Origin of the sequence: Streptomyces sp. NBC_01341, assembly GCF_035946055.1 — a bacterium.
GTDB lineage: Bacteria > Actinomycetota > Actinomycetes > Streptomycetales > Streptomycetaceae > Streptomyces.
Genome location: NZ_CP108364.1, coordinates 5,662,096 through 6,113,386, shown reverse-complemented (window position 1 = coordinate 6,113,386; position 451,291 = coordinate 5,662,096). Strand labels below are relative to the sequence as shown.

At 71.3% G+C, this 451,291-nt stretch carries 417 protein-coding genes, 8 tRNA genes, 3 rRNA genes, 4 pseudogenes and 1 riboswitch (2 of these 433 running past the window's edge); of the genes and pseudogenes, 159 read left to right on the top strand and 273 right to left on the bottom strand.

The window, feature by feature from the left end; translation table 11 throughout:
• From thrS to OG206_RS26995, 3 genes are all read right to left on the bottom strand, one after another.
• Nucleotides 1–1,773, bottom strand: partial view of a threonine--tRNA ligase gene (thrS, locus tag OG206_RS27005; protein WP_327120522.1) — the 5' portion only. Its footprint begins 204 nt before the window's first position; 1,773 of the gene's 1,977 nt are visible here — the first part of the coding sequence; it begins with the start codon at nucleotides 1,771–1,773; the stop codon falls past the left edge of the window.
• A 98-nt stretch (nucleotides 1,774–1,871) separates the two neighbouring features.
• A complete protein-coding gene (locus OG206_RS27000; protein WP_327120520.1) occupies nucleotides 1,872–3,164 on the bottom strand; it encodes a hypothetical protein in 1,293 nt (430 codons plus the stop codon).
• The gene (locus OG206_RS26995; RefSeq protein WP_327120518.1) at nucleotides 3,164–3,763 is read right to left on the bottom strand and encodes a DUF4365 domain-containing protein; all 600 of its coding nucleotides are present in this window, start codon (nucleotides 3,761–3,763) and stop codon (nucleotides 3,164–3,166) included. The genes OG206_RS27000 and OG206_RS26995 overlap by 1 nt, the downstream gene beginning before the upstream one ends.
• Nucleotides 3,764–3,957: 194 nt before the next feature.
• On the opposite strand from OG206_RS26995, the gene OG206_RS26990 reads away from it, so the two are divergent.
• On the top strand, nucleotides 3,958–4,683 hold the full coding sequence (locus OG206_RS26990) for a 3'-5' exonuclease (RefSeq protein WP_327120516.1): 726 nt from the start codon (nucleotides 3,958–3,960) through the stop codon (nucleotides 4,681–4,683).
• Nucleotides 4,684–4,743: 60 nt separating this feature from the next.
• On the opposite strand, the gene OG206_RS26985 is transcribed toward OG206_RS26990, so the two are convergent.
• A tRNA-Val gene (locus OG206_RS26985) sits at nucleotides 4,744–4,815 on the bottom strand.
• Between the two features lie 115 nt (nucleotides 4,816–4,930).
• On the opposite strand from OG206_RS26985, the gene OG206_RS26980 reads away from it, so the two are divergent.
• Nucleotides 4,931–7,336: an SCO7613 C-terminal domain-containing membrane protein gene (locus OG206_RS26980; RefSeq protein ID WP_327120515.1), complete on the top strand. Its 2,406-nt coding sequence runs from the start codon at nucleotides 4,931–4,933 to the stop codon at nucleotides 7,334–7,336.
• Between the two features lie 138 nt (nucleotides 7,337–7,474).
• On the opposite strand, the gene OG206_RS26975 is transcribed toward OG206_RS26980, so the two are convergent.
• Both OG206_RS26975 and OG206_RS26970 read right to left on the bottom strand, forming a co-directional pair.
• Nucleotides 7,475–7,546: transfer RNA gene (locus tag OG206_RS26975), tRNA-Val, on the bottom strand.
• Between the two features lie 54 nt (nucleotides 7,547–7,600).
• Nucleotides 7,601–8,056, bottom strand: coding sequence for a TIGR02611 family protein (locus OG206_RS26970; protein WP_327120513.1), 456 nt, complete (start codon nucleotides 8,054–8,056; stop codon nucleotides 7,601–7,603).
• Nucleotides 8,057–8,246: 190 nt separating this feature from the next.
• Between OG206_RS26970 and OG206_RS26965 the strand changes: the two genes are divergently transcribed.
• Together OG206_RS26965 and OG206_RS26960 are read left to right on the top strand one after the other, a co-directional pair.
• Complete coding sequence (locus tag OG206_RS26965) at nucleotides 8,247–8,660, top strand: SsgA family sporulation/cell division regulator (protein WP_003959770.1); 414 nt, start codon at nucleotides 8,247–8,249, stop codon at nucleotides 8,658–8,660.
• 308 nt (nucleotides 8,661–8,968) lie between these two features.
• Nucleotides 8,969–9,526 carry a CGNR zinc finger domain-containing protein gene (locus OG206_RS26960; protein ID WP_327120511.1) on the top strand — a complete coding sequence of 186 codons (558 nt, stop codon included), beginning with the start codon at nucleotides 8,969–8,971 and terminating at the stop codon, nucleotides 9,524–9,526.
• Nucleotides 9,527–9,600: 74 nt separating this feature from the next.
• On the opposite strand, the gene OG206_RS26955 is transcribed toward OG206_RS26960, so the two are convergent.
• From OG206_RS26955 to OG206_RS26945, 3 genes are all read right to left on the bottom strand, one after another.
• Complete coding sequence (locus OG206_RS26955) at nucleotides 9,601–9,756, bottom strand: hypothetical protein (protein WP_327120509.1); 156 nt, start codon at nucleotides 9,754–9,756, stop codon at nucleotides 9,601–9,603.
• 170 nt (nucleotides 9,757–9,926) lie between these two features.
• Complete coding sequence (locus OG206_RS26950; protein ID WP_327120507.1) at nucleotides 9,927–10,946, bottom strand: LacI family DNA-binding transcriptional regulator; 1,020 nt, start codon at nucleotides 10,944–10,946, stop codon at nucleotides 9,927–9,929.
• A 330-nt stretch (nucleotides 10,947–11,276) separates the two neighbouring features.
• Complete coding sequence (locus OG206_RS26945; RefSeq protein ID WP_327120505.1) at nucleotides 11,277–11,735, bottom strand: hypothetical protein; 459 nt, start codon at nucleotides 11,733–11,735, stop codon at nucleotides 11,277–11,279.
• A 154-nt stretch (nucleotides 11,736–11,889) separates the two neighbouring features.
• Here OG206_RS26945 and OG206_RS26940 point away from each other — a divergent pair, with 154 nt between their 5' ends.
• On the top strand, nucleotides 11,890–12,405 hold the full coding sequence (locus OG206_RS26940; RefSeq protein WP_327120503.1) for a DsbA family protein: 516 nt from the start codon (nucleotides 11,890–11,892) through the stop codon (nucleotides 12,403–12,405).
• Between the two features lie 18 nt (nucleotides 12,406–12,423).
• Here OG206_RS26940 and OG206_RS26935 read toward each other — a convergent pair whose 3' ends face one another.
• The 3 genes from OG206_RS26935 to OG206_RS26925 form a co-directional block, all read right to left on the bottom strand.
• Nucleotides 12,424–13,260, bottom strand: coding sequence for a GNAT family N-acetyltransferase (locus OG206_RS26935; RefSeq protein WP_327120501.1), 837 nt, complete (start codon nucleotides 13,258–13,260; stop codon nucleotides 12,424–12,426).
• 94 nt (nucleotides 13,261–13,354) lie between these two features.
• The gene (locus tag OG206_RS26930) at nucleotides 13,355–14,176 is read right to left on the bottom strand and encodes an aminotransferase class IV (RefSeq protein WP_327120499.1); all 822 of its coding nucleotides are present in this window, start codon (nucleotides 14,174–14,176) and stop codon (nucleotides 13,355–13,357) included.
• A complete protein-coding gene (locus tag OG206_RS26925) occupies nucleotides 14,173–15,225 on the bottom strand; it encodes a chorismate-binding protein (RefSeq protein ID WP_327120498.1) in 1,053 nt (350 codons plus the stop codon). Before OG206_RS26925 ends, OG206_RS26930 begins: the two co-directional genes overlap by 4 nt.
• Nucleotides 15,226–15,371: 146 nt before the next feature.
• Between OG206_RS26925 and OG206_RS26920 the strand changes: the two genes are divergently transcribed.
• The 5 genes from OG206_RS26920 to OG206_RS26900 all read left to right on the top strand — a co-directional run bounded on the left by OG206_RS26920 (nucleotide 15,372) and on the right by OG206_RS26900 (nucleotide 15,814).
• Nucleotides 15,372–15,444, top strand: a tRNA-Gly gene (locus tag OG206_RS26920).
• A 37-nt stretch (nucleotides 15,445–15,481) separates the two neighbouring features.
• Nucleotides 15,482–15,555, top strand: a tRNA-Cys gene (locus OG206_RS26915).
• 1 nt (nucleotide 15,556) lies between these two features.
• Nucleotides 15,557–15,628 (top strand) — tRNA-Val (locus OG206_RS26910).
• Nucleotides 15,629–15,647: 19 nt separating this feature from the next.
• Nucleotides 15,648–15,719, top strand: a tRNA-Val gene (locus tag OG206_RS26905).
• Nucleotides 15,720–15,742: 23 nt separating this feature from the next.
• A tRNA-Val gene (locus OG206_RS26900) sits at nucleotides 15,743–15,814 on the top strand.
• 55 nt (nucleotides 15,815–15,869) lie between these two features.
• Here OG206_RS26900 and OG206_RS32640 read toward each other — a convergent pair.
• From OG206_RS32640 to OG206_RS26875, 6 genes are all read right to left on the bottom strand, one after another.
• Nucleotides 15,870–15,986, bottom strand: a complete 117-nt coding sequence (locus tag OG206_RS32640) for an MFS transporter small subunit (RefSeq protein WP_442805904.1) — start codon at nucleotides 15,984–15,986, stop codon at nucleotides 15,870–15,872.
• Nucleotides 15,967–17,316, bottom strand: a complete 1,350-nt coding sequence (locus tag OG206_RS26895) for an L-lactate MFS transporter (protein WP_327120496.1) — start codon at nucleotides 17,314–17,316, stop codon at nucleotides 15,967–15,969. The genes OG206_RS32640 and OG206_RS26895 overlap by 20 nt, the downstream gene beginning before the upstream one ends.
• Nucleotides 17,317–17,609: 293 nt before the next feature.
• Complete coding sequence (locus OG206_RS26890; RefSeq protein ID WP_327120494.1) at nucleotides 17,610–17,891, bottom strand: TFIIB-type zinc ribbon-containing protein; 282 nt, start codon at nucleotides 17,889–17,891, stop codon at nucleotides 17,610–17,612.
• A 63-nt stretch (nucleotides 17,892–17,954) separates the two neighbouring features.
• Nucleotides 17,955–18,917 carry a phosphotransferase family protein gene (locus tag OG206_RS26885; RefSeq protein ID WP_327120492.1) on the bottom strand — a complete coding sequence of 321 codons (963 nt, stop codon included), beginning with the start codon at nucleotides 18,915–18,917 and terminating at the stop codon, nucleotides 17,955–17,957.
• Between the two features lie 208 nt (nucleotides 18,918–19,125).
• Entirely contained in the window at nucleotides 19,126–19,332 is a 207-nt protein-coding gene (locus OG206_RS26880; RefSeq protein ID WP_327120490.1) for a hypothetical protein, read from the bottom strand.
• Nucleotides 19,333–19,568: 236 nt separating this feature from the next.
• On the bottom strand, nucleotides 19,569–19,826 hold the full coding sequence (locus OG206_RS26875; protein WP_327120488.1) for a hypothetical protein: 258 nt from the start codon (nucleotides 19,824–19,826) through the stop codon (nucleotides 19,569–19,571).
• A 206-nt stretch (nucleotides 19,827–20,032) separates the two neighbouring features.
• On the opposite strand from OG206_RS26875, the gene OG206_RS26870 reads away from it, so the two are divergent.
• The gene (locus OG206_RS26870) at nucleotides 20,033–21,346 is read left to right on the top strand and encodes a serine/threonine-protein kinase (protein WP_327120486.1); all 1,314 of its coding nucleotides are present in this window, start codon (nucleotides 20,033–20,035) and stop codon (nucleotides 21,344–21,346) included.
• Between the two features lie 20 nt (nucleotides 21,347–21,366).
• On the opposite strand, the gene OG206_RS26865 is transcribed toward OG206_RS26870, so the two are convergent.
• The 8 genes from OG206_RS26865 to OG206_RS26830 form a co-directional block, all read right to left on the bottom strand.
• Entirely contained in the window at nucleotides 21,367–22,191 is an 825-nt protein-coding gene (locus OG206_RS26865; protein ID WP_327120484.1) for a TrmH family RNA methyltransferase, read from the bottom strand.
• A gap of 61 nt (nucleotides 22,192–22,252) precedes the next feature.
• Nucleotides 22,253–23,506, bottom strand: a complete 1,254-nt coding sequence (gene cobA, locus OG206_RS26860; protein ID WP_327120482.1) for a uroporphyrinogen-III C-methyltransferase — start codon at nucleotides 23,504–23,506, stop codon at nucleotides 22,253–22,255.
• 373 nt (nucleotides 23,507–23,879) lie between these two features.
• On the bottom strand, nucleotides 23,880–27,137 hold the full coding sequence (gene cobT, locus OG206_RS26855) for a nicotinate-nucleotide--dimethylbenzimidazole phosphoribosyltransferase (protein WP_327120480.1): 3,258 nt from the start codon (nucleotides 27,135–27,137) through the stop codon (nucleotides 23,880–23,882).
• Between the two features lie 331 nt (nucleotides 27,138–27,468).
• Nucleotides 27,469–28,692 (bottom strand): precorrin-6y C5,15-methyltransferase (decarboxylating) subunit CbiE, encoded by a 1,224-nt coding sequence (gene cbiE / locus OG206_RS26850; protein WP_327120478.1) that lies wholly within the window; start codon nucleotides 28,690–28,692, stop codon nucleotides 27,469–27,471.
• 121 nt (nucleotides 28,693–28,813) lie between these two features.
• Complete coding sequence (locus tag OG206_RS26845; RefSeq protein WP_327120476.1) at nucleotides 28,814–29,491, bottom strand: GNAT family N-acetyltransferase; 678 nt, start codon at nucleotides 29,489–29,491, stop codon at nucleotides 28,814–28,816.
• Between the two features lie 101 nt (nucleotides 29,492–29,592).
• Nucleotides 29,593–30,459, bottom strand: coding sequence for a MetQ/NlpA family ABC transporter substrate-binding protein (locus tag OG206_RS26840; RefSeq protein WP_327120474.1), 867 nt, complete (start codon nucleotides 30,457–30,459; stop codon nucleotides 29,593–29,595).
• A 73-nt stretch (nucleotides 30,460–30,532) separates the two neighbouring features.
• Nucleotides 30,533–31,204 (bottom strand): methionine ABC transporter permease, encoded by a 672-nt coding sequence (locus OG206_RS26835; protein WP_327120472.1) that lies wholly within the window; start codon nucleotides 31,202–31,204, stop codon nucleotides 30,533–30,535.
• Nucleotides 31,201–32,262 (bottom strand): methionine ABC transporter ATP-binding protein, encoded by a 1,062-nt coding sequence (locus OG206_RS26830; protein ID WP_327120470.1) that lies wholly within the window; start codon nucleotides 32,260–32,262, stop codon nucleotides 31,201–31,203. The genes OG206_RS26835 and OG206_RS26830 overlap by 4 nt, the downstream gene beginning before the upstream one ends.
• 559 nt (nucleotides 32,263–32,821) lie before the next feature.
• On the opposite strand from OG206_RS26830, the gene OG206_RS26825 reads away from it, so the two are divergent.
• Nucleotides 32,822–33,181, top strand: a complete 360-nt coding sequence (locus OG206_RS26825; protein WP_327120468.1) for a hypothetical protein — start codon at nucleotides 32,822–32,824, stop codon at nucleotides 33,179–33,181.
• A gap of 2 nt (nucleotides 33,182–33,183) precedes the next feature.
• Nucleotides 33,184–33,630 carry a hypothetical protein gene (locus tag OG206_RS26820; protein WP_327120466.1) on the top strand — a complete coding sequence of 149 codons (447 nt, stop codon included), beginning with the start codon at nucleotides 33,184–33,186 and terminating at the stop codon, nucleotides 33,628–33,630.
• 22 nt (nucleotides 33,631–33,652) lie between these two features.
• Here the strand turns inward: OG206_RS26820 and OG206_RS26815 are convergent, their stop codons facing one another.
• From OG206_RS26815 to OG206_RS26805, 3 genes are all read right to left on the bottom strand, one after another.
• Nucleotides 33,653–34,156, bottom strand: coding sequence for a GNAT family N-acetyltransferase (locus tag OG206_RS26815; protein ID WP_327120464.1), 504 nt, complete (start codon nucleotides 34,154–34,156; stop codon nucleotides 33,653–33,655).
• A gap of 37 nt (nucleotides 34,157–34,193) precedes the next feature.
• The gene (locus OG206_RS26810; RefSeq protein WP_327120462.1) at nucleotides 34,194–34,805 is read right to left on the bottom strand and encodes a sigma-70 family RNA polymerase sigma factor; all 612 of its coding nucleotides are present in this window, start codon (nucleotides 34,803–34,805) and stop codon (nucleotides 34,194–34,196) included.
• A 108-nt stretch (nucleotides 34,806–34,913) separates the two neighbouring features.
• Nucleotides 34,914–36,077: a glycerophosphodiester phosphodiesterase gene (locus OG206_RS26805; RefSeq protein WP_327120460.1), complete on the bottom strand. Its 1,164-nt coding sequence runs from the start codon at nucleotides 36,075–36,077 to the stop codon at nucleotides 34,914–34,916.
• A 231-nt stretch (nucleotides 36,078–36,308) separates the two neighbouring features.
• Here OG206_RS26805 and OG206_RS26800 point away from each other — a divergent pair, with 231 nt between their 5' ends.
• Complete coding sequence (locus OG206_RS26800; RefSeq protein WP_327120458.1) at nucleotides 36,309–36,980, top strand: lysophospholipid acyltransferase family protein; 672 nt, start codon at nucleotides 36,309–36,311, stop codon at nucleotides 36,978–36,980.
• A gap of 49 nt (nucleotides 36,981–37,029) precedes the next feature.
• Here the strand turns inward: OG206_RS26800 and OG206_RS26795 are convergent, their stop codons facing one another.
• On the bottom strand, nucleotides 37,030–38,577 hold the full coding sequence (locus OG206_RS26795; RefSeq protein ID WP_327120456.1) for an MFS transporter: 1,548 nt from the start codon (nucleotides 38,575–38,577) through the stop codon (nucleotides 37,030–37,032).
• Nucleotides 38,574–39,125 carry a TetR/AcrR family transcriptional regulator gene (locus tag OG206_RS26790; protein WP_327120454.1) on the bottom strand — a complete coding sequence of 184 codons (552 nt, stop codon included), beginning with the start codon at nucleotides 39,123–39,125 and terminating at the stop codon, nucleotides 38,574–38,576. The genes OG206_RS26795 and OG206_RS26790 overlap by 4 nt, the downstream gene beginning before the upstream one ends.
• 82 nt (nucleotides 39,126–39,207) lie before the next feature.
• On the opposite strand from OG206_RS26790, the gene OG206_RS26785 reads away from it, so the two are divergent.
• The gene (locus OG206_RS26785) at nucleotides 39,208–39,717 is read left to right on the top strand and encodes a hypothetical protein (protein ID WP_327120452.1); all 510 of its coding nucleotides are present in this window, start codon (nucleotides 39,208–39,210) and stop codon (nucleotides 39,715–39,717) included.
• A 60-nt stretch (nucleotides 39,718–39,777) separates the two neighbouring features.
• Here OG206_RS26785 and OG206_RS26780 read toward each other — a convergent pair whose 3' ends face one another.
• Both OG206_RS26780 and argH read right to left on the bottom strand, forming a co-directional pair.
• The gene (locus OG206_RS26780; RefSeq protein WP_327120450.1) at nucleotides 39,778–40,749 is read right to left on the bottom strand and encodes an aldo/keto reductase; all 972 of its coding nucleotides are present in this window, start codon (nucleotides 40,747–40,749) and stop codon (nucleotides 39,778–39,780) included.
• Between the two features lie 63 nt (nucleotides 40,750–40,812).
• Nucleotides 40,813–42,246, bottom strand: a complete 1,434-nt coding sequence (argH, locus tag OG206_RS26775; protein WP_327120448.1) for an argininosuccinate lyase — start codon at nucleotides 42,244–42,246, stop codon at nucleotides 40,813–40,815.
• 232 nt (nucleotides 42,247–42,478) lie between these two features.
• Here argH and OG206_RS26770 point away from each other — a divergent pair, with 232 nt between their 5' ends.
• The 3 genes from OG206_RS26770 (at nucleotide 42,479) to OG206_RS26760 (ending at nucleotide 45,289) form a co-directional block, all read left to right on the top strand.
• Nucleotides 42,479–43,882, top strand: coding sequence for a hypothetical protein (locus tag OG206_RS26770; RefSeq protein ID WP_327120446.1), 1,404 nt, complete (start codon nucleotides 42,479–42,481; stop codon nucleotides 43,880–43,882).
• A 41-nt stretch (nucleotides 43,883–43,923) separates the two neighbouring features.
• Nucleotides 43,924–44,523, top strand: coding sequence for a pyridoxamine 5'-phosphate oxidase family protein (locus OG206_RS26765; RefSeq protein WP_327120444.1), 600 nt, complete (start codon nucleotides 43,924–43,926; stop codon nucleotides 44,521–44,523).
• Between the two features lie 64 nt (nucleotides 44,524–44,587).
• A complete protein-coding gene (locus OG206_RS26760; RefSeq protein ID WP_327120442.1) occupies nucleotides 44,588–45,289 on the top strand; it encodes a L,D-transpeptidase family protein in 702 nt (233 codons plus the stop codon).
• Nucleotides 45,290–45,296: 7 nt separating this feature from the next.
• Here the strand turns inward: OG206_RS26760 and OG206_RS26755 are convergent, their stop codons facing one another.
• The 5 genes from OG206_RS26755 to argC are packed head-to-tail and all read right to left on the bottom strand — an operon-like array spanning nucleotide 45,297 to nucleotide 50,139.
• Nucleotides 45,297–45,833 carry an arginine repressor gene (locus tag OG206_RS26755; RefSeq protein ID WP_327120440.1) on the bottom strand — a complete coding sequence of 179 codons (537 nt, stop codon included), beginning with the start codon at nucleotides 45,831–45,833 and terminating at the stop codon, nucleotides 45,297–45,299.
• A 10-nt stretch (nucleotides 45,834–45,843) separates the two neighbouring features.
• Nucleotides 45,844–47,040 (bottom strand): acetylornithine transaminase, encoded by a 1,197-nt coding sequence (locus OG206_RS26750; protein WP_327120438.1) that lies wholly within the window; start codon nucleotides 47,038–47,040, stop codon nucleotides 45,844–45,846.
• A complete protein-coding gene (gene argB / locus OG206_RS26745) occupies nucleotides 47,037–47,963 on the bottom strand; it encodes an acetylglutamate kinase (RefSeq protein ID WP_327120436.1) in 927 nt (308 codons plus the stop codon). Before argB ends, OG206_RS26750 begins: the two co-directional genes overlap by 4 nt.
• Complete coding sequence (argJ, locus tag OG206_RS26740) at nucleotides 47,960–49,114, bottom strand: bifunctional glutamate N-acetyltransferase/amino-acid acetyltransferase ArgJ (protein WP_327120434.1); 1,155 nt, start codon at nucleotides 49,112–49,114, stop codon at nucleotides 47,960–47,962. Before argJ ends, argB begins: the two co-directional genes overlap by 4 nt.
• Nucleotides 49,111–50,139: an N-acetyl-gamma-glutamyl-phosphate reductase gene (gene argC, locus OG206_RS26735; protein WP_327120432.1), complete on the bottom strand. Its 1,029-nt coding sequence runs from the start codon at nucleotides 50,137–50,139 to the stop codon at nucleotides 49,111–49,113. Before argC ends, argJ begins: the two co-directional genes overlap by 4 nt.
• A 227-nt stretch (nucleotides 50,140–50,366) precedes the next feature.
• Here argC and OG206_RS26730 point away from each other — a divergent pair, with 227 nt between their 5' ends.
• A complete protein-coding gene (locus tag OG206_RS26730) occupies nucleotides 50,367–50,888 on the top strand; it encodes an ATP-binding protein (RefSeq protein WP_327120430.1) in 522 nt (173 codons plus the stop codon).
• A gap of 311 nt (nucleotides 50,889–51,199) precedes the next feature.
• Here the strand turns inward: OG206_RS26730 and OG206_RS26725 are convergent, their stop codons facing one another.
• On the bottom strand, nucleotides 51,200–51,781 hold the full coding sequence (locus tag OG206_RS26725; protein ID WP_327120428.1) for a DinB family protein: 582 nt from the start codon (nucleotides 51,779–51,781) through the stop codon (nucleotides 51,200–51,202).
• Nucleotides 51,782–52,154: 373 nt separating this feature from the next.
• On the opposite strand from OG206_RS26725, the gene OG206_RS26720 reads away from it, so the two are divergent.
• A complete protein-coding gene (locus tag OG206_RS26720; protein WP_327120426.1) occupies nucleotides 52,155–52,787 on the top strand; it encodes an SRPBCC domain-containing protein in 633 nt (210 codons plus the stop codon).
• 287 nt (nucleotides 52,788–53,074) lie between these two features.
• Here the strand turns inward: OG206_RS26720 and OG206_RS26715 are convergent, their stop codons facing one another.
• Entirely contained in the window at nucleotides 53,075–53,473 is a 399-nt protein-coding gene (locus OG206_RS26715; RefSeq protein ID WP_327120424.1) for a DUF5997 family protein, read from the bottom strand.
• 57 nt (nucleotides 53,474–53,530) lie between these two features.
• Here OG206_RS26715 and OG206_RS26710 point away from each other — a divergent pair, with 57 nt between their 5' ends.
• The gene (locus tag OG206_RS26710; RefSeq protein WP_327120422.1) at nucleotides 53,531–54,304 is read left to right on the top strand and encodes a LysR family substrate-binding domain-containing protein; all 774 of its coding nucleotides are present in this window, start codon (nucleotides 53,531–53,533) and stop codon (nucleotides 54,302–54,304) included.
• A gap of 22 nt (nucleotides 54,305–54,326) precedes the next feature.
• Here the strand turns inward: OG206_RS26710 and OG206_RS26705 are convergent, their stop codons facing one another.
• From OG206_RS26705 to OG206_RS26690, 4 genes are all read right to left on the bottom strand, one after another.
• Complete coding sequence (locus OG206_RS26705; protein ID WP_327120420.1) at nucleotides 54,327–55,490, bottom strand: serine hydrolase domain-containing protein; 1,164 nt, start codon at nucleotides 55,488–55,490, stop codon at nucleotides 54,327–54,329.
• A 152-nt stretch (nucleotides 55,491–55,642) separates the two neighbouring features.
• A complete protein-coding gene (locus tag OG206_RS26700; protein ID WP_327120418.1) occupies nucleotides 55,643–56,218 on the bottom strand; it encodes a histidine phosphatase family protein in 576 nt (191 codons plus the stop codon).
• A gap of 67 nt (nucleotides 56,219–56,285) precedes the next feature.
• On the bottom strand, nucleotides 56,286–56,723 hold the full coding sequence (locus OG206_RS26695) for a GNAT family N-acetyltransferase (protein ID WP_327120416.1): 438 nt from the start codon (nucleotides 56,721–56,723) through the stop codon (nucleotides 56,286–56,288).
• Between the two features lie 10 nt (nucleotides 56,724–56,733).
• Nucleotides 56,734–58,179 (bottom strand): aminotransferase-like domain-containing protein, encoded by a 1,446-nt coding sequence (locus tag OG206_RS26690; RefSeq protein WP_327120414.1) that lies wholly within the window; start codon nucleotides 58,177–58,179, stop codon nucleotides 56,734–56,736.
• Here OG206_RS26690 and OG206_RS26685 point away from each other — a divergent pair.
• Both OG206_RS26685 and OG206_RS26680 read left to right on the top strand, forming a co-directional pair.
• Nucleotides 58,178–59,173 carry a DMT family transporter gene (locus OG206_RS26685; protein ID WP_327120412.1) on the top strand — a complete coding sequence of 332 codons (996 nt, stop codon included), beginning with the start codon at nucleotides 58,178–58,180 and terminating at the stop codon, nucleotides 59,171–59,173. The genes OG206_RS26690 and OG206_RS26685 overlap by 2 nt on opposite strands.
• A gap of 42 nt (nucleotides 59,174–59,215) precedes the next feature.
• A complete protein-coding gene (locus OG206_RS26680; protein WP_327120410.1) occupies nucleotides 59,216–59,419 on the top strand; it encodes a DUF1918 domain-containing protein in 204 nt (67 codons plus the stop codon).
• Between the two features lie 103 nt (nucleotides 59,420–59,522).
• Here the strand turns inward: OG206_RS26680 and OG206_RS26675 are convergent, their stop codons facing one another.
• Nucleotides 59,523–60,773 carry a glycoside hydrolase family 10 protein gene (locus OG206_RS26675; protein WP_327120408.1) on the bottom strand — a complete coding sequence of 417 codons (1,251 nt, stop codon included), beginning with the start codon at nucleotides 60,771–60,773 and terminating at the stop codon, nucleotides 59,523–59,525.
• Nucleotides 60,774–60,970: 197 nt separating this feature from the next.
• Between OG206_RS26675 and OG206_RS26670 the strand changes: the two genes are divergently transcribed.
• The 3 genes from OG206_RS26670 (at nucleotide 60,971) to OG206_RS26660 (ending at nucleotide 65,301) form a co-directional block, all read left to right on the top strand.
• Nucleotides 60,971–61,828 (top strand): 3-hydroxybutyryl-CoA dehydrogenase, encoded by an 858-nt coding sequence (locus OG206_RS26670; RefSeq protein WP_327120406.1) that lies wholly within the window; start codon nucleotides 60,971–60,973, stop codon nucleotides 61,826–61,828.
• A gap of 972 nt (nucleotides 61,829–62,800) precedes the next feature.
• On the top strand, nucleotides 62,801–64,381 hold the full coding sequence (locus OG206_RS26665; RefSeq protein WP_327120404.1) for an ABC transporter substrate-binding protein: 1,581 nt from the start codon (nucleotides 62,801–62,803) through the stop codon (nucleotides 64,379–64,381).
• Nucleotides 64,382–64,539: 158 nt separating this feature from the next.
• Nucleotides 64,540–65,301 carry an isocitrate lyase/PEP mutase family protein gene (locus OG206_RS26660; protein ID WP_327120402.1) on the top strand — a complete coding sequence of 254 codons (762 nt, stop codon included), beginning with the start codon at nucleotides 64,540–64,542 and terminating at the stop codon, nucleotides 65,299–65,301.
• Between the two features lie 61 nt (nucleotides 65,302–65,362).
• On the opposite strand, the gene OG206_RS26655 is transcribed toward OG206_RS26660, so the two are convergent.
• From OG206_RS26655 to infC, 9 genes are all read right to left on the bottom strand, one after another.
• Nucleotides 65,363–65,893 (bottom strand): NUDIX domain-containing protein, encoded by a 531-nt coding sequence (locus OG206_RS26655; protein ID WP_327120400.1) that lies wholly within the window; start codon nucleotides 65,891–65,893, stop codon nucleotides 65,363–65,365.
• 87 nt (nucleotides 65,894–65,980) lie between these two features.
• A complete protein-coding gene (locus OG206_RS26650; protein ID WP_327120398.1) occupies nucleotides 65,981–67,321 on the bottom strand; it encodes a transcriptional regulator in 1,341 nt (446 codons plus the stop codon).
• Between the two features lie 356 nt (nucleotides 67,322–67,677).
• Nucleotides 67,678–70,188 (bottom strand): phenylalanine--tRNA ligase subunit beta, encoded by a 2,511-nt coding sequence (pheT, locus tag OG206_RS26645; protein ID WP_327120396.1) that lies wholly within the window; start codon nucleotides 70,186–70,188, stop codon nucleotides 67,678–67,680.
• Nucleotides 70,188–71,315 (bottom strand): phenylalanine--tRNA ligase subunit alpha, encoded by a 1,128-nt coding sequence (pheS, locus tag OG206_RS26640; RefSeq protein WP_327120394.1) that lies wholly within the window; start codon nucleotides 71,313–71,315, stop codon nucleotides 70,188–70,190. Before pheS ends, pheT begins: the two co-directional genes overlap by 1 nt.
• Nucleotides 71,316–71,459: 144 nt before the next feature.
• Nucleotides 71,460–72,623 carry a sensor histidine kinase gene (locus OG206_RS26635; protein ID WP_327120392.1) on the bottom strand — a complete coding sequence of 388 codons (1,164 nt, stop codon included), beginning with the start codon at nucleotides 72,621–72,623 and terminating at the stop codon, nucleotides 71,460–71,462.
• A gap of 144 nt (nucleotides 72,624–72,767) precedes the next feature.
• Nucleotides 72,768–73,607 (bottom strand): TrmH family RNA methyltransferase, encoded by an 840-nt coding sequence (locus OG206_RS26630; RefSeq protein WP_327120390.1) that lies wholly within the window; start codon nucleotides 73,605–73,607, stop codon nucleotides 72,768–72,770.
• A 162-nt stretch (nucleotides 73,608–73,769) separates the two neighbouring features.
• Nucleotides 73,770–74,153, bottom strand: a complete 384-nt coding sequence (gene rplT, locus OG206_RS26625) for a 50S ribosomal protein L20 (protein ID WP_007457565.1) — start codon at nucleotides 74,151–74,153, stop codon at nucleotides 73,770–73,772.
• 114 nt (nucleotides 74,154–74,267) lie between these two features.
• Nucleotides 74,268–74,462: a 50S ribosomal protein L35 gene (gene rpmI, locus OG206_RS26620; protein WP_099176763.1), complete on the bottom strand. Its 195-nt coding sequence runs from the start codon at nucleotides 74,460–74,462 to the stop codon at nucleotides 74,268–74,270.
• Between the two features lie 120 nt (nucleotides 74,463–74,582).
• Nucleotides 74,583–75,245 (bottom strand): translation initiation factor IF-3, encoded by a 663-nt coding sequence (gene infC, locus OG206_RS26615; RefSeq protein WP_327122418.1) that lies wholly within the window; start codon nucleotides 75,243–75,245, stop codon nucleotides 74,583–74,585.
• Between the two features lie 380 nt (nucleotides 75,246–75,625).
• On the opposite strand from infC, the gene OG206_RS26610 reads away from it, so the two are divergent.
• Entirely contained in the window at nucleotides 75,626–75,991 is a 366-nt protein-coding gene (locus tag OG206_RS26610; RefSeq protein WP_327120380.1) for a DUF1844 domain-containing protein, read from the top strand.
• A 123-nt stretch (nucleotides 75,992–76,114) separates the two neighbouring features.
• Here OG206_RS26610 and OG206_RS26605 read toward each other — a convergent pair whose 3' ends face one another.
• A complete protein-coding gene (locus tag OG206_RS26605) occupies nucleotides 76,115–76,864 on the bottom strand; it encodes an SseB family protein (protein ID WP_327120378.1) in 750 nt (249 codons plus the stop codon).
• 267 nt (nucleotides 76,865–77,131) lie between these two features.
• Here OG206_RS26605 and OG206_RS26600 point away from each other — a divergent pair, with 267 nt between their 5' ends.
• Nucleotides 77,132–77,845 carry a serine hydrolase gene (locus OG206_RS26600; protein WP_442805903.1) on the top strand — a complete coding sequence of 238 codons (714 nt, stop codon included), beginning with the start codon at nucleotides 77,132–77,134 and terminating at the stop codon, nucleotides 77,843–77,845.
• 118 nt (nucleotides 77,846–77,963) lie between these two features.
• Here OG206_RS26600 and mycP read toward each other — a convergent pair whose 3' ends face one another.
• Nucleotides 77,964–79,184: a type VII secretion-associated serine protease mycosin gene (gene mycP, locus OG206_RS26595; RefSeq protein ID WP_327120376.1), complete on the bottom strand. Its 1,221-nt coding sequence runs from the start codon at nucleotides 79,182–79,184 to the stop codon at nucleotides 77,964–77,966.
• On the bottom strand, nucleotides 79,181–80,044 hold the full coding sequence (locus OG206_RS26590; RefSeq protein ID WP_327122417.1) for a hypothetical protein: 864 nt from the start codon (nucleotides 80,042–80,044) through the stop codon (nucleotides 79,181–79,183). The genes mycP and OG206_RS26590 overlap by 4 nt, the downstream gene beginning before the upstream one ends.
• Before the next feature lie 414 nt (nucleotides 80,045–80,458).
• Here OG206_RS26590 and OG206_RS26585 point away from each other — a divergent pair, with 414 nt between their 5' ends.
• Nucleotides 80,459–81,661, top strand: a complete 1,203-nt coding sequence (locus OG206_RS26585; protein ID WP_327120374.1) for an amino acid deaminase/aldolase — start codon at nucleotides 80,459–80,461, stop codon at nucleotides 81,659–81,661.
• Between the two features lie 67 nt (nucleotides 81,662–81,728).
• Here the strand turns inward: OG206_RS26585 and OG206_RS26580 are convergent, their stop codons facing one another.
• From OG206_RS26580 to OG206_RS26570, 3 genes are read right to left on the bottom strand one after another with little or no spacing between them, the layout of a single operon-like run.
• Nucleotides 81,729–82,517, bottom strand: a complete 789-nt coding sequence (locus tag OG206_RS26580; RefSeq protein WP_327120372.1) for a 3-oxoacyl-ACP reductase — start codon at nucleotides 82,515–82,517, stop codon at nucleotides 81,729–81,731.
• A 6-nt stretch (nucleotides 82,518–82,523) separates the two neighbouring features.
• A complete protein-coding gene (locus tag OG206_RS26575; protein WP_327120370.1) occupies nucleotides 82,524–83,888 on the bottom strand; it encodes an aldehyde dehydrogenase family protein in 1,365 nt (454 codons plus the stop codon).
• Between the two features lie 8 nt (nucleotides 83,889–83,896).
• Nucleotides 83,897–85,258: a glutamine synthetase family protein gene (locus tag OG206_RS26570; protein WP_327120368.1), complete on the bottom strand. Its 1,362-nt coding sequence runs from the start codon at nucleotides 85,256–85,258 to the stop codon at nucleotides 83,897–83,899.
• A 74-nt stretch (nucleotides 85,259–85,332) separates the two neighbouring features.
• Here OG206_RS26570 and OG206_RS26565 point away from each other — a divergent pair, with 74 nt between their 5' ends.
• Together OG206_RS26565 and OG206_RS26560 are read left to right on the top strand one after the other, a co-directional pair.
• Nucleotides 85,333–86,070, top strand: a complete 738-nt coding sequence (locus OG206_RS26565; RefSeq protein WP_327120366.1) for a FadR/GntR family transcriptional regulator — start codon at nucleotides 85,333–85,335, stop codon at nucleotides 86,068–86,070.
• A 112-nt stretch (nucleotides 86,071–86,182) separates the two neighbouring features.
• Entirely contained in the window at nucleotides 86,183–86,911 is a 729-nt protein-coding gene (locus OG206_RS26560) for a gamma-glutamyl-gamma-aminobutyrate hydrolase family protein (protein ID WP_327120364.1), read from the top strand.
• Between the two features lie 53 nt (nucleotides 86,912–86,964).
• Here the strand turns inward: OG206_RS26560 and OG206_RS26555 are convergent, their stop codons facing one another.
• Nucleotides 86,965–87,849 (bottom strand): LysR family transcriptional regulator, encoded by an 885-nt coding sequence (locus OG206_RS26555; RefSeq protein WP_327122416.1) that lies wholly within the window; start codon nucleotides 87,847–87,849, stop codon nucleotides 86,965–86,967.
• Nucleotides 87,850–88,033: 184 nt separating this feature from the next.
• On the opposite strand from OG206_RS26555, the gene OG206_RS26550 reads away from it, so the two are divergent.
• Nucleotides 88,034–89,218 (top strand): TDT family transporter, encoded by a 1,185-nt coding sequence (locus OG206_RS26550; RefSeq protein WP_327120362.1) that lies wholly within the window; start codon nucleotides 88,034–88,036, stop codon nucleotides 89,216–89,218.
• Nucleotides 89,219–89,335: 117 nt separating this feature from the next.
• Here the strand turns inward: OG206_RS26550 and OG206_RS26540 are convergent, their stop codons facing one another.
• The 3 genes from OG206_RS26540 to OG206_RS26530 all read right to left on the bottom strand — a co-directional run bounded on the left by OG206_RS26540 (nucleotide 89,336) and on the right by OG206_RS26530 (nucleotide 93,808).
• Nucleotides 89,336–89,881: a helix-turn-helix domain-containing protein gene (locus OG206_RS26540; protein WP_327120360.1), complete on the bottom strand. Its 546-nt coding sequence runs from the start codon at nucleotides 89,879–89,881 to the stop codon at nucleotides 89,336–89,338.
• Between the two features lie 197 nt (nucleotides 89,882–90,078).
• Nucleotides 90,079–92,703 (bottom strand): ABC transporter permease/substrate binding protein, encoded by a 2,625-nt coding sequence (locus OG206_RS26535; protein ID WP_327120358.1) that lies wholly within the window; start codon nucleotides 92,701–92,703, stop codon nucleotides 90,079–90,081.
• Entirely contained in the window at nucleotides 92,696–93,808 is a 1,113-nt protein-coding gene (locus tag OG206_RS26530) for a quaternary amine ABC transporter ATP-binding protein (RefSeq protein ID WP_327120356.1), read from the bottom strand. Before OG206_RS26530 ends, OG206_RS26535 begins: the two co-directional genes overlap by 8 nt.
• 298 nt (nucleotides 93,809–94,106) lie before the next feature.
• On the opposite strand from OG206_RS26530, the gene OG206_RS26525 reads away from it, so the two are divergent.
• The 4 genes from OG206_RS26525 to OG206_RS26510 all read left to right on the top strand — a co-directional run bounded on the left by OG206_RS26525 (nucleotide 94,107) and on the right by OG206_RS26510 (nucleotide 97,506).
• The gene (locus OG206_RS26525; protein WP_327122415.1) at nucleotides 94,107–95,015 is read left to right on the top strand and encodes a 5'-3' exonuclease; all 909 of its coding nucleotides are present in this window, start codon (nucleotides 94,107–94,109) and stop codon (nucleotides 95,013–95,015) included.
• A 65-nt stretch (nucleotides 95,016–95,080) separates the two neighbouring features.
• Complete coding sequence (locus OG206_RS26520; RefSeq protein WP_327122414.1) at nucleotides 95,081–95,923, top strand: siderophore-interacting protein; 843 nt, start codon at nucleotides 95,081–95,083, stop codon at nucleotides 95,921–95,923.
• A 246-nt stretch (nucleotides 95,924–96,169) separates the two neighbouring features.
• Nucleotides 96,170–96,754, top strand: coding sequence for a sigma-70 family RNA polymerase sigma factor (locus OG206_RS26515; protein ID WP_327120354.1), 585 nt, complete (start codon nucleotides 96,170–96,172; stop codon nucleotides 96,752–96,754).
• Nucleotides 96,751–97,506, top strand: coding sequence for an anti-sigma factor (locus OG206_RS26510; RefSeq protein WP_327120352.1), 756 nt, complete (start codon nucleotides 96,751–96,753; stop codon nucleotides 97,504–97,506). The genes OG206_RS26515 and OG206_RS26510 overlap by 4 nt, the downstream gene beginning before the upstream one ends.
• Nucleotides 97,507–97,600: 94 nt before the next feature.
• Here the strand turns inward: OG206_RS26510 and OG206_RS26505 are convergent, their stop codons facing one another.
• Genes OG206_RS26505 through OG206_RS26485 form a run of 5 tightly spaced genes read right to left on the bottom strand, consistent with a single transcriptional unit; the run spans nucleotide 97,601 to nucleotide 103,104 of the window.
• Nucleotides 97,601–98,413, bottom strand: a complete 813-nt coding sequence (locus tag OG206_RS26505; protein ID WP_327120350.1) for a DUF1295 domain-containing protein — start codon at nucleotides 98,411–98,413, stop codon at nucleotides 97,601–97,603.
• A complete protein-coding gene (locus OG206_RS26500) occupies nucleotides 98,410–99,801 on the bottom strand; it encodes a cyclopropane-fatty-acyl-phospholipid synthase family protein (protein WP_327120348.1) in 1,392 nt (463 codons plus the stop codon). The genes OG206_RS26505 and OG206_RS26500 overlap by 4 nt, the downstream gene beginning before the upstream one ends.
• Nucleotides 99,798–101,060 (bottom strand): class I SAM-dependent methyltransferase, encoded by a 1,263-nt coding sequence (locus OG206_RS26495; protein WP_442805963.1) that lies wholly within the window; start codon nucleotides 101,058–101,060, stop codon nucleotides 99,798–99,800. Before OG206_RS26495 ends, OG206_RS26500 begins: the two co-directional genes overlap by 4 nt.
• A 50-nt stretch (nucleotides 101,061–101,110) precedes the next feature.
• On the bottom strand, nucleotides 101,111–101,836 hold the full coding sequence (locus tag OG206_RS26490) for a DUF1365 domain-containing protein (RefSeq protein ID WP_327120344.1): 726 nt from the start codon (nucleotides 101,834–101,836) through the stop codon (nucleotides 101,111–101,113).
• The gene (locus OG206_RS26485; protein ID WP_327120342.1) at nucleotides 101,833–103,104 is read right to left on the bottom strand and encodes an NAD(P)/FAD-dependent oxidoreductase; all 1,272 of its coding nucleotides are present in this window, start codon (nucleotides 103,102–103,104) and stop codon (nucleotides 101,833–101,835) included. Before OG206_RS26485 ends, OG206_RS26490 begins: the two co-directional genes overlap by 4 nt.
• 158 nt (nucleotides 103,105–103,262) lie before the next feature.
• On the opposite strand from OG206_RS26485, the gene OG206_RS26480 reads away from it, so the two are divergent.
• The 4 genes and pseudogenes from OG206_RS26480 to OG206_RS26465 all read left to right on the top strand — a co-directional run bounded on the left by OG206_RS26480 (nucleotide 103,263) and on the right by OG206_RS26465 (nucleotide 106,704).
• On the top strand, nucleotides 103,263–104,891 hold the full coding sequence (locus OG206_RS26480) for a molybdopterin-dependent oxidoreductase (RefSeq protein ID WP_442805902.1): 1,629 nt from the start codon (nucleotides 103,263–103,265) through the stop codon (nucleotides 104,889–104,891).
• Between the two features lie 71 nt (nucleotides 104,892–104,962).
• Complete coding sequence (locus OG206_RS26475) at nucleotides 104,963–105,601, top strand: fasciclin domain-containing protein (protein ID WP_327120341.1); 639 nt, start codon at nucleotides 104,963–104,965, stop codon at nucleotides 105,599–105,601.
• Between the two features lie 112 nt (nucleotides 105,602–105,713).
• Nucleotides 105,714–106,175, top strand: a pseudogene (locus OG206_RS26470) (ADP-ribosylglycohydrolase family protein).
• Between the two features lie 88 nt (nucleotides 106,176–106,263).
• Entirely contained in the window at nucleotides 106,264–106,704 is a 441-nt protein-coding gene (locus OG206_RS26465; protein ID WP_327120339.1) for an SPW repeat protein, read from the top strand.
• 95 nt (nucleotides 106,705–106,799) lie between these two features.
• Here the strand turns inward: OG206_RS26465 and OG206_RS26460 are convergent, their stop codons facing one another.
• The 12 genes from OG206_RS26460 to OG206_RS26405 form a co-directional block, all read right to left on the bottom strand.
• Nucleotides 106,800–109,628, bottom strand: coding sequence for a DEAD/DEAH box helicase (locus OG206_RS26460; protein ID WP_327120337.1), 2,829 nt, complete (start codon nucleotides 109,626–109,628; stop codon nucleotides 106,800–106,802).
• 49 nt (nucleotides 109,629–109,677) lie between these two features.
• Nucleotides 109,678–110,565 carry a diacylglycerol kinase gene (locus OG206_RS26455; RefSeq protein ID WP_327120335.1) on the bottom strand — a complete coding sequence of 296 codons (888 nt, stop codon included), beginning with the start codon at nucleotides 110,563–110,565 and terminating at the stop codon, nucleotides 109,678–109,680.
• An 18-nt stretch (nucleotides 110,566–110,583) separates the two neighbouring features.
• Nucleotides 110,584–111,549, bottom strand: a complete 966-nt coding sequence (gene tatC / locus OG206_RS26450) for a twin-arginine translocase subunit TatC (protein ID WP_327120333.1) — start codon at nucleotides 111,547–111,549, stop codon at nucleotides 110,584–110,586.
• Between the two features lie 49 nt (nucleotides 111,550–111,598).
• Nucleotides 111,599–111,871, bottom strand: coding sequence for a Sec-independent protein translocase subunit TatA (gene tatA, locus OG206_RS26445; RefSeq protein ID WP_327120331.1), 273 nt, complete (start codon nucleotides 111,869–111,871; stop codon nucleotides 111,599–111,601).
• A 213-nt stretch (nucleotides 111,872–112,084) separates the two neighbouring features.
• The gene (locus OG206_RS26440; RefSeq protein ID WP_327120329.1) at nucleotides 112,085–112,282 is read right to left on the bottom strand and encodes a hypothetical protein; all 198 of its coding nucleotides are present in this window, start codon (nucleotides 112,280–112,282) and stop codon (nucleotides 112,085–112,087) included.
• Nucleotides 112,283–112,330: 48 nt separating this feature from the next.
• Entirely contained in the window at nucleotides 112,331–112,606 is a 276-nt protein-coding gene (locus OG206_RS26435) for a hypothetical protein (protein WP_327120327.1), read from the bottom strand.
• Between the two features lie 37 nt (nucleotides 112,607–112,643).
• Nucleotides 112,644–113,600 carry a helix-turn-helix transcriptional regulator gene (locus tag OG206_RS26430; protein ID WP_327120325.1) on the bottom strand — a complete coding sequence of 319 codons (957 nt, stop codon included), beginning with the start codon at nucleotides 113,598–113,600 and terminating at the stop codon, nucleotides 112,644–112,646.
• Between the two features lie 13 nt (nucleotides 113,601–113,613).
• A complete protein-coding gene (locus OG206_RS26425) occupies nucleotides 113,614–114,567 on the bottom strand; it encodes a helix-turn-helix transcriptional regulator (protein WP_327120323.1) in 954 nt (317 codons plus the stop codon).
• Nucleotides 114,568–114,681: 114 nt separating this feature from the next.
• A complete protein-coding gene (locus tag OG206_RS26420) occupies nucleotides 114,682–115,053 on the bottom strand; it encodes an FKBP-type peptidyl-prolyl cis-trans isomerase (RefSeq protein WP_327120321.1) in 372 nt (123 codons plus the stop codon).
• A gap of 43 nt (nucleotides 115,054–115,096) precedes the next feature.
• Nucleotides 115,097–116,032, bottom strand: a complete 936-nt coding sequence (locus tag OG206_RS26415; protein WP_327120319.1) for an FKBP-type peptidyl-prolyl cis-trans isomerase — start codon at nucleotides 116,030–116,032, stop codon at nucleotides 115,097–115,099.
• Nucleotides 116,033–116,187: 155 nt separating this feature from the next.
• Nucleotides 116,188–117,549: a Pup--protein ligase gene (pafA, locus tag OG206_RS26410; RefSeq protein ID WP_327120317.1), complete on the bottom strand. Its 1,362-nt coding sequence runs from the start codon at nucleotides 117,547–117,549 to the stop codon at nucleotides 116,188–116,190.
• 9 nt (nucleotides 117,550–117,558) lie between these two features.
• Nucleotides 117,559–118,818, bottom strand: a complete 1,260-nt coding sequence (locus OG206_RS26405) for an MFS transporter (RefSeq protein WP_327120315.1) — start codon at nucleotides 118,816–118,818, stop codon at nucleotides 117,559–117,561.
• 130 nt (nucleotides 118,819–118,948) lie between these two features.
• Between OG206_RS26405 and OG206_RS26400 the strand changes: the two genes are divergently transcribed.
• Nucleotides 118,949–119,977 carry a LacI family DNA-binding transcriptional regulator gene (locus OG206_RS26400; RefSeq protein WP_327120313.1) on the top strand — a complete coding sequence of 343 codons (1,029 nt, stop codon included), beginning with the start codon at nucleotides 118,949–118,951 and terminating at the stop codon, nucleotides 119,975–119,977.
• A gap of 59 nt (nucleotides 119,978–120,036) precedes the next feature.
• Here the strand turns inward: OG206_RS26400 and prcA are convergent, their stop codons facing one another.
• From prcA to arc, 6 genes and pseudogenes are all read right to left on the bottom strand, one after another.
• Complete coding sequence (prcA, locus tag OG206_RS26395) at nucleotides 120,037–120,864, bottom strand: proteasome subunit alpha (protein WP_327120311.1); 828 nt, start codon at nucleotides 120,862–120,864, stop codon at nucleotides 120,037–120,039.
• Nucleotides 120,865–120,920: 56 nt separating this feature from the next.
• Complete coding sequence (prcB, locus tag OG206_RS26390) at nucleotides 120,921–121,766, bottom strand: proteasome subunit beta (RefSeq protein ID WP_327120309.1); 846 nt, start codon at nucleotides 121,764–121,766, stop codon at nucleotides 120,921–120,923.
• Nucleotides 121,718–121,897: pseudogene (locus OG206_RS26385) on the bottom strand (endonuclease domain-containing protein); the annotation flags it as partial. The gene prcB and the pseudogene OG206_RS26385, both read right to left, overlap by 49 nt.
• Before the next feature lie 115 nt (nucleotides 121,898–122,012).
• Entirely contained in the window at nucleotides 122,013–122,231 is a 219-nt protein-coding gene (locus OG206_RS26380; protein WP_327120307.1) for a ubiquitin-like protein Pup, read from the bottom strand.
• A gap of 120 nt (nucleotides 122,232–122,351) precedes the next feature.
• The gene (dop, locus tag OG206_RS26375; RefSeq protein WP_327120305.1) at nucleotides 122,352–123,863 is read right to left on the bottom strand and encodes a depupylase/deamidase Dop; all 1,512 of its coding nucleotides are present in this window, start codon (nucleotides 123,861–123,863) and stop codon (nucleotides 122,352–122,354) included.
• A gap of 226 nt (nucleotides 123,864–124,089) precedes the next feature.
• Complete coding sequence (gene arc / locus OG206_RS26370) at nucleotides 124,090–125,856, bottom strand: proteasome ATPase (protein WP_327120303.1); 1,767 nt, start codon at nucleotides 125,854–125,856, stop codon at nucleotides 124,090–124,092.
• 241 nt (nucleotides 125,857–126,097) lie between these two features.
• Here arc and OG206_RS26365 point away from each other — a divergent pair, with 241 nt between their 5' ends.
• The gene (locus OG206_RS26365; protein WP_327120301.1) at nucleotides 126,098–126,409 is read left to right on the top strand and encodes a ferredoxin; all 312 of its coding nucleotides are present in this window, start codon (nucleotides 126,098–126,100) and stop codon (nucleotides 126,407–126,409) included.
• A gap of 4 nt (nucleotides 126,410–126,413) precedes the next feature.
• Here the strand turns inward: OG206_RS26365 and OG206_RS26360 are convergent, their stop codons facing one another.
• The 3 genes from OG206_RS26360 to OG206_RS26350 all read right to left on the bottom strand — a co-directional run bounded on the left by OG206_RS26360 (nucleotide 126,414) and on the right by OG206_RS26350 (nucleotide 129,423).
• Nucleotides 126,414–127,010 (bottom strand): hypothetical protein, encoded by a 597-nt coding sequence (locus OG206_RS26360; RefSeq protein WP_327122412.1) that lies wholly within the window; start codon nucleotides 127,008–127,010, stop codon nucleotides 126,414–126,416.
• A gap of 210 nt (nucleotides 127,011–127,220) precedes the next feature.
• Complete coding sequence (locus OG206_RS26355; RefSeq protein WP_327120299.1) at nucleotides 127,221–128,129, bottom strand: tRNA (adenine-N1)-methyltransferase; 909 nt, start codon at nucleotides 128,127–128,129, stop codon at nucleotides 127,221–127,223.
• A gap of 43 nt (nucleotides 128,130–128,172) precedes the next feature.
• Nucleotides 128,173–129,423: a site-2 protease family protein gene (locus OG206_RS26350; protein WP_327122411.1), complete on the bottom strand. Its 1,251-nt coding sequence runs from the start codon at nucleotides 129,421–129,423 to the stop codon at nucleotides 128,173–128,175.
• A gap of 170 nt (nucleotides 129,424–129,593) precedes the next feature.
• Between OG206_RS26350 and OG206_RS26345 the strand changes: the two genes are divergently transcribed.
• Together OG206_RS26345 and OG206_RS26340 are read left to right on the top strand one after the other, a co-directional pair.
• Nucleotides 129,594–130,439 carry a RecB family exonuclease gene (locus OG206_RS26345; protein ID WP_327122410.1) on the top strand — a complete coding sequence of 282 codons (846 nt, stop codon included), beginning with the start codon at nucleotides 129,594–129,596 and terminating at the stop codon, nucleotides 130,437–130,439.
• 9 nt (nucleotides 130,440–130,448) lie between these two features.
• Nucleotides 130,449–131,120 carry a response regulator transcription factor gene (locus OG206_RS26340; RefSeq protein WP_327120297.1) on the top strand — a complete coding sequence of 224 codons (672 nt, stop codon included), beginning with the start codon at nucleotides 130,449–130,451 and terminating at the stop codon, nucleotides 131,118–131,120.
• Between the two features lie 72 nt (nucleotides 131,121–131,192).
• Here the strand turns inward: OG206_RS26340 and OG206_RS26335 are convergent, their stop codons facing one another.
• The 3 genes from OG206_RS26335 to metH form a co-directional block, all read right to left on the bottom strand.
• Nucleotides 131,193–132,785: an ABC transporter substrate-binding protein gene (locus OG206_RS26335; RefSeq protein WP_327120295.1), complete on the bottom strand. Its 1,593-nt coding sequence runs from the start codon at nucleotides 132,783–132,785 to the stop codon at nucleotides 131,193–131,195.
• 362 nt (nucleotides 132,786–133,147) lie between these two features.
• On the bottom strand, nucleotides 133,148–133,849 hold the full coding sequence (locus tag OG206_RS26330) for an HAD family hydrolase (protein ID WP_327120293.1): 702 nt from the start codon (nucleotides 133,847–133,849) through the stop codon (nucleotides 133,148–133,150).
• 176 nt (nucleotides 133,850–134,025) lie between these two features.
• A complete protein-coding gene (gene metH, locus OG206_RS26325; RefSeq protein ID WP_327120291.1) occupies nucleotides 134,026–137,538 on the bottom strand; it encodes a methionine synthase in 3,513 nt (1,170 codons plus the stop codon).
• A gap of 238 nt (nucleotides 137,539–137,776) precedes the next feature.
• Here metH and OG206_RS26320 point away from each other — a divergent pair, with 238 nt between their 5' ends.
• The 6 genes and pseudogenes from OG206_RS26320 to OG206_RS26295 all read left to right on the top strand — a co-directional run bounded on the left by OG206_RS26320 (nucleotide 137,777) and on the right by OG206_RS26295 (nucleotide 144,790).
• Nucleotides 137,777–138,541 (top strand): IclR family transcriptional regulator, encoded by a 765-nt coding sequence (locus OG206_RS26320; protein ID WP_327120289.1) that lies wholly within the window; start codon nucleotides 137,777–137,779, stop codon nucleotides 138,539–138,541.
• Nucleotides 138,542–138,804: 263 nt separating this feature from the next.
• Entirely contained in the window at nucleotides 138,805–139,596 is a 792-nt protein-coding gene (locus tag OG206_RS26315) for an MIP/aquaporin family protein (RefSeq protein WP_327120287.1), read from the top strand.
• Nucleotides 139,597–139,635: 39 nt separating this feature from the next.
• Nucleotides 139,636–141,165 carry a glycerol kinase GlpK gene (glpK, locus tag OG206_RS26310; protein ID WP_327120285.1) on the top strand — a complete coding sequence of 510 codons (1,530 nt, stop codon included), beginning with the start codon at nucleotides 139,636–139,638 and terminating at the stop codon, nucleotides 141,163–141,165.
• 13 nt (nucleotides 141,166–141,178) lie between these two features.
• Nucleotides 141,179–142,786, top strand: a complete 1,608-nt coding sequence (locus tag OG206_RS26305; protein WP_327120283.1) for a glycerol-3-phosphate dehydrogenase/oxidase — start codon at nucleotides 141,179–141,181, stop codon at nucleotides 142,784–142,786.
• 186 nt (nucleotides 142,787–142,972) lie between these two features.
• Nucleotides 142,973–143,530 (top strand): annotated as a pseudogene (locus OG206_RS26300) (LLM class flavin-dependent oxidoreductase); the annotation flags it as partial.
• 228 nt (nucleotides 143,531–143,758) lie between these two features.
• Nucleotides 143,759–144,790: a PAC2 family protein gene (locus OG206_RS26295; RefSeq protein ID WP_327120281.1), complete on the top strand. Its 1,032-nt coding sequence runs from the start codon at nucleotides 143,759–143,761 to the stop codon at nucleotides 144,788–144,790.
• Nucleotides 144,791–144,898: 108 nt separating this feature from the next.
• On the opposite strand, the gene mshC is transcribed toward OG206_RS26295, so the two are convergent.
• From mshC to OG206_RS26275, 4 genes are all read right to left on the bottom strand, one after another.
• Nucleotides 144,899–146,128 carry a cysteine--1-D-myo-inosityl 2-amino-2-deoxy-alpha-D-glucopyranoside ligase gene (gene mshC, locus OG206_RS26290; protein ID WP_327120279.1) on the bottom strand — a complete coding sequence of 410 codons (1,230 nt, stop codon included), beginning with the start codon at nucleotides 146,126–146,128 and terminating at the stop codon, nucleotides 144,899–144,901.
• 207 nt (nucleotides 146,129–146,335) lie between these two features.
• Nucleotides 146,336–147,196 carry an SCO1664 family protein gene (locus OG206_RS26285; RefSeq protein ID WP_327120277.1) on the bottom strand — a complete coding sequence of 287 codons (861 nt, stop codon included), beginning with the start codon at nucleotides 147,194–147,196 and terminating at the stop codon, nucleotides 146,336–146,338.
• Nucleotides 147,160–147,750: a DUF3090 domain-containing protein gene (locus OG206_RS26280; RefSeq protein WP_327120275.1), complete on the bottom strand. Its 591-nt coding sequence runs from the start codon at nucleotides 147,748–147,750 to the stop codon at nucleotides 147,160–147,162. The genes OG206_RS26285 and OG206_RS26280 overlap by 37 nt, the downstream gene beginning before the upstream one ends.
• A gap of 104 nt (nucleotides 147,751–147,854) precedes the next feature.
• Nucleotides 147,855–148,565: a histidine phosphatase family protein gene (locus tag OG206_RS26275; RefSeq protein WP_327120273.1), complete on the bottom strand. Its 711-nt coding sequence runs from the start codon at nucleotides 148,563–148,565 to the stop codon at nucleotides 147,855–147,857.
• Nucleotides 148,566–148,609: 44 nt separating this feature from the next.
• Here OG206_RS26275 and corA point away from each other — a divergent pair, with 44 nt between their 5' ends.
• Nucleotides 148,610–149,605 carry a magnesium/cobalt transporter CorA gene (gene corA / locus OG206_RS26270; protein ID WP_327120271.1) on the top strand — a complete coding sequence of 332 codons (996 nt, stop codon included), beginning with the start codon at nucleotides 148,610–148,612 and terminating at the stop codon, nucleotides 149,603–149,605.
• Nucleotides 149,606–149,619: 14 nt separating this feature from the next.
• On the opposite strand, the gene OG206_RS26265 is transcribed toward corA, so the two are convergent.
• Both OG206_RS26265 and OG206_RS26260 read right to left on the bottom strand, forming a co-directional pair.
• Entirely contained in the window at nucleotides 149,620–150,408 is a 789-nt protein-coding gene (locus tag OG206_RS26265; RefSeq protein ID WP_327120269.1) for a ferritin-like domain-containing protein, read from the bottom strand.
• Nucleotides 150,409–150,673: 265 nt separating this feature from the next.
• Nucleotides 150,674–151,726 carry an LLM class F420-dependent oxidoreductase gene (locus OG206_RS26260; RefSeq protein ID WP_327120267.1) on the bottom strand — a complete coding sequence of 351 codons (1,053 nt, stop codon included), beginning with the start codon at nucleotides 151,724–151,726 and terminating at the stop codon, nucleotides 150,674–150,676.
• Between the two features lie 143 nt (nucleotides 151,727–151,869).
• Here OG206_RS26260 and OG206_RS26255 point away from each other — a divergent pair, with 143 nt between their 5' ends.
• Entirely contained in the window at nucleotides 151,870–152,853 is a 984-nt protein-coding gene (locus OG206_RS26255) for an aldo/keto reductase (protein WP_327120265.1), read from the top strand.
• Nucleotides 152,850–155,177, top strand: a complete 2,328-nt coding sequence (locus tag OG206_RS26250; RefSeq protein WP_327120263.1) for an ATP-dependent RecD-like DNA helicase — start codon at nucleotides 152,850–152,852, stop codon at nucleotides 155,175–155,177. Before OG206_RS26255 ends, OG206_RS26250 begins: the two co-directional genes overlap by 4 nt.
• A gap of 119 nt (nucleotides 155,178–155,296) precedes the next feature.
• Here OG206_RS26250 and OG206_RS26245 read toward each other — a convergent pair whose 3' ends face one another.
• Nucleotides 155,297–155,959 carry a hypothetical protein gene (locus OG206_RS26245; RefSeq protein WP_327120261.1) on the bottom strand — a complete coding sequence of 221 codons (663 nt, stop codon included), beginning with the start codon at nucleotides 155,957–155,959 and terminating at the stop codon, nucleotides 155,297–155,299.
• A gap of 47 nt (nucleotides 155,960–156,006) precedes the next feature.
• Between OG206_RS26245 and OG206_RS26240 the strand changes: the two genes are divergently transcribed.
• A complete protein-coding gene (locus OG206_RS26240; protein ID WP_327120259.1) occupies nucleotides 156,007–156,195 on the top strand; it encodes a DUF5703 family protein in 189 nt (62 codons plus the stop codon).
• Nucleotides 156,196–156,253: 58 nt separating this feature from the next.
• Here the strand turns inward: OG206_RS26240 and OG206_RS26235 are convergent, their stop codons facing one another.
• From OG206_RS26235 to OG206_RS26225, 3 genes are all read right to left on the bottom strand, one after another.
• Complete coding sequence (locus tag OG206_RS26235; RefSeq protein WP_327120257.1) at nucleotides 156,254–157,018, bottom strand: chaplin; 765 nt, start codon at nucleotides 157,016–157,018, stop codon at nucleotides 156,254–156,256.
• A gap of 136 nt (nucleotides 157,019–157,154) precedes the next feature.
• Entirely contained in the window at nucleotides 157,155–157,388 is a 234-nt protein-coding gene (chpH, locus tag OG206_RS26230) for a chaplin ChpH (RefSeq protein ID WP_073751329.1), read from the bottom strand.
• A 146-nt stretch (nucleotides 157,389–157,534) separates the two neighbouring features.
• The gene (locus OG206_RS26225) at nucleotides 157,535–158,869 is read right to left on the bottom strand and encodes a M20/M25/M40 family metallo-hydrolase (RefSeq protein ID WP_327120253.1); all 1,335 of its coding nucleotides are present in this window, start codon (nucleotides 158,867–158,869) and stop codon (nucleotides 157,535–157,537) included.
• A gap of 182 nt (nucleotides 158,870–159,051) precedes the next feature.
• On the opposite strand from OG206_RS26225, the gene OG206_RS26220 reads away from it, so the two are divergent.
• Both OG206_RS26220 and OG206_RS26215 read left to right on the top strand, forming a co-directional pair.
• Nucleotides 159,052–159,139: transfer RNA gene (locus OG206_RS26220), tRNA-Leu, on the top strand.
• Between the two features lie 164 nt (nucleotides 159,140–159,303).
• Nucleotides 159,304–160,245, top strand: coding sequence for an RluA family pseudouridine synthase (locus OG206_RS26215; RefSeq protein ID WP_327120251.1), 942 nt, complete (start codon nucleotides 159,304–159,306; stop codon nucleotides 160,243–160,245).
• A gap of 8 nt (nucleotides 160,246–160,253) precedes the next feature.
• On the opposite strand, the gene OG206_RS26210 is transcribed toward OG206_RS26215, so the two are convergent.
• The 3 genes from OG206_RS26210 to OG206_RS26200 form a co-directional block, all read right to left on the bottom strand.
• Nucleotides 160,254–160,883 (bottom strand): MBL fold metallo-hydrolase, encoded by a 630-nt coding sequence (locus OG206_RS26210; RefSeq protein WP_327120249.1) that lies wholly within the window; start codon nucleotides 160,881–160,883, stop codon nucleotides 160,254–160,256.
• Nucleotides 160,883–161,968: an S-(hydroxymethyl)mycothiol dehydrogenase gene (locus tag OG206_RS26205; RefSeq protein ID WP_327120247.1), complete on the bottom strand. Its 1,086-nt coding sequence runs from the start codon at nucleotides 161,966–161,968 to the stop codon at nucleotides 160,883–160,885. Before OG206_RS26205 ends, OG206_RS26210 begins: the two co-directional genes overlap by 1 nt.
• Nucleotides 161,969–162,043: 75 nt before the next feature.
• Nucleotides 162,044–162,745: a FadR/GntR family transcriptional regulator gene (locus OG206_RS26200; RefSeq protein WP_327120245.1), complete on the bottom strand. Its 702-nt coding sequence runs from the start codon at nucleotides 162,743–162,745 to the stop codon at nucleotides 162,044–162,046.
• Between the two features lie 144 nt (nucleotides 162,746–162,889).
• On the opposite strand from OG206_RS26200, the gene OG206_RS26195 reads away from it, so the two are divergent.
• Nucleotides 162,890–163,399 (top strand): gluconokinase, encoded by a 510-nt coding sequence (locus OG206_RS26195; protein WP_327120243.1) that lies wholly within the window; start codon nucleotides 162,890–162,892, stop codon nucleotides 163,397–163,399.
• A gap of 11 nt (nucleotides 163,400–163,410) precedes the next feature.
• Nucleotides 163,411–164,808: a GntP family permease gene (locus OG206_RS26190; protein ID WP_327120241.1), complete on the top strand. Its 1,398-nt coding sequence runs from the start codon at nucleotides 163,411–163,413 to the stop codon at nucleotides 164,806–164,808.
• A gap of 5 nt (nucleotides 164,809–164,813) precedes the next feature.
• Here the strand turns inward: OG206_RS26190 and OG206_RS26185 are convergent, their stop codons facing one another.
• The 4 genes from OG206_RS26185 to OG206_RS26170 all read right to left on the bottom strand — a co-directional run bounded on the left by OG206_RS26185 (nucleotide 164,814) and on the right by OG206_RS26170 (nucleotide 168,841).
• Nucleotides 164,814–165,440 carry a cytochrome b/b6 domain-containing protein gene (locus OG206_RS26185; protein WP_327120239.1) on the bottom strand — a complete coding sequence of 209 codons (627 nt, stop codon included), beginning with the start codon at nucleotides 165,438–165,440 and terminating at the stop codon, nucleotides 164,814–164,816.
• The gene (locus OG206_RS26180) at nucleotides 165,421–166,191 is read right to left on the bottom strand and encodes a molybdopterin-dependent oxidoreductase (protein ID WP_442805901.1); all 771 of its coding nucleotides are present in this window, start codon (nucleotides 166,189–166,191) and stop codon (nucleotides 165,421–165,423) included. The genes OG206_RS26185 and OG206_RS26180 overlap by 20 nt, the downstream gene beginning before the upstream one ends.
• 77 nt (nucleotides 166,192–166,268) lie before the next feature.
• Complete coding sequence (locus OG206_RS26175) at nucleotides 166,269–167,843, bottom strand: APC family permease (protein ID WP_327120237.1); 1,575 nt, start codon at nucleotides 167,841–167,843, stop codon at nucleotides 166,269–166,271.
• 35 nt (nucleotides 167,844–167,878) lie between these two features.
• Entirely contained in the window at nucleotides 167,879–168,841 is a 963-nt protein-coding gene (locus OG206_RS26170; RefSeq protein WP_327120235.1) for a hypothetical protein, read from the bottom strand.
• A gap of 240 nt (nucleotides 168,842–169,081) precedes the next feature.
• Between OG206_RS26170 and OG206_RS26165 the strand changes: the two genes are divergently transcribed.
• Nucleotides 169,082–169,507 carry an ASCH domain-containing protein gene (locus OG206_RS26165; protein ID WP_327120233.1) on the top strand — a complete coding sequence of 142 codons (426 nt, stop codon included), beginning with the start codon at nucleotides 169,082–169,084 and terminating at the stop codon, nucleotides 169,505–169,507.
• Nucleotides 169,508–169,608: 101 nt separating this feature from the next.
• On the opposite strand, the gene OG206_RS26160 is transcribed toward OG206_RS26165, so the two are convergent.
• Nucleotides 169,609–171,264, bottom strand: coding sequence for an FAD-binding dehydrogenase (locus OG206_RS26160; RefSeq protein ID WP_327120231.1), 1,656 nt, complete (start codon nucleotides 171,262–171,264; stop codon nucleotides 169,609–169,611).
• A 149-nt stretch (nucleotides 171,265–171,413) separates the two neighbouring features.
• Between OG206_RS26160 and OG206_RS26155 the strand changes: the two genes are divergently transcribed.
• From OG206_RS26155 to OG206_RS26130, 6 genes are all read left to right on the top strand, one after another.
• Nucleotides 171,414–172,331 (top strand): DMT family transporter, encoded by a 918-nt coding sequence (locus OG206_RS26155; RefSeq protein ID WP_327120229.1) that lies wholly within the window; start codon nucleotides 171,414–171,416, stop codon nucleotides 172,329–172,331.
• Nucleotides 172,318–172,845 (top strand): NUDIX hydrolase, encoded by a 528-nt coding sequence (locus OG206_RS26150; protein ID WP_327120227.1) that lies wholly within the window; start codon nucleotides 172,318–172,320, stop codon nucleotides 172,843–172,845. Before OG206_RS26155 ends, OG206_RS26150 begins: the two co-directional genes overlap by 14 nt.
• Entirely contained in the window at nucleotides 172,842–173,237 is a 396-nt protein-coding gene (locus tag OG206_RS26145) for a YidH family protein (protein ID WP_327120225.1), read from the top strand. The genes OG206_RS26150 and OG206_RS26145 overlap by 4 nt, the downstream gene beginning before the upstream one ends.
• Nucleotides 173,234–173,545 carry a DUF202 domain-containing protein gene (locus tag OG206_RS26140; RefSeq protein ID WP_327120223.1) on the top strand — a complete coding sequence of 104 codons (312 nt, stop codon included), beginning with the start codon at nucleotides 173,234–173,236 and terminating at the stop codon, nucleotides 173,543–173,545. The genes OG206_RS26145 and OG206_RS26140 overlap by 4 nt, the downstream gene beginning before the upstream one ends.
• 178 nt (nucleotides 173,546–173,723) lie before the next feature.
• Nucleotides 173,724–174,746, top strand: a complete 1,023-nt coding sequence (locus OG206_RS26135) for a phosphotransferase family protein (RefSeq protein ID WP_327120221.1) — start codon at nucleotides 173,724–173,726, stop codon at nucleotides 174,744–174,746.
• 7 nt (nucleotides 174,747–174,753) lie between these two features.
• Complete coding sequence (locus tag OG206_RS26130; protein ID WP_327120219.1) at nucleotides 174,754–175,968, top strand: acyl-CoA dehydrogenase family protein; 1,215 nt, start codon at nucleotides 174,754–174,756, stop codon at nucleotides 175,966–175,968.
• 55 nt (nucleotides 175,969–176,023) lie between these two features.
• Here the strand turns inward: OG206_RS26130 and OG206_RS26125 are convergent, their stop codons facing one another.
• From OG206_RS26125 to OG206_RS26110, 4 genes are all read right to left on the bottom strand, one after another.
• Complete coding sequence (locus OG206_RS26125) at nucleotides 176,024–177,340, bottom strand: M28 family metallopeptidase (RefSeq protein ID WP_327120217.1); 1,317 nt, start codon at nucleotides 177,338–177,340, stop codon at nucleotides 176,024–176,026.
• A 462-nt stretch (nucleotides 177,341–177,802) separates the two neighbouring features.
• A complete protein-coding gene (locus OG206_RS26120; protein WP_327120215.1) occupies nucleotides 177,803–178,396 on the bottom strand; it encodes a TetR/AcrR family transcriptional regulator in 594 nt (197 codons plus the stop codon).
• Between the two features lie 39 nt (nucleotides 178,397–178,435).
• Nucleotides 178,436–180,103: an AMP-binding protein gene (locus OG206_RS26115; protein WP_327120213.1), complete on the bottom strand. Its 1,668-nt coding sequence runs from the start codon at nucleotides 180,101–180,103 to the stop codon at nucleotides 178,436–178,438.
• Nucleotides 180,100–180,864: an SDR family oxidoreductase gene (locus OG206_RS26110; protein WP_327120211.1), complete on the bottom strand. Its 765-nt coding sequence runs from the start codon at nucleotides 180,862–180,864 to the stop codon at nucleotides 180,100–180,102. Before OG206_RS26110 ends, OG206_RS26115 begins: the two co-directional genes overlap by 4 nt.
• Before the next feature lie 172 nt (nucleotides 180,865–181,036).
• On the opposite strand from OG206_RS26110, the gene OG206_RS26105 reads away from it, so the two are divergent.
• Nucleotides 181,037–182,305, top strand: coding sequence for an exo-beta-N-acetylmuramidase NamZ family protein (locus OG206_RS26105; RefSeq protein WP_327120209.1), 1,269 nt, complete (start codon nucleotides 181,037–181,039; stop codon nucleotides 182,303–182,305).
• A 70-nt stretch (nucleotides 182,306–182,375) separates the two neighbouring features.
• Here OG206_RS26105 and OG206_RS26100 read toward each other — a convergent pair whose 3' ends face one another.
• Complete coding sequence (locus OG206_RS26100; RefSeq protein WP_327120207.1) at nucleotides 182,376–184,985, bottom strand: N-acetylmuramoyl-L-alanine amidase; 2,610 nt, start codon at nucleotides 184,983–184,985, stop codon at nucleotides 182,376–182,378.
• Between the two features lie 187 nt (nucleotides 184,986–185,172).
• Nucleotides 185,173–188,001 carry a penicillin acylase family protein gene (locus tag OG206_RS26095; RefSeq protein WP_327120205.1) on the bottom strand — a complete coding sequence of 943 codons (2,829 nt, stop codon included), beginning with the start codon at nucleotides 187,999–188,001 and terminating at the stop codon, nucleotides 185,173–185,175.
• 221 nt (nucleotides 188,002–188,222) lie between these two features.
• On the opposite strand from OG206_RS26095, the gene OG206_RS26090 reads away from it, so the two are divergent.
• Nucleotides 188,223–188,837, top strand: a complete 615-nt coding sequence (locus tag OG206_RS26090; protein ID WP_327120203.1) for a hypothetical protein — start codon at nucleotides 188,223–188,225, stop codon at nucleotides 188,835–188,837.
• Nucleotides 188,838–188,933: 96 nt separating this feature from the next.
• Here the strand turns inward: OG206_RS26090 and soxR are convergent, their stop codons facing one another.
• The gene (soxR, locus tag OG206_RS26085; RefSeq protein ID WP_327120201.1) at nucleotides 188,934–189,407 is read right to left on the bottom strand and encodes a redox-sensitive transcriptional activator SoxR; all 474 of its coding nucleotides are present in this window, start codon (nucleotides 189,405–189,407) and stop codon (nucleotides 188,934–188,936) included.
• A 158-nt stretch (nucleotides 189,408–189,565) separates the two neighbouring features.
• On the opposite strand from soxR, the gene OG206_RS26080 reads away from it, so the two are divergent.
• Nucleotides 189,566–190,027: a MaoC family dehydratase gene (locus OG206_RS26080; protein ID WP_327120199.1), complete on the top strand. Its 462-nt coding sequence runs from the start codon at nucleotides 189,566–189,568 to the stop codon at nucleotides 190,025–190,027.
• Between the two features lie 37 nt (nucleotides 190,028–190,064).
• Here the strand turns inward: OG206_RS26080 and OG206_RS26075 are convergent, their stop codons facing one another.
• From OG206_RS26075 to OG206_RS26065, 3 genes are all read right to left on the bottom strand, one after another.
• Nucleotides 190,065–190,688 carry a TetR/AcrR family transcriptional regulator gene (locus tag OG206_RS26075; protein WP_327120197.1) on the bottom strand — a complete coding sequence of 208 codons (624 nt, stop codon included), beginning with the start codon at nucleotides 190,686–190,688 and terminating at the stop codon, nucleotides 190,065–190,067.
• Between the two features lie 83 nt (nucleotides 190,689–190,771).
• The gene (locus tag OG206_RS26070) at nucleotides 190,772–191,062 is read right to left on the bottom strand and encodes a YiaA/YiaB family inner membrane protein (protein ID WP_327120195.1); all 291 of its coding nucleotides are present in this window, start codon (nucleotides 191,060–191,062) and stop codon (nucleotides 190,772–190,774) included.
• Between the two features lie 109 nt (nucleotides 191,063–191,171).
• On the bottom strand, nucleotides 191,172–192,359 hold the full coding sequence (locus tag OG206_RS26065) for an acyl-CoA dehydrogenase family protein (protein WP_327120193.1): 1,188 nt from the start codon (nucleotides 192,357–192,359) through the stop codon (nucleotides 191,172–191,174).
• 65 nt (nucleotides 192,360–192,424) lie between these two features.
• Between OG206_RS26065 and OG206_RS26060 the strand changes: the two genes are divergently transcribed.
• Together OG206_RS26060 and OG206_RS26055 are read left to right on the top strand one after the other, a co-directional pair.
• Nucleotides 192,425–193,099, top strand: a complete 675-nt coding sequence (locus tag OG206_RS26060) for a TetR/AcrR family transcriptional regulator (protein WP_327120191.1) — start codon at nucleotides 192,425–192,427, stop codon at nucleotides 193,097–193,099.
• 204 nt (nucleotides 193,100–193,303) lie between these two features.
• Entirely contained in the window at nucleotides 193,304–194,317 is a 1,014-nt protein-coding gene (locus OG206_RS26055) for a DMT family transporter (protein WP_327120189.1), read from the top strand.
• Between the two features lie 145 nt (nucleotides 194,318–194,462).
• On the opposite strand, the gene OG206_RS26050 is transcribed toward OG206_RS26055, so the two are convergent.
• The 6 genes from OG206_RS26050 to OG206_RS26025 all read right to left on the bottom strand — a co-directional run bounded on the left by OG206_RS26050 (nucleotide 194,463) and on the right by OG206_RS26025 (nucleotide 202,959).
• Complete coding sequence (locus tag OG206_RS26050; RefSeq protein WP_327120187.1) at nucleotides 194,463–195,542, bottom strand: Zn-dependent alcohol dehydrogenase; 1,080 nt, start codon at nucleotides 195,540–195,542, stop codon at nucleotides 194,463–194,465.
• A 31-nt stretch (nucleotides 195,543–195,573) separates the two neighbouring features.
• The gene (locus OG206_RS26045; RefSeq protein WP_327120185.1) at nucleotides 195,574–196,968 is read right to left on the bottom strand and encodes an aldehyde dehydrogenase family protein; all 1,395 of its coding nucleotides are present in this window, start codon (nucleotides 196,966–196,968) and stop codon (nucleotides 195,574–195,576) included.
• 219 nt (nucleotides 196,969–197,187) lie between these two features.
• The gene (locus OG206_RS26040) at nucleotides 197,188–198,429 is read right to left on the bottom strand and encodes an MFS transporter (RefSeq protein WP_327120184.1); all 1,242 of its coding nucleotides are present in this window, start codon (nucleotides 198,427–198,429) and stop codon (nucleotides 197,188–197,190) included.
• The gene (locus OG206_RS26035) at nucleotides 198,429–199,865 is read right to left on the bottom strand and encodes a CitMHS family transporter (RefSeq protein ID WP_327120181.1); all 1,437 of its coding nucleotides are present in this window, start codon (nucleotides 199,863–199,865) and stop codon (nucleotides 198,429–198,431) included. The genes OG206_RS26040 and OG206_RS26035 overlap by 1 nt, the downstream gene beginning before the upstream one ends.
• 121 nt (nucleotides 199,866–199,986) lie before the next feature.
• Nucleotides 199,987–202,167 carry a molybdopterin oxidoreductase family protein gene (locus tag OG206_RS26030; RefSeq protein ID WP_327120179.1) on the bottom strand — a complete coding sequence of 727 codons (2,181 nt, stop codon included), beginning with the start codon at nucleotides 202,165–202,167 and terminating at the stop codon, nucleotides 199,987–199,989.
• A gap of 156 nt (nucleotides 202,168–202,323) precedes the next feature.
• Entirely contained in the window at nucleotides 202,324–202,959 is a 636-nt protein-coding gene (locus OG206_RS26025) for a TetR/AcrR family transcriptional regulator (RefSeq protein ID WP_327120177.1), read from the bottom strand.
• 116 nt (nucleotides 202,960–203,075) lie between these two features.
• On the opposite strand from OG206_RS26025, the gene hmgA reads away from it, so the two are divergent.
• From hmgA to OG206_RS26010, 3 genes are all read left to right on the top strand, one after another.
• Entirely contained in the window at nucleotides 203,076–204,395 is a 1,320-nt protein-coding gene (hmgA, locus tag OG206_RS26020) for a homogentisate 1,2-dioxygenase (protein ID WP_327120175.1), read from the top strand.
• A gap of 41 nt (nucleotides 204,396–204,436) precedes the next feature.
• The gene (locus OG206_RS26015) at nucleotides 204,437–205,213 is read left to right on the top strand and encodes a GntR family transcriptional regulator (RefSeq protein ID WP_327120173.1); all 777 of its coding nucleotides are present in this window, start codon (nucleotides 204,437–204,439) and stop codon (nucleotides 205,211–205,213) included.
• A gap of 67 nt (nucleotides 205,214–205,280) precedes the next feature.
• Nucleotides 205,281–206,510: a type ISP restriction/modification enzyme gene (locus tag OG206_RS26010; protein ID WP_327120171.1), complete on the top strand. Its 1,230-nt coding sequence runs from the start codon at nucleotides 205,281–205,283 to the stop codon at nucleotides 206,508–206,510.
• A 40-nt stretch (nucleotides 206,511–206,550) separates the two neighbouring features.
• On the opposite strand, the gene OG206_RS26005 is transcribed toward OG206_RS26010, so the two are convergent.
• The gene (locus OG206_RS26005) at nucleotides 206,551–207,261 is read right to left on the bottom strand and encodes a TetR/AcrR family transcriptional regulator (RefSeq protein WP_327120169.1); all 711 of its coding nucleotides are present in this window, start codon (nucleotides 207,259–207,261) and stop codon (nucleotides 206,551–206,553) included.
• A 63-nt stretch (nucleotides 207,262–207,324) separates the two neighbouring features.
• Between OG206_RS26005 and OG206_RS26000 the strand changes: the two genes are divergently transcribed.
• From OG206_RS26000 to OG206_RS25990, 3 genes are all read left to right on the top strand, one after another.
• Nucleotides 207,325–208,293: an ATP-binding cassette domain-containing protein gene (locus OG206_RS26000; RefSeq protein ID WP_327120167.1), complete on the top strand. Its 969-nt coding sequence runs from the start codon at nucleotides 207,325–207,327 to the stop codon at nucleotides 208,291–208,293.
• A gap of 71 nt (nucleotides 208,294–208,364) precedes the next feature.
• Entirely contained in the window at nucleotides 208,365–209,117 is a 753-nt protein-coding gene (locus OG206_RS25995; protein WP_327122408.1) for an ABC transporter permease, read from the top strand.
• A gap of 34 nt (nucleotides 209,118–209,151) precedes the next feature.
• Entirely contained in the window at nucleotides 209,152–210,384 is a 1,233-nt protein-coding gene (locus OG206_RS25990; protein WP_327120165.1) for a CaiB/BaiF CoA transferase family protein, read from the top strand.
• 10 nt (nucleotides 210,385–210,394) lie between these two features.
• Here the strand turns inward: OG206_RS25990 and OG206_RS25985 are convergent, their stop codons facing one another.
• Nucleotides 210,395–210,658: a hypothetical protein gene (locus tag OG206_RS25985; RefSeq protein ID WP_078598324.1), complete on the bottom strand. Its 264-nt coding sequence runs from the start codon at nucleotides 210,656–210,658 to the stop codon at nucleotides 210,395–210,397.
• Between the two features lie 362 nt (nucleotides 210,659–211,020).
• A complete protein-coding gene (locus tag OG206_RS25980; protein ID WP_327120161.1) occupies nucleotides 211,021–211,827 on the bottom strand; it encodes an SGNH/GDSL hydrolase family protein in 807 nt (268 codons plus the stop codon).
• Nucleotides 211,828–212,105: 278 nt separating this feature from the next.
• Between OG206_RS25980 and OG206_RS25975 the strand changes: the two genes are divergently transcribed.
• A complete protein-coding gene (locus OG206_RS25975) occupies nucleotides 212,106–213,200 on the top strand; it encodes a DUF5925 domain-containing protein (protein WP_442805900.1) in 1,095 nt (364 codons plus the stop codon).
• Nucleotides 213,201–213,335: 135 nt separating this feature from the next.
• Here OG206_RS25975 and OG206_RS25970 read toward each other — a convergent pair whose 3' ends face one another.
• Entirely contained in the window at nucleotides 213,336–213,710 is a 375-nt protein-coding gene (locus OG206_RS25970) for a GntR family transcriptional regulator (RefSeq protein ID WP_327120157.1), read from the bottom strand.
• Nucleotides 213,711–213,802: 92 nt separating this feature from the next.
• Between OG206_RS25970 and OG206_RS25965 the strand changes: the two genes are divergently transcribed.
• Nucleotides 213,803–214,723, top strand: a complete 921-nt coding sequence (locus tag OG206_RS25965; protein ID WP_327120155.1) for a GNAT family N-acetyltransferase — start codon at nucleotides 213,803–213,805, stop codon at nucleotides 214,721–214,723.
• Nucleotides 214,704–215,204 carry a DUF402 domain-containing protein gene (locus OG206_RS25960; protein ID WP_327120153.1) on the top strand — a complete coding sequence of 167 codons (501 nt, stop codon included), beginning with the start codon at nucleotides 214,704–214,706 and terminating at the stop codon, nucleotides 215,202–215,204. The genes OG206_RS25965 and OG206_RS25960 overlap by 20 nt, the downstream gene beginning before the upstream one ends.
• Nucleotides 215,205–215,273: 69 nt before the next feature.
• Here the strand turns inward: OG206_RS25960 and OG206_RS25955 are convergent, their stop codons facing one another.
• Nucleotides 215,274–216,752 carry a trifunctional class I SAM-dependent methyltransferase/NUDIX hydrolase/VOC family protein gene (locus OG206_RS25955; protein WP_327120151.1) on the bottom strand — a complete coding sequence of 493 codons (1,479 nt, stop codon included), beginning with the start codon at nucleotides 216,750–216,752 and terminating at the stop codon, nucleotides 215,274–215,276.
• A gap of 265 nt (nucleotides 216,753–217,017) precedes the next feature.
• Here OG206_RS25955 and OG206_RS25950 point away from each other — a divergent pair, with 265 nt between their 5' ends.
• Nucleotides 217,018–218,592 carry an alkaline phosphatase D family protein gene (locus OG206_RS25950; RefSeq protein WP_327120149.1) on the top strand — a complete coding sequence of 525 codons (1,575 nt, stop codon included), beginning with the start codon at nucleotides 217,018–217,020 and terminating at the stop codon, nucleotides 218,590–218,592.
• Nucleotides 218,593–218,859: 267 nt separating this feature from the next.
• A complete protein-coding gene (locus OG206_RS25945) occupies nucleotides 218,860–219,897 on the top strand; it encodes a lytic polysaccharide monooxygenase auxiliary activity family 9 protein (RefSeq protein WP_327120147.1) in 1,038 nt (345 codons plus the stop codon).
• Between the two features lie 50 nt (nucleotides 219,898–219,947).
• Here OG206_RS25945 and OG206_RS25940 read toward each other — a convergent pair whose 3' ends face one another.
• The 3 genes from OG206_RS25940 to OG206_RS25930 form a co-directional block, all read right to left on the bottom strand.
• Complete coding sequence (locus OG206_RS25940) at nucleotides 219,948–220,841, bottom strand: esterase/lipase family protein (RefSeq protein WP_327120145.1); 894 nt, start codon at nucleotides 220,839–220,841, stop codon at nucleotides 219,948–219,950.
• 166 nt (nucleotides 220,842–221,007) lie between these two features.
• Nucleotides 221,008–222,006, bottom strand: coding sequence for a DNA polymerase Y family protein (locus tag OG206_RS25935; protein WP_327120143.1), 999 nt, complete (start codon nucleotides 222,004–222,006; stop codon nucleotides 221,008–221,010).
• Nucleotides 222,003–225,464, bottom strand: coding sequence for a DNA polymerase III subunit alpha (locus OG206_RS25930; protein ID WP_327120141.1), 3,462 nt, complete (start codon nucleotides 225,462–225,464; stop codon nucleotides 222,003–222,005). Before OG206_RS25930 ends, OG206_RS25935 begins: the two co-directional genes overlap by 4 nt.
• 167 nt (nucleotides 225,465–225,631) lie before the next feature.
• Between OG206_RS25930 and OG206_RS25925 the strand changes: the two genes are divergently transcribed.
• The 5 genes from OG206_RS25925 (at nucleotide 225,632) to OG206_RS25905 (ending at nucleotide 231,516) form a co-directional block, all read left to right on the top strand.
• On the top strand, nucleotides 225,632–226,696 hold the full coding sequence (locus tag OG206_RS25925) for a DUF3533 domain-containing protein (RefSeq protein WP_327120139.1): 1,065 nt from the start codon (nucleotides 225,632–225,634) through the stop codon (nucleotides 226,694–226,696).
• A 151-nt stretch (nucleotides 226,697–226,847) separates the two neighbouring features.
• A complete protein-coding gene (locus OG206_RS25920) occupies nucleotides 226,848–228,251 on the top strand; it encodes a hypothetical protein (RefSeq protein ID WP_327120137.1) in 1,404 nt (467 codons plus the stop codon).
• A 96-nt stretch (nucleotides 228,252–228,347) separates the two neighbouring features.
• Nucleotides 228,348–229,628, top strand: a complete 1,281-nt coding sequence (locus tag OG206_RS25915; RefSeq protein WP_327120135.1) for an AAA family ATPase — start codon at nucleotides 228,348–228,350, stop codon at nucleotides 229,626–229,628.
• Nucleotides 229,625–230,863: a vWA domain-containing protein gene (locus OG206_RS25910; protein ID WP_327120133.1), complete on the top strand. Its 1,239-nt coding sequence runs from the start codon at nucleotides 229,625–229,627 to the stop codon at nucleotides 230,861–230,863. Before OG206_RS25915 ends, OG206_RS25910 begins: the two co-directional genes overlap by 4 nt.
• Before the next feature lie 155 nt (nucleotides 230,864–231,018).
• Complete coding sequence (locus OG206_RS25905; RefSeq protein WP_327120132.1) at nucleotides 231,019–231,516, top strand: phospholipase; 498 nt, start codon at nucleotides 231,019–231,021, stop codon at nucleotides 231,514–231,516.
• A gap of 36 nt (nucleotides 231,517–231,552) precedes the next feature.
• Here OG206_RS25905 and OG206_RS25900 read toward each other — a convergent pair whose 3' ends face one another.
• From OG206_RS25900 to OG206_RS25890, 3 genes are all read right to left on the bottom strand, one after another.
• Nucleotides 231,553–231,813, bottom strand: coding sequence for a hypothetical protein (locus OG206_RS25900; protein WP_327120130.1), 261 nt, complete (start codon nucleotides 231,811–231,813; stop codon nucleotides 231,553–231,555).
• Between the two features lie 129 nt (nucleotides 231,814–231,942).
• On the bottom strand, nucleotides 231,943–233,028 hold the full coding sequence (locus OG206_RS25895) for a S1 family peptidase (protein WP_442805899.1): 1,086 nt from the start codon (nucleotides 233,026–233,028) through the stop codon (nucleotides 231,943–231,945).
• Nucleotides 233,029–233,523: 495 nt separating this feature from the next.
• Nucleotides 233,524–234,237 (bottom strand): hypothetical protein, encoded by a 714-nt coding sequence (locus OG206_RS25890; RefSeq protein ID WP_327120126.1) that lies wholly within the window; start codon nucleotides 234,235–234,237, stop codon nucleotides 233,524–233,526.
• Nucleotides 234,238–234,487: 250 nt separating this feature from the next.
• Between OG206_RS25890 and OG206_RS25885 the strand changes: the two genes are divergently transcribed.
• A complete protein-coding gene (locus OG206_RS25885) occupies nucleotides 234,488–235,000 on the top strand; it encodes a DUF4231 domain-containing protein (protein ID WP_327120124.1) in 513 nt (170 codons plus the stop codon).
• 152 nt (nucleotides 235,001–235,152) lie between these two features.
• Here OG206_RS25885 and OG206_RS25880 read toward each other — a convergent pair whose 3' ends face one another.
• The 9 genes from OG206_RS25880 to OG206_RS25840 form a co-directional block, all read right to left on the bottom strand.
• Nucleotides 235,153–236,052, bottom strand: coding sequence for a S1 family peptidase (locus tag OG206_RS25880; protein WP_327120122.1), 900 nt, complete (start codon nucleotides 236,050–236,052; stop codon nucleotides 235,153–235,155).
• 323 nt (nucleotides 236,053–236,375) lie between these two features.
• A complete protein-coding gene (locus tag OG206_RS25875) occupies nucleotides 236,376–237,182 on the bottom strand; it encodes a DUF1684 domain-containing protein (protein ID WP_327120120.1) in 807 nt (268 codons plus the stop codon).
• 4 nt (nucleotides 237,183–237,186) lie between these two features.
• Nucleotides 237,187–238,476 carry an NtaA/DmoA family FMN-dependent monooxygenase gene (locus tag OG206_RS25870; protein WP_442805898.1) on the bottom strand — a complete coding sequence of 430 codons (1,290 nt, stop codon included), beginning with the start codon at nucleotides 238,474–238,476 and terminating at the stop codon, nucleotides 237,187–237,189.
• Complete coding sequence (locus tag OG206_RS25865; RefSeq protein ID WP_327120118.1) at nucleotides 238,473–239,549, bottom strand: LLM class flavin-dependent oxidoreductase; 1,077 nt, start codon at nucleotides 239,547–239,549, stop codon at nucleotides 238,473–238,475. The genes OG206_RS25870 and OG206_RS25865 overlap by 4 nt, the downstream gene beginning before the upstream one ends.
• An 81-nt stretch (nucleotides 239,550–239,630) precedes the next feature.
• Nucleotides 239,631–240,653, bottom strand: coding sequence for an ABC transporter substrate-binding protein (locus OG206_RS25860; RefSeq protein WP_442805897.1), 1,023 nt, complete (start codon nucleotides 240,651–240,653; stop codon nucleotides 239,631–239,633).
• Between the two features lie 3 nt (nucleotides 240,654–240,656).
• On the bottom strand, nucleotides 240,657–241,409 hold the full coding sequence (locus tag OG206_RS25855; RefSeq protein WP_327122406.1) for an amino acid ABC transporter ATP-binding protein: 753 nt from the start codon (nucleotides 241,407–241,409) through the stop codon (nucleotides 240,657–240,659).
• Nucleotides 241,410–241,441: 32 nt separating this feature from the next.
• Nucleotides 241,442–242,344: an amino acid ABC transporter permease gene (locus OG206_RS25850; RefSeq protein ID WP_327120114.1), complete on the bottom strand. Its 903-nt coding sequence runs from the start codon at nucleotides 242,342–242,344 to the stop codon at nucleotides 241,442–241,444.
• A 44-nt stretch (nucleotides 242,345–242,388) separates the two neighbouring features.
• Nucleotides 242,389–244,233, bottom strand: coding sequence for an FAD/NAD(P)-binding protein (locus tag OG206_RS25845; RefSeq protein ID WP_327120112.1), 1,845 nt, complete (start codon nucleotides 244,231–244,233; stop codon nucleotides 242,389–242,391).
• Entirely contained in the window at nucleotides 244,230–245,102 is an 873-nt protein-coding gene (locus OG206_RS25840; RefSeq protein WP_327120110.1) for an amino acid ABC transporter permease, read from the bottom strand. The genes OG206_RS25845 and OG206_RS25840 overlap by 4 nt, the downstream gene beginning before the upstream one ends.
• A 450-nt stretch (nucleotides 245,103–245,552) precedes the next feature.
• Here OG206_RS25840 and OG206_RS25835 point away from each other — a divergent pair, with 450 nt between their 5' ends.
• Nucleotides 245,553–246,491: an ABC transporter substrate-binding protein gene (locus OG206_RS25835; RefSeq protein WP_327120108.1), complete on the top strand. Its 939-nt coding sequence runs from the start codon at nucleotides 245,553–245,555 to the stop codon at nucleotides 246,489–246,491.
• 96 nt (nucleotides 246,492–246,587) lie between these two features.
• On the opposite strand, the gene OG206_RS25830 is transcribed toward OG206_RS25835, so the two are convergent.
• Nucleotides 246,588–247,790, bottom strand: a complete 1,203-nt coding sequence (locus tag OG206_RS25830) for a DUF5685 family protein (protein WP_327120106.1) — start codon at nucleotides 247,788–247,790, stop codon at nucleotides 246,588–246,590.
• Nucleotides 247,791–248,099: 309 nt separating this feature from the next.
• Between OG206_RS25830 and OG206_RS25825 the strand changes: the two genes are divergently transcribed.
• Entirely contained in the window at nucleotides 248,100–248,540 is a 441-nt protein-coding gene (locus tag OG206_RS25825; protein WP_327120104.1) for a cell division protein SepF, read from the top strand.
• Nucleotides 248,541–248,562: 22 nt separating this feature from the next.
• Here OG206_RS25825 and OG206_RS25820 read toward each other — a convergent pair whose 3' ends face one another.
• Together OG206_RS25820 and OG206_RS25815 are read right to left on the bottom strand one after the other, a co-directional pair.
• Nucleotides 248,563–249,783 (bottom strand): acyl-CoA dehydrogenase family protein, encoded by a 1,221-nt coding sequence (locus OG206_RS25820; protein ID WP_327120102.1) that lies wholly within the window; start codon nucleotides 249,781–249,783, stop codon nucleotides 248,563–248,565.
• 91 nt (nucleotides 249,784–249,874) lie between these two features.
• Nucleotides 249,875–251,596 (bottom strand): MFS transporter, encoded by a 1,722-nt coding sequence (locus OG206_RS25815; RefSeq protein ID WP_327120100.1) that lies wholly within the window; start codon nucleotides 251,594–251,596, stop codon nucleotides 249,875–249,877.
• A gap of 479 nt (nucleotides 251,597–252,075) precedes the next feature.
• Here OG206_RS25815 and OG206_RS25810 point away from each other — a divergent pair, with 479 nt between their 5' ends.
• Nucleotides 252,076–253,086, top strand: coding sequence for a phosphatase PAP2 family protein (locus OG206_RS25810; RefSeq protein WP_327120098.1), 1,011 nt, complete (start codon nucleotides 252,076–252,078; stop codon nucleotides 253,084–253,086).
• 96 nt (nucleotides 253,087–253,182) lie between these two features.
• On the opposite strand, the gene OG206_RS25805 is transcribed toward OG206_RS25810, so the two are convergent.
• Nucleotides 253,183–253,398, bottom strand: a complete 216-nt coding sequence (locus OG206_RS25805) for an I78 family peptidase inhibitor (protein WP_327120096.1) — start codon at nucleotides 253,396–253,398, stop codon at nucleotides 253,183–253,185.
• An 859-nt stretch (nucleotides 253,399–254,257) separates the two neighbouring features.
• Complete coding sequence (locus OG206_RS25800; protein ID WP_327120094.1) at nucleotides 254,258–255,052, bottom strand: MerR family transcriptional regulator; 795 nt, start codon at nucleotides 255,050–255,052, stop codon at nucleotides 254,258–254,260.
• Between the two features lie 78 nt (nucleotides 255,053–255,130).
• On the opposite strand from OG206_RS25800, the gene OG206_RS25795 reads away from it, so the two are divergent.
• Both OG206_RS25795 and OG206_RS25790 read left to right on the top strand, forming a co-directional pair.
• Entirely contained in the window at nucleotides 255,131–255,493 is a 363-nt protein-coding gene (locus tag OG206_RS25795) for a nuclear transport factor 2 family protein (RefSeq protein ID WP_327120093.1), read from the top strand.
• Nucleotides 255,494–255,530: 37 nt separating this feature from the next.
• Complete coding sequence (locus OG206_RS25790; protein WP_327122405.1) at nucleotides 255,531–256,319, top strand: SDR family oxidoreductase; 789 nt, start codon at nucleotides 255,531–255,533, stop codon at nucleotides 256,317–256,319.
• Nucleotides 256,320–256,691: 372 nt separating this feature from the next.
• Here OG206_RS25790 and OG206_RS25785 read toward each other — a convergent pair whose 3' ends face one another.
• Complete coding sequence (locus OG206_RS25785; protein WP_327120092.1) at nucleotides 256,692–257,972, bottom strand: glycosyltransferase family 4 protein; 1,281 nt, start codon at nucleotides 257,970–257,972, stop codon at nucleotides 256,692–256,694.
• A gap of 312 nt (nucleotides 257,973–258,284) precedes the next feature.
• On the opposite strand from OG206_RS25785, the gene OG206_RS25780 reads away from it, so the two are divergent.
• Both OG206_RS25780 and OG206_RS25775 read left to right on the top strand, forming a co-directional pair.
• On the top strand, nucleotides 258,285–259,067 hold the full coding sequence (locus OG206_RS25780) for a hypothetical protein (protein WP_327120090.1): 783 nt from the start codon (nucleotides 258,285–258,287) through the stop codon (nucleotides 259,065–259,067).
• A 137-nt stretch (nucleotides 259,068–259,204) separates the two neighbouring features.
• Nucleotides 259,205–259,510, top strand: coding sequence for a hypothetical protein (locus tag OG206_RS25775; RefSeq protein ID WP_327120088.1), 306 nt, complete (start codon nucleotides 259,205–259,207; stop codon nucleotides 259,508–259,510).
• Between the two features lie 88 nt (nucleotides 259,511–259,598).
• On the opposite strand, the gene der is transcribed toward OG206_RS25775, so the two are convergent.
• The 6 genes from der to OG206_RS25745 form a co-directional block, all read right to left on the bottom strand.
• A complete protein-coding gene (der, locus tag OG206_RS25770; protein WP_327120086.1) occupies nucleotides 259,599–261,068 on the bottom strand; it encodes a ribosome biogenesis GTPase Der in 1,470 nt (489 codons plus the stop codon).
• A gap of 63 nt (nucleotides 261,069–261,131) precedes the next feature.
• Nucleotides 261,132–261,791, bottom strand: coding sequence for a lysophospholipid acyltransferase family protein (locus OG206_RS25765; RefSeq protein ID WP_327120084.1), 660 nt, complete (start codon nucleotides 261,789–261,791; stop codon nucleotides 261,132–261,134).
• Complete coding sequence (gene cmk, locus OG206_RS25760) at nucleotides 261,788–262,504, bottom strand: (d)CMP kinase (protein WP_327120082.1); 717 nt, start codon at nucleotides 262,502–262,504, stop codon at nucleotides 261,788–261,790. The genes OG206_RS25765 and cmk overlap by 4 nt, the downstream gene beginning before the upstream one ends.
• A gap of 113 nt (nucleotides 262,505–262,617) precedes the next feature.
• Nucleotides 262,618–263,703 (bottom strand): prephenate dehydrogenase, encoded by a 1,086-nt coding sequence (locus tag OG206_RS25755; RefSeq protein WP_327120080.1) that lies wholly within the window; start codon nucleotides 263,701–263,703, stop codon nucleotides 262,618–262,620.
• Nucleotides 263,700–264,062 (bottom strand): chorismate mutase, encoded by a 363-nt coding sequence (aroH, locus tag OG206_RS25750; RefSeq protein WP_327120078.1) that lies wholly within the window; start codon nucleotides 264,060–264,062, stop codon nucleotides 263,700–263,702. The genes OG206_RS25755 and aroH overlap by 4 nt, the downstream gene beginning before the upstream one ends.
• Nucleotides 264,063–264,278: 216 nt before the next feature.
• Complete coding sequence (locus tag OG206_RS25745; protein ID WP_327120076.1) at nucleotides 264,279–264,437, bottom strand: hypothetical protein; 159 nt, start codon at nucleotides 264,435–264,437, stop codon at nucleotides 264,279–264,281.
• Between OG206_RS25745 and OG206_RS25740 the strand changes: the two genes are divergently transcribed.
• Together OG206_RS25740 and OG206_RS25735 are read left to right on the top strand one after the other, a co-directional pair.
• Entirely contained in the window at nucleotides 264,436–264,843 is a 408-nt protein-coding gene (locus OG206_RS25740; protein ID WP_327120074.1) for a Rieske (2Fe-2S) protein, read from the top strand. The two genes, OG206_RS25745 and OG206_RS25740, sit on opposite strands and share 2 nt — an antisense overlap.
• A gap of 19 nt (nucleotides 264,844–264,862) precedes the next feature.
• Complete coding sequence (locus tag OG206_RS25735; RefSeq protein WP_327120072.1) at nucleotides 264,863–265,570, top strand: nucleotidyltransferase domain-containing protein; 708 nt, start codon at nucleotides 264,863–264,865, stop codon at nucleotides 265,568–265,570.
• Here the strand turns inward: OG206_RS25735 and OG206_RS25730 are convergent.
• The 14 genes from OG206_RS25730 to OG206_RS25665 all read right to left on the bottom strand — a co-directional run bounded on the left by OG206_RS25730 (nucleotide 265,556) and on the right by OG206_RS25665 (nucleotide 281,084).
• Entirely contained in the window at nucleotides 265,556–266,395 is an 840-nt protein-coding gene (locus OG206_RS25730) for a nucleotidyltransferase domain-containing protein (RefSeq protein ID WP_327120070.1), read from the bottom strand. The two genes, OG206_RS25735 and OG206_RS25730, sit on opposite strands and share 15 nt — an antisense overlap.
• Before the next feature lie 3 nt (nucleotides 266,396–266,398).
• A complete protein-coding gene (locus tag OG206_RS25725) occupies nucleotides 266,399–267,421 on the bottom strand; it encodes an ADP-ribosylglycohydrolase family protein (RefSeq protein WP_327120068.1) in 1,023 nt (340 codons plus the stop codon).
• Complete coding sequence (locus OG206_RS25720) at nucleotides 267,418–268,161, bottom strand: NUDIX hydrolase (protein ID WP_327120066.1); 744 nt, start codon at nucleotides 268,159–268,161, stop codon at nucleotides 267,418–267,420. The genes OG206_RS25725 and OG206_RS25720 overlap by 4 nt, the downstream gene beginning before the upstream one ends.
• The gene (locus OG206_RS25715) at nucleotides 268,158–269,237 is read right to left on the bottom strand and encodes an AAA family ATPase (RefSeq protein ID WP_327120064.1); all 1,080 of its coding nucleotides are present in this window, start codon (nucleotides 269,235–269,237) and stop codon (nucleotides 268,158–268,160) included. The genes OG206_RS25720 and OG206_RS25715 overlap by 4 nt, the downstream gene beginning before the upstream one ends.
• Complete coding sequence (pnuC, locus tag OG206_RS25710; protein WP_327120062.1) at nucleotides 269,234–269,887, bottom strand: nicotinamide riboside transporter PnuC; 654 nt, start codon at nucleotides 269,885–269,887, stop codon at nucleotides 269,234–269,236. The genes OG206_RS25715 and pnuC overlap by 4 nt, the downstream gene beginning before the upstream one ends.
• A 128-nt stretch (nucleotides 269,888–270,015) precedes the next feature.
• The gene (locus OG206_RS25705; protein ID WP_327120059.1) at nucleotides 270,016–271,185 is read right to left on the bottom strand and encodes a pseudouridine synthase; all 1,170 of its coding nucleotides are present in this window, start codon (nucleotides 271,183–271,185) and stop codon (nucleotides 270,016–270,018) included.
• Entirely contained in the window at nucleotides 271,185–271,832 is a 648-nt protein-coding gene (scpB, locus tag OG206_RS25700) for an SMC-Scp complex subunit ScpB (protein WP_327120056.1), read from the bottom strand. Before scpB ends, OG206_RS25705 begins: the two co-directional genes overlap by 1 nt.
• On the bottom strand, nucleotides 271,829–273,019 hold the full coding sequence (locus OG206_RS25695; RefSeq protein ID WP_327120054.1) for a segregation and condensation protein A: 1,191 nt from the start codon (nucleotides 273,017–273,019) through the stop codon (nucleotides 271,829–271,831). The genes scpB and OG206_RS25695 overlap by 4 nt, the downstream gene beginning before the upstream one ends.
• Before the next feature lie 101 nt (nucleotides 273,020–273,120).
• Nucleotides 273,121–273,702 (bottom strand): hypothetical protein, encoded by a 582-nt coding sequence (locus OG206_RS25690; protein WP_327122404.1) that lies wholly within the window; start codon nucleotides 273,700–273,702, stop codon nucleotides 273,121–273,123.
• On the bottom strand, nucleotides 273,699–274,817 hold the full coding sequence (locus OG206_RS25685) for a ParA family protein (protein WP_327120052.1): 1,119 nt from the start codon (nucleotides 274,815–274,817) through the stop codon (nucleotides 273,699–273,701). Before OG206_RS25685 ends, OG206_RS25690 begins: the two co-directional genes overlap by 4 nt.
• A 359-nt stretch (nucleotides 274,818–275,176) precedes the next feature.
• A complete protein-coding gene (gene ald, locus OG206_RS25680) occupies nucleotides 275,177–276,292 on the bottom strand; it encodes an alanine dehydrogenase (protein ID WP_327122403.1) in 1,116 nt (371 codons plus the stop codon).
• Nucleotides 276,293–276,435: 143 nt separating this feature from the next.
• The gene (locus OG206_RS25675; RefSeq protein WP_327120050.1) at nucleotides 276,436–278,508 is read right to left on the bottom strand and encodes a tetratricopeptide repeat protein; all 2,073 of its coding nucleotides are present in this window, start codon (nucleotides 278,506–278,508) and stop codon (nucleotides 276,436–276,438) included.
• A 201-nt stretch (nucleotides 278,509–278,709) separates the two neighbouring features.
• Nucleotides 278,710–279,336, bottom strand: a complete 627-nt coding sequence (locus OG206_RS25670; RefSeq protein WP_327120049.1) for an NUDIX hydrolase — start codon at nucleotides 279,334–279,336, stop codon at nucleotides 278,710–278,712.
• 77 nt (nucleotides 279,337–279,413) lie between these two features.
• Nucleotides 279,414–281,084 carry a CTP synthase gene (locus tag OG206_RS25665; RefSeq protein WP_327120047.1) on the bottom strand — a complete coding sequence of 557 codons (1,671 nt, stop codon included), beginning with the start codon at nucleotides 281,082–281,084 and terminating at the stop codon, nucleotides 279,414–279,416.
• 438 nt (nucleotides 281,085–281,522) lie between these two features.
• Here OG206_RS25665 and OG206_RS25660 point away from each other — a divergent pair, with 438 nt between their 5' ends.
• From OG206_RS25660 to OG206_RS25650, 3 genes are all read left to right on the top strand, one after another.
• Nucleotides 281,523–283,325 (top strand): glycoside hydrolase family 15 protein, encoded by a 1,803-nt coding sequence (locus OG206_RS25660; RefSeq protein ID WP_327122402.1) that lies wholly within the window; start codon nucleotides 281,523–281,525, stop codon nucleotides 283,323–283,325.
• Between the two features lie 97 nt (nucleotides 283,326–283,422).
• On the top strand, nucleotides 283,423–284,820 hold the full coding sequence (locus OG206_RS25655; protein ID WP_327120044.1) for an FAD-binding oxidoreductase: 1,398 nt from the start codon (nucleotides 283,423–283,425) through the stop codon (nucleotides 284,818–284,820).
• A gap of 98 nt (nucleotides 284,821–284,918) precedes the next feature.
• Nucleotides 284,919–286,547, top strand: a complete 1,629-nt coding sequence (locus OG206_RS25650; RefSeq protein ID WP_327120042.1) for a PucR family transcriptional regulator — start codon at nucleotides 284,919–284,921, stop codon at nucleotides 286,545–286,547.
• A gap of 4 nt (nucleotides 286,548–286,551) precedes the next feature.
• Here the strand turns inward: OG206_RS25650 and OG206_RS25645 are convergent, their stop codons facing one another.
• The 5 genes from OG206_RS25645 to OG206_RS25625 form a co-directional block, all read right to left on the bottom strand.
• Entirely contained in the window at nucleotides 286,552–287,631 is a 1,080-nt protein-coding gene (locus OG206_RS25645) for a glycosyltransferase (protein ID WP_327120040.1), read from the bottom strand.
• Between the two features lie 172 nt (nucleotides 287,632–287,803).
• On the bottom strand, nucleotides 287,804–289,552 hold the full coding sequence (gene recN, locus OG206_RS25640) for a DNA repair protein RecN (protein ID WP_327120038.1): 1,749 nt from the start codon (nucleotides 289,550–289,552) through the stop codon (nucleotides 287,804–287,806).
• 83 nt (nucleotides 289,553–289,635) lie between these two features.
• The gene (locus OG206_RS25635; RefSeq protein WP_327120036.1) at nucleotides 289,636–290,559 is read right to left on the bottom strand and encodes an NAD kinase; all 924 of its coding nucleotides are present in this window, start codon (nucleotides 290,557–290,559) and stop codon (nucleotides 289,636–289,638) included.
• Entirely contained in the window at nucleotides 290,556–291,371 is an 816-nt protein-coding gene (locus tag OG206_RS25630) for a TlyA family RNA methyltransferase (protein ID WP_327120034.1), read from the bottom strand. Before OG206_RS25630 ends, OG206_RS25635 begins: the two co-directional genes overlap by 4 nt.
• A 7-nt stretch (nucleotides 291,372–291,378) precedes the next feature.
• Complete coding sequence (locus tag OG206_RS25625) at nucleotides 291,379–291,684, bottom strand: hypothetical protein (RefSeq protein WP_327120032.1); 306 nt, start codon at nucleotides 291,682–291,684, stop codon at nucleotides 291,379–291,381.
• A 42-nt stretch (nucleotides 291,685–291,726) separates the two neighbouring features.
• On the opposite strand from OG206_RS25625, the gene OG206_RS25620 reads away from it, so the two are divergent.
• Nucleotides 291,727–292,074 carry an SCP2 sterol-binding domain-containing protein gene (locus OG206_RS25620; RefSeq protein WP_327120030.1) on the top strand — a complete coding sequence of 116 codons (348 nt, stop codon included), beginning with the start codon at nucleotides 291,727–291,729 and terminating at the stop codon, nucleotides 292,072–292,074.
• A 30-nt stretch (nucleotides 292,075–292,104) separates the two neighbouring features.
• Here the strand turns inward: OG206_RS25620 and OG206_RS25615 are convergent, their stop codons facing one another.
• From OG206_RS25615 to OG206_RS25600, 4 genes are all read right to left on the bottom strand, one after another.
• Complete coding sequence (locus OG206_RS25615) at nucleotides 292,105–292,908, bottom strand: ABC transporter ATP-binding protein (RefSeq protein ID WP_327120028.1); 804 nt, start codon at nucleotides 292,906–292,908, stop codon at nucleotides 292,105–292,107.
• A gap of 56 nt (nucleotides 292,909–292,964) precedes the next feature.
• Nucleotides 292,965–294,023, bottom strand: a complete 1,059-nt coding sequence (locus OG206_RS25610; protein ID WP_327120026.1) for a FecCD family ABC transporter permease — start codon at nucleotides 294,021–294,023, stop codon at nucleotides 292,965–292,967.
• A complete protein-coding gene (locus OG206_RS25605) occupies nucleotides 294,020–295,036 on the bottom strand; it encodes a FecCD family ABC transporter permease (protein WP_327122401.1) in 1,017 nt (338 codons plus the stop codon). Before OG206_RS25605 ends, OG206_RS25610 begins: the two co-directional genes overlap by 4 nt.
• Nucleotides 295,037–295,150: 114 nt before the next feature.
• On the bottom strand, nucleotides 295,151–296,179 hold the full coding sequence (locus OG206_RS25600; RefSeq protein ID WP_327120024.1) for an HAD hydrolase-like protein: 1,029 nt from the start codon (nucleotides 296,177–296,179) through the stop codon (nucleotides 295,151–295,153).
• Between the two features lie 72 nt (nucleotides 296,180–296,251).
• Here OG206_RS25600 and OG206_RS25595 point away from each other — a divergent pair, with 72 nt between their 5' ends.
• The gene (locus OG206_RS25595) at nucleotides 296,252–297,532 is read left to right on the top strand and encodes a DUF1015 domain-containing protein (protein ID WP_327120022.1); all 1,281 of its coding nucleotides are present in this window, start codon (nucleotides 296,252–296,254) and stop codon (nucleotides 297,530–297,532) included.
• 107 nt (nucleotides 297,533–297,639) lie between these two features.
• Here OG206_RS25595 and OG206_RS25590 read toward each other — a convergent pair whose 3' ends face one another.
• The 5 genes from OG206_RS25590 to OG206_RS25565 all read right to left on the bottom strand — a co-directional run bounded on the left by OG206_RS25590 (nucleotide 297,640) and on the right by OG206_RS25565 (nucleotide 306,470).
• Nucleotides 297,640–298,416, bottom strand: coding sequence for a hypothetical protein (locus tag OG206_RS25590; protein WP_327122400.1), 777 nt, complete (start codon nucleotides 298,414–298,416; stop codon nucleotides 297,640–297,642).
• Between the two features lie 1,582 nt (nucleotides 298,417–299,998).
• A 5S ribosomal RNA gene (gene rrf, locus OG206_RS25580) occupies nucleotides 299,999–300,115 on the bottom strand.
• A gap of 132 nt (nucleotides 300,116–300,247) precedes the next feature.
• A 23S ribosomal RNA gene (locus tag OG206_RS25575) occupies nucleotides 300,248–303,373 on the bottom strand.
• Nucleotides 303,374–303,669: 296 nt separating this feature from the next.
• Nucleotides 303,670–305,195: ribosomal RNA gene (locus OG206_RS25570) — 16S ribosomal RNA — on the bottom strand.
• Together the 16S, 23S and 5S rRNA genes form the textbook arrangement of a ribosomal RNA operon.
• A gap of 663 nt (nucleotides 305,196–305,858) precedes the next feature.
• A complete protein-coding gene (locus OG206_RS25565; RefSeq protein WP_327120020.1) occupies nucleotides 305,859–306,470 on the bottom strand; it encodes a DNA-3-methyladenine glycosylase in 612 nt (203 codons plus the stop codon).
• Nucleotides 306,471–306,648: 178 nt separating this feature from the next.
• Here OG206_RS25565 and OG206_RS25560 point away from each other — a divergent pair, with 178 nt between their 5' ends.
• From OG206_RS25560 to OG206_RS25550, 3 genes are all read left to right on the top strand, one after another.
• Nucleotides 306,649–307,431: a sporulation protein gene (locus OG206_RS25560; protein ID WP_327120018.1), complete on the top strand. Its 783-nt coding sequence runs from the start codon at nucleotides 306,649–306,651 to the stop codon at nucleotides 307,429–307,431.
• A 56-nt stretch (nucleotides 307,432–307,487) separates the two neighbouring features.
• On the top strand, nucleotides 307,488–308,021 hold the full coding sequence (locus OG206_RS25555) for a YbhB/YbcL family Raf kinase inhibitor-like protein (RefSeq protein ID WP_327120016.1): 534 nt from the start codon (nucleotides 307,488–307,490) through the stop codon (nucleotides 308,019–308,021).
• Nucleotides 308,022–308,163: 142 nt separating this feature from the next.
• On the top strand, nucleotides 308,164–308,670 hold the full coding sequence (locus OG206_RS25550; RefSeq protein WP_327120014.1) for an HNH endonuclease: 507 nt from the start codon (nucleotides 308,164–308,166) through the stop codon (nucleotides 308,668–308,670).
• A 74-nt stretch (nucleotides 308,671–308,744) separates the two neighbouring features.
• Here OG206_RS25550 and OG206_RS25545 read toward each other — a convergent pair whose 3' ends face one another.
• The 4 genes from OG206_RS25545 to OG206_RS25530 form a co-directional block, all read right to left on the bottom strand.
• Nucleotides 308,745–309,512, bottom strand: a complete 768-nt coding sequence (locus tag OG206_RS25545) for a sulfite exporter TauE/SafE family protein (protein WP_442805896.1) — start codon at nucleotides 309,510–309,512, stop codon at nucleotides 308,745–308,747.
• Between the two features lie 84 nt (nucleotides 309,513–309,596).
• A complete protein-coding gene (locus OG206_RS25540; RefSeq protein ID WP_327120010.1) occupies nucleotides 309,597–310,538 on the bottom strand; it encodes an SPFH domain-containing protein in 942 nt (313 codons plus the stop codon).
• Nucleotides 310,539–310,666: 128 nt separating this feature from the next.
• Nucleotides 310,667–311,095 (bottom strand): NfeD family protein, encoded by a 429-nt coding sequence (locus OG206_RS25535; protein ID WP_327120008.1) that lies wholly within the window; start codon nucleotides 311,093–311,095, stop codon nucleotides 310,667–310,669.
• A 65-nt stretch (nucleotides 311,096–311,160) separates the two neighbouring features.
• Nucleotides 311,161–311,961: an ABC transporter ATP-binding protein gene (locus OG206_RS25530; protein ID WP_327120007.1), complete on the bottom strand. Its 801-nt coding sequence runs from the start codon at nucleotides 311,959–311,961 to the stop codon at nucleotides 311,161–311,163.
• A 120-nt stretch (nucleotides 311,962–312,081) separates the two neighbouring features.
• On the opposite strand from OG206_RS25530, the gene OG206_RS25525 reads away from it, so the two are divergent.
• Entirely contained in the window at nucleotides 312,082–312,861 is a 780-nt protein-coding gene (locus OG206_RS25525; RefSeq protein ID WP_327120005.1) for a hypothetical protein, read from the top strand.
• A gap of 62 nt (nucleotides 312,862–312,923) precedes the next feature.
• Here the strand turns inward: OG206_RS25525 and OG206_RS25520 are convergent, their stop codons facing one another.
• From OG206_RS25520 to OG206_RS25510, 3 genes are all read right to left on the bottom strand, one after another.
• A complete protein-coding gene (locus OG206_RS25520; protein ID WP_103516352.1) occupies nucleotides 312,924–313,181 on the bottom strand; it encodes a chaplin family protein in 258 nt (85 codons plus the stop codon).
• A 166-nt stretch (nucleotides 313,182–313,347) separates the two neighbouring features.
• Nucleotides 313,348–313,992, bottom strand: a complete 645-nt coding sequence (locus tag OG206_RS25515) for a response regulator transcription factor (RefSeq protein ID WP_327120001.1) — start codon at nucleotides 313,990–313,992, stop codon at nucleotides 313,348–313,350.
• The gene (locus tag OG206_RS25510) at nucleotides 313,985–315,130 is read right to left on the bottom strand and encodes a GAF domain-containing sensor histidine kinase (protein WP_327119999.1); all 1,146 of its coding nucleotides are present in this window, start codon (nucleotides 315,128–315,130) and stop codon (nucleotides 313,985–313,987) included. The genes OG206_RS25515 and OG206_RS25510 overlap by 8 nt, the downstream gene beginning before the upstream one ends.
• Nucleotides 315,131–315,311: 181 nt before the next feature.
• Here OG206_RS25510 and OG206_RS25505 point away from each other — a divergent pair, with 181 nt between their 5' ends.
• From OG206_RS25505 to OG206_RS25495, 3 genes are all read left to right on the top strand, one after another.
• Nucleotides 315,312–316,025: an SDR family NAD(P)-dependent oxidoreductase gene (locus OG206_RS25505; RefSeq protein ID WP_327122399.1), complete on the top strand. Its 714-nt coding sequence runs from the start codon at nucleotides 315,312–315,314 to the stop codon at nucleotides 316,023–316,025.
• Nucleotides 316,022–317,122 (top strand): S-adenosylmethionine:tRNA ribosyltransferase-isomerase, encoded by a 1,101-nt coding sequence (locus OG206_RS25500; RefSeq protein ID WP_327119997.1) that lies wholly within the window; start codon nucleotides 316,022–316,024, stop codon nucleotides 317,120–317,122. The genes OG206_RS25505 and OG206_RS25500 overlap by 4 nt, the downstream gene beginning before the upstream one ends.
• A 271-nt stretch (nucleotides 317,123–317,393) precedes the next feature.
• A complete protein-coding gene (locus OG206_RS25495; RefSeq protein WP_327119995.1) occupies nucleotides 317,394–318,149 on the top strand; it encodes a transglycosylase SLT domain-containing protein in 756 nt (251 codons plus the stop codon).
• A 155-nt stretch (nucleotides 318,150–318,304) separates the two neighbouring features.
• Here OG206_RS25495 and OG206_RS25490 read toward each other — a convergent pair whose 3' ends face one another.
• Nucleotides 318,305–320,836 (bottom strand): ABC transporter ATP-binding protein/permease, encoded by a 2,532-nt coding sequence (locus OG206_RS25490; protein ID WP_327119993.1) that lies wholly within the window; start codon nucleotides 320,834–320,836, stop codon nucleotides 318,305–318,307.
• Nucleotides 320,837–321,103: 267 nt separating this feature from the next.
• Between OG206_RS25490 and serB the strand changes: the two genes are divergently transcribed.
• Nucleotides 321,104–322,363: a phosphoserine phosphatase SerB gene (serB, locus tag OG206_RS25485; RefSeq protein WP_327119991.1), complete on the top strand. Its 1,260-nt coding sequence runs from the start codon at nucleotides 321,104–321,106 to the stop codon at nucleotides 322,361–322,363.
• A 90-nt stretch (nucleotides 322,364–322,453) separates the two neighbouring features.
• On the opposite strand, the gene OG206_RS25480 is transcribed toward serB, so the two are convergent.
• The 4 genes from OG206_RS25480 to OG206_RS25465 form a co-directional block, all read right to left on the bottom strand.
• Nucleotides 322,454–322,972 carry a SixA phosphatase family protein gene (locus OG206_RS25480; protein WP_327119989.1) on the bottom strand — a complete coding sequence of 173 codons (519 nt, stop codon included), beginning with the start codon at nucleotides 322,970–322,972 and terminating at the stop codon, nucleotides 322,454–322,456.
• Nucleotides 322,973–323,069: 97 nt separating this feature from the next.
• Nucleotides 323,070–323,276, bottom strand: coding sequence for a hypothetical protein (locus tag OG206_RS25475; RefSeq protein ID WP_327119987.1), 207 nt, complete (start codon nucleotides 323,274–323,276; stop codon nucleotides 323,070–323,072).
• A 138-nt stretch (nucleotides 323,277–323,414) separates the two neighbouring features.
• On the bottom strand, nucleotides 323,415–323,531 hold the full coding sequence (locus OG206_RS25470; protein WP_327119985.1) for an SGM_5486 family transporter-associated protein: 117 nt from the start codon (nucleotides 323,529–323,531) through the stop codon (nucleotides 323,415–323,417).
• Nucleotides 323,532–323,548: 17 nt separating this feature from the next.
• Entirely contained in the window at nucleotides 323,549–324,802 is a 1,254-nt protein-coding gene (locus tag OG206_RS25465) for a CynX/NimT family MFS transporter (protein ID WP_327119983.1), read from the bottom strand.
• Nucleotides 324,803–325,010: 208 nt separating this feature from the next.
• On the opposite strand from OG206_RS25465, the gene OG206_RS25460 reads away from it, so the two are divergent.
• Nucleotides 325,011–325,688 carry a FadR/GntR family transcriptional regulator gene (locus OG206_RS25460; protein WP_327119981.1) on the top strand — a complete coding sequence of 226 codons (678 nt, stop codon included), beginning with the start codon at nucleotides 325,011–325,013 and terminating at the stop codon, nucleotides 325,686–325,688.
• Between the two features lie 85 nt (nucleotides 325,689–325,773).
• On the opposite strand, the gene OG206_RS25455 is transcribed toward OG206_RS25460, so the two are convergent.
• From OG206_RS25455 to fabG, 3 genes are all read right to left on the bottom strand, one after another.
• On the bottom strand, nucleotides 325,774–326,154 hold the full coding sequence (locus OG206_RS25455) for a hypothetical protein (protein ID WP_327119979.1): 381 nt from the start codon (nucleotides 326,152–326,154) through the stop codon (nucleotides 325,774–325,776).
• A gap of 199 nt (nucleotides 326,155–326,353) precedes the next feature.
• Nucleotides 326,354–327,121, bottom strand: a complete 768-nt coding sequence (gene fabI / locus OG206_RS25450; RefSeq protein ID WP_327119977.1) for an enoyl-ACP reductase FabI — start codon at nucleotides 327,119–327,121, stop codon at nucleotides 326,354–326,356.
• Between the two features lie 5 nt (nucleotides 327,122–327,126).
• Nucleotides 327,127–327,846 (bottom strand): 3-oxoacyl-[acyl-carrier-protein] reductase, encoded by a 720-nt coding sequence (fabG, locus tag OG206_RS25445; protein WP_327119975.1) that lies wholly within the window; start codon nucleotides 327,844–327,846, stop codon nucleotides 327,127–327,129.
• Nucleotides 327,847–328,103: 257 nt separating this feature from the next.
• On the opposite strand from fabG, the gene OG206_RS25440 reads away from it, so the two are divergent.
• The 3 genes from OG206_RS25440 to tyrS all read left to right on the top strand — a co-directional run bounded on the left by OG206_RS25440 (nucleotide 328,104) and on the right by tyrS (nucleotide 332,503).
• Nucleotides 328,104–329,627 (top strand): TldD/PmbA family protein, encoded by a 1,524-nt coding sequence (locus tag OG206_RS25440; protein ID WP_327119973.1) that lies wholly within the window; start codon nucleotides 328,104–328,106, stop codon nucleotides 329,625–329,627.
• The gene (locus tag OG206_RS25435; protein ID WP_327119971.1) at nucleotides 329,624–331,018 is read left to right on the top strand and encodes a metallopeptidase TldD-related protein; all 1,395 of its coding nucleotides are present in this window, start codon (nucleotides 329,624–329,626) and stop codon (nucleotides 331,016–331,018) included. Before OG206_RS25440 ends, OG206_RS25435 begins: the two co-directional genes overlap by 4 nt.
• Nucleotides 331,019–331,234: 216 nt before the next feature.
• On the top strand, nucleotides 331,235–332,503 hold the full coding sequence (gene tyrS / locus OG206_RS25430) for a tyrosine--tRNA ligase (RefSeq protein ID WP_327119969.1): 1,269 nt from the start codon (nucleotides 331,235–331,237) through the stop codon (nucleotides 332,501–332,503).
• 68 nt (nucleotides 332,504–332,571) lie between these two features.
• On the opposite strand, the gene OG206_RS25425 is transcribed toward tyrS, so the two are convergent.
• The gene (locus tag OG206_RS25425) at nucleotides 332,572–332,856 is read right to left on the bottom strand and encodes a GlsB/YeaQ/YmgE family stress response membrane protein (protein WP_327119967.1); all 285 of its coding nucleotides are present in this window, start codon (nucleotides 332,854–332,856) and stop codon (nucleotides 332,572–332,574) included.
• A 212-nt stretch (nucleotides 332,857–333,068) separates the two neighbouring features.
• On the opposite strand from OG206_RS25425, the gene OG206_RS25420 reads away from it, so the two are divergent.
• Both OG206_RS25420 and OG206_RS25415 read left to right on the top strand, forming a co-directional pair.
• The gene (locus tag OG206_RS25420; RefSeq protein ID WP_327119965.1) at nucleotides 333,069–333,455 is read left to right on the top strand and encodes a DUF3099 domain-containing protein; all 387 of its coding nucleotides are present in this window, start codon (nucleotides 333,069–333,071) and stop codon (nucleotides 333,453–333,455) included.
• A 230-nt stretch (nucleotides 333,456–333,685) separates the two neighbouring features.
• A complete protein-coding gene (locus OG206_RS25415; protein ID WP_327119963.1) occupies nucleotides 333,686–333,934 on the top strand; it encodes a hypothetical protein in 249 nt (82 codons plus the stop codon).
• Here the strand turns inward: OG206_RS25415 and moaA are convergent.
• The 3 genes from moaA to OG206_RS25400 form a co-directional block, all read right to left on the bottom strand.
• Nucleotides 333,917–334,906, bottom strand: coding sequence for a GTP 3',8-cyclase MoaA (gene moaA / locus OG206_RS25410; protein ID WP_327119961.1), 990 nt, complete (start codon nucleotides 334,904–334,906; stop codon nucleotides 333,917–333,919). The genes OG206_RS25415 and moaA overlap by 18 nt on opposite strands.
• A 157-nt stretch (nucleotides 334,907–335,063) precedes the next feature.
• Nucleotides 335,064–336,701, bottom strand: coding sequence for a solute symporter family protein (locus OG206_RS25405; RefSeq protein WP_327119959.1), 1,638 nt, complete (start codon nucleotides 336,699–336,701; stop codon nucleotides 335,064–335,066).
• On the bottom strand, nucleotides 336,698–337,063 hold the full coding sequence (locus tag OG206_RS25400; protein ID WP_327119957.1) for a DUF485 domain-containing protein: 366 nt from the start codon (nucleotides 337,061–337,063) through the stop codon (nucleotides 336,698–336,700). Before OG206_RS25400 ends, OG206_RS25405 begins: the two co-directional genes overlap by 4 nt.
• 319 nt (nucleotides 337,064–337,382) lie before the next feature.
• On the opposite strand from OG206_RS25400, the gene OG206_RS25395 reads away from it, so the two are divergent.
• Entirely contained in the window at nucleotides 337,383–338,915 is a 1,533-nt protein-coding gene (locus OG206_RS25395; protein ID WP_327119955.1) for a S8 family peptidase, read from the top strand.
• A 78-nt stretch (nucleotides 338,916–338,993) separates the two neighbouring features.
• Here OG206_RS25395 and OG206_RS25390 read toward each other — a convergent pair whose 3' ends face one another.
• From OG206_RS25390 to OG206_RS25375, 4 genes are all read right to left on the bottom strand, one after another.
• Nucleotides 338,994–340,037 carry a zinc-dependent alcohol dehydrogenase family protein gene (locus tag OG206_RS25390; RefSeq protein ID WP_327119953.1) on the bottom strand — a complete coding sequence of 348 codons (1,044 nt, stop codon included), beginning with the start codon at nucleotides 340,035–340,037 and terminating at the stop codon, nucleotides 338,994–338,996.
• Between the two features lie 21 nt (nucleotides 340,038–340,058).
• A complete protein-coding gene (locus tag OG206_RS25385) occupies nucleotides 340,059–340,739 on the bottom strand; it encodes a lysoplasmalogenase (RefSeq protein WP_327119951.1) in 681 nt (226 codons plus the stop codon).
• Nucleotides 340,736–341,644 (bottom strand): sterol desaturase family protein, encoded by a 909-nt coding sequence (locus OG206_RS25380; protein ID WP_327119949.1) that lies wholly within the window; start codon nucleotides 341,642–341,644, stop codon nucleotides 340,736–340,738. Before OG206_RS25380 ends, OG206_RS25385 begins: the two co-directional genes overlap by 4 nt.
• Nucleotides 341,645–341,866: 222 nt before the next feature.
• A complete protein-coding gene (locus OG206_RS25375; RefSeq protein WP_327119948.1) occupies nucleotides 341,867–342,586 on the bottom strand; it encodes a VIT1/CCC1 transporter family protein in 720 nt (239 codons plus the stop codon).
• 141 nt (nucleotides 342,587–342,727) lie between these two features.
• On the opposite strand from OG206_RS25375, the gene OG206_RS25370 reads away from it, so the two are divergent.
• The 5 genes from OG206_RS25370 to OG206_RS25350 all read left to right on the top strand — a co-directional run bounded on the left by OG206_RS25370 (nucleotide 342,728) and on the right by OG206_RS25350 (nucleotide 347,519).
• Nucleotides 342,728–343,732, top strand: coding sequence for a DEDDh family exonuclease (locus OG206_RS25370; protein WP_327119946.1), 1,005 nt, complete (start codon nucleotides 342,728–342,730; stop codon nucleotides 343,730–343,732).
• Between the two features lie 63 nt (nucleotides 343,733–343,795).
• Nucleotides 343,796–344,029, top strand: coding sequence for a hypothetical protein (locus tag OG206_RS25365; RefSeq protein WP_073747930.1), 234 nt, complete (start codon nucleotides 343,796–343,798; stop codon nucleotides 344,027–344,029).
• A gap of 68 nt (nucleotides 344,030–344,097) precedes the next feature.
• Entirely contained in the window at nucleotides 344,098–344,892 is a 795-nt protein-coding gene (locus OG206_RS25360) for an SURF1 family cytochrome oxidase biogenesis protein (RefSeq protein ID WP_327119941.1), read from the top strand.
• A 73-nt stretch (nucleotides 344,893–344,965) separates the two neighbouring features.
• Complete coding sequence (locus tag OG206_RS25355; protein ID WP_327119939.1) at nucleotides 344,966–346,759, top strand: glycoside hydrolase family 15 protein; 1,794 nt, start codon at nucleotides 344,966–344,968, stop codon at nucleotides 346,757–346,759.
• A 4-nt stretch (nucleotides 346,760–346,763) separates the two neighbouring features.
• Nucleotides 346,764–347,519, top strand: a complete 756-nt coding sequence (locus OG206_RS25350) for an SDR family oxidoreductase (protein WP_327119937.1) — start codon at nucleotides 346,764–346,766, stop codon at nucleotides 347,517–347,519.
• Nucleotides 347,520–347,578: 59 nt separating this feature from the next.
• Here OG206_RS25350 and amaP read toward each other — a convergent pair whose 3' ends face one another.
• Genes amaP through OG206_RS25325 form a run of 5 tightly spaced genes read right to left on the bottom strand, consistent with a single transcriptional unit; the run spans nucleotide 347,579 to nucleotide 349,910 of the window.
• On the bottom strand, nucleotides 347,579–348,157 hold the full coding sequence (gene amaP, locus OG206_RS25345; RefSeq protein ID WP_327119936.1) for an alkaline shock response membrane anchor protein AmaP: 579 nt from the start codon (nucleotides 348,155–348,157) through the stop codon (nucleotides 347,579–347,581).
• Between the two features lie 6 nt (nucleotides 348,158–348,163).
• A complete protein-coding gene (locus OG206_RS25340; RefSeq protein ID WP_327119935.1) occupies nucleotides 348,164–348,850 on the bottom strand; it encodes a DUF6286 domain-containing protein in 687 nt (228 codons plus the stop codon).
• The gene (locus OG206_RS25335) at nucleotides 348,847–349,200 is read right to left on the bottom strand and encodes a hypothetical protein (RefSeq protein WP_327119933.1); all 354 of its coding nucleotides are present in this window, start codon (nucleotides 349,198–349,200) and stop codon (nucleotides 348,847–348,849) included. Before OG206_RS25335 ends, OG206_RS25340 begins: the two co-directional genes overlap by 4 nt.
• Complete coding sequence (locus OG206_RS25330) at nucleotides 349,197–349,388, bottom strand: hypothetical protein (protein WP_327119931.1); 192 nt, start codon at nucleotides 349,386–349,388, stop codon at nucleotides 349,197–349,199. The genes OG206_RS25335 and OG206_RS25330 overlap by 4 nt, the downstream gene beginning before the upstream one ends.
• A 30-nt stretch (nucleotides 349,389–349,418) precedes the next feature.
• Nucleotides 349,419–349,910 carry an Asp23/Gls24 family envelope stress response protein gene (locus OG206_RS25325; RefSeq protein ID WP_327119929.1) on the bottom strand — a complete coding sequence of 164 codons (492 nt, stop codon included), beginning with the start codon at nucleotides 349,908–349,910 and terminating at the stop codon, nucleotides 349,419–349,421.
• Between the two features lie 95 nt (nucleotides 349,911–350,005).
• Here OG206_RS25325 and OG206_RS25320 point away from each other — a divergent pair, with 95 nt between their 5' ends.
• Complete coding sequence (locus OG206_RS25320) at nucleotides 350,006–350,704, top strand: hypothetical protein (RefSeq protein ID WP_327119927.1); 699 nt, start codon at nucleotides 350,006–350,008, stop codon at nucleotides 350,702–350,704.
• Between the two features lie 49 nt (nucleotides 350,705–350,753).
• On the opposite strand, the gene OG206_RS25315 is transcribed toward OG206_RS25320, so the two are convergent.
• The 3 genes from OG206_RS25315 to OG206_RS25305 form a co-directional block, all read right to left on the bottom strand.
• On the bottom strand, nucleotides 350,754–351,545 hold the full coding sequence (locus tag OG206_RS25315; protein ID WP_327119925.1) for an enoyl-CoA hydratase/isomerase family protein: 792 nt from the start codon (nucleotides 351,543–351,545) through the stop codon (nucleotides 350,754–350,756).
• A 151-nt stretch (nucleotides 351,546–351,696) separates the two neighbouring features.
• Nucleotides 351,697–351,918, bottom strand: coding sequence for a helix-turn-helix domain-containing protein (locus OG206_RS25310; RefSeq protein WP_006123601.1), 222 nt, complete (start codon nucleotides 351,916–351,918; stop codon nucleotides 351,697–351,699).
• A gap of 358 nt (nucleotides 351,919–352,276) precedes the next feature.
• Nucleotides 352,277–353,875 (bottom strand): ABC-F family ATP-binding cassette domain-containing protein, encoded by a 1,599-nt coding sequence (locus tag OG206_RS25305; protein WP_327119923.1) that lies wholly within the window; start codon nucleotides 353,873–353,875, stop codon nucleotides 352,277–352,279.
• A 293-nt stretch (nucleotides 353,876–354,168) separates the two neighbouring features.
• Between OG206_RS25305 and OG206_RS25300 the strand changes: the two genes are divergently transcribed.
• Entirely contained in the window at nucleotides 354,169–354,579 is a 411-nt protein-coding gene (locus OG206_RS25300; RefSeq protein WP_327119921.1) for a VOC family protein, read from the top strand.
• A 28-nt stretch (nucleotides 354,580–354,607) separates the two neighbouring features.
• Here the strand turns inward: OG206_RS25300 and OG206_RS25295 are convergent, their stop codons facing one another.
• The 3 genes from OG206_RS25295 to OG206_RS25285 form a co-directional block, all read right to left on the bottom strand.
• Nucleotides 354,608–355,906: a hypothetical protein gene (locus tag OG206_RS25295; protein ID WP_327122398.1), complete on the bottom strand. Its 1,299-nt coding sequence runs from the start codon at nucleotides 355,904–355,906 to the stop codon at nucleotides 354,608–354,610.
• A gap of 185 nt (nucleotides 355,907–356,091) precedes the next feature.
• A complete protein-coding gene (locus tag OG206_RS25290; protein ID WP_327119919.1) occupies nucleotides 356,092–357,225 on the bottom strand; it encodes an alpha/beta hydrolase in 1,134 nt (377 codons plus the stop codon).
• 68 nt (nucleotides 357,226–357,293) lie between these two features.
• Nucleotides 357,294–357,953, bottom strand: coding sequence for a class II aldolase/adducin family protein (locus OG206_RS25285; RefSeq protein ID WP_327119917.1), 660 nt, complete (start codon nucleotides 357,951–357,953; stop codon nucleotides 357,294–357,296).
• A gap of 257 nt (nucleotides 357,954–358,210) precedes the next feature.
• On the opposite strand from OG206_RS25285, the gene OG206_RS25280 reads away from it, so the two are divergent.
• The 7 genes from OG206_RS25280 (at nucleotide 358,211) to OG206_RS25250 (ending at nucleotide 366,610) form a co-directional block, all read left to right on the top strand.
• Nucleotides 358,211–359,461, top strand: coding sequence for an inorganic phosphate transporter (locus OG206_RS25280; RefSeq protein ID WP_327119915.1), 1,251 nt, complete (start codon nucleotides 358,211–358,213; stop codon nucleotides 359,459–359,461).
• Between the two features lie 12 nt (nucleotides 359,462–359,473).
• Complete coding sequence (locus OG206_RS25275) at nucleotides 359,474–359,698, top strand: hypothetical protein (RefSeq protein ID WP_327119913.1); 225 nt, start codon at nucleotides 359,474–359,476, stop codon at nucleotides 359,696–359,698.
• A gap of 150 nt (nucleotides 359,699–359,848) precedes the next feature.
• Nucleotides 359,849–359,975, top strand: a riboswitch (cobalamin riboswitch).
• A gap of 129 nt (nucleotides 359,976–360,104) precedes the next feature.
• A complete protein-coding gene (locus OG206_RS25270; RefSeq protein WP_327119911.1) occupies nucleotides 360,105–361,049 on the top strand; it encodes a cobalamin biosynthesis protein in 945 nt (314 codons plus the stop codon).
• Complete coding sequence (locus OG206_RS25265; protein WP_327119909.1) at nucleotides 361,046–362,656, top strand: cobyric acid synthase; 1,611 nt, start codon at nucleotides 361,046–361,048, stop codon at nucleotides 362,654–362,656. Before OG206_RS25270 ends, OG206_RS25265 begins: the two co-directional genes overlap by 4 nt.
• On the top strand, nucleotides 362,653–364,662 hold the full coding sequence (locus OG206_RS25260; RefSeq protein ID WP_327119907.1) for a putative cobaltochelatase: 2,010 nt from the start codon (nucleotides 362,653–362,655) through the stop codon (nucleotides 364,660–364,662). The genes OG206_RS25265 and OG206_RS25260 overlap by 4 nt, the downstream gene beginning before the upstream one ends.
• Entirely contained in the window at nucleotides 364,662–365,270 is a 609-nt protein-coding gene (gene cobO, locus OG206_RS25255; RefSeq protein WP_030638901.1) for a cob(I)yrinic acid a,c-diamide adenosyltransferase, read from the top strand. The genes OG206_RS25260 and cobO overlap by 1 nt, the downstream gene beginning before the upstream one ends.
• Nucleotides 365,264–366,610: a cobyrinate a,c-diamide synthase gene (locus OG206_RS25250; protein ID WP_327119902.1), complete on the top strand. Its 1,347-nt coding sequence runs from the start codon at nucleotides 365,264–365,266 to the stop codon at nucleotides 366,608–366,610. Before cobO ends, OG206_RS25250 begins: the two co-directional genes overlap by 7 nt.
• Nucleotides 366,611–366,660: 50 nt before the next feature.
• Here the strand turns inward: OG206_RS25250 and OG206_RS25245 are convergent, their stop codons facing one another.
• Nucleotides 366,661–367,383 carry a ZIP family metal transporter gene (locus tag OG206_RS25245; protein ID WP_327119900.1) on the bottom strand — a complete coding sequence of 241 codons (723 nt, stop codon included), beginning with the start codon at nucleotides 367,381–367,383 and terminating at the stop codon, nucleotides 366,661–366,663.
• 80 nt (nucleotides 367,384–367,463) lie between these two features.
• On the opposite strand from OG206_RS25245, the gene cobC reads away from it, so the two are divergent.
• A complete protein-coding gene (gene cobC / locus OG206_RS25240) occupies nucleotides 367,464–368,975 on the top strand; it encodes an Rv2231c family pyridoxal phosphate-dependent protein CobC (protein ID WP_327119898.1) in 1,512 nt (503 codons plus the stop codon).
• 68 nt (nucleotides 368,976–369,043) lie between these two features.
• On the opposite strand, the gene OG206_RS25235 is transcribed toward cobC, so the two are convergent.
• Nucleotides 369,044–370,168 carry an SCO1860 family LAETG-anchored protein gene (locus OG206_RS25235; protein WP_327119896.1) on the bottom strand — a complete coding sequence of 375 codons (1,125 nt, stop codon included), beginning with the start codon at nucleotides 370,166–370,168 and terminating at the stop codon, nucleotides 369,044–369,046.
• A gap of 319 nt (nucleotides 370,169–370,487) precedes the next feature.
• Entirely contained in the window at nucleotides 370,488–371,588 is a 1,101-nt protein-coding gene (locus OG206_RS25230) for an amidohydrolase family protein (RefSeq protein ID WP_327119894.1), read from the bottom strand.
• A 103-nt stretch (nucleotides 371,589–371,691) separates the two neighbouring features.
• On the opposite strand from OG206_RS25230, the gene OG206_RS25225 reads away from it, so the two are divergent.
• The 6 genes from OG206_RS25225 to OG206_RS25200 all read left to right on the top strand — a co-directional run bounded on the left by OG206_RS25225 (nucleotide 371,692) and on the right by OG206_RS25200 (nucleotide 377,517).
• Nucleotides 371,692–372,795: a pyridoxal-phosphate-dependent aminotransferase family protein gene (locus OG206_RS25225; protein WP_327119892.1), complete on the top strand. Its 1,104-nt coding sequence runs from the start codon at nucleotides 371,692–371,694 to the stop codon at nucleotides 372,793–372,795.
• Nucleotides 372,796–373,200: 405 nt separating this feature from the next.
• Nucleotides 373,201–373,659, top strand: a complete 459-nt coding sequence (ectA, locus tag OG206_RS25220) for a diaminobutyrate acetyltransferase (RefSeq protein ID WP_442805962.1) — start codon at nucleotides 373,201–373,203, stop codon at nucleotides 373,657–373,659.
• 98 nt (nucleotides 373,660–373,757) lie between these two features.
• Nucleotides 373,758–375,023, top strand: a complete 1,266-nt coding sequence (gene ectB, locus OG206_RS25215) for a diaminobutyrate--2-oxoglutarate transaminase (protein ID WP_327119888.1) — start codon at nucleotides 373,758–373,760, stop codon at nucleotides 375,021–375,023.
• A gap of 63 nt (nucleotides 375,024–375,086) precedes the next feature.
• On the top strand, nucleotides 375,087–375,485 hold the full coding sequence (locus OG206_RS25210; protein ID WP_327119886.1) for an ectoine synthase: 399 nt from the start codon (nucleotides 375,087–375,089) through the stop codon (nucleotides 375,483–375,485).
• A 3-nt stretch (nucleotides 375,486–375,488) separates the two neighbouring features.
• Nucleotides 375,489–376,382 carry an ectoine hydroxylase gene (gene thpD, locus OG206_RS25205; RefSeq protein WP_327119884.1) on the top strand — a complete coding sequence of 298 codons (894 nt, stop codon included), beginning with the start codon at nucleotides 375,489–375,491 and terminating at the stop codon, nucleotides 376,380–376,382.
• Between the two features lie 127 nt (nucleotides 376,383–376,509).
• On the top strand, nucleotides 376,510–377,517 hold the full coding sequence (locus OG206_RS25200; protein WP_327119882.1) for a VOC family protein: 1,008 nt from the start codon (nucleotides 376,510–376,512) through the stop codon (nucleotides 377,515–377,517).
• 48 nt (nucleotides 377,518–377,565) lie between these two features.
• Here the strand turns inward: OG206_RS25200 and OG206_RS25195 are convergent, their stop codons facing one another.
• From OG206_RS25195 to OG206_RS25185, 3 genes are all read right to left on the bottom strand, one after another.
• Nucleotides 377,566–378,027 (bottom strand): GNAT family N-acetyltransferase, encoded by a 462-nt coding sequence (locus OG206_RS25195; protein WP_327122397.1) that lies wholly within the window; start codon nucleotides 378,025–378,027, stop codon nucleotides 377,566–377,568.
• A 254-nt stretch (nucleotides 378,028–378,281) separates the two neighbouring features.
• A complete protein-coding gene (locus tag OG206_RS25190) occupies nucleotides 378,282–379,343 on the bottom strand; it encodes an aminotransferase class V-fold PLP-dependent enzyme (protein WP_327119880.1) in 1,062 nt (353 codons plus the stop codon).
• Between the two features lie 69 nt (nucleotides 379,344–379,412).
• The gene (locus tag OG206_RS25185) at nucleotides 379,413–380,141 is read right to left on the bottom strand and encodes a DsbA family oxidoreductase (RefSeq protein WP_327119878.1); all 729 of its coding nucleotides are present in this window, start codon (nucleotides 380,139–380,141) and stop codon (nucleotides 379,413–379,415) included.
• Nucleotides 380,142–380,412: 271 nt separating this feature from the next.
• Between OG206_RS25185 and OG206_RS25180 the strand changes: the two genes are divergently transcribed.
• Nucleotides 380,413–381,777, top strand: coding sequence for a PP2C family protein-serine/threonine phosphatase (locus OG206_RS25180; protein WP_327119876.1), 1,365 nt, complete (start codon nucleotides 380,413–380,415; stop codon nucleotides 381,775–381,777).
• A gap of 12 nt (nucleotides 381,778–381,789) precedes the next feature.
• Here OG206_RS25180 and OG206_RS25175 read toward each other — a convergent pair whose 3' ends face one another.
• Nucleotides 381,790–382,224, bottom strand: a complete 435-nt coding sequence (locus tag OG206_RS25175) for an ATP-binding protein (RefSeq protein ID WP_442805895.1) — start codon at nucleotides 382,222–382,224, stop codon at nucleotides 381,790–381,792.
• Nucleotides 382,225–382,324: 100 nt separating this feature from the next.
• Between OG206_RS25175 and OG206_RS25170 the strand changes: the two genes are divergently transcribed.
• Nucleotides 382,325–383,185 (top strand): helix-turn-helix domain-containing protein, encoded by an 861-nt coding sequence (locus OG206_RS25170; protein WP_327119874.1) that lies wholly within the window; start codon nucleotides 382,325–382,327, stop codon nucleotides 383,183–383,185.
• A complete protein-coding gene (locus OG206_RS25165) occupies nucleotides 383,182–383,379 on the top strand; it encodes a DUF397 domain-containing protein (RefSeq protein WP_327119872.1) in 198 nt (65 codons plus the stop codon). Before OG206_RS25170 ends, OG206_RS25165 begins: the two co-directional genes overlap by 4 nt.
• Before the next feature lie 84 nt (nucleotides 383,380–383,463).
• Here OG206_RS25165 and OG206_RS25160 read toward each other — a convergent pair whose 3' ends face one another.
• Together OG206_RS25160 and OG206_RS25155 are read right to left on the bottom strand one after the other, a co-directional pair.
• Nucleotides 383,464–384,078: a DUF1349 domain-containing protein gene (locus OG206_RS25160; RefSeq protein WP_327119870.1), complete on the bottom strand. Its 615-nt coding sequence runs from the start codon at nucleotides 384,076–384,078 to the stop codon at nucleotides 383,464–383,466.
• Nucleotides 384,075–385,595: an aldehyde dehydrogenase (NADP(+)) gene (locus tag OG206_RS25155; RefSeq protein ID WP_327119868.1), complete on the bottom strand. Its 1,521-nt coding sequence runs from the start codon at nucleotides 385,593–385,595 to the stop codon at nucleotides 384,075–384,077. The genes OG206_RS25160 and OG206_RS25155 overlap by 4 nt, the downstream gene beginning before the upstream one ends.
• 168 nt (nucleotides 385,596–385,763) lie before the next feature.
• Between OG206_RS25155 and OG206_RS25150 the strand changes: the two genes are divergently transcribed.
• The 3 genes from OG206_RS25150 to OG206_RS25140 all read left to right on the top strand — a co-directional run bounded on the left by OG206_RS25150 (nucleotide 385,764) and on the right by OG206_RS25140 (nucleotide 388,563).
• Nucleotides 385,764–386,534, top strand: a complete 771-nt coding sequence (locus OG206_RS25150; protein WP_327119866.1) for an IclR family transcriptional regulator — start codon at nucleotides 385,764–385,766, stop codon at nucleotides 386,532–386,534.
• A gap of 4 nt (nucleotides 386,535–386,538) precedes the next feature.
• Complete coding sequence (locus OG206_RS25145; RefSeq protein WP_327119864.1) at nucleotides 386,539–387,012, top strand: GNAT family N-acetyltransferase; 474 nt, start codon at nucleotides 386,539–386,541, stop codon at nucleotides 387,010–387,012.
• Nucleotides 387,013–387,111: 99 nt separating this feature from the next.
• Nucleotides 387,112–388,563 (top strand): peptidoglycan D,D-transpeptidase FtsI family protein, encoded by a 1,452-nt coding sequence (locus tag OG206_RS25140; RefSeq protein ID WP_327119862.1) that lies wholly within the window; start codon nucleotides 387,112–387,114, stop codon nucleotides 388,561–388,563.
• 50 nt (nucleotides 388,564–388,613) lie between these two features.
• Here the strand turns inward: OG206_RS25140 and OG206_RS25135 are convergent.
• Nucleotides 388,614–390,104: pseudogene (locus tag OG206_RS25135) on the bottom strand (NCS2 family permease).
• Nucleotides 390,105–390,369: 265 nt separating this feature from the next.
• Here OG206_RS25135 and OG206_RS25130 point away from each other — a divergent pair.
• Nucleotides 390,370–390,924 (top strand): SigE family RNA polymerase sigma factor, encoded by a 555-nt coding sequence (locus OG206_RS25130; RefSeq protein ID WP_327119860.1) that lies wholly within the window; start codon nucleotides 390,370–390,372, stop codon nucleotides 390,922–390,924.
• Between the two features lie 16 nt (nucleotides 390,925–390,940).
• Here OG206_RS25130 and OG206_RS25125 read toward each other — a convergent pair whose 3' ends face one another.
• The 14 genes from OG206_RS25125 to OG206_RS25060 form a co-directional block, all read right to left on the bottom strand.
• A complete protein-coding gene (locus OG206_RS25125; RefSeq protein WP_327119858.1) occupies nucleotides 390,941–392,059 on the bottom strand; it encodes a dienelactone hydrolase family protein in 1,119 nt (372 codons plus the stop codon).
• A 120-nt stretch (nucleotides 392,060–392,179) separates the two neighbouring features.
• Nucleotides 392,180–393,526 carry a pectate lyase family protein gene (locus OG206_RS25120; protein WP_327119856.1) on the bottom strand — a complete coding sequence of 449 codons (1,347 nt, stop codon included), beginning with the start codon at nucleotides 393,524–393,526 and terminating at the stop codon, nucleotides 392,180–392,182.
• Between the two features lie 54 nt (nucleotides 393,527–393,580).
• Nucleotides 393,581–394,402 (bottom strand): rhamnogalacturonan acetylesterase, encoded by an 822-nt coding sequence (locus OG206_RS25115; protein ID WP_327119854.1) that lies wholly within the window; start codon nucleotides 394,400–394,402, stop codon nucleotides 393,581–393,583.
• Nucleotides 394,403–394,521: 119 nt separating this feature from the next.
• A complete protein-coding gene (locus tag OG206_RS25110; RefSeq protein WP_327119852.1) occupies nucleotides 394,522–395,856 on the bottom strand; it encodes an ABC transporter substrate-binding protein in 1,335 nt (444 codons plus the stop codon).
• A 282-nt stretch (nucleotides 395,857–396,138) separates the two neighbouring features.
• Entirely contained in the window at nucleotides 396,139–397,689 is a 1,551-nt protein-coding gene (locus OG206_RS25105) for a glycoside hydrolase family 43 protein (protein ID WP_327119850.1), read from the bottom strand.
• Nucleotides 397,686–398,513 carry a PmoA family protein gene (locus OG206_RS25100; protein WP_327119848.1) on the bottom strand — a complete coding sequence of 276 codons (828 nt, stop codon included), beginning with the start codon at nucleotides 398,511–398,513 and terminating at the stop codon, nucleotides 397,686–397,688. The genes OG206_RS25105 and OG206_RS25100 overlap by 4 nt, the downstream gene beginning before the upstream one ends.
• A complete protein-coding gene (locus tag OG206_RS25095) occupies nucleotides 398,510–399,682 on the bottom strand; it encodes a Gfo/Idh/MocA family protein (protein ID WP_327119846.1) in 1,173 nt (390 codons plus the stop codon). Before OG206_RS25095 ends, OG206_RS25100 begins: the two co-directional genes overlap by 4 nt.
• A gap of 43 nt (nucleotides 399,683–399,725) precedes the next feature.
• Nucleotides 399,726–400,643 (bottom strand): carbohydrate ABC transporter permease, encoded by a 918-nt coding sequence (locus tag OG206_RS25090; RefSeq protein ID WP_327119844.1) that lies wholly within the window; start codon nucleotides 400,641–400,643, stop codon nucleotides 399,726–399,728.
• A complete protein-coding gene (locus OG206_RS25085) occupies nucleotides 400,640–401,578 on the bottom strand; it encodes a carbohydrate ABC transporter permease (protein WP_327119842.1) in 939 nt (312 codons plus the stop codon). The genes OG206_RS25090 and OG206_RS25085 overlap by 4 nt, the downstream gene beginning before the upstream one ends.
• Nucleotides 401,579–401,698: 120 nt before the next feature.
• Nucleotides 401,699–403,444, bottom strand: a complete 1,746-nt coding sequence (araD, locus tag OG206_RS25080; RefSeq protein WP_327119840.1) for an L-arabinonate dehydratase — start codon at nucleotides 403,442–403,444, stop codon at nucleotides 401,699–401,701.
• Nucleotides 403,441–404,343 (bottom strand): dihydrodipicolinate synthase family protein, encoded by a 903-nt coding sequence (locus OG206_RS25075; protein ID WP_327122395.1) that lies wholly within the window; start codon nucleotides 404,341–404,343, stop codon nucleotides 403,441–403,443. Before OG206_RS25075 ends, araD begins: the two co-directional genes overlap by 4 nt.
• A gap of 50 nt (nucleotides 404,344–404,393) precedes the next feature.
• Complete coding sequence (locus tag OG206_RS25070) at nucleotides 404,394–405,050, bottom strand: GntR family transcriptional regulator (protein ID WP_327119838.1); 657 nt, start codon at nucleotides 405,048–405,050, stop codon at nucleotides 404,394–404,396.
• A gap of 169 nt (nucleotides 405,051–405,219) precedes the next feature.
• Nucleotides 405,220–406,398 carry a hypothetical protein gene (locus OG206_RS25065; protein ID WP_327119836.1) on the bottom strand — a complete coding sequence of 393 codons (1,179 nt, stop codon included), beginning with the start codon at nucleotides 406,396–406,398 and terminating at the stop codon, nucleotides 405,220–405,222.
• Nucleotides 406,395–407,354: a 5-dehydro-4-deoxyglucarate dehydratase gene (locus tag OG206_RS25060; RefSeq protein ID WP_327119834.1), complete on the bottom strand. Its 960-nt coding sequence runs from the start codon at nucleotides 407,352–407,354 to the stop codon at nucleotides 406,395–406,397. The genes OG206_RS25065 and OG206_RS25060 overlap by 4 nt, the downstream gene beginning before the upstream one ends.
• Nucleotides 407,355–407,685: 331 nt before the next feature.
• Here OG206_RS25060 and OG206_RS25055 point away from each other — a divergent pair, with 331 nt between their 5' ends.
• The 3 genes from OG206_RS25055 to OG206_RS25045 all read left to right on the top strand — a co-directional run bounded on the left by OG206_RS25055 (nucleotide 407,686) and on the right by OG206_RS25045 (nucleotide 410,096).
• The gene (locus OG206_RS25055) at nucleotides 407,686–408,495 is read left to right on the top strand and encodes an NAD-dependent epimerase/dehydratase family protein (protein WP_327119832.1); all 810 of its coding nucleotides are present in this window, start codon (nucleotides 407,686–407,688) and stop codon (nucleotides 408,493–408,495) included.
• A 91-nt stretch (nucleotides 408,496–408,586) separates the two neighbouring features.
• Nucleotides 408,587–408,820 (top strand): hypothetical protein, encoded by a 234-nt coding sequence (locus OG206_RS25050; protein ID WP_327119830.1) that lies wholly within the window; start codon nucleotides 408,587–408,589, stop codon nucleotides 408,818–408,820.
• A gap of 64 nt (nucleotides 408,821–408,884) precedes the next feature.
• Nucleotides 408,885–410,096, top strand: coding sequence for a TerD family protein (locus OG206_RS25045; protein ID WP_327119828.1), 1,212 nt, complete (start codon nucleotides 408,885–408,887; stop codon nucleotides 410,094–410,096).
• 132 nt (nucleotides 410,097–410,228) lie between these two features.
• Here the strand turns inward: OG206_RS25045 and OG206_RS25040 are convergent, their stop codons facing one another.
• The 4 genes from OG206_RS25040 to OG206_RS25025 all read right to left on the bottom strand — a co-directional run bounded on the left by OG206_RS25040 (nucleotide 410,229) and on the right by OG206_RS25025 (nucleotide 414,989).
• Complete coding sequence (locus OG206_RS25040; RefSeq protein WP_014156926.1) at nucleotides 410,229–410,459, bottom strand: hypothetical protein; 231 nt, start codon at nucleotides 410,457–410,459, stop codon at nucleotides 410,229–410,231.
• A 381-nt stretch (nucleotides 410,460–410,840) separates the two neighbouring features.
• Nucleotides 410,841–412,319 carry an alkaline phosphatase PhoX gene (locus tag OG206_RS25035; protein ID WP_327119822.1) on the bottom strand — a complete coding sequence of 493 codons (1,479 nt, stop codon included), beginning with the start codon at nucleotides 412,317–412,319 and terminating at the stop codon, nucleotides 410,841–410,843.
• Nucleotides 412,320–412,489: 170 nt separating this feature from the next.
• Nucleotides 412,490–413,956: a hypothetical protein gene (locus OG206_RS25030; RefSeq protein WP_327119820.1), complete on the bottom strand. Its 1,467-nt coding sequence runs from the start codon at nucleotides 413,954–413,956 to the stop codon at nucleotides 412,490–412,492.
• A 358-nt stretch (nucleotides 413,957–414,314) separates the two neighbouring features.
• A complete protein-coding gene (locus OG206_RS25025; RefSeq protein WP_327119818.1) occupies nucleotides 414,315–414,989 on the bottom strand; it encodes a DUF4232 domain-containing protein in 675 nt (224 codons plus the stop codon).
• Nucleotides 414,990–415,142: 153 nt separating this feature from the next.
• On the opposite strand from OG206_RS25025, the gene dapA reads away from it, so the two are divergent.
• On the top strand, nucleotides 415,143–416,030 hold the full coding sequence (dapA, locus tag OG206_RS25020) for a 4-hydroxy-tetrahydrodipicolinate synthase (protein WP_327119816.1): 888 nt from the start codon (nucleotides 415,143–415,145) through the stop codon (nucleotides 416,028–416,030).
• Here dapA and dapD read toward each other — a convergent pair.
• On the bottom strand, nucleotides 416,027–417,025 hold the full coding sequence (gene dapD / locus OG206_RS25015) for a 2,3,4,5-tetrahydropyridine-2,6-dicarboxylate N-succinyltransferase (protein WP_327119814.1): 999 nt from the start codon (nucleotides 417,023–417,025) through the stop codon (nucleotides 416,027–416,029). The genes dapA and dapD overlap by 4 nt on opposite strands.
• The gene (locus tag OG206_RS25010; protein ID WP_327119812.1) at nucleotides 417,022–418,248 is read right to left on the bottom strand and encodes an MFS transporter; all 1,227 of its coding nucleotides are present in this window, start codon (nucleotides 418,246–418,248) and stop codon (nucleotides 417,022–417,024) included. Before OG206_RS25010 ends, dapD begins: the two co-directional genes overlap by 4 nt.
• A gap of 86 nt (nucleotides 418,249–418,334) precedes the next feature.
• On the opposite strand from OG206_RS25010, the gene OG206_RS25005 reads away from it, so the two are divergent.
• Nucleotides 418,335–419,234 (top strand): winged helix-turn-helix transcriptional regulator, encoded by a 900-nt coding sequence (locus OG206_RS25005; protein ID WP_327119810.1) that lies wholly within the window; start codon nucleotides 418,335–418,337, stop codon nucleotides 419,232–419,234.
• On the opposite strand, the gene OG206_RS25000 is transcribed toward OG206_RS25005, so the two are convergent.
• Entirely contained in the window at nucleotides 419,220–419,771 is a 552-nt protein-coding gene (locus OG206_RS25000; protein WP_327119808.1) for a TetR/AcrR family transcriptional regulator, read from the bottom strand. The two genes, OG206_RS25005 and OG206_RS25000, sit on opposite strands and share 15 nt — an antisense overlap.
• On the bottom strand, nucleotides 419,771–420,091 hold the full coding sequence (locus OG206_RS24995; protein ID WP_327119806.1) for a DMT family transporter: 321 nt from the start codon (nucleotides 420,089–420,091) through the stop codon (nucleotides 419,771–419,773). The genes OG206_RS25000 and OG206_RS24995 overlap by 1 nt, the downstream gene beginning before the upstream one ends.
• Nucleotides 420,092–420,343: 252 nt before the next feature.
• Here OG206_RS24995 and OG206_RS24990 point away from each other — a divergent pair, with 252 nt between their 5' ends.
• A complete protein-coding gene (locus OG206_RS24990; protein WP_327119804.1) occupies nucleotides 420,344–421,405 on the top strand; it encodes a hypothetical protein in 1,062 nt (353 codons plus the stop codon).
• A 49-nt stretch (nucleotides 421,406–421,454) separates the two neighbouring features.
• Here the strand turns inward: OG206_RS24990 and OG206_RS24985 are convergent, their stop codons facing one another.
• The 10 genes from OG206_RS24985 to OG206_RS24940 form a co-directional block, all read right to left on the bottom strand.
• On the bottom strand, nucleotides 421,455–421,820 hold the full coding sequence (locus tag OG206_RS24985) for a VOC family protein (RefSeq protein WP_327119801.1): 366 nt from the start codon (nucleotides 421,818–421,820) through the stop codon (nucleotides 421,455–421,457).
• Between the two features lie 95 nt (nucleotides 421,821–421,915).
• Complete coding sequence (locus OG206_RS24980; protein WP_327119799.1) at nucleotides 421,916–423,310, bottom strand: hypothetical protein; 1,395 nt, start codon at nucleotides 423,308–423,310, stop codon at nucleotides 421,916–421,918.
• Between the two features lie 140 nt (nucleotides 423,311–423,450).
• Nucleotides 423,451–423,789 (bottom strand): metal-sulfur cluster assembly factor, encoded by a 339-nt coding sequence (locus tag OG206_RS24975; protein WP_093539690.1) that lies wholly within the window; start codon nucleotides 423,787–423,789, stop codon nucleotides 423,451–423,453.
• On the bottom strand, nucleotides 423,786–424,241 hold the full coding sequence (sufU, locus tag OG206_RS24970) for a Fe-S cluster assembly sulfur transfer protein SufU (protein WP_327119797.1): 456 nt from the start codon (nucleotides 424,239–424,241) through the stop codon (nucleotides 423,786–423,788). The genes OG206_RS24975 and sufU overlap by 4 nt, the downstream gene beginning before the upstream one ends.
• 26 nt (nucleotides 424,242–424,267) lie before the next feature.
• Complete coding sequence (locus OG206_RS24965) at nucleotides 424,268–425,536, bottom strand: cysteine desulfurase (protein WP_327119795.1); 1,269 nt, start codon at nucleotides 425,534–425,536, stop codon at nucleotides 424,268–424,270.
• Nucleotides 425,533–426,297 carry a Fe-S cluster assembly ATPase SufC gene (sufC, locus tag OG206_RS24960; protein ID WP_327119793.1) on the bottom strand — a complete coding sequence of 255 codons (765 nt, stop codon included), beginning with the start codon at nucleotides 426,295–426,297 and terminating at the stop codon, nucleotides 425,533–425,535. Before sufC ends, OG206_RS24965 begins: the two co-directional genes overlap by 4 nt.
• A 7-nt stretch (nucleotides 426,298–426,304) precedes the next feature.
• Nucleotides 426,305–426,622 (bottom strand): bifunctional 3-phenylpropionate/cinnamic acid dioxygenase ferredoxin subunit, encoded by a 318-nt coding sequence (locus OG206_RS24955; protein WP_014156911.1) that lies wholly within the window; start codon nucleotides 426,620–426,622, stop codon nucleotides 426,305–426,307.
• Between the two features lies 1 nt (nucleotide 426,623).
• A complete protein-coding gene (gene sufD, locus OG206_RS24950; RefSeq protein WP_327119776.1) occupies nucleotides 426,624–427,805 on the bottom strand; it encodes a Fe-S cluster assembly protein SufD in 1,182 nt (393 codons plus the stop codon).
• A gap of 67 nt (nucleotides 427,806–427,872) precedes the next feature.
• Nucleotides 427,873–429,294, bottom strand: coding sequence for a Fe-S cluster assembly protein SufB (gene sufB / locus OG206_RS24945; protein ID WP_327119774.1), 1,422 nt, complete (start codon nucleotides 429,292–429,294; stop codon nucleotides 427,873–427,875).
• Nucleotides 429,291–430,040: a helix-turn-helix transcriptional regulator gene (locus OG206_RS24940; RefSeq protein ID WP_327119772.1), complete on the bottom strand. Its 750-nt coding sequence runs from the start codon at nucleotides 430,038–430,040 to the stop codon at nucleotides 429,291–429,293. Before OG206_RS24940 ends, sufB begins: the two co-directional genes overlap by 4 nt.
• 234 nt (nucleotides 430,041–430,274) lie before the next feature.
• On the opposite strand from OG206_RS24940, the gene OG206_RS24935 reads away from it, so the two are divergent.
• The 3 genes from OG206_RS24935 to OG206_RS24925 all read left to right on the top strand — a co-directional run bounded on the left by OG206_RS24935 (nucleotide 430,275) and on the right by OG206_RS24925 (nucleotide 433,026).
• On the top strand, nucleotides 430,275–431,201 hold the full coding sequence (locus OG206_RS24935; protein WP_327119770.1) for an ABC transporter ATP-binding protein: 927 nt from the start codon (nucleotides 430,275–430,277) through the stop codon (nucleotides 431,199–431,201).
• Nucleotides 431,198–431,965: an ABC transporter permease gene (locus tag OG206_RS24930; RefSeq protein ID WP_327119768.1), complete on the top strand. Its 768-nt coding sequence runs from the start codon at nucleotides 431,198–431,200 to the stop codon at nucleotides 431,963–431,965. Before OG206_RS24935 ends, OG206_RS24930 begins: the two co-directional genes overlap by 4 nt.
• 80 nt (nucleotides 431,966–432,045) lie before the next feature.
• Nucleotides 432,046–433,026 (top strand): COX15/CtaA family protein, encoded by a 981-nt coding sequence (locus tag OG206_RS24925; protein ID WP_327119766.1) that lies wholly within the window; start codon nucleotides 432,046–432,048, stop codon nucleotides 433,024–433,026.
• Nucleotides 433,027–433,111: 85 nt separating this feature from the next.
• On the opposite strand, the gene OG206_RS24920 is transcribed toward OG206_RS24925, so the two are convergent.
• A complete protein-coding gene (locus OG206_RS24920) occupies nucleotides 433,112–433,477 on the bottom strand; it encodes a hypothetical protein (RefSeq protein WP_327119764.1) in 366 nt (121 codons plus the stop codon).
• Between the two features lie 95 nt (nucleotides 433,478–433,572).
• Complete coding sequence (locus OG206_RS24915) at nucleotides 433,573–434,526, bottom strand: heme o synthase (RefSeq protein ID WP_327119762.1); 954 nt, start codon at nucleotides 434,524–434,526, stop codon at nucleotides 433,573–433,575.
• Between the two features lie 286 nt (nucleotides 434,527–434,812).
• Between OG206_RS24915 and tkt the strand changes: the two genes are divergently transcribed.
• The 6 genes from tkt (at nucleotide 434,813) to OG206_RS24885 (ending at nucleotide 442,681) form a co-directional block, all read left to right on the top strand.
• Nucleotides 434,813–436,915: a transketolase gene (tkt, locus tag OG206_RS24910; RefSeq protein ID WP_327119760.1), complete on the top strand. Its 2,103-nt coding sequence runs from the start codon at nucleotides 434,813–434,815 to the stop codon at nucleotides 436,913–436,915.
• 34 nt (nucleotides 436,916–436,949) lie between these two features.
• Nucleotides 436,950–438,068: a transaldolase gene (gene tal / locus OG206_RS24905; protein ID WP_327119758.1), complete on the top strand. Its 1,119-nt coding sequence runs from the start codon at nucleotides 436,950–436,952 to the stop codon at nucleotides 438,066–438,068.
• A gap of 5 nt (nucleotides 438,069–438,073) precedes the next feature.
• Nucleotides 438,074–439,606 (top strand): glucose-6-phosphate dehydrogenase, encoded by a 1,533-nt coding sequence (zwf, locus tag OG206_RS24900; protein WP_327119756.1) that lies wholly within the window; start codon nucleotides 438,074–438,076, stop codon nucleotides 439,604–439,606.
• Nucleotides 439,603–440,634, top strand: coding sequence for a glucose-6-phosphate dehydrogenase assembly protein OpcA (opcA, locus tag OG206_RS24895; RefSeq protein WP_327119754.1), 1,032 nt, complete (start codon nucleotides 439,603–439,605; stop codon nucleotides 440,632–440,634). Before zwf ends, opcA begins: the two co-directional genes overlap by 4 nt.
• Nucleotides 440,631–441,413, top strand: coding sequence for a 6-phosphogluconolactonase (pgl, locus tag OG206_RS24890; RefSeq protein ID WP_327119752.1), 783 nt, complete (start codon nucleotides 440,631–440,633; stop codon nucleotides 441,411–441,413). The genes opcA and pgl overlap by 4 nt, the downstream gene beginning before the upstream one ends.
• A 215-nt stretch (nucleotides 441,414–441,628) precedes the next feature.
• Complete coding sequence (locus OG206_RS24885; protein WP_327119750.1) at nucleotides 441,629–442,681, top strand: aldo/keto reductase; 1,053 nt, start codon at nucleotides 441,629–441,631, stop codon at nucleotides 442,679–442,681.
• Nucleotides 442,682–442,942: 261 nt separating this feature from the next.
• On the opposite strand, the gene pgi is transcribed toward OG206_RS24885, so the two are convergent.
• From pgi to OG206_RS24845, 8 genes are all read right to left on the bottom strand, one after another.
• Nucleotides 442,943–444,595: a glucose-6-phosphate isomerase gene (gene pgi, locus OG206_RS24880; protein WP_327119748.1), complete on the bottom strand. Its 1,653-nt coding sequence runs from the start codon at nucleotides 444,593–444,595 to the stop codon at nucleotides 442,943–442,945.
• A gap of 155 nt (nucleotides 444,596–444,750) precedes the next feature.
• Nucleotides 444,751–445,086 (bottom strand): RNA polymerase-binding protein RbpA, encoded by a 336-nt coding sequence (locus OG206_RS24875; protein ID WP_078598194.1) that lies wholly within the window; start codon nucleotides 445,084–445,086, stop codon nucleotides 444,751–444,753.
• Between the two features lie 109 nt (nucleotides 445,087–445,195).
• Entirely contained in the window at nucleotides 445,196–445,432 is a 237-nt protein-coding gene (gene secG, locus OG206_RS24870; protein ID WP_327119744.1) for a preprotein translocase subunit SecG, read from the bottom strand.
• 138 nt (nucleotides 445,433–445,570) lie between these two features.
• Nucleotides 445,571–446,359, bottom strand: coding sequence for a triose-phosphate isomerase (gene tpiA, locus OG206_RS24865; RefSeq protein ID WP_327119742.1), 789 nt, complete (start codon nucleotides 446,357–446,359; stop codon nucleotides 445,571–445,573).
• Between the two features lie 6 nt (nucleotides 446,360–446,365).
• The gene (locus OG206_RS24860) at nucleotides 446,366–447,577 is read right to left on the bottom strand and encodes a phosphoglycerate kinase (RefSeq protein ID WP_327119740.1); all 1,212 of its coding nucleotides are present in this window, start codon (nucleotides 447,575–447,577) and stop codon (nucleotides 446,366–446,368) included.
• A gap of 111 nt (nucleotides 447,578–447,688) precedes the next feature.
• On the bottom strand, nucleotides 447,689–448,699 hold the full coding sequence (gene gap / locus OG206_RS24855) for a type I glyceraldehyde-3-phosphate dehydrogenase (RefSeq protein WP_104789935.1): 1,011 nt from the start codon (nucleotides 448,697–448,699) through the stop codon (nucleotides 447,689–447,691).
• A gap of 866 nt (nucleotides 448,700–449,565) precedes the next feature.
• Nucleotides 449,566–450,555, bottom strand: a complete 990-nt coding sequence (whiA, locus tag OG206_RS24850) for a DNA-binding protein WhiA (protein WP_327119736.1) — start codon at nucleotides 450,553–450,555, stop codon at nucleotides 449,566–449,568.
• Nucleotides 450,546–451,291 carry the 3' portion of a gluconeogenesis factor YvcK family protein gene (locus tag OG206_RS24845; RefSeq protein ID WP_327119734.1) on the bottom strand. It continues 289 nt past the right edge of the window, so only the last 746 of its 1,035 coding nucleotides appear in the window; the start codon falls outside the window, past its right edge; it ends in the stop codon at nucleotides 450,546–450,548. Before OG206_RS24845 ends, whiA begins: the two co-directional genes overlap by 10 nt.

The following is a 451,291-nucleotide window of genomic DNA, read 5'->3' as shown; positions in this document are numbered from 1 at the left end:
CACGTCCACCCGCAGCCCCTGCTTGCGCGCCTTCGCGGCGAACTCCTGCAGGTAGGGGATGTGGGCGTCACCGATCGGGATGCCGACGGCCTGGACCGGGGCGAGCCAGACCGGGAAGGCCCCGGCGTAGTGCTCCAGCAGCACCGCGAAGAAGCGCTCGATGGAACCGAACAGCGCACGGTGGATCATGACCGGGCGCTGCTTGGTGCCGTCCGGGCCGGTGTACTCCAGGTCGAAGCGCTCCGGCAGGTTGAAGTCGAGCTGCACGGTCGACATCTGCCAGGTCCGGCCGATGGCGTCCTTGCACTGCACCGAGATCTTCGGGCCGTAGAACGCGGCGCCGCCCGGGTCCGGGACCAGCGGGAGTCCCTGCTTCTCGGCGACCTGCCGCAGCGTCTCGGTGGCCTCCGCCCAGGTCTCGTCCGAGCCGACGTACTTCTCCGGGTCCTTGGTGGAGAGCTCCAGGTAGAAGTCGGTCAGGCCGTAGTCGCGCAGGAGGTTCAGGACGAAGGTGAGCGTCCGGTCCAGCTCCTCGGCCATCTGCTCACGGGTGCAGTAGATGTGCGCGTCGTCCTGGGTGAAACCGCGCGAGCGGGTCAGCCCGTGGACGACACCCGACTTCTCGTAGCGGTACACCGTGCCGAACTCGAACAGCCGCAGCGGGAGCTCACGGTAGGAGCGCCCGCGCGCGTCGAAGATCAGGTTGTGCATGGGGCAGTTCATCGGCTTGAGGTAGTAGTCCACCCCGTCGTCGAGCTGCATGGGCGGGTACATGCCGTCGGCGTACCAGTCCAGGTGGCCGGACTTCTCGAAGAGCTTGCCCTTGGTCGCGTGGGGGCTGTAGACGAACTCGTAGCCCTCCTCCTCGTGGCGGCGCCGCGAGTAGTCCTCCATGGCCCGGCGGATGACGCCGCCCTTGGGGTGGAAGACGGCGAGGCCGGGACCGATCTCGTCGGGGAAGGAGAAGAGGTCCAGCTCGTTGCCGAGCTTGCGGTGGTCGCGCTTGGCGGCCTCCTCCAGGAACTCCAGGTGCGCCTTGAGCTCGTCCTTGGTGGGCCAGGCGGTGCCGTAGATGCGCTGGAGCATGGGGTTCTTCTCGCTGCCGCGCCAGTACGCCGCCGCGTTCCGCATCAGCTTGAACGCCGGGATGAACCGGGTGGTCGGCAGGTGCGGACCACGGCACAGATCCTTCCAGCACAGCTCGCCGGTCTTCGCGTCGATGTTGTCGTAGATGGTCAGCTCGGCGCCGCCCACCTCGACGTCCGCGCCGTCGTCCGAGGACGCGGACCCCTTGATGCCGATGAGCTCCAGCTTGTACGGCTCGTCCGCGAGCTCCTCGCGGGCGGCCTCGTCGCTGACGACCCGGCGGGAGAACCGCTGCCCCCGCTTCTGGATCTCCTGCATCTTCTTCTCGATGGCCTTGAGGTCCTCGGGCGTGAACGGCTTCTCGACGTCGAAGTCGTAGTAGAAGCCGCCCTTGACCGGCGGGCCGATGCCCAGCTTGGCCTCGGGGTGCAGCTCCTGCACGGCCTGCGCCATCACGTGCGCGGTGGAGTGCCGAAGGATGTCGAGGCCGTCCTCGGAGGAGATCTCGACGGGCTCGACGACCTCGCCGTCCTTGAGCGCGTACGCCAGGTCCCGGAGTTCGCCGTCGACCCGTGCGGCGACGACGGTGCGCTGCCCGGGGAAGAGTTCGGCGGCCGTCGTGCCCGTCGTCACCACGTGCTCTTCCCGCTCGGAATCGCGTTGGATGATCACACGGACGTCTGACACCGGTCTCTCCTGACTGAGGGGGTACGCCGCTTTCCTCTGCGCGCGCAACAGCGATCGTACCGAGCCGGGGGCCCTCGACGCGAAAGGGATACCCGGGGCTACTCCTCGTCCGCCGAGCAGGCCTCCTCGAAGAAGTCGACATGTCCGTGGAGCGACTTCATGAGCCGGTCCCGCTCCGCTTCGTCCACGTGCACCGGCGCGACCTGCGAGGCACCCGTCAGACGGCGGAATCCGCCCCGGTTCTCGAGTCTGCCCTCCACCCGCAGCGGCAGTCCCACCAGGTGGGCGTGGCCCGCGATCCGGTAGGCCTCCTCGTCGAGTTCGATCCGTACGTGCGCGACCTCGGCTCCCGCGAGCACCCGCAGGCGCACGACCCCGGGCCCGCGTGGCCCCGGGCGCCGCAGCCGGACGACGGCTCCGGTGATGCGTACGGGAACGGCGGGCTCGTCGCGGAGGTAGCGGACGCCTGCCAGGCGGAGCGCGGGCAGGTCGCCGGGTGAGAACTCGACGGGCTCGGGGCTCGGGGGGCAGCCCGGCGGGGTCCCGGCGGCCGGCGACCAGGCCAGGGTGATCCCGGCACCCTCGGCCCCCCTGACCAGCGCCACGACCGCCTCGGTCAGCTCGCGGCTGACCCCGGCGGCCACACCCGCGTCGAAGGCCTCCATCCCGCCGGTGGCGCGCTGATAGTCGACCGCCTCCCGGGTGGCGTGCAGCGCCGCGTAGAGCTGTACGGCGACGTCCCGGCCCCGGGCGACGGGCACGAAGGCGGTGAGGCCGCGGCCTCCGGGGGCGGGCCCGACGAGGGTGCCGTCGAGCGCCGTCCGCGCCTTCCTGCGGTGGCGTGCGCCGTGGTAGCCGGCCCTGCCGCGCACGGCCAGGGCCCCGGCGAGCAGTATCTGCCGTGCGGCCGTGCACAGTTGGTCCGCGCCGGTCCAGTCCGCGGCGCCCGGGGTCCCTTCGGGCACGTCCCGCCACCAGCGGATCTCGTCACTGGGCACGGTGAGCGCGACGAGGATCTCCCGGGCCGACGGATCGGCGCTGCGGGTGAGGGCGGTGAGCGCTTCGGCGAGCAGGTCCACGCTGTCGGGGAAGCCGGTGGTGTCCGGGACGAGGAGACTCGTGCCGGAGGCCGCCGGGCCGGGCGGGGTCCAACGGCCGTAGCGTCCCTGAGCGCCTCCGCGCCGCCGCCACCCGTGCCGCAGCAGCAGGGCGCCGAGGACGGCGGGGTCGACCTGCCCGGGGTCGGGTCCGGGTCCGGGATCCGCTTCCGCGTACGGAACGGGGCCGGGCCCGTCCGCGTGCGAGCGGCTGTCCGGGTCGTCGGCGTACGGGTGCGTCCGCGTGCCCGCCGGGGGCGTTCCTCCGGTGGGCTCGTTCATCGACCGGTGCATCAGGGTCTCCCTCCCGCCCCGACCCGGGCCATGATCTCGCAGAGTGCGCGGTCGTCGAAGATCCGCGAGGTCGGGATGCGCACAGTGGTCCTGTACCGGCCCGTCACCGGGTGGCCGGCCAGATTCGTCCAGTAGCAGCAGTGGCGCAGGTCGAGCCGTTCGTGCCCGGCCCGCAGCCAGTCGTCCTGGCTGCGGGGGACGAGCATCACGACCAGGATCTTGTGCACCGACACGGGCGTGCGCGCGAGTTTCACCAGGTGTGCGTTGTCGAGGGTGAAGGAGAAGGCGGCGCCGGGCGGGTGCGGGGGGATCTGGTAGGTGCATTTGAGCTGCACCTTGACGGTCACTTCGTCGTCGACGGTGTGGTCGGGCGCGCCGTGGCTGACGTGCCAGTCGATGCCGTTGTCGGGGAAGGGCTGCGAGAGCGAGCAGCCCGCCGCGGCGGCCACGGCGTGGAGGTAGCCCACCTGGAGGGTCTCCATGCAGGCGGTGGTGGCGAGTGTGCCGCGCAGCGGTGGTGTGTTCCGTTGCGACGGCGGCTTTCCCCCGTGGTCCTCGGTGCGGGCGGGACTCCCTGGGTTCGGCTGCGCGAGCGCCATGGCTCCGTGCCTTCCGGGCTGTGCCGACCGGTTGCCCGGTCTCCGCTGACGGGCTGGTCAACTTCCTTGCCCGTCACTTGTGTTGTCACCGCAGGAGAGGTGCCGTAAACGGCGTATCAGGCATAGGGCGCGGGTATCACCGAATCGGGCGGAGTATTCCCGCCATCTGCCAAGCCGGTGCGAGGAGTTCGGGGATGATGCATTGGTTCGAGGGGCCGCTGGCGGCTTTTGACACCGAGACGACAGGCGTGGATGTCGAGGAGGACCGGATCGTCTCGGCCTCCCTGGTCGTCCAGGACGCGGCCGGCGGGCGGCTGCGCGTCACACGATGGCTGGTCAATCCGGGGATCCCGGTGCCGCCCGGCGCCACCGGGATCCACGGGCTGACCGACGACCATCTCCAGCGCAACGGCCGGTGGCCCGCACCGGTGGTCGAGGAGATAGCCAGGTCCCTGGCCGAGCAGTGCGCGACGGGCCGGCCGCTGGTCGTGATGAACGCGCCGTTCGATCTGACGCTGCTCGACCGGGAGCTGAGGCGTCACCGCGCCTCCTCGCTGGCCGCCTATCTGGGCAACGCGCCGCTGTGCGTGCTCGATCCGCGGGTGCTGGACAAGCATCTGGACCGCTACCGCAAGGGGCGCCGTACGCTGAAGGACCTCTGCGAGCTGTACGGGGTGACGCTCGACGGGGCGCACGACGCGGCCGCCGACGCGGCGGCGTCCCTGGAGCTGGTCCGCGCGGTGGGGCGGCGGTTCTCCACCCGGCTGGAGCGGCTGTCGGCCGCCGAGGTCCACTCGCTCCAGGCGGTGTGGCACGCGGCGCAGGCCCGGGGTCTGCAGGCGTGGTTCGAGAAGAGCGGTACGCCTGAGACGGTGGACCCGGCCTGGCCGCTGCGTCCGGCGCTGCCGGCCGCGGCCTGACCGGGCCCGGCACGCGAAAGCCGGTCCGTCGGTGATGCTGACGGACCGGCTCTTCCCGGGTGGGCGATACTGGTTTCGAACCAGTGACCTCTTCGGTGTGAACGAAGCGCTCTCCCACTGAGCTAATCGCCCGGGAACGGGTTGAACCATACAGGGCCCGGCACCCCGGGTTCAAACTCCTACTCAGTGGCGGAACTGAGTATCCGGACCCATGTGCGCGGGTGTGGCCACCGCCACACTCGCCTGCATGACACATGTGCCGCCACCCGCCGAGGAATTGGCCCTCCTCGATCACGAACTGGCCCGGCTGGACGCCCGCCGTCTGCAGCTGCTGAACCGCCGGGCCTGGCTGGTGAACGTGCTGCGCACGCCGGCCGGTCCGCCGGCCTTCCCGGCACCTGCCGCCCGGCCCGTTCCCCGGCCCTCCGCCCAGCCCGCCACACCCGCGCACGGTGTCCAGAACGTGCTGCTGGTCCTCGGTGGGCTGCTGCTGACCGTCGCGGCGATCGCGTTCACCCTGTTCAGCTGGGGCGAGATGGGGATCGCCGGCCGTTCGGCCGTGCTGGCGGCGGTGACCGCGGGAGCCTTGGTGGCGCCCGCTCTGCTGCTGGGCCGCCGGCTGCCCGCGACGGCGGAGTCGGTAGCCGCGCTCGCCCTCGTGCTGACGGCGCTGGACGCGTTCGCCCTGCACGCCGTGGCGGCGCCGGACACGGACGGGCTCGCCTTCGCGGCGGTCGCGTCCGCGGTGCTGGCCGCGGCGTGGACGGCGTACGGGCTCCTGCTCGGCCGCCTCCGGGTACCGCTCCCCTCGGCCGTGGCGGCCGGGCAGTTGCCGCTGGTGCTGACCGCGTGGGCGGCGGGGGCGTCCGCGACGGGCTTCGGCTGGGCGCTCGCGGTGACGGCGGCGGCGGACGTCGCGGTGGCCCTGTGGGGCCGGGGTACGGCGGTGCGGATCACCGCGAGCGTCGGCGCGTGGCTCACGGGACCGATCGCACTCGCGCTGGGCCTGGGGCTGTCCGTGACGTCCGACGGCGCCGTGGAGGCGGCGGGCGCGGGTGCGTTGCTGCTGGCCGGTGCGGCGGTCGCGCTGGTGGGGGCCTGGCGCGCACCGAGGGGCACGGCGGTGCCGGCAGGCGCCGTCGCAGGTCTGGCGGTGGTGGCCGCGGTCGGCGGCGTGCTGCGTACGCCGCTGCCGTGGGACTGGGCGGTGGTCGCGTACCTGGTGTGCGGTGCCGGTCCGGCGGTGGCTCTCCGGCTCCCGGTTCCGCGGCCGGTGCTCCGGGGTGTCCTGACGGCGTCGGCCGCGGTCGTGGCCGCCGCGGTGCTGTGGGCGTCGCCCGTGGTCGTCGCCGCGCTCCTGGGGCCGGTGTCCCTTCTCACGGACATCTGGACGGGGGCGCCGGACGGTTTCCGGGCCGCTCTCGGATTCCCGGCTCCCTGGCCTTCGTCTGCAGCGGTCCCGGTGGTGCTCGCCACGGCCGCGGTCCTGACGGCCGTGCTGCACGTCAGGTGGCCCGTGGCCCTCCCCAGGGGCGGCCGGCGGGCGGCGGGGGCCTCCGCATCGGTCCTGGGCTGGGCGTCGGTCCTGGCGCTGCTCGCGGTGACGGACATGCCGTACGGGGTGGCCGTGGTCGCCGAGCTGTCGCTGACCGCGTCGCTGCTGGCCCTCGCGGTGCGGCGGCGGGCGGATGTCCTCGCGGTGACCTGGCTCGTGTGCGCGCTGGTGGGTGCGGCAAGCACCGGACTGCTGGGCCTCGCGGCCGAACCCGCGACCTACGCGGTCTTCGGGAGCCTGACGGTGCTCCTCGCGGCGGGGGCGGCCAGGTCCCGGGTACCGGCCGTCCAGTCGCTGCTCGCCTGCGGTTCGGTGCTGACCGCGATCGCGGTGGCCGCCGCGGTGGGGGCCTCGCTGGGCTGGAGTGCCCCGCACACGGCCCCGATCCTGCTGGTGGTGACGGCGGTGACGGTGTTCCTCGGGGGAAGGCTGCGGCAGCCGGCGACGGGGGCGTCCGTGGAGGCGGCCGGTGCCTTCGGCGCGGTAGCGGCCGTCGGGCTCGCGCTGACGGAGCCGCCGGTCCTGGCGCTGATCCTCGGCCTGTGCGGGGTGCTGGCAGCCGCGACGGCGCTGCGGCCGGAGCGCCGGCCCGTGGCGGGGTACGTCGCGGCAGTCCTGTTCGTGTCCGCGGCGTGGGTGCGGCTGGCGGCGTCCGGGGTGTCGGACCCGGAGGCATACACCCTGCCGGTGTCGGTGGCGGCGTTCGCGGTGGGACACCTGCGCCGCCGCAGGGACCCTGCCGCCTCCTCCTGGGTGACCTACGGCCCCGCCCTGTCCATGACGTTGGTGCCGAGTCTCGTCGTGGCCTGGTCCGATCCGCACTGGCTGCGGCCCCTGCTGCTGGGGATCGCCGCGCTGGCGGTGACCCTGGCCGGGGCGCGCGGGCGGCTGCAGGCACCCCTGGTGCTGGGCGGTGCGGTGCTGGCCCTGGACGGGCTGCACGAGCTCGCGCCGCACGTGGTGCAGGTGTTCGACGCGCTCCCCCGCTGGGCGCCCCCGGCGCTCGCCGGGCTGCTGCTGCTCGCCGTGGGTGCGACGTACGAACAGCGGCTGCGCGACGCGCGCCGGGTCAGGGAGAGCTTCGGCCGGATGCGGTGACGGATGGGACGGCGGCGCGAGAGGGAGCTCTGCGGGCTCTCCCTCGCGCCGGGCGGACCCACCGCGAGCGGCCGTCGAACAAACGGAAAGACCGATGGCCCGGAAGCTCTCCTGAGCTTCCGGGCCATCGGTTCCGGGTGGGCGATACTGGGTTCGAACCAGTGACCTCTTCGGTGTGAACGAAGCGCTCTCCCACTGAGCTAATCGCCCCGGCGCACGGCAAACATTACCCCATGTCAGCGGTGCGCCCGGACCACTGCGCGGTCACTCCTCGATCTTCCACGGCATCACGATGCCGAACTTCCACACGTAGATCCCGACCAGCACGGCGATGATCACGAGCCCCACCGCGGTCAGGATGATGTTGCGCCTGCGCACCTTGGGGTCGAGGGCCCGCTGGGCAGCCTCGGTGACCTTGCGCCGGGTCCACCGCAGCACCAGCTGCGCCCACACGAACTCGGTCGCCCAGATCGCCATGCCGCCGAAGATCACCAGCCATCCGGGACCCGGCAGCGGCAGCATCACGATGCCCGCTCCGACCACAGCGAGGCCGACGACGAAGATCCCCACCTGCCAGCTCACGTGCAGCACCTTCGAGGCCCGGATGAACCCGGGCGCCCGCGACCCCAGCTCCCGCTCCGTCGTGTGCCCGTCCCCCGCAGCGGACTCGGCGACCACCGTCGCGGCGGCCGCTCCCCGCTCGTCACTCTCCGCGTTCATGGGCCCCAACCTACCGGACCCGCTTCCGTCACTGGAATGGACGCATGACTCAAAGTTACACACCGCTGTACGAGCGACCCGAAGCGACACAAATAGGTCAGAGGGGTTTACAACGCCACCGTAGGTGGCATGTCGATTTCGCCGACGTGCGAATCCCCGAGCGCACACTGAGCGAAAGGCCCTGGCGCTTATGAACACCACGGTCAGCTGCGAGCTGCACCTGCGCCTCGTTGTGTCGAGCGAGTCCTCACTGCCTGTACCCGCGGGCCTGCGGTATGACACGGCCGATCCCTATGCCGTGCACGCCACCTTCCACACCGGAGCGGAGGAGACGGTCGAGTGGGTTTTCGCCCGTGACCTCCTTGCCGAGGGGCTGCACCGGCCCACCGGCACCGGAGACGTCCGCGTCTGGCCATCTCGTAGTCACGGCCAAGGCGTCGTCTGCATCGCACTGAGCTCCCCGGAGGGCGAAGCCCTGCTGGAGGCCCCGGCGAGGGCCCTGGAGTCGTTCCTGAAGAGGACCGACGCCGCGGTTCCGCCCGGCACCGAGCATCGTCACTTCGACCTCGATACGGAGCTCTCACACATCCTGGCCGAGAGCTGAGCCAGGCCGAGAGCTGCGGGACGCCGTCCGACTCGGGGCGACGGCGTCGCGCGGACAACCGCATACGCCTCACACCGGCGCCGTCGCCGCGGAACCCACCGCGGCGGCGGCGCCGGTGCGGTGGGGGGCCCACGGACCGCCTCCAGGGCCACCAGCAGGCGCAGAGGGCCCCGGCGGAGCCCCTCGTGACGAGGAAAACCGTCCGCTCTCCCACGCAAGCCCACACCCGGCCCTGAAGCCTTCCTGTGAGCCAGTAGAGTCAGCCCGCATCGGTGGGCACCCGTCCGCCGGAGGCCAGGGAGCGAAGCGTGCTGATCCCACACGACACCCGGATCGCCCTCGAGACGGTGGTCGATCTGGTGAACACCGCACCGGAGGCCGGTGCCGGCGACGGGCTCGCCGACGTCCCCGCCCTCTACGGTTTCGCGCAACGGCACCACATCAGCGGCGTCGGGACCCTCGGCGACAAGGACCTGCGGGCCGTGCAGGACGTGCGGACCAGGTTCGCGGAGATATTCGCGGCGCCGGACGCCCGGACCGCTGCGGAGCTCGTCAACGGCCTGGTGGCCGCCGCGGGCACGACACCGCAGCTCACGAACCACGACGGCTACGACTGGCACGTCCACTACTTCGCACCGGACGCGTCGGTCTCGGACCATCTCGCGGCCGACTGCGGCATGGCGCTGGCCTTCATCGTCGTGGCGGGCGAGCAGGAACGGCTGCGCCGCTGCGAGGCGCCGGACTGCCGGGACGCCTTCGTCGACCTCTCGCGCAACCGCTCCCGCCGCTACTGCTCGAGCCGCACCTGCGGCAACCGGCTCCACGTCGCCGCCTACCGGGCCCGCCGCCGGGAAGCGGCGGGCTGACCGTACTCCCGCGCCACGTGCCCCGGCGGGCCGAGGTGCCGGACGGAGCCCGGGGCGGATCGCCCGGCGGCCGCTCACAGCAGTAAGAGGTCGTGCAGGGCGGCCATCAGCAACAGGCCGCCGACCACCGTCAGGAAGATCATCAGGGGCGGCTGGGAAAGCGCGAAGAGACATCCACGCGGCTCTTCGGCACTGGGTGCGGGGGCTTCGCCCCGGGCTGTGTCCACCATCTCGTAGCGATCATGACGCAGAGCGGCGCTGCATACGTCAACAGGGCATCCTTCAGGGGAAGTTCGCCCACTCCAGGATGAACGGGTCTCGCTCTCCCGTCCGAAAGCCCGTCACGTATTCGCACCCCGCACCGCACCCACTCCTCCGCCGGCGCACAGCCGCGCGACCGTCAGCGCGGAGCGGCACTGGAAGCGCGGACCACGAGCTCGGGCTGGAGCACCACGCTGCGGTGCCGGTGGCTGCCGTCGCCGTCGTCCGCCTCCTCCAGGAGGAGTTCGGCAGCCATCCTTCCCATGAGCATGGCGGGCTGCCTGACGGAGGTGAGCGGCACGGCGGCGGCCGCGGCGAACTCGATGTCGTCGTATCCGACGATGGCCACGTCCTGCGGCACCCGCACACCGGCGGCATACAGCGCCTGCAGGACGCCGAGCGCGAGCAGGTCGTTGGCGCAGAACACGGCGGTCGGCCGCGGCACGAGCCCGAGAAGCCTTGCCCCCGCGTCCCGCCCGGCCGCCACGTCGAGGCGGTCGGAGGGGATCTCCACGAGGGCTTCGGGGCCGAGTCCGGCCTCCGCGAGGGCAGCGAGGGCTCCCTCGCGGCGGTCCCTGATCTGATGCAGGTCGCCCGGTCCGCTGACGTACGCGACCGACCGGTGACCGGCCGAGACGAGGTGCCCGACGGCCAGCACACCCCCGCGCACGTCGTCGACGGAAACGGCACAGGTGTCGGTCGACGACGCCACCCGGTCGACCAGCACGTAGGGGATCCGGTGGCGGGCGAAGGCCTCCAGATTGCCGCCGGTGGCGTCCGCCGGTGTGACCAGGACTCCGCACACCCGCTGTTCGGCGAAGAGGCCGAGGTACTCGGCCTCTTCCTCCGGGCTCTGGCCGCTGTTGCACACCATCACGCCGAGACCGGCGTCCCGCGCAGCACGCTCGGCGCCCCGGGCGATGTCGACGAAGAACGGGTTGCCCATGTCCAGCACCAGGAGCGCCATGATGCGGCTGCGGCCGGCCCTGAGCTGCCTGGCCGACTCACTGCGCACGTAACCGAGCTCCTCGATGGCCGCGAGCACCCGCGCGCGGGTGTCGGGCAGCACCGCCTCGGGACGGTTGATCACGTTGGAAACCGTGCCGACCGAGACTCCGGCCTGCCGGGCCACGTCCTTGATCCCTGCCACACGCCCCACTTGCCCTGCCCCACTGATGCGTATCGCCGCCGCACAGCGGCGCCGTTTCCTGGTGTGCCGTTTCCCCGGTGCACCGACAGACGTCCGACAGGTCCGCCGCTCGGCAGAGCCACGACATCCACGGATTGAATTGTTTCAATTCGACTCGGGACGCTAACCGCATCCCGGGACACCGTCAAGATCCGCTCGCCACGGCAACGAGCATCGCGGCAAGACCCGAATATACCGACGCGGGGAACGCTCGCCGACGACCGACGTGGGCATGAATCGATTCACACTCTCTTGAGGGACTTGGGCCTCGACCTGCTCCGGCGTGGGCCGGGCCACCCGTCAGAGGCCGTGCTTCTTGAGGATCGCCTCGATGTCGCTGAAGTCCTCGCCGGATCCCTGCTCCGGCTTTCTCTTCGACCGGTCCCGCGTCCCGGACGCGGTCGCTCCACCACCGGACGTCAGCGAGGGCGCGGAGGCTGCGGGGGCGACCGCTCCGTTCTCCGAAGCGGCCTTCGCGGCCTTGCGCTCCTTGCGGGTCCGGCCGCCCCGGCGCTCCACGGCGCGGGTGACCATGAAAAGCAGCCAGGCCAGGGCCAGCAGACCGAAGCCGAGCCAGACACTCGGCTTGAAGACGACGTCCGTCAGCCAGTCGATGACCCCCGTCAGCACCAGCCCCACCGGCACCAGGGCGTACGCGGCGATCCGCATGGCCGTCAGGAACCTCTTCCGGTACGCCGTGATCGCGGCGATGCCGAGCCCGGCCGCCGACGCCGCGGAACAGATGGTCTCGGCAAGCATCGTGGCCTCCAGCCCTCGGGAAACGTCTCTTCCATCCTGCACCGGCCCCGGGCGGTGGGGCCACGGCCCGGGGCCACATCGGGGACATTTCAGGGCCGCGCTCCTCCTCAGGTCCCGATTGGGAAGCTCCGCCCCGGCCTGGAAGACTGCCCGCATGAGCGATTCCCCCTTCGCAGCACCCATCATCCTCGATGTCTGGTGCGAGCTCGAGTGCCCCGACTGCCATCAGGCCCTCGCCGACATCCACGCCCTGCGCGCACGCTACGGCGACCGGATGGCGATCCGTCTTCGCCACTTCCCGCTGGAGAAGCACAGGCACGCGTACGCGGCGGCGCAGGCCGCCGAGGAGGCCGTCGTGCAGGGCAAGGGGTGGCCGTACGTCGAGGCCGTACTCGCCAGGACCGCCGAACTCGCCACTGCCGGGGAGCCCCTTCTGCTCGGGGTTGCGGACGAACTCGGCCTGGACGCCGAGGAGTTCGACACCGCACTGATCGACGGGCGCCACCTGCTGATCGTCGACGCGGACCAGGCCGAGGGCAAGGCCATCGGTGTCACCGGGACCCCGACCTATGTGATCGGCGACGAACGGCTCGACGGCGGAAAGAGCCAGGAGGGGCTGCGCGAGCGGATCGAGGAGATCGCCGACCGCCTGCTCGCCGGCCGGGACTGACGCTGGGGCCCGCGCCCGTCAGAGTGCCTTGGCCAGGTTGTACCGGGTCGTCTCGTACCCGAGCGACTCGTACAGCCGCAGCGCGGGCGTGTTCGAGGTGAAGACGTGCAGGCCGAGGCTTCCGAGACCCGCGTCGAGGGTGATGCCCTCCGCCAGGTGCATCAGCGCCCTGCCGTAACCGCTCCCGCGGTGGGCCTCGCGCACCTCGACGTCGAAGACGTAGCCGATGTCGTCGCCCTCCGGCTGCCGGTGGCGGGAGACCCAGACATGGCCGAGGGTCTCCCGGTCCCGCACGAGGACGTGGATGTACATGTCCGGGGTGGCGAGACCGGCCGGCAGAAGCCTGGCGTGGTCGGATTCCGACTTGTGCCGGGCCTGCTCCTCCGTCACCCCGCGCTCCACCCAGCTTCGCGCGTACGACTCGACCTGGCTGGAAACCCACACCGCGAATTCAGGCCCCGTCATGGGGCGGCCGGTGACTCCCTCCGGCAGCGCGGGGGCCGTCCGCCGGAGGGGCTTCAGCATGTTGCGGCTGCGTTCGGTGTAACCGAGCACGGCCGCCAGGCCCCGGGCGGCCCCGTTGCCGGCGGGGACCACCAGACGGACCCGGGTGCACCCCCAGCCGCGCAGGACCTCCTCGGCGGCGAGCGCGGCGATCGTCCCGCGGCCCCGCCTCCGGGCGGCCTCGTCGACGCGCAGCGAGTGGATGACACCCGCCGACGTCCCGAACTCCGGGTCGGTGGCGATGCTGACGGCGCCGACGGGCCGCCCGTTGTCACACACGTCGTAGGTGCGTGCCCGTGCGCCGTCGGCGCCTTGCTCGATCGGCCCGGCGGGCCGGAGGGTCGTGGTCATCAGGGTGTTCTATCCGCTGGACGACGGTCCGTCACCCCGTTTACGGAACCGGATCCGGGGATCCCGGCAGCCCTGCGGGGTCCCCGGGGTCCGCTCAGGGGTCGAGGTCGTCCGCGGCGCGCTCGTCGAAGATCCGCATCGCCTTGGAGGTCACCGGCCCCGGGGCGGCCGGCAGCTCCCGCCCGTCGATCCGGTGCACGGCCTGGATGTCCCGCAGCGTGGAGGTCAGGAAGATCTCGTCGGCCCCCTCCAGCACGTCGAGGGGGAGGTCCGTCTCGCGGGCGCCCGCCCACTCCAGGACCAGGGCCCTGGTGATCCCGGCCAGGCAGCCCGATGCGAGGGGAGGCGTGTGGATGCGGCCGTCGAGGACGACGAAGACGTTGGAGCCGGTGCCCTCGCAGAGCCGTCCCACCGTATTGGGGAAGAGGGCCTCGGAGGCACCCTGCTCGTGGGCGCGCGCGAGGGCGACGACGTTCTCGGCGTACGAGGTGGTCTTCAGGCCGGTCACGGCGCCGCGTTCGTTGCGCGTCCAGGGGACGGTCACCACCGCGGTGCTGTCGGGGCGCCGGGTGGTCTCCCCCATCGCGACGACCAGCGTGGGGCCCGCGTCCCCCCGGTCGGAGCCGAGCGGGGAGAGGCCGCCGGTGTACGTGATCCGCAGCCGGCCGAGCTTCATGGGGTTGCCCTCGACGACGGCGGCCACCGCGCGGCGGACCTCGTCGTGGTCGGGCTCGGTCAGCCCCAGACCGCCGGCCGAGCGGCTCAGACGGTCGAGGTGCCGGGTGAGGGCGAAAGGCCGGCCCGCGGCCACCCGGACCGTCTCGAAGATGCCGTCCCCCACGGTCAGACCGTGGTCGAGCACGGAAAGCCGGGCGTCCTCGGCGTCCTTCAGAGCGCCGTCGACCCAAATCCTCATGACGCGGTCCTTCCAGTCTCCTCGTAGGCGCCCGACGCTACAGCGAGCAGGCGCGATGCCTTGAGTTCGGTCTCGGCCCACTCGCGCCGCGGGTCCGACCCCCAGGTGATGCCCGCCCCGGTACCGAAGCGGAGCAGGGGTTCCGGGCCGGTGCGGTCGATCCAGAAGGTCCGTATACCGACGGCGAGACCCGCGGTCCCACGATCGGCGTCCACCCAGCCGACGGCTCCGCAGTAGGGGCCGCGGGGCGACGTCTCCAGGGCCTCGATGATCCGCAGCGCGCTGGACTTGGGCGCACCGGTGACGGACCCGGGCGGGAACGCCGCGCCGAGCAGTTCCGGCCAGCCCGCGCCGTCGGCGAGGCGTCCCCGCACCGTGGAGACGAGGTGGACGAGCCCGGGATGCTTCTCGACCACACAGAGGTCCGGGACCTCGACGCTGCCCGTCGCGCAGACCTGGCCGAGGTCGTTGCGGACCAGGTCGACGATCATCACGTTCTCCGCGTGGTCCTTCTCGAGCAGGTCGTCCTCGGTGCGCCCGGTGCCCTTGATCGGCCCGGATGCGACGGCCCGGCCGTCGCGGGAGAGGAAGAGCTCCGGCGACGCGGTGGCTATCTCGACACCGTGTCCTGGCAGCCGGATCGTCCCGGCGTACGGCGCCGGGTTGCCCCGGGCCAGCAGGGCGGTGAGGGCGTCGACGTCCGCACGCGGGTCGGGCAGCGGCGCGGAGAGGACCCGGCAGAGGTTGGCCTGGTAGACCGCGCCGGCCGCGATGTGTTCACGGATCCGCCGTACGCCGGCCACGTAGGCGTCCTCGTCGAGTGAGGACGTCCAGTCCTCGGGGGCGGGGCCCCGCCAGGCTCCGGGCACCGGCAGCGGGACCTGCTCGGCTCTCACATCGGCGAAGCGGGCGCAGACGAGACGGCCCTCGAAATCTGCACATACGGCCCAGAAACCGGATGATTCAAGGGCCGCGGGGTCGCTCGTGACATCCCGCAGACCGGAGGCGACAAGGCCACCGAAGCGGGCCAGGGGGGTGAGCTCGTGCACGCGACCGAGTCTAGGGCGGCGCGCGGTGACCTGCGGCGGGGCGGTGGCGGCTCAGCACGCTGCGCAAACGCGTTTTTGTGCTGGCCCGGGAATCCGCTAGAGTTCAACACGTCGCCGGGACGCGTTAAGCGGGCCGGGAAAGACAAGCGGACGTAGCTCAGTTGGTAGAGCGCAACCTTGCCAAGGTTGAGGTCGCCAGTTCGAACCTGGTCGTCCGCTCGCAGAAGATGGGGGATCTTCCCGAACCCCCATCCCTGGTGGAGTGGCCGAGAGGCGAGGCAACGGCCTGCAAAGCCGTCTACACGGGTTCAAATCCCGTCTCCACCTCCAAGGACGATTAGCTCAGCGGGAGAGCACTTCCCTGACACGGAAGGGGTCACTGGTTCAATCCCAGTATCGTCCACTGGTCCGCAAGGATCCCCGCGCGATTAGCTCAGCGGGAGAGCGCTTCCCTGACACGGAAGAGGTCACTGGTTCAATCCCAGTATCGCGCACGCAGTACACGCAGGGTCACCCTGCGCGATTAGCTCAGCGGGAGAGCGCTTCCCTGACACGGAAGAGGTCACTGGTTCAATCCCAGTATCGCGCACCGTCCGAAAGCCCCGGTCGTCTCGACGACCGGGGCTTTCGTCATGCGCGGGCGGTCAGCCGGTGAAGAGCTGGGTGGCCTTGCGGGCGAGCTCGTAGAGCCCGTAGCCGAAGGGAACGGCGACCCAGAGCCAGACGAACACCATGAGCGGCTTAGGACTGCTGGTGGACACGGGGGCTCTCCTCCGGGATCTCGTGGAAACGTACGTGGACGGGGCGGATGAGTTCGTTGGCGACGAAGCCGACGACCAGCAGCCCGATCATGATCGTGAGGGAGGCCGTGTAGAGGCTGGGGCCGCTGTGTCCCGCCCGCTCCCCCGCGTCCGCGACCCGGTTGACGATGAGCGGGCCGAGCACCCCCGCCGTGGACCACGCGGTCAGCAGCCGGCCGTGGATGGCGCCGACCTGGTAGGTGCCGAAGAGGTCTCGCAGATAGGCCGGGGCGGTCGCGAAACCTCCGCCGTAGAAGGAGAGGATCACCAGGGCGCAGCAGATGAAGAGCGGCTTGGAGTCGTTGCCCAGCTGGGCGATCACCACGTACATGAGGGCGCCGACGCCGAGGTAGACCCGGTACATGTTCTTACGGCCGATCAGGTCCGAGGTGGAGGACCACAGAAGGCGGCCTCCCATGTTGGCCAGGGAGAGCAGGGCGACGAAGCCGGCGGCGGCGGAGACCGACACCGGCGCGGTGGTGCCCGTGAAGAAGTCCTGGATCATCGGCACGGCCTTCTCCAGGATGCCGATGCCCGCGGTGACGTTCATGCACAGGACCACCCACAGGCACCAGAACTGCGGGGTGCGCAGCGCGTTGCGGGCTGAGACCTGGGCGTTGGTGACGAGCCTGCGCGTCTCCTGCTTCGGTTCCCAGCCGTCGGGCAGCCAGCCGTCCGGAGGGACCCGCACGAGGAGGACGCCCAGCGCCATGAAGGCCGCGTAGACGACCCCGTGGATGAGGAAGGCCGTGGCGATGCCGGAGCGGTCGGTGCCGAAGCTCTCCAGCATCCCGGTGGACCAGGGCGAGGCTATGAGGGCGCCGCCGCCGAAGCCCATGATGGCGATGCCGGTCGCCATGCCGGGCCGGTCGGGGAACCACTTGATGAGGGTGGAGACCGGCGATATGTAACCGATGCCCAGGCCGATGCCACCGATGAAGCCGTAGCCGAGGACGACGAGCCAGTACTGCCCGGTGGCCGCGCCGAGCGAGGCGACGAGAAAGCCGGTGGAGAAACAGACGAGCGAGACGGCCATCGCCCAGCGCGGGCCGTTGCGTTCGACCAGGGTTCCGCCGAAGGCGGCGGAGAGACCGAGCATCACGATGCCCAGCTGGAACGGGAGCGCGCTGGCCGTGCCGGAGAGGCCGAGAGCGGATTCGAGCGGCGGCTTGAACACGCTCCAGGCGTAGGCCTGTCCGATGGAGAGGTGTACGGCGAGCGCGGCGGGTGGCACGAGCCAGCGGCTCCACCCCGGGGGCGCGACAGTTCGGGACCTGTCGAGGAAGTTCATGGATCCGCACTTTAGGCATCAGTCCTGGCCATGACTAGATCATGAACGGAAGTGCGTCGACCGTATGCGATGCGGGCCGGGACATTCCGTCCCGTAGGTGTACGGCGGGTCCGGGTGCCCCTCGGCCATCGTGCGATACGGGTCCGGGGACGCGGCCTGGGGCAGCGATGCCGGCCCGCAGGCCCCCGGCCGCACGTGCGTTGCCGGTCACGGAGACGCGGCCCCGAGTGCGCTGCGGGTCCGGGCACGCGGGCCCGGACCCGCCCTGCGGCGACGGCCGCTCGGCAGACCGGTCAGGAGGAGAACAGCATCCGGCCGAAGCTCTTCTGACGGTGGTGACCGTAGTGCCCGCCCTGGTGCGGTGCACCCCAGGCGGGAGCGGGTGCCGCGGGGTAGGCCTGCGGGGCGGGCGCCTGGGGCGGGGCCTGCTGCGTCCACTGCGACTCCAGGCGCGTCAGGGACTCCAGCTCGCCGTAGTCGAGGAATATCCCGCGGCAGCCGCTGCACTGCTCGATCTGGACACCGTTGCGGTTGTACGTGTGCATCTGGGCGTGACACTTGGGGCACTGGATCATCGGGTCGGCTCCTCAGTCGTGACGACGTCACCGGAATGCATGCCCGGCAACGATCGGTTCACCCTACGACGCGTGTTCGGTGGCCAACTCGGCCGGGAGGGAGGCAATACGGACACATGCGTCGATCATCAACTGTTCCACCTCATCCGGACGGCGTTCCTCCGCCGCTGACTTGGCGAGGGCGAGGGCGGCCGTCTGCACCGTGAGCGCCCGTGCCACGACGTCCAGTTCGGGCCACGGGTCCCCGTCGGCCCGCACGGCAGGCCCCCCTGCGGCCCGGTACGCGCCCAGGAAGCGCAGCCACACCTCCGGCGCCAGCAGTCCGGCCGCGTACCAGGCGGCGGGCCGGGCGAGGTCCCAGGCGGGGTCCCCGAGGCCCGCGTCGTCGATGTCGATCAGCAGCCACGCGCCGGGCAGGGCGGGATGCCGGACGAGCTGTCCGAGGTGCAGGTCGCCGTGGCAGAGGAACCCGTCCCGGTGCTCCGGCGGCGGGCCCTCTCCGCGGGCCCAGCCAGGAAGCCCCTGCCAGGCGGCGAGGACGCCGGCGAGGCCCGGGCCCGCGGGCCGGGCCTCACACATCCGGGCGACCGCCCGGGCGGCCTTCACCGGCCCGCGCATCGGCGGAAGAGCGTGCGGCGGCGGGGTGCGGTGCAGCCGCGCCAGCAGGGCGGCGGCCTCCTCCCAGGGGGCCGCGTCGGGATCGGCCGGGTCGACGGGCTCGCCGTACGGCCAGAGGCTGACGGCCCGGCCCACGACGGTGCGGGGCGCCCCGTCCGGAGAGGGAAGGGGCGGAAGCAGGGTGCCGGACAGCCCCGGACAAGCGGCGAGGGCCAGGCGGGCCGTGAGTGCGGGCGTCTCCGTGTCGGGGGCGTGGGCCTTGGCGACGACCGGCCCGCTGCGGACCACCGTCCCGTCGGGGCGGTCGGCGAGCACCTCGGGCGGAGGGCATGCGCAGAGGGCGGCGGCCGCGTGCGCTCTGCCGTGCGCGAGGTCGCCCAGTGCGTGCACGACGGGGGTGGTGGTCATCGGCTCGGCTCCACGGCGCTGATCGGCCCGGCCGGACGGCCGTTCCCGGCGCCGATCGTACGGGGCGGAGAACGGCCCCGGACAGCGCGATGTCCGGCCAGCTCCCCAGCTGGCCGGACAAACGCTGCCGTCCGCCGCACCCCCGTCCCCACGGGGCTGTTGGCCGGATGTCCCGGTCCGGACCGCTCTTCCGGACCCGGGGCGCCGCTCAGCGCCCCAGCATCACGCCCACGGACGACGCCTGTGTGACCACCGCGTCCCAGCCGCCGAAGACGACCACGAGCAGGGCCGCCAGAGGAAGAACCATGGCCGTCGCCACCAGCGGGTGGCGCGTCCCGGACGGGCGTGCGCCGAACGAGGCGTACGCCCTGCGTCCTTGCGTGCGGCTCATGGTCCGCGCAGCCGTATCCGCCATGGTTCCTCTCCTGGCCTGTCGGAGCGGCGGGCGTATGGCCTCGGGGACCGAGTTCCGCGCCCGCCTCATAACGTCAACAGTAGGGACGCGGAGTCGGCCCGGCGTCATGCCCGCGTACCGAATGACGGGCCTCCCGGAGGATGAGCCGGCCACCCCGCGCGTACTCCCCTGGGTGGAGACCGGGCCCGAACCGCCGGACTCTCCACCTGAGGGCTGTCCCGGCCGGCGAGGGGGTTCTACGCCCCGGGGTCGTCCTGGGGAGGGCGCTCGGAGGCGTCCTCCCGGGGGACCGGCTGTTCGACCAGGGCGAGCACCCGGGTCGCCATGAAGCGGGCGGTACGGACAACTGATCCACTTCGGGTGACTTCACTCACTTCCACCACACCCCGGCGGACCGCTGTCTCCACTCGGCGGCCTGCCCTGGAGGCCACCACTTCGTACGTCCTGGTCGTGTCACCCGCGTCCACGACTATTTCCACTCGATCGCCCTTCATTGATCCAATCCCCCTTCTGCGACGGTCTTTTGAGATCTCGCACGGGCCGGTGAGCCTGGATCTCCGGCTCTCTGACCGCTGCTCAATTCTCTCACCGGGCACTGACAATCGATGGGACGGCGAGGGCGCGGCCTCTGAGCGCCCCGCGCCGGGGGTACGTAAGCTGTGCCTCGTCAGGCGGACCAGGCAGCGGGGATGGGCAGACGATGGCGATGATGCGGCTCCGGCGCGAGGACCCGCGTGTCGTCGGCTCGTTCAGGCTGCACCGACGGCTCGGCGCGGGCGGTATGGGCGTCGTCTACCTGGGTTCGGACCGCCGGGGCCAGCGGGTGGCGCTCAAGGTGATCAGGCCGGACCTGGCGGAGGATCAGGAGTTCCGTTCCCGCTTCGCGCGTGAGGTGTCCGCCGCGCGGCGGATCCGCGGGGGCTGCACGGCCCGGCTGGTGGCCGCCGACCTGGAGGCCGACCGGCCCTGGTTCGCGACGCAGTACGTGCCCGGCCCCTCGCTGCACGACAAGGTCGCCGAGGAGGGCCCGCTCTCGGCGGCCGAGGTGGCCGCGATCGGCGCCGCACTCTCGGAAGGGCTGGTCGCGGTGCACGAGGCCGGCGTCGTCCACCGGGACCTGAAGCCGTCGAACATCCTCCTCTCCCCCAAGGGCCCCCGCATCATCGACTTCGGCATCGCCTGGTCGACCGGCGCCAGCACACTGACCCACGTCGGTACGGCCGTCGGTTCTCCGGGCTTCCTGGCACCCGAGCAGGTGCGCGGCGCGGCGGTGACACCCGCGACGGACGTGTTCTCCCTCGGTGCGACGCTCGCGTACGCGGCCATGGCCGACTCCCCCTTCGGACACGGCAGTTCCGAAGTCATGCTGTACCGCGTGGTGCACGAGGAGCCCCATCTGCTCGACGTCCACGACGCGCTCGCCCCGCTCGTACGCGCCTGTCTGGCGAAGGACCCGGAGGAGCGGCCGAGCACCCTGCAGCTTTCCATGCGGCTCAAGGAGATCGCGGCGCGCGAGGCGCAGGGACTGCAGGAGCGGCGGCCGCCCGCGCAGCGGAGCGACCAGGAACTCGACCGTCCGACGGGCCGGCTGGAAGGCCCCTACACCGAGCAGGCGACCCGGCGTGCCGGCGGTGGCGGAGCGCCCGCACCGCGTTCCCAGGGACGGCGTCCCACGTCGTCGCGCTCGGGGGCTCCCCGTACGGACGGTTCACCCTCGCGGGCCGCCCGGGGGGCCGCACGCTCCGGTCAGCACCCGCAGGCACAGAAGGCCACGAACGGCAGGCCGGGCACCCGCCCCGGGGTCCGGACGACCTCCGCCGGGAAGAGCGGGAAGCGGCGTCCGGCCAACCCCCGGCTGCTGCGTCAGCGCCTGGTCGTCTTCGTCGTGGTGACGCTGCTCGTGGCCCTGGGGATCGCGGCGGCGCAGGGCTGTCAGGGGCCCGCCCGGGGACTGCAGGCACCGCGGTCGCACCCGTACGACGGGGTCACCGCTCAGTCGCCGGGCGGGCCCTGACGGGCCGGGCCGTCACCCGGTCAGGACGGCGCGACCCGGGTCGCGTAGAAGGCGACCGCTGAGGCCGCGGCGACGTTGAGCGAGTCGACCCCGGCGTCCATCGGAATCCGTACATGGGCGTCGGCCGCCGCGAGGGCCTCGGCGGTGAGGCCGTCGCCCTCCGTGCCGAAGACGAGCGCCAGCCGCTCGTGTCGCTGCGCGACGAGTTCGTCCAGGGTGATCGACCGGTCGCTGAGGCACAGCGCGGCCGTGGTGAACCCGGCCTCGCGCAGCAGACCGATGTCGTCGGGCCACGAGGTCAGACGGGTCCACGGGACGTGGAAGACGGACCCCATCGAGACCTTCACCGCCCGCCGGTAGAGCGGGTCGGCACAGCGTGGGGTCAGCAGGACGGCGTCCACGCCGAGTGCCGCCGCGTTGCGGAAGGCGGCCCCGACGTTGGCGTGGTCGACGATGTCCTCGAACACGGCGACCCTCCGCACGTCGCCCTCCTCCGGGGCCAGCAGGGTCCCGGCGTCGGCCGGCGGCCTGCGCCGCATGGACGCGAGGGCCCCGCGGTGCACGTGGTAGCCGGTGACGCGCTCCGCGAGCTCGGGTGTGACGGCGTATACGGGTGCTGTCGCCTCGTCGATCACGTCACGCATGACTTCGGTCCACTTGGCGGAGAGCATCATGGACCGCATCTCGTACCCGGCGTTCGCGGCGCGCCGGATCACCTTCTCGCCCTCGGCGATGAAGAGACCCTCGGCCGGTTCCCGCCGGCGCCGGAGTTCGACGTCGGTCAGGCCGGTGTAGTCGCCGAGACGCGGGTCGTCCGGGTCGTCGATGGTGATGAGTTCTGCCACGGGGTGCAACTGCCTTGTCGGGTGGGGTGGGAGTGCGGCCGTCGGGTGGGAAGCGGCCGGGTCAGCCTTCGAGCTTCCCGGCCGGTTCCGTGCCGACGGCGACCACGTCACCGATGACGATGACGGCGGGGGGCCGCACCTCCTCGGCGACGGCCCTCTCCCCGACGGTCGCGAGGGTGGCGTCGACCCTGCGCTGCGCCGCGGTGGTGCCTTCCTGGACCAGCGCCACCGGGGTGTCGGGGGACTTGCCGTGGGCTATGAGGGCGCGGGCGATGGCGCCGATCTTGTCGACGGCCATCAGGAGGACCAGGGTGCCCCGCAGTTGCGCGAGGGCCTGCCAGTCGACGAGGGAGCGGGGGTCCTCCGGCGCCACGTGACCGCTGACCACGGTGAACTCGTGCGCCACACCGCGATGGGTCACGGGGATACCGGCCGCACCCGGCACGGAGATCGAGCTGGAGATCCCGGGGACGACGGTGCAGGCGATGCCCTCGGCCGCCAGCGCCTGGGCCTCCTCCATGCCTCGGCCGAAGACGAACGGGTCGCCGCCCTTGAGGCGGACGACGGACTTCCCGGCCTTGGCGTGGTCTATCAGTGCCTGGTTGATCGCTTCCTGCGCCATGTAGCGGCCGTAGGGGATCTTCGCGGCGTCGATCACCTCGACGTGCGGCGGAAGCTCGTCGAGGAGGTCACGGGGGCCGAGCCGGTCGGCGATGACCACGTCGGCCTCGGCGAGGAGGCGGCGGCCGCGGACGGTGATGAGGTCGGGGTCGCCGGGTCCGCCGCCCACGAGCGCGACGCCGGGGGCGCGGGTGCGGTGGTGTGGCGCGGCGAGCGTGCCGTCGCGCAGGCCCTCCACGATCGCGTCGCGGACCGCGGCGGAGTGCCGGGGGTCTCGGCCTTCCGAGGTGGTGGTGAGCACGGCGACCGTGATGCCCTCGCTGCGGCCGGTGGCGGGCGTCCAGGCGGTGGCGGCTTCCGCGTCGTCGCTCCGGACGCACCAGGTGCGGGTGCGTTCGGCCTCGGCGGACGCGGCGTCGTTGGCGACGGCGTCGGAGGACGCCACGAGGGCGTACCAGGTGTCTGTGAGGTCGCCGTCCTGATACCTGCGGCGCTCCCAGCGGATCTCGCCCGCGTCGGCCATCGCCTCGACGGAGGCGGTGGCGGACGGGGAGACCAGGGTGATGTCGGCCCCGGCAGCGATCAGCGCGGGCAGCCGGCGCTGCGCGACCTGGCCGCCGCCGACGACGACGACACGGCGCCCGTTCAGGCGCAGACCGACGGGGTAGGCAGGGTGATCGTCGTGCTCGGCCATGGTCGTGCGGGCTCCTCGTGCAGGTGCGGTGTGCTGCGGGCCGCTGCGGCGGTGGAGCGGCTGTGACGTGGGCTGAGTGGGGCGGTGGCGCGTGGGACCACGATACGGGGTGGTGACGGCGGGGCCCTGTGCGGCGGCGGTGGCCCGCACCACCGCGGCCCCTCCGCGGGGAAGGGGCGCCGGTTCGCCCTGTGCCGGATACCGCTGCGCCGGTCCGTGCGCGGGATTCGGGGCGGGTCCGGGTTCACGCGTCAGCGCCGGGCCGGTGGCGGCGGACGCGGAGGTCCCGCCCACCGGGCAGCCCTGTCGGGCCGCCTGCCGGCGGGCGTGTGCGAGGGCGGGCCGGTCCGGCCCGCCCTGGCACGGAGGGTGCCTACTTCTCGGTGACGCCCGCGGAGTCGAACGTGGCCACCTCGTGCATCGCGCGCGCCGCGCTCTGCACGATGGGGAGCGCCAGCAGGGCGCCGGTGCCCTCGCCGAGGCGCAGGTCCAGGTCGACCAGCGGGCGCAGGCCCAGTTTGTTGAGGGCCGCGACGTGACCCGGTTCCGCGCTGCGGTGGCCCGCGATGCACGCCGCGAGCGCCTCGGGGGCGATCGCCCGGGCGACCAGGGCGGCCGCGCCGGCGCTCACGCCGTCGAGGATCACCGGCGTACGGAGTGAGGCGCCGCCCAGCAGGAAGCCCACCATCGCGGCGTGCTCCAGACCGCCGATCGCGGCGAGCACGCCGATGGGGTCGGTGGGATCGGGCTGGTGCAGCTCCAGGCCCCTGCGGACGACGTCCACCTTGCGGGCGTGCATCTCGTCGTTGATCCCGGTGCCCCGGCCGGTCACCTCGGCCGGATCCATGCCGGTGTAGACGCAGATCAGCGCCGCCGAGGCGGTGGTGTTGGCGATGCCCATCTCACCGGTGAGGAGGCCCTTGTTGCCGGCCGCCACCAGGTCGCGGGCGGTCTCGATGCCCACCTCGATCGCCGCGAGCACCTCTTCGCGGGTCAGCGCCGGGCCGGTGGTGAAGTCGGCCGTCCCGGGACGGACCTTCCGGGGCAGCAGACCAGGCGTGGCGGGGAGTTCGGCCGCGACGCCGACGTCGACGACGCAGACCTCGGCGCCGACCTGCGCGGCGAAGGCGTTGCAGACCGCCCCGCCACCCAGGAAGTTGGCGACCATCTGGCCGGTGACCTCCTGCGGCCACGCGGTGACGCCCTGGGCGTGCACCCCGTGGTCACCGGCGAAGATCGCGACGGCGGCCGGCTCGGGGACGGGCGGCGGGCACAACCGGGAGAGGCCGGACAGCTGAGCGGAGATGATCTCCAGCATGCCGAGCGCCCCGGCCGGCTTCGTCATCCTCTTCTGGCGTTCCCACGCCTCCCCGAGGGCCTTGGCGTCGAGCGGGCGGATCCCGGCGATGGTCTCCTGCAGCAGGTCGTGCGGCTCCTCGCCGGGCAGGGCGCGGCGGCCGTACGTCTCCTCGTGGACGACCCAGGACAGCGGGCGGCGCTTGGACCAGCCCGCCTGCATCAGCTCGGGCTCCTCGGGGAACTCGTCGACGTAGCCGACACAGAGGTACGCGACGACTTCGAGGTGCTCGGGCAGGCCGAGGGCTCGGACCATCTCCCGCTCGTCGAAGAAGCTGACCCAGCCGACGCCGAGGCCCTCGGCACGGGCGGCGAGCCACAGGTTCTCCACGGCGAGCGCCGACGAGTACGGCGCCATCTGCGGCTGCGTGTGCCGGCCGAGGGTGTGGCGGCCGCCGCGGGTGGGATCCGCGGTGACGACGATGTTCACGGGTGTGTCGAGGATCGCCTCGATCTTCAGCTCCTTGAACTGCTTGGCCCGGGCCTTGGGGAGCGACTTGGCGTAGGCCTCCCGCTGGCGCTGCGCCAGTTCGTGCATGGATCGGCGCGTCTCGGCGGAGCGGATGACGACGAAGTCCCAGGGCTGCGAGTGGCCGACGCTGGGCGCGGTGTGCGCCGCCTCCAGGACGCGGAGGAGGACCTCGTGCGGGACGGGGTCGCTGCGGAAGCCGTTGCGGATGTCGCGCCGCTCACGCATGACGCGCAGGACGGCCTCGCGTTCGGCGTCGTCGTAGCCGGGTGCGGGCGCGGTGGCGGGCGCCGCCTCGACGGGCTCGGCCGCTTCCGGCGCCTCGGGCACCTCGGCCGTCACGGGCTCCTCGGCGGCCGCGGGCGCTCCTGCAGTCGCGGGCTCCTCGGCGGGCACGGGCGCTCCGGCCGACGGCGTCTCCTCGACAGCCGGGGGCTCCTCGGTGGGCACGGGTGGCGCGGGCAGATCGGCGAGCAGGGGGATCTCGGGCACGTAGGCCGCCACCGGGGCCTCGGCCGGGGCCGGGCTGACGTCCGCCTGCGCCTCGGGTGTCTCGATGATCTCGGGCCCGGTGCCGGGCTCCGGCTCGGTGAAGTCCTGGAAACCTGTCTGGATCTCGGCCACCGGCGCCGGCTCGGGCTCCACGACGGCCACGGGCTCGGGTTCCTGGACGGCTGCCGCCTCGGGTGCCTCGGAGGCCGCAGCCGGTACGGGCTCAGCAGCGGCCGGTGCCTCGGCGGCAACGGGTTCCGGCGCGGCGACGGCGGCCGGCTCGGGCTCGGCGGGCGCATCCGGCGCCTCGGCCGCGACAGCGGGCGGAGCGTCGACGGGGGCGGGCTGGGCGACCGGGGCGGCCTCCGTGACCTCGGCCGGAACCTCGGACAGGGCCTCCGCGGGAGGCTCCTCGGCAGGGGGCTCCGGCGTCGCGACGGGCTCGGGGGCGGCCGTTTCTGCCGGAGCGGCTTCCACCGGGGCGTCGAAGGGCGTGACCACGGCTGCGGTGTCCTGGCCGGGGGCCTCCGCCGGCGGGGCGGACAGCGCCGGCTCGGCGGGCTGCGCGGTGACCGCCGTGCCGGTGACGGGAGCCGGTTCGACGGGAGGAGCGGACGCAACGGGGACGACCGGCTCCGCCGGGACGGCCTCGGGCGTCGCCGGAGCCTCCGGTGCGGAGGAGTCGACGGGGGCCGCGACCGGCTCGGGCATGACCTCGGGCGTCGCGACCGGCTCCGGCGCACCCCACGCGGGAGCGCCCTGCGGCGGGATCTCCCCCAGCTGCGGGCCGGGCAGCAGGGCGGCGTCGTCCGCGGGGACGTCGAAGTACTCGGGGCCCGTCGTGGGCGGCCCGGCGTGCCGTACCGGGGCCGCGGCCTGCGGAGCACCGGCCGGTCCGCGGTCCGCGAGCGAGCGGACCACTCCGGTGGCGCCCCCGTAGGAGGGTGCTTCGGTGGACGAGGGGCCGCGGTGCAGGGGACGCCGGACCGGCGAGGCGGCGACGGGGACCTGAACCGGCTGGTGCGCCGGGATGCGTACGCCGTTGACCTCCGCGGCACCGGACGGGTGCGTGCCGTTGGCCCGGCCGCCCTGCGCCGGGAACTGCTGCGGCACGACGTTCTCGTACTGTCCGGTGGCCGGGGCGTCGCTCCACGCGCCCTGCGCCGCGGGCATCAGGAGGAGGTCGTCGTCCTCGGGAGTTTGCTCGGAGGGTTCGAGGTAGGTGTAGGCGTCCGGGGCGGGTACGCCCGGCTGCTCCACCATGCCTGCGTTCTCCGGCAGTCCCTCGCCCGGGATCTGGCCGGTGTCAGTCATGCGTACCCCTCGCCCATCGTCAGTGCTCCTTCGCCCTTCGCCCGGGATGCCCGAACCACGGCACGCCGGCGCTCGTCAACAAGAACGAGCGGGCTCGCCGCGCGGCACGAAACGCGCGCGGAGCTACATATTCTCGCGGGCGATCACCGCCGCGACAGACAGTTTCGCCTCGGCTCGCTGTGGACTGCGCCACGTTGCGCGTCCCCCGGTTGCGCTGTACCACATCGCGGACCAATACGGTCCACTTTTCCGGACATTGACGAACGAATGATCGAACACCCGGGCGCGGTACAACAATCGGTCAGCCTACCCCGCGTACCGCCGCGAACGTTCAGGGGGCGAGGTCGGAACGCACCGCGGCGAGCAGGAACACGACGGAGCGTTCGCGCTCCGTCCAGGCGGAGGTGTCCAGTTCGACGGACTGGAGCAGCGCGCACTCGACCGTGTATCCGTTCTCCGTGAGTGCCGCCCCCAGGGCTTCCGCCTCGTCCCGGTTCGAGGCATGGGTGACGATACGTTCCGGCCGCCGGTCGGCGACCGCGATGGCCACCGGCACGCCCCCGCCGCCTATCCGCACGACATCGGGCTCGGGCAGGCTCTCCAGGACGTGCGGGGCCGAACCGCGGACGACCTGGACGGCGACCTGGAAGGTGCGGGCCGCCGCAGCCGTGCGCGCGCAGGCGTCGGGGTCGCTGTCGACGGCGAGCACGGCGGCGCCGAAGCGGGCCGCCTCGACGGCCAGGGCACCGCTGCCACACCCGATGTCCCAGACCAGGTCACCGGTGCGCGGTCCGAGGCGCGCGAGCTGGGCGGCGCGCAGGCCCGGGGACTCGCCCTCCCCGCCGTCCCCCGCACCGCCGTAGGAGGCGTCGGGCAGCGCCCAGCCCCTGACGTCCTCGCGCTGGGCGGGGCGGCGTCCCGCGATCCAGGCGCCGTTGACGGTGGCCTCGGGACCGCCGCCGACGACGATGACGACGTTGGGGTCGCGCCACGTGTGGTCGGCGGTCTTGTCCGAGGTGAGTACGGTGACGCGCTCCCGCGCGGTGCCGAGCTCCTCACAGATGACGAAGGTGCGGTGCACGCCGTCGAGGAGGAGGGCCAGTTCGGCCGGCCCCGCGCCGGGGGACGTGAGCACGGCGACCTTGTGGTGGGCACGGATGACGTTGACCGCGCGGCGCAGGGTGCGCGGGTGCGCGACGACGACCTGCGCGTCGTCCCACGGCATCCCGGCGCGGGCGAAGGCGGTGGCGACGGAGGAGACCGCGGGGACGACCTCGACCTCCAGGCCGTGCTCCGGCTTGCGGAGTGTCCGCACCACGCCGAAGAAGCCCGGGTCGCCGTCGGCGAGCACGACGGCGCTGCCACGGTGGCCGGCGATCCTGCGGGCGGCCAGGTCGACGCTGCCGAGGCGGATGCGTTCGGCGGGGCCGGGGACCTCGGGGAGCGCGAGGTGATGGGCGGCGCCGGCGACGAGCGTGGCGGCCGAGAGTGCGGCCGTGGCCGCTCTGGACAGGGGCGAGCCGTCCCAGCCGATCACCGTGACGCGGTCGGCCATCGTCGTCAGTCTCCTGGGGTGTCGCGTGCGGGAGCTGTCCGCGGGATGTCGCGCAGCAAGGGGGAGCGTATCCGGTCCGTACCAGTGCTCCTCGGGGGGCTCCCCGGGCCCGGTGGGCGGATCAGTTCCAGTCCTGATAGGCGCCGTATCCGCCCGCTTCCGCCAGTTGCTCGGCGACGCCCTCCAGGTCCTCCGGCAGGAGCCCCCAGACGATGAGGTCGGTCCTGATGTCGGTCCAGCCGCCGTCCTCGGTCGCGGTCCTGGCTATGCGGGCGTTGCGCAGCACGCCCTCGCTGATGCAGCCCAGTTTCTGGGCGACCTGCTGGGAGGCGGTGTTCCCGGCGGGGGTGCGCAGCTCGATGCGCTCGAAGCCCTGGTCCCGGAAGAGCCATTCGGCGAGGGCCAGTACGGATTCCGTGGCGTATCCCTCGCCGCGCGCCCAGGGAGCCGTGATGTAGCGGACCTCGGTGGCGAGGGTGCGCCGGTCCGTGTTGAGGAGGCGGACCGATCCGACCAGGCGCTGCGTGAGGAACTCGGTGACGGCGAAGACGATGCCGTGGCCCTGGGACCGCTCGGCGGGGGCGATCCTGCGCACCCAGCGCTCCGCGTCGGTCTGTGTGTAGGGGTGCGGTGCCTCGGTCCAGGCGGTGACCAGTTCGTCGTTCATCATCTCGATGTACGCGGGTACGTCCGCCATGTCGAAGGGGCGCAGCACCAACCGGTCCGTGCTGATGGAGATGGACGGGAAGGTGAGAGTCATGCGCAGCTCCATGCCGAAGACCGTGTGAAGACACAGCATGCAGCATCGGGCGGGCGGCGCGCATGGGCGGGTCGGCACGGCGGAGCCCCGCACACCGTGTGGGGGTGTGCGGGGCTCGCGGCGCAAGTGGCGCCCTGAGGTCAGGACTTGGCGGGGGCACCGAAGGCGGGGATGATCGACCCCTTGTAGGTGTCCTCGATGAACTTCTTGACCTCGTCGGAGTTCAGGAGTTTGGCGAGCTTCTCGACCCGGGGGTCCTTCTCGTTGCCCTTCTTGACGGCGAGGAGGTTGGCGTACGGGTTGCCTTCGGCCTTCTCCAGCACCAGGGAGTCCTTGCCGGGCTGGAGGCCGGCCTCGATCGCGTAGTTGCCGTTGATGACGGCGGCGTCGACGTCACTCAGGGCGCGGGGGACGGTCGCGGCCTCGATCTCCTTGAACTCCAGGCCCTTCTTGTCCGTGATGTCACTGAGCTTCGCGTTGGTACCGACACCGTCCTTGACGGTGATCAGGCCGTTCTCGGCGAGGAGCTGGAGCGCGCGGCCCTCGTTGGTGGTGTCGTTCGGGACGGCGACGGTCTGGCCGGGCTTGAGGTCCTTGAGGTCCTTGACCTTCTTGGAGTAGAGGCCGAGGGGCTCGAGGTGCACGTCGACGACCGGGACGATGTGGGTCTTGTTCTTCTTGTTGAAGTCGTCCAGGTAGGGCTTGTGCTGGAAGAAGTTGGCGTCGACCTGGCCGTTCTCGGTGGCGGTGTTCGGCAGGACGTAGTCCGTGAACTCCTTGACCTCCAGCTTGAGTCCGGCCTTCTCCGCCAGGTTCTTCTTGACGAAGTCCAGGATGTCGGCGTGCGGCGTCGGGGACGCGGCGACGACGAGGGCCTTGGAGGTGTCCGCGTCAGCACCCGTGGCGCCCTTGGCGGACGGGTCGGAGTCGGTACCGCAGGCACTGAGCCCGAGGGCCAGGGCGGCGGTGACAGCGGCGGCGGCGGAGAGCTTGATGTTCTTACGCACGAAGAGTGCCTCTTTCCGGTGGTGATGGTGGTGCGCCCGGACAAGGAGTTCGGGGCTTCTTGGGGGACAGGGGTCAGGAGGTGGTGCGTCCCCGGCGTGCCAGCAGGCGTACGGCTCCGTCGCCGATCAGCTGGACCACGGTCACGATGACGATCAGCAGCGCGACGGTGATGAGCATGAACTGGTTGTCGAAGCGCTGGAATCCGTAGGTGACGGCCTTGGAGCCCAGCCCTTCGCCGCCGACCGCGCCGGCCATCGCGGAGTAGCCGACGAGGACGATCACGGTCGTGGTGACACCGGAGACGATCGACGGCAGTGCCTGGGGCAGCAGGACCTTGCGGACGATGGTGGGGATGGATCCGCCCATGGACTGGACGGCTTCGACGAGTCCGTGGTCGACCTCGCGTACCGCGGTCTCGACGAGCCGCGCGAAGAAGGGGATGGCGCCGATGGCAAGCGGCACGATCATCGCGGACGGGCCGATGAAGGTGCCGACGACCCAGGTGGTGAAGGGGATCAGGGCGATCAGGAGGATGATGAAGGGCAGCGAGCGGCCGATGTTCACGATCACGCCGGTGACCTTGTTCACCACGGTGTTCTGCAGCAGTCCGCCCTTGTCGGTGAGGACGAGCAGGATGCCGAGCGGAAGCCCGCCGAGGGCGGTGACGAGGGTCGACCAGAACACCATGTAGAGCGTGTCGATGGTTCCCTGGGAGAGCAGTGGCTGCATTTCGGACCAGGTCACTTCGCCACCTCCTTCGTGAGAGCGGCGGGAGTACGGTCGGGGGCGCGGGTGGCGTCGCCGTCCACGACCTCGGCCTGGAGGCCCTGTTCGCGCAGGAAGCCGATCGGTACGACGTTCTCCTCGAAACGGCCGGGCAGTTCGATGCGCATCCGGCCGATCTGCTTGCCCCCGACGGTGTCCATCGCCGCACCCAGGATCGAGATGTCGATGTTGTACGTGCGCGAGAGCTGCGAGATGACCGGCCGGGCGGCCGACTCCCCGTGGAAGGTGACGTCGACGACCGTCTGCTCAGGACCGGAGGCGGAGCCGCCCACGGGGAACAGTTCGTGTGCCAGCTCGGAGCCCGGGGTGGCCAGCAGGTCGCCGACGGTGCCCGACTCGACGATGCGGCCCTTCTTCATCAGGGCCGCGGAGTCGCAGACCGTCTTGACGACGTCCATCTCGTGCGTGATGAGCAGGACGGTGAGACCGAGTTCCCGGTTGAGGTCGCGCAGGAGCTGCAGGATGGAGCGGGTCGTCTCGGGGTCGAGCGCGGACGTGGCCTCGTCGGAGAGCAGTACCTTCGGGTCGCCGGCCAGCGCGCGGGCGATGCCGACACGCTGCTTCTGCCCGCCGGAGAGCTGACCGGGGTACGCCTTCGCCTTGTCGGCGAGGCCGACGAGGTCGAGGAGTTCGAGCGCCTTGCGGGTACGCGCCTGGCCGTTGACCCCGAGAATTTCCAGGGGGAGCTCGACGTTGTCCCGCACGGTGCGCGAGTCCAGCAGGTTGAAGTGCTGGAAGACCATGCCGATGCGGCTGCGGGCCTGGCGGAGTTCCTTGCCGGCACGGCGACCGCGGCCCGCCAGGGCGGTGAGGTCCTGGCCGCCGACGGTCACGGTGCCCGAGGTGGGGCGTTCGAGCAGGTTGACGCAGCGGATGAGGGAGGACTTGCCGGCGCCACTCTGTCCGATGACGCCGTAGACCTCGCCCTCGCGGACGTGCAGGTCCACCCCGTCCAGGGCGGTGACGTCACGGCCGCGTGACTGGTAGACCTTCGTGAGGCCCGAAGTGGTGATCACAGGGTTTCCGTCGCTGTCGAGTGCACGGCGCGGTGTCCGCCGGGCACGGGGCATTCGTCTGATGAGACTGTTCTCAGTGGTCGACCGGTGGGAGTCTCGGCACGGTCCTGCCTGTGGTGGGCGCGGAACATGCTTGAGCAGGCTCGATCCGCTGGGCGCGGACGGCGCGGGCTCGGTCTCGCTTCGGGGCGCGAGACTCAGGCGGGGGCCCTCAGAAGGCGCGCATTCGACACATACAACGAGCACCGGGCGTGGTGATCGCCTCGGTCGCAGGGCTGCGGTAGCTCGTCGTGGTCATGTCGCAAGTAAAACAGACGTAATTTTCGGGCCGACCACCGTGTCCGCATCGCGGACAGCCGTGGACAGAGCGCCCCGACTGCCGCGACTCCCGAGCGCACCGCTGTGACCTGCGCAAACGCGGACCGGCCGACGCCGCCCCGGCCGGGTTCAAAAGGACCGGGCGGCGCGGGTGCTGTGGCAAAGGCCACGGTACGCACACAGGGCCCGCACGCCGGGGCCCGCACGCGGGGGCTCCCTCCGCCCGTAATACCCTCACTTCATGCTCGATGCCCTGACGGTCGCGGTCGCCGTGACCGCGCTCGCCCTCGCCGCCTGGTGCGGACACGCCGCCTACCGGGACCAGCCCACGAAGGACTGGCATTTCATCGGCATGGCCGTCGTCTCCGTGCTGGCTCTGGCGCAGCTGGTCGTGGGGATCGTGCAACTGGCGCGCGGCGAGCGGCCCGACCAGGGCATGACGATCTTCATCGCCTACCTGATCGGCGCCGCGGCCGCGGTGCCCGCAGCGGGCTTCCTGTCGCTGACGGAGCGGACCAGGTGGGGTTCGGTGACCGTGGCGGCGGGTGCGGTCGTGCTCGCCGTCCTCGAAGTGCGGCTCTACGACATCTGGGGAAACTGACCATGAGCGACACCGAACGTACGGGAACGCCCGCGGCCCCGGCCCCCCGGCAGAAGCAGCAGTTCGAGCTCGGCACCGGGCCGGGGCGGGTACTGGTCTGGTTCTACGGGGTGTTCACCGTGGCCGCCGCGTCCCGCTCGATCGTCGAGATGATCCTGGACTTCGGGAAGGCGCCGCTCGCCTACACGCTGTCCGCCGTCGCCGCGGTCGTGTACGGCTTCATCACGTACTCGTTGGTGCGGGGCGGCGAGAAGGCGCGCCGGGCGGCACTGATGTGCTGCGCCGCCGAGCTCGCGGGGGTCCTGATCGTCGGCACGTGGACACAGGTGGAGCCGTCCGCTTTCCCGGACAGCACGGTGTGGTCCGGGTTCGGCATGGGCTACCTGTTCATCCCGGTGATCCTGCCGGTCACCGGGATGCTCTGGCTGCGCCGGGCACGCAACGCCTGACACCGCCCGTCACAGGCGACGTTCAGGCGCTGGCCACGAAGTCGGGCGCGTCCGCGTCCTTCTCCAGCAGGACCAGCCGCACGCCGTCCCCTCCGGTCGTGCCGCCCACCCGGGCGTACCCCGCCTTGCGGTAGAGCCGCAGATTGCCCTCGCTGCGCTCACCCGTGTGCAGCCGGAAGCGGGTGGCCGAACGTCCGTCCGCGAGGCCCGACTCGGCGGCGGTCAGGAGCCGGGTGCCGAGCCCGTGGTTGCGCAGCCTGGGGTGGACGCAGAGTTTACCGATCCGGCCGACGCCGTCCTCGTCGGTGAAACCGCGCACGGAGCCGACGACTTCCTCCCCGAGCCGGGCCACGTACACGAGATCCGTGGCGACTTCCTCGCGCACCGAGTCGAGTGTCTGGATGAGGGGATCGATCCGGTAGTTGCCGTACAGCTCCGCCTCGCTCTGGAAGCAGAGGTACTGGAGTCTGAAGATCTGCTCGACGTCCTGCGCCGTCGCCGCCGAGATGGTCACACTCATGCCCATGTGTGCATGCCTCCCGCTCACCTGCTCCACCGGTTGTCTACCGCTCCATTCCCCGCAGTTCAGGAGCTACAACCTCCGCCGCGAGCATTCTGCGCAGACATCCAAGGCATCGGGAACGCATCGGGCCCAAACTGCCCTGTGACATACCCAACTCCCCTGCGATTTCCCGGTAGGTCGGATCGTGAGGGGCGAGCATCGCCTCGAGTAACCGGCGGCAGCGTCCCGGCAGTCGTCCCACCGCGCGGCGCACGGCCCGGCGTTCGTCGGCACCCACCGCGATCCGCTCGGGGCATCCGGCCCAGTCCGCGGGGGATTCGCCCGCCGCGTACGCGCGTTCGTGCCGGACCCTGCGGCGGACGGTACGTGCCTCCGCCCGTACCGCGGCGCGGACCCAGCGGGCGGGGTCGGCCAGGGCCGCCCTCACGTCCCGGCCCTCCAGCAGGCGCAGCCACACCGCCTGTTCCAGGTCGGCGGCCTCGGCACCGGCGGCGTGCGCCTCGGCCGTCGCCTCGGCGCGGACCAGGGCGTGCAGGGCGCGGACGAGAGCCCGCTCTTCGCCGGGGGCCCGGTCCGTCGCGGCCGGGCGCCCGGCGCGCCCCCGCGCGCGCTCGTTGCCCTGGCCCTGCGAAACATGATCAAGAAGGGTCATGTCCCGTCAACGCTCCCCGGGCGCGGCCGGTTGCCGCACGCGGGGAGCTCCACCCGACCGGGGCATCCCCGCCGGGTGGCTGACGTACCCGTGGACCGGGCGGGTGTCTCAGGCGCCCTCGAAGTCGGCCGCCGCGAGCAGCGCGGTGTCCGGGTTGTCGGAGAAGACGCCGTCGATGCCCGTCGCGAAGTACGTGCGGAAGGCACCGAACGCGTCGCCATAGGCGTTGGGGTCGGTACCCCGCCGGAAGTCGGCCGGGAGGAAGCTGTTCTCGTTGCGCATGGTGTACGGGTGCAGGATCAGGCCCCGGGCGTGCGCGTCGGCGACCAGGGTGGTCGGGGCGGTCAGCCGGCCCGAGGCGTCCTTGGGGATGACCAGGTCCAGGGTGGGGCCGATGCCCTGGGCGAAGGACGCGATCCACTTCAGTCCGGCGGGCGTCACCAGATCGGCCACGGTGCGGGGGTCGCCCGCCTCCACGAAGTCCCAGGGCCTCTCCTTCGGCCCGGACAGCAGGACGACGCGGGGCGTGGCCACGAGCTTCGACAGCCGCTGGATGGAGCCCGGCTCGAAGGACTGCAGGATCAGCGGGGAGTCCGCGCGGTGCCGGCCGTAACGGCGCAGCAGCCGTGCGACCCGCTCCTCCAGGCCGAGCCCGAGTCCGCGGAAGTAGGTGGGGTGCTTGGTCTCGACGTACAGCCAGACGGGGCGGCCGCGCCGACGGCCCTCCTTGTCGGCCCAGCGCAGGACCTCCTCGAACGTGGGGATCTCCCAGCGGCCGTCGTAGAGGGTGTTCTTCTGCCGGGTGCCGGGAATGCGCTCCTTGGCCCGGAGGGTCTTCAGTTCCGCGAGGGTGAAGTCCTCGGTGAACCAGCCCGTGAGCGAGACGCCGTCCACCTTCTTGGTGGTCCTGCGGCTCGCGAACCCGGGGTGGTCGGCGACGTCCGTGGTCGCGGTGATGTCGTTCTCGTGGCGGCAGACGAGGTGTCCGTCCTTGGTCGGCACGAGGTCCTGCTCGACGATGTGCGCGCCCATGTCGAGCGCCAGCTGGTAGGAGCCGAGCGTGTGCTCGGGGCGGTAGCCGCTGGCTCCGCGATGGCCGATGACCGTGGGCACGGGAAGGTCCCGGAAGGAGCCGTGGCCCGCGCCCTTGGCGTCGGGCGCGCCACGCCCGGCCGCGTTCGCCGTTCCGGTGATTCCGAGAGCCGCCGAGCCGAGGACGGCCGCTCCGAGGAGGGTCCGCCGCCCGGGACCCGTCTGCGCGCGCTCTGTCATGAATACTCCTCGCCTGTGATGTCCGGCCCCTTCGGGGAAGGCTTGATCGTAGGCAGCTACGCCATCGGCGGGGCGGCCCGTGGACGAACATGGCGGAAACACACGTCAACACTGCGTATCCGCTCGGTGAACCCGATGTGCGGAGAGGGCGTACCCGCGAGTATCGTCCTCACCTGCACAGAACCCGCGAATTTCCGCACCGGCCGCCCGGCCACGACACCGGAGGAAGCGTTGTCCCGACTCACGGTCATCAAGGCAGTGCTCGGACCCATCCTGCGCCTGCTCTTCCGGCCACAGGTGGAGGGTGTCGCGAACATCCCCGGGACCGGTCCGGTGATCCTCGCGGGGAACCACCTGACGTTCATCGACTCGATGATCATGCCGATCTGCTGCGACAGGCCGGTGTTCTACATCGGCAAGGACGAGTACGTCACGGGCAAGGGCTTCAAGGGCCGGCTGATGGCCTGGTTCTTCACCGGCTGCGGCATGATCCCCGTGGACCGGGACGGCGGCCGGGGCGGCGTCGCGGCGCTCATGACGGGCCGCCGGGTGCTGGAGGAGGGCAACGCCTTCGCCATCTACCCCGAGGGCACCCGCTCCCCCGACGGCCGCCTCTACCGGGGCCGTACGGGCATCGCCAGGCTGACGCTGATGACGGGTGCCCCGGTCGTGCCCTTCGCGATGATCGGCACCGACAAGCTGCAGCCGGGCGGCGCGGGTCTGCCCCGTCCGGGCAAGGTCACGGTCCGGTTCGGTGAGCCGATGGAGTTCTCCCGGTACGAGGGCATGGACCGCGACCGCTATGTGCTGCGGGCGGTCACGGACTCCGTGATGGCCGAGGTGATGCGTCTGTCCGGCCAGGAGTACGTCGACATGTACGCCACCAAGGCGAAGGCCGCCTGAGCCGTACGAGTGTCTTCGGGGGGACCCGGCGCGGACGCGCCGGGTCCCCTCACTCGTCGGCGATGATCCCCTCCTGCAGCTTCTCGTTGCGCAACAGGAACCACGCTGCCGCGGCGGTCGCGAGCAGCACGACGGCGCCGACCGCCGCCGACACCCGCAGCCCGTTGACGAACGCCTCCTGAGCGGCCGTGACCAGCTCGCCCGCCAGGGGCGAGGGAAGGTTGTCGGCCATCTCCACGGCTCCCCCGAGCGACTCGTGAGCGGCGGCGGCGGCACGGGGCGAAACGCCCTCGGGTGTGGCGAAGCCCTGATAGACGCCGGTGACGATGGAGCCGAGCAGCGCGATCCCGAGGGCGGCGCCGAGTTCGTACGCCGTCTCGGAGACCGCGGAGGCCGAGCCCGCCTGTTCCTTCGGGACGCTGGAGAGGATGACGTCGGAGGTGACGGTGAAGGCGAACCCCGCGCCGACGCCCACCACCAGGAGCAGGGCCCCGATCAGCGGATAGCCCGTCTCCTTGTGGATCACGGTGACCACGGCGAGCGACACTCCGATGGCCCCCAGTCCGCCGGCCACCACGGAGCGCACGCTGAAGCGGCGGGCGACGTTGCCCGCCATCAGCCCCGCTGTCACCGCGCCGACCGCCGCGGGCAGTTCGGCGAGCCCTGCCTCGAGCGGACCCCGCCCCTGGACCAGTTGCAGGAACTGGGAGAGGAAGAAGACGATTCCGGACAGGCCCAGGATGGTCAGCAGGTCGGCGAGGACGGCTCCGGAGAACCCTCGGTGGTGGAAGAGCCGCATGTCCAGCAGCGGGGCGGGCAGCTTGAGCTGACGGCGTACGAACCAGACGAGCGCCCCGATGCCGACGAGGACCACCACGACGGTCTTCGGGGTCACCCCGTGGGCGGCCGCCTCCTTGACGGCGTATACGACGCCGATCAGGCCGATCATGGACAGCCCCACGCTGGGGAGGTCCCACGGGCCCGGTGCCGGGTTCCTGGACTCGGGGATCATCTTGATGCCGACGGCGACCAGGACCGCCATCACCGGCAGGTTGATCAGGAAGACCGATCCCCACCAGAAGTGCTCCAGCAGGAGACCGCCCACGACCGGCCCCACCGCGGCTCCCGCCGAGGCCATCGCCCCCCAGATGCCGACGGCTAGGCTGCGTTCGCGCGGGTCGTGGAAGAGGTTCCGGATCAGGGCGAGGGTGGACGGCATCAGGGTCGCGCCCGCGACGCCGAGCAGGGCCCGGGCCAGGATCATCATCTCGGGACTGGAGGCGTAGGCGTTGAGCACGGACACCGCCCCGAACGCCGTGGCGCCGGTCAGCAGCAGTTTCTTGCGTCCGATGCGGTCACCGAGGCTGCCCATGGACACGAGGAGCCCGGCGATCACGAAGGAGTAGACGTCACCGATCCAGAGCAGCTGGGTGCCCGTCGGTTCGAGGTCCTCGCTGAGGAAGGGCGTCGCCAGGCCGAGGACGGTGGCGTCGACGGCGACGAGCAGCACGGCCAGGACGAGGACGGCGAGGGCGATCCACCGCCCCGGATCACGCACGTCGCCGGTGGTGTCCGCCGACTGGTCGGTGCCGCTCATTTCTCCACGCTCCGGCGTGCTCCGCCGAGGAGCAACTCGACGATCATGTAAGGGAAGTCCTGCGCGGCGACCCTGCCCGTCTGTATGGACCACGCGCAGCTGCCGATCAGGCCGTAGAGGGCCTCGGTGAGCCAGGCCGGTGTGAGGTCGATCCGGAACTCGCCGCGTTCCTGGCCGCGCCGGAAGAAGGCGGAGACCCTGGCGTCCAGACGGCTCCATCCTTCGTTGACGTCGTCGCCCTCGAAGAGCTGGTTCTCGGTCACGAGGAAGGACAGCAGGCCCGCACTGGGCTCGACGTGCGCGATCAGCCGGCGGAGTCCGTCCTCGGCGGCGCCCTCGTCGAGGCCGGCGGCGTCCAGTGCGGCCTCGAACTCCCGGATTCCGAGGTCTTCCAGCGCACCGACCAGGGCGTCCCGCCCGGCGAAGTGCCGGTGCAGGGTGGCACGGCCGATGCCCGCGGCCCGGGCGACCTCGTCCATGGTCGCGGTGGATCTGCGGCTGAGCAGTGCGGCGGCGCTGCGCAGCACCTGCTCGCGGTCGAGTGTCATGAGACGACACTAACCCACATGAGACATCAACGTCCCACTAGGGGGATCGTGTCGCCGGGCGCTCCGGGGGCACCATGGCGCCATGAAGCCGCTGCTGCTGATCGACATCGACGGTCCGCTCAATCCGTACGCGGCACTCGCCCGCCGCCCCGTCCCGGAGGGTTACACGCTCCACCGCATGCGGCCGACGGGGTGGACGGAGGGCACGGCGCTGCCGGTCCTGCTCAGCGCGGACCACGGGGGCGAGCTCCTGGCCCTGGCCGCCCGGTACGAACTCGTCTGGGCGACCACCTGGAAGGACGAGGCGAACGAGTGGGTCGGCCCGCACCTCGGGCTGCCCCCGCTGCCGTACATCGACTGGCCCTCGATGCACGGCGTGACGGGGAACGGCACGTACTGGAAGACGCGTCACGTCGTCGACTACGCCGAGGGGAGGCCGTTCGCCTGGGTGGACGACGAGATCTCCGACGCTGATACGGCGTGGGTCGCGGCGCACCACCCTGGGCGCGCCCTGCTGCGGCGGATCGACCCGTGGGTCGGCCTGGTACGGGCGGACTTCGGCGCACTCGCCGACTGGGCGGCCCGAGCGTGAGCGGCCCCGCGCGCCGGGGCCGGCGCCTCCGGACGGAACGGCGGGCGCTGCGGCGGGCGCTCAGCTCCAGGGCAGCGAGGCCCGGTGGCGCCAGTAGGCCTCCGGCTCCTCCACCAGAGCCGACAGCCGGTCGAGCCGCTCCGGGTCGAGGTCGAGCAGCGGGGAGTGCAGATTGGCCGCCAGCTGGGTGACGGTCGCCGCACCGGACAGCACGACGCCCGCCCACGGCTGGTGGAGCACGAGCGCCAGGGCGACGGCGTCGGCGTCCAGTCCCGCGTCGGCGCCGATCTCCTGGACGACGGCGGGCGCCTCGGTTCCGGCGAGGCGGCCGTTGGCCATGGCCTCCTTGACGATCACCGTGAGCCCGGCGTCGTGCGCCTCGGAGAGCGCCGGCCCGGCGGAGGTCTCCAGGGCGTTGTAGGTCGCCTGGACCGTGCGGAAGAGGGGTTCGCCGTCCACGGTCACCGCGAGCGCGGCCCGGACGGCGTCGGCCTGGGCCGGCCCGCTCGTGGAGAAGCCGACCGTGGTGCCGCTCGCGGCCAGCTCGGCGAGGCGCGCGTGCAGGTCCTTGTCGCCGAGCGCCGGGCTGTCGGCGGTCACCGAGTGGATCTGGTAGAGGTCGAGCCGGTCACCCAGGAGACCGGTGGTCTCGCCGTACTGACGCTCGAAGGTGGCGAGGCCGTGGTCCTTCACCTCGGGCGCCTCGGCGTCCACGCGCCAGTCGGCGGTGTAGGTGTAACCCCACTTGCTGCCGATGACCATGTCCGTCGCGTCGGGGCGGACGGCGAGCCAGTCGGCGAGGAACTCCTCGGCGCGGCCGTAGGAGCGGGCCACGTCGATGTAGCGGACCCCCTGGGCGTAGGCCGCGTCCAGGAGTTCGTGCGTGCGGGCCCGCAGCGCGTCGACACTGCGGTCGGCCGGGAGGTCCCGGTCGCGCCGCAGGTTGATGTAGCCGGGCCTGCCGACAGCGGCCAGGCCGAGCCCGATGTGGGAGGTCGGGGTGGTCGCTCGGTTCAGGCGGGCGAAGGGCATCGCGGGCTCCTCTGGGTCGGTTCCGAACGCCTTCCCGTCAACGTAGCCCGCGATGCCTGCCAATCATCCGCGCGCGGTCGCCCAGGCGTGCTGCGTCACCAGGTCGGCCTTCACCTCGGCCAGCTGGACGGCGACGGCCGAGGGTGCGGTTCCGCCGCGGCCGTCCCTGGAGGCGAGTGCGCCGGGCACGTCGAGGACCGTGCGCACCTCGGGCGTGAGGTGCTCGGAGATCTTCGCGAACTGCTCGTCCGTCAGCTCGTCGAGCTCGATGCCGTGGTGCTCGCACTCCTTGACGCACTCTCCGGCGACCTCGTGCGCCACACGGAAGGGGACTCCCTGCTTCACGAGCCACTCGGCGATGTCCGTGGCGAGCGAGAAGCCGGCCGGGGCCAGTTCCTCCATGCGCTCCCGGTTGACCGTGAGCGTGGCCATCATCCCGGTGAAGGCGGGGAGCAGGACCTCCAGCTGGTCGCAGGAGTCGAAGACCGGCTCCTTGTCCTCCTGGAGGTCGCGGTTGTACGCGAGCGGGAGGGCCTTGAGCGTGGCCATGAGGCCGGTCAGGTTGCCGATGAGCCGGCCGGACTTGCCCCGGGCCAGTTCGGCGATGTCCGGGTTCTTCTTCTGCGGCATGATCGAGGAGCCGGTGGAGAAGGCGTCGTGGAGGGTGACGAAGGAGAACTCCTTCGTGTTCCAGATGATGATCTCCTCCGCGATCCGGGAGAGGTTGACGCCGATCATCGCGGTGATGAACGCGAACTCCGCGACGAAGTCCCGGGACGCGGTGCCGTCGATGGAGTTGGCCACGGAGCCGTGCTCGAAGCCGAGATCGGCCGCGACGGCCTCCGGGTCGAGCCCGAGCGACGACCCGGCGAGCGCACCGGAACCGTACGGGGACACGGCGGTCCGCTCGTCCCACTGCCGCAGCCGCTCGGCGTCCCGGATCAGGGGCTGCACATGGGCCAGCATGTGGTGGGCGAAGAGGACGGGCTGGGCGTGCTGAAGGTGGGTGCGGCCCGGCATGGCCACGTCAGGATGCGCCTCGGCCAGACCCACGAGCGCGTCCTGGAGCTCGGCGATCAGGCCGCCGATGATCCGGGCGTGATCGCGGAGGTACATCCGGAAGAGCGTGGCCACCTGGTCGTTGCGGGACCGGCCGGCGCGCAGCTTGCCGCCGAGGTCCGGGCCGAGACGTTCCAGGAGCCCGCGCTCCAGTGCGGTGTGGACGTCCTCGTCGGCGATGGTGCCGGTGAACGATCCGTCGGCGACGGCTGCTTCGAGCGCGTCGAGTCCGGCGATCATGCGGGTCAGCTCGTCCTGGGTGAGAAGGCCCGCCTTGTTGAGCACGCGCGCGTGGGCACGGGATCCGGCGATGTCGTACGGCGCGAGCCGCCAGTCGAAGTGGACGGAGGCGGACAGCTTGGCCAGCGCCTCGGCCGGACCGTCGGCGAAACGGCCGCCCCACAGGCGTACGTCGCTGTTGCCGGTGCCGTTGCTCACTGCGTGCTCCTCGGAGTGCAAGGGGGTGCGAGGGGGAACTGCGACCCGTCCGCCGCCCACGGGCGAGGGGGAGGCTGACGGTGAAGCGGTGGATCGGCCAGGCCGCGCTCGCCGCGGGCTTCGAGGACGGCCGGGGTCGTCACGATCACTGATTGGTATAACTATGCAGTGGTCCGTATGTTTTGTCAAAGAGGCTGGTGCGGTGGGGTACGGCCGGTTCTAGGCTGCACCCATGCGGCACCTGATCCCCTTGTCCCCCACCCTGCTCCTCCCCCCGCAGGACCGTCTTCTGCTGGGCAAGCCCCTGGCCGCAGCGCTGGACGCGGCCGACCCCGAGGCGTGGGCCGGGCTCGACAGGCGCACGGCGGCGGCGACCGCGCGCCGGGACGGGATCCGCCCCACGGCGGACCTGGTCCGGGAGGGGCGCCGGGACGGGAGCGGTTGCGTCGACTGGGCCGCCGCGCCGCGCTGGGACGAGGAGGCGCACGACGTCACCTGGTCCCGCTTCCCGCCCACCGAGGCCGAGACGGCCCTCGTGCTGTGCCACCACCGGTGGCAGGCCCGCGAGGCCGCGCTGGCGTTCACCCCCGGGCGGCCGGCTCTGCTGCCGCTGGTCGTCGTCCGCTGCGCCGACAGCCGCCGCGAGGTGCGGGAACGCGCCCGCCGCATGCTGGCCGGGGTGCTGGAAGGGGACGCCGCCCCCGGCCTCGTCCCCATCGCCCTGCGCATGACCCTGCGCCCGCACGGGGCGTGGGCAGCGGAACGGCTCCTGGCCGCCACGGGCCCTCTGCCGGCCGGCGTCGCGGCCCGCGTCGGCGCGAGTCCGCACCCCGCGGTCCGGCTCCTCGGGGTGCGGTTCAGCCTCGAACACGGCTCCCCCGGCCCCGGCGCACTGACGGAGTCGGCACTCACCGCTCAGGACCGTGCCGTACGGCACCTGTGCACCGGTGCGCTGCTGGCCCGCGTGACCACCGGCGATCCCGAACGACTGCTCGATCCGCTGCTCGGAGCGTCCTCCGCGGTGACGCGCTCCTCGGCTGTGACGGCGCTGCACCGCGCGGGCCGCGGCCGTGAGGCGGGCGCCCACCTGGCCGACCCGTCCGCCGTCGTGCGTTCGGCCGCGCGCCTCGTCCTGCGCCTGGAGGGCGAGGACCCCGGTGCGCGCTACCGCGAGCTGTGCGCGGACACCGCCGGCACGGGCCCGCGCCCTGGCGCGCTCTTCGGTCTGGCCGAGTCGGCGGTGCCGGACGCGCCTGCGCTCCTGAGGCCGTTGACGGTCCACCCCGAGGGCCGGGTGCGCGCCGCGGCACTCGCTTCGCTGCGGATGCTGGACGCTGTCTCCCCCGACGAGCTGATGTCGGCCATGGAGGATCCGCACCCCCCGGTGGTGCGCACCGCCCGCAAAGCGCTCGTCCCGTACGTGCTGCTCGTCCCGGAGGAGTGGCTGGCCTCCCTGGTGGCTCCCGGGCGCCTCCGGCACGTGCGGCGTGCGGGACTGCGGCTGCTCTGCGCCCACAGTCTCGCGCTGCGCAAGCGCGTGCTGGCGGCGCTGGAGGACGACGACGATCCCGAGGTTGCCCACGAGGCGCAGCGCGCCCGCTACGAGCCGCTGCCACCGGCGGATTCCACCAGGTGAAATCACCGGTCGGGATCCTCGCCGCGCGGGATAATCCGATCATGGGAAAGACACACGAACGCATCGACGGACGTCTGAGAACCTTCATCGAGGAACAGCACATGTTCTTCACCGCGACGGCGCCCCTGGGCGAGGAGGGCACGGTCAACCTCTCCCCCAAGGGCATGAGCGGGTCCTTCGCCGTGGTCGACGAACGGACCGTGGCCTACCTCGACTTCGCGGGGAGCAACGCCGAGACCATCGCCCACCTGCGCGAGAACGGGCGCATCACCCTGATGTGGTGCGCGTTCCAGGGGCCCCCGAACATCGTCCGTGTGCACGGCCGCGGCGAGCCGGTCTTCCGCGACGACCCCCGGTTCCCCGCACTGCTCGGCCACTTCCCCACCGTGGACCACACACAGCACGGACTCCGCGCGGTCATCGTGGTGACGGCCGACCTGATCCGGGACACGTGCGGCTACGCGGTGCCCTTCATGTCGTACGACGAGGACCGCCCCCTGCACTCCGGCCGCTTCGCGCGGGAGGACGACGAGAGCCTGAGCCGCTACTTCGAGAGCAAGGCGGACATCGCCACCAGCATCGACGGTCTGCCGGGGCTCCCGTTGCCGTTGCCCGTGCTGCCGTCCCCAGCCGCGGGGTGAGCTGCTGGGCCGTACGGAGCAAGCGCGGTGGGGACCTCCCCTCGCGCCCCGTACGGTCCGGGGCATGCGCGGATTCCTGGTGACCGGATCGGTCCTGCTGGCACTCTCCGGTTCGGTCGGGGCGGGCCCGGCCGGGCCCGCCCCCCTGCCCGAGCGGATGGCCGACACCGGTGGCGGCACCCAGCTGATCACCGCCGAGGCCCCCGGCACCGGGTCCACCACGGGCACCGTCACCTGGTGGGACCGGCTTCCGGAGGGGTGGACGGAGGCGGGTTCGGCGCCCGCGCGCTTCGGAGCCAGCGGCCTGACCGAGGGGACCACGCGGATCCAGGGCACGAACACCACACCGACCGGGCTCTACGACCTGCCCTACGCGTTCGGGACCGAGGCACCCCTGGCAGGGACCCGCTATCCGTACCGCCTGGCCGACGACCGCGCCTGGTGGTGCCAGGACGACGAGTCCAGTGCCTACAACCGGTGGGTCCGGCCGCTGCCCGCCGACTGCAGGGCGGAGGAGTCCGAACACCTGGTGGCCTACTCCACGCAGTACGCCCACGCGCTCGTCATCGGCTTCAACTACCACCGGCCGGTGCGCGGCAGGGGTGCCGGGATCTTCCTCCACGTCGACGGGAAGGGCGCGACCGCCGGCTGCGTCTCCGTGCCGGCGGCCGCCATGGACCGGATCCTGGCCTGGGCCGATCCGGCCCGCCGACCGCACATCGCGGTCGGAACGGTCTCCGGACCCACTGCGGTCACCCGCTACTGACGGCCCCTCAGCGGTCGTTCTGGGCAAGCCTCAGAAGGTGGTCCGCCAGTGCCTGGCCGCCGTTCGGGTCGCGGCTGATCAGCATCAGGGTGTCGTCCCCCGCGATCGTGCCGAGGATCGCCCGGAGTTCGGCCTGGTCGATGGCCGAGGCGAGGAACTGGGCGGCGCCCGGAGGCGTACGCAGCACCACCAGATTGGCCGACGCCTCCGCGGAGATCAGCAGCTCGGCGGAGAGCCTGCGCATCCTCTCCTCCTTGGCGGACCCGCCGAGCGGCGCCTGCGGGGTACGGAACCCGCCCTCGCTCGGAACCGCGTAGATCAGCTCACCACCGGTGTTGCGGATCTTCACCGCGCCGAGCTCGTCCAGGTCCCGCGAGAGCGTCGCCTGCGTGACGCTCAGCCCGTCGTCCGACAGCAGCCGCGCCAGCTGACTCTGGGAACGCACCGGCTGCCGGTTGAGGATGTCCACGATCCTGCGGTGGCGTGCGGTGCGCGTCTGCGGCACCGACGGCCCGCCGTGGTCGGTGTCCTGCGCCTCGGTCATCGTCGTCGCCTCATTCTCCGGATCGTCCGTCCCCGTAAGCCGCGTCGAGGGCTCCCGGCAGAATCCGCAGGAACGCGTCCACCTCCGCGTCACCGATGATCAGCGGCGGCATGAGCCGCACGACGTCGGGGGCGGGCGCGTTCACCAGGAGTCCGGCTCCCTGAGCCGCCTGCTGCACCTTCGGTGCGAGGGGCCCGGTGAGCACGATACCCAGCAGCAGCCCGGAGCCCCGGACGTGGGAGACCAGCGGATGGGCGAGGCCCTCCACGCCGTCCCGGATCCGCTCGCCGAGCCGCTTGACCTGGTCGAGGGTCCCGTCCGCCGCGAGGGTGTCCAGGACCGCGAGACCGGCTGCGCATGCGACCGGGTTGCCACCGAACGTCGTGCCGTGCTGACCGGGTTTCAGGAGATCGGCCGCGGCGCCGAACGCGACGGTGGCGCCGATCGGCAGCCCGCCGCCGAGCCCCTTGGCGAGGGTGACCACGTCGGGTTCGACACCCTGGTGCGCCTGGTGCTCGAACCAGTGGCCGCACCGGCCGATGCCGGTCTGCACCTCGTCCAGGACGAGCAGGGTGCCGGTGGCCCGGGTGATCTCCCTGGCCGCCTCCAGATAGCCCTTGGGCGGTACGACGACACCGTTCTCGCCCTGCATCGGCTCGATGATCAGCAGTGCGGTGTCGGCCGTGACCGCGGCCCGGAGGGCTTCGGCGTCGCCGTACGGCACGTGGGTGACGTCACCGGGCAGCGGCAGGAACGGCTCGCGCTTCGCCGGCTGGCCGGTCAGGGCGAGGCTGCCCATGGTCCGGCCGTGGAAGCCTCCACCGGTGGCGACCATGTGCGGACGCCCGGTCAGCCGGCCGATCTTGAAGGCCGCCTCGTTGGCCTCGGCGCCGGAGTTGCTGAAGAAGACCCTGCCGGTACGGCCGAAGAGCTGCAGCAGCCGCTCGGCGAGCGCGATCGGCGGCTCGGCGGTGTACAGGTTGGAGACGTGCCCGAGGGTGGCGATCTGGGTGGAGACGGCCTCGACCACCGCGGGATGGGCGTGCCCGAGCGCGTTGACCGCGATCCCGCCGACGAAGTCGAGGTATTCCGCGCCTTCCGCGTCCCACACCCGGGCGCCCTCGCCGCGCACCAGGGGCAGTTGCGGAGTGCCGTAGTTGTCCATCAGCGCGCCCTGCCAGCGCCGCGCGAACTCCTCGTTGCTCATGACTCCCCCTCAGGGTCGGGCTGTGCTCCGGGGGCCGCGTCGGGCACGACCATCGTGCCGATCCCCTCGTCGGTGAAGATCTCCAGCAGGATCGAGTGGTGGACCCGGCCGTCGAGGACACGAGCGGTCTCGACACCGTTGCGTACGGCGTGCAGGCAGCCCTGCATCTTGGGCACCATGCCGCTGGAGAGGGTGGGAAGCAGCTTCTCCAGTTCGGTGGCGGTGAGACGGCTGATCACGTCGTCGCTGTGGGGCCAGTCCTCGTAGAGGCCCTCGACGTCCGTGAGGACCATCAGCGTCTCGGCACCGAGCGCGGCGGCGAGCGCGGCGGCGGCGGTGTCGGCGTTGACGTTGTAGACGTGGTTGTCCTCGGCGGACCGGGCGATGGAGGAGATGACCGGGATCCGGCCGTCGTCCAGCAGCGCCTGGATGGCCCCGGTGTCGACGGCGGTGATCTCGCCGACCCGGCCGATGTCCACGGCCTCGCCGTCGATCACCGGGCGGTGCTGGGTGGCGGTGATCGTGTGGGCGTCCTCGCCGGTCATGCCGACGGCCAGCGGTCCGTGCTGGTTGAGCAGGCCGACGAGCTCACGCTGGACCTGCCCGGCCAGCACCATGCGCACGACGTCCATGGCCTCCGGCGTCGTGACGCGGAGCCCGGCCTTGAACTCGCTGACCAGGCCGTGCCGGTCGAGCTGGGCGTTGATCTGCGGGCCGCCGCCGTGCACGACGACCGGCTTGAGGCCGGCGTGCCGCAGGAAGACGACGTCCTGGGCGAAGGCGGCCTTCAGCTCCTCGTCGATCATGGCGTTCCCGCCGAACTTGATGACGATCGTCCGGCCGTTGTGCCGGGTGAGCCAGGGCAGCGCCTCGATGAGGATCTGGGCCTTGGGCAGCGCGGTGTGCTTCCTCGCGGCGCTCATGAGCTGTACGCGCTGTTCTCGTGGACGTACTCGGCGGTGAGGTCGTTGGCCCAGATCACGGCCGACTCGTCGCCTGCCGCGAGGTCCGCGGTGATCCTGACCTCCCGGTAGCGCATGTCGACGAGGTCACGGTCCGCGCCGACACCCCCGTTCTTGCACACCCAGACGTCGTTGATGGCGACGTTCAGCCGGTCCGGCTCGAAGGCGGCCCTCGTGGTACCGATCGCCGACAGGACACGGCCCCAGTTGGGGTCCTCGCCGTGGATGGCGCACTTGAGGAGGTTGTTGCGGGCGATGGTCCGCCCGACCTCGACGGCGTCGTCCTCGGTGGCCGCGTTGACCACCTCGATACGGATGTCCTTGGACGCCCCCTCGGCGTCACCGATCAACTGCCGGGCCAGATCGGCGCAGACACTCCGGACGGCCTCGTCGAACTCGGCCCGCGCGGGGGTGACGCCGCTCGCCCCCGAGGCGAGCAGCAGCACGGTGTCGTTGGTCGACATGCACCCGTCGGAGTCGACCCGGTCGAAGGTGGTGCGGGTGGCGGAGCGCAGTGCGGTGTCCAGCGCCGGTGCCTCGACGTCGGCGTCGGTGGTGAGGACGACCAGCATGGTGGCGAGGCCGGGGGCCAGCATGCCCGCACCCTTGGCCATGCCGCCGACCGTCCAGCCGTCGCCGCCCGCGACGGCGGTCTTGTGGACCGTGTCCGTGGTCTTGATCGCGATGGCGGCCTTCTCGCCGCCGTGTTCGCTCAGCGCCTCCGCGGCCTTCTCCAGGCCGGGCAGGAGCTTGTCCATGGGGAGGAGCAGACCGATCAGCCCGGTCGAGGCGACCGCGATCTCACCCGCACTGTGCCCGGGGAGTACTTCGGCGGCCTTCTCGGCGGTGGCGTGGGTGTCCTGGAAGCCCTGCGGGCCCGTACAGGCGTTGGCTCCGCCGGAGTTGAGGACGACCGCGGTCACCTCGCCGCCTTTGACCACCTGTTCCGACCAGAGGACCGGAGCCGCTTTGACACGGTTGGAGGTGAAGACGCCCGCGGCGGCGCGGCGGGGCCCGTTGTTGACCACGAGGGCCAGGTCGGGGTGTCCGCTCTCCTTGATTCCGGCGGCGATACCCGCCGCCGAGAACCCCTGTGCTGCCGTGACGCTCACGGTGCGACTCCGATCGTGGAAAGGCCTGTGTCCTCAGGAATCCCGAGGGCGATGTTCATGCTCTGCAGGGCGCCCCCGGCCGTGCCCTTCGCCAGGTTGTCGATGGCGCTGATCACGATGATCCGGCCGGCCGCCCCGTCGTGGGCGACCTGGATCTGAACAGCGTTCGAACCGTACACAGCGGCGGTGGACGGCCACTGGCCCTCGGGCAGCAGGTCGACGAACGGCTCGTCGGCGAAGGCCTTCTCGTAGACCGCGCGGAGCGACTCGGCACTCACGCCGGGCTTCGCCTTCGCGCTGCACGTGGCGAGGATGCCGCGGGGCATGGGCGCGAGGGTCGGGGTGAAGGAGACGGACACGGGCTCGCCGGCCGCCGCCCCGAGGTTCTGGATCATCTCGGGTGTGTGCCGGTGGACCCCGCCGACGCCGTACGGAGTCATGTTGCCCATGACCTCGGAGCCGAGCAGGTGCGGCTTGGCCGCCTTGCCCGCACCGGAGGTACCGGACGCGGCGACCACGACGGCCTCCGGCTCGGCGAGGCCGGCCGCGTAGGCCGGGAAGAGCGCGAGGGACACCGCGGTGGGGTAGCAGCCGGGCACGGCGATCCGCTTGACCCCCTCCAGCGCGGTGCGGGCGCCGGGGAGTTCGGGCAGGCCGTAGGGCCAGGTGCCCGCGTGGGGCGAACCGTAGAACTTCTCCCAGTCGGCCGGGTCCTTCAGCCGGAAGTCGGCGCCCATGTCGACGACGAGCACCTCGTCGCCGAGTTGCTCGGCGACGGCGGCGGACTGCCCGTGCGGCAGGGCCAGGAAGACGACATCGTGTCCGGCGAGGGCCTCGGCCGTGGTCGGCGCCAGCACCCGGTCCGCGAGCGGCCTCAGGTGCGGTTGCAGCGCGCCAAGACGCTCTCCCGCGTTGGAGTGACCGGTGAGGGCCCCGATCTCGACCTGCGGGTGGGTGAGGAGCAGACGGAGCAGTTCACCGCCGGCGTATCCGCTCGCCCCTGCCACTGCCACGCGTACCACCATCGGACATTCCTCCTCATCGATGGCATGACTATACGCAACCATGCAGTGTTATGCAAAGATCTCCCGGAATCGGCCACCGCCTGCGTGTGACCGAGAATTCGTGTCGGCGGATCTTGGCTTCGTAACGCTGCATGACGATCCGACTCAAGTCACTGAAAGCTGATCTTTGCGGTATCGCTTACTGCTGTGCCCGCCCCCCACAACCCGCACGACGCTAGCGTTGGGCCATGATCGTATGGCTCAACGGCACCCACGGCGCGGGCAAGACGACAGCCAGTGCACTCGTACAGCAGCTGATCCCAGATTCACGGGTTTTCGACGCCGAGAAGGTCGGCGAGACACTCATGGACATCACGCCGACGCTCCCCTGGACGGGCAACTTCCAGCACTGGCCGCCATGGCGGCCGCTCGTAGTCGAAACCGCCCGCCGCGTTCTCGACTACACCGGCGGCACACTGGTCATGCCCATGACTGTCCTGGTCGAGCAGTACTGGCACGAGATCAGCACGGGACTCGCCCAACATGCCATTCCAGTACGGCACTTCGTCCTCCACGCCGACCAGGCCACCCTTCGGCAGCGCATCGAGGGGGACGCTCTCATGGGCCCCTCGCCATTCCGTCTCGAATACCTTGAGCCCTACGCCGAGGCGGCCCGCACGTGGCTACACGGCGAGGCCGAGGTCGTCGACACCACGCACCTCACGCCGGCCCAGGCCGCCCTGCACATCGCAGAAGCCGTCAAGAGTTGAGGTCCGCCCGCCACGGGAAAACAGGAGCAGGCGGCACCAACGAACGGCCTTCCGGTGTCAGGTAGTGCGAACAGGTGTTGAGGTACACCACCCGATGGCTCTGGCAAGATTTTCGTAGGTGGAGATCATCTGGCTTCGGTGAGCTCGGCGAGCCTCTGCAGTACCAGGGAAGCCGGCCGCTCGGCATCGCTCCGCCCACCGAAGGGGAGCCTGGACCGCGAAACCTGGAACCGGCTGGTCGGCGAGCCGCTCCCCCCACAGTGAAGCCCGCAGCCGAGCATCACGGAGTCCCCGTATGTTCCTGATCTCGATCACCGGTTACCGGAAAGTCGTATGCGGCGCGGTACGGCTCCGTCCTGCCAGCGGTAGAGGTCACGCAGCAGGGAGATCTCAGAGCCGTGATGGATCAGCTCCCTATTGACGTGCAGGACCCTGTTCTCCATGGGAAACCGCTCGGGACCCGCCGCGGGCGGATTCTCCAAGTCGGCGTCCGAGAGCGCACGGACCCCCGCGTTCCATCTCCCGTACATCTCATCGAGCTGTTTCAGCGCCCCGTCAGCGGTCCCCGCGTAGGCGAATGTCCCGGAGTCGACGTCCTGGCCGCCGAAGTACCATCCGACCCGATAGCCCAGGCACGAGACGACGATGTGCGCCAGCCGCCAGGCAATCGTGGTCACCGGCGCCGGCACCGGGCCAGGGGACGCGAAGTCCATCGTCCACTCCCCCGAACCTTCCGGCGTCGGTGAGGCCGACGTGCCACGCGGGCGGACGCTCCAGCAGTCGCGCACCGGCTCCCAGAAGTACTCCTCATCGGTAAGACCGTCCAGCCGCGGCCGCAGGTTCTTGTGCCAGTACCAGTCCAGCTGCTCCGCGAGCCGCTCACTTCTTGTCATGTCCGCACACTACATACACGAGACCCCGCCCCAGATCAGCATGAGCATCCCGGGCGAGCGCCACGCCAGAGGCTCCGACCCGCTTGTTGGAAGATGGCGAGGACTCAGTGAAAAGTCCACGCTCGATCGGGGTCTCGGTGTCACCCGCCGCTCTCACACACAGTGAGCATCCATGGTCATGTTCCGCCAACCATCCCCCTCAAGATTGGGCGACAAGAATGCGGCGTTCGCATGGACGCATTCTCCTCGCCCGGTCGGGCGGGCGGCGACGGTGGGGGCGCCGGAGCCCGTGTTGATGAGGCGGCCGGGGCGGAACTTCGGTTACATGGCGGCCGGAGCACAGCGCGGGCGAGCGGAGCGGGAGTGAGCGGCCATGGGTGAGATCGTCGACGAGATCGGCCGGGTGCACCGGGAGGTCGGCACGCGCCGGGTGGGACCGGACGAGGCAGGCAGTGTGCTGCTGCGGCGGACCTTCGACGCCGATGCGGTCGATGCCTGGGACGCGGTGACCTCGCCCGAGCGGATCGCCCGCTGGTTCCTCCCGGTGACCGGGGAGTTCCGGGTCGGGGGAAGCTATCAGCTGGAGGGGAACGCCGGCGGCGAGATCATCGAGTGCGTGGCCCCGGAGCGGCTTCGGGTCTCCTGGCGGTTCGGCCCCGACCCCGGCTTCAGCGAGGTCGAGGTGCGCCTCGCGCCGGACGGAGACGGTCGGACGGTGCTCGAACTCGAGCATGTGTCCGTGGTTCCCGAGGAATTCCGGAGCCAGTACGGGCCGGGCGCGGTCGGCATCGGATGGGACCTGGCGCTGCTGGGGCTCGGATGGCACCTGACGGGTGGCGGGCTCAGCCCTCAGGACGCCGTGGAGTGGCAGACCTCGCCTGAGGCGAAGGCCTTCGTGGCACGCTCGGGCGAGGAATGGGGCCGTGCCTTCGCCGCCTCCGGCGCGGACCCGGAGACGGTGACCGCGACGACGGTGGCGACGATCGCCTTCTACACCGGGGAGTGACCGGGGTCCACGCGGTCGATCAGCGCGTCGGCCCCGGCGACGCGGCCGTGACCGATGGTCCTCGTAGCAGCGGGGTCGAACCGTCCGGCAGTCGCCGGTGCGGGCCCGCGCCCGCTGCTACGAGGACTTCGGCCCCGGGCAGGTCGGAGGCGGCGAGGGCCACGCGGAGAACCGGGAGGCCGTCCTCGCCGCGGGCGTCCGGACCGGCACCGGCGGCCAGGAACACACCGCCTCCGCGACCCGCTCACATACGGCGGCGACGAGCCGGGCGACGCCCGGAGGGCACGTCAGTCGCGGTCGGCCTGCTGGGCCCGGGCCGCGTCACGCTCCTTGATGCGCACCGCTTCCTTGCGGACCTCGGCCTGGGTGGCGCGCTCCTTCTCCAGCCACTCCGGCCCCTCCTGCTTGAGGGCGTCGATCTGCTCGGTGGTGAGCGGCTCGGTGACGCCGCCCCGCGCGAGTCCGGCGATGGAGACGCCCAGCTTCGAGGCGACGACCGGGCGGGGGTGCGGGCCGTTCTGGCGCAGCTCCTGCAGCCACTGGGGCGGGTCGGTCTGCAGCGCGTTCAGCTCGGCGCGCGAGACGACGCCCTCCTGGAACTCGGCGGGGGTGGCTTCGAGGTACACACCCAGCTTCTTCGCCGCGGTGGCGGGCTTCATGGTCTGGGTGGTCTGGTGCGACGTCATGGTTCCAGGGTATCGAGCATGTGCGCCGCCTCCGACCACGGCCGGTAACCTGGCGGGGTGACTGGCTCGGAAGTACCCCCTGCGTTCCGGCTCGCCTACGTTCCCGGCGTGACCCCGGCCAAGTGGGTGCGGATCTGGAACGAGCGCCTGCCCGGCACCCCGCTGTCCCTCGTCGCCGTGCCCGCGGGCGAGGCGGTGGATCTGCTGCGTGACGGCGGCGCCGACGCCGGCTTCGTGCGGCTTCCCGTGGACCGTGCGGACCTCAGCGCGATCCCGCTCTACACGGAGACGACCGTGGTCGTCATCCCCAAGGATCATGAGGGGACGGCCGTCGAGGAGTTGTCGGCCGAGGACCTCGCCGAGGAGATCGTGCTGCATCCCCTCGACGACACCCTGGACTGGGAGCGTCCCCCGGGCCGGCCCGCGTTCGAGCGGCCGGCCACGACCGAGGACGCGGTGGAACTGGTGGCCGCGGGTGTCGGTCTGCTCGTCGTCCCGCAGTCGCTTGCGCGCCTGTACCACCGCAAGGACCTCACCTACCGCCCGCTGACGGGTGTCCCCGAGTCCCGGATCGCGCTGTCGTGGCCGGAGGAGAAGACCACCGACCTGGTGGAGGAGTTCATCGGGATCGTCCGGGGCCGGACGGTCAACAGCACCCGGGGGCGCCCTCCGACACCGCCGCAGCCCAAGGCGAAGCGCGCCGACAAGAAGAGCGGCGCCCCCCGCAAACCGGCTGCGGGCAAGACGTCCCGCGGTGGCGCGGGCGGCTCCGGAGGGGCCAAGAACGCCAAGGGCGGCGCCAAGCGCGGGAAGCCCCGCCGCCGGCCGTAGGACCGCCCCCATGGCGTCCCGCTCACGGAGCAGCCGCGAGCGCGCCGTACACCGCGTCGACCAGGGCCATCTTGCGTGGGTCGTCGGCGATGTTCGGGCCCATGCGGTTCATGACGTATCCGAGGGCGACCCCGGCCTCGGGGTCGGCGAGGCCGCACGAGCCGCCCGCCCCGTCGTGGCCGACCGCGCGCGGGTTGGGGCCGTAGGAGCCGTTCGGGCCGCTCAGCCAGAGGCCGAGGCCCAGTTCGGTGTCGTGGGTGAAGCCCGCTCCCAGCACCAGGTCCCGGCAGCTTCCCTGCCCCTCACGGACCCGCTCGGCCGCCTCCTTCGACAGGATCCGCCGGCCGTCGAGGGATCCGTGTCCGGCGAGGATGCCGTAGAGCGCGGCGACCGCGCGCGCGGTGCCGTGGCCGTTGGCCGCGGGGATCTCGGCGGCACGCCAGTCGGGGGTGTTCGCGGCGGCGATGCCCGTGCCGGGGTTCAGCAAGGACGCCAGGGCGACGGGCTCCATCCGGGCGAAGAGGGCGGCCTGTTCGCGTGCGACGGACTTCGGCTGGACGAGCTCGGCGACCCGCCCGGCGTCCCTCGGGGGGAGCCCGACGCTGAAGTCGATGCCCAGGGGCCCGGTGATCTCCTGCCGCAGGAACTCCCCCGGCAGCAGGCCGGTGACGCGGCGGACGACCTCGCCGACGAGGAAGCCGTACGAGATCGCGTGATAGCCGGAGCGGGTGCCGGGCTCCCACCACGGGGCGGTGGCCGCCAGACGGGCCGTGGTCAGTTCCCAGTCGTAGAGCTCGGCCAGGGTGTGCGGTTCGCGCAGGCCCGCGACGCCCGAGCGGTGCGAGAGGAGGTGACGTACGCGTACGGACTCCTTTCCCTCGGCCGCGAATTCGGGCCAGTAGTCCGCGACCGGGGCGTCCAGGTCGAGGAGTCCGCGGTCGACCAGGAGGTGGGCGCAGAGCGCCGTCGGCCCCTTGGTCGTGGACCACACGTTGACCACCGTGTCCCGCTCCCACGGACGGGTCCGGGCGCCGTCCGCCCAGCCGCCCCAGAGGTCCACGACGGGAGCGCCGTCGAGCAGGACGGTGACGGCGGCGCCCAGTTCGTCACGCTCGGCGAAGTTCGCCGTGAACGCGTCGCGCACCGCCGTGAAGCGGTCGTCGCAGTGGCCATGGATCTGCGGCACGGGTCTCTCCTCGTCTCGGTGCTCGCACCATACCGACTGGTCGGACCGGCGGATAGGCGCCGGGGCCCCGTTCGTCCGACCGGGGGATCCGCGGAACGCCCTCGCGACCGTGCGGCCGGGTGCTCCGGAACACCCTCGGGACCGGCTCGCCGTCAGTGCGGAAGCGCTTCGAGGCTGAAGGTCCAGCGGCCGGGCAGTCCCACGAGCGTCACCGTGGAGAGCGGGCGCACCTCGACGCTCCAGTACGTCATCGGCGGGGCTTTGAGCGCGTACACGAGGGCGGCGCGGACGACAGCGGGTTCGGCGACGGCCACGATCGCGCCCTCCTGCAAGGGACGGGTGTCGAGCCAGCCCCCTATACGGGAGATGAAGGCGAGCAGCGATTCCCCGCCGTGCGGGGCGGAGCGCGGATCGGTGAGCCAGGCGTGGACACCGGCCGGCTCACCGGCGGCGACCTCGGAGAAGGTGTAGCCCCGCCATCGGCCCATGTCGCAGTCGCGCAGGGCGGGCTGGACCAGCGGTGCGAAGCCGAGAGCGTCACCGGTGGCGCGGCTGCGCGGGGTGGGTGAGCAGTAGCGCATCTCGGCGGCGCCGAGCGGGACCAGGGCGTGCGCGGCGAGCCTCACCTCGTGCCAGCCCGTGTCGTCGAGCGGCCGGTCGTCGTCGAAGCGCTCGGCGAGCAGGGCGGAGCTGCGTGCTGCTGCGACCAGTGAGACGCGAACACTCATGGGCGCGATCGTGGAGGCGAACGCCGCGCCGGTCAAGAGGGCGGCACGGCGTCGTGCAAGCGCTTCCTCAGCCGGCCTGGAGAGCCATCCACATGTCCGGGACCTCCAGAGGCGCGAAGCCGATCTTCGCGTAGACCCCGTGGGCGTCCTTCGTCGCGAGGAGGAACCTGGTCACACCCATGGGCGCCAGGTGGTCCCGGACGGCGGTGACGAGCCTGGTGCCCAGTCCCCGGCCCCGCGCCGCGGGGTCGACGTACACGTCGCAGACCCACGCGAAGGACGCGTGGTCGGTCACCACACGCGCGTAGGCGGCCTGTTCGCCCGTCGCGAGTTCGTAGGCACCGAAGTTGAGGGAACCGGCGATCGCACGGTCCTGCTTCTCGCGGGTACGGCCGAGGGCCCAGTAGGCGTCAGTGGAGAGCCAGTGGTGGACGCGGGCGCGGTCGAGACGTGCCGGGTCGGACGAGATCTCGTGGCGCGGCACGGATATGCCGGTGTCGGTCATGGGCGGGAGGCTATCGCCCCTGCGGGGGCAGCTCGTCCCAGGCCGCGCGGAGCCTGCGTACACCCTCCGCGATCTCGGCCGGCCCGGACACGGCCCCGAAGCTCAGCCTGATGTGGCCAGCCGGGGGTTCCGCGCAGTGGTAGGGGCGGCCGGGGGCCACGGCCACACCGGCCCGCAGGGCGGCGGAGACCAGCGCGGATTCGGTCTCCGGGCCGGGCAGGCGGAGCCAGACGGTGGCGCCGCCGGACGGCACGTGGGGCAGGGCCAGTTCGGGCAGCCGGGTGCGCAGCGCGGCCGTCAGGGCGGTGCGGCGGCGGCCGAGTTCGGCGGCCACCGCGCGCAGATGGCGATCCCAGGCCGGCGAGCCGACGAGTTCGAGCGCGGCCTCCTGGAGCGGGCGCGGCACGAAGAAGCTGTCGACGACCTGGATGGCGCGCAGGCGTTCCAGGACGGGACCGCGGGCGGCGAGGGCACCCACGCGCAGGCTGGGCGACGTGATCTTGGTGAGGGACCGCACGTGGATGACGATCCCGTCAGGATCGTGGGCCGCCAGCGGCTCGGGCGACGGGCCGGCGTCCCCGTGGACGAGGTGGCGGGCGAAGTCGTCCTCCACCACGAACGCGCCGGCCGCGCGGGCGGCCCGGACGATCCGCTCACGCCGCTCGGGCGCGAGGACCACACCCGTCGGATTCTGGAACAGCGGCTGGCAGACGAACACCCGGGCCCCGGTGGCACGGAACGCCGCCTCCAGCAGGTCCGGCCGCACCCCCTCGGCGTCCACGGGCACGGGTACGGGCCGCAGGCCGGTGGCCCGGGCGGCGGCCAGCATGCCCGGGTAGGTGGGCGACTCGACGAGGACGGGGGCGCCCGGTGGGGCGACGGCCCGCAGGGCGGTGGCCAGGGCGCTCTGGCCACCGGCCGTGATGAGGACGTCGGATCCGCGGAGCGTGCCGCCGATCTCCCGGGCGAACCAGGCCCGGAGCCCGGAGAGCCCGTCGGTGGGCGGCCTCCCCCATGCCCCCGGCCGGCGGCCGGCCCGGGCGAGCGCGGCGGCCATCGCCCGCTCGGGCTGGAGGCCGGGATGCAGGTAGCCGCCGTTGAACTCCACGACCCCGGGCGGCGGGGCGGCGAGCGTGACGAGCACTCCGGAGGCGTCGACGGTACGCGGCACGACCTCGGGTCCGCTGTCGCCGCTGAGCGACACCTCCTGCCACGAGGTGTCACCGGGTTCCGGCACGGTGGTGGGCGGCTGCGCACGGAACGCCCCGGAACCGGGCCGGGTCACGACGAGTCCTTCGGCCGCGAGCTGCGCGACGGCCCGCGCGACGGTCACCGGACTCACCTTGAAGCGCTCGACGAGAGCCCGACTGGACGGCAGCTTCCCACCCGGTGAGTAGCGGTCGAGCTCTTCACGCAGAGATTTCGCCAGTTCCGACACGCTGCTACGCTCTTGCATGAGAGCAGAGAATAGCGCTACCGACCATGCGGCGATAGCAGTCGCAGCGGACCGTCCCGCATCACCCAGGAGTCCCGGCGGCGGCGCACTGCTCGCGGGACTCGGCGTGGTCGCCTTCTCCCTGACCTTCCCCTCGACGGTATGGGGGCTGGAGAGCTTCGGCCCGTGGTCACTGGTCGCCCTGCGCAGCCTGCTGGCCGCACTGATCGCCGCAGGCGCGCTGCTCACGGACCGGGTCCCGGTGCCCGCCCGACGCCACTGGCCGGGCCTCGCGGTCGTCGCGGGCGGGGTGGTGGTGGGTTTCCCGCTGCTGACCACGCTGGCACTTCTGACCTCCACCAGCTCGCACGCGGCCGTCGTCGTGGGGCTACTGCCGCTGACGACCGCTCTCCTCTCGGCCCTGCGCACCGGCTCCCGCCCGCCGAGGACCTTCTGGGCGGCGGCCGCGGCGGGTGCCGCCGTAGTGATCGCCTTCACGCTCCAGCAGAGCGGGGGCGCGCTCTCCGGCGGCGACGCGTACCTGTGCGGGGCACTCCTGGTCTGCGCGGCCGGCTACACCGAGGGCGGCAGGCTGGCGAAGGTGATGCCGGGCCGGCAGGTGATCGGCTGGGCCCTGATCCTCTCTCTCCCTCTCGCGGCGGCCGGCGCGGCCGTGGCCCTGCCCTTCGAACCGGTGCACCTGACGGCGCACGGGATCATCGGGCTGGTCTGGGTGGCCGCGGGATCGACCTTTCTCGGGCTGTACGTCTGGTACCGGGGGATGGCGGAGATCGGGGTTCCACGGGCCAGCCAGCTGCAGCTGGCGCAGCCGCTGCTCACGCTCGTCTGGTCGTTCCTCGCACTCGGCGAGGAGGTGTCCGTGGCGGCGCCGGTGGCGGCTGTCGCCGTACTGGTCTGTATCGCCGCCACCCAGCGGTCCGGGGGTCGGGAGAGGCGCCCGGCGGACAGCCGGGGCACGTCCGCACCAGGACGCGTCGGGCGCCCGCGGTCATAGACTTGTCGACATGAGCAGTCACCCGTGAGGAGGTCACTCCCGATGGAGGCACACACGGGCGACCGGCTGCTGACGCACGGCAGGACCGTGGGGCAGCACGACCGCGTCGCAGAGATCGTCGAGGTTCTGGGTGACGGGGGCGGTCCCCCGTACCGGCTGCGCTTCGAGGACGGGCACGAGTCGATCAGGTCCCCGGGCCCCGACAGCGTCGTACAGCACGAGGCCCGCGAGGACCGGAAGAGGTAGGACGCGCGTGCGCCGGGGCCACGAGTGGCCCCGGCGCACGCGTCCGAAGGCTGCGGGTCCGCGCCCCGTGTCGGCGTGGGGCGCGGGCTCCCGCCGCGCTGTGTCAGCGTGGGGTGCGGGCCCGCGTCGAGTAGTGGTCGGCGACCAGCCGGGCCATGGCTCCGATCCGGTCCGCCTTCACGTGCTTGGCGGAGAAGTAGACATGCCCGCCCACCTCCGGGTGACCGGCCGCGAGGTCCAGGTGCCGTGAGAGTTCGGCCGGGTCCTGCCAGGCGGCCGGCTGGGCGGGGTCGCCGGCCTTGTGGAGCGCCTCCCCCACGTACAGGTCGACCCCCGTACCCTTGACCGTCCCGGCCCACCAGGACAGCAGCTTCGCGTAGTCGGCGGCGGCGAAGCCGATGTTCCAGTAGATCTGGGGGCAGATGTAGTCGATCCAGCCCTCCTTGACCCACTTCCGGGTGTCGGCGTGCAGATCGTCGTACGTCTCCACGCCCGCCGCGGTGTCGGAGCCCGTGGGATCGGTCGAGGCGTTGCGCCACACGCCGAACGGGCTGATCCCGAACCGTGTACCGCTCCTGACCTCCTTGATCCGCGCGGCGGTCTCGCGGACCAGTCGGTCGGTGTTGTCACGACGCCAGGCCGCCTTGTCGGCGAAGTCCCCGCCGTGCTCCGCGAACGCGTCGTCGTCGTCGAAGACCTGGCCGGCCACCGGATAGGGGTAGAAGTAGTCGTCCCAGTGCACCGCGTCGATCGCGTAGCGGCTGACCGCGTCGAGCATCGCGTCCTGGACGAACGTGCGGACCTCGGGCAGTCCCGGGTTGTAGTAGAGCTTTCCGCCGTACGGCAGGACCCAGTCCGGGTGGAGCCTCGCCGGGTGGGTGGCGACCAGCCTCGAGGGGTCCGTGTGATTGGCCACCCGATAGGGGTTGAACCAGGCGTGCAGCTCCAGACCGCGCGCGTGCGCCTCGCGCACCGCCGTCCCCAGCGGGTCCCACCCCGGGTCCTTGCCCTGGACACCCGTGAGGCACTCGGCCCACGGCTCGAACGACGACGGCCACAGGGCGTCGGCGGTAGGGCGGACCTGGAGGACCACGGTGTTGAGCTTCAGAGCCACCGCCCGGTCCAGATGAGCGATCAGCTCGGCCTCCTGGGCGGCCGCGCTCAGCCCGGTCGCCGAGGGCCAGTCGATGTTCGCGACCGTGGCGATCCACACCCCGCGCATCTCACCCTGCTCAGCACTGCGGTGCCGTCCGGCACCCGGCCGGGGTACGGCGACGGCATCACCCCCGGTCATCAGCGCGGCCACCGTACTCACCGCGCCCATCACGAAAGACCTACGGCCCAAACGACGCATCTACACACCTTTCGCTTCTCTGTTCCCGTACGTCACGTCGGCAGCGCACGACGCACATCATGCCCGCCACGATTCCGTGCGACCCGCAGCTCACCTGAGCCCCGTCGCGGAGTAACGTCGTGGGGTCGAGGCGGACACCGGAATCAAACGGGAACTGCCGCACGAAGATCAGCGAAAGGCACGAGGTGACGGACTCTATGGCCGACATTGCACGCGTCGGAGTGGTGGGCTGTGGCCAGATGGGCGCAGGCATCGCGGAGGTGTGTGCCCGCAGCGGCCTCGAGGTCAAGGTGGCCGAGACCACCGGCGAGGCCCTGGAGATAGGGCGTACCCGGCTGCACAACTCCCTCTCCAAGGCCGCCGAACGCGGCAAGATCACCACTGAGGAGCGTGACGAGACCCTCGCCCGCCTCAGCTTCACCACCGACCTCGGCGAGTTCGCGGACCGCGATCTCGTGATCGAGGCCGTCGTGGAGAACGAGCAGGTCAAGACCGAGATCTTCCAGGTACTCGATCAGGTGGTGACCCGTCCGGACGCCATCCTCGCCTCGAACACCTCCTCCATCCCGCTGGTGAAGCTGGCGGTGGCCACGTCCCGCCCGGACCAGGTCATCGGCATCCACTTCTTCAACCCGGCCCCGGTGCAGCGGCTCGTCGAGCTGATCCCCGCGCTGACGACGTCCGACGAGACCATAAAGCGTGCCGAGGCGGTCGTGCAGAACGTGCTCGACAAGCACGCGATCCGCGCCCAGGACAGGTCGGGCTTCGTCGTCAACGCCCTGCTGATCCCGTATCTGCTCTCGGCGATCCGGATGTTCGAGTCGGGCATCGCCAGCCGCGAGGACATCGACAACGGCATGGAGATGGGCTGCGCCCACCCGATGGGTCCGCTCAAGCTCGCCGACCTGATCGGCCTGGACACCGTGGCCTCGGTCGCCGACTCGATGTACGCGGAGTACAAGGAACCCCTGTACGCCGCTCCCCCGCTGCTCCAGCGGATGGTGGACGCGGGGCGGCTCGGCCGCAAGACGGGCTCGGGGTTCTACCCGTACTAGCAGGTGCGGCGGAGCCGCCCAGTGGCGCCGTTCCGGGGAGGATCCACCCGGAACGGCGCCACTGCTGCGCCACCGCCGGCCGGCACGCGCGGCACCGGCCAGGTGACGCCGTCGTAGGAATACGGGCGTCGACCGCCCGGCCCTGCCGAGGTCACGCATGGTCGGCTGCCGCGCACGGCACGGCTGCCCGAACAGGCGGAAGGTGTGCCCGGTGTCGAAGCGCCGCGGGATTGCCTGTCGCAGCATGTCGGCCTCGGCCCCGGGGTGTCGGTGCCTGACCGCGTCGTCGACAGCTGCCGGCCCCTTGGGCATCGAGCGGCCAGGCGTCCGAGCGGAGAGTACCCGCCCGTGCGGCACTGTGACCGCGGCCCGAAGTCATATCGACACCGCGGTGATCGACGGTAAGGAACGCTCCGTCACACCTCGTGTGCACCTCATGAATTCCGCGTCACGCCGCACCGAGCCCGCTTCCGGCACACGCGCCCGCGACGCGCGCGAACCGGCGGTGGCGACGGTCGCACCCCGAAGCGCCGGCCGGAGCGACCCAGCCGGGCGGCCGTGGGTGCGCTCACCGGCCTCCCCCGCTCGGGCGGCCCTGTGCGGACAGCGGAGGGGCAACCCCGCGGAATGCCCCTCCCTGGGGCACCCCCCGTAAGCCGGAGCGGTCAATCCCCACAACTCCCTTACCGCAGCGTCCGGCCGCACGCACCTGACGGGCACTCAAACATTGACAGTGCACTCACACCTCTCATAAAATTGACACATCAAGTGTTTGTTGCGTGTGCAAACTTCAGGTGCGGCTTCGTTCGACTGCGTCGAACCATCAGGACGCAACCAATTGCCCACCTCCACACACCCTTTCCACGCATATATCAGGTCTGTCGATAGCACTGCCGCAGCCGACGGCACGCTGACACACCACTCACCGTGTGTGCCAGGTATACGGCCGCATCGATTACTGGAGAAATTCCCATGAACCGCAAACTTCTGGTGCTTGCAGCTGCGGTCAGCCTGCTCTCTCCAGCTCTGTCCGCCTGTGGCAAAGAAGAGAGCGTATCCATAGTCGTCGCCACCACCGACCAGTTCGTGGCCACGAAAGACGCCCCGGCGCCGCTCGACCCGGCATACACGTATGACACCAGTACATGGAACCTTCTGCGGCAGACGATGCAGACCTTGATGATTCAGCCCAAGGGACAGGGTGAACCGGTGCCGGAGGCCGCGGAGAACTGTCTCTTCACGGACAAGGGAAATGAGCGCTACGCCTGCACGCTGCGCAAGGGCCTGCAATTCTCCGATGGGGCCCCGATCACGGCCACCGACGTGAAAAGCTCCATCGAGCGGTCCCTCAACATCAATGCCGACACGGGTGTCGCTGCCCTGCTGAATACCATCGACACGATCGAGACCAAGGGGAATCGCGAGGTTATCTTCCACCTCAAGACAGCGGACGCCACTTTTCCCTACAAGCTCACCACACCGGTCGCAAGCATCGTCAACCCCAAGGAATACGACCGGAAGAACTTGCGTGACGGCTTCGAGGTCGACGGCTCCGGCCCTTACACCTTCAAGGCCGACGTCCGGAACAACACGATCGCCGGCGTCACCTACACGAAGAATCCCCGCTATCGCGGGAGCATCAAGGTGAACAACGACAAGGTCGTGCTGCGCGTCCACAAGGACTCCGAAGCCATGGGCGCCGCGATCGACAGCGGCAAGGTAGATGTCATGATCCGTACGATGTCGCCGTCACAGATCGACGCGCTGGACGCGGACACGGACAAGAACGTCGATCTCGTGGACCTCCCCGGTCTGGAAATTCGCTACCTCGCCTTCAACACCACCGCGTCGACCGTGAAGTCCAAAGCGGTCCGCCAGGCAGTCGCCCAGCTCATCGACCGCGACAAACTGGTCGCCAACGTCTACAGCGTGCAAGCCGATTCGTTGTACTCGTTGGTCCCGGCGTTCGTCACCGGTCACACCAACTCATTCTTCAACAAGTACGGAGAGCCGAGCAACGCCAAGGCGAAGTCCCTGCTGGCCGGCGCCGGTGTCAGTACCCCGCTGAAGCTGACGCTGCATTACACGACGGACCACTACGGATCCGCCACGAAGCAGGAGTTCGAGGAGCTGCGCAAGCAGCTCAACGACAGTGGTCTTTTCAAAGCCACGATTCAAGGCCACCCCTGGGCAACGTTCAGACCCGCCGAGCAGAAGGGCGAGTACGACGTCTTCGGCATGGGCTGGTTCCCTGACTTCCCGGACGCGGACAACTTCGTCGCGCCCTTCCTCGACAAGAACAACTTCCTCGGCCTGCCCTACTCGAACACGACCATCCAGCGCTCGCTGATCCCGCAGACCCGACGCGAGGCGGACCGGTCCGCGGCCACAACGCCCCTGGCCAAGATTCAGGACACTGTGGCCGAAGACGTCCCTATCCTGCCCCTTTGGCAGGGCAAGCAGTACGTCGCTGCGCGACGCGACGTCACAGGCATCGCCTACGCCATCAATTCCTCTTCGGTGCTTCAGCTCTGGGAACTCGGCCGCGGCTGAACCGGGCCCGCCGACGCGAAGGCTGACGCATCCCGGGCGCCGGAGCGGGGCCGCCCTCCGGCGACGAAGGATGCGGCGGCCCTCGGGATGTGCGCCACGGCTTGAAGCCGCCCCGTGCGACAGGTCGAGTGCGAGGCCGCAGAGGTAGCGTGTTCGACATGAACCTTGGTACCACCGTTGAGCGCGCTCAACGCTTCAAGCAGCTTCACGCCGAGAACAGGCCGCTCGTTCTGCCGACCGTGTGGGATGTCTGGTCGGCGCGGACGGCAGTCGACGCCGGGTTCCCCGCGCTGACCATCGGGAGCCACCCGCTCGCCGACTCCCGTGGTGCCGCCGACCATGAGGGGCAGACCTTCGCGGAGGTACTCGACGCCGTGAGGCCCGTCATCGCGGCGGTCGACGTCCCCGTCTCCGTGGATCTGGAGGCCGGATACGGTCTGGACCCCGCCGACCTGATCGCGGGCCTCACCGAGGCCGGTGGCATCGGCCTCAACATCGAGGACACCGTGCACTCCGAGGGCGGGCGCCTGCGCAGCACGCAGGAGCACGCAAGCTACATCGGTGCGCTGCGAGCGGCGGCCGACGACGTGGGGATCCCGGTCTGGATCAACGGGCGTACCGACCTCTTCCTGCGCGCGGAAAACGCCTCCGACGTCCTGGACGAGGCGATCGAGCGGCTGCGGGCCCTGGAGCAGGCGGGCGCCGACAGTGTCTACCCCGTGACCATCCAGGACGACGACGACCTGCTCACGGCGGTGACCGGCGCCGTCGGCGTTCCCGTGAACTCGACAGCCCATCCCGTCAAGCACGACCTCGAACGCTTCCGCCGCCTCGGCGTCGGCCGGATCACCTACGGCCCGCTCCTGCAGTTCGCGATGACGGATGCGATGAAGGACATGCTCAGGCCGTGGGCGCCCTGACGACCCTCCCCGTGCGGCGGGCCGGCCGGTCCGGTCGACCCGCCGCACGGGTGCGCGCCGGTCAGCCCAACAGCATGTGATGGAGCATCAGCAGCCCGGCCGCCATGCCGGCCGCGGGGATCTCACCGCGCGCGATCATGTCCGGCACGAGCTTGAGCGGGATCCACTCGCGGCGCGAGGACTCGAAGTCGTCCGCAGGATGCCCGGTGTACGTCGCCTCGCGGGACCAGAAGAGATGGTGCCGGGCGTCGATGAGGCCGTTGGCCGGCTCCACCGTCATCAGCGGGAGCAGTTCGCCCGGGCGCCAGCCGGTCTCCTCCTCCATCTCCCGTGCGGCCGCGGCGGCGACGTCCTCGCCGTCCTCGACCACGCCGGCGGCGAGCTCCCAGCCCCAGCTGTCGGTGATGAACCGGTGCCGCCACAGGAGCAGGACCTCGTTCGCCTCGTTGACGACCGTCGCTGCGGCGACGGCCCGGAGCCGGATGAGGAAGTGGTCCAGGTGCCGGCCGTCGGGGAGTTCGACATCTGCCAGATTGATCCGGAACCAGCGATTCTCATACACGGTCTGTTCGTTCAAGTTCATCCACTGCACAGTTCTGCCACCTTCCGACTGGTCGATGGCAACATCGGAGCAGGCTCAGCGTCGCAGGGGAACGCGCGGAGGTCTCGGGCGCACGGCTCACAGGGGCACGCGCAGCGCCCCTTCGATGACGTCGGCCGCCGCTTCGGCCTCGGCGCTGCCACTCGCCGCCAGATGTTCACGGACGGACCGCATTCGGTCCCGGAGCCGCTGCGAATCCATGCCCCGGGCGCGTTCCGCCATTTCGCACGCGGTGCCGGCCGCCCTGTCCGCCTCGCCCTGCAGCAGTTCCAGGTGGCTGAGCATGGCCAGCCTGTGCACCGTCCCGCGGTCGTGCGCCGGGGAGCGTACGGCCGCCGCGGCGTGCTCCCGGGCTCCGGCGACATCTCCCAGATTCAGCAGCGCCTCGGCCACCTGGACGTTGACCAGGCCCGGCTGGACGTAGCCCGTCTCGTCCGGCTCGCTGCCCGTCCCGATGCGCCCGGCCTCGCCCTCGGCCCGGCGGATGCACTCCAGGGAGCCGCGGTGGTCGCCCAGCTGTGCGTACGCCTTGGCCTGCATGGCGTGCAGGTCTGCGGCGAGTGCCGGGGTGATGTGCGGTCCCGCCGCCCTCAGGGCGGCTTCGGCGAAGGCGACGGACCGGCGGAAGTCGGCCAGGTACAGCGACTGGTTCACGAGCAGCGCGATGACATAGCCGCCGAGGCCCCGGTCCCCGCTGGCCTTGGCCAGGCGCAGGGCCTGGTGGAAATAGCGCTGGGCGAGCCCGTGGGCGTCCGAGTCGTAGGCGCAGATACCGGCGACGGCCACCAGCCCGGCGGTCGCGCGGTGCAGTTGACGGCCGGTCGCGTCGCTGTAGCCGCCGCGCAGCAGCGGCGCGGTCTCGGCGTTGAGGAATCCGACGACCCGGGACCTGGTCGCCATGCCTCCCGCTTTCCTGTACATCTGCTCGTAGTGGGCGCGGGCGGCCCGGAGCATCGCTATGTCGGCCATACTCACGCGTGAGGGCCCGGGACGGGACACGTCCGTGTCCTCGGGCGGGTTCTCCCACTCCCACACCGGCATCACCGCCGTCGTGCCCGTGACGGCCGGCACGGCCGCGAGGTCCGGGCGCTGCTGGTCGTCGGAACGCCACAGGGCGGTCGCGTGCTCGACGAAGCCCGGGAGCCCGCCGCCGTGTGCCGTGGCGTGCGCGCCGGAGATGCCCATGCCGATGTCGTCGAGTGTGACCGGCCGGTGCAGCCTGCGGCCGAGGACCTCGCACAGCAGGTCCGGGACCTGACCGCGCGGGCGCTGGCCCCTGAGCCAGCGGGCGACCGCCGTGTGTTCGTACCGCAGGACCAGCCCGCGGGCGCGGCCGGCCTGGTTGACGTGGCCGGCGAGTCCCGCTCGGGACACACCCGCCTCGTCGATCAGGGATTCGAGCAGGACATTGGGCTCCATTGCCCCCCCAAGTGCGCGTCGCAATGAGCCTAGTGGAGCACGATTCACACGGGGTGTGAACGGAATGCCCGAACCGTCCTGCTGTGCACTCTGCCGCGCCGGGCCACCGCTCGCTTGAATGAGTGCCTCGCAAGAGGCGGCCGGGTCGTCGGCTCCCCCTCGTACAGTTCGACGACCCGCACCCGCGCCGTTCGTCCCGCCGGCCTGCCCGACACTCCGTGGCGGAACGGACGGCGCCGGACCGCACAGCCCACTGCCCCGATGACAGCCGGGCTCGAGTGCGGTCACCGGGCCGTCCTGCGAGAACAGAGAGGGGCGTATCCGATGGCCGGATACGCCCCTCTCAACACGGGTGCCTAGGCGCCGCGCAGCACCGCGCCGGTGCGCTCGGCGGCCAGGGCGACCGCGGTGTCGCGGGCCGCGGAGGCCTCCTCGACCGTGAGCGTACGGTCGGGGGCACGGAAGCGCAGCGCGTAAGCCAGGGACTTGTGGCCCTCGCCGATCTGCTCGCCGGTGAACACGTCGAACAGACGCAGCGATTCGAGCAGGTCACCTGCGCCTTCGCGCAGGGCCTTCTCGACCGCGTCGGCGGGCACGTCCGCGGCGACGACGAGGGCGACGTCCTGGGTCGCCACCGGGAAGGTGGAGATCCGGGGAGCCTGGAGCGCGCCGTCGACGGCCTGTTCCAGGACGTCGAGCTCGACCTCCATGGCGCAGGTCCGCTCGGGCAGGTGGAGCTCCTTGACGACGCGCGGGTGCAGTTCGCCCGCGTGCCCGAAGAGGGTCTCCTCGCCGTCGACCGTGACGTACAGCGCGGCACAGCGGCCGGGGTGCCACGGGGCGTGGCGGTCGGCGCGGACCGTCACCTCGACACCGGCCTCGCGGGCGATCGTGCGCGCCGCCTCGACGGAGTCCGCCCAGTTGGACGGACGGCCCTTGCCCCACCAGCCCGCCTGCTCGCGGGCGCCCGCGAGGACGACGGCGGCACGGCGGGGCTGGCGCGGCAGCGTGGCGTCCAGGCCGGCGATCTCCGCGTCGGTGGGCCGGCGGTCGACGGGCAGCCGCGGGGCCTTCGTCTCCTCGCCGGTGGGCCTGAAGACCAGCCCGGTCTCGAAGAGCGCCAGGTCGTGGCTGCCGCGGCCGTCGTTGCGCCGCAGTGCGCCGAGCAGGCCCGGCAGCAGCGTGGTGCGCAGCGCCGGCTCCTCGTCGGAAAGCGGGTTGACGAGGTCGACCGTGCGACGGCGGGCGTCGTCCTGCTCCAGCCCGAGCTGGTCGAGGACGGCAGCACCGATGAACGGGTAGTTCAGCGCCTCGACGTAACCGGCGCCGGCGAGAGCCCGGCCGATCCGGCGGTGCAGCCGCTGGCGGTCGGTGAGCCCGCGTCCGGAGGGCGGCGTCGGCAGGGTGGACGGGAGGTTCTCGTACCCCTCCAGCCGGATGACCTCTTCGGCGAGGTCGTTCGGCGCGGTGAGGTCCGGACGCCAGGACGGCACCGTGACGATCAGCTCGTCCTGCCCGTAGACGTCGCAGCCCACCTCCTGCAGACGGCGTACGACGGTCTCGCGGCCGTAGGCGACCCCCGCCACCCGGTCGGGGTGGTTCGCGGGCATCGCGATGGTGCGGGGCGCGGACGGTGCGGTGATCTCGGTGACGCCCGCCTCGGCCGTGCCGCCCGCCAGGAGGACCAGCAGGTCGACGGTGCGCTGCGCGGCAGCGGCGGCGGCCTGCGGGTCGACGCCACGCTCGAAGCGCTTCGACGCCTCGGAGCTGAGCCTGTGACGGCGTGCGGTCCGGGCGATGGTGATCGCGTCGAAGTGCGCGGCCTCGATGACGACCTCGGTGGTGCCGGCCTCCTCGGCCGTGTCCGCGATCTCCGTGTCGGCGCCGCCCATGACGCCCGCGAGGCCGATCGGCCCGCGGTCGTCGGTGATGACCAGGTCCTGGGCGTCCAGGACGCGCTTGGCACCGTCGAGCGTGGTGAGCTTCTCGCCCTGCTGGGCGCGGCGCACACCGATCGGCCCGTTGACACGGCTGCGGTCGTAGGCGTGCAGCGGCTGGCCGAGTTCGAGCATCACGTAGTTCGTGATGTCGACCGCCAGCGAGACGGTGCGCATCCCGGCCTTCTGCAGCCTGCGCTGCATCCAGATCGGGGAGCGCGCCTCGGGCCGCAGGCCCGTGACGGTGCGCGCGGTGAATTTGCTGCAGCCGATCGGGTCGGACACCCTGACCGGGTAGCCGTGGGCGTTGGGCGGGGGGACGTCCAGGAGCGCGGGGTCGCGCAGCGGCAGCCCGTAGGCGATGGCGGCCTCGCGGGCGACGCCGCGCATCGACAGGCAGTAGCCGCGGTCCGGCGTGACGGCGATGTCGAGGACCTCGTCGACGAGCTCCAGGAGCTCGATCGCGTCGGTGCCGGGCTCGAACTCCGGCGGCAGCACGATGATGCCGTGCGTGCCGTCGTCGCCCATGCCGAGCTCGTCGGTGGAGCAGATCATGCCGTGCGACGTCTTGCCGTACGTCTTGCGCGCGGCGATCGCGAAGTCACCGGGCAGCACGGCGCCCGGGAGGACCACGACGACCTTGTCGCCGACCGCGAAGTTGCGGGCGCCGCAGACGATCTCCTGCGGCTCGCCGGTTCCGTTGGCGTCGCCGACGTCCACGGTGCAGAAGCGGATGGGCTTCTTGAAGCCCTCCAGCTCCTCGATGGTCAGCACCTGTCCGACGACGAGGGGGCCCTTGAGCCCGGCGCCGGTCTGCTCGACGGCCTCGACCTCGAGGCCGACGGTGACCAGCTTGGCCTGTACGTCACGGCCGGATTCCGTCACCGGCAGGTCGACGTACTCCCGCAGCCAGGAAAGCGGGACGCGCATCAGATCTCCATCCCGAACGGCCGGGTGAACCGGACGTCACCCTCGACCATGTCTCGCATGTCCTCTACGTTGTGGCGGAACATCAGCATCCGTTCGATGCCGAACCCGAAGGCGAATCCGCTGTACTTGTCCGGGTCCACACCGCAGGCGACGAGCACCTTCGGGTTGACCATGCCGCAGCCGCCGAGCTCGATCCAGCCCTCGCTGCCGCAGGTGCGGCAGGGGCGGTCCGGGTTGCCGACGGACTCGCCGTGGCAGACGTAGCAGACCATGTCCATCTCGGCGGACGGCTCGGTGAACGGGAAGTAGTTCGGCCGCAGCCGGGTGCTCACCTCCGGGCCGAAGAGCGCCTGGACCATGTGGTCGAGGGTGCCCTTGAGGTCGGCCATGGTGAGGCCCTCGTCGACGGCCAGCAGCTCGATCTGGTGGAAGACCGGGGTGTGCGTGGCGTCCAGCTCGTCCGTGCGGTAGACCCGGCCCGGGCAGACCACGTAGACGGGGGGCTTGCGGCTGAGCAGCGAGCGCGCCTGGACGGGCGAGGTGTGAGTCCGCAGCACGACACCGGACTCGTCGTTTTCGGCGCCGTCCGCGCCCCGGACGAAGAAGGTGTCCTGCATCTGGCGGGCCGGGTGGTCCGGCACGAAGTTCAGGGCGTCGAAGTTGAACCACTCCGCCTCGACCTCGGGGCCTTCGGCGATCTCGTAGCCCATGGCCACGAAGACGTCGGCGACGCGCTCCATGATGGTCGTCAGGGGGTGGCGCGCGCCGGCCGGGATGCGGTCGTAGGGCAGCGTGACGTCCACGGCCTCCTCGACGAGCACCCGGGCGTCACGCTCGGCCTCCAGCTCGGCCTGCCGGGCGGCCAGCGCCTTGGAGACGGCGCCGCGGGCCTGGCCCACGCGCTTGCCGGCCTCGGCCTTGGCCTGCGGGGGCAGCGCGCCGATCTCGCGGTTGGCGAGCGACAGGGGGGAGGTACCACCGGTGTGCGCGGTCTTCGCCTGGGCGAGCGCGTCGAGGTCGCCCGCGGCGGCGAAGGCGGCGAACGCCTCGTCCCGCATGCGCTCGATCTCTTCCGGTTTCAGTGCCTCGACCTCGACTGGGTCGTACGACTTGTTCGGTGCCGACATCTCTTCCCGTGCTTCCGATTGGCTGATACTGCGCTGAACCGGGGACACCCCGGACCCCGCGGTCCCCGCTCGACGACCGAGGACGCAAAGGTGCCAAAGGTCGAGTCTACGGTCCGCGGGACGGCGAGGGAGCCCGTGGGCGGCTCAGGCCCCCTGGGTCAGGTAGGCCGGCGCGCTCACGGGCAGGATAAATCGGAACTCGGCTCCGCCGCCGGGCCCGCGGGCGACGGTGATGGTGCCGCCGTGCGCCTCGACGATGCCTTTGACGATGTACAGGCCCAGGCCGGTCCCGCCCCGCTTGCTCCCCCGCCAGAAACGGGTGAAGACGCGGGCCATCGACTCCTCGGGGATGCCGGGTCCTTCGTCGCTCACGGTGACTGCCGTTCCGCTCTCGTCGCTCTTCGCCGGTGCGGGCGCAGGGGCGATCTCAATGGTGACCGTCCCCTCGCCGTGGCGCACCGCGTTTTCGAGGAGGTTGCCGAGTACCTGGTCGACCTTGTCGGGGTCGGCCCAGAGCATGGGCAACGGCTGGCGGGTGTGCACGAGGAAGCGGTCGGGTGCCTGGCCGTTCGCGGTGTGTGCCTGGATGTGCCGTTCGACGGCCGCGGAGATGTCCACGGGCTGACGGCGCAGTTCCAGCCGTCCGGAGTCGATCCGGGAGATGTCGAGGAGTTCGGCGATGAGCCGGGTGACACGGTTGGCGTCCGCGTCGACGGTTTCCAGCATGAGGCGCTTCTGGTCGTCGGTGAACCTCTCCCACTTGGCCAGCAGCGTCGCGGTGAAGCCCTTGACCGACGTGAGGGGGGAGCGCAGTTCGTGGGCGACGGTGGCGATCAGTTCGGCGTGGCTGAGCTCGGTACGGCGCCGGGCCTCGGTACCGCGCAGCGAGACGATGAGCCGGCGGACGGGCCCGGTGGGGCTCTCCCGCACGTAGCGGGCGGAGACGAGGACCTCGCGGCCACCGGGCAGCAGCAGGTTGTGCTCGGGCTGGCCGGTGCGGGTGGCGAGCCCGTCGTACGGATCGGTCAGGGTCCACCAGCGGCGTCCCTTGAGGTCCTCGAGGGGCAGGGCCCGGTCGAGCGGCAGGCCGATGGCGGCGGCGGCGGGCGTGGCGGTGATCCGGGCGGCTGCCGCGTTGAAGCAGATGACGCGTCCGGCGGCGTCGGCGACGACGAGGCCGTCGGGCAGGTCGTCCGGGTGGATGCCGAGGGCGGAACCCCCGGTGGCCGGGTCCTCGCCGGCTCCGTCGGTCAGGGCGCGCGCGGGGGGCGTGTGTGCCGCTCGCGACCCGCTCGTACCGACAGCCATATCCCGTACCCCACCTCTCGAACCGGTGCAGTGGGCCCCCGAGTTCGTCACCCTACTAGGCGTCGGCGGACGAGCGACACCCTGCGGCGGCGCGACGGCGCCTGTGGCCGGTATCGAGCGGCCGGGTCCCGGCCCGCGGGGCTCTCAGGCGGTGCGGCGCGGGCGCTGGGCGCGAGCGGAGGCGTAGAGGCACACGGCTGCGGCGGTGGCGAGATTGAGGCTCTCGGCCTTGCCGTGGATCGGCACCCTGACCACCGCGTCCGCCAGGGCGCGCGTCTCCTCCGGCAGACCCCAGGCCTCGTTGCCGAACACCCAGGCGGTGGGCCCGCCCATCGTGCCGGCGTCGAGTTCGTCGTCGAGGTCCCTGTCGCCCGCGCCGTCCGCCGCCAGAATGCGCACACCGGCGTCCCGCAGGCCTTGGACCGCCTGCTCCACGGGGACGCCGACGGCCACCGGAAGGTGGAAGAGCGAGCCGACGGAAGCCCGTACCGACTTGGGGTTGTAGAGGTCGACGGAGGCGTCGGTGAGGACGACGGCGTCCGCCCCCGCGGCGTCCGCACAGCGCAGGACCGTGCCCGCGTTCCCGGGGTCGCGCACGTTCGCGAGGACGGCGACCAGGGTGGGCTTCGCGGCGAGGACGTCCGCGAAGGGCGAGTCCAGGAAGTGGCAGACGCCGATCAGGCCCTGCGGGGTGACCGTCTGCGAGATGTCGGCGAGTACGCCGGCGTCCGCGAGGCTCACGCGGGCGCCCGCGTCATGGGCGGCGCCGATGATGTCGGCGTACCGTTCGGCCGCCTCGACGGTGGCGAAGAGCTCGGTCAGCGTGGGCCGGCCGTCGTCGCCGCGGTGCGCGGCGGCCTCCCGCACGGCCTGCGGTCCCTCGGCGATGAACCTGCGCTCCTTGCCACGGAAGTTGCGCCTGGCCAGTCGGCGTGCGGCGGCGATTCGCGGCGATCGCGCGGAGATCAGTTCGGGGGTGCCCATGGTCGGCGGCGAGCCTCTCTGCGTAAGTCGGCTTCTGTGCGTACGTTTCTCCGCGTACGGCCGACTACGTACGCGATACGTGGTGGAACGCACCGGACCCGCAGACGGCACACGCCTGCGGGTCCGGCTCGAAACGCTGGAACGTCGGAAGTGCTGCCCGGATCAGGCGGCCTTCGGAGCGTTGACGTCGCTCGGGAGGGCCTTCTGGGCGACCTCGACGAGAGCGGCGAACGCGTTGGCGTCGTTGACCGCGAGCTCGGCCAGGATCTTGCGGTCCACCTCGATGTTGGCGGCCTTCAGACCCTGGATGAGGCGGTTGTACGTCATGCCGTTCTGGCGGGCGGCCGCGTTGATGCGCTGGATCCAGAGCTGACGGAAGTCGCCCTTGCGCTTCTTGCGGTCGTTGTAGTTGTAGACCAGGGAGTGGGTGACCTGCTCCTTGGCCTTGCGGTACAGGCGCGAACGCTGACCGCGGTAACCCTTGGCGGCCTCGAGGATCGCCCGGCGCTTCTTGTGGGCGTTTACTGCCCGCTTGACGCGTGCCACTTTTAACTCCTTGCAGCGGGGCTGGGAATCACGTTGTCGACTCACCAAGCCCGGAAACGAATTGGTCCCGGTCGGATCGAGGTCGCACCTCCGGATCAACCGGAGGCCGCGGCCTCACTTGCCGAGAAGCTTCTTGACCTTCTTGGCGTCGGCCGGAGCCACGACGACCGTGCCGGTCAGCGAGCGGGTCTTCTTGGACGACTTGTGCTCGAGCAGGTGGCGCTTGCCGGCCTTCTCACGGAGCACCTTGCCGGAGCCGGTGATCTTGAAGCGCTTGCTGGCACCGCTGTGCGTCTTGTTCTTCGGCATAGCGCCGTTATCTCCTCGTCAGTGGCGCCCCTCACGGTGCGGGCACCGGACTGCAGGGGCGTCAGATCTTTGGGTGGTTCCCGAGGGACCCGGGGGCGCCTGGATGGCGACCCCCGGAGGTCACGACTCGGAAGGTGTCTCGGCCGGAGCCTCGGCCGCTGCGGCCGGGGCCTCAGCGGTGTCGCCCTCGGACTCGGCGTCGGGGGTGGACCCCTGGCGCTCCGCCTTGCGGGCGGCCTGGGCCTCACGGGCTTCGGCCATGGCTTCGGTCTTCTTCTTGTGCGGGCCCAGAACCATGATCATGTTCCGGCCGTCCTGCTTCGGGTTCGACTCGATGAAGCCGAGGTCCTCGACGTCCGAAGCGAGACGCTGGAGCAGTCGGAAGCCCAGCTCGGGACGGGACTGCTCACGACCGCGGAACATGATCGTGATCTTGACCTTGTCCCCCTGCTTGAGGAACCGGACGACGTGACCCTTCTTGGTGTCGTAGTCGTGCGGGTCGATCTTCGGCCGGAGCTTCATTTCCTTGATGACCGTGTGCGCCTGGTTCTTGCGCGCCTCACGGGCCTTCATGGCCGACTCGTACTTGAACTTCCCGTAGTCCATGAGCTTGCACACGGGGGGACGGGCTGTCGCCGCCACCTCGACCAGGTCGAGGTCGTACTCCTGTGCGAGCTCCAGGGCCTTGGCAAGCGGAACAATCCCGACCTGCTCGCCGCTGGGTCCGACAAGTCGCACCTCGGGAACGCGAATCCGGTCGTTGATGCGGGGCTCGGCGCTGATGGATCCTCCTCGGTAGCACCACGCGACCGCCTGGCGGACAGCCGCGTAACGTCTTCTGTGAGACCAACCGAGCCGGGTAAGCAAAAAGCCCCGGACGGGACACAGGCGGGGCTCCTGGAAATACCGGAACACCGCCGCGTCTACCGCGGGGCGCATCGGGCAGCTCCATCGTCCGTACGGAACGATGGTCGCCACCAGACCGGTGACCCGCCATCCGCTAGGACGGTCGGGTGGGAGATCGGAGCCTCCACTTGTGGGCCGAGCACATAGGTGTCCGGCCGGTCGTTACACCAGGTTAGCAGCCCGGTCGCGCGGGCGCTAATTCGTCCCCGGCGGCTCCCGCGGGAAGGACGCGCGCGGCCTGGCCTTATCGTGTGGGCATGAGCGACACGACCTCCCCCAGTACGGACAACCCCGGCTTCGACGACATGGCCCGCGACATCGCGGAGGTCCCCGCGGTCGAGGTGATCGTGACCGTGGCGGTCAACCTGATGAGCGCGGCGGCCGTGAAGCTCGGCCTGACCGAGGAGGGTGAGCAGCACAAGGACCTCGACGAGGCCCGCAAGCTGGTCCACGCACTGGCGGGGCTGCTCGACGCGAGCACCACCGAGATCAGCACCTTCCACGCCTCGCCGCTGCGCGACGGCCTGAAGTCGCTCCAGCTCGCCTTCCGTGAGGCGTCCCTCGTACCGGACGAGCCCGGCCAGGGCCCCGGCGAGAAGTACACGGGCCCCGTCTACGGCTGAGGGCTGTCCCCTGTTCCCGCGCCCGCCGGGGAATGCGGGACCGCCCCTTGATCCCGCGCCCCGGCCCGTCCGCGCGTCCCTCCGAGCCCGCCGCCTGTCCGACAGGTGGCGGGCTCGAGTGCGTCAGCGGATGAACAGCGGTTCGCCGGGTGCCTCGGCACCGGCGGGCAACAGCGCCAGGTCGAGCCCCCGCACCAGCCGGGCACGCAGGACCTCGCTCGCGGAGAGCGCTTCGGCGACGCGGCGCGCGGCTTCGGCCGCCACCGCGTCCGGCGCGAGGACGAGTGCGAGGGTGCCGTCGGCCTGCCCGGGGCCGAGGTGCGCGCGGAGCACCGCGGACTCGGCGGCGACGGCCTCCCGCACCGCGGCGACGACGGCGGGGTCGTCCAGCGGGTCCGTGCTGGTCCGGTTCTCGGCCAGCGCCAGGAGCGCCGGACCGGTCAGCTCGAAGGCGACCGGTCCCGCCAGGTCGAGCACCACGGTGTCGGCCTTCTCGTGCGCGGCGGCCTGCAGCGCCTGGTGCAGGGGGACGGCGACGGGGCGCGCCCCGGGGTCCCAGAGGGCCAGGGAGGCGGTGGAGGTGAAGGCGGGCAGGGCACGCCGGTCACCGGCCTGCAGCGTCGGCACGGCCATGTCGCTGGTCTTCTCCCGGCGCAGCCCGCCACCCCTCTTCCCAGGAACTTGGTGCCCCTCCTCCACCTCCCCCAGCACGGCGACGACCGGCACGAGGAGCCGGGCGTCGCGCAGTGCCGCGAGGACGGGGCCGACGGCCGTCCGGTCCTCGGCCCAGGCGGCGAGGGCCGCCGTCAGTTCGGGCGAGGCGGTGCCGTCGTCGTCGGAGAAACCGGAGTCCGGGATGTTCTTGAGCGCCACAGGACGAGCGTAGTGGGTCGGTTCTCCCACGTCGGCGACAGGTCGGGCACCGGCTGCAGCCGGCGGCGCTGCCCGGCGTCGGGCCATGTCCCCTCACGAACGCGCGGGCCCGCCCTGTCCGGCCCGTGACCGCCGGCCTCCTGCGGCCGGCCGGCTCCGGCGCGGGAGGTTCGTATCCGGTGGGTCCTTCGCCGGATGACGTGGCCGCCGCCGTATCGTCCGCGTCGAGCCCGCCGGTCGCGGCGGGCCGGACCGGAGGAGCCCGAGGTGGATCTCGACGCGGAGCTGGCCGACGCGCTGGCGCCCCTGTTGGGCGGTGCCGACGTGTCGGTGGCCGTGCTGGACACCGAGAGCGGCGCGGGTGCCGCATACGGGAACGAGGCGTACGGCACCGCCAGCATCGTCAAGGTCGACATCCTGGCAGCGCTCCTGCTGAGTGCGCAGGACGAGGAGCGGAAGCTGAACGGCGCGGAGCTGGCGTACGCGGAGGCCATGATCCGGCGCAGTGACAACACCTCGGCCACCGAGCTCCTCAAGGTGATCGGTGGGGAGGAGGGGCTCGACGCGGCCAACGAGCGGCTGGGGCTGACCACGACGACGGCCGCCCACGCCTGGGGGCTGACCCGGACCACGGCCGCCGACCAGGTGCGGCTGCTGGAGGCGGTGTTCGGGGCGGACTCGGAGCTGACTCCGGCCTCTCGGGCCTACCTGGCCGAGTTGATGGAGCAGGTCGAGACGGGCCAGGGGTGGGGGGTGTCCGCGGCGGGCACGGACCGGGCGCTGAAGAACGGCTGGATGCCCCGCACGACGACGGGGCTGTGGGACGTCAACAGCATCGGTCGGGTGACGAGCGGCGGTCACACCCTGCTGATGGCCGTGCTGTCGCGGGGACACGCGACGAAGGAGGCGGGCATCGCCGTCGTGGAGTCCGTCGCGAAGGCCGCGGCCGGGGTGATGGGAGCGGTGGCCGCGTCGGGCTGACGGGGGGGGGGACGGTTCACGCTCCCCCGGCCTGGGGGCTTCCGGCGCGACCCCCGACCGGGCTCGCGGAACGGCGGCCCGGGTACGCAGCCCGTCCACCCGCGGCGCCCGGTGTCCGTCAGCGGGGCCCGCCGACTCCGGGGGCGTAACCCGTGTTCCGGCGGCCGGAGGTGTTCCTGCCCCGCCACAGCACGACGGCCAGGGCGAGGAGTACGGCTCCGAGACCGCCGGCCGTGGGCGCGAGCCAGCCGGCCCGGTCCTCGTCCTGACGCTCGGGGGTGGGGCCTGTGCCGAAGTACCGCTTGCCGTAACCGGCTTCGGCTGACCGGGCCTTCAGATCGTCGGGACGCGTCTTCGCACCCTCCTCGATCGCGGCGGCGGGGTCGACCAGGCCGTGACCGCGGGCGTCGTCACGCCCGCCGGTGGGTGAGTTGCGGGCGGTGTCCGCGAGCAGGGTCTTGATCTGGGCGGGTGAGAGGCCCGGGTGCGCGGCACGCACGAGCGCGACGGCGCCGGAGACGAAGGCCGACGCGGCCGAGGTGCCCCACTCGATGTAGTAGTGCCGGTCGGGGTTGGCGACGACGATGTCGACACCCGGGGCGCTGACGGTCGCGTACCAGCGACGGGTGGAGAAGGCGGCGTGTGTGCCGTACTTGTCCACGGCGGCAGCCGCGATCACACCGGGGTAGGCGGCGGGATAGGAGACCCTGTCGCCCTTTTCGCCGCTGTTGCCCGCGGAGGCGACGACGGCCACTCCCTTGCCGAGGGCGTACTGCACGGCGGCGTCCTCGCCGGGCTCGGGGTGGGCGGACTTGCTGTCGTCGCCGAGGGAGAGGTTGATGACGTCGGCGCCGTGGTCGGTGGCCCAGCGGATGCCCTCGGCGAGTGCGGTGCCGCGTGACTCGCGGGCCTTCGTGCGCGACGGGTCGTTGGATTCGAGGATCACCCGCACCGGCAGGATCTTCGCCCCGGGTGCTACGCCGAGGACGCCGTCCCCCCGTCCGGGTCCGTTCCCCCGGCCCGCGATGATGCCCGCCATCGCCGTGCCGTGCAGGGCCCACGAGCTGTCGCCGCGGCCGGCCCCGAAGCCTATGAAGTCCTTGCCGGGCAGCACCTGCCCGGCAAGGTCGGGGTGCTGGTCGTCGACCCCGGTGTCCAGGACGGCGACGGTGATGCCCTCGCCCTGGGTGGTCTGCCAGGCCCGGCCGGTGTGCAGGGCCTCCAGGCCCCACTGCTGGTCCCGGATCGCGTCCGCCCGTGCGGGCACGGCGGGCAGGACCGCGAAGGCGGCGGCCGTGGCCGCCGCGACGAGCGCCCGGCGCCCGGGGGGGCGGGTCACCGCGGCTTCTCCGTGAGCGTGGCGACGGTCCTGCGCAGGGCGCGCTCGATCCGGTCGGCGACGCCCTTCGCCTCGTGCCCGAGCCCGGCCTGGGCGGGGACCGTGGCGGCACCGGCGGCCATGGCTCCGGCGGCGGACTGCGGCTCGGCGACGGTACGGCCGTCGGCGAAGCCGGAGACAGAGAACACGACGACGGGCACCTCGGTCAGGACGTGGACCGTCCAGCTGGCGCGCTGTTGGTCGCCGAAGCCCGCGGCGGCGGTGCCCGGGACGGGGTGGGTACGGGGCATCAGGTCGGCGCGGTCACCGAGCTTCTGCGTGTCGAACCGTCTGGCGAGCGCGCTCATCGAGGTGGCGTCGGCCTCGGTGAAGACCAGGCCGACGGTCGTGACGCTGCTGCGGGTGGCGTCGGTGTAGGTCGCGCGCACCAGGCGCTCGCAGCCGACCGGGCCGAGCGTCCGCAGCAGCAGCGGGTCGAGCCCCGCCGCGCATCCGGCGTCACCGGCGACCCCGATCCGGGTCCAGACCCGGTCGGTGGCCCCGGGACCGGCGCCGTCGCCCTTCAGGGTGCGCGGGAAGAGGGTGTCGACGGGCACGCTGTGCCAGGCGGAGCGGCCCGCCGCGTACGCGTCGTCGGCGCCGGCTTCTGCCGCGGAGTCTCCGGTGAGCCAGCTCCCCGTGACGGCGCCCCCGACGAGCCCGAGGCCGAGCACCGCGCAGACCGCGGCGAGGACGGTCCTGGCAGGGCTTCCCGACTTGACGGGGCGCAGTCGCGTGGTGGTCTCGGCGGGAGTCTCCGCGTACGCGTGATAGGCCCCGGGCGGGGCGGGGGCGGCACCCGGGCGCGGGGTGAGGTCCACCGCTCCGACGGGCCGGCGCCGGGTGACGGGAGGGGGCACGGGTGCGGGCGGCACGGCCTGCAGCCGGGTGGTGGTCTCCGCGGGGCCGGGCTCGGTGCGCGGGCCGGGCGGTTCCGGTTCCGCGCGCGGCCGGGGCGGTGCGGGCTCGGTGCGCGGGGGCGGCGGGCCCGGTACGGAGGGCGGGGAGGACGGGCGGGGCGGCACGGGAGCGCGCTGCGCTTCGGTACTCATCCGTCCCCCTGGTCCGCGTCCCCGTACCGCACGGACCACCGTCGGGCACGGGCCCGTCCGTCCGTCGCGTGACGGTCACTCTACGGGGTGGTCGGCGCCCGGTGGGCACGGGAAGCAGGCTCCGGGGGGATCTGCACCTAACGTCCCCTACCCACGGGTACGACGGTCTGGCAAGCTGCGGCCATGACTGTCCGCACGGCTGACCGGGGCCGCTACGACCGGGCCACCGCCCATCTCGACGCGCCCCTGGCCGTCGTCGATCTAGATGCTTTCGACGCCAACGCCGACGACCTGGTGCGCCGGGCCGGCGGGAAGCCCGTCCGGGTGGCGAGCAAGTCGGTGCGCTGTCGCGCGCTGCTGGAGCGGGTGCTCGCACGTCCTGGGTTCGCCGGCGTCATGTCGTTCACCCTGGCCGAGTCGCTGTGGCTGGCACGGGCGGGGTTCGACGACGTACTGCTGGCCTATCCGTCCGCCGACCGGGCCGCCTACGCGGAACTCGCGGCCGATCCCAAGCTCGCGGCCGCCGTGACGGTGATGGTCGACGGTCAGGCGCAGCTGGAGCTGATCGACTCGGCGCGGGCAGGGGGCACCGAGGAGATCCGGGTCTGCCTGGAACTGGACACGTCGCTGCGGCTGCTCGGCGGCCGCGTCAGGATCGGCGCGCTGCGCTCCCCGCTCCGCTCCCCCGGCCAACTGGCCGACCTGGCACGCTCGGTGGCGCGCAGGCCCGGTTTCCGGCTGGTCGGTCTGATGGCGTACGAGGGCCATGTCGCCGGTGTCGGCGACTCGGTGGCCGGCCGGCCCCTGCGCTCGCGTGCGGTCAGGCTGATGCAGGCGGCGGCGCGGAAGGAGCTGGCGGCCCGGCGCGCGGAGGTCGTGCGGGCGGTCCGGGCGGTCACGCCGGACCTGGAGTTCGTGAACGGCGGTGGCACGGGGAGCGTGCAGCACACCGCGGCCGAGGCGGCGGTGACCGAGATCGCCGCCGGGTCAGGCCTCTACGTGCCCCGGCTCTTCGACAACTACACGTCGTTCACGGGCCGTCCGGCCGCCCTGTTCGCCCTGCCGGTGGTGCGGCGGCCGGGGGTGGGTGTGGTGACCGTGCTCGGCGGCGGCTACCCGGCGTCGGGTGCGCCGGGCCGGGACCGGCTGCCGGTGCCGTATCTGCCGGAGGGACTGCGCTACGACCCGCAGGAGGGCGCCGGAGAGGTGCAGACGCCCCTGCTCGGCGCTCCCGCGGACGATCTGCTCATCGGGGACAAGGTGTGGTTCCGGCACGCCAAGGCGGGCGAACTGTGCGAGCGCTTCGCGGAGTTGCGGCTGATCGAGGGAGACCGGATCACCGCGACCGTGCCGACGTACCGCGGTGAGGGCCTCACGTTCCTCTGAACCGCCCCGGCCCCGGGGCAGGGGCCGCCGGACCCCGTGTCCGGGTGTCCGAACGGCCCCGGGCCTCCTACAGCGGGGTCACGTACGCCCCCGAGATGCCGCCGTCGACGAGGAAGTCGCTGGCGTTGACGAACGAGGAGTCGTCACTCGCCAGGAAGGCGACGGCGGCCGCGATCTCCTTCGCCTCGGCGAACCGGCCCAGGGGGATGTGCACGAGCCGGCGCGCCGCCCGCTCCGGGTCCGTGGCGAACAGTTCCTGGAGCAGGGGGGTGTTGACCGGGCCGGGGCACAGGGCGTTGACCCGGATCCCCTCACGGGCGAACTGCACCCCGAGTTCCCGGGACAGCGCGAGGACGCCGCCCTTGGACGCGGTGTACGAGATCTGGGAGGTGGCGGCGCCCATCCGGGCCACGAAGGACGCCGTGTTGATGATCGAGCCGCGGCCCTGGCGCCGCATGTACGGGAGAGCTGCCTTGCAGCAGAGGTAGACGGAGGTGAGGTTGACGTCCTGGACACGCTTCCATGCCTCCAGCCCGGTCGTGAGGATCGAGTCGTCGTCGGGCGGTGAGATGCCGGCGTTGTTGAAGGCGATGTCGACGGAGCCGTAGGTGTCGTGCGCAGCGGCGAAGAGTGCCTCGACCTGGCCGGGGTCGGTCACGTCGACCTTGACGAAGATGCCTCCGACGTCCTCGGCCACGGCCCTGCCCGCACTCTCGTCGATGTCGCCGCAGACGACGTGGGCCCCTTCCGAGGCGAGCCGGTGCGCGGTGGCGAGGCCGATGCCGCTGCCCGCCCCGGTGATGACGGCGGTGCGGCCGGTGAGACGTCGGCAGATGTACCCGGTGTCGGTGCTCATGCGTGTTCAGGCCTCCGTGCCGATGAAGACGTTCTTGGTTTCGGTGAAGGCCGCGAGGGCGTCGGGCCCCAGTTCACGGCCGAGTCCGGACTGTTCGTACCCGCCGAAGGGAGTCCAGTAGCGGACGGCGGAGTGGGAGTTGACGGACAGGTTGCCGGCGCGGACCGCCCGGGTGACGCGCAGCGCCCGGCCCACGTCACGGGTCCAGACCGATCCGGCCAGGCCGTAATCGGTGGCGTTGGCCAGCCGGACGGCGTCGGCCTCGTCGTCGAAGGGCAGCACGACGGCGACCGGCCCGAAGACCTCCTGGGTGGCGACGGGCGCGTCGGGGGCGACGCCGGTGAGCACGGTCGGCGGGAACCAGAACCCGGGGCCGGTGGGTGCGCTGCCCCGGATGCCGTCCGCGTCCTCGGGCACGAGTGCGCGGACGCGTTCCAGCTGGGTCCGGGAGATCAGCGGGCCCATCTGGGTCTTCTCGTCCGAGGGGTCCCCGACGACCACGGCGGCGACCGCGGGCAGGAGGAGTTCGAGGAAGCGGTCGTACACGGAACGCTGGACCAGGATGCGGGACCGGGCGCAGCAGTCCTGACCGGCGTTGTCCAGGAAAGACATGGGCGCGGAGGCCGCCGCGGCCTCGATGTCGGCGTCGGCGAAGACGATGTTGGGACTCTTGCCGCCGAGTTCGAGCGTCACCCGTTTCACCCGTTCCGCGCACCTGGCCATGACCTGCTTGCCGACGCGGGTCGAACCGGTGAAGACGATCTTGGCGACGCCGGAATGCTCGACCAGGGCATTGCCCGCCACGTCCCCGGCGCCGGGCAGCACCTGGAAGAGGTGCTCGGGCAGCCCCGCGTCGAGAGCCAGCCCGGCCAGGTGCAGAGCCGTGAGCGGGGTGGTCTCGGCCGGTTTGAGGAGTACGGCGTTTCCGGCCGCGAGGGCCGGGGCAGCGCCCCACGCGGCGATCGGCATCGGGAAGTTCCACGGGGCGATCACGCCGACGACGCCGAGCGGTTCGAGGAAGGTGAGGTCGATCCCGCCCGGCACGGGGATCTGGCGTCCGGTCAGGCGCTCCACTCCTCCGGCCGCGTAGTCGAGCAGGTCCCGGACGTTCGCGGCCTCCCACCGGGCGTTGCCCAGGGTGTGGCCGGCCTCGGTGACCTCCAGCCGGGCCAGTTGTTCGGTGTGCTCGTCGACGAGCACGGCGAAGCGGCGCAGCAGGCGTGCCCGGTCGGCGGGGGCCAGCGCGGCCCAGGTCCGCTGGGCGGCGGCGGCGCGGGTGACGGCGGTGCCGACCTCGGCGGCGGTGGTGGCCGGGACGGTGGCGACGAGCTGCTCGGTAGCGGGGTCGAGGACGCGGTGCTCGTGGGTCAAGGGGTTCCTCACAGGCGTTCGAAGGAGCGGCGGAGTTCCCAGTCGGTGACCGCGGCGTCGAACGCCTCCAGTTCGACGCGCGCCATGTTGCGGTAGTGCGCGACGGTCTCGTCGCCGAAGGCCTCCCTGGCGACCTCGCTGGTCTCCCAGAGGCCGGCGGCATCGCGGAGCGTGGTGGGGACCTGGTCGTATCCGGCGGTGTAGGCGTTGCCCTCGCAGGCATCGGGGAGTTCGAGCGCGTTCTCGATGCCGTGGAGTCCGGCCGCGACGAGTCCGGCGACGGCGAGGTAGGGGTTGACGTCGCCGCCGGGCAGCCGGTTCTCGAAACGCAGGGATCGGCCGTGTCCGACGACGCGCAGGGCGCAGGTGCGGTTGTCGTGGCCCCATGCGACGGCGGTCGGGGCGAACGAGCCTGGCTGGAACCGCTTGTAGGAGTTGATGTTCGGGGCGTACAGCAGGGAGAAGTCGCGCAGGGCGGCGAGCTGGCCCGCGAGGAAGTGGCGCATCACGGGGGACATCGTCCCGTCGTCGCCCGCCATGACGCTGTGCCCGCCGGCGTCCTGGAGGGAGAGGTGGATGTGGCAGGAGTTGCCCTCGCGCTCGTTGAACTTGGCCATGAAGGTGAGCGAGACGCCCTCCTGCGCGGCGATCTCCTTGGACCCGGTCTTGTAGACGGCGTGCTGGTCGCAGGTGACGAGGGCCTCGTCGTAGCGGAAGACGATCTCGTGCTGGCCGGGGTTGCACTCGCCCTTAGCGGACTCGACGGTCAGCCCGGCGGCCGCCATCTCGTTGCGGATGCGGCGCAGCAGCGGCTCGATGCGGCCGGTGCCGAGGACGGAGTAGTCGATGTTGTACTGGTTGGCCGGTGTCAGACCGCGGTAGTCGCGGTCCCACGCCTGCTCGTAGGTGTCCTTGAAGACGATGAACTCGAGCTCGGTGCCGACGTGGGCGGTGAGTCCGTGCCCGGCGAGCCGTTCCAGCTGCCGCCGGAGGATCTGGCGGGGCGCGGCGGCTACGGGTGTCCCGTCCTCCCAGGAGAGGTCGGCCAGCACCAGCGCCGTGCCGTCGTGCCAGGGGACGCGGCGCAGGGTGGCGAGGTCCGGGCGCATCGCGAAGTCGCCGTAGCCGTTGGACCAGGAGGACATCGCGAAGCCGTCGACGGTGTTCATGTCCGTATCGACGGCGAGCAGGTAGTTGCAGCCCTCCGTGCCGTGTTCGAGCACCTCGTCCAGGAAGAACGTCGCCGCGAACCGCTTCCCCTGCAATCTGCCCTGCATGTCGGGGAAGGCGAGGACGACGGTGTCGATCTCACCGCTCGCGACGAGCCCACGGAGCTCCTCGACCTGGAGCGGGGGTGTTCGGTCTGCCACGGGATACTCCTCGGTCGGCCAGCCGGAAGGCTTAAGGTATGGGAGAAAACCATTGGGGGGAAGGGGATCGTGACGTGGCGGAAGAGAGCGGGGAAGCCGGGCAGCCCGAGCGGCTGCTGCCGGCGCTCGGGCCGGTGCGGGCGGGCAACGGCTTCGAGGAGGCGCTGGAGCGGATACTCCAGGTGGTCCGGCTCGGCCTGATCCCCGCAGGCGGACGGCTGCCCGCCGAGCGCGAACTGGCCGGTCTGCTCGGCGTCAGCCGCGTCACCCTGCGCGACGTGCTGAAGGTCCTCCAGGACCAGGGGCTGGTGGAGGCCAGGCGCGGCAGGTACGGCGGTACGTTCGTGCTGCCCCGGGCGGGCGGCGCCGACGGGGGCGAACTGCGCCGCAGGGTGGCGGACACCGACATCGAGGACGTGCTGCTCTTCCGCGAGGTGCTGGAGACGGGCGCGGCCGGGCTGTGCGCGTCGCGCGGGCTCGACGACGCGGGGGCGGACCGGCTGCGTACGGCTCTGGCGGCGACACACGAGGCACCTCTGCCCGACTACCGCAGACTCGACACCCTCTTCCATCTGACGCTGGCCGAGCTCTCGGGCTCCCCGTCGCTCGCCGCCCGGTACGCGGCGGTCCGGGCGACCGTCAACGACCTGCTGGACTGCATCCCCCTGCTCGTGCGGAACCTGGAGCATTCGCAAGCCCAGCACACGGCTCTCGTCGGGGCGGTGCTCGACGGCGACGAGGAGGCGGCCCGCGCCGTGACGCGGGAGCACTGCGCCGGGACGGCCGCGCTGCTCAGGGGCTTTCTGGCTTGATCCCGCTCTTCCGGATCACCGCTCTTGCGCCGCGGCCCGCTACGAACAAAGGTATGTCGCGACACCATTGCACCGGGCCGGCCCGCAGGCCGGCCGCCGGAGGGACCGCACCATGCACGAACCGCTCATCGGCGTGACGACCTATCTGGAGCCGGCGGCTCGCTGGGGCGTCTGGGAACTACCGGCCGCGGTACTCCCCTCGGCGTATCCGCGGCTGGTGCAGCGCTCCGGCGGCCTGGCCGCGCTGCTGCCGCCGGACGCCGCGGAGCGCGCCGCGGATGTCGTGGCCCGGCTGGACGGACTGGTCATCGCGGGCGGGGCGGACGTCGACCCCGGGCTGTACGGAGCTGAACGCGACTTCAGGACGGGCCCGCCCGCCCACGAGCGCGATTCCTGGGAGGTCGCCCTGCTCCGCGCGGCGAGGGCGGCGGGCACTCCGGTGCTGGGCATCTGCCGGGGCATGCAGCTGCTGAACGTCGCCCTGGGCGGCACGCTGACCCAGCATCTGGACGGCCACGCGGGCCCGTTCGGCAAGGCGGGGGTCCTCGGCGAGCACACGGTGACGCCGGTGCCCGGGACGCTGTACGCCTCGCTGGTCCCCGAGGAGGCGTCCGTACCGACGTACCACCACCAGGCCGTGGACCGGCTGGCGCCGGGCCTGGTGGTGTGCGCCCACGCGGCGGACGGCACGGTGGAGGCGGTCGAACTGCCGGGCGACCAGTGGGTGCTCGGCGTTCAGTGGCACCCGGAGATGGGCGACGACCTGCGCATCATGCGGGCCCTGGTGGAGGCGGCCCGTGCTGCTTCGGGAGCGGCGCGGCCCGTGGCGGAACGGGCCTGACGCACCCGCCGGTCACCCGCGCGGGCCGGTGTCCCGCGCTCCGCAGCACCGGTTCAGCCGCGCGCGGGTCCCGAGGGATGCGCGGTCAGGGAGAGCAGGTCCCGGGCCGGACCGGTGGGCCGGTGCCCCGCGGGCCAGACCGCGCGCAGCTGTCGGCGCAGCCGGACCCCCGCGACGGGGATCTCGACCAGGCGCCTGGCCGCGAGCTCCTCGTCGAGCGCGAGTTCGCTCAGCACGCACGGGCCGGCCCCGCTCTCGGCGGCCCCCTTGACCGCGGTGGTGGAGGAGAGCTCCAGCAGGGGGCGCGCCAGGCCGCCGTGCACGGCGAGCGCGGCGTGCAGCACCTGCCGGGTTCCCGAACCGGGTTCGCGCAGGATCAGCGGGGTCGCCGCGAGCTCCCGGGGACTCAGCTGCGTGCGCCGGCGGGCCCAGGGGTGCGGCGGGGCGACCACGACGACGAGGCGGTCGTGCGCGATGACGGTTCCGTCGAGCCCCTCCGGTACGGACAGGCCCTCGACGAAGCCGAGGTCGGCCTCGCCCGCGAGGAGTCGTTGCGCCACGGCGGCGGAGTTCCCGGCGAGCAGGGACACAGCCGTGTCGGGGCGCCCGGCCCGCAGGGCGATCAGCCACCCCGGCATCAGGTACTCCGCGATGGTCATGCTGGCGGCGACCCGGAGCCGGGAGTCCCGCCGGTCGCGCAACGCCTGCGCGCCCGCGTCGAAGGCCTCGGCCGCCTCGACGACCCGGCGCGCCCAGTCGGTGACGAGGGCGCCGGCGTCGGTCAGCCGGGAGCCGCGGGGTGAGCGGTCCAGGAGCGCGACGCCCAGCTGCCGTTCCATGGACCGGATGCGGCTCGACGCCGCGGGCTGGGTGATCCCCACCTCCCGCGCGGCGCCGCCGAGGCTGCCGTGCCGGGCGACCGCGAGCAGCAGGACCATGGCGCCCAGGTCGGGCACCCGGTGGCGCAGCCCGGGTGCGGCACCGGCCCCGGGCGGGGGAAGGGGGTGGCCGGGAGGCACCGGGGCGGCGGCGGGAGGGACCGAGGCGGACATAAATACAGCTTATGACCTCATAGGTCCGGACTCCCTGGTGGCCCGCACCCCGGCCGCCGAAAATGTTGGCATGGCCATCTATTCGCGGACCCGGACGCCGCACACCCCGCCCGTCACCGTCGCCGGCGCGGGCTCCGGCACCGGCGCTACCGCCCGGCGGCTCCCGTCCCTGCGGCACCTGGGCCCGAACTGGTACGCGACGGTCATGGGCACGGCGATCGTCGCCACGGCCGGCGCGGCGCTGCCCGTCCACGTGCCGGGGCTGCGCGGTCTCTGCGTCGTGGTATGGGCCGGGTCCGCGGTGCTGCTCGTCGCGGTGCTCGCGGCACGCGCCGGCCACTGGATCCACCACCGGGACCGGGCGAGGGCGCATCTCCTGGACCCCGCGGTGGCACCCTTCTACGGCTGCATGCCCATGGCGCTGCTCGCCGTCGGCGCGGGGACCCTCGCGGTGGGGCGGGACGTCGTCGGCCACCCGGCCGCCGTCGCCGTGGACACCGTGCTGTTCACGGCGGGCACGGTCGCGGGCCTGGCGGGCGCAGTCGTCATCCCGTACCTGATGGTCGTACGCCACCGTCCCCGGCCGGGCAGTGCCTCGCCGGTGTGGCTGCTGCCGCTGGTGCCGCCCATGGTCTCGGCGGCGGTCGGCCCCCTGCTGGTGCCCGAGCTGCCGCCCGGCCAGGGGCGTGAGGCGCTCCTGCTGGCCTGTTACGCGATGTTCGGGCTGTCCCTGCTGGCGACCCTCGTGGTCCTGCCGCTCGTCTTCGCGCGGCTGGTCCACGAGGGCCCGCTGCCGCTCGCGCTGACCCCCGCGCTCTTCCTCGTGCTCGGTCCTCTGGGACAGTCGACGACCGCCGTCAACCAGCTCGCCGACGTGGCGCCCGGGGCGATCGCGGCGCCCTACGCCCCCGCCTTCGGTGCGTTCGCCGTGCTGTACGGGGTCCCGGTGATGGGCTTCGCCCTGCTGTGGCTCGCCCTGTCCGGCGCGATGGCCGTCCGGGCGATGCGTCGCGGGATGGGGTTCACGATGACGTGGTGGGGGTTCACGTTCCCGGTCGGCACCTGCGTCACCGGCGCGGCGGGGCTGGCCCGGCACACCGGGCTGACCGCCTTCACCTGGCTGGCCGTGGCGCTCTACGCGCTGCTGGTCACCGCCTGGGCCTTCGCCGGCGCGCGCACGCTGGGCGGACTGTTCAGCGGAGCGCTGCTCGCAGCGCCCCGGCCGCTTCCGCCGGCGACGGTCCCTACCACGTGAGGTGCCGTCCGTCGACACGTAGCGCCCGGAGCCCGGGAAGGGCCTCGGGCCCGTCCGCGGCCGTGGAGCGGCCGGGCTCGCCGGGCAGCACGCCCGGCTCGGCGCCGGAGGCGCCCGTCAGCGCCGCGCGTCGTACGTCGCGTCGATGTGCTCGGCGACCGAGACGACCAGCAGCCGGGTACCGGGGCCGGTCGCCCGCCAGCGGTGGCGCACCCCGCCCGAGAGGAAGAGGCTGTCGCCCCGGCCGAGCCGGTGCGCCCTGCCCTCCGCCTCGACCTCGACGGCGCCCTCGACGACGTACATCACCTCGTCGTTCCGGTGCTGGAACTCACGGCCGAGGTCGTGTTCGCCGATGAACTCCAGGGCGCTGAGCTGATGGCGGCCGCGCACCAGGCGCCGCACACCGTCCTCGTCGTCCGCCCGCACGACGTCCACGGCGCGCGCCGAGTCCGCCGCCGCCCTCAGCCGCTCGGTCGTGGTCTCCAGCGCCTCCGCCACCCGGTCCAGCGACCGGGGGCTGGGCCTGGCCCGCTCGTTCTCGATCTGGCTGAGGAACGGCACGGACAGGCCACTGCGCCCGGCCACCGCGGCCAGGGTGAGTCCGAGGGTCCTGCGGCGTCGGCGAACCGCGGCACCCACTCGAAGGGCTTCCTTGTCGTCCATGTCCGGCTCCCTCCCCGGTTCACCATCCTCCCGGTTGCCAGCACCCTACGCATGTCGTTCGCGTGACGGAGGCGAAGCCGGCGAACCCGGGCGGACGGGAAACCTTCGGGGACTCCCTCCGACAAGCCTGAAGGGGACGGCCCGGGTTCGCTACCCGGGCCGTCCCCTTCGTCATGGCCTGCCGTGGACCGGGAGCGTCAGCTGACGGGCGCCAGCTTCGCCACGACGTCCGGGTTGGCGTCCATCCAGCGGCGGGCCGACTCCTTCTCCTTGCCGGCGCCGCCCTTCTGGAGCTCCACCTCGAGCGAGGCCAGCTGGTCCTCGCTGAGCTTGAAGTCCTTCAGCCACCCGGTCAGCTCCGGGAAGTCCTTCGCGAAGTCCTTCTTGGCGACCGTGTGGATCTGCTCGCCCTTGCCCCAGGCACCCTTCGGGTCCTTGAGCTTCTTCAGGTCGTGCTTGCCGTAGGCCCAGTGCGGCGACCACAGGGTCACCACGACCGGCTCCTTCTTCTTGATCGACCGGTTCAGCTCGGCGAGCATCGACGACGTGCTGGAGGAGACGACCTTGTACTCACCTTCGAGGCCGTACGCCTTGAGCACCTTCTTGTTCAGGGTGCCCATCATCCCGGCGCTCGACTCGATGCCGATGATCTTGCCGTTGAACTTCTTGCCCTGGCCCTTGAGGTCCTCGAGCGAGTCGATGCCCTTGACGTACGAGGGGACCGAGAGCTCCAGCGACGTCGGGCCGTACCAGGAACCGAGGTCCGAGAGGTTGTCCTTGTACCGGTCCCAGTAGTCCTTGTGCGTCGTCGGGAGCCAGGAGTCGAACTGGACGTCCAGCTGACCCTGCGCGAGACCCGTGTACAGCGGACCCGGGTCGAGCTGCTTGACCGTCGTCCTGTATCCCCGGTCCTCCAGCATGTTCTGCCAGAGGTAGGTGGAGGCGATGGCCTCGTCCCACGGGAAGTACCCCATGTTGACGGTCTTGCCCGCGTCCTTGCCCCGCTGCGAGCCGCCGCCCGGCACCGGCGCCAGCTTGTCGACGAGACCGGGGTTCTTCTTCAGCCAGGTGCGGACGCCGTCCTGCTCCTGGCCCTGACCGGCGTTCTGGATCTCGTTCTCGAGGCTCGTGAGCTGCTTCTCGGTGAGCTTGAAGTCCTTGAGCCACTTGGCGACGGCGGGCGACTTCTTCGCGAAGCCCTTGTGCGCGACCGTGTGGACCTCTTCGCCCTTGCCCCAGGCACCCTTCGGGTCCTTGAGCTTCTTCAGGTCGTGCTTGCCGTAGGCCCAGTGCGGCGACCACAGGGTCACCACGACCGGCTCCTTCTTCTTGATGGAGGCGTTGAGCTCGGCCAGCATCGATGAGGTGCTGGAGGAGACGACCTTGTACTCGCCCTCCAGGCCGTACGCCTTGAGCACCTTCTTGTTCAGGGTGCCCATCATCCCGGCGCTCGACTCGATGCCGATGATCTTGCCGTCGAACTTCTTGCCCTGACCCTTGAGGTCCTCGAGGGAGTCGATGCCCTTGACGTACGAGGGAACCGTCAGCTCCAGCGAGGTGGGCCCGTACCAGGAACCGAGGTCGTCCAGCTGGTCGCTGTACTTGTCCCAGTAGTCCTTGTGCGTGGTCGGCAGCCAGGAGTCCGTCTGGAAGTCGATGTCGCCGCGGGCGACACCGGAGTACAGCGGCCCTGCGTCGAGCTGGGTCATCCCGGTCTCGAAGCCGCGCTGTTCCAGGATCTCCTTCCACAGGAACGTGGAGGCGATGCCCTCGTCCCAGGGGATGTACCCCATGTTGATCTTCTGGCCCTTGCCGACGTCGGTGCTTCCGCCGGCCTGCGAGGCGCCCGAGTCCGAGGACCCCGCGATGTTGAGGCCGCCCGCGACGAGCGCGAGGACGACGACACCGGTCATCGCGATGGCGGTACCCGGCTTGTAGTGCGTGAACTTCAGCTTCCGGGCACCGGCGGCGACCTTGGCGGCGGCACGGCGGCCGAGCGGGGAGACCCGCTCGTTGAGCGCGCCGGTCATCCGGTCCAGGTACATGGCGAGGATGACGACGGCGATGCCGCTCTCGGCGGCGAGGCCGACCTGGAGCTGGGTGATCGCCGCGTACACCTTCTCGCCGAGGCCGCCGGCGCCGGCCATGCCGCCGATGACGACCATCGACAGGGCCAGCATGATGACCTGGTTGATTCCGGCCATGATCGTCGGCAGGGCGAGCGGCAGCTGCACCCGGGTGAGGGTGTGGTTGGGCCTGGTGCCGAAGGCCTCGGCGGCCTCGACCAGCTCGCCGTCGACCTGGCGGATGCCGAGCTCGGTCATCCGGACGCCGGGCGGCATCGCGAAGACGATCGTGGCGATGACACCGGGGGTGACGCCCACGCCGAAGAACATGACGCCGGGGATCAGGTAGACGAAGGCGGGCATCGTCTGCATGACGTCCAGCACCGGCCGCAGCGCGGCGCCGACCCTGCTGTTGCGCGCGGCCCAGATGCCGGTGGGCACCGCGATCACGATCGTGATGACGGCGGCCACGACGACCAGTGACAGCGTGTCCATCGCCTCGTCCCAGAGGGCGAGGGAATCGATGAACGCGAAGCCCACGAACGTGAGCACGGCGGGGATCACACCGCGCAGCCAGAAGGCGATGACGGCGAAGATGGCGGCCATCAGCAGCGGTTCGCCGCCGCCCAGCACGGCGTTCACGCCGTCGTACATCCCGCCGAGCACGGCCTTGATGGCGTCGAAGAACCAGGTGAGGTTCGACTGGAGCCAGTCGACCGCGTCCTCGACCCACGAACCGAAGGAGATCCTAGGCACCGGCGATCACCTTCTCCTCCGTGGCCTCGGGCCGGGCGGCCGGAACCCGGGTCTCGGCCTGCGGCTCGACCCTGGGATCCTCGCCGAGCGCCGCGAGCAGCCGCTCACGCGGGACGACACCTATGACGCCGCCCTCCGCGTCGGTGACGGCGACGTCCGCACCACTGGTCGAGCAGGGAGCGAAGAGTTCCGCGACGGGGGTGTCCGAAGCGACGGTCGCCGGCGCCTCGGCCAGCAGGTCCGCGTGGGAGACGCCCGCTCCGGGCGCCTCCATGATCGAACCGGCGGTGAGGACCCGGGAGCGGTCCACGTCCTGGATGAACGAGGCGACGTAGTCGTTCGCGGGCCGGACGAGGATGTCCTCGGCGGTGCCCTGCTGGACGATCTCGCCGTCTCGCATCACGGCGATGCGGTCGCCGAGGCGCATGGCCTCGTTGAGGTCGTGGGTGATGAAGACGATCGTCTTCTTCAGCCGCTTCTGCAGCTCCAGGAGCTGGTCCTGCATGTCGCGGCGGATCAGCGGGTCGAGGGCGCTGAAGGACTCGTCCATCAGCAGCAGGTCGGCGTCGGTGGCGAGCGCGCGGGCCAGGCCCACGCGCTGCTGCATACCGCCGGAGAGCTCGTCCGGCCAGGACTTCTCCCAGCCCGCGAGGCCGGTCAGCTCCAGTGCCTGGGCGGCCCGCTCCTCCCGTTCGGCGCGCGCCACGCCCTGGACCTCCAGGCCGTAGGCGGCGTTCTCGAGGACGCTCCGGTGGGGGAAGAGCGCGAAGTGCTGGAAGACCATGCTGATCTTGCTGGAACGTACGCCGCGCAGCTCGCGGGGGCTCAGGGCGGTGAGGTCCTGTCCGTCGAACAGCACTCGGCCGGCCGTCGGCTCCAGGAGCCCGTTCAGCATCCTCAGCAGCGTGGACTTCCCGGATCCGGAGAGTCCCATGACGACGAAGATGTGTCCCGGTTCCACGGTGAACGAGGCGTCGATCACCGCTGCGGTCGTTCCGTCGGCGCGCAACTCGTCGCGGTGGGCGCCGCCCTCGAGCTTCTGCACGGCTTGATCGGGTCGTCTGCCGAACACTTTGTACAAGTGCTCGGCTTGCAGCCTTGACACATACACCTCACGCGTTGAACCGAAAACGGTCTGCCACCCCCGTCGGCAGACCGTGGAGCGGTGCGGATTCGGTCCGCAGGGCACGAGCCAATCGTCGAAAAATGGACGTGGTCCGCTCCGGTGCCGCGCCTGCCCGCACTTACGCGACCCAAACACATGTGTGATTCAGGTCACCCGAAGCGCCTGCCGTCCCGGGAACCGCGCGACCGCGGGCCGCTTCCGGTCCGGGGCTCACGCGCCTGCCGCGCCCGGCCCTGTCGGTGGGGTGCGGCATCATCGGGGTGTGACGCGACGCCTGATGCTCCTCGACACCGCTTCCCTGTACTTCCGCGCCTACTTCGGCGTCCCGGACTCGGTGCGCGCACCGGACGGCACCCCGGTGAACGCCGTGCGCGGCCTGCTGGACTTCATCGCCCGGCTCGTGCAGGACCACCGGCCCGACGACCTGGTCGCCTGCATGGACGCCGACTGGCGCCCGCAGTGGCGGGTCGACCTGATTCCGACCTACAAGGCCCACCGGGTGGCCGTGGAGACCTCCGAAGGCGTGCCGGACGAGGAGGAGGTCCCCGACACCCTCTCCCCGCAGGTCCCGGTGATCGAGGCCGTGCTGGACGCTCTCGGCATCGCCCGCGTGGGCGTCTCCCCGTACGAGGCGGACGACGTGATCGGCACCCTGACCGGACTGGCCGCCGGTCCCGTGGACATCGTGACCGGGGACCGCGACCTGTACCAGCTGGTCGACGACGCCCGCGGGGTGCGGGTCCTGTACCCGCTGAAGGGCGTGGGGACGCTCCAGGTGACGGACGAGGCATGGCTGCGCGGCAAGTACGGCGTGGACGGCTCGGGATACGTCGACCTGGCCCTGCTGCGCGGCGACCCGAGCGACGGCCTCCCGGGGGTGCCCGGCATCGGCGAGAAGACGGCGGCGAAGCTGCTGGACGCCTACGGCGACCTGGCCGGGATCATGGCAGCGGTGGACGACCCCGCCTCCCGGCTGACGCCGTCCCAGCGCAAGCGGCTGGACGAGGCGCGGGACTACGTGGCGGTCGCCCCGAAGGTCGTCCGGGTCGCCGGCGACGTACCCCTGCCGGAGTTCGAGGCGGCCCTCCCCCGTGAGCCCCGCGACCCCGCCGCGCTGGAGGACCTCGCGAACCGCTGGGGTCTGGGTGGCTCGTTGCAGCGGCTCCTGCTCACGCTCCAGGCATGAGGGTGTAGCTTAGGTAAACCTAAGTCCACCGGACCTCAGGCATGTCCAGACGCAGGGAGAACCTCGTGGCAGAGCGGCCGCAACGCCGGACACCGACAGCGCAGGGGGCTCAGGTCCTGCGCACCGAGCGGATCACCCCCCACATGGTGCGCGTGGTCCTCGGCGGCGAAGGGCTGGACGGTTTCGCCCTCGCGGGCTTCACCGACCACTACATCAAGCTGTGTTTCGCGCCCGAGGGCGCCGACTACACCCACCCCTTCGACATGGCCGCGATCCGCGAGGACCACCCGCGCGAGCTGTGGCCCACCACCCGGACGTACACGGTGCGCTCCTGGGACCCCGAAGCCCGCGAGCTCGCCGTCGACTTCGTGGTGCACGGCGACGAGGGCCTCGCCGGCCCCTGGGCGGCGCGGGCACAGCCCGGCGACCAGGTGACCTTCCTGGGCCCCGGCGGCGGCTACGTCCCCGAGGCGTCGGCGGACTGGCACCTGCTGGTGGGCGACGAGAGCGCCCTGCCCGCGATCGCCGCCGCGCTGGAGCAGATGCCGGCGGGCGCGCGGGGCCACGCCTTCGTCGAGGTGTCGGACGCCTCGGAGGAGCAGAAGCTCGACGCTCCCGACGGCGTCTCGCTGGCCTGGCTGCACCGCGGCGGACGTCCGGTCGGTGAGGGCCTGGTCGCGGCGGTGGCCGGGCTGGACTTCCCCGAGGGCGAGGTCCAGGCGTTCGTGCACGGCGAGGCGGGCTTCGTGAAGGAGATCCGGCGCCATCTGCGCGTGGAGCGCGGCATACCCCTCGCCCAACTGTCGATCTCGGGCTACTGGCGGCTCGGCCAGAACGACGACGCCTGGCGCGCGGTCAAGCGCGAGTGGAACGAGCAGGTGGAGCGCGAGCAGGAGAACGCCGCGTAACGCACCCGCACGCCCGGAGCCCGGTCGCCCGTCCCCGACGGTGACCGGGCTCCGCGCTTTCCGTGACGGGGAGAGCACGACCGGAGCGCCCGTCCTCCGCGCGTGCGAGCGGACGCCGGGCGTCCCGCTGACGCGTGCGTGTTCGAGGGGAGGGCGTGCGAGGATATCGGGTCGCCCACCAATCCGCATGGCCGCCGGCTCCGAATCACCTAGGAAACCGATGCGTGCTCCGGGAGGAACGTCCGCGTGAAAGAAGCAGTACACATCAGCGGGATCCCCTCGCCAGGGCCCGACCTCCAGGAGCTGCTCGTCCAGGTCGCACGGGGTGACCAGGACGCCTTCACCCGGGTGTACGACCAGGTCAGCGGGCCGGTTCTCGGCCTGGTGCGGAGCGTACTCCGCGATCCGGCCCAGTCGGAGGAGGTGGCACAGGAAGTGCTCGTCGAGGTCTGGCGCACCGCTCCCCGCTTCCAGCCGTCCCGCGGAAGCGCCATGAACTGGGTGCTGACGCTGGCCCATCACCGGGCCGTGGACCGCGTGCGCTCCGCCGAGGCCGCGGCAGCACGGGAGCACAAGGCCGCGCTGCTCGACCGCACGCCGGAGTTCGACGAGGTGTCCGAACAGGTCGAGACCCGGCTCGAGCGGGAGCAGGTGCGGCGCTGTCTGCGGACGCTCTCCGAGCTCCAGCGGCAGTCCGTGACCCTGGCCTACTACCAGGGTCTGACATACCGCGAGGTGGGCGAACTGCTGGCCGTACCGCTGGGAACCATCAAGACACGACTGCGCGACGGACTCATCCGGCTGCGCGACTGCCTGGGGGTGAACGCATGAGCATCGCCGAGCTGCACACGCTGACCGGGGCCTACGCCCTGCACGCGCTGCCGGACGACGAGCGGGTCGCGTTCGAACGCCACCTGGGTGCCTGCGAGGCGTGCAGCCAGGAGGTACGGGAGTTCTCCGCCACCGCCGCCCGGCTCGGGCTCGCGGTGTCCGCGGTCCCGCCGCCCCCGCTGAAGGAGCGGGTACTGCGGGAGATCACGACCGTGCGCCAGGAGCCGCCCTCCCCCGGGCGCGGGGCGCGTGCCGGGTCGTCCGCCGGCCGGGCCGGCAGGTGGACGACGTATGCGCTGGCCGCCTGCGTCGCCGCCGCTGCCGCGTTCGGCGGAGTCGCCGTGTGGCAGAACCAGGTCGCCCAGGACGCCCGGCAGGAGGCGGCCCAGGCGCAGCAGCACAACGAGCAGGTGGCTCAGGTGCTGACGGCGCCGGACGCCTCGACCAGCGTCTCGGACCTGGCGGACGGGGCGCGGGGCGCGGTGGTGGTCTCGAAAAGCGTGAACCGCGCGGTGTTCCTGGCATCGGACCTGACACGGCCGCCCGGCGGCAAGGTGTACCAGCTGTGGTTCAACGACGGCGGCACCATGCGCTCGGCCGGTCTCATGAACCCGGCGGCCACCGACGAGACGGTGCTGCTGGAGGGCCCCGTGGACCAGGCCTCCGGCATGGGTATCACCGTCGAGCCCGCGGGCGGTTCGCAGGAGCCGACCTCGCAGCCGGTGGCCCTGATGGAGTTCCGCAGCGCCTGACGGGTCCCGCGCGGACCACGAAGCACAGACCACGAAGGGTGTGCCCCCGGCCGGTGTCGGCCGGGGGCACACGCCTGTCCGGCTGTCCTGCCGCTCAGCCCCGGCGGGGCGTGCCGGGCGGAAGGGGGAAGAAGCCGCTGGTGCGGGCGACGTACTCCGCGTATCCGGGCCGCCCTTCCATGTGACGCTCCAGCAGGGCCTTGCCGCTGCCCTTCGTGAGCAGCAGGCTCATCACGACGGGCGAGACGAGTGTGGTGGCCGCCACTGCCGGGTCTGCGCAGACGACGAGGAAGAGCCCCCACCACACGCAGAAGTCGCCGAAGTAGTTCGGGTGACGGGTCCAGGACCACAGTCCCCGGTCCATGATCCGGCCCTTGTTCGCGGGATCGCGCTTGAACCGGGCCAGCTGGGCGTCGCCCACCGCCTCGAATCCCAGCCCCAGAGCCCACAGCGCCGCGCCGGCCCAGGCCCATCCGTCCAGCGTCCCGGCCAGGTAGTACCCGGCCTGCACCGGCAGGGAGATGAGCCAGACGAGCGCGCCCTGGAGCAGGTACACCTTGCGCAGGGCGTACAGGTCGGGGTGGCCCGGTGCCTTGGCCAGCATGGCCGCGTAGCGCGGGTCCTCACCGTGGCCGCGGCCGCGCCGGCCGATGTGCACGGCCAGCCGCACACCCCAGACGACGGTGAGCACGGTGACGAGGAGTCGGCGTCCCTGGTCCCCCTCGTCGGCCGATACGGCGTACGAGACGAGGGCGACGGCCGCGAAGCCGAGGCCCCACGCCACGTCGACGATCCGGTGCAGGCGCTTTCGCAGGGCGATCAGGAACGTCACGAGCATGACGGCGAGGGCGGCGCCCGCCGCCGCCCCCAGGTTCGTGGCGAAGGCCGGCCAGGCGAAGCCGTTCACCGGCCGGAGCCGGTGCGCGGCCCGGCGACGACCGGTTCGGCCGGGACAGCACCACTGTGCTCCGCCGCTCCGAGCCCGGCGTACCAGCCGTGGCGGGTGGCCGGCGTGTTCGCCACCCCCTCCGCGTCGGGCCGCACGGACAGGATCTGGTCGACGCCCATACGCCGTTCCTCGAAGGCCAGGGCGCCGCCCACCAGGTAGAGCCGCCATACCCGGGCGGTCTCCTCGCCGACGAGCGCCACGAACTCGGGCCAGCGTTCCTCCAGGGTGCGGTGCCAGGCTTCGACGGTCAGGACGTAGTGCTCGCGCATCGACTCCACGTCACGGACCTCCAGTCCCGCCCCTTCGAGGAGTCCGACCGTCTCACCGAGGGGGCGCATGTGCATGTCCGGCGCGATGTACGACTCGATGAAGGCTCCTCCGCCGGGCGCGGTGGAGCCGCGGGACATCTGCTGGACCAGCGCGCGTCCCTGCGGACGGAGGACCGAGTGGAGCAGCGCGGTGAAGGCCGGGTACTCGGCGTCCCCGACGTGCTCTCCCATCTCGACGGTGGACACGGCGTCGTACCCGCCCCGGAAGTCCGGCAGGCCGGCGACGTCGCGGTAGTCGCAGCAGTGCACCTCGACGAGGTCCTCCAGGCCGCGTTCCACCACCTGTCCGCGCACGTACGCGGCCTGCTCCCTGGCCAGGGTGACCGCGGTGACGCGGACCCCGTGCCGGGTGGCCGCGTGAAGTGTCAGGGATCCCCATCCGCAGCCGATGTCGAGGAGGCGCGCGCCGGGCCGCAGCCCGAGCTTGCGGCAGATCAGCTCCAGCTTGTCGCGCTGGGCGTCGGCCGGGCCGTAGTCCGGCCCGCTGCCGGTCCAGTAGCCGCAGGAGTACGCCATCGTCTCGTCCAGCAGCAAGGAGTAGAAGGCGTTCGACAGGTCGTAGTGGTGGCTGATGGCCGCGCGGTCGCGGGCCTTGCTGTGCAGCGCGCCACTGAGCCCCGCCCTGGCCGCCGGGACGGGCGGGCGGGGGCCGACCGCGCCGAGCCGCAGCGCGGTCCCGGCCGCCCGGAGGCGGTCGGCGATGCCGGGGCGGGGCAGCTCCAGGCCCTGCTGCCGCGCCGCGCGGCGCATGGCGCGCAGCCCGTCCGCGAGGTTGTCGGCGATGTCGATGTCACCGGTGATGTAGGCCTCGGCGAGGCCGAGTTCGCCCGGCTGCCAGAGCAGCCGGCGCAGTGCGCGCCGCGAGCGGACGTGCACCGTGGGGGCACCTTCGGGACCGGTCTCGCTGCCGTCCCACATCCTGATCCTGACCGGTGGCGGGCCGCCGAGGAACTGCTCGATGACCGGGGCGATCCGCTGCGCCGCTCCGGTCCCGGGGGTCTCGGTAAAGGTGTTCACGCGGTGTCCTCACGGGTCAGGAGAATCTGCTGCACATCGAGGTAGCCGGACCGGAAGCCGGCTTCCGAGTAGGCGAGGTAGAAGGTCCACATACGGCGGAAGGTCGCGTCGAAGCCGAGCGCGTCCACCTGGGCGGCCCGCTCCTCGAAGCGTTCCCGCCAGAGCCTCAGGGTCTCGGCGTAGTGCATGCCGTAGGTGCTGCGCTGCCGCGTCCGCAGGCCGGTGTGCGCGGTGGTGACGCGCTCGACGGCCTCGGTGGAGGGGAGCAGGCCGCCGGGGAAGATGTACTTCTGGATCCAGGTGTAGGTGCTGCGGCTGGCGAGCATCCGGTCGTCCGGCATGGTGATGGCCTGGAGCGCGATCCGGCCGCCGGGGGCGAGGCAGCGCTCCAGCGTCCTGAAGTACACCGGCCAGAACTCCTCGCCGACGGCCTCGATCATCTCGACGCTGACGACCGCGTCGTAAGTGCCGGTGACGTCACGGTAGTCGCAGAGTCGCACGTCGATCCGGTCCTCGTGGCCGGCCTCGCGGATGCGGCCCCGGGCCAGCGCCTGCTGTTCCCGGGAGAGCGTCAGGGTCGTGACGCGGGCTCCGCGCGCGGCGGCCCGGAGGGCGAGTTCGCCCCAGCCGGTGCCGATCTCCAGCAGCTCGGTGCCCTCGCCCACGCCGGCCAAGTCGAGCAGCCGGTCGATCTTGCGGTGCTGGGCGGCGGGCAGCAGGTCGTGTTCGGCCGGGAACCCCCGGAAGACGGCGGAGGAGTACGTCAGCGTGTCGTCGAGGAAGAGGGCGAAGAGGTCGTTCGACAGGTCGTAGTGGTGGCTGATGTTGTCGCGCGAACCCTCGGGGGTGTTGGCCTGCGCGGCGGGCTGCCGCAGGGCCCACAGTTTCCGCAGCTTCTGCAGTGGCGCGGGCACCAGGTCGGCCGCGTGCCCGGCGAGGACGGTCAGGACGCCGACGAGATCCGGCGAGTCCCATTCACCGGCCATGTACGACTCGCCGAAGCCGATGAGCCCGCCCGCGCCGATCCGCCGGAAGAAGGCGTCTGGCCGTCGGATCTCCATGAGCGGCCCGCCGAGTCCGACGCTGTCGCGGCCGGCGAGCCGGGCACGCAGCGGGAGCCGGGAGAGAGCACGCCGTACGAGCCGTTCGGCCACGGCGGTCCTGATCCCGGAGGCCGCCGGCTGGGCGGCGACGTCCGGCCATCGGTTCGCGTCCACGCCCGCGAAGGGGATCGTGGCGGACCGGCTCTGGGCCGGAATGGTGCCGCTGCGGGCGGGAGCGGCGGGCGGGTTGGGAGAGGTGGGCACCTTCACTGCATGCCTTCCTGGGTGCGATGACGGGGACGAGGCTGCACGGGCAGCCGGCGCAGGAACAGCCGGACACCGTGCAGGCGGATGGCGGCGGATACGACCACGGTGGAGAAGGGGTGGCGAAGGAACAGCCGGAGCAGCTGGCCGGGCGTCCCGGGGCGCCGGGTGCCGCGCACGGTCGCGGTGAACGGGCGGGCTTGCTCACGCTCCAGGTGGACCGTCAGGTCGAGTCGCCGGTCCGGCTCGGGCAGCCGCATGCGGTAGTCGCCGTCCACCGGGAAGAACGGGGACACGTAGAAGTCCTTGCCGGTCACCGCCCGGTCCTCGGCGTCCGGGCGCAGCAGGTAGCAGTGGCGTTCGCCATAGGTGTTGTGGACCTCGGCGACCACGCAGAGCGGACTGCCGTCGGGGCGGTGGCACCAGTAGACGGTCAGGGGGTTGAAGACGTGGCCGAACACCCGGGCCTGGGTGAGCATGGTGACCGCACCGTCGGCGAGGTCGACACCGCGGGCCGTGAGGAAGCGTTCGAGTCCGGCCCGGACGGTGGGCGCCGTGCCGCCGAAGTGGTCGCGTGCGTCGAACCGGGCCAGCGGGCGCAGGACCGCCGGCAGCCTCGGCGGACGGTCCGGGTCGATGAGCCACAGGTAGGTGCGGTGCCGCAGGGCGTACCTGCGGGGTGCGGTCCGTACGTGGGTGATGGTGCAGGGATAGAGGGCGCCGCTCACCAGGCCACCCCCAGTGCGGCGGCGGCCTCGGCCCCGGAACGGCAGCCGTCCTCGTGGAAACCCCAGCCGTGGTAGGCCCCCGCGTAGGCGGTGACGGGGCCCGAGAGCGCGGGCAGCCGGGCCTGGGCGGCGACGGACTCCGGGGTGAAGACGGGGTGTTCGTACACCATGCGGGCCCGTACGAGGTCCGGGTCGACCCGGTCGGCGCCGTTCAGGGTGACGACGAACCGCTCGGGCGCGTCGAGGTGCTGGAGGCGGTTCATGTCGTAGCTGACGGTGACCCGGTCGGCGTCGGCGGCGCAGGAGGGCATCAGGTAGTTCCACGAGGCCGCCGCCCCCTTGCTGCGCGGGAGCAGCGTGGTGTCGGTGTGCAGCAGGGTGGGGTTGTGCGAGTAGCGGAACGCGCCGAGGGTCTCCCGCTCCTCGTCGGTGGGGTCGGCGAGGAGCCGGAGCGCCTGGTCGGGGTGTGTGGCGACGACCACCGCGTCGTAGTCCTCGGTGGTGCCGTCCTCGGTGACGATCTCGACGCCGTCGCTGTGCCGGCGGATCGCCCTGACCGGGGTGGCCGTCCGTACGGAGTGCACCTGCTTGGCGATGCGGTCGACGTATTCGCGCGATCCGCCCGTGACGGTCCGCCAGACCGGCGAGTCCCCGATCGAGAGCATCCCGTGGTGCTCCAGGAACCGGAAGAGGTATCGGGCCGGGTAACTCATCGCGGTCACCGGGTCGCAGGACCAGACCGCGGAGACCATGGGGGTGAGGAAGTGCGCGCAGAAGTACGGGGAGAACCGGCCGCGCGCGGCGAACTCCCCGAGCGTCATGACCCCGGTGCCGTCGGGCATGGCGAGCAACGCCCGGGCTGCCCGGTGGAATCGCGGCACCTCGGTGAGCATCCGCAGGTAGGGGCCCCGGAACAGGGATCCCGGCCGGGCGAGGAGCCCGGCGGCGCCCCGGGCCCCCGCGTACTCCAGTCCGCACCCCTCGCAGCGCACGGACATGCTCATCTCCGACTCCTGGGTGGACACCCGGAGTTCGTCGAAGAGCCGGAGGAGGTTCGGGTACGTCCTCCGGTTGTGCACGATGAACCCCGAGTCGACGCGGTGCGTCCGGCCGTCCGACGAGGTCAGGTCATGGGTGTGCGCGTGGCCGCCGACGCGGTCGTCCGCCTCGACGAGTGTCACGTCGTGGGCCTTCCCCAGGATGTGCGCGGCGGTGAGTCCCGCCACCCCGCTGCCCACTACGGCTGTTCGCCGCCGCTCCCCTGTCATTCGGGTTCCTTCCGGTGTCGCATGGCTGGCCGGAGCCCTGCTGGAGTGCCCCTCAGAGGTCATTCGAGGCAGCGGGCGCCGCGGATTGGCCGATGATCGGACTTCCTTCGATCGGGTGAACGACCAATCCGCCGGGCGCTCGGCGCCGAACTCCCGGTGTGACAACAGACCGATACGTTTCGCAGAAGCAAGGGGCCCCCGGGTCCCGGCGATCCCGCTGGGCACGCGCCGCGTTCGCCGCGCTCAGCGGTCTGATCGCCGGGTTCACCGCCCTGTGCGTCGCCGAACTGGTCGCGGCTGCCGTCCGTCCCGAGGCGGGTCCGGTCACGGCCGTGGGCGGTGCGGTCATCGACCGCACCCCGCCGGCCGTCAAGGACTTCGCAGTCCGGAACTTCGGAACCGACGACAAACTGGTGCTGCAGCTCGGCATCCTCGCCCTCCTGGCGCTGTTCGCCATGGCGGTGGGGATCCTCGCGCTGCGGCACCGGCTGACCGGCGCTGCGGCCGTACTGGTCTTCGGTGTGGTCGGGGCAGTGTCCGCCGCCGGGCGGCCCGAGGGCCGTCCCGGCGACGTACTGCCTTCGATCGTGGGTGCTCTGGTGGCCGCAGGAGTGCTGTATCTCCTGACCGGACGGCTGGCCCCCGTCGACGCCCCGTCTCCCGCGGCTGGGGAGACGGAAGCAGGGGAACAGGGCACCTTCGACCGCCGCGGGTTCGTCATCGCGGCGACCGCAGCGGCGGCGGCCTCGGCCGGCGCGGGGATCCTGGGGCGACAACTCCAGGCGAACCGGCTGGCCGGGGTCTCCGCCTCGCGCGGCGACATCGTGCTCCCGGCGCCGGGCTCCCCCGCCCGGGCGATACCGGGCGGGGCGGATCTGGGCGTCCGGGGCCTGAGTTCGTTCACCACCCCGAACAAGGACTTCTACCGGGTGGACACCGCCCTGGTGGTCCCGCGCGTCGACGCCGACCGGTGGCGGCTGCGGATCCACGGCAAGGGGGTGACGCGGCCTGTCACCCTCGACTTCCAGGACCTCCTGAGACGCGAGCTGATCGAACGCGACATCACGCTGACCTGCGTGTCCAACCAGGTGGGCGGACCCTATGTGGGCACGGCCCGGTGGATCGGCGTACGTCTGGCAGGCCTGCTGCGCGAGGCCGGGGTGAAGCCCCCGTCCGAGGGCGGTCCGGCCGACCAGATCGTGGCCCGCTCGGTGGACGGGATGACGATCGGCTCCCCGGTCGAGGAGGTCATGGACGGCCGCGACGCTCTGCTCGCGGTGGGGATGAACGGTGAACCACTGCCGTTCGACCACGGCTTCCCGGTCCGGATGGTCGTCCCCGGCCTCTACGGCTACGTCTCGGCGTGCAAGTGGATCCAGGACATCGAGCTCACGACGTTCGACGCGTACGACGCCTACTGGGTCGAGCGCGACTGGTCCCGCGAGGCGCCGATCAAGACCCAGTCACGCATCGACACCCCGCGTCCCTTCGCAGCTCCGCGAGCGGGGACGGTGCCCGTCGCCGGTGTCGCCTGGGCCCAGCAGCGGGGCATCGCCAGGGTCGAGGTCCGGGTCGACGGCGGCGAGTGGCACACCGCGCGGCTCGCCGAGGAGGCCGGCCGTGACACCTGGCGCCAGTGGGTGTGGGAGTGGCCTGCCACGACCGGCAACCACACCCTCGAGGTCCGCGCCACGGACCGCACCGGCGCCACACAGACCGACAAGCGGGTCGGCACCGTACCGAACGGTGCGACCGGGTGGCACTCGGTGGTGGTCGATGTGACCTGACCACCGGCTCCCCTCACCGAATCTCTTTTCCCCTTCACTCTGTTGAACAACGATTCATCCAGGAGAACACCATGAACACCCGTCACCTTCGCCGCATCGCCGTCACCGTGTCCGCCGCGGCCCTGCTGCCGCTCGCGCTGACCGCGTGCTCCGGCGACTCCGACACCTCCGCGTCCGACTCCGGTGCGGACAAGGCCGCGTCGAGCGCACCGGCCAAGGAGACCAAGCCGATGGACGAGCCGTTCGGTCCGGGCTGCGCGACGGTTCCGAAGGAGGGCGCGGGCTCGTTCGCGGGCATGGCCCAGGACCCGGTCGCCACGGCCGCGTCGAACAACCCGGCGCTGTCCACCCTGGTCGCGGCCGTCAAGCAGGCCGGCCTCGTCGACACCCTGAACAGCGCCGAGAACATCACGGTGTTCGCCCCGACCAACGACGCCTTCGCCAAGATCCCGAAGGCCGACCTGGACAAGCTGCTCGCCGACAAGGCCCAGCTCACCAAGGTGCTCACCGCGCACGTCGTCGGCCAGAAGCTGACGCCGACGCAGCTGGAGAAGGGCTCCTTCGACACCCTGGCCAAGACGAAGCTGACGACGTCGGGTTCGGGCACCTCCTACACCGTGAACGACTCCTCCAAGGTCGTCTGCGGGAACGTCCCGACCGCCAACGCCACGGTCTACATCGTCGACACCGTCCTGATGCCGGCGAGCTGACCCGACGGCCGTCAGTACGCTGACGGCAAGACGCCGACGAGCCCCGAGGACCGCGCTCTCCGACCGAACGGCCGGAGCGGCGCGGGCCGCGGGGCTCGTCGGCGTCGGTGCGGTGGTCGGCTCCGCGGTGGGTGACGCGCTGGGCGCACCCTTCGAGTTCGGCGCCCCCGGTGCGCACAGTGCCCGCTTCCCGGACGGGGCCGGCGCGATGTGCGGGGGCGGCGGCTGAGATCCGGGAGAGGCGACGGACGACGCGACCGAGTTCAAGGGCGCCGGCGCCGTGTGGCCGTGCCTCGGGACGGCGGTGTGGGCCCGCGCACCACCGGGAGCTTCGAGCAGGCTCTCGGAGCAGCGGTGGACGTGGGCGGGGACACCGATAACCGTGGCGGCGGTCACGAGTGGACCGGCGGGTGCGGTCTACGGCATCGAGGCCGTCCCGGAGCACTGGACGCGCCCCCTCCACGTACCGCTGCCCGGATACGGGAGCCGGGTACTGCGGGTCGCGGACCTGGTCTCACTGGCCGGACGGCTCGACGGAATCACAGGAATTGGTCACCAGAAAAACTACACATAAGGGACATGTAAGAGCACACTGGTCAGGAGAGCACAGGACCGCCTTCCTGACTGCGGTCGCTCCGGCAAGTTCGAAGGAGACCATCCTCATGAGTAACCTCTCACACACCGGAAGGGACCTCTCCGGGCATCCCGATGCCGAGGAGATGCGGGCCCGCCACGACCGGGTGATGGGCGGCGGACGCACCACAGCCATGGCCGACGCACCGGTGTTCCTGCTCGGTCTGTACTGCGCCGTCTCTCCGTGGGTTCTGCACTTCACGGCGAGTCAGTCCTCCCTCGTGACCCACAACCTCGTCATCGGCATCGCGATAGCCGTGCTGGCACTCTGCTTCACCGCCATGCCCGAGCGGATGACGGGCATGAGCCTCGCCATCTGCGCACTGGGTGTCTGGCTCATCGTGTCGACCTGGGTCGTGGGTTCCGGCCCGGACCTGGGCGTGATCCTGAACAACGTCATCGTCGGCGGCCTGGCGGTCGTGCTGGGGGCGGTCTGTGCGGGGGTCGCGTTCAAGAACAAGAAAACCTGAGGGGGTAACACACGAGTGGCCACAGGCGAACCGCCTGCGGCCACTCCTCTGCCCTCGCGGGAGGCTCGGCCCACCGAGACCGCCCGCACGGAGGCTCAGCCCACCGAGCTGTACGCCACCACTCCCCGCAGCACCGCGTCGACGGCCTTGTGTGCGTTCTTGGCCACCGAACTCCCGTCCCGGGGCGCGGCGGCCGCGATCTGGCCGAGTACGTCGATGACCTGCTTGCACCACCGAACAAAGTCACCGGCGGGCATCTCCGCCTCCCGCAGCACCTCGTCCAGCGTGCGGCCGGAGGCCCACATGTAGACCGCCCAGGCGAAGCCGAGATCGGGCTCGCGCTGGCCGACGCCTTCCGTCTGGCTGATCTTGAAGTCCTCCTCCAACGCGTCGAGCCGGCCCCAGATACGGACCATCTCGCCCATCGCCACCTTCGCGGGACCCGACGGAAGCTTCGGCGCCACGACGTCGTCCGCCTGACGTGCTTCGAAGACCAGCGCCGAGACGCACGCGGCGAGTTCGGCGGGATTCAGCCCCTCCCAGACCCCGTCACGCAGACATTCGCTGGCCAGCAGGTCCAGTTCACCGTAGAGCCGGGCCAGCCGTCGGCCGTTGTCCGTGACCTCGTTGCCCCGCAGGTAGTCCAGCTCGGTGAGGAGCGCGACGATGCGGTCGAAGGTGCGGGCGATGGTGTTCGTCCGGCCCTCGATGCGGTTCTCCAACTGCCTGGTGTCACGCTGCAGCCGGTGGTAGCGCTCGGCCCAGCGGGCGTGGTCCTCTCGCTCGTCGCAGCCGTGGCAGGGATGGGCCCGCAGTTCCGTGCGCAGCCTGGCGATCTCACGGTCGTCGGCCGCCGCCGCGCGCTGCTTGCGGTGCCGCCCCGGGTCGATGTGCCCGGCCTTGCTCCGAAGCGCGGAGGCGAGGTCGCGGCGCGACTGCGGGGAGCGCGGGTTGAACGACTTGGGGACCCGCATCCGCTCCAGCGGCTCGACCGGGACCGGGAAGTCGATGTGGGCCAGCCGCTTGACCTGCCGCTCGGCGGTCAGCACGAGGGGACGCGGGCCCTCGGTGTACTCCAGCCCCCGATGGCCGTTGGCCCGCCCCGCGGGGATCCCGGGGTCGAGGACCAGCGCGAGCCCGGCGAACTTGCCGGTGGGCACATGGATGATGTCGCCCGGCTTCAGCTTCTCCAGGGACGACGCCGCTGCCGCACGGCGCTGGGCGGCGCCCTGCTTCGCCAGGTCCGTCTCCCGGTCCTTGAGGTCACGGCGCAGCCGGGCGTACTCCTCGAAGTCCCCGAGGTGGCAGGTCATGCCCTCCTGGTAACCGGCGAGCCCCTCCTCGTTGCGCTGGACCTGACGGGAGATCCCGACGACGGACCGGTCCGCCTGGAACTGCGCGAAGGACGTCTCCAAGAGCTCGCGCGAGCGGTGCCGCCCGAACTGCTGCACCAGATTCACGGCCATGTTGTACGAGGGCCGGAAGCTGGATCGCAACGGATACGTGCGCGTGCCCGCGAGGCCGGCGAGCGCGCCGGGGTCCATGCCCCGCTGCCACAGGACGACCGCGTGACCCTCGACGTCGATGCCGCGGCGCCCGGCGCGCCCGGTCAGCTGGGTGTACTCGCCCGGTGTGATGTCGGCGTGCTGCTCGCCGTTCCACTTGACGAGCTTCTCGAGCACCACCGAGCGTGCCGGCATGTTGATGCCGAGTGCCAGGGTCTCGGTGGCGAAGACGGCCTTGACCAGGCCGCGGACGAACAGCTCCTCCACGACCTCCTTGAAGGTGGGCAGCATGCCCGCGTGGTGAGCGGCGATGCCGCGCTCCAGGCCTTCCAGCCACTCGTAGTAACCGAGGACATGGAGGTCCTCGGGGGGAATGGACGCCGTCCGCTCCTCGACGATCTCGCGCACCGTGCGGCGCTTGTCCTCGTCGTTCAGCCGCAGTCCGGCCTGCAGACACTGCTGCACGGCGGCCTCGCAGCCGGCCCGGCTGAAGATGAAGGTGATGGCGGGCAGCAGCCCCTCGGCGTCGAGCCGGTCGATGACCTCGGGCCTGGACGGGGTCCAGATCCGGCTGCGCTGCCGGCGCTCCCTCTCACGGTCGGCCTCGCGCACCATCTTCCCGCGCCGGCGGTCACGCGGGTTGTATCCACGCTGGTTCTCCATCCGGGCGAGCCGGACGAGATCCGGACTGACCTCGCGGCGTCCGGTGCCCCGGCCGCCGTGGTCGCTCTCCTCCTCGAAGAGGTCGTACATCCGGCGTCCGGCCATGACGTGCTGCCACAGCGGCACGGGACGGTGTTCCGAGACGATCACCTGGGTGTCGCCCCGGACGGTGTCCAGCCAGTCGCCGAACTCCTCGGCGTTGGACACGGTCGCCGACAGCGAGACCAGGGTGACGGACTCCGGCAGGTGGATGATCACTTCCTCCCACACGGCCCCGCGGAAGCGGTCGGAGAGGTAGTGCACCTCGTCCATGACCACGTAGCCGAGGCCCGTGAGGGACTGGGATCCCGCGTACAGCATGTTGCGCAGGACCTCGGTGGTCATGACCACCACGGGCGCGTCCGCGTTCACGCTGTTGTCGCCGGTCAGCAGACCGACCTTGTCCGCGCCGTAGCGGCGCGCGAGGTCGGTGAACTTCTGGTTGGACAGCGCCTTGATCGGCGTGGTGTAGAAGCACTTGCGGCCCTGCAGCAGGGCGAGGTGGACGGCGAACTCGCCGACGATGGTCTTGCCCGACCCGGTGGGGGCCGCGACCAGCACCCCCTTGCCCGCCTCCAGGGCCTGGCAGGCCTCGATCTGGAACGGGTCCAGACCGAATTCGTACAAGTCGCGGAAGGGCCCGAGGGCCGTCGCCTGCTCGGCGGCACGCACCCGGGAAGCCTGGTATCGCTCAGCTGGTGAGAGGTCCTCTGTCATCTTGATACGAGCCTACCCGCCACGTATGACAGTCAGCCCGATCTTTAATTCACGCTGCGAGGACCCTGACCGCGCGGGGTACGCAGGTGGCGGTCAGCGGCAGGGCACCCATCGGTTCACCGTCCGCGTAGGCCGTGACGCCGGCAGCCGCCAGCTCGATCGAGGAGACCCGGTGCACGGTGACCACCGGGTGCCCCAGGTGTGTCCCCCGGTACACCTTCGGGAAGACCTTGAGCAGCGTGGTGCGGCTGCAGTCGCCGACCACGGTCACGTCGAAGAGTCCGTCGTCCATGACCGCGTCGGCGCAGATCCGCATGCCGCCGCCGTACGTGGTCCCGTTGCCCACCGCGATCAGGGTCGCCTCGATCTCGGTCACCGGACCGCCGTCCAGCCTGACGCGGTACGGGATCGGCTTGAAGGCAGCCAGCTCGGCGAGGAGCGCCAGGTCGTACTTGAACCGTCCGCCGGCCCACCGCATCCGGTTGCCCCGGTCGTTCACCCGGGAGTCGAAGCCGGAGGCCAGCACGGAGCCGAACCAGCGCTCACCGACCCGGCCGAGGTCGATCTCGCGCACCGACCCCGCCTTGAGGGCCTCGGCGGCGAGGCGTCCGGCGGCGGGGTCCCTGACCGGAAGACCCAGGGCGCGGGCGAAGTCGTTTCCCGTGCCGACGGCCACGGCGCCGAGCGGTGTCATGGTTCCGGCGACGGCCTGGAGGGCGAGGGACATCATCCCGTCCCCGCCCACGGCTATCAGTGCGCCGGTGCCGCCGGCCACGGCCTCCCGGGCCCGGCGCAGGGCGTCGTCGGCGTCCTCGCCGAGCACGGTGCGGACGGAGAAGCCGGCGTCCCGCAACGCGGAAGCGGCCGGCTGCGCGGCACGCGCGCCCCGGCCGCTTCCCGCGGTGGGATTGACGAAGAGGGTGATCTCGCTGGTCACCTGCGGGACCCTACAAGGTCAGGTGATGTCGTCGTAACCGTTGAGCCGGTGGGACCGTCCGCCGTCCGGGTCGCCGCTCGCCTGTTCGGGCAGCGCGGCACGCGGAGTGGAGACGCCTTCGACCGCACCGACGGGCTCCGGGGTGAGGTCGAGCCGCGACGCCTCGTCGTCGTCCAGCTCGGCGTCGGGGTTCGCCCGCCGCTTGCGCTTGTCGTTGAGCAGGGAGATGCCGACCGCGATGAAGTACAGCACCGCGAGCGGGCCCGCGAGCAGCAGCATCGAGATGGGCTCGCCGCCCGGCGTGGCGATGGCGGCGAACGCGGTGAGTCCGACGATCATGCCGCGCCACCAGCGCAGCATGCGGACGCCCGACAGGACCCCGGTCATGTTGAGGAGGATCAGCAGCAGCGGCAGCTCGAAGGCGAGCCCGAAGACGATCACCATGCGGGTGATCAGGTCGAGGAAGTCGTCGAGGGGCAGCAGGTTCTTCACGTTGTCCGGCGTGAAACCGAGCATGATCTGCGCGGTCTGCGGCAGGATCGTGTACGCCAGGAACGCTCCTGCGAGGAAGAGCGGGACCCCGGCGGCCACGAAGCCCATCGAGTAGCGCTTCTCCTGCTTGTGCAGGCCGGGGGCGACGAACGCCCACAGCTGGTACAGCCAGACGGGAGTGGCCACCAGCACGCCCGCCGTCAGGGACACCTTCAGCGCGATGGTGAAGGGGGACAGCAGACCGTTGGTGGTCATCTCCGCGCAGGGCCGGCCGTTGATCATGGTCACGGCGCCGTTCCTGCAGCCGACCGAGTCAAGGATCGGCTTCATCAGGAACTCGAAGATGTCCTTCTGGAAGAACGCCGCGGCGATCACGGCGATCACGATCGCCAGGACCGACTTCAGCAGCCGGTTGCGCAGCTCACGCAGGTGATCGAGGAGGGGCATCCGCCCCTCGTCGTCCTTCTCCTGCTTGCGGGCAGACTTGAGCAACCCACTTCCCTCGTCTCGTGCGGCAGCTGCCGGTCGTGCGGATCAGCTGTCAGCTCTGGGTGGTGGGCTTGGCCTCGCCGACGGGGCGGGAGCTGGAGACGTCTCCCGGAGCGGCCTGGATCGTCCGCGCGGTGTCGGCGACGGTCTCCGTGGTGGGCGCCGCGGGCTCGTCGTCCTTCTTCATGGCCTTCGCCTCACTCTTGAGGATGCGGGCCGACTTGCCGAGCGAACGCGCCATGTCGGGAAGCTTCTTGGCACCGAAGAGCAACAGGATGACAGCGATGATCAGAACGATCTCGAGGGGCTTCAGATTGCCGATCATGTGCGACTTCCTTCTCAACTGAGGCGTTTGGAGGGTGGGCTCGCTACCCGTTCGCCCGGACATACGTCCGACTTGCGCTGGGAGCGATCGTAACCCGCAGGGGTAAACACGGGGCAATGCCTGTGCGTACTCCCGATTGCGGCCCACACCTCCCTGCCTGGGCCGCTCATGCAGCGTACCCCCCGAACCGGTGAATCTGGAGGCCGCGACCGGTTAACGCAGGGCCTCACCCGTGTCGGCGAGGGTGGTGGCCGCTCTTTCGAGATCCTCCGCCGCTCGGTTGATCCGTCGGGTGGTCGCACTCACCTGCTTCGCGAGCCGCTGTGCCTCGATGAAGACCTTGACGGCCAGCACGCCGAGTACGGCCAGGCCGAGGAATCCCAGAGCGATGGCGAGCATGGGCCAGAACATGGACTGAGCCTCGATGTGTTCGGGTGCCGCGGGGCGGCCTGTGGGGGTTTACCGCAGGGCGGTGTGGAGGCGCAGCGTCCGTACTCCGCCGCCGCTGAGGAGCTCGATGATGCGCTCCCCGGCCGGCTTGCGGACCGCGGAGCCGCACTCGGGGCAGGTGAAGGAGTAGAAGGTCGTACGGCGGCTGGCCCCTATCGCCAGTCGCAGCGCCCCCGCCGAGAGTTCGAAACGCTCGCGGCAGTCCGGACAGGCGGCCCGGAAGCGTACGGCGGCGGACACCGCGACCGCGGGCGGCCCGGTCCGCATGCCGGATATCGCAGTCATATGACCTTTGTCTCCTCGGTGCACCGGTGCCCTCCGCTCAGATCGCGTCGTCGTAGCCGGCCAATGCCTCACGCGCCGCCCGTCGGGCGCTCTCGGCAAGGTCCTGCGGGGCGGTGATGTGTCCTTCCCCGCCCAGCCGCAGGGCCAGCCTGCGCAGCGAGGCCGGGTCGGGGGTGCGCAGCGTGATCCGCAGCCCGCCGTCGGGCAGTTCCTCCGCGCTGTCGTGCGGGTAGTACTCGGCGACCCATCGGCCACCGGGCCCGACCTCGACGACGACCTCGGGGTCCTCGGCGGCCGGCTGGACGAGCCCCTCGGAGAGATCGCGCAGCTCCAGCTCCGGCGGGGCGGAGGGAGCGTCCAGCAGTCGGATCTCCGCGACCCGGTCGAGGCGGAACGTCCGGCGCGCCTCCGTGAGCCGGCACCAGCCCTCCATGTAGGTGTGGCCGACGGCGAACAGCCGGATCGGGTCCACCTCGCGCTCGGTCAGCTCGTCGCGGGCCGGTGAGTAGTAACGCAGCCAGAGCCGGCGCCGCTCGGAGATGGCCCGGTCCACGTCGGCGAAGACGCCGCCCTCGGACTCGAAGGTCACCGAGAGCCGCGAGCTGGCGGCTCCCACCTCCCCGGCCGCGGTCTCCAGCTTCGCGGTCGCGCGCACGAGCGCGGCGCGGTCGCTCTCGCGCAGGCCCGGGAGGGTGGCCACGGCACGGGCAGCGACGAGCAGCGCGGTGGCCTCGTCGGCGGCGAGCCGCAGCGGTTCGGCCACGTCGTCCGGGTTGTGCCACCAGATCCGGTCGCCGTCGGTGTCGATGTCGAGCAGGTCCCCGCCGCGGAAGCTCGTCCCGCACATGGGGAGCACGTCGAGGTCGGAGATCAGCTCGTCCTCGGTGATACCGAAGGCCCGGGCCACGTCCTGGACGTGGGCGCCGGGTCGCTCCCGGAGATAGGTGACCAGGGAGAGCATCCGCCGGGTCTGGTCGATCGCGTTGGTCGCCATGTGTACGGGCCCCTCAGTCCTTGGCCACGGCGCGCAGCCGGTCCATCACGTCGGCCCGCAGGTCGGCGGGCTCGCCGACGACCACGTCCGGACCGAACTCGACGAGCCAGGCGTCCAGGCCGTGTCCGTACGGGATCTCCAACTCGTCCCAGCCGTCACCGAGTTCCCGCACCGAAAGGGCGCGGGAGCGCAGCGGGTATCCGGCGCCGGTACGCAGACGGATACGAGCCGTCCTGGTGGCGGTCTCACCGGCCCAGCTCTCGACGGTCTCCCGGACGGTCACCGCATCGGGAACGGGCGCGGTGAACGCGCCGGCGCGGGAGCGGACGCGGCCCGCGATGCGGGACAGCCTGAAGACGCGCTCGGCCCCCCTGTCCCGGTCCCAGCCCGCCAGGTACCAGTGGCCGCGCCAGCACTCCAGCGTCCAGGGCTCGACCTGGCGCTGCTCGGGGCGGGCGGCGTTCCCCTTGCGGTAGTCGAAGGTGACCGGGCGGCGGTCCCGGCAGGCCAGCATCAGCGGCTCGAAGGCGGCCTCGTGAACCGGGATGCGGGGTTCGAGGGCGCTGTGCGGCTCGTAGTCGTCCTCGGCCTCCGGCATCCCGGCCGCGCGCAGTTTCTGCAGGGCGCCGCTGGCCGCCCCGGCGAGGCGGGCCTGCTGCCACACTTTGGCGGCGAGCCCGAGGGCGGCGGCCTCCTCGGCGTCCAGGGTGATGGGGGGCAGCCGGTTGCTGTCCCGGCGGGCGAGGTAGCCCATGTCGCCGTCCAGGTTCTCCACGGTCTCGATGATCAGGCCGAGTTCGCGCAGATCGTCCTTGTCGCGCTCGAACATCCGGTTGAAGGAGTCGTCGGAGCCCGCCTCCAGGTATGCCTCGATGGATCCGCGGAGCTCACGCTTGCTGAGCGGGCGCCGGGTACCCAGCAGACACAGTGCCAGGTTCATCAGCCGTTCGGCCTTGGCAATCGCCATCGACGCCCTTTCTCGACGTGCTCTCCGACCGTCGACCGTACCGCTCCGGGGTGTCCGGACCAAAGCGAGGGCCCGCGCCTTGCGGCGCGGGCCCTCGCTCCTGTACCGGGGGGATCAGACCGCGACGAGGTCGCAGACGAAGATCAGCGTCTCACCCGGGGCGATGGCGCTGCCCGCCCCGCGGTCACCGTAGGCGAGGTGCGCGGGAATGGTCAGCTGGCGGCGGCCGCCGACCTTCATGCCCTGGACGCCCTGGTCCCAGCCCGCGATGACCTGGCCGGCACCGAGCTGGAACTTGAGCGGCGTGCCGCGGTTCCAGGAGGCGTCGAACTCCTCGCCGGTGGAGAAGGCCACGCCGACGTAGTGGACGGAGACGTTGTGGCCCTTCTCGGCCACCGGTCCGTCGCCCTCCCAGATGTCCTTGATCTCCAGGTCGGCCGGCGGCTCGCCACCCGGGAAGTCGATCTCGGGCTTCTCGATGCTCACTGAACTGCTCCTCTTACTGATGAACTGGTCAACCGGGACAGTCTTACATCTTTGCCAGGAGGTCCACGGCGAAGACGAGGGTGGACTTGGCGGGCACGGCCTGCTGCGCCTTGTCACCGAAACCCTGGTCCGGCGGGATGACCAGCAGGACGCGGCTGCCGACCTTCTTGCCGACCAGACCGTTCTTCAGCCCCTTGAGGGTGACCTGCGCCAGCGGGAACGTCTGGGTCTTGCCCGCCTCGTAGGTGTTGTCGAAGGGCTTGCTGCCCTTCCAGAGCAGACCGACGTAGTTCACGACCACGCTGTCGGTGTCCTTGATGACCTCGCCGTCGGACTCGAGGATGTAGTTGGAGACCAGCTTCTTCGGCGGGTCGCTCTTGGGGATCGTGACCGTCGGGGCCTTGCCGTCGGTCTTGGTACCGACCTTGGGCAGGTCGATGTTGTCCTGGGCGACGGCGGTGCCCTTGGCGGAGGCGGGGATCTGCGTCGCCTTCACGATGTCCACGACGAAGACGAGGGTGGCGTTGGGCTTGATGTCGCCCTGGCCCTGCGCCCCGTAGCCGAGGTCCGGCGGGATGACCAGCTCGACACGGCTGCCGACCTTCTGGCCGACGAGACCCTTGTCCCAGCCCTGGATGACCATGCCCGCACCGAGCGTCAGGTCGAAGGGCTGCTTGCGGTCGAAGCTGTTGTCGAACGGCTTGGTGGAGTCCCAGGCCTGTCCGAGGTAGTTGACCTGGATCGCGTCGCCGTTCTTGAGCTTCGCGCCGTCACCCTCACTGATGACGTCGGTCTTCAGTTCCTTGGGGGGGTCACCCTCACCCTTCGCCAGGGTGGGCTTCTCGCCGAACTCGGCTCCCGCCGTGATCGCGGGAACGCCCTTCTCGGTCGAGGCGGAGTCGGAGGCCTTGTCGTCGCCGCATGCCGCTGCGGACAGCAGCAGAAGGGGGACGACGAGAAGGCCGGCAAGTCGGCGCACTGGTTCCTCAGATCTCAGACGGCACGTGAGTGGTCCCCGACACTCTAAGGGCTGTCCCGCAAACCCTGGCGGGACAAGCCCTCAGGCCGAGCGAAGGGCCCCGTACGAGGAACGTACGGGGCCCGGTCGCATACGAGGCCGGTGTTCTCCGTCGGTCACATGCCCGCGATCAGCTTTTCCACCCGCTCGTCGACCGAACGGAAGGGGTCTTTGCACAGCACGGTGCGCTGCGCCTGGTCGTTGAGCTTGAGGTGGACCCAGTCGACGGTGAAATCCCGGCGCTGTTCCTGGGCCCGACGGATGAAGTCACCGCGCAGGCGCGCCCTGGTGGTCTGCGGGGGCACCGATTTGCCCTCGAAGATCTTCATGTCGTTGCAGATACGGGCGGCCTGCCCCTTCCGCTCCAGGAGGTAGTAGAGCCCGCGGCGGCGGTGGATGTCGTGGTAGGCGAGGTCTATCTGAGCGACTCTCGGATTCGACATGGTCATGTTGTGCTTGGCCCGGTACCGCTCGATGAGCTTGTACTTCATGACCCAGTCGATCTCGGTGCCGATCCGGTCGAGGTCCTCGGCCTCGATGGCGTCCAGCGTGCGGCCCCACAGTTCGAGGACCTGGTCGACGTTGCCGGTGCGGATGCCGCGGCGCTCGACGAAGTCGACGGCCTTCTCGTAGTACTCGCGCTGGACCTCGATCGCCGATGCCTCCCGGCCGCTGGCCAGGCGCACCTTGCGCTGCCCCGTGATGTCGTGGCTGACCTCCCGGATGGCCCGGATCGGGTTCTCCAGGGTCAGGTCACGCATCACGGTGCCCGCCTCGATCATGCGGAGCACGAGGTCGGTGGCACCGACCTTCAGGAGCATGGTCGTCTCGGACATGTTGGAGTCACCGACGATGACGTGGAGGCGGCGGTACCGCTCGGCGTCGGCGTGCGGTTCGTCCCGGGTGTTGATGATCGGACGGGAGCGGGTCGTCGCGGAGCTGACACCCTCCCAGATGTGCTCCGCCCGCTGGCTCACGCAGTACACGGCCCCGCGCGGCGTCTGCAGCACCTTGCCGGCACCGCAGATCAGCTGACGGGTGACGAGGAACGGAATGAGGATGTCCGCGAGCCGGGAGAATTCTCCGTGGCGGGCGACGAGGTAGTTCTCGTGGCACCCGTAGGAGTTTCCAGCCGAGTCGGTGTTGTTCTTGAAGAGATAGACGTCGCCCGCGATTCCCTCCTCGTGCAGGCGGCGTTCGGCGTCGACGAGCAGGCCTTCGAGAATGCGTTCGCCTGCCTTGTCGTGCGTGACGAGTTCCGTCACGTTGTCGCATTCGGGGGTTGCGTATTCCGGATGCGATCCCACGTCGAGGTACAGGCGGGCGCCGTTCCGCAGGAAGACATTGCTGCTGCGGCCCCATGACACGACACGGCGGAAGAGGTAGCGCGCCACTTCGTCAGGTGACAGTCGGCGCTGTCCCCTGAACGTGCACGTGACGCCGTACTCGTTCTCCAGCCCGAAAATGCGGCGGTCCATGACTGAACATTACGCCTTATGGCCTGAGCTGAAACCGGGTTCGGCTGCACCGTTTCGATCATTTTCCGAACCGGCCACGACAGCGGGCGTACGCCCGGGAGCTGCGAGGACCCTTCCGGTGGCCAGCAGGACCAGCAACGCCGCCACTCCACCGGCCCCCGCGACGGCGAAACTCCACGCCGTGCCGCCGAGCTCGGCGGCCGGGCCGGCCACCGCCGTTCCGGCCGCCGCACCCACCCCGAAGGTCGTCACGAGCCAGGAGAACGCCTCGGTCACCGTGCCCCGCGGCGCGTGACGGTCCACCACGATGAACGAGCAGGCGATCGCCGGAGCCAGGAAGACCCCGGCCAGCGCGGACAGAGCGGTCATGGCGGCGACGCCGGGCGTGAGCGTCAACGGCAGGTAGCACAGGGCCAGGAGGGCGACGATGCCGCGAAGCCGCCGTTCGGGTGTACCGGCCCACTGCCGCGCCCCGTACGCCACTCCGCCGATCAGCGCTCCGAGGCCGAGAGCGGCCATCAGCCAGCCGTACACGGACTCCCTGCCGTGGTCGTCGGCGTAGGCGACACCGGCCACCGTGATCGAGCCGAGAGCGAGGCCGACGAAGAAGAACGCGCCCAGCAGGGCCAGCAGGCCGGGAGAGCGCAGGGCGCCCAGCCAGTGCGCCTCACGGGGCGCCGAACGCCAGGTCCTGGAGGGCTCGGAGAGCACCACGGACAGCGCCCCGAGGACTCCGATGGCGTTGATGACGAGCAGCGCGGCGGCCGGCGACCAGAGCGAGACCAGGACCGTCACCAGGAGCGGCCCCACGGTGAACATGACCTCCTGCGCCACCGCGTCCATGGCGTACGCCCGGTGCACCCGGTCCTCGCCGCCCAGCACCGTCGGCCACAGGGCACGCAGACCGCCCTCCAGAGGTGGCGTGAAGACACCGGCCACGACCACCGCGGCGTAGGCCACGGGGAGCGAGCCGAGCCCGGCCAGGGCCAGCGCGGCCATTCCGAGGGCGGAGAGGACGGCTGCGGGCAACTGCACGCGCGGCTGGCCGTGCAGGTCCACGGCCCGGCCCAGCAGCGGCTGCCCGACGGCGGTGGCGAGGCCGTACGCCGCCGCCAGGGCGCCGGCCAGCGTGTAGCTGCCGCCCTCCGCGCGGGTGAACAGGACGATCGCGATGTGGGCGGTGCCGTTCGGCAGCCTCCCCACCAGCGTGCCCGCCAGGAGCCGGGCGGCGTGCCGCGCCCGGAGGATGTCCAGATATCCCGCGGCCATGTCCGCCCCTCTCCCCCGCCGGGCTTCGCAGCCTCGGGGTTTTACGTATAACGTCTGCGCCCATACGTACCATGTGGACAGTCCGCGAGTCCATCCCAGGGCGTCCGGCCGGCACAGCACGGAGGCACGAGTGAGCAGCGCGCAGCAGCCCGCCCCACCCCGGCCCACCAGCCGTGACGTGGCCCGGGCCGCAGGTGTCTCCCAGGCGACCGTCTCGCTGGTGCTGGGTGACAAGTGGCGCGGGCGGGTGTCGGCGGCGACGGCCGACCGGGTGCGCGACAGTGCGCGGGAGCTGGGTTACCGGCCCAATCTGGCCGCCCGCAGTCTCCGGCTGGGCCGCACCCGTACCGCTCTCCTCGTCGTCCCCGCGCTCACCAACGAGTTCTTCGCCCGCGTCCACACCGGCGCCGCGGCCGTCGCGGCCGAGCACGACTTCGGTGTCGTCCTGTACCCGTCGCCGGACGGCACCGGGCCGGCCCGGGACCCCTTCGCCTCGGCCCGCGCGGCCCTCGACGGCGTGATCGCCTCCTCGATGGCCGCCGGCGCGCTGGGGGCGCTGAGGACCGCGGGGCTGCCGCTGGTGATGCTGGACAGCGATCCCGAGGACCACGGCGCGGCGGCACGGGTGAACCTCGACATAGCGGACGGCATGCGTCAGGTGACGGACCATCTGCTGGGACTGGGGCACCGCAGGATCGTCCATCTGGCGTCCGCCGTGGACACCTGGACCTTCGCGGTGCGCGCCCGGGCCCTGGGCGAAGCGGTGCGGGAGGTCCCCGGGGCCGTCGTGCGCACCGTCACCGCCCCGCTGGACGTGGGGGCCGGACGTGAGGCCACCGAGGCCGTCCTGACGTCCGCCGGTCCGCTTCCGACCGCGATCGTCTGTGACGACGACATCCTGGCCGCCGGTGCCTGCAAGGCGGTCCGCCGACGGGGGCTGCGGGTCCCCGACGACATCTCCGTGACCGGCTTCGACGACCTGGCGCTGGCCACCGCCGTCGAGCCGGAGCTCACCACCGTGCGCCTGCCCGCCGAACGGGTGGGGCGGCGCGGCATGTCGGCCCTGCTGGCCGTCCTGGACGGCAGGCCCGCGGACGACAGCGACCTCCCGGTCGGCCTGGTGGTACGCGGCTCCACCGCTCCCCCGCCTGCCCCATGACGGTGCCCCGGGACGCGCATCGCGTCCCGGGGCACCGTCGGAGCTGTCGCGGGAGCGGCCTACTTCTTCGCCGACCCGCCCGTGCCCTCGGTGTCCGCGTCCGGCGTGTCGGTCCCGGCGGCGGGAGCCGCGGGGCTGTCCGGCTCCTCCGTGTCCGACGGGGCGTCCGTCGGGGTGGCCCCGGCGCCGTCGGCGTCGAGGAGCCGGGCCAGCTGCCGCCCGACGATCCGCTTGAACTTGCGCTGCTGCGGCCTCGTGCGGTCCAGTACCGCGACCTCGAGCCGCTCCGCGGGAATCTCCCGCTCGTTGCCGTTGGCCTCGCGAGACAGTGCCTGCACGGCCAGCTTGAGCGCCTCCGCGAGCGACATGCCGTCACGGTGGCGCTGGTCCAGGAAGGTACTGATCTGTTCCGCGTTGCCGCCGACCGCGACCGAGCCGTGCTCGTCCACGATCGATCCGTCGTGCGGGAGACGGTAGATCTGGTCGCCCTCGGGCCCCGCGCCGACCTCGGCGACCACGAGCTCCACCTCGTACGGCTTCTCGGCCGCGCTGGAGAAGATGGTGCCGAGCGTCTGCGCGTAGACGTTGGCCAGCCCACGCGCCGTCACGTCGTCGCGGTCGTAGGTGTAGCCCCGCAGATCCGCGTAGCGCACACCACCGATCCGGAGGTTCTCGTACTCGTTGTACTTGCCGGCGGCCGCGAAGCCGATCCGGTCGTAGATCTCGCTGAACTTGTGCAGCGCGCGGGACGGGTTCTCGCCGACGAACACAATGCCGTCGGCGAACTGCAGCACAACCAGGCTGCGACCACGGGCGATGCCCTTCCGGGCGTATTCCGCCCGGTCGGCCATGGCCTGCTGAGGTGAGACATAGAACGGCGTCGACACCGGCTATCCGTCCCTTTCTGTCAGTGACGAGTGCATCGGAGGAGCATCAGGACCGGTCAGAGCAGCGCGGCACGCGGACCGTCGGGCTGCTCGAGCCGGCGCTCCAGGATCGCGCGCGCGATCTCCGAGGATTCCGTGTCGCCCAGCTTGCGGAAGCCCTCATCGGTGATGACGGTGACGATCGGGTAGATCCGGCGCGCGACGTCCGGGCCACCGGTCGCCGAGTCGTCGTCGGCAGCGTCGTACAGCGCCTGCACGACCAAGGTGAGCGTCTGCTCCTCCGTCAGGTCGTTGCGGTACAGCTTCTTCATCGAGCCCCGGGCGAAGACGGAGCCGGATCCGGTCGCCGCGTACCCGTGCTCCTCCGAACGCCCGCCGGTGACGTCGTACGAGAAGATCCGGCCCTTCTCACGGTCGACGTCGAAGCCCGCGAACAGCGGGACGACCGCCAGCCCCTGCATGGCCATCGCCAGGTTGCTGCGAATCATCGTGGAGAGCCGGTTGGCCTTGCCCTCCAGGGAGAGCGTGGCGCCTTCGACCTTCTCGAAGTGTTCCAGCTCGAGCTGGAACAGCTTGACCATCTCGACGGCGAGGCCGGCCGTGCCGGCGATGCCCACCGCCGAGTACTCGTCGGCCGGGAACACCTTCTCGATGTCGCGCTGCGCGATCATGTTCCCCATGGTCGCCCGCCGGTCACCGGCGAGGACGACGCCGCCGGGGAAGGTCGCCGCCACGATCGTGGTGCCGTGCGGCGCCTCGACGACCCCCTTCATGGGCGGCAGCTGCCGGTTCCCCGGAAGCATCCCGGGCGACTGGTCGGACAGGAAGTCCATGAACGAGGACGATCCCGGCGTCAGGAAGGCAGCTGGTAGACGCCCGGTGCTACGAGTGTTGGCTTCCACGCGTTTCCCTCCAGGTATGCGATGGCCCTGCGCAAGGAGTCAGAATCATCCCCCGACTTGCCGATGGCCGGATTGCAGGTGCGGCACGGTACGCCACGGACCCTACCCGCCCCGTGACGGTGATCAACATGATCCTGGATGCGGAAGCGGTTCCGTGGGGTGCCCGTGCGCGCGAGGGCACCCCACGGAAAGCTCCGGCCGGCGGCGCGAGTCCGCCGATGATCGTCCGGACGGGATCTCCGGCTGTTACTCGCCACCCTTTTGGACGAACGAGCGTACGAAATCCTCGGCGTTGGACTCGAGTACGTCGTCGATCTCGTCGAGGACGTCGTCGACGTCGTCGCTGAGCTTCTCCTGGCGCTCCGCGAGGTCCTCGGAGGCCTGCGCGTCCTGCGCCTGCTCCTCGGTCTCCTCGTTGGTGCGCGTCGCCTTCTGCTGTCCGCCGCCGGTGTCCTTGGTCGCCATGTAGCTCACCCCGCTCGGTTCGAAGCACTTGATCAGACCCTACCTACGGGGTCCGACATTGGCCCGGTACTTTCCTCAACGTCCGGAGGTCATCTCATTGATTCCCAGCCGGAGCGCCTTTCAGGCCCCCGTCAGCGTCCGGACCAGCTCTTCCGCAGTGCGGCAGCGGTCCAGGAGCTCCTCGACGTGAGCACGTGTGCCACGCAGCGGTTCCATGGTCGGCACCCGCTGCAGCGAGTCGCGGTCGGGCAGATCGAAGATGACCGAGTCCCAGGAGGCCGCGGCGACGTCGTCCGCGTACTGCTCCAGGCAGCGGCCCCGGAAATAGGCCCTGGTGTCCTCCGGAGGCTTCGTACGGGCCCGCTCGACGTCGCTCTCGTCGAGCAGCCGCTTGATCTTCCCCCGGGCCGCCAGGCGGTTGTACAGGCCCTTGTCGGCCCGTACGTCGGCGTACTGGAGGTCCACGAGGTGCAGGCGCGGGGCGTCCCAGTCCAGGCCGTCCCGCCGCCGGTAACCCTCCATGAGCTCTCGCTTGGCGATCCAGTCCAGTTCGCCGGACAGGCTCATCGGATCGTTCTCCAGGCGGTTCAGGGTGTCCTCCCAGCGGGCCAGGACGTCCTTGGTCTGCTCGTCGGCGTCCGCCCCGTACCGCTCCTCGACGTATTTGCGGCCCAGCTCGAAGTACTCCATCTGAAGTTGCACAGCGGTGAGTGTCCGCCCGCTGCGGAGGGTGACGAGCTGCTTCAGCGTGGGGTCGTGCGAGACCTGGTGCAGGGTGCGGACCGGCTGGTCGACCGCCAGGTCGACGTTGATGAACCCGTCCTCGATCATGGCAAGGACCAGGGAGGTGGTGCCGAGCTTCAGATAGGTCGAGATCTCCGAGAGGTTGGCGTCCCCGATGATCACGTGGAGTCTGCGGTACTTCTCGGCGTCCGAGTGCGGTTCGTCGCGGGTGTTGATGATGGGGCGCTTGAGCGTGGTCTCGAGGCCCACCTCGACCTCGAAGTAGTCGGCGCGCTGGCTGATCTGAAAGCCGTGCTCATGGCCGTCCTGGCCGATGCCGACCCGGCCCGCGCCGGTGACGACCTGGCGGGAGACGAAGAACGGTGTCAGGTGGCGCACGATGTCCGAGAAGGGGGTCTCCCGCTTCATCAGGTAGTTCTCGTGCGTGCCGTAGGACGCGCCCTTGTTGTCGGTGTTGTTCTTGTACAGGTGGATCGGCTGGGCCCCGGGGATCGCGGCGGCACGCTCCGCCGCCTCCGCCATCACCCGCTCGCCGGCCTTGTCCCAGAGCACCGCGTCCAGCGGGTTGGTGATCTCGGGTGAGCTGTATTCGGGGTGCGCGTGGTCGACGTACAGCCGCGCACCGTTGGTGAGGATGACATTGGCCAGGCCGATGTCCTCGTCGGTGAGCTGGCTGGAGTCGGCGGTCTCGCGGGCGAGGTCGAAGCCTCGCGCGTCGCGCAGCGGATTCTCCTCCTCGAAATCCCAGCGGGCGCGGCGCGCCCGGTGCATCGCCGCCGCGTAGGCGTTGACGATCTGGGACGAGGTGAGCATGGCATTGGCGTTGGGTTGACCGGGAACGGAGATCCCGTACTCCGTCTCGATGCCCATCACTCGCCGTACGGTCATGCGGCCCTCCTTGCCCGGCGGCGCCCCCTGCGGGAGCGGCGCTCAAGTACCGCTGCTGGTCCGCGGTGCCCGTCCCCGCACTGCGCGACTCGGCGGTACGTCAGAGCCTAGAGCGCCTCTGCGCCGGTGGGGAGATCAATTGCGTCATTGTTCGGGTGTGGCCTGACCTGCCTGGAAAACGGCCGGCTGCGGATGCCCTGCCGGGCATCCGCAGCCGGTCTGCGTTTTACAGGTACTGCCCGGTATTTGCCACCGTGTCGATGGAACGACCGGTGTCTGCGCCCTGCTTTCCGGTGACGAGAGTGCGGATGAAGACGATCCGCTCTCCCTTCTTTCCGGAAATCCTGGCCCAGTCGTCCGGGTTGGTCGTGTTGGGCAGGTCCTCGTTCTCCTTGAACTCGTCCACGCACGCCTGGAGGAGATGGGAGACGCGCAGGCCCTTCTGGCCCTGCTCGAGGAATGCCTTGATGGCCATCTTCTTCGCCCGGTCCACGATGTTCTGAATCATCGCTCCGGAGTTGAAGTCCTTGAAGTACAGGACTTCCTTGTCGCCGTTCGCGTAGGTGACCTCGAGGAAGCGGTTCTCCTCGGATTCCGTGTACATCCGCTCCACGACCGACTGGATCATCGCGTGGGCGGCCGCTTCCTTCGATCCCGTGTGCTCGGCCAGGTCGTCCGAGTGCAGCGGGAGCGAGGGGGTGAGGTACTTCGCGAAGATGTCCTTCGCCGCCTCGGCGTCCGGACGCTCGATCTTGATCTTCACATCGAGACGGCCGGGCCGCAGGATCGCGGGGTCGATCATGTCCTCGCGGTTCGAGGCGCCGATGACGATGACGTTCTCCAGTCCCTCCACACCGTCGATCTCGGCGAGCAGCTGCGGGACGATGGTGTTCTCCACGTCCGAGCTGACACCGGAACCACGGGTGCGGAAGAGGGATTCCATCTCGTCGAAGAAGACGATGACGGGAGTGCCCTCGCTCGCCTTCTCCCGGGCACGCTGGAAGACGAGGCGGATGTGCCGCTCGGTCTCGCCGACGTACTTGTTGAGGAGCTCGGGGCCCTTGATGTTGAGGAAGTAGCTCTTCCCCGCGGGCTGTCCGGTCACCTCGGCGACCTTCTTGGCCAGCGAGTTGGCGACGGCCTTGGCGATGAGTGTCTTGCCGCAGCCGGGAGGACCGTAGAGCAGGATGCCCTTCGGCGGACGCAGTTCGTGTTCCTTGAAGAGGTCCGGGTGGAGGTACGGGAGCTCGACCGCGTCCCTGATCAGTTCGATCTGGTCGCCCAGACCGCCGATCTTGTTGTAGTCGATGTCCGGTACCTCTTCGAGAACGAGCTCCTCGACCTCGCTCTTGGGGACCACTTCGTAGACGTAGCCGGACCTGGGCTCGAGCAGGAGGGCGTCGCCGGGGCGGATGGTGATGTCCAGCAGAGGCTCGGCGAGCCTCACCACCCGCTCCTCGTCGGTGTGCCCGACGACCAGGGCGCGCTCGCCGTCCTCGAGGATCTCCTTGAGGGTGACGATGTCCCCGGCCCGCTCGAATTCCATGGCCTCGACCACGTTGAGCGCTTCGTTGAGCATGACCTCCTGGCCTCGCCGGAGGCCTTCGAGCTCGACGCTCGGGCTCACGTTCACCCGGAGCTTGCGGCCCCCGGTGAAGATGTCGCAGGTGTCGTCCTCGTTGGCCTGCAGGAAGACACCGAAGCCAGCCGGTGGCTGGGCCAGCCGGTCGACCTCCTCCTTGAGGGCCACGATCTGGTCGCGGGCCTCGCGGAGCGTGTTGGCGAGCCGCTCGTTCTGCGCGGACACGCCGGCCAGACTGGTCTGCAACTCGACGATCCGCTCTTCGAGAATCCTCGTATGACGCGGAGAGTCGGCGAGCTTACGTCGCAGGACGGCGATTTCCTGCTCGAGAAAGGCAACCTGCCCGGCTGGGTCTTCCGACCCTCGCCCGGGCCGGATGCCGCGGTTGATTTCGTCGTCGTGGGCTGCCACGGTCCTCACCTCCTCCAAGGGGAGCTGGACGCTTCCTGACCCTACCTGGGTGGGTGATGATTGAAACCCCTAGATCACAAAGACCCGGGTGTCTGTCCGATCTTCACCCTTGCGCCCTCCCTCACGCCAGAGGAATACCCACCCTTCGGCACCGGAAAGCAGCCGGTTGTATCGTCGAAGTGTTCAACACCCGTCAGGGCTGGCTTCAATTGGTGCAGATACGCAGGGAACGGCAGGACACATGACCGTGCAGCAGGACGCTCCGGGAGACACCGGGACCCAGGACCTCGAGGTCTGGATCGACCAGGACCTCTGTACGGGCGACGGCATCTGTGTGCAGTACGCACCCGAGGTGTTCGAGCTGGACATCGACGGTCTGGCGTACGTCAAGAGCCCGGAGGACGAGTTGCTCCAGGACAAGGGAGCCACCACACCGGTGCCGCTGCCCCTGCTCCAGGACGTGGTGGACTCGGCGAAGGAGTGCCCAGGCGACTGCATTCATGTACGTCGCGTCTCGGACAACGTGGAAGTGTTCGGGCCGGACGCCGAATGACGGCTCAGGCCGGGCGCGCGCTGCCGCCGGCGGGAGCGGAGGACCTGACGAAGGCGTTGCCCTTCCACTGCCAGGAGACGCTCTCCCGTTCGTCGGGGCAGCAGCGCGGCACGTCGGCCGACGAGTAGCCGAGCAGGTTCGCCGAGATCCGGCCGTCGCGTACGGCGAGGTCGGTGACCGCCAGCTTCTGGGCGGGGTCCACCAGGGTCGCCACGACCCTGGGTGCGGCCCCGCTCCGCCGTGTGACGACGTAGATGCCGCTGGGAGGGGTGCCGGAACCCGCCGCGCAGCGGACGACCGCGACCGTCTCGGGGGCGCCGTCCCCGTCGAGGTCACCGGGGGCGCTGTCCGCCACGGTCTGTCCGGCGCCGGCGCAGTCGAGCGGGAAGGCAACGCCGGCCGGGTCGGGGGCCTGGGCGGCGGGGACGCCCTCGTGGCGGGTGGTCACGCCGTGTTCGGACGCCGAGGCCGTGGCGGTGGCCGCCTCGGGCTGGAGCAGCCCCGCGACGGCGATCACGGCCGCCATCGCCGTGGCCGTGGCGAGCCAGTGCACCGCCTTGGCGTCGGTGTGCGCGAGGTCCGGGAGCGCGGAGGTCTGCACGCGGTATGTCTCCATGTGGTTCCTGGAAGCCTGTAGAGGCGGTGCCGAGCGGAGCTCGGCGGGCGGGGGTGGCCAGCATCGTGCCACACCTCACACCGCAGTGGAACGGCGGGGTCCGACGGAATGGCCGGGACAGACGGAAAGGCGCCGCCGCCGGCTCCCCGGACAGGTCCGGGGAACTCGGCGGCGGCGCCTGTGCGTTCTGGGAGGTCAGTCGCGGTTCGCGCTGCCGCTCCGGGCGCCGGGACCGTCGTAGTCCTCGCCGTAGGCGCCCTTGGAGGGGCGGCGGCGGCGCAGCGGCGGCTCGACGCCGTCCGCGAGCCGGCGTGCGGTGACGAGGAAGCCGGTGTGGCCGATCATGCGGTGGTCCGGCCGGACGGCAAGGCCCTCGACGTGCCAGTTGCGGATCATCGACTCCCACGGCTGCGGCTCGGCGAAGCAGCCGATCTCGCGGATTGATTCGACGGTCCGCGACAGCTGGGTCGTGGTCGCGACGTACGCGCAGAGGATGCCGCCGGGCACCAGGGCCTTGGAGACGGCCTCGAGGCACTCCCACGGGGCGAGCATGTCCAGGACGACGCGGTCGACGTCGGTGTCCGACAGGTTGTCCTGGAGGTCGCCGACGGTCAGCTCCCAGGCGGGGTGCGGGGAGCCGAAGTAACGCTCCACGTTCTGCTGGGCGATCTCGGCGAAGTCCTCGCGGCGCTCGTAGGAGTGCAGCATGCCCTGCTCACCGATGGCGCGCAGCAGGAAGGTGCTGAGCGCTCCGGAGCCGACTCCCGCCTCCACGACGCGTGCGCCGGGGAAGATGTCGGCGAAGGCCAGGATCTGACCCGCGTCCTTGGGGTAGACCACGGCGGCACCGCGGGGCATGGACAGGACGTAGTCGGGGAGCAGGGGGCGCAGCGCGAGGTAGGCGACGTTTCCCGTGGTTCGGACAACACTGCCCTCGGGAGCACCGATCAGCTCGTCGTGGGGGAAAGAACCCTTGTGGGTGTGGAAGTTCTTTCCGGCCTCGAGCGTGAAGGTGTAGTGGCGTCCCTTGGGGTCGGTGAGCTGGACCTGGTCCCCGACTTTGAATGGGCCGCGACGGCGGGCGGCACCGGTCGGTTCGGACATGCGGCCAGCCTACCCGTATTTCGGGGGCGGCCTTCCGGGGGCCTCAGGCCGAGGGACGGGCCATGGCCGCGACGAACGCGCGCTCGACGTCGGCGGTCGACAGGACGCCGTAGATCTCGCCGGTCTCCTCCATCACCAGGTACTCGGTGGCGGGTGTGGCCTTCAGCCGGTCCAGGAGCGCTTCGCCGGCGAGTTCGGCGGGGACCTTCATGCCGTCGGTGAGGTCCTGGGCGAGGCCGCTGACGGGCACCCAGGGGCGGCGGTGCTCGGGGACCCCGGCGATGGCCGCCTCCCGCACGACGCCCTTGGGGCTGCCCTGTCCGTCGACGACGACCAGGGCGCGGGCGCCGGCCTCGTTGGCGCGGCGGAGCGCCTCGGACAGCGGGGTGGCCGACTCGACGGGAACCGCGCGCCGGGTGAGGGTGCGGGCTCTCAGGTCGGGGAGGTGCTCCCGCAGACGGGCCATGCGGAGGCTGTTGCCGGCACCGGTCCAGATGATGCCCGCGAGGATCGCGGCGAGCAGCGCGTCGGTGACCGTCTCCAGGCCGCCGATGTCGCTGGTGGAGTTGCCGAGGGTGCCGGTGTGGGTGAGCAGGGGCAGGCCGATCAGGACCGTGACGGCGAGCCCCCTGCCGACCCATGCCGCGGCGACGGTGCCGCTCATGGGCTTGCCGGTGATCTTCCACACGACGGCGCGGAGCATCCGGCCGCCGTCCAGGGGCAGGCCGGGCAGCAGGTTGAAGGCGGCGACGATGAGGTTGGAGATCATCAGCCCGGCGAGGAGCACGCCGGGGACGGTGCCGGCCTCGACGAACTGGAGCGGGATGTAGAAGATCCCGGCGAGGACGAGTGAGAGCAGGGGCCCCACGAAGGCGAGGACGAACTCGCGTCCCGGGGTCTCGGACTCCTTCTCGATCTCGGAGACGCCGCCGAAGAACTGGAGCTGGATGCGGCGGACCGGCAGCTTGTAGTGCAGGGCCGCGACGGTGTGGGCGAGCTCGTGGACCAGGACGGAGGCGTAGAAGGCGATCGCGAAGAAGAGCGCGACCAGGTAGCGGGCTCCGCCGAGTCCCGGCAGGACGCGGTCGAGCTGACCGCCGAACACCCACGTGATCAGTGCCGCGACGACGAACCAGCTGGGGGCCACGTACACGGGCACCCCGAAGGGACGGCCCATGAGGAGGCCGCCGCCGGGGTCGGCCGGACGTCGCGGTTTGCCCTTGCCGGGCCCGGTGCCGGGGTCCTCGCCCCCTGCGCCGGGCTGCGGGCGCCCGCTGTCGCCGCTCTCGTCCACGGGATCCCTCCGGTCGGTGGCTGCTGCCACGGTCGTGCTGTGCGCGAGCTCTGTGGTCGATGGTATGCCGGTGGCTGTCAGTGGCGGGCCGTAGGGTCTGCGACATGACGTCCGTACCGCGCCCGCCTTCGCCACCCTCGTCCCTGTCGCCGTCGCGCGCGAGCGATTTCATGCAGTGCCCGCTGCTCTACCGCTTCCGGGTGATCGACAAGCTGCCCGAGAAGCCCAGCGAGGCTGCTACCCGGGGCACGCTGGTGCATGCGGTGCTTGAGCGACTGTTCGACGTTCCGGCGGCAGACCGTACGGCACCGAGGGCCAAAGCCCTGATCCCCGGTCAGTGGGACCGGCTGCTCGAGTCGAAGCCCGAGCTGACCGGGCTGTTCGCGGGCGATCCGGAGGGCGAGCGGCTCGCCGGGTGGCTGGGCGAGGCGGAGCGGCTGGTGGAGCGGTGGTTCTCCCTCGAGGACCCCACGCGCCTGGAGCCGGCCGAGCGGGAGCTGTTCGTGGAGACCGAGCTGGATTCGGGTCTCCGGCTGCGCGGGGTGATCGACCGGGTCGACGTGGCCCCCACCGGCGAGGTCCGGATCGTGGACTACAAGACGGGCAAGGCGCCGCGGCCGGAATACGCGGAGGGCGCCCTGTTCCAGATGAAGTTCTACGCCCTGGTGGTGTGGCGTCTGAAGAACGTGGTGCCGCGCCGCCTCCAGCTCGTCTATCTCGGCAGCGGTGACGTGCTGACGTACGACCCCGTTCCGGCGGACCTGGAGCGGATGGAGCGCAAGCTGCTCGCGCTGTGGGAGGCCATCCGGGTGGCCACGGAGACGGGCGAGTGGCGGCCGAGGCCGACGAAGCTGTGCGGTTGGTGCGACCACCGGGCGGTCTGCCCCGAGTTCGGCGGGACTCCCCCGGTATATCCGCTGTCCGTCCGCCCGGCCGACCCGGTGGAGGGTGTGCAGGGCAGAATGGAACCGGTCCCGTCCGAGGCCGGACAACCGGTGGCCCTCGAAGGCCCTTAAGGAGATTCCGTGGCTATCCGCGTCCTGCTCGTCGACGATCAGCCTCTCTTGCGCACCGGGTTCCGGATGATCCTGGAGGCGGAGGGTGATCTCGCGGTGGTCGGCGAGGCCGGCGACGGACTGCAGGCCATCGAACAGGTGCGGGCGCTGCAGCCCGACGTGGTGCTGATGGACATCCGCATGCCGCGGATGGACGGTGTGGAGGCGACCCGGCAGATCACCGGGCCGGGCCGGGACGGCCCGGCGAAGGTCCTGGTGCTGACGACCTTCGACCTCGACGAGTACGTCGTGGAGGCGCTGCGCGCGGGGGCCAGTGGCTTCCTGCTGAAGGACGCACCCGCCAACGAGCTGGTGCAGGCCATCCGGGTGGTGGCCGCGGGCGAGGCGATGCTGGCGCCCAGCATCACGCGCCGCCTGCTCGACAAGTACGCCGACCACCTGCCGTCGGGCGAGGAGCCCGTCCCGGACGCCCTGCACACGCTCACCGAGCGCGAGGTGGAGGTGCTGAAGCTGGTGGCGCGCGGACTGTCCAACGCGGAGATCGCCGCCGACCTGTTCGTGAGCGAGACGACGGTCAAGACGCATGTCGGCCACGTGCTCACGAAGCTGGGACTGCGCGACCGCGTGCAGGCCGCCGTCTACGCCTACGAGAGCGGCCTGGTGCGTCCCGGCGCACAGTGACGACGCCGACGAAACCGGTGCGGGCCGGGGCCGTAGGCCCCGGCCCGCACCGGTTCTCCGGACGGTGCTCCGTCAGGAGGTGCCGCGCCCCAGCTCCCAGAGCTGCAGGTCGGCCGAGGAGTTGACGGCGTACTCGACGCCGTTCAGCCCGTCGAGCGAGGCGACGTACTGCTTGCCCTGCCAGATCGGCAGCACGGGGACGTCGGTGGCAACGATGTCCTGGAGCTTCTCGAAGGCCGGGCTCGCCGCGCTGCGGTCGGCCTCACGCCGCGACTGCGGGATGAGCGTGTCCTGGGCCAGGGCCGACCGGTACGGCGAGTTCAGGAAGTTGTTCTTGTCGAGGAACGGCGCCGTGTAGGTGTCCGGGTCCGGGAAGTCGGGGAACCAGCCCATGCCGTAGACGGCGTACTCGCCCTTCTTCTGCTCGGGGCGGTACTTGTCCCACGGCTTGCCCTCGATGTCGACCTGGAACAGCTGCGAGGCGTTGAGCTGCTTGGCCAGCGCCTCGAACTCGGCCTTGGTGGCGGGGCCGTAGTGGTCCGTCGTGTAGTGCAGCGTGAACTTGACCGGCGTGCTGATGCCGGCCTTGTCGAGGGTCTCCGCGGCCTTCGAGACGTTCGGCTCGCCGTACTTGTCGAAGAACGAGGTGGTGTGGCCGGTGATGCCGGACGGGATCAGCGAGTAGAGCGGCTCGGCGGTGCTGCCGTACACCTTGCTCGCGATCGTCCCTCGGTCGATGACCTGGGCCATGGCCTGGCGCACGGCCTTGTCCTTGACCTCGGGGGCCTCGGTGTTGAACGCGAGGTAGCTGATGGCGAGTCCGGGCATCTCGGTGAGCTTGACGCCCTCCTTCGGCTCCGCCAGGAGCTTCTGGGACTGCTCGGGCGACATGGTGCGCGTCATCATGTCGATCTTCTCGTCGTCGAGCGCCTTGCCCATCGCCGCGGCGTCGGGGAAGAGGTCCAGCTCGACCTTCTGGTTCTTGATCTCCAGGTCACCCTTGTACTTCGGGTTCTTGGTGAACACCACCTTGATGACCTGGTTGTTCTTGACCTCGGGCTTCATGGTGTACGGGCCGGAACCGTCGACCTGGAAGCCCTCGCGGGGGGACTTCGCCGGGTACTTGTCCTTCGGGACGATGCCGGCCGGCGGCGTCGCGAGCTTGTAGGGGAAGGTCGCGTCCGGCGTGCGGAGGTGGAAGACGACCTGGTTCTCGCCTTTGGTCTCGATCGTGTCGATGTTGTCGAGCAGACCGATCGGGCCGCTCTCGTCCTTGATGTCGATGACCCGCTGTATGGAGTACTTCACGTCCTCCGGGGTGACGGGGGTGCCGTCGGCGAAGGTGAGACCGTCGCGCAGGGTGCAGCGGTAGCTCTCGTTCTCCGTGTCGGTGAAGGAGCAGCTCTGGGCCGCTTCGGGCACCGGCTCGCCGCCGCCGCGCGGAATGTGGGTGAGCGTCTGCACGGTCTGCCGGAGCACGTTCCAGACGCCCGCTTCGTAGCCGATCGCCGGGTCGAGCGGTGCCGGGCTGTCCGCCGAGGCGATGAACTGGTCCGTCGTCCCGACCACGATGGCTTCGCCCCCCTCGTCCGACCCGCCACAGGCGGCGAGCACGGGCGCGAGCAGGCCCACTACGGCCGGCAGCACCAGGGTCTTGCGGTTCATCTGGGCGTTCTCCCTCATTCCGGCATGTGAGAAAACCGAGATTAGTAGGCGCCGCCATGGGCACCTGACCGGCATCGGACAGCCGCGTATTCACTCGGTGATCGGCGATGACCGGCTGTCCATGTCACGCTCGGGAATGTTTCGTACACGGCTTCACCAACCGGACTTTTGGGTGTACGAAACGGACAGAGAGGTCGGACGGCAAGTGCTTCGATTGGCGTTCGGAGTGACGCAAATCACGTTGGCGCGCCATGTCCTACATTGACATGGACCTGATTTTCGGGCTGCGGGAAAGCCGGGACCGGACGGATTTCGGCCCCGGATTCCTGTCGCCTCTCGACGAAATACCTTGCGTGGACCGGCTATCGCTCCTCCGTGACCAGCTCACGGAGGAAGGCGAGATCCACGTGTTCCAGCGAGGGGACGACGACCCGTCCCGGCGCGGGCGCGATGGGTGCGACGGACGGGACCGCGACGACACGGCAGCCCGCGGCCTCGGCGGCCGCGACCCCGGTCGCGGTGTCCTCGATGACCGCGCAGCGCCACGGATCGGCGCCGAAACCCGCCGCCGCGGCGAGATAGGGCTCGGGGTGCGGCTTCGTCCGGGCCACCTCGTCGCCCGCGACCGTGAGCGCGAAGTGGTGACGGCCCACCGATTCGAGGACCCGGTCGATGATGCGCCGGTGCGAGGCGGACACCAGCGCGGTGGGCACCTCGTGCGCCGCGAGCTCGCCCAGCAGCCGGGCGGCGCCGGGCATCAGCGGCACACCGCGGCCGATGCGCTTCTCGAAGCGGTCGTTGAGCAGCACGGTGAGCTCCTCGATGGCGATGTCCGCACCCGTGACATCGATGAGGTAGCCGGCGCTGCGCGTCATGGGGCCGCCGACGACCACGTCACGCCATGCCTCCTCCAGACGGTGACCGAGGTCGGCGAAGACCTCGACCTCCACGTCCCACCAGAATCCCTCGGTGTCGACCAGCGTGCCGTCCATGTCGAGCAGAACCGCCTGCAGCGCCGACCCATCGGTCGTACGGGTAAGGGACGCGGGAACCGTACTGGTCATCCGGCACACCTCCATGAGGGACGAGAAGGCCGGCCGCCTTCCCGGTGGGAACGGCGACCGGCCTGCACTGGACCGACCAGTCTACGACTCGTCCGCGCGCGGCGCGCGCAACGGGCACTACCGCGCGTCGAACGCCTCGGGTCTTTCGTCTGGACGATCCGAACGAGAGGCCCTGGCTACCGTGCGTTGAAGTACTTCGCCTCGGGGTGGTGGATGACGATGGCGTCCGTGGACTGCTCGGGGTGCAGCTGGAACTCCTCGGAGAGCTTGACCCCGATCCGTTCGGGCTCGAGGAGCTGGGCGATCTTCGCCCGGTCCTCCAGGTCGGGGCAGGCACCGTAGCCCAGGGAGAAGCGGGCACCCCGGTACTTCAGCGCGAACATGTCCTCGACGTCCGACGGGTCCTCGCCCGCGAAACCGAGCTCGCTGCGGACCCGCGCGTGCCAGTACTCGGCGAGGGCTTCGGCCAGCTGCACGGACAGGCCGTGCAGCTCCAGGTAGTCGCGGTAGGAGTTGGCCTCGAAGAGCTCGGCGGTGGCCCCGCCGATCTTCGAGCCGACGGTGACGACCTGAAGTCCGATCACGTCCGTCTCCCCCGACTCCTCGGGACGGAAGAAGTCCGCGAGGCAGAGACGGCGGCCGCGGCGCTGGCGCGGGAAGGTGAAGCGGGTGCGCTCGGATCCGTCCTCGTGCAGGAGGATCAGGTCGTCGCCCTTGGACACGCAGGGGAAGTAGCCGTAGACGACGGCGGCTTCGAGCAGGTTCTCGGTGTGGAGCTTGTCGAGCCAGCCGCGCAGGTGCGGGCGTCCCTCCGTCTCCACGAGCTCCTCGTACGTCGGTCCGTCGCCGGCGCGGGCCTGCTTGAGGCCCCACTGGCCCTTGAAGAGCGCGCCCTCGTCCAGCCAGGAGGCGTACTCCTTGAGCTGGATGCCCTTGACGACCCGGGTGCCCCAGAAGGGCGGCTCCGGGACCGGGTTGGTGACGGAGACGTCGGAGCGCACGCCCTCCTCGGGCACCTCCGCCTCTGCCGCCGGGGTGTCCCGCTTGGGCACCCTGCGCTGCTTCAGCTCGGGGAGGACGGCGCCGGGAACGCCGCGCTTGACCGCGACGAGAGCGTCCATCAGGCGGAGGCCCTCGAACGCGTCTCGGGCGTAGCGGACCTCGCCCTCGTAGATCTCGTGGAGGTCCTGTTCGACGTAGGCCCGGGTGAGGGCCGCACCGCCGAGGATCACCGGGTAGTCGGCCGCCAGCTTGCGCTGGTTCAGCTCCTCCAGGTTCTCCTTCATGATCACGGTGGACTTCACGAGCAGACCGGACATGCCGATGACGTCGGCCCGGTGCTCCTGGGCGGCGTCCAGGATGGCGGAGACCGGCTGCTTGATGCCCAGGTTCACGACGTTGAAGCCGTTGTTGGACAGGATGATGTCGACCAGGTTCTTGCCGATGTCGTGGACGTCGCCGCGGACGGTGGCCAGCACGATCGTGCCCTTGCCCTCGTCGTCCGACTTCTCCATGTGCGGCTCCAGGTGGGCCACCGCGGTCTTCATGACCTCGGCGGACTGGAGCACGAAGGGCAGCTGCATCTGGCCGGAACCGAAGAGCTCGCCGACGACCTTCATGCCCGCCAGGAGGGTGTCGTTCACGATCTCGAGTGCGGGCCTGGTCAGCAGCGCCTCGTCGAGGTCGGCCTCCAGGCCGTTCTTCTCGCCGTCGATGATGCGGCGCTGGAGCCGCTCCTCCAGCGGCAGAGCCTTCAGCTCCTCGGCCCTGCCCTGCTTCATCGACTTGGTGTTGACGCCCTCGAAGAGCTCCATGAGCCGCTGCAGGGGGTCGTAGCCCTCCGCCCGGCGGTCGTGGATCAGGTCGAGCGCGACCTTGACCTGCTCCTCCTCCAGCCGGGCGATCGGAAGGATCTTGGAGGCGTGCACGATCGCGGAGTCGAGCCCGGCCTTGACACACTCGTCCAGGAACACGGAGTTCAGCACGATGCGGGCGGCCGGGTTCAGGCCGAAGGAGATGTTGGACAGGCCCAGCGTCGTCTGCACGTCGGGGTGGCGCCGCTTCAGCTCACGGATCGCGCCGATCGTCGCGATGCCGTCCTTGCGGGACTCCTCCTGACCGGTGCAGATCGTGAAGGTCAGACAGTCGATCAGGATGTCGGACTCGTGGAATCCCCAGTTGGTGGTGAGGTCCTCGATGAGCCGCTCGGCGATGGCGACCTTGTGCTCGACGGTGCGGGCCTGGCCCTCCTCGTCGATGGTCAGCGCGATCAGCGCCGCGCCGTGTTCGGCGGCCAGCGCGCTGACCTGGGCGAAGCGCGACTCCGGGCCGTCCCCGTCCTCGTAGTTGACGGAGTTGAGCACGGCGCGGCCGCCGAGCTTCTCCAGGCCCGCCCGCAGCACGGGCACCTCGGTGGAGTCGAGGACGATGGGCAGGGTGGAGGCGGTGGCGAAGCGGCCGGCCAGCTCCTCCATGTCGGCGACGCCGTCGCGGCCCACGTAGTCGACGCAGAGGTCGAGCATGTGGGCGCCCTCCCGGATCTGGTCGCGGGCCATCTCCACGCAGTCGTCCCAGCGCGCTTCGAGCATGGCCTCACGGAACTTCTTCGATCCGTTGGCGTTCGTGCGTTCACCGATCGCGAGGTACGAGGTGTCCTGGCGGAACGGGACGGTCTGGTAGAGCGAGGCCGCGCCGGGCTCGGGGCGCGGCTCGCGGGCCGACGGAGCCGCGCCGCGCACCCGCTCGACGAGTTGGCGCAGGTGTTCCGGCGTCGTACCGCAGCAGCCGCCGACGAGGGAGAGCCCGTACTCCTGGACGAAGGTCTCCTGGGCGTCGGCGAGACCCTCGGCGTCGAGCGGGAAGTGGGCGCCGTCCTTCGTGAGCACCGGCAGGCCGGCGTTCGGCATGCAGAGGAGCGGGATGCGGGAGTGGCGTGTGAGGTACCGCAGGTGCTCGCTCATCTCGGCGGGGCCGGTCGAGCAGTTCAGGCCGATCATGTCGACGCCGAGCGGTTCGAGCGCGGTCAGCGCGGCCCCGATCTCGGAGCCGAGCAGCATGGTGCCCGTGGTCTCGAAGGCCAGCGAGCACAGCACCAGGAGGTCACTGCCGGTGGCCTCCAGGGCGCGCCGGGCGCCGAGGACGGCCGCCTTGGTCTGGAGCAGGTCCTGGGTGGTCTCGATGATGAGCGCGTCCGCGCCGCCGGCGATCAGGCCCTCGGCGTTCTGCTGGAAGCCGTCGCGCAGGACCGTGTAGGGGGCGTGGCCGAGCGTCGGCAGCTTGGTGCCGGGGCCGATGGAACCGAGCACCCAGCGCTGCTGTCCGGTGGACTCGGTGAACCGGTCGGCGACCTCGCGGGCGATGCGGGCGCCCGATTCGGACAGCTCGTGGATCCGTCCGGGGATGTCGTACTCGCCCAGGGCGGAGGCGTTGGCTCCGAAGGTGTTGGTCTCGACGCAGTCGACACCGACCGCGAAGTACTCCTCGTGGACCGAGCGGACGATGTCGGGGCGCGTGACGTTCAGGATCTCGTTGCAGCCTTCGAGGTTCTCGAAGTCCTCGAGTGTCGGGTCCTGGGCCTGGAGCATGGTGCCCATGGCACCGTCGGCCACCACCACGCGGGTGGCGAGCGCCTCGCGGAGCGCTGCGGCCCGGTTCCGGCTGTCAGCTGAGGGGGTCGGCAACGAGGCCATGGATGTTCTCCCTGGGATGCGACGGCTGTCGGCTTTGCGCCCATCTGCGGAGAGGGCACGCGGCCAGCGTAGCCGGGCGGGCCCGGGGCGGTCGCCGTGTCCCACGGGCCGGACTGCATGCTGTGCGGTGAGCGGGCCCGCTCACGCGGTGACGGAGAATGTTCGCGCGACCGGACAGAGGTCGACATCGACCGATAGTGTTCAGCATTGTCGAACCGAGGTGGAGGAGTACGGCGCGATGGCGAAGAACATCCAGTCGCTGGAGCGGGCAGCGGCGATGCTGCGCCTGCTGGCGGGCGGCGAGCGTCGGCTCGGGCTGTCCGACATCTCGTCCTCCCTCGGTCTGGCCAAGGGCACCGCGCACGGCATCCTGCGCACCCTCCAGCACGAGGGCTTCGTCGAGCAGGACTCCGCGTCCGGCCGCTACCAGCTCGGCGCGGAGCTGCTCCGGCTGGGCAACAGCTACCTCGACGTGCACGAACTGCGCGCCCGCGCGCTGGTGTGGACCGACGATCTGGCCCGGTCGAGCGGCGAGAGCGTGCACCTGGGCGTGCTGCACCAGCACGGCGTCCTGATCGTCCACCACGTGTTCCGCCCCGACGACAGCCGGCAGGTGCTGGAGGTCGGCGCCATGCAGCCCCTGCACTCCACCGCCCTGGGCAAGGTGATCGCGGCCTACGACCCCGTCGGGCACAGCGAGGCCACCGAGGTCGAGCGCAGGTCCTTCACGCCCCGCACCGTCACCGGTGACGAGGAGTTCGAGTCGATGCTCGACCTGATCCGGGCACAGGGCTGGGCGGCGGACGTGGAGGAGACCTGGGAGGGCGTGGCCGCGGTGGCCGCCCCCGTCCACGACCGCCGCAGGATGCCGGTCGGGGCCGTGGCGGTGACCGGGGCGGTCGAGCGGGTCTGCGTGGGCGGCGAAATGCGCCCCGAGCTCGTCGCGGCGGTCCGGGACTGCGCCCGCGCCGTCTCCAGGGACCTGGGCGCCGGACGCTTCTGAGCCCGACCCGCGACCTCGGTAACGATACGAGTCCCGCGTCACACACCCCTTGACTCGCTCCCTGTCGGGGAGAAACATTGCCGTTCACCGGTCGGCATTGCCGAACACATAACGGCAATACGCGTTAGAGTGTGACAGTGCCGAGGGCCGGTCAAGCCCTACAGGTGAGTAGCCGCCGTCAGACGGATACCCACCTGGGGCGCGATCCACCGGAGGGACCCGGTGTTTCGCCTTCCCCTGGACGAAGGACAAAGGAGTCGCGGGTGTCCAGCTCCGACATCTTCATCGGCGAGACCATCGGTACCGCCATACTCATCCTGCTCGGCGGCGGTGTCTGTGCCGCTGTCACGCTCAAGCGATCCAAAGCGCAGAACGCCGGCTGGCTGGCCATCACCTTCGGGTGGGGCTTCGCCGTGCTGACCGGCGCCTACATAGCCTCCGGCGTGTCCGGCGCCCACCTCAATCCGGCCGTCACGATCGGCCTCGCCATCCAGGGGGGCACCCCCTGGAGCGATGTGCCCCTGTACCTCGGCTCCCAGCTGCTGGGGGCCATGATCGGTGCCGTACTCGTCTGGGCCGCCTACTACGGACAGTTCCACGCGCATCTCACCGATCCCGAGATCGTTCGGAACCAGCCGGCCGAGGAAGGCCTGGTCGACCAGAAGACCGCGCCGAAGGCGGGCCCCGTGCTCGGCGTCTTCAGCACCGGCCCGGAGATCCGCAACGGCCTGCAGAACGTCGTCACGGAGATCATCGCCACCTTCGTGCTGATCCTGGCGATCCTGACCCAGGGCCTCAATGACGAGGGCAACGGCCTCGGCGTGCTCGGCGCCCTGATCACCTCGCTGGTGGTCGTCGGTATCGGCCTGTCGCTCGGCGGTCCGACCGGCTACGCCGTCAACCCGGTGCGCGACCTCGGTCCGCGGATCGTGCACGCGTTGCTGCCGCTTCCGAACAAGGGCGGTTCGGACTGGGGCTACGTCTGGGTACCGGTGGTAGGACCGCTCATCGGGGCCGCGCTCGCGGGCGGTCTCTACAACCTCGCCTTCGCCTGAGCCAGACCCGCCCACCACACAGACTTCCGGGAGCACACCGTGACCGACGCACACACCACCGGGCCGTTCATCGCGGCCATCGACCAGGGCACCACGTCCAGCCGCTGCATCGTCTTCGACAAGGACGGCCGGATCGTCTCCGTCGACCAGAAGGAGCACGAACAGATCTTCCCCAAGCCGGGCTGGGTGGAGCACGACGCGACGGAGATCTGGGAGAACGTCCAGGAGGTCGTCGCCGGGGCCATCGTCAAGGCCGGCATCACCTCCGCCGACGTCAAGGCGATCGGCATCACCAACCAGCGCGAGACCACCCTGCTCTGGGACAAGAACACCGGCGAGCCCGTCCACAACGCCCTCGTCTGGCAGGACACCCGCACCGACGCGCTCTGCCGGGAGCTCGGCCGCAACGTCGGCCAGGACCGCTTCCGCCGCGAGACCGGGCTGCCGCTGGCGTCCTACTTCGCCGGGCCGAAGGTCCGCTGGCTGCTGGACAACGTCGAGGGGCTGCGTGAGCGCGCCGAGCGGGGCGACATCCTCTTCGGCACCATGGACTCCTGGGTCATCTGGAACCTGACCGGCGGCACCGACGGCGGCGTCCACGTCACCGACGTCACCAACGCCTCGCGCACCCTCCTGATGAACCTGCACACGATGCAGTGGGACGACAAGATCGTCCAGTCGCTGGAGATCCCGTCGGCCGTCCTGCCGGAGATCCGGTCCTCCGCCGAGGTCTACGGCAACGCCAAGGGCGGCGTCCTCGACGGCGTCCCGGTCGCCTCCGCGCTCGGCGACCAGCAGGCGGCGCTGTTCGGCCAGACGTGTTTCGCCCAGGGCGAGGCCAAGTCCACGTACGGCACCGGCACGTTCATGCTGATGAACACCGGCCATACCCCGGTGAACTCGTACAACGGGCTGCTGACGACCGTCGGGTACCGGATCGGCGACCAGAAGGCGGTGTACGCCCTCGAAGGCTCCATCGCCGTCACCGGCTCGCTGGTGCAGTGGATGCGCGACCAGATGGGCCTGATCAAGTCCGCGGCGGAGATCGAGACGCTCGCCTCGTCCGTCGAGGACAACGGCGGCGCGTACTTCGTGCCCGCGTTCTCCGGTCTGTTCGCGCCGTACTGGCGTCCCGACGCCCGCGGCGTCATCGCCGGTCTCACCCGCTACGTCACCAAGGCGCACATCGCCCGTGCCGTGCTCGAGGCCACCGCCTGGCAGACCCGCGAGATCAGCGACGCCATGACCAAGGACTCCGGCGTCGAGCTGACCGCACTCAAGGTCGACGGCGGAATGACCTCCAACAACCTGCTGATGCAGACCCTCTCCGACTTCCTGGACGCGCCCGTGGTGCGCCCCATGGTCGCCGAGACCACCTGCCTCGGCGCCGCCTACGCCGCCGGTCTCGCCGTCGGCTTCTGGCCGGACACCGACGCACTGCGCGCCAACTGGCGCCGGGCCGCCGAGTGGACACCCCGCATGGACGCGGCCACGCGTGACCGTGAATACAAGAGCTGGCTCAAGGCCGTCGAACGGACCATGGGCTGGATCGAGGACGAAGAGAGCTAGAGGAGCAAACGACATGACCACCCTGCAGAGCGTCCCCGCCCTCGGGACGCATCCGGCCTCCGGCTCCCTCCCGAGCCGCGCCGAGACCCGGGAGCGGCTTTCCAAGGCGACGTACGACCTCCTGGTGATCGGCGGCGGCATCCTGGGCATCTCCACCGCCTGGCATGCGGCGCAGTCCGGACTGCGGGTGGCCCTGGTGGACGCCGGCGACTTCGCCGGCGCCACCTCGTCCGCCTCGTCCAAGCTGCTCCACGGCGGTCTGCGCTACCTGCAGACCGGCGCGGTGAAGCTGGTCGCGGAGAACCACTTCGAGCGGCGTGCCGTCTCGCGTCAGGTAGCCCCGCACCTGGCCAACCCGCTCACCTTCTACCTGCCGGTCTACAAGGGCGGCCCGCACGGCGCCGCGAAGCTCGGCGCGGGCGTCTTCGCCTACTCGGCGCTGTCCGCCTTCGGTGACGGCGTCGGCCACGTGATCAGTCCGGCCCGCGCCCGGCGCGACGTGCCCGAGCTGCGCACGGACAACCTGAAGGCCGTCGCCGTCTACGGCGACGACCAGATGAACGACGCCCGCATGGCGCTGATGACCGTGCGCGCGGCGGTCGACGCCGGTGCCGAGGTTCTCAACCACGCCGCCGTCACCGGACTGCGCTTCACCAGGGGCCGGGTGACCGGCGCCGAGCTGAAGGACCGTCAGGACGGCACGGAGTTCGGCATCGACGCGCGGCTGGTGCTCAACGCCACCGGGCCGTGGGTCGACCACCTGCGGAAGCTGGAGGACCCGAACGCGGCGCCCTCCATACGCCTGTCCAAGGGCGCCCACCTGGTGCTGAAGCGCACCCGCCCGTGGAAGGCGGCACTGGCGACGCCGATCGACAAGTACCGCATCACGTTCGCCCTGCCGTGGGAGGACATGCTCCTGCTCGGCACGACGGACGAGGAGTACGAGGGCGACCCGGCCGACGTCTCGGTCACCGAGAAGGACACGGCGCAGATCCTTGACGAGGCGGCCTTCTCGGTCCGCGACCAGCAGCTGTCACGGGACCTGATCACGTACTCCTTCGCGGGCCTGCGGGTGCTGCCGGGCGGACCCGGGGACACCTCCAAGGCGAAGCGCGAGACGGTCGTGACGGAGGGCCGGGGCGGCATGCTGTCGGTCGCCGGCGGCAAGTGGACCACGTTCCGCCACATCGGCCGTACGGTGATGAACAAGCTGGCCGAGCTGCCCGGGCATCCCCTCTCCGAGGACATGGAGCCCATGGCGCGCCTGCCGAGGAAGATGCCGCTGCCCGGTATCGCGAACCCGAACGCGGTCGCCCACAGGCTGCTCGCCGGCGGGACGCCGGGGCCGGGGATGTCCGCAGACACCGCGCGGCACCTCGCGACCCACTACGGCTCGCTCTCCTTCGACATCGCGCGGCTGGCGGACGAGGACCCGGCGCTCGCCGAGCGCATCCACCCCGACGCCCCGGAGATCTGGGCGCAGGTGGCCTACGCGCGCGACCGCGAGTGGGCGGAGACCGCTGAGGATGTGCTGCGGCGCCGGACGACGCTGACGATCCGTGGTCTCGCGACCGACGACATCCGGACGCGGGTCGAGGACATGCTGGCCGAAGGGCGCTGACGGCACGGCACACGCGACAGGGGCGGACTCCCGGGACCGGGGGGCCGCCCCTGCGGCGTACCCGCTCCACGACCTCGCGTGGAGCCGGGGACGTGCCACGCCGCCGCCATACGGGCGCAACGTGGCGCGGGGAGAGTGGAGGGATGTCCGGACGGCGCCGCCGGCTGTGGGCTGCGGCCGGCCGCGGTGCCCGACGGCTTCGGTACGCCGGACTCCCCTGCCACCGAAGGAACGAGTGTTGCGAGATTCTCCGTACTCTCCCTCGTCGGACATGCCCCGCATCCGCTGACCGGCGAACTGCACCCGGTCGCGGACCGGTTCCACGAGGTGATCGAGACCGGTGTGGCGGCGGAGGGGCTCGGCTTCGACGCCTACGCCGTCGGTGAGCGGCACGCCGGACCGTTCCTCTCCTCCAGTCCGGGCGTGGTGCTGGGCGCGCCAGCCGCCCGCACCACCACCATCCGGCTGCTGACCGGGGTCACGGTCGTCGCGATCCTCGATCCGGTGCGGGTCGCGGAGGACTTCGCGACCCTCGACCAGATAGCGCGGGGCCGGGTCGAGCTCGTCGTCGGCAAGGGCGCGGAGGCGGGCCACTTCAGCCTGTTCGGTCTGGACGAGGCGCGGCAGTGGGACCTGCAGAGGGAGAAGTACGAGCTGCTGAGGCGGCTGCGGTCCGAGGAGGGGGTCGACTGGGAGGGCGAGTTCCGGCCGGGGCGACGCGGCGGAGCCGGTGGATCCCGTCCGCGGAGTCCGGCCCACCCGAGACGATCATGTCCTTGACACCCTCGACCGCTTCGTCGGTGACGCGCGTACTCCGGTCGTCCCGGCGGACTTCGGCCGGGACGGACCACCACGGCTCGGGTGGATCACGCAGTGGCACGGATCGCCACCGCATGCAAACGGGCTGCTGCCCGGGGACCCGGAAGTCGTAAGGTTGGTCCGTACACAAGGGAACTTGGGAAGGAGGCCTGGGTGATCGAGCTCGAGGGGGTACCCGAGCTGATCGACCCGGTCATGGTGGCCGCGTTCGAAGGCTGGAACGACGCGGGTGACGCCGCCTCCACCGCGGTCGGACATCTGGACCGGGAATGGAAGGGCGAGGTTTTCGCGGCGCTCGACGCCGAGGACTACTACGACTTCCAGGTCAATCGCCCCACGGTGTGGCTGGACGGTGGCTCGCGCAAGATCACCTGGCCCACCACGCGGCTCTCCGTGGTCCGGATCGGCGGGGAGAAACCCCGCGATCTGGTGCTGGTCCGAGGGATCGAACCCTCCATGCGCTGGCGCTCGTTCTGCAACGAGATCCTGGGTTTCGCGCATGAGCTGGGTGTCGAGATGGTCGTGATCCTGGGGGCACTGCTCGGCGACACCCCGCACACGCGGCCGGTGCCCGTCAGCGGTGTCACCTCGGACCCGGACCTGGCCAGGACGATGGACCTGGAGGAGACCCGGTACGAGGGCCCGACCGGCATCGTGGGCATCCTCCAGGAAGCATGTACGCACGCGGGGGTGCCCGCCGTGAGCCTGTGGGCGGCGGTGCCCCACTACGTGTCGCAGCCGCCGAACCCCAAGGCGACGCTGGCGCTCCTGAACCGGCTGGAGGACCTGCTCGGACTGCGGATCCCGCTGGGCGAACTGCCCGAGGACGCCCGCGCCTGGCAGCTCGGGGTCGATCAGCTGGCCTCCGAGGACAGCGAGGTGGCGGAGTACGTGCAGACCCTCGAGGAGGCGCGCGACACCGCCGAACTGCCGGAGGCGTCCGGCGAGGCCATCGCCCGGGAGTTCGAGCGGTATCTCCGGCGCAGGGACGTCGGCGGTCCGGGTCAGGCGCCCGGCGGGCACGCGACGGAGAGCGGCGACGCACCGTACCTGCGGGACACCTCCGGCGGGCGTACCCGGCCGCCCAAGCCGCAGCGTCCCGACAAGGGGCGGCCCAAGGACACCGACGGGGGCACACCCGGCGACCCGCCGTCCGGGCCGGACGAGGATCCCTCGGACGGCTGACCGCCGTTCTGCCGGAGCGATCGGCCCCACCCCGGCGGCCTGGACAGGAGACGGCCCCGGGCCCCGCGATCTCTCGCGGGGCCCGGGGCCGTCTCGCCGGCCGGCGGGTTACAGCGCGACGCCGAGGAGTGCGTCCACGGTGCGGGAGACGACGCCGGGCGCGCCCTCGTCCGTGCCCCCCTCGGCGTTCTGCCGGGCCGCCCACCGGTCCACGGCGGCAAGGGCGGCCGGGGCGTCCAGGTCGTCGGCCAGTGCCTCCCGGACCTCCTCGACCAGGGCTTCCGCGGAGTGTCCGTCGGGCCGGGAGACTGCGGCACGCCACCGCGCCAGGCGCTCGACCGCGTCGGCGAGCACCTGGTCCGTCCACTCCCAGTCGGACCGGTAGTGGTGCGCGAGCAGGGAGAGCCTGATCGCCGCGGGGTCGACGTCGTCCCGGCGCAGCGCCGAGACGAAGACCAGGTTGCCCTTGGACTTGGACATCTTCTCGCCGCCGAGGGCGACCATGCCGGCGTGTACGTAGGCGCGGGCGAACGGGTGCTCGCCCGTCAGCACCTGGGCGTGCGAAGCGCCCATCTCGTGGTGCGGGAAGGCCAGGTCGGAACCGCCGCCCTGGACGTCGAAGCTCATGCCGAGGTGGTCCAGCGCGATCGCGACGCACTCGATGTGCCAGCCGGGCCTGCCGCGGCCGAGCGTGCCCCCGTCCCAGCTCGGCTCGCCCTCGCGGGCGGCCATCCACAGCATCGGGTCGAGCGGGTTCTTCTTGCCGGGGCGCTCCGGGTCACCGCCGCGCTCGGCGGAGAGCAGGCGCATCGCCTCGGCGTCGAGACCGGAGACCTCGCCGAAGTGGGGGTCGCTCTCGACCGAGAAGTACACGTCGCCGTCGAGTTCGTAGGCGGCGCCCGCGTCCCGGAGGCGTTCGACGAGCGGGACGATGCCGGGTATCGCCTCCACCGCCCCGATGTAGTGCTTCGGGGGGAGCATGCGCAGAGCGGTCATGTCCTCCCGGAAGAGGGTCGTCTCGCGCTCCGCGAGTTCGGTCCAGTCCTCGCCGTCGCGCACGGCCCGCTCCAGCAGCGGATCATCCACGTCGGTCACGTTCTGGACGTAGTGAACCTGCCGCTTGGTGTCGAGCCACACGCGCTGAACGAGGTCGAACGCGTTGTAGGTCGCCGCATGACCCATGTGGGTCGCGTCGTACGGCGTGATGCCGCAGACGTAGATGCGGGCGACGGGACCGGGGTCAAGGGTGATCCGTCCGCCGGTCGCGGTGTCGTGGATCCGAAGGTCGCGGCCCTTGCCAGGCAGGGCGGGGACCTCAGAAGCGGGCCAGGCATGCATGTCATGAGCGTAACCGGACGACGCTTCCGGATACGAACCGGATGACGGATCGTGGCCGAAGAGGCGGTCTTGCGCGAAACGCCGCCGTCGGCTGCCCCTCGTCCGCGGCGCCTCCCGGCGTGGGTTCCGCCGGCCGCGGCACGGCGCCCGCCGGACGGGCCCGGGAGGGCTGCCGTCCGGCGGTGGGCCGCGTGGGGACGTCGGCCGTCAGACCGGGGGCCACGGGATCGCGGGCCACTCACCGCTGGGCTGCGGATGGCGCCCGGACGTGCGCAGGGCGTCCACCCGGGCCCGCAGGGCGTCGAGTTCCGCGGGCGTGATCAGTTCCGCCAGCCGGGTGGCGAGCGCCGTACCGGGTGCCAGGCCGGCGGAGAGCACGCCGAGCACGTCCACGGCCTCCGCCGTAAGCGGCTCACCCGCCCATCCCCACAGCAGGGTCCGCAGCTTGTCGTCCGCGTTGAAGGTGACACCGTGGTCGATGCCGTACAGCCGGCCGCCGGGCGCCGGCAGCAGGTGCCCGCCCTTGCGGTCCCCGTTGTTGATCACGGCGTCCAACACGGCGAGGCGGCGGAGCCGGGGGTCGTCGGCGTGCACCAGCAACGCGGTCCGCCCCTCCCCCACCTCGGCGAATCCCACCGCCTTCCAGCCGTCGTCCGGCTCCTCGCCCTCGACGAGCGCGAGCAGCGGCGGCAGGCCGTGGGCCTGGCCGGCGTCACCGTCCGCGGTCTCCTCCGCCTCGATCCACAGCTGGCACATCCCCTCGCCGTAGGGGCCCTCGCGCAGCACCGTGGGGGGCACGAGGCCCCAGCCGGTGGCTTCGGAGACCTCGTAGGCCGCGACCTCGCGCCGGGCGAGGTTGCCGTCGGGGAAGTCCCACAGCGGCTGCTCCCCGGCGACCGGTTTGTAGACGCAGGTGCGTTCCTCGCCGTCGTACGCCACCATGCAGTAGAGCACCGCGTTCGACGCGCCCCTGACCTGCCCGAGGACCGTGAGCTCCCCCTCGGTGAGCAGGGTGCGCAGCCCGGCCTCCGTCAGGCCCCGCGACGGTATCCGTTCTGGCGCGGGCATACGTGTCCTTCCGGGTCGAGGGGGAGGCTGCACAGCGGGCAGGGCGGGCGGCCCGCGTTCACGACGTCCAGGGCCCGCTTGGCGAAGGCCCGCGCCTGCGCGCCGCTCAGCCGTACGCGGAGCATCGGCGGGCCGTTCTCCTCGTCCTGCAGGAGCCTTTCCTCGGCTTCGGCGAGGTCGTCGTCGGAGTCGGCGTCCAGCTCGACGAGGGCCTGCGCCTCGACGATCATGCGCTGCTCGTCGCCGTCCCAGGCGAGCGCCATCGTGCCGACCCTGAACTCCTCCTCCACGGGGGCGTCCAGCGGGGCGGTGTCGGCGACGTCCGTGGGTGCCACGGCCGGCACGGGTGAGTTGCCGCCGGTCCGCCGGACGACCTCGTCGAGGAGTTCGTCGATCCGTTCGGCCAACGCGGCGACCTGGGTCTTCTCCAGGGCCACGCTCGTGACCCGTCCGCTCGAGGTCGCCTGCAGGAAAAACGTACGGCGGCCAGGCAGCCCGACCGTACCGGCCACGAAACGGTCCGGGGGGTCGTAGAGGAACACCTGACGGGACACGTCCTGTCTCCCTTGAATGTGATGGCGAATGGGGGTCGGCCCCGGGCCCTGCGGGATTCACCCACGAGGCCGCTACGGCGCGTCCACCCTACTGCGCCGAGCGATCACGGCGCCCCAGCGCCGCCGCCGACGGCCGCGTCCGTCGTCGTGTCACCCGCCGCGTCGGCCCCGAGTGCCTGCTCGCGGGGCGCGAGGGACGCGAGGTCGCCGGTGTCGCCGAGGCGGAGCAGGAAGGGCCGCAGGCGGGTGTAGCGGATCGCGGTGACCGAGCACGGGTCCGCGTGGACGCGCTGGAAGAGATCGAGGTGCATGCCGAGGGCGTCGGCGACGATCGCCTTGATGATGTCGCCGTGCGAGCACATGACGTAGGTGGCGTCCTCGCCGTGCTCGGCCTCGATGCGGTCGTTCCACTCACGCACCGCCTCGACGGCCCGGGTCTGCATGCCGCGCATCGACTCGCCGCCGGGGAACGCCGCGGCGGAGGGGTGCTGCTGGACGACCTTCATCAGGGGTTCGTCGGAGAGTTCGGCCAGCTTGCGGCCCGACCACTCCCCGTAGTCGCACTCGCTGATCCGGTCCTCCGTGTGCGACACGAGGTCCGGGCGGGCGTCCAGGAGCGGCTGGAGGGTTTCGCGGCAGCGCTGCAGAGGGCTGCTGACGGCTGCCGCGAGGGCGATGCCGGACAGCCTGCCGGGCAGGGCGGCGGCCTGGGCGGCGCCGCGTTCGTCGAGGGAGACCCCCGGAGTCCGTCCGGCGAGCACTCCGGCGGTGTTGGCGGTCGAGCGTCCATGGCGTACGAGGATGAGCGTGGGCATGCCTGCCAGCGTAAAGGTGCGTGGAAGCACGCGGGCGGGGAAGAATGCCGCAAGTGATCGTCGACTGCCGAATTTACCGGGACGGGCGCAGGACCGATGGTCCCGCCGACTTCTCCGATGCCCTGGACGAGGCGCGGGCTGCGGGCGACGCGTTCGTCTGGATCGGGCTGCACGAGCCGACGGCGGAGGAGTTCGAACACGTCACCAGTGAGTTCGCGCTGCACCCCCTGGCCGTCGAGGACGCCCTGCGCGCCCATCAGCGGCCCAAGCTGGAGATCTACGACGACTCCCTGTTCGTGGTCATCAAGCCGGTGGTCTACGAGCAGGAGAGCGACACCGTGAGCGCCGGGGAGCTCATGCTGTTCATAGGGGATTCCTTCGTCGTCACGGTGCGGCACGGGGAAGGCGCGCCGCTGGCTGCCGTACGGCGTCGTCTGGAGGCGGAGCCCGAGGTCCTCAGGCACGGGCCCACGTCGGTGCTGTACGCGGTCAGCGACGCGGTGGTCGACCACTACATCGAGGTCGCCGCCGAGCTCCAGGTCGACCTGGAGGAGCTGGAGGCCCAGGTGTTCGCACCGACCGGCTCGCGCGACACCACGAACACGGCCGCGGCCATCTACACGTTCAAGCGGCAGGTACTGGAGTTCCGCAGGGCGACCAACCCGCTGAGCGGCCCGATGGCCCGGCTCTCCGGCGCGGGTGTGCCGTTCGTCGACGCCGGATCGCAGCCGTTCTTCCGCGACGTGAACGACCACCTGACCCGTGCCGTCGAACACGTGGAGGGCCTGGACCGGCTGCTCTCGGACATCCTCTCGGCGCACCTGGCGCAGGTCGGTGTGCGGCAGAACGACGACATGAGGAAGATCTCGGCCTGGGCCGCCATGGCCGCGGTGCCGACCCTGGTGGCGGGCATCTACGGCATGAACTTCGAGCACATGCCCGAGCTCGACCAGGTGTGGACCTATCCGACGGTGATCGCGTTGATGGGCGTCGCGGTCTTCAGCCTGTACCGCATGTTCAAGCGGCGTGGCTGGATGTAGGCACGTCGCGGCCCTCAGGCGAACTCGGTCTCCGGGACGGCCGGGGCGCCCAGCGCGTCACGCAGCACGGGCTGGCGCAGGCTCACCATCCGCTGCCAGCCCACCAGCCGCTCGTACGCGTACATCGCGTGGATGCCGGCGGTCAGCAGCGTGCTCTTGGCGCGGGACCAGCGCAGGACCTCGCCCATGTGACGCATCACGGCGAGGCTGACGTCGCGGTAGACGCGGATCTCCGCGTGGGCGCACTCCCGCAGGACGGACTGGATCGTCCGGCCGTGTCCGGCCCGGGCGAAGCGGAGGAGTTCCTCGTGGCAGTACGCGAGGTGGTTGTCCTCGTCGCGCGAGATCATCCTCACGGCGCGGCCGAGCACCGGGTGCTCGGAGAAGTGCCGCAGCAGGAGCCGCATCTGTTCGGAGGCCCGCTGCTCGGTGACCCTGCTGTGGGCCAGGTAGACGATGATGTCCCGTTCGGTGAGGGGCTCCTCGCGGCTGAGCCGCTCATGGGCCAGGCCGATGCCGTGACGCTCCAGCAGGAGGGTGTAGTCGGTCTCGTAGGGCACCGACACGAGCTGGAGTCCGCGTTGTTTCAGCAGCGCGTTGAAGATCCGGCCGTGCTTGTCCTCGTCGGCACCGTGCCGGGCGACCTTGGGGGCGAGCTCACTCAGTCCCGGGGGCACCAGGGCGGCGATGCGCCCGTTCTCCCAGCCGCCCTGGGCCTCCCCGCCCGCGGCGATCGAGCAGAACAGCCGGAAGGACTCGTCGTTGTCGAGGATCTCCTGGAACAGACTCTTTGCCGAGAGCATCACTGCCACCTTTCGCACCGGTGTCCGCAGAGACACAGTCAAATTCGGTACGGCCCGGTAGGCAACACGAGCGGGGCGGGGCAGGGCCGAACGGGCGCCGTAGGCCTCCCGGACCGGCTGCGGCTCCCCGGGAGGGGTACGGGGCGTAACCGGGAGCGGCGCGACGCGTTGTTCCCCGTGACGGCCGTGGCGGGGAGGACCCCCCGAGCCCCCACCACGGCCGTAGTGCTCCCCTCCCGTGCCGTGTCCGGAGGGTTCTGCTCCGTTACGCCGCGACGCCGGAACGCTCCAGGGCGTCGGTGCCCGCCCGCAGGGCCGCGAGGCGCTCGTCGAGCGTGAAGCCGGCGGGAGCGAGGGTCAGCGTCGTGACGCCGGCCTCGGCGTAGGCCCGCATCCGGTCGGCGATCCGCTCGACCGAGCCGAGCAGCGTGGTCTGGTCGATGAGCTGGTGCGGCACGGCTGCCGCCGCGCCGGCCTTGTCGCCGGACAGGTACTTGTCCTGGATCTCGGCCGCTTCCTTCTCGTACCCCATGCGCTGGGCGAGCTGGTTGTAGAAGTTCTGCTTGCGGCTGCCCATGCCGCCGACGTAGAGCGCGGTGTAGGGGCGGAACATGTCGGCGAGGCCGTTGATGTCGTCACCGATCGCCAGGGGGAGGGTCGGACAGACGTCGAACCCGTCCATCGTCTTCCCGGCCTTCTCCCGTCCGGCCCGCAGGTGCTTGATCGCCATCTCCTCGATGTGCTCGGCGGACGGGAAGATCAGGAGGGCTCCATCGGCGATCTCGCCGGTCTGCTCCAGGTTCTTGGGGCCGATCGCGGCGATGTACAGCGGGATGTGCTCGCGCTGCGGGTGGACGGTCAGCTTGATGGGCTTGCCGGGGCCGTCGGGCAGCGGCAGGGTCCAGTGCTCACCCTCGTAGGACAGCCGCTCGCGGGACATGGCCCGGCGCACGATCTCGACGTACTCGCGCGTGCGGGCCAGCGGCTTGTCGAACTTGACGCCGTACCAGCCCTCCGAGACCTGCGGTCCCGAGACGCCGAGCCCCAGGCGGAAGCGGCCCCCGGAGAGGGAGTCGAGCGTGGCGGCCGTCATGGCCGTCATCGCGGGCTGGCGGGCCGGGATCTGCATGATGGCGGAGCCGACGTCGATGGACTCGGTCCGGGCGGCGACCCAGGCAAGCACCGTCGGTACGTCGGAGCCATAGGCCTCGGCGGCCCAGCAGACGTCGTAGCCGAGCCGGTCCGCCTCCTGGGCGACGGCGAGGTTGTCGCCGTCCATGCCCGCACCCCAGTAACCGAGATTGATGCCGAGCCGCATAGCCACGCTCCCTCTACTGATCAGTAACGTTCCTGTGCCCGGGACTCTAGCGCGGGGGGCCGGAATCCGGCAGGCTCGCCCCCGGGCGCAGGTTGTCCACAGGCTTCCACCGGCCGGGGCCCCGGCCAGTAACCTCAGCGCCCATGGAGCAGAGGCATCTCGGCCGAACCGGCCTTCGCGTGTCCCGTATCGGGCTGGGCACCCTCACCTGGGGCCGGGACACCGACGAGCACGACGCCGCCGACCAGCTCAAGGCCTTCTGGGACGTCGGCGGCACCCTGGTGGACACCGCCGACGTCTACGCCGACGGGGAGGCCGAGTACCTGCTGGGCCGCCTTCTGGACAAGCTGGTGCCCCGGCAGGATCTGGTCATCTCGACCAAGGCGGGCAGCGTGGCCGACCCCTACCGGCGCGTCGACGGCTCGCGGGGACATCTTCTCGCCGCACTGGACGCGTCCCTGAGGCGGCTCGGGACGGACTACGTCGACCTGTGGCAGATCCACGCGTTCGACCCCGTGACCCCGCTGGAGGAGACCCTGCAGGCGCTCGACCTCGCGGTGTCGTCGGGACGCGTGCGGTACGCGGGTGTCTCCGACTTCAGCGGCTGGCAACTGGCCAAGGCCGCGACCTGGCAGCTCGCCGCGCCCGGGGTGCGCACCCGGCTGGCGTGCACCCAGATGGAGTATTCGCTGGTCCAGCGGGGCGTCGAACGGGAGGTGCTGCCTGCGGCACTGGATCTCGGGGTGGGGCTCCTTCCGTCGTCGCCCCTGGGCCGCGGGGTCCTGACGGGCAAGTACCGCACCGGCACCCCGTCGGACTCCCGGGGCGCCTCGGAGCAGCTCGCTCCGTTCGTCGAGCCGTATCTCGACGATCCGGCGCGCCGGATCGTGGATGCGGTGGCCACAGCGGCCGACGGCCTCTCCACGACGCCTCTGCAGGTCGCCCTGGCCTGGGTGCGCGACCGGCCGGGAGTGGTGGCGCCGGTCGTCGGCGCGCGCAACGCGCGGCAGCTGACCGAGGCGTTGTCAGTGGAGGCGCTTAGTCTTCCTGACGAGATCTGCCAGGCGCTCGACGATGTGTCGGCGCCCGTGCACCGCTATCCCGACCAGGACTGGAGCACGCTGTGACTGCGCTTCCCCGGGGAGAATCCCCGGACCCCGCCGCCGAGGACGACGAGGGCCGCGAGGACATCGGCGCCGCGGCCGCGGACGGTTCGGCCGGCGAGCACGGCACCGAGGCCGCGGACGGCGCGGACGCACCGCAGGACACCGGCGCAAGCCAGGACGCGGAAGAGACGCAGGCCACGCGGGACGCCGATGCCGGTGAGGGCCCGGAGCCCGTGGGAGACGCCGATGCGGACGGGGCGGCCGCCCAGGACACCGCGCAGGCGTCACAGACGCCCGAGCTGTCGGAGGCCGCGGCCGAGCTGGCCGCGCAGCGCGAGCTGCGCCTGCGGATCGAGCAGCGCAAGGCCGGGAAGGACGGCCCCATCGCCGCGGGTGCCAAGCTGAGCGGCCCGGCCGCCGATCTGCTCGCTGCCGTGCGCGCCGTGGAGAGCGGCGAGAAGCCGGGCACCGCCTTCTTCGACTCGCCCGCGTCCGCCCCGGCGCCCCGCAGGGCGTCCCCGCAGGCCGCCCCCGCGCCCGCCCGTGGGGCCACGGCCCCCGAACAGCCCACCGCACGGGGGGCGTCCCCGGAGGCCGCCGCCTCGGCCGCGACGGTACTCGCCGAGGGAGGGGCCCCCGAGGCACTGGCGCGTCCCGCGGCCTCGGTTCTCGGCGAGCAGGCGGCCGTGATCCTCCGGGAGGACCCCTGGCAACTGCTGTCGCTGCCCGGTGTCCGCCCGGAGCAGGCGGACGCTTTCGCCCGGGCGCTGCTGGGCGGGGAGTGCGGCCCCGACGACGAGAGGCGCACTGCGGCGCTCGTCGGCTGGCTGCTGGAGCGTGCGGCGCTGCGGGGACACACGGCCCTGGATGCCGCCGAGGTGCGTACGGCGCTGTCCGGGTTCGCGGTGACCGACCCCGGCGCGGCCGTCCAGCACGCGGTGGCCGAGGGCGTCGTGCTGGTCTTCCAGGACGGCGACGACGGCGCGGCGGAGGAAGCGGCCGGTCAGCAGGAGGACGCCGTGGAGGACTCCGAGGGCGGACCGGAAGCAGGGGCGGAGGACGAGGCGCCGGTGCTCGTCCTGCTCGGCCTCGACCGGTACGCGCTGGCCGAGGAGAGCCTCGCCGACGGCCTGGCCCGGCTGGTCAACTCCGTGGAGAAGGGCGCCGACTGGGCGGAGGCCGCCACCGGCGCCCCCTCGCCTTCGGCGGCCGAGCTGATCCGGACCGTCGCGACCGCGGGCCTGGTCGCGCACAGCGGAGGCGAGAGCGCCAGGGCCGAGCCCGCGGCCCTGATCGCCGCCGCTCGCGGTCTCGGGCTGCGTGCCGTGGGCACCACCCACAGCGTCGACGGTCTCCACCGGCTGGCGGCGGCCGTGGGTGACCCGCAGGCAGTGGTCACCCTCTCCGCCCTGCTCTCCGGCGAGGCCGGTCCCGGGCGCGAGGCGGACGGTGCGTTCGCCGTCGACCTGCTGGTGGTGCTGGACGCCCCGCAGCTCGACGTGGAGACGGCCGCGATGCTGGTGGAGTCCCTCGCCGACGGCACACGGCTCGTGCTGAGCGGTGATCCGGGGGTCCTGGCATCCGCGGGAGCCGGTCGTGTGTTCGCGGACGTGATCGCTGCGCGCGCCTGCCCGCACGTCGTCTCGCGCACGCCCGATCCCGGGCCGATCGGCGAGCTGGTCTCGGGCATCGGCATCGGGGAGCTCGCGCAGGTCGAGGCGCCGGGCAGGGAAGTGGTGATCGTGCCCGTACGCGACGCGGGAGAGGCGGTCCACCGCACGGTGCAGCTCGTCGCCGACTCGGTACCGCGCGCCCTCGGCGTGCCGTCCTCCGACACGCAGGTCATCACCGTCGGGCACGGTGGCTCCGCGGGGACGACAGCGCTGAACGCGGCACTCAAGCAGCGGCTCAATCCGGGGCCGGGGCGGTTCGGGGGCTTCGATCCGGGCGACCGCGTGGTCCATGTACCGGCACCGGGGAGGGCGGTGCCGGGCTCCGTAGTCTCGGCCGACGCCGAGGGCCTGCACCTGGACTGCTCCGGCGCCCCCGTCGTCGTACCGCAGGAACTGGTGGAGACGGCGGTACGCCACGGCTGGGCGCTCAGCGCCCACCAGGCGGCGGGGATGCGGTGGCCGGCGGCCGTCGTCGTCCTGCCGGGCGACGCGGCGGGAGGGCTGAGCCGGCCCTGGGTGTACACCGCGTTCAGCAGGGGCGAGCGGCATCTGTCCGTGGTCCACGGCGTGGACCAGGCCCTGCCCCGCGCGGTCGCGGAGGTCTCCGCCCAGGAGCGGACGACGAGGTTGCGTCCCCTGCTGGAGGCGCTGCCGACACCGGACGCCTCGTAGCGCGGGGGCGGCCCCGCCGTCTTCGCGGACGGTGACGTCCGGGTCCGCCGAACGGCCGGATCACGACGACGGCCCCGGTGCGCCGAGCGCACCGGGGCCGTCGTCCGCTCACTGTGCGGTCAGGCGCGTTCGGGGACGGCGCTGTCCGGCTCGCCGTCCCGCTCGTCCTCCTCGTCGAAGACCGAGCTCACGTCGAAGCGGCACACGACCAGTTCGGGATCGGCGTCCTCGAACGGTGCGCCGAGCCACTCCCCCGCTTCGGGGAGCTCCTCCAGCGCCGAGACCCACAGCGTCGAGTCCCCCTCCTCCAGGCCGAACTCCTTGTGCCGGGAGGCGATCTCGTCCGCCTCGTACTCGCCGAAGAGCACGCCCAGCGCGGCGTGCACACCGGCCCCGACGACGGGGACCGCGTCGCCCTCGTGCCCCTCGGGATCGAGATCCGCGAGACGCTGTGCCTGGGCGAGCAGCCGCGCGGGCTGCGCCACCGCGTAGTCGCGCCTGATCAGCACGCTCAGCGCGTGCGGCTCCTCCGGGCCCGCGTAGGGCGGCAGCGAGTCCTCCGCACCCGGGATCTCGAAGGGGGTGACCTCGTCGTACCGGTCGTAGAGGAATTCGTCGTACACCTCGGCCGCGGCGGCCAGTGCGTTGAATGCGTCGAAGACGGCGGGATCATCGTCCCCGGTACGGCGCTCGACGGCCTCGAGGTGGCGGTCGAGCGCGGCTTTTACCGCATCGGCGGCGGCGCGTACCTCGGCAGCGGTGGGCTGCGCAGCATCAGACATGGGACAGACGCTATCCGTACGGGGGGTCTGCCCGCACAATAGATGCGATGCCGGAATACGAATTTGTCGACGTGTACGTGCCGCGCGGGGTCTCCCGCAAGGATGCGGCCCGCCTGCTGACCGACCACGCCGAGTACGGGCACTGGGAGCTGGACCGGCTGACGCTGCGCCGCGACGGCAGCCGCCGGGTGCGGCTCCGCCGCAGAATCATCCGTCAGCTGCGTCCCACCTGGTAGCGCGGAGCGGGTTCCGCGTGTGCGGAACCCGCTCGTCGCGCCGGTCGTCGTGCCGGTGCTATGCCGCGCTGCGCGAACGCCGGTACAGGACCGTGCCCGCACCGGCGAGCATCATGCCGGCGCTCGCCGGGATCAGCAGGCCCAGGCCGCCGGCACCTGTGTGCGCGAGTTGTTCGCCCGGCACGAGCTGGGGCTCTGGAGCGTGGGGGACGTGCGGGGTGACCGGCGTCCCGGGGGTCTCCGGTGTCTCCGGGACCGTGGGGGGCGGGACTTCCTCGGTGATGTTCTCGCAGTCGTTGCCGAAGACCGGGTTGAGCAGCCCGCCGACGGTGACGCTGTTCCCGCAGAGGTTCACGGGGATCTCCACCGGCGCCTGCACCTGGTTGCCGGACAGGATTCCCGGCGAACCGGTCGTCTCCGCCTGCGCCGAGGTGCCGGAGGCCCGGTGCCTTCCGGTGCCCTCCCCGCTGTGCCGCGTGTCCTGGTGGCCGGACGCCTGGCTGCCCGGACCGTGACCCGGGCCGCCGTCCTCGTGGTGCGAGGAACCGCGTGAGTGACCCCGCGACTGACCGGAATCCGAAGATCCGTTTGCACAGTCGTTTCCGAACGTGGGGTTGAGCAGACCACCGACGTCCACGGAGTTGCCGCACACGTTCACGGGAACGTCGACCGGGACCTGGACCGAGTTCCCGGAGAGCACTCCGGGCGAGTTGGTCGCGGCGCCGGCCGCACCCGCGTCCGCGTGTGCGTAGCCGCCACTGAGCGCGAGCACTCCGCCCGCCGCTGCCATGGTGATCAGGCCTTTACGTGTGACCTGTCGCATAGGTTGCTTTCCTGCCTTCTGCCTAACGAAATGCCCCGGCACGAGCGCGCGGGGCCGAATGCCCAGCGGCCCCGGAGTGCATGGGGCGCACTCCGGGGCCGACCGGACTCAAACCCTTACGGGTTGACGCGCATCGTCACGCGTTGACGCAGGTGTTGCCGAAGGCGGGGTTCAGCAGACCGATCACGGAGATCGTGTTGCCGCACACGTTCACCGGAACGTGAACCGGAACCTGGATGACGTTGCCCGAGAGCACACCGGGGCTGCCGATGGCGGCACCCTGGGCACCGGCGTCGGCGGAAGCCATACCCGCACCAGCGAGCACGAGACCACCGGTAGCAGCCGCGATTGCGACGACCTTCTTGATCATTATTCCTCCTGTGTTGACAAGTGCGGTCCCAGCCGCGGACCGCATCCCGTGTAACGAGGAGGGGGTGAGGGGGCTACGACTGCGCGACCCCTTTCACCCTTTCCGGTGAGGGCCGTACAGGCTGGCGAATTGGGTGGACGGCGGAGTCAGGAGTGGTCGATGAAGCGGTCGAGCACCCGCGCCCCGAAGGTCAGCCCCTCCACCGGAACCCGCTCGTCCACGCCGTGGAACATTCCGGCGAAGTCCAGCTCCGGCGGCAGCTTCAGCGGCGCGAACCCGAAGCAGCGGATGCCCAGGTCGTCGAAGGACTTCGCGTCGGTGCCGCCGGAGAGCATGTACGGCACCGCACGCGCGATCGGGTCCTCGGCCTTGAGCGCGAGCTGGATCGCGTCCACCAGGGAGCCGTCGAAGCTGGTCTCCAGCGCCTTGTCGCCGTGCACGTCCTCGCGCTTCACCCGCGGCCCGAGGATGCGGTCGAGGTCGGCCAGGAACTCCTCCTCGTAACCCGGCAGGAAGCGCCCGTCGACGTGCGCGGTGGCCTGCCCGGGGATCACGTTCACCTTGTAGCCGGCGCCGAGCATGGTGGGGGCGGCGGAGTTGCGCAGGGTCGCGCCGACCATCTTGGCGATACCGCCCAGCTTGGCGAGCGTGGCCTCCATGTCCTCGGGGTCGAGGGGGGTGCCGAGCGCGTCGGACAGCTCGTCGAGGAACGACCGCACGGTCTTGGTCACCCTGACCGGCCACTTGTGGCGGCCGAGCCGGCCGACGGCCTCGCAGAGTTCGGTGATCGCGTTGTCGTTGTTGGTCATCGAGCCGTGACCGGCGGTGCCGTCCACGGTGAGCCGCATCCAGTGCATGCCCTTCTGCGCGGTCTCCACCAGGTAGAGGCGCAGGTTCTCGTTGACGGTGAACGAGAAGCCGCCGACCTCACCGATCGCCTCGGTGACCCCGTCGAAGAGATCACGGTGGTTGTCGACGAGGTGGCGCGCGCCGTACGTGCCTCCCGCCTCCTCGTCCGCGAGGAAGGCCAGCACGATGTCGCGCGGGGGCTTGCGGCCGCTGCGCATCCTGTCGCGTACGACCGCGAGGGTCATCGCGTCCATGTCCTTCATGTCGACCGCGCCGCGGCCCCAGACGCACCCGTCCGCAATCTCCCCGGAGAACGGGTCGTGCGTCCAGTCGGCCGCGTTGGCCGGCACGACGTCCGTGTGCCCGTGGATCAGGAGTGCCGGCCTGGAGGGGTCCTCGCCCTCGATCCGGGCCACGGTGGAGGCCCGGCCCTTGTGGGATTCGAAGATCTCGGGCTCGAGCCCGACCTCGGCGAGCTTCTCCGCGATGTACTCGGCGGCGGCCCGCTCACCGGGGCCCGAGTGGTCTCCGTAGTTGCTGGTGTCGATCCGGATCAGGTCGCGACAGAGGTCGACGACCTCGCTCTCGGCGCTCTCGCCGATGCCGGCCCGGGCCGTGCTGGTCTCGCTCACGCTGGTTCCTTCCACTGTCGCGGTGGTACTCCCTCTCATACTCCCGCGCCCGCGCCTCGCGCCCAAGGCCGCCCGTCGCTCGTCATGTGCCTTTCACAAGCCCGGGGGCGTGATCGAGCACCCCCGAATGTTTGCTATGGTTTTCCACGTCGGAACGGGCGAGGCCCGGGACGGCGCACCCGGTCCGGGTGGCGGAATGGCAGACGCGCTAGCTTGAGGTGCTAGTGCCCTTTATCGGGCGTGGGGGTTCAAGTCCCCCCTCGGACACCAGTGGAAAACCCCCAGGTCATCCTGGGGGTTTTCGCGTTTCCCGTAGTACCCGCGGACGTCCGGGAGGGACATCGCGCGGACTCCGGGAAGCGATGGCGCGGGTGGGATGATGGCCGGGCTGCGCCCGTCCCTTCCGGGCCCCTCCGGCGACAAGGACCGATGCCATGAGAGGACGGGCGAAACCCCCTCCCGCCCCGCTTCCCCAGCGCGCGGGCGTGGATCCCGTACGGGTCCGGCTCCCCGCCGATCCCGAAGGGGCCTGGACGACGGTCGGGGACCATCTGCTGGCCCGGTTCGCGGGGGCGGTCGGCGCGGAACGCGTGGCGGCGATGCTGGCAAGCGGCAGGTTCGTCGGGGCCGACGGCCGGGCCGTCGGGGCGGGCGAGCCGTACACGGCGGGCCGGTACCTCTGGTTCCACCGGGACTTCGCTCCCGAGGAGCCCGTGCCCTTCCCCGTCGGTGTGATCCACCGCGACGAGCACCTGGTGATCGCGGACAAGCCGCACTTCCTCAGCACCACTCCGCGGGGCCGGCACATCACCGAGACCCTGGTCGCGCGCCTGCGCGACGAGCTGGGGCTGCCGGATCTGCAGCCCGCGCACCGGCTCGACCGGCTGACGGCCGGCCTGGTGCTCTGCGTCGTGCGGCCGGGTGAACGGGGCGCCTACCAGACGCTGTTCCGGGACCGGCTGGTGCGCAAGGAGTACGAGGCGGTGGCCCCCTACGACCCCGGGGTCGCACTCCCCCGGACGGTGCGCAGCCGGATCGTCAAGGAGCGCGGGGTCATCGCCGCCCGCGAGGAGCCGGGTGAGGAGAACAGCGAGAGCCGGGTGGAGCTGCTGGACCACCGGGGCGGGCTCGGCAGGTACCGGCTGCTGCCCGCGACCGGGCGCACGCATCAGCTGCGGGTCCACATGAACGCGCTGGGGCTGCCGCTGGTGAATGATCCGGTCTATCCGGTCGTGGAGCCGGATCCGGCCCCCGGGGACTACCGGCGGCCGCTGCAACTCCTGGCGAGAATCCTGGAGTTCACCGACCCGGTCACGGGCGAGCCGCGCCGCTTCGAGAGCGGGCTGCGGCTCGCCGCGTGGCCGGGCGGGGAGTGAGCGGCACCTCAGTGACCGCGGTTGATCCAGTCCTCCAGCTGCGGCGCCTCGGCGCCGATGGTGGTGGAGTCGCCGTGCCCGGTGCGGACGACGGTCTCCGGCGGGAGGGCGAACAGCCGGTCCCTGATCGAGTCGATGATCGTCGGGAAGTGCGAGAACGACCGGCCGGTGGCTCCCGGCCCGCCTTGGAAGAGGGTGTCGCCGGTGAAGACGGTGCCCAGGCCGGGGGCGTGGAGGCAGACGGCGCCGGGGGCGTGGCCCGGGGTGTGGAGGACCGTCAGGCGTTCGCCGGCGATCTCCAGCACCTGTCCGTCGGCGAGTTCGCCGTCGGGGGCGCGGTCCGGGTGGGTCAGCTGCCACAGCGGCAGGTCGTCGGGGTGCAGCAGGATCCGCGCCCCGGTCGCGTCGGCCAGGGCGGGCGCCGCGTCGATGTGGTCGTTGTGCGCGTGGGTGCAGATGATGGCGCGCAGCGTGCGTCCGCCGAGCGCGGCCCGGATGGCGGCGGCGTCGTGGGCGGCGTCGATGACGACGGCCTCGGTGTCGTCGCCGACGATCCAGACGTTGTTGTCGACGTCCCACTCGCCGCCGTCGAGGGCGAAGGTGCCGGAGGTGACCAGGTGGTCGATGCGGGCGGTCATCAGAAGACCACCACCGAGCGCAGGACGTCGCCGTCGTGCATCCGGCCGAAGGCGTGCTCGATGTCGCCGAGCCCGATGGTCTCCGTGACGAAGGCGCCGAGGTCCAGACGGCCCTGCTGGTGGAGGTCGATGAGCATGGGGAAGTCGCGGGAGGGCAGGCAGTCGCCGTACCAGGACGACTTGAGCGAACCGCCGCGCCCGAACACGTCGAGGAGCGGGAGTTCGAGCTGCATCTCGGGGGTCGGGACGCCGACGAGGACGACGGTGCCGGCGAGGTCGCGGGCGTAGAAGGCCTGCTTGTACGTCTCCGGGCGGCCGACCGCCTCGATGACGACGTCGGCGCCGTTGCCTCCGGTCAGCGCGCGGATCGCTTCGACGGGGTCGCCGGAACGGGAGTTGACGGTGTGGGTCGCGCCCATCTTCTTCGCCGTCTCCAGCTTGCGGTCGTCGATGTCGACCGCGATGATCTTCGCTGCTCCCGCGAGCCGGGCGCCGGCGATCGCCGCGTCACCGACTCCGCCGCAGCCGATGACGGCGACGGAGTCGCCCCGTCCGACCTGGCCGGTGTTGATGGCGGCGCCGATTCCCGCCATGACGCCGCAGCCGAGGAGGCCGGCGACGGCCGGGGAGACCTCCGGGTCGACCTTGGTGCACTGACCGGCGGCGACGAGGGTCTTCTCGGCGAAGGCTCCGATGCCGAGCGCCGGGGACAGCTCGGTGCCGTCCAGGAGGGTCATCTTCTGCTTGGCGTTGTGCGTGTTGAAGCAGTACCAGGGACGGCCGCGCAGGCAGGCGCGGCACTGGCCGCACACGGCACGCCAGTTGAGGACGACGAAGTCACCGGGGGCGACGTCGGTGACGTCGTCGCCGACGGACTCCACCACACCCGCCGCCTCGTGGCCGAGGAGGAAGGGGAAGTCGTCGTTGATCCCGCCCTGCTTGTAGTGCAGGTCGGTGTGGCAGACGCCGCACGCCTGGATGCGGACCACTGCCTCGCCGGGACCCGGGTCCGGCACGAGGATCGTCTCGACGCGAACGGGCTCGTCCCTGCCCGGTGCGATGACCCCTTGTACCTGCTGCGCCATGCCGTGGTCTCCCATCCCGACTGCCCCGTCCGCCCGAAGATCGAGCCCGCCCACCGTACCCGGAAGCGGCTCCGCTCAAGGGGCCAGTACGTCCAGTTCGTGGAGCGCGCCCACGGCGATCTCCTTGGTCAGCCGCTCGGCGGCCGCCGCGTCGCCCTCGCGCACGGCTTCGGCGACCCGCACGTGGAGTGTGACCGCGGCGGGGTCGGGGTCCTCGAACATCACCTGGTGGTGTGTACGGCCGGCGAGGACCTCGGCGACGACGTCGCCGAGCCGCGCGAACATCTCGTTGCCGGAGGCGTTGAGCACGATGCGGTGGAAGGCGACGTCGTGCCGGAGGTAGCCCTCCAGTTGCCGGCCGCGCGAGGTGGCGACCATGCCGAGGGCGCACTCCGTGAGTTCCGCGCACTGCTCAGCCGTGGCGTGGCGTGCGGCGAGGCCCGCCGCGACGGGCTCCACCGCGGACCGCAGGACGGTGAGGGAGCGCAGCTGCCGGGGCCGGTCGGAGCCGGCGAGTCGCCACCGGATGACCTGGGGGTCGTAGACGTTCCACTCCTCGGTGGGCCGCACGGTCACCCCCACCCGGCGCCGGGACTCGACCAGGTGCATGGATTCCAGGACCCGGATCACCTCGCGTACGACGGTGCGTGAGACGTCGAAGCGCTGGGCGAGTTCGTCGGTGCGCAGGATCGTGCCGGGCGGGCTGTCACCCGCGGCGATCTCGAGACCCAGGGTGTCCAGCACATGTGTATGCAGCCCCTGGCCCTGTGTGGTCATGCCCACCAGCCTACGGGGCCACACGGAAGCCAAAAAGTACGACGTTTATGTCACAGCCTCTTGAATAAGTCGTATGTAATGGGTTTCAGTAGCGCGACGGACCGATGTCGACGGACCGATGTCGATGAAGACAGCGAGGCACCGATGAGCACCCCCCACGTCGTCGTGGTGATGGGCGTAGCAGGGACCGGCAAGACCACGATCGGTCCCCTGCTCGCCGACCGGCTCGGCGTTCCCTACGCCGAGGGCGACGACTTCCACCCGCCCGCCAACATCGCGAAGATGTCCTCGGGCACCCCCCTGGAGGACGGCGACCGCTGGCCCTGGCTGGACGCGATCGGCCGGTGGGCACACGGCCGGGCGGGGCTCGGCGGGGTCGTCAGCAGTTCGGCGCTCAAGCGCGTCTACCGCGACAGGCTGCGCGCCGAGGCGCCCGGCGCCCTCTTCCTGCACCTGACGGGCGACAGGGCGCTCATCGAACGACGCATGGCGGCCCGCAAGGGCCACTTCATGCCGACGGCCCTGCTCGACTCCCAGTTCGCCACTTTGCAGCCACTGGAGGTGGACGAGGCCGGGGTGTCGGTCGACGTGTCCGGCACCCCCGAGGAAATCACCGACCGGGCCGTCGCCGCGCTGCGCCGGCTCAAGAGCTGAGGATCATCACCGTGACAGGTCTCAGCGTCGAGATGCTGGCAGCGGATGCCGTCGAACCCATCACTTCGGCCGGCAACGCGCAGCTGGGCATCGCCGTCCTGGCGGGCATAGCCGTCATCGTTCTGCTCATCACCACGTTCAAGATGCACGCGTTCCTCGCGCTGACCATCGGCTCCCTGGCCCTCGGCTCCTTCGCCGGCGCCGATCCGGCGAAGACGATAGCCAGCTTCACCGCGGGGCTCGGCTCCACGGTCGCCGGCGTCGGTGTCCTCATCGCCCTCGGAGCCATCCTGGGCAAGCTGCTCGCCGACTCCGGCGGCGCCGACCAGATCGTCGACACGATCCTCGCGAAGGCGAGCGGGCGTGCGATGCCGTGGGCGATGGTCCTGATCGCCTCGATCATCGGACTTCCGCTGTTCTTCGAGGTCGGAATCGTGCTGATGATTCCGGTGGTGCTGCTGGTCGCCAAACGCGGCAACTACTCCCTGATGCGGATCGGCATCCCCGCACTCGCCGGCCTCTCGGTGATGCACGGCCTGATCCCGCCGCACCCCGGCCCTCTGGTCGCGATCGACGCCCTCGGCGCCAACCTCGGTGTCACTCTGGCCCTCGGCGTGCTGGTGGCCGTCCCGACGGTGGTCATCGCCGGGCCGGTCTTCTCCCGCTACGCCGCCCGCTGGGTGGACATCGAGGCGCCGGAGAAGATGATCCCGCAGCGCCCGTCCGAGGACCTGGAGCGGCGCCCGGGCTTCGGCGTGACCCTGGCGACGATCCTGCTGCCCGTCGTGCTGATGCTGGCCAAGGCGCTCGTCGACATCGTGGTGGACGACCCCGAGAACCACGTCCAGCGAGTCACCGACGTCATCGGTTCGCCGCTGATCGCCCTGCTCGCGGCTGTCATCGTGGGCATGTTCACCCTGGGCCGCGCGGCCGGGTTCACCAAGGTCCGGCTCAGCGCCACCGTCGAGAAGTCGCTCGCCCCGATCGCGGGCATCCTCCTGATCGTGGGTGCGGGCGGCGGTTTCAAGCAGACCCTCATCGACGCCGGTGTGGGCCGGATGATCCTGGAGTTCTCCGAGAACTGGTCGGTACCGGCCCTGCTGCTCGGCTGGCTCATCGCCGTCGCGATCCGTCTGGCGACGGGTTCGGCGACGGTGGCCACCATCTCGGCGGCCGGCCTGGTCGCCCCGCTGGCCGCCGGCATGTCGACCTCGCACACGGCGCTGCTCGTCCTCGCGGTCGGTGCGGGCTCGCTCTTCTTCAGCCATGTCAACGACGCGGGGTTCTGGCTGGTGAAGGAGTACTTCGGCATGGACGTCCCGCAGACGCTCAAGACCTGGTCGGTGATGGAGACGATCATCTCCGTCGTCTCGCTGGCCTTCATCCTGCTGCTGTCGCTGGTGCTGTAGCCCGTCTACTCGTCCGGCTCCCGCCACAGCGGGTGCTCGGTCCGGGCCCAGGAGCGCTCGACCGATCCGGTGCGCATGCCACGGCGTGCCTCCGGGTCGGCGAGCGCCTTCGCCGTGTGCCCGGCGAGGGCGATGCCTACGGCGAGTGCCAGCCAGTCGTGGACGAACGTCGCGCCGGTGCGCCACACCAGCGGCGTGAGCCCGGTGAACCACATCAGCAGGCCGGTCCCCAGCATGACGAGTACGGCGCCCGCGATCCATGCGGCGTAGAGCTTCTGACCGGCGTTGAACTTCCCGGCCGGGCGCGACCCTGGTGACCGGTCGCGGCGCAGCGCGGCCCGCAGCCACCGCCGGTCGTGCGGTCCGAAGCGGTTGAGCCGGGAGAGGTCGGCGCGCAGCGCGCGGGACACGAGGCCCGCGAGCAGCGGAACGGGGGCGAGCAGCCCGGACCATTCGTGCACGGTGACCACGAGGTGCCTGCGGCCGGCGAGTTCCGCGAGCTGCGGGACGTACAGGCAGGCGGCCGTGGCGACGCAGAGCAGTACCAGCCAGGCCGTGGTGCGGTGCACCCACCGCTCTGCGGTGCTGAACCGGCGTATCCGCGGCGGGTGTTCAGACGGTGGGGGTGTCATCGCGGCCGTTGGACCGGCCGACCCAGGCGTCGACGTCATAACCGAGCTCCTCCCAGTATCCGGGGCGCACGGAATCGGTCACGGTGATCCCGGACAGCCATTTCGCCGACTTGTAGAAGTACATGGGGGCGACGTAGAGGCGGACCGGGCCGCCGTGGGCGTGGGCCAGCGGCTCGTCCTTCATGCGCAGGGCGACCAGGACGTCGGCGCGGCGGGCCTGTTCCAGGGTCAGGCTCTCGCTGTAGGCACCGTCGAAGCAGGTGAAGCGTACGGCCTTCGCCCCGGGCCGTACGCCCGCCGCGTCCAGCAGTGCCCGGAGGCCGACGCCCTCGAACGGGGTCTTGGGCACCCGCCATCCCGTGACGCACTGGACGTCGCGGACGAGGCGGGTCTGCGGCAGTGCCTTCAGCGAGTCGAGCGTGTACGTGGCCGGGCGGTCGACCATGCCGTCCACGGTGAGCCGGTAGTCGGCGGCGGTCTTCTCCGGTACGGAGGTGGTGACGGAGTAGTAGCGGAAGCCGCCGCCGTTGGGGAGCAGACCGGTGAGCCCGGTGGGGTCCTTGCCGGCGACGGCTCCCAGCCCGTTCTCCATCGCGCCCTGGAGGGAGGGGGCGGCGGCCACCCCGGCGACGCCGAGGCCGAGCATGGCCAGCACCAGGCGGCGGCCGACGGGTGTGCCCGCGCTGTCCGTGTCCGGCGGTGCGCCGGATACGGGAGGGGGGCCGCCGGGGTCTGGAGTCTCACGTTTCACCGGCCCATTCGAACACCCGCGGCCGTCCCGTCACCAGGGGCCGCGGGCGCACGTCACGCTTCGGTAAGAAGGGGCGGTCAGCGCGGGCCCGCGGGCACGCCCTCCGATGCCTTCTCCAGCTGGAAGGCCTCGTTGCCGAGCCCGATCCTCGCGTGGACCTCGGGCCTGGTGCGGCGCAGCAGTGCCCCGTAGGCCAGGCCCACGACGAGGGCGAGGACGATGACGCCGGGCAGCACCCAGTTGAGCACCGAGCCGGGGCCGGAGCCGACCAGGACGTCGAAGTCCCGGACCGTGAAGACGGCGATGGCGAGGAGAGCGGCGCCCGCGAGTCCCGAGGCGATGAGGCGGGGTGCCTGGGCCCGGCCGGCTCCGCGGCGTACGAAGAACGCGATGACGGCGAAGGAAGCCGCGGCCATCAGCACGATGACTCCGAGCGCGCCGACGTTGCCCATCCAGGTGAAGAGGTGCAGGACCGGCGCCGTGGGGTCGCCGACCGGGTAGTCGTCGGCGAGCGCGAAGGCCAGCACGATGACGACGGAGACCGCGGACTGGAGCATGGATCCGGTGGCGGGCGCGCCGCTCGCCTTGCTGGTGCGGCCGAAGCCGGCGGGCAGCAGTCCCTCACGGCCCATGGCGAACGCGTAGCGGGCGACCACGTTGTGGAAGCTGAGCAGCGCGGCGAACATGCCGGTGACGAACAGGACGTGCAGGACGTCGGTGAACGTGGAGCCGAGGCGCTCCTCGGTGAGGCCGAAGAGCATGCCCGGGCCCTGCTTCAGCGAGGTGTCCGCGATGGAGGCCGGGCCGGCGGCGACGGTGAGGGCCCAGGAGCTGACGGCGAGGAACAGTGCGGCGTAGCCGACGGCCAGGAACATCACCCGGGAGACGACGATCTGCGGGCGGCTGGTCTCCTCCGCGTACACCGGGGCCTGTTCGAAGCCGACGAACGCGGCGATGCAGAAGCAGAGCGCGGTGCCGAGGCCGGCTCCGGTGAGCGTCTCCGGGTCGAACGCGTGCAGGGACAGCCCTTCGGGTCCGGGCTTGCCGATGGCGGCGATGTCGAAGATCACCACGAGGGCGCACTCGACGACGAGCAGCACGCCGAGCACCTTGGCGTTGAGGTCGATCTTCAGCCAGCCGAGTACGCCGACGACGGCCACGGAGACGAGGGCCGGGACCCACCACACCAGGTCGATGTCGAGATAGGTGGCGAAGAGGCCGGAGACCTCGAAGCCGAGGATGCCGTAGATGCCCACCTGCATGGCGCTGTAGGCGACCAGGGCGACGAGCGAGGCACCCGCGCCGGCGGTCGGCCCGAGGCCGCGCGCGATGTAGGCGTAGAAGGCGCCGGCGTTGTGGACGTGCCGGCTCATCTCCGCGTAGCCGACGCTGAACAGCATCAGGACGACGCCGAGGATGACGTACAGCAGGGGCTGTCCGACGATGCCCATGACGCCGAAGACGGTCGGCATCACTCCGGCGACGACCATCAGCGGGGCGCTGGCCGCGAGGACCGAGAGGAGCAGGCCCGGGGTGCCGAGCCGGTCGGCACGCAGGGCGCGCTCCGCACCCTTGTAGGTGTTGATCCCGCCGGTGCCGTCGGCCGTCCGGCCGGTCGCGGTCCCGCTCGTATCTGATCTGCCCGTCGACATGGCGGGGGTGGTCCCTTCGTTGAGAGCAACCTGCATCACGGGGCGCCGAGCGCGTAGGTGCGCGCGGCGAGGAATTCGGGGTAGGCGTCGCGGCCCGAGTACGACCAGGGGGCCTCGGTCGCGTGGGGGCCGATGCGGTGGAAGAGGGCCGCCGCCTCGGCGGGTCTGCCTTCGCAGATCTTCGCGTGGGCCAGGAAATTGAGGTCTGCGCGGTGGCGGGGGTGGTCCTCCCGTTCCCATTCCAGCCACCAGTCGAAGGCGGCCTTCATCACCTGCCGGGCGCGGCGGCCGGTCCAGTGGCCGGAGGCGGCCGGGTCGTCCCCCAGGGCTCCGGCCGCGACGAGGACGCGGTAGCGCTCCGCGTGCGCGACGACGGGGAGGACCGCGAGCGGCGAGTCGGCCGGGGCCTGTTCGGCGGCCCAGGCGGCGAAGTCGTACACCTCGTGGAGCGGGTCGCTCTCGGGGCGCGCCTCGGCGATACCCGCCGTCATGAGGTGGTGGGCCTGGTGGTGTTCGGGGTGGCGGGCGCGGATCTCCTCGAAGTACCGGGCGACCGCCTCCTGGGTGCCGTGGGTACGCTCCAGCGCCATCAGCCCGAGCCAGGGGGTGGGATCGGCCGGGTGGAGCGCCGCGGCGGTGAGGCATGCCTCGCGGGCCCGGTCGCGCTCGCCGGTCCCCGCCTTGGGCCGCTGGGCGTGCGCCACGGCCGCGCAGGCGAGCAGCGTGGTCGCGTCGGGGCTGTCCGGTTCGGCGAGCAGCCAGTCGCGGGCCCACCCCGCGGCGGACGGGACGGCGGCGAGGGTGAGGACGCGGTGGCCCCTGTGGTCCCAGTCGGCGCCAGTGGCGACGAGCAGGGAGCGGGCCCGTGTCCAACGGCCCTGGGCGAACCGGCCACGTACTTCGATGAGTTCGCTGTCGTCGAGCGCCGGGTCGAAGGTGTGGTCCGAGCGCCCGCCTCTGCGGCGGGCGCGGCCCAGGGGTGGCGGAGGCGGAGACATCCGCGAGTTCCTTTTCCACTTCGACATGGCACCGGCGCATATCGATGCTGTGTGCGAGCAAACGATCGCGCACAGCAAAGCGGTAGGCAACGCTTCACGTCAAGGGGCGGCTTGGGCCAACTACATTTAATTTGCAAGCAGTTGACGGCCGAAGGTGGTGGACCGGCCCTTTCGCGCAGTTCGCGCCCCGGTCAGGGAGGTGACGGGTGAGGGCGAGGTGACGCGTGCCACACTGCGGCCATGGAGAACCGTGAACCGCTCAAGCCCTTCCTCCTCGCCTTTCCCGGCCCTCTGCGCGACCGGCTGGTGGCGGCGGTGCTCTCCGGCGCGAAGGTCTCGACCTCCGGCCTGCTCGCCGAGTACGAGGTGGAGAAGGAGGACCTTCCGCCCGTGGGGGAGCGTTCCGCGCTCATCGACTCCGACGGGCGGGAGGTCGCCGTCGTAGAACTGACGGAGGTCAGGGTTCTGCCCCTGGGGTCGGTCGATGAGCGGCACGTGCGGGACGAGGGGGAAGGACACACCTCGGTCGCGGAGTGGCGGGCGGGGCACGAGGTGTTCTGGCACGGCGAGGAGATGCGGGAGGCCCTCGGCGACCCGCTGTTCACCGTGGACGACGGGACGATGATCGTGGCCGAGCGGTTCCGGGTGGTGGAACGGCTGGTGTGACGGACGTCCGGGCAGCCGTGGCCCGGGCGCCCGTCACGCCGGTCCGGGCCGTGAGGATTCCGCCGGGACGGCCGGACGTGGTCCGCCCGTCACACGGTTCGTCAGCCGACGGCCTTCGCGGCCGCGCGGCCGGCGGCGCGGCCGGAGAAGATGCAGCCGCCCAGGAACGTCCCCTCCAGCGACCGGTAGCCGTGCACCCCGCCGCCGCCGAATCCGGCCGCCTCCCCCGCCGCGTACACCCCGGGCAGCGGGGCGCCGTCCTCGGCGAGGACCCGGGAGGACAGGTCGGTCTCCAGGCCGCCCAGCGACTTGCGGGTCAGGATGTTGAGCCGGACGGCGATCAGCGGACCGGCGGCCGGGTCGAGGATGCGGTGCGGCTTCGCGGTGCGGATCAGCTTGTCGCCCAGGTAGGAGCGGGCTCCGTTGATCGCCGTGATCTGGAGGTCCTTGGTGAAGGGGTTGGCGATCTCTCGGTCGCGGGCGGTGATCTCGCGCCGCAGGGCGTCCTCGTCGATCAGGCCCTCGCCGGTGAGGGCGTTCATGCCCCGCACGAGCGCGCCGAGGTCCTTCTCCACGACGAAGTCCGCCCCCTTGTCCATGAAGGCCCGCACCGGCGCGGGGACGTCGGCACGCGCCCGGCCGATCACACCGCGGACCGACTTGCCCGTGAGGTCGGGGTTCTGCTCGGAGCCGGAGAGGGCGAACTCCTTGCCGATGATCTTCTGGTCGAGAACGAACCACGTGTAGCCGTGCCCGGACCGCATGATGTGTTCGAGAGTGCCCAGCGTGTCGAAGCCGGGGAAGAGCGGCACCGGCAGGCGCTTGCCGCGGGCGTCCAGCCAGAGGGACGACGGGCCGGGCAGGATCCGGATGCCGTGCTTGTCCCAGATGGGGTTCCAGTTCTCGATGCCCTCGGTGTAGTGCCACATCCGGTCGCGGTTGATGTGGCGGGCGCCCGCCTTCTCGGCGATGCCCAGCATCAGTCCGTCGACGTGGGCGGGGACCCCGGAGAGCATCTTCTCCGGCGGGGTGCCCAGCCGCTCGGGCCACTGGGCGCGCACGAGGTCGTGGTTCCCGCCGATGCCTCCGGAGGTGACGATCACGGCCTGGGCGCGTAGCTCGAAGGACCCCGCGACCTCGCGGCCGCTCGCTGTGCCCCGCTCGGCGCCGCTCTCCACGAGGATCTCGCCGGTGACGGTGTCGACCGCGCCCGCGGAGCGGCCGAGCCCCGTCACCCGGTGGCGGAAGCGGGGCCGGACGAGGCCCTTGGCGATGCCCTCGCGGACCCGTCGCTCGAAGGGTGCGACGACCCCGGGACCGGTGCCCCAGGTGATGTGGAAGCGGGGTACGGAGTTGCCGTGCCCCGTGGCGTCGTATCCGCCGCGCTCCGCCCAGCCGACGACGGGGAAGAAGCGCAGCCCCTGCGCGTGCAGCCAGGACCGCTTCTCCCCCGCGGCGAAGTCGACGTACGCCTCGGCCCACTGCCGCGGCCAGTGGTCGTCCTCGCGGTCGAAGCCCGCCGTGCCGTACCAGTCCTGCAGGGCCAGTTCGCGGCTGTCCTTGATCCGCATGCGGCGCTGCTCGGGCGAGTCGACGAGGAAGAGCCCGCCGAAGGACCAGTGCGCCTGACCGCCGATGGACTGCTCGGGCTCCTGGTCGAGGAGGATGACGGTCCGGCCCGCGTCGACGAGCTCGGCGGTGGCGACCAGCCCCGCGAGTCCTGCCCCGATCACGATCACATCAGCGTCGTACGCCATGGGTTCCATCCTTCGGGGCGGTGCGGAGCGGGGACAGCAGGGCGAAGTTACCTGTGGGTCAGATCTTCTGTACGGGCCGCGCCCACGTCAACCGTCCGGTCGACGCCGGCCTCACGCCTCCGATACGGCCGCGGGGCTATCGTCGGACCGTGTCCTTGCTGGTGATCGCTCTTTCCGTGGCCGCGGCATGCTGTGCGGGCTTCGGTTTCGTCCTGCAGCAGGACGCGGCCCGCCACGCGCCGCCGAGTGATTTCCTCTCGCCCCGGCTGCTGCTGGACCTGATGAGGGTGCCGAGCTGGCTGGCCGGCATCGGTCTGATGATCTGCGGCATGGTCCTCGGCGCGCTGGCGCTGGGGCGGGGTGAGGTGTCGGTCGTCGAACCGCTGCTGGCCACCAATCTGCTCTTCGCGCTGGCCCTCTCGCGCTACTTCACCGGACAGCGCCTCGGCCGCCAGGGCTGGGGCGGTCTCTGGCTGCTGGCCGGCGGCGTCACCACGTTCCTGCTGGCCGGCCAGCCGCGCGGCGGCGAGGCGGTGACGGAACCGCTGCGGCACTGGCTGGTGATCGGCCTGGTGGTCGGGCTCGCGCTGGCGCTGACCGCCTTCGCCAGACACCCGCGCACCCCGTGGGCCCCCACGCTGCTGGGTCTGGCGGGGGGTCTGCTCTACGGACTCCAGGACGCCCTGACCCGGGTCTGCGTCCTCCGGCTGGACGACGGCGGATGGGCGGCGCTGTTCACGGGCTGGCAGCCGTATGCCCTGGTCGTCCTGGGCGTGACCAGCCTGATCCTCGTCCAGAGCGCGTTCGAGGCGGGTCCGCTGCGGATGTCGCTGCCGGCCCTGACCGCGGCACAGCCACTGGCCGGGATCGTCTGCGGGATCGGCTTTCTCGGCGACCAGGTGCGCACCGACACCGGGGCGCTGGCCTGGCAGGCGGCGGGGCTCGCGGCGATCGTGGCCGGGATCGTGCTGCTGGGGCTGCACCCGGCCATGCCGGTGGGGAAGGAGAAGCACGGTGCCACGGCCGCCGACCGGTTGATGTTGGATGGACGGCATGACTCCGGCTGACGAACTACTGGACATCGTCGACGAGAACGACGAGGTCGTCGGGCAGGCGACGCGCGGTGAGGCGACCGCACGTGGCCTGCGTCACCGCTGCGCCTTCATCGAGGTGCGGGACGGCGCAGGCCGGCTGTTCGTGCACCGCAGAACGGCGACGAAGCTCGTCTTCCCCTCGCACTACGACATGTTCGTCGGCGGCGTCGTGGGCGCCGGCGAGTCCTACGACGAGGCCGCGCTGCGTGAGGCGGAGGAGGAGCTGGGGGTGTCCGGGCTCCCCCGCCCCACACCGCTCTTCACGTTCCTCTACGAGGGCGACGGGCACAGCTGGTGGTCGTACGTGTACGAGGTGCGCTGCGAGCTGCCCGTGCGGCCGCAGCGGGAGGAGGTCGCCTGGCACACCTTCCTGACGGACTCCGAACTGTCGGAGCGGCTGCCCGACTGGACCTGGGTGCCGGACGGGCTGGAGGCGTACCACCGGCTGCGGGACTTCCGGGCGGGCTCGCCGGGGGCGGGCGTGTGAGCGGCTTCGTGCGGGGGCTCCGGCTGTGGTTCGCGCCGGAGCGGATCCGTGAGGAGGGTGACACCCCGGACTACCGCTTCTCCCTGGCCAACGAGCGCACCTTCCTGGCCTGGATCCGGACCGCTCTGGCGCTGATCGGCGGCGGTTTCGCGGTCGATCAGTTCCTGCCCGACCTGGCCTGGGGCGTCCGGGCGGGTCTCGCCCTCGGGTTGCTGGCCGCGGGGGTGCTCTGCGCACTGCGGGCCGTGGACCACTGGGTGCGGTGCGAGCGGGCGATGCGGCGCGGCGAGGATCTGCCCGCGTCCCGCTTCCCGGCACTGCTGAGCCTGGTCGTCGCCGTGGTGGCGGTCGCGATGGTGGTGGTCGTCCTGTTCGGCTGGGAGGGCCGGTGACCGGTCCGGCCCGCGATCCCGGTCTCCAGCCGGAACGGACGCGGCTGGCCTGGCGGCGCACCACGCTGGCGTGCACGGTGGTGGGTCTGCTGGCGGGCCGGCAGGCCCTGCACGGCGGTGCGGGGTCTGCCGGCGTGCTCGCGGTGGCGCTGAGCCTGGTGGCCTGGCTGGGCTTCCTCCTGGTGGCGCACCGCCGGGTCACGGACATGGGCAGCGCGCGGCCCGCCCCCCTGTCTCCGCGCCACGCGCTGACGGCGGCCGGGTGCACGGTCGCGCTCGCGGTGTTCGGCGTCGCCACACTCTTCTGACATGCCGCACGTTGCGGGCCGCCGGTCATCGGTGACGCCCTGCGGGCGGTGAAGGGCCGGCCGGCACCCGGCACGGGGAGCCGGAGATCACGTCGCCGATTCCGGGCGGACACTGGACGACATACCGACTGGTCGGCATCATGGTTCCGACCGTTCAACCGCCTCGGAGGTGCGCACCATGAGCCCAGTCCACCCGCCAGGTCTCGACCTGGACCTGCTGCGCGGCCATCTCGACCGCGAACGGCCGGGGCTGGTCGACGGACCTCTCGACGCCCGGGTCATCGAGGGCGGACGCTCGAACCTCACCTACGTCGTCACCGACGGCTCCGGCCAGTGGGTCGTGCGCAGGCCGCCGCTGGGCCATGTCCTCGCCACCGCGCACGACATGAAGCGCGAGCACCGCGTGATCAGCGCCCTGCACCCGACGGCGGTCCCGGTGCCGCGGCCACTCCTGCTCTGCGAGGACGACTCGGTCATCGGCTCGCCGTTCTACGTCATGGAGTACGTCGAGGGGACGCCGTACCGCACCGCCGAGCAGCTCGCCCCGCTCGGCGCGGAGCGCACCCGCGCCGTCGTCCTGGGGCTCGTCGACACCCTGGTGGACCTGCACGCGGTGGATCCCGCGAGCGTCGGCCTGGGCGACTTCGGGCGCCCGGACGGCTTCCTGGACCGGCAGTTGCGGCGCTGGGGGAAGCAACTGGACGCGTCCCGCAACCGCGAACTCGCGGGCATCGACGAACTGCACGCCTCGCTCGGCCGGGAGCTCCCCGTCTCCCCCGCGCCCACCGTCGTCCACGGCGACTACCGCCTGGACAACGTGCTGATCGGCGGCGACGACCGCATCAAGGCCGTACTGGACTGGGAGATGTCGACGCTCGGCGACCCGCTGACGGACCTCGGGCTGCTGGTGATGTACAGCTCCGATCTGGACCTGCCCGAGTCGCCGGTCTCCACGACGAGCGGCGCGGCGGGCCATCCCAGCCCCGCCGAGCTGATCCGGCGCTACGCGGAGCGTTCCGGCCGTGCCACCTCCGCCATCTCCTGGTACACGGCGTTCGCGTGGTTCAAGCTCGCCGTGATCCTCGAGGGCATCCACTACCGCTACACGCTGGGCCAGACGGTCGGCGCCGGCTTCGACCGCATCGGCGACCTGGTCCCCGTCTTCATCGCGCACGGCCTCACCACCCTCCAGGAAGGCTGATCACACCGTGGACTTCGCATTCGACTCCCGTACCGAGGAGCTGCGCACCAGGCTGCTCGCGTTCATGGACGAGCACGTGTACCCCGCCGAGCAGGTCGCCGAGGAGCAGCGCGCACAGCTCGCCTCGCCGTGGGACACTCCCCGGATCGTCGGGGAACTCAAGGCGGAGGCACGCAGGCAGGGCCTGTGGAACCTCTTCCTCCCGGACGCGGAGTACGGCGCCGGGCTGACGAACCTCCAGTACGCCCCGCTGGCCGAGATCACCGGCCGCAGCCCCCATCTGGCGCCCACCGCGGTGAACTGCGCGGCCCCGGACACCGGGAACATGGAGGTGCTCTCCCAGTTCGGCTCGGACGCACAGAAGAAGCAGTGGCTGGAGCCGCTGCTGGCCGGGGACATCCGCTCGGCGTTCGCGATGACGGAGCCCGAGGTGGCCTCGTCGGACGCGACGAACATCGAGACGCGGATCGCCCGGGACGGCGGGGACTACGTCATCAACGGGCGCAAGTGGTACATCTCCGGGGCGATGAACCCCGACTGCGCGGTCTTCATCGTGATGGGCAAGACGGACCCGGACGGCGAGGACATCCGGCGCCAGCAGTCGATGATCCTCGTCCCGCGCGACACCCCGGGGCTGGAGGTGCGCCGGGCGATGCAGGTGTACGGCTACGAGGACCATTCGCACGGCGGCCACGCCGAGGTCGTGTTCACCGACGTGCGCGTGCCGGCCTCGAACCTGATCGGCGAGGAGGGCGGCGGCTTCGCCATCGCCCAGGCGCGGCTGGGTCCCGGCCGTATCCACCACTGCATGCGGCTGATCGGGATGGCCGAGCGCGCGATCGAGCTGATGTGCAGGCGGGCCGTCGCCCGCAACACCTTCGGCAAGCCGCTCGCCCAGCAGGGCGTCGTCCAGAACTGGATCGCGGACGCCCGGGTGACGGTGGAGCAGCTGCGGCTGCTGGTCCTGAAGACGGCGTGGCTGATGGACACGGTGGGCAACCGGGGGGCGCACACCGAGATCCAGTCGATCAAGATCGCCACCCCGCGCGCGGTCTGCGACATCCTCGACCGGGCGGTGCAGCTGTACGGCGCCGGGGGCGTCAGCCAGGACTTCCCGCTGGCCGAACTCTGGGCCTCGGCGCGGACGCTGCGGCTGGCGGACGGACCGGACGAGGTGCACCAGCGGTCGCTGGCGCGGCGGGAGATCAAGAAGTACCTCTGAACCCCGGTGCGGGGAGGCGCCCGTACGGCGCCTCCCCGGCGGGTCGGAAGGCGGGTCAGAAAGTGAGCTGCCAGCTGTCGATGTAGCCCGTGTCCTGCGCGGCGACATCCCTGACCTGGAGCTTCCAGGTGCCGTTGGCGACCTCGCTCGACGCGTTGACCGTGTACGTCGCGATCACGTTGTCGGCGGAGTCGCTGCTGCTGGAGTTCTTCAGCCGGTAGGCCGTGCCGTCGGGGGCGAGCAGGTCGACGACGAGGTCACCCCGGTAGGTGTGCTTGATGTCCACACCGACCTTGAGCGCGGACGGGGCGTTGCCCGTGCGCCCGGTCACCGCGACCGGGGAGGTCACCGCGGCGCCGTTGTCGGGCACGTTGTAGTTGGCGGCGTTGCTGAAGACCGTCCCGGTCGGCGGGGTGACCGTCCCGGCGGACAGGGTCCATATCGCGTGGGCCACCGCGTCGCTGTTGCGGTCCAGGGCCGTGTCGTTGATGTTCGTCGTCGTGTCGCACGACGAGTGGTAGCAGCGGTCGAAGGCCTGGCCGGCCGTGCCGCCCCACTTCTGGGCCTGGGCGCTCGTCTTCGTGTAGTCCGCGCCCGAGAACAGGCCGCCGACGGGGACGCCCGCGCTCTTGAACGGGGCGTGGTCGGAACGTCCGTCGCCCTCGGTCTCGATCTCCGTGGGTATCGACAGACCGGCGTAGTAGTCCTTGAAGGTCTGCTCGATGACCGGGTCGTCGTCGTAGACGAAGTAGCCCGGGTTGGGCGAGCCGATCATGTCGAAGTTGAGATAGCCGGCGAGCTTGGAACGCTCGGTGGAGGCCAGGTTGTTGACGTAGTACTTCGATCCGACGAGGCCCAGCTCCTCGGCTCCCCACCAGGCGAACCGCAGGTGCTTGTCGGGCGCGAGCTGCGCCCGGGAGACCGCGAGGGCGGTTTCCAGCACGGCCGCCGATCCGGAACCGTTGTCGTTGATCCCGGCTCCGGAGGTCACCGAGTCGAGGTGCGAACCGGCCATGAGGACGTTGTTCGGGTCACCGCCCGGCCAGTCGGCGACGAGGTTGTACCCGGTGGCGCCGCCGGAGGTGAACTGCTGGAGGGCCGTGGTGTATCCGGCCGCGTCCAGCTTGGCCTTCACGTAGTCGATGGACGCCTTGTAACCGGTGCGCCCGTGGGCCCGGTTGCCGCCGTTGGCGGTGGCGATCGACTGCAGCTGCGTGAGGTGCGCCTTGACGTTGGCCAGGGGTATGTCGGGGGCGGCGGCAGCGACCGCGGGGGCGGCCGGCTCCGCGTGGACCGCGGGGGCGGCGGCTGCCAGCAGGGCGGTCGCGGCGAGCGCGACGGCGGGCAGGGATCTGAGGCGGAGAGGTCTCATGTCGGGCTCCGGATTCCGTTGGGGAGTGACGGAACGTGCGGGGGTCCCCGTCCGTGCACGGCCGGGGCCTGGAGCTGGCGGTGCGAAGTGCGCCCCCGATGCTCAATCAATGTCCGCGTACCGTCAAGAGCAGGATTCGGACAGCACCGTCCGGTATACGGACACATCAGGAGAGCGTCCCGCCGCTTCCGGCCCGGGCGGCCGGGCCCGAGCACCCCGTCGGGGCGGCAAGGGAACTGGTCAGCCGCCGCGGGAGCTGAACGCGGACGAGGAGCTCGTACGGAAGGCGCTCCCCGGATCCGCCGTCCTCGCGGAGGAGTTCGCCTCGGAACTCCTCACCGCCCTCGGCCTACCGGATCCCGGCTGATCCCGCCGCAGACGGCCGGCGGGGCCCCCGCAGGCCCCGCAGCCCGGCGGTCCGGTCCGTCAGGGGCGCGGATCCGTCGGGGGGGGGCGGCGCTCTCAGGGACGCAGCGCCCTCAGCAGCAGGTCCGCCAGGTGGTCGGCGACCTCCCGCTGACTGAGCGGGCCGTCCGGGCGGTACCACGTGGAGAGGTGGTGCACCGAGCCGAAGTGGTAGTCGACGACCAGGTCGGCCGGGGTCGCGGAGGAGAACACACCGGCCCGCTGCCCCTCCTCGATCAGGGCCCGGAAGCGCTCGTGGTAGCGGCGGCGCTCGATCCGCACCTGCTTGTTCTTCTCCGGGCTCAGGTGGTGCATCGAGCGGAAGAAGATGGAGGCGTCGTCGAGGTTGTCGATGGTCGTGACGACGACGTCGGCCGCGGCGTCCCGCAGCCGCTCCTCGACGGGCGCCTCGGCGTCGGCGAACGCGTCGAGGCGCTCCTGCTGGAGCCGCAGCACCCGCGCGTAGACCTCCTGGAGGAGGTCCTCCTTGGAGCCGAAGTAGTGGTAGAGGGCCCCCTTGGTGACCCCCGCCGCCTCGACGATCTCCTGCACGGAGGTGCGGTCGTATCCGCGCTCCGCGAAGAGCCGGGTGGCGGCGGCCAGCAGCCTCTGGGGGACGGGCACGCCGTTCCCGTCCGTCGCCTTGGCCATGTGCCGCCACCTGCCCTCTCGTACCGCGCGTGAACCGCTCTACCGGGGGGAACGCAGTTCCCGCCTCAGGATCTTCCCACTCGCCGTCTTGGGGAGTTCCGTCAGGATCTCCACTTCGCGGGGGTACTTGTACGCGGCCAGCCGCTCCTTGCAGTACGCGCCGAGCTCGGCGGCGTCCGTCTCGGCTCCCGGGCGCAGGCTGACGTAGGCCCGGACCGTCTCGCCCCGGTAGGCGTCGGGGACACCCACGACGGCCGCCTCGCGCACGGCCGGGTGGGTGTAGAGGACGTCCTCGACCTCACGCGGCCAGACCTTGAAGCCGGAGGCGTTGATCATGTCCTTCTTGCGGTCGACGACGTACAGCCAGCCCGCGGAGTCCATGAAGCCGATGTCGCCGGTGCGCAGTTCCCCGCCGGGGAAGGACGCCTCGGTGGCCTCGGGCAGGTTCCAGTAGCCGGACACGACCTGGGGACCGCGTACGGCGATCTCGCCCTGCTCGCCGAAGGGGACGTCGTCGCCCTTCTCATCGATGATCCGTACCAGCGTGTCGGGCCCCGGGACGCCGACCGACAGGGTTCCGGACACCGGGTCGACGGGCGCCTCGTGCTCCGGCGGTACGGAGGCGCAGGGTGCGGTGCACTCGGTGAGCCCGTAGCCGTTGCGGATGTACGGGCCGAAGCCCTCGCGGAACTTCTCGACCAGCGCCGGCGGCAGCGGTGCGCCGCCGGAGGAGATCACCTGGAACGAGGCGAAGTGCTCCCGGGTGACGCCCGGATGCGCGGCGAGCGCCATGAAGGCGGTCGACGGACCCACGGTGTAGGCGGGACGGTGCTCGGCGAAGGCCTCCAGGACGACGCTCGCCTCGAAGCGGTAGGCGAGGACCAGGGTGCCGGCGTTCGCGATGCAGGCGGCGAGCTGGCACACCATGCCGGTGATGTGGAAGAGCGGCGCGAGGGCGAAGTAGGCCGAGCCCTCGGCGATGGGGTGGCCCGCGCGCTGCCGCTCCGCGTTGACCATGATGTTGCCCTGGGAGTTCATGGCGCCCTTGGGGGTGCCGCTCGTCCCGGAGGTGTAGCTGATCAGGGCGGTGTCCGCGGCGGTGAGTTCCCGGCCCGCGGGGGCGGCGAGGCCCCGGCGTGCCACGTCCAGCAGGTCGTCGGCCCAGTCGTCCGGGCCCGGCGCGGGCATCCGCTCGAAGTTCAGGACGCGCGGGTCGTCGGCCGACTGGAGGTCGAGCTCGCAGGCGGTGACCGCGATGCGCACGGCGGGGGCGGCCTCGGCCGTGGCCCGCAGGTAGGACGCCCAGGCCCGGTCGGAGCAGATCAGTGCGCCGACCTGTGCGTCCTTCAGCACGTGCCCGACCTCGCCGGACTTGTACATCGGGTTGAGCGGGACGACGGTCGCGCCGGCCTTCCAGGCACCGAGCAGGGCGATCACGAAGTGCGGGGTGTTCTGCAGCATGATCGCCACCCGGTCGCCGCGCTCCAGCCCCTCGGCCGCCAGGTGTCCGGCCACGGAGTCCGAGAGCGCGTCGGCCTCGCGATAGCTGAGGCGTCCGTCGAAGTAGGCGAGCGCGGTGTGGTCCGGGGCCCGCCCGACGGCCGCCCGGAAGGCGTGGACCACGGTCTCGGCAGGGTGCACGGGAGCGAGCTGGGCCTCGCTGAGCAGTGCCGTCCAGGGCTTCGCCGCGTAGATCGACTCGGTCATGCTCCGGCCTCCTCCCACTTCCGCTGCAGGTGGTTCATGCTGCCGATCCAGTGGTCGGGGTCCTTGGCGCGGGCGCGGTAGTAGCCGGCCACCTCGGGGTGCGGCAGCACCAGGAAACGGTCCTGCTCCATCGCCTCGAACAGCGCGCCGGCGACCGCTTCCGGTTCGATCGCGGTGGGGGCGAGGACGAGGTCGCCCGCCGATCCGGCGGCCGTGAGCATGTCCGTTCGCACCCCCTGGGGGCAGATCGTGTGGACCTTGATGCCGCGGTGCCGGTAGGTCAGGGAGAGCCACTCGGCGAAGGCGACGGCACCGTGCTTGGAAACGCTGTAAGGAGCAGCCCCGATCATCGTGAGCAGACCCGCCGCCGACGCGGTGGAGACGAAACGGCCGCTGCCGCGCTCCAGCCACTCCGGCAGGAGCGCCCTGGCCGCACGGACGTGCGCCATCACGTTGACGTCCCAGGCCGCCGCCCACACGTCCTCCTCGGCGAAGGCGTCGCCTCCCGAGGCGAGACCGGCGTTGGCGCAGTAGACGTCCACCGTGCCGCCGAGGGCTTCGCGTGCGGCGTCCACGACGGTGGACGCGTCGCCGGCCACGACGGTGCCGCCGATCTCCTCGGCGAGGGCTTCGACCCGGTCCGCCTTCAGGTCGTTGACGACGACCCGTGCGCCCTCCGCGGCGAATCTGCGGGCCAGGGCGGCTCCGATGCCGCCTCCGGCTCCGGTCACCACTACGCCAGCGCCCTGCACCGTACTCATCGGTCCCGCCTTTCCCGTGCGTCCTACCCGGCAGACTAACCAGTCGGTATGTGATCCGGGAAGGGGCCCGGGGCAGGACTGGGAATCTGCCCAGTCCAAGGCGTTCCGTGTAGACCACACGCGCGCTAGCGTGCGTGACCAAGGCAGTCGTCGCGATCATGGAGGTAGTGGAATGACCCTGTCCAGGCGTGGTGTGCTGGCCGCCGGCGGAGCGATCGGGGCCCTCGCGGCAACCGCCGCCGGGCCAGGGACGGCCGCGGCAGCGGGCCGGGGGCACGGAGCCGGGCACGGCGGTGTCCGGACCGGCTTCGACCGGCTCGCCGCCGACGGCTACCGGATGCTGGCCGGGGAGAAGGTCGGCATCGTCACGAACCCCACCGGGATCACCTCGGACGTCCGGCACATCGTCGACGTGATGCACCCCGACGACCGCGTGAACCTGACCGCGGTCTTCGGACCCGAGCACGGTTTCCGCGGGACGGCGCAGGCCGGCGGTTCCGAGGGACGCTATGACGACCCCGCCACCGGGCTCCCGGTCTACGACACGTATCTGAAGAGCGGGCAGGCCCTCGCCGACATCTTCACGGCCTCGGGAGTCGACACCGTGGTGTTCGACATCCAGGACGCGGGGGCCCGCTTCTACACGTACATCTGGACGCTCTACGACTGCATGGAGGCGGCGGCGCTCGCCGGCAAGCGGTTCGTCGTGCTGGACCGGCCGAACCCGGTCACCGGCCGCGCCGCCCTGGGTCCCGTGCTCGACCGGGCCTTCGCGTCGTTCGTGGGCCGCCGGGAGATCTCCCAGGCGCACGGCATGACGGTCGCGGAGCTGGCACTGCTCTTCAACTCCGAGTTCCTGGCGGACCGCCCCGTGGAGCTGGACGTCGTGAAGATGTCGGGATGGCGGCGCGGCGACTTCTTCGACGCGACGGGTCTGCCCTGGGTCCCGCCGAGCCCTAACATGCCGACCCCGGAGACGGCGCTGGTCTACTCGGGTACGTGTCTGTTCGAAGGCACGCTCCTGTCCGAGGGCCGGGGCACGACGCGGCCGTTCGAGCTGCTGGGCGCGGAAGGCGTCGACCACCGCTGGGCGGCCGCCGCGAACGCGCTGGAGCTGCCCGGGGTGGCGTTCCGCGAGGCCTACTTCACGCCGACGTTCTCCAAGTTCCAGGGGAAGACGGTGGGCGGGGTGCAGGTGCACGTCCAGGACCGGGAGGTCTTCGACCCGGTGCGCACCGGGATCGCGCTGCTGGTGACGGCCAGGCAAACCTGGAGCGGGTTCGGCTGGCGGCCCGACAACGCCATCGACCGGCTCTCGGGCAACACCCGGGTCCGCACGATGATCGACGCGGGGGCGGACACCGACGAGGTGGTGGGAGCCTGGGCCGCAGACCTCGCCGCGTTCCGGAAGACGCGGCGGGAGTACCTGCTGTACAGGTGAGTGGGCGGCGTACGGACGCGGAGGCGGGGTGGTACGGGCCGGGCCCGTACCACCCCGCCTCCGTCTCAGCTCACTTGCGGAAGTAGCCGGTGATGTCCGCGATCAGGTCCAGGGTCCCCGAACGGTTGTAGAAGTTCACCTTGCCGTTCACCACGGGCACGATCACCAGATTCGCAGCCGTCTCGCCCTTCACGAGGTTCAGGTTCGACGCACTCGTACGTTCCGTGCCGTCCGGATAGACCGACACATAACTCGTCGCCCCCGTCACGTTCGTCGCCGTCACGTTCAGCACGACCGCCGTGACACCCTCCGCCGGCACACCGTCGACACCGGCGACCTGCAGGGTCACGACACCGTCCGCACCGACCGGCGCCTTCGGCACCCCCAGACCCGCACGGGTGTCCATCACACGCTTCGGACCGAGGTTGATGTGCGACGCGCCACCGTCGCCGGAGGCGAAGTAGCCGGTGATGTCGGCGATCAGGTCCAGGGTCCCCGAACGGTTGTAGAAGTTCACCCTGCCGTTCACGACCGGCACGATCACCAGGTTCGGAGCGGTCTGCCCCTTCACCAGGTTCAGGTTCGACGCGCTCGTGCGTTCCGTGCCGTCCGGATAGACCGACACATAACTCGTCGCCCCCGTCACGTTCGTCGCCGTCACGTTCAGCACGACGGCCGTGACACCCTCCGCCGGCACACCGTCGACACCGGCGACCTGCAGGGTCACGACACCGTCCGCACCGACCGGCGCCTTCGGCACCCCCAGACCCGCACGGGTGTCCATCACACGCTTCGGACCCAGGTTGACGTGCGTGGAACCCTCACCGACGGAGGTGAAGTAACCGGTGATGTCGGCGATCAGGTCCAGGGTCCCCGAGCGGTTGTAGAAGTTCACCCTGCCGTTCACCACGGGCACGATCACCAGGTTCGGAGCGGTCTGCCCCTTCACCAGGTTCAGGTTCGACGCGCTGGTCCTCGTCGTGCCGTCCGGATAGACCGACACATAACTCGTCGTCCCCGTCACGTTCGTCGCCGTCACGTTCAGCACGACGGCGCCGACGCCGGTGGACGGGATGCCGTTGGCACCCGTCACCTGAAGGGTGACCACACCGTCCGCACCGACCGGCGCCTTCGGCACGCCGAGGCCCGCACGGGTGTCCATGACCCGCTCGGGGGTCACGGGTACGAACTTCTTCGGGGTCGGGACGTTCACGTTCACCGCTGCGGTGACCGTGGTCCTGCCCGACTGGTGAACAGCCTTCACCTCGAGCTTGTGGGCACCCGGGACGAGCGTCGTGGAGGCGGAGCGGGCACTGCCCGCGACGGTGGCCACGCTCCGGCCGTCGGCGAGGAGCTCAAAGCCGCGGATGAGCGAACTGGGGGTGTCCGTGGACCAGTTCAGCGAAACGGGGCCGGGGGTCTCGTAGCCGGAGTCGACGGCGAACGCCCCGCCGCCGACCGATGTGACCTTGAGCGCCTGCACGGGTCCCGCGGCCAGAGTGCGGATGGCGGGAAGCTGCGGGTAGAGCTTCATGCCGGGGCACTCGGTGTTGAATCCGTCCCTGTGACCCGAGATCTGGCCGAAGGGGTACGACTGCCCGGCGACGAAGTCCTTGCCGGCGTAGTTCTTCTGCGTGGCCCCGGCCACCAGCGTGGTGTCGCCGGCCGGGTCACCGCCGTACTGCCCGAGCTTGTACGCGGCCACCCGGGCGGTCGCCTCGAGAGCGGCGGCCGACGCGCCGGCTGCCGTGTAGTCGCCGATGATCGCGACACTGGTCGACTCGCTGTTGAAGCCGTAGGTGTGCGCGCCCATGACGGGCTGGTCGATGCCGCCCTGACGTCCCTCGAAGATCGTGCCGCACTTGTCGACCAGGAAGTTGTAGCCGAGGTCGCGCCAGCCGTTCGTCTTCACGTGGTACACGTGCAGGGCCCGCACGACGGCCGCGGAATCGGCGCAGTTGTAGGCCCCGTCCGTGGTGTGGTGCACGAAGACGGCCTTGATGATGCCCTTCTCGAGGTAGATCGGACCCTCGTCGTTCAGCGACTCGTCGGCACCCCACTGGGCGCGGGTGACGACCGGGGGCTGCGGAACCGTCGACGGCGGGCCCGGGTCGACCGCGGGGGCAGCGGGTGCGGCGTCCGCGTCACCGTCCCGTGCCGAGCTCGCGCCGGCGACCGGGTCGATCATGTCGAGCCGGAGCCCGGCCGGAAGGGTGCCGGAGGCCGCGCCGTCACCGACCCGTACCTCGGCACCGTCGGAGCGGCCGACCCAGACCGGCTCGGTGGAGCCACGTTCGGAGGGCCGCTCGCCGTCGAGACCGGGCCGGTAGGGCTCCAAGTTGATCCAGTCGGACCACTCACCGGTCTCCGTGCTGCGGGTCCTCGCTTCGATCGTGCCGTTCACATCGGCACCGGCGTCGGGCCAGGACACGCCCAGCATGCCGAACGGCTGTGTCGTACGCCGTGAGAGGGCGGCCTCGCCACGCCCTGAGGACTTCAGGGCGAGCTTGTGCACCTCACTCCTGACCGGACCGTCGTGGTCCGCCGCGGCGCTGTAGGCGGCCGGCCGGCTCTCGTTCCGGGCGTCTTCCGCGCCCGCGCCGCTCGCTACGTTCTGGAACCCCAGAACGGCGACGACTCCGAGTGCGGCGGCCACAGCCGTACCGCGTACCCGATTCACTCTCAAGTTGTCCCCACCCCTTGATGCAGCTTGATCGAACTGCGCAATAGTACGGCCCGGAGAGCCCTGGCGCCCGGCGGTATTCCGGCGCTCTCACGAACGAGGTTCCCCGCACCGCCGCGAACAGCGGTGCGGGGAACCAGTTCTGTTGATGCGTCAGATATTGTCCGGTGCTGCGGGTGCCCCCTCAGCGGTGGGAGGGGAACTCCACGACCTGCTGATAGGTCGGCCGGTTCTGCCAGTGGATCGACTTCTGCGAGATCCCGCCCAGCGGACGGTGCACGATCGAGTCGGTGCACCACTGCTCACCGGCCTTGCAGCTGTCGTCCCCCGGGTAGACCGTGGTCGCGGGCACGGCCAGCGCGTCCTTCAGGGTGCTGAGCAGCGCGGTGCGGCAGGCGCCGAGGTCGCCGCCACCGCAGTACGTCTTCGCCAGCGGTCCCTTGACGGTCTGCCCGAGGACCTGGCGCAGGTCCTTGTCCGCGAAGCCCCACCAGCCGTACTGGAACGCGGAACCGCTGTGCGCACCGCTCGGGCCGTGGCTCGCGGCCGGGGACTCGTCCGTGGCCAGGCTCGCGGTGAGCGCGGTGTAGAGGCCGTCGCCGAGCCCCTGACGGAACTCCGCCTCGACCAGCTTCGGCCACCAGGCGTCCATGATCCGTACCGCGTCGGCGTGCGTGTACGTGTGCGATCCGGGGCCGGTCTCCTTGCGCTGGGAGCCGGCGGCCCGCCACGAGTCCAGCTGCTGCACCGCCGTGTTGAGCGCCGGGTCGGTGACCGGCTGGGAACGCAGGACCTTCAGGAGCTCGGGCAGCAGCTGTTCGCCGCGCAGGTCGGTGAGTGCCGCTTCCGCCATGGCGCGGGTGAGGGAGGCGCGGGTCACGCCGCCGGCCTCCACCAGGGCGGACACCCGGTCGTCGAGGAGGTCACCCCGGTGCACGGCGCCGAATCCGAACGCCGCCGTGGAGTAGTCCTTGGCCTGCCGGTTGTTCCACGAGATGTAGTAGTCCTGGCCGCTGGACTGCGGGTGTTCGGCGAACGGGGTGTAGTCGGTGGTGTTGGCCGCCGGGTCGTAGCCCCGCCACTCGTACGCCTGCTCGGCCTTGACCGGCAGAGCGGCGTCGACGCCGGTCGCGCGCACCGGGTTCATGCCGCTGTTGTAGTACGCCGCCGTGCGCGAGTCCGCGTAGAACCAGTTGAAGGCGTAGTCGATGTGACTCGCCGCCTGCTGGAAGGAGGCCGCGTCCGTCACGTAGGCCGGGTCGTTGAGCAGCTGGAAGCCGATGATCGAGTCGGCCTCGTGGCGGTAGGTGGTGCGCAGCGAGGTGTAGGCGACGGGCTTGCCGCCGATCGTGGCACGGTGGGTGACGATGCCGTAGTCGGTGCGCCACACCTGCATCCGGTAGGAGCCCTTGGCGGTGGAGTCGGCGACGGTGGGCTTCCAGGAGTTGCTGCGTTCGAGCTTCTCCATCGCCGCGCAGGAGCCCCGGAAGCGGTAGTGCGTGGAGTCCTTGGTGGGTGTGGAGCCGTCGGGTTCGCAGAGTTCGACGGCGTAGGTGTCGGTGATGTCCTGGGCGGCGGAGGTGGCGCTCCAGGCGTAGTCCTGGCCCCGGCCCATCTGGATGTACATGCCGACACCGGCGAAGGAGACGCCCCGGGCGCTGATGCCCGGCCCCTGGAGCTCCTGCAGCATCATCAGCTGCGGGGCGAAGTAGCCGGTCTGGGGGCCCATGACGGCGATCGGGTTGCCGCTCGCGGTGTGTCTGCCGGACACCAGGAGTGCGTTGGACATGCCCCGCTTCTGGGCACCGTCGCCGGATCCGGGGAGCGACCCCTCGGGTATCACGCCGTCGTCGAACACGCCCTGCAGCGGTTTCAGCGAGGCCGGCGCGTCGACGGGTGCCTTCCGGTTGCTGCCCGCCGATCCGGTGCGGTCGTGGATGAGGGGTTCGGGGGTGACGGAGCCCGGGTCGGGCAGCGCGGTGCCGCGGGCGTTGTCGGGTTTGCCCGCGTACGGGAACGAGGTGCCGTCGTGCACGGTGAGGACGGCCTCGGGGTCGTTGCGCTGGCGGAAGGACTCCCAGACCCGGGTGCCCTCCTCGACGCCGTACTTCTGCTGGGCGGCGAGCAGCGAGAGCGCTGCCTGGACCTCGCCGCCCCCTCCCCCGCCGAACTGTCCTCCGACGACGGAGGCGATCGAGATCAGGTCGGTCAGCTTGAACGGCTGGATCTCGCCGATGTTCGTGATCGAGTCGATCTTGCCGGTGAGGACGTACTCACCGGGGAAGTAGCGGCCGTTCTTCGACTTGACCCGGTAGGCGTTGATGCCGTCGACGTAGGCCTGCGCGTCGGCCATCGCCTGCTCGCCGAGCGCGCCCTCGGTGGTCCTGATGCGCTCGACCTGGGCTTCGAGATCCGCTTCGGTGTACGGGGCCTGCGGCCAGAACTGCTGCTCGAGGCCCTGGTTGGCCAGGGCTCCGCCGGCGAACGAGGTCAGCTCGCCGCGCCCGATGTGCCGGAAGAGGTCCATGAGCCACAGCCGGTCCTGCCCTGCGGCGAACCCCGCGCCGAACTCGGTGCCGTAGCGGGTGGTGCCCTTGATGTGCGGCACGCCGCTCTTCCTGTCGCGGGTGATGGTGACGTCCTCGCGCGGCGAGATGACGGATTCCACCTGGTTCGCGGCGACACCGAAGGAGGCGTCGTTGAAGAAGTCGGTCAGTTTCTGGTCGGTGAGGCCGGTGTGGCCCGCGACCAGACCGTTGTAGCGGTCGAGCTGGTCGTCGCTGTGCGCGGGATGGGTGCCGAACGCCTTGTTGCCGAGGATCTCGACGAGGGTCGCGTTGCCGTTCTCGCCGGGCGGCAGGATGTCCGCGCACTGGTTCGCGCAGTGGTCGGTGACGGCGAGGGGTTTCGGTTGTGCCGCTCCGGCGACGGGAGCCGAGGCGAGCAGGGACGTTCCGAGAGCGAGAACGGCCGCGACTGCGGCGGCTCCGAGCGTGCGGGTGCGTGGGGGCATGCGTGCTCCTCCGGGTGGCCGATGCGCCGGAGGTTACTGGCGGTACGCCCCGTCGGTAAGATGAACATCAGTCACTTTTTCCGAATCGACACACGGCTGTGCACGGTCTCACACGGTCCGTCTCGATCCGTGGACGCATTTCACCTTTCGATGGAGCCGAATCGGGCAGTCGTACGTCCATCCCTTGACGCCGAAGTACGAGCGACGGAGGTGGCAGTGCCATGGCCGGTTTCCGGAGTCTTGCGAGACAGGTCCGCGATCCGCGGGGCGATCTGGCTTTGCGGCGGTATTCGCTGCGCAAATGCCTGGAGCGATTCGCCCCGTACGGTCACCGGGCGACCTGGGATCACCTGTGCGCCCGGCACGGGATCGGGCCCGAGGACCGGGCCCCCGACCCGGCGCGACTGATCCACGCGCTGGAGGAACTGGAGGAGGCACGGGCCGTCTGGCTCGTGTACGAGACGGGCTTCGCCGAGCGGCGGCGCCGTGAGAAGCACGACGGGCTGCGCAGGCCCGGCACCTTCGACGACTGGCACCGCAGGACCTGGGGCGGATACGGCATCGCGCACTGCGGCGATCCGGAGGTCCACCCGAGCGCACCCCTGGCCGAGGTCCTGGGCAGGCTGATCTCGGCCCTCGGCTCCGAACCCGGCACGGCGTGTCCGGTCTGTACCGGGACCGGAATCGTCTGGCGGCAGGACCTGGACCGCGAACCCGGGGCCGGTCCGGTCTGCACGCGGTGCGGGATCGTGGTCCCCGGGCCGGTCCTGACGGCGGGCGCGCTGGCCAGGGCCCGGGGGGTACGGTCCAGGGACCTGGCGGCGTCGGCGGCCTGAGTGCCCTCCCCGAGACACCAGCCGCCCGGGGCGCGGTCGCGCGGGCAGCCCCGCGCGGGGCCGTCGCGCACGCACGCCGGACGGAGCCCGGCGCGCTCAGGGGCGCTTCGCCGTGCCCCTTTCCGGCATGAGACGCGATCCGGTCAGGCGGTCGCCGAACACGTCGTCGGGGTTGGACAGCACGCAGGTCTCCAGCGACAGGCATCCGCAGCCGATGCAGTCGGTGAGGTGGTCGCGCAGCCGCCCCAGTTGTTTGATGCGCTCGTCGAGCTCCGAGCGCCACGCCCGGGAGAGCCGCGCCCAGTCCTCGCGGTTCGGCGTGCGCTCCTCGGGCAGTTCGGCCAGCGCGTCCCTGATGGTGGCCAGCGGGATGCCCACCCGCTGGGCCGCGCGGACGAACGCCACCCGGCGCAGCGCGTCCCTGGTGTAACGGCGCTGGTTGCCGCTGGTGCGACTGCTGCTGATCAGGCCCTTGGACTCGTAGAAGTGCAGGGCGGACACCGCGGCACCACTCCGGGCGGAGAGCTGGCCGACGGTGAGTTCTTGGTAGGTCTGCGGGATCTGTGGCACTCCTCCCACGCTAGTGGCCGTGTGTCCCCGCCCGCCCCTCACTTGCGGAACCCGGCCGGTTCGTCGTTGACACGGAAGCGCGGCCCAACCATGCTGAGCAAGCGCTTAGACATTGCCCGGACATGACGACAGACAGCCGGAAGGCAGGGACCAGGAACATGGCAGAGCCGAAGATCTTCACGTCCGCTCAGGAGTTGCGGGACGGAGTGGGCCAGGAACTCGGTCACAGCGACTGGCTGGAGATCGAGCAGAAGCGGATCGACCAGTTCGCCGAGGCCACGGGTGACCACCAGTGGATCCACGTGGACCCTGAACGCGCCGCGGCCGGCCCCTTCGGCACGACGATCGCGCACGGTTACCTGACGCTGTCGCTGCTGCCGGTCCTCGTCCCGCAGATCCTGCAGGTGGACGGCGCGAAGATGGGCATCAACTACGGGACCAACAAGGTCCGCTTCCCCTCGACCGTCCCCGTCGGTTCGCGGCTGCGCGCCACGGCGGTGCTCAAGAGCGTCGAGGAGGCGGGTGGCGGCGTCCAGGTGACCGCCCTCGTCACCATCGAACGCGAAGGCGGCGACAAGCCCGCCTGTGTCGCGGAGTCCGTGTCGCGCTACTACTTCTGAGCGGCGGGAGGCGCCGGGCCCCCGGGGGAGCCCGGCGTCACTTCTGGGCGCCCACCATCCGCAGGACGAGGTCCGCGTAGAGCGTGCCGACCTCCTCGGGGGTCCGGCTGCCCTGCGCGTTGAACCAGCGCGCGACGTCGATGCAGAGAGAGAGCACGGCCAGCGTGGTGCCCGGCACGTCGGGGACGTCGAACTCGCCGGCCTCGACGCCCTCGCCGATGATGCGGCGCACCACGGCGTCGGTCCTGCGGCGCAGGGCGACGATCTCCGTGCGGTGCTCCTCGGCCAGGGCCTCCAGCTCGTACTGCACCACGCGCGCCGTGGTGTGCCGCTCGGCGTGCCAGCTGACGAAGGACCGCACCGCGTCGGCGAGCCGCTCGGACGCGGTGCCACCGCTGCCGGCGGCCGTCTCCAGGAGGAGCAGCGCCCGGTCGTGGCCGATCCGGCTGATCCGGTGGAGCAGCTCTTCCTTCGTCTTGTAGTGGATGTAGAGAGCGGCCGGGCTCATCCCCGCACGGCCGGCGATGTCCCGGGTGGTGGTCGCGTGGTAGCCACGTTCGGCGAACGCCTCGACGGCCGCGACGAGCAGCCGCCTGGCCGCCTCGGGCGTGACCTCGCTCCACGGCGTGTTCTCGCCGTCGGTCTCCTCCGCCGTGCTCATCGCCACGTGCCCCTTTCCGCTGGCAGGACGAACACCATACCGCGAACCTGAGCAAGCGCTTAGACCGCCGGAGGCGGAGATCGTCAGAGCTTCTGGAAGGGATCGTGCTCGGCGAGGATCTTCTCCAGCCGGGCCTGGTCGACCCTGCTCACGATCTGGCCCGCCTCCTGCCGGTCCCTGATGACCTTGGCGAGGGTGAAGCACGAGGTGACGAGATAGAGGACGCCGATGGCGAGGAAGGCCCGCACCCAGGCGTCGGCGTCGAGGAAGAAGATGCCGAGGGCCACGGCCCCGATCGCCACGCCGAAGGAGAGGACGGCCTGGCCGTAGAAGGCGGCGGTGTTCTGCTGCTTGACCGATGTTGTCTCACTCATGTGCCACAGCATCCGGCGCGCCGCCGGCCGCCGGTATCCGTCGGCGTACTCAGTGAGTACTCAAGGAGACGGGGCCGGCCCCGGGGGACCGGCCCGGGCGCGGCACCGCTCAGAAGGCGGAGACGCCCGTCAGGGCGCGGCCGATGATGAGCTTCTGGATCTGGCTGGTGCCCTCGTACAGGGTCATCACGCGGGCGTCCCTGACGAGCTTGCCGACGGGGTACTCGTCGATGTAGCCGTAGCCGCCGAAGACCTGGAGCGCGTTGTTGGCGGCGCGCACCGCGGCTTCGGAGGCGAAGAGCTTGGCCGTCGACGCCGCGGTGGCGAAGTCCTGCCCCCGGTCGACGAGGTCGGCCACGCGCCAGGTCAGCATCCGGGCGGCGTCGACGTCCACGGAGATGTCGCTGATGAGCTCCTGGACCAGTTGGTAGCTGGCGATGGGCTTGCCGAACTGCTCGCGTTCGCCCGCGTAGCGCACCGCCGCGTCCAGTGCGGCCTGGGCGATCCCGACGCAGCCGGCCGCGACGGACATCCGCCCCTTGGCGAGGGCGGACATGGCGACGGAGAAGCCCTTCCCCTCGGGGCCCAACATGGCCGAGGCGGGGACGCGGACGTCCTCCAGGACCAGTTCGGCGGTGGCCTGGCCGCGCAGCCCGAGTTTGCCGTGGACCGTACGCCGGGTCAGACCCGGGGAGTCGGCCGGCACCAGGAACGCGGAGATCCCCCGGTGCCCCGGGGCGTCGCCGGTGCGGGCGAAGAGCAGGACCACGTCGGCCCAGGTGCCGTTGGTGATGAACATCTTGGTGCCGTTGAGCACGTACTCTCCCCCACTCCCGGCCTCGCTCGAGCGTGAGGTGCCCCCTACGTCGCGCACGGCACGGGTGGTGAGGTTGCCGGCGTCGGAGCCCGTGCCCGGTTCGGTGAGGCCGAAGCAGCCCACGGCGTCGCCCGCGGTGAGGGGCGGCAGCCACCGCCGCTTCTGCTCCTCGCTCCCCCAGGACGCGATGGTCTTGGCGACGAGCCCGAGCGATACGGACACGATGCCGCGCACGGAGGAGTCCCCGCGCCCGAGCTCTTCGGTGACCAGGCAGTACGCGAGGTGGTCGCCGCCGGAACCGCCGTACTCCTCGGGAATGGTCAGCCCCAGGAAGCCCAGGGCGCCAAGCTTCTTCACGATCGATTTGTCGACACTTTCGGCACGGTCCCACTCGACGACATGCGGGGTGATCTCCCGTGCGACGAAGTCCTCGGCGAGCTGCCGGACGGCTTCCTGCTCCTCGCTCAGCTCCAGGTTCATCCTGCGACACCCCACTTTAAATTAGCACCGCTAGTTTTTGATTCGCAGGCCCTACTATGTGCCGCATGGCCCGACCGCGCAAGCCCCTCCTGAGCAGAGACCGCATCGTCGAGGCGGCGCGCGCGCTCGTGGACGCCGAGGGACTGGGCGCGGTCTCGACCCGGCGCCTCGCCGCGGAACTCGGGGTCAGCGGGCCCTCGCTCTACAACCACTTCCGGAACAAGGACGAGATCCTCGACGCGGTCGCCGACGCCGTCTCGGCACAGGTCGACCTGTCGATGTTCGAGGAGTCCGACCCGCGCGACTGGCCCGCCGCCCTGCACGACTGGGCCGTCTCCTACCGGGCGGCGCTCGCCGCGCACCCGCACATCGTGCCGGTGCTCGCCCAGGGCCCGGGCCGCCGCCCGGCCGGCCTGCGGGTCGCCGACGCGGTCTTCGGCGCCATGGTCCGGGCGGGCTGGCCGCCCTCGCAGGCCACCTACATCGGCGCGCTGATGCGCTACTTCATCACCGGCTCGGCCCTCGGCTCCTTCGCGCGCGGATTCGTCGACGACGAGACCGCGTACGACCCCGCCGACTACCCCCACCTCGGCCAGGCCCACCTGCTGGCCGACCGCCGTCAGCAGGTCGACGAGGGCGCGTTCGAGACCGGGTTGCGCGCTCTGCTGGACGGCCTGGAACTGCAGTACGAGCAGGCAGCGGCCGGCCGTGCGGTTCGGCCGCCACCGAACGGTTCCTGACGCATGGCCCGTACGACGCACGACCCGATCGCGCCCCGGCTGGACGCCGGATGGTGCGAGCGGGGTCGGGACCGGGAGAGCGGTGCGGGCGACCCGCCCGGGGCGGCAAGCGCTGTCCACGCTCCGGGGAGTCGAGGCGGCGTCAATTGACGCTCCCTGACAATTCGGTGGGCCCCGAAGCGTGACGGCCCTACGGTCGTCGTCATGACCTCGACACCGCCACCACCTGTGGCCTCCCCACCGGTACGCGACTGGCGCGCCCCGGCCGCAGCCTGCACCACCGTGCTCCTCTGGGCCTCGGCCTTCGTCTCCATCCGCAGCGCCGGCGAGGCCTACTCCCCCGGCGCACTGGCCCTGGGCCGGCTGCTCGCGGGCTCGCTGACCCTCGGCGCGATCCTCCTGCTGCGCCGCGAGGGGCTGCCGTCGCGGGCGGCGTGGCCCGGCATCGTCGGATCCGGGCTGCTGTGGTTCGGGCTCTACATGATGGTGCTCAACTGGGGTGAACAGCAGGTCGACGCGGGTACGGCGGCCATGATCGTGAACATCGGGCCGATCCTGATGGCGCTGCTGGGCGCCAAGCTCTTCGGGGAGAGCCTGCCGCGCCGGCTCCTGACCGGCATGGGCGTCTCGTTCGCGGGGGCCGTCGTCGTCGGCCTGTCGATGTCGGGCCACGGCGGTTCCTCCGTGCTGGGCGTGCTCCTGTGCCTGCTGGCCGCACTGTCGTACGCGGGCGGGGTGGTCATCCAGAAGCCCGCGCTGCGGCACGGTTCCCCCTTGCAGATCACCACGTTCGGCTGCCTGATCGGTACGGCCGCCTGCCTGCCGTTCAGCGGGGTGCTCGTCTCCGAGGCGGCCCACGCCCCGCTGTCGGCCACCCTGAACATGGTCTACCTCGGCGTGTTCCCTACGGCCCTGGCCTTCACGACGTGGGCGTACGCCCTGGCGAGGACGACCGCGGGGCGGATGGGCGCCACGACGTACGCGGTACCCGCCCTGGTGGTGCTGATGTCGTGGGTCCTGCTCGACGAGGTTCCCGCGCTGCTCACCGTGGGGGGCGGGCTGCTGTGCCTGGCCGGGGTGGCGGTCTCACGGACCCGTGGGCGGCGGGGCGGCACGTCCGGCGGCCGGGCGGTCGTGGCGGACCCGCCCGCGGTGACGGAGCAGGTGGCGGTCAAGCCGCCCGCCGAGGCCGAGCACGCGGCGGTGGACCGACCCTGAGGACGGAGGCCGTGCGGGACCTCGGCCGCTCAGGGGGAATCGTCGCGGCCCGACGCACGGCCGAAGGGGTGGCTCCCGAGAGCGACGCGAGGGCGGGGCGGCGACGCGCCACCCCGGCTCCTCACGTCCGGTTCCTCACATCCGGTCAGAAGACCACCAGCGCGCGTCCGCCCTTGCCCGCGACCATGTTCTCGAAGGCCGCCGGGATGTCCTCGAGCGCGATCCGCTCGGTGACCATCATCGAGAGGTCGAAACGGCCCGCGCGGATGTGCTCGGCCAGCACCGGCAGATCGCGCTCGGGCACGCTGTCGCCGTAGACGCAGCCGGTCAGCGAGCGGCCCCAGTGGAAGATCTCCAGGGCGTTGAACGACACCGTCTGGTCCTTGCCGCCGATGCCGACGACCGTGGTCCGGCCGCCCCTGCGGGTGGACTCCCAGGCCCCCCGGATCGTGGCGGGCCGCCCGACGCATTCCACGGCCACGTCCGCGCCCTGACCGCCGGTGAGTTTGCGTACGGCACGGGGGGTGGTGTCGGAGGCGACGACGTAGTCGGTGGCGCCGGCCCGGCGGGCCAGTTCCTCCTTCTCCGGTGACACGTCGACGGCGATGATCCTCGACGCCCCCGCGATCCGGGCCGCCTGCAGGACCGCGAGGCCCACGCCGCCGATCCCGAAGACGACGACGCTCTCGCCCTCGCGCACCCGGGCGGAGTGGTGCACCGCGCCGTATCCGGTCAGGACGGCGCAGCCGAGCAGGGCGGCGTCGTCGAGCGGGATGCCGTCCGGGGCGGGCAGCACGCAGTTCGCGGCGACGAGGGTCTCCTGGGCGAACGCGGCGACGTTGAGCCCCGGGTGCAGCTCGGTCCCGTCGGCCGTACGGGCGTGGACGCGGGCTGCGCCCTTCAGCGCGTCGGCGCAGAGCCAGACCTCGCCGATCCCGCAGTGGAAGCACACCCCGCAGGACGGCGCCCAGTTGAGGACCACGGGGTCGCCCGTGGCGACGTGGGTGACACCCTCGCCGACGGCGAGCACCGTACCGGCGCCCTCGTGGCCGAGGACGGCGGGGACCGGCAGCCGCATGGTGCCGTTGGACAGGGACAGGTCGGAGTGGCAGACCCCGGCGGCGGTGAGCCTGACGCTCACCTGGCCGGGGCCGGGCTGCGGGAGTTCGATGTCGGTGATCTCCAGGGGAGAACCGACGGCGGGCAGTACGGCGGCGCGGACCACGAATTGACTCCTCGGCGGATCGGCGTGGGACTCAGAACTGGAGGGACTTGGTCTGGAGGTACTCGGAGAGGCCGTGCGGGCCGAGTTCGCGACCGACCCCCGACTGCTTGTAGCCGCCGAAGGGGGCGAGGGGGTTGAAGCGCCCGCCGTTGATGTCGACCTGCCCGGTGTCCATGCGGCGGGCGAAGGCCACGGCCTCGTCGTCGTCGGCCGCCCATACGGCTCCGGCCAGCCCGTACACGGTGTCGTTGGCGATCCGCAGGGCGTCGTCCTCGTCCTCGTACCGCAGGATCGAGAGCACCGGGCCGAAAATCTCCTCCTGCGCGATGGTCATGTCCGGGGTGACGTCGGCGAAGACGGTGGGGCTGACGTAGTAGCCCCGCTCCTTGGGTGCCTCGGGGCCTCCCGCGACCAGTCGGGCCCCCTCCTCGACGCCCTTCTCGATGTAACCCCGCACCCTGTCCTGCTGCTTGGCGTTGACGACGGGGCCGACGCGCTCCCCGGGGACGTACTTGGCGACGGCCGCCGCGGCGAGTGCCACGGCCTCCTCGTAGCGCTCCGCGTCGACGAGCATCCGGGTCCAGGCGCTGCACGTCTGGCCGGAGTTGGACATCACGTTGGCGACGCCGACGTTGACGGCCTTGGCGAGGTCGGCGCCCGGCAGGATCACGTTGGCGGACTTGCCGCCGAGCTCCAGGGCGACACGCTTCACGGCGGCGCCCGCGGTGGCGCCGATCTGCCTGCCGACCGCGGTGGACCCGGTGAACGACACGAGGTCGACGTCCTCGTGCCCGGCGAGCGCCTGACCCGCGACGGCACCGGTCCCGGTGACCAGGTTGAAGACTCCGGCGGGCAGGCCGGCCTCCTGGGTGACCTCGGCGAAGAGCTGCGCGGTGAGCGGGGTGTCCTCGGCGGGCTTCAGGACGACGGTGCAGCCGGCGGCGAGCGCGGGGGCCACCTTGGCGACGATCTGGTGCAGGGGGTAGTTCCAGGGCGTGATCGCCCCGACGACGCCGACGGGCTCCAGCAGGACGGTGGAGTTCCCCAGCTTCTCCTCGAAGGCGTGGGAGGCGGCCAGTTCCGCGTACGAACCTGCCACGAGCACCGGTACGCCCGCGTGCACCGCCCGGGACAGCGGGAGCGGTGAGCCGAGTTCGGCGGTGACGGTCTCGGCGATCTCGTCCGCGCGGGCCGCGAGCGAGTCGCGCAGGGCCGTGAGCCGGGCGGCGCGCTCGGCGGGCGGGGTTGCGGCCCAGCCGGGGAAGGCCGCGCGGGCGGCGCGCACCGCGGCGTCGACGTCCTCGGCGGTGCCCGCCGGGACGTGTCCGATGACCTGCTCGTCCGCCGGGTTCACGACCGCGATCGTGTCCTTTCCCGCGGCGGGCCGCCACTCCCCGCCGATGTACATCCCGTCATGCGCCTTCATGGCTGCCCCTCCCGGGCTCGCTGTGCCTGCCGCCGAAGCCGTGCGTCGTACGGACGGATGCCGTCCCGGCCCCAAACTAGCGCTGTTAGTTTTTCGGCGCCAGGGAACGGCCGGAGACACAGGTCACGCGTGACGGGCCCACGGGTCGCACGGCTCGCCGCGGATGTCCCGGTGCCTGCTCGCCGCGTGGCCACAGGCGCGGGACGGCGGCCGGGGGGCTCAGCCGGGGTTCCGCCCTGCCCGGGCACGCTCGCCGGGGACGGGTGCGGGGCCGGGCGCGTCCCCGGCCCCGCCGCTCCGCAGGCCGAGCCCCGCGGCCGTGAGGAGCAGGGCACCCAGCATCACGAACGGCGCCGCCGTGCCCGCGAGTCCGGCGATCAGGCCGGCCGACGCGGGGGCGGCGACCTGACCCAGCCGGTTGCCGGTCAGCCTGAGCGCGAGGGCGGTCGAGCGGGCCGCCGCGGGAGCCGCCCGGACGACTGTGGTCATGGACAGCGGCTGGCCGACGCCGAGGCAGAAGCCCAGGGCGCCGAGCACGACGGCGAGCGCCCCGACGGGTACGGGCAGCGCCACCGCCGCACAGAGGAGGCCGCCGGCCAGGCAGGTCACGGAGAGCAGGGCTGCCCGGCCGAGCAGGCGCAGCATCGGCGTCATGACAAGTCTGCAGGCGATGGTCGCGGCCGCCCGCAGACTGAGGAGAAGACCCACGGTGGCGGGCGCGATCCCGCGGTCCTCGCCGACGACCGGCAGGTAGGCGGTGAGGATGTCCGTGGCGCTCAGCACGGCGAGGCTGACGAAGATGCCCGCCAGGACCCCTCTGCTCCGCAGGATGCCGCCGACCGGTACCTTCACGGCTCCCCGCGGGGGCGGGGAGGCGGACCGCACGTGCTCGATGCGCCACAGCCAGGTGAGGGAGACCGCGGCGACGGCCGCCGAGACGAGCAGGGCGAGAGCGCTCGTGCGGGCCATGGCCCCGTCCCGCTCGGAGACCAGGCAGCCTGCGGCGATCGGCCCGATGAGCTGGCCCAGGGAGGCGCCGATGGTGAAGTGGCCGAAATCGCGGTCCTGTTCGGCCGGGGCCGACTGCCGGGCGACGAGCGACTGGGCGCCGATGACGAAACACAGGTGGCCGAGGCCCATCACTCCGCTCCAGGCGGCCAGGACCGGGAGCGAGCCCGAGGCGCCGCTGAGGGCGCAGCCGCCGCCGATCAGGACGACGCCGAGGGGCAGCAGGGGTGCGCAGCGGCCGTGGTCGGTCCGCCGTCCGAGGGGTACGGCGGCGAGGAGCGGCAGCAGCGCGTAGACACCCGCGATGACGCCGACGGCACGTTCGTCGGCGCCGAGCGAGAGGGCCCGGTAGGAGACGGCGGGCCGCGCCATCGACACCGCCCCCTGCGCGAAGGCGAAGGCGATGACGAGGCGGAGCAGCCAGCCCCTGCCGGGCCGTGGTTCGCCGGGCATCAGATGATTCCGAAGAGGATTCCCGCGCCGAGGACCACGAGCGAGGTCAGCACGGCCCATTTGACGGTGAAGCGGGTGTGGTCGCCGAACTCGACCTTGGCCATGCCGACCAGGACGAAGACGGCGGGTACGAGCGGGGACGACATGTGCAGCGGCTGCCCCACGATGGACGCGCGGGCGATCTCCAGCGAGGAGACGCCGTGGGAGGCACCGGCCTCGGCGAGCACGGGCAGGACACCGAAGTAGAAGCCGTCGTTCGACATGAAGTAGGTGAGCGGGAGGCTCAGGAGGCCGGTGACGAGCGCCATGTGCGGGCCCATCGCCTCGGGGATCGCGCCCACGAGCCAGTCCGCCATGTGATCGACCATGCCGGTGCCGGTGAGCACGCCGGTGAAGACGGCCGCGGCGAAGACCATGCCCGAGACGTTGAGGACGTTGTCGGCGTGCGCGGCGATCCGCGCCCGCTGGTCGGGCATGTGCGGGAAGTTGACCGTGAGGGCGAGGGCCGCGCCGAGGAGGAAGAGCACCGGGATCGGCATGAGCTCCATGATCATCGCGGTCAGCAGCGCCACCGTGAGGCCGGCGTTGAACCAGTAGAGCCTGGGCCTCAGGGTGGACCTGCGGGGGTCGAGCCCCTGGAACTCCTCGTCCTCGGGACCCTCTTCGGGGCCGTCCACGCCCCGTGTGCCTCCTTCGGCGCCCGGCGCGTCCGCGGCGCCTCCGGTGCGCTTCGGGGTGGCACCGCTCCTGGCGGGCCGGTCGCCGCCGCCGGAGCCGACGAGGAGGGACTCGGGTTCGCCGGCGCGCTGGTCGAGGCCGAGGGTCCCGAGCCGTGCGCGTTCGCGGCGGCCGAGGACCCAGGCCAGCAGGACGACGGCGAGGAGGCCGACCGCGAGGGCCGGGATCATGGGGACGAAGATGTCGGCGGCGTCCACCTTGAGCGCGGTGGCCGCCCGGGCGGTGGGCCCGCCCCAGGGAAGGGTGTTCATGACCCCGTTCGCGGTGGCGGCGACGCCCGTCATCACGACCAGGCTCATCTTCAGCCGCTTGTAGAGCGGGTACATCGCCGAGACCGTGATCATGAAGGTGGTGGACCCGTCGCCGTCCAGCGAGACGACCGCCGCGAGCAGGGCCGTGCCGACGACGATCCGCATCGGGTCGGCCTTGCAGAAGCGCAGGATGGCCCGGACGATCGGGTCGAACAGGCCGACGTCGATCATCACGCCGAAGTAGACGATGGCGAACATCAGCATCGCCGCGGTCGGCGCGAGGGTGCCGACCCCTTCGATGACGTAGTCACCGAGCTCGGCGCCCTGCCCGACGGCCACGCAGAACAGGGCGGGGATCAGGACGAGCGCCGCGATCGGCGACATCTTCTTCGTCATGATCAGGACCAGGAAGGTCGCGATCATGCCAAAGCCGAGGATGGTCAACATAGGGGCTGCCTCACGTTCGCCTTCGTACTCTCACCGGTGCCGGCGGTCCGGATGACGTTAGGGGCCCCGAAGCAGCGTCAACAAGATGTCGACGCGTGAGCAATACGAGCAAAAGCCCAGGTCAGCGACTCGGCGTGACGGACACCGGGACGGCGTTGAGCACCGAGGTGCCGGACAGCGGGTCCAGCAGGGTGCCGTCCAGGAGCTGGTTCACGTTGACACCCGGCTCCGACCCCGCGACCGCCATGCGCGTGCCCGGACGGCTGTGGCCCCAGCCGTGCGGAAGGCTCACGACTCCGGTCCGGACCGAGTCGGTGATCTCGGCGGGGGCCTCGACCTCCCCACCCGCCGCGGTGATCCGGGCGGTGTCGCCCTCGGCGAGCCCGATCCGGGCCGCGTCGTCGGGGTGGATCTGCAGGGTGCAGACGTTCGAACCCCCGCGGAGCGCTGCGACGTTGTGCATCCAGCTGTTGTTGGACCGCAGGTGGCGCCGGCCGACGAGGACGAGCCCCTCCGGCCGCGCGCCGAGCGACGCGCGCAGCCTGGGCAGGTCGGCGGCGATCGGTGCCGGGAACAGCTCGATGCGCCCGCTGCGGGTCCTGAGCACCTCGGGGACGCGTGGCTTGAGTGGGCCGAGGTCGATCCCGTGCGGGTGCGCGAGGACCTGCTCCAGCGTCAGGGCGTAGGGGCCGAGGCGCAGCATCAGGTCGAGGCGCCGCTCCGCCCCCGTGGCGCCGGTCAGGTCCGCGGCGAGGGACTCGGGGGCCCCCGCCTTCGCGAGCGCCGTGGAGACTGCCAGCTCGTCGACGGCCTCGGGCGGCGCCCCGTGCGTGCCTCCGACGGCGAGGATCAGCCGGGCGAGGATCTCGCTCTCGGCCATCCTGTCCGCTTCCAGGGGCACGGCCGGGCGGCTGTAGCGGACCTGGTTGCGTACGGCGAGGGAGTTGAACGCGAAGTCGAAGTGGGCGCTCTGCGAGGGCGGCGGCGGAGGCAGTACGACGTCGGCGTGGCGCGCGGTCTCGTTGAGGTACGGATCGACGCTGACCATGAAGTCGACGCCGTCGGCGAGCGCCCGGTCCAGCCGGTCGCCGTCGGGTGCGGACAGCACGGGGTTGCCCGCGATGACGATCAGGGCCCGGATCCGCCCCTCCCCCGGGGTCTCGATCTCCTCGGCCAGCGCGGCGACGGGCAGTTCGCCCTTGGCCTCGGGGTGTCCCGAGACCCGGCTCCTCCAGCGGCCGAGGGCGAAACCCTTTCCGGGGGTGGCGGCGCGGGGCGCGCGTCCGGTCGCGGAGAGCGGGAAGAGCGCGCCGCCCGGGCGGTCGAGGTTGCCGGTGAGGATGTTGAGCACGTCGACGAGCCAGCTGGCCAGCGTCCCGTGCTCCACGGTGCAGCTGCCGATGCGGCCGTATACGGCGGCGGCGGGGGCGGCGGCCAGCTCGCGGGCGATCGCCCGGATGGTGTCCGGTTCCAGGTCGCACGCCCCGGACACCGCCTCGGGGGTGAAGTCGGCGATGGCCTCGGCCAGTTCGTCGTACCCGTCGAGGTGTCCGGCGAGCGCCCCCGGATCGGCGAGCTTCTCGTCAAGGAGGACCTGGGTGAGCGCGGCGAGCAGGAGGGCGTCGGTGCCGGGCCGGATGGCGGCGTGCCGGTCGGCCAGCCGTGCGGTGCGGGTGCGGCGGGGATCGATGACGGTGAGGGTGCCGCCGCGCCTGCGCAGCGCCTTGAGCTTGCCGGGGAAGTCGGCGGCCGTGCACAGGCTGCCGTTGGACTCCAGGGGGTTGGCGCCGATCAGCAGCAGGTGCGCGGTGCGGTCCAGGTCGGGTACGGGGATCGCCTGGGCGTCGCCGAAGAGCAGTCCGCTGGAGACGTGTTTGGGCATCTGGTCCAGGGTGCTCGCGGTGAAGACGTTGCGGGTGCCGAGCGCGGAGAGCAGCAGCGGAGGATAGAGCGCGCCCGCCATCGTGTGGACGTTGGGGTTGCCGAGGAAGACCCCGACCGCCTGCTTGCCGTGCGACTCGATCAGGGCGGGGATCTTCTCGGCGATGACGTCGAAGGCTTCGCGCCATGTCGCCTCGCGCAGGACGCCGTCCGTGCGGACGAGCGGGGCGCGCAGCCGGTCGGGGTCCGCGTCGAGGCCCCCGAAGGACGCACCCTTGGGGCAGATGAAGCCCTGGCTGAAGACGTCGTCGCGGTCACCTCGGGCCCCGGTGACGGTCGTCCCCTCGATGGTGAGGGTGAGTCCGCAGGTGGCTTCGCAGAGCGGGCAGACACGCAGAGCGGTGCGGGTTTCGTGGGACATGGGCCCTCCCCGGGGCGGCGGCGGTGGCACGCGGGCGTCGTCCGGCGTCCCACGGCGCGCACGGCGGGCGCGGGTTCCCGGCGGGACCGAGCATACCGACCGGTACGGATGGTGGCGAGGTGTTCGCGCCGCCGGTTGCCTCGCGGGGCAGCAGAGTCAGGCGAGGACCCTGGCGAGATAGGCCCGGAGCAGAACCCGGGTCTCCCCTATGAGGTCCGGGTCCCCCTCCGGGTCGGCCCGGAAGGCGAGTTGGAGCAGCGCGTCGGCGGCCTGCACGCAGACCAGGACCGTGCGGAGCAGCTCGGGGTCGTCGGCGGCCCCGTCGCGCCGCCGTCCGAGGTGCCCGGAGAGCAGTTCCGCGAGGCGGGCCGCCACGAGCCGGTTCACGTCGTCGAGCGGGCCGTTGACGGGGACGGGCAGGCCGAAGTCCACCAGGGCGAACCCGGGCACGGAGCGCTTCATCGCCAGGTACTCGTCGAGCACGGCGTCGATGGCCGCGCACCACTCCTGCTCCGGGATGTCCGCGAGTCTGCCGGTGACACGTTCGGCGTAGACCTGAAGATTGCGTTCGGCCAGGGCGTCGACGAGCGCTCTCTTGTTCGGGAAGAAGCGGTAGACGGAGCCGATGGGCACCCCGGCGCGGCCGGCGACCGCCCGGGTGGACAGCTGCTCGTAGCCGCCTCCGTCGAGGAGTTCGGCGCCGGCGTCGAGGATCCGGGCGAGACGGTCGGCGCTGCGCTGCTGCACGGGGACGCGTCGGAGGTTCGTATGAGCACGGGACACGGTCCCCATGATGCCGGTATGCCGTTGACGGGCCGCCTTTCGATTCCTACGGTGATCCATAGGAATCTTCGCCAGGGGATCCTTCGGGGGGATCCACGCGGTCCCCAATCCACCGGGAGCGCATGATGAGTGGCATCGAGCAGGCGAGAAAGACGGCGGACGGCCTCGCCTACACATCCGGCTTCGGCAACGAGCACAGCTCGGAGGCCGTGCCGGGAGCCCTGCCGCACGGTCGTAACTCCCCGCAGCGCGCACCCCTAGGGCTGTACGCGGAGCAGCTCAGCGGGTCGGCCTTCACCGAACCCCGGGCCCACAACCGCCGCTCCTGGCTCTACCGGATCCGCCCCTCGGCCGCGCATCCCGCCTTCACCCGCATCGACAACGGCACGCTGCGCACCGCCCCCTTCACCGAGACGGCCCCCGACCCCAACCGGCTGCGGTGGGACCCGCTGCCCGACCCCGCGGCCGGCACGGACTTCCTGGCCGGACTGTGGACGCTGGGCGGCAACGGCGACGCCGCGCAGCGCTCGGGCATGGCCGTCCACCTGTACAGCGCGAACGCCTCCATGACCGACCGGGTGTTCAGCGACTCCGACGGGGAGCTCCTGATCGTCCCCGAGCGGGGCGGGCTGCTGCTGCGCACCGAGCTGGGCCTGCTGCGCGCCGAGCCGGGCCACGTGGCGCTGATCCCGCGAGGCGTCCGCTTCCGCGTCGAGCTGCTGGACCCCACCGCGCGGGGGTATGTCTGCGAGAACTACGGGCAGCCGTTCGTCCTCCCCGACCTGGGACCCATCGGCGCCAACGGCCTGGCGAACGCACGCGACTTCCTGGCGCCCGTCGCCGCGTTCGAGGACCACGAGGGCCCGGTCGAGGTGGTCAACAAGTTCTGCGGCAACCTCTGGTCGGCGACGTACGGCCACTCGCCCCTCGACGTCGTCGCCTGGCACGGCAACCACACGCCGTACGTCTACGACCTGCACCGCTTCAACGTCATCGGAACCATCAGCTACGACCACCCCGACCCGTCGATCTTCACGGTGCTGACCTCGCCGTCCGACACCCCCGGTCTGGCCGGTGTCGACTTCGTGCTGTTCGCCCCGCGCTGGCTGGTCGGTGAGGACACCTTCCGGCCGCCGTACTTCCACCGCAACGTGATGAGCGAGTACATGGGCCTGATCGAGGGTGCGTACGACGCCAAGGCGGGCGGGTTCGTGCCGGGCGGCGGATCGCTGCACAACATGATGTCGGCGCACGGCCCGGACCGTGAGACCTTCGACCGGGCGAGTGCGGCGGAGCTGAAGCCGCAGCGGATCGACGACGGCCTGGCGTTCATGTTCGAGACGCGCTGGCCGGTGACGGCGACCGCGCAGGCGGCCGGCGCTGGACACCTTCAGCGTGGATACGACGACGTGTGGCAGGGTCTGAACAGCAACTTCCGGCCGTGACCCGACGACCGGCGACCGCGCAGAGAGCCCAGGTGGACCGGATGAATCAGGTGAACGAACTGCGTCACACCCCCGGCTTCGCCCCCGACTCCCTGGTGCTGAACCGGAAGCTGCCGCTCTGGTACCAGGTCTCGCAGTCCCTGCGGGCCTCCATACTGGGGCGCCCGCAGGACGCCTCGACGCGGCTGCCCACCGAGGAGCAGCTGGCGGTGCACTACGGGGTCAGCGTGCTCACGATGCGCCAGGCCCTCAAGGAGCTGGAGAGCGAGGGGCTCATCAGCAGGCACCGGCGGCGCGGCACCTTCATCGAGCCGCGCGCCCGGCGGGTGTCGCCGGTCCAGCTGATGGGTTCGATCGACGCGATCGTCGCCCAGCAGTCGGGCGAGCGGACGACCGTGCTCGGCCACGGCCGGACGCCCGTCCCCGGTGACCTCGCCGAGTACTTCCCCGGCTGCGCCGAGGTGGCCAGTTACCGGCGGCTGCGCTGCGACGACGTCACCGGTGAGCCCACCAACTGGGCGGAGAACGCGGTACGGCCCGAGATCGCGGCCGGGCTCGACGTGGCCGATCTGGAGCGGTGGCCGATGACCAAGGTCCTGCGCGACGCCGTCGGCGTGCGGATCTCCCGGATCACCGACACCGTCGAGGCCCGCCTCGCCGACCCCGAGACGGCGGAGTTGCTGCAGGTCCCGCTGCTCAGCCCGATCCTTCACTACACCGGGGTGACGTACGACGTGGAGGGCACCGTGGTGGACGTGGCCCGCATCCGGTACCGGGGCGACCGCTTCTCCTTCTCCGTGACGGTCGACGCGCACTGACGGCCCACGGCCGCCGGTCGTTACGATGCCGGGGGCGGCGGACGCGGCGACGGGGAAGGACGACACGGTGGCAGCACGGGTGGCGGCCGGAGCCGGCGGGGGCGACGGGCCCCCGCTGCTGGACGACCTCATGCCCTGGTCGGTGCGGCCCCTGAGAACGGGGCGCGCCTGGGTGACGGCCCCGGACGCGGCCTCGCTCCGGGCCCGATGGGATCTCCTGGTGGGGGCGAAGGGCGCCGAGCAGGAGCGCCTGTTCCGGTCAAGCCCCTCCCGTACCCCGCTGACCCCGGCCGCCGCGCTGCCGGGCCGGTCCACCGGCACGGGCGGCTTCGCCCGGGACCCGGGGCCCTATCCGGAGCCGGTACGGATTCTGCACGGCCCCTTCGACGAGCACTGGATGATCCCCGACCACCGGCTGCTCGACGCGGCCCGCCCCGAGCTGTGGCGGGTCGCCGACGCACACCAGCTGTTCGCCGTCGAGCACGGGTACGTGCCGCAGGGCGGCGGGCCCGCGCTGTCCGTGACGGCCTTGCTGCCCGACGGCCACTCACCGGCGGGCCGCCCCGGCCGGATCAGGCCGCTCTACCGGCGGCCGGGCGCGCAGGAACCCAATCTCGCACCGGGTCTGCCGGATCTTCTGCGCTCCCGGTACGGGGGCGCCGCCGGCGCGGAGTCCGTGCTCGCCTGGGTCCTGGCGGCCGCCCGTCCCTCCCCGTCCGGACCCGTCGTACCCCTGCCCGCGAGCGGGGACCTGTGGGAGGAGGGGGTGGCGCTGGGCCGGGAGGTACTGCGGGTGCAGCTGCGCGGGGCACACGGCGGTGGGCGCCCGCGGCTGCCGGGGGGCCGTCGCCCGTATGTGCGGGTGGCGATCCCTCCACGGCCCGAGGGACTGGACTACGACCGGGGGACCGGGACACTGGCCCTCGGCACCGGTCGCATCTCCCCCGTTCCCGCCGGCGCCTGGGAGTTCCGGGTGAACGGGGTGCGGGTGCTGGACCTCTGGTGGGATCGCCGCACCACACCGCCCGGGGCGGAGGGCCTGGCAGAACTGCGTCCGCCCGGCTGGCCGCAGGAGTGGACCTCCGACTTGCTGGAACTCATAACGGTCCTGGCCCTGCTCGACGAGCTGGCGCCCCAGCAGGAGGCGTTGAGGGACCGGCTCGACGGAGATCCGGGCCTGACGCGGGAGGGGCTGTGCGGGGCCGGCGTACTCCCCGCACCCAGGTCCTCGCGGCGGCCCGCCTCCGTGCTGGACCACCACGAGGAGGGTCCCGAAGGGCAGTTCGTGCTGCTGTGATCCCTCGGGCGGCGCAGCGGCTCCGGGCGGATGCCGGCGGCTACCTGTCGAACGAGTCCAGCACACGTTCGAGAGCCCGGTCGAAGACCCCTTCCAGGTCGATCGGTCCGGGGTCCTCGGCGAATCCGGCCGCCATGCGCGGATACTTGCCGGTCGCGATCCGGCCGATCAGATAGCGGGTGCGGATCTCCTGCTCCTGCGCCTCGGACCAGGGGAGCGAGCGGCTGCGTTCCGCCGTGGCGATCTCGTTGGACACGTAGGTCGTGACGACACCGTTGACCATGGCGATGAGTTCCATCTTCTCGCCGAACCGGGCGTCGAACCCGTCCAGACAGCTGAGCGCGTACTCGAGGTAGCGAAGTGAGTTCGGACTGAATCCGTAGACCGGGGACATCAGCCGGGGCACCCAGGTGTGACGGTGCATCATCGCTCGCGACTGGTGGGCGAGGGCCAGGATGTCGGCGCGCCAGTCGCCGGAGGGTTTCTCCGGCAGGTCGTAGCCGGCACTGACCGCGTCGAACATCAGCTCGTACAGGTCCTCCTTGCGCGGGACGTAGTTGTAGAGCGACATGGTGCCGCAGCCGAGCCCGGCGGCCACCTTGCGCATCGACACCGCGTCGAGGCCCTCCGCGTCGGCGATGCGGACGGCGGCGGCCGCGATGTCGGCACGGCTGAACGCAGGCTTGGGCCCACGCCCCGCACGCTCGGGGCGCGCCCAGATCACTTCGGGTACAGCGGGTCGCCCCACCATCGGTCATCACCTCTTCCACCATCGTAGTTACGTACACCGTACGTAGTGCGCTACGGTGGTCGCATGACAACTACGTACGCCGTACTTAGTGAAGGTCTGGAGAAGCGTTACGGAGACGTCCACGCACTGCGCGGGCTCGATCTCGCAGTCGCCGAGGGCACCGTCTGCGGTGTGCTGGGGCCGAACGGCGCGGGCAAGAGCACCGCCGTCCGGGTGCTGACCACACTGACCGAACCCGACGGCGGCAACGCCCGGGTCGCCGGTCACGACGTGGTCCGCGAGGCGGCGGCGGTGCGCGCGGCGATCGGCGTCACCGGACAGAACACCTCGATCGACGGCGAGCTCTCAGGACGGCAGAATCTGCGGCTCTTCGCGCGCCTGCTCCGCTTCCGGGGCGCGGCAGGCCACGCACGCGCCGAGGAACTGCTGGAGCGCTTCGGGCTGACCGGGTCCGCCGACCGCCCCGCCCGTACCTACTCCGGCGGCATGCGCCGCCGGCTGGACCTCGCGGCGGGCCTGCTCACCCGCCCGCAGGTGCTCTTCCTGGACGAGCCGACGACCGGGCTCGACCCGCACAGCCGCAACCAGATCTGGGTGGCCGTGCGCGAACTGGCGGGGCGGGGCACCACGGTCCTGCTCACCACCCAGTATCTGGAGGAGGCCGACCAGCTGGCGGACGACATCGTGCTGATCGACCGGGGCCGGGCCGCACACCGCGGCACCCCCGCCGAACTCAAGGCGCTCATCGGCGGTTACGCGGAGGTCGTCGTCGCCGACACCTCGGCGCTCGGAGCCGCGGCCGCGGTGCTCGACCAGTTGACCGGCACCGAACCGGTGCTCGACCACGAGCGCCGCACCGTCCGTGTCGTCGCGTCCGACCCGGCTCTGACCCTGCCGCGCATCGTTCGCGAACTGGACACGGCTGGCGTCCCCCTGATCGACGCGAGTCTGCGTGCACCCACCCTCGACGAGGCCTTCCTCCGGCTGACCGGCCGGGGGGACACCCACACGGTGAAGGAGCCTGCGGCGTGAACACGATCCTGGTCCCCGAGCGCAACCCGGCGCCCGCCACGGGCACCACCCTGGTCACCGACGGCCTGGCGATGACCGGCCGCCACCTGCAGAAGATCAAGGCCGCGCCCGGCGTCCTGATCCTGACCCAGACCATGCCGATCACCATGCTGCTGTTCTTCGGCTACGTCTTCGGCAGCGCGCTGGCGGTGCCGGGGCAGGAGTACCGCGCGTTCCTGGTGCCGGGGCTCCTGGCCGCGACGGCCGCCAACGGCCTCATGACCGGCATGTTCCAGGCGGCGCAGGACTGCCACCGGGGGGTGATGGACCGCTTCCGTACGCTGCCGATGAGCCGGGCCGCCGTGCCGCTCGGCTCCACCGCCGCCGAGGTGCTGACCAGCGCGGCCGGCCTGGTCCCCCTGATGCTCGTCGGACTCGCGGTGGGATGGCGCATCGAAGGCGGTGCGGCCGGGGCCGCGGGCGCGTTCGGACTGCTTCTGCTCTTCCGGTTCGGCACGTCCTGGGCGGGCTACTGGCTCGGCCTGCTGATCCGCGACGAGGAGGCGGCGGGCCAGCTCGGCAGCGCGACCTTCGTCCTTCCGCTGCTCTCCAGCGCGTACATCCCCACCGACGGCATGCCCGGGTGGCTGCGGACGATCGCCGAGTGGAATCCGATCAGCGCCCTGGCGGCGGCCACCCGCGACCTCTTCGGCAACGCGGCCCCGGCGGCCGGCGCCGCGTGGCCGTCCGCGCATCCCGTGGCCGGGACGCTGGCGTGGTCGGCGGTCCTGCTCGCGGTGTTCGTCCCGCTGACGGTGCGGCGGTACGCGCGGGACGGCGCGTGACAAAGGCGCCGCGCACACGGTAAGCACGCTGCCCATGAGCAGCACACAGCCCCTCCCCCTGGACGGCGTCACCGTGGTGGCCGTCGAGCAGGCCGTCGCCGCCCCCTTCGCGACCCGGCAGCTCGCGGACCTCGGCGCACGCGTCATCAAGATCGAGCGTCCGGACGGCGGCGACTTCGCGCGCGGTTACGACACGGCGGCGCGGGGGCTCGCCTCCCACTTCGTCTGGTGCAACCGCGGAAAGGAGTCCGTCGCGATCGACCTGAAGGATCCGCGTGGTCTGGACGTGGTGCGCCGGCTCGTCGCAGGCGCCGACGTGTTCGTGCAGAACCTGGCCCAGGGGGCGGCGGCGAGACTCGGCCTGGACGCGGCCTCGCTGTGCGCCGCGCACCCCCGGCTGGTGGCGGTCGACATCTCCGGCTACGGCGCCGACGGGCCGTACGCGCACAAACGGGCCTACGACATGCTCGTCCAGTGCGAAGCGGGCCTCGTGTCCGTGACCGGGACGCCGGAGCGGCCCGTCAAGGCGGGGGTCCCCGCCGCGGACATCGCCGCGGGGATGTACGCCTTCTCCGGCGTGCTCGCCGCGCTGCTGAGGCGCGCCACGACAGGACGCGGAGGCCCGGTGGAGATCTCCATGCTGGACTCGCTGGCCGAGTGGATGGGCCATCCTCTGCACCACGCGATGCACGGCGGCCCGGCCCCGGCCCGCACGGGGCTCGCACACGCGGTGATCGCACCGTACGACGCGTACACGACCGCCGACGGCGAACAGCTGCTGCTCTCCGTGCAGAACGACCGGGAGTGGCGCCGGCTCGCCGAACAGGTGCTGGAGCGGCCCGGTCTGGCCGACGATCCGGACTTCGCGACGAACGCCGCGCGGACGGCCAACCGGGAGCGGACGGACGCGGTCGTGGGCGGCGTGCTCGCGGGGCTGGCATGCGGGGAGGCGCTGGCGAGGCTGGACGCGGCGGGAATCGCCTGCGCCCGGCTGAACACCGTCGCGGACGTGGCCGCCCATCCTCAGCTGGCGGCGCGGGACCGATGGCGGGAGGTGGACACACCTGTCGGCGCGCTGCGGGCCCTGATTCCCCCGATCACACTGCCGGGCGGAGCGCCGGCTCCGATGGGTGCCGTACCGGCGCTGGGGGAACACACCGACGCAACGCTGCGGGCCCTGGGGATGACGGACGGGCAGACAGCAGCACTGCGCCGGGACGGAGTGATCGTGGACGCGACCCTGAGCGGAGGGCCGGACCGTTCGTGACAGCCGTCGGTCAGCGGCGGCTGCCGAAGAGCGAACGCCGCAGTCGCCGCAGCGGTGCGAAGAGCGAGACACGCGCGCTCCTGCTCCTGCGGGTGTGCGCCGCGTCGCGCGAGGTGAGCTCGAGCATCAGCAGCGTCGCCTCCGCGGACTCGCGCTGCGGAACGGCGGGGCCGCCCAGCACTGCGAGATGGCGGTCGAGGCGCGAACTGGTCGCACCGCTCCCACATGTGATGGCAGGCACACGCGGCCTGCTGCGCATCGTTATCTGTTCCATGTCACTCCCCACCCGTACGAGGGCACCCGGCCCGGGCAGGTTAACCCTATCGTCCCGCGACGACACTCGTGTATCCCGGCCGCAGGATTACATACCCGTGTACGGGTGTTGACGGGCCGTTACGGTAACCCAGCCGTTTGCGGCACGGGTTGGTCCGGCTCGGCGCGACTGTTTCCGTGCCCGGCCTGGGCACCCTCAGCGCCGAGGCCGGGCCGCGCGCACCCCGGGGGATGTGCGCCACGACTGTGGGAGACCCGGGGAGGGGCCCACGAGAGAGGGCCCCTCCCCGGGCGGGACGCGCGACCCGGTGCGGTGCGTGACCCGGTCACGCGGTCCCGGTGCGGCGCGCGGCCCGGTGCCGCTCAGTCCTTGGCGTTCAGGACGGGGAGGTAGCCGCCCGACTGGCCGGCGGCGGTGGGGTGGTAGGACTCGCCGATGTTGAGCCAGTTCACGCTGTGGAGCCATGCGCTGCCCGAGCAGATCTCGTGCCCGGTGAAGGTGGAGGAGACGTCACCGAAGGTGAAGCCGTGGTCGGCGGCACGCTTGGCGGTGGCGGCGTTGAGATAGTCGGAGGCGCCGTTGATGGCGGAGCGTTCCGCCTCGCTCAGTCCGGCGATGCAGCTGCCGCCGAGCTTGTAGAAGCGGGGATAGCCGAGGACGACGACGTGTGCGGAGGGCGCCTTGGCGCTGATGGCCGAGTACACGGCGTCCAGCTTGCCGGGGAGTGTCGAGTCGACGTACGCGCGAGCGGTGGCGATCCGGCTGAGGCATGTGGCCTCGGACTGCAGGACGCAGGTGGTCATGACATCGGCGAAGCCCGCGTCGTTGCCCCCGATGGAGATCGAGACGAGGTCGGTGGCGGAGCTGAGCGGCCCCAGCTGACCGGCGGTGACATCGCCGGTCCTGGCTCCCGAGCAGGCGGTGAAGGCGAACGACGCGGGGTTGTTGGCCGCCTTCCAGAGAGCCGGATAGGCGCGGGTGCTGCGCTTGCAGTCACCACTCGCGCTGTCGTAGCTGCCCGCGCCCACTCCCGACGAGTACGAGTCACCCAGGGCCACGTAGTCGACGGCCGCGGATTCCTTGGCCTGGGCGACGCCGGCACCGGTCAGAGCGAGAACGGTGCCGAGCAGGAGAGAGGACGAGAACGCCACGAGTCTGGACATTTTCATGGAACCTCCTTGGGCAGGATCTCTGCCTACTCCGTGGTAGCAGGACCCACCGCAACTTCGGAAGTGTCCATGCCAAAATGCTTCAACGGCACGTAGAACAAACATTTTTGACGGGTCGTCATATGAGTTCAGACATCCGGCACACCGAGGGGCAAACCCCACGCGGAGGGAGCGGCCGAGCGGCCTGCCCGCCGGGAGTCCCCCCACCTGCCCGGCGTGACCGGGCAGGTCACGAAACCTGGGTGCGCGGGCCGCCCCGGTGCCGGATCATGGGCGCCATGTCTGCCAACCCCGAGTCCGCTCTGCCGATCCGGCTCAACGTGGACGACAGCGATTCGCCGTCCGACGTCGTGGACGCGCTGTTCCTGGGCCGCTTCGCGACGGGCGAGCAGCCCTACTCGCACAGCTCATCCCTCGACCGCGTGAAGTCGGGGGCGACCCTGCTGCCCCCGACGGCCAAGGTGCTGCGGTCGGCCCGGGACGACGACCGCAGTGCGACGCTCGCCGAAGGCGACGGATGGACCGTCCTCGTCTCGCGGTGGAACCGTGGCGCCGACGTCACGGTGACCGCCGCGACGCCCGAGCTCGCCGAGAAGATCCTGTCCGAGGCGACCGACGGCGCGCAGGACGAGCCGGAGCCGCAGCCGGAGAACGTGACGATGGGCTTCTGGTACGTCTCCCCGCGCCGCGGCCCGCACCGCACCACCCGGCAGATCGCCGCGGGCACCTGGGACGAGGTGCGGCCCAACTACACGGCGCCGGTCGCCGCTGCCATGGACCGGCTGATGAAGGTCACCCCCGACGACATCTCCGGCCGCCTCCTGCTGCTGCACGGCCCGCCGGGCACCGGCAAGACCTCCGCGCTGCGCACGCTCGCGCGTTCCTGGCGGGAGTGGTGCCAGGTCGACTGCGTGCTGGATCCGGAGAGGCTGTTCAACGACGTCGGATACCTGATGGACATCGCGATCGGTGAGGACGACGGCTCGGCGAAGGGCCGGTGGCGTCTGCTGCTCCTGGAGGACTGCGACGAGCTGATCCGCGGCGAGGCGAAGCACACCGCCGGCCAGGCGCTGTCCCGGTTGCTGAACCTGACGGACGGTCTGCTGGGGCAGGGCCGCAACGTGCTCGTGGGCGTGACGACGAACGAGGACCTGGAACGGCTGCACCCCGCCGTCGTGCGGCCGGGCCGGTGCCTGGCCCGCATCGAGGTGAGCCCGCTGACCCGCCGGGAGTCGGTGTCGTGGCTGGGCACGGAGGAGGGACTCGGGAGGGAGGGCGCCACGCTCGCCGAGCTCTACGCGCTGCGCCGGGGCAGCGGCCCGGCGTCCGTGCCGAAGCAGGACGCCGGGGCGGACGCCGGGCTGTACCTCTGAGCGGGGGCCGCGGCCGAGGAGGCCGGCCCTCTCCGACGTGTCGGCGCCGCACCGGGTTCGCCGGTGTGCGTCCCGGACGCGGGAAGCGTGCGTGCCGGGGCGTGACCGCCCGATCAGAGGTCACCCGACAGGCTCTCAGCGTGCGTAGGCCGCCCGCACCGCGTCCGCGGCCCGGGTGAGCGCGTCGGCCTCCGACAGGCCGAGGCGGCGCGCCTGCTCCGCGTACTCCTGCGCAGCTGTCGCCGCGTGACGGGCCGCCGCGTCGCCCGCCGGGGCGACGAACGTCCCGTTGCGCCCACGGGTCTCGATCACCCCGTCGGACTCCAGCGCCCGGTACGCCTTGGCGACGGTGTTGGCGGCAAGGCCCAGCTCCCCGGCGAGGCCCCGCACGGTCGGGAGCCGGTAGCCCACGGGCAGGGTGCCGGAGCGGGCCTGTTCGGACAACTGGGCGCGCAGCTGCTCGTACGGGGCGGTGGCGGAGTCCGGATCAACGGCGATCTTCAGGGTCACGCGGCGATTCTCTCCCACCCCGGGTCCGTGCACCGGCCCCGCGACCGCAAATTCGGAGGCGGCCGGCCCGGTGTACCGCGTACGGTCCGGGCATGACGGTATCCGTGCGCGATTTCGTTCCTGCCGACGCCGAGGCCTGGGTACGGGTGCGCCGTGCCGCGTTGCCGTACATGGTGACCACGTCCGAGGGGGTCCTGAGCGACCTGGCGGCGTCCCGTCCGGACCGGCGTCTCCGGCTGCTGGTCGCCGAGGAGGACGGCGAGCTGATCGGCACCGCCCAGGTCGGCATCGCCCACGAGAGCCCGACTCCGGGCCAGGGTTTCTGCAATCCGTACGTCCGTCCGGACCGGCTGGGGCGGGGCGCGGGGTCGCTGCTGCTGAGAACCGCCGAGGAACATCTCACCGCTGCGGGCGCGACCGATGTCTACTCCTGGGTGCTCGACGAGCCGGCCAACCGCGCCTTCGCCGAGAAGCGCGGGTACGAGGCGCGCCGGTCGGCTCACTTCCTGCGCCTCGACCTGGCAGGCGGCTCGCTGCCGCCGCTCCCGGAGCTGCCCGCCGGGGTCGAGTTGCTGAGCGGCGCCGACTTCGAGGATGATCCGCGCCCGCTGTTCGAGGCGGACGCGGAGACCACCGCGGACGAACCGAGCGACGTCACCTCGGAGTTCACCGACTACGAGGACTGGCTCGCCACGACCTGGCGGCGGCCCGGCTTCGACCACGTGCTCACCACGGTCGTGACGGTCGACGGAGAAGTCGCGGCGTTCAGCGCGGCGCAGACCGACGGGCTGACCCGCTACTGGTCGGCCATGACGGGCACCCGGCGTGCCTTCCGCGGCCGGGGGCTCGCGAAGCTCGCCAAGAACGACTCGCTGCACCGGTCGCGGGCCGCCGGCTACACGGACGCGTACACGGGCAACGACGCCGGCAACGGTCCGATGCTGGCGGTCAACCGGTGGTTCGGCTACGAGGTCTGCGCGACGGAGGTGCGTCATGTCCGCAGCATCGGCTGACCCCGCGGCGGCCCTGACGGTGGCTCTGGTCAAGGCGGGCCGCACCAAGATCCGGTATCCGGCGCGGCGGATCCGGGACGACGGGACCCGGATCACGGTCCGGGCACCGTGGGCGGCCCCGGGGGTCCGGGACTTCGGCTTCGTACGCTTCGAGCCGGGGGACGTCTTCACCGAGCACTACTGGCGCGACAGGTGGTACGCGGTCAAGGAGGTGCGCACCGGCGGCGGGGAACTCAAGGGCTGGTACTGCGACGTCACCAGGCCCGCCGTGCTGCGGGGCGCCGAGCTCGTGGTCGAGGACCTGGACCTCGACCTGTGGGTGTCCGCGGACGGATCCACCGTGCTCCGGCTGGACGAGGACGAGTTCGAGGAGAGCGGTCTCGCCGGCCGGGACCCGGGGGCGGCCGGCGCGGCCGTCCGGGCTCTGGACGAGCTGGAACACCTGGCCCGCACCGGGGGTCTGGCGGGTCTCCTCGGCTGAGGGCTGTCCACGGGTCCGGGGCGGGCGCCCACCGGTGGAGACGGCGCCTCACGGCCTTCCGCGCACAGGTCAGGGCGCCACCAGCTCCACCTCGTACCCCGCCGCGTTCTCCAGGTACGCCGCACGGTGCCCGCCGCCTCCGGTGCCCGCGGGGCCGCCCGGGGGGAGCGGTCGCCAGCCGTGCTCGGGGGCGCGGCGGACCAGCGCGTCGAGCGTCTCACGGTCCCGGACATGGAACGCCAGGTGGTTGAGGCCGGGGCGCAGCCTCTCGTGCGTGTCACCGGCCAGGTCGGGTGACTGTTCGACCACCACGTAACTGTCGCCGCGCCGCCAGCTGCGGCCCCGTGACCAGCGCTGGTACGGGACGTGGCCCAGCTCCCCCAGCAGCCATCCCCAGTCCGACTCGGCCTCCGCCAGGTCGGGCACCCACAGCTCGATGTGATGGATCCCGCCGGTGGGGGCAGCCGTCGCGGGCAGCGGGACGGCACGCCGGGCCCCCTCCGGTGCGTACGCCACCGGGTCACCGTCCTCGTGCCAGTGGATGAGGAAGCGTTCCCCGGCGCGGTAACCGTCGAGTCCCGCGCGGCAGTACGCGACCATGTCGTCCGGCAGCGCGTCCAGCGGGAACCAGGCGAGTTCGGAGCACTTCTCCGGCTCGGCGTTGCGGGGCGGGCGCGCGGGGTCGTACTGCGCCTCGAAGAACCAGCCCATCCGCGGATTCCCGCCCGGACCCTTGTGCTGCATGACCAGCGCCGTCCGGAGTTCGTCCAGGTCCAGGACGACACCGATCTCCTCCGCCGTCTCCCGGATCACCGCCTCCCGGACGTCCTCGCCGTCCTCGGCGTGGCCGGAGGGGGCGTGCAGCAGGCCGTCGGCGTATCCCGTGCCGGCCCGCCGCGCGAGCAGGACGTCCGGGCCCCTGCGCAGGATCAGGTGGACGTCGACGACCTCGCGGTGCCGGCGGGGCGGTTCGAGGCGGGCCACCAGGGCGTACCGCTCGTCGTCGACCTCCTTGCCCCAGAGCCGGGCGTCGCCGGCGAGGGGCTCGTGGTGGACGTTCTCGGTGTGACGGCCGAGCAGCGCGGCGAGCCGGCCGGCGGAGAGGCCCACTCCGCCCCACACCCCTTCGATCAGCACCAGCCGCCCGCCCGGCCGCAGCAGCGAGACCCAGTGCCGCAGGGCCGCGTCGGGATCCGGCATCAGCCAGACCACGTGGCGGGCGAGGATCACGTCGAAGCGCCGGTTGCCGACCGGGGGGAGTCCCGCGTCCCCGACCAGGACCTCGCTGCCGGTGCCGGCCAGCTTCGCCCGCGCCTGCTCCACCATGCGTGTCGACCGGTCGACGGCGGTCACCCGGTGGCCCTGCCCCGCGACGAGGAGGGCAAGACTGCCCGTGCCGCATCCGAGGTCGAGGACCTCGGAGCGCATGGTGGGCAGCCAGGTCTCCATCCGCTGTGCCCAGGCACTGCGGACCACCGGGTCCAGAAGCCCGTGGTCGGGTTCCTCGTCGAAGGAGTCGGCGGCGGCGTCCCAGTCGATCGTGGTCATGGGGACCATCCTGTCAGCCGCCACCGACAGTCCGCCGCACCCGATTTCCGTCCGGCACCTTCCTCACCAGGGGGCGCACCAGGATCAGTGCGGCCGACGGGGGGTGCGCCGCGGGGGAGACGCGGGGCCGGCCGGGCCGGGCACCCGGCGGTTATAGCTGCGGTGTTCACGTATCGCTCGGCCACCGGCCATCCGCCGCGTGCGAGCACGACATCAACTCCCGGCAGTGTGTCCCAGGTTGGCGCAGATCGACCGAGGAGGACCCGTGGTCGCACCATCCGTGTCCCGCAGGCAGATGTTCGGATACGGCGGCGCGGCAGCCGCCGCGCTGATGCTCGGGACGGGGGCGTGGGAGGCACAGTCCGCGTTCGCCGCGCCCCCGCTGAAGGGGGACCCGTTCACCCTGGGGGTCGCCTCGGGCGACCCCACGTCGGACGGCTTCGTGCTGTGGACGCGTCTGGCTCCCGACCCCTTCGCCCAGGACGGTCTCGGCGGCATGCCCGCCACGCGGGTCCGCGTCCAGTACGAGGTGGCGCTCGACGAGCTCTTCCGCCGGGTCGTACGCCGCGGCAGCGTCGTCGCGAGCCCCGAACTGGCCCACTCCGTCCACCCCGAGGTGCACGGGCTCGCCCCCGACCGCACCTACTGGTTCCGCTTCAGGGCCGGCTCCTCGGTCTCCCCCGTGGGGCGCACGCGCACCACCCCCGCCCCCTCCGCCTCACCGCGCGAGCTGAAGTTCGCCTTCGCTTCCTGCCAGGCCTGGCAGGACGGCTACTTCACGGCGTACCACCACATGGCGCAGGAGGACCTCGACCTGGTGGTGCACCTCGGCGACTACCTCTACGAGCACGGGGTCCGCACGAACAAGCGTGGCGTGGTCACCGACCCGAAGTTCCACACGGAGACCCTCGACCTCGCCCGTTACCGCCTCCAGTACGGCCTCTACAAGTCCGAGGCCCCGCTGCGCGAGGCGCACGCCGCCTTCCCGTGGATCATGACGTTCGACGACCACGAGGTGGAGAACAACTGGGCGGACGAGACCTCGGAGAACGACGAGGACCCCGCGACGTTCCTGCTGCGCCGCGCCGCCGCGTTCCAGGCGCTGTACGAGCACGCGCCGCTGCGCCGGGCGCAGTTGCCGAAGGGTCCCGACGTACAGATGTACCGGCGGCTCCCCTACGGCCGGCTCGCAGACTTCACGATGCTGGACACCCGGCAGTACCGGGACGACCAGGCGTGCGGCGACGGCTCCTCGGCCGACTGCGCGGAGCGCTTCGACAGGCACCGCACCCTGCTGGGCCCCCGCCAGCGGGCCTGGGTCCTGGCCGGCTTCAGCCGCTCGCCCGCTCGCTGGCAGATCCTCGGCAACCAGGCGCCGATGGGCCAGACCGACCAGGACCCGGGCCCCGGCACGACGGTCTGGACCGACCCGTGGGACGGTTACGTCGCCGAACGCAACCGTCTCCTGGCACACGCGGACAACCGGGGCGTGCGCAACCTCGTCGTCATCACGGGCGACCGGCACCAGAACTACGCGTGGGACCTGAAGCGCGACTACTCCGATCCGGAGTCGCGGACCGTGGGTTCGGAGTTCGTGGGGACGTCGATCACCAGTGGCGGCGACGGCGCCGACATGACACCCCAGGGCGAGACGTTCCTCGCGGCGAATCCGCACATGAAGTTCTTCAACAACCAGCGCGGCTACGTCCGCGTGACGGTCGAGCCCGACCGCTGGACGAGCGACTTCCGGGTCCTGCCCTTCGTGACGAAGCCGGACGCGCCGATCAGCACGCGCGCGAGCGTCGTGGTGGAGGACGGCACACCGGGGGTACAGGTCTGATCTGCCGTCACCGCGTCGGCACCGTGCCGGGATCGCGGGTACGGTGCCGGCCGGTGCCGGCGACCGGATGCAGCCTCCGGTCCGGGCGCGGCCACCGCGGAACCGAGCGCCACGACTCGGCCTCGGCCCCTGTACCTGAGCCCTCCCCTAACCATCCCTTAAGCCCGCCATAACGATCTCCACCTGCGGCTTTCCACACCCGGATCCGCCCCCGGCGGCGGCTAGTTTGCTGATCACCCAGCCGTGCCCGCCGAAGGAGAACACCCCATGGCCGCCATCACCACCGCCCGCCGCAAGGCCGCCGGGACCGTCGTCGCGCTCGGCGTCGTTCCGCTCGCGCTGACCGTGCTCGTCGCCGCTCCGGCCGCCGCCCACGGTTCGCTGACCGATCCGGTCAGCCGGGTCTCGGCCTGTTTCGCGGAGGGACCGGAGAACCCGCGATCGGCGGCGTGCCAGGCGGCGGTGGCGGCGGGTGGCACCCAGGCGCTGTACGACTGGAACGGTGTGAACATCGCCAACGCGGCGGGCAATCACCGGGGGCTGATTCCGGACGGCGAGCTCTGCAGCGCGGGCAACGACAAGTTCAAGGGGCTCGACCTGCCGCGCACGGACTGGCCGTCCACGCAAATGGAGGCGGGCACGCACACCTTCCGCTTCCGGGCCACCGCGCCGCACAAGGGCTCGTTCGAGCTGTACCTGACCAAGGCGGGCTACGACCCGACGCAGCCCCTGAAGTGGTCGGACCTGCGGGAGAAGCCGTTCGCCGAGGCGACGGACCCGGCGCTGGTGGACGGGTCGTACGTCTTCGAGGGCACCGTCCCGCAGGCGTCCGGACGGCAGTTGGTCTACACGGTCTGGCAGCGCTCGGACTCGCCCGAGGCCTTCTACGCCTGTTCCGACGTGGTCTTCGGGGGCGGGAGCGGCGGCTCGGGCGACGCGGTCGAGGCCGCCCCGGCGCCGGCCGCGTCCGCCCCGTCCGAGACGGACATCGACGAGGGAGCGGACAAGTCGTCGGTCGAGCACAACGGCCATGGTGACGACGACGCGGCGACCGGCGCGGAGGTCACGAAGGCCGCTCCGGCAGCCGGAACCACCGGAACCGGGGGCGACTCCGAAGCCGCTGCGAACGCTCCGGGGCCCAACAGTGCGGCGGCTCCCTCCGGGGGTGACGTCCTCGCCGAGACGGGCGGCGGCGCCGCCACCTCGTACCTCACGGTCGGCGGGGCTGCCGCGCTGGCACTCGGGGCGAGCGCCCTCTTCGTCTCCGTACGCCGGCGGGCCGCCGGCGGCGCCCACCGGCGCTGACCGCGCGTCGAACGGCTGCCGGACCCCGGTGCGGGGTCCGGCAGCGCGTCTCAGCCGATGACCGAGGCGCAGGTCGTCGGTGTGGCGTACGCGGGGTCGAGGGCGTTCTCGACCTCGTGGAAGGCGATCCGGTCGATGGTGCCGATCGCGACGTGCTCGGAGAGGTCGACCGGGCACAGGTCCTGGAGCAGGACGTTGCGCACGTTCGGACCGCTCAGGTACTGCGTGCGGTACGGCGTCACGACCTCGTCGTACCTGGTCGCGATGACGGTGTAGCGGACTCCGGGCACGGTGTCGCCGCCCGCGTTGAGCTTGGTGAGGAAGGCGGAACCGGCTACCTGGTCGGCGAGGCCGGGGGTGTTCATGGTGAGGAGGTCCTCGATGCCGGGGAAGTACGGCAGCAGCCGCGTGAGGCCGAGGAGCGTGGTGCCGTGGTTGTCGGGGGCTATCCCGACGAGGGCGTTCACCTTGGCGGCGCCGCCGAGGAACTTCAGGTAGTAGTTGGGCATCATGCCGCCCTGGGAGTGGCCGACGAGGTCGGCCTTGGCGGCGCCGGTGGCACCGAGGACCTTGTCGACGAACACGTCCAGCTGACCGGCCGACTCGTCGATCGGGCCGAGTCCGTTGAAGAACGGCACGCCGGGGAGCTGCCCGTAGTCGAGCGAGAAGACGCAGTAGCCCCGGTTGACCAGGTACGGCGCCAGGACGAGCCAGTTGTCGACCGAGTTCCCGAAGGTTCCGTGGACGAGGACGACGGGGCGGGGGTGGGCGGCGGAGGGCTTGCAGGAGTAGTCGTTCCAGCCGCGGGAGGGTGCGGCGGCACCCTTGGTGGCCGCGCCGGCGGTCGCCGTGGGGGCGGCGACGAACGCGGTGAGGGCGAGGATCAGGGCGGTGAGGGTGCGGCGTACGCGTGGGGAGCGCTGGGGGCGGGTCCAGGGCAGCATCGGGTGGTCTCCTTGCGGCTCAAGGGAGGTGCGATGTCGGTGCGCCCTGCGGCCCGGACCACAGTGAACTGCGAGTTCTACGTGCTCATGCCAAATTACGCATGAGTAAGGTGGCGGGGGAAGTTACGCGTCGGTAAAAAAACCCCGGACGCCGGCCGGCACGGGATCAGGCCGCGAGCCGCCCCGGCTTCACGGCCTGCGGGCCGAACCTGGCGCGCAGCCGGTCGGACACCGCCTCGATCCGCCGCGCGCGTTCGTCCACCGGGTCGAAACTGAGCTGACGGGAGGCCCGTTCGGTGTCGTGCAGCCCTTCCGCCCGCAGCCCGATACCCCGTACCCGCGCCCGCTGCAGGGCGAAGGAGTCCTGGATGCGGTACGCGAGCGAGGTGAGCGCCGCCGAGTGCGCGGTGGGTTCCTGGAGCGTACGGCTGCGGGTGAGCGTCGAGTATCCGCTCCGGTCGGCGTAGCGCACCGAGACCGCGAGCGAGCGGCACACCTGCCCGTCGCCCCGCAGCCTGCCGCCCAGCTCCTCGGTGAGCGAGAGGAGTGCGCGCCGGTGCTGCTCCGGGTCCAGTTCGTCGCGGGGGAAGGTGCGTTCGGCGGCGACGGACCGGGCCGCGGCGTTGGGTACGACCCGCGTACGGTCGATGCCGTTGGCCCGCTCCCACAGTTCGCGCCCGGCCCGCACCCCGGTGATCCGCTGGAGGGTGGCGAGCGGCGCCGCGGCGGTCCGGCCGATGGAGTCGAGTCCGTATCCGCACAGGGTGCGCGCGGTCGCCGCCCCGACACCGTCCAGGGCGGCGACGGGCAGGGGCGCGAGGAAGCCGGCGGCCTCACCGGGCGGCACCACGAGGGTCGTTCCGGCCGTCGCCAGACGCGCGGCCATCCGGGCCAGCATGGGGTTGACGGCCGCCCCGATCGCACAGTCCACCCCGTGCAGGGCGAGGGCGCGCACCCGGATCACCGAGGCCAGGCCCACCGCGTCCTGCCCGAAGTAGCGGAGCGCCCCGCCGATGTCGGCGAGCGCCGCACGGGGCGGGGCCGCCTCGACGACCGGGGTGAACGCCCCGAGAAGGGCGAGCAGCCCTTCGTAGTCCGCGCTGTCCGGCGGTCCTCCGCCGATCCGGCGGAACCGCAGGTACAGGACGGCCGGTTCCTCGCTCATCCCGCGCTCCCGGGGCTCCGGTGCCACAGCTTCCTCCCGGTGGGCGTTCCCTCACCGGCCGGCTGGAGGTCGGCCCAGGGGTTCATCTCGTAGCCGGTGGACATCTGGATGCGGCGGCCGGGCCCGGCGCTCTCCTCGCCCTCCTCTGCGCCGGGCACCTCGGCGAGCCGTGCGGCGACCGCGTCGAGGCCGCCGGTGCGGCGCAGTTCGGCCAGCTCCGCCAGATTCCAGGCCGCCGACCCGACCACGCTCATGCTGCGGGGGCCCCGCCGCTGGACCACCCCGCGCACCAGCAGCAGCCAGGAGTGGAAGACGGTGTGCGCGCAGGCGGCGTGGCTGTCGTCGAAGAAGGCCAGGTCGACCAGGCCCGTACCGTCGTCCAGGGTGGTGAAGATGACCCGGCGACCGGAGCGGACCGGCGGGGTCTGGGTGGCCGCCTTGGCGCCCGCGACCAGCACGGTCTCCCCGTGCCTGGCCTCCCGCAGCCGCTTGGCGGAGACCGCGCCCAGCTCTTCGAGGAAGGCGTGGTGATCGCCCATCAGATGGCGCGAGACATCCATGCTCAGCACACCGAGTTCGGCGCTGAGACGTTCGGCGTCGTTGAGGTCGGGCAGCCCGATGCTGCCGGTCCTGTGTCCGCCGCCGAGCGGGAGCTGGGCTCCCGCCGAGCCGGAGCCGGAGCTCCGCTGGGCACGGTGGAGCTCGGACAGGTGCAGCAGCAGATCCCGCCGGTTGGTGCCGAAGGCGTCCAGCGCGCCGACCTGCGCGAGGCGTTCGGCGGCGGGCTTCCCGGGCCTGGCCCGCTGCCAGAAGTCCAGCAGCGACGCGTAGGGCTGCCCGGCCTCGATCCGGGCGACCTCGGCCTCGCTGATGCCATGGACGTCCGAGAGCGCCAGCCGCAATCCCCATTTTTCGTCATTGTCGCCAGACACCAGTTCGATCCGATGGGCGGCTGCCGACCGGTTCACGTCCAGCGGCAGCACGGGGACCCCGCGCCGTCGCGCGTCCGCGAGCAGCAGGCGCTTCGGGTACATCCCCGGATCGTGCGTGAGCAGCCCCGCGTAGAAGGCCGCCGGATGGTGCGCCTTGAGCCAGGCCGACTGGTACGTCGGCACGGCGAAGGCGACCGCGTGCGCCTTGCAGAAGCCGTAGCTGCCGAACGCCTCGATGATCTCCCAGGCACGGGCGATCACCTCGGCGGCGTACTTCCGCTCCGCCGCCCGCCCCGCGAACCAGACCCTGATCCGGTCCTGCGACCCGGGGTCGGAGAGCCCGCGCCGCACCCGGTCGGCCTCGCCCCGGCCGCAGCCGGTCATGATGTCCACCATCTCGATGATCTGTTCGTGGAAGACGACCACGCCGTAGGTGTCGCGGAGCGCGCCCTCCAGGTCGGGATGCGGGTAGCGCACGGGCGCGCGCCCGTGCCTGGCCTCGATGAACGGCCGCACCATGTCGGCGGCGACCGGGCCCGGCCGGAACAGTGAGATGTCCACCACCAGGTCGTGGAAGGTGGCGGGCTGGAGCCGGCCGACCAGATCGCGCTGGCCGGGCGACTCGATCTGGAAGCAGCCCAGCGTCTCGGCGCTCCTGATCAGCCGGTACGTCTCCGGGTCGCCCTGCGGCACGGCGTCCAGGTCGACCTCCCGCCCCGAGGCCCGCCTGACCTCGGTCACCGCGTGCGCCATCGCCGACTGCATCCGTACGCCGAGCACGTCGAGCTTGAGCAGCCCGAGGTGCTCCACGTCGTCCTTGTCGAACTGCGCCATCGGGAAGCCCTCACCGCTGGTGGGCATGACGGGCGTGCGCCGCAGCAGCGAGTCGTCGGAGAGGAGCACCCCGCACGGGTGCATGGCGATACCGCGCGGCAGCGCGTCCAGCGCCTCCACCAGTTCCCAGAGCCGGCCGTACCTCTCCTTCTGCCCGGCAACCGCGCGCAGTTCGGGCAGTTCCTCCATCGCGGCGCGGGCGTCCCTGGCCCGGATGTGCGGGAAGGCCTTGGCGAGCCGGTCGGTCTCGGCCGGGTCCATGGAGAGCGCGGCACCCACGTCGCGGATGGCGTGGCGCACCCGGTAGGTCTCGGGCATGGAGACGGTCGCGACCCGCTGGACGCCGAAGCGGTCGATGATCGCACGGTAGACGTCGAGCCGCCGGGCCGATTCCACGTCGATGTCGATGTCGGGCAGCACGAAGCGCCGCTTGGACAGGAAGCGCTCCATGAGCAGCCCGTGTTCGAGCGGGTCGGCGTCGGCGATCCCGAGCAGGTGGTTGACCAGGGAGCCCGCGCCGGAGCCGCGCGCGGCGACCCGTATCCCCATCCCCTTCACGTCGTCGACTACCTGAGCCACCGTCAGGAAGTAGGAGGCGAAGCCGTGGTGGGCGATGATGTCCAGTTCGTGGTGCATCCGCTCCCAGTGGTCGCGCCTGCGGTCGTAGCCGCGCCGCACCATGCCGGCGGCGGCGCGGGAGGCCAGTACCCGCTGGGCGGTGCGCAGCCCCGCACCGACGAGGTGCGGCTCCGGGAAGTGCACGCCGCCCAGCCCCAGGTCGTCCGCCGGACCGACGCGGCAGGCTTCGGCGGTCTCCCGGGTCTCCGCGAGCAGCCGCTCCCCCGCGTCCCGTCCCAGCCCGGCGGCGGTGACGATCCGCCCGGCGGTCTCCCGCATCGCACGGGCGTCCTTGAGCCAGCGCTCCCCGCTGTCGAGGGGGGCACGCCGCGGGTCGACGGGGACGAGCCTGCGGGCGGAGTCGAGCACGTCGGCGACCGGGCCCTGCCCGGGGTCGGCGTACCGGACGGCGTTGGTCAGCACCGCCCGCACCCCCTGCTCGGCGGCGAACCCGACGGTGCGCGCGGCGAGCCGCAGCGAGCCGGGCCCGGTGCCCTCGCGGCCGTGGTGGACGGCTTCGAGACGCAGGGCGTCTCCGTAGATCTCCCGCCAGGGGGCGAGCAGCGCGGCGGCACGGTCGGGGCGGCCGGCGGCCAGCGCCGCTCCGACCTCGGAGGCGGGGCCGAGCAGCACGGTGAGCCCTTCGGCGGGCAGCGCGGACCGGGCGAGCAGTGGCTGCCCGGTGTCCGGGGTGCCCGCCTCCGGGGCATGGGCGGCGGTGACCAGCCGGCACAGTCCGGCCCAGCCGAGTGCGCCGTCCCGGGCGAGGAAGGTGACCCGGGGTGCGGATTCGTCGACGAAGGAACCTCCCCGGGCCGGTGTACGCGTCCGGTGGGCGCGCCCCTCCCCCTCCGCCTGCCGTGCCACCGCGAGCTCGGCCCCGAAGAGCGGGCGTATCCCGGCCTTCTCGCAGGCCCTGGCGAAGCGGACCGCGCCCGCGAGACTGTCGCGGTCGGTCAGCGCGAGGGCGCCCATCCCCCGCTCGGCGGCGCGCTCGGCCAGCCGCTCCGGATGCGACGCCCCGTACCGCAGGGAGAACCCGGAAACGGTATGCAGATGCGTGAACCCGGGCATCCGCACCTCCTGGACCGATCTGTACTCGCCACCCCCTCGCTCTCCACCATAGACCAAGTTTCGAACGTTCGTACGATAACCGAGGGCGCGGCCACTCGGCGGCCACTCATCCGCCATTCGGCCCGGCCCCGCCTGCGCGGACGCCGGACTGGCCGGACCGTGGGGGCATGAATTTCGCTGACGAGGTGAAGAGCGCCGTCACCGCACGGGCCGCGCTGCTGGTCATCGGCGTACTGGGACTGCAGCTGCTGTTCATCGCCTCCTACGTCGGCGCGCTGCACCGGCCCGACCCGACGGACGTCCCCTTCGGGGTCGTCGCCCCCCAGCAGGTGTCCGGGCAGCTCGTCACCCAGCTGGACGGCCTGCCGGGCGACCCGCTGGACCCTCGGGCGGTGTCCGACGCCACCGAGGCGCGCCGGCAGATCCAGAACCGCGACATCGACGGCGCCCTGATCGTCAGCCCCACCGGGTCGGCCGACACCGTGCTCGTCGCCTCCGGCGGCGGCACCGTCCTGGCGAGCTCGCTGGACACGATCATCAGGCAGGCGGAAGGACCCCGGCAGCGCATGGTGAGGACCGTGGACGTGGCCCCGGCCTCCCCCGACGACTTCGACGGGCTCTCGTCGTTCTACCTGGTCGTGGGCTGGTGCGTCGGCGGTTACCTCTGCGCCTCCATCCTCGCGATCAGCGCGGGCACCAAGCCCGCCAACCGGCAGCGCGCGGTGATCCGCACCGCGGTCATGGCGCTGTACGCGATCGCGGGCGGGATCGGCGGCGCGGTCATCATCGGCCCGATCCTCGGCGCGCTCCCGGGCAGTGTGTGGGCCCTGGCCGGGCTGGGGGCCCTGGTCGTCTTCTCGGTCGGCATGATCACACTCGCCCTGGAGGCCCTCACCGGCATCGTCGGCATCGGCCTGGCCGTCCTGATCATCGTGATCGCGGGCAACCCGAGCGCGGGCGGCGCCTTCCCGCTGCCGATGCTGCCGGACTTCTGGCGGTCGATCGGCCCCGCCCTGCCGCCCGGGGCGGGGACCTGGACGGCCCGCTCGATCGCGTACTTCAAGGGCAACGCGGTCACCGGCCCCCTGCTGGTGCTCTCGGCCTGGGCGGTCGCCGGCACGGTGCTCACCCTGCTGCTGTCGATGCGCCGGCGCGACGGCGACGGAACACGGCAGGCGGCGGTCCCCGGAGGACCGGCGGCCTCCCCCGGGAACGGCTCGAGCCTCGCCTGAGGCCCGGCGTCTCCTCCACGAGGCTCGCGTCCCGGCCGGAGCGACGCGGAGAAACCTCTGGCCGTGGTCATCGCGGAGCGCTACGCTCCTCCGCGATGACCACATACTCCGTGAACAGAATGGGGGACCCGTCCGCGCAAGGTGAGTGCTGATGCTCACTCGGATCGCGAACAGGGACACCCTCCCGTCCTTCTGGCCGCGCGTACGCGAATTCGCCGTACCGGCCTCCATGATCGAGACCGCGACCGCCCGGCGTCGTGCCGGGGACTGGGCAGGAGCCTGCGCCGCGGCGGGCGTCGATGTCGATGTCGCCCCACGGTCCGTGGCGCGGACCCACGGCCGTGAACTGGCGTCCCTCCTCCGGGACGACCTGCGCCACCTGGCTCCCGACCTGCTGCGCTGGCACATGCCGAGGATCGCTCCCGACGGACTGCTGCGCCCGGGCCTGACGGTCGCCCTGGCCCGCTACGACGAGGCGGGACGGGACGGCGTACGCACAGTGCACCTCGTGGCCCGGACTCCTCCGGCCTGGGCGGACGCGGGCCAGCGGATCAGCCTCGCCCTGTGGGACGGTTCCCGGCGGGCGGATGCCTCGGCCCGCCGTCATCCGCATCCCCACCCCGACCGGCGGTTCCGCCTCGACCTGCACCGGCACCTGTGGGACGTCCGCAGGACCGCCGAGCTGCGTACGCGCTCCGGGGCCGACCTGCCGCCCGCGGCGGACCCGCCCTCGGCGGAACAGGATTCCCCGGACACCGCTGCCCAGCAGGGCACTTGGGCCGTGGGCCGCTGGGCGGCGGAGGCCCGGATCCTGCTGCACGCGGAAGGACGGGCCTCCGGCACCGTGGCCGTACGGCTCGGGGCGCGGCACCGCCTGCTCCTGGAGCAGGCCGGGGACCACGATGCGGGGCCTTCCGCCCTGCGGATCACGACGGCATCCGCGAGCCGTGACATCTCCGGGCTGCCGCTCCTGCCCGACGCGGCGACCTGGATCCTGCCCGACCTCGAACTCATCCGCACGGGTGCGCTGGAGGCCGGCCGGCTGCACCCGCTGGTCGCCTCCGCCCTGGCGCCGGATCATCCGCGAGCCGTCCCGTCGGACGATCCCGTCGGGTCCGGGCAGCCGCACCTCGTGGACTGCCGGGGAGCCCGGCACAGGATCGGCCTCGTCGACGGGGTGCTGGTCCCGCTGGACCACGACGCGGACGAGATCCGCCGGGAGGAACTGCTGGTCGCGCTGACCGGTACCCCGCTCCCCTGCCTCCGGGCCATCGATGCGGCACACCGGCGTCCTGACTGTCTCACCGGCGTCCGGGAGCGTCTGGACCACGGCGACACCGCAGGCGCTCTTGCCGTCGTCGAGGGCATGCTCGGACCCGGGGCGCTGCTGCGCGACGGCTCCCTGCGCGACGAGTTGGAGGCGGCGGCGCTGCGACGGATCACCTACGGCCTGTTCCGCGCGGACATGACCGGACATGGGCCCGGCAGCTACCGCCCCGACCACCGGCACACCCGCTCCCGCCCCTCGCGGAAGCGCCGCAGCACCGTCCGCTGACCCTCGCTCCCTGCGCACCGGGATCCGGAGCCGCGCCCCGGCTCCCCGCTCTCCTCTGCCTCCTCCACCTCCTCACGAACCCACAGGTGATCAGACATGCCCACGTGCACCCCGTTCCTCACGACCGCGGACCTCTCCGGCGGGCCCCACGCCCCACGGCCCGACCTCGCCGCGGACCAGCTCGAAGTCGCGGGTGCGCTCACGGCGCTGCTCCGCGACACCACCACCGAACCGCGCCCCGACATGCAGTTGGAGGCCCTGACACTGTCCGTCGCGGCCGACCTGCCGGTGCTCCTGTGGGGCGAGCCGGGGATCGGCAAGACGGCGGCCCTGACGCAGCTGGCCGGGTCCCTCGACCTGCCGCTGACGACCGTGATCGCCAGCGTGCACGAGCCGTCCGACTTCTCGGGGCTGCCCGTCATCGGGGACGATCCGGCGGAACAGGGCGTCCCGATGGCTCCACCGGACTGGGCGGTCCGCCTGGTACGGGCCGGCCGGGGGCTGCTCTTCCTGGACGAACTCTCCACCGCGCCGCCGGCTGTACAGGCCGCGCTGCTCCGCCTCGTACTGGAGCGGCGTATCGGTGCGCTCCAGCTGCCGCCCGGAGTGAGGATCGTGGCAGCCGCGAACCCCCGGTCGTCTGCGGCCGACGGCTGGGAGCTGAGTCCGCCGCTGGCCAACCGTTTCGTCCACCTCCAGTGGGTCCACGACCAAGAGGTCGTGGTACGCGGCCTCGGCGGCATCTGGCCTCGGGCGACACTGCCACGGCTCGCCCCGGAGAGGCTGCCCGAAGCGGTGGACTTCGCCCGCCGCGCGGTGTGCGGTCTCCTCTCCGCCCGCCCCGAGCTCGTGCACCGCCTGCCGTCCAACGAAGCTCGCCGGGGCGGTGCGTGGCCGTCACCGAGGAGCTGGGAGATGGCCCTGCACCTGATCGCCTTCGCGACGGCGGCCGGCTCCTCGCGGGACGTGCTCTCGTTGCTCGTCAGGGGCTCCGTGGGAGACGGGCCGGGGCTGGAGCTGCTGGCGAGCCTGGACCGGATGGACCTGCCGGACCCGGAGGTGCTGCTCGCCGATCCGGCGGCGGCGGTCCTGCCCGACCGGGGAGATCTGCGTCAGGCCGTGCTCGACGGGGTGGTCGCGGCGATCCGTGCCAGGCCGGACAAGTCACGCTGGGACGCGGCATGGGCGCTGCTGGTCCGGGCGCTGGAGACCGGTGCTCCCGATCTGGTCGTCGTGCCCGCGACCGTACTCGCCTCCCTGCGCCAGGAGGACTGGGACGTGCCCGCCTCGATAGAACGGCTGGCCGGAGTGGTGTCCCTGTCCCGGCGGGCCGACGAGGCGGCGGCCCGGGTCGCGGCGGTGAAGGCCGGCCGATGAGCGCGGACGCCCCGGGGGCTCTGGACCTCGACAAGCTGTTCGCCGCCCGTCTGCAGGCGGTCCGGGCCCGCCCCTACCTGGCGACGGCCCTGTTCGCCCTGCACACGGTCGAGTCCCGGCAGGTCCCCACGATGGCGGTGGACCGGCACTGGCGGTGCTACGTCTCCCCGGGCTTCGTGGCGCGGACCCCGGTGGAGGAACTCGCCGGCATCTGGGTGCACGAGGTGTCGCATCTGCTGCGTGACCACCACGGCCGCAGTGACCGGGTCGCGCGGCAACGCGGACTGGCCGGTCCGGGAGAGCGGCTGCGGATGAACATCGCCGCGGACTGCGAGATCAACGACGACGTGTTCGGCGAAGGGCTGGTCCAGCCGGAGGGCGCCGTCATGCCGGAGTCCCTGCACCTCGCCCCGGGAGAGCTCATGGAGGACTACCTGCGCCAGTTCAGGCTCGGTCCCCGTACGCGGGAATTCACCTGGCTGGACTGTGGCAGCGGAGCGGACGGGCTGGAGCGGGAGTGGGACCTGGGCCCGGACGGCGCGCACGCCCTGAGCGCACAGGAGCAGGACGCGGTCCGCTTCCGGGTGGCCCAGGGCATCACGGGCCGCCCGGGGAACGCGTCGAGGGGCTGGCAGCGATGGGCCGAGGAGGCGTTCCATCCGCCCCAGGCGTGGCGGGATCTGCTGGGCTCGGCGGTCCGTTCGGCCGCCTCCGCGGCCGGTGGGGGCGAGGACTACACGTACGGCCGCCCGTCGCGGCGCTCGGCCGGGGTGCCGGGCGCCGTCCTTCCCAGTCTCCGGCGCAGGCCACCACGGGTCACCGTGGTCATCGACACGTCCGGCTCGGTCAGTGACGCCGAACTGGGCAGCGCGCTCCTGGAGGTCGCGGCGATCTCCCGCGCGGTGGGCGGGCGTCGCGATCTGGTGAGCGTCCTCTCGTGCGACGCCGCCGCCGGGGTCGTGCACCCGCTGTGCCGCGCCGAGGGCATTCCGCTGGTGGGCGGCGGGGGTACGGACCTGCGCGCGGGTTTCGCGCGGGCGCTCCGGTCCCGTCCCGGTCCGGACGTCGTCGTGGTCCTGACGGACGGCCAGACACGCTGGCCGTCCGTGAAACCGGCGTGCCGGACGGTGGTGGGCCTGTTCCCCCGGGTACGTCGCTCGTCGTGGGACGAGGACGATCCCGACTACGTCCCGAGGTCACCACCGGAGTGGGCGCGGACGGTGGTCATCGGGTAGGCCCCGCGATCACGGGCCGGTCATCCGAAGGCAACAGGATGTTCCTCCTACGCAGGCTATGCACGGCAGGTTCATGGCGTCATTCTGGAGCGGCCTCGTGAGACCCACGAGGAGCACGGCTGCCTCGACCCCCTTTCATCCCACGGAGGTTGTACATGCGTCGCCGCTTCGCCGCCCCCCTCACCGCCGTCGCCCTGTCGCTCCCGCTCGCCCTGATCCCCGCCGCATCCGCCTCGGCCGCCCCGTCGGACAAACCGCAGGTCCTCAGCTCCTGGACCCAGACGAGCGCCTCCAGCTACAACGCCTGGAACTCCGCCCGCAACAACCAGGGCGCCTGGTCGGCGTACGGCTTCGACTGGTCGACGGACTACTGCAGCACCTCCCCCGACAACCCGTTCGGCTTCCCCTTCCAGACGGCCTGCGCCCGCCACGACTTCGGCTACCGGAACTACAAGGCCGCGGGCAGCTTCTCCGCCAACAAGTCGCGCATCGACTCCGCGTTCTACTCGGACCTCAAGAGAGTGTGCGCCGCCTACACCGGCGCGACGCTGACCGCGTGCAACAGCACGGCGTGGACCTACTACCACGCCGTGGACATCTTCGGAGTCGCACCGGCCGGGGCAGCCCCCGCGGGACTGCCCCGGGCCGCCTGACGGCCGCCGGCCCCTGCCCGACGTACCCACCGCAGCTCACCGTGTGAACCAGGGGTTCCAGACCCCTGGTTCGTACGAGTCATCGCTGAACGGTGCCCGGGGCGATCTCTCACGGGCGGTGAGCTGAACTCGATCGGAGACGGGCTGGTGCAGGCCGGCCACGGTGGCGAACAGGTCGTCACAGGCGGGATCGTCCAGTGTGCGGGAGCCGGTTCGTCCGTGGACCATCGCGCCGACAGTCATGCCCGGCTGGAGGACATCGGCCAGGGCCCGTGCCGCCCGGCCCTGGATCACCACCGGGCGACGCCGCCTCCGGGCAGCAGTCCCCGGCACTCACCGAAGCGGGTGGCGCCGCGTCGACGCCCGACCCGACGGCCCGTCCGTCTCGTTCGAGGCGGACGGGCCGTCGGGATGTCCGGACCGATATCAGCCGATCTCGGCGCCGAACGCCGCCAGCGCCTCGGGCACCGGCTGGAAGAACGTCTCGCCGCCGGCGGAGCAGTCGCCGCTGCCGCCCGAGGTGAGGCCGATCGCGGTGTCGCCTGCGAACAGCGAGCCGCCGCTGTCACCCGGCTCGGCGCAGACCGTCGTCTGGATGAGGCCGTTGACGATGTCGCCGTTGCCGTAGTTGACCGTGGCGTCCAGGGCGGTGACCTCACCGTCGTGGACCTGGGTCGTGGAGCCGCTGCGGGTCACCGTCATGCCGACGGTCGCGTCGCCCGCCTTGGTGATCGCCTGGGTGGAGCCGTTGTAGAGGTCCACCTCGCTCGGGTGCGCCGTGTCCGACGTGTACTTGACGAGGCCGTAGTCGTTGTCCGGGAAGCTGGACCCCTCGTTGGCGCCGATCTCCCCGCCGCCCTGCGAGTCCGACCAGCTGGTGATCGACTCGGTGCAGTGCCCGGCCGTCAGGAAGTACGGTTCGCCGCCCTTGACCACGTTGAAGCCCAGGGAGCAGCGCCCGCCGTTGCCCCAGATCGCGTCGCCTCCGGCGATGAGCGGCTTGAACTCCCCGGCCGACTTGGTGAGCTCCGCCTTGGCGCCGAGCCCCTTGACGACCGTGCTGAGCTTGTCCCAGGCCGCGCCGTCCACCGTGCGGTCGGCGGTGACGACCACCTTGTTGCTGACCGGGTCGACGGCCCAGGAGGTGCCCGGGATGGCCGCCTTGGCCGAGAGGGTCCGGCGGGCGTTCGTCAGCTCGGCAAGCGTGTTCTGGACGAGTCTGGCCTTGCCGCCGGCCTGACGGACGTGCTCGGCCGCCGCCTCGTCGATGACGTTGACGACGAGGTTCTTGGTCTCGGCGTCGTAGTACGCGCCCGCCGCGTCACCGCCCAGGGCCTTGTCGAGGGTGGCGGCGAGACTTCCGGCCGAGTGGGCGTTGAGGGTCTTCGCGGTGAACTGGGGTACGTCGTCGCTGGCGTTCGCAGTCTGGAACGTCACTCCTGCCGCGACCAGGGCGAGAACGGCCGATCCGGCCATCGTCGCGCGCTTCCTGGATATGCGTCGGTGCTTCAACTTCGACCTCCTGTGGGGCCGTGTGCGGGCAAGTGGGGTGCCCGGAACACGGAGGATGGGGCGCCCACTATTCCGATGCCGCCGATAGCACACAAGGTCGACTTCCGGACGCGCACACGACGACGACCGTTCGCCCCCGGCTTGTTCACAACCCGGACTCCGCACCACGTCGGTTCCGTTCGCGAACACCCGGTGCGACCGGAGACCGGCAACGGGTGAGGACTAGTCCTGTCCTGTAATCGCACCCGGAGTCCGGATGCCGCGGAGGGCATTCCTGAAGCCGAACACCACCCGACGCTCCACGGAAGCCCCGAACACCACCGGTTCACCTCGACGGGGATTGCCGATGTGGCGGCAGACGGGCCATCACCGAGCAGCCGGCAAAAAGGCGCATTTGAAGCGCGGCCATAGTGGGGTGACCGAGAGGAGGAGCAGCCTGCGATCAATGACCTGCTCTGCCACACCGTGATCCAGGAGACGGCGCCGGACGAGACATCAGTCGATGGGCGCGTTGATCGTGGCCCTCGCGCCCCGCATGCAATCGATGACTCTCTCGTGGCTGTCGCCGACGACATCGGTGACCCGCACTCGCATGTACAGTGCCTCGACCCCTTGCACAAAGCGCTTCGAGAAGGCTCCGACCAGCACCGTCTCGTGGCTGGCGGTGCCGACCAGGGGAAACCCCCGACTGAAGGACATAAGCTGGAAATCCTCCGCGACGGTGTACCCGGCCGCTGTCAGATCTGCGGCCACTTCGGTCACGTCGACCCATGACGCATCGTCGCGCTCACAGTCGGCCAACACCACGCGGCAGTCCCAGGCTTCGATGACCGCTACGTGCTGTCCGCCGTTGAGTACGCCCACTCGCCATGCCGGAGCATTCCCCTTGAGGTTCCCACCCCTTGTCCAGGTGCCCTGCCAACCGAGGAACGGCCGTACCGCGCGGGCGTACTGAGCCCTGGCCAGAACCGCGCCTGCGGCGACGGCCAACAGGCTCCCCAGCGCCTCGGTATCGAGCAGTTGCAGACGCCAGGGCCACTCCATCCGCGCCCCCGCCGTCATATTGCCCCGGAGCGTCTCCCAGATCAGGATGAGGACCAAGAGGCCCAGCAGTACCAGCGGTGCGGTGAACAGAAGCGGGCTCCGCCGGACCCTGCGCTGAGAAGTATCGGTCAATGGCGTGAAGTTGTTCCGTACTTGTCCACTCATGTTGCCCTCCCCCGAGGTGAGGCCCACAGGACGGCCTCTCACATAACGTACCCGCAAAGTATCCTGGTTGGTCAGTTTCCTCATACAATGCAGGGCTCTCCCGCGCTCCACGGGGCCGCCTGCATGCCTGTGGCGCACGGACTCCAGGCTGCGGGGTTGACCGGATCGTTCCACCCCCGATGTACTCACAACCATGCCGAGTACGGATGCTGGCGGGTCGACCACCTCACACCCTTTCCCTTCCCAGCCTGTGACCACAGCACAGGACTACCTGGAGCGCAGGCTCGCTCAATATCAAGCCTGGTACGACAGGAAGGCGGTGAAGACCAAAGCGATGCACCTGCGGATGCGGACCATGTCCGTCGTGGGAGGAGCTCTGGTTCCCGTCCTCGTCAATCTTGACCTGCCGTTCTCAAAACTCACTGCCACGGTGCTGAGCTTGGTCGTGGTCGGCTCCGTTTCGTTGGAGAGCGTGTACCGCTACCGCGAACAGTGGAAGAACTACAGATCCACCGAACAGCTTCTCGGCCACGAGCGGATCTATTTCCAGACGAGGGTGGGCCCTTACGCCGGGCAGTCGGAGAGCGAGTGCTTCACCACTTTGGTCGCTCGGGTGGAGAGCGCTATAGCCAGTGAGAACTCGGCAACTCTCAATGTGATGACTCTGGGCGGACAGGTGAACGCCGATGTGCAGACGCCTCAGGCCGCCCCCGCCACTCGCCAGGAGATCCGGCCGAGACCCACCGGCCCGGATCCTCGGTGACCGCCACGGCATGTGAAGACGCCGGCAATGGAGCCCGGGCAATCTCTCGGACGCCTGTGCATGCTCTTGGGGTCTGCAGGCGGACCGACGTCGGCCCCCAGTGCCGCAGCGAGCTGCCTGAGGGCCGACGATGGCGACGGTGCCCGGACGGGTCAGAACACGCTCACCCCGTACGCGCTCAGCGCCTCGGTGACGGGCTGGAAGAAGGTCGTGCCCCCGGAGGAGCAGTTCCCGCTGCCGCCCGAGGTCAGACCGATCGCCCGGGTGCCCGAGTAGAGGGGGCCGCCGGAGTCGCCGGGTTCGGCGCAGACGTTGGTGCGGATCATGCCGTAGACGATGTCGCCGCCGCCGTAGTTGACGGTGGCGTTGAGGCCGGTGACGGTGCCGCTGTGGATACCGGTGGTCGAGCCCCGACGGGTGACGGACATCCCCACGGTGGCGTTGGCCGCGCTGGTGATGTCCTGGCTGCCCACGGTGCCGGACGTGGTGACGGAGGTGTTGGTGTAGCGCACGATGCCGTAGTCGTTGGTGGGGAAGCTGGAGCCGGTGGTGGTGCCGAGGACCGTGGTGTGGGCCGAGTCGGACCACCAGGTGCCCGCTCCGTCGGTGCAGTGACCTGCGGTCAGGAAGTAGTAGGTGCTGCCGCTGCGGACGTTGAACCCGAGGGAGCAGCGCCAGCTGGAGGCGTAGATGGCGTCTCCGCCCGAGATCAGCTTGCTGAGCTTCCCGGGTGTGCGTTCGATGCGGAGGGCACCCGCGTCGGCTCCCGCGGATCTCTTGATCTTCGCGATGTCCGCCGGGGTGACGGTGCTGTCCGCCGTGACGACGACGCGGCCGGTGGCCTGGTCGGTGTTCCAGGCGGTGCCGGCGACGTCGGCCTCGAGCACGGCGGCTCCGGCCGCGGCGAGCCGGGCGGCGCTGTAGGTTCCGGACTGGTCGGCGTCGGCCGCGGGGACCGTGAAGGCGGCTACCGCCACGAGACCGGCGGTGACGGCCGTGATCCGGCCGCGTCCCACCGTGCTGCCACTGCGGGTGGTGATGCGCTTGGTCATCCTCACGTGTCGTTCCTCCCGAGGGGAGTCGGGGGCCCGTCTGTGGGGTGGCCGGGCCCGTGAGGCGCGGTCAGGGGCGCGGTCGAGGGCACCGGAGGGCGTCCGGGTTCCGGTTGCCGCGCAGTCCTGACGAACGCTGATCGGGAGTATCGGGGGACGCCGGCGCGCCGCACAAGGGCACGTTTCGGCCGCTCGGAGCGGCAGCACGGACAGCCCCGGCACCCCCGTGACCGAAGGGGCGGCCGGGGCTACCGAGGCCGGGAAGTCGGCCGGGGCGGAGGGGACGGAAGTGACCGGCCCCGGTACGGCACCGCTGTGACGGATCAGCCGTCGATACGGTTCCGCTCCCCCGCCGGCACGGCCACGGTGAGCGTGTTGCCGGGCGGCGGGAGGGGGCAGATGAAGTGGTCCGCGAAGGCGCACGGCGGCAGCAGTGCGCGGTTGAAGTCGACCCGTACCCTGCCGTCCTCGCCCGGTGCCTCGGGCCGCAGGAAGCGGAAGCGGTAACTGCTCGTGCCGCTGGTGGTGTCGGCGAAGACGGCCCAGAGGGAGCCGTCCGGTTCGACCGCCACCTGGAGGGTGTGCTCGGTTCCGTCCACGGTGAAGGCGATCTCGCCCGAGAGGCCCAGCCCCCGCTCGCGCCCGTCGGCGTTCCCGACCCGGATGTTCTTCTCGGTGGCGTAAGGGCGGAAGGTGCCGTCCAGTGACCAACCTGGGTCGTACGGGGTGGCGTCGATGGTCCGGAAGGCGTGCCTGGCCGGCGAGAGCGGGTCGAAATCCCGGACCGCCCAGAGCCCTTCGCGGCGCAGCACGACAAGTCGGCGCTCTCCCTGCGCCACCCTCGACGTGTCGATGGCGCCGCGGTCGGCGTCCAGGCGGACCTCACCGGTGAACGGTTTCCCGTCGACGGTCAGCGTGTCCTGGGGGCCGGCGGTGAGCACCACCTCGTCACCGTCCTCGAGCCACTGGCCGGGAACGGCCGGAATGTGACCCTCCGGATGATCGGCGAGCCAGTGGGTGCCGGTGAGGGCGAGCGGGCCGTGCGGCGCGGCAACCGCGACGATGCGGCCCTCGTGCCAGCGCTGCCAGGCGTGGAACTCCTCGCTGTCCTGCTGTGCGTCCGTGCTCATGCGGTCAACCTTTCCATACCGGCTCGGCCAGGCCGAGGTGCGACCTCAGCGTGGAGCCGACGTACTCGGAGCGGAAGGCTCCGCGTTCCTGGAGGAGCGGGACGACCTGGTCGACGAAGCCGTCGAGGCCTCCCGGGGTGAGATGCGGTACGAGGATGAAGCCGTCGGCCGCGTCGGCGGCGACGAACCTCGTCAGCTCGGCGGCGACCGTCTCCGGTGAGCCGATGAAGGACTGCCGGGCCGTGGACTCGATGACCGTCCGGCGGATCGAGAGGTCCTTGGACTCCGAGAGCGCACGCCACTTCGCTGCCACCGCGAGGGGGTCGGCGACCCGCACCCTGCCCTGGACCAGGCTCGATCCGGGGTCCGGGTCGACGGCGGGGAGGGGGCCGTCGGGGTCGTACGACGAGAGGTCGCGGCCCCAGACCTGTTCGAGGGCGAGGATGGCGTTCTGCGGCGAGACCTGTTGGGTGCGGATCTCCGCGGCGTTGTGCTGGGCCTCCGCGTCGGTGTCGCCGAGCACAACGGTGACACCGGGCATGATCTTCAGGTCGTCGGGCTGCCTGCCGTACTTCGCCAGGCGTCCCTTGACGTCGGCGTAGAAGGCCCGGCCGGCCTCCAGGGTGCCGTGCCGGGTGAAGATGACGTCGGCGGTGGAGGCGGCGAACTCCCGGCCTTCGCCGGAGTCCCCCGCCTGGATGACGACCGGGTGCCCCTGCGGTGAGCGGGGGACGGTGAACTCCCCGGCGATGTCGAACTGCGGCCCGGAGTGGGCGAACGGCCGGGAGGTGCCCTCCGGCGTCCAGGAGTCCCACAACTCCCGTGCGGTCGCCACGAACTCGGCGGCGCGGGAGTACCGGTCGGCACGGTCGAGGTAGCCGCCCCGGCGGAAGTTCTCGCCGGTGAAGGCGTCGGAGGAGGTCACCACGTTCCACGCGGCGCGGCCGGCGCTGAGGTGGTCGAGCGTGGCCAGGCGGCGGGCCAGTTCGTAGGGTTCGTTGAAGGTGGCGTTGACCGTGGCGGCGAGCCCCAGCCGGTCCGTGACCGCGGCCAGCGCGCTCAGGACGGTGAGGGACTCGGGACGGCCCACCACGTCCAGGTCGTGGATCCGGCCGTTGTGCTCGCGCAGGCGGAGCCCTTCCGCGAGGAAGAAGAAGTCGAACCTGCCGCGCTCCGCCGTCCTGGCCAGGTGTTCGAAGGAGCTGAAGTCGATCTGGCTGCGGGAGCGGGGGTCGGCCCAGACGGTGGTGCTGTTGACGCCCGGGAAGTGGGCGGCGAGGTGCATCTGCTTCATGAGTGCGGCTCCGAGGTACTCGCGGCCGCGAAGCGGCCGGCCGGGCGGGCCAGGCGGAGGTGCTCGCGGAGAGTGCCGCCCGGGTAGAAGGTGCGGAACAGGCTGCGGTGCTGGAGCAGGGCGACGGTCCCGTTGACGATCCGCTCCAGATCGCGCTCCGGGGCGATCGGTGTGAGGTGGAAACCGTCCACGGCCCCGGCCCGGTGCCACCGGGTGATGAGTTCGGCGAGGTCGACCGGCCCGCCCCGGAAGTAGGTCCCCCGCCCGGCCAGTTGCGGACCGCTCTCCCATCCGGGTTCGGGGGCTGTCTCCGCGTCCCCGAGGTCGACGGTGAGAGCGACCAGGACCCGCAGGGTGCCGGGGGCGCGCCCATGGGCGGTGGCTCTGCGACGCAGGTCACCGGCGAGCGCCCCGGCCTGTTCGGGCGAGGTCGCGCGCATGTGTACGACGTCGGCGTGCCGGGCGGCGGACTCCCTCGCCGCGCCGCTCGTGCCGTCGATGACGGTCACCGGGCGTCCCTGCGGTGGCCGGGGCACGACGGCCGGTCCCCGGACGGAGAAGGTGCTGCCCTCGAAGTCGACGTAGTGCAGCTTGTCGCGGTCGACGAAGCGGCCGGTGGCGACGTCGCGGATCTCCGCGTCGTCCTCCCAGCTGTCCCACAGCCGGGCCGCGACGTCGGCCACCTCGCCCGCCTCCTGCCACAGCGCGGCGGCGGGTGCGGCGGGCCGACGGCCGAACAGCCGCGCCTCGGCCTCGGTCGTGGACACATCGGCCTGCCAGCCCGCCCGGCCCTTGCTGACCCAGTCGAGGGTGGCGACGGCGGACGAGACGTGGAAGGGCTCGGTGTGCGTGGTGGTGACGGTCGGCACGAGGCCGATCCGGGTGGTGGCCGGGGCGACGCGTGCCAGCACGGCGAGTGCGTCGGGACCCGGGCGGGCGAGGGAGTCGTCGAGGGTGACGTAGTCGAGGGTGCCCTGCTCGGCGAGGCGGGCGAGCGCGACGTGGCTGTCGGCGTCGTAGCGAGGTGGGCCGCCGATCTCGGCGGCGAGGTGGAGTGGCCTGGTGGCGGGCATGCGGACCTCTCGGAATCGGGTCGCGGTCAGGGGGAGGCCGGACCTCTCGGAATCGGGTCCCGGTCAGGGGGAGGCCGGGCGTCAGCCCTTGGTCCTGGGGAGGCCGGGCGGGTTGATCTCGGACTTCTCGACGGCCTCGTTGGACAGACCCCAGCGCCTCAGCACCTCGGCGTACGAGCCGTCCTGGATGATGTGGTCGATCGCGGCTCCATAGGCCTTGACCAGCCCGCTGTCCTTCTTCGTGGTGGCGGCGATCTTCCCCTGGACGCCGTCACCGCCACCCGAGAGCGTGCCGATGATCTCGGACTGCCCCGCGGAGGCGACGTGGTAGTTGGCCGAGGGGCTCGGGCCGAGGTAGGCGTCGATGCGGCCCGACTGGAGGGCCAGGTAGTAGTCGGTGTCCTTCTGGAAGTACTTGATGTCCACCGGCTCGCGTCCGGCCCTGACGTTCTGCTCGTTCCAGTCGACGAGGATCTTCTCCTGGTTGGTGCCGGAGGCCACGGAGACCGTCTTCCCGGCGACGTCGGCCGGGCCCTTCACCTTCCAGCCCGATCCCTTCCTGGCCTCGAAGGCGATGTTGTCCAGGCGGTAGGTGGCGAAGTCGTACTTCTCCTTGCGCTCCTCGGTCACCGTGACGTTGGACAGGATGCCGTCGAACTTGGAGCTGTCAAGGCCGACGAAGAGGTTCTCCCAGGAGACCTCCTCGAACTCGGGCTTCAGGCCGAGGGTGTCGGCGATGAGGGTGGCCAGGTCGATCTCGCTGCCGATCCGGGTCCTGTCGTCGGTCGCGTAGAAGCCGAGCGGCGGTGAGGCGTCGGCGCTGGCGCCGAAGCGCAGCGTGCCCCGCTCCCGGACGGCGGCCGGCACCTCCGCCGCGAGGGCGTCCACCTTCTTGCCTCTGATGCGGTTCTGGTCGGGACCGATGTTGATGCCGGTGTCCTTCTGGCCCTTGGGACGGATCACGTCCTCGGTGGCGTCACTGGCGCCACAGGCGGTGAGCAGCCCCGCTGCGGTGAGGGTGGCGAGGGCGATGGTGAGGGTGCGGCGTGCGGGCACGTGACTGCTCCTTGAAAGAGGTGACTTGGCTCTTGATCGCGAGGACATGGCTCAGAGGACCTTGGAGAGGAAGGCGCGGGTGCGTTCCTGGACCGGGCGGTCGAGCACTTCGGCGGGCGGGCCCTGCTCGACGATCCGCCCCTCGTCCATGAAGACGACGGTGTCGGCGACCTCGCGGGCGAAACCGATCTCGTGCGTGACGACGATCATCGTGGTGCCGCCGTGGGCGAGGTCCTTGATGACGTCGAGGACCTCGCCGACGAGTTCGGGGTCGAGTGCCGAGGTCGGCTCGTCGAAGAGCAGCAGCTTCGGTTCCAGGGCAAGGGCGCGGGCGATCGCGACGCGTTGCTGCTGGCCGCCGGAGAGCTGCTTGGGGTAGGAGCCGGCCTTTTCGGCGAGCCCGACGCGTGCCAGCAGCCTCTCCGCCGCCGCGACGGCTTCCTTCCGGGGCCGGCCGAGCGCGGCGACAGGGGCCTCGATGACGTTCTCGAGGACGGTGAGGTGAGGGAAGAGGTTGAAGTTCTGGAACACGAAGCCGATCCGGGTGCGCTGGCGCAGGACCTCGCGCTCGCGCAGTTCGTACAGCTTGTCGCCGGACCTGCGGTAGCCGACCAGGGTTCCGTCGACGCTGATCCAGCCCCGGTCGACCTTCTCCAGGTGGTTGATGGTGCGCAGCAGGGTGGACTTCCCCGAGCCGGAGGGGCCGAGGACGACGGTCACCTCCCCCGTGCGTACGGACAGGTCGATGCCCCGGAGTACTTCGAGCGGGCCGAAGTTCTTGTGCACGGAGTGGATCTCCACCATGGCTTCGGTGCCGGTGGTCCCGACGGGTGCGCTCATCGCACGGCCCCCTTGGCGTAGTGACGTTCGACGTAGTGCTGGAGGACGGAGAGGGCGGTGGTCAGGAGGATGTACCAGACCGTGGCGACCATGAGCAGCGGCACGACCCGGCCGTTGCGCCCGTAGACGACCTGGACCTGGTAGAAGAGTTCGCCGATCGCCATCACGGAGACGATCGAGGTGCCCTTGAAGAGGGAGATGATCTCGTTGGCCGCGTTGGGCAGGATGGAGCGCATCGCCTGCGGCAGCACGATGCGCCTCAGCTGACGGAGCCGGGGGATGCCGAGTGCGGCGGCTGCCTCCACCTGACCGCTGTCCACGGCGAGTACACCGCCGCGGACGATCTCCGCGGCGTAGGCCGCCTGGTGCAGCGCGAGCCCGAGCACGGCGGCGCTCATGGCACCGACGAGGTTCATGGTGTCGAAGGAGACGAATCCGGGACCGAAGGGGATGCCGAACCGGAGCTCCTCGTAGAGGTAGGCGAGGTTGAACCAGAACAGCAGCTGGACGATGAGCGGGATCGAGCGGAATGCCCAGATGTACGCGTAGGCGACCGCCCTGAGGAACGGGCTGGCGGACAGCCGCATGAAGGCCAGGACGATGCCGAGCGCGAAGCCGATCACGGTGCCGTAGAAGGTGAGCTGGAGGGTGATCCAGACGGCGTGGAGGATGGTCTCGGTGGTGACGAAGCGGGCGAAGACGTCCCATTCCCAGCCGGGGTTGGTGATCAGCCCGTTCGCGAACTGGGCGAGCAGGACGGCGGTCACGGCGACGGCGACCCAGCGCCAGGGGTGGCGCACGGGGACGACTTTCAGGGCCGCGTACTCGAGGGCGGCCGCCTCTTTGCGGGGGTCGGCCCCGGCGGGGCTGTCGACGGGTGGATCGCTGGTCAGCGACATGGTGTGGGTTCCTTCTGCGACGTGTACGGGAGGGGGACGCGCGTTCAGGCGGTGCGGCGGTCCCGACAGGAGAGGTCGCGCAGGAACGCGAGCGCCGTACGGGCGGTGGCGTCGTTCTGCCGGAAGGCCGGCCCGCCGGTGCGCGGCCGGGTGAAGGCTCCGCTGGAGCGTGCGGTGGTGTAGGGGCCGAGCGCGAAGCGGCGCGGGTGCGGGCTGCCGTCGCGGTCCAGGATCCGGCTGTCGGCCGGGTCGACGGCGAGCAGTCCCGATTCGGTGCCCGCGGCCCCGTCCGCGTACAGGCCGCTCAGCAGGGTGCTGCGGGTGTTCCGCAGCGACGGGTCGGGCAGCCTGGCCTCGACGAGGGCGCGGGCCTCCGTGTACGCGCCGGGCACGGTGGCGCTGCGGGCCCGGAAGACGCCCCGGTCCTCGTCGGTCTCGACGGTCGTCTCCGCGCCGAGGAAGTGCACGATCCCGGCCCGCGAGAGGGCGAGGAGTTCGTGCAGGCGCTGCCCGGGCGGCCCCGAGGCGAGGTAGCTGAAGAAGCCGTGCCAGTGGCTTCCCGGGTCGCCGCCCAGCCGGGTCAGCTGCGCGTAGACGGAGAGCAGCCCGAGGAACACCCCGAGGTCGGGGCTGTGCCGGGGGTCGTGGCGGCGTGCGAGGTCGGCGGTGATGTACGCGCGCAGGGCGTCCTGCAGGGTGTCGTACGACGCGTGGCGTACCCCGTCGAGTGGCCGGTCGAGGGCGTCCAGGTCGAGCCGGTCCGCCGGGTCGGGTACGGCCGACGCGACGAGGGCGGCTAGTTCGGGGCTGCCGGGATCCGCGACGGCGTACTTCTCCTCGAAGTCGCCCAGGCCGGTGCTGGTGCGTTCGGGGTGAGCCGTGAACAGCCGGTGGTAGTGGGCGTGGCCGAGTTCTCTGGCGATCATCGGCCACAGGTCGCGGCGGAAGTCCGTGGGGCCGGGGCCGTTGAGGGCCTCCGTCAGCTGATCCGGACCGAAGTGGCGTGGAAGGGGGGGCCGTTCGCCCTGCCAGGTGTAGCCGATCTTGGAGTGGTACGGGACACCGCGCCGCGACCCGACGTACAGGACGGGCTCCCGGCCGGAGGGCACATAGACCCCGTCCTCGTGGCGCCCGCCCCTGCCCTCGGTGAGCAGCACCATCAGGTCGATGAAGGCGAGGCCGAAGCCGCGCACGATGACGGGTTCCCCGGCGGGCAGGGCCGTCAGGTCGGTGTCGGCGGTGAAGTCCGGCGGCAGGTGCACGAGCCCGTGACGGGCGGCGAACGCGGCAAGTGCCGTCTGCTCGCCGTCCGGTTCCGCGTCGAGGTGCCCGACGGTGAGGACGACGAGGTCGGCGACGACCGGTTCTGCTTGCCCCTTGATCCAGACGTGCTGCCGGCCGTCCCGGGGTCCCGAGACGCGGTGCGCGAGGCCAGTGTGCTCGTGGACGGTGATGCCGGGCGGGAGCGCGGCGACCGCCTGCTCGTACACCCAGCGCAGATAGGCGCTCTGCAGCCGCCGGCTGGGGAAGTCCTGGTCCCCCAGCCGGCGGATCTCCTCCAGGATCTCGGGGGCGGCTCCGATGACGGTCCGTCCGTCGCGCACGTCGGCGGCCCAGGTGTGGAGCGCGGGACCGGGGCGCACCGGGCCGTCGAGCTGGACCGTGTCGTCGGTGTACATGGTGACGTCCGCGGCCATGGAGTTCATCCAGAGCAGCGGGGACTGGTCCTCGCGCCAGATCCGGCCGCCGCCGGGCGGGTACGGGTCGACGAGGTGGATGTCCAGGGGGCGGTCGCCGTACAGCTCCGGTGCGTTGGCGGCGATGCGTTCGACGACTCCGGTGCCGCGCGGTCCGCCGCCTATGACGGCCAGGACGGGTGTGCGGGTCACCGTGCACCTGACATGCCACGGGCGTAGTGACGCTCGACGCAGTGCTGGCCGAGGGACAGCAGCGAGGTGACGGCGACGTACCAGAGGGTGGCGACCAGCAGGAGCGGGATGACCTCGTAGGTGCGGTGGTAGACGAGCTGCACCGAGTGGAGCAGGTCCTGGACGGCGATGATGCTGACGATCGAGGTGCCCTTGAGCGTCCCGATCAGCATGTTCCCGGCGGGCGGGACGATGGAGCGCATGGCCTGCGGCAGCACGATCCGGCGGAGCCGGCGCCAGGGCCCGAGGCCGAGCGACTGGGCCGCCTCGATCTGTCCGCGCTCGACGGACAGGATTCCGCCGCGGACCACTTCGGCGGCGTACGCGGCCTCGTGGAGCGTGAGTCCGATGACGGCGACGGCGACGGGACCGAGCAGGTTGACGGTGTCGACGCCGAGGATCTGCGGGTAGAGGGCGCCGATGTTGAACCAGAAGAGCAGCTGCACCAGGATCGGTGTGGACCTGAACAGCCAGATGTAGCCCCAGCTGACGCCTCGCAGGACCGGGTTGCCCGAGAGCCTGAACACCGCGAGGAGGGTGCCGAGGGCGAAGCCGAGCAGCATCACCAGGCCGGTCAGCCACAGGGTCAGTCCGAGGCCCCGCAGCACGGAGTCGGTCGTGAGGTAGTCACCGACGACGTCCCACTGGAAGGCGTCGTTGCGGACGACGGACACCAGGGCCCCTGTGAGCAGGGTCAGGACCACGACGGCCGCTGTCCACTGCCCTGTTCGGCGTACGGGGACGATACGCGGGGCCGATGCGCGGGCGTCGTCGCCCTTGCGGGGTGGGGCGGAGGGTGGGGAGGGAGGGCTGTCTGTCTGCGCGGACATGCGAAGGCTCCGTGGATGCAGAGATCGAACACGGGGCGTGCCTTCGGCGCGAGCACAACGTGGACCGGGCCCCTCAGCGCCGGTCCGTTCCCGAGAAAAGCGTCACCCGGGGCCCGTTGTCAAGCCTGTCCGGACTATGAGCCGTACGTCTCGCCGCAGTTGACGCGCACCCGGATGCCTGTTCCACTTGGGCCATGTATCCGCAGCTGTGGCTGGTCACCCGCTCCCACATCGACTTCGGTCGTGTGTGGTCCTGTTCCTGTTGAGCTGACCCCCCTGCGTTCTCCCTGCTTCCGCTCGCGCCCCGTCCGGCGTTCGAGCTCTTTCCGCAGCGTTCCTTCGCGTGCACAACTCTGCTTCGCCCTCCCCTCGTATCGCTGATCTCCCGCCGCGACGCTCCGTGCTGCCCATGCCACGGAGCGCGGTCGACGAACCCGGAGAAACTCCGTCATGCCCAGAACCAGGCACACCGCCGCCTTCGCACTGATCACCGCGGCCGCCCTCTCTCTCACCGCCTGCGGGTCGGGCGACCCCGCCGCCTCGCCGGCCGGGACGAAGTCCGCGGGCAAGGGGAGGATCCCGGTGACGGATGTCGTGTCGTCGGTGAAGAAGGACGACGCGGCGGCGAAGCTGCTGCCCGGGAAGGTGCGCACCTCGGGAACCCTCTCCCTGGCCTCCAGCGTCGGGGCCCCGCCCGGGGCGTTCTACCTGGAGGACGGGAAGACGCTCGCCGGCGCGGACATCGACTTCGCGGACGCGGTGGCGAAGAAACTCGGGCTGAAGCTGAAGCGGGAGGTGGCCTCCTTCGAGGCGATCCTGCCCGCGCTCGGCAGCGGGAAGTACGACCTGGGCACGGGCAACTTCGGGGTGACGGACGAGCGCCGCAGGACGATCGACTTCGTGACGTACATCAACGACGGGCAGGGCTTCGCCGTCCGCGACGACAGCGAGCTCAAGGAGGTCACCGACCTGACCCAGCTGTGCGGTCTGACCGTCGGCACCGGCGCCGGGACGACTTTCGAGGCGACCCTGGAGGAGAACAGGCACCTGTGCACCGACGCCGGCAGGAAGCCGTACGAGGTCCGGACGTACGCCGATCAGGCCGCCGTCTGGATCTCGCTCCAGCAGGGCCGCAGCGACGTCCTGATGAGCACGATCAACGGGCTGCGGTACGCCGTGTCCCAGCAGGAGGGGCTGCGCTTCCTCAACGAGTTCAAGCGGCTGGACGTCGGGTTCGCCTTCAGGAAGGGCACCCCGCTCGCGCCCGCGTTCCAGGCCGCGGTCAACGGCCTGAAGGAGGACGGGACGTACGACCGCATCCTGAAGAAGTGGGGCACCGGGGAGTCGGCCATCGAGTCGTCCCGGATCTCGCCGCCCGAGATCCGGTGAGGCAGCGGAAGGGTGACGGCGGCTGTGCGGCAGGGGCGGGCGGGCGGGTGCCGACGGGCGTCCGGGCCCGTCCCGGAGCATCGGCCTGACGACTCCTCAGCAGTCACACCCGCAGTCGCAGCCCTCGCAGCAGCTGCAGCAGTTCCCGCAGCAGTCGCAGCCCTCCCCGCAGCCCTCGCACCAGTCGCAGCAGTCGGCCTTGTGGCAGAGCCCTTCACGCTCCCGGCCGCTCCAGGGGTCGTGGAAACTGCCGGCGCAGCACAGCCGGCAGGTGCAGGCGAGACCGGCCCAGACCAGGCAGCCGGCTATGAGGCCCCGCCGGTTGCGGGGCGGCTCGGGCGGGAGCGGCGGGCCGGGCGGACCGCCGGGAGCCGGGGCGTACGGGTTCCCGGGCGGCGGTCCGAACGATCCGGCGGGCCGCCCGCCCTCCTGGTGAGTGCACGACACGGAGCCGAAGGCCCGGTCCACGGAGCGCCGCAGTTCGTGGACCAGCAGCACGTGCGCGAGCGTGCCGTCGGTGAATTCCGCGTCCCGCAACGCGAGCCGCACGCCGTGGAGCGCGTCGTCGCACAGCCGGCGGGCCTCGGCGAGCGGTGTGCCGGTCGCGGTGAGCGGGTTCCAGGCTCCTGACGCGGCGTCTGCTTCCCGGTCCTCCAAGGCGTCCAGCAGGTGGGCCAGCCGTCCGAAGAGGCGTCCGGCCTCGGCGAGCGGCGCGGCGTTGCCCGGTTTCCCGGCAAGCACGGCGGTGTGCGCGAAGGCCGCGGCGGTCGCCGTCTCGGTGGGTTCCGTGACCGTCAACAGCGGGGTGCCGGGCCCGGCGAGGGACTCGATCCCCGTCTGCCTGTCGACGGCGTCGACGAGGAGGGCGGTGTCGAAGCCGAGCTCGGCGCCGGTGCGCGCGCCCGCCCTGTCCCAGCCGGCGGCGACCCGGCGTGCGGCGGCTGCCACGGGGCGCCGTTTCAACAGGCCGTCCCGGTCGGCGACATGGTCACGGACCTTGGCGGAGGCCAGCACCAGCGACACGGCGGCGGCTAGCCGGGCTCCTTCGCCCCGGGCCACCGGGGCGGTCCGCATCGAGCGCAGGGGGCACGGTCCCGCCGTGCGCCGGTTCCCACCGTCCCGGACGGACTGAGCCTCCGTCAGGACCGAGACGATCAGGCCGTCGTAGTTGGTGACGACCCGGGCGAACTGCCCGTGGTCGGCGCGCAGAGCGAGGCACAGCCCGCAGAGGTGCGCCATCCACTCCGTCCTGAGCCCCTCGGAGAGCCGGTGGGTGCAGGGCCTCACGATTCCGAACACGACGATCCCCCGGGAGCCGTTCACCTGACGCGCCGCACTCGTGCGCCTGCGCGGCGTGCATCGTATCGAGTGATCCGTTCACCCGTACGCACTCCATGTCACCCGTACGGACGGGAGCATCATATTTTCCTTCCGCAACCCTACTTATACGGTAGAAAACCTGACGAATCGCCACATGATCTGCACCAGTAGCGTCACGAATCGCCTGCGCGCCGACTATCCCCTTGGCGCTGTATCCGCATCATGGACGACCATAGGGATAGGAAAGAGATGCGGAACACCAAAGAACCGCGGTGAGAGGAGGCGTCCATGGGATCGGTGCGCAAGGCAAGTGCCTGGCTGGGCCTCGTGGAGGACAACGACGAGCGGTACTACGACGACGAGTACTCCGAGGACGGCGATACCGGCACGAACCAGCCCTGGGTGACCGACCCGCGCGTTCAGGTCGCGTCGGACAAGGCCGAGGACACGGGCCGCCGGATCGCCACCGTCACCCCGGACAGCTTCCGGGACGCGCGGGGCATCGGCGAGCTCTTCCGGGACGGCGTACCGGTGATCGTCAACCTGACGGCCATGGACCCCACCGACGCGAAGCGCGTCGTGGACTTCGCGGCGGGACTGACCTTCGGACTCCGCGGCTCGATCGAGCGCGTGGCGACCCGGGTCTTCCTGCTGACCCCCGCCCACACCCAGGTGGTGAACGGCGAAGCCGTCGGCCGGCCGGCCGACGGCTTCTTCAACCAGAGCTGAGCAGGGCGCTCGCCGGGGAGTCCTACCGGAAAGCGTCCAGGCCGGTGAGCGCCTTGCCCAGCACGAGCTGGTGCATCTCCACGGTTCCCTCGTAGGTGAGCACCGACTCCAGGTTCGTCGCGTGACGCATCACCGGGTACTCAAGGGAGATCCCGTTGGCGCCGAGGATCGTCCGCGAGGTGCGGCAGATCTCGATCGCCTCACGCACGTTGTTCAGTTTTCCGAAACTGACCTGCTCCGGGCGGAGCCTGCCCGCGTCCATCCGGCGGCCCAGATGATGGGCGAGCAGGATGCCCTTGTGGAGTTCCAGGGCCATGTCCGCGAGCTTCGCCTGGGTGAGCTGGAATCCGCCGATCGGCCTGCCGAACTGCTCGCGGGACTTCGCGTAGTCCAGCGCGGCCTCGAAGCTCGCCCGCGCCGCACCCATGGCTCCCCACACGATGCCGTAGCGGGCGTGGTTGAGACAGCCGAGCGGTCCGCGCAGTCCGGTCGCCCCCGGCAGGACCGCGTCGGCGGGCAGCCGCACCCCGTCGAGTACCAGCTCACTGGTGACGGAGGCCCGCAGGGACCATTTGTGCCTGATCTCGGGTGCGGAGAACCCGGGGCTGTCCGTCGGCACGACGAAGCCGCGGACACCGGCACCGCCGCTCGCCTCGTCGGTCTGCGCCCACACGACGGCGACCCCGGCCACCGAGCCGTTGGTGATCCACATCTTGCGTCCGGTGAGGACCCAGTCCGTGCCGTCGCGCTTGGCGTGGGTACGCATTCCGGCGGGGTCCGAGCCGTGGTCGGGTTCGGTGAGGCCGAAACAGCCGATGATCTCGCCCGCGGCCATGCCCGGCAGCCACCGTTCCTTCTGCTCCTCGGAGCCGAAGCGGTGGATGGCGTACATCGCGAGGGAGCCCTGGACGGAGACCAGGGAGCGGATCCCGCTGTCCGCGGCTTCCAGCTCCAGGCAGGTCAGGCCGTACTGGACGGCGCTCGCTCCCGCGCAGCCGTATCCCTTCAGGGACATGCCGAGCGCGCCGAGCGAACCCAGCTCCCGGGCCAGCTCACGGATGCCGGGCAGCTCACCGTTCTCGTACCACTCGGCGATGTGCGGGAGGACCCGCTCGCCGGCCCAGGTGCGCACGGCGTCCCTGATCGCGAGGTCCTCCGGGTCGAGGAGATCGTCGATGCCGAGGGGGTCGCGCGGGTCGAACGGGGGGAGCTTCGACGGCTTCGTGGACTCGGTGGTGGACATGAGGGTGCCTCCGGCGGCTCACACGGTACGGAAACGCGCCACGGTACTGAAACTAGCAGTGCTCATTTCGACGCCCTGCCGACGTTACGGCTCAGCGTGCGGCCCGTCCAGAGCCCGCCGCCTCGGCCGGTTCGCGCCGCGCGGGAAGCGGCAGCCCGCGCCCCCGCCCGGCCGGCACCTCGCGCTGCCCGGGCCCTCGGGCCGGACCGCCGGATGCGGCGGCCTGCTCCGGCAGGGCGGCGGACGGCTCCCGCCGGGAGTCCGCCGCGGTGGAGCAGTCCATGACCCGCGGCAGACGCAGCGCCGCCAGGGCCCCGAGCAGCAGCAGACCGGCGCTGACCAGGAGCGTGATGTGCAGCCCCTGCATGAAGGCGTGCCGGGCCGTGTCCCGCAGCAGGTCCCCCATGGGCCCGCCGAGCCGCCCCGCGACCTGGTAGGCCTCGCCGAGCGAGTGCGAGGCGGCCGATCCGGCCGAGGCCGGTACACCCTCCTCGTGGAGCCGGGAGAGACCGGGGGCGTACGCGGCGTTCATGACGCTGCCGAGCAGGGCGATCCCCATGCCCGCCCCCAGCTGGTACGACGTCTCACCGATCGCGGCCGCTCCCCCGGCCCGCTCGGCGGGGGCCTCGCTCAGCATGGACTCGTACGCCCCGAACAACGTGGACTGCAGCCCGAAGCCCAGCAGCACGAAGGCCGTCGTGAGCAGCGCGGGCCGGTCGTGCTGGCCCATCAGGGTCAGCAGGAGCACGGAGGCCGCCGTAAGCACGAAGCCCCAGCCCACCATGCGGCGCGGGCCGACCCGGCGCAGGGTGTACGAGCCGGTGGCGCCCGCCGCCATCGCCGCGAACGTCAGCGGAAGGAGGCGCAGGCCGGTCTCCAGGGGGCTGAGGCCGAGGACCAGCTGGAGGTACTGCACGGCGATCAGCTCGAGGCCGACCAGGGCGAGCATGGCCAGCACGATGCAGCCGACGGAGGTGGTGAAGGCGGGCCGGGCGAACATGGAGATGTCGATCAGCGGATGCGTGCGCCGCTTCTGTCTGCGCACGAAGAGGACGAGCAGGGCCGCACCGAGGAACAGGGGGACGAGCGTGGCGGGGTCCACCAGTCCCTCACCGCCGCCGATCCGCTTGATCCCGAGGACGACGCCTAGCACCCCGGCCGCGGCCATCAGCGCGCCGAGCACGTCCCAGGGGCCGTCGTCCCCGCCGCGCGACTCGGGCAGCAGCCAGCGCCCCAGCGGGAGGATCAGCGCCATGAGCGGGATGTTGATCAGGAAGACCGAGCCCCACCAGTAGTGCTCGACGAGGAATCCGCCGATGACGGGGCCGGTGGCGGCGCCCACCGCGGCGACCGCGGTCCACACCCCGATGGCGAGGGCTCGCTCCCGGCGGTTGGGAAAGACCTGGCGGAGTATCGACAGGGTGGCCGGCATGATCATCGCGCCGCCGACGCCGAGCAGGGCACGGGCCGCGATCAGCATGCCCTGCGAGTCGGCGGTCGCCGCGAGTGCGGAGGCGGCGCCGAACAGCGCGTAGCCGATCAGCAGGACGCGGCGTCTGCCGATCCGGTCACCCAGAGTGCCGAAGAGGATCAGCAGCGAGGCGCAGACGAGCGGGTAGGCGTCCACGATCCACAGCAGGCCGACGGCACTGGGCCGCAGGTCCTCGGTGACGGCGGGGACGGCGACGTGCAGCACGGTCGCGTCCAGCGCGACCAGCAGCAGACTGAAACAGAGGACGACCAGCACGACCCAGCGGTTGGCACCGTCGGCCGCAGCGCGCAGCCTGTTCACGGCTGTGGACGTCCCGGTCATGTACGTACCTCCCACAATGAGTCCCTCGCGCTCGGCAGACCGCTGGGGATCCGGCTTACGGCATCCCCCAGGCCCGGCATCGACGGGCGAGTGGCCGCCAGCGTACGCGAGTTCCCCGTGGTCACACGTGGTGCACCTCATAGGTTCGTGCGCCACGGAGTGTGGCGTACGCCACTTGACTTCCGGCACTCGGAGAGCACTCCGCGCCGTCCCGCCCGCCGGTCCGCGGTGCGGCACCCGGCCGTCGGGTGCCTGCCCCGAATACCTTCACGCATGCACGGGCGAGCGTCCTTGCGTCATTTCATCGACCCTCAAACATTTCTGCGAATAACGCCACAGGCGAATAGCGGGAGGGGTCCGGGAGATTCCACGGAGAGCCGGGAATGGATACCGGACTGAGACGAAGTCCACATCACATCGTCATCACAAAGACGCGGGATCGGCCGGACCGCACACTCACTCGCTGTAACGTCCATTGTGTGCGTACCGACATCTTTGCCCGTCTGGACCGGGAGCCGGAACCGCCGAAGATAGAGATCCCGCGGATGAGCCGTCACCGCATCGCTCTCTTCGGCGGGACTTTGGCGTTCTATCTCGCCATCGTCTTCGCCGTGCTCGTCTCGTCCTGGCTGGTGGCCCTCGACTGGAAGGTCATGCTGTTCCGGCCGTATCAGCAGTGGCCCGGACTCCACGCCTTCCTCGACTACTACGTCGTGCTCGGACAGCGCGGCCCCACGGCCGTGATGGTCGCCGCCTGGCTCGGCTGGCGCTCCTGGCGCCAGCACACGCTGCGCCCCCTGCTCACCCTCGGGACGTCGCTGCTGCTGCTCAACGTGACGGTGGGCGCGGTCAAGCTCGGGCTGGGGCGGCTCGGACCTCACTACGCCACGGAGATCGGCTCGGCCGAGCTCTTCGCCGGCGGCGATATATTTCCTTCGGGACACACCGCCAACGCCGTCGTGACCTGGGGAATCCTTGCCTACCTGGCCACCACGCCGCGCGCCAGGCGCTACCTGTCGGCCGTGTCGGCGTTCGTGTCCCTGGGCGTGGGTCTCACCACGGTCTACATCGGTACCCACTGGCTGAGTGACGTGCTGCTGGGCTGGGCCGCCGGCCTGCTGATCCTGCTGGCGCTGCCGTGGTTCGAGCCGCTGATCACGCGTTCCGAGGTCTGGATCCTGTCGGTCCGCGAGCGGTGGCGGACCCGGAGCAGGCTCCGTGAGTCCGTTCCGGCCGCCCCCGTGGGGCCCGAACCGGTCGTCGTCCTGCCGCAGTCGCTGAGCACCGGCGAAGGCACCCAGGAGCCGGCCACGGGCCAGGCGGGCCCCGCCGGCCATCCGGGGGCGGCCCGGGCGAGGGCACACCCCGTGCGCTCCGAGCGGACACCGCTCACCCCGGGCGGTTCGCGCCGCCCGCCGCACGCGGACCGCGCGCCGCGCGGCGCCGCCGCTCCGGCCCGTCCTGTCACGGGTGGGACCGTGTCCCCCTGACCTGCGGGGACGGCGCACACGAGGGCGACCGTGCATGAGTGAGGGCCCCGGCGTCGCCGGGGCCCTCACTCATGCACGGCTCATGCGGGCCGGGTTTCAGCCCACCCAGCAGCGGGTCACCGTCGCGTCCTCGACCTCGAAGTTGATACGGCCACCCCGGAACTCCATGGTGATGACCGTGCCCGGCGGGAGGGCCCGGACGGTACTCCAGCCACGCGCTCTGGCCTGCTGGTCGGCGGTCTCGGCGGCGAGGCCGACGTAGGACTCGGGGTTGTCGTCGGGCTGGGCGGAAGCGTTGGGTAGAGGTGCCATACCCCTCACCGTAGGCCGCGTCGCAGCGTGACGGTAGCGGGGCGCGGCCCGGATCGGCGCACCCTCATGTCCCTCGGCGGTCACGCTTGTGTCACAGGATCCCCACGACCGTTTACGCCGGGTCACGTCATCCGGACGGGCGGACGGGCAGGGTCCAACCGTAATTGCGAACCGGTCGCACTATGTCGTGCCGATGCCCGCCCCGCCCAATTTCACGCGGGCCGAATCCCTTGCGACCTCCGCATTCCCGCATCCACGGAAAGGCGAATACACGACCGCGCCACCCGGAATTCACACCCTCTTATACGGGGCTTACTCCGCAGCGCGCCCCCTCCCTCCGCGGACGCGCACCTGACGAGGCAGCCCCCGGCGCCATCCGGAATGAAACAGTCCGCGAACGGCGGAGTCCGGGGAGCCTCCCCGGCGCCCTGAGGGCTGTCCCGTACGCCCGCCGGGGCGTACGGGACAGCCCTCAGCCTCGCAGCTTCGTGACGGTCCGCCGACGGAGTCGGTGGACCGCTTTCGTGGCGTGGGCTGAGGCTGCGCAGGCCGAAGACCCGAGTGTCGCCTCGGGATGGCGCCGGATTCCATGCTCCGGGCGTTGGGGTGCTGTCGACGGGACGGGGAATCCGCTGGTCAGCCAGGGCCGGGCAGTGGAGTGAGGCGGGTATGTCGCGATACGCCTCTCCACCTGGAGTACTTCTTTCCGCCCCAACAGGACCCTAGACAAGTCCCATCGTTGCAGGTCAGGAGCACTCTCTGCTTATTTGATCAAGCCTCGGACGCCCCAACTCGTGAAAGCGCGAGGCTTTAAGGCGTGCGCCCCGTCGTTTCAAGAATCCGCACCGCACTGACCGCTTCAGGTGACACGAAAGACCGGCCAGCCGATCTCGGTGCGCCACGCAGCGGGATCGCTTGTGTCACGGGGGCCGACAACGTAGACCTCCCGCACCGGGCCGGCCACCGACATCGCATTCTCCACCACCCAGGTCCCGAGTTCGCCGTACGTGACCTCGATGCCGTCGTGCTCGCCGATGTGGGTGGTGACGGCCAGTTCCGCGGCCGGCAGAGTCATGGGGTGCACGCGTCCGGTGCGAGGTGGCGCAGCGGTCGGCAGGTAGACGACCGCGTGACCGCGCTCCTGCTCGAAAAGGGCGTTGTCGTAGTTGCCGCCCGGCGGTCCGGTCAGGGCGGCGCCGACGGCCGCCTCCAATTCGGCCATCGCGCCTGCGTACCAGGTCTCGATGTCGCGGTGCCCCACTACGGCCTCCACCGCCGCGACCGTCCGGGCGGGCTCCGCACGCAGCTCGACGTCGATGGGCGTGGGGTCGGGCTGGAGCAGGCGGCGCAGCGACACGACCGCGGCCCGGGTGCGGTCGAGCGCGTCCTCGAGGCGTTGCAGGTGGTTCGTGACCAGGGCCGCCCGGACACCGGGGTCGGGGGTCCGCAGGATCTGCTGCACATCGCTCAGGGGGACGTCGAGCTCGCGGAGCCGGTGGATGACCTGCGCGGTCGGGATTTGGTCGACGCCGTAGTAGCGGTAACCGGTGGTCTCGTCCACCACGGCGGGTTCCAGCAAGGCCGCCTCGTGATAGCGGCGCAGAGTCCGGACGCTCAAGTGGGTCAGCCGCGAGAACTCGCCGATGGTCAGCATCCCCTCATTCTGAACTCTCGCCCTGGGGGAGAGTCCACGGCTTGACCCTCCCGCACTGTGAGGTCACACGGTGGGCTCATGACACAGCACACCGATCTCCCGTCCGATCTGCTCCCGACCACCGTGCGCGAGTTCTTCGCTGCCCACGCGGTCCGTGACGCCGACACCGCGTCGTCGTTCCTCGCCGAGGATGCGGTGGTCGTCGACCAGGGCGAGACCTTCCGCGGCCGCGAGGCGGCCCACGCGTTCCTGCGGGACGCCGGGTCCGAGTTCGAGTACACGACCGAGCAGATCGGCGCTCGCCGCGTCGATGACGCCCGCTGGGTGGTAACCGTGCGGCTCGAGGGCACCTTCCCGGGTGGCATCGCCGAACTCGACTACCGGTTCGCGCTGCGCGATGGCCTCATCGCCGAACTCGTCATCGCCAACCACCCGGCCTGACCGAACCCACGCCACCTCGATCTTCAGTGGAGAGAAAATGTCTAGTTCAGATCGCGATCGTCTCGACGGTCGCCGGGCGCTGGTCACGGGCGGTTCGAAGGGCTCGGGCAAGGCCGTCGCAGAGAGACTGCGAGAGATGGGTGCCGAAGTCCACGTGACGGCACGAACGATGCCCGATGGGTACGAGCGCCCTGACCGCTTCATCGAAGCGGACATGTTGACGAGAGAAGGCACCAACGCCGTGGCCGATCGAATCGCAGAGGCCGGCGGCACACTCGACATCCTGGTGCACGTCGTCGGGGGGGCGTCGACACCGCCTGGCGGATTCGCGGTCATCACCGATGACCAGTGGCTCACCGAGCTGAATCTCAACCTCCTGGGAGCGGTACGGCTGGATCGAGCTCTTCTCCCGGCAATGATCGCGTCCGGGTCGGGCGTGGTGCTGCACTTCACCTCGATCCAGCGTGAGCTGCCCCTGTACGACGCGTCCTTGGCTTACGCGGCAGCGAAGGCCGCGCTGCGCACATACAGCAAGGGACTGGCCAATGAGCTCGCGCCGCGCGGCGTACGGGTCAACGCAATCAGCCCTGGCGGAATCGAGACCGAAGCCTACGAAAGGTTCGTGGACCGGATCGCCGAGGGCAACGGACTCACACGTGAAGCAGCCAAGCGGACCATCTACGACTCCCTCGGAGGTGTACCCCTTGGACGATTCGCGAACACCGAGGAAATCGCGGACCTGGTCGGGTTCCTGGTCTCGGACCGCGCCTCGGCAATCGTAGGAGCCGAGTACGTGATCGACGGCGGCACCGTCCCGACCGTCTGAGCCAGGCACCGGCTCCGAGTGGCCACTCGCGAACAGCTCGATCCGACAGCGGAACCCCCTTCTTCTTCACAGGGAGAACTCTCAGACGCCGCACGGCAGCACCGAGAAGCGCGTCGATGACGCCGTCGACGCGCTTCCGGCGCTCGCCTGGTCGTCGAGATCGCGCCACGCGGCTCCAGACCGGCTGCGCGTCCCCGTCTGCATGTTCGCGCGCTCAGGTTGACCCACCGGACGGCGGGCCCATCGGCCACGTGACATCTATCGATGACCCGTGAGCTGGGGCAGGCAGCACCCAGTTGAGTTCGATCGAGCCCGGCACGATCCCTTTGACCCGGATATGTTCGCGACCACTTACCTTCGCGGCAACCGCCATCAGTTCCGGCCCCCTCGGATCATCTCCGCCGCCCTGTCGCGCAGCGCGTACGCCCCGTCCAGGACATCACCCCTGGAACGCCGGACCGCGTTGCGCAGCGCGCGGTGCGAGCGGCCCCTCGCACCGCGCGCGGCCAGATCGGTGAAGAGTTTCTCGTGCCGCTCCGCGATGAGCGCGGGGTCGAACCGGGCGGCGGACGCGCGCGCGGCCAGGCCCATCCGTTGCCGCAGACCCCGGTCGTCGACCAGACCGAGGAGGGCCCGGGTGAAGGCCGCCGTGTCCCCCGGCGGCACCAGCCGGCCGTCCGTGCCGTCCTCGATGATCTCGGCGGGTCCGTGGGGGCAGTCCGTGGCCACGACCGGCACCCCGCAGCGCATCGCCTCGACGATGGTCATCCCGAAGGACTCGCGCTCCGACGTGACGGCCGCGATGGAGCCCTTGGGCCACTCCGCCTCCATCGGGTCGACCGAGCCCATCAGGAACACGCGCTCAGCGAGCCCGAGCTCCTCGACGAGTCCGCACAGCGGCTCCCGCTCGTTGCCGGACGCGTCACCTGCGCCGTAGATCCTCAGCCGCCAGTCGGGGCGCGCCGCCGCCACTCCGGCGAAGGCGCGGATCAGGACGTCGTAGCGCTTGACCCGGTGCAGGCGTCCCGCCGCCACGATCCACTTCGCCTCGCCGTCGGCGGGAGGCCCTGCCGGCTCGGGAACGCTGTTCGGGATGGCCTCGATCCTGACGCCGGGCAGCCGGAGCCTGCTGCGGTAGTCGCGCGCGTCGGCCTCGGTCACCGTCGTGAGCGCGTCGAACAGTCCGTAGCGGTGCCTTATCTCCCGGCGCAGCCGGTAACCGTGGCTCTCCAGGGTGAGGTGCTCCTGCCCGACGCGTACCGGGCCGCGGCGCACCTGCCTGCTGATGTGGATGTTGAGGCCCGGGCGCGTTCCGACCACGACGTCGGACTCCAGCGTCCCGAGGTGGGCGGCGATGCGCCTGTCGGTGAGCCTGCTGTACTGCCGGTACCTGCTGTCGCCGCGCGGGAAGACCGAGGCGGGTGCGGCGTGGTCGGCGTCGGCCCCCTCGTAGTCCGGGCTCGTCCTGCGCAGGTCGACGAGATGGCTCATCCGCACACCGGCAGGCGCGCCGAGCGCCGGATCGTCCCGGTGGCGGAAGACGGAGACGATCTCGACGTCGTGCTGCTCGGCCAGGGTCCTGGCGAGCGTGAAGGTAGTACGGATCGTTCCCCCGATGCCGTACGCGTTGTGGAGCAGAAATGAAATGTGCATTACGTAGTCGTTTCCCCTGATCGACTGGTCAGCTTCGGACCTTACGCGGCGTCAGGGGAGGACAAAGGATTCGCACAGAAGTCGCACAGACCCGTGACGATTCGAACGAACAGCCGTGATCTGCGGGGCGTTTCACGGAACCCGCGACTCCGGATCAGCTCCGGATCCGCTCCGTACCGCTCCGGCCGGTCACCGTGCCGGCTCGGCCGCTCAATCGCCCGTATTCGCGCGTGACCCCGGGCCCGGTACGGCCGTTGTCTCTTCATGAGCCGGGAACCGCCCGGCTCACGCCCCGAGTTCGAGGAGCCACCCGTGCCGCGCATGCTCGACGTCAGCGAGGACGTACGCGCCGAGATCGGCGATGCCGAAGCCGACAGGCTGCTCGTCGGCGACAGCGCCCCAGGCAGTTACGACTGCACCTCATGCCGAACCCCCGGCGACTCCGACCAGGAACGCACCAGCACGGTGCTGTTCGTGGGGGACGAGACCGCCGTGCTCGCCTTCGCACACGCGACCTGCATCCCCTCGCAGGTCGTCCGGGTCGCGGAGGACCAGTTGCAGGGAGCGGTGCGGTCCATCACCGGCAGCGAGCCACAGAACCCGGAGGGCCTCATGCCCGAACAGGCCGTCCTCGGCATCACCAGCGGTCTCGTCCTGATCGAGGACGACCTCCGCCCGGCGCTGGTCGTCGAACCGACCGGGCCGATCGCCCGGCCCGGGACGGACGGCAGCGGGGGCGACCAGTTCCTCCAACTGCTGCTGGAGCAGGGCTTCATGCCCACCCCGCATCTGAACCAGCTCCCCGGGGTCCTTCCCGGCTGGTCGGTCCTCCTGGCCATGGGCCAGCTGCACGCCGTGCTGCAGCCGGGCGCCGGCGGCGGCAACCCGGTCGCCTGGTGGCAGGCGCACCAGCCGCTCCAGGTCACCGAGGGCTGGCGTACCGCCGCCAGCAAGTCGCGGAGCGTCCTGGTGTTCGCCGCGCCCGCCGGTTCCATCGGCCAGCAGCCGCGCGAGGACCTCCTGCGGGACGCTCTGGACAAGGCCGCGGTCAACGGTCTCCTGGTCGCCGCGACGATGCCGCTGGCCGGGACCTGATCATGCCCCTCCCGCCCTCTCCTGCCCGCCGAACAGCGATTTCTCCGTCCGGCCCGCATCCGACGGGCGGTGAGGTCGTTGGCACCTACGTGCACTCATACGACCCTTCTCGCCACCAGCAGCCCCCGATCCCGGCCATGCGCCCGTCGCAGGAGCCCTCGGGCGGCAAGTCCCCCACCCCGATCTACGACGCCCTGTACTCCGAGTACCGGCGATCGTTCAGGGCGCTTCCGGGGGATCGCACCGGCGAGGAGAATCTCGGCTTCCGGACCTTCGGCATCGGGATGTTCGGCAGCCGTGCACCGCTGAGCGGCCGTACATCGGCGAACGCCCAGGGAAGCCACAGCGCCGGCGGCGCCAACCCGGGCTCCTGGCAGCGCGTCGGTCGGCACGCGGGGCGTGCCAGGCCAGCGGCGCTGCCGCCCGGGTCCACGGACGCGTGACGGCACGGCGAAGCCCCGGACCTCCCGCTCGACGCGGGGTCCGGGGCTTCGCCGTGCGCCCGCCGGGAACTGCCGGACGGCCCTCAGCTCACTTCTTGCGGCCACGCTTCTCGCGGACGCGTACGGAGATGTGGATCGGAGTGCCCTCGAAGCCGAACTCCTCGCGAAGACGACGCTCGACGAAGCGGCGGTAGCCGTGCTCCAGGAAGCCCGACGAGAAGAGAACGAAACGCGGGGGCTTGGTGCCCGCCTGGGTCCCGAAGAGGATGCGGGGCTGCTTGCCGCCTCGCACGGGGTGCGGGTGGGAGGCGACGATCTCGCCGAGGAAGGCGTTCAGACGGCCCGTGGGGATACGGGTCTCCCAGCCCTCGATCGCGGTCTCGATCGCCGGGACCAGCTTCTCCATGTGGCGGCCGGTCACCGCCGAGACGTTGACGCGCGGGGCCCAGGAGACCTGCGCGAGCTCCGTCTCGATCTCGCGCTCCAGGTAGTAGCGCCGTTCCTCGTCGAGGGTGTCCCACTTGTTGAAGGCGAGCACGATCGCACGCCCCGCTTCCACGGCCATCGTGACGATGCGCTGGTCCTGAACACTGATCGACTCACTGGAGTCGATCAGGATCACGGCGACCTCGGCCTTCTCCACCGCTGCCGCGGTACGCAGCGAGGCGTAATAGTCCGCGCCCTCCTGGAGGTGGACCTTCCGGCGGATGCCGGCCGTGTCGATGAACTTCCAGGTGATGCCGCCGAGCTCGATCAGCTCGTCGACCGGGTCGCGGGTGGTGCCGGCGAGCTCGTTGACGACGACGCGGTCCTCGTTGGCGACCTTGTTCAGCAGCGACGACTTGCCGACGTTCGGACGGCCGATGAGCGCGATGCGGCGCGGGCCGCCGAGCGCGTTGCCGAAGGTCTGGGCGGGCGCCTCGGGCAGGGCTTCCAGTACGGCGTCGAGCATGTCGCCGGTGCCGCGCCCGTGCAGGGAGGACACCGGGTGGGGCTGGCCGAGGCCGAGCGACCAGAGGGCGGTGGCGTCCGCCTCGCCGCTCTGTCCGTCGACCTTGTTGGCGCACAGGACGACGGGCTTCTTGGCCCGGCGCAGCAGCTTGACGACGGCCTCGTCGGTGTCGGTCGCGCCGACGGTGGCGTCGACGACGAAGACGACCGCGTCGGCGGTCGAGATCGCGTACTCGGCCTGGGCGGCGACGGAGGCGTCGAGGCCGAGCACGTCCTGCTCCCAGCCGCCGGTGTCGACGAGCTTGAAGCGGCGCCCGGCCCACTCGGCCTCGTAGGTCACCCGGTCTCGGGTGACGCCCGGCTTGTCCTGGACGACGGCCTCGCGGCGGCCGAGGATGCGGTTCACCAGGGTCGACTTGCCCACGTTCGGCCGGCCGACGACGGCGAGCACGGGAAGCGGTCCGTGACCGGCCTCACCGATCGCGCCCTCGACGTCCTCGAGGTCGAACCCCTCCTGCGCGGCGAGCTCCATGAACTCCGCGTACTCGGCGTCGCCAAGTGCTCCGTGCTCGTGGTCCGAGCCGTCGGAGTGAATCTGGTCGTTCATGAAGTCCGTTCCTCTTTGCATCATCATCGATGGGCCACGATCGCGCGGCCCACTACTCAAGTGTCACAGGCGTCCGGTGAGACGCCTGGCGTTCCCCAGGTGAGCGGTCAGCTCTGCCTGGATACGCACCGTCGCCTCGTCCAGCGCCTTCCTGGTCCGCCGCCCGCTTCCGTCGCCCGCCCGGAAGGCGTCGCCGAAGACGACGTCGACCCGGCTGCGCAGGGGAGGCAGCGCCGGTATCAGCCGTCCGCGCGCCTCCGTGCTGCCCAGGACCGCGACGGGGACGATCGGCGCCCCGCCACGCACCGCGAAGTACGCGAGTCCGGCACGGAGGGAGGCGAAGTCGCCTCCACCCCGGGTGCCCTCGGGGAAGATCCCCAGGGCCCCGCCGTCCGCCAGCACGCCAAGTGCCTGCGTGATGGCCGTGCGGTCGACGGTCGTACGGTCCACCTTCAGCTGCCCGATTCCGCGCAGGAACGGGTCGAGGGGGCCGACGAACGCCTCCTTCTTGATCAGGAAGTGGACGGGCCTGGGCGCGGTGCCCATCAGCATCGGCCCGTCGAGGTTGTGTGCGTGGTTCACCGCGAGTATGACGGGTCCCGTGGAGGGGACCCGCCACGCGCCGAGCACACGGGGCCTGAACAGCCCGTACATGAGCCCGATGCCGATACCGCGCCCGACGGCCGCTCCACGCGGCGTGGGCGCGACGGTGGCTCCGGTCACTTCGCCGCCTGCTTCTCCCCGACGAGAGTGACCACACACTCGATGACCTGCGCGAGGGTCAGCTCGGTGGTGTCCACCTCGACGGCGTCACCGGCCTTCGCCAGCGGCGAGGTCTTACGGCCGGAGTCGGCGGCGTCGCGCTTGATCAGCGCCTCCTTGGTGGCCGTCAGGTCGGAGCCCTTGACCTCACCGCTGCGGCGGGCCGCCCGCGCCTCGGGGGAGGCGGTCAGGAAGATCTTGATGTCGGCGTCGGGCAGCACGGTGGTGCCGATGTCCCGGCCCTCCACGACGATGCCGCCCTCGGCCTCGGCCGCGATAGAACGCTGCAGCTCGGTGATCCGCGCGCGCACCTCGGGTACCGCGCTGACAGCGCTGACCTGCGCGGTGACCTCCTGGGTGCGGATCGGACCGGAGGCGTCCTCTCCGTCGACGGTGATCGTCGGTGCGGACGGGTCCGTGCCCGAGACGATGACCGGCTTGGCGGAGGCCGTGGCGACCTCGACCGTGTCCCGGACGTCGATGCCGTTGTTCAGCATCCACCAGGTGATCGCGCGGTACTGGGCGCCGGTGTCCAGGTAGCGCAGGCCCAGCTGGGCCGCGACGGCCTTGGACGTGCTCGACTTGCCTGTACCGGAGGGACCGTCGATGGCGACGATCACTGCGGCCGGGGCGGTCCGGGCGGCGGCGCTTATGGTTTCCACGGTGGTGGACACCTTCCTGGTACACGGGGGCGGGCGAGCGGGCCACGGAACGGCCTCCCCCAAGGTTACCGAGTGCGCGACGCGCCTTTGTACCCGTGTGGCCGGGCACCCGTCCGGCCGGTTCGTCAGGGCCGGATCGACCAGCCGCGTTCGCTGAGTGCGGCACCCAGGGAGGGTGCCGCACTCGGCTCGACCATGAGCTGGACCAGACCTGCCTGCTGGCCGGTGGCGTGCTCGATGCGTACGTCCTCGATGTTCACCCCGGCCCGGCCCGCGTCGGCGAAGATCGCGGCCAGCTCCCCCGGCCGGTCGCTGATGAGCACGGCCACGACCTCGTACGACGCCGGGGCGGCCCCGTGCTTGCCGGGCACCCTGACCCGGCCGGCGTTGCCGCGCCGCAGGACGTCCTCGATGCCCTCGGTGCCCGAGCGGCGCTTGTCCTCGTCGGCGGACTGCAGACCGCGCAGCGCCCGGACCGTCTCCTCCAGGTCCACAGCGACCCCGGCCAGCACGTCGGCGACCGGCCCCGGGTTGGCGGAGAGGATCTCCACCCACATCCGGGGGTCGGACGCGGCGATCCTGGTGACGTCCCTGATCCCCTGCCCGCACAGGCGGACGGCGGTCTCGTCGGCCTCCTCCAGCCGGGCGGCGACCATGGAGGAGATCAGCTGCGGGGTGTGGGAGACCAGGGCGACGGCACGGTCATGGGCGTCGGCGTCCATGACGACCGGGACGGCACGGCAGAGCGCCACCAGCTCCAGGGCGAGGTTGAGGACCTCGGTGTCGGTGTCCCGGGTCGGGGTGAGGACCCAGGGGCGCCCCTCGAAGAGGTCGGCCGTGGCGGCGAGGGGGCCGGAGCGCTCCTTGCCGGCCATGGGGTGCGTGCCGATGTACGGCGCGAGGTCGACGCCGAGCGCCTCCAGCTCGCGGCGCGGGCCTCCCTTGACGCTGGCGACGTCGAGATAGGCCCGGGCCGCCCCGTCCCGCATCGCCGTGGCGAGCACGGAGGCGGTGTGGGCGGGCGGTACGGCGACGACGGCGAGGTCGACGGGTCCCTCGGGCGGCTCGTCCGTGCCGGCGCCGATGGCGGCCGCCGTGTGCGCCGAGGCGGGGTCGCGGTCGACGAGGTGCACCTGGACGCCCCGGCCCGCGAGGGCGAGGGCGGCGGAGGTCCCGACGAGGCCGGTTCCGATGACGAGGGCGGTTCTCACTGGGCGATGTCCTTGCGGAGGGCGCCGGTGGCGCCGAGGTAGACGTGGCTGATCCCCGCCTTGGAGAGATCCGTCTCGACGTGGGCCATTATGCGGACCACCCGGGGCATGGCACCGGTGATGTCGAGTTCCTGGGCACAGATCAGCGGTACGTCGACGATCCCGAGTCCCCGGGCGGCGGCCGCGGGGAAGTCGCTGTGCAGGTCGGGGGTGGCCGTGAACCAGACGCTGATCAGGTCGTCGGCGGCGATCCGGTTGCGCTCCAGGACGGCGGTGAGCAGTTCGCCCACGCGCTCGCCCATGTGACCGGCTTCGTCCCGCTCCAGCTGGACGGCTCCACGGACCGCTCGTACCGCCACGTTCGTACCCCTCGTCGTTCGTGCTGCGTGCTCTTTCAGCCTAGAGGTGCGGCGGGCCGGCCGGTCACCGCGCTCTGTCCGTGAGACGCGGCGGCGGCGTGCACGGGAGGAGCGTGCGCCGGACCTGGCCGGCGAGCTGCTCAGGCCCGGCGTCGATCCGGTCGTGGACCCAGTCGGTGAGTACGCCGGCGAACCGTCCGGCCACAGCGCTCGCGGTCAGGTCCTGGGCACTCCCCGCGCGGCCTCGACCGCCTCCCGTCCACCCACCTGGCCGTAACCGCGACGTGCCTGGCCGTAACCGCCGCCCGGTTGCTTCGCCGCCGCGCCCCGGGACGCCACGATGCCCTTCGGCGACCACCACGCGAGGAGAGACATGAACGCACGGCGAAGGACGGTCCTGGGCGCGGGGGCCGCGGCCCTGGTGACCGGCTGCGGCTCCTCAGGGGACGGGGGCGGTGGCGGGGGCGACGAGAGCCCGGCGCCCGCATCCGGCGGCGCCGAGCTGGCCCGGACCTCCGACATCCCCGTCGGCGGCGGCGCGATCTTCAAGGACCGCAAGATCGTGGTGACCCAGCCGAAGGCCGGCGACTTCAAGGCCTTCTCCGCGGTGTGCACGCATGCGGGCTGCATCGTCGCGACGGTGGCGGACGGCACCATCGACTGCCCGTGCCACGGGAGCAGGTTCGGCATCGGGGACGGGGCGGTCGAGCGGGGCCCGGCGACGCGGCCGCTGCCCCCGGAACGGATCACCGTCGAAGGCGGTACCGTCCGGCAGGCGTAGGACGCGTACCGTCTCGCCCATGATCACCCCTGAAGGCGAACGGCTCGTACGGGATCACACCGTGTACTCCTGTGTGACGGGGTCGCGCGCCTTCGGGCTGGCCACCGAGGACAGCGACACGGACCGGCGCGGGGTGTTCCTCGCGCCCACCCCTCTGTTCTGGGGATTCACCAAGCCGCCGGCCCACGTCGAGGGGCCGGGCGAGGAGCAGTTCTCGTGGGAGCTGGAACGCTTCTGCGAGCTGGCCCTCCGGGCCAACCCCAATGTGCTGGAGTGCCTGCACTCGCCGCTCGTGGAGCGGATCGACGACACGGGCCGCGAACTCCTCGCCCTCCGCGGGGCGTTCCTGTCCCTGCGCGCCCACGAGACGTATCTGCGCTACGCCCTCGGCCAGCGGCGGAAGCTGGATGCGGACGTCCGCACGCACGGCGCCCCGCGCTGGAAGCACGCCATGCACCTGCTGCGCCTGCTGGCCGCCGGGCGGGACCTGCTGCGGACGGGCGAGCTGCGGGTCGAGGTCGGGGACGCGCGTGAGTACCTGCTCGCGGTGAAGCGGGGCGAGGTCACCTGGGCCGAGGTCGAACGCCGGATGGCGCGTCTGGCCGTGGAGAACGACGAAGCGGCGGCGCGGTCCCCGCTGCCGCCCGAGCCGGACAAGGACCGCGTGGAGGCGTTCCTGATCCGGACCAGGCGGATCTCGGCGGGCGTCCGGTCAGAGCGGTCCTGACTCGCTCCCGCCGGCCGGGTTCCCGCTCAGTGGCCGGAGCAGACCGGGCTCCCCCAGCCGCACCCGGACGACGAGATCGTGCAGGGCGTCGAAACCCGACGGGGCCTCGGCGAGCCGGGACTCCGCCTGTGCCTCGTCGAGGACGGCGTGGAGCGCCTCGACGTCACGTGCGGCCGACGCGGCGTCCACCATGTGGGCCGCGCCGTGTTCGGCGCCGGCCTTCGCCTCGATCAGGGTGGGCAGGCCGGCCGGCGCGGACACCTCGCCGCTCAGGGTCGGCAGATGCGCGACCAGGGCGCCGGTGCGCATGAGGTGGATGCCGGTGAGCAGTGCCCGGAAGGTGTAGAGCAGCGGTTTCAGCTCACCCGTCCTCTCGAACAGCCGCCACTGCGTGCCGGCGAATCCCCGGTAGTGGTGGGCGTGATGACGCGTCAGCACCGCCGGGACCAGGGCCGCGAGTTCCGCGTGGAGCGGCGTGGTGTGCACCACCAGCGGCGAGAGGAGCTGCTCCAGCACGTAGCCGTTGGGCTTCAGCATGAGCCGGACGAACTTGCGGAGGTCGTGGGTGACGAGGTCCATCTCGACGCCGTCGTGGTCCCACATCCTCGACCGCGTCTCCTCCGGCTCCCGCAGGCCAACCAGGTCCTCCGGGGGCAGGACGTGGACCCCCCGCAGGTCCACGTCCGAGTCCCGCGAGGGAAAGCCGTACAGGTGTGCGCCCGAGACCGTGGCGAACAGGAGCGGGCAGGGCTCCTCGGCGAGTATCCGCGCCAGATCGATGTCCGGCAGCCCGGCCCCTCGCAGGAGCGTCGTATCCGTGTGCATGGATCAAGCGTCCCAGAGCGCGGCGAGCGACAGCAGGTCGCTGCGGTACTCGATGCGCTCCGACCACTCCTTGGGCCAGGCCCCGGCCCCCAGGTGCGCTCCGGCCAGCGCGCCTGTGAGACAGGCGATGGAGTCGGAGTCGCCCCGGGTGCAGGCCGCCCGGCGCAGGGCGGTCAGCGGTTCCTCCGGGAAGAGCAGGAAGCAGTGCAGCGCGGTGGCGAGCGCCTCCTCCGCGATCCAGCCGTCCCCGGTCCGCTCGCACGGGTCGGTCTCCGGCGAGGGGTCGCGCAGGGCGTCCTGGACGTTCGCGAGCACGGTCAGGCACTCGTCCCAGCCCCGGCTGATGAACGCCCCGGGTGAGGCGTCGTGGGTGTACCGCCACAGGTCACCGAGCCAGCGGGTGAGGTAGCGGCCTCGGCTCTCGTACGCGTAGGAGCGCAGCTGGCCCACCAGGCCGAACGGTTCGGCCCCCTGCGCGAGGAGGTACACCGCACGGGCCATCAGGTCGGAGGCCGCGAGGGCGGTGGGATGACCGTGGGTGAGGGCCGCCTGGAGCTGAGCCGCCCCGGCACGCTGTTCGTCGCTGAGTCCGGGCACGAGGCCGATGGGCGCGACGCGCATGTTGGCGCCGCAGCCCTTGGAACCGGTCCTGCTGGCCTCCTGCCAGATCCGGTCGCCCTCCAGCAGCGCACACGCCTCCAGGCAGGTACGTCCGGGAGCCCGGTTGTTGTCGGGTGAGCGGTTCCACCGGACGAACTCCTCCCGGACCGGGCCCACCATCCGCTCCGGCGTGAGAAGCCCCTGGTCCATGGCGGTGCGTATGCCGCGTCCCAGGGCGAGTGTCATCTGGGTGTCGTCGGTGACGAACGCCGGCTTCGGCAGCCGCATCTGCCGCCACGGCCCGCACTTCGCGAGGATGGACGGCACGTCGTTGAACTCGGCGGGGAAGCCCAGGGCGTCACCGAGCGCGAGCCCGGTCAGGGCGCCCGTGGCCGCCTGCTTGGTGGATGTTCTCATAGGGATCATGATGTCCGTCCTTCCGGGCGTCCTTCCGGGCGCAGCAGTGGTGGGTGCAGGGCGGTGGCGGCACCCGCCCGGTAGAGGGCGGCCGGTTTCCCCCGTCCGCCGGTGCGGCGCGGCGGTCCTTCCACGGCTTGGACGAAGCCGGGCGTGGTGAGGACCTTGCGCCGGAAGTTGGGCCGGTCGAGCCCGACGCCCCAGACCGTCTCGTAGACCTGCTGGAGCTCGCCGAGGGTGAACTCGGCGGGGCAGAACGCGGTGGCCAGGCAGGAGTACTCGAGCTTGGCGCCGATCCGTTCGTGCGCGTCGGCCAGGATGCGGTCGTGGTCGAAGGCGAGCGGCCCGGTGCTTCCCGCGTCCCACCAGCGCGCGTGCGCGGCGTCACCGCCGCCGCGTGGCTCCGGCAGGTCGGGGATGAGCGCGGCGTACGCGACGGAGACGACCCGCATCCTGGGGTCGCGGTCCGGGTCGCTGTAGGTGCGCAGCTGCTCCAGGTGCAGGGCGCGCACGGTGTGCCGGGTGAGGCCGGTCTCCTCGGCGAGTTCGCGGCGGGCCGCCACCTCGGCGGACTCGCGCGGCAGGACGAAGCCGCCGGGCAGCGCCCACCGGCCCTTGTACGGTTCTCCGCCGCGTTCCACGAGCAGGACGTGCAGCCGCCCTTCGCGGACGGTGAAGACCGCGAGGTCGACGGTGACCGCGAAGGGGGTGAAGGCGTGGGGGTCGTACCCCTCGGGCACGGTGGTCATCGTCGCTCCGGCAGGGGTTCGGTGAAGTGCCATCCGGTGGCCAGAAGTCCGTCGACGGCGGCGACGGCGGCGTCGAGCCGTGCCTGGCGGCTCCCGGTGATCTCGACGAACGTCCGTCCGGTCCGTGTGAGTTCGGCGCGAAAGCGTTCGGTCATCCAGGGCCGCAGTTCCTCGCAGTCCCGGAGGCCGTCGTCCTCGAAGGCGACGCCCTCGTGGTCGGTGAGCAGCCAGAGGTGGTGGGTGACCCGGTCGGCGGTCTTCTCGACGAGCGGGTTGCGGCCGCCGACGTAGCGCTCGTGCCAGACGGTGGTGGCGAAGGAATCGGTGTCGCAGATGAGTACCGGCGACCCGACGCGCGCGGCTGCCTCCTCCCGCGCGTTCTGGGTCTCGGCGATGAGAGGGAAGTCGTCGGTGGTGAAGCTGACGTCCTCCCACCGGGCGCCGGGCCACCGGCCGCGCAGTGCGGCGAGCTTCGCCTCGCTGAACTCGCGCCCGTACTCGGCGACGTATCCCGTCCGGGCCCAGGTGCCGCCGCGGCTGCGGTAGTGCTCGGCGAGGGCCAGGGCCAGGGTGGTGGTGCCGGTGGACTCGGCGCCCAGGACGACGACCCGGCGGGCGAGCGCGGCCCGCACGGGCGGCTCCAGGTAGTCCCAGCAGCCGGCCGGGTCGGCGCGTACCGCGGTGCCCGACACGGGGAACAGGGTGCGGCCGGGGTCGACGAGGACGGATTCCGCCCCGAAGCGGCGTGCCAGTTCCGCACCGTAGGTCTCCGACGAGAAGACGGCGTCTATCCGTTCGGGTACGGCGGCGGTGAACACCGCCATGTGCGCGTCCCAGACCGCGGTGTCGTTCAGGTCCATGGGGATGTCGTCGACGGTGCCCACCACCCGGGCGTCGGGGTGCGCCTCCCGCATCCAGGCGACCCGGTCGGCGAGCGGTACGGATTCGACGGAGGCGGCGCAGACCAGGACGGTGAGCCGCTCGCAACGGTCCCGGGCGGTGCGGACGAGGTGGTGGTGGCCGGCGTGCGGCGGATAGAACTTGCCGAGGACCAGGCCGTGTCCGTGGCGCTTCATACCGGCACCACGGCGCCGTCGCGCCGGCCCGCCGCCAGGTCGCGGTTCCAGTTGCGCAGCCCGATGAGGCAGAGCGTGAGGAAGCCGAGGTAGAGCAGGGAGGTGAGGTAGAGCTCCTTGTACGCGTACAGCGGGATGTACACCAGGTCGGCGGCGATCCACAGCCACCAGGACTCGGCGCGCTTGCGGCACTGTCCGTACGTCGCCATGAGCGAGAGGGAGGTCGTCAGGGCGTCCCAGAACGGCACGGTCGAATCCGTGACCCGGGACAGCAGCAGGGTGAGGCCGAGGGTCGTCACCGCCCCCGCCGCGAGCAGCCAGGCCCATTCGGTGCGGGTGGTGCTCCGCACCGCCAGGACGGACGTCCCCGGTCCACCCCCGTGGGTCCAGGTCCACCAGCCGTACGCGGCGAGGGCGATGAAGACGATCTGCAGGCCGGCGTCGGCGTACAGACCGGACTGGGCGAACAGCACGATGAAGAACAGGTTGTTGGCGATGCCGACCGGCCAGTTGGCGAGGTGCTGACGGGCGACGAGCCACACGCACAGCGCGCCGCTGCCGAAGCCCAGCACCTCGGTCCAGCTGACCGGGGTGTCCAGGACCGTCACCAGGGGCTGTTGCAGGGGTTCGAGTACGTCCGCGAGCGTCACGCCGCCCTCCTTCTTTAATGGTCACCGTGACTATAAAGAAGAATCCCTGACAGCAAAAGGCCCGCAGCCGGTTCCGGTTCGAAAAGTGAACGAGGAACCGGCCGCGGGCCGTTCGGGTCGGGCAGGGGCTACAGGCCGACCTCGCGCATCAGCATGCCCACCTCGGTGTTGGTCAGGCGGCGCAGCCAGCCCGACTTCTGGTCGCCCAGCGGGATGGGCCCGAAGGACGTCCGCACGAGGCGCTCGACGGGGAATCCGGCCTCGGCCAGCATGCGGCGGACGATGTGCTTGCGGCCCTCGTGGAGGGTCACCTCGACCAGGTAGTTCTTGCCGGTGTTCTCGACGACCCGGAAGTGGTCGGCGCGGGCGTACCCGTCCTCGAGCTGGATGCCGTCCTTGAGCCGCTTGCCGAGGTCACGCGGGAGCGGGCCCTGGATGGCGGCAAGGTAGATCTTCTTCACCCCGTACGCGGGGTGCGTCAGGCGGTGGGCGAGCTCGCCGTGGTTGGTGAGCAGGATGATGCCCTCGGTCTCGGTGTCGAGCCGTCCGACGTGGAACAGCCGCGTCTCGCGGTTGTTCACGTAGTCGCCGAGGTTCTGGCGGCCGTCCGGGTCGCCCATGGTGGAGACGACGCCGGCGGGCTTGTTCAGCGCGAAGAACAGGTGCGACTGCGTCGCGACGGTCAGACCGTCGACCTTGATCTCGTCCTTGTGCGGATCGACCCGCATACCCTGCTCCAGGACGATCTCACCGTTCACCTCGACCCTGGCCTGCTCGATGAGCTCCTCGCACGCCCGCCGCGAGCCCATGCCGGCCCGGGCGAGGATCTTCTGCAGACGCTCGCCCTCCTGCTCGGCGCCCGGGTGGGTCTTGGGCGTCTTGATCTCGGGTTTGTCGGCGTACCGGTCACGGTTGCGCTGCTCGATCTTGGCATCGAGCTCACGGGGGCGGGACGGGGCGCCCACGCGGCGGCCGCCCTTGCTCACGTTCTGTGCGGGCTTCGGTCCGCCCTTGGCCCCGCCGCGCGCTGCCGCGCCGCGGCCCTTGCGGGGGCCGCCGTCGCCGCCCGGCTTGTCGGAGCCCACGTCGTAGCGGCGCTCCTCGGGGCGGGGCCGACGGGGGCGCTTCTCCTGCTGGTCGTCGTGCCCGGAGCCGGAGACCCGGGGGTTCGGGTTGCTGTTCCGGCCGCTGCCGCTGTTGTTCCGGCCGCCTGCGCCGCCGCTCCTGGAGCCGCTGCCGCCGCCACTCCTGCCGCCGCTCTTGCCGCTGCCGCTTCCGTTGCTGCCACTGCTTCGCATCAAAAATCCGTCTTGTCGTCTGCGTGAGTTTCCGGGGTGTCCGGTGCGTCCGGATCGAACGACGGCACACCCTCTAGCGTCTCAGCCTCGATCGCGTCCGCCTCCGGGAGGAAGGGCGCGAGCTCCGGGAGCTCGTCCAGGCCTCGCAGGCCCATGCGCTCCAGAAAGTAGTTCGTCGTCCTGTACAGGATCGCACCTGTTTCGGGTTCCGCGCCCGCCTCCTCGACCAGACCCCTCTGGAGCAGGGTCCTCATCACGCCGTCGCAGTTGACTCCGCGTACCGCCGAGACCCTCGACCTGCTCACCGGCTGCCGGTAGGCCACGACCGCCAGTGTCTCCAGCGCCGCCTGGGTCAGCCGGGCGTGCTGGCCGTCCAGGACGAAGCCCTCGACGGCATCCGCGTACTCAGGGCGGGTGTAGAAACGCCAGCCCCCGGCAACGAGCCGCAGGTCGAATCCGCGGCGCTGGACGGTGTAGTCGTCGGCCAGCTCCCGCAGGGCGTCGGCCACGGCCCTGCGGGGCCGCTGGAGGACCTTGGCGAGGTGTTCCTCGGTGGCGGGCTCGTCCACGACCATCAGGACGGCCTCCAGCGCGGGCTTGAGGTCGAGTCCGGCGACCCGGGCGTCGCGCCCCTCGTCTGTGCTCATTCCTGTACGTCCTCCTGCGCCTCGCGCGCCTCTTGGTCGAACTCGTCGGTGACCACGGGTCCGGCCCCTTCGCCCCCCGCCCAGCGCACGAGGAGTTCACCGAGCGCCTCCTCCTGGTCGAGGGCGACGGCCTTCTCCCGGTAGAGCTCCAGCAGCGCGAGGAACCGGGCGACCACCGTGAGGGTGTCCGCCGCGTCCTCGGTGAGCTCCCTGAAGCTGACCTCTCCGTCCGCGCGCAGCCGCGCCACCACGATCTCCGCCTGCTCCCGCACGCTCACAAGGGGTGCGTGGATGTGGTCGACGTACACCTGGGGCTCGGGTCTCGGCTGCATCGCCTTCACCGCGAGCCGGGCGAACCCGTCGGGACCGATGCTGATCACGACCTCGGGCAGCAGCTCGGCGTGCTGGGGTTCGAGGCCGACGGTGCGGGGGTAGCGGCGCGACTCGGACTCGAGCCGGCCGCTGAAGATCTCGGCGATCCGCTTGTACGCGCGGTACTGCAGCAGCCTCGCGAAGAGCAGGTCGCGCGCCTCCAGGAGGGCGAGGTCGGCCTCGTCCTCCACCTCGGCGGTGGGGAGCAGTCTGGCCGCCTTGAGGTCGAGCAGGGTCGCCGCGACCACGAGGAACTCGGTGGTCTGGTCGAGGTCCCAGTCCGGGCCCATGGCGCGGATGTACGCCATGAACTCGTCGGTGACCCTCGACAGCGCCACCTCGGTCACGTCGAGCCGGTGTTTCGAGATCAGCTGGAGCAGCAGGTCGAAGGGGCCCTCGAAGTTGACCAGCCGCACGGTGAACCGCCGGTCGCCGCCGGTGTCGGCGGGGGCCTCGACCGCGTCCGCCGCCGGGGTCGCCGGAGCTCCGCCGGAGCCGCCCTCCCCCACGCCTGCGTCCTCGGGGAGGTCCGTGACGGGCCCTGTGGCCGTCACCGGCGCCTCCCGGACCACGAAGGCCCCGGAGGCGGCCACAGGGGCCTTCGAGGCCGCAGGAGATGCTCCGTCGGCGTGGGGCGGGCGCGGGGGCCCGGGGGCTGCGGACGGATGCGCCGCCGTGGACGACGGGGCGGGCGCCTGGGTCCCGGCCCCCGTGGTCTCCCGCTCGCCCGGGGCAGGACGCGCGGACGGCCGTATCCCCGGTCCGCGGCCGAGGGCACGGCGGGTGGGACGGGGCGGGTCGTCGGCGTCTCGCATGTGCTGGGGTCCAGGGGTGCGGCGGGATGTCGGGCGATGGCCCTGGGCGGGGCCGCCCGGTCGGCGGCCCTCCCCCGGGCAGGCTACCGGCGCCGCGCCGGTCAGCGGCCCCGCAGCCTCCGCACGAGGATGCTCGCGTCGCCGCGGGACTCCAGGTCGGCCAGCACCACGGCGACCGCCTCACGGACGATGCGCCCGCGGTCGACGGCCAGGCCGTGCTCACCGCGCAGTACGAGCCGCGCGTGCTCGAGGTCCATCAGTTCCTCGGCCGACACGTAGACGGTGATCTTCTCGTCGTGGCGTTCCCGGCCGCTCGGCCTGCGGTTCGCCCCCCGGCCGCCGCCGCGCCCCCGCTGGGGCTGGACGGTGACCGCCGCCTCCTGGGGCGGCGCGGTACGGGTACGGTCCGGGGCGGCCGCACCGCGGTCGACCCCTTCGGCCCGGCTGTGCGAGCCCCCGGCGTCGGCGTCCGCCGCCGAGTGCTCCTCCTGCGACGACTGCCCCGCGACCGCCCCGGGGGCGCCGCCCTGGCCGGTGTCCGCCGGTGCCGAATCGCTTGCTCCGCCCGGCGCGGGCACCCGGGCCTCGCCGTTCGCCTTGCGTCGCCTCTCGGCGGGGGACGAGGCCTGCAGGCCCATGCCCCCGGTCGTGCGGAACAGCTCGTCGGCCCCCGGCAGACTCACTCGGCGTGACACCGGGCGAGCACCTCCCTGGCGAGCTGGCGATAGGCGGCGGCACCGACCGAGTTGGACGCGTACGTGGTGATGGGTTCGCCTGCCACCGTGGTCTCCGGGAACCGCACCGTGCGCCCGATGACCGTGTGGTAGACGTGCTCGTCGAACGCCTCGACGACCCGCGCGAGCACCTCACGGCTGTGCACCGTGCGGGAGTCGTACATGGTGGCGAGGATGCCGTCCAGCTCCAGCTCGGGGTTGAGCCGCTCCTGGACCTTCTCGATGGTCTCGGTGAGCAACGCCACACCACGCAGGGCGAAGAACTCGCACTCGAGCGGGACTATCACCTTGTGGGCCGCCGTCAGGGCGTTGACGGTGAGGAGGCCGAGCGAGGGCTGACAGTCGATCACGATGTAGTCGTAGTCGGCCATCAGCGGCTTGAGCGCACGCTGCAGGGTCGACTCCCGGGCCACCTCGCTCACGAGCTGCACCTCGGCGGCCGAGAGGTCGATGTTGCTGGGGAGCAGGTCCATGTTGGGCACGGCGGTCTTCAGGAGGACCTCGTCGGCCGCCATGCCCCGCTCCATGAGCAGGTTGTAGACGGTGAGGTCGAGCTCCATCGGGTTGACCCCGAGACCGACCGACAGGGCTCCCTGCGGGTCGAAGTCGACGAGCAGGACGCGTCGGCCGTACTCGGCGAGCGCTGCGCCCAGGTTGATGGTCGACGTGGTCTTGCCCACGCCGCCCTTCTGGTTGCACATCGCGATGATCTTCGCGGGGCCGTGATCGGTCAGCGGACCGGGGATCGGGAAGTACGGCAGAGGCCGGCCGGTCGGGCCGATGCGCTCGCGGCGCTGGCGGGCGGCGTCGGGCGCGAGCGTGGCCGCGTACTCCGGATCGGGCTCGTATTCGGCATCGGGGTCGTAGAAGTGCCCCTCGGGCACCTCGGCGAAGTCGGCGAAGTGGGCGGTCTCCCGGCCACTCTCGTTGCCGGCCATGGCGTTCACGTGTTGGCCGTCCATCATCTGGGGGGCTGTCGTCATGTGCTGGTGGGTGGCGAAGGTGCGGACTGCGACGGAGCCGACAGCTTCGAGCCCGATCGGGCTCAGACCCCGTGCAGGCATCCCTGGTTGACCACCCCCGGGAGTAATTGTCGACTCATTCACAAGTCGTCTTACCTCCTTGGATGTGACCAGGACTACTTATCGATAGGTCAGCGTGGCACCATGCCGACGATTGGCGACTCTATGGCGTGTCACCGGTTCGCAGCAACACAATCCGCCGGACCCGGCCCGATGTGTCGGCAATCGAACACCCTCCTGTCAAGGGTGTGGAGCGCCCGCGGCGCACCTTTCACGAGGGTGCAAAACGGGTAGAGGGTTACGTCTCCGGCCAGTTGGCCCGTGCCCGCTCATGCGTCCGGCCGGACCTTGCTGGGCAAGGTCCGGCCGGACGCATGAGGTTGACCCGGAGGGTTGACCGCTCAGCCGAGGAGCGTGCTCAGTTCGACGTGGTCGAGACCGTGCGCCTCGGCGACCTCGCGGTAAACCACCTGGCCGTCATGGGTGTTGAGGCCCTTGGCCAGTGCCGCGTCACGCCGCAGGGCATCGGCCCAGCCACGGTTGGCGAGCTCCAGGATGTACGGCAGCGTGGCGTTGGTGAGCGCGTAGGTGGAGGTGTTCGGGACCGCACCCGGCATGTTCGCGACACAGTAGAAGACCGAGTCATGGACCATGAAGGTCGGCTCGGCGTGCGTCGTCGGATGCGAGTCCTCGAAGCAGCCTCCCTGGTCGATCGCGATGTCGACAAGAACACTTCCGGGCTTCATCTTGGCGACCAGCTCGTTGGTGACCAGCTTCGGGGCCTTCGCGCCGGGGATCAGCACGGCGCCCACGACGAGGTCGGCCTCGACGACGGCCTTCTCGAGTTCGAGGGCGTTGGAGACGACCGTCCGCACCTTGGTGCCGAAGATCTTGTCGGCCTCGCGCAGCTTGTTGATGTCCCGGTCGAGCAGCGTGACGTGGAAGCCGAGCCCGACGGCGATCTGTGTGGCGTTCCAGCCGGAGACACCGCCACCGATCACGACGGCCCTGGCCGACCCCGTGCCGGGGACGCCGCCGGGGAGCACACCGCGCCCGCCGACCGAGCGCATGAGGTGGTAGGCACCGACCTGCGGGGCGAGGCGGCCCGCGACCTCGGACATCGGGGCGAGCAGCGGCAGCGCGCGGGTCGCGGTCTCGACGGTCTCGTACGCGATGGCGGTCGTCCCGGACTCGATCAGGGCGTCCGTGCACTCGCGGGAGGCGGCGAGGTGGAGGTAGGTGAAGAGCGTCTGCCCCTTGCGGAGGCGGTGGTACTCCTCGGCGACCGGCTCCTTGACCTTGAGCAGCAGGTCGGCTGCGGCCCAGACCTCGTCGGCGGTGGGCAGGATCCGTGCGCCGGCGGCGACGTACTCCGCGTCCGGGATGGACGACCCCTCACCGGCGTGCTGCTCGACGAGGACCTGGTGGCCGTGACGGACGAGCTCATGCACTCCGGCGGGGGTGATCGCCACCCGGAACTCGTTGTTCTTGACTTCGCGGGGGATGCCGACCTTCACGTCGATCACGGTCCTTGGCTCGGATGGTGCTCGGGCATAGCAGGGTGAACCCGCATGAACCAAGCACAAAGGGGGACACCGCAGGGATGTGCGGCAGAGCCATCATTAATGAAGGACTTCTCGCTGTCCAGCCTTACAAAGCATTAACTTTCCAGCGAAGTACTACGGATTTCGCAGGCTGCCCCGTCTTCTCCCAGCAGCCTCTCGGCCGCAGCCCGGTGCAGCCGGGCCGCAGCCGGATCCCCGAGCCGGTCCAGGGTGTCCGCCAGCCTCAGCTCCAGTGCCGCCTGAAGCCGCACGTCACCCGCCCGGCGGGCCAGGTCGACCGCCTCGCGGCAGGTGTGCAGCGACTCCTGCGGCCTGCCCGCGTACTCCTGCACCCGCGCGGCCTCACTGAGGGCCCGCGCCTGGGCCGGCAGGTCTCCCAGCCTCCGGTGGCCCGCGGCCGACGCGCGCCAGTTCCGCAGGGCCTCGCCGTAGCGTCCGGCGTATGTGTGGACGGCTCCCAGCCGCCCGTAGAGCCTCGCCTCGTCGGCCCGCTCCCCCTGGCCGAGCCGCTGCGCGAGGGCCCTGCCGTACCAGTCGGAGGCCCGGCTGAAGTCACCCAGCTCCGCGTAGGCCCCGCCTGCGGACTCCATCGCCCTGCCGGTCGCGTAGAGGTCGTTCGCGGCGCGCCCGGCGTCCAGTGCGGCCCGGTAGCGGGCCAGCGCCTCCCGGGTCCGGCCGGTCCTGGCGTCCAGATCGGCGAGGTTGAGCAGGGCCGCGGCCTTCTCCCTGGGCAGATCACGGCGCTCGGCCACATCGAGGACCAGGCCGTGCAGCCCGTAGAGCACGGGGGCGGCGTCCTCGGTGCCTCGGTGCACGGCGAGAGCGCGGACGAGCGCCGCCACCAGTCGGCGGGCGAGGGTGTCGAGGTCTCCGTCCCGCACCGCAAGCCGAGCGGAGGCCACGAGGGCGGGTTCGCGGATCCGCAGCCAGGCGGCGGCCGACTCGGGATCGGGGAAGCGGAGCGAGCGCGGCAGCCCCGCGAGCTTGCGGCGCGCCGGGGAGTCCTCGGGCTCGGTGACCGCGCGGCAGGCCTGGAGCCGGCGCACGGTGCGCTCCAGCATCCTGGCCCGGGCCAGCTGGATCTCCGCGGGCCGCTCCCGCTCCTCCAGCATCGCGCGCACCAGCGGTGCGAGGCAGCCCGGCAGTTCGTACTGCTCCGGACCGGCGCCGTCCGTCCGCAGCAGCCCCAGCCGGACGAAGTCGTCGAGGGTGGTGGCGGCCGCCGACACGGATGATCCGGCGAGGGCCGAGGCCGTGTGGGCGTCGGCCATGCCCGCGGGTGCGAGGGCGAGCATCCGCAGTGTCGAGGCGGCGGCCGGCGGCAGCGAATCGTGGACCAGCCGGAACGCCCGCGCCAGCGGCCGCGTCCCGGAGGGCTGTTCGGAGTCCTCCTGCTGGTCGCTCAGTTGCTTGGTGACGTCGGCGACGGAGGCCCCGGGCCGGGCGGCGAGCCAGCCCGCGATCAGGATCAGGGCGGCCGGCTGGCCTCCGCACTCCTCGGTGAGTGTCTCGGCGGCCCGCGGGTCGACGGTGATGCGGACCTGGCCGATGGTGCGGGCGAGCAACTGAACGGCGGAGGCGGCGTCCATCCCGCCGATGGTGCACGGGCGGACGTCGGGGATTCCGGTGAGCGGGCCGGTGGCCGTCGCCACGACCAGACAGTCCGGGTTGTCCGGCAGCAGGGGGTCGACCTGCTCGGCGTCCACGGCGTCGTCGAGCAGGATCACGGCACGGCGTACGGCGAAGGCCTCGCGGACCATCTCCGACAGCTCGTCCTCCCCGGCTCCGGGCGGGGCCACGACCGAGAGCTGGTCCAGGAGCCGGCGCGCGGTGCGTTCCGCGGGAACGCGCTCGCCCCCCGAGTCGGTGAGGGCGACCCGGAACACCCCGTCCGGATAGCCGCCCGGCTCGGCGAGCCTGCGGGCGAGTTCGGCGGCGAGAGCGGAGCGTCCGGATCCGGGCCGCCCGGCGATCAGCAGGACCCTGGCGCGTGGCGCCTTGCGGCCGGCCAGGGTGTCCAGACCGGCCCGCTCGATGTCCTCCTGAAGGGCCCTCAACTCTCTTTCGCGCCCGAAGAATTGGACCGTGGCGGCGTCGGACGACTGCTCGGCTCCCGCCGTCCGGGCCGGTCCGGCCGGGATGCTGGTGTCCACCGCCTGGTCGGTCACGGGCCACGCTCCACTTCGCTGCACGCGGTTGCCCGCCGGAAGTCCGGTCGGGGCCTTTCGAGCGTAGTTCAGTGGTGCGGACGATCACTGCCGCGCAGGGCGGAAACGTCCCTCGATCGCATCAGCGTTTCATACGATCGGGCCCGCCGCGGCTGTGCCCCGCGGCGGGCGCGAGGCGCCTCCCCGGCGACGGACGGGGCGTCAGGCCTCGAACGGCCGGGCCGGCCAGGGCGCCTCGGCCGGGCGCAGCGAGTCCACCCCGTCACCGGCGAGCGCGGCAGTCAGCGACAGGACGCCCACGACCAGGCAGTTGTTGTGCAGGTCGCCCGCCAGCACGCTCCGCACGAGCTCCTCCAGGGGCACCCTGGCCTGCTCCATGTCGGCCTCCTCCTCGGAGACCTCGAAGCGCTCCCCCTCGGCCTCGGAGAGGTCACGCGCGAGAAAGACGCGCACGGCCTCGTCGCTGCCCCCGGGCGTGGTGTAGACGTCGGTCAGCACCCGCCAGTCCTCGGCCTTGACGTGCGCCTCCTCGTACAGCTCGCGCTGCGCGGCGTGCAGGGGGTTCTCGCCCGGGACGTCGAGCAGACCCGCCGGGATCTCCCACAGCTTCTGGCGCACGGGATGGCGGTACTGGCGCAGGACGAGCACGCGGCCCTCCTCGTCGAGCGCGAGCACGGCGACGGACCCCGGATGGACCTGGTAGTCGCGGTTGTGGACGCTGCCGTCGGGCATGACGACGCCGTCGGTGCGGACGCTGGTCTTGTTACCGGTGAAGGGGGTCACCGTCTCGGTGACCTGCCACTCCTCGGGTGTGTCCTGGAAACCCATGTACGTCCTCCCACGAACAAACAGAAACCGGGGCACGCATCCGGTGAAGGATCCGTACCCCGGTCAACCGTATCGCCTTACGCGTCGCCGTCCGCCCCGTGTGCGGCGACCTTGCGCTCCACGGCCGCCTTCACCAGGCCGGCGAAGAGCGGGTGCGGGCGGGTCGGGCGGGAGCGCAGCTCCGGGTGCGCCTGGGTGGCCACCAGGTAGGGGTGGACCTCACGCGGGTACTCGACGTACTCGACGAGCTTGTTGTCCGGGGAGGTGCCGGAGAAGACGAGCCCGGCCTTCTTCTCCAGCTCCGTGCGGTAGCCGTTGTTGACCTCGTAGCGGTGGCGGTGGCGCTCCTCGACGTAGGGCTCACCGTCGTACGCCTCGCGGACCAGGGAGCCCTCGGCGAGCTTCGCCGGGTACAGGCCGAGCCGCATGGTGCCGCCCAGGTCGCCGGCCCCCTCGACGTACGCGAGCTGCTCCTCCATCGTGGAGATGACGGGGTGGCTCGTGGCGGCGTCGAACTCGGTGGAGTTGGCGTCGGTGATGCCGGCGAGGTTGCGCGCGGCCTCGATCACGATGCACTGCAGGCCGAGGCAGAGGCCGAGCAGTGGCACCTTGTTCTCGCGGGCGTACTGGATGGCGCCCACCTTGCCGATCACCCCGCGCTCGCCGAAGCCGCCGGGGATGCAGATCGCGTCGACGTCGCCGAGCTGGTTCTGTGCTCCGGCCGGTGTCTTGCAGTCGTCGGAGGCGACCCACTTGACCTTGACGCGGGCCTTGTTGGCGAAGCCGCCGGCCCGGATGGCCTCGGTCACCGAGAGGTAGGCGTCGGGCAGGTCGATGTACTTGCCGACCAGGGCGACGGTGATCTCGTGGTCGGGGTTGTGGACGCGGTCCAGCAGGTCGTCCCAGGTCGTCCAGTCGACGTCGCGGAACGGCAGGTCCAGCTTGCGGACGACGTAGGCGTCCAGGCCCTCGGTGTGCAGCACCTTGGGGATGTCGTAGATCGACTTGGCGTCGACGCAGGCGACCACGGCCGCCTCGTCGACGTCGCACATCAGGGAGATCTTGCGCTTGATGGCGGTCGGGACGTCGCGGTCGGCGCGGAGCACGATGGCGTCCGGCTGGATGCCGATGTTGCGCAGCGCGGCGACGGAGTGCTGGGTGGGCTTCGTCTTCAGCTCGCCGGACGGCCCGATGTAGGGCAGCAGCGAGATGTGCACGACGAAGACGTTGTCGCGGCCGACCTCGTGACGGACCTGGCGGACCGTCTCCAGGAAGGGGAGCGACTCGATGTCGCCGACCGTGCCGCCGACCTCGGTGATGACGACGTCGACGTCGTCGGTCGCCATGCGGCGGATGCGGTGCTTGATCTCGTTGGTGATGTGCGGGATGACCTGGACGGTGTCGCCGAGGTACTCGCCGCGCCGCTCCTTGGCGATGACCTGCGAGTAGACCTGGCCGGTGGTGACGTTGGCCGAGCCGTCGAGGTCCACGTCGAGGAAGCGCTCGTAGTGGCCGATGTCCAGGTCGGTCTCGGCGCCGTCGTTGGTGACGAACACCTCACCGTGTTGGAAGGGGTTCATCGTGCCGGGGTCGACGTTGAGATAGGGGTCGAGCTTCTGCATGGTGACCCGGAGGCCACGCGCCTTGAGCAGGGCACCCAGGCTGGAGGCAGTCAGACCCTTGCCGAGGGAGGAGGCGACACCCCCGGTGACGAAGATGTGCTTGGTCGTCGTGGATGAGGGCTGCATAGCCAAAGGGGGCTCCCGTGGTCGCGATCGTGAGGTGCGTACCGGCGTCCCGGACGGAGATCTCCGTCGGTGCCGTCGCTGCGGTTCGGGGGCCTCGTCCACTGACGGGACGACCACCGGTCCACGGGCTACCAGGGTAACAGCGACGGGGAGAGGCTGCTTCCGGCCATGCCTACCCGGCGACGGACACAAGATCACCACGTCCGTTTCAGGTCCCACCCATTCGCCCGTGCCGGGCGACGGACAACATGTGGGCAGGCGCGCGGATCTCCCAGGTGCGTCGTATCCTGCTCGGACACTCGCTGCCGAGTTGGCCGGCCCAGCGGCACCACCCCAGCCCGCTCACCCGCGCAAGAGCTCGTCGGTTCGATTACAACGACCCCTTGACCAGCAGTAAGCGCCCTGCGGGGCGACATGGCCGTTCGACTGGAGACGCACGTGGCCGGGCGCATCGAGGATTACGCACTCATCGGAGACATGCAGACCGCAGCCCTGGTCTGCCGGGACGGCACAGCGGACTGGCTGTGCCTGCCTCGCTTCGATTCCCATGCAATTTTCGCCGGGCTTCTCGGCACCGAGGAACACGGTTTCTGGCGGCTGGGACCCGCCCGTCCCGAAGGCGCTCCGGCGCCGGCGGCGGACCGGCGCCGGTATCGCGGCGACTCCCTCATCCTGGAATCGGAGTGGGACACGTCCCGCGGCACGGTCCGCGTGACGGATTTCATGCCGCCCCGTGACGGCGCTCCCCAGCTGATCCGCATCGTGGAGGGAGTGAGCGGCCGCGTCCCCATGCGCTCGGAGCTCCGGATGCGGTTCAGCTACGGGCGGGTCACCCCCTGGGTCCACAAGGTCGACGGCCGTACGGTCGCCGTCGCGGGCCCCGATTCGGTGTGGCTGGACACCGACGCCGAGACGTACGGCCAGAACCTGACGACGTACTCCGACTTCACCGTCGCTCCCGGCGACCGGATCGCCTTCACGATCAGCTGGCAGCCCTCGCACCACGAGCCGCCCGCCATGCCGGAACCGGAGTCGTCCCTGGAGGCGACCGGGAACTTCTGGCGCGAGTGGGTCGAGCAGTGCACCTATCACGGCCCCTACCGCGAGGCGGTCGTCCGCTCGCTGATCACGCTGAAGGCGCTCACCTACGCGCCCACCGGCGGCATCGTGGCCGCGCCGACCACCTCCCTGCCCGAGGACATCGGCGGCTCCCGCAACTGGGACTACCGCTACACCTGGTTGCGCGACGCGGCCATCACACTGTCCTCGCTGCTGCGCACGGGCTACCGCGAGGAGGCCCGCGCCTGGCGCGAGTGGCTGCTGCGGGCAGTCGCCGGCGACCCGGAGAACCTGCAGATCATGTACGGCATCGCGGGTGAGCGGGAGCTCGGCGAGGCGGAACTGGACTGGCTGCCCGGCTACGAGAACTCCGGCCCCGTCCGGGTCGGCAACGGCGCGGCGAACCAGCTGCAGCTCGACGTCTACGGCGAGGTCACCGAGGCGCTCCACCTGGCGCACATGACGGGCCTGACGCGCAACGACTACGCGATGGGCCTCCAGCTCAAGCTGATCGAGTACCTGGAGAAGCACTGGGAGGAGCCGGACGAGGGCATCTGGGAGGTGCGCGGGCCGCGCCGCCACTTCGTGCACTCCAAGGTGATGGCCTGGGTCGCGGTGGACCGCACCATCAAGCTGATCGAGTCGGGTGACGCGGAGGGGCCGCTGGAGCGCTGGCACCAGTTGCGCGACGACATCCACCGGGACGTCTGCGAGCGCGGGTACGACCCCGAGCGCAACACCTTCACCCAGTCCTACGGGTCGAAGGAGCTGGACGCCTCGCTCCTGCTGATCCCTCAGATGGGCTTCCTGCCGCCGGACGACAAGCGGGTCATCGGGACCATCGAGGCGATCCAGCGCGAGCTGTCCACCGAGGACGGGTTCGTCCTGCGCTATCCGACCGACGGCGACGAGGCGGGCGTGGACGGCCTGGAGGGCGACGAGGGCGCGTTCCTGGCCTGCTCGTTCTGGCTGGCGGACGACCTGGCGATGATCGGCCGGGTCGACGAGGCGCGCAGGCTCTTCGAGAAGCTGCTGTCCCTGCGCAACGACCTCGGCCTGCTGGCCGAGGAATGGGACTCCGGGCTCCAGCGCCAGGTCGGGAACTTCCCGCAGGCGTTCAGCCACGTCCCGCTGATCGACACTGCGCTGCGGCTGACGGCCAGCGGGGCGTACGTGGGCTGACCCGCGCGGGCGTGACAGGGCTCCGGTGGAACGGCCGATCTCCGCGGCCGGATCTACGATGGAAGGGTCCTGTCACGCCCTGCGAAGGGGGCTCAGCATGACGCCCCGCACGTCTCTTCCGGACGCTGCCCTGACCGCCCTCCGCTCCGGTTTCGCCGGTGAGGTCCACGCGCCCGGCGACCCGGGTTACGACGGGGCACGTACCGTCTTCAACAGCATGATCGACCGCAGACCCGCGGTGGTGGCCCAGTGCGCCTCCGAGGCGGACGTCTCGCGCGCTCTCGCCCTCGCCCGTGACCGGGAACTGGAGGTCGCGGTGCGCGGAGGCGGCCACAGCGTGGCGGGCATGTCCGCCAGCGACGGCGGGGTGGTCGTCGACCTGCGCAGGATGTCCCGGGTGACGGTCGATCCCGGCTCCCGGTCGGCCCGCGTCGGCGGGGGCGCCGTCATGAGCGACCTGGACCGGGCCACGCAGCCCCACGCACTGGCCACCACGGGCGGGCGGGTCTCCACCACGGGCGTCGGCGGCTTCACCCTGGGCGGCGGCTCGGGGTGGCTGGAGCGCAGGTTCGGGCTGGCCTGCGACAACCTCCTGGCCGCCGACGTGGTGACGGCGGACGGGGAGACCGTACGCGCGAGCGAGGACGAGAACCCCGAGCTCTTCTGGGCCCTGCACGGCGGCGGCGGGAACTTCGGCGTGGTCACGTCCCTCACGCTGCGGCTCCACGAGCTGCCCTCGATGAGCATGGTGCTGCTGCTTTTCCGCCCCGACAGCGGTCCCGACGTCGTCCGTACGTACCGGGACGTGATGGAGTCGGCCCCGGACGAGGCGGGCGGCGCCTGCATCTACATCACCGGTCCGCCCGAGGAGTGGGTGCCCGCGGAGCTGGTGGGCCACCTCGTCTGCGCGGCCCTGATCACCTTCGCCGGTACGGTGTCGGAGGCCCGCGAGGTCGCCACACCCCTGCTGGCGCTGGATCACGAGGCGGAGATCGTCGACGCGGTCGGTTACGCGGACCTGCAGTGCATGCTGGACGACCCGCCCGGGTTGCGGAACTACTGGTCGGCCGAGTATCTGAACGGCTTGCCCGACGAGGCGGTCGCGGCCTACTGCGCCGGCGCGGCCACGCTGCCCGTCCCCTCGAATTCGCAGCACGTGCTCTTCCCGATGGGTGGCGCGGTGGCGAGGGGCGCCGCCGACTACCCGCTGCCCTGGCGCTCCTCCCCTTGGGCCGTGCACCCCTTCGGCGTCTGGGAGAGCGAGGCGGACGACGAGCGCGCCAGGCAGTGGGTGCGCAGGGTGCGGGGCTCGATGATGCCGTGGGCCGGCGGCGCCGTGTACCTCAACTTCATCGGGCGCGAGGGGCAGGAACGGGTCGTCGCCGGTTTCGGTGAGCGGGCCTACGAGCGGCTGGCCGCGGTGAAGGCGCACTACGACCCGGACAACGTCTTCCGTCTGAACCACAACGTGAAGCCCGCGGTGGCCGTGGTGTGACGCTCCCGGGCGGCACCCGGTAGCTTCCTGACCGGGGCGTTCACGTCTCACGTTCCCGAGCGCGCGGGCGCACGAGTGGAAGCACGAGGCCGGAGCCAGTGGAACAAGAAGGCGGGATCACCGTACGGCGGGCGCTGGAGCTGCCCGGGCTCCGCGGCGGACTCCCGGAGGTGCTCACGTGCGAGGACCGGCTGGACCGCTCGGTGCGCTGGGTGCACGCCGGTGAGGCGCCGAACATCCCCGCGCTCCTCAAGGGCGGGGAGCTGCTGCTCATGACGGGCCTCGGACTCGGGACCCGGCCGGCCGAGCAGCGTGCCTACGTCCGCAGGCTGGCGGACCGGGGCATCGCCGCACTGGTGGTGGAGCTCGGTCCGCGTTTCGAGGTGCTGCCCGCGGCGATCGTGGACGCGGCGCGGACGGCGGGGCTCCCGCTGGTCCAGCTGCACCGTGAGGTGCCGTTCGTGTCCGTGACCGAGGAGATCCACACCGAGATCGTCAACGGGCACTACGCGCTGCTCCAGCGGGCCGAGGAGGTGCACCGGCGGTGCACGCAGGCGGTTCTCGGCGGGGGCGGGGTGCCGCAGGTGCTGCAGATCCTGGCCGACTTCGCCGCCAACCCGGTGTTCCTGGAGACGCCGGACGGCAGGCTGCTGTTCGCGGCGGGCACCGGGACCGGCCCGGTGGGTACCGATCCGCTGCAGGTCTGGGAGGGGCTGCGCGGCGCGCGGGCCGCGCGTGACGCGCCGCCGGCGGGGGCCGTCCTGGTGGAGGTGCCGGGCGGCGGCGCGGGCACCGGTGCCGTACGGGCCCGGCTGGTGCTGCTCGCCGTGTCGGGGCCGCTGGTCACGGTTCACCGGATGGCCGCGGAGCGGGCTGCGGGCATCCTGGCGGTCGTGCTGATGCAGGCCCGCCAGGAGGAGGAGGTCGCGGCCCGGGGCCGGGGCGACTTCCTCACCGATCTCGCCGAGGGCCGCGTCGCGCCGCAGGACGCGCCGGCGCAGGCGGGCGTCCTGGGGTTCAGGCCGGGCGGGGATCCTCTGCTGCCGGTGGTGATGCGGCTCGCCCCCGAGTCGGCGCCGTCGGGCAGCTGGGCGCTGCTGGCCCGGGCGGTGACCGAGGAACTCGCCGCGGTGGGGGCGCCGATCCTGGTCGGGGTGCGGCCGGTGGAGGACAGGGTGCCGCTGCTGCTGGCGCTGCGCCCGGAGACGACGCGCACGGCTCTCGCGGACCGGGTGGCGGCGGCGCTGCGGGCCGGGGCGGAGCGGGCGGGCCTGGAGCGGGCCGGGGACCGCACGCCGGTGGTCGTGGTGGTCGGGGCCGCGGGAGGCTGGGCGTCGGCGGGTCCGGGGCTGCGGCACGCCGCGGAGGCGGCGGCCGCCGCCCAGGGGCTCGGGGAACGCCCCTGGTACGACGCGCGCAGCCTGGACATCGACCTGTTGCTGTGGCGGCTGCGCGACCACCAGGACCTGGCGTCCTTCGTGGACCGGGCGATCGGGCCCCTGCTCGATCACGACCGGACGTCCCGCCCCGTGCTGCTGCCCACCCTGGAGGCCTACCTCGCCCATGCGGGGCGCAAGGCGGAGGCGGCCCGGGACCTGCACCTGAACCGGCAGACGCTCTACAACCGGCTGGCCCGCATCGGTGAACTGCTCGGCACGGACCTGGACGACCCGCAGGCGGTGCTCGCCCTGAGCCTGGCCCTGCGGGCGCGCCGGCACACTCGCTGAGGGCTCATGCCCGGGCGGTGGCCAACGGCTGGGCCAGCTCGTCGTACACGGACAGGACGTGGGCGATCGTGTCGTCCTCGGTCGGCCAGCCGGCGGCCTGCGCGCGCCCTGCGCCGACGAGCCGCTCGCGCTGCTCCGCGTCCCCGAGGAGGCGTGCGACGGTGGCTGCCAGCGCCGCCGCGTCCCCGGGCGGCACGAACGCGGCCGCGTCGCCGACGAGTTCGGGCATGTCGCTGTTCCGGGCCGCGACCAGTGGGACGCCGCGGCGCAGCGCCTCCTGTGCGAGCAGCGGCCCGGCGTCCCCGCGGCCCGGCAGCACGGCCACGTCGGCGGCGGCGAGGAGCGCGCCGATGTCCTCCCGGCCGTCCGTGAGGACGACGGGCAGTCCCTCGTCCGCGATCCGGTGCCGCAACGTCCCGGACCGGGTGCCCTCCCCCACGACCACCAGCAGGGGCACGGGGTCCATCGCCTGCCACTCGCGTGCGGCGTCCAGCAGCGTGTCGTGTCCGTCCTGGGTCACCGAGACGAGGACGGGCCTTCCCACGGCGCCGAGTTCGGCGCGGGTCTTGTCGGCGTCGGCCGTGCCGCCGAAGAGGCTCGCCGGGACGGCCGCCGGTGCGAGCCGGGCATCCCTGGCGCCGCGCCGGCGGGCCCGGTCGACGAGCTCCCACGACGTGCCCAGGACGACGGCCGCGGCACGCGCGGCCCTTCGCTCCAGCAGGCGCAGCAACCGGCCGTGGGTGCCCTCCGCGTGGACGCGGGAGTGCCAGGTCATCACCAGCGGTGTGCCGCGTCCGCTGATGGCGATCGCCGCGCGCACGGCGGCGTGCAGCCCGTGGGCGTGGACGATGTCCGCACCGGTGCAGGCGGTGCGGAGGGCGGCGACGGCGGCGGGGTCGCTGCGGCGGGGCACCGCGACGAAGCGGGCGCCCGTCGCGGGGAGGCCGTGGGCACGGCCGGCGCCGGCGGGGGCGCAGACGGTGACCTGGACCCCCCGGGCGATGAGACCGGCGGCGAGCGAGCTGACGTGAGCGCTGCTTCCGGCACCACCGCCGAGGACTTGGACCGTACGCAGCTGTGACACGTTGATCGGCTCCCGGGGCTCCCGAGTCGGTGGAAGGTACAGCGCCAAGGATGCCAGTCCGTACGCACGTTCCGGGACCGATGAAACGTTGCTCCCGCCGTCTCGGCGACGACGGGCCGTCCGCCTCACTCCTACGAGTGAGGCGGACGGCGCGGAACTGACGTCCGCCGGTCTATCGGCCGTCGGCGCGCGCGGTCTCCAGGAGCTCCTCGGCGTGGGCGCGGGCCGTCTCCGAGTCCTCCTGGCCGGCCAGCATCCGGGACAGCTCCCTGACCCGGTCCTCGCCCTCCAGGACCGTGACGCCGCTGCTGGTCACCGATCCGTCCACGGTCTTCTCGACCAGCAACTGGCGGTCGGCGAAGGCCGCCACCTGCGGCAGGTGGGTGACCACGACGACCTGCGCGGACCTGGCGAGTTTCGCCAGGCGCCGGCCGACCTCGACGGCCGCCTTGCCGCCGACACCCGCGTCGACCTCGTCGAAGAGATACGTCGGCACGGGATCGGAGCCCGCGAACACCACCTCGACGGCGAGCATCACCCTGGACAGCTCACCGCCCGAGGCGCCCTTGGCGATCGGCCGGGGCTGCGCACCGGGGTGGGGCGCGAGCAGCAGCTCCACCTCGTCGGCACCGGACGGCCCGTAGAGCACGCTCCGGCCGCCGATGTCGATGCCGGACGCCTCGTCCGGTGCCTCGGTCTGCCGGATGGCGAAGGAGACCCGGGCGTGCGGCATCGCGAGCGACGCCAGCTCCTCCGTCACCGCGGCGGCGAAGCGCGCGGCGGCCTCCGTCCGCGCGTCGGTCAGCTCCTGCCCGAGGGCGGAGAGTTCACCGCGCAGCGCGTCCCGCTCCGCCGTCAGTTCACCGATCCGGTCGTCGTCGCCCTCCAGCTCGGTGAGCCGGGAGGCGCCGTCCTGCGCCCAGGCGAGCACGGAGGCGATGTCCTCGCCGTACTTGCGGGTGAGTGCGGCCAGCGCCGCCCGCCGCTCCTCCACGGCGGCGAGCCGCAGCGGGTCGGCGTCCAGCTGGTCGGCGTAACCGGCCAGTTCCCCGGCGACGTCCGCGAGCAGGATCGAGATCTCGCCGATCCGGTCGGCGAGCGCGGCGAGCGCCGGGTCGTGCGCCCGTACGGCGTCCAGGGAGCGCCCGGCGGCGGCGACGACCGTGGTGGCGTCCACGCCCTCCTGGTCCTCCGGGTCCCCGGCCAGCGCCCCGTGTGCCAGGGCGGCCGCGGACGCCAGGGCCTCGGCGTGGCCGAGCCGTTCGGCCTCGGCGGCGAGTTCGGTGTCCTCACCGGGCAGCGGCTCCACCGCGGCGACCTCGTCGAGGCCGAAGCGCAGCAGGTCCGCCTCCTGCGCCCGCTCCCGGGCCCGGGTGGTCAGCTCGTCGAGCTCCGTGACGGCCGCGCGCAGCCGCCGGTACGCGTCGGAGTACTTGGCCTGCGGCACGTCGACACCACCGCCCGCGTAGCGGTCCAGGGCCTGGCGCTGCCGGGCCGGCTTGAGCAGCCCCTGCTGGTCGGTCTGGCCGTGCACGGCGACGAGCTCGTCGGCGAGTTCGGCGAGCACACCGACGGGCACCGATCTGCCGCCCAGGTGGGCACGCGAGCGCCCTTCCGCCGAAACGGTACGGCTGACGAGCAGCGCGCCGTCCTCGATCTCGGCCCCGGCCTCCTCCGCCCGCACTGCCACCGCGTCGCCCGGGGACACGGTGATGCGCCCCTCGACGACGGCGGCCTTGGCACCGATCCGCACCAGGGCGGGGTCGGCACGGCCGCCGAGCAGCAGCCCGAGGCTGGTGACGACCATGGTTTTGCCCGCGCCGGTCTCGCCCGTGACCGCGGTGAAACCGGGTGACAGCTCCACCACCGCGTCGTCGATGACTCCGAGCGACCGTATCCGCATCTCCTCCAACACGGACATGACCTTACGAGGTCCGGAGCCCGGTGTGCGACGGACCCCGGTCACCGGTTCACTCACGCGGGTGTGATCAGCGCGGCCGCGGATCAGTGCGGAGCGCCCCGCCAGCCCTGCACGGGCAGCGCGAACTTGGCCACCAGGCGGTCGGTGAACGATGCCTGGTGGAGCCGCGCTAGCCGCACGGGCACCGCACCGCGCCGCACCTCGACCCTGGCCCCGGCGGGCAGCTCGACCGTCCGGCGCCCGTCGCACCACAGCACGCCGTGCGGCGTGTGCGGCTGGACCTCCACGGCCAGCACCGAGTCGGGCGAGGTCACCAGCGGCTTGGCGAACAGCGCGTGGGCGCTGATCGGCACCATGAGCAGTGCCTCGACCTCCGGCCAGACGACGGGGCCGCCCGCCGAGAAGGCGTACGCGGTCGATCCCGTCGGGGTGGCGCAGACGATCCCGTCGCAGCCGAAGCCGGTCACGGGCCGGCCGTCGATCTCCAGGACGACCTCCAGCATCCGCTCGGGCGAGACCTTCTGCACCGCGGCCTCGTTGAGCGCCCAGTCGGTGTGCACGATGTCACCGTTGCTGCGCACGACGACGTCGAGCGTCATGCGTTCCTCGACCTTGTAGGCCCGGGTGACGACCCGGTCGACGACCTTGTCCAGGTCGTCCCGCTCGGCCTCGGCCAGGAAACCCACCCGTCCGAGGTTGACGCCGAGCATGGGGACGCCGGAGGCGCGGGAGATCTCGGCACCGCGCAGCAGCGTCCCGTCCCCGCCGAGGACGATCAGCAGCTCGCATCCGTCCACCGCCGTCGGCGTGGCGGACGTCACCGTCTCCACGGACGGTGGCAGCGGCAGGTCCTCGGCCTCCGCGGCCAGCACGCGGACGCCGAGGCCGTGCGCCAGCAGGCCCTGGACGACGAGCTCGGCGCTGCGGATGGCGGCCGGACGGCCGGTGTGTGCGAGAAGGAAGACAGTTCGTTCCGGGTTACCGGTTTGTGCCGCATGCGTCGTCAACGGGGCCCCTCCGCCACTGCACGATCGACGTCCGCGGGATCCAGCTCAGGTGCGCCGGCCCGCAGCCACAGAAAGTATTCAACATTTCCCGACGGCCCGGGCAGCGGGCTCGCCGTCACCCCCAGGACGCCGAGGCCGAGCAGTCCGGCCCGGCGCGCCACCTCGCGTACCGCTTCGGCCCGCAGCTCGGGACTGCGGACCACACCGCCGCTGCCGAGGCGCTCCTTGCCCACCTCGAACTGCGGCTTGACCATGAGCACCAGGTCGGCGTCGGGAGCCGCGCAGCGCGCGAGAGCGGGCAGCACAAGGCCGAGCGGGATGAACGACAGATCTCCGACCACCAGGTCCACCGCCTTCCCGTCGATCTGCTCCAGCGTCAGCTCACGTACGTTGGTACGGTCCTTGACGGTGACACGTTCATCCGACTGGAGCGACCAGGCGAGCTGGCCGTACCCGACGTCGACGGCGACGACGTGACCGGCCCCGGCGCGCAGCAGCACGTCCGTGAACCCGCCGGTCGAGGCCCCTGCGTCCAGGGCCCGCCGTCCCTCGATCCGCAGCCCCAGGGGCGCGAAGGCGGTGATGGCGCCCGCGAGTTTGTGGCCACCCCGTGAGACGTACTCCGGATCGCTGTCGTCCTTGACGACGACGACGGCGGCACTGGTCTCGACCTGGGTCGCCGGCTTGGTCGCCGTGTTGCCGCCGACGGTCACCCGCCCCGCTGCGATCAGCTGGCTCGCGTGCTCACGCGAGCGGGCGAGCTTGCGGCGTACCAGCTCGGCGTCGAGGCGGCGACGTGCCACTCCTGCCACGTTCGGTTCAGCTCCTGATGTCGTGCACGGGCGTCGGTGCGGGCCCGGCGTCCAGAGCGGTCAGCTCTTCGCGCAGCCCACGGTGTACATCCTCGTACACCCCGGTGTGGCCGTCGGCGGCGAGGTGGTCGGCGTCGGCCAGCCGCTCCAGCCGCGCGTCCACCGCGGCGTGACCTGTCGGGGTGCGCGCGACGCCGAGAGGCTCGGGCGGGGCGGGGTCGTACGAGGGCGCGGGAGGCGCGGCGGGCGGTGCGGACGCGCCGTCCGCCTCAGCCTGCTGCGCCGTGTCCGGCCCCGGCATCCAGTCGCTCATGCGGGAACGCTACCCCGAAGGGCCGGTGTACCGTCGGTGACGATGGCGACCATGGAGGAGTGCCGCAGCGCACTCGACACACTTTCCGGCAATCTGGCGGGCGCGGACGGCGACGTGCGCGGTGCCGCCGACCTCGACCGCTCGCTGAGCTGCCACATCAGGGATCTCGACGTGACGTTCACCGGACGGCTGGCGCACGGCCGGATCCAGGTCGTGGACACCCTCGACGGCCCGCCCAGGGAGAAGGCCGAGATCCGGCTCGCCATGACCGGCGACGACCTGGTGGCCATGGTCGACGGCAGGCTGAACTTCGCGAAGGCCTGGGCGTCCGGCCGGGTACGTCTGGAGGCGGGCTTCCGCGATCTGCTGAAGCTCAAGTCCATGCTCTGAGCCGGACGGGACCGGTGGGCGGGGCGGGCCTCAGACGGCGGCCCCCGAGCGCTTCCTGCGGGCCGCCGGCACCACCAGCGGCGTCCCCGTCTCCGGGTCGTCGATCACCTGGCACCTCATCCCGAAGACCTGCTCGACGAGTTCCGCCGTGACGATGTCGCCGGGCGCCCCCTCGGCGACGACCTTCCCCCCTCGCATGGCGATGAGGTGGGTCGCGTAGCGGGCCGCGTGGTTGAGGTCGTGCAGCACGGCGACCAGGGTGCGCCCCCGCGTCTCGTGCAGTTCGGCACAAAGGTCCAGCACGTCGATCTGGTGCTGGATGTCGAGGTACGTCGTCGGTTCGTCGAGCAGCAGCAGCGGGGTCTGCTGGGCTAGCGCCATGGCGATCCAGACGCGCTGGCGCTGGCCGCCGGACAGTTCGTCGACGTAGCGGTCGGCGAGTTCCCCGACGCCGGTCGACTCCATGGACTCCTTCACGATCCGCTCGTCCTCGGGCGACCACTGGCGCAGCAGTCCCTGGTGGGGGTAGCGGCCGCGGGAGACGAGGTCCGCAACGGTGATGCCGTCGGGGGCTATGGAGGACTGGGGCAGCAGGCCCAGCGTCCTCGCGACCTTCTTCGCGGGCAGCCGGTGGATGGACTCCCCGTCCAGCAGGACGTCCCCGCTGCTCGGTTTCAGCATCCGGGAGAGTGCGCGCAGGAGTGTCGACTTGCCGCAGGCGTTGGGCCCGACGACGACGGTGAACGAGCGGTCGGGTATCTCGACCGAGAGGTTCTCGGCGATGACACGCTGGTCGTAGCCGAGGGTCACCGAGTCCGCGGTGAGGCGCTGCATGGTCGTACTCCCGGAATCGGTGGGCGTGCTCTGCGAGGGGTCCGGCGTGCCTGGCTTCATATGCGTCCCGCCCGGCGCTCGGCCACCAGCAGCCACAGCAGATAGCAGCCGCCGAGAACGCCCGTGACCACGCCCACGGGGAGCTGACGGTCCCCGAACGCGTTCATCGCCGTCCAGTCGGCGACGAGGAGCAGAGCCGCGCCCGTGCCGGCCGCTGCTGCCAGGTTGGGCCCGGGGGCACGGGTCAGCCGCCGGGCGACCTGCGGGGCGCTCAGCGGCACGAAGACGATGGGGCCCGCGGCGGCGGTCGCGACGGCGACGAGCAGGACGGCGCTGCCCAGCAGGACGAGCCTGGTGCGCTCCACCTTCACGCCCAGGGCGTGCGCCGCATCGTCGCCCATCTCGATCATGCGGAGCGCCCGGCCGTGTCCCAGGATCACCGGGAGCAGCGCGCAGCAGACGGCGAGCAGCGGCCACACCTGGGCCCAGTCCCTGCCGTCCAGGGAGCCGGTCATCCAGACGACGGCCCGGGTGGCGTCGACGAGGTTGGCCTTGGTGATCAGGTAGTGGATCGCCGCGGTGAGCATGGCGGCCGCGCCGATGCCGACGAGGACGAGCCGGTAGCCGTGCACGCCGCGCTTCCAGGCCAGCAGGTGGACCGCCACCCCGGTCAGCAGGCCACCGGCGACGGCGCCGGCGGCGACCTCGGTGGGTCCGCCGTGGACGAGCACGATCACGGCGAGGGCGCCGACCGCTGCACCCTGTCCGAAGCCGAGCACATCGGGGCTGCCGAGCGGGTTGCGCGAGACGCTCTGGAAGACGGCGCCGCCGACACCGAGCGCGGCGCCGACGAGGAGCCCGACCAGGACCCTCGGCAGCCGCAGTTCCGTGACGATGAACTTCTGTTGGAAGGTCCCGTTGCCGGACAGTGTGGTGACGACCTCACCGGGGGACATCGGATAGTCGCCGCTGCCGATGAGCACCAGGGCCACGAAGGCCGCCACTCCGACGAGCAGCGCGATCACCGCGAAGGCCCGGGCGTCCACCCGGAAGGAGAACCCGCCGGCCGTCCGCACGGCGTGGACCGTCCTGGTGGTGTCCTGCGCGGCCTTCACAGCTGGGCCATCCTCTTGCGTCGTACGAGATGGATGAAGACGGGTCCGCCGAGCAGCGCGGTGACGATGCCGACCTGCAGCTCGGAGGGCCGGGCGGCGACCCGGCCGACCACGTCGGCGCCGAGCAGCAGCACGGGCGCGAGGACGGCCGCGTACGGCAGGATCCACCGCATGTCGGGCCCGGTGATGGTGCGGACGAGGTGCGGGATCATCAGCCCGATGAAGACGATCGGACCGCAGGCCGCGGTCGCGGCCCCGCAGAGCAGGGTGACGGACACCATGGCGAGGACGCGGGTGCGGGTCAGGTGCGCGCCGAGCGCCTTGGCGGTGTCGTCGCCCATCTCCAGGGCGTTGAGCGGCCGGGCGATGAGCAGCGACAGCACCACGCCGGCCGCGATGAACGGCCAGACCTTGCCGACGGTCTCCGTGTTGGCGGAGGCCAGCGACCCGACGGTCCAGAAGCGCAGCCGGTCCAGGGCCGCCGAGTCCAGCAGCTGGACGGCGTTGACGTAGCCGAACAGCGCCGCGGTGACCGCCGTGCCGGCGAGTGCCAGCCGTACGGGGTTCGCCGACCGGCTGCCGCCGAGGAGGTACACGGCCACCGACACCAGGGCGGCGCCGCCGAACGCGAACCAGACGTATCCCGTCAGGGATGTGACGCCGAAGAAGCTGATGGCCGAGACGACGGCGGCGGCCGCGCCCGCGTTGACGCCCAGCAGCCCGGGCTCGGCGAGCGGGTTGCGGGTCAGCGCCTGCATCACCGCCCCGGCGAGTCCGAGGGCGGCCCCGACGATCAGCCCGAGCACGGTGCGCGGAACTCTCACGTCCCGGACGAGAACGTCGCCGTTCGTCCCGGAGTAGTGGAACAGGCCGTGCCACACGTCGGAGAGCGGCAGGGCCTTGGCGCCGACCGCGACACTCGCCAGACACACCAGCACCAGGACGCCCACGGACACCAGGAGACCGGCTGCGCGGAACGCATGGCGCCCGGCGCGCCCGGACGTGTCCGGCACGGCTGCGGGACCGGAACGCGATTCGGGGGGACTCTCGACCAACACGTGGTTAGGTTAGCCTATCCTCCCACAGTGCCAACTCTGCGGTAGCGCACCGGGTCCGGGACTCCGGCCCTAGAGGTCCAGTTCCGCCACGGCCTTGGCCCAGTCCAGCCCGCACGCCCCGTCCCCTGCATGCGTCCACGCGGCCGCGCACAGGGCCCGCAGCCCGTCGACGGGGTCGCCACCACCGTCCAGCGCGAGCGCGTCCCCGCGCGCCAGGGCCGTCCAGCCGCCGCAGCGGAACCCGTCCCCCTCCGGCGACACCTCGGGCTGGCCGGTCAGCAGGCCCCGCAGGTCCCGGTCCACATAGGTCGGCCGGTACTTGGGTTCGGCCGCCAGCAGCTGCGCGGCGTCGGTCACCCCGGTGAGCACGAGCAGCGAGTCCACGCCACCGTTGAACGCCCCCTCGATATCCGTGTCCAGGCGGTCCCCCACCACCAGCGGCCGCTCCGCCCCGGTCCGCAGCACCGTCTCGCGGTGCATCGGGGGCAGCGGCTTGCCCGCCACCTGCGGCTCGGCCCCGGTCGCGATGCGGACGACCTCCACCGCGGCGCCGTTGCCCGGCGCGATGCCCCTGGCGCTCGGGATCGTCAGATCCGTGTTGGACGCGAACCACACCGCCCCGCCCGCGATCGCGTACGCCGCCTCGGCGAACCGGCCCCACGGAAGGTCGGGCCCGCCGTATCCCTGCGCCACGGCGACCGGCTCGTCGTCGGCGGACTCCACCGGCACCAGGCCCCTCTCCCGGAGGGCGACGCGCAGTCCCTCACCGCCGACCACGAGCACACGCGCCCCGGGCGGCAGCTGATCGGCCATCAGCCGGGCCACCGCCTGCGCGGACGTGATGACGTCACCGGGCTCGGCAGGCACTCCGAGCTCCGTCAGGTGCCCCGCCACGGCGTCCGGAGTCCGCAGGGCGTTGTTCGTCACGTACGCCAGCCGCATGCCACCCTCCCGGGCACTGGCCAGCGACTCGACCGCGTGGCCGATCGCGTGCCCGCCCGCGTACACCACACCGTCCAGATCGAGCAGAGCGGTGTCGTACGCCTCGCTGAGCGCCTCGCTGCTCCCGAGCGGCCGGGACCTGTACTGCTGACTCATATGCCTGCGCTCCTCTTTCCATGCTTCTCCCCCGATCATCGCGCATCGCGGGAGCGCACATACGATGCACAAATGAACACATCCGGGCCCGCCGCCGGCAGGGGACTGCGGCTGACCCCCTTCCGCGGACTGCGGTACGTCCCCGACCGGGTCGGCAGCCTGGCGGCGGTGACCTCGCCACCGTACGACGTCGTCGTACGGCCGGACGGTCTGCACCATCTCGAGTCCGCGGACCCGCACAACATCGTGCGGCTGATCCTCCCGCAGGCCGGCACGGCCGCCGAACGCCACCGGCAGGCCGCCGCGACCCTGAAGAAGTGGCTCGCGGAGGGCGTGCTCGCACCGGACCCGGAACCCGTGCTCTACGTCTACGAGCAGAGTTCCGGTGACATCCTCCAGCGCGGCGTGATCGGCGCCCTCACGCTCTCCCCCGCGTCGGAGGGAATCGTGATGCCTCACGAGGACGTGATGGCCGACATCGTCGAGGACCGGGCCGACCTGATGCGGACCGTGGCGGCGCATCTCGAACCTCTGCTGCTCAGCTACGCGGGGGACGGCGGGCCGAACGGCGCGGCGGCCGTCATCGAGCGGGTCGCGGAACGCCCGCCCCTGCTCGACACGACCACCGAGGACGGGTTCGGCCACCGCCTCTGGGCCGTCTCGGATCCCGACGAGCGGGCCCGCATCGAGTCCGACCTCTCCCGCCGCCAGGCGCTGATCGCCGACGGCCACCACCGATGGGCCACCTACCTGCGACTCCAGCGGGAACAATCGACCCCGGGACCCTGGGACTTCGGCCTCGTGCTGCTCGTCGACACGGCCCGCTACCCGCTGCGCGTACGCGCCATCCACCGGCTGTTGCACCGGTTCCCGGTCGCCCGGGCACTCCAAGCCCTCGACGGCCGCTTCCGTGTCCGTCCCGTCGACCTGCCCCTTCCGGCGGCGCTCGACGCCCTGGCGGAGGCCACCTCGGAGAGCAACGCCTTCCTGCTCGCGGGCGACGGCCGCTTCTACCTGGCCGACCGGCCCGACGAACGCCTGCTGGCCCGTACGATCCGCGCGGACCGGCCGGCCGCCTGGCGGACCCTGGACGCGACGGTGCTGCACTCCACACTCCTCGACGAGGTCTGGGGCATCCCTGACGACCCGCAGCACATCGCCTACATCCACGACGCAGCAGCGGTGGTGGAGCAGGCGGAACGGTATGACGCCACGGCGGTCCTGATACATCCGGTACGCGAGGAAGTCGTCCGGCACCTGGCCCGACAGGGTGTCACGATGCCCCGGAAGTCGACATCGTTCGGCCCGAAGCCGGCCACGGGACTGGTCCTGCGGAGCCTCGGCACCGGCTGAGCCGGCGGCCGCACGAACGCCTGGAGTCAGGGCTGCGGATGGCCCGGAACGCACGAAGGGGCGGCACCCGCGTGGGTGCCGCCCCTTCGTGCGCGCCTCAGGCGAGGTCAGGCCTTCGCGGATCCATCCGCGTCGTCGTCCTCGTCGTCCTCGTCGTGCTCGTCCAGGTCGTCGTGCTCGTCCAGGTCGTCCTCGACAGGAACGTCCCGCTCGGCCGGCTCGTGCTCGCCGGCATCGGCCGTCGCGACGGACCGCTCGTCGTCGTCGCCGAGCGCGTCCACGAACTCCACACCGTCGAGTGCGGCCAGGCGGTCGGACGCGTCGGTCGCACCATCCTTGTCCGCCTCCAGAGCCTTGCCGAACCACTCACGGGCCTCGTCCTCGCGGCCGGCTTCCAGGAGCGCGTCGGCGTAGGCGTAACGCAGGCGGGGAGTCCACGAGTGGACCGCGTTGGAGGCGAGTTCAGGACCCTGCAGTGTGACGATGGCCGCGTCGATCTGCCCCATGTCCCTCCGGGCGCCGGCGGCGACCAGGCGCATCTCGACCTGACCGGCCTTGTCCAGCTTCTGCACCTCGGGCTCACCGGCCATGGCCATCGCCCGCTCGGGACGCCCGAGGCCGCGCTCGCAGTCGGCCATGACGGGCCACAACTCCACGGACCCGGTCATACGCCGCGACGCGCGGAACTCGGCCAGTGCCTCGGCGTACTTCTGCGTGGCGTACGCGGCGAAGCCCGCGGCCTCACGAACGGCGGCGACCCTCGAGGCCAGCCGCAGCGCGATGCGGGAGTACGCGTACGCCTGGTCCGGGTCGTCGTCGATCAGACGGGCGACCATGACGAGGTTCCGCGCGACGTCCTCGGCGAGGGTCTTCGGCAGGCTCATGAGCTCCTGCCGTACGTCCTTGTCGATCTCGTGGCCGGTGACGTCGTCGGGGATCGGGAGCCGCTTGATGGGCTCACGGTCCCGGTCGTCACGTCCCTGGTAACCACCGCGGTCGTCACGGCCACGGAAGCCTCCACGGTCGCCGCCCCGGTCGTTGTCGCGGCGCGGACCACGGTCGCCACGGTCGTCGCGGCGGAAACCGCCACCGCTGCCACTGCGGCTGTCGTCGCGGCGGAAGCCACCACCGGTGTTGCCGCTGCGGTCGTCGTCGCGGCGCGGGCCGCGCGGGCGGTCGTCGCGACGCTCGAAGCCGCCGGCGGGGCGGCCGCCACGGTCATCACGCTGACCGCCGCGGAATCCACCACGGTCGTCCTCACGCCGCGGAGCACGGTCATCACGACGGAAATTGCTCGGACGGTCGTCCTCACGGCGCGGGCCGCGGTCACGGTCGTCGCGGCGGAAGCCACCACCGGTGCTGCCGCCACGGTTGTCGTCACGGCGGAAACCACCACCGGTGCTGCCGCCACGGTTGTCGTCACGGCGGAAACCACCACCGGTGCTGCCGCCACGGTTGTCGTCACGGCGGAAACCACCACCGGTGTTGCCGCTGCGGTCGTCGTCGCGGCGCGGGCCGCGCGGGCGGTCGTCGCGGCGCTCGAAACCGCCGACGGGACGGCCGCCACGGTCATCACGCTGACCGCCGCGGAATCCACCACGGTCGTCCTCACGCCGCGGAGCACGGTCATCACGACGGAAGCCACCACCGGTACTGCCGCCACGGCTGTCGTCACGGCGGAAGCCGCCGGGGCGGTCGTCGTCGCGGCGCGGGCCGCGCGGGCGGTCGTCACGGCGCTCGAAGCCGCCACCACGGTTGTCGTCGCGGCGGAAGCCACCACCGGCGCTGCCACCGCGGCTGTCGTCACGGCGGAAGCCGCCGGGGCGGTCGTCGTCGCGGCGCGGGCCGCGCGGGCGGTCGTCGCGACGCTCGAAACCGCCGACGGGACGGCCGCCACGGTCATCACGCTGACCGCCGCGGAATCCACCACGGTCGTCCTCACGCCGCGGAGCACGGTCATCACGACGGAAGCCACCACCGGTACTGCCGCCACGGCTGTCGTCACGGCGGAAGCCGCCGGGGCGGTCGTCGTCGCGGCGCGGGCCGCGCGGGCGGTCGTCGCGACGCTCGAAACCGCCGGCGGGGCGGCCGCCACGGTCATCACGCTGACCGCCGCGGAATCCACCACGGTCGTCCTCACGCCGCGGAGCACGGTCATCACGACGGAAGCCACCACCGGTGCTACCGCCACGGTTGTCGTCACGACGCGGGCCGCGGTCGTTGTCTCGGCGAGGAGCGGACGAACGGTCGTCACGGCCGCCTCGGAAGCCGCCCCTGTCACCACCGTCCCGGCGACGCGGCTCGCGCTCCGGACGGTCGTCGGAAGAGTTGGTGGACATCGGGGTGACTCCTGTCATCGGGTACCACAAACATTCTCGCGCAGTCGACGATCCGACGCGCTTCGGAAAAAACAAAAGGACCCTTGGTCCCAGCATGAACGCTGGGACCAAGGGTCCTTGAAAGATTGTTCGGCGGCGTCCTACTCTCCCACAGGGTCCCCCCTGCAGTACCATCGGCGCTGAAAGGCTTAGCTTCCGGGTTCGGAATGTAACCGGGCGTTTCCCTAACGCAATGACCACCGAAACACTATCGGCCACTCCGCAATGCGGAGTATCGGCACTTAGCGAACAAGCACACTTTTCAATTAAGCAGTGAAACTGTTCAACCAGCACGACTGTTCGTGGCCTGGGAACAACACAGTGGACGCGAGCAACTGAGGACAAGCCCTCGGCCTATTAGTACCAGTCAGCTCCACCCGTTACCGGGCTTCCACATCTGGCCTATCAACCCAGTCGTCTACTGGGAGCCTTAACCACTCAAGGTGGTGGGAATACTCATCTCGAAGCAGGCTTCCCGCTTAGATGCTTTCAGCGGTTATCCTTTCCGAACGTAGCCAACCAGCCATGCCCTTGGCAGGACAACTGGCACACCAGAGGTTCGTCCGTCCCGGTCCTCTCGTACTAGGGACAGCCCTTCTCAATATTCCTACGCGCACAGCGGATAGGGACCGAACTGTCTCACGACGTTCTAAACCCAGCTCGCGTACCGCTTTAATGGGCGAACAGCCCAACCCTTGGGACCGACTCCAGCCCCAGGATGCGACGAGCCGACATCGAGGTGCCAAACCATCCCGTCGATATGGACTCTTGGGGAAGATCAGCCTGTTATCCCCGGGGTACCTTTTATCCGTTGAGCGACAGCGCTTCCACAAGCCACTGCCGGATCACTAGTCCCGACTTTCGTCCCTGCTCGACCCGTCGGTCTCACAGTCAAGCTCCCTTGTGCACTTACACTCAACACCTGATTGCCAACCAGGCTGAGGGAACCTTTGGGCGCCTCCGTTACTCTTTAGGAGGCAACCGCCCCAGTTAAACTACCCATCAGACACTGTCCCTGATCCGGATCACGGACCCAGGTTAGACATCCAGCACGACCAGAGTGGTATTTCAACGGCGACTCCACAACCACTGGCGTGGCTGCTTCAAAGTCTCCCACCTATCCTACACAAGCCGAACCGAACACCAATATCAAACTATAGTAAAGGTCCCGGGGTCTTTCCGTCCTGCTGCGCGAAACGAGCATCTTTACTCGTAGTGCAATTTCACCGGGCCTATGGTTGAGACAGTCGAGAAGTCGTTACGCCATTCGTGCAGGTCGGAACTTACCCGACAAGGAATTTCGCTACCTTAGGATGGTTATAGTTACCACCGCCGTTTACTGGCGCTTAAGTTCTCAGCTTCGCACACCCGAAAGTGCACTAACCGGTCCCCTTAACGTTCCAGCACCGGGCAGGCGTCAGTCCGTATACATCGCCTTACGGCTTCGCACGGACCTGTGTTTTTAGTAAACAGTCGCTTCTCGCTGGTCTCTGCGGCCACCCCCAGCTCATGGAGTAAATCCAATCACCAGTGATGGCCCCCCTTCTCCCGAAGTTACGGGGGCATTTTGCCGAGTTCCTTAACCATAGTTCACCCGAACGCCTCGGTATTCTCTACCTGACTACCTGAGTCGGTTTAGGGTACGGGCCGCCATGAAACTCGCTAGAGGCTTTTCTCGACAGCATAGGATCATCCACTTCACCACAATCGGCTCGGCATCAGGTCTCAGCCTTAATGTGTGACGGATTTGCCTACCACACGGCCTACACCCTTACCCCGGGAACAACCATCGCCCGGGTTGGACTACCTTCCTGCGTCACCCCATCGCTTACCTAGTACAAGTCTGGTTCGTCGGCTCCACCACTACCCTCAACTCCGAAGAGATCGGGCCGGCTTCACGGACTTAGCATCGCCTGATTCAGTATTGGGCGTTTCAAAGCGGGTACCGGAATATCAACCGGTTGTCCATCGACTACGCCTGTCGGCCTCGCCTTAGGTCCCGACTTACCCTGGGCAGATCAGCTTGACCCAGGAACCCTTAGTCAATCGGCGCACACGTTTCTCACGTGTGTATCGCTACTCATGCCTGCATTCTCACTCGTGAACCGTCCACAACTCGCTTCCGCGGCTGCTTCACCCGGCACACGACGCTCCCCTACCCATCCATACTCCCGTTGGGGATATATGTATGAATGACACGACTTCGGCGGTACGCTTGAGCCCCGCTACATTGTCGGCGCGGAATCACTTGACCAGTGAGCTATTACGCACTCTTTCAAGGGTGGCTGCTTCTAAGCCAACCTCCTGGTTGTCTCTGCGACTCCACATCCTTTCCCACTTAGCGTACGCTTAGGGGCCTTAGTCGATGCTCTGGGCTGTTTCCCTCTCGACCATGGAGCTTATCCCCCACAGTCTCACTGCCGTGCTCTCACTTACCGGCATTCGGAGTTTGGCTAAGGTCAGTAACCCGGTAGGGCCCATCGCCTATCCAGTGCTCTACCTCCGGCAAGAAACACACGACGCTGCACCTAAATGCATTTCGGGGAGAACCAGCTATCACGGAGTTTGATTGGCCTTTCACCCCTAACCACAGGTCATCCCCCAGGTTTTCAACCCTGGTGGGTTCGGTCCTCCACGAAGTCTTACCTCCGCTTCAACCTGCCCATGGCTAGATCACTCCGCTTCGGGTCTAGAGCGTGCAACTCAATCGCCCTATTCGGACTCGCTTTCGCTACGGCTTCCCCACACGGGTTAACCTCGCTACACACCGCTAACTCGCAGGCTCATTCTTCAAAAGGCACGCAGTCACGACGCACCGAGCAAGCTCGATGCGCGACGCTCCCACGGCTTGTAGGCACACGGTTTCAGGTACTATTTCACTCCGCTCCCGCGGTACTTTTCACCATTCCCTCACGGTACTATCCGCTATCGGTCACCAGGGAATATTTAGGCTTAGCGGGTGGTCCCGCCAGATTCACACGGGATTTCTCGGGCCCCGTGCTACTTGGGTGTCTCTCAAACGAGCCGTTGATGTTTCAGCTACGGGGGTCTTACCCTCTACGCCGGACCTTTCGCATGTCCTTCGCCTACACCAACGGTTTCTGACTCGTCTCACAGTCGGCAGACTATGAAAGAGAGATCCCACAACCCCGCATGCGCAACCCCTGCCGGGTATCACACGCATACGGTTTGGCCTCATCCAGTTTCGCTCGCCACTACTCCCGGAATCACGGTTGTTTTCTCTTCCTGCGGGTACTGAGATGTTTCACTTCCCCGCGTTCCCTCCACACTGCCTATGTGTTCAGCAGCGGGTGACAGCCCATGACGACTGCCGGGTTTCCCCATTCGGAAACCCCCGGATCAAAGCTTGGTTGACAGCTCCCCGGGGACTATCGTGGCCTCCCACGTCCTTCATCGGTTCCTGGTGCCAAGGCATCCACCGTGCGCCCTTAAAAACTTGGCCACAGATGCTCGCGTCCACTGTGCAGTTCTCAAACAACGACCAGCCACCCATCACCCCACCCTTACAGGTGAGTGCACTGGGGCCGGCAACCGAAGGCAGCCTCACGGCCATACCTTCAGATACCCAACAGCGTGCCCGACCCGACCAACCCGTTCCCGTTTTCCACGCCGAAGCAGTACTCACAAAAACTTGCCGATCGTGCCGAATAGTCAACGTTCCACCCATGAGCTAACCACCGTCGAACATTTGCCGACGTAGTGGCTCTGGATTCCTTGCGGAATCTAGATGCTCCTTAGAAAGGAGGTGATCCAGCCGCACCTTCCGGTACGGCTACCTTGTTACGACTTCGTCCCAATCGCCAGTCCCACCTTCGACAGCTCCCTCCCACAAGGGGTTGGGCCACCGGCTTCGGGTGTTACCGACTTTCGTGACGTGACGGGCGGTGTGTACAAGGCCCGGGAACGTATTCACCGCAGCAATGCTGATCTGCGATTACTAGCAACTCCGACTTCATGGGGTCGAGTTGCAGACCCCAATCCGAACTGAGACCGGCTTTTTGAGATTCGCTCCGCCTCGCGGCATCGCAGCTCATTGTACCGGCCATTGTAGCACGTGTGCAGCCCAAGACATAAGGGGCATGATGACTTGACGTCGTCCCCACCTTCCTCCGAGTTGACCCCGGCAGTCTCCTGTGAGTCCCCATCACCCCGAAGGGCATGCTGGCAACACAGAACAAGGGTTGCGCTCGTTGCGGGACTTAACCCAACATCTCACGACACGAGCTGACGACAGCCATGCACCACCTGTATACCGACCACAAGGGGGGCACCATCTCTGATGCTTTCCGGTATATGTCAAGCCTTGGTAAGGTTCTTCGCGTTGCGTCGAATTAAGCCACATGCTCCGCTGCTTGTGCGGGCCCCCGTCAATTCCTTTGAGTTTTAGCCTTGCGGCCGTACTCCCCAGGCGGGGAACTTAATGCGTTAGCTGCGGCACCGACGACGTGGAATGTCGCCAACACCTAGTTCCCAACGTTTACGGCGTGGACTACCAGGGTATCTAATCCTGTTCGCTCCCCACGCTTTCGCTCCTCAGCGTCAGTAATGGCCCAGAGATCCGCCTTCGCCACCGGTGTTCCTCCTGATATCTGCGCATTTCACCGCTACACCAGGAATTCCGATCTCCCCTACCACACTCTAGCTAGCCCGTATCGAATGCAGACTCGGGGTTAAGCCCCGAGCTTTCACATCCGACGTGACAAGCCGCCTACGAGCTCTTTACGCCCAATAATTCCGGACAACGCTTGCGCCCTACGTATTACCGCGGCTGCTGGCACGTAGTTAGCCGGCGCTTCTTCTGCAGGTACCGTCACTTTCGCTTCTTCCCTGCTGAAAGAGGTTTACAACCCGAAGGCCGTCATCCCTCACGCGGCGTCGCTGCATCAGGCTTTCGCCCATTGTGCAATATTCCCCACTGCTGCCTCCCGTAGGAGTCTGGGCCGTGTCTCAGTCCCAGTGTGGCCGGTCGCCCTCTCAGGCCGGCTACCCGTCGTCGCCTTGGTAGGCCATTACCCCACCAACAAGCTGATAGGCCGCGGGCTCATCCTTCACCGCCGGAGCTTTTAACCCCGCCCCATGAGGGACAGAGTGTTATCCGGTATTAGACCCCGTTTCCAGGGCTTGTCCCAGAGTGAAGGGCAGATTGCCCACGTGTTACTCACCCGTTCGCCACTAATCCACCCCGAAAGGCTTCATCGTTCGACTTGCATGTGTTAAGCACGCCGCCAGCGTTCGTCCTGAGCCAGGATCAAACTCTCCGTGAATGTTTTCCCGTAATCGGGATCACAACACGAGAGCGGAACAACCAGGTCGGAATATGACCGGTTGTTCACAGCGTCCTCGCTGTTGTTGCCTACCGGATCCGAAGATCCCGCAGGACTTTTCAAAGGAACCACCAACCTGCCGAAGCAGGCCGGGGTATCAACATATCTGGCGTTGACTTTTGGCACGCTGTTGAGTTCTCAAGGAACGGACGCTTCCTTCGGTCCCGTTTCACCGGGGCCCTCCGGGCGCTTCCCTTCGTTCTTGCGTTTCCGACTCTATCAGACTCTTTCGTGTCCGATTCCCGGTCGAAGCGGGCTACTGCTTGTTTCGCTTTCCAGTTCTTCGCTTTCGCGTTTCCCTTTCGGCGTGCCACTACGTTAACCGATTTCCGCTGCGACTCATAATCGAGCCGTTGGGCACATTCCGGCATGCCGAAATTGCACCCGCCAGGGGTGAATCGTAGGTAGTGGTTGGCCCTCTCACGATGCCGCGACCCGGTCCGATGGACCGTGCCGACACCTGCATCCGTTCAAGCGGCTCGGACTATATTAGGGAAACAGCGGGGGCGAGTCAAGTCGCGCCACCCGTTCGGGCATCACACCTCGCGCTCACACATCGCGCCGGCTCACCGGGGCGAGCCGCCGGGCAGGACGCACAGGCGCTCAGGCGCCGCCGGACGGCCTGGCTCTCGGGCTCAGCCGGTAGGCCGAAACCGTCGGATCACCGTCCAGGTAGAAGCGGTGCTGCCAGTCGTGTGCCTTGCTCACGCCGACCCGAGGACCGGACCGGATGAGCGTCGGGGATACCGGCTCGCCCTCGGACAGCGCGACCGGGGCGCCACTCAGGAGGTCTGCGCCGTCGTGCTCCGCGGTGATGCCCAGCGCCTGGCAGAAGTTCCCCGGACCCCGCGCGAGGCGTGGACTCTCGACCTGGTCCCCTCGGCGCTCGCGGGCAAGGTCCTCCCCCTCGATGACCTTGCCCGCCCTGATGAGGACAGCGGTGGCCGTCCCCTCGCTCCCGGTGACGACGTTGGCGCACCAGTGGAGTCCGTGGGACCGGTACACGTACAGGTGTCCCGCAGGTCCGAACATGACGGCGTTCCGGGGTGTCCTGCCCCGGTAGGCGTGGGAGGCGGGGTCGGCCGAACCGGAGTACGCCTCGGTCTCCGTGATGGCGATACTCACGGTTCCCTCCGGCGTCTCGTGGGTCATGACGGCACCGAGCAGCCGGGGGGCGACTTCCTCAGCGGGGTGAGCGAGCTTCCCGATGTTCATGCCGACCTGCCTGACGTGCCTTGGGTGAAACAGACGTACGAATGCCCCGGGGTGGGGCCGGACATCGTGCTGTTGCGGGCGGTCCTGCCCGTGGCGTCCGAGGGTACTGGGGTCGTCTTCCCGGGAACCGGCTACGGTCGTGGCGCGTATGTAGGGGTCAGGAACTAGGAGGAAAAACATGGGCTTCAAGCGGCTGCTCGCGAGCATGGGTGCCGGCGGTGCTTCGGTGGAGACCGAACTCACCGAGGTCAACGTCGTGCCCGGCGGGGTCGTCCAGGGTGAGGTGCGGATCCAGGGCGGATCCGTGGACCAGCAGATCGAGGGGCTCTCGGTCGGCCTGCAGGCCCGGGTCGAGGTCGAGGGTGGGGACCAGGAGACCAAGCAGGACATCGAGTTCGCCAAGCTGCGCCTGGGCGGGGCCTTCGAGGCGAAGGCGGGCGCGGTGCACGTGGTGCCGTTCGGCCTGGAGATCCCGTGGGAGACCCCGGTCACCATGTTCGGCGGCCAGCAGCTCCGCGGCATGAACATCGGTGTGACGACCGAACTGGAGATCGCCCGGGCCCTGGACTCCGGCGACCTCGACCCGATCAACGTGCACCCGCTGCCCGCACAGCAGGCCATCCTGGACGCCTTCGGGCAGCTGGGCTTCGGCTTCCGGAGCGCCGACATGGAGCGCGGACACATCCGCGGTACGCGCCAGCGCCTGCCGTTCTACCAGGAGATCGAGTTCTTCCCGCCGCAGCAGTACCGGGGCCTGCACCAGGTCGAGCTGACCTTCGTCGCGGACGACCGTGAGATGGACGTCGTGCTGGAGATGGACAAGAAGCCGGGGCTCTTCAGCGAGGGCAGCGACTCCTACCGCGCGTTCAAGGTCGGGCTGAACGACTACCAGGGCACTGACTGGGCGGCGTACCTCAACCAGTGGCTCGCGCAGGTCGGCGGACAGCGCAACTGGCTCTGACACCCCCTAGGGTCGGTGGGAAGACACCGCACAAGCCGATCAGGAGAGGTGCTGACGTGAGCGAGCCGAAGAGGGCCCCGCTGCCGCACGACTTCCATCCCGAGGTCCCTTCGTTCACCGTGGTGAGCGAGGATCTGGCGCCCGGCACGGTACTGGCCGACGCCCAGGTGCACGCTGCGGGGAACACGTCACCGCAGTTGCGGTGGGAGGGGTTCCCCGAGGGGACGAAGAGCTTCGCCGTGACGTGCTTCGACCCGGACGCTCCGACGGGCAGCGGGTTCTGGCACTGGGTGCTCTTCGACATCCCGGCTTCGGTCACGGAACTCCCGGCGGGCGCCGGGAGCGGCGATTTCGCGGGGCTGCCGGGCGGCGCCGTCCAGGCCCGTAACGACTACGGCTCGAAGGACTTCGGCGGCGCTGCGCCGCCGGCCGGCGAGACGCACCGTTATGTGTTCACCGTCTATGCGGTGGACACGGAGAAGCTCGGACCGGACAGTGACACGCCGCCCGCGGCTGTCGGATTCAACCTGCGCTTCCACACCGTGGGCCGCGCCCAGCTGATCGGGGAGTACACCGCTCCCGCGAGCTGATGTTTCACCCGCTGTTTGCCCTGCCCTGGTCTTGGAGAGACCAGGGCAGGGCATTTTTTTATTGCGTTGTCCATCACGGCTCGCCCGGCCAGAGTTGATCCGGGCCCGCGGATACGCGGGCGGCACACGGGAGGTGGGCAGGATGCGGGACACACTGGTGCTCAACGCGAGCTTCGAGCCGCTGTCGACGGTGACGCTCAACCGTGCGGTGGTCCTGATCCTGCAGGACAAGGCCGTCGTCGAGCAGTCGCACCCCGGACTCCGTATGCGAGGGGCCGCCGTCGACATCCCGGTCCCCCAGGTGATCAGGCTCTGCCGGTACGTGCGGGTGCCGTTCCGAAGACACGCTCCGTGGTCCAGACGGGGTGTGCTCATACGGGACCAGCACCGGTGCGCGTACTGCGGGCGGCGGGCCAGCACCGTGGACCATGTCGTGCCGCGCGCCCAGGGCGGTCAGGACACCTGGCTGAACACCGTGGCGTCGTGCGCGGAGGACAATCACCGCAAAGCGGCCCGGACTCCCGAGCAGGCGGGTATGCCGCTGCTGAGGGAGCCGTTCGTCCCGTCGCCCGCCGACGCGATGCTGCTGGCGCTGGGTGCCGGAGAACGGTCCGCACTGCCGGACTGGCTGGCGCGGTCCGCGGCATGACGGCCGGCGGATCATGACCTGCGTGCGCTGACCGGAGCCCGTCCCCTCGTACAGGAGGGACGGGCTGCCGTCGTTCAGCGGAGCAGCAACTGGACGATCGCGGCGCTGCCCACGACGACGATGAGCGCCCGGAGGAACCCGGGGCTGAGGCGGCGTCCGGCCTTGGCCCCGATCTGGCCGCCGATCGCCGACCCGGCCGCGATGAGCACGACGGCCGTCCAGTCGAAGTCCGCGACGAAGAGGAAGAACAGTGCGGCAACGCTGTTGACGACGGCGGCGAGGACGTTCTTGACAGCGTTGAGGCGCTGCATCGTGTCGTCGAGCAGCATGCCCATCAGGGAGAGGTAGATGATGCCCTGCGCGGCGGTGAAGTAGCCCCCGTAGACGCTGGCGAGCATCAGGCCGACGAACAGCAGGGGGCCGCCGTCGTTCCGGGCCGGGGTGCCGGTCCGCTCGCGCCTGCGCTGGACTGCCTTGCTGATGCGGGGCTGCAGGATGACCAGGACGAGGGCGAGGCCCACCAGGACGGGGACGATGGTCTCGAACGCCGTGGAAGGCAGGGAGAGCAGGAGCGTGGCCCCGGTGAGGCCGCCCATCAGTGCGCCGATGCTCAGCTTGAGGATGCGGCGGCGCTGGCCGGCGAGTTCCTTGCGGTAGCCGATGGCGCCGCTGACGGAACCGGGGATCAGGCCGAGCGCGTTGGAGACGGTGGCGGTGACGGGCGGCAGTCCCGTGGCGAGGAGTACGGGGAAGGTGATCAACGTGCCGGAGCCGACGATGGTGTTGATCGTGCCGGCGCCCACTCCGGCCGCGAAGACCGCGAGAATTTCCCAGATGGACAAGGCCATCTCCTTCGATGGTCAGTGATGCCTCCCCGCCATGAAGGTCGAGGGGCCTCACTGATCATGCACGAAGGTGTCGTCCGGTCAGTCGACCGGGGGCTGCTCCCGTCGCTGCTCCCGTCGCTGCTCGCCGATGTTGAAGCCGGGAGCGCCGCCCCCGAGGTTGCCGAACGCACCGCTGAGTCCCTTGAGCGCGTCGCCGATCTCGCTGGGCACGATCCAGAGTTTGTTGGCGTCGCCCTCGGCGATCTTGGGGAGCATCTGGAGGTACTGGTACGACAGGAGCTTCTGGTCCGGGTCCCCGGCGTGGATGGACTCGAAGACGGTGCGGATGGCCTGGGCCTCGCCCTCGGCGCGGAGGGCCGACGCCTTGGCCTCACCTTCGGCGCGCAGGATCGCGGACTGCTTCTCGCCCTCGGCGGTGAGGATCGCGGACTGCCTGATGCCCTCGGCGGTGAGGATCGCGGCGCGCTTGTCGCGGTCGGCGCGCATCTGCTTCTCCATCGAGTCCTGGATGGAGGTGGGCGGTTCGATCGCCTTGAGTTCGACGCGGTTGACGCGGATGCCCCACTTGCCGGTGGCCTCGTCGAGGACTCCGCGCAGCGCGGCGTTGATCTCCTCGCGGGAGGTCAGGGTCCGCTCGAGGTCCATGCCGCCGATGATGTTGCGGAGTGTGGTGACGGTGAGCTGCTCGATGGCCTGGATGTAGCTGGCGACTTCGTAGGTCGCGGCCCTGGCGTCGGTCACCTGGTAGTAGATGACGGTGTCGATGTTGACGACGAGGTTGTCCTGGGTGATCACCGGCTGCGGCGGGAAGGGGACGACCTGTTCGCGGAGGTCGATCCTGTTGCGGATCGAGTCGATGAACGGGACGACGATGTTCAGCCCGGCGTTGAGTGTGCGGGTGTAGCGGCCGAAGCGCTCCACGATGGCGGCACTGGCCTGCGGGATGACCTGGATCGTCTTGATCAGGGCGATGAAGACGAGCACCACCAGAATGATCAGGACGATGATGATCGGTTGCATCGTGTGCCTCGTGCCCTTCGGTTGCCGACGGATCGCGGTGATCGAGGTCGAACACTCATGACGGTCGCATTCTCATGATGATCGACTTCGAGTGTGGCAGACTGCGGCCTGCCGTGTGACCGGTTCGCTCACATGACGACGGCTGTTGCGCCGTCGATGTCCACGACGTCCACCTGTCGGCCCGGCTCGAAGATCTGGTCACCGTCGAGTGAACGTGCCGACCAGACCTCGCCGGCGAGCTTGATACGTCCGCCGCCGCCGTCCACCCGTTCCAGGACGAGGGCTTGACGGCCTTTCAGTGCGTCGATGCCGCTGGCGTGCGTGGAACGTCCCACCCGTTGGCGCGCGGCGATCGAGCGTACGACCGCGATGAGCGCGACCGACACCACGACGAACACGAGTACTTGGGCGACGATGCCGCCGCCGAGTGCCGCGACCACGGATGCCGCCACCGCTCCGACGGCGAACATCCCGAACTCGGGCATCGCGGTCAGGACGAGGGGGATGCCCAGTCCCACCGCACCGATCAGCCACCACACCCACGCGTCGATGTCCACATGGTCATCGTAGGACCGCGAGTGCCCTTCCCGACAGGGTGCCGGGGAGGTTGGCCGTGGTGCGACTACTGGCCGAGGGGCAGTCCGCGGGCGGTGTAGCGGTCGCCGTGGTGCTCGACGACGAGCGGCAGGCCGAAGCAGAGGGAAAGGTTCCGGGAGCTGAGCTCGGTCTCCATGGGACCGGCGGCCAGCACCTTGCCCTGACGGATCATCAGGACATGGGTGAAGCCGGGCGCGATCTCCTCGACATGGTGAGTGACCATGATCATGGAGGGGGCGTACGGGTCACGCGCCAGCCGGCCCAGGCGGCGGACCAGGTCCTCGCGGCCGCCCAGGTCGAGCCCGGCGGCGGGCTCGTCGAGGAGGAGGAGCTCGGGGTCGGTCATCATGGCGCGGGCGATGAGGGTGCGCTTGCGCTCGCCCTCGGACAGGGTGCCGAACTTCCGGTCGAGGTATTCGGTCATGCCGAGGCGGTCGAGGAAGGCGCGGGCGCGCTCCTCGTCGACGGCTTCGTAGTTCTCGTGCCAGGTGGCCGTCATGCCGTAGGCGGCGGTGAGAACCGTCTGCAGCACGGTCTGGCGCCGGGGGAGCTTTTCGGCCATGGCCACACCGGCGATGCCGATGCGCGGGCGGAGCTCGAAGACGTCGGTGCCGACCCCGCCGAGCCGCTCACCGAGGATCTTGGCGGTGCCGGTGCTCGGGAAGAGGTAGCTGGAGGCGATGTTGAGGAGGGTGGTCTTTCCCGCGCCGTTCGGTCCGAGGATGACCCAGCGCTCCCCCTCCTTGACCGACCAGGAGACGTCGTCCACCAGAGCGCGTCCGTCGCGGACCACGGATACGTCCACCAGCTCCAGTACATCGCTCATGGCGCGTTGTCTCCCCATACAGTGTCGAGATCGTCGCGTGCCTGTGGGCACAGCTCCCAGGGAAAACCTACGCCACCCGGGGAGTGCTCAGGCCCGGGGGCTGTTCCCTAGGCTGTTCCCATGCTTTCGGAACCACGCTCAGGGCGGCTCGCCGCATGGGGAAACGCGCTTCTGGCCGGGCTGGCGTCGCCTGACGACGCCGCGCTCGCGATCGTCGGCGAGGACGCGGTGCACCGCGTCGAAGGGCTGCCCGGTGAGGCGGGGCCCGTCGGGCTCACGCTGGCACTCGGCCGGCTGAGAGGGCTGGGTGCGGCCGGTTTCCGGGTCGCGCTGCCGGTCCCGGGGCACCCGCTGGGGCTCAGCGGGCCGCCGGAGTTCAACGCGCGTGCGCTGGAGGCGGAGGAGGCGGTCGTCACGTTCGGGGCACCGTACGGCCTGGTGCCGGAGGTGACCGAGGCCGGGCCACCGGGGGACCTGCACATCGAGGTGGTGTGGCGCTGTCTGCCGGTGCGGGAGGCGCCGCCGGCGGACGTGCCGTCGCTGGGCGAGGCCGAGCGGGAACTCGCCGAGGCGCTGCGGGACGCGACCGCGGTGCTGTCCCGGCTGGACGTCGCGGGGTCAGGGCCGGTCGCGGAGGCCGCGGTGGACGCCTACCGGGCGCGGGCGGAGCGCGGGCGCGAGGTGCTGGCTCCGGGGTACCCGCCGCGGGCGGTCAGGGTGCTGGAGCTGGCCCAGCGGGTGGGGCTGCTGATCTCGGTGGCCCACGAGAACGGGCACGGAGGCGCCGTGAGCGCCTCGGAGATGGCGGCGCGCGGAGAGGCGCTGCGTCCGGTCGAGCGGGTGGCCCGGCGGGCACAGGTCGCGGCGTACAACGCGTATGTGGAGGAGCGGGGCAGGTGAGGGCGCCGCCCGCCGTGCTGGGCTCGGCCGAGCCGGCACGGCGGGCGGGTGCGAGGCGTCGGTCAGCCGTTCAGGCCGAAGTTGCCGAAGGCCGGGTTGAGCAGGCCCACGACGTTGACCGTGTTGCCGACCACGTTCACCGGGACGCTCACCGGGACCTGGACGAGGTTGCCCGAGACGACGCCCGGGGAGCCCACGGCCTGACCGTGTGCACCGGCGCCTCCGTGGCCGTGGCCCGTGGCGGAGGCGGCTCCGGCACCGGCGGCGATGAGGCCGCCCGCGATCATGGTGACGGCGGCGGCCTTCTTCAGGTTCTTCACTTCAGGATCCTCCTCGCATCGCCGCGGCCGGTCGCCGTGGCACACAGGGAGAACGCCGTCACACAGCCGGAGATACGCCGTCCGGGTGACATACACCCGACAGTATGAATGCCGGATCGGAGTGGAACCGTCCGCTTGTATGACCGCAGGGGCGGGGGAAGCGCCGTCAGCCCGCCGCCCCGTGCCGCACCGCCCACAGGGCGGCCTGCGTCCTGTCCGAGACGTCGAGCTTCATCAGGATGTTCGACACGTGGGTCTTGACCGTCTTCTCCGACAGGACCAGCGCACGGGCGATCTCCCGGTTGGACCTGCCGTCGGCGATGAGGCCCAGCACCTCCCGCTCCCGCTCGGTCAGGGTGCTCCCCCGGCCCGTGCCGGCCCCGCCGTCCTCCTGGGCCAGGAGCGCCCCGGCGACCTCCGGCTGCAGCAGGATGTGACCGGCGTGGACCGAGCGGATGGCGCCGGCGAGGGCGTCGGGGTCCACGTCCTTGTAGACATAGCCCGACGCTCCGGCCCTCAGAGCGGGCACGACCGTGCGCTGCTCGGTGAAACTCGTGACGATCAGCACCTTGGCGGGGTTGTCCAGGTCCCTGAGCCTGCGCAGTGCCTCGATGCCGTCCGTACCCGGCATCTTGATGTCCATCAGGACGACGTCGGGCCGCAGCTCCTCGATCCGGGTGACCCCCTCCGCACCGTCCGACGCCTCACCGACCACCTCTATGTCGTCCTGCACCTCCAGGAACGTGCGCAGCCCCCGGCGGACCACCTGGTGGTCGTCCACCAGCAGCACCTTGATGATCTTGTCAGCCACAGGGGACCTCCATCTGGATCGTGGTGCCCTTGCCGGGCTCCGAGGCGACGGTGAGCCGGCCCCCCACGCTGCCCGCCCGGTGCCGCATGGAGACGAGTCCGAGATGACGGCCCGCACTTCTGGTCAGGTGGGGGTCGAAACCCCGGCCGTCGTCGGTGATCCGCAGCACCGTGGCCGCACCGTGCCGGCCGAGGCTGACGCGTACGTGCCCGGCCCCGGAGTGGCGCAGGGCGTTGTGCAGCGCCTCCTGCGCGACCCGGAGCATCGCCTCCTCCTGGGCGGAGGGCAGGGCGCGTACCCCGGCACTGTCGAAGGTGACCCTGGCACTGTGTGCCCGGTCCATGACCTGGATCTGGGTACGGAGCGTGGCAACGAGACCGTCCTCGTCCAGCGCGGCGGGGCGCAGTTCGACGACGGCGGCGCGGAGTTCGTCCACGGCTTCCCCCGCCAGTGCGGCGACCTGCTGGAGTTCGCCCTTGGCGCGCGCCGGGTCGCGGTCGACCAGGGCCGCGGCGGCCTGGGCGGTGAGCCGCAGCGAGAAGAGTTTCTGGCTGACGGCGTCGTGCAGCTCGTGGGCGAGCCGGGAGCGCTCCTCGGCGATCGTGAGTTCGCGGCTGCGTTCGTAGAGCCGGGCGTTGGTGAGGGCGATGGCCGCGTGCTGGGCGAGGATCCCGAGGAGCTCCTCGTCCTCCTCGGTGAAACCGCAGCCCCCGGTGGGCCTGGGGCAGCGTTTGTTGGCGAGGAAGAGCGCGCCGATGGTCTCGTCGCCGTCCTGGATGGGCAGGCCGAGGAAGTCGGACATGTCGGGGTGGGCGTCGGGCCACCCCTCGAACCGGGGGTCCTTGCGGACGTCGGCCAGGCGCTGGGGCTGTGTCTCGTGGAGCATCGCCGCGAGGATGCCGTGCTGCCGGGGCAGCGGCCCGATGGCCTTCCACTGCTCGTCGCTCACCCCGTCGACGACGAACTGGGCGAAGCCTCCGTGGTCGTCCGGCACGCCCAGCGCGGCGTACTCGGCGTCGAGCAGTTCGCGGGCGGAGGCGACGATCGTCTTGAGGACGTCGCGCATGTCGAGATGCCGGTTCATGGCGAGCAGGGCTGCGCTGACCGCCGCGAGACCCGACGGTGGGCGATGGCTCATGTGCTCACCGTACCGGCGGGGATGGCCGGGCCGTATCGGTCCCTGGACCCCTTCGTCACGGGGCCCGGGTCCTAGGCCGAAGTGCCGTCCGGCGTCGGGGCCGATGGACGAGGCGGCGGGCGGGGGCGGATTCCTAGGTTGGTGACGTCGGAGCACCACGGAGTCCGAGGGGATGGCTGTCATGCCGATCGCGATGATCACGGGTGGGTCGAGAGGGCTGGGGCGGGCGCTGGCCGCGGCCCTGGCGCGAGAGGGCTGGGACCTGGTGCTGGACGCCAGGTCGTCGGAGGCCCTCGGGGCGGTGGCGCGCGATCTGGGCGGCCGGTACGGGACGAGGGTGGTGGCCGTGGCCGGGGACGTCACGGACGCGGTGCACCGAGAGGCGCTGGTGGCCGCCGCCGGGGAGCTGGGCGGACTCGACGTGCTGGTGAGCAACGCGAGCGCGCTGGGCTGTGCACCTCTCGTGCGGCTGGAGGCGCTGCCGCTGGACGGGCTGCGGCAGGCGCTGGAGACGAACGTGGTGGCGGCGCTCGGGCTGCTGCAGGAGGCGTTGCCGCTGCTGCGGGCTTCGCGGGCCGGGGCCGTCATCGCCGTGAGCTCGGACGCGGCGTCCGAGCCGTACCCGACGTGGGGCGGATACGGGGCCTCGAAGGCGGCGCTCGACCAGCTGGCGGGGGTGCTCGGGGAGGAGGAGCCCGGGCTGCGGGTGTGGGCGGTGGATCCGGGCGACATGGAGACGGACCTCTATACCGCGGCCGTGCCCGGGGACACGGAGCCCAGGCCGAGTCCGGACGCTGTCGCGCCCGCCTTCGTCCGGCTGCTCGGGCTGCGGCCGGTCAGTGGCCGGTATGCGGCGGCCGCGCTGCTGGGCCCGGACGTCCGGGAGGGGCGATGACCGCGCTGGAGGCCCTGCGGGTGCCGCCCGAGCTGTCGGCGCGGGTGCCGGCCGAGCGTCGGGGCGCCGGGCGGGACGACGTACGGCTGTTGGTCTCACGGGGTACGGCCGTCTCTCACCGCAGGTTCCGGGAGCTGCCCGGGGAGCTGCGGGCCGGTGACGTGCTGGTGGTGAACACGTCGATGACGCTGGCGGCCGCGGTGAACGGCCGGCTGGGCGGTGAGCCCGTCGTCGTGCACTTCTCCACCCGCGGCGAGGACGGCCGGTGGGCGGTGGAGTTGCGACGGCCGGACGGCTCGGGGACCACCCTGCCGCGGCCCGGGGGGCCCGCGGGTGCGGAGGTGCGGCTGCCTGGCGGGCAGGGACTGGTACTGGAGGAACCGCTGGGTCCGCCGGAGGGGGCCCGGCTCTGGTGGGCGCGGGTTCCGCGGGACGTGCCCGCGCTCCTGAGCAGGTACGGGCGGCCGATCCGGTACGCGTACACGGAGCGGGACGAGCCGTTGTCGGCGTACCGGACGGTGTTCGCCGTGCCGTCGGAGGACGGGAGCGGCTCGGCGGAGATGCCGAGTGCGGCGAGGCCGTTCACCGCGTGCCTGGTGGCGGAGCTGGTGAGCCGGGGGGTGCAGTTCGCTCCGCTGACGCTTCACACGGGGGTTGCTTCGGCCGAGGCGCACGAGCCGCCCTATCCGGAACGCTTCGAGGTTCCCCTCACGACGGCGCGGCTCGTCGAGGCGGCGCGGGCGGGCGGGGGCCGGGTGATCGCGGTGGGGACGACGGCGGTGCGGGCGCTGGAGTCCGCGGTGGGTCCGGACGGCAGGCTGCGGGCCGCCGCCGGCTGGACGGATCTGGTGGTGACGCCCGAGCGGGGGGTGCGTGCGGTGGACGGGCTGATCACCGGGCTGCACGAGCCTGAGGCCTCGCACCTGCTGATGCTGGAGGCGATCGCGGGACGCCGGGCGCTCCGCGACGGCTATGCCCAGGCGCTGGAGCACGGCTATCTGTGGCACGAGTTCGGGGACGTGCACCTGCTCCTGCCGGGTGCCGCGGACCCTGCGAAAACCCCTCACGCTCTGCATTACACAAGCAACGTTTCGTGAGCCCGGGGGGTGCCCTGTGTGAGCCCAGGCATAGGACCCACGTCACTTACGAAGAAGGATAGTTGGCGTATATCGGGCAACTCGGCCGCACTTAAAACGGACAACACGGCACTAACGCGACCTTGGCCAACTATCCAGCTTCGTACGTCACACCTTTGCCAAGGCATTTTGCTGGCGCTAAGAATTGCAGCTGTCCCCGACGGAGATGTGCCCCGGCGCATCCGTCCGCGTCCTCGCCGAGGACCCCTGCTATTCGAAGAGGTACGACTGTATGTCCGTGTCCCGCATCTCCAGCCGTAACCGTCGCCTGAACAAGGCGCAGAAGCTCTCCGTCGCGGGGGTCTCGACCCTGGCCGCCGCCGCTGTGGCCCTCTCACTCGCCCCGAACGACGCTTCGGCGGCGCCCCAGCCGCAGCACAAGCCCGCCGCTGCCGCCGCCGCCGCGCCGGTCGTGTTCACCGGTGTGCAGACGAAGAGCATCCAGACCAGCGTCATAGACCAGAACTCGACCGCCGCTCTCCTGGTGAAGGCAGCCGGCAAGGCCAAGGACGCCGAGAAGGAGAAGGCGGCCGAGAAGGCCAAGGCCAAGGCCGTCGCCAAGGCGAAGGCCAAGGCCAAGGTCGCGGCGAAGAAGAAGGCCAAGGCCGACGCGAAGAAGCGCTCCGCCAAGAAGGCCAGCCGAGCCGCCGACCGCAAGCCGATCTACAAGAACAACCTGGACGGCTGGATCCGCGAGGCTCTCAGCATCATGCACAAGAAGCACATCCCCGGCACGTACGAGGGCCTGCACCGCAACATCATTCGCGAGTCCAGCGGTAACCCCCGTGCGATCAACAACTGGGACATCAACGCGATCAACGGCATCCCCTCGAAGGGGCTGCTGCAGGTCATCAAGCCGACCTTCGACTTCTACCACGTCAAGGGCACCAAGCACGACCAGTACGACCCGGTCGCCAACATCACCGCCGCCGCCAACTACGCGGCCGACAAGTACGGCTCGATCGACAACGTCAACAGCGCGTACTGAGCCGACGGCACACACCGCGCCGGAGGAACGAGCACGGCCCGGCATGGCGACGAAGGCCGACCGGAGCAACGGCGCTCCGGTCACCACATGCCGAAGGGCGGCACCCCACGGGGTGCCGCCCTCGGGCGTTTCCGGGACCGGCCGGTCCCGGCACGTCACTTGCGCATGACCTCCGGCTCGTGGCGCCGGAGCATCCGCGAGACCGCGACGAAGAGGATCGCGCTCATGAACAGCATGACCGTGATGTTGATCCCCCACTGGCCGGCCGAGTGCTCCCAGAGCGGGTCCAGGTCGGTCGGGTTCTCGGGATCCCAAGGCGGCATGAGACGGGCGAGGTCCAGCGTGGTGCCGGCCGCTGCCACGGCCCAGCGCGACGGCATCAGCCAGGCGAACTGTTCCAGGCCCGGCGACCCGTAGACCTGGAAGAGCACCCCGGTGAAGACGACCTGGACGATGGCGAACATGACGAGCAGCGGCATCGTCTTCTCGGCGGTCTTCACCAGTGCGGAGATCATCAGGCCGAACATCATCGAGGTGAAGCCGAGCACGATGATCGACAGGCAGATCTCGACGGCCGGGGACATGAAGAGGCCCTCCGCCGGCAGCTCACGGGTGGAGAAGCCGATCCCGCAGATGATCACGCCCTGGAAGGCGGTGATCACACCGAGGACGATCACCTTCGACAGGAGATAGGCGGAGCGTGACAGACCGGTGGCCCGTTCCCGCTCGTAGATCACCCGCTCCTTGATCAGTTCTCGTACGGAGTTGGCCGCTGCGGCGAAGCACATGCCGACCGCGAGGATCAGCATGATCGTTCCGGCCTTGCCGTTGAACCGGGACGGCGGCTCGGGCTCCGCCAGGCCGAACTCGGCGGGGATGACCACGCTCACCACGCCGAGCACCGCCGGCAGGAGCACCATCAGCAGCAGGAAACCCTTGTCGGACGCGATCACCGACACGTAGCGGCGCATCAGCGTCCACAGCTGGGCCGCCCAGCCCGAGGGCTTCGGGGGCCGGATCGACTGCGGCGGCGGCATGTGTACGGGCTGCGCGGCGACGGCGTCGATGTCCGCCGCGTACATCTGGTAGTGCTGCGAGCCGCGCCAGCGGCCCGCCCAGTCGTAGTCGCGGTAGTTCTCGAAGGCCGAGAAGACGTCGGCCCAGCTGGTGTAGCCGAAGAAGTTCAGGGCCTCCTCGGGCGGGCCGAAGTAGGCCACGGATCCGCCGGGCGCCATGACCAGGAGCTTGTCGCAGATGGCCAGTTCGGCCACGGAGTGCGTGACGACCAGGACCGTACGCCCGTCGTCGGCCAGCCCGCGCAGCAGCTGCATGACGTCGCGGTCCATGCCCGGGTCGAGGCCCGAGGTCGGCTCGTCCAGGAAGATCAGCGACGGCTTGGTCAGCAGCTCCAGGGCGACCGATACGCGCTTGCGCTGGCCGCCGGAGAGCGAGGTGATCTTCTTGTCCCGGTGGATGTCGAGCTTGAGCTCGGCGAGGACCTCGTGGATCCGGGCGGTGCGCTCGGCCTCGGTGGTGTCCGCGGGGAAGCGCAGCTTGGCCGCGTAGCGCAGAGCCCGGGTGACCGTGAGCTCCTTGTGCAGGATGTCGTCCTGCGGGACCAGGCCGATGCGCTGCCGGAGCTCCGCGAACTGCTTGTAGAGGTTCCGGTTGTCGTAGAGGACGTCGCCCTGGTTGGCCGGCCGGTAGCCGGTGAGCGCCTTGAGCAGGGTGGACTTGCCGGACCCCGAGGGGCCGATGACGGCGATCAGCGACTTCTCCGGGACGCCGAAGGAGACGTCCTTGAGGATGTCCTTGCCACCGTCGACGGTCACCGTGAGGTGCCGGGCCGAGAAGGACACCTCGCCGGTGTCGACGAACTCCTCCAGCCGGTCTCCGACCAGCCGGAAGGTCGAGTGGCCGACGCCGACGATGTCGTTCGGGCCGATGAGCGCGGAGCCGGACTTGTGGAGCGGCTGGCCGTTGACGTACGTGCCGTTGTGGGATCCGAGGTCGCGGATCTCGAAGCGGCCGTCGGGCGTCGCCCGGAACTCGGCGTGCAGGCGGGAGACCTGCAGGTCGGAGACGACCAGCTCGTTCTCCAGGGCGCGGCCGATGCGCATGACGCGGCCGAGATCCAGCTGGTGGAACGTGGTGGGACTCCGGTCCCCGTAGACCGGCGGCGCCCCCGCCGCGCCGCCGTGCCCACGCGCCGCGGAGGGGTCCGCATGGCCCTGCTGGTGCGGGACCTGAGGCTGCCCCGGCTGCTGCGCGGGAGCGGCCGGCCAGCCGGCCGCCCCCTGCTGGGCCTGGTGCGGCGGCTGCACGGGGTGCGCCGGAGCCTGCTGCGCCCCTGCGGCCTGCCCGCTGTGGACACCGGCCGCCGCCGCGGCGGTGAGGTTCAGCCTCGGCCCGTCGTTGGCGTTGCCCAGGTTCACCGGGGTTCCGGGGCCGATCTCCGTCTGCTGGACCCTTCGGCCCTGCACGTAGGTCCCGTTGGTGCTGCCGTGGTCCTCGATCTGCCACCCGCGGCCGTTCCAGCTGATCGTTGCGTGCCGCCACGAGACCCTGGCGTCGTCGAGCGTCACGTCACCCTGCGGATCACGTCCGAGGGTGTACGGCCTGGACGGATCGAGCGTCCAGGTCCTGCCATTCAATTCCAGTACGAGTTCCGGCACTCCGCGCCCCACTAGTCGTCCCCCGAATCACCCCCGTTTCAAGGGGTCTAGGGATGCTGAACATCGTGGGGAACTATTCCAGGACCGGTCCCCCCACGGAAAGCCGGGCGGCGTGAAGACGGCGCGGAGGCTCCGCGTCCCGCCGGCCGACTCGGGAGGAATGGGGAGGGAGCGTCCCATCCGCGGCGCCGTTCACGGTCCGCGGACCCGGCCGTCGTCCTGTCCGCCACTCGGGACGGGCTTCGGGGCCGCCCGGGTGCCCTATACGGTGGGAGCACCATGAGCGCACCTCAGCAGCCACCTCGGTCACCCCGGTCTCCTGAGTCACCCGAGTCCCCTCCGGGTACGGACACCCCCACCCTTCTCGTCAAGATCTTCGGGAAGGACCGCCCGGGTATCACCGCCGGACTTTTCGACACCCTGGCGGCATACGCCGTGGACGTGGTGGACATCGAGCAGGTCGTCACCCGTGGGCGCATCGTGCTGTGCGCTCTGGTGACCTCCCCCGCTCCCGGCGGTACGACGGAGGGTGACCTCCGGGCGACCGTGCACAGCTGGGCGGAGTCGCTGAAGCTGCAGGCCGAGATCATCTCGGGTACGGGCGACAACCGGCCCCGCGGTGACGGCCGTTCCCATGTCACGGTGCTGGGACATCCGCTCACCGCGGAGTCCACGGCAGCCATAGCAGCCAAGATCACCTCCACCGGCGGGAACATCGACCGGATCTTCCGTCTGGCGAAGTACCCCGTCACCGCAGTGGAGTTCGCGGTCTCCGGCGCCGGGACCGAAGTACTGCGGACCGCGCTGGCCACGGAGGCCGCGGGGATCGGTGTGGACATCGCCGTCGTCTCCGCCGGGCTGAGCCGCCGGGCACAGCGCCTGGTCGTCATGGACGTGGACTCGACCCTCATCCAGGACGAGGTCATCGAGCTCTTCGCGGCCCACGCCGGCTGCGAGGCCGAGGTCGCCGCCGTGACCGAACAGGCGATGCGCGGGGAGCTCGACTTCGAGCAGTCCCTGCACGCCCGTGTGGCACTGCTGGCGGGGCTCGACGTGTCGGTGGTGGAGAAGGTCCGTGCGGAAGTTCGGCTGACCCCCGGCGCGCGCACCCTGATCCGCACCCTGAAGCGGCTGGGTTACCAGGTGGGCGTGGTCTCCGGCGGTTTCACCCAGGTCACGGACGACCTCAAGGAGCGCCTCGGCCTCGACTTCGCCTCCGCCAACACGCTGGAGGTCGTCGACGGCAGGCTGACCGGCCGGGTCGTGGGCGACATCGTCGACCGGGCGGGCAAGGCCCGGCTGCTGCGCAGTTTCGCGGCGCAGGCCGGGGTTCCGCTGGCGCAGACGGTGGCGATCGGCGACGGCGCGAACGATCTGGACATGCTGAACACCGCCGGGCTGGGCGTCGCGTTCAATGCCAAGCCCGTCGTCCGGCGGGCCGCGCACACGGCGGTGAACGTCCCGTTCCTCGACACGGTGCTGTACCTGCTCGGCATCACCCGCGAGGAGGTCGAGGCCGCCGACGGCCTCGTCGACTGACCGCGCCGCGGGAACCGTACGCACGGGGCCCGCGGGCAGCGAGAAGGGCGCCGGCACATCGCGTGTGCCGGCGCCCTTCCGCGTGCTCGCTCAGTCGTTCGGTGTCCAGTACTCGACGAGCCTGCCCACCCCGTGTTCGAGGTCCTTCCAGGGGCCGGCGAACTCGACGACGGCGTAGGCGGCGGTCGGGAAGCCGTCCCGGGTCATGCGGGCGAGCGTGTCGCCCTCGGCCCCGCCGGAGAGCGCGTCCGCGGCACCGTGCATGCCGGGGTTGTGGCCGATGACCAGCAGGTTGTTCACGTCGTCGGGGGTTTCGCCGAACAGGGCGATCAGTTCCCCGAGGGAGGCCTCGTACAGCCTCTCCTCGTACACGGTCCTGGGGCGGTGGGCGAACTCGTGGACCGCGAGCTTCCAGGTCTCCCGGGTCCTGGTGGCGGTCGAGCACAGTGCCAGGTCGATGACGGTGCCCGAATCGGCCAGTCTGAGGCCGGCGACGGGGGCGTCCTTCCTGCCCCGTTCGGCCAGTGGCCGCTCATGGTCGGACTCCTGCGACCATTCCGCCTTTGCGTGCCTGAGAAGGACGATCCTGCGAGGTGTATCGGCGCTCATACACCTCAGCTTCGCACGAATTGCACGTCCGGGCGCTGGGAGTTGACGTGCTCGCCCTGGACGGGTGGATGGCGCCCGCGGGGCGTTCCGCCGCCTGTCAGAGGGCCAGGAACGCCAGGATGCGGCCGAACAGACGCCCGAGTGCGGGGTCGCCCGCCGCAGCGTGCGCCTGCCCCGGTTCCAGGATCAGCAGGAGGAGCGCCGCGAACGCCAGGGCGGGCAGCGCGACGGCCCACCACGGCAGGGTGACCTCGATGGTGTCCTGTCCGGGGCGGTGGCTCCGGGTGTGCGGTCGGGCCGGCATGTCCGCCTCCGTGGGTCCTCGGCTGTCTCACCCAGAACCTACGGGCCGGGCGGTGGCCGTCCCATCCGGTGACCCACCCACTCGACCCTGAACCTGGCCCCCTAGGGGACAGGGGGGGCTGGCCACACCCCCCGGGGGTCAGGGCGAGGCGATCGTGGCGATCACTCCGATGACCAAGGAGATGAGCACCATCGCCCCGAACACGAGGAGGAGCTTCTTCTGACCGTTCTGGGGATTCGGATCGAGCACTGGCATGGGCACAGTGTCGCACCTCAGCATTCGTCCTCGATCGTCCGGTCCCTCCCGGCGAGCACCCCGGCCACCGTCTGCGGCACGAGGAGGCCGGCCATGAGGGCGATCGGCAGGCCCCAGCCGCCGCTGTGCTGGTACAGCACTCCGACGAGCAGGGGGCCGGGGATCGACAGCAGGTAGCCCGTGGACTGTGCGAAGGCGGAGAGCCTGACCACCCCGGCACCGGTCCTGGACCGCATTCCGATCATGGTGAGGGCGAGCGGGAAGGCGCAGTTCGCGACACCCAGGAGCAGGGCCCACAGCCAGGCGCCGCCGGCCGGGGCGAGATAGAGGCCGGCGTAGCCGAGAAGGCCGCAGCCGCTCAGGACGAGGACGATCGGGCCCTGGGTGGGCAGCCGGGTCGCGACCCGGGGGATGACGAAGGCGAGGGGCACGCCCATGGCCATCGTCACGGCCAGCAGCACGCCCGCGGTGCCCGCCGGAATCCCCGCGTCGCGGAAGATCTGCGGCATCCAGCCCATCGTGATGTACGCGGCGGTGGCCTGGAGGCCGAAGAAGCAGGCGAGCGCCCAGGACGTCCGGCTCCGGGTGATCCGCAGCGCGGGGGCCGCCGGGGTGCCGGCAGCGGGTCCTGCCGTGTTCCCCCGGTCCTTGAGGAACGGGACCCAGGGCACGACCGCGACGACGGCCGGCGCCGCCCAGACGGCCAGCCCGGTCTTCCAGCTGCCGCCCAGGGCGTCGGTCATCGGCACGGTGAGGGCGGCCGCGAGGGCGGTACCGAGGGCCAGGGCCATCGAGTAGAGGCCGGTCATGGTCCCGACGCGGCCGGGGAACCATCGCTTGACGATGACGGGCATGAGGACGTTGCTGACGGCGATGCCCATCAGGGCGAGGGCGCTGGCGGCGAGGAACCCGGCGGTACCTCCCACGAAGGGGCGGATCAGCAGCCCTGTGGCGATGGCCGCCATCCCCGCGCAGACGACGGCGCTGGGACCGAACCGGCGGGCCAGCCGGGGTGCGGTGAAGCCGAAGACCGCGAAGCAGAGAGGTGGCACCGAGGTGAGGACACCGGCCACGCTGCCGCTCATGTGCAGCCCGTCCCTGACCTCCTCGAGGAGGGGGCCGAGGCTGGTGATGGCGGGGCGGAGGTTGAGGGCGGTGAGTACGAGGCCGACGATGACGATCCGCAGCACCCACGGGGACGGTCCGTCGGCGGGCGGTGTCCGGAGGGAAGTGGCGGCCTGGCTCAGTGTCGGGGTCTCGTCGTGACGCATGGGCCCATCATAGAATCATGGGATGATTGGCTGTCCAGTGGCTCCGTTCCCTTCCCCGCCTGGAACAATGCGGGAGGACGACCCGGCCCGTCGCACCGATCGCCCCTCCCGGACCGGCCGACCGACGGACCGGCGGATCCGACGGCCGGACCGATCCGCTCCGGATCACGAGGCCGGATCGCCACCCGTCACACGAGCAAGGAGCACCATGGCGCTGACGTCCCCCCGGCGTTCGGCACTCGCCGACCAGGTGATTGCCCAGCTGAGGAATCAGATCACCTCGGGCGAATGGCCCGTGGGGTCCCGGATTCCCACCGAGCCGGAGCTGGTCGAGCAGCTGGGTGTGGCCCGCAACACGGTGCGCGAGGCGGTACGCGCCCTGGCGCACAACGGACTGCTGGACATCCGCCAGGGCTCCGGCACGTATGTCGTGGCGACCAGCGAGCTGGCCGGGGTGATGCACCGGCGTTTCGCGGACGCCGACCCCAGGCACGTGGCGGAACTGCGCTCCACGCTGGAGTCCTCGGCGGCCCGGCTCGCCGCCCTGCGGCGTACGGAGCGGGACATGCGGCAGCTGGACACCCTGATGGAGCGGCGCGAGGCGACCTGGGCGGCGGGGGACGCCGAGGCCTTCGTCGCCGCCGACGCGACACTGCACCTTGCGGTGGTCGCCGCCTCGCACAACGACGTGCTGACGGAGCTCTACGCCGACCTGAACGACGTGCTGCGCGATTACCTGCGGGACGACGTGGGTCCGGAGCTGCGCCCGGAGGAACTCATGGACCACTCGCGGCTGGTCGAGGCGATCCGGGCCGGTGACGCGGACACGGCCGCCGCGGAGGCTGCCGCCCACGCGCTGGACTGTCTGCGCGAGCCGACGCGCTGAGCGGGGGGCCGGACGGTTCGCGCTGCCGCGAGAACGGCGGCACGGCGCAGGGACAGCGACGCCCGCCGAAGGGCGGGAGAGAGCTCTACGGGGTCACCGAGTGGCTGACCCAGGCCGATCCGACCTCTTTCCAGCAGCGGTCCTCGAGCTTGACGGTCCGGCCCGGCTGGACCGCGACCGCTTCGCCGTCCGCGTCGACGTCCCACCAGCGGGCGCACTCCGTGTGGAGCCGGACGAGATCCGTGGTGGGGTACGGGTTGTGGCAGTAGGCGGTCACCCGGGACCCCTCGACCGCCGTACGGCATTCGGAGCCCGACGGCTCGGGTTCCGGCGCCCGAGGGGCCGCTGCACCGGCCGGCACACTGCCGGCCCGGCCTGCCGCGTTGACGGCCACGGGGGCCAGGAGACCGAGGCCGACGGCAGCCACGGCCGTCAGGGCCCAGGTCCTGCGACGTGTGGAGCGCACAGCGATCTCCTCCCCGCAGCCTGACCAGAAGTCCGGTTCACCACATTCTGCGGTGGAGCGGCCATCTTTTCGACTCGAGCGCCGGACGGCCCGTGGGCAGGGCGGTCCGCGCGCTCACCCGAACGCGCGACGGCCGCGTGACGCCGCCGGGGAGGCGGGTACGCGGCCGTCGTCAGGCGTGTGCGCGGGACGTGCGACGTCAGGCGCCCATCATGTGCACGCCGCCGTCGACGTGGATGATCTCGCCCGTCGTCTTCGGGAAGAAGTCCGAGAGGAGCGCGACGACACCGCGCCCGGCCGGCTCCGGGTCGGCCATGTTCCACTCCAGCGGGGAGCGGTGGTTCCAGACGTCCGCGAGCTCGCCGAAGCCCGGGATGGACTTGGCGGCCATGGAGCCGATCGGTCCGGCCGAGATCAGGTTGCAGCGGATGCTGTCCTTGCCCAGGTCACGGGCGAGGTAGCGGGACGTGGCCTCCAGCGCGGCCTTGGCCGGGCCCATCCAGTCGTACTGCGGCCAGGCGAACTGCGCGTCGAAGGTGAGGCCGACGACGGAACCGCCTTCGGCCATCAGCGGCTTGCAGGCCATGGCGAGCGACTTCAGCGAGAACGCCGAGACGTGCATCGCCGTGGCCACCGACTCGAAGGGCGTGTTCAGGAAGTTGCCGCCCAGGGCGTCCTGAGGGGCGAAGCCGATGGAGTGCACGACGCCGTCCAGCGAGCCGAGCTCGTCCTTGACGAGTCCGGCGAGCCGGCCCAGGTGCTCGTCGTTGGTCACGTCGAGCTCGATGACCTTGGCGGGCTTCGGGAGCTTCTTGGCGATGCGCTCGGTCAGCGTCGGCCGGGGGAAGGCCGTCAGGATGACCTCGGCGCCCTGTTCCTGTGCCACCTTCGCCGTGTGGAAAGCGATGGACGACTCCATCAGCACACCCGTGATGAGGATGCGCTTGCCGTCGAGAATTCCGCTCATGGTGATCAGTGACCCATGCCCAATCCGCCGTCAACGGGGATGACGGCTCCAGTGATGTACGACGCGTCGTCGGACGCGAGGAAGCGCACCGCGGCCGCGATCTCGGCGGGCTGCGCGTAGCGGCCGAGCGGCACCTGGGCCACGATGCCCTTGCGCTGCTCGTCGGTGAGTACCTGGGTCATGTCGGTGTCGACGAACCCGGGCGCGACGACGTTGAACGTGATGTTCCGCGAACCGAGCTCGCGGGCCAGCGACCGGGCGAAGCCGACCAGGCCCGCCTTGGACGCCGCGTAGTTGGCCTGGCCGGCGGAGCCCAGGAGCCCGACGACGGAGGAGATCAGGACGACGCGGCCCTTCTTGGCGCGCAGCATCGCGCGGTTGGCCCGCTTGACGACGCGGAAGGTGCCGGTGAGGTTGGTGTCGAGCACGGACGTGAAGTCCTCCTCCGACATCCGCATCAGCAACTGGTCCTTGGTGATACCGGCGTTGGCCACCAGCACCTCCACGGGACCGTGCTTCTCCTCGATCTCCTTGTAGGCCTGCTCCACCTGCTCGGTGTCGGTGATGTCGCACCGGACCGCGAGGACACCCGCGTCGGTGAGCTCCTGGGGCGGCTGCCCCGAGCGGTAGGTGACGGCGACCTTGTCGCCGTTGTCGGCGAAGGCGCGGGCGATGGCGAGGCCGATGCCCCGGTTTCCTCCGGTGACGAGAACCGAGCGGCTCAACGGATCACCCTTTCCTTGGCGGTCTGGTACATCGAAAACCTATCGGTAGGACTCCCCGGACAAGGAATCGGCCTCCGACAGTGGCTCCGACGCGGCACTGTGGGATTCCTACAGTCGGGTGCGGCGGGGCCCGGACCGGCACCGGGCGGCCGGACGCCGGTGCGGCGAGGTCAGGACGCGCAGAACTCTCCCCTCCGGCGGGGTCCCCGCGTGATTGACTTCGTGCCCGGACACGACCACAGCAGGGGAGGCCGTCCGTGGCCCATGACATCGACCCGTCCTTTCTCGCGCTGCCGTTGCGCGCCCTCGCCGACGCGGCGCTCGCCCGGGCCCGCGCGCTGGGCGCGGTCCACGCGGACTTCCGGTTCGAGCGGGTGCGGGACGCCTCCTGGCGGCTTCGGGACGCCCGGCTGTCCGGGACGTCGGACAGCACCGACACGGGGTACGCGGTCCGGGTGGTGCACGGCGGGGCGTGGGGTTTCGCGTCCGGGGTGGACCTGACGATGGACGCGGCGGCCAAGGTCGCCTCCCAGGCCGTCGCCATGGCCAAGCTGTCCGCGAAGGTGATCGCGGCCGCCGGTTCGGACGAGAGGGTCGAGCTGGCCGACGAGCCGGTGCACGGGGAGCGGACCTGGGTGTCGGCGTACGAGCGGGACCCCTTCGAGGTGCCGGACACGGAGAAGGCCGGGCTGCTCGCCGAATGGAGCTCCCGGCTGCTGGCGGCCGACGGGGTCGCGCACGTGGACGCCTCCCTGATGACGGTCCACGAGAACAAGTTCTACGCGGACACGGCCGGCACCGTGACCACCCAGCAGCGGGTGCGGGTGCATCCCCAGCTGACCGCGGTGGCCGTGGACGGCACGACGGGTGAGTTCGACTCGATGCGGACGATCGCGCCGCCGGCGGGCCGGGGCTGGGAGTACCTCACCGGCACGGGCTGGGACTGGGACTCCGAACTGGAGCGCATCCCGGGGCTGCTGGCCGAGAAGATGCGGGCACCGAGCGTCGAGGCGGGGACGTACGACCTGGTCGTCGACCCGTCCAACCTGTGGCTGACGATCCACGAGTCCATCGGCCACGCGACGGAACTGGACCGGGCCCTGGGGTATGAGGCGGCGTACGCGGGGACGTCGTTCGCGACCTTCGACCAGCTGGGCAAGCTGGCGTACGGCTCCCCCGTGATGAACGTGACCGGTGACCGCACCGCCGAGCACGGGCTCGCGACGATCGGTTACGACGACGAGGGCGTCGAGGCGCAGTCCTGGGACCTGGTGAAGGACGGGACGCTGGTCGGCTACCAGACGGACCGGCGCATCGCGAAGCTGACGGGTCTGGGCCGGTCCAACGGGTGCGCGTACGCGGATTCGCCGGGGCACGTGCCCGTGCAGCGCATGGCGAACGTGTCGCTCAAGCCGGATCCGGGCGGGCTGTCGACGGAGGACCTGATCGGCGGGGTGGAGCGCGGGATCTACGTGGTCGGCGACCGGTCCTGGTCCATCGACATGCAGAGGTACAACTTCCAGTTCACGGGGCAGCGGTTCTTCCGGATCGAGAACGGCAGGCTCGCGGGCCAGCTGCGGGACGTGGCCTACCAGGCGACGACCACGGACTTCTGGGGCTCGATGGAGAAGGTCGGCGGCCCCCAGACGTACGTTCTCGGGGGCGCGTTCAACTGCGGCAAGGCGCAGCCGGGTCAGGTCGCGGCCGTATCCCACGGCTGCCCCTCCGCGCTCTTCCGAGGCGTGAACATCCTCAACACGACGCAGGAGGGCGGGCGATGAGCCGCGTCAGCAAGCCGTACGAGATCGTCGAGCGCGCGCTGGAGCTGTCCACCGCCGACGGCTGCGTGGTCATCGCGGACGAGAGCTCTTCCGCGAATCTGCGCTGGGCCGGCAACGCGCTCACCACGAACGGGGTGACACGGGGCCGGAGCCTCACCGTGATCGCGACGGTCGACGGGGCCGAGGGGACCGCGTCCGGTGTGGTGTCGCGCTCCGCCGTCACCGCCGACGACCTGGAGCCGCTCGTGCGGGCCGCCGAGGCCGCCGCCCGCGGCGCGGGGCCCGCGGAGGACGCCCGGCAGCTGGTCTCCGGGGTCCCGGCGTCCGCGGACTTCACCGAGGCGCCGGCCGAGACCGGCTCCGACGTCTTCGCCGGCTTCGCCCCGGCCCTCGGCGACGCCTTCGCCCGTGCACGCGCGGGCGGGCGGGAGCTGTACGGCTTCGCCCACCATCAGCAGACGTCGACCTATCTCGGTACGTCGACGGGTCTTCGACTGCGTCACGACCAGCCGAACGGGACGCTGGAGCTGAACGCCAAGTCACCGGACCGCACCCGGTCCGCGTGGGCGGGCAGGGCCACGCGCGACTTCAAGGACGTCGACCCGGCGGCCCTGGACGCGGAGCTCGCGAAGCGCCTCGGCTGGGCCGAACGACGCATCGAGCTGCCGGCGGGGCGTTACGAGACGCTGCTGCCGCCGACCGCGGTGGCCGACCTGCTGATCTACCAGTACTGGTCGGCGGGGGCCCGGGACGCCGTGGAGGGCCGGACGGTCTTCTCCCGGCCGGGCGGCGGCACACGGCTGGGCGAGCAGCTCTGCGAACTGCCGCTGACGCTGCGCAGCGATCCGCACGCACCGGGGCTGGAGTCCGCGCCGTTCGTGATCGCGCACGCGTCGGGGGACGATTCCTCGGTCTTCGACAACGGGCTGCCGCTGGCACCGACGGACTGGATCAGGGAGGGAAGGCTGGAGCGGCTGGCCACGACCCGTCACTCCGCGGAACTCACCGGCCTGCCGGCCGCTCCGGCCGTCGACAACCTCGTCCTGGACGGCGGTGGCGAGCGGTCGCTGGAGGAGATGGTGGCCGCGACGACCGGCCGGGCCCTGCTGCTGACCTGCCTCTGGTACATCCGGGAGGTGGATCCGGCCACGCTGCTGCTGACCGGCCTCACCCGTGACGGGGTCTATCTGGTGGAGGACGGCGAGGTCGTCGGCGAGGTCAACAACTTCCGGTTCAACGAGTCCCCCGTGGGGCTGCTGTCCCGGGCGTCGGAGGCGGGCCGTACGGAGAAGACGCTGCCGCGCGAGTGGGGCGACTACTTCACCCGGGCGGCGATGCCCGCGCTGCGCATCCCCGATTTCCATATGAGCTCGGTCAGCCGGGGCGTCTGACCGTCCTAAGGGCTGTCCCGTAGTCCCTGGTGGATCAGCGCGCGGCGTCAGATGCGGTGCATCGCAAGGCGGAGGAGCGCTCGCATACTGGATGTATTCGGGCGTTCCGACAACGCAGCGAGGCGCCGTAGCTGTCGTCGCGCGCCCGCCGGAGATTACGGGGCAGCCCTTAGACTGAACCGCCTACTGCCGAACCCCCCGAGGAGAGAAACGACCGTGACGGACATCGTCGACGAGCTGAAGTGGCGCGGGCTGTTCGCCCAGTCCACCGACGAGGACGCATTGCGCAAGGCTCTCGCGGACGGCCCGGTCACGTTCTATTGCGGCTTCGACCCGACCGCCGCGAGTCTTCACGTCGGCCACCTGGTGCAGGTGCTCACCATGCGCCGGCTCCAGCAGGCGGGGCTGAAGCCGCTCGCCCTGGTCGGCGGGGCGACGGGTCAGATCGGTGACCCCCGCCCGACCGCCGAGCGCACGCTGAACGACCCGGAGACCATCGCCACGTGGGTCCAGCGGCTGCGCGGGCAGATCGAGCCCTTCCTCACCTTCGACGGCCCGAACGCCGCCACGATGGTGAACAACCTGGACTGGACGGCGGGTCTCTCCGCGATCGAGTTCCTCCGGGACATCGGCAAGCACTTCCGGGTCAACAAGATGCTCACCAAGGACTCGGTGGCCCGTCGGCTGGAGTCCCAGGAGGGCATCAGCTACACGGAGTTCAGCTACCAGTTGCTCCAGGGCATGGACTACCTGGAGCTGTACCGGCGCTACGGCTGCACGCTCCAGCAGGGCGGCAGCGACCAGTGGGGCAACCTCACGGCGGGCATCGACCTGATCCACCGTCTCGAGCCGGGTGCCGCCGTGCACGCGCTGGCGACGCCGCTGATGGTGAAGGCCGACGGCACCAAGTTCGGGAAGTCCGAGAGCGGGGCCGTCTGGCTCGACCCGGAGATGACGACGCCGTACGCGTTCTACCAGTTCTGGCTGAACGTGGACGACCGGGACATCTCGACCTACATGCGCATCCTCAGCTTCAAGAGCCGCGAGGAGCTGGAGGAGCTGGAGAAGCTCACCGAGGAGCGCCCGCAGGCGCGCTCGGCCCAGCGGTCGCTGGCCGAGGAGCTGACCACACTGGTGCACGGCGGCGCCCAGTGCGCGGCGGTCATCGCCGCGTCGAAGGCGCTGTTCGGCCAGGGCGACCTGGGTGAGCTGGACGAGGCGACGCTGAGTGCCGCCCTGTCCGAGGTGCCGCACGCCAGGGTCGGCGAGCTCGGCCCGGTGGTGGACCTCCTGGTCGAGGTCGGGCTGTCCGCCAGCAAGTCGGCCGCCCGCCGCACCGTCAAGGAGGGCGGGGCCTACGTGAACAACGCGAAGGTCACGGACGGGGAGAGCGCCCCGGCGGTCTCGGAGCTGCTGCACGGCCGGTGGCTGGTGCTGCGCCGGGGCAAGAAGAACCTGGCGGCCGTCGAGGTCGGGACCGGCTGAGGCCTGCGCGCACACACTGCGGCCGGTCACGCGTGACGCGTGGCCGGCCGCGGCCGTGTGCGGCCGGGTCAGGTGCTCTGCTTCTTGCCGCGGTTGCCCTTGAGGGACTGCCAGAGCATGTCCCCCACCCCGACGACGGCCACGGCACCGATCAACTGCAGCACGTGCCGCGTCCAGTCGATGCCCTTGGTGTCGTTGACGCCGATCCAGGTCGCGACGGCGTTGCCCAGGATGCTGCCGAGGATGCCGAACACGACCGTCAGCCAGAGCGGGATGTCCTGTTTGCCGGGCAGGATCGCTCGAGCGATCACACCGAGCACCAGACCTACGATGATCGCCCACAGCCAGCCCATGTCTCGCCTCCTCGCGCGGCGCGGTGTGCGCACGCCCACCAGTTTCGACTCGACGGACGTACGCCGCATGCCGGACACGGCCGTACGTGAACCGGGGGTACCGACCCGCACACGCCGGGCGCGCCCCGGTCTCGAACCGCGCGCACGGCGGGCGTACCGTGGGACCGGTCGCCCGGGTAGGTCCGGCACGGAGATCTGGTGGTGGAATCACGATGCGGAAGCAGAGGGGCGCGGAGGTCTTCCGTATCACGGGCGCCCGGCAGGGACTCGCCGACGACGTGCGCGGCAGGCAGCGGCGCTACATCATCTCGATGTCCGTCCGCACCGTCTCGGTGGTGCTGGCCGCGACCCTGTGGAACGTGGAGAGGCATGTGGCCGTGGTGGCGCTCGCCCTGGGCGTTCTGCTCCCTTATGTCGCGGTCGTCATCGCAAACGCAGGCCGGGAGAACGCGTCTTCGCTTCCCACGACGTTCGTGCCCGCGCCGATGCGGCCGGCGATCGGTGACTCCCGTACGGCGGGTCACGCGGAGCCTTTCGCGCGGCCGGCCGGGGAGCCGGGACCGGCCGGACGCGCCGGGGACACACGCGCGGCGGACTGATCGGGAGCGGTGCGGGAGGCGCCGGAAAGCTCAAGAAGAGCTCAGATCGATCGTGACGATCCGGTGCAACCGATCATGGTCGTCGTGGCATACTTCGGGTGCGCTCCGCATCCCCCGTCGGAGCGACGGACCGACGCCGGGCAGCTCCCCCCGTGGCTGCTCGGCGTCGCCCTTTCTCCGGCGGGGATGCGCCGCGAAGGGGCCGGAGGTCAGGCCCTAGGGTTGAGGTCGTGAACCTCCCCGACACTCCCGCCGACAGCGCCACCGGCGCTCCCGTCTGCTCCGCCAAGGGCTGCCGCGACGACGCCGTGTGGGTATTGGCCTGGAACAACCCGAAGCTGCACACTCCGGAGCGGCGCAAGACCTGGCTCGCCTGCGACGCACACCGGGAGCACCTGTCCTCGTTCCTCGGGGTGCGCGGTTTCCTCAAGGACGTCGTGACGCTGGAGGAATGGGAGTCCTCAGCCGCCGATGGCTGACATCGGGCGGTCGGGCTGCAGGAACGTGGGGTCGTCGAGTCCGGAACCCGCCTTCTTGCCCCACATCGCGAGCCGCCAGATCCTGGCGATCTCCTCGTCCGGGGCGTCGGAGCGCAGCGCGCCGCGCAGGTCCGTCTCCTCGCGGGCGAAGAGACAGGTGCGGACCTGCCCGTCGGCGGTGAGCCGCGTGCGGTCGCATGCCCCGCAGAACGGCCTGGTCACGGAGGCGATCACGCCGACGCGGTGAGGGCCGCCGTCGACGGTCCAGCGCTCGGCGGGGGCGGAGCCGCGCTCGTCGTCGCCCTCGGCGGTGAGGGCGAAGCGCGTGCGCAGCGAGGCGAGGATGTCACCGGCCGTGATCATCCCGTCGCGCTTCCAGCCGTGCTGGGCGTCCAGCGGCATCTGCTCGATGAAGCGCAGCTCGTAGGCGTTGTCCACGGCCCAGGCGAGGAGCTCGGGGGCCTCGTCGTCGTTGAGTCCCGGCATGAGGACGGAGTTGACCTTGACCGGGGTGAGGCCCGCGTCCCGGGCGGCCCGGAGTCCGTCGAGCACGTCCTGGTGCCGGTCGCGGCGGGTCAGCGTCTTGAAGACGTCGGGCCGCAGGGTGTCCAGGGAGACGTTGACCCGGTCCAGGCCCGCTGCCTTCAGTGCGGCGGCGGTGCGCTTCAGCCCGATGCCGTTGGTCGTGAGCGACATCTTGGGGCGGGGCTCCAGGGCGGCGCACTGTTCGACGATGGAGACGAGTCCGGGGCGCAGCAGGGGCTCGCCACCGGTGAAGCGGACCTCGGTGATCCCGAGCGAGGTGACGGCGATACGGACGAGCCGTACGATCTCGTCGTCGCTGAGCAGTTCCGTCTTGCCCAGCCACTGCAGGCCTTCCTCGGGCATGCAGTAGGTGCAGCGCAGATTGCACTTGTCGGTCAGTGACACACGCAGGTCGGTGGCGACCCTGCCGTAGGTGTCGACGAGCACTGTGGGCCCCCTCCCGCTGGTGTCCGCGGTTGCGGTTCTGACTCTTCCGAGGGTACGCGAGACCGGTGACATCCATGGTGCTCGGTTGACACGAGGTGCGACGGGCCCCGTCGTAGGACTCTACGACGGGGCCGGCGGTGGTGGTGCGGCGGACGCGTCAGTGGGCGCACGTACCGGTGAGGGACTTGACCTCGAGTTCCGCGTACTTGCCCTTGTCCGGCTCCTCCTTGGAGAGGACGGAGCCCACCCAGCCGAGCAGGAAGCCGAGCGGGATGGAGATGAGGCCCGGGTTCTCCAGCGGGAACCAGGCGAAGTCGGCGTCCGGGAACATCGAGGTGACCTTGCCGGAGACGACCGGCGAGAAGAGCACCAGCAGGACGGACGAGGCGAGACCGCCGTAGATCGACCAGAGGGCGCCCTGGGTGGTGAAGCGCTTCCAGAAGAGGCTGTAGAGGATGGTCGGCAGGTTGGCCGAGGCGGCGACGGCGAAGGCCAGAGCGACCAGCCCCGCGACGTTCAGGTCGCGGGCGAGCGCGCCCAGCGCGATGGAGACGATGCCGATCGCGACGGTGGCCCACTTGGCGGCGCGCATCTCCTCCTTCTCCGTGGCGGTCCCCTTGCGGATGACGTTGGCGTAGATGTCGTGGGCGAACGACGACGAGGAGGCGAGGGTGAGTCCCGCGACGACGGCGAGGATCGTGGCGAAGGCGACGGCGGAGATGACCGCAAGCAGGATCGCGCCCCACGTGGTTCCGACCCCGCCGAGGTATTCGGCCAGTTGGGGTGCCGCGGCGTTGCCCGCCGGGTTCTTCGCCTTGATCTCGTCCGGCCCGATCAGGGCTGCCGCGCCGAAGCCGAGGGCGATGGTCATCAGGTAGAAGGAGCCGATGATGCCGATGGCCCAGTTCACGGACTTGCGGGCGGCCTTTGCGGTCGGCACGGTGTAGAAGCGGATGAGGATGTGCGGCAGGCCGGCGGTGCCGAGGACCAGTGCGAGCCCGAGCGAGATGAAGTCCAGCTTCGAGACGTCGGTGCTGCCGTACTTGAGGCCGGGCTCCAGGAACGCGGCCCCGTGGCCGCTCTTCTCCGCGGCGGTGCCGAGCAGGTCGGACACGTTGAAGTCGAACTTCCACAGCACCAGGAAGGTCATGAGCAGCGCGCCCGCGATGAGCAGCACGGCCTTGACCATCTGGACCCAGGTGGTCCCCTTCATGCCGCCGATGGTGACGTAGAGGATCATCAGCACGCCGACCAGCGCGACGATGAGGACCTTGCCCGCGTCGCTCGTGATGCCGAGCAGCAGGGACACCAGGACGCCCGCGCCGGCCATCTGGGCGAGCAGGTAGAAGATCGAGACGACGATGGTGGAGGTGCCCGCGGCGGTGCGTACCGGCCGCTGGCGCATGCGGTAGGCGAGGACGTCGCCCATGGTGTAGCGGCCGGAGTTCCGCAGCGGCTCGGCGACGAGGAGCAGTGCGACGAGCCAGGCCACGAGGAAGCCGATGGAGTAGAGGAAGCCGTCGTATCCGAAGAGTGCGATGGCTCCGGCGATGCCGAGGAAACTCGCGGCCGACATGTAGTCGCCGGATACCGCGAGACCGTTCTGGAAGGCGGTGAACTGGCGCCCGCCCGCGTAGAAGTCGGACGCGCTCTTGGTCTGCCGGCCGGCCCAGACGGTGATGGCCAGGGTCGCGGCGACGAAGACCGCGAAGAGGGTGATGATCAGCGGCCGGTGCTCGGTCGTCGACGAGGCGGCGAGCTGGATCACGGCGTGCGAGTCGTACGCGGCGCTCATGCGTCGGCCTCCATACGGGACTTGATGGCCGCCGCCTGCGGGTCGAGCTTGTTCGTGGCGTGGCGCGAGTAGAACCAGGCGATCAGGAACGTGGTGGCGAACTGGGCGAGGCCGAAGACGAAGGCCACGTTGAAGTTGGCGAAGACGATGGTGCCCATGAAGTCGCCGGCGTAGCTGGACAGCAGCACGTACAGCAGGTACCAGGCGATGAAGCCGACGGTGAGCGGGAAGGCGAAGGAGCGGTGGGAGCGGCGCAGGGCGGTGAACTCCGCACTGTTCTGCGCCTCGAGGAACGCCTCGGTCGTGGGCTGGACGGGGCCGTCGTCCTTGCGGTCCTGGGGCGGCGGTGCTTCGGTGGCCACGGATTCTCCTCGCGACGCGGATGCGGTGGTCGGGACGGTGGATTTCACGGGGAGTCCTCTGCGGGTGGGGGATGGTGCACGACTCCCTGTGCAACGGCACGGGGGCCGCGGCGAAGCGGTTCACCGGAGGTTCGGCTTGTTTCCGGACGCGCCTCCTCCGGCACGGAAAGCCTGTAAACCTGACTCCCAGAGGTCACACCTCGAACTCACTTGCCCGTATTCGTTGATGCGCCGGGAAGATCAGCGATAGCTTCCTTGGTCATGTACCGGACGGACACACCTGTGTCCGGCCCACTGGCACGGATGATGTGGAGAACCCATGGCTCATCTGGCATCCAGACGGACACGCGTGCTCACGCTGCCCGTCGGACTCGCGCTCACGGCCTCGCTCGGCTTCCTCCCGACGGGCACCGCGGCCGCGGCACCCGCGGACGAGCCGGCGGCGGCGGTTCCGGCAGACGGCCCCGAGCTGTCGTACGTCGTGAACACACGAGCGGGGCACGGCACCGTCAAACAGGTACGCAAGGCGATATCCAAGGCCGGCGGGACGGTCGTGACGTCGTACGACCGCATAGGCGTCATCGTCGTCCACTCGAAGAACCCGGACTTCGGCGCGACGATCCGCAAGGCCAGGGGCGTCCAGTCCGCGGGCGCCACGCGCACCAACCCGATCGTCCCGCAGGCGACGAAGGACATCGGGGTCGAGCAGCCCCTCACCGCCGCGCAGGCGCGCGCCGCCGCCGGGGAGGCGGCCGCCGGCCAGGACCCGCTCGAGCCGCTGCAGTGGGACCTGCCCGCCATCAAGGCGGACAAGGCGCACCAGAAGTCGCTCGGCAGCAGCAAGGTCACGGTCGCCGTCATCGACACGGGTGTGGACGACACGCACCCCGACCTGGCCCCGAACTTCGACCGCAAGGCCTCGGTGAACTGTGTGTCCGGCGCCCCGGACACCACGGACGGCGCCTGGCGGCCCGCGGCCGGCGAGAGCGACCACGGTACGCACGTCGCGGGCACGATAGCCGCGGCGAAGAACGGCGTCGGCGTCACCGGCGTGGCGCCCGGTGTGAAGGTGTCCGGCATCAAGGTGTCGACCCCGGCGGGCTTCTTCTACACCGAGGCCGTCGTCTGCGGCTTCGTGTGGGCCGCCGAGCACGGCGTGGACGTGACCAACAACAGCTATTACACGGACCCGTGGCTGTTCAACTGCAAGAACGACCCGGACCAGGGCGCCCTGGTCGAGGCGGTCACCCGCGCGACCCGTTACGCGGAGGGCAGGGGCGTCGTCAACGTCGCCGCGGCCGGCAACTCCGACCACGACCTGGCCCTCGACGCCATCGAGGACACCACGAGCCCCAACGACACCACCACGGTCACCCGTACGGTCGACCCCAGCGAGTGCCCGGACATTCCGACCATGCTCCCCGGTGTCGTGACGGTCTCCGCGACCGGTGCGAAGGGCCTCAAGGCCTCGTACTCGAACTACGGTCTCGGAGTCATCGACGTCGCTGCCCCCGGCGGCGACTCGACCGTCTACCAGACCCCGGCGCCGCCGGCCACCAGCGGCCTGATCCTCTCGACCCTGCCCGGCGGCACGTTCGGCTACAAGGCGGGGACGTCCATGGCCTCCCCGCACGTGGCCGGTGTCGCAGCGCTGATCAAGTCGACACACCCGTACGCCTCGGCGGGCGTGGTGAAGGCGCTGCTGACGCACCAGGCCGACAGGACCGCCTGTGGCGCGCCGTACGACATCAACGGTGACGGCACCGTCGACGCCGTCTGCGAGGGCGGCCCGCGCTACAACGGCTTCTACGGAGCCGGTGTCGTGGACGCGCTGGACGCGGTCCGCAGGTAGCACGCCCGCACGGCACGAGGGAGGGGCGGGGGACCGAGGTCCCCCGCCCCTCCCGTGCCGGTGGCCCGGCGTACCGCGCTACGGCTTGATGAGGACCTTGAGCGCCATGCGCTCGTCCATGGCCTTGTAGCCTCCCGGCACCCCGTCCAGCCCGACGGTCAGGTCGAAGACGGGTGAGGGGTCGATCGTGCCGTCGAGCAGGTCGGGCAGCAGCTCCGGGATGTACGTGCGCACGGGGGCGACGCCGCCGCGCAGGGCGATGTTCCGGTCGAACATGACGTCGAGGTCGACACCGGTACCACTGCCGTGCGGGACTCCGACGTAGCCGATGGAGCCGCCGTCACGGATGATGCCGATGGCCGTACGCATGGACTGCTCGGTCCCGACGGCCTCGATCACCCCGTGGGCACCCTCGCCGCGGGTCAGCTCCCGTACGGCCGCGAGGGCCGCCTCGCCGCGTTCGGCGACGACGTCCGTGGCACCGAACGCGCGGGCGATGTCGGTGCGCGCGCTGTGCCGGCCGAGAGCGATGATCCGCTCCGCCCCGAGCCGCTTGGCGGCCATGACGCCGCACAGGCCGACCGCGCCGTCACCGACGACCGCGACGGTGCTGCCGGGCACGACGCCCGCGCCGAGCGCGGCGTGGTGCCCGGTTCCGAGGACGTCCGAGAGCGCGAGGAGCGCGGTGAGCAGCCGGTCGTCGGACGCGGCGTCGGCCGGGAGCCGCACGAGGGTGCCATCGGCGTGCGGGACCCTGACCGCCTCGCCCTGGCCGCCGTCGGAGCCCGCCGATCCCCAGAATCCGCCCTGCGGGCAGGAGGTCGTGAGCCCTTCGGCGCAGTAGGTGCAGGTGCCGTCGGACCAGACGAACGGGGCCACGACGAGGTCGCCGACGGCGAAGCCGTTGACCCCGGGGCCGGCCTCCTCGACGACGCCGAGGAACTCGTGGCCGATGCGCTGGCCGGGCTGCCGGGCGGACTCTCCGCGGTAGGCCCAGAGGTCACTGCCGCAGATGCAGGCCCGCAGGACCCGGAGCACCACATCGGTGGGCTGCTGGATCGTGGGGTCGGGTACGTCCTCGACGCGTATGTCGTGGGCGGCATGGATCACGGTGGCGCGCATGCGTCGAAGTCCTCGCTCGTCTCAGATTCTGATACTCCCTTCACGGTACGCCCCGGGGGCGGCGCCGGTGGAATCCTCGTCCGGACCGAGCGCTCCCCGGGTGAGCAGGTACTGCGCCGCGAGGTAGGTCAGCATGATCCAGAAGTCGTGCGCGGGGAACTGCGGCAGATCCGCGAGGCCGGTGGCGATGAGCGCGTCGGAGACCAGGAAGAGGGCCCCGCCGGCCGCGGCGTACCGCCCGAGGACGCCGGCCCGCCAGGCCATGGCCGTGAGCAGCAGGCTGTAACCGGTCAGCGGGATCCGCAGCCCCGCCGGGAGTCCTGGCCACAGGAGCACGACGAAGGCCACGAGAACGACGGCGTACGCGAGGCCGGTGACCGGGCGTACGGGGGCGCGCCCGAAGAGCACGAGGTAGCAGACGTGGCCGGCGGCGAAGAAGCCCATCCCGGCGAGGAACGCGGGCTCCGCGTCGAGCATCAGCAGCACGTCCCCCACCCAGCCGCACAGCAGCGCGGCGATCAGCAGGCGGGGTCCGCCGCGGGCGGCGGCGCAGGCGGCGAGCAGAAGCACCAGCAGCGGCTTGGTGGCGACGTGGGCGGCCTGGATGCCGACGAGGTGCCCCACGAGGTGGACCGCCGCCACGGCGACGAAGGCGATGAGCAGCGGGCGTACGAGCCGGGGCGCACCGGCGCCGCGGGTCATCCGGTCTGCTCGGTGGCGGCGCGGGGCTGCGCGGGAGCGGGAACGGGGGCGGGCACGGCGGCGGAGGGGGCCGGCGAGGGCTGCCAGCCCGGCCCCCGGAAGACCCGGCCGGCCCGCTCGCTCCAGGTGGCGGCCGCGCGCACGTCGCGGGCGATCGCGGCGTACTCGTGGGTGGCGACGCGGAACGGGTTGTGCGTGGCGATGTTCTTGGTGAGGCCGAAGACCGGCCGCTCCGTCTCCGCGGCGAAGGAGCCGAAGAGGCGGTCCCAGAGGATGAGGATCCCGCCGAAGTTGCGGTCGAGGTATCCGCCCTGCGAGGCGTGGTGCACCCGGTGGTGGGAGGGGGTGTTGAGCACGTACTCGAAGGGCCGGGGCAGCCTGTCGATCCGCTCGGTGTGGACCCAGAACTGGTAGACGAGGTTCGCCGAGGAGCAGAAGGCGAGTGCGGCCGGGTGGACCCCGAGGGCGATGAGCGGGAGGTAGAACGGCCAGGAGGTGAGCGAGGTCCACGGCTGGCGCAGGGCGGTGCTGAGGTTGAACTTCCGGCTGGAGTGGTGGACCACGTGGCAGGCCCAGAGGAGCCGGATGACGTGGTGGCCGCGGTGGGACCAGTAGTAGAAGAAGTCCTGGGCGAGAAGCATCAGCAGGACGGTCCACCACAGCACGGGGACGCGCAGCGGCGTCAGTTCGTACAGAGCCGCGTAGATCGCGACGACGGGTATCTTCCACAGCAGGTCGAAGACCAGACTGCCCAGCCCCATGGTGATGCTGGTGGCGGCGTCCTTGGCGTCGTACCCGGCGGCGTCGTCGTCCGGGTGCAGCCGGTAGGACACCATTTCGAGGACGGTGAGCAGGACGAAGGCCGGGATGGACCACAGCACGACATCGGGCGGATTCGGCTCCATGCGAGCACCGTAGGGCCGCGGGGCGACGCGCGATAGATGTTGTTACCCACAAGTATGCGAGACGGGACGTCATCAGCGTTTGGCGGGTTCCGCCAACGGGATCGCCGCAGGATCTCCGGCACGCACCCTCGCCGGGAGGACGAACTCTCCTTCCCTCGGACGCGGTTGCACATATTCACTCGCCGGGGAGCCCACAGCCGGACCTACCGCCTCCGGACGCGCCTACACCCCCGTCGCCCCCAGCAGCGCACCCGCCCCGTAGGTGACGGCCATGGCCACCGCTCCCCCGGCCATGTTGCGCAGCACCGCGCGCCTGGGAGCCGCCTCCCCCAGCCGGGCACTCCACCAGCCGGTGAGGGCCAGCACGGCGAGCACGGACAGCACGGTGACGGGAAGGCGCACCGAGGTGGGTGGCAGCACGATCGCCAGCAGCGGAAGCATCGCTCCCACCGTGAAGGCGAGGAAGCTCGCTCCCGCCGCGTGCCAGGGATTCGTCAGCTCGTCCGGGTCGATGCCGAGCTCGACCTCGGCGTGGGCGCGCAGCGCGTCGCGCTGCGTGAGCTGGACGGCGGCCTCCCGTGCGAGCCGCGCGCTCAGCCCCTTCTCCTCCAGCAGTCCGGTCAGTTCGGCGAGCTCGGCCTCCGGGGTCTCCTCGAGCTCCCGCTTCTCGGTCTCCAGCGCCGCCTCCTCCGAGTCGCGCTGGGTGGACACCGACACGTACTCACCCGCGGCCATCGACAGGGAGCCCGCGAGCAGCCCGGCGAGTCCGGCCGTCAGCAGCGTGGACCGGTTCCCGGTCGCGCCGGCGACCCCGACGACGAGGCCGGCGGTCGAGACCACACCGTCGTTGGCACCCAGCACCGCGGCCCGCAGCCAGTTGAGCCGGGTGCCGAGCCCGCCCCCGTGGGGTTCGTCGTGCGCCTGTGCCTGCGTGTCCGTCATCCCGGGAGCGTCTCACCACATGCGCCGCGACCGCATCCGGAACCGCTTTCGAGGGGGTGCGGCCAACTGCGCGCCGCCGTCTCCCGGTTCGCGGCCGGGGCCGCCCGGATAGGTCACTGTCGGCCCCGGCCCGTATTCTCTGTGACCATGCTCGACGACCGTCAGACCGCAGCGCCGTGGCCGGCCGCGTATCCCCAGGGGTACGCGGTCGTCGACGTGGAGACCACCGGACTCGCCCGCGACGACCGGATAGTGTCCGCTGCCGTGTACCGCCTCGACGCCCGGGGCGAGGTCGAGGACCACTGGTACACGCTGGTGAACCCTGAGCGGGACCCCGGTCCCGTCTGGATCCACGGGCTGACCAGCGACGTCCTGGAAGGGGCGCCGCTCTTTCCCGAGGTGGCCGCCGAGCTGTCCGAGCGGCTCGCGGGCCGCGTGCTCGTCGCCCACAACGCCGCGTTCGACTGGTCGATGATCGCCCGTGAGTACGCCCGCGCCGCGGTGACTGCGCCCGTCGAGCAGCGTCTGTGTACCATCGCGCTCTCCAAGGAGCTGCGGCTCCCCCTGCCCAACCACAAGCTGGAGTCGCTGGCCGCGCACTTCGGCGTGGTGCAGCAGCGCGCGCACCACGCCCTGGACGACGCCCGGGTGCTGGCAGAGGCCTTCCGGCCGAGCCTGCTGGCCGCGGCCAGGGACGGGGTGCGGCTGCCCCTGCTGGAGTGCCGCCCGCTGACCGAGTGGTACGACTCGCCGGTCACTCCGCGCGCCGGTTACCGTCCGTCGCAGGCGCAGAGCTGGCGTCCCTCGCGCAAGCGTCCCGCGTGCCCCTATCCCAACCCGGGGCGCTACGAGCCGGACAAACCGCTCATGCAGGGCATGCGTGTGGCGTTCTCCGGCGACACCTCCGTCGACCGGGAGCTCCTGGAGGACCGCGCCGTCGAGGCGGGCCTGCACGTGGCGACCAGCGTGTCGCGGCTGACGAGCCTGCTCGTCACCAACGACCCGGACTCGGCGACGTCCAAGACGGTGAAGGCCAGGTCCTTCGGCACGCCTGTCCTGGAGGAGAGCGCCTTCACCCATCTCCTGAGGGATGTGGCCCCGGCCGCGACGGTCGCCGTGCCGAAGCCGTCACCGTCATCGGAGTGAACCGGGGGCGACTCGCCCCGCATCGGCTCGCCCGCCGCCCCGCGGCGTCCCACCCTGTGGCGCATGGCACGTTGTGAGGTCTGCGGAAACGACTACGGGATGTCCTTCGAGGTGCACGCGCAGGGCGCGGTGCACGTCTTCGACTGCTTCTCCTGCGCCATCCACCGCATGGCGCCCATCTGCGAGCACTGCCGGGTCCAGGTCATCGGCCAGGGCGTCGAGGTCGACGGCCACTGGTACTGCGGCGGTCACTGCGCCCGGGCCGAGGGAAGGGCGGGCATCGTGGACAAAGTATGACGGGCCGCCCCGTCCGCACGGGGACCCCTCCGTGCCGCACCCCATGGCCCCGGCTGTACGGTCATGGGGTGTACCGCTTCCTGTTGACCCGGCAGTGGGTGATCGTCACCCTCATCGTCCTCGCCATGATTCCCACGATGATCGAGCTCGGTTTCTGGCAGCTGCACCGGCATGAACACCGGGTCGCGCAGAACGCGCTGATCTCCCGGAACCTCGAGTTGGACCCGGTCCCCGTCGACCGCCTGACCGCACCCGGACACACGGTTCCCCGCTCCGACTACTGGCGTGCGGTGACGGCCACGGGGACGTTCGACACCCGGCACGAGGTCGTCGTGCGGCGGCGTACCTCGCAGGACGAGCGGATCGGCGTCCTGGTGCTGACCCCGTTCGACCTGAAGGGCGGTGGCACCGTCCTGGTCAACCGCGGCTGGGTCGAGGCGGCGACCGACCAGCGGGCGTTCCCCGAGGTCCCGGCTCCGCCGCGCGGCGAGGTCACCGTCACCGGGCGGCTCAAGGCGGACGAGACGACGGGCACGAGCGGGATCAAGGACCTGAAGGGTCTGCCGGACCGCCAGGTGATGCTGATCAACAGCGCCCAGCAGGCGGACCTCCTCGGCCGTCCGGTCCTCGGCGGTTATCTGGAGCTGACCGCTCCGGCGCCCGCCGACGGCAGCCCCGAGGTGATCGCGGCTCCGGACGACGGTTCCATCGGCCCTCACATGGCGTACGCCGTCCAGTGGTGGCTCTTCGCCGCGGGGGTCCCCGTCGGCTGGGTCATCCTCGTGCGCCGTGAGAAGCGCGACCTCGCCCGGGCCGCCGGGGACCGCGAGGCCGCGGAGCAGCCGGAGCCCGCGACCGCCTGACCGGCACCATCCCCTGCCTGTTCACACCGGTTTCGCTGCTTAACGAAGCCCAGGTTCGGGAAGACGCCAGAGCGTGACTCCACGCATCGAGGACTACGCCGTCGTCGGCGATCTCCAGACGGCCGCCCTGGTGGGCAGGAACGGTTCTGTCGACTGGCTGTGCCTGCCCCGCTTCGACTCTGGCGCCTGCTTCGCGGCGCTGCTCGGCGACGAGGACAACGGCCACTGGCGGATCGCCCCGCAGGGCACGGACAGCAGCGAGACGTGCACCCGGCGGGCCTACGTGGACGACTCGCTGGTCCTCGAGACCTACTGGGAGACGAGGACCGGGACCGTCAAGGTCATCGATTTCATGCCCCAGCGCGACAAGGCGCCCGACGTCATGCGCATCGTCGAGGGCGTCAGCGGCAGCGTCGACATGAGCTCCGTCCTGCGCCTGCGGTTCGACTTCGGCTCCGTCGTGCCGTGGATGCGGCGCTCGCACGGCCACCGGGTGGCCGTGGCCGGCCCGGACTCGGTCTGGCTGCGCAGCGAGCCGCCGGTCAAGACCTGGGGGCAGCAGTTCAGCACCTGCTCGTCCTTCACGGTCTCCGAGGGCGAGTCCGTGGCGTTCGTCCTGACGTGGCACCCCTCGCACTCCCCCCGCCCCAAGTTGATCGATCCTCACAAGGCCCTGAAGCACACGCTTGCGGACTGGGCGAAGTGGGCGGCCCGGTGCACGTACCGGGGCCCGCACCGGAAGGCAGTACTCCGCTCGCTGATCACCCTCAAAGCGCTCACCTACGCGCCGACCGGCGGGATCGTGGCGGCCCTCACCACCTCGCTGCCGGAGGAGATCGGCGGCGTACGCAACTGGGACTACCGCTTCTGCTGGCTGCGGGACTCCACCCTCACCCTCGGCGCCATGATCGCGTGCGGATACGTGGAGGAGGCGGCGGCCTGGCGGGACTGGCTGCTGCGGGCCGTCGCCGGTGACCCGGCGGACCTGCAGATCATGTACGGACTCGCGGGCGAGCGCAGGCTCCCCGAGACGGAGCTGCCCTGGCTGGCCGGTTACGAGGGATCGCAGCCGGTCCGCGCGGGGAACGCGGCCGTGCGGCAGAGGCAGCTCGACGTCTACGGCGAGGTCATCGACTCGCTCAGGGTGGCCCGCGAGGCCGGGCTCGACAACAAGTCGCACGCCTGGAACCTGCAGCTCAGCCTGCTGGGCTTCCTGGAGTCCACCTGGCGCGAGCCGGACGAGGGCCTGTGGGAGGTCCGCGGGCAACGCCGCCATTTCGTGCACTCCAAGGTGATGGCGTGGGTCGCGGCCGACCGCGCGGTGCGGACCCTGGAGGAGAACCCGGAACTGCCCGGCGACGCCGACCGCTGGCGCGCGATGCGGGACGCCGTGCACGCGGAGGTCTGCGAGAAGGGCTACGACCCCGTGCGCAACACCTTCACGCAGTCCTACGGCTCCCAGGAGCTGGACGCCGCGACCCTGCTCATCGTGCGCGCGGGCTTCCTGCCGCCCGACGACCCGCGGGTGACCGGGACGGTCGACGCGGTGCGGGACGAGCTCGCCCACGACGGTCTGATCCGCCGCTACAGCACCCGGGGCGGGTCGGTGGACGGACTTCCGGGCGACGAGGGGGCGTTCCTCGCCTGTTCGTTCTGGCTGGTCGACGCCCTGGTCCGGACGGGACGCCGGCAGGAGGGCGAGGTCCTCTTCGAGCGGCTGCTCGAACTGCGCAACGACGTGGGGCTGCTGGCCGAGGAGTACGACCCGGTGGCGGGACGGCAGCTCGGCAACTACCCGCAGGCCTTCAGCCACATCGGCCTGGTGAACAGCGCGGTCGACCTCGCGCGCGATGACGCGGCAGGATAGGGGCATGGATCTTGGACTGAAGGACCGTGTCTACATCGTCACCGGCGCGACACGCGGGCTGGGCAACGCCACGGCACGGGCGCTGGCCGCCGACGGCGCGAAGGTGGTCATCTCCGGCCGGGAGGAGAAGAGCGTCGCCGAGGCGGCTGCCGCAATCGGCCCCGAGGTGGTCGGGGCCGTCGCCGACAACGCCGAACCGGACGCGGCACGGCGCCTGGTGGACACCGCGAAGGAACGCTTCGGCAGGCTGGACGGCATCCTCATCAGCGTCGGCGGACCCGCGCCCGGCTTCGTCGCCGACAACACGGACGACCAGTGGCAGACCGCCTTCGAGTCCGTCTTCCTCGGCGCCGTACGGCTGGCGCGCACCGCGGCCGAGGCGCTCGGCGAGGGCGGCGTCATCGGCTTCGTCCTGTCCGGATCGGTGCACGAGCCGATCGCCGGCCTGACCATCTCGAACGGACTGCGCCCCGGCCTCGCCGGCTTCGCCAAGTCCCTGGCCGACGAGCTGGGTCCGCGCGGCATCCGGGTCTTCGGTGTGCTGCCGTCCCGGATCGACACGGACCGGGTGCGCGAGCTCGACGCCCTGTCGGGCGACGCGGAGGCCGCCCGCACGGCCAACGAGGCGCGCATCCCGCTGCGCCGCTACGGCACTCCGGAGGAGTTCGGCACGACCTCGGCCTTCCTCCTCTCGCCCGCCGCCTCCTACCTGACGGGCATCATGGTGCCGGTCGACGGCGGCGCCCGCCACGGCTTCTGACGCGAGCCGCCCGGACTCCGCGCGGGCCCGGCCACTGCCGGTCACGCGTCGGCGGCGCGTCAGTTGACCCGCTCCGCACGGTGCTTGACGGCCTTGAGCCGGACCTCGGCCGGGAGTTCGTCGAGGCCGGCCGAGGCCCGGGCGTGAGCGAGGGCCCCCTCGGAGATCTCCCGCAGTGTCGGCCCGGGGGCGGCGTGCGGCTCCAGCAGCACCCGCAGCCGGGCCTGCGGGGCGGTTCGCCGGCCGGCCAGCGTCACCTTGGCGTCCGACACCCCGTCCAGCGAGGCCGCCTCACCGCCCAGGACGCCTTCCAGCGCCTTGCCGCGCAGCAGCGCGCCCTCGCCGTCGCCGCTGTCCACCAGGATCTCGGCGAGGCGGCCACGGCGCAGTTGGGCGAGCAGCCACCAGAGGGCGAGAACCACCAGGACGGCGAGAACCGCGATGACGGTGGGCCACCACCAGCCCTCATCCCGCCACCGGTAGCGGTCACCCCTGCTCAGCAGGACGTCGTTCTTGCCGTCGTACGGCCACCAGGACGGCAGGGAGAGGCCGAGCCCCGCGACGAGGACGCCCCCGCCGACGACGAGGAGCACGAGTCCGGCCAGGCCGGTCAGTATGCGGTTGCACTTTCCGATCACGCGCTTTCACCCCTTCTTCGCCGGTCGGCGGACACGGACGGACAGACCGGGCTGCCGGGCCAGGCCGAGGTCACGGACGGCCCGGCCCAGGACGGTGTCCAGGTCGGCCCTGATGTCGTCGAGCTCGCGGAAGTGCGACAGAGCCCGCACGGTCGCCTTGCGGCGCTTCATCTTCACCCGCACGGACTGGACACCCGCCACTTCCGCGGCCCGGTCGCGCAGCGCCATGGCGGCGGCCTTCCGGTCGAGACCGGCCCGGACACCGGCGTGATCCCGGCGCATCGGCAGCAGCGCGCGGAGACCGGGCGTGAGGGCCAGGAGGAGCAGCCAGAGCCCCAGCGCGGCCGCGACGGCTGAACCCGCCAGCACCCACACGTCGTCGAGGTGACGGCTCGCCAGGTCGTCGGCGACCGTGCGCCGCCACTGCATGGCCGGGCGGCCGGCCCGTACCGCCACGATGTCGTACAGCAGGATTCCGGCGCCCCCGAGGACGACCACCGCGACCAGGACGGCGGGGACACGGCGCTGGGCCCAGAAGCGGCCGGCCCGGCCGCCGGACCGGTCGGGTGCGGCGGCGGGTTCGTAGGACGAACCGGACGCGGACTGTTCCATGGCGAGTACGCCGCCGTCACCCTCCGGCTCGACCGTGGGCAGGCGCTGCGTGCGGTTCTCCGGGTCGTGAGGCTCGCTCACCGGGTGCTCCCCTCCTGTGCGATGCCCGCTCCCGGCAGATGCAGCCGCTCGACCTGCACCGCCACTTCGGGCACCTCCATTCCCGCCAGTGCTCTTACCCGCTCGGCCACCCGGCGACGCACCGCGCCGCACTGACGGCCGATGTCGCAGGGGTAACCGAGGTCGAGGCTCACGCGTACCCGGGCGGTGTCGCGGTGCACCGTGACGGTGGCGCGCGGCGCGGCGGCGCCCGTTGCCCGCACGTCGACGGCCTCCTTCGCCGCCTGCGCGGCGATCTTCGCGACGACCCTGTCGGCGACCCGGGTCTCCCCCCGCTCCGCCGCGGCGACCCGGCCCGTCACCGCCGTCACCGTCGCCGGTCGCCGCGATCGCGACTCCGGAAGAAGTCGCCGGGTTCCAGGTCACCGTCCGCGAACCGACCGGCGACGAAGCCGATCGCCCCGAGGGCGGCCACCAGCAGAAAGGCCCCGAACCCGCCGAAGTACCCGGCGAATCCGAGAGCCATGCCGGCCAGGAGGCCGGCCACAGCCATGCTCATCGTGTGCTCCTCAACTGCCGCGCGGGAGGTCTACTGGAGTCGTGGCTCGGACTCGTCCTCGTCCTCCTCGTCCGGCAGCTTGACGTCGCTGACGGCGATGTTGACCTCGACGACCTCCAGGCCGGTCATGCGCTCGACCGCCGCGATGACGTTCTCCCGCACCTCGCGGGCCACGTCGCTGATCGACACGCCGTAGTCGACGACGATCTCGAGGTCGAGCGCGGTCTGCGACTCCCCGACCTCGGCCTTCACGCCGCGGGTGACCGACTTGCCGCCGCCGGGGACACGGTCTCGCATGGCTCCGAACGTCCGGGAGAGACCGCTGCCCATCGCGTGGACGCCGACCACGTCGCGTGCCGCCAGACCGGCGATCTTCTCGACCACACCGTCCGCGATCGTGGTGCGGCCCCGGGTGGCGGGGGCCCCTCCGCCGCGCTTGGCGAACTGGCTCTGCCCTCCCTCGTCCCCGCCGGACGTACTGCCGGGGCTGTCGGGCCGGTTGCGCTGTGGGGTTTCGGTCATCGCCGCTCTTCCCTTCGGGACAGGGGGTGAACTTCTGTGGCCCACAGTAAGTGCGCTTACTCCGTCCCGCGCCGTGGATGGGGCAGGGTGGAGCAATGACAACGGCTGACAGCCCCCGAAGGGCCGAAGGATGGACCGCCGCGGTACGCCAGCGGCTCGGCCTGGGCCGGTTGCTCCCTCTGGGCGAGCCCGCCGACGGCTCGTGGATCGCCGAGCGCGCGGCGGCGGCCGTGCTCCGGGACGCGTCGTCCGGTTCAGGAGCAGTGCTGGGGGTGCTGAGAATCGACTCCGCCGACGCGGAGGCCCCGCCAGGTCCGTCCCCGGTGCCCGGTCCGCCCGGCGCCCTGCCGCACGGCCCGCTGCGCATCGAGGCCGGATTCTCCGCCACGGCCGGACGACCGCTCACCGCCACCGCGGACATGTTGCGCGAGGCGCTGCTGGCTGCTGCCGCCCGGCGCCTCGGGCTCGTCGTCGACAAGGTGGACCTGCGCGTGACGGCTCTGCTGGAGGAGGAGCCGGGACCGTCGGCCGTGCCCGCCGTCGATCTGCAGGCGGCGGAAGCGGACGGGGCCGCCGGGACGGCCGCGGCCGGGGTCCCCGGGGTCGTCTCACTGACGCGGGTCCTGGGTCCCCCGGTGCAGACCGGCGCAGGGCACGTCCGCGTGGAGCTGGCGACGGCGGGTGAGCACCGGGCGCTGGACGTGGCTCGTGTGGTGCGCGGGGCGGTCGCCGCAGCCGTGGAGGGCGACCCGACCGTGTCCGTGCTGGTCACCGCGGTCGTGGAGGAGAAGTGAGCCTGCCCCGGCCCAAGACAGTCCGCCCGGGCCGGGGCACGCCGTTGATTCAGTCCGAGAGGCCGGCGAGGTCGCGCAGCCGGCGGCCCTGGGCCGCGCGTTCGGCGACGCGCTGCTCCTCGTAGGTCCGCGTGACGGCGCCGCTCAGCAGCGCCTTGGTCTCGACGACCGCGTCGCGCGGCGCTGCGAGCAGCGCCGCGGCGAGGTCGTTCGCGGCGGCTTCGAGCTGGTCGGCGGGGGCCACGTAGTTGGCGAGGCCGATGCGCTCGGCCTCGTCGGCGTGGACGAAGCGGCCCGTCGCGCAGATCTCGAGCGCGCGCGCGTATCCCACGAGGTGCACGAGGGGGTGCGAACCCGTGAGGTCGGGGACGAGTCCCAGGCTGGTCTCGCGCATGGCGAACTGCACGTCCTCGGCGACGATCCGCAGATCACAGGCCAGGGCGAGCTGGAAGCCCGCACCGATGGAGTGTCCCTGTACGGCCGCGATCGACACGATGTCGTTGCGGCGCCACCAGGTGAACGCCTCCTGGTACTCGGCGATGGTCGCGTCGAGTTCTGCCTCCGGGCCTCGCGCCATGTCGAGGAAGGACGGCTCACCGTCGAAGCCTTCGGGCGTGAACGCCTGCCGGTCGAGGCCCGCGGAGAAGGACTTGCCCTCGCCCCGGAGCACCACGACCCGCACGCTGCCGGGGAGCACTCGTCCGGCCTCTGCCAACGCCCGCCACAGAGCGGGAGACTGAGCGTTGCGCTTGGCCGGGTTGGTGAGTGTCACGGTGGCAACCGCGTCATCGACGGTGAGCCGTACGCCGTCCTTGTCGAACACAGAGTCGAGCGAGGTCATGGAGGGCCTCCGGATCGGGTGCAGTCAGCACTTACTGGCAAGTAACTGAACAGTAGCCACCCGGACGACCTGGTGGTCGGCCGGGTGGCCACCCGATGTTCCGGTGGAGCTCAGGGCCGGGCGCGTGCCCGCCCCTGACCGCCGGCGGCCGTCAGGCCGAAGCGGCCTTCTTGCCCCGCGTCGCGCCGCCGCGTCCCCGCAGCGTCACTCCGGACTCGCTGAGCATCCGGTGGACGAACCCGTAGGAGCGGCCGGTTTCCTCGGCCAGCGCCCTGATGCTCGCACCGGAGTCGTACTTCTTCTTCAGGTCTGCCGCGAGCTTGTCACGCGCGGCGCCGGTAACCCGGCTGCCCTTCTTCAGAGTCTCGGCCACCCGTGCCTCCTCAAGGAAGTGCGCTCTGGACTTCTCATGATCACCCCTCCCGGGCTTCCTGGCCACCCATTCGGCAAGGTCCGTGCGCGGGATCACGCGTCCGGGAGCGGGCGACCACAAGCGGATTTCGACATTCCAGAGGGGTTCACGGCCCGCCGCAACCGGGGATCGGAGAAACGAGCAGGTCAGGGCCGTACGGGGTGAATGGCCGAAAATCGGTGCGCCCGGCAGCTATCTGCCGGGCGCCGCGCCGGGGTACGAGACGCGCTCACCCAGATGATGGATCACCGATGGGCCGAATGATCGAGACGCGTTGGATCACCGGGCGCCGAGGGGGATCCGGAGGACTTCGGAGCGGTCAGGCGAGGGCGACTAGGTCCCGGTAGTCGGCACCCCAGAGGTCCTCGACCCCGTCGGGCAGCAGGATGATCCGCTCCGGCTGGAGCGCCTCGACGGCACCCTCGTCGTGGGTGACGAGGACGACGGCGCCCTTGTAGGTGCGCAGGGCCCCGAGGATCTCCTCGCGGCTGGCCGGGTCGAGGTTGTTCGTGGGCTCGTCGAGCAGCAGCACGTTGGCGGACGACACGACCAGCGTCGCCAGGGCGAGCCGGGTCTTCTCGCCGCCGGAGAGCACGCCGGCGGGCTTGTCCACGTCGTCCCCCGAGAACAGGAACGAACCGAGCGTCTTGCGGACCGCGACGAGGTCGAGGTCGGGCGCCGCGGAGCGCATGTTCTCCAGGACGGTGCGCTCCGGGTCGAGGGTCTCGTGCTCCTGCGCGTAGTAGCCGAGCTTGAGGCCGTGCCCCTGGATGATCTCGCCTGTGTCGGGCTTCTCGGCGCCGCCGAGAAGCCGGAGCAGCGTGGTCTTCCCCGCACCGTTGAGGCCGAGGATGACGACCCGCGAGCCCTTGTCGATGGCGAGGTCCACATCGGTGAAGATCTCGAGCGACCCGTAGGACTTGGACAGACCCTCCGCCATCAGCGGGGTCTTCCCGCAGGGAGAGGGGTCCGGGAAGCGCAGCTTGGCGACCTTGTCCGAGACCCGTACGGCGTCCAGGCCGGAGAGCAGCCGGTCGGCACGCTTGGCCATGTTCTGGGCGGCGACGGTCTTGGTCGCCTTCGCCCGCATCTTGTCGGCCTGGGCGTTGAGGGTCGCGGCCTTCTTCTCGGCGTTCTGACGCTCGCGCTTACGGCGCTTCTCGTCGGCCTCGCGCTGCTGCTGGTAGAGCTTCCAGCCCATGTTGTAGATGTCGATCTGGGCGCGGTTGGCGTCCAGGTAGAACACCTTGTTGACCACCGTCTCGACGAGCTCGACGTCGTGGGAGATCACGATGAAGCCACCGCGGTAGGTCTTGAGGTAGTCGCGCAGCCAGACGATCGAGTCCGCGTCCAGGTGGTTGGTGGGCTCGTCGAGGAGCAGGGTGTCGGCGTCCGAGAAGAGGATGCGGGCGAGCTCGACACGGCGGCGCTGACCACCGGACAGGGTGTGCAGGGGCTGGCCGAGCACCCGGTCGGGCAGGCTGAGCGCGGCGGCGATCGTGGCGGCCTCGGCCTCGGCGGCGTATCCGCCCTTGGTGAGGAACTCCGTCTCCAGGCGCTCGTACCGCTTCATGGCCTTCTCGCGGGTGGCGCCCTTGCCGTTCGCCATCCGCTCCTCGTTCTCCCGCATCTTGCGCAGGATCTCGTCGAGCCCGCGGGCCGAGAGGATACGGTCGCGGGCCAGCACCTCGAGGTCGCCGGTGCGGGGGTCCTGGGGGAGGTAGCCGACCTCGCCACCCCTCGTGATGGTGCCGCCGGCCGGAGTCCCCTCCCCCGCCAGGCATTTGGTCAGGGTGGTCTTGCCGGCGCCGTTGCGCCCGACGAGACCGATGCGGTCGCCCTTGGCGATACGGAAGGAGGCGGACTCGATGAGGATGCGGGCGCCGGCACGCAGCTCGACGCCGGAGGCGGTGATCACGGAAATACTCCAGGGCGGTATGGACGGCGGAGGGACAGCGGGCTCACGACTCGACGCCGTCTAATGCACAAGGAGAATTGCCATGGGACTCAGTCTACTGGCGGTGCCGGCCTGCTCCTCCGCATGCTCCTGGCCCCTCACGGCAGGCGTGCGTCCCGCGCGCGAACCCGGGCCGGTGCGACACCTTCGGCTGACGTGGCCGCCCGCCGATGGCCGTTCGCCGGTCCCGGATGGAAGACTGAGACACGGATCACACCGGAACGGCACGGGCGAGCAGGAGGAGGGCGAGCGCCATGGCACGCACGGACGGCGTCCCCACGGTCTATCCGACGATTCTCTACGACGACGCGAAGGCCGCGATCGAGGTGCTCACCAAGGCCCTGGGATTCACGGCGGAGGCGGTGTACGAGGGCGAGGACGGCAGCGTGGTCCACGCCGAGCTCGCGTGCGGCAACGGCAGGGTGATGCTCGGCTCCAAGGGGCGGGAGGGCGTCTTCGCCTCGGCGATGGCCGACGCCGGCCCCGCAGGGGTCTACGTCGTGCTGGACGAGGTGGACGAGCACCACGCGCGGGCGGTGGAGCACGGCGTGGAGATCCTGATGCCGCCCACCGACCAGGACTACGGCTCGCGGGACTACATGGCCCGGGATCCGGAGGGCAACGTCTGGAGTTTCGGCACCTACGCCCCGGGGCCGGCCGGCTGACCGCCCCCGGGACCCGGCTCCACCGCCGTCACGCCCCGCCGGTGTGCACCTGGAACGCCGCGCGGCGTACGGCCTTGGCGAGGGCGGGGTCCGGATGGGCGGCCGCGAGGGCGACCAGCACCTGGACGGTGCGCGGGTGTCCCACGGCCCGCACCTCGTCCAGCAGCGCCGGGACCGTGCCCTGGACGGCGGAGTCGAGGTGGCGGACGAGCAGCCCCGTCTCGCCGTGGTCGGCCACGGCGGCGGCGGTGTCGACCCAGAGCCAGGTGGCCTCCTCCCGGCTCAGGACGTCCTGGGCGTCGTCGGGGTCGCGGCCCTCGTACTCGGCGAGCCACAGCAGCGCGTAGGGACGCAGCGGCGCCTCGGTGACGACGGAGCGCACGACGGGCTCGGCGGGGGCTCCGACGACGCGCAGCGCCTCGAAGGCGAGGCCGCGCAGCAGGGCGTCCTCGCCCCGGGCGACGGCCAGGAGTTCGGTGACCGCGCTGCCGACCGTCCGGGCGGCCAGCCAGGCCCTGTATTCGGCCCGGGCCGGTCCGGGGGTGAGGCGCGCGCAGCCGAGCAGCATGTCGGCGGCGGACTGCTCGATGTTGCCGGCCGGGCTCTGGGCGGCGACGCAGATCTGTTCCAGCTTGACCCAGACCGCCCAGTTGCCCAGGGGGGTCAGGGTGGCGTGCCCGGCTCCGAGGGTGAGGGCGCCGACGGAGGCGAGCCCTTCCAGGGCCCAGTCGAGCAGCAGCGCGTTCAGCTCGGTCGGGCTCCCGTCGGTGGGAGCGGGCTGCTCCGGCGGGCCGGACGGCACCTCGCAGCGTTCGTCGTGGAGTTCGGCGACGCGCTGGCCCAGGAGGTCGAGGAGCGCGGGCACCGTGACGGGGCCGGCCGAGAGCTGGAGGAGCGAGAGCACCTGGGGCACGGCCTCGACGGCCTCCGCCACGGCGGTGGCCTCGATGCCGTCCGGGGAGGCGTGGACGAGCGACCAGGCGTCGAAGAGCGCGACCCAGCCCCGGAGCACGGCGGAGTCGTCACGGTCCCACGCGCGCAGCCGCCAGCCGGGGCGTGCGGTGTCGCCGTGGAGCTCGATGAGCCCGGCGAGCCTCGCACGGTCCCATCCGGCCCGCACGTGGTCCGGGGAGAGCTCCAGCGCGGCCGAGGCCCGTTCGAGGGCGCCTTCGGCGAGCGGAGCGACTCCGGGGCTCGCGCCGTCGGCCGCCCACAGGGCGATCCGTACGGCGTCGGCGAGCACGGCCCGGGCCTGCCGCGCCAGCTCCGCCGGGGGCGGTGTGCCCTCGGGTGGGCGGGGGGCCGGCCTGGTGCGCCGGGTCGTCACTGCCTTACGGGCGGTCGCCTGGGGTCGGGGGCGGACAAGTCGCAGCCTGGAGTCGCGCGGGGTACGGGACGTCACGGGGAGCAGTCTTGCCTCTGACGGGCCGAAAGCCCAAACGGAAGCCGCACGACCGGGGTTCGGCGGGCGTTCCGGCGGGGTCACCAACCGGGCCGTTCCGGCCCATCAGCTCACATCAGGGGCGTGAGGAAGCGCCTGAGTGCCTCCTCGTATCCGGCCGGGTCCGCGTTCCACATCGCCGCATGCGGAGCCTGCGGTACGGAGTGCAGGGTCACCAGGTCGGGGCGGCGTGCGGCGAGCTCCTGCGACGGCCGCCAGGGAGCGAGAGTGTCGTCGGGGCCATGGACGACGAGGGTGGGGCAGTGCAGGGCGGAGGGGACCGAGGTGTCCAGCAGCGGGGCCCCGCGGAGCCCGGTCTGGCCCTGGGCCGCGCGGACGGCGAGCGGCAGCAGCGCGGCCGGGACGCCCCGGGCGGTCGCGAGAGCGCGCAGGGTGGTCCGCCAGTCCAGCACCGGGGAGTCGAGCACGAGGCCGCGGATCCGGTCGCGCAGGGCGGAGTTGACGGCCGCGTGCAGGGCCATCGAGGCGCCCGAGGACCAGCCGTGCAGGATGACGCTCTCGGCCCCGTAGCGCACGGCGTAGCGGATGGCCGCGTCGAGGTCGCGCCACTCGGATTCGCCGAGGTGCGCGAGGCCGTCGGGTGAGCGCGGGGCTCCGGGGTCGCCCCGGTAGGCGAGGTCGAGGACGGGGAGCTGCTGGGCGTGGAGGTAGCCCAGCACGTTCAGCGGGTGCTCCCTCGTGGTGCCGAGGCCGTGGACCGTGATGACCCAGGTGTCGCGGGCGCCGGGGACGAACCAGGCCGGCAGTGCGCCGAGCTCTCCGGGGACCTCGACCTCCTTGTAGGCGAGACCGAGGGCGGCGAGCGGATCGCCTACGTGGATCTCCGGGGTGAGGCGGACCCGGGCGCCCGGTTTCAGGCTGCCGAGGTTCACGCGCTCGAGCCGCCGTACGACGGTGTCCGCCGAGCCGTCGGCCGACTGGGCGACGACCGGGCCCACGACCGCGTGGACGTCGCGTGCGGTCAGGCCGTAGACACCGGGACGCAGCGCCGCGAAGGACCGGGTCAGTGTCACCTGCCCGGCCGCCGTGGCGTGCACGGTCATACGGCGGTCGGCGGGGAACGGACGCGGCTGCGACGTGGCCCCGAGGGCGGTGTCGCTCGCGTACCGGCCGGCGGCGACCGCTGCCGCGCCGACTCCGAGGATCGTGGTGGCGGCCGCTGCCGCTGCTGTTGCCGGGCGCACGGCTTCAGTGTCCCGGCCAGCGCGGCGTGCTGCCAGTGGACGGCGTCCGTACGGTGCGCGGTCCGGGGTCAGCCCGGCTGGCCGTAGCCCTCCAGGGCGGTGCGCACGTCGTCCAGCTGGGCGGGGGTGAGCAGGCTCGGGCGCAGGCCGGGCACGGAGCTCGCGGCGAGCCAGAGCCTGCACATCCATTCGAGCTGGGCGGTGCGGTCGTAGGCCTGGTCCAGGGTGTCCCCGTACGTCACGGTTCCGTGGTTGCGCAGCAGGCAGCCCGTACGGTCGCGCAGGGCGTCCAGCATGTGGCCGGCCAGTTCCGGCGTGCCGTAGCGGGCGTAGGGGGCCGTGCGGACCGGGCCGCCGAGCATGGCCGCGGCGTAGTGGACGAGGGGCACCTCGGTGACGAGCGTGGAGACGGCGGTCGCGTGCACGGCGTGGGTGTGGACGACGGCGGCCGCGGAGGTCTCGCGGTACACGGCGAGGTGCAGGGGGAGTTCGCTGGTCGGGACGAGGTCCCCCAGGACCTGGCGTCCTTCGAGGTCGACGCCGACCGCGTCCCCCGGTGCCAGCCGGTCGTAGGGCACCCCGGTGGGGGTGACCAGGACGATGTCGCCGACCCGGGCCGACACGTTGCCCGAGGTGCCGACGACGAGCCCTTCGGCCGCCGTCCTGCGCGCCGTCGTGACGACGCCCTCCCATGCCTGTCCGATCGCGTCCTGATGGCCGTCGTTCATGCGCAGATCCTAGGACCCCTGACGGTGCGCGTGACCGATGTCTCCCCAACGGGGCAAATCGGGTGTTACGGGACCGTCCGGGCCGTCCGGAGGCCATGCGCCGCACCGGCCACGGCCGTCCGGCCCACCCCGTCCGCACACAAGCGGAACCCCCACGCACGTTTGGGGTCACCGTGCCGCCCTGCCCAGTTCACCTTCCGTTCACCAAGGTTGCTTACGTTCCACGTGCCAATGACGTCGAACGATTGCCTGGGTAAATGGAACACATCACGCTGCTGCTCGCGATTGTGATCGTGACAGCTCTCGTGTTCGATTTCACGAACGGTTTCCACGACACCGCCAACGCGATGGCCACGACCATCTCGACCGGCGCCCTCAAGCCCAAGACAGCGGTGGCCATGTCCGCCGTTCTCAACCTCGTCGGCGCGTTCCTCTCGGTGGAGGTCGCCAAGACGATCTCCGGCGGGATCGTCAGCGAGGACGGCCTCAGAACCGAGGTCATCTTCGCCGCGCTCGTCGGCGCCATCCTGTGGAATCTGCTGACCTGGCTGGTCGGCCTGCCCTCGAGCTCCTCCCACGCACTCTTCGGCGGTCTCATCGGCGCCGCGGTGATGTCGGCCGGCTGGTCCTCGATCAACGGCGGCACAGTCGTGACGAAGGTCCTGCTGCCCGCGGTCGCCGCACCGCTCGTGGCGGGCATCGCCGCGCTGCTGGCGACCAGGCTGACGTACCGCCTCAACCGGAAGGTCACCGACGAGGCGCAGCTGAAGTCGACCGCCAAGGGCTACCGCGCCGGGCAGATCGCCTCCGCCGGTCTCGTCTCGCTCGCCCACGGCACCAACGACGCACAGAAGACCATGGGCATCATCACCCTGGCCCTGGTCACCGGTGGCGTCCTCTCCCCCGGCTCGAACCCGCCGGTCTGGGTCATCGCCGCCGCCGGCATCGCCATCGCCCTCGGCACCTACCTCGGCGGCTGGCGCATCATCCGCACCATGGGCAGCGGCCTGACCGACCTCCGGCCGCCGCAGGGCTTCGCCGCCCAGACCAGTGCGGCCACGGTCATCCTGGCCTCCTCGCACCTCGGCTTCTCCCTCTCCACCACGCAGTCCGTCTCCGGTGCGGTCATGGGCGCGGGTCTCGGACGCAAGGGGGGCGTGGTCCGCTGGTCCACCGCCACCCGGATGTTCGTCGCCTGGGGCCTGACGCTGCCGGCCGCCGGGCTGGTCGGCGCCGGCGCCGAGTTCCTGACCAAGCAGGGCCCGTGGGGTGTCGCCGTGGTGGCCGTCCTGCTCGTCGCCGGCTCCGGAGCGATCTGGATGCTGTCGCGCCGCAAGCCGGTCGACCACACCAACGTCAACGTGACCGCCGAGGAACCCCCCGGCGTCGTCACGACCGCCATCGCGGCCGTCAGCCCGCCGCCCGTCGGCGCGGTCGTCCCGGAGCTCAAGACCACCATCCCCGCCCCGGACACCCAGGCCGAACCGGCCCGGCCGGCCACGGTGTAAGGACAGAACCGCATGAAAATCGACTGGGCGGCCCTCGCTTCCGTCTTCGGTGTCAGCCTCGTGATCACCGTCGCGCTGGTCGGGCTCTTCACCCTCGGCATCACCGGTCTGGCCAAGCGGACCACGACGGCTCAGGCCGGCGGCGGTTCCCACGCCCTGGCGCGCACCGGTGCGTACGCCTGCTTCGCCCTGTGCGCGGCGGCTGTCGCGTACGGGATCTACCTGATCGTCGCCTGACCTCCTCGGGCACCCCACCGGGCCGGACACACCCTGCGTGTGTCCGGCCCGGTGTGCGTCCGGCCACACTGAAGCCTCGCAGGTCAACGGCAGGTTGACGGGCCTTCACAGGGCGTGGTGGACTGCCGGAGCCATTTACGGCGACAGGAGAGGAAGCCGGTGCGAATCCGGCGCGGTCCCGCCACTGTCACCGGGGAGCAGTCCTCCACACGGAAGTCACGGCCCGCCACCGCGGGCTGGAAGGCCGGAGGCCCGCGGATCCGGAAGCCAGGAGACTCTCGTCGCCGGTCACGTCGAACCAGGGCGCGGACCCTGAGTGAGGACATCTGCCATGCCCGGCCGCCGTGCGTCTGCGCCCCCACCACCCGTGACGACGCCGCTACGAGGCGCGACGGACCTCTGATCCGTGCGAGCCGACCGCATCTTCGCGTACGGCGCCGCCGCCGGGCTGATCGGCGACCTGCTGCTCGGTGACCCCCGGCGCGGCCATCCCGTCGCAGCCTTCGGGCGGGCCGCCGCCGGCGCCGAGACCCGGCTGTGGCGCGACCACCGGGGCTGGGGGGCCCTGCACACGCTCGTCTGCGCGGGCGGTGCCACGGCCGCCGCCGCGCTGGCGGCCCGCGCCGTACGGAACCGTCCCGCCGCCGCTGTGGCACTGACCGCCGCCGCCACCTGGTCCGTCGTCGGGGGTACGTCGCTGGGCCGCGAGGCCCGCGCCATCGGCGGAGCCCTGGAAGCCGGGGACGTCGAACTGGCCCGGGAGCGCCTGCCGCACCTGTGCGGCCGCGACCCGCAGGCGCTCGACGGGCCGCAGATCGCCAGGGCGGTCGTCGAGTCCGTCGCCGAGAACACCTCCGACGCCGTCGTGGGGGCCCTGGTGTGGGGCGCCTTCGGCGGGGTTCCCGGGCTGATCGGCTTCCGCGCGGTGAACACCCTCGACGCCATGGTGGGGCACAAGTCGCCCCGCTACCGGCGCTACGGCTGGGCGTCGGCCCGGCTCGACGACCTCGCGGGCTGGCCCGGGGCCCGGCTCACCGCCGCGCTCGCGGTGGCCGCCGGGGGCCGCCCGCGCGAGGCCGTCCGGGCCTGGCGCTCGGATGCCGGCCAGCACCCGAGCCCCAACGCCGGCCCGGTGGAGGCCGCGTTCGCGGGGGCCCTGGGCGTACGTCTGGGCGGGACCCTCGCCTACGGCGGACGGGTCGAGCACCGGCCCGTGCTCAACGGGGAGGCGGGCCGTGACGTGCGGGTCGCCGACATCGAACGCGCGGTGCGGCTGTCGCGCCGGGTGAGTGTGCTGGCCCTCGGCGTGTGCGCGGCGGGGCGGCTGGCCAGGGGACGGAGGGGCAGATGAGCGGCGGACTGCTGGTGGCCGGAACCACCTCGGACGCGGGCAAGAGCGTCGTCACGGCCGGGATCTGCCGTTGGCTGGTGCGCCGGGGGGTGAAGGTCGCGCCGTTCAAGGCGCAGAACATGTCGCTGAACTCCTTCGTCACCCGGGAGGGTGCGGAGATCGGCCGCGCCCAGGCGATGCAGGCGCAGGCCGCCCGGGTGGAGCCGTCGGCCCTGATGAACCCGGTGCTGCTGAAGCCGGGCAGCGACCGTTCCAGCCAGGTCGTCCTGATGGGCAGGCCGGTCGGCGAGATGAGCGCCCGCGGCTACCACGGGGGGCGTCAGGAAGCGCTGCTGGGCACGGTCGTGGACTGCCTGGAGCAGCTGCGGGGCTCGTACGACGCCGTGATCTGCGAGGGGGCGGGCAGTCCCGCCGAGATCAACCTGCGGCGCACGGACATCGTCAACATGGGCATCGCGCGGGCCGCGGACTTCCCCGTGCTGGTGGTCGGCGACATCGACCGGGGCGGTGTGTTCGCCTCGTTCTTCGGCACGACGGCGCTCCTGAGCGCCGAGGACCAGTCGCTGGTCGCCGGGTACCTCGTGAACAAGTTCCGCGGTGACGTGTCGCTGCTGGAGCCGGGCCTCGACATGCTGCACGGGCTGACGGGGCGGCGGACCTTCGGCGTGCTGCCGTACGCCCACGGGCTGGGCATCGACGAGGAGGACGGCCTGCGGGTCTCGATGCGCGGCACCGTGCGCGAGTCGGTCGTGGCGCCGCCCCACGGCGAGGACGTGCTGCGGGTCGCCGTGTGTGCCGTACCCCTGATGTCGAACTTCACCGATGTGGACGCGCTGGCGGCCGAGCCCGGTGTGGTCGTGCGGTTCGTGGACCGCGCGGAGGAGCTCGCCGACGCGGACCTCGTGATCGTGCCCGGCACGCGGGGCACCGTGAAGGCGCTGGCGTGGCTGCGGGAGCGCGGACTGGCGCAGGCGTTGCTGCGGCGGGCGGCCGAGGGGCGGCCCGTGCTGGGGATCTGCGGCGGGTTCCAGGTGCTGGGCGAGCGCATCGAGGACGACGTGGAGTCGCGGGCCGGTGTGGTGGACGGGCTCGGACTGCTGCCGGTGCGGGTCCGCTTCGGCCGGGAGAAGGTGCTGGGCCGGCCGGTGGGGTCGGCGCTGGGCGAGCCCGTGGAGGGGTACGAGATCCATCACGGGGTCGCCGACGTGCGCGGCGGCGAGCCCTTCCTGGACGGGTGCCGGGTGGGCTCGGTGTGGGGGACGCACTGGCACGGATCGCTGGAGAGCGACGCCTTCAGACGCGCGTTCCTGGGTGAGGTCGCCCGGGCGGCCGGGCGGCGGTTCACCGCGGCCCCGGACACGAGTTTCGCGGCGCTGCGGGAGGAACAGCTCGACCGGCTGGGGGATCTGATCGAGGAGCACGCGGACACGGACGCCCTGTGGCGGCTGATCGAGAAGGGGGCGCCGGCCGGGCTGCCCTTCGTGCCGCCGGGCGCGCCCGCGCCGGCTCCCGCCCGTCCCCCGGCGACGGGGCCGTACGCCCCCGAGGGCGCCCCGGCCGTGCCGGACGCCGGGACCGAAGTACACGCGACCGAGGAGGCCCTGTGAGTACGCCGTACCCCTTCACCGCCATCGTCGGGCAGGACGATCTACGGCTCGGGCTCCTGCTCAACGCCGTCAGTCCCGCCGTGGGCGGGGTGCTCGTCAGAGGCGAGAAGGGCACCGCGAAGTCGACCGCCGTGCGTGCGCTCGCCGCGCTCATGCCCGAGGTCCCGGTGGTCGCCGGGTGCCGTTTCTCGTGCGACCCGGGGGCGCCCGATCCGGCGTGTCCCGACGGCCCGCACGAGGCGGAGACCGGTGTGTCGCGTGCGGCGCGGACCGTGGAGCTGCCGGTCGGCGCGTCGGAGGACCGCCTCGTCGGGGCGCTCGACATCGAACGGGCGCTGTCCGAGGGCGTGAAGGCCTTCGAGCCGGGCCTGCTCGCCGACGCGCACCGCGGGATCCTGTACGTGGACGAGGTCAACCTCCTCCACGACCACCTGGTGGACCTGCTGCTCGACGCGGCGGCCATGGGTGCCTCGTACGTCGAGCGCGAGGGTGTGTCCGTGCGGCACGCGGCGCGCTTCCTGCTGGTCGGGACGATGAACCCCGAGGAGGGCGAGCTCCGGCCGCAGTTGCTGGACCGCTTCGGGCTCACCGTCGAGGTGGCCGCGTCACGCGAGACCGACGTGCGCGTCGAGGTCGTGCGCCGCCGGCTCGCGTACGACGACGACCCGGCGGGCTTCGCCGAGCGGTGGGCCGACGAGGAGACCGCTCTGCGGGAGCGGATCGCCGCCGCTCGCGCCCTGCTCCCCCGGGTGGTGCTCGGGGACGGCGCGCTGCGTCAGATCGCGGCGACGTGCGCGGCGTTCGAGGTGGACGGGATGCGGGCCGACATCGTCATGGCCCGTACCGCGACCGCGCTCGCCGCGTGGGCCGGCCGCGAGGACGTCGTGGCGGACGACGTGCGTCAGGCGGCTCTGCTGGCGCTCCCCCACCGGCGGCGGCGCAATCCGTTCGACGCGCCGGGGCTGGACGAGGACAAGCTGGACGACGCGCTCGAAGACGCGAAGGACGACCGGGGCGGGAGCGACGACGAACCGGACCCCGACGGTCCCGGCGGCGGTGTGCCTCCGCAGGGCGGCGGCCCCGAAGGCGGCGGTGCCGACGGCTCCGACGCGCCGGGCGGCGAGGAGGCGGGGAGCGGCGACGCGCCCGCACCCGTCGGCGGTGCCGAGGAGCAGCGGGCGGTGCGGTCGGGCGAGCCGTTCCGCACGAAGATGCTGAGCGTTCCCGGGCTCGGCGAGGGCGCGGCCGGGCGGCGCTCCCGGGCGCGCACCGAGCACGGGCGGACCACCGGGTCGCGGCGGCCCGAGGGGGCGCTGACGAAGCTGCACCTGGCCGCCACCGTGCAGGCGGCGGCCCCGCACCAGCGGGCGCGGGGGCGGTCGGGCCGGGGTCTGGTCGTACGGCGGGACGATCTGCGGCAGGCGACGCGGGAGGGCCGGGAGGGCAATCTCGTGCTCTTCGTCGTGGACGCCTCCGGGTCGATGGCGGCCCGGCAGCGGATGGGCGCCGTGAAGGGCGCGGTGATGTCACTGCTGCTGGACGCCTACCAGCGCCGGGACAAGGTCGGCCTGGTCACCTTCCGTGGCAAGGACGCCGAGGTGGCGCTGCCGCCGACCTCGTCGGTGGACGCGGCGGCCGCGCGGCTGGAGTCGCTGCCGACCGGCGGGCGCACCCCGCTGGCGGCCGGTCTGCTGAAGGCGCACGACGTGCTGCGGGTGGAGCGGCTGCGCGACCCGTCGCGGCGGCCGCTGCTCGTCGTGGTGACGGACGGCCGGGCGACCGGCGGAGTCGACCCGCTGGCGCTGGCTGCGCGGGCCGGACGGCTGCACGCCTCCGAGGGCACCGCGTCGGTCGTCGTGGACTGCGAGTCGGGGTTCGTGCGCCTCGGTCTCGCCGCACAGCTCGCCCGGGATCTGGGAGGCAGCGCGGTCACGCTCGACGAGCTGCGGGCCGACTCGATCGCCGGGCTGGTCAAGGACATCACTGCTGCCGGGAGGGCCGCGTAGTGCCACAGGGACAGCCGGTATCGGTACCGGACGACGGCCTGACGACACGGCAGCGGCGCAACCGTCCGCTGCTGTTCGTCCACACGGGCGTCGGCAAGGGGAAGTCGACCGCGGCCTTCGGGCTGGCACTGCGGGCCTGGAACCAGGGCTGGCCGATCGGGGTGTTCCAGTTCGTGAAGTCGGCGAAGTGGAAGGTCGGCGAGGAGAACGCGCTGAAGGTGCTGGGGGCGAGCGGCGAGGGCGGCAGCGTCGACTGGCACAAGATGGGCGAGGGCTGGTCGTGGGTCCAGCGCGGCCTGCACGGCGACAACTCCGACAACGAGGAGAAGGCCCGCGAGGGGTGGGAGCAGGTCAAGCGTGACCTGGCGGCCGAGACGTACAAGCTGTACGTGCTCGACGAGTTCGCCTACCCGATGCACTGGGGCTGGATCGACACCGACGAGGTCGTCGAGGTGATGCGTGACCGCCCGGGGACGCAGCACGTGGTGATCACCGGACGGAACGCCCCGCAGAAGCTGGTCGAGGCCGCCGACCTGGTGACCGACATGTCGAAGGTCAAGCACCCGATGGACGCGGGCCAGAAGGGCCAGCGAGGCATCGAGTGGTGAGCGTCCCCCGTCTGGTCGTCGCCGCGCCCTCCTCGGGCAGCGGCAAGACCACGGTCGCCACGGGTCTGATGGCCGCCTTCGCGGAGCGCGGTCTCGCCGTGTCCCCGCACAAGGTGGGGCCCGACTACATCGATCCGGGTTACCACGCGCTGGCGACCGGCCGCCCGGGGCGCAACCTCGACGCCTACATGTGCGGGCCGGATCTGATCGGCCCGCTGTTCACGCGCGGGGCGGGCGGCTGCGACCTGGCCGTGGTCGAAGGGGTGATGGGGCTGTACGACGGGGCGTCCGGGCAGGGCGAACTCGCCTCGACCGCGCAGGTCTCCAAACTGCTCAGGGCGCCCGTGGTTCTGGTGGTCGACGCGTCCTCGCAGTCACGTTCGGTCGCCGCGCTCGTCCACGGTTTCGCCTCCTGGGACCCGGAGGTGCGGATCGGCGGGGTGATCCTCAACAAGGTGGCCTCCGACCGTCACGAGGCACTGTTGCGCGAGGCGCTCGACGAGTCCGGGCTGCCGGTGCTCGGGGTGCTGCGGCGGGCGCCGCAGGTCGCGACGCCGTCGCGCCACCTGGGGCTCGTCCCGGTGGCCGAGCGCCGGGCGGACGCCCTCGACGCGGTACGGGCGATGGGCGACCGGGTGCGCGAGGGCTGCGACCTGGACGCCCTGATGGCGCTGGCCCGTACGGCGCCCGCCCTGCCCGGCGAGGCGTGGGAGCCCGAGCGGCATCCGGTGCCGCCCGCCCGGCCTGTGGTGGCGGTCGCGGGCGGGGCGGCGTTCACGTTCGCCTACGCGGAACACGCCGAACTGCTCGGGGCGGCCGGCGCCGAGGTCGTCGTCTTCGATCCGCTGCACGACGAGAAGCTGCCCGCGGGAACGGCGGGGCTGGTCATCGGGGGCGGTTTTCCCGAGGTGTACGCGCCGGAACTGTCGGCCAACGAGCCGCTGCGGCGGGCGGTCACCGCACTCGCCGCGTCCGGTGCCCCCGTGGCGGCCGAGTGCGCGGGCCTGCTCTATCTCGCCCGCGAACTCGACGGGCGCCCGATGTGCGGGGTGCTGGACGCCTCGGCCCGGATGTCCGAGAGGCTGACGCTCGGCTACCGGCAGGCGGTCGCGGTGTCCGACAGCGTGCTGGCGGCGGCGGGGACCCGGATGCGGGGCCACGAGTTCCACCGGACGGTGCTGGAGCCCGGGTCCGGGGAGACCCCGGCCTGGGGGCTGCTCCAGCCGGAGCGGCGCGTCGAGGGCTTCGTGCGGGGCGGTGTGCACGCGAGCTACCTGCACACGCACTGGGCGGCCGAGCCCGGTGTCGCCCTGCGTTTCGTGGAGCGGTGCGGGGGGTGAGTCCCGTGGGTCGCCGTCGCGGAGCGGCGTGGGAGGCGACGGAGGCCGGGTCACTCCGCGATGCCGACCACCAGCCAGATGAAGCCCACTCCCGCGACGGTGCAGAGCAGCGTGGAGCGGGCCGGGTGGTCGTGGTGGGCCTCGGGGAGGATCTCGGCCGCCGCGAGGTAGAGGAGCACTCCGCCGAAGAAGCCGAGATAGCAGCCGAGGAGTTCCGCCGGAAGGGTGAACAGCAGGGTGGTCGCGGCGCCCACGATCGGGGCCAGCGCGTCCGCGAGCAGCATCAGGAGCGCCTTGCGGCGGGCGTTCCCGTAGAGGCTGGTGATGGTGTACGTGTTGAAGCCGTCGGCGAAGTCGTGGGTGATGACGGCGAGCGCGACGGCCGCCCCGATCCCGCCGCCGATCTGGAAGGCGGCGCCGAGCGCGACACCGTCCATCAGGCTGTGGCCCACCAGCGCGGCCGCCGCCGTGAGACCGACCTGCGGTACCCGTTCCTCGCTCGCCCCGTGTGCCGCCTGGCGTACGGCCAGGGACCGCTCGACGACATGGGCCGTCAGAAACCCGCCCACGAAGAGCAGGAGCGCGGCGGGGACCCCGAAGACGTGCTCGCCCGCGGCCTCGATCGCCTCGGGCAGCAGATCGAGTCCCACCACCCCCAGCATCAGCCCGCCGGCGAATCCGAGCACGAGGTGCCGGCGGTCGCTGACGCGCTGCGCGACCCAGCCGCCCGCCAGGGTCATCAGGAACGCGCCGAGCGCGACGAATACCGCCATGGGCCCTTGCTAGCGGATCGACCCCGCTCTCCGCACCTCAGGTTCCCCTCACTCGTGTCCCCCAGGAAGGACGCACTCCGATGACCCGGTACGCGCTCGTCGTGGGTGTCGGCGCCCGCCGGGGCGCCCCTGCCGAGGAGGTGGTCGAGCTGATCCGCGGGACGCTGGAGGTGGCCGGTCTCGCGGCCGAGGACGTGGTCGAGCTGGCGACGCTGGACACGAGGGCGGCCGATGCGGGCGTCGTCGGCGCGGCGGCGCGGCTGGGTGTACCGCTGCGGTCGTACACGGCCCAGGAGCTGGCCGCGGTCGCGGTGCCCAACCCCTCGGCCGTACCGCGTGCCGCCGTGGCCACCGGGTCGGTCGCCGAGGCCGCCGCTCTGATGACCGCCGGTGAACTGCTCGTCCCCAAGCGGAAGTCGGCGTCGGTGACCTGTGCGGTGGCGCGCCGGAACCCGATGTCCGGAACCCGGGCATCGACGAATGGCGCCCGGCCGTCCACCATGGCTGCCATGCTCCCCCCCACGAAGCACGTCGAGAACACCGGGCCCGATCTGAGGCACCACGGTGACGCGGAGATACGCGGTCTGAATCTGACCGATCTGGCCGTGAACGTACGGACCGGCACACCCCCGGACTGGCTGCGCGAGCGCATCACCGCGTCGCTCGGTTCCCTGGCCGCCTATCCGGACGGGCGGCAGGCACGTGCGGCGGTGGCCGCACGCCACGGTCTGCCCGAGGAGCGGGTCCTGCTCACGGCGGGTGCCGCCGAGGCGTTCGTGCTGATCGCGCGGGCCCTGCCGGCCCGCCGGCCGGTCGTGGTGCATCCGCAGTTCACCGAGCCCGAGGCCGCCCTGCGCGCGGCGGGTCACGAGGTGGGGCGGGTGCTGCTGCGCCCTGAGGACGGGTTCCGGCTCGATCCGGCGGCCGTGCCCGAGGACGCGGACCTGGTGGTGGTCGGCAATCCGACGAACCCGACCTCCGTGCTCCATCCCGCCGCGGTGCTCGAGGAACTGGCGCGGCCCGGGCGGACGCTGGTGGTCGACGAGGCGTTCATGGATGTCGTCCCGGGTGAGCGGGAGGCTCTGTGCGGGCGTCAGGACATCCCCGGCCTCGTGGTGCTGCGGAGCCTGACCAAGACGTGGGGCCTGGCGGGCCTGCGGATCGGCTACGTGCTGGCGGATCCCGCGACGACCGCCCTGCTGCAGGAGGCTCAGCCGCTGTGGCCGGTGTCCTCGCCGGCTCTGGCGGCCGCCGAGGCCTGCATGGATCCGCGCGCACTGGTCGAGGCGGCGGACGCGGCGGACCGGATCACGGTGGACCGGGCACATCTGCTGGCCGGGCTCGCGGAGTTCAGCGAGGTGACGGTCGTGGAGCCGGCCGCGGGGCCGTTCGTGCTGCTGCGGCTGGAGCGCGCGGACGAGGTGCGTGAGCTGCTGCGCTCGCGGGGCTTCGCGGCGCGGCGCGGGGACACGTTCCCGGGGCTGGGGAGCGAGTGGCTGCGGCTCGCCGTGCGCGACCGCGTGACGACCAACCGGTTCCTGCAGGCCCTCGACCTGGCCTTGCAGGGCCTGCCGCGAAGAGCCGCGGGCTGAGGACCGTCCCCGGTGGGGAGAGCGGTGTTCCGCCGCGCGGACACCGCTCTCCCCGCCCGGTGGACCGGTCAGCCCTGGGCGCGCCTGCGGGCGATTACGGTGGCACCGGCCCCGACCGCCAGCAGGACGGCGGCGCCGCCCGCGATGTACGGCGTCGAGGAACTGGAGCCGGTCTCGGCGAGGTCGCCGGTGCCGGCGGCCCGGACCGGGTCGGCGCCGGTCTGCGGCTTCACGTCGACCGGCTCCTCCTTGCCGCCCGTGCCGCTCCCTTCCGTACCTGTGTCACCGGAGCCCCCCGTGTCGCCCGAGCCGCCGTCGCCGCCTGTGGAGCCGCTGGTCGAACCGCCCGTCGGACCGCTCGTCGAACCACCGGTGTCCCCGTCGTCCGGTCCCCCGTTCTCCGACCCTCCGTCCTCGGACCCACCGTTGCCGGAACCGCCGTTGTGCTGGCCCCCGTTGTGCGACCCGCCGCCCCTCGGCGTCTCGCACGTCGCCTCGGCGAGCGTGATCTCCCCCTCGACCTCGGCGACGTTCAGCTTCAGCGGGTTCACCGACACCCGAAGGCTCAGCGCGGTCGCGGCCGCCGTCCGCGAGGTGGTGCCGGTCTTCGACAGGCCGAGCGTCACCTCGCCGACCCCCGGCACCTCGACCTCCGTGGTGCCGCCGGAGGTCAGCCGGATCCTCTTGCCGAGCACCGAGACGCGCCCGAGGACGTTGGACTCCGCGACCGGCTTCCTGCCCACCTGGCAGGTCGCCTTCGACGTGACCTTCTCGACCTCGATCAGTGACAGCAGCGGCAGTCCCGGCAGGTGGACCCGGGCTTTGGCGATGTTCGCGTACCCCTGGGCCCTGCGCGCGTCCACCGTGGCGTCCGCCGTGGCCACGTCCGCCTTCAGCAGGTGGATGGGGCGGCCCTTCTCGGCGCCGTCGAGCTCCACGCTGAGCACCGTCCTCTCGGCGCTCGCCGGCGCGTGCACCTCGTTGAGGCTGGTCCGGAGCGGCACCTGGACCGACTTGTTCACGAGCGAGACGTCCAGCCCGGCGCGCAGCACGACCGCGCTCGCCTTTCCGTGGCCGCCTCCCGGTGTGGCCGGGGCGGTCGCGGTGGCTGCCTGCGCGGGGACGGCGACAAGCAGGGCGACGGGAGCCGCGGCGACGGCCAGGGCGGCCAGGCGGAAGGTGTTGCTGTTCAAGATGGTGGAACCCCCACATGAGACATGGAGCCGCCGGCGCCGTCCAATGGGGGACATCGCGGGCACCGGTGGCCTCGACTCCGTGAATCTTTACGCACGGAGAGTGAACTGGCGGACACCTAACGCCAGTTCACCCCAAAGGGGGGTTTCCGCGCGTGCATTCGAATCCAGCGGCACAGGAGTTCCACACCGTCACTCTTCCGACGGCCGGGACGGTCTGCCACCCCGCCCGCGGGTCACGAGAAGGAGGTGGTCAACGAGCGGTGGGGCCGGGGGTCACCGCTGGTCAACACGGCGCCTCGTTCGGAGTCAACCCGCGTCAGCCCGTCACCCTGCCATTGAGCACCACCCGGCGGGGAGCGGACAGCACCCTCACGTCCTTCCTCGGATCCTCGTCGTACAGCACCAGGTCGGCGGGGGCGCCCTCCTCCAGTACCGGGCGCCCGAGCCACCGCCGTGCGCCCCAGGCCGTGGCGGAGAGGGCGTCCACCGGCGGGATGCCGGCCTTCACCAGCTCGGCGACCTCCTCCGCGATCAGCCCGTGGGCCAGCGAACCGCCCGCGTCCGTGCCGGCGAACACCGGGATGCCCGCGTCGTACGCCGCGCGCACCGTGTCGTAGCGGCTCGCGTGGAGCCGGCGCATGTGCGCGGACCAGCGCGGGAACCTGGCCTCACCGCCTGCCGCGAGGTCCGGGAACGTGGCGATGTTGACCAGCGTGGGCACGATCGCCACACCCCGCTCGGCGAAGAGCGGCACGGTGTCCTCGGTCAGCCCCGTCGCGTGCTCGATGCAGTCGATGCCGGCCTCCACCAGATCGCGGAGGGCCGCCTCGGCGAAGCAGTGCGCCGTGACCCTGGCACCGAGCCGGTGCGCCTCGGCGATCGCGGCCTCGACCTCTCCGCGGGGCCAGCACGCCGTCAGGTCCCCGGCGTCCCGGTCGATCCAGTCGCCCACGAGCTTCACCCAGCCGTCGCCGCGCCGCGCCTCCCGGGCGACGTAGGCGACCAGGTCGCCGGGCTCGATCTCATGGGCGTAGTTACGGATGTAGCGGCGGGTCCTGGCGATGTGGCGTCCCGCACGGATGATCTTCGGCAGGTCCTCGCGCTCGTCCACCCACCGGGTGTCGGAGGGCGATCCCGCGTCCCGGATGAGCAGCGTGCCGGCCTCCCGGTCGGCGAGGGCCTGCTTCTCGCTGGTCGCCGCGTCGACGGGCCCCCGGTGGTCGAGGCCGACGTGGCAGTGCGCGTCGACCAGGCCGGGAAGCGCCCACCCGGTGAGCGTCACGGCGTCGTCCGCGCCGGGCGGCCGCTCGTAGGTGACGCGCCCGTCGACGGCCCAGAGCCCGTCTCTCACCTCATCGGGTCCGACGAGCACCCGCCCCTTGATCCGCAGCACCGGCGCCACCTCGTGATCACTCATGCACAGCACTGTACGAGGCCGTCCCGACGGGGCTCCGGGAGGCGCTGGGTACCCTCGACGCAGGCGCTGACCGCGCACCGGCCGACCCGAAGAGAGCACCACCGTGACGCACCCGTTCCTCGACCTCGCCCCGCTCACCGCCGCACGTTTCGCGGCGATCGAGCGGCGGGTGGCCGGCCTCCTCGACACCGAGCAGGACGTCGTCATCATGCAGGGCGAGGCGCTGCTGCCCCTCGAGGGCTGCATCCGGGGCGGCGCCCGTCCCGGCTCGACCGCGCTCAACGTCGTCACCGGGCCGTACGGCCAGACCTTCGGCAACTGGCTGCGCGACTGCGGTGCCGAGGTCGTCGACCTCGCGGTCCCGTTCCACTCCGCGGTCACCGCCGAGCAGGTCGAGCGGGCACTGGCCGAGCACCCGGAGATCGACTTCGTGTCGCTGGTGCACGCCGAGGCGGCGACCGGGAACACCAATCCGGTCGCCGGGATCGGTGAGGCCGTCCGCGCGCACGGCGCGCTGTTCATGCTGGACGCCGTCGCGTCGGTCGGCGCCGAGCCGCTGCTGCCGGACGCCTGGGGGGTGGATCTGTGCGTCATCGGCGCACAGAAGGCGATGGGCGGGCCGGCCGGTGTCTCCGCCGTGTCCGTGAGCGCGCGGGCCTGGGACCGGATGGCCGCGAACCCGCGGGCTCCGCGTCAGTCCTATCTCTCACTGCTCGACTGGAAGGCGCGCTGGATCGACGGCGGCCGCGCGGCGCTGCCGCACGCCCCCGCACAGCTGGAGATGCTCGCGCTGGAGGCCTGCCTGGAGCGGATCGAGTCGGAGGGTCTGGACACCGTGACCGCCCGGCACGCCTCCGCGGCGGCGGCGACCCGCGCGGGCGCCACGGCGCTCGGCGGCGGACTGGAGCCGTACGTCCACGATGCCCGGGACGCGGCACCGGTGGCCACGACCCTGCGCGCCCCGGCCGGTCTGGACGCTTCGGCGCTGGTCGCCAGGGCCCTGGCGACCGACCCCTCGCTGCCGCTGATCGCGGGCGGTGGGGCGCTGGCCAAGGAGATGATCCGGGTCAATCACTACGGCACGGAGGCGACCCGTGACGCGGTGGTGTCCTCGCTGGCCGCCCTGGGGAGCGCGCTGGCGGACGCGGGTCTGGACACCGACCTCGATGCTGCCCGCGAAGCCGTGCGGGAAACCTGGCCCGCCTGATGAATTCCACGGGTTCACCCGTTCGGCCCAATTGACCCGCATAAAAGGGGAGCTGCTTTTCCGGAGCAGCTCCCCGCATTCGTCTTCCCGCTCTTGGCATTCCTAAACGCGGGAGTTCGTGCGGGAGGGAACCACCCAATCCGGCCGTGTGTCGTGGGGGTTACAACGATGTGACCGACCCCACATCCATTCCGTTATGCCCGATAAATTCAGGACAAGTGCATTCAAATTTTCACCCCATCCAGGTCGGCCCGTGCCCGGGTGATAACACAGTTTTCCTGCTGACCCAACCCCTTCCGGCGATGCAATTTTGATTTTTGCTGGGTAAATTCAATTCGCATGACCGCCGCACCAGCAGATTTTGCCCGTGCCCGAAGCGAATTCCTCAGAATCGACACCCCACGAGTGGAGGACGGAGCCGCGATGTGGCGCATCGCCCGCGACTCCGAGGTACTCGACCTGAACTCCTCGTACAGCTACCTGCTGTGGTGCCGTGACTTCGCGGCGACCTCCGTGGTCGCCCGCGACGAGAACGGCGACCCGATCGCCTTCGTGACCGGGTACATCCGTCCCGACCGCCCCGAGACGCTCGTCGTCTGGCAGGTGGCCGTCGACCGAGCCCACCGCGGCAAGGGACTGGCGGCGTCGCTGCTGGACGCGCTGACCGCCCGCGTCGCCTCCGAGCAGGGCCTGGCCTCGGTCGAGACGACCATCACGCCGGACAACTCCGCATCCGACCGTCTGTTCACCTCCTTCGCCCAGCGGCACGACGCGCCCCTGGAGCACGAGGTGCTGTTCGACGGTGCTCTGTTCCCCGAGGGAACGCACCTGCCGGAAGTGCTGTACCGCATCGGTCCGTTCTAGGGCCCCCTCCGCCCCTCCGCGCCCCCGCCCGGGCGCGGTTCCCCGGGGCACGTCCGACCCGCCGCCCGTCACACCCCCCCTCGAGCAGGAGATCCGCTGTGACCATCACCCCGCCCGCACTGAGTGTCTTCGAGAGCCTTGAGTCGGAAGTACGCAGCTACTGCCGCAGCTGGCCCGCGGTCTTCGACCGCGCGCAGGGCGCCCGGCTCACGGACGAGGACGGCCACTCCTACCTGGACTTCTTCGCCGGTGCCGGATCGCTCAACTACGGCCACAACAATCCGGTGCTGAAACGCGCGCTGATCGACTACATCGAGCGCGACGGCATCACCCACGGCCTGGACATGGCGACGACGGCCAAACGGGCCTTCCTGGAGACATTCGAGAACGTCATCCTGCGCCCCCGCGACCTGCCCTACAAGGTGATGTTCCCCGGCCCGACCGGCACGAACGCCGTCGAGTCGGCGCTGAAGCTCGCCCGCAAGGTCAAGGGCCGCGAGTCCGTCGTCTCCTTCACCAACGCCTTCCACGGCATGTCGCTCGGCTCGCTCGCCGTGACCGGCAACGCCTTCAAGAGGGCCGGCGCCGGCATCCCGCTGGTGCACGGCACCCCGATGCCGTTCGACAACTACTTCGACGGCCAGGTGCCCGACTTCCTCTGGTTCGAGCGGCTCCTGGAGGACCAGGGTTCGGGGCTCAACAAGCCCGCCGCCGTGATCGTGGAGACCGTGCAGGGCGAGGGCGGCATCAACGTCGCCCGCGCCGAGTGGCTCCGCGCGCTGCAGGACCTCTGCCACCGCCAGGACATGCTCCTGATCGTCGACGACATCCAGATGGGCTGCGGCCGTACCGGCGGCTTCTTCTCCTTCGAGGAGGCCGGCATCGTCCCGGACATCGTCACCCTGTCGAAGTCGATCAGCGGCTACGGTCTGCCCATGTCGCTCTGCCTCTTCAAGGGCGAGCTGGACATCTGGGAGCCGGGCGAGCACAACGGCACCTTCCGCGGCAACAACCCGGCCTTCGTCACCGCCGCTGCCACGCTCGACGCCTACTGGGCCGACGGGCAGATGGAGAAGCAGACCCTGGCCCGTGGCCAGCAGGTGGAGCAGACGCTGCTCGCCATCTGCGGCGAGGAGGCCACCGCGCAGTTCCGTGGCCGCGGTCTGGTCTGGGGCCTGGAGTTCACCGACCCGGCGCGCGCATCCGCCGTCTGCGCACGCGCGTTCGAGCTGGGTCTGCTGCTGGAGACATCGGGCCCGCAGTCCGAGGTCGTGAAGCTGCTGCCGCCGCTCACCATCACCCCCGAGGAGCTGGACGAGGGCCTGCGCACACTGGCCCGGTCCGTCCGTGAGACGACCGCCTGAGCGGGGTACATCCCCCGCGGAGGCACCACTGAGCAGGACAGAAGAGAAAGGCACCATCCCACCGTGATCGTCCGATCTTTCAGCGACATCGAGAACACCGACCGGCACATCAAGTCCGCTTCAGGGACCTGGGAGAGCAAGCGCATCGTGCTCGCCAAGGAGAAGGTGGGCTTCTCGCTGCACGAGACCGTGCTCTACGCGGGCACGGAGACGTCGATGTGGTACGCGAACCACATCGAGGCCGTTCTGTGCACCGAGGGCGAGGCCGAGCTCACCAACGACGAGACCGGCGAGACGCACTGGATCTCCCCCGGGACGATGTACCTGCTGGACGGACACGAGCACCACACGCTGCGGCCCAAGACCGACTTCCGCTGCGTGTGCGTCTTCAATCCCCCCGTCACCGGACGGGAGGACCATGACGAGAACGGTGTCTACCCGCTGCTGACAGAGGAGGGCTGAACCATGACCACCGACGTACGCACCGACCTGTACCCCTCGCGCGGCGCCGCCGAGATGACCACTCCCCGCCAGGACCCGGTCATCTGGTCCGCGCCGGGCGCGCCGGGGCCCGTCACCGCCAAGGACCTCCAGGGCTTCGAGGAGAACGGGTTCCTCACCGTCGACCAGATCGTCACCCCCGGCGAACTGGGCGTCTACCAGGCGGAACTGGAGCGTCTCATCTCCGACCCGGCGGTCCGGGCCGACGAGCGCTCGATCATCGAGCCGAAGTCGCAGAGCGTGCGGTCCGTGTTCGAGGTGCACAAGCTCAGCGAGGTCTTCGCGAAGCTCGTCAGCGACGAGCGCGTGGTCGGCCGGGCCCGCCAGATCCTCGGTTCCGACGTGTACGTCCACCAGTCGCGGATCAACGTCAAGCCGGGCTTCGGGGCGTCGGGCTTCTACTGGCACTCGGACTTCGAGACATGGCACGCCGAGGACGGCCTGCCGAACATGCGGACCGTGTCCGTCTCGATCGCGCTGACCGAGAACTTCGACACCAACGGCGGGCTGATGATCATGCCCGGCTCCCACAAGTCGTTCGTCGGCTGTGCGGGCGAGACGCCGAAGGACAACTACAAGAAGTCCCTGCAGATGCAGGACGCCGGCATCCCGTCCGACGAATCGCTGACGAGGCTGGCCGACCGGCACGGCATCAAGCTCTTCACGGGCAAGGCCGGTTCGGCGACCTGGTTCGACTGCAACTGCATGCACGGCTCGGGGGACAACATCACCCCGTACGCGCGCAGCAACGTCTTCATCGTGTTCAACAGCGTGGAGAACACCGCGCAGGAGCCGTTCGCCGCGCCGATCCGCCGGCCCGAGTTCATCGGGGCGCGCGACTTCACCCCGGTGAAGTAGACGGCAGGACGCTTCGGAGGGCCGGGACGCACGCGGTGCGTCCCGGCCCTCCGGCGTGCGGCCCGCCTCGGCCCGGGGCAGTTCAACTCGCTGGACCGGAGTGCCCGTTGCCGTAGAGGGTGGACCTATGACCTCACTCGTGCAGCACATCACCGTCGACTGTGCCGACGCCTACAAGCTCGCCGGTTTCTGGGCCGCGGTGCTCGGTTCCTCCGTGTCCGACGACGACGAGCCCGGTGACCCCGAGGCGCTGGTGGAGACGCCGGGGGCCGCGCTGCTGTTCATCACGGTGCCCGAACCGAAGAGCACGAAGAACCGCATCCACCTCGACCTCCGTCCCGAGGGCCGGACCCGCGACGAGGAGGTGGAGCGCCTTCTGGCGCTGGGGGCCACGCTCGTGGGCGACCATCGCAGGCCCGACGGCAGGGGCTGGGCGACGCTGGCCGACCCCGAGGGCAACGAGTTCTGTGTGGAGCTCGGTGCGCCGGAACGCGCCGCGCTGACCGGAGCCCGGCTGCCGGTCACCGCCGACGACGTGACGCTGGCGGTGCGGCTCGCGGTCGACACGCTCACCCAGTCCCCGGTGGACGACTGGCGCATCCCGGCGGGGACGCTGGAGTGGGACTGCTGGGAGACCGTGGAGCATCTGAGCGACGACCTCTTCGCGTACGCCGTCCAGCTGGGCGGGCGCACGCCTCCGCAGGACCGCGAAGTGCCGTACCGCTACGCGCCCGAGCGCGAGGGCGGCCCTCGGAACTCGATCTTCGCGGATCCGGAGGCGGGAACCGCCGGGCTGCTCCAGACGCTGGAGACGAGCGGCGCCCTGCTCACCGCCATGGTGCGGACGACCTCGTCGGACGTGCGGTCCCACCACGTGTTCGGGCTCTCCGACCCGGAGGGCTTCGCCGCGATGGGCGTCGTCGAGACGCTGGTGCACACTCACGACATCGCCGCCGGTCTGTCACTCTCCTGGTCTCCGCCCCGGGACCTCTGCGACCGGGTGCTCGCCCGGCTCTTTCCCGACGCCCCGGACGACGGGGACCGGTGGACCGTCCTGCTCTGGTCCACCGGCCGTGCCGACCTGCCGGGCCGCGACCGTGTCACCTCGTGGAGGTGGCACGGCGCACCCCTGTAGCCGGCAGCGGTGCGGGGCCCCGGGGCCCCGCTCGCACGCCGGACCGCCTCAGCCGACCCGCAGGGCCAGCACCTGCCCCGGCCAGGTCCCGGACAGGAAGGTGTCGGTGGGCACGAAGCCGTTGCGTTCGTAGTACGCCACCAGTTCCCCTCCCCCGCCCGCCCAGCAGTCGACGCGCAGCAGCCCGACGGCGGCCCGCCGGGTCTCCTCCACGGCGTGGGCCAGCAGGGCCGCCCCGATCCCCAGACCCGCGTGCCGCCGGTCGGTGACCAGCAGGCGTACGTAGCGCTCCGGCTCCCGGGCGGCCGCGATGGGCATCTGCGGGCTCGGCCCGGAGTCCAGCACCAGGGCTCCGGCGGGTACGCCGTCGAGCTCGGCGACGTAGGGCTGGTTGACGGTGGTGTAGCGCTCGATTCGCTCGGTGCCGCCGGGTATCCGCGAATACGGGGTCGTGCCCCACTGTTCGGTGTTGCCGCGGGCGTTCATCCAGGCCACCGCGGAGTCGAGCATGTCCAGGATGGCCGGCGTGTCCGCCGGGCCGCCCGGCCTGATCCGTGTGCCGTGCGCCGTACGGTCCGTCGAGCCTCGGGCCGCGCCCCGCGTCGTGTCGTCGTCCACGCCGGCAGTCTGCCACGCGGGCCGTTGGGACTTCCGGGCCGCGGTGTCCGGTTCCTGGGGCCCGGGCGGGTGCCGTCGGCGCGAAGCGGGTGACCGGCGTGCGCCACCGGCCCGAGCCCCAGCGAGAGCCCGGTGCGGCCGCCGGCTCAGCCGGAGAGCACGTCCAGCGCGCGGTCGACGTCGGCCTCGGTGTTGTAGAGGTGGAAGGAAGCCCGCAGATTCCCCGCCCTGGCGGAGATCATGACCCCTGCCGCGGCCAGTTCCGGTTCACGGTCCCCCAGACCGGGCACCGCGACGACAGCGGAGCCGCCGGGCACCGCCTCGTGCCCGATCGACGCCAGCCCTTCACGGAAACGGGCGGCGAGCCCGGTGGCACGGGCGTACAGCGCGTCCGCCCCGATCTCGTGCAGCAGGCCCAATGACTGCTCGGCTCCGTGGTACGCGAAGAACGCCACCGCCGCGTCGAACCGCCGCGCGTCGACGGCGAGCTGCCCGACCGGCCCGTACGTGCTGTTCCAGCGGTCCTCGGCGGCGACCCAGCCCGCGTAGAGCGAGGGGAGGGCCGGCTGCGCCTCCTCGGTCACGGTCAGGAACGACGTGCCCCGGGGGCACAGCAGGAACTTGAAGCCGCCGGTGACGGTGTAGTCCCAGGCCCCCGCGTCCAGTGGCAGCCAGCCCGCCGACTGGCTCGCGTCGAGGAGGGTCCGGGCCCCGTGCGCGGCGGCGGACGCGCGGACCGCGTCCAGGTCGGCGATCCGGCCGTCGGCGGACTGGACGGAGGAGAAGGCGACGATCGCGGTACCGGGGCGTACGGCATCGGCCAGCTCATCCAGCGGGACGTACCTCATCTTCAGATCGCCGCGCACCGCGAACGGGCTCACGACGGAGCTGAACTCCCCCTCCGGGGCCAGGACTTCCGCTCCGGAGGGAAGCGACGCCGCGACAATGCCCACGTGTGCGGCGACGGAGCCGCCGACGGCGACCCGGTCCGGTCCGACGCCGGCGAGCCGGGCGAAACCGGACCTGGCCGCGTCCACCGCCTCGAAACTGCCCGCACCGGCCGGACGGCCCGCCGCGTTGTCCTCTGCCAGCGCCTTGACGGCCTGCACGGTCCGGCGGGGCAGGATCCCGCAGCTGGAGGTGTTGAGATAGGTGGTCTCAGGGGCGAACTCGGCGGCTGTGACCTGGTCGATCGCGGGAGTCTGCATGCCTCCAGCCTGACCGCCGCCCAATCCGACGTCAATCACGTCGAGTTGAGCGGCGGTTCGACGGAGTGCTCATACCTGGGCGCCGCTCGCGGGGACCTCGCAGGCCCCGTCCGTGTCACAGACGGCGCCGTCCTCGCCCAGCGGGATGAGCGCGCTGACCTCGCGGTCCTTCCACGCCTGCTCCAGCGCCTGCACGAAGACCTCGGACGGCTGGCCGCCGGATATCCCGTAACGCCGGTCGAGCACGAAGAAGGGCACGGCGTCGGCGCCGAACTCGGCCGCCTCACGCTCGTCCGCCCGCACATCCTCCGCGTATGCCTCGGGGTCGGCCAGCACCGCGCGTACCTCGTCGGCGTCGAGGCCCGCCTCGACTGCCAGGTCGGCCAGCACCGCGTCGTCGAAGACCGAGCGTTCCTCGGCGAAGTTCGCCCGGTAGGCCAGGCTCAGCAGCTCGTCCTGGCGCCCGCGGGCCTTGGCGAGGTGCAGGAGCCGGTGGATGTCGAAGGTGTTGCCGGTGTCGCGCCCCTCGCTGCGGTAGCCGAGCCCTTCGGCCTGCGCGTTCGCCGCGACGTTGGCCTCCATGCCCCGGGCCTCCTCGGGGGTGCGCCCGTACTTCTTGGCCAGCATGTCGATCACCTTCTCGGTGTCACCCTTGGCGCGGCCGGGGTCGAGCTCGAAGGAACGGTAAACCACCTCGACCTCGTCGCGGTGGGCGAACCCGGCCAGGCCCTTCTCGAAGCGGGCCTTGCCTATGTAGCACCAGGGACAGGCGATGTCGCCCCAGATCTCGACGCGCATGACTCTTCCACTCTCAGCTCTGCTGTACCGGTACGGAGGCCGCCTCCGCCGCCGGTCCAACATCTGCCCCGGCCTGCTGATTCCCGGCGCGGGGGCCAGGGCGCGGCGGCAGGAGGCGTCACCCGGCCGCTGGTGAGCGTCTGCTGCAGAAGATCGGGGTGCCCTGTCCTGCTGAAGCGGTGTCGCGACGATGGCCGCGAGAGAGCGATTCACGGTGGCTGGCCGCTGCGTCGCGCGCGCACGATGGAGGGAGTAGTGAGAGGAATAGATCATGACGGATGAGGAGAAGGCGCGCCACGCATTGGTCGCGGAGATGCGCCTGCGCCTGGAGAAGTCCCCCGGGGACGAGGACCGCAGGCTGGGCCGGCTGGTGGAGGACCTCCTCGCGATGGGCGCCGATCTGGATCTGGCCACGGTGCTGCAACGCGTGGTGGAGGCGGCCGCCCGAGCGGTCGACGCCCGCTACGGCTCGCTGGGGGTACTCAATGAAGAAGGCGTCTTCACAGAGCTGTTCACCACAGGCACCGAGCCCGGCATGCGCGCTGCGGTGGGGCACCTGCCGCACAGCACGGGAATCCTGGGCCACCTGGTACGCGAGCCCTACCCGATCCGGGTTCCGGACCTGGCCGCCGACCCCCGCAGCACCGGTTTTCCCCCGAACCATCCGGTCATGCACAGTCTGCTCGGTGGTCCCATCCGCATCCGGGACACGGTCTACGGCAACCTCTACCTCACCGACCGGCGGGACGGACAGCCCTTCAGCAGGGGAGATGAGAACCTGCTGACCGCGCTGGCCAACGTCGCGGGGGCCGTGATCGAGAACGCCCGTCACCACGAGCGTCTGCGGGCGACGGCAGAGGACCTTCAGCGTCACCTTCTGCCCGAGCTGCCCGACCTCGGGCCACTTCAGATCCAGGCCCGCTACCACCCCGCCCACAGCAGCCCACGGGTCGGAGGCGACTGGTATCAGGCGTTCCCGGGCTTGGAAGGCGCATGGTCCATCGTTGTCGGCGATGTCGTGGGCCACGACACCAGCTCGGCCCTGACCATGTACCTGCTCAGCAGCATGCTGTACGTGCTGACCCTGGACGAACCGCACGCACCGGCCCGGATCGTTCAGCGCCTGGACCAGGCACTGCACCGCACCGGCTCGGACACCATGGCCACGCTCATCGTGGCCACCCTCCACCCGAGACCGAACGGCTCCTGGCGGCTGCGCTGGACCAATGCGGGCCACCCTCCGCCACTCGTACTCACCCCTGCCGGCGCAGCGACCTACCTGGACCCGAGCGAAGCCCAGGGCATCATGATCGGCGTCGACCCCACCCAGGCTCAGCCTGAACACAGCCACACCCTTGAGCCCGGCACCACCCTGCTGCTCTACACCGACGGACTGGTCGAGGACCCCCAGCGGCCCATCACCGAGTGCCTGGACGGACTCGCGACCCTTGCGGAATCGCTGGCCGGCGCGCCCCTCGAGCAGCTGTGTGACGAGATCATGGACGCGCGGCCCGCCGGCCCGCACCGCGACGACGCCGCGCTCCTGGTCCTCGGTATCCCCGCGGGCCCCGCGGCCCAAAGCGCTCTGGGGGAGAACCGGCAGTCCTTGGCGCCTGGGTTCACCCGACCTGACTGAACGCGGTCGGGATCAGGGCCCGCCCGAGCAGATCTCGGCCCACACGGTCTTCCCGGACGGCGGGAAGGGCCGCACGCCCCAGTCCGTCGCGAGTGCGTCCACGACCACCATCCCGAGGCCGTCCTCCGAACGGACGGGCAGGCGCTCCCCGCGCGGATCGGTGACCTCGATCCTGAGCCCCCCGCTCGCCAGCCGCGCGAGCGTGAGCCGGAAGCCCCGCCCCTCCAGGCGCCCGTGCCGTACGGCGTTGGAGGCCAGCTCCGCGACCACGAGGGCGGCGGAGTGGGTGGCCTCGCCGTCACGGAACCACCCCCAGGCGACGAGTTGCTCCACCGTCAGCAGACGCCCGAGCCGGGCACCTCGCCGGGTGGCGCTGAGCAACTGCGTGAACTGCGGGGCCTCAACCACTGCCTGTTGCATACCGAGGTGTACGGATTCGCTCTTCACGCCACTCAGCGTGGCCCCGTGACCGTACGCTTACCAGGGGTGATCGCGGTACGTGACGAGCGTGTACCGGTACCCAAGGCGACGGGTACCGGAGGTACCGGTGGTTCTGGAGAGCACGGTCCGCGACGACGACGGATCGGACGAAGCGGCGTCGGACCTGTTCCGGGTGGTCGGCCGCCAGATCCGGCTGCTCAGGGAGCGGGCGGACCTCACCCAGCGGGAGCTGGGTGAGCGGCTGGGATACAGCGAGGACCTCATCCGCTCCCTGGAGCGGGGCCGGCGCACGGCGCAGCCGGAGTTCCTGGACGCGGCGGACGAGTTGCTCGGGGCGGGCGGGCTGCTGCGCGCGGCGAAGGAGGACGTGACGCGGGCGAAAGCGCGGGCGCGGGTGAAGCATCCGGCGTGGTTCCGGGACTACGCGCGACTGGAGGCGGATGCGGTGGAGATCAGCTTCTTCAGCACGCTGACCTACCCCGGCCTTCTTCAGACAGAGGGGTACGCACGCACCACGTTCATGTCACGCCAGCCCTTGCTGGACGAGGCGACCATCGAACAGCGGGTGAGTGCGCGGCTGGCCCGCCAGGAAACGCTCACCAGGTGGCCCTCACCGATGGTCAGCGCAGTCATCGACGAATCCGTACTGCGCAGATCGGTCGGCGGACACGAGGTGCGCGCCGCTCAACTCGAACACATGCAGCACCTCGCCCGCCTCCGCAGCACCACGATCCAGGTGCTCCCCATGGCCTGCGAGGACCACCCCGCCCTGGAGGGCCCGTTCATCCTGCTCACACCGAAGGGAGGGCAGCAGCTCGCCTATCTGGAAGTGCAGAGCACGAACAGACTGGTCACCGACGCCGAGGAGGTACGTATTCTGGCCGCACGATACGGAAGCATTCGCGGCCAGGCTCTGAGCCCCGGCGAATCCCTGGCGCTGATCGAGGAGTTGGCGGGAGAGACATGAGCGGCGAACCCGAGGCGACCACCGAGCCGGCCTGGTCCAGGAGCACCTACAGCGCCGGCGACGGCGGCGAATGCGTCGAGGTCGCCTCCAGCGGGCACGCCGTCCTCGTCCGTGACTCCAAGGACGTCACCCGACCCCACCTGACCGTCTCCCCCGCCCACTGGGCGCAGTTCGTGCGGTACGCGGCAGGCTGACCGTGCGCGGCCGGGCGGCGGCCGGGGCCCGGAGTCCGTTCGGGACTCCGGGCCCCGGCCGCATGCCGTCCCGTGGCCCGCGGGTCAGCTGCCGTCGCGCTGCCCGGCTGGGCCGGTGGGCCGGTAGGCGATCCGGTCGAACGACACCGCGCAGCCGTCACCCGTGGGCGACTGGACGAGGAAGCCGACGCGGGCCGCGGCGCGCTCCTGCTCCGTCCCGAGGGTGAAGACCCGGACAAAGGTCCAGTGTTCACCGTCCTCGGAGGCGTGGAAGGCGAACGCGCCGCCGGTGCGGCTGAGCCGCAGCCAGTGCGTGTCCCCGTCCACGACGGCGGAGTTGACGTCGTCGGACTGGCCGCGCGTGACGACGGTGCAGACCGTGGGGCGCTCCGGCGAGAGTTCGAGGCAGAGCTTCGCCCAGTCCCGCTCGCCGACGTGGAGGTAGAGCACCCCCGCGTCGAACGCCGCGGCGAAGCCCACGCGCACCCGCGCGATGAGCTGGAAGTCGCCCTCCGGCACCGCGCCCAGCAGGCGCGGCGCGTCGGAGGCGGGCTCCAGCGCTTCGCCGCCCGGCGAGACGAAACGGTCCTGCTTCGCGCCGGCGGAGCCGCTCAGCACGCCGTTCTCGTACGTCCAGCCGCCGTCGGGGCCGTAGGGCTCCAGGCCGAAGGGCAGTTCGGGGATCGCGACAGCCGTCATGCGCTCCGCCCGTCCACCCGGCGCGGCAGCCCCAGCGGGTTGTCCTCGCGCAGCTCCGGCGGCAGCAGGGCCTCGGGCGTCGTCTGGTAGCTGACCGGACGCAGCCAGCGCTCGATCGCGGTGGCGCCGACCGAGGTGGAGGTGGACGTGGTGGCCGGGTAGGGGCCGCCGTGGTGCTGGGCGGGGGCGACGGCGACGCCGGTCGGCCAGCCGTTGACGAGGACGCGCCCGGCCAGCGGGGTGAGCTCGGCCAGCAGCCCGGCCGCACTTCCGTCGGCCTCGTCCGTGGCGATGTGGAGGGTGGCCGTGAGGTTGCCGGGCAGACGGGAGAGCACGGCGGTGATCTCGTCGGCCGAGTCGTAGCGCGCGACGACGGTGACGGGGCCGAAGCACTCCTCCAGCAGCGCGTCGTGCGGGCCCTCCTGGGCGAGCCGCCGCGCCGGGACGGTGAGGAAGCCCGGGGAGACGGTGTGTTCGCCGCCCGCGCCGGGGGTGACCGGGGCCTCCACGTCAGGGAGGGCGGCGCGCTCGGCCACACCCTGGACGAAGGCGTCGCGCATCCGGTGGTCGAGCATGACCCCGGCACCGGTACCGCTGACCGTCTCGGTCAGGGACTTGAGCAGTTGGTCGCCCGCTGCTCCGGACGGCGCGAACACGAAGCCGGGCTTGGTGCAGAACTGGCCCGCGCCCATGGTCATCGAGCCGCCGAGACCGGCGCCGATCTGCTCCGCGCGTTCGGCGGCGGCGGCCCCGGTGACGACGACGGGGTTGAGGGAGCCGAGTTCCCCGTGGAAGGGGATCGGCGCGGGGCGGGCGGCGGCCGCGTCGAAGAGGGCCCGGCCGCCGCGGATGGAGCCGGTGAAGCCGGCGGCGGAGACGAGCGGGTGCTTGACCAGCTCCACGCCCGCGTCGAAGCCGTGCACCACGGTCAGGACGTCCTCGGGCAGGCCGTGGCGTGCAGCCGCCCGGCGCAGGATCGAGGCACAGAGCTCGGAGGTCGCCGGGTGGTCGGGGTGCGCCTTGACGACGACGGGGCAGCCCGCGGCGAGGGCGCTCGCGGTGTCGCCGCCGGGGACGGAGAAAGCGAGCGGGAAGTTGCTGGCCGCGTAGACGGCGACGACGCCGAGCGGGATCTTGTAGCGGCGCAGGTCCGGCCAGGGCGGGGTCCTGCCGCTGTCCTCGTGGTCGATGTGGATGTCGAGGAAGGCACCTTCGTCCACGACCTCCGCGAAGGCCCGCAACTGGGCCGCTGTGCGGGCGAGTTCGCCCGTCAGCCGGGCGGGGCCGAGCGCGGTCTCCGCGTCGGCGGCCTCGACGACGTGCTGCTGGGCCTCCGCGAGGAGCTCCGCCGCGGTGCGCAGGAAGGCGGCGCGCACGGTGCGGTCGGCCAGCGCGCCGCGCACGGCGTGCGCCGCCCGGACGGCACGGTCGACCTCCTCCGCTGTAGCCTCCACCGCGACCTGCTCACGCGGGTTCCCCGTACGGGGGTCGACGCTCCAGACTGGTGCTGCTGCCACCGTGTTTCCTTCCGGTCCACTGCCACACGAGGGAAGTTGTTCGGTATTCTGAACAGCGTTCCTGATCGTGAATACACGGGAACTCTATTTCCGGGTCTTCGGTGTTGGCAAGAAGTCGCAGGGTCGTACAAGCGGGGCCGTACAGGACGGCTGGAAGGGGCATGAGGCATGTCGGTTGCCGAGTCTGGTGGAGCACAGGTCAAGTCCGCTGTTCGGACGGTGGAGCTCCTCGAATACTTCGCGGGGCGCCCCGGGATGCACTCGCTGGCCGCCGTGCAGGAGGCCGTGGGCTACCCCAAGTCCAGCCTCTACATGCTCCTGCGCACGCTCGTGGAGCTCGGCTGGGTGGAGACCGACGCGACGGGCACGCGCTACGGCATCGGCGTACGCGCCCTGCTCGTGGGGACGTCGTACATCGACGGCGACGAGGTCGTCGCCTCCGCCCGCCCCACCCTGGACCGGCTCTCCGACGACACCACGGAGACCATCCACCTGGCCCGGCTGGACGGCACGAACGTGGTCTACCTCGCCACCCGGCAGTCCCAGCACTACCTGCGCCCCTTCACCCGCGTCGGCCGCCGGCTGCCCGCCCACTCCACCTCACTCGGCAAGGCCCTGCTGGCCACCCACAGCGACGAGCAGGTCCGCACGATGCTCCCCGAGACGCTGCCGGCCCTGACCGAGCACACCCTCACCGACCGCGAGAAGCTGATCGAGGAACTGCACGTCGTCCGCGAGCAGGGCTACGCGGTGGACCGCGAGGAGAACACCCTCGGACTGCGCTGCTTCGGCGTCGCGATCCCCTACCGCACCCCCGCGCGCGACGCGATCAGCTGTTCGGTGCCGGTCGCCCGGCTCACGCCCGCCCACGAGCAGATGGTCAAGGACGCCCTCTTCGACGCCCGCGACCGGCTCACCCTCGCCACCCGGAGGCTCTGAGGACATGCGAGTCACCCTGCGCGAGGTACGGGACGGCGATCTGCCCCTGTTCTTCGAGTTCACGAGCGACCCGGAGGCGGTCCGCATGGCCGCCTTCACCAGTGCCGACCCGTCGGACCGGGCGATGTTCAACGCCCACTGGCAGCGCATCCGATCCGCCGACACCGTGACCATACGCACCGTGCTCGCCGACGGTGCCGTGGTGGGCAACGCCGGCGTGTACGGGCCGCCGGACGAGCGCGAGGTCACCTTCTGGATCGACCGGAGGCACTGGGGTCGCGGGCTGGCGACCGCCGCGCTGCGGGCGCTGCTCGACGCCGTACCGGAGCGCCCGCTGCACGCGCGGGCCGCGGCCGACAACGCGGGTTCCCTGCGGGTCCTGGAGAAGTGCGGGTTCGTTGTGACCGGCACGGACCGGGGGTACGCCGAGGCCAGGGGCGAGGAGACCGACGAGGCGATCCTGCGGCTCGACACCTGAGCGGGGGCACCTGCGGGTCCCCGGTCCGGAACGTGAAAAACCGGTGAGAAGGGACACGAACGGGAACGGCCCCGACGGTCCCGTTCGTCCCTCATCGGGATGAACAAGACGATCAGGCGCGCTTCGGTCTTCTGCCTGCTCATGGTTCTCGCACTGCTGGTGCGCGCGACCTGGGTGCAGGGGTACGAAGCCAAGGCGCTCGCAGACGACGAACACAACCGGCGGAACACGATCGCGCAGTACGCGCAGCCGCTCGGCGACATCATCGTGGCCGGCTCTCCGGTCACCGGTTCGAAGGAGACCAGCGGCGACGACCTCCGCTACAAGCGCACCTACGACGAGGGCGAGCTGTACGCGTCGGTCACCGGCTACAGCTCGCAGGCGTACGGCGCGACCCAGCTGGAGGGCATCTACAGCCATGTGCTCGACGGCACCGACGACCGGCTCAAGAATCCCACCGATCTGATCACCGGCAAGCGGACGGCCCCGGGCGACGTGCTGACCACGATCGACCCCGGCGTGCAGAAGGCCGCAGCCGAAGCGCTGGGCGACGACCGGGGGGCTGCCGTCGCGATGGACCCGGAGTCCGGCCGGATCCTCGGGATGGTCTCCTCGCCGTCGTACGACCCCTCCGACATCAGCGGTACCTCGGACGGCGACGCCTGGCAGAAGCTGCTGGACGCCGACGACAAGCCCCTGGTCAACCGGGCACTGCGGCAACCGCTGGCCCCCGGCTCGACGTTCAAGCTGGTGGTGGCCTCGGCGGCGCTGGAGAACGGCCTGTACGACTCGGTGGACCAGCCGACGGACAGCCCGAACCCGTACACCCTGCCGGGCACGTCCACGGTCCTGAAGAACGAGAGCGCCTCCGCCCCCTGCGAGGACGCGACGCTGCGCACGGCTCTCCAGTACTCCTGCAACAACGTCTTCGCGAAGGCGGCGGCCGACCTCGGCCAGGACAAGGTCAAGGCGATGGCGGACGCCTTCGGCTTCGACACCGAGAAGCTGGACGTGCCGGTGCGGGCGGCGCAGAGCGTGTACCCGACCGGCATGGACAAGGCGCAGACGGCGCTGACCGGCATCGGCCAGTTCGAGGTGACCGCGACCCCCATGCAGATGGCCATGGTCTCGGCGGCCCTCGCCAACGGCGGCGAGCTGGCCGCGCCGCACATGGTCTCCAAGGTGACGGACGCCGACGGCTCCACCCTGGAGGACTTCGCGGACGGCGACACCGAGCGGGTCGTGAAGGCGTCCACGGCCGAACAGCTCCGCAGCGCCATGGTCACCGTCGTGGAGAAGGGCACCGGCACCAACGCGCGGATCCCCGGCGCCGAGGTCGGAGGCAAGACGGGAACCGCGCAGAACGGCGTGGACAACAGCAACACCCCGTACGCCTGGTTCACCTCGTACGCGAAGGACCGTTCCACCGGCAGGCAGGTCGCCGTGGCGGTGGTCGTGGAGGACTCGGGATCGGCCCGCTCGGAGGTCAGCGGCAACGGTCTGGCCGCACCGATCGCCCAGAAGATGATGAAGGCGGCCCTGAAGGACTGATCCCTGCCCCTCCCCCGCCGGCCGGCCGGTGACCGGCCGGCGGGGGGCGCCTACTTGACGCCGAGCAGTTGCTCGACCGGGTCGATGGCGAAGTAGACGACGAACATCGCCGACGCGCCCCACAGCAGCCAGTGGACCTTCGCGGCCGTGCCGACGACCGCCTGGATCAGGACGTACGCGAGGAAGCCGGCGCCGATGCCGTTGGTGATCGAGTAGGTGAAGGGCATCACGGCGATGGTGAGGAAGGCCGGGACAGCGATCTCGTACTTCTCCCAGTCGATGTGCCGCACCTGTGCCATCAGCAGGAAGCCGACGGCGATCAGTGCGGGGGCCGCCGCCTGTGCGGGGACGACGGTCACGAGCGGGGTGAGGAACAGTGCCAGGGCGAAGAGCCCGCCGGTGACCAGGGACGCGAAGCCGGTGCGGGCGCCCTCGCCGACGCCTGCGGTGGACTCGACGTAGGACGTGCTGGAGGAGGCGGACGCCGCCCCGCCCGCGACGGCCGCCGCGCCGTCGATGAGCAGGACCCGGCCGAGGTGGGGGACCTTGCCGTCCTCGTCGAGGAGCCCAGCCTCGCTGGAGACGCCGACGACCGTGCCCATGGTGTCGAAGAAGTCGCTGAGCAGCAGGGTGAAGACGAGCAGCACGATGGTGACGGCCCCGACCTGCTCGAAGGCCCCGAAGAGGCTGAACGAGCCGAGCAGCCCGAAGTCCGGCGCGGCGACCAGGTCACCGGGGACGGCCGGCACGGTCAGGCCCCAGGCGGTGGGCGCGATGTCGGCGAACTCGTTGATGAGGACCGCCACGACGGTCATCACGACGATGCTGATGAGGATCGCGCCCTTCACCCCGCGGGCCAGCAGCGCGACGGTCAGCAGCACCCCGAGGCAGAAGACGAGGACCGGCCAGCCGGAGAGCTGCCCGGTGAGGCCGAGCTGCACCGGCACGGAGCCCGTATCTCCGGGGATGCGGGTGGCGAACCCGGCGTCGACGAAACCGATGAAGGCGACGAAGAGTCCGATGCCGACGCTGATGGCGTGCTTGAGCGCCGGCGGGATGGCCTCCATGACCGCCTCACGCAGCCCGGTGACCACGAGGACGCAGATGAGCAGGCCCTCCAGGACGATGAGGCCCATCGCGTCGGGCCAGCTCATCAGGGGCGCGAGCTGGAAGGCCACGACGGCATTGAGCCCGAGGCCCGCGGCGAGGGCGAGCGGAAGGTTCCCGGCGAGGCCCATGACGATCGTCATCACGGCGGCCACCAGGGCTGTGGCGGTGACGAGTTAGGGCCCGGAGAGGTGGTTGCCGAACTTGTCCTCGGCCGATCCGAGGATGATCGGGTTGAGCACGAGGATGTAGGCCATCGTGAAGAAGGTCGCGAAGCCGCCGCGTATCTCGCGTCCGAAGCTCGAACCCCGGGCGCTGATGGAGAAGTAGCGGTCGACGGCGTTCCGCCTCTCCCCGGCCGGCTGGGGCGCGGCGGGCGGCGGCTCCGGCGTGGGGTCACTCGCATGCACCGTGGATTCGGCTCTGTCCGGCATGGCTCTCCTCGTTGTCTGACGGTCCGTTGTCCGACGGTTCGCCGTGTGGCGGTTCGTCGCGTGGCGGTTCCCCTGCGGGTAGCTGGATTGTTCACCTGTCACGGGGGGTTCAGGTTTTCGCCGTGTTACGCCTTACTGGGAGTCGCACCCGCTTCGAAGCGCCTCCGGGGTGCGCGTCGGCACGCTCCCCGCGCCGCGAACGGAGCCGGGACCGTACACGGCCCGCTTGCGGCGCTCAAGCCCCCGTGCAGGAAGAGGTACCCGTGTGGGCACGGTCGTGGACGATGCCGCTTCCGCCGCTTTCCAGGCGTTCTTCGCGGCGCACTACGGCGAACTCTCCCGTCTCGCACACCTGTTGACGGGTGAGATCGATGCCGCGGACGATCTGGCCGCCGACGCCCTGACGGCGCTCTGGCACCGCTGGGACCGTGTCGCGGGCGCCGACCACCCGGCGGCCTACGCCAGAGGGGTCGTCGCCAACCTGGCCCGCTCCCGCATCCGCGGCGCGGTGCGGGAGCGGCGGCGGATCGCGCTGGTCTGGGCCCCGTGCGGGCCTGGCGACGGCTACGCGACGGACGGACCCGACGTCCCGGCCGTCGTGGACGTGCAGGAGGCACTGCGCCGGCTGCCGTTCCGCAAGCGGGCGTGCGTGGTCCTGCGCCATGCCTTCGACCTGTCCGAGCGGGACACCGCCCTGGTCCTCGGTGTCTCGCTCGGTACGGTGAAGAGCCAGACCTCCCGGGGTGCGGCGGAGCTCCAGCGCCTGCTCGGGCCCGAGCCCCCGGCGGTCGCGGGCCGGCGGACCGCGGGAGGGCGGTGACGGGCGCGTCCCCCACCTACTCGGGGGCCCGTGACGCCGGACGGAACGGCTGCACGCCCCGGAGCCAGGTGTCCAGCCACGCGTGCACCGCGTCCTGCATGGCCCCGGTGAAGGTGTGGCCGGTGTCCGGCCACACCGTGGTGGTGAGCCGGTCGCCCGCCCCCTGGGACTCCCAGACCACCCGCAGCTTCGCGTACGCGTCGGCCACCCCGGCGGCCGGGAACAGGGTGTCCAGGGCGCCGGAGTGGAAGAGCGCGGGCTTGGGGGCGGCGAGTGAGGCGACGTCCGGGACGTCGAGGTGGCGGTGCAGGCCGGGGTGGAGCATGAAGTACGCCGACTGCCCGCGCAGGGTGTTGTTCCCCGGGACCATCATGTCCTTCAGCCCCGTCATCCAGCAGACCGCCGCCGCGGCCCGCACCCCGTCGGACAGGGCGGACAGTTGCCAGGCCCGGTAGCCGCCCATGGAGAAGCCCAGCGCGCCGACCCGGTGTTCGTCCACCTCGGGCTGCGAGGCGAGGAAGGCGGCGGCGCGGATGTCCTCGTGGGCGGCGAGTCCCGCGAGCGAGGTCCCCAGCTGGAACAGGTTGGCGGCCAGGGCCTGCTGGTCCTCGTAGGCGAGCGGGCCCCTGTCACCCCAGCCGAGAGTGTCCACGGCGAGCACCGCGTAGCCCCGGGCCGCCAGGTCGTCACCGATGAACCTGCCGTCGTAGTACCGCTTCACCCACGCCGTGGCCAGAGCCAGACGCTCCGGGTCCGCGTGCGGACTCACGGTCTTCTCACGGCCGATCGTGAACTCCGCCCCGTGGTCGTGCAGGAGGAGCACGGCGGGGAACGGCCCCGTCCCGTGCGGTACCAGAAGGGAGCCGTGGGCCCGCGCGAAGCGGCTGAGGGCGAACTCCACCGTGCGCCCGGTGTACGGACCCCCGGAGTACTCGTCGCGGGTCACCGGATCGAACGGTGTGGTTCCCGGGCCGGGCGGCTCCAGCAGCGCCTCCCCGACCCTGGCGCGAGCCGCCGCGCGCCAGGCCGTGAAGTCGTCGGTGCCCGCCCTCTCCCAGGACAGGGGGAAGGTCAGTTCGTCCTTGAGCCGCTCGTGGAAGGCGGGGAGCACACGGTGGGTGATTCCGGGGATCACGCGGTCAGGGCGTCGCGTCTGCTGGGCACGGCGGAACTCCTTGTGTCGGGGTGCGGGCCGGAGCGGCGCCTTCCGGGGTGGTGGAAGGGTGCGGTGCCGCTCCGGCCGGTCCGGGTGGGATCAGTGGCTCAGCGGCCTGCCGGCTCCCGCGGCGAGACCCACCAGCACGGGGACGACGAGCGGGTGGTCGATCCTCGTCCGGAGCGACGGCGTCCAGCCGGCGCCCTCGGTGAGCTGCTCGGCGGGCACGCCCGCGTTGTGCACGGCGATCAGGTCGGTGCGGCGGCCGTTGACGTAGTTGTCACCGGCGGTCAGCGAGGACTCGGACCACTTCTTGAGGATGGTCGCCTTGTCCAGGCCCGCGGGCACGGTGAAGGCGTTGTGCTCCGCGACGAGCTTCGACTCAGCGCCGATGCCGTACGAGTAGCCGTAGGCGGCGCCCCTGCTCACGACGAAGTGGTTGTTGTACGAGTCGACCTGGCCGAAGCGGACGCGGGGGGCCCGTTCCTTCACGTCCTTGAAGAGGTTGTGGTGCAGCGTCACGCGGAGCTTGCCCCGGTCGCTCGCCCCGGCACCGTCGCTGTTGCCGATGAGCATCGTCTTGTCGTGGTCCTTGAGGACGTTCCACGACACGGTGACCAGGTCGGCTCCGCGCACGATGTCGAAGAGGCCGTCGTGCTGCTGGAACACCTGCCCGAAGTAGTGGGGCTGGTCCGCGTCGGGACGGTCCCCGTCGCCGAAGGTGTTGTGGTCCACCCAGACGTGGCGGGAGCCGTACACGACGAGGTTGTCGTACTCGCTGTTCCAGGCGCCCTGGTCCCCGTCGGTGGGGTCCCACTGGGGGAAGCAGTCGTAGGTGTCCTCGAAGGTGAGGTTGCGGATGATGACGTCGGAGACGTTCTTCACCTGGAGGCCGGCCCCGATGATCGTGGCGTCCTTGCCGACACCGACGAGCGTGGTGTTGGACGGGACGTTGACGTTGACCGCGGCGGCCTGCAGCTTCGCGGAGGCGACGCGGGCGTCCTCGAGCGGTCCCGCCGGGACCTCGGCCGTGCCCCAGACGGCCGGGTCGTAGGCGGCGAGGTACTTCTCCAGGGTGTAGCCGCCCTGCTGGTAGGCCTCGCACCCGATCGGGGTGCCGTCGGCGTCGGAGTTGCCGTGGACGGTGCCCGCGATCCTGACGATCTTGGGCGCGTCCCCGGCCTCCTCGAAGGCGGCGACGAGCTCGGCCCGGTTCGTCACGGTGTAGACGTGGTCGGGGGTGGCGGCGGCGCCGCCCGCGGTGGAGCCCTCCGCGGAGGCCCAGCCGTCGCCGGCGGGCAGCACGGAGCGCTCGATCCCCCCGGCGCGGTGGACGGAAGCGGCCTGGGCCGGGCCGGCCTGGGCGGGGACGGTCACGGCGAGGGCCAGCGAGGCGGATCCCATCACGACGGCGATGGCTCGGACGTGTCTCATGCGTGCGGACATGGCGGATTCCTGACTGTCGGACGCGGAGGTGGCGGAGAGCGGTGGGTGGGCGGATCAGGCCTGCGGCCAGGTGATCCACCCCTCGGGTACGGGCTCGTCGAGGCGGCGCAGGTCGTGCCGGGCGAGCACGCGCCCGTCCAGCAGGGCGCGTGCCGTGGTCCTGGCCACCTCGACGGCGCCCTGCGGCCGGAAGTGGGTGTTGTCCTGGACGCCGTCCGGGTAGTTCGGCGACTCGCCCGGTTCGAGCCAGTTGAAGTACGGCTTCGTCCCGTCGGGGCCGAGTTCCTGCCAGCGGGCGAGGGAGAGTGCCTGGACGTCGAGGAGCGGCACGTGCTCCTCGACGGCCAGGGCGCGCATCGCGGCCGGATACTCCCCGTGGGTCGGCTTCGCGGTGCCGTCCTCGGCGAACCGGCGCCGCTCGACCGGGGTGATGAGCACGGGCTCCGCCCGGCGGGCACGGGCGCCCTCGACGTACTGGCGCAGGTGTTCCTGGTAGGTGGTGTACGGGTCGGTGCCCCGGGTGGGGTCCTCGGTCTTCTCGTCGTTGTGCCCGAACTGGATCAGGACGAGATCGCCCGGGCGCACCCCGTCCAGCAGGACGGTGAGGCGGCCCTCGTCGATGAAGCTCTTGGAACTCCGCCCGTTCATCGCGTGGTTGGCGACGGCGCGAGGGGCGCCGAGGAAGAACGGCAGGGCCGTGCCCCAGCCGGTCTCCGGTGCGGCGTCGGCGTGTTTCCGGGCCGCCGTGGAGTCCCCGGCGATGTGCAGGGTCCTGGGCCGGGGCCGGCCGCCGCCGTGCGCCCGGGCGGAGGTGGTGGTGAGGGCGAGCGGCAGCGCGAGGAGTGCGGCCGCCGTCCCTCTGCGGGTGAATGACACGGGAGAACCCATTCTCTCGCGGGACGGGCATGAGGGTGCCGGGCGGGAAGGGGAACGGCGGCGGTGCGCGACCCGGACCACCGCCGGTCCCCGGGGTGCCGGGCGGAAGGACGGGCGGCTCAGCCGTTGCCCCGTTCCTTCCACTCCTTCTGTGCGGCGTTCAGCTCGTCGGCCATCGTGTCCAGGAACGCCTTGGCCGTGATCTTGCCGAGAAGCAGCTTCTGGAACTCCGGCTCGTTGTCCGCCTTGCTGATGTTGTTCCAGTCCGGCAGGTAGTACGGCAGGTTGACGATGGTGGTGGAGCCGTCGGTGAGGGCCTTCGCCGCCAGCGCGGTCGGCTCGGTCGCCGAGATCCACGGGTCCTTCGCGGCGTCGGTGTTGGCGGGGATGGCGCCCGCGGACTCGTTCCACTTGCTGTTGGCCTCGTGCGACGCGGCGAACTCGATGAACTTCCACGCCGCGTTCTTGTTCTTGCCCGAGCGGAACAGGCCCAGCCCGTCGACGGGGTTGGAGACCTGGACGCGCTTGCCGCCGTCACCGACGGGGGCGGGTATCCCGGCGAACTTGTCCTCGCCGAGCGCCTTCAGGTGGTCCTGGTAGGACCCGAGGTTGTGGCTGAGCATCCCGATGGTGCCGGTGTCCCACTGCGCGACCATCTTGGTGAAGTCGTTGTTGACGTCGGCGGAGGGCGTCGTTCTCTTGAAGAGCGCGGCGTACTTCTCCAGGGCGGCGACGTTCTTCGGGTCGTTCAGGGTGGTCTTCTCGCCGTCCCAGAAGTCCGTGATCCCGCTCTGCCCGTAGATCGCGTCCAGGGCCTGGGCGATGGAGCCCGCGCCGCCGCGGATGGTGTAGCCGAACTTGTTGTTCTTCGCGTCGGTGAGCTTGCCGGCGGCCTCGTAGAACTTTGGCCAGGTGGTGGGCGCTTCCAGACCCGCCTGCTCGAAGAGGTCGGTGCGGTACCAGAGTGCGCCGTTGTTCGCGGAGGTCGGCATGGAGTACATGTCGTCGCCCCGGCCGGCCGCGTCCCTGACGCTCTCGGCCATGCCCTCGACGAGCTTGCCCTTCAGCGGCGACTTCTCCAGCCGGTCACTGATCGGTTCCAGGGCCTCCTGCGACACCATGTTGGCGAGGTAGGCGGTGCTGACGCCACCCACGTCGGGCAGTCCGCCGCCGGCGATGGCCGTGTCGTACTTGGACTGCACGTCGGCGATCGGGATGGGGACGTAGTTGACCTCGATGTCCGGGTTCTTCTTCTCGAAGTCCTTGATGATCTCGGTCCAGACAGCGGTACGGGGACCGCCGTTGTTGTCCCAGAAGGTGATCTCGCCCTTTCCGCTGCCCTCGGTGCCCGAGCTGCTTCCGTCGTCGCCGCAGCCGGTGGCCGCGAGGGCGAGCACCGCCGTGAGGGACACCGCGGTCGCGGTACGTCCCCGGAGCGTCTTCGAGATGGTCATGTCGGCTCTTCTCTCTCTCGGAATGTGTGCCGGTGCGTGGGGGATGTCGGTTGCGCGTGCGGTACGGCGCGGTTCCGGGGTGCTCACCCGGCGCCCCGTCCCGGACACGGACCCCGCCACGTCGGTCGCCGGATCCGGTGAGCAGGGGGATGTGCCGCCGCTCCGCCCCGTGCCGTGGCCAGGGGGCGGACGGCGGCGGGGGCGAGGGCCGGGAGCGGCGTTCTCGCTCGGGTGCGCTCGGTACGGAGGTGCGTCATTGCGGCTCCCATACAGCGGTGCGGGTCAGGGGGTGCGAGGTCTTCGGGTGGTGCGGAACGCGGTGAAACCGGCCGTTCCCGTGGGCCCCGCGCCGGCAGGCGCCGTGGCGAAGAGGCCCAGCAGGGCGCCGACCCAGCGCCAGGGCGTGGCGGCGAAGACCTGGCCGGACGGGCGGAACCCGGTGCCGTCGCCCGTGTCGGCGAAGAAGCGGCAGCGTGCGCCCCGGGTGACCTCGACACGGACCTGGACAGAGGCACCGGGCGCCGGGCGGGGGTGCTCGGCGTCCCGCTCGTGCTCGGCGACGGATTCGGCGTACCGGTGCACGAGCCGCGCGGTCCCGTCGGCGCCCGCCTCCAGGCCGATCCAGGAGAAAGCGTCCCCGAGCACGGCGAGTCCGGCCTTGGCGCCCGGCTCACGGGTGTTCAGGCCGATGCCCGTCGTGACGGTGAACTCCTCGGCCGGCATGCGCTGCACCAGGACGTTGGGCAGGGCCCGCAGGTCATGGGCGTACGCGGTCCGTACGCAGCTGAGGCGCAGCCCGTCTCCGGAGTGGCCGACCGACCAGCCGGGGCGCGGATTGGCCGTCCACTGCCACTGGCGGCCGTACCGCCCGCCGGGGAAGTCGTCGCTGGAGGCCGGGGCCTCGGCGGCCTGTTCGGGCACCGTGGGCCGGGGGTGCGTGAGGACGGGTTCGCCGTCGTCGCCGATGACCGGCCAGCCCTGTCCGTCCCAGCGCATCGGCTGGAGGTGGACGACGCGGCCGTACGCACCACGCGCCTGGAAGTGCAGGAACCAGTCCTCGCCCCCGGCTGTCCTGACCCAGCCTCCCTGGTGCGGCCCGTTGATCTCGGTGTGGCCCTGGGCGAGGACGACGCGCTCCTGGTACGGGCCGGTGAACGAGCGGCTGCGGAAGGCCCCCTGCCAGCCGGTCTCCACTCCCCCGGCCGGGGCGAGGATCCAGAAGTACCCGTCGTGCCGGTAGAGCTTGGGGCCTTCGAGGGTGAACCAGCCGGGGATGGTGTCCGCGTCGACCAGGGTGGTCCCCTCGTCGAGGAGTTCGCGGCCGTCCGGGCTCATCCGGTGACCGGTGAGCCGGTTCTTGACGCCGGACCGGGACTTGGCCCAGGCGTGCACCAGATAGGCCTCGCCGGTCTCCTCCTCCCACAGGGGGCACGCGTCGATCAGCCCCTTGCCCGCCTTGACGAGGTGCGGGGCGCTCCACGGGCCGCGGACGTCCTGGGCGTTGATCTGCCGGATGCCGTGGTCGGGGTCCCCCCAGAAGATCCAGAAGCGGCCGGCGTGGTGGCGCAGCGAGGGTGCCCACACTCCGCGGTCGTGGCGTGGCACCGCGAAGTCGGCCTCCGGCTCCAGCCGGTCCAGGGCATGTCCGACGAGACTCCAGTTGACCAGGTCGCGGGAGTGGAGCAGGGGCAGGCCGGGGACGCGGCCGAAGCTGGACGCCGTGAGGTAGAAGTCGTCCCCGACGCGCACGACGTCCGGGTCGGACCAGTCGGCGTTCAGGACCGGGTTGCGGTACGTGCCGTCCCCGAGGTCCGCCGTCCATGGTCTGCTCATGCCGTGGTCGCCGCCTTGCGCACGTGGGCGGCCGCCGCGTCCCTGTCGAGGCGGCCGTCGGCGACGACGGTGACGACCCGGCGTACGACGGTGGCCCCGGCGGGGACGGGGAGGCGGCGGCCGGCGGCGAGGGAGGAGCCGACCCCGGGGTACTGGGTCGTGCGCACGAACCACGGGTCGCGCCGGGTCTCCTCGGTCACGCCCGCGAAGACGAGCGTCCAGCCCTCCCCCGCGAGGGCCAGCCAGTCGGCGGTCCTGCCGTGCACGGCCTCCTCCCCGTCGAGGGTTCCGCTGAACGCGGCGGGCGGCTCGGCCTCCTTGGGCGCGCGCCAGAAGAATCCCCCGTATCCGGCACCCGGGCGGCCGTTGGTCGCGGGGCTGCCGATGGAGATGTCCGTGCCGCCCCGGTTGGTGAGCGAGAAGGAGAAGTCCAGTGCCCAGGCGGTGCCGGAGAGTTCGCTCACGGCGACCGTGCGGTGCTCGCGCAGGAGCTCGGCACCGTCCGCCTCCCAGCTGAGTTCCTCCACGAAGCCGTCCGGGTCGCGCAGCTTCCACCCGAGGTGGCGCTGTGCCCCGTGGTTGTCGAGCTCGGTGGGGCCCTGGTCCCGGACGAAGGTGCGCCCGCCCCAGAAGTTGTGGCCGGCCACGTCGGGTACGGCGACGGAGACGCCCAGGTGGTGAATGTGGTCGGCGGGCCGTACCTCGGTGACGGGGGTCCCGGCGAGGGTGGTGACGGGGTGGAGGTGGGGGCGGCTGCCGGCCTCGGAGCCGTAGCCGTAGCGGCCCACGGTGCGTCCGGCGCACCTGAGCAGTGCGGTCGTCATGAGGTACTCACCTCGCTGGGTCGCGCCCAGGAGGCGCCTAGTTCGGAGAAGAGGGCGAGGGTGTCGGCGGCTGTCGCGACCGTCCCGTCGATGCCGTGCACGATGCGCCGTACGCCGTCGCCCGTACCGGTGGGCTCGGTGTGCCAGGCGTCGGGAGGCAGCGCGGCCGGCTCGGGCGCGGTGCGTACGGCTTCGAGGACGCGCATGAACGCGCCGGTGCGCTCGGGCGGCACGAGCAGCGGGGTGTCCCTGGCCAGATGGTCCACCAGGTTCTCCAGGAGGTCGGTCCGGCCGTGCACGGCCTCCTCGGGGCCGTGTCCGGCGCGCTGGACGAGGACCCGGTCCTGCTTGTACCAGAAGGTGATGCGGCCCCGGTCGCCGTGGACGACGACGTACGGATCCCCGGCTTCCTCGGCACAGAGGGTGACCGCGACGGTCACCGGCAGCCCTTCGGCCGTGGTGACGCGGACGCAGCTGGTGTCGTCGGACTCGATGTCGTGCGCCCGGAACAGCTCGGTCTCGATGGACGCCACGTCCTCGGCGGCCCCTCCGCCGGCGAGTTCGAGTGCGGTGGCGACGGCGTGCGCGAGCGGGTTGGTGAGGACGCCGTCGACCACGTCCGTCCCGCCCATCCTGCGGCGTCCCGCCCACGGGGCCCGTCGGAAGTAGGCGTCGTCGCGGACCCAGGCGCCCGCGGCCCCGATGCCGCGGACCCCGCCGATCGCCCCGGAGCGTACGAGGTCCCTGATGGCGGGCACGGCGTGCGAGCCGAGGGACTGGAAACCGACCTGACAGGCGATGCCCGCCTCGCGCACGCCTGCGGTCATGCGCGCGTAGTCGGCCCAGGTGGCGGCGGGCGGCTTCTCCAGCAGGAGGTGGACGCCGCGGCCCGCGGCCGTCAGGGCCAGCGCGGTGTGGGTGGGGATGGGGGTGCAGATGACGGCGGCGGCGGCCCCGGTGGAGTCCAGGAGCGCCCCGAAGTCGGAGGACTGCTCGGGCATCTCGCCCGCGAAGACGTCGAGTTCGTCGTCGGTCAGCGGGTTCAGTTCGCAGATCCCGGCCAGCCTGACCAGCCCCTGGTGCTGGAGCCTGCGGATGTTGGCGAGGTGCCAGCGACCGTGGCCCCGGGCTCCGGCCAGGACGACGGGGAGCGGTGTCGTCGTGCTCATCGTCCGCCCTCCCGGCCCCGGTGCGGCTTCGTGGTCATGTCCGTCATCCCTTCACCGCGCCGGCGCTGAAGCCGGTGATGAGCCACTTCTGGATGAAGGCGAAGACGATCACCACGGGCACCGCCGCGATGACTCCGCCGGCGGCCAGCGCGCCCAGATCGACGCTGTCGGCGCCGATCAGGGTGTTGAGGCCGACCGGGATCGTCTGCTTGTCCTGTTCGCTGAGGAACATCAGGGCGAACAGGAAGTGGTTCCAGCTGTGGACGAAGGCGAAGGAGCCGACGGCGATGAGGCCGGGGCGCAGCAGCGGCAGGACGACGGCGCAGAACGCCTTGAAGCGCGAGCAGCCGTCCACCCAGGCGGCCTCTTCGAGGGAGACCGGCACGTTCTTGATGAACCCGCTGATCAGGATGATCGAGAGGGGCAGCTGGAAGACGGTCTCCGCGATGACCACGCTGCCGAGGGAGTTGATCATCTGGAGGTTCTTGAAGATCTCGAAGAGCGGCACGAGCATCAGGGCGCCCGGGATGAACTGCGAGCAGAGCAGGGCCAGCATGAAGGCGCCCTTGATCCTGAAGTCGAACCGGGCCAGGGCGTAACCCCCGGCGAGCGCGACCAGGGTCGTGGCGATCAGCGTCGCGACACCGACGATCATGCTGTTCTGGAAGAAGAGGGCGAAGCTGCGCTCGTTCCAGACCTTGGAGAAGTGGTCCGCCGTCATGGGCCAGGGCACCAGCGAGGTGGAGCCGGCGGGCCGTACGGCGAAGAGGAACATCCAGTAGAACGGGATGAGCGTGAAGAGCAGGTAGATGCCCAGCGGTACGTAGATCTGGCAGCGCGGTACGTCGTCGAAGGCGCGCTCGCGCCTGGCGCGGCGGTTCGAGGCGGGCGGCGGGGAGTCGTCCCCCGCGGCCGGCCCCGGGGTGCGGGTGCTGTTCTCCTCTGCGAGTGCGGCAGTCACTTGTGGTCGCCTCCGAACTTGCTCAGGCGCAGATAGACGATCGAGCAGAAGAGGAGGATCACGAAGGCGACGGTGGTCAGCGCGGAGGCGTATCCGAAGTCGTGGCCCTCGATGCCGGTGTTGGCGACGTAGAGCGGCAGGGTGGTCGTCTCGCCCGCCGGTCCGCCGCCGGTGAGGGTGTAGAGCAGGTCGACGTTGTTGAACTCCCAGACCCCGCGCAACAGGGTGGCGAGGATGATCGCGTCGCGCAGGTGGGGAAGCGTGATGTGGAAGAACTGCCGCATCCGGCCCGCACCGTCGACGGACGCCGCCTCGTACAGCTCCTTGGAGACGGACTGCAGGTCGGCGAGGATGAGGATGGCGAAGAAGGGCACCCCGCGCCAGAGTTCGGAGACGGTGGCCGCCCAGAAGACGGTGCCGGTGTCGGAGAGCACCGAGGTGCCGTACTCCCCGATCCCGGCGTCGGCGAGGTAGCGGCTGAAGCCCGTCGAGGAGTTGTAGAGCAGGATCCAGATGGTGCTGGTCAGCACGCCGGACACCGCCCAGGGCGAGAAGACCATGGCGCGGGATATGCCGCGGCCGACGAAGGTCTGGTTGACGATCAGGGCCAGCGCGAGGCCGAGGGCGAGCTGCAGGGTGACCTGGGTGAAGACCCACTGGGCGCTGAAGCCGAGGGTCGACCAGAACTGGTCGTCCTCGGTGAAGACGCGGGTGAAGTTGTCGAGGCCGGCGAAGCCGTTCCGCCACGGCTTGGTGACGTTGTAGTTCTGCAGGCTGTAGTAGAAGACGCTGATCACCGGGTAGGCGATGAAGCCCAGCATGAGCAGGCCCGCGGGCGCGATCAGCAGATACGGCAGGCGGCGTGGGCTCGCCGAGCGGCGCCTGGGCTCCTTCGCCTCGGGGGGCGGGGTGGCCACGGCTGCGGATTGGGCCATGACGCGTCTCCGATCTGTGGAAGTGCTGGATGTGCCGTGCTTTCGGTGCATGGTGCAAGCGCTTACCGCATGCCGTTCGGTATCCCGGACGAGGCGGTGCGCGGAATTCTCTGCGGCGGTTCAGCCGGCGTACGGGTCGGGCACGTCTCCCTGCCGGGCCAGGAACGCGAAGTCGCAGCCGGTGTCGGCCTGGGTGATCTGGTCCTGGTAGAGGGCCCCGTAGCCGCGGCCGTAGCGCGCGGGCGGCTCGGTCCACTCGGACCTGCGGAGCTCCAGCTCCTCGTCGGACACGTCGAGATGGAGCAGCCGGGCTCCGACGTCCAGGGTGATCAGGTCACCGGAGCGGACCAGGGCGAGCGGTCCGCCGACGAAGGACTCGGGAGCGATGTGCAGCACGCACGCCCCGTAACTGGTGCCGCTCATCCGGGCGTCGGACAGCCGCACCATGTCACGCACCCCCTGCTTCAGCAGGTAGTCCGGGATCGGCAGCATGCCGTACTCGGGCATGCCGGGGCCGCCCTTCGGGCCGGCGTTGCGGAGCACCAGCACGTGGTCCGGGGTGAGGGCCAGGGCCGGGTCGTTGATGGTGCGCTGCATCTCCCTGTAGTCGTCGAAGACGACCGCGGGTCCGGTGTGGCGCAGCAGGTGCGGTTCGGCGGCGATGTGCTTGATCACCGCGCCGTCCGGGCAGAGGTTGCCGCGCAGCACCGCCACCCCGCCTTCGTCCGCCAGCGGGTCGTTCCGCTCCCGGATGACGTCGGCGTCGTGCACCAGCGCCCCGTCGAGCTGCTCGCGCAGGGTGGAGTGCGCGACGGTGGGACGGTCGAGGTGGAGCACGTCGGTGAGCCGTGCCAGGAATCCGGGCAGGCCCCCGGCGAAGTGGAAGTCCTCCATCAGGTACTTCCCGCCGGGTCGGAGGTTGGCGAGGACGGGGACGGTACGGGCGATGCGGTCGAAGTCGTCCAGGGTGAGCTTCACGCCGGAGCGGCCCGCCATCGCGATCAGGTGGATGACGGCGTTGGTGGAACCGCCGAGCGCCAGGACGGTGGCGACGGCGTCCTCGTAGGCGTCCGCCGTGAGGATCTGCGACAACGTCGTTTGTCGCCAGACCAGTTCGACGATCCGGAGCCCGGACTGCGCGGCCATACGGTCGTGACCGGAGTCGACGGCAGGAATGGACGAGGCACCGGGCACCGTCACGCCGAGCGCCTCCGCCGCCGCCGTGAGCGTCGAGGCGGTGCCCATGGTCATGCAGTGGCCGGGCGACCGGGCGAGCCCGCTCTCCAGTTCGGCCATCTCGCAGTCGCCGATGAGACCGGCACGCTTGTCGTCCCAGTACTTCCACATGTCGGTGCCGGAGCCGAGGACCTCGTTGCGCCAGTGGCCCGGCAGCATCGGCCCGGCGGGGACGAACACGGTCGGCAGGTCGACGGACGCGGCGCCCATCAGCAACGCCGGGGTGGACTTGTCGCAGCCGCCCAGCAGCACGGCCCCGTCGACGGGGTAGGAGCGCAGCAGCTCCTCCGTCTCCATCGCCAGCATGTTGCGGTAGAGCATCGGGGTCGGCTTCTGGAAGGTCTCGGAGAGCGTGGAGACCGGGAATTCCAGGGGGAACCCGCCCGCCTGCCAGACACCCCGCTTGACCGCCTGGGCGCGCTCGCGCAGGTGCACGTGGCAGGGGTTGATGTCGGACCAGGTGTTGAGGATCGCGATGACCGGCTTGCCGAGGTGTTCCTCGGGGAGGTAGCCGAGCTGCCGGGTGCGGGCGCGATGGCTGAACGAGCGCAGCCCGTCCGTGCCGTACCACTGGTGGCTTCGCAGCTCCTCGGGGGCGATCCGGCCGCCCGGCGCGCCGGTGCCGGTCATATCGACCACCCGGCGACCAGCCCGGCGACCTCGGGGCGCCGGGACTCGGGCAGGACCCGGCTCGGTGCGCGGACGTCCCGGCGGCAGAGCCCGAGCGAGGCCAGGGCCTCCTTGACGACGGTCACGTTGTCGGCGGACTGCCGGTCGGCGCGCAGGTCCTCGAAGCGGCGGATCTGTTCCCAGACCTTCATGGCGGCGAGGTAGTCGCCCGCTCGCAGCGCCTCCAGCATCGTCAGGGAGACGCCGGGAGCGACGTTGACGAGTCCGGAGGTGAAACCGGTGGCTCCGGTGGCGAAGTAGGAGGGCGCGTACAGTTCCGCGAGACCGGCGATCCAGACGAACCGCTCCAGGCCGGCGTCCCGCGCGAAGGCGCCGAACCGGGCCGCGTCGGGGACGGCGTACTTGACGCCGATGACGTTGGGGCAGCTGTCGGCGAGTTCGGCGAGCCGTTCGCCGGCGAGCAGCGGGTTGCGGATGTACGGCACGACCCCGAGTTCCGGCACGGCCTCGGCGACGGCCCGGTGGTAGTCGACCCAGCCGTCCTGCGAGACGTACGGGTGCACCGGCTGATGCACCATCACCATCTGCGCCCCGGTGTCCCTGGCGTGCCCGGCGGCGGCGACGGCCGTCGGCACGTCGTGGCCGACGCCCACCAGGACGGTGGCCCGCCCCCTCGCCTCCTCGGTGGTGAGCTCGGTGACGGTACGCCGCTCGTCGGGGGTGAGCGCGTAGAACTCACCGGTGTTGCCGTTCGGGGTGACGATGCGGACGCCGCCGTCGAGGAGCCGTCGCAGCAGCGCGCGGTGCGCCGGGACGTCGATGGTCCCGTCCTCGGCGAACGGGGTCACCGGGATCGCCACAACGTCTGCGAGGGCCGCCTTGAGCGGGGAGAAGTCCATGCGGACCGGCCTTTCGTCGAGGTGCTGGTGTGTCTGGTCCAGCTGGTGGTTCACGCCGCGTCACCCCCGTCTTCGTCGTCGGGGAAGGCGCGGCGCACGAACGATGCGATGTGGTCGTGCAGCGCCCCGGCAGCGGCCGGCGCGTCGTCGGCGAGTGCGAGCCGGAGGATCTCCCGGTGCTCGGCCGCCTCCCGCTCCCAGGACGGGACGGCCGACCAGGCGACGGTCGACACCAGGGCGGCCTGGTCGCGGATCTCGTCGAGCATCCGGCCGAGGAGCGGGTTGCCGCAGGGCAGGTACAGGGCCCGGTGGAAGTCCCGGTTGGCCAGGGACCTGTCCGCCTTGTCGATCGCCGAGTCGGCCCGCTCCAGCGCCTCCTGGGCGGCTTCCAGCGAGGCCTTGCGGATGATCGTGCGGCGCAGCGCCTCGGGCTCCAGCAGCAGGCGTACGTCGTAGACCTCACGGGCCATGCCCGCGTCGACGAGCCGCACGGTGGCACCCTTGTACTGGCTCATGACGACGAGCCCGGTGCCGGCGAGCGTCTTGAGCGCCTCGCGCACGGGGGTCTTCGACACCCCGAACTGGGCGGCGAGTTCGGTCTCGACGAGCGCCTGTCCCGGTCTCAGCTGCGCGGTGAGGATCGCGTGCTTGATCGCCTCGAGCACGTACTGGGTCCTGGACGGAATCGGGGCGGGCGCAAAGGTCATGGGTAAGGAGCTCTCACATCTCGCGTATCGCGTCTCATATATGACGTACGAAGTACGACGCGATGAAGCTAGAGCGGTGCGAATGTTTCGTCAACGCTTCTGACAGAAGAAGTTGCGCGCGAACCCGTCCGGCCGGCGGGGGCCCCGCCCGGGCACCCACCCGCACCCTTCATCCCATGTGCGACAACGCCTCGGTCACCGCACCCAGGTCCGGGCCCGAGGCCAGGCCCGCGTGGTAGAGGCGCAGTTCCGTCGCGCCGAGCGAGACCGCGTGTGCGGCGTCGGCGGCCAGCGTGCCGGGGCTGCCGCCCATGCCGGTGACCACGTTGAAGTTCGCGGCCAGCACGCCGGACAGCCCCTCGAAGGGCCCGAGGACCGCTTCGCGGGCCGCGTCACCGCCCGTGCAGGGCAGCACGACGCCGTCCGCCGTGGACAGGATGTGCGAGGGCTCCGCGCCGACGTTGGCGCCCGTGCGGTACGGCGCCGGGTCGGCGTGCAGCAGGATCTGGAAGCCGGGGCCGGCGGCAGCGCTCCGCACCGCTTGGACGGCGGTCTCCTGGAGGCTGCGGGCGACCTGGCCGCGCCAGCGGAGGGTGGCGTCCGCGAGGGCGGGGCCGAGCAGTTCCCCGACCGCCGTCCAGCCGGACCCGCCTGCTCCCGTACCGGCCCAGACGGGTTCCATGGCCCGTCGCACCGCGGCGCGCAGCTCGTCGGCGTCCGCCCCGGCGGAGCCGTAACCGGTCCGGCAGTCGGCGCAGAAGCAGAGGGACATGAGGTACTGCGCGGCGTCCCCGAGGCCGACCCCGGCGGTCTTGTCGTGGGCGTGCAGGTGCGCGAAGCCGTACCAGCCGCAGGACTCGAGCTCGGTGCCCGACGTACCGGGGCGTACGGCGGCCTCGGCCGCCAGCTCCACCAGGTAGTCGCGGACCGCGGGCCGGGCGATGCAGGGGGCCCAGGGGTAGCGGTCCCCGTAGGCGTTGACGACGGAGGTGTCGGGGTGCTCGGCCCCCAGCCGCGAGTTGTGGGCCAGGACCACCCAGGAGTGCACCTCCAGCCCGGCACCCGCCAGGGCTTCGGCCGCCTCGGCGTACGGGTCGTCCCCCGGCACCCACGACTGCGGGAACGGGCGCAGTGCGCGCCCCGCCCAGCGAACCGCGTCGGGCGGGTAGAGCACCGCCGCGTGTTCGGCCGTGACGATCCTCCGGCCGGGGTGCCGGGGTGTCAGGGCCCGGGTGGAGTGATAGGCGGAGGCGAGTGTCACCTGCTGGACGCCGAGCCCGGCCAGCCGGGCGGCGGCGCGCGGGTCCCCGACGACGTCCCAGGGGTAGACGAAGGCGGAGGCCCTCACTTCGCCTCCTGAGCCGGGTACTTCTCCAGCAGGGCGCGGCCGTTCGCGATGATCGCGCCCAGCTCCCCGACGTGGGCGGCCGGGGGTTCGGTGAGCGGGGTACGTACGGGCCCGACGTCCAGGCCCTCCAGCCGGACGCCGGCCTTCACGAGCGACACCGCGTAACCGTGGCCCTTGGCCCGCAGTTCGACCAGCGGCCGGTAGAAGTGGTCGAGCAGCGCGTCGGCCAGTTCGTCGTCCCGGGATTCCAGCGCCCGGTAGAAGGCCAGGGCGATGTCGGGGGCGAAGGCGAAGACGGCGGAGGAGTAGAGGGTGACGCCGATGCCCCGGTAGGCGAGTCCGGTCAGCTCGGCGGTGGGCAGACCGTTGAAGTACAGGAAGTCCTCGCCCGGCAGCCCCGTGCGTACGGCGCTGACGATGCGCTGCATGAGGTCCAGGTCGCCGCACCCGTCCTTGAGGCCGATGATCCCGGGGGTCCGGGCCAGGGCGACGACGGTCTCCGGGGTGAAGACCGCGTTGTCCCGCTGGTAGACGATCGTCTCCAGGGAGGTGGCGGCGGCGAGCGCGGCGTAGTGGGCCAGCAGCCCGTCCTGGCCTGCGACGACGAGGTAGGGGGGCATGGCGAGGAGCCCGTCGGCGCCCGCCTCCTCGGCGAGCTTCGCGTAGCGGACCGCGAGCGCCGTTCCGTAGCCGGCCCCCGCGACGACGGGCACCCGCCCAGCGGTTTCCTCGACGGCCGCGGCGACGACGAGCTGGAACTCCTCGGGGGCCAGCGCGTGGAACTCGCCCGTGCCGCAGCAGGCGAAGACGGCCGCTGCTCCGGCGTCGACGCCCTTGCGCACGTGCGCGCGGAAGACGTCGAGGTCGACGGAGCCGTCCGGCCCGTACGCGGTGACGGGGAAGAAGAGCGGCCCGGCGGCGTCGGTGAGCCGGGCGGCAAGGGGGGCTGAGGTCACGGGCGCTCCCTGAGCAGATTCAGGCGTGCACAATTATGATCGATGTCCATATTTCTGAACGCTGCCACGCTAAGGCAGCCGCGCGGCGCGGGTCAAGACAGGGACACCCAACCCCGGGACGAACCGGCGGAGTCGGTACGACACTTGACGCGAACGTCCCGAACTTCTTAGCGTGTCCACGCATGTGAATGCCGTCCACGGATCGGACGCGCCGGGTGGTCGTGACAGGCCCGCGCGCCACGACGCGCCGTGCTGCCCGCACGCCCGGCAGCTCGGGTCCGCACCCATCGTCCGCCCACGCGCACCGCGCCCGCACCGAGGAGATGCCTGTATGCCCGCTCCCCGCACCGTCCTGCTCACCGGCGCCGCCGGCGGCCTCGGCACCCTGATGCGCGGGCTGCTTCCCGCCTACGGCTACGACCTCCGGCTCCTCGACCTCGCGCCGATCCAGGGCGAACCCGACGCCGTCACCGCCGATCTCGGCGACAAGGACGCACTCCGGGAGGCCGTGCGGGGCGTCGACGCCGTCATCCACCTCGCGGGCATCTCCCTCGAATCCTCGTTCGACAAGATTCTGCGCGCGAACATCGAGGGCACGTACAACCTCTACGAGGCGGCTCGCGAGGAGGGCGTGCGGCGCATCGTGTTCGCGTCGTCCAACCACGCCGTCGGGTACACCCCCCGTCCCGTTCCCGGTGATCCGCTGATCCCGGTCGGGACACCGCGCCGCCCCGACACCTTCTACGGCCTGTCGAAGTCCTTCGGCGAGGACCTCGCCCAGTACTACTGGGACAAGCACGGCCTGGAGACCGTCTCGGTGCGCATCGGCTCCTGCTTCATGGAGCCGACGTCCGTGCGGATGCTTTCGGTCTGGATGAGCCCGGGCGACGGGGCGCGCCTCTTCCACGCGGCCCTGACCGCCGAGGACGTGCGCCACACCGTGGTCTACGGTTCGTCGGCCAACACCCGCCTCTGGTGGGACCTGTCCACGGCCCGCGCCCTCGGCTACGACCCGCAGGACGACTCCGAGCAGTACGCCGCCGAGCTCGTCGCCGAGCTCGGCGAGCTGGACCCGGAGAACCCCGACCACGCCCACATCGGCGGCCACTTCGTCACGAACCCGCCGATCTGGCCCCACTAAGGGCTTACCCACCCGGCCCGCGCCCCCGCCGGGGCGGGCGGGCCCCGTAAATCCGCGCGACGCGGGGCGGCCGGGCGGGCACCATACGGCCATGCCGAAACCTTGTGGATTCCAGTACGAGCAGCACGGCGACGCGAGCGTCACCATCACCCACCAAGGACGTCCGGCCGGCACACTGCGGGGCGGCCGGGCGGAGAAGTTCCTGGCCGAAGTGACGTCGGGGGACGCCCAGCTGGTCATGGCGCGCTGGACGGGCGCGTACAAGCACGGCAACGAGCGCACCGCCCGCGACCACCCCCGCAACCGTGCCCGCGGCGGCCGCTGAGCCGTACGGAGCAAGCGACGAAAGGTAAGGGAACGGCAAAGCCGGGTCGTTCGTTACCCCGTGCATGACCGCAATGACCCCCGGCTCGAACATCCCTCTCTCCGCCGTCCGCGTGGCGGTGGACGTCGCCGCCCCCGTGCGGCTCGACGTCTCGGGCCTGCTGCTCACCGCCGACGGCAAGGTGCGCTCCGACGACGACTTCATCTTCTACAACCAGCCCTCGGGCCCCGGTGTGACCTACCGCTCCGGTGGCGGTTCGGCACCGGACGCGATCGTGGTGGACACGACGGCGGTCCCCCCGGGCATCGAGAAGATCGTCGTGACGGCGAGCCCCGACGCGGCGGGCCAGACCTTCCAGGGCGTGGAGCCCACGGCCACCGTGCGCAACGCCGACGACGGCAGTGTGCTCGCCACCTTCACCCCGCCGCAGCTGGGCGGCGAGACGGCGCTGGTGGTCATCGAGGTCTACCTGCGCAACGGCGCCTGGAAGGCCCGCGCGGTCGGCCAGGGCTACGCGAACGGCCTGGCCGGCATCGCCACGGACTTCGGCGTCACGGTGGAGGAGCCCGCGGCCGCCGCGCCGCCGGCCCCCGCCGCGGCTCCCCAGTCGCCGCCCGCCGCACCGCCGACGGCCGCGCCCCTGGACCCCCGGCTCGCTCCCCCGGCACCACCGGCGCCGCCCGCCCCCGCAGGCTCCGGCAGGATCAACCTGGACAAGGGCCGGATCAGCCTGCAGAAGAACCAGACGGTGTCCCTGGTCAAGGGCGGGAAGCCGCTGCTGTCCCAGGTCAAGATGGGCCTCGGCTGGGAACCCGCGTTCCGCGGCAAGGACATCGACCTGGACGCCTCGGTGATCGCCTTCGGCCCCGACCGCAAGCACCTGGACAGCTGCTACTTCGGCAAGCTCTCCATCCTGAACGGCGCCATCAAGCACTCCGGCGACAACCTCACGGGCGAGGGTGCGGGCGACGACGAGGTGATCGTCGTGGACCTCGGCCGGATCCCCGCCGACGCGACCGGCCTGGTCTTCACGGTCAACTCGTTCACCGGGCAGAAGTTCAGCGAGGTCGCGAAGGCGTACTGCCGGCTGATCGACGCTGCCACCGACGAGGAGCTGGTCCGCTTCGACCTGACCGGCGCGGAGCCGCAGACCGGCGTGATGATGGCCAAGCTGATCAAGCAGTTCTCCGGCGAGTGGGAGATGACCGCCATGGGCGAGTTCGTGAAGTCGCGGACCGTCCGGGGCATGGTCAAGCCGGCGGCCAAGGCCCTGTAGCCCGTCAGCGGGCGCCGGAGACGGCGTCCGGGTGCCCCGGAAACGGCTTCCGGGGCACCCGACGGGTTTCCCCTCAGGTGCCCCGGATCCGGAGATTCTCCGGTCGGACGCGTTGCGTGCTCGTCCTCCTCCTCAGAGCTTGGTCAGCTTGGAGTACGGGCTCAGGATCCTCCCCTGTCGCCCCGAGAAGTCGATGAGCACTGCGTCGTTGTCGCCCTCGACAGCGAGGACTCGGCCGAGTCCGAACTGGTCGTGCGACACCCTGTCGCCCACATCGAAGCATTCGACCGGTGGGGCCGCCTGGGCCGGGCGGTTGAAGGGACTGGAAGGCAGGTGACGCCGGGAACCGGCTGACTGTTTCATTACGGTCGAGTATGCGCCCTGTAAGCCCCCGACGCCATGCCCGACCGCTCCGGAGCGGTCAGTAGTGCCGGATTCGTAATCAGCGGTTCCGCGCCGGGGCCCGGTCCGGACGGCCCGCCGCGGGGGGAGTGTGCGGAACGCCGCACCGCGAAGCCCCCGAAGGTGTGGCTGCTCACGCCCGCCGCCGGCCGGTGCCCCGTCACCCCGCCGAACGCACACGGCCCGGCACGCGGGGCCCGCCCGCGAGGACCCGGATGAACCCGAACGGCCGGTCCCGCCGCCACCCGCTCGGCCCCCGCCCTCCGGCAGGTCCATCCGCGAGGAGAACACCTGTGCGGCGCGCGAGGAACCCCTCACGCACCGCACAGGGCCCGAAACGTGTCAGTGCTTGTCGGGCTGCCGCTTCCACGGGCCGGTGATGGCCAGCATGATGCCCGGCGTCTGGATGTTGGCGAACAGCGTCTTCCCGTCCGGCGAGAAGGTGACCCCGGTGAACTCGCTGTACGACGGTTCCTCCGCCGTGCCGTCGTTCAGCTCGTTGCGCGCGATCGGGTAGGTGCGGCCGCTCTCGGTCGCACCGAAGAGGTGCTGGACGCCCTCCCCGTCCTCGGCTATGACGAGACCACCGTAGGGCGACACGGTGATGTTGTCCGGACCGTCGAGTGCGCCGTCCTTCGACGGGTCGGCATTGACGCCGAGGAGGACCTTCAGGGTCAGCGTGCGGCGCTTGGGGTCGTAGAACCAGACCTGGCCGTCGTGCGCGACCGGGCTCTCGCCGCGGGCGAACGAGGAGACGATGTAGGTGCCGCCGTCGCCCCACCACATGCCCTCGAGCTTGCGGGCGCGGGTGACCTGGCCTTCGGCGAACTGCTTGCGCACGGAGACGGTCCTCGCGTCACGGTCGGGTACGTCGACCCAGTCCACGCCGTACACCGTGCCGGTCTCCGTGGCGCGGGACAGGTCGTCGACGAACGTGCCGTTCTTGTCGAAGCAGCGGGTTGCCTGCAGGACGCCCGCGTCGTCGGCGAGGGTGCGCAGCTTGCCGCGGCCGTGCGTGAAGCCGTGCGGCGGCACCCAGCGGTAGAGCAGTCCGTTGGGGCCCGACGCGTCCTCGGTGAGGTAGGCGTGCCCGAGCTTGGGGTCGATGACGACCGCTTCGTGGGCGTACCTGCCGAAGGCCTTGACGGGACGCGGGTCGCGGTTGGCCCGCTTGTCGTAGGGGTCGACCTCGAAGACGTATCCGTGGTCCTTGAGCAGGCCGTTCTTCCCCGCCCTGTCCTCGGTCTCCTCACAGGTCAGCCAGGTGTCCCACGGCGTGCTGCCACCGGCACAGTTGGTCGACGTGCCCGCGATGCCGACCCACTCGGCGGTGCGGCCGTCACGGCGGGTCTCCACGACGGTGCAGCCGCCGGCGGCGACCGGGTCGTAGACGAGGCCCTCGGTGAGCGGCACGGGGTGCTCCCAGCCGGCCCGGGTACCGCTCAGCTCGTGGTTGTTGACCAGGAGGGTGACGCCGCGGGCACCCTCGAAGGCGGCGGTGCCGTCGTGGTTGGAGGGGGTCGCCTCCCCTGTCTCCAGCTTCGTGACGCCACTGTGGGTGATGACGCGGTACGAGAAGCCGGCGGGCAGCGCGAGGAGGCCCTTCGGGTCGGGGAGCAGCGGGCCGTAGCCCAGCTTCCCGCCGTGGTCGTGCCCGCCATGACCGTGTCCGTCGTGCCCGTGACCGTCGTGGCCGTGGCGCGCGTCCTCGGCCGCCAGAGCGCCCGGAGCCGTGGCCAGGGCGCCCACCGCTCCGGTCAGGGCGATACCGGCGCCGGTCAGAGCGGACTGTCTGGTGAATTCCCTGCGCGTGAACGACATCGCGGACTCCTGCTGTTGCATGACCGGGTGGGCTGGCGCGTACACACTCCACCCGCCGCACCAACAGGAGTTGAACGACGCGCGACGCCGGGCGGACCTGTGCGCCAAGCCGAACGGCGTTTGCGCACAAACCGGTTGGGCCCGCCCGGTCCGAACTCGTCCCCCGGCACTCAGCCCTTGCCGCGGGAGCGGGCCTTGAAGGCGGCCTTACGGGCGTCCTTCGCGCTCTTGCGGTCGCGGTGCAGCCGTCCCATCGCCTCCAGCACCTCGGCCGTCGCGGGGTGGTCCACCCGCCACGCCTCGTCGAAGAACCCGCTGTGCTGGCCCGAGAGTCCCTCGACGAGCTCCTGGAGCTCGTCCATGTCACCCTCGGCGTCCAGCTGCGCGGCGATCGTGTCGACGGCCAGCCAGAAGATCATCGACTCCGGGGGCGCGGGCACGTCGGCCGCTCCGCGTTCCGCGAGCCAGACCCGCGCGAGGCCGCCGAGCTCGGGGTCGTCGAGCACCGCCCGGACTGCGGGCTCCGCGTCGGCCCCGGCGAGGGCGAGAGCCTGCTGGCAGTGGAGCCTGCGCAGCGGGGCGCGCCGGTCGGCGCCACGCGCCGCGTCAAGGAGCTCGGCCGCGGCGGCCTGCGCCCCGTCGGCCCCGCGCCCGCCCAGCCACAGCCCGATCTCGGTGCGCGCGGCGTCCTCGGGATAGTGGGCGATGCCGTCGAGGAGCGCGTCGGCACCCTTGTCGGCGAGGTCCCCGACCGCCGGGGCGTCCACTCCGGCCTCCAGCATCCGCTCGCGGATGCCGTAGAGGCCGAGCGGAGTCAGCTTCACCATCCCGTAGCGGGTGACGTCCTCGTCGTCGACGGGCGGCGACGCCTCATCCCCCTCCTCGGTCAGCAGCGTCTCGTCCACCGGCACGTACTCGACGATCCCGATGGGCTCCAGGACCCGGAACTGGTCGTCCAACCGCATCATGGCCTCCGAGACCTGCTCCAGGACGTCGTCGGTGGGCTCGTCCATGTCGTCGGGCACCACCACGGAGGCGGCGAGGGCGGGCAGCGGTACCGGGGCGTCGGCGGGCCCGGCCTCCGAGAGGGTCAGCAGGTAGAGGTTGCCGAGCACCCCGTCGAGGAGGTCGGCCTCGGCCTCCGGGTCCCAGTCGAGGGCGTCGAAGTCGACGCTGCCGTCCTCGCCGATGAGGTCCGCGAAGTCGTCGAAGGCCGGGGCGGTGGCGTCCGCGTGGACAGCGTCCAGGGCGTCGAGCCAGATCGAGAGGACGTCCTGCGGGGATCCGGAGGTCAGCAGGGCCAGGTTCTCCCCGGCGGTGGCCGTGCCCTCCGCCATCCCGTCCTCCTCCGCGTCCGGCGGGTCCTCCACGTCCACGAGTCCCGTGTCGACGGCGAGGCGCCACGCCTCGCTGGCGTAGGCGGCACCGTCCTCGTCAGCGGCGAGACCGAGGTGCTCGGCCGCCTCGGGCAGCTGTGCGTCGACGAGTTCGCCGCCCGCGCCCACCCGGGTCGCGGGTCCCGCCCAGCGGGCGAGCCGGACGGCGCGGACGAGCAGCGGAGCGGCCAGCGCGTCCCGTGCCAGCTCGGCCTCGGTGTGCAGCCGCACCGGCGGCAGGGAGGGGCGCTCTGCGGACATCTGGGGGTTCTCCTCGGGGCGTGCGCGGGCGGTGTGCGGGGCGGATCCCGTGCCATCGGGTCCGGGCCGCCGCCCCAGCGTAGACGCATTTCGTCCCGTGCCGCCCGGTTCCGCCGAGGGGCCTCCCCGTCACCGGGCGGAGGTGCCCGACAACGGACCGTGGCACCCCTCGGGGCCAGGCGGCCGGGTGCCCGTCACCACCACGGGGGCACCCCTCGATCCGCCCCCGCCGCAGGGTCCGGCGGAGGGGCCGGCATGGCCTGCACGGTCTGCCTGCCGCGTAGTTGGGCACTCCGTTGCCCCGTCGGTCCTCACGTGGAAGAGCCCCGCGATGCCACCGGTTCGATGCCACGGGCCTTCAGCCGGCGGTCCCCCGCCGCCAGGCAGTGGTGTTCAACTCGTCCATCAGGCGCACGTCGTGGCCCTCCAGCGGGTGGACCCGCGCGCCCGCGTCCGGTGCGGCGGCGAGTTCCAGGGCATCCGCCTCGATGAGATCACCGCCCTCCTCCGTGGAGACCCAGGCCAGGGTGGACCGGACGCTGCCGCCGGGCCGCAGCGTGATCTCCTCGGGCCCTTCGTCGTTGCCGAACATCGAGCCGCCCGGGTTCACGGGGACGGGAAGGCGCTTGCCGTCCCCGTCCAGGACGCGGACGGACGGATAACCGTGGACACGGTAGGGCCGGTCGCCGCAGTTGGTGAGGGTGAGGACGACGGCACGGTGGAACATCGCCGTCTCGACCGGCCCCATGTCCACGACCGCGCCGGAGGCGGGACAGCCGGCCGCCGGTGCGCCGGGCTCCGTCACGCCCTGCGAGGGCACGTCCGACGAGGGCCCGTCCTGCGAGGTGCCGGGCCGTGGCGTGTCCGGCACCGCCCCCGCGCCCGGACTGGGCGCCCGGTGCGCCGTACGGGTCGGGGTCGATGTCCTCTCCGGCTCCCCCTCGCCTGCGGGAACGAGGAATCCGGCGCAACCGGAGAGTGCCGCCACCGCTGCCGCGAGCGCGACGGCCGAGATCGTTTTCCGTAAGCGCATCGCCGTGTACCCCACCCCTGGAACGGTTCGTCACCCCTGCGTTCGATCATGTCAGACGCGCCGGTACCACTCCCCGACCGTTCAGTGCTCCTTGGCCGTCACCCCGAGCAGAACTGAGTGGACCCGCGCGGAACGTGCGCCGAGACTGCGGAGATGACATCCCACACGGGAGGGCCCTTCGGCCGCGCCCTCTGCGCCATGATCACGCCGTTCACCGACGCCGGTGACCTGGACCTCGACGCCGCCCGCCGTCACGCCGCCGGCCTGGTCGCGGACGGCTGCGACGGACTCGTCCTCAGCGGCACCACGGGCGAGTCGCCGACCACGACGGACGAGGAGAAGAACGCCCTGCTGCGGGCGGTCCGGGAGGCGGTCGGCCCGGCCGTCCCGCTCGTGGCGGGGGTCGGCGGTCCCGACACCCGCCACGTGGTGCGTCTGGCCCGGGACGCGGAGACGGCGGGAGCGGACGGGCTGCTCGTGGTGACCCCGTATTACAGCCGGCCCCCTCAGGAGGCGGTGGAGGCGTACTTCCTCCGGGTCGCGGAGTCCACCGGCCTGCCGCTGATGCTGTACGACATCCCCGGCCGCACGGGCACGAGGATCGAACCGGCGACCCTGCTTCGCCTGGCCGAACACCCGCGCGTCGTGGCGGTCAAGGACTGTTCCTACGACCTGCTCGCGGCGACGAAGCTCATGGCGCGGACCTCGCTGGCGTACTACTCGGGCTGCGAGGAACTGAACCTCCCGCTCCACGCGCTGGGCGGCGCCGGCTACGTCAGTACGGTCGCCAACGTGGCGCCGCGCCGGATGCGGGCCGTCCTGGACGCGTTCGACGCCGGTGACCCGGCGGAGGCCGCTCGCCTCAACGGACTCAACATCGCCCTGGTCGAGGCGATGATGGCCTCCGGCCTGCCGGGTGCGGTCACGGCGAAGGCCCTGCTCGACGCCGGGCCGGTCCGCGAACCGCTGCAGCCCGCCGATCGCGGGGCGACCGACGGGCTGCGCAGGATCTACGACGAACTGATCGCCGCTACGTCCTAGTTGTGGCTGTGGAGCACGTCGTTGAGGCCGCCCCACACCGCGTTGTTCGGGCGGGCCTCGACGGCACCGGAGACCGAGTTGCGGCGGAAGAGGATGTTCGAGGCGCCGGAGAGCTCGCGGGCCTTGACGACCTGTCCGTCCGGCATCGTGACCCGGGTCCCGGCAGTGACGTAGAGCCCGGCCTCGACGACGCACTCGTCGCCGAGCGCGATCCCGACCCCGGCCTCCGCGCCGATCAGGCAGCGCTGCCCGATGACGATGCGCTCCTTGCCGCCGCCGGACAGCGTGCCCATGGTGGACGCGCCGCCGCCGATGTCGGAGCCGTCGCCGACGACGACACCCGCGGAGATGCGGCCCTCGACCATGGAGGTGCCGAGGGTGCCCGCGTTGAAGTTGACGAAGCCCTCGTGCATCACGGTCGTCCCCGCGGCCAGGTGCGCCCCGAGCCGTACCCGGTCGGCGTCGGCGATCCGCACACCCTTGGGCGCGACGTAGTCCGTCATCCGGGGGAACTTGTCGACCGAGGTGACCTGGAGGTGCAGGCCCTCCGCGCGGGCGTTGAGCCGGACCTTCTCCAGGTCGTCGACGGCCACCGGCCCCAGCGAGGTCCAGGCCACGTTGGCGAGGAAGCCGAAGATGCCGTCGAGGTTCTGCCCGTGGGGCTGCACGAGGCGGTGCGAGAGCAGGTGCAGCCGCAGGTACGTGTCGTGGGCGTCGAGCGGCTTGTCGTCGAGCGAGGAGATGACCGTGGACACGGCGACGATCTCCACCCCGCGGCGGGCGTCCACACCGATGGCCCGGGCAGCGCCCTCGCCGAGGCGGTTCACCGCCTCCTCGGGACTCAGGCGCTGGGTACCGGCCGGGCCGGGCTCGGCGGTGAGCTCGGGGGCGGGAAACCAGGTGTCGAGGACGGTGCCGTCACCGGCGATGGTGGCGAGGCCGGCGGCGACGGCGCCGGTGGTGCGGGCGGAGCCCTGGGAAGTCGTGTCGGTCATGACCGAAACCTAGCCGCCCGGGGCCCGCGCGGGCGAACCGGCCTCATCGTCCGGGAGGGTTCACGCATACGGCGAGCGGCCAGTACGGCGACGCCCGCCCCGCACGCGAGGGCGGCGCACAGGGGCCAGAGCAGGGCGGGCGAGGCGGTGTACAACGCGCCGCCGAGGGGCGGTCCGAGGACCTGACCGCTGATGGAGGCTCCGGCGTAGAGGCTCTGGAAGCGGCCCTGGGCGTGGTCGGGCGCCTGGTCGGCGACGTAGGCCGTGGCCGTCGTCTTGTAGAGGATCTCGCCCGCTGTCAGGGACACCATCATCGTTACGGCGAACAGCGCGCCCGCCCCCGGTATCAGCACCGCGTACCCGAGTCCCACCAGCAGGAGGCCCGCGCCGACGACGGTGAGGGGTGCCCGTCGGCGCAGCAGGTGCGCGGCGGGGAGTTCGAGGCAGAGGATGACGCCCCCGTTGACGGCGATCAGCCATCCGTAGAACGGGGTGCTGTACCCGTGGTCGGCGAGGAAGACGGGGAGCGTGGAGTACTGCTGACGGTAGACGAGGTCGACGCAGGCGATCGCGGCGAGCAGCACGAGCAGCGCGGGCCGGGCCCGGAGTTCGCTCCACAGTCCGGGGGCGTGCGGGTCGTGCGCCGGGTGCGAGTGCGCGGTGCCCCGGGCCGGCAGGACGGCGGCGGCGTAGGCCGCGAAGAGCAGCGTGCCCAGGCCGTCGGCCAGGAAGAGCCAGTCGTAGGAGTAGCGGCCGGCGATCAGGGCGCCGAGCGGCGGTCCGACGACGAAGCCGGCGTTGGACGCGAAGCGGGTGAGGGCGAAGCTCTGGCGGCGGGCGCCGGGCGGGACGGAGACCGCGACGAGTGCGGCGTTCGCCGCGCGGACGACCCCGGTGGCGTACTGCGCGAGGGGCAGCACCGCGTACAGGGCCGGGAGGGGCAGGGCGGGGAGGGTGACGAGGGCGGCGCCGCTCACGCAGGCGCCGGTGAGGAGCATCCGCCGGTGGCCGTACCGGTCGCCGAACCAGCCACCCGTGAAGTTCCCCGCGACCAGACCGAGTCCGCCGACTCCGCTGATCATCCCCGCCTCGGCGACGGACAGGCCGCGCGGCCCGGTGAGGTAGACGAAGAGATAGACGAAGGTGAAGCTGACGAGGGCGTTGAGGAAGACGCCGAACGCCAGGAGCCGGACCGTCCCCGGTACGTCGCGCAGCATGCCCATCCCGTGCCCCCGACGGTGAGTTCCTTTTGGGAACGGACTATGGCAGTGTCACTCCCGCAGGTCAACCGAGAAGAAGGGCGGACTCCGTGCCGCAGCGCACCAGCCTGGCCGACGCCGACTGCGCGATCGCCCAGGCACTCGACGTCGTGGGCGACTGGTGGACTCTGCTGATCGTGCGCGATGCCGCGCGCGGCGTGCACCGGTTCGACGCGCTCCAGCAGGAACTGGGCGTGTCGCGCAAGGTGCTGACCGAGCGCCTGCGTCTGCTGACGGATGCCGGCGTGCTGTCCCGGCAGCCCTACCAGGACCGCCCGGTCCGCCACGAATACCGGCTGACGCCGCGCGGACGCGCCCTGCTGCCGGTGCTGATCGCACTCCAGGACTGGGGCGACACCTGGGTGCTCGGAGAGGGGGAGACGATGGCGACGGCCGAGCAGGACTCCGACGAGGCGGCGCGCGTACGGGCCCTGGTGGGCACCCGGCTGCCCGCGCTCGAACTGCTCGACGACGGGGGCGGGTCGCGCGATCCCGTCGCCGCCACCCCGTACACCGTCCTGTACTGCTTCCCGAGCGCGTACGCCCGCCGGGACGCCTATCCCCCGGGCTGGGCCGGGATCCCGGGGGCGAGCGGCTGCACCCTGGAGTCGTGCACCTACCGCGACCAGCTGGACGAGTTCACCGCGGCGGGCGCGACGGTGCACGGCGTCTCCACCCAGCGCCCGGACGAGCAGCGGGCGTTCGCGGAGAAGGAGGGGCTGCGCTTCCCGCTGCTGTCCGACGCCGGGCTGACACTCACGGCGGCGCTGCGGCTCCCGACGTTCCGCGTGGCGGGCGTGAGCCGGCTGAAGAGGCTGACGCTGGTCGTGGACCGGGACCGTACCGTCGTCGAGGCGCTGTACCCGGTCCCGGACATCGAGGCGAGCGTGCGGGCGGCGCTGGAGGCCGTGCGCCGGGGCTCCGTACGGGCCCGGTCAGCGGCCGGGTGACCCTGCCGCGACCCGCGACAGCATCTCCCTGGTGTACTCGGCGTCGAAGTCGCCCCCGGTGAGCAGGACCTGGAGGCTGATGCCGTCCAGCAGGGCGACGAGCGCCCGCGCGGTGGCGGCGTCGGTGCGCCGGGCGAGGACCTCGGCCAGTCCGTCGGCCCACTCCGCGGCGACCGGCCGCAGGGCGGGCCGGCGCAGGGCGGCGAGGTAGAGCTCGTATTCCAGTTCCATCGGTCCGCGCCCGCCGGCGAACCACTCCGCCAGCAGCCGCGTCAGCTCGTCGGCGAGCGGGACCTCCGGGTCGCTGAGGTACGCGCTCTCGCGGACGGTCCGGGCGAAGTTCTCGTTGCACCTGCGCAGGGCCGCGACCAGCAGCTCGTCGAGCGAGGCGAAGTGATAGGTCGTCGAGCCCAGCGGCACGTCGGCCTCCGCGGCTACCGTGCGATGGCTGAGCCCCCCGATTCCGCGGGCCGCGACGACGCGGATGGCGGCCTCGATGATGCGTTCGCGCCGCTCGGGGTCGTACCGGCGGGCCATCAGTGCGCCCCTCCGAGGTTGAGGACCACGACCCCCGCGATCACCAGCGCGATGCCCGCCAGTTTGAGGAGGCTCGCGGACTCGCCCATCCAGAGGATGCCGATGACGGCGATCACCGCGGTGCCGGTGCCCGCCCAGATGGCATAGGCGGTGCCGATGGACAGTGTCTTGAGCGTCTGGGCGAGCAGGGCGAAGGCCAGCACGTAGCCGACGACCGTCACGAGTGAGGGCCAGAGCCGGGTGAAGCCTTCGCTGTACTTCATGGCCGTCGTGCCGGCCACCTCTGCCGCGATGGCCGCGGCCAGCAGTCCGTATCCCATGTGTACCAACGTACACAACGTTGCGTACGGTCGTACGCAAGACCCCTCATCCCTGCGGTGACCGGGCAGGACGGGTTCCGGGGTCACCTCGGGACGCTACGGTGTGCGCACCGGTACGACCGGATGATGATCGGATCGCAACAACACAACGGAGTAGCAGTGGCGCAGGACGCAGGGTGGGGCGGCGGCGCATACGGGGGCGCACCGTACGGCGGAAGTCCGTACGGGGGACCTCCGGGATGGGGCGGCTGGGTGCCCCCGCCGAAGCCAGGGGTGATACCGCTCGCCCCTCTGAAGCTGGGGGACGTCCTGAACGGGGCGTTCTCGACCATGGGGAAGTACTGGAAGCAACTGTTCGGCGTGGCCGGCGCGTTGTACGGGGGCGCGGCACTGGTGATGGCCGCCGCGGTGGCCGTGGCGTACTCCGCCGTCGCGCACCACATGACCGAGCTGACCTCGGTCGGCTACGGAGAGGACCCCACGTCGGCGGACGTCGTGCCGCTGGTGATCGCGGGTGGCGTCCTGGTGCTGCTGGGCATCGTGGTCATGTCGGTGGTCTCGGGTCTGATGTACGCGGCGGTGCCCGCGGTGCTCCAGGAGGCGGTCCTCGGCCGGCCCGTCGCCTTCGGGACCGTGTGGCGCAGGGCCTGGGCCCGTGTCTTGCCGGTGATCGGCGCGCTGGTCCTCACGGCTCTGATCGTGATCGTGCCGATGATGCTCCTTCTCGTCGCCTTCGTCGGCGTGATCATCAGCGTGGTCGCCATGGACGGCGGCGGCAGCGGCGGCTCCGTCACGGCGATCACGCTGGGCGTCATCGGCGCCCTGGCGACCGGGCCGGTGGCCACCTGGCTCTGGATAAAGTTCTGTCTGGCGCCGGCGGTCGTGGTCTTCGAGGGACAGCGTCCCGTCGCCGCACTGCGCCGCTCGGCCCAACTGGTCCGCGGCGACTGGTGGCGGATCTTCGGCATCACGCTCCTGGCCGGCCTGATGGCGTCCACGGCCGGCTACTTCATACAGATGCCGTTCTCGGTCCTCGGCATCTTCCCCGGCATGCTCGGCACCGCGTCACTCGACGACGACCCGAGCGCGGCGGCCGTGATCACCGCGCTGAGCGGCTACCTGGTCGCTGCGCTGCTGGGACAGCTCGTGAGCCAGATCATCTCGACGACGTTCCCCCAGCTGGTGACGGGCCTGCTGTACGTCGACCGGCGCATCCGCACGGAGAACCTGGGCCCGGTCCTGGCCGAGGCCGCCGGCGCTCCGGCACCGCCGCCCCCGCCGCCGCCCCACGCAGGCGGTGCCCCGCAGGAGTGATCCGCCGCCCGGCCCCACCCCCGCGTTCGTCGCGCGTGGGGCCGGGCGGTCAGTCCAGCAGCGTCTTCTTGGGCCGGAGCACGCAGAACTCGTTGCCCTCCGGATCCGCCAGCACCACCCACGTGACGTCCTCGCCCTGGCCGACGTCCAGCCGCCGGGCTCCGAGCGCGATGACGCGCTCGACCTCGGTGGCCAGGTCGTCGGGGGAAAGGTCGATGTGCAGCCGGTTCTTGACCGTCTTCCCCTCGGGCACGGGGACGAAGCACATGCCAGGCAGCGCGGTCTCGTCGGCCCCGATGACGATCTCCTCCTCGTCCTCGAAGAGGATCCGCCAGTCCAGCACCCCGCACCAGAAGCGGGCGAGGGACGGCAGGTCGTGGGTGTCGACGGTGAGCTGGTACAAGCGAACGGCCATGCCCGCCAGTCTGCTGGTGGTCCCCCCGGCTCGCAAGAGACGGGGCGGGCACGGCCGTTGTTCCGGTGATCACCCTGTCGAGCGGGCTCCGGCGGTCAGTTCCCGATGGTGAACCACGTGGCGCGGGACTTCTTCCACTCGGCGTGGTCCAGGTCCTTGGCCTCCGTGTCGTCCCCGTACAGGTCCGCGGCACCGGCGTCCGTGATCACCTGTGCCCGCGCACCCGCGACCGACAGGTCCGGCACCGAGACGACGGCCTCCCAGCCGCCCGGGTCGGTGGTGGGCAGGGTCGCCCGCCGGACCGGTGCGTGCCCGGCGACCCCGTCCCAGCCGTAGAGGGTGTACGGGTCGGAGTTGTCGTCCGCCTCCCAGGAGCCGGCCACGATCAGGTACTGGTCGGCGGCGTTCTTCCGGATGTCGCGGATGGTCAGCCCGCCGAGGTCCAGCTCGATCGGCGTACCGAAGACGGCCTTCGCGCCGCTGCCGGTCACCTTGTCGAAGTTGGTGACCGGCACGATCAGGGCCTTGCCGCCCGACTTCGGCGGAACGAGGGGCGCGCGGAAGCCGATGTACGCCGTGGTCGTGGACCCGGGCGCGAACTCCAGCCCCTCCACGTTGAATCCGTCGATCTGCTTCGGTGCCTCACCGTCCTCGGTGCCCGCGGCGAAGCCGAACCGGTCGCCGTTCGCCTCGTCCCAGGCCACGAGGTCCTCGCGCAGCTTCTTGTAGGAGCGGCCGACCGTCAGCTGGGTCGAGGCGCCGGAGCCGGTGACCGTCGTGGTGAAGACGGTGTTGCGGTCGGCCTTGTACTCGCCGTCCTTGTTGTTGCCGAGCGAGCCGGTCCAGTAGACGGTGTCGCCGACCCGGGCCGCCCCCTCGATGTCGATCTCCTTGCTCACCCCGAGCTTCGAGGCGACGTCCCAGGTCCGCACGGGCGCGCCGGACACCGCGAGGTCGTACAGGCGCAGAGTGTTGGACTCGTCGTCCGCCACCACCGCGTACCCGCCGCCGACGTCGACGGCTGCCGAGGCGTCGGACGAACCCGTCGGGTAGCGGGTGTCGGCGGAGTTCTGCACCGCGGCCGACGCGGCGTAGTGCAGCACCTTGGTGGCCGTCTTGCCGCCGAGCCCGGTGACCTTGACGGTGAGGTCCGTGTAACCCCGGGCGCGTGCGGCGACGGAGACCTGGCGGGTGGCGCCGGTGCCCGTAACCGTCACGTCGGAGGTCCCGGCGACGGAGGACCTCGAGCTCGCGGACGCGGCCACGGTGAGCGCCGTGGCATCGGCGCCGCTCTGCGCGACGGTCACGGTGACCACGGGGTCGCCCGTCGCACCCACTGCGCCGGACAGGTAGGAGGCCGCGAGGGTGATCGTCGGGGTGCCGTAACTCGCCGCGTGTGCGGGCATGTTGCCACCCAGTGCGGCAAGTGCGAGGGCCCCGGCCGCGGCAAGGGCCACCCGGCGGTTCTGGAACGGAAGCTGATGCAGCACTGCGTGCCTCTCGTCGGCGTGGTGTCGACGAGCAGGCTCGGGCTCCGGTGCGAACGGCGTGCACACGTCACGCGTACGGAGCACGAACAACGCACGACGGCCCCCGGCATGGTGCCGGGAGCCGTTCGTGACGTCGTGGATCAGACGTTGAAACCGAGCGCGCGCAGCTGCTCGCGGCCGTCGTCAGTGATCTTGTCCGGACCCCACGGCGGCATCCAGACCCAGTTGATCCGCAGCTCGTTGACGATGCCGTCCGTCGCCGACTTCGCCTGGTCCTCGATGACGTCGGTCAGCGGGCACGCCGCGGACGTCAGCGTCATGTCGAGGGTGGCGATGTTGGCGTCGTCGATGTGGATGCCGTAGATCAGGCCCAGGTTGACGACGTCGATCCCCAGCTCGGGGTCGACCACGTCGTACAGGGCCTCGCGGACCTCCTCCTCGGAGGCCGGCTTGGTGGTGAGAGTCTCGTTGTCGCTCATGCCGTCTTCCCTTCGGACAGCGCCTGCGCCGTCGCGTCCTTCCACGCCATCCAGCTCAGCAGCGCGCACTTGACCCGGGCCGGGTACTTGGAGACGCCGGCGAACGCGACGGCGTCCTCCAGCACCTCCTCCATCGCGTCGTCCGGCTCCAGCTGGCCCTTGGACTGCATCAGCTCCAGGAACGCCTCCTGGATCCTCTGCGCGTCGCCCAGCTCCTTGCCCACGAGCAGCTCGTTGAGCACGGAGGCGCTGGCCTGGCTGATGGAGCAGCCCTGACCCTCGTAACTGACGTCGGCGATGGTCTCGCCGTCGTATTTCACGCGGAGCGTGATCTCGTCGCCGCACGTCGGGTTGACGTGGTGCACCTCGGCGTCGCCGTCCCGCAGGCCACGCCCGTGGGGGTGCTTGTAGTGGTCCAGGATCACTTCCTGGTACATGGAATCAAGCTTCACCAGTCAACCCTCAGCCGCTCTGCCATCTAACCGAAAAAGTTCCGCACGTGCTCGAGCCCGTCCACCAGGGCGTCGACCTCGGCGGGCGTGGAGTACAGATAGAACGACGCTCGCGTCGTCGCAGGAATTCCGTACCGCAGGCAGACCGGGCGGGCGCAGTGGTGTCCGACCCGGACGGCGATGCCCTGCTCGTCGAGTACCTGCCCCACGTCGTGGGGATGGATGTCGCCGAGCGTGAAGGAGATCGTCGCGCCCCGGTCCTCGGCGGTCGCCGGTCCGATGATCCGGAGGTCCGGGACCTCCAGGAGCCTGCGCACCGCGTACTGGGTGATCGCCTGCTCGTGGCGGTGGATGTTCTCCATGCCGATCGAGGTGAGGTAGTCCACGGCCGCACCGAGGCCGACGGCCTGCGCGATCGGGGGCGTACCCGCCTCGAACTTGTGCGGAGCCGGCGCGTACGTCGACGAGTGCATCGACACGGTCTCGATCATCTCGCCGCCGCCGAGGAACGGCGGCAGGTCCTCGAGGAGCTCCTGCCGCCCCCACAGGACGCCGATGCCGGTCGGGCCGACCATCTTGTGACCGGTGAAGGCCACGAAGTCCGCCTGCAGCGCCTGCACGTCGAGCACCATGTGCGGGGCGGCCTGCGAGGCGTCGATGCAGACCAGCGCGCCGACCTGCTGGGCACGCCGGATGATCTTCTCGACCGGGTTGACCGTGCCCATGATGTTGGAGACCAGCGTGAAGGTGACGATCTTCGTCTTCTCCGTGATGATCTCGTCGATGTTCGACAGGTCGAGCCGGCCGTCGTCCGTGATGCCGAACCACTTGAGCTTCGCGCCGGTGCGCTGCGAGAGCAGCTGCCACGGCACGATGTTGGAGTGGTGCTCCATCTCGGTGGTGACGATCTCGGTGTCGCTGTCGACCCGGTAGGGCTCATCCGCCCAGCCGAGCATGTTGGCGACGAGGTTGAGCGACTCCGAGGCGTTCTTGGTGAAGATCACCTCGTTGCGGCTGGGTGCGTTGATGAAGGCGGCGACCTTGTCGCGGGCGCCTTCGTACAGCGCGGTGGCCTCCTCCGCGATGGTGTACACACCGCGGTGGACGTTGGCGTTGTGCCGCTCGTAGTACTCACTGAGAGCGTCGAGGACCTGGCGCGGCTTCTGCGAGGTCGCCGCGCTGTCCAGGTACACGATCTTCTTGCCGTCGTGGACCGTGCGGTCCAGGATCGGGAAGTCCTTGCGGATCGCCTCGGTGTCGAGGAGGCCGGAGAGCCCCTGTCGGGCGTCAGTCACGCGGAAGCGCCACCCTTCACATATGCCTCGTAGCCCTCGTTCTCCAGCTTGTCGGCGAGCTCGGCGCCACCGGACTCGGCGATGCGGCCGTTGGCGAAGACGTGCACGAAGTCGGGCTTGATGTAGCGGAGGATCCGCGTGTAGTGCGTGATCAGCAGGGTGCCGACCTCGCCGCGCTCGCGCACCCGGTTGACGCCCTCGGACACGACGCGCAGGGCGTCGACGTCGAGGCCGGAGTCGGTCTCGTCGAGGATGGCGATCTTCGGCTTGAGGAGCTCCAGCTGAAGGATCTCGTGACGCTTCTTCTCACCGCCGGAGAAGCCCTCGTTGACGTTGCGCTCGGCGAAGGACGGGTCCATCTGGAGCTCGGCCATCGTCTCCTTGACCTCCTTGACCCACGTCCGCAGCTTGGGGGCCTCGCCGCGGACGGCGGTGGCGGAGGTGCGCAGGAAGTTGGAGACCGAGACCCCGGGGATCTCGACCGGGTACTGCATGGCCAGGAACAGGCCGGCGCGGGCCCGCTCGTCGACGGACATCTCCAGGACGTCCTCGCCGTCCAGGGTCACCGTGCCACTCGTGATCGTGTACTTGGGGTGACCCGCGAGCGAGTAGGCGAGGGTGGACTTGCCGGACCCGTTCGGGCCCATGATGGCGTGCGTCTCGCCCTGCTTCACGGTCAGGTCGACGCCCTTGAGGATCTCCTTCGTGGCGTTGTCGGCCTCGACGGAGACGTGCAGGTCGCGGATTTCAAGCGTTGCCATGGGTGACTCAGGACTCCTGGGTGACGGAGACGAGCACATCGTCCCCTTCGATCTTTACGGGATATACGGGGACGGGGCGCGTCGCGGGAAGACCGGACGGCTTGCCGGTGCGGAGGTCGAAGCTCGATCCGTGCAGCCAGCACTCGATCGCGCAGTCCTCCACCTCGCCCTCGGACAGCGAGACGTTCGCGTGCGAGCAGATGTCGTTGATCGCGAACACCTCGCCCTCCGTGCGGACGACGGAGACCGGCGTGCCGTCGAGCTCCACCCGCTTCGGGGTGTCGTCCTCCAGCTCGCTCAGCGCACAGGCTTTGACGAAGGCCATGTCAGACCGACGCCTTCAGCTCGGCCTCGATCTTGTCGAGAAGCCGGGCCTCGACGTCGGGGAGACCGATCTGCTGGACCAGCTCGGCGAAGAAGCCGCGCACGACGAGCCGGCGGGCCTCCTCCGCCGGGATGCCCCGGGACTGGAGGTAGAACAGCTGCTCGTCGTCGAAGCGGCCGGTCGCCGAAGCGTGGCCGGCGCCGACGATCTCGCCTGTCTCGATCTCCAGGTTGGGTACGGAGTCGACCCGGGCGCCATCGGTCAGAACCAGGTTGCGGTTCATCTCGTAGGTGTCGGTGCCCTCGGCTGCCGCCTGGATGAGCACGTCACCGATCCACACCGCGTGTGCGCCGTCGCCCTGCAGGGCGCCCTTGTAGGCGACGTTGGACTTGCAGTGCGGGGCGTTGTGGTCGACGAGGAGGCGGTGCTCCTGGTGCTGGCCCTTGTCGGTGAAGTACAGCCCGAACAGCTCGGCCTCGCCGCCGGGGGCCGCGTAGGCGATCCGCGGGTGCAGGCGGACCAGGTCGCCGCCGAAGGTGACGACGATCGACTTGAAGGAGGCGTCGCGGCCGACCAGCGTGTTGTGCTGGGCGACGTGGACGGCCTTCTCGTCCCAGTCCTGGACGGAGACGACGGTCAGCTTCGCCCCGTCGCCCAGGACGTAGTCGACGTTGGCGGCGAGCACGGCGTCACCGGTGTGGTCGATGACGACGACGGCCTCGGCGAAGGCACCCAGCTCGATGACCTGGTGGCCGTAGGCCACACCGCCTTGGCCGTGCACGGCGATCCGGATCGGCTCGCTGAGCACGGCCTCCTTGGCGACGGTGACGACCGAGGCCTGCTGGAAGGACGAGTACGCCTGCGCGGCGACCCGGTCCACCGGCGTGCCGGCCTTTCCGAGCCGCGCGTCGTCGCGGCCGACGGTCTCGACCGTGACGCCGGACGGCGCCTCGATGACGACCTTGACGCCGTCGCCGGTGGCGACGGCGGTGCCGTCGTGCAGGCCGCGCATCCGCTCCAGCGGCGTGAAGCGCCATTCCTCCTCGCGGCCGTGCGGGACGGGGAAGTCCGCGACGTCGAAGGACGGGGGCGCGCTCATGCGCGTGGCGACGGTGGACTCGGCCGCCACCGCGATGGACCCGGCGGTGGTGGAGCCCGCAGGGATGTTCTGAGCCTCAGCCATGGCTGTCGTAGTGCTCGCTTTCTCAGTCAAGAACTCTCGGGGACGGTCGGCGGACGGCGGGGCCGTACTAACCGACCGAGCCCTCCATCTGCAGCTCGATCAGCCGGTTGAGCTCGAGGGCGTACTCCATCGGCAGCTCCTTGGCGATCGGCTCGACGAAGCCGCGCACGATCATCGCCATGGCCTCGAACTCGGTCATGCCGCGGCTCATCAGGTAGAAGAGCTGGTCCTCGGAGACCTTGGAGACCGTCGCCTCGTGCCCCATCGACACGTCGTCCTCGCGGACGTCGACGTAGGGGTAGGTGTCGGAGCGGGAGATGGTGTCCACGAGCAGCGCGTCGCACAGCACGTTGGACTTGGCGCCGGGCGCGCCCTCGCCGATCTCGATCAGACCGCGGTAGGAGGTACGGCCGCCGCCTCGCGCCACCGACTTGGAGACGATGTTGGAGGAGGTGTTCGGCGCCATGTGCACCATCTTGGCGCCGGCGTCCTGGTGCTGGCCCTCGCCCGCGAAAGCGATGGAAAGGGTCTCGCCCTTGGCGTGCTCGCCCATCAGGTAGACGGCCGGGTACTTCATGGTGACCTTGGAGCCGATGTTGCCGTCGACCCACTCCATGGTCGCGCCCTCGTACGCCACGGCACGCTTGGTGACGAGGTTGTACACGTTGTTCGACCAGTTCTGGATGGTCGTGTAGCGGCAGCGGCCGCCCTTCTTCACGATGATCTCGACGACCGCGGAGTGCAGGGAGTCCGAGGAGTAGATCGGCGCGGTACAGCCCTCGACGTAGTGGACGTAGGCGTCCTCGTCGACGATGATCAGCGTCCGCTCGAACTGGCCCATGTTCTCCGTGTTGATACGGAAGTAGGCCTGGAGCGGGATCTCGACGTGCACGCCCTTCGGCACGTAGATGAAGGAGCCACCGGACCACACGGCGGAGTTCAGCGAGGCGAACTTGTTGTCACCGACGGGGATGACGGTGCCGAAGTACTCCTTGAAGAGCTCCGGGTGCTCCTTCAGCGCGGTGTCGGTGTCCATGAAGATGACACCCTGCGCCTCGAGCTCCTCGTTGATCTGGTGGTAGACCACCTCGGACTCGTACTGCGCGGCGACACCGGCGACCAGGCGCTGCTTCTCCGCCTCCGGGATGCCGAGCTTGTCGTACGTGTTCTTGATGTCCTCGGGCAGGTCCTCCCAGGACTCGGCCTGCTTCTCCGTGGACCGGACGAAGTACTTGATGTTGTCGAAGTCGATCCCCGACAGGTCCGAGCCCCAGTTCGGCATGGGCTTCTTGCCGAACAGCTTGAGACCCTTGAGCCGGAGATTGAGCATCCACTCCGGCTCGTTCTTCTTCTCCGAGATGTCGCGGACGACAGCTTCGGACAGGCCGCGCTTCGCCGCCGCGCCTGCCGCGTCGGAGTCGGCCCAGCCGAATTCGTACGTGCCCAGGCCATCGAGCTCAGGGTGGGCAGTCTCCGTGGGGAGCGTCATGCGGGGTTCCTCCCGGCCGTGCTTGCGGATGCTGAATGAGTGGTCTGTGAAGTCTGTGGTGATGTGGGGCTGCCGCGCGGAACGAACGTCGTGCACACCCCGTCGCCGTGGGCGAGGGTGGCGAGGCGCTGTACGTGGGTCCCGAGCAGGCTGGAGAAGAATTCCGTCTCCGCCTCGCACAGCTGCGGGAACTGCTCGGCGACGTGCGCGACGGGGCAGTGGTGCTGGCACAACTGCTCGCCCTGCCGGGGCCCCGGCGCGCTGCGCGCCGTAGCAGCGTACCCGTCGGCCGACAAGGCCTTGGCCAAGGCCTCGGTGCGCGATTCGGGGGCGGCGGCCTCGACGACGGCGCGGTACGTCTCGTACTGGGCGGCCATCCGGGCGCGGGCGAAGGCGACGAGCGCCTCGTCCCCGGCGGTGTCGGCGATCCAGCGGAGCGCGTCGGCAGCGAGTTTGTCGTAGGACTGGTCGAACGCGTCCCGGCCGCAGTCGGTGAGCGCGAAGACCTTGGCCGGCCGGCCACGGGTCCTGGCTCCGTACACCCGCTGCTCGCGGGCCTCGACCACGTCGTCGGTCACGAGGGCGTCGAGGTGCCTGCGTACGGCGGCCTGGGTCAGCCCGACGCGCTTGGCCAGGTCGGCGACCGTGGAAGGGCCGTGGTCCAGGATGGACCGCGCGACCCGGTTGCGCGTCGAGCGCTCACCGGTCGCGAGTTCCTCCTGGGGAGCCTCGCCCACGTATTTCACAACGCCATTGTTGCGTAATTCCTTCGGACGTGACAACCCACCCCCGGACCGGGAGCGGTGCCCTTCATCACTTAGGCGTACCTAAGTTGACCTGCGGAAACAGTCGATCACCGCAGCTCCGCGCAGGTGAGGGCGCTCCCGGCCGGCAGCCCGCCGTGCGGGCCGGAGCGTCCGGGAGACCCGTGGGAACCCGGCGCGCCGGGCCCCCGGACGGCCCACCTAGAATTGCCCGCCATGAGCAGCGAGCCCGTCGTACAGGCCAGGGGCCTTGTCAAGCGGTACGGCACGAAAACGGCGGTGGCCGGCCTCGATCTGGAGATCTCGGCGGGCACGGTGACCGCGGTCCTCGGCCCCAACGGCGCCGGCAAGACCACCACGATCGAGACCTGCGAGGGCTACCGGCGCCCGGACGCGGGGACCGTGAGGGTCCTCGGCCTCGACCCCGTCGCCGACGCGGCCGCGCTCCGCCCCCGCATCGGGGTGATGCTGCAGTCCGGCGGCATCTACCCGGGCGCGCGAGCCGACGAGATGCTCCGCCACACGGCCAGGCTCCACGCCCACCCGCTGGACGTCGACGCGCTCGTCGAGCGCCTCGGGCTCGGCAGCTGCGGCCGTACCGTCTACCGGCGGCTCTCCGGCGGCCAGCAGCAGCGCCTCGCCCTGGCCATGGCCGTCGTCGGCCGCCCCGAGCTGGTCTTCCTGGACGAGCCGACGGCGGGCCTCGACCCGCAGGCCCGGCGCTCCACGTGGGACCTGGTCCGCGAGCTGCGGGCCGACGGCGTGTCCGTCGTCCTCACCACGCACTTCATGGACGAGGCCGAGGCGCTCGCCGACGACGTCGCCGTCATCGACGCCGGACGGGTCATCGCCCAGGGCAGCCCGGAGCAGCTGTGCCGGGGCGGCGCCGAGAACACCCTGCGCTTCACCGGCAGGCCCGGACTGGACCTCGCCTCGCTGCTGAAGGCGCTGCCGGACGGCAGCGAGGCGGCGGAGCTCACGACCGGCGCCTACCGCATCACCGGGCGGATCGATCCCGAGCTGCTGGCGACCGTCACCACCTGGTGCGCCCAGAACGGCGTGATGCCGGACGGCATCGCGGTGGAGCGGCACACCCTCGAGGACGTCTTCCTCGAACTGACCGGCAAGGAGCTGCGCGCATGAGCGCCGGTACGTACACCCCGCGCCCCGGCGGCGCCCCGCTGTCCCGCATGATCGCCGCCCAGGCGGCCCTGGAGACGCGGATGCTCCTGCGCAACGGTGAGCAGCTGCTGCTCACCGTGGTCATCCCCACGCTGCTCCTCGTGCTGTTCAGCACCGTCGACATCGTCGACACCGGTGCGGGCGAGCCGGTCGACTTCCTCGCCCCGGGCGTCCTCGCGCTCGCCGTGATGTCCACGGCCTTCACGGGCCAGGCCATCGCGACCGGCTTCGAGCGGCGCTACGGGGTACTCAAGCGGCTGGGCGCCTCGCCGCTGCCCCGCTGGGGCCTGATGACGGCGAAGACGCTCTCGGTCCTGGTCACCGAGGTCCTGCAGATCGTCCTGCTGACCGTCATCGCCTTCGCGCTGGGCTGGTCACCGGACGGCAACCCGTTCGCCGTGGTGCTGCTCCTGCTGCTGGGCACCGTCGCCTTCTCCGGGCTGGGCCTGCTGATGGCCGGGACGCTGAAGGCCGAGGCCACACTGGCCGCCGCCAACCTGGTCTTCCTGCTGCTCCTGGTCGGCGGCGGGGTGATCGTGCCGCCGGACAGGTTCCCGGACGCGGCGCAGTCGGTGCTCGGGCTGCTGCCGATCTCGGCGCTCTCCGGCGGCCTCAGGGACGTCCTGCTGGACGGCGCGGCGATGCCCTGGGGCGACGCGGCGGTCCTGGCCGGGTGGGCGGTACTGGGGCTGGGAGCGGCGGCGCGGTTCTTCCGCTGGGAGTGAGCGGCCGGGGCCAGGGAGATGTCCGGGCTCACCCGGGAATGCCCACCCCTCGTGAAAACATGCACAAGCCGTTCCCTACGATGGGGCGCGTGGAAACCCCCCTCTCCTTCATCGCCAAGCGCTGGACGCCGTCGGTGAGGACGGCCAGACGCGCCGCGCTCGCCGCGGTGGTGATGAGCGTCTTCATCATCATCACGGGCGGTGCGGTCCGCCTGACCGGTTCCGGCCTGGGCTGCGACACCTGGCCCAAGTGCACCGACGACAGCCTCTTCGCCACCCCCGAACAGGGACTGCACGGTGCCATCGAGTTCGGCAACCGGATGCTCACCTACGTCCTGTGCGCGGCCGTCGGCTGGGCGATCATCGCGGCGCGCTCCGTGAAGCCCCGCCGGCGGGGTCTCAGCCGCCTGGCCTGGTCGCAGTTCTGGCTGGTGATGGGCAACGCCGTCATCGGCGGGATCACGGTCTGGGCGGGTCTGAACCCCTGGTCGGTGGCCGGGCACTTCCTGCTCGCCAACTGCCTGCTCACGGTCACCGTCATCACCTGGGTACGGATGGGCGAGGGCGACACGGCTCCGCGCCCCCGCGCACCGCTCCCGGTGCGCCGGCTGGGCTGGGCCGTCGTCGCGGTGACGGTCGTCCTGATCGCGCTGGGCACCACCGTGACCGGTTCCGGCAAGCACGCCGGGGACAGCAGCGACGTACCGCGCATGCCGTGGGACTGGAGCGACGCCGCGCACGTGCACGCCGTCGCGGCCTGGGTGGTCTGCCTCCTGGCCGTCGCGATGTGGTTCGCCCTGCGCGTCGTGGACGCCCCCGCGGACACCCGCGCCCGCGCTCGCGACCTGCTGATCGTGCTGCTCGCGCAGGGCGGGATCGGCTACGTGCAGTACTTCAACGACGTACCCGAGGTCCTGGTCGGCCTGCACATGCTCGGGTCGTCCCTCCTGTGGGTCGCGGTGCTGCGCCTGCTGCTGTCGCTGCGCGAGCGTCCCGTCGCCGGACCGGATGTTCCCGCGCCGGCGACGGGGGACCTGCCGGAGCCCGCCGCCGCGCACTGACCGGCCCCTCCCTCACAGCACGGCGACGGCCCCCCGTCCGGCGGACGGGGGGCCGTCGCGTACCCGCAGGAGCCCGGCCGGGTGCTCAGCCCTTGCTGTTGGACGGTCCGCCGACCTGGATGCCCGCCATCCGGGACCACTCGTACGGGCCGGTGCGGACCCTCGCCGCGAAGTCGCCGTCGAAGTCCTCGTGGACCGTGATGCCGGCCTTCCGCGCGGCGCTCTCCGCCACCGCGTAGGAGGGAGCGACCAGGTCGCCCCAGCCACCGTCCTCACCGACCAGCACGATGCGGGTGCCCGCCTGGCCGAGGTGGGCGAGCTGCCCCTCGGCGCCGCCGTGCGCCCGGGCGAAGGCGCCGATCTGCTTCGCGAGCCTCGCGGCCCTGCGCTCCGCGCGGGCCGCCTGCCTGCTGTCGTCCGACTGGGTCCGGGTCTCTGCCGTCTCTGCCATGGACAGGATGCTACCGACGGGTAGATGGACGGGCGACGGGCGGGGGGCGTGGCTTCGGCCACGTCCCCCGCCCGTCGGCGGAGTGCTGTGCGCGGTTACCGCAGGAAGGGGTCCACGGCCACGGCGACGAAGAGGAGCGAGACGTAGGTGATCGACCAGTGGAAGAGCCGCATCTCCTTGAGCTTGGCGCCCGTCACGCCGGACTTGGCCCGGTTCTGCAGGCCGTGCGCCTCCCAGAGCCAGAAGCCGCCGGTCAGCACGGCCACCAGGGTGTAGAACCAGCCGGTGTAGCCCAGTGGGGTGAGCAGCAGTGAGACCGCGACCATCACCCAGCTGTAGATGACGATCTGGCGGGCCACCACCCGGTTGGACGCGATGACCGGAAGCATCGGGACGCCGACCCGGGCGTAGTCGTCCTTGACCTTCATCGACAGCGGCCAGTAGTGCGGCGGTGTCCAGAAGAAGATGACCGCGAAAAGAATGACAGCGGCCCACGACAGCGAATTGGTCACGGCCGACCAGCCGATGAGTACCGGCATGCAGCCGGCGATTCCGCCCCAGACGATGTTCTGCGAGGTACGGCGCTTCAACAGCATCGTGTAGACGACGACATAGAACAGGAGTGCGCCCAGCGCGAGGGCTGCGGAGAGCCAGTTGACGAGCAGTCCGAACCAGACCGTGGAAATCACCCCGAGGGTGATTCCGAAGGCCAGGCACTCGCGGGGACTCACCATGCCGGTGACCAGCGGACGCTGCGACGTACGGTCCATCAGCGCGTCGATGTCGCGGTCGATATACATGTTGAGTGCATTGGCACCGCCCGCGGAGAGATATCCGCCGATGGTGGTGGTCACTACGAGCCAAAGATCGGGCACGCCCTGAGCGGCGAGGAACATCACCGGAACGGTGGTGATGAGCAGCAGCTCGATGATGCGCGGCTTGGTAAGAGCCACAAATGCCTTGACACGGGCCCCGAACGGGCGATGGCCCACTGGGCTCGGAGTCAAGGCGACCCCTGCGGGTCGGGACTCGACGGCCGTCACGCACACCCCTGACAGAGAAATCCCAGCAAGCTCCGGGCACGGGGACCCGGTAATGACTTGCGCGAACCAGTCCACTGTAGACGTTGGGCGTACGCCGCTCTTCGCGGGGGTGGGGTCGTGTTGGGGTGGCGCAGAAGTGAACGACGGCGCTCATACGGGAGGCGAACTCCGCAGGTCGGCCGCACCGTGGAAAGGGCAGAAGCACGCCCTTGACACAGGGGTAGGCTCGACAATGCCCGGTGCGGTAACCAGCCACCGGTTTACGAACAGTGGAGAGGAGCCCTGACTCAGGGTGAGCACCAAGCCGACCACCACAGATCTCCAGTGGACCGAATTGGACCAGCGGGCCGTGGACACCGCGCGTGTCCTCGCCGCGGACGCCGTACAGAAAGTCGGAAACGGCCACCCGGGTACGGCGATGAGCCTCGCTCCAGCCGCGTACACCCTCTTCCAGAAGGTGATGCGCCACGACCCGGCGGACGCCGACTGGACCGGCCGCGACCGCTTCGTGCTGTCGGCGGGCCACTCCAGCCTGACGCTGTACATCCAGTTGTACCTGGCGGGCTACGGCCTCGAGCTGGACGACCTCAAGGCGTTCCGCACCTGGGGCTCCAAGACCCCCGGCCACCCGGAGTACGGCCACACCACGGGTGTCGAGACGACGACCGGCCCGCTGGGCCAGGGTGTCGCCAACGCCGTGGGCATGGCGATGGCCTCGCGCTACGAGCGCGGCCTCTTCGACCCGCAGGCCGCCCCCGGCACCTCCCCGTTCGACCACATGGTCTGGGTCGTCGCCGGTGACGGCTGCCTCCAGGAGGGCATCTCGGCCGAGGCGTCCTCGCTCGCCGGCCACCAGAAGCTCGGCAACCTGGTGCTGCTGTGGGACGACAACCACATCTCGATCGAGGGCGACACGGAGACCGCTGTCTCCGAGGACACCCTGAAGCGCTACGAGGCCTACGGCTGGCACGTCCAGCGCGTCGACCAGCTCCCCAGCGGCGACCTGGACCCCGAGGGTCTGTACCGCGCGCTGCAGGCCGCCAAGGCCGAGACGGAGCGCCCCTCCTTCATCGCGGCCCGCTCGATCATCGCCTGGCCCGCCCCGAACGCCCAGAACACCGAGGCCGCGCACGGCTCGGCCCTGGGCGACGAGGAGATCGCGGCCACCAAGCGCGTGCTCGGATTCGACCCGGAGAAGACCTTCGAGGTCTCCGACGAGGTCATCGCGCACACCCGTGAGGCGCTGGACCGCGGCCGCGAGGCCCGCGCCGAGTGGGACAAGTCCTTCGCCGCCTGGCGTACCGCCTCCCCGGAGCGCGCGGCCGACTTCGACCGCATCGCCGCGGGCGAGCTGCCCGCCGGCTGGGAGGACGAGCTCCCGGTCTTCGAGGCCGGACACGCGGTCGCCACGCGTGCCGCCTCCGGGAAGGTGCTGCAGGCGCTCGGCGGGGTCATCCCCGAGCTGTGGGGCGGCTCGGCCGACCTGGCCGGCTCGAACAACACCACGATCGACAAGACGTCGTCGTTCCTCCCGGCGGGCAACCCGCTGCCCGAGGCGGACCCGTACGGCCGCACGATCCACTTCGGCATCCGCGAGCACTCCATGGCCGCGGCCATGAACGGCATCGCGCTGCACGGCAACACCCGCATCTATGGCGGCACCTTCCTGGTGTTCTCCGACTACATGCGCAACGCCGTGCGTCTGTCGGCGCTGATGCACCTGCCGGTGACGTACGTGTGGACGCACGACTCGATCGGGCTCGGCGAGGACGGCCCGACGCACCAGCCGGTCGAGCACCTGGCCTCGCTGCGCGCCATCCCCGGCCTGAACGTCGTCCGCCCGGGTGACGCCAACGAGACCGCCATCGCCTGGCGCGAGATCCTGCGCCGCTGGACCAAGGAGTTCGGCAAGGGCGCCCCGCACGGTCTGGCGCTGACCCGTCAGGGCGTGCCGACCTACCCGGCGAACGAGGACGCGGCCAAGGGCGGCTACGTGCTCTTCGACGCCGAAGGGCCCGAAGGGCGGAACGCGGAGCCGCAGGCCGTTCTGATCGCCACCGGCTCCGAGGTCCAGCTGGCCGTCGAGGCACGGGACGAGCTCCAGGCCGCCGGTGTCCCGACCCGCGTGGTCTCGATGCCGTGTGTCGAGTGGTTCGAGGAGCAGGACCAGGCGTACAAGGACAGCGTGCTGCCGCCCACCGTGAAGGCCCGGGTCGCCGTCGAGGCGGGCATCGGCCTCACCTGGTACCGGTACGTGGGCGACGCGGGCCGGATCGTCTCGCTGGAGCACTTCGGCGCGTCGGCCGACGCCAAGGTCCTGTTCCGCGAGTTCGGCTTCACCGCGGCGCATGTTGCCGAGGCCGCCCGGGAATCTCTCGCCGCCGCCACGCGCTGATGCGGACATACGACAAGTAGGAGATGTATTTCTCATGACAGACGCACTCAAGCGCCTCTCCGACGAGGGCGTGGCGATCTGGCTGGACGACCTGTCCCGCAAGCGGATCACATCCGGCAACCTGGCCGAGCTGATCGACCAGAGCCACGTCGTGGGTGTCACGACCAACCCGTCGATCTTCCAGAAGGCCATCTCCTCGGGTGACGGTTACGAGCAGCAGCTCACCGACCTCGCCGCCCGCAGGGTGACGGTCGAGGAAGCCATCCGCATGATCACCACGGCGGACGTGCGCGACGCGGCGGACATCCTGCGCCCCGTCTTCGACGCGACCGACGGCCAGGACGGCCGGGTCTCGATCGAGGTCGACCCGCGCCTGGCGCACAACACCCTGGCCACGGTCGCCGAGGCCAAGCAGCTGGCCTGGCTGGTCGACCGGCCGAACACGCTCATCAAGATCCCGGCGACCAAGGCCGGCCTGCCGGCGATCACCGAGACCATCGGGCGGGGCATCAGCGTCAACGTGACCCTGATCTTCTCGCTGGAGCGCTACCGCGAGGTCATGGACGCCTACCTGGCGGGCCTGGAGAAGGCGAAGGCCGCCGGCCTGGACCTCTCCAAGATCCACTCGGTGGCGTCCTTCTTCGTGTCCCGTGTGGACACCGAGATCGACAAGCGGCTGGACGCCGTGGGCAGCGACGAGGCGAAGGCCGCGAAGGGCAAGTCCGCCCTGGCCAACGCCCGTCTGGCCTACGAGGCGTACGAGGAGGTCTTCGGCAGCGACCGCTGGGCCCCCCTCGACAAGGCGCACGCCAACAAGCAGCGTCCGCTGTGGGCCTCGACCGGCGTGAAGGACCCGTCCCTCAAGGACACCCTGTACGTCGACGACCTCGTCGCCCCGAACACGGTCAACACCATGCCGGAGGCCACGCTGAACGCGGTCGCCGACCATGGCGAGATCACCGGCAACACCGTCGCCGGCGCCTACGACCAGGCACGCGCCGATCTCGACGCCATCAAGAATCTCGGAGTCAGCTACGACGAGGTCGTACAGCTGCTCGAGGACGAGGGCGTCGAGAAGTTCGAGGCGGCCTGGAACGACCTGCTCAAGTCGACCGAGGCGGAACTCCAGCGCCTCGCTCCTTCGAAGGGCTGACCACCTTGTCTGGTGTTCCCGGAGCCAACCCGCTCCGTGACGCCCAGGACCGACGGCTCCCGCGCATCGCGGGGCCGTCGGGTCTGGTGATTTTCGGCGTCACGGGCGATTTGTCCCGTAAAAAGCTGATGCCCGCTGTCTACGACCTGGCCAATCGCGGCCTGTTGCCACCGGGCTTCTCGCTCATCGGCTTCGCTCGCCGCGACTGGGAGGACGAGGACTTCGCCCAGGTCGTGCACGACGCGGTCAAGGAGCATTCCCGCACGCCGTTCCGCGAGGAGGTCTGGCAGCAGCTCAGCCAGGGCATGCGGTTCGTGCAGGGCACGTTCGACGACGACGTCGCCTTCGAGACGCTGAAGTCCACGATCGAGGACCTCGACAAGGCTCAGGGAACGGGCGGCAACTTCGCCTTCTACCTGTCCGTGCCGCCGAAGTTCTTCCCCAAGGTCGTCCAGCAGCTCAAGAAGCACGGGCTGGCCGACCAGAAGGAAGGCTCCTGGCGGCGGGCCGTCATCGAGAAGCCGTTCGGGCACGACCTGGCGAGCGCCCAGGACCTCAACCAGCTGGTGCACGACGTGTTCCCGCCGAACGAGGTCTTCCGTATCGACCACTACCTCGGCAAGGAGACGGTCCAGAACATCCTGGCGCTGCGCTTCGCCAACACGATGTGGGAGCCGATCTGGAACAGGTCCTACGTCGACCACGTCCAGATCACGATGGCCGAGGACATCGGGATCGGCGGCCGCGCCGGATACTACGACGGCATCGGCGCCGCCCGTGACGTCATCCAGAACCACCTGCTCCAGCTGCTGGCGCTGACGGCGATGGAGGAGCCCGGCTCCTTCCACCCCAAGGCCCTGGTCGCCGAGAAGCTCAAGGTGCTCACGGCGGTGGAACTGCCGGAGGACCTCGGCAAGCACACGGTGCGCGGTCAGTACGCGCACGCGTGGCAGGGCGGCGAGGAAGTGCTCGGCTATCTGGAGGAGGACGGTATCGACCCCAAGTCGAAGACCGACACCTTCGCCGCGATCAAGCTGACGATCAACAACCGCCGCTGGGCGGACGTGCCGTTCTACCTCCGGACCGGGAAGCGGCTCGGCCGCCGGGTCACCGAGATCGCGGTCGTCTTCAAGCGGGCGCCCTATCTGCCCTTCGAGTCCGGCGCGACGGAGGAGCTGGGCGGAAACGCCCTGGTCATCCGGGTGCAGCCGGACGAGGGTGTCACCGTGCGCTTCGGATCCAAGGTGCCGGGGACCTCCATGGAGGTCCGGGACGTCACCATGGACTTCGCCTACGGCGAGTCCTTCACGGAGTCCAGCCCGGAGGCCTACGAGCGGCTCATCCTCGATGTCCTGCTCGGTGACGCCAACCTCTTCCCGCGTCACCAGGAGGTCGAGCTCTCCTGGAACATCCTCGACCCGATCGAGGAGTACTGGGACAAGCACGGCAAGCCCGCCCAGTACCCGGCCGGCACATGGGGCCCGGCAGAGGCGGACGAGATGCTCGCACGCGACGGACGGAGCTGGCGCCGGCCATGAAGATCGATCTCACGGAAACCACGTCCAGCAAGATCAACCAGGCCCTGGTGTCGGCCCGCCGTTCCATCGGCAGCCCGGCCGTCGGCATGGTGCTCACCCTGGTCATCGTCACCGACGAGGAGAACGCCTACGACGCGCTCAAGTCGGCGACGGACTCCGCGCGCGAGCACCCCTCGCGGATCATCGTGGTGATCAAGCGGGTCAGCCGTTCCCCGCGTTCGCGGCGCGACGCGCGCCTCGACGCGGAGATCCGGGTCGGTTCCGACTCGGGCTCCGGCGAGACCGTCGTCCTGCGTCTCCACGGCGAACTGGCCAACCACGCACAGTCGGTGGTCCTGCCACTGCTGCTGCCGGACGCCCCGGTCGTCGTGTGGTGGCCCGAGGACGCCCCCGCTCACCCCGCGAAGGACCCGCTGGGCGCTCTCGCCCAGCGGCGGATCACCGACACCTACTCGGCCGAGCACCCGCTCGACGAGCTGTCGGTGCGTGCGGCGACGTACCAGCCGGGCGACACCGACCTGGCCTGGACCCGCATCACCCCGTGGCGCTCCATGCTGGCGGCGGCACTCGACCAGCTGCCCGCCCAGATCATCTCGGCCACGGTCGAGGGAGAGTCGGACAACCCAAGCTGCGAACTGCTGGCCATGTGGCTCGCGGACCGGCTCGGCGTCCCGGTGGAGCGCACCCTGTCCGGCGGCCCCGGCCTGACGGCCGTCCGGATGGAGACCAAGAGCGGCGTCATCGTCCTGGACCGGGCCGACGGCTCGCTCGCCACGCTCTGCATGGTGGGTCAGCCGGACCGTGCCGTGGCCCTGAAGCGGCGGGAGACGGCTGAGCTCCTCGCGGAGGAGCTGCGGCGCCTGGACCCGGACAACATCTACGAGTCCGCGGTCAAGTTCGGTGTGGAGCGCCTCGGCGGTCCCACGGAGGCCTCGTCCGTCGGGTCCGGCAGCAAGCAGGCGGCCCCGACCGGTTCCGCAGCGCCCGCCGCGAAGAAGGCGGCGGCCAAGAAGGCGGCGTCGAAGTGAGCGCACCGCAGCTCGTCGTGCACCGCGACAAGGAGCTGATGGCACAGGCCGCGGCGGCCAGGCTGATCACGAAGATCGTGGACGCCCAGGCCGCCCGCGGTGAGGCCTCGGTGGTACTCACCGGCGGGCGCAACGGCAACGGCCTGCTGGCCGCCCTCGCCGACTCGCCCGCGCGGGACGCGATCGACTGGTCGCGAATCGACCTGTGGTGGGGGGACGAGCGCTTCCTGCCCGAGGGCGACCCGGAGCGCAATGTCACGCAGGCCCGCGAGGCCCTGCTGGACAAGGTGGAACTGGACCCCTCCCGGGTCCACGCGATGCCGGCCTCCGACGGACCGTACGGCGGCGACGCCGACGCGGCCGCCGCGGGGTACGCCGCCGAACTGGCGGCCGCGGCAAGCCCGGAGGACCACGGGCCCGTACCGACGTTCGACGTGCTGATGCTGGGCGTCGGCCCGGACACGCACGTCGCGTCGCTCTTCCCGGAGCTGCCGGCGGTGCGGGAGACCGAGCGCACCGTCGTCGGTGTGCACGGCGCCCCCAAGCCGCCGCCCACCCGCGTCACACTCACGCTGCCCGCCATCCGTGCGGCGCGCGAGGTGTGGCTGCTCGCGGCGGGTGAGGACAAGGCGGAGGCGGCGGAGATCGCGTTGTCCGGTGCCGGGGAGATCCAGGCCCCGGCGGCCGGGGCGTACGGCCGCGGCCGCACGCTGTGGCTGCTGGACGCCGCGGCGGCCTCGCGGCTGCCACGGGCGCTCTACCCGCCCGCTTCGGCGTAGCAAGAGAAACGGCAGAGGCCCGGCCCGCTCCCCGGAGCGGGCCGGGCCTCTGCCGTGCGCGCGCCCGATTCGTCGCACCTGGACTCCAGCACCCCCGCCGGTAGCGGGCGTTCGGGGGGGGCGAGGGGCCCGCGGAACCTCCCTGCGGCCTTGTGGTCGAGTGCACTCCACCTCCTAGACTGACGAGCCCGACCAGCCAGCGACGGAGCACCCGTATGCGCTATCGAGTACTCGGCAGGACCGGCATCGAGGTCAGCACCCACTGCCTCGGCACGATGATGTTCGGCCCCATCGGCAACCCCGACCACGAGGACAGCGCGCGCGTCATCAACACCGCGCTCGACGCCGGCATCAACTTCGTGGACACCGCGGACATGTATGCGGCCGGGGAGAGCGAGCAGATCGTCGGCAAGGCTCTCAAGGGCAGGCGCGACGATGTCGTACTGGCCACGAAGGTGCACTTCCCGCTGGGCGAGGGACGCAACCGCAGCGGCAACTCGCGCCGCTGGATCCTCACGGCCGTCGAGGACAGTCTGCGGCGCCTGGGCACGGACTGGATCGACCTCTACCAGGTGCACCGCCCCGACCACACCACCGACATCGAGGAGACGCTGTCCATCCTCGGCGACCTGGTGCGGGCGGGCAAGATCCGCGCGTTCGGCTGCTCCACGTTCCCCGCAGAGGACCTCGTCGAGGCTCACCATGTGGCCGAGCGGCGGGGCCTGATGCGTCCGCGCACGGAGCAGCCGCCGTACTCGATCCTCGCGCGCGGCGTCGAACGGTCCGTGCTGCCCACCGCCCGGCGTCTGGGCATGGGCGTGCTGACCTGGTCACCGCTGGCTTCGGGGTACATGTCCGGCGCCTACCGAGAGGGCCGGCCTGCCGATCTCACCACCGGCCGCGCCCGGCACACTCCGCACCGCTTCGACCCCGCCGTACCGGGCAACGCGGAGAAACTGGCAGCCGTCGAACAACTCGCCCTGCTCGCAGAGGAGTTGGGATGCACCCTGCCGGAGCTGGCGGTGGCCTTCCCGTTGGTGCACCCGGCCGTCACGTCGGTCATCATCGGTCCGCGCACCATGGACCAGCTCACCTCGCTGCTCAAGGGGGCCGACCTCGTGCTCGACGACGCGACTCTCGACCGGATCGACGAGATCGTGGCACCGGGCACCGACCTCTATCGGGCGGACGGCGCCTGGCAGCCGCGGTCCCTCACCGAGAAGGCCCACCGCAGGCGCCCCGCCGGGGAGCGCGCAGCGGCCGGCTGAGAGCCTGTCGGGCCGTGCCCGCCCGATCAGAGGTCACCCGTCAGGCTCCGAGCCCCGCGGTCGGGGTAAGCGACTGAGGGGCAGCCGGCCCGGAGGTGCCGGCCGGCACCGGCTCCCTGTTGCCGGACCGCGCCGGACGAGGACCCTGGGCCCGGATCTCGTCCGGGCCCAGGGTCCTCGCGTTCGGTTCCCGCCCCCTGTGCCGAAGCCGGTGCCCGCCCGGCTCCGATCATGGCCGACGGGCGCGGTCGGCCCTACGGCTCAGCGGCCCCGCAGCGAGCGGTAGGTCGACACGAGCGCCGCCGTGGAGCTGTCCAGCTGCTCCCCGCCGGTGCCTTCGGTCAGCACGGGCTCGATCTTCTTGGCGAGGACCTTGCCGAGCTCGACGCCCCACTGGTCGAAGGAGTCGATGTTCCAGACGGCACCCTGTACGAACACCTTGTGCTCGTACAGCGCGATCAGCTGGCCGAGCACCGACGGCGTGAGCCGCTCGGCGAGAATGGTGGTCGTCGGGTGGTTGCCGCGGAACGTCTTGTGCGGCACGAGTTCCTCGGGCACACCCTCCGCGCGGACCTCTTCGGGCGTCTTGCCGAAGGCGAGCGCCTGGGTCTGGGCGAAGAAGTTGGCCATGAGCAGGTCGTGCTGGGCGATCAGCCCGGGCAGCAGGTCCTGGACCGGCGCCGCGAACCCGATGAAGTCGGCCGGGATGACCTTCGTGCCCTGGTGGATCAACTGGTAGTAGGCGTGCTGCCCGTTGGTACCGGGGGTGCCCCAGACGACCGGGCCGGTCTGCCACTCGACCGGATTACCGTCCCGGTCCACGGACTTGCCGTTGGACTCCATGTCCAGCTGCTGCAGGTACGCGGTGAACTTGGACAGGTAGTGGCTGTAGGGCAGGACCGCGTGCGCCTGGGCGTCGAAGAACTGGCCGTACCAGACGCCCAGGAGCCCCAGCAGCAGCGGCGCGTTCTCCTCCGCCGGGGCGGTGCGGAAGTGCTCGTCGACGAGGTGGAAGCCGTCGAGCATCTCGCGGAACCGCTCGGGTCCGATGGCGATCATCAGCGAGAGGCCGATCGCCGAGTCAAAGGAGTAGCGTCCGCCGACCCAGTCCCAGAACTCGAACATGTTGGCCGTGTCGATGCCGAAGTCCGTGACCTTGTCCGCGTTGGTGGACAGCGCCACGAAGTGCTTGGCGACGGCTTCCTGACCCGCCTTCAGCCCGGTGAGCAGCCAGTCGCGCGCCGAGGTGGCGTTCGTGATGGTCTCGATCGTGGTGAAGGTCTTGGACGCGACGATGAACAGCGTCTCGGCCGGGTCGAGGTCGTGGACGGCCTCGTGGAGGTCGGCGCCGTCGACGTTGGACACGAAGCGGACGGTGAGCGAGCGGTCCGTGAAGGAGCGCAGCACCTCGTAGGCCATGGCCGGTCCGAGGTCGGAGCCCCCGATGCCGATGTTCACGATGTTCTTGACCGGCTTGCCGGTGTGACCGGTCCACTCGCCGGCCCTGACCCGGTCGGCGAACTCCGCCATCCTGTCCAGCACGGCGTGCACGGCCGGCACCACGTTCTCGCCGTCGACCTCGATCACGGCGCCGCGCGGGGCGCGGAGCGCGGTGTGGAGGACCGCGCGGTCCTCGGTGGTGTTGATCTTCTCGCCGCGGAACATGGCGTCCCGGAGCCCGGCCACTCCCGTGGCGGCGGCGAGGTCACGCAGCAGACGCAGCGTCTCGTCGTTCACCAGGTGCTTGGAGTAGTCGATGTGCAGGTCGCCGACCCTGAGGGTGTACGCCGTCCCGCGGTCCGGCGCCTGCGAGAACAGCCGGCGCAGATGCGTGTCGCCGAACTCCTCACGGTGCTTACCGAGCGCCACCCATTCGGGCAGCTGACTGAGCTTGGTTCGGCCTTGTGCGTTCATCCCGGAAATCGCCCACTTCTTCTCGTGCCTGCAACCTTCCCCGCTGCATCTCCAACCTAATTGATCAGGAGGTTATGCCCGAGCAGCGGCAGGCTGGAGAGCGACACAAGAACTCCGGCCGGGCACCCAGGGGGTGACCGGCCGGTGGACAACTTCTAGATCTCGCCGCGGAGTTTCGCGAGGGCTTCGGCGAGGATGGCTTCGCCGTCCGCGTCGCTGCGCCGTTCCCGCACGTACGCCAGATGCGTCTTGTACGGCTCGGTGCGCGGCGGAGCCGGCGGGCTGTCCCGGTCCTGTCCGGCCGGGAAGCCGCAGCGCGGGCAGTCCCAGGTCTCCGGTACCTGCGCGTCATGGGCGAAGCTCGGCTGCGTCTCGTGCCCGTTCGAGCACCAGAAGGAGATGCGGAGACGCGGCGCGGACTCGCCTCGCTCGGCCTCCCCCATCGGCCCCGCTCCGACCCGGCTTCCCCGGATCGCGTTGCCACTTGCCACGGTCGTAACTCCCTGCGTGATGGTGCTCGAAGATGCCCCAGTCTACGTAAGGCCCAACGCGCGTCCAGTGAAAGGAGTTACACCCTCACCGGGAATCGCGGACGACGGGTCAGCTGTCCAGTTTGATCAGCAGCGCCAGGACGACGATGCACGCGAACCAGGACAGACCGACGACCACGGTGATGCGGTCGAGGTTTCGCTCGGCGACCGACGAGCCACCGACGGAGGACTGCATTCCGCCACCGAACATGTCGGAGAGGCCGCCACCCTTGCCCTTGTGCATCAGCACCAGCAGCATCAGCAGCAGGCTGAAGACGATCAGGGCGATCTCGAACGCCAAAATCACGGCTGGTCCCTACTTTCCGGAATTCCATGGTCTGCATGTACGAACAGCGGGGGCCGGGGGTATACCCCCCTCGGCCCCCGCAAGGGTACGACGGATCCGCTCCACCGCATACTCACCAGGTGGCGGAAGCGGACGATCCTACTGGTCGCGGAAGCGGACGATCTTGACGAACTCGTCGGCGTCCAGAGCGGCACCACCGATGAGGGCGCCGTCCACGTCGGGCTGCGCCATGATGGCCGCGACGTTTCCGGACTTCACCGAGCCGCCGTACTGGATGCGGACGGCGTCGGCCAGCTCCTGCGAGTAGAGCTCGGCGAGCCGGCGACGGATCGCTCCGCAGACCTCCTGGGCGTCCTCGGGGGTGGCGACCTCGCCGGTCCCGATGGCCCAGACCGGCTCGTAGGCGATCACGATGGACTCGGCCTGCTCGGCCGGGATGTCCTCGAGGGCGCCGTCGAGCTGGGCCAGCGTATAGGAGACCTGGTCACCGGCCTTGCGGATGTCCAGGCCCTCGCCGACGCAGAGGATGGGGGTCAGGCCGTGCTTGTACGCGGCCTTCACCTTGGCGTTGCAGACCGCGTCGTCCTCACCGTGGTACTGGCGCCGCTCACTGTGGCCGACGGCCACGAACGTGCACTTCAGCTTGGCGAGCATGGAACCGGAGATCTCGCCGGTGTACGCGCCGGAGTCGTGGGCCGAGAGGTCCTGGGCGCCGTACTTGATCTTCAGCTTGTCGCCGTCGATCAGCGTCTGCACCGAACGCAGGTCGGTGAAGGGCGGCAGGACGGCGACCTCGACCGCGTCGTAGTCCTTGTCGGCCAGGGCGAAGGCGAGCTTCTGGACGTGCGCGATGGCCTCGAGGTGGTTGAGGTTCATCTTCCAGTTGCCCGCCATGAGCGGGGTACGGCCTTGTGCGGAAGCAGTCATTGCGGGTCAGTCCTTCAGTGCGGCGAGGCCGGGAAGCGTCTTGCCCTCAAGGTATTCGAGGCTGGCACCGCCACCGGTCGAGATGTGTCCGAACGCGTTTTCGTCGAAGCCCAGGATGCGCACGGCGGCCGCGGAGTCCCCTCCGCCGACGACGCTGAAGGCCGGGGAGTCGACGAGCGCCTGCGCGAGGGCACGCGTGCCCTCGGCGTAGTCGGGGTGCTCGAAGACGCCCATGGGGCCGTTCCAGAAGACGGTGGCCGCGTCGGCGAGCTTCGCCGCGTACAGCTTGCGGGTCTCGGGCCCGATGTCCAGGCCCTCCTGGTCGGCCGGGATGGCGTCGGCGGCGACCGTGGTGGGGTTCGCCGGGGCCTTGGTCTTCAGGTCGGGGAACTCGCGCGCGACCAGGACGTCGACGGGGAGCACGAACTCCACGCCGAGCTCCTCGGCCCGCTTGAGGTAGCCCTGGACGGCCGGGACCTGGTCCTCCTGGAGCAGCGAGACGCCCACCTCGTAGCCCTTGGCCTTGAGGAAGGTGTACGCCATGCCGCCGCCGATGAGGATGCGGTCGGCCTTCTCCAGCAGGTGGTCGATGACCCCGAGCTTGTCGGAGACCTTGGCACCGCCGAGGACCACGGCGTACGGGCGCGCGACGTCCTCGGTGAGCTTCTTCAGGACGCCGACCTCGGTGGCGATCAGACCGCCGGCCGCGTGGGGCAGGCGGGCCGGGAGGTCGTAGACCGAGGCGTGCTTGCGGTGGACGGCGCCGAAGCCGTCGCCGACGTAGACGTCGGCGAGCTCGGCCAGCTGGTCCGCGAAGGCGCCGCGCTCGGCGTCGTCCTTGGAGGTCTCACCGGCGTTGAAGCGAAGGTTCTCGATGACGGCGACCTGTCCGTCGGCGAGACCGGCGACCGTGGAGCGGGCGGACTCCCCCACGGTGTCGGTCGCGAAGGCGACCTCGGCCCCGAGCAGCTCACCCAGGCGCGCGGCGGCGGGCGCCAGCGAGAAGGCGGGGTCCGGGGCGCCCTCGGGGCGGCCGAGGTGCGAGGCGACGACGACGCGCGCGCCGGCTTCGGCGAGCCGGGCGACCGTCGGCCGGACGGCGCGGATGCGGCCGTCGTCGGTGATCGTGGTGCCGTCCAGCGGCACGTTGAGGTCGGCGCGGACGAATACCCGCTTGCCGGCGACCCCTTCGTCGAGAAGTTCGTCGATCGTCTTCATCTGTTAGCGGTACTCCTTGGAAGGACGGATGAGTACGCAAGGGGCTCGGACGGCGCCACGTCGCGCCGTCCGAGCCCCTTGCTCACATCGATATGCCTGCCGATCCGAGGATCAGAGCTGGCCGCCGACGAAGACGGTCAGGTCGACGAGGCGGTTGGAGTAACCCCACTCGTTGTCGTACCAGCCGAGGATCTTAACCGAGTTGCCTTCCTGGACCATCGTCAGGGAGGAGTCGAAGGTGCAGGACGACGGGTCGCCGACGATGTCCGAGGACACGATCGGGTCCTCGGTGTAGGTCAGGAAGCCCTTGAGGTCGCCGTCGTCGGACGCCTTCTTGAACGCGGCGTTGACCTCGTCCTTGGTGACCTCGCGCTGCAGGGTGACGACGAGGTCGGTGGCGGAGCCGGTCGGGACCGGGACGCGCATCGCGATGCCGTCGAGCTTGCCCTTGAGCTGCGGGAGGACCAGGGCGGTCGCCTTGGCGGCGCCCGTCGTGGTCGGGATGATGTTCTCGGCGGCGGCGCGGGCGCGGCGCAGGTCCGAGTGCGGGAAGTCCAGGATGCGCTGGTCGTTCGTGTACGCGTGGACCGTCGTCATCAGACCCTTGACGATGCCGAAGTTCTCGTCGAGGACCTTGGCCATCGGCGCCACACAGTTGGTGGTGCAGGAGGCGTTGGAGATGACGTGGTGGTTGGCCGCGTCGTACTTGTCCTGGTTGACGCCCATCACGATGGTGATGTCCTCGTCCTTGGCCGGAGCCGAGATGAGGACCTTCTTGGCGCCACCCGCGATGTGCTTCTCGGCGTCGGCCTTCTTGGTGAAGATGCCGGTCGACTCGATGACGATGTCGACGCCCAGCTGACCCCAGGGGATGTCGGCCGGGTTGCGCTCGGAGAGCACCTTGATGGTGTGGCCGTCGACGGTGATGGTGTCGGCGGTGTGGCTGACCTCTGCCTTGAGCCGACCCAGGATGGTGTCGTACTTCAGCAGGTGGGCAGTGGTCGCAGTGTCACCCAGGTCGTTGACAGCCACGATCTCGATGTCCGCACCCTGCTCCAGCAGCGCGCGGAAGTAGTTACGACCGATGCGGCCAAAGCCGTTGATGCCTACGCGGATCGTCACGAACCGATCTCCTCGTTAGGAACGCCGGTTTCGATGCCGGCGAGTTTTATTAGGGATGTCCCCGACCGCCTCCGACCCTACCTCTCCCAAGGCTCGGGAGTGACATCGAGTGGAGGGGCACGGAGAGGGAGTTACCTACTCTCCGGTAGGAGCCGTCACCTCCGGTTCCGGGCGGGCGTCGGCGGCGAAGCCGCACCCCCGGCGATCACCAAGCGTCAACGACCCCTCCCGGTCACCCCCGTGCCACGCGGAGTCCGGCGCGAAGCGCGCCTGCGTACCGTCACCGGCAGTCACCGGGCCGGGGATATACCACCTGTGGCTCGGCGTTCGCCGCAGGGCCTGTTTTTCGCCGTAGGAGGATTCGGCCCGACGCCGTGCGCTCAATTGTGCGGACAGGCTCTCAATGGATGAATATCTCGCCGTCACGTCCTTTCGGCGTGCGCGGACAACGAGGCCCCGTGATCTAATCCGCTCATTCTCGCGGGCGTGCGCTCAATCGATGGGCACCAGTCTTTCGGCCAATTCCGCTCCGGCTTTACGGGCCGGGTGACGGACCGTCTGCGGGCGGGGTTTCCGCCCCGGGCGAGGTTTTTCCGGCCGGGCGCACGCCGGAATCGGCAGCGGCCAGGAGCTCGCACGGCACCGCGCAATGATCCTGGCGACGGGACCCGGCGGAGAGGCGCCGGGACACGCGGAACGGCCCGACGCCGTCACCGGCGCTCGTGCCCGTACCTGTGCGAGGCGGTGAGGACGTCGGCCGGAACCCGTGGGTTCCGGCCGACGTCCTCACCGCCTCGGGCCGCCCCACCGGGGCCGGCCGCCATGCCGTCGCCCGCCGCTGCAGGGCCGGCGTCGTGTCACCGTTCTCAGCCGACAAGGCCGTCGGCCATCTCCTCGCTGAGCGTCGCCTCCGTACCGGGGATCCCGATGTCCTGGGCCCGCTTGTCGGCCATCGCGAGCAGCCGACGGATCCTGCCCGCCACCGCGTCCTTGGTCAGCGGCGGGTCAGCGAGCGCTCCCAGTTCCTCCAGGGATGCCTGCTTGTGCTCCATGCGCAGCCTTCCGGCCGCCGCCAGGTGCTCCGGGACCTCCTCGCCCAGGATCTCCAGCGCGCGGCCCACCCGGGCTCCCGCGGCCACCGCGGCACGGGCCGAGCGGCGCAGGTTGGCGTCGTCGAAGTTGGCGAGACGGTTGGCCGTGGCGCGGACCTCGCGCCGCATACGGCGCTCCTCCCATGCCAGCACCGACTCGTGCGCACCGAGACGGGTCAGCAGCGCGCCGATCGCGTCACCGTCACGGACCACGACACGGTCCACACCGCGCACCTCGCGGGCCTTGGCCGCGATGGAGAGCCTGCGCGCGGCCCCGACCAGGGCGAGCGCGGCCTCGGGGCCGGGGCAGGTCACCTCGAGCGAGGAGGAGCGGCCGGGCTCCGTGAGCGAGCCGTGGGCGAGGAAGGCACCGCGCCAGGCCGCCTCGGCGTCGCAGGTGGCCCCCGAGACCACCTGCGGCGGGAGGCCGCGGATCGGGCGGCCGCGGCCGTCCACCAGGCCGGTCTGGCGGGCCAGCTGGTCACCGCCGGCCACCACCCGCACCACGTAGCGCGAGCCGCGGCGCAGTCCGCCGGGAGCCATCACGATGAGCTCCGAGCTGTGCCCGAAGATCTCCAGGATGTCCCGCTTGAGCCGACGGGCCGCCATCGCGGTGTCCAGCTCGGCCTCGATCACGATCCGGCCGCTCACCAGGTGCAGCCCGCCCGCGAAGCGGAGAATCGCCGAGACCTCTGCCTTTCTGCAGCAGGTCCGGGTCACGGGAAGCCGAGAGATTTCGTCCTTCACCGCTGGCGTCATCGCCATGGGCCGATCCTTCCATGCATCCGAAAAATACGGTCGTACGCGGCGGCCAACAGCTCCGGATCGTGAATCGGAACGCCGTCGGGTGAGGCCACGGGGGCCAGCTCGACCGCGGCTCCGAGCCGCTGGGCGGCATCGGCGAGGGACTCGCGGTCGGGCACGGCGGCCTCGTCGGCCAGCACCACGTCCATGGCGAGTTTAGGGGCGTGTCGTCCCAAAACCTCCAAATGACGCTGCGGTGAGAAGCCTTCTGTTTCACCGGGCTGCGGCGCGAGGTTCAGCGAGAGGACCTTACGCGCCTTCGTGGTCACCAGCGCGTCGAGCAGTTCCGGCACCAGAAGGTGCGGAATCACGGAGGAGAACCAGGATCCCGGCCCCAGCACCACCCAGTCCGCGTCGAGGACCGCGGCCACCGCTTCGGGGACCGCCGGCGGGTCGGCGGGGACGACGTGGACGGACTGCACCTCGCCCGGCGTCAGCGCCACCGTCGCCTGCCCGCGCACGGTGGAGACGTCGTCGGGGCGCTCGGGATCGTGTCCCCGTACGAGCGCCTGGAGCTCCAGGGGGACGGCGGACATCGGCAGTACCCTGCCGTGCGCTCCGAGCAGCTTGCCGACGAGGTCGAGGGCCTGGACGTGGTCGCCCAGCTGTTCCCACAGGGCGACGATGAGCAGATTGCCCACCGCGTGTTCGTGCAGGTCGCCCTTGGACTCGAAACGGTGCTGGATGACCTGGGACC

Bases quoted from the DNA above. Each gene is read 5' to 3' on its own strand.
- OG206_RS25720 (WP_327120066.1), bottom strand. From the start codon at position 268,161: ATGACCACCGTGCCCGAGGGGTACGACCCCCACGCCTTCACCCCCTTC.
- OG206_RS26970 (WP_327120513.1), bottom strand. From the start codon at position 8,056: ATGAACGCGGAGAGTGACGAGCGGGGAGCGGCCGCCGCGACGGTGGTC.
- OG206_RS26235 (WP_327120257.1), bottom strand. From the start codon at position 157,018: ATGCGACAGGTCACACGTAAAGGCCTGATCACCATGGCAGCGGCGGGC.
- OG206_RS25995 (WP_327122408.1), top strand. From the start codon at position 208,365: ATGACCGGCCGCCACCTGCAGAAGATCAAGGCCGCGCCCGGCGTCCTG.
- OG206_RS26805 (WP_327120460.1), bottom strand. From the start codon at position 36,077: ATGACAGAGCGCGCGCAGACGGGTCCCGGGCGGCGGACCCTCCTCGGA.
- OG206_RS25590 (WP_327122400.1), bottom strand. From the start codon at position 298,416: ATGAGCCTGCCGAAGACCCTCGCCGAGGACGTCGCGCGGAACCTCGTC.
- OG206_RS25925 (WP_327120139.1), top strand. From the start codon at position 225,632: ATGAATTTCGCTGACGAGGTGAAGAGCGCCGTCACCGCACGGGCCGCG.
- OG206_RS26930 (WP_327120499.1), bottom strand. From the start codon at position 14,176: ATGAGGATTTGGGTCGACGGCGCTCTGAAGGACGCCGAGGACGCCCGG.
- OG206_RS25625 (WP_327120032.1), bottom strand. From the start codon at position 291,684: ATGAGCGACTGGATGCCGGGGCCGGACACGGCGCAGCAGGCTGAGGCG.
- OG206_RS25265 (WP_327119909.1), top strand. From the start codon at position 361,046: ATGAGCGGCGGACTGCTGGTGGCCGGAACCACCTCGGACGCGGGCAAG.
- recN (WP_327120038.1), bottom strand. From the start codon at position 289,552: ATGTCCGTGTTGGAGGAGATGCGGATACGGTCGCTCGGAGTCATCGAC.
- OG206_RS26935 (WP_327120501.1), bottom strand. From the start codon at position 13,260: ATGACCACGACCCTCCGGCCCGCCGGGCCGATCGAGCAAGGCGCCGAC.
- OG206_RS25805 (WP_327120096.1), bottom strand. From the start codon at position 253,398: ATGGCACCTCTACCCAACGCTTCCGCCCAGCCCGACGACAACCCCGAG.
- OG206_RS27000 (WP_327120520.1), bottom strand. From the start codon at position 3,164: ATGCACCGGTCGATGAACGAGCCCACCGGAGGAACGCCCCCGGCGGGC.
- OG206_RS25350 (WP_327119937.1), top strand. From the start codon at position 346,764: ATGGATCTTGGACTGAAGGACCGTGTCTACATCGTCACCGGCGCGACA.
- OG206_RS26820 (WP_327120466.1), top strand. From the start codon at position 33,184: ATGAGCGACACCGAACGTACGGGAACGCCCGCGGCCCCGGCCCCCCGG.
- OG206_RS25055 (WP_327119832.1), top strand. From the start codon at position 407,686: ATGCCCGCTCCCCGCACCGTCCTGCTCACCGGCGCCGCCGGCGGCCTC.
- OG206_RS26650 (WP_327120398.1), bottom strand. From the start codon at position 67,321: ATGGAGCCCAATGTCCTGCTCGAATCCCTGATCGACGAGGCGGGTGTG.
- OG206_RS26060 (WP_327120191.1), top strand. From the start codon at position 192,425: ATGGCCCGACCGCGCAAGCCCCTCCTGAGCAGAGACCGCATCGTCGAG.
- mshC (WP_327120279.1), bottom strand. From the start codon at position 146,128: ATGCATGCCTGGCCCGCTTCTGAGGTCCCCGCCCTGCCTGGCAAGGGC.
- OG206_RS26660 (WP_327120402.1), top strand. From the start codon at position 64,540: ATGAACCTTGGTACCACCGTTGAGCGCGCTCAACGCTTCAAGCAGCTT.
- OG206_RS25385 (WP_327119951.1), bottom strand. From the start codon at position 340,739: ATGACCCGCGGCGCCGGTGCGCCCCGGCTCGTACGCCCGCTGCTCATC.
- OG206_RS25775 (WP_327120088.1), top strand. From the start codon at position 259,205: ATGCGCCCGTCGCAGGAGCCCTCGGGCGGCAAGTCCCCCACCCCGATC.
- OG206_RS26125 (WP_327120217.1), bottom strand. From the start codon at position 177,340: ATGAGACCTCTCCGCCTCAGATCCCTGCCCGCCGTCGCGCTCGCCGCG.
- cobC (WP_327119898.1), top strand. From the start codon at position 367,464: ATGACCCGGTACGCGCTCGTCGTGGGTGTCGGCGCCCGCCGGGGCGCC.
- metH (WP_327120291.1), bottom strand. From the start codon at position 137,538: ATGGCCTCGTTGCCGACCCCCTCAGCTGACAGCCGGAACCGGGCCGCA.
- opcA (WP_327119754.1), top strand. From the start codon at position 439,603: ATGAAGATCGATCTCACGGAAACCACGTCCAGCAAGATCAACCAGGCC.
- OG206_RS25435 (WP_327119971.1), top strand. From the start codon at position 329,624: ATGAGCCGCGTCAGCAAGCCGTACGAGATCGTCGAGCGCGCGCTGGAG.
- OG206_RS25070 (WP_327119838.1), bottom strand. From the start codon at position 405,050: ATGACCTTTGCGCCCGCCCCGATTCCGTCCAGGACCCAGTACGTGCTC.
- OG206_RS25965 (WP_327120155.1), top strand. From the start codon at position 213,803: ATGACGGTATCCGTGCGCGATTTCGTTCCTGCCGACGCCGAGGCCTGG.
- pheS (WP_327120394.1), bottom strand. From the start codon at position 71,315: ATGTCGGCACCGAACAAGTCGTACGACCCAGTCGAGGTCGAGGCACTG.
- OG206_RS25880 (WP_327120122.1), bottom strand. From the start codon at position 236,052: ATGACCAAGCGCATCACCACCCGCAGTGGCAGCACGGTGGGACGCGGC.
- OG206_RS26205 (WP_327120247.1), bottom strand. From the start codon at position 161,968: ATGGCGCAGCAGGTACAAGGGGTCATCGCACCGGGCAGGGACGAGCCC.
- OG206_RS26780 (WP_327120450.1), bottom strand. From the start codon at position 40,749: ATGCCCTTCGCCCGCCTGAACCGAGCGACCACCCCGACCTCCCACATC.
- OG206_RS25835 (WP_327120108.1), top strand. From the start codon at position 245,553: ATGCCCAGAACCAGGCACACCGCCGCCTTCGCACTGATCACCGCGGCC.
- OG206_RS26890 (WP_327120494.1), bottom strand. From the start codon at position 17,891: ATGATCCAGTGCCCCAAGTGTCACGCCCAGATGCACACGTACAACCGC.
- pheT (WP_327120396.1), bottom strand. From the start codon at position 70,188: ATGCGCGTCCCGCTTTCCTGGCTGCGGGAGTACGTCGACCTGCCGGTG.
- OG206_RS26460 (WP_327120337.1), bottom strand. From the start codon at position 109,628: ATGACAGAGGACCTCTCACCAGCTGAGCGATACCAGGCTTCCCGGGTG.
- OG206_RS26815 (WP_327120464.1), bottom strand. From the start codon at position 34,156: ATGGGCATGAGTGTGACCATCTCGGCGGCGACGGCGCAGGACGTCGAG.
- OG206_RS25735 (WP_327120072.1), top strand. From the start codon at position 264,863: ATGATCACCCCTGAAGGCGAACGGCTCGTACGGGATCACACCGTGTAC.
- OG206_RS26260 (WP_327120267.1), bottom strand. From the start codon at position 151,726: ATGCGGCTCGGCATCAATCTCGGTTACTGGGGTGCGGGCATGGACGGC.
- OG206_RS26770 (WP_327120446.1), top strand. From the start codon at position 42,479: ATGCGGCACCTGATCCCCTTGTCCCCCACCCTGCTCCTCCCCCCGCAG.
- OG206_RS25365 (WP_073747930.1), top strand. From the start codon at position 343,796: ATGGCACGTTGTGAGGTCTGCGGAAACGACTACGGGATGTCCTTCGAG.
- hmgA (WP_327120175.1), top strand. From the start codon at position 203,076: ATGAGTGGCATCGAGCAGGCGAGAAAGACGGCGGACGGCCTCGCCTAC.
- OG206_RS26955 (WP_327120509.1), bottom strand. From the start codon at position 9,756: ATGGTGGACACAGCCCGGGGCGAAGCCCCCGCACCCAGTGCCGAAGAG.
- OG206_RS25655 (WP_327120044.1), top strand. From the start codon at position 283,423: ATGACGCCCCGCACGTCTCTTCCGGACGCTGCCCTGACCGCCCTCCGC.
- OG206_RS25725 (WP_327120068.1), bottom strand. From the start codon at position 267,421: ATGATCCCTATGAGAACATCCACCAAGCAGGCGGCCACGGGCGCCCTG.
- OG206_RS26845 (WP_327120476.1), bottom strand. From the start codon at position 29,491: ATGCTGTGTCTTCACACGGTCTTCGGCATGGAGCTGCGCATGACTCTC.
- OG206_RS26080 (WP_327120199.1), top strand. From the start codon at position 189,566: ATGGCAGAGCCGAAGATCTTCACGTCCGCTCAGGAGTTGCGGGACGGA.
- OG206_RS25145 (WP_327119864.1), top strand. From the start codon at position 386,539: ATGCGAGTCACCCTGCGCGAGGTACGGGACGGCGATCTGCCCCTGTTC.
- OG206_RS25200 (WP_327119882.1), top strand. From the start codon at position 376,510: ATGACCTCACTCGTGCAGCACATCACCGTCGACTGTGCCGACGCCTAC.
- OG206_RS26040 (WP_327120184.1), bottom strand. From the start codon at position 198,429: ATGCCCGGCGAACCACGGCCCGGCAGGGGCTGGCTGCTCCGCCTCGTC.
- OG206_RS25850 (WP_327120114.1), bottom strand. From the start codon at position 242,344: ATGTCGCTGACCAGCGATCCACCCGTCGACAGCCCCGCCGGGGCCGAC.
- OG206_RS26095 (WP_327120205.1), bottom strand. From the start codon at position 188,001: ATGCCCCCACGCACCCGCACGCTCGGAGCCGCCGCAGTCGCGGCCGTT.
- OG206_RS25470 (WP_327119985.1), bottom strand. From the start codon at position 323,531: ATGCCAGTGCTCGATCCGAATCCCCAGAACGGTCAGAAGAAGCTCCTC.
- OG206_RS26580 (WP_327120372.1), bottom strand. From the start codon at position 82,517: ATGAGCACCGACACCGGGTACATCTGCCGACGTCTCACCGGCCGCACC.
- OG206_RS25705 (WP_327120059.1), bottom strand. From the start codon at position 271,185: ATGCGAAGCAGTGGCAGCAACGGAAGCGGCAGCGGCAAGAGCGGCGGC.
- dop (WP_327120305.1), bottom strand. From the start codon at position 123,863: ATGACCGTACGGCGAGTGATGGGCATCGAGACGGAGTACGGGATCTCC.
- OG206_RS25980 (WP_327120161.1), bottom strand. From the start codon at position 211,827: ATGAAAATGTCCAGACTCGTGGCGTTCTCGTCCTCTCTCCTGCTCGGC.
- OG206_RS26875 (WP_327120488.1), bottom strand. From the start codon at position 19,826: ATGAAGGGCGATCGAGTGGAAATAGTCGTGGACGCGGGTGACACGACC.
- OG206_RS25320 (WP_327119927.1), top strand. From the start codon at position 350,006: ATGACAACGGCTGACAGCCCCCGAAGGGCCGAAGGATGGACCGCCGCG.
- OG206_RS26305 (WP_327120283.1), top strand. From the start codon at position 141,179: ATGACCACCCTGCAGAGCGTCCCCGCCCTCGGGACGCATCCGGCCTCC.
- corA (WP_327120271.1), top strand. From the start codon at position 148,610: ATGCCGCAAGTGATCGTCGACTGCCGAATTTACCGGGACGGGCGCAGG.
- OG206_RS25540 (WP_327120010.1), bottom strand. From the start codon at position 310,538: ATGCAACCGATCATCATCGTCCTGATCATTCTGGTGGTGCTCGTCTTC.
- OG206_RS26210 (WP_327120249.1), bottom strand. From the start codon at position 160,883: ATGACCGCCCGCATCGACCACCTGGTCACCTCCGGCACCTTCGCCCTC.
- OG206_RS26510 (WP_327120352.1), top strand. From the start codon at position 96,751: ATGAGCATCGCCGAGCTGCACACGCTGACCGGGGCCTACGCCCTGCAC.
- OG206_RS26405 (WP_327120315.1), bottom strand. From the start codon at position 118,818: ATGGCCGCGGGATATCTGGACATCCTCCGGGCGCGGCACGCCGCCCGG.
- OG206_RS25160 (WP_327119870.1), bottom strand. From the start codon at position 384,078: ATGACGGCTGTCGCGATCCCCGAACTGCCCTTCGGCCTGGAGCCCTAC.
- OG206_RS25530 (WP_327120007.1), bottom strand. From the start codon at position 311,961: ATGAGCGATGTACTGGAGCTGGTGGACGTATCCGTGGTCCGCGACGGA.
- OG206_RS26785 (WP_327120452.1), top strand. From the start codon at position 39,208: ATGAAGCCGCTGCTGCTGATCGACATCGACGGTCCGCTCAATCCGTAC.
- OG206_RS25420 (WP_327119965.1), top strand. From the start codon at position 333,069: ATGCGGAAGCAGAGGGGCGCGGAGGTCTTCCGTATCACGGGCGCCCGG.
- OG206_RS26670 (WP_327120406.1), top strand. From the start codon at position 60,971: ATGGCCGACATTGCACGCGTCGGAGTGGTGGGCTGTGGCCAGATGGGC.
- OG206_RS25855 (WP_327122406.1), bottom strand. From the start codon at position 241,409: ATGGTGGAGATCCACTCCGTGCACAAGAACTTCGGCCCGCTCGAAGTA.
- OG206_RS25085 (WP_327119842.1), bottom strand. From the start codon at position 401,578: ATGGCCCAATCCGCAGCCGTGGCCACCCCGCCCCCCGAGGCGAAGGAG.
- OG206_RS25960 (WP_327120153.1), top strand. From the start codon at position 214,704: ATGTCCGCAGCATCGGCTGACCCCGCGGCGGCCCTGACGGTGGCTCTG.
- OG206_RS25035 (WP_327119822.1), bottom strand. From the start codon at position 412,319: ATGTCGTTCACGCGCAGGGAATTCACCAGACAGTCCGCTCTGACCGGC.
- OG206_RS25195 (WP_327122397.1), bottom strand. From the start codon at position 378,027: ATGCTCGACTCCGCGGTGGCCTGGATGAACGCCCGCGGCAACACCGAA.
- OG206_RS26810 (WP_327120462.1), bottom strand. From the start codon at position 34,805: ATGACCCTTCTTGATCATGTTTCGCAGGGCCAGGGCAACGAGCGCGCG.
- whiA (WP_327119736.1), bottom strand. From the start codon at position 450,555: ATGGCGATGACGCCAGCGGTGAAGGACGAAATCTCTCGGCTTCCCGTG.
- OG206_RS26035 (WP_327120181.1), bottom strand. From the start codon at position 199,865: ATGTTGACCATCCTCGGCTTTGGCATGATCGCGACCTTCCTGGTCCTG.
- OG206_RS26245 (WP_327120261.1), bottom strand. From the start codon at position 155,959: ATGTCTGATGCTGCGCAGCCCACCGCTGCCGAGGTACGCGCCGCCGCC.
- cobT (WP_327120480.1), bottom strand. From the start codon at position 27,137: ATGACTGACACCGGCCAGATCCCGGGCGAGGGACTGCCGGAGAACGCA.
- der (WP_327120086.1), bottom strand. From the start codon at position 261,068: ATGAACGACCAGATTCACTCCGACGGCTCGGACCACGAGCACGGAGCA.
- OG206_RS26055 (WP_327120189.1), top strand. From the start codon at position 193,304: ATGACCTCGACACCGCCACCACCTGTGGCCTCCCCACCGGTACGCGAC.
- OG206_RS26285 (WP_327120277.1), bottom strand. From the start codon at position 147,196: ATGCCCGCGCCAGAACGGATACCGTCGCGGGGCCTGACGGAGGCCGGG.
- OG206_RS26765 (WP_327120444.1), top strand. From the start codon at position 43,924: ATGGGAAAGACACACGAACGCATCGACGGACGTCTGAGAACCTTCATC.
- OG206_RS26555 (WP_327122416.1), bottom strand. From the start codon at position 87,849: ATGGTCCTGCTGCTCGCGGTCGCCCGGCACGGCAGCCTCGGCGGCGCC.
- OG206_RS26725 (WP_327120428.1), bottom strand. From the start codon at position 51,781: ATGACAAGAAGTGAGCGGCTCGCGGAGCAGCTGGACTGGTACTGGCAC.
- OG206_RS26255 (WP_327120265.1), top strand. From the start codon at position 151,870: ATGGAGCAGAGGCATCTCGGCCGAACCGGCCTTCGCGTGTCCCGTATC.
- OG206_RS25110 (WP_327119852.1), bottom strand. From the start codon at position 395,856: ATGACCATCTCGAAGACGCTCCGGGGACGTACCGCGACCGCGGTGTCC.
- OG206_RS26715 (WP_327120424.1), bottom strand. From the start codon at position 53,473: ATGACGTCGCACCAGACCACCCAGACCATGAAGCCCGCCACCGCGGCG.
- OG206_RS25105 (WP_327119850.1), bottom strand. From the start codon at position 397,689: ATGAGCAGACCATGGACGGCGGACCTCGGGGACGGCACGTACCGCAAC.
- serB (WP_327119991.1), top strand. From the start codon at position 321,104: ATGAGCGCACCTCAGCAGCCACCTCGGTCACCCCGGTCTCCTGAGTCA.
- OG206_RS25120 (WP_327119856.1), bottom strand. From the start codon at position 393,526: ATGTCCGCACGCATGAGACACGTCCGAGCCATCGCCGTCGTGATGGGA.
- OG206_RS25990 (WP_327120165.1), top strand. From the start codon at position 209,152: ATGAGCAGCACACAGCCCCTCCCCCTGGACGGCGTCACCGTGGTGGCC.
- OG206_RS25600 (WP_327120024.1), bottom strand. From the start codon at position 296,179: ATGAGTCAGCAGTACAGGTCCCGGCCGCTCGGGAGCAGCGAGGCGCTC.
- OG206_RS26355 (WP_327120299.1), bottom strand. From the start codon at position 128,129: ATGTCCGAACCGACCGGTGCCGCCCGCCGTCGCGGCCCATTCAAAGTC.
- OG206_RS25245 (WP_327119900.1), bottom strand. From the start codon at position 367,383: ATGGCGGTATTCGTCGCGCTCGGCGCGTTCCTGATGACCCTGGCGGGC.
- OG206_RS24935 (WP_327119770.1), top strand. From the start codon at position 430,275: ATGAGCAGCGAGCCCGTCGTACAGGCCAGGGGCCTTGTCAAGCGGTAC.
- OG206_RS26880 (WP_327120490.1), bottom strand. From the start codon at position 19,332: ATGGCGGATACGGCTGCGCGGACCATGAGCCGCACGCAAGGACGCAGG.
- OG206_RS26175 (WP_327120237.1), bottom strand. From the start codon at position 167,843: ATGTCGACGGGCAGATCAGATACGAGCGGGACCGCGACCGGCCGGACG.
- OG206_RS25955 (WP_327120151.1), bottom strand. From the start codon at position 216,752: ATGACCACGATCGACTGGGACGCCGCCGCCGACTCCTTCGACGAGGAA.
- OG206_RS26110 (WP_327120211.1), bottom strand. From the start codon at position 180,864: ATGAGTACGGTGCAGGGCGCTGGCGTAGTGGTGACCGGAGCCGGAGGC.
- OG206_RS26165 (WP_327120233.1), top strand. From the start codon at position 169,082: ATGGAGAACCGTGAACCGCTCAAGCCCTTCCTCCTCGCCTTTCCCGGC.
- OG206_RS26185 (WP_327120239.1), bottom strand. From the start codon at position 165,440: ATGACACCCCCACCGTCTGAACACCCGCCGCGGATACGCCGGTTCAGC.
- OG206_RS25480 (WP_327119989.1), bottom strand. From the start codon at position 322,972: ATGAGCGCCGATACACCTCGCAGGATCGTCCTTCTCAGGCACGCAAAG.
- OG206_RS25840 (WP_327120110.1), bottom strand. From the start codon at position 245,102: ATGTCCGCGCAGACAGACAGCCCTCCCTCCCCACCCTCCGCCCCACCC.
- OG206_RS26610 (WP_327120380.1), top strand. From the start codon at position 75,626: ATGAGCGACACGACCTCCCCCAGTACGGACAACCCCGGCTTCGACGAC.
- OG206_RS25985 (WP_078598324.1), bottom strand. From the start codon at position 210,658: ATGGAACAGATAACGATGCGCAGCAGGCCGCGTGTGCCTGCCATCACA.
- OG206_RS25375 (WP_327119948.1), bottom strand. From the start codon at position 342,586: ATGACGGACACGCAGGCACAGGCGCACGACGAACCCCACGGGGGCGGG.
- OG206_RS26550 (WP_327120362.1), top strand. From the start codon at position 88,034: ATGGCCATCTATTCGCGGACCCGGACGCCGCACACCCCGCCCGTCACC.
- OG206_RS24925 (WP_327119766.1), top strand. From the start codon at position 432,046: ATGGGGCGCGTGGAAACCCCCCTCTCCTTCATCGCCAAGCGCTGGACG.
- OG206_RS26700 (WP_327120418.1), bottom strand. From the start codon at position 56,218: ATGAGTGTTCGCGTCTCACTGGTCGCAGCAGCACGCAGCTCCGCCCTG.
- OG206_RS25940 (WP_327120145.1), bottom strand. From the start codon at position 220,841: ATGCTGCCCTGGACCCGCCCCCAGCGCTCCCCACGCGTACGCCGCACC.
- OG206_RS25275 (WP_327119913.1), top strand. From the start codon at position 359,474: ATGAAAATCGACTGGGCGGCCCTCGCTTCCGTCTTCGGTGTCAGCCTC.
- OG206_RS26870 (WP_327120486.1), top strand. From the start codon at position 20,033: ATGGCGATGATGCGGCTCCGGCGCGAGGACCCGCGTGTCGTCGGCTCG.
- OG206_RS26755 (WP_327120440.1), bottom strand. From the start codon at position 45,833: ATGACCGAGGCGCAGGACACCGACCACGGCGGGCCGTCGGTGCCGCAG.
- OG206_RS25325 (WP_327119929.1), bottom strand. From the start codon at position 349,910: ATGACCGAAACCCCACAGCGCAACCGGCCCGACAGCCCCGGCAGTACG.
- OG206_RS26440 (WP_327120329.1), bottom strand. From the start codon at position 112,282: ATGTTCTGGCCCATGCTCGCCATCGCTCTGGGATTCCTCGGCCTGGCC.
- OG206_RS26525 (WP_327122415.1), top strand. From the start codon at position 94,107: ATGCTCCTCGACACCGCTTCCCTGTACTTCCGCGCCTACTTCGGCGTC.
- OG206_RS24885 (WP_327119750.1), top strand. From the start codon at position 441,629: ATGCGCTATCGAGTACTCGGCAGGACCGGCATCGAGGTCAGCACCCAC.
- OG206_RS25460 (WP_327119981.1), top strand. From the start codon at position 325,011: ATGGCGCTGACGTCCCCCCGGCGTTCGGCACTCGCCGACCAGGTGATT.
- OG206_RS24860 (WP_327119740.1), bottom strand. From the start codon at position 447,577: ATGAAGACGATCGACGAACTTCTCGACGAAGGGGTCGCCGGCAAGCGG.
- scpB (WP_327120056.1), bottom strand. From the start codon at position 271,832: ATGAGCACAGACGAGGGGCGCGACGCCCGGGTCGCCGGACTCGACCTC.
- OG206_RS26690 (WP_327120414.1), bottom strand. From the start codon at position 58,179: ATGCAAGAGCGTAGCAGCGTGTCGGAACTGGCGAAATCTCTGCGTGAA.
- OG206_RS26005 (WP_327120169.1), bottom strand. From the start codon at position 207,261: ATGGTGGGGCGACCCGCTGTACCCGAAGTGATCTGGGCGCGCCCCGAG.
- OG206_RS25800 (WP_327120094.1), bottom strand. From the start codon at position 255,052: ATGCTGACCATCGGCGAGTTCTCGCGGCTGACCCACTTGAGCGTCCGG.
- pgi (WP_327119748.1), bottom strand. From the start codon at position 444,595: ATGAACGCACAAGGCCGAACCAAGCTCAGTCAGCTGCCCGAATGGGTG.
- chpH (WP_073751329.1), bottom strand. From the start codon at position 157,388: ATGATCAAGAAGGTCGTCGCAATCGCGGCTGCTACCGGTGGTCTCGTG.
- OG206_RS25425 (WP_327119967.1), bottom strand. From the start codon at position 332,856: ATGGGCTGGCTGTGGGCGATCATCGTAGGTCTGGTGCTCGGTGTGATC.
- OG206_RS25745 (WP_327120076.1), bottom strand. From the start codon at position 264,437: ATGTCTCTCCTCGCGTGGTGGTCGCCGAAGGGCATCGTGGCGTCCCGG.
- OG206_RS26065 (WP_327120193.1), bottom strand. From the start codon at position 192,359: ATGAACCTGGAGCTGAGCGAGGAGCAGGAAGCCGTCCGGCAGCTCGCC.
- OG206_RS25620 (WP_327120030.1), top strand. From the start codon at position 291,727: ATGGCGACCATGGAGGAGTGCCGCAGCGCACTCGACACACTTTCCGGC.
- fabI (WP_327119977.1), bottom strand. From the start codon at position 327,121: ATGAGCGGAATTCTCGACGGCAAGCGCATCCTCATCACGGGTGTGCTG.
- OG206_RS25695 (WP_327120054.1), bottom strand. From the start codon at position 273,019: ATGCGAGACGCCGACGACCCGCCCCGTCCCACCCGCCGTGCCCTCGGC.
- OG206_RS26135 (WP_327120221.1), top strand. From the start codon at position 173,724: ATGAGCCCAGTCCACCCGCCAGGTCTCGACCTGGACCTGCTGCGCGGC.
- OG206_RS26070 (WP_327120195.1), bottom strand. From the start codon at position 191,062: ATGAGTGAGACAACATCGGTCAAGCAGCAGAACACCGCCGCCTTCTAC.
- OG206_RS26045 (WP_327120185.1), bottom strand. From the start codon at position 196,968: ATGAAGGCGCATGACGGGATGTACATCGGCGGGGAGTGGCGGCCCGCC.
- OG206_RS25300 (WP_327119921.1), top strand. From the start codon at position 354,169: ATGGCACGCACGGACGGCGTCCCCACGGTCTATCCGACGATTCTCTAC.
- OG206_RS25975 (WP_442805900.1), top strand. From the start codon at position 212,106: ATGTCTGCCAACCCCGAGTCCGCTCTGCCGATCCGGCTCAACGTGGAC.
- OG206_RS25930 (WP_327120141.1), bottom strand. From the start codon at position 225,464: ATGCCCGGGTTCACGCATCTGCATACCGTTTCCGGGTTCTCCCTGCGG.
- OG206_RS25050 (WP_327119830.1), top strand. From the start codon at position 408,587: ATGCCGAAACCTTGTGGATTCCAGTACGAGCAGCACGGCGACGCGAGC.
- OG206_RS26995 (WP_327120518.1), bottom strand. From the start codon at position 3,763: ATGGCGCTCGCGCAGCCGAACCCAGGGAGTCCCGCCCGCACCGAGGAC.
- cobA (WP_327120482.1), bottom strand. From the start codon at position 23,506: ATGGCCGAGCACGACGATCACCCTGCCTACCCCGTCGGTCTGCGCCTG.
- OG206_RS25280 (WP_327119915.1), top strand. From the start codon at position 358,211: ATGGAACACATCACGCTGCTGCTCGCGATTGTGATCGTGACAGCTCTC.
- OG206_RS25875 (WP_327120120.1), bottom strand. From the start codon at position 237,182: ATGAGCACGGACGCACAGCAGGACAGCGAGGAGTTCCACGCCTGGCAG.
- OG206_RS24985 (WP_327119801.1), bottom strand. From the start codon at position 421,820: ATGGCCGTTCGCTTGTACCAGCTCACCGTCGACACCCACGACCTGCCG.
- OG206_RS26150 (WP_327120227.1), top strand. From the start codon at position 172,318: ATGACTCCGGCTGACGAACTACTGGACATCGTCGACGAGAACGACGAG.
- dapA (WP_327119816.1), top strand. From the start codon at position 415,143: ATGACATCCCACACGGGAGGGCCCTTCGGCCGCGCCCTCTGCGCCATG.
- OG206_RS25075 (WP_327122395.1), bottom strand. From the start codon at position 404,343: ATGGACTTCTCCCCGCTCAAGGCGGCCCTCGCAGACGTTGTGGCGATC.
- OG206_RS25865 (WP_327120118.1), bottom strand. From the start codon at position 239,549: ATGCCCGCCACCAGGCCACTCCACCTCGCCGCCGAGATCGGCGGCCCA.
- OG206_RS25495 (WP_327119995.1), top strand. From the start codon at position 317,394: ATGTCCGTGTCCCGCATCTCCAGCCGTAACCGTCGCCTGAACAAGGCG.
- OG206_RS25405 (WP_327119959.1), bottom strand. From the start codon at position 336,701: ATGAGCGCCGCGTACGACTCGCACGCCGTGATCCAGCTCGCCGCCTCG.
- OG206_RS26365 (WP_327120301.1), top strand. From the start codon at position 126,098: ATGACCGTGCAGCAGGACGCTCCGGGAGACACCGGGACCCAGGACCTC.
- OG206_RS25905 (WP_327120132.1), top strand. From the start codon at position 231,019: ATGCGTCGCCGCTTCGCCGCCCCCCTCACCGCCGTCGCCCTGTCGCTC.
- OG206_RS26115 (WP_327120213.1), bottom strand. From the start codon at position 180,103: ATGACCGAGTCGATCTACGCGGCGAAGCCCTGGACGGCACTGCTCAGC.
- OG206_RS25510 (WP_327119999.1), bottom strand. From the start codon at position 315,130: ATGAGCCATCGCCCACCGTCGGGTCTCGCGGCGGTCAGCGCAGCCCTG.
- tpiA (WP_327119742.1), bottom strand. From the start codon at position 446,359: ATGACTGCTTCCGCACAAGGCCGTACCCCGCTCATGGCGGGCAACTGG.
- OG206_RS25045 (WP_327119828.1), top strand. From the start codon at position 408,885: ATGACCGCAATGACCCCCGGCTCGAACATCCCTCTCTCCGCCGTCCGC.
- OG206_RS25715 (WP_327120064.1), bottom strand. From the start codon at position 269,237: ATGAAGCGCCACGGACACGGCCTGGTCCTCGGCAAGTTCTATCCGCCG.
- OG206_RS25185 (WP_327119878.1), bottom strand. From the start codon at position 380,141: ATGCGCGTCGAGATCTGGGGCGACATCGCCTGTCCCTGGTGCTACATA.
- OG206_RS26345 (WP_327122410.1), top strand. From the start codon at position 129,594: ATGCAGTGCCCGCTGCTCTACCGCTTCCGGGTGATCGACAAGCTGCCC.
- OG206_RS26720 (WP_327120426.1), top strand. From the start codon at position 52,155: ATGGGTGAGATCGTCGACGAGATCGGCCGGGTGCACCGGGAGGTCGGC.
- OG206_RS25140 (WP_327119862.1), top strand. From the start codon at position 387,112: ATGAACAAGACGATCAGGCGCGCTTCGGTCTTCTGCCTGCTCATGGTT.
- OG206_RS26160 (WP_327120231.1), bottom strand. From the start codon at position 171,264: ATGGCGTACGACGCTGATGTGATCGTGATCGGGGCAGGACTCGCGGGG.
- OG206_RS25040 (WP_014156926.1), bottom strand. From the start codon at position 410,459: ATGAAACAGTCAGCCGGTTCCCGGCGTCACCTGCCTTCCAGTCCCTTC.
- OG206_RS26675 (WP_327120408.1), bottom strand. From the start codon at position 60,773: ATGCGTCGTTTGGGCCGTAGGTCTTTCGTGATGGGCGCGGTGAGTACG.
- OG206_RS26945 (WP_327120505.1), bottom strand. From the start codon at position 11,735: ATGCTTGCCGAGACCATCTGTTCCGCGGCGTCGGCGGCCGGGCTCGGC.
- OG206_RS26265 (WP_327120269.1), bottom strand. From the start codon at position 150,408: ATGCTCTCGGCAAAGAGTCTGTTCCAGGAGATCCTCGACAACGACGAG.
- OG206_RS26430 (WP_327120325.1), bottom strand. From the start codon at position 113,600: ATGGCGACCAACGCGATCGACCAGACCCGGCGGATGCTCTCCCTGGTC.
- OG206_RS26330 (WP_327120293.1), bottom strand. From the start codon at position 133,849: ATGACCAGTACGGTTCCCGCGTCCCTTACCCGTACGACCGATGGGTCG.
- OG206_RS26560 (WP_327120364.1), top strand. From the start codon at position 86,183: ATGCACGAACCGCTCATCGGCGTGACGACCTATCTGGAGCCGGCGGCT.
- OG206_RS26105 (WP_327120209.1), top strand. From the start codon at position 181,037: ATGACCCTGTCCAGGCGTGGTGTGCTGGCCGCCGGCGGAGCGATCGGG.
- OG206_RS25395 (WP_327119955.1), top strand. From the start codon at position 337,383: ATGGCTCATCTGGCATCCAGACGGACACGCGTGCTCACGCTGCCCGTC.
- thpD (WP_327119884.1), top strand. From the start codon at position 375,489: ATGACCACCGACGTACGCACCGACCTGTACCCCTCGCGCGGCGCCGCC.
- OG206_RS25380 (WP_327119949.1), bottom strand. From the start codon at position 341,644: ATGGAGCCGAATCCGCCCGATGTCGTGCTGTGGTCCATCCCGGCCTTC.
- OG206_RS26940 (WP_327120503.1), top strand. From the start codon at position 11,890: ATGAGCGATTCCCCCTTCGCAGCACCCATCATCCTCGATGTCTGGTGC.
- OG206_RS26965 (WP_003959770.1), top strand. From the start codon at position 8,247: ATGAACACCACGGTCAGCTGCGAGCTGCACCTGCGCCTCGTTGTGTCG.
- OG206_RS26695 (WP_327120416.1), bottom strand. From the start codon at position 56,723: ATGACCGACACCGGCATATCCGTGCCGCGCCACGAGATCTCGTCCGAC.
- OG206_RS26380 (WP_327120307.1), bottom strand. From the start codon at position 122,231: ATGGCGACCAAGGACACCGGCGGCGGACAGCAGAAGGCGACGCGCACC.
- OG206_RS26335 (WP_327120295.1), bottom strand. From the start codon at position 132,785: ATGAACCGCAAGACCCTGGTGCTGCCGGCCGTAGTGGGCCTGCTCGCG.
- sufB (WP_327119774.1), bottom strand. From the start codon at position 429,294: ATGACGCTCCCCACGGAGACTGCCCACCCTGAGCTCGATGGCCTGGGC.
- OG206_RS25795 (WP_327120093.1), top strand. From the start codon at position 255,131: ATGACACAGCACACCGATCTCCCGTCCGATCTGCTCCCGACCACCGTG.
- OG206_RS26015 (WP_327120173.1), top strand. From the start codon at position 204,437: ATGAATCAGGTGAACGAACTGCGTCACACCCCCGGCTTCGCCCCCGAC.
- sufC (WP_327119793.1), bottom strand. From the start codon at position 426,297: ATGGCAACGCTTGAAATCCGCGACCTGCACGTCTCCGTCGAGGCCGAC.
- OG206_RS26465 (WP_327120339.1), top strand. From the start codon at position 106,264: ATGAGTAACCTCTCACACACCGGAAGGGACCTCTCCGGGCATCCCGAT.
- OG206_RS25565 (WP_327120020.1), bottom strand. From the start codon at position 306,470: ATGAACATCGGGAAGCTCGCTCACCCCGCTGAGGAAGTCGCCCCCCGG.
- OG206_RS24920 (WP_327119764.1), bottom strand. From the start codon at position 433,477: ATGGCAGAGACGGCAGAGACCCGGACCCAGTCGGACGACAGCAGGCAG.
- OG206_RS25150 (WP_327119866.1), top strand. From the start codon at position 385,764: ATGTCGGTTGCCGAGTCTGGTGGAGCACAGGTCAAGTCCGCTGTTCGG.
- OG206_RS26885 (WP_327120492.1), bottom strand. From the start codon at position 18,917: ATGACCACCACCCCCGTCGTGCACGCACTGGGCGACCTCGCGCACGGC.
- OG206_RS26730 (WP_327120430.1), top strand. From the start codon at position 50,367: ATGATCGTATGGCTCAACGGCACCCACGGCGCGGGCAAGACGACAGCC.
- OG206_RS26030 (WP_327120179.1), bottom strand. From the start codon at position 202,167: ATGTCCCACGAAACCCGCACCGCTCTGCGTGTCTGCCCGCTCTGCGAA.
- OG206_RS26980 (WP_327120515.1), top strand. From the start codon at position 4,931: ATGACACATGTGCCGCCACCCGCCGAGGAATTGGCCCTCCTCGATCAC.
- OG206_RS25785 (WP_327120092.1), bottom strand. From the start codon at position 257,972: ATGCACATTTCATTTCTGCTCCACAACGCGTACGGCATCGGGGGAACG.
- OG206_RS26895 (WP_327120496.1), bottom strand. From the start codon at position 17,316: ATGAACTTCCTCGACAGGTCCCGAACTGTCGCGCCCCCGGGGTGGAGC.
- OG206_RS25730 (WP_327120070.1), bottom strand. From the start codon at position 266,395: ATGCACACGGATACGACGCTCCTGCGAGGGGCCGGGCTGCCGGACATC.
- OG206_RS26680 (WP_327120410.1), top strand. From the start codon at position 59,216: ATGGAGGCACACACGGGCGACCGGCTGCTGACGCACGGCAGGACCGTG.
- OG206_RS25815 (WP_327120100.1), bottom strand. From the start codon at position 251,596: ATGACCGGGACGTCCACAGCCGTGAACAGGCTGCGCGCTGCGGCCGAC.
- OG206_RS25230 (WP_327119894.1), bottom strand. From the start codon at position 371,588: ATGAGTGATCACGAGGTGGCGCCGGTGCTGCGGATCAAGGGGCGGGTG.
- OG206_RS26000 (WP_327120167.1), top strand. From the start codon at position 207,325: ATGACAACTACGTACGCCGTACTTAGTGAAGGTCTGGAGAAGCGTTAC.
- OG206_RS26795 (WP_327120456.1), bottom strand. From the start codon at position 38,577: ATGAGCGGCACCGACCAGTCGGCGGACACCACCGGCGACGTGCGTGAT.
- OG206_RS26760 (WP_327120442.1), top strand. From the start codon at position 44,588: ATGCGCGGATTCCTGGTGACCGGATCGGTCCTGCTGGCACTCTCCGGT.
- cbiE (WP_327120478.1), bottom strand. From the start codon at position 28,692: ATGGCCGACCGCGTCACGGTGATCGGCTGGGACGGCTCGCCCCTGTCC.
- OG206_RS26790 (WP_327120454.1), bottom strand. From the start codon at position 39,125: ATGACACTCGACCGCGAGCAGGTGCTGCGCAGCGCCGCCGCACTGCTC.
- OG206_RS25870 (WP_442805898.1), bottom strand. From the start codon at position 238,476: ATGAAGCAGATGCACCTCGCCGCCCACTTCCCGGGCGTCAACAGCACC.
- OG206_RS25910 (WP_327120133.1), top strand. From the start codon at position 229,625: ATGAGCGCGGACGCCCCGGGGGCTCTGGACCTCGACAAGCTGTTCGCC.
- OG206_RS25390 (WP_327119953.1), bottom strand. From the start codon at position 340,037: ATGCGCGCCACCGTGATCCATGCCGCCCACGACATACGCGTCGAGGAC.
- OG206_RS25525 (WP_327120005.1), top strand. From the start codon at position 312,082: ATGCTTTCGGAACCACGCTCAGGGCGGCTCGCCGCATGGGGAAACGCG.
- OG206_RS25190 (WP_327119880.1), bottom strand. From the start codon at position 379,343: ATGCAGACTCCCGCGATCGACCAGGTCACAGCCGCCGAGTTCGCCCCT.
- OG206_RS25615 (WP_327120028.1), bottom strand. From the start codon at position 292,908: ATGCAGCGCCTCACCGCGGACTCGGTGACCCTCGGCTACGACCAGCGT.
- OG206_RS24930 (WP_327119768.1), top strand. From the start codon at position 431,198: ATGAGCGCCGGTACGTACACCCCGCGCCCCGGCGGCGCCCCGCTGTCC.
- OG206_RS25790 (WP_327122405.1), top strand. From the start codon at position 255,531: ATGTCTAGTTCAGATCGCGATCGTCTCGACGGTCGCCGGGCGCTGGTC.
- OG206_RS26435 (WP_327120327.1), bottom strand. From the start codon at position 112,606: ATGACTGCGATATCCGGCATGCGGACCGGGCCGCCCGCGGTCGCGGTG.
- OG206_RS24995 (WP_327119806.1), bottom strand. From the start codon at position 420,091: ATGGGATACGGACTGCTGGCCGCGGCCATCGCGGCAGAGGTGGCCGGC.
- OG206_RS26585 (WP_327120374.1), top strand. From the start codon at position 80,459: ATGACTGTCCGCACGGCTGACCGGGGCCGCTACGACCGGGCCACCGCC.
- OG206_RS25670 (WP_327120049.1), bottom strand. From the start codon at position 279,336: ATGGGTTTCCAGGACACACCCGAGGAGTGGCAGGTCACCGAGACGGTG.
- OG206_RS25330 (WP_327119931.1), bottom strand. From the start codon at position 349,388: ATGAGCATGGCTGTGGCCGGCCTCCTGGCCGGCATGGCTCTCGGATTC.
- OG206_RS26320 (WP_327120289.1), top strand. From the start codon at position 137,777: ATGGCGAAGAACATCCAGTCGCTGGAGCGGGCAGCGGCGATGCTGCGC.
- OG206_RS25550 (WP_327120014.1), top strand. From the start codon at position 308,164: ATGCGGGACACACTGGTGCTCAACGCGAGCTTCGAGCCGCTGTCGACG.
- OG206_RS26200 (WP_327120245.1), bottom strand. From the start codon at position 162,745: ATGACCACACAGGGCCAGGGGCTGCATACACATGTGCTGGACACCCTG.
- OG206_RS26090 (WP_327120203.1), top strand. From the start codon at position 188,223: ATGGCCGGTTTCCGGAGTCTTGCGAGACAGGTCCGCGATCCGCGGGGC.
- OG206_RS25100 (WP_327119848.1), bottom strand. From the start codon at position 398,513: ATGACGACCGCACTGCTCAGGTGCGCCGGACGCACCGTGGGCCGCTAC.
- OG206_RS25945 (WP_327120147.1), top strand. From the start codon at position 218,860: ATGGCCGCCATCACCACCGCCCGCCGCAAGGCCGCCGGGACCGTCGTC.
- OG206_RS25665 (WP_327120047.1), bottom strand. From the start codon at position 281,084: ATGCAGCCCTCATCCACGACGACCAAGCACATCTTCGTCACCGGGGGT.
- OG206_RS25465 (WP_327119983.1), bottom strand. From the start codon at position 324,802: ATGCGTCACGACGAGACCCCGACACTGAGCCAGGCCGCCACTTCCCTC.
- OG206_RS24975 (WP_093539690.1), bottom strand. From the start codon at position 423,789: ATGAGCGACAACGAGACTCTCACCACCAAGCCGGCCTCCGAGGAGGAG.
- OG206_RS26275 (WP_327120273.1), bottom strand. From the start codon at position 148,565: ATGCCCACGCTCATCCTCGTACGCCATGGACGCTCGACCGCCAACACC.
- argB (WP_327120436.1), bottom strand. From the start codon at position 47,963: ATGAGCGCCGCGAGGAAGCACACCGCGCTGCCCAAGGCCCAGATCCTC.
- OG206_RS25030 (WP_327119820.1), bottom strand. From the start codon at position 413,956: ATGTCCGCAGAGCGCCCCTCCCTGCCGCCGGTGCGGCTGCACACCGAG.
- OG206_RS26635 (WP_327120392.1), bottom strand. From the start codon at position 72,623: ATGGCTGTCGGTACGAGCGGGTCGCGAGCGGCACACACGCCCCCCGCG.
- OG206_RS26075 (WP_327120197.1), bottom strand. From the start codon at position 190,688: ATGAGCACGGCGGAGGAGACCGACGGCGAGAACACGCCGTGGAGCGAG.
- sufD (WP_327119776.1), bottom strand. From the start codon at position 427,805: ATGGCTGAGGCTCAGAACATCCCTGCGGGCTCCACCACCGCCGGGTCC.
- argC (WP_327120432.1), bottom strand. From the start codon at position 50,139: ATGGTGGTACGCGTGGCAGTGGCAGGGGCGAGCGGATACGCCGGCGGT.
- OG206_RS25685 (WP_327120052.1), bottom strand. From the start codon at position 274,817: ATGCCTGCACGGGGTCTGAGCCCGATCGGGCTCGAAGCTGTCGGCTCC.
- OG206_RS26170 (WP_327120235.1), bottom strand. From the start codon at position 168,841: ATGTCTCCGCCTCCGCCACCCCTGGGCCGCGCCCGCCGCAGAGGCGGG.
- OG206_RS26630 (WP_327120390.1), bottom strand. From the start codon at position 73,607: ATGGGCACCCCCGAACTGATCTCCGCGCGATCGCCGCGAATCGCCGCC.
- OG206_RS25595 (WP_327120022.1), top strand. From the start codon at position 296,252: ATGAACACATCCGGGCCCGCCGCCGGCAGGGGACTGCGGCTGACCCCC.
- OG206_RS26485 (WP_327120342.1), bottom strand. From the start codon at position 103,104: ATGACAGGGGAGCGGCGGCGAACAGCCGTAGTGGGCAGCGGGGTGGCG.
- OG206_RS26240 (WP_327120259.1), top strand. From the start codon at position 156,007: ATGCCGGAATACGAATTTGTCGACGTGTACGTGCCGCGCGGGGTCTCC.
- OG206_RS26215 (WP_327120251.1), top strand. From the start codon at position 159,304: ATGAGAGGACGGGCGAAACCCCCTCCCGCCCCGCTTCCCCAGCGCGCG.
- OG206_RS25095 (WP_327119846.1), bottom strand. From the start codon at position 399,682: ATGAGCACGACGACACCGCTCCCCGTCGTCCTGGCCGGAGCCCGGGGC.
- OG206_RS25025 (WP_327119818.1), bottom strand. From the start codon at position 414,989: ATGCGCTTACGGAAAACGATCTCGGCCGTCGCGCTCGCGGCAGCGGTG.
- OG206_RS26540 (WP_327120360.1), bottom strand. From the start codon at position 89,881: ATGGACGACAAGGAAGCCCTTCGAGTGGGTGCCGCGGTTCGCCGACGC.
- OG206_RS26120 (WP_327120215.1), bottom strand. From the start codon at position 178,396: ATGGCCAAGGCGACGGACGGGAACGGCGTGCCCGTCCCCCAGAGGCTG.
- OG206_RS25010 (WP_327119812.1), bottom strand. From the start codon at position 418,248: ATGGGCATGCTGCGCGACGTACCGGGGACGGTCCGGCTCCTGGCGTTC.
- OG206_RS25860 (WP_442805897.1), bottom strand. From the start codon at position 240,653: ATGTCCTCGCGATCAAGAGCCAAGTCACCTCTTTCAAGGAGCAGTCAC.
- OG206_RS25500 (WP_327119997.1), top strand. From the start codon at position 316,022: ATGACCGCGCTGGAGGCCCTGCGGGTGCCGCCCGAGCTGTCGGCGCGG.
- OG206_RS26195 (WP_327120243.1), top strand. From the start codon at position 162,890: ATGAGCACCCCCCACGTCGTCGTGGTGATGGGCGTAGCAGGGACCGGC.
- OG206_RS25475 (WP_327119987.1), bottom strand. From the start codon at position 323,276: ATGCCGGCCCGACCGCACACCCGGAGCCACCGCCCCGGACAGGACACC.
- OG206_RS25920 (WP_327120137.1), top strand. From the start codon at position 226,848: ATGCTCACTCGGATCGCGAACAGGGACACCCTCCCGTCCTTCTGGCCG.
- OG206_RS25825 (WP_327120104.1), top strand. From the start codon at position 248,100: ATGGGATCGGTGCGCAAGGCAAGTGCCTGGCTGGGCCTCGTGGAGGAC.
- tal (WP_327119758.1), top strand. From the start codon at position 436,950: ATGACAGACGCACTCAAGCGCCTCTCCGACGAGGGCGTGGCGATCTGG.
- OG206_RS26825 (WP_327120468.1), top strand. From the start codon at position 32,822: ATGCTCGATGCCCTGACGGTCGCGGTCGCCGTGACCGCGCTCGCCCTC.
- OG206_RS26475 (WP_327120341.1), top strand. From the start codon at position 104,963: ATGAACACCCGTCACCTTCGCCGCATCGCCGTCACCGTGTCCGCCGCG.
- OG206_RS25505 (WP_327122399.1), top strand. From the start codon at position 315,312: ATGCCGATCGCGATGATCACGGGTGGGTCGAGAGGGCTGGGGCGGGCG.
- OG206_RS25560 (WP_327120018.1), top strand. From the start codon at position 306,649: ATGGGCTTCAAGCGGCTGCTCGCGAGCATGGGTGCCGGCGGTGCTTCG.
- OG206_RS25915 (WP_327120135.1), top strand. From the start codon at position 228,348: ATGCCCACGTGCACCCCGTTCCTCACGACCGCGGACCTCTCCGGCGGG.
- OG206_RS25165 (WP_327119872.1), top strand. From the start codon at position 383,182: ATGAGCGGCGAACCCGAGGCGACCACCGAGCCGGCCTGGTCCAGGAGC.
- OG206_RS26750 (WP_327120438.1), bottom strand. From the start codon at position 47,040: ATGAGCAACGAGGAGTTCGCGCGGCGCTGGCAGGGCGCGCTGATGGAC.
- OG206_RS25740 (WP_327120074.1), top strand. From the start codon at position 264,436: ATGAACGCACGGCGAAGGACGGTCCTGGGCGCGGGGGCCGCGGCCCTG.
- OG206_RS26990 (WP_327120516.1), top strand. From the start codon at position 3,958: ATGATGCATTGGTTCGAGGGGCCGCTGGCGGCTTTTGACACCGAGACG.
- tatA (WP_327120331.1), bottom strand. From the start codon at position 111,871: ATGATCGGCAATCTGAAGCCCCTCGAGATCGTTCTGATCATCGCTGTC.
- OG206_RS26665 (WP_327120404.1), top strand. From the start codon at position 62,801: ATGAACCGCAAACTTCTGGTGCTTGCAGCTGCGGTCAGCCTGCTCTCT.
- OG206_RS26425 (WP_327120323.1), bottom strand. From the start codon at position 114,567: ATGGCGATTGCCAAGGCCGAACGGCTGATGAACCTGGCACTGTGTCTG.
- OG206_RS25180 (WP_327119876.1), top strand. From the start codon at position 380,413: ATGACGGATGAGGAGAAGGCGCGCCACGCATTGGTCGCGGAGATGCGC.
- OG206_RS25000 (WP_327119808.1), bottom strand. From the start codon at position 419,771: ATGGCCCGCCGGTACGACCCCGAGCGGCGCGAACGCATCATCGAGGCC.
- OG206_RS25935 (WP_327120143.1), bottom strand. From the start codon at position 222,006: ATGAGCGAGGAACCGGCCGTCCTGTACCTGCGGTTCCGCCGGATCGGC.
- dapD (WP_327119814.1), bottom strand. From the start codon at position 417,025: ATGACCGACACGACTTCCCAGGGCTCCGCCCGCACCACCGGCGCCGTC.
- OG206_RS25890 (WP_327120126.1), bottom strand. From the start codon at position 234,237: ATGAGTGGACAAGTACGGAACAACTTCACGCCATTGACCGATACTTCT.
- araD (WP_327119840.1), bottom strand. From the start codon at position 403,444: ATGACCGGCACCGGCGCGCCGGGCGGCCGGATCGCCCCCGAGGAGCTG.
- OG206_RS25820 (WP_327120102.1), bottom strand. From the start codon at position 249,783: ATGTCCACCACCGAGTCCACGAAGCCGTCGAAGCTCCCCCCGTTCGAC.
- OG206_RS26685 (WP_327120412.1), top strand. From the start codon at position 58,178: ATGAGAGCAGAGAATAGCGCTACCGACCATGCGGCGATAGCAGTCGCA.
- OG206_RS25315 (WP_327119925.1), bottom strand. From the start codon at position 351,545: ATGACCTCGCTCGACTCTGTGTTCGACAAGGACGGCGTACGGCTCACC.
- OG206_RS24955 (WP_014156911.1), bottom strand. From the start codon at position 426,622: ATGGCCTTCGTCAAAGCCTGTGCGCTGAGCGAGCTGGAGGACGACACC.
- OG206_RS25285 (WP_327119917.1), bottom strand. From the start codon at position 357,953: ATGAACGACGGCCATCAGGACGCGATCGGACAGGCATGGGAGGGCGTC.
- OG206_RS26025 (WP_327120177.1), bottom strand. From the start codon at position 202,959: ATGGGGACCGTGTCCCGTGCTCATACGAACCTCCGACGCGTCCCCGTG.
- rpmI (WP_099176763.1), bottom strand. From the start codon at position 74,462: ATGCCGAAGAACAAGACGCACAGCGGTGCCAGCAAGCGCTTCAAGATC.
- pafA (WP_327120317.1), bottom strand. From the start codon at position 117,549: ATGGACCGCCGCATTTTCGGGCTGGAGAACGAGTACGGCGTCACGTGC.